General features: G+C 63.1%; 437 protein-coding genes, 7 tRNA genes, 1 other RNA gene, 1 pseudogene and 3 riboswitches (2 of these 449 running past the window's edge). Of the genes and pseudogenes, 203 read left to right on the top strand and 243 right to left on the bottom strand.

Features of this window, described 5'->3' with window-relative positions:
* Positions 1-649, bottom strand: partial view of a LysR family transcriptional regulator BsrA gene (gene bsrA, locus BM186_RS02760; RefSeq protein ID WP_074913468.1) — the 5' portion only. Its footprint begins 254 nt before the window's first position; only the first 649 of its 903 coding nucleotides appear in the window; the start codon lies at positions 647-649; the stop codon falls past the left edge of the window.
* A 79-nt stretch (positions 650-728) separates the two neighbouring features.
* Here bsrA and BM186_RS02755 point away from each other — a divergent pair, with 79 nt between their 5' ends.
* Positions 729-1,838, top strand: coding sequence for a sterol desaturase/SRPBCC family protein (locus BM186_RS02755; protein WP_074913467.1), 1,110 nt, complete (start codon positions 729-731; stop codon positions 1,836-1,838).
* On the opposite strand, the gene cysZ is transcribed toward BM186_RS02755, so the two are convergent.
* Complete coding sequence (gene cysZ, locus BM186_RS02750) at positions 1,812-2,576, bottom strand: sulfate transporter CysZ (RefSeq protein ID WP_074913466.1); 765 nt, start codon at positions 2,574-2,576, stop codon at positions 1,812-1,814. The genes BM186_RS02755 and cysZ overlap by 27 nt on opposite strands.
* 271 nt (positions 2,577-2,847) lie before the next feature.
* On the opposite strand from cysZ, the gene trxB reads away from it, so the two are divergent.
* The gene (gene trxB, locus BM186_RS02745; protein WP_072422995.1) at positions 2,848-3,795 is read left to right on the top strand and encodes a thioredoxin-disulfide reductase; all 948 of its coding nucleotides are present in this window, start codon (positions 2,848-2,850) and stop codon (positions 3,793-3,795) included.
* Positions 3,796-3,876: 81 nt separating this feature from the next.
* On the opposite strand, the gene BM186_RS02740 is transcribed toward trxB, so the two are convergent.
* The 18 genes from BM186_RS02740 to BM186_RS26210 form a co-directional block, all read right to left on the bottom strand.
* Positions 3,877-5,037 carry an AAA family ATPase gene (locus BM186_RS02740; protein WP_074913465.1) on the bottom strand — a complete coding sequence of 387 codons (1,161 nt, stop codon included), beginning with the start codon at positions 5,035-5,037 and terminating at the stop codon, positions 3,877-3,879.
* Between the two features lie 23 nt (positions 5,038-5,060).
* On the bottom strand, positions 5,061-5,429 hold the full coding sequence (locus tag BM186_RS02735) for a hypothetical protein (protein ID WP_074913464.1): 369 nt from the start codon (positions 5,427-5,429) through the stop codon (positions 5,061-5,063).
* Positions 5,426-6,256: an SDR family oxidoreductase gene (locus tag BM186_RS02730; RefSeq protein ID WP_074913463.1), complete on the bottom strand. Its 831-nt coding sequence runs from the start codon at positions 6,254-6,256 to the stop codon at positions 5,426-5,428. The genes BM186_RS02735 and BM186_RS02730 overlap by 4 nt, the downstream gene beginning before the upstream one ends.
* 175 nt (positions 6,257-6,431) lie before the next feature.
* Positions 6,432-6,896: a hypothetical protein gene (locus BM186_RS02725; protein ID WP_059390552.1), complete on the bottom strand. Its 465-nt coding sequence runs from the start codon at positions 6,894-6,896 to the stop codon at positions 6,432-6,434.
* Positions 6,897-7,174: 278 nt separating this feature from the next.
* Positions 7,175-8,611 (bottom strand): mannose-1-phosphate guanylyltransferase/mannose-6-phosphate isomerase, encoded by a 1,437-nt coding sequence (locus BM186_RS02720; RefSeq protein WP_074913462.1) that lies wholly within the window; start codon positions 8,609-8,611, stop codon positions 7,175-7,177.
* Between the two features lie 97 nt (positions 8,612-8,708).
* Positions 8,709-9,359 carry an alginate O-acetyltransferase AlgF gene (locus BM186_RS02715; protein ID WP_072422990.1) on the bottom strand — a complete coding sequence of 217 codons (651 nt, stop codon included), beginning with the start codon at positions 9,357-9,359 and terminating at the stop codon, positions 8,709-8,711.
* Between the two features lie 25 nt (positions 9,360-9,384).
* Entirely contained in the window at positions 9,385-10,518 is a 1,134-nt protein-coding gene (locus BM186_RS02710; protein WP_074913461.1) for an alginate O-acetyltransferase, read from the bottom strand.
* 13 nt (positions 10,519-10,531) lie between these two features.
* On the bottom strand, positions 10,532-11,983 hold the full coding sequence (locus BM186_RS02705; RefSeq protein WP_072422988.1) for an MBOAT family O-acyltransferase: 1,452 nt from the start codon (positions 11,981-11,983) through the stop codon (positions 10,532-10,534).
* A 119-nt stretch (positions 11,984-12,102) separates the two neighbouring features.
* The gene (locus tag BM186_RS02700) at positions 12,103-13,176 is read right to left on the bottom strand and encodes a mannuronate-specific alginate lyase (RefSeq protein ID WP_074913460.1); all 1,074 of its coding nucleotides are present in this window, start codon (positions 13,174-13,176) and stop codon (positions 12,103-12,105) included.
* A gap of 10 nt (positions 13,177-13,186) precedes the next feature.
* On the bottom strand, positions 13,187-14,617 hold the full coding sequence (locus tag BM186_RS02695; RefSeq protein ID WP_074913459.1) for an alginate O-acetyltransferase: 1,431 nt from the start codon (positions 14,615-14,617) through the stop codon (positions 13,187-13,189).
* Between the two features lie 11 nt (positions 14,618-14,628).
* Entirely contained in the window at positions 14,629-16,164 is a 1,536-nt protein-coding gene (gene algG, locus BM186_RS02690) for a mannuronan 5-epimerase AlgG (protein ID WP_072422985.1), read from the bottom strand.
* 11 nt (positions 16,165-16,175) lie between these two features.
* Positions 16,176-17,615, bottom strand: coding sequence for an alginate export family protein (locus tag BM186_RS02685; protein ID WP_074913529.1), 1,440 nt, complete (start codon positions 17,613-17,615; stop codon positions 16,176-16,178).
* Positions 17,616-17,629: 14 nt separating this feature from the next.
* Positions 17,630-19,006, bottom strand: coding sequence for an alginate biosynthesis TPR repeat lipoprotein AlgK (gene algK, locus BM186_RS02680; RefSeq protein WP_083431554.1), 1,377 nt, complete (start codon positions 19,004-19,006; stop codon positions 17,630-17,632).
* Positions 19,007-19,018: 12 nt separating this feature from the next.
* On the bottom strand, positions 19,019-20,182 hold the full coding sequence (locus tag BM186_RS02675) for an alginate biosynthesis protein Alg44 (RefSeq protein WP_074913458.1): 1,164 nt from the start codon (positions 20,180-20,182) through the stop codon (positions 19,019-19,021).
* A gap of 26 nt (positions 20,183-20,208) precedes the next feature.
* Positions 20,209-21,690: a glycosyltransferase family 2 protein gene (locus tag BM186_RS02670; protein WP_074913457.1), complete on the bottom strand. Its 1,482-nt coding sequence runs from the start codon at positions 21,688-21,690 to the stop codon at positions 20,209-20,211.
* A gap of 51 nt (positions 21,691-21,741) precedes the next feature.
* Entirely contained in the window at positions 21,742-23,052 is a 1,311-nt protein-coding gene (gene algD / locus BM186_RS02665; RefSeq protein WP_072422982.1) for a GDP-mannose 6-dehydrogenase, read from the bottom strand.
* 706 nt (positions 23,053-23,758) lie between these two features.
* A complete protein-coding gene (gene yaaA, locus BM186_RS02660) occupies positions 23,759-24,538 on the bottom strand; it encodes a peroxide stress protein YaaA (protein ID WP_072422981.1) in 780 nt (259 codons plus the stop codon).
* A gap of 100 nt (positions 24,539-24,638) precedes the next feature.
* A complete protein-coding gene (locus BM186_RS26210; protein WP_139227998.1) occupies positions 24,639-25,061 on the bottom strand; it encodes a hypothetical protein in 423 nt (140 codons plus the stop codon).
* 119 nt (positions 25,062-25,180) lie between these two features.
* Here BM186_RS26210 and BM186_RS02655 point away from each other — a divergent pair, with 119 nt between their 5' ends.
* From BM186_RS02655 to moaE, 4 genes are all read left to right on the top strand, one after another.
* Positions 25,181-26,572, top strand: coding sequence for a PhoH family protein (locus BM186_RS02655; RefSeq protein ID WP_072422980.1), 1,392 nt, complete (start codon positions 25,181-25,183; stop codon positions 26,570-26,572).
* A 249-nt stretch (positions 26,573-26,821) separates the two neighbouring features.
* A complete protein-coding gene (moaC, locus tag BM186_RS02650) occupies positions 26,822-27,298 on the top strand; it encodes a cyclic pyranopterin monophosphate synthase MoaC (RefSeq protein ID WP_074913456.1) in 477 nt (158 codons plus the stop codon).
* Positions 27,295-27,537, top strand: a complete 243-nt coding sequence (locus BM186_RS02645) for a MoaD/ThiS family protein (protein ID WP_003459467.1) — start codon at positions 27,295-27,297, stop codon at positions 27,535-27,537. The genes moaC and BM186_RS02645 overlap by 4 nt, the downstream gene beginning before the upstream one ends.
* A gap of 136 nt (positions 27,538-27,673) precedes the next feature.
* Entirely contained in the window at positions 27,674-28,129 is a 456-nt protein-coding gene (moaE, locus tag BM186_RS02640) for a molybdopterin synthase catalytic subunit MoaE (protein ID WP_074913455.1), read from the top strand.
* Positions 28,130-28,304: 175 nt separating this feature from the next.
* Here moaE and BM186_RS26555 read toward each other — a convergent pair whose 3' ends face one another.
* Positions 28,305-28,469 (bottom strand): hypothetical protein, encoded by a 165-nt coding sequence (locus BM186_RS26555; RefSeq protein WP_017678165.1) that lies wholly within the window; start codon positions 28,467-28,469, stop codon positions 28,305-28,307.
* Between the two features lie 172 nt (positions 28,470-28,641).
* Here BM186_RS26555 and BM186_RS02635 point away from each other — a divergent pair, with 172 nt between their 5' ends.
* The gene (locus tag BM186_RS02635) at positions 28,642-30,564 is read left to right on the top strand and encodes a bifunctional metallophosphatase/5'-nucleotidase (protein WP_074913454.1); all 1,923 of its coding nucleotides are present in this window, start codon (positions 28,642-28,644) and stop codon (positions 30,562-30,564) included.
* A 347-nt stretch (positions 30,565-30,911) separates the two neighbouring features.
* On the top strand, positions 30,912-31,826 hold the full coding sequence (locus BM186_RS02630) for a DMT family transporter (RefSeq protein ID WP_074913453.1): 915 nt from the start codon (positions 30,912-30,914) through the stop codon (positions 31,824-31,826).
* 160 nt (positions 31,827-31,986) lie between these two features.
* On the opposite strand, the gene BM186_RS02625 is transcribed toward BM186_RS02630, so the two are convergent.
* The 3 genes from BM186_RS02625 to BM186_RS26205 all read right to left on the bottom strand — a co-directional run bounded on the left by BM186_RS02625 (position 31,987) and on the right by BM186_RS26205 (position 32,938).
* A complete protein-coding gene (locus BM186_RS02625) occupies positions 31,987-32,433 on the bottom strand; it encodes a hypothetical protein (RefSeq protein WP_074913452.1) in 447 nt (148 codons plus the stop codon).
* A 25-nt stretch (positions 32,434-32,458) separates the two neighbouring features.
* The gene (locus BM186_RS26550) at positions 32,459-32,623 is read right to left on the bottom strand and encodes a hypothetical protein (protein ID WP_017678161.1); all 165 of its coding nucleotides are present in this window, start codon (positions 32,621-32,623) and stop codon (positions 32,459-32,461) included.
* Between the two features lie 105 nt (positions 32,624-32,728).
* Positions 32,729-32,938 (bottom strand): hypothetical protein, encoded by a 210-nt coding sequence (locus BM186_RS26205; RefSeq protein ID WP_139183725.1) that lies wholly within the window; start codon positions 32,936-32,938, stop codon positions 32,729-32,731.
* Between the two features lie 241 nt (positions 32,939-33,179).
* Here BM186_RS26205 and BM186_RS02620 point away from each other — a divergent pair.
* Positions 33,180-33,256: transfer RNA gene (locus BM186_RS02620), tRNA-Met, on the top strand.
* A gap of 244 nt (positions 33,257-33,500) precedes the next feature.
* Positions 33,501-33,827, top strand: a complete 327-nt coding sequence (locus BM186_RS02615) for a hypothetical protein (RefSeq protein ID WP_074913451.1) — start codon at positions 33,501-33,503, stop codon at positions 33,825-33,827.
* An 82-nt stretch (positions 33,828-33,909) separates the two neighbouring features.
* On the opposite strand, the gene BM186_RS02610 is transcribed toward BM186_RS02615, so the two are convergent.
* From BM186_RS02610 to BM186_RS02585, 5 genes are all read right to left on the bottom strand, one after another.
* A complete protein-coding gene (locus BM186_RS02610; RefSeq protein ID WP_074913450.1) occupies positions 33,910-34,893 on the bottom strand; it encodes a phage integrase in 984 nt (327 codons plus the stop codon).
* A complete protein-coding gene (locus BM186_RS02605; RefSeq protein WP_074913449.1) occupies positions 34,890-36,173 on the bottom strand; it encodes a hypothetical protein in 1,284 nt (427 codons plus the stop codon). Before BM186_RS02605 ends, BM186_RS02610 begins: the two co-directional genes overlap by 4 nt.
* Before the next feature lie 460 nt (positions 36,174-36,633).
* Positions 36,634-37,032, bottom strand: coding sequence for a hypothetical protein (locus BM186_RS26740; protein ID WP_074913448.1), 399 nt, complete (start codon positions 37,030-37,032; stop codon positions 36,634-36,636).
* The gene (locus tag BM186_RS02590) at positions 37,025-37,273 is read right to left on the bottom strand and encodes a hypothetical protein (protein WP_074913447.1); all 249 of its coding nucleotides are present in this window, start codon (positions 37,271-37,273) and stop codon (positions 37,025-37,027) included. Before BM186_RS02590 ends, BM186_RS26740 begins: the two co-directional genes overlap by 8 nt.
* Complete coding sequence (locus tag BM186_RS02585) at positions 37,266-37,547, bottom strand: DNA-binding protein (protein ID WP_074913446.1); 282 nt, start codon at positions 37,545-37,547, stop codon at positions 37,266-37,268. Before BM186_RS02585 ends, BM186_RS02590 begins: the two co-directional genes overlap by 8 nt.
* A 479-nt stretch (positions 37,548-38,026) precedes the next feature.
* Here BM186_RS02585 and BM186_RS02575 point away from each other — a divergent pair, with 479 nt between their 5' ends.
* Together BM186_RS02575 and BM186_RS02570 are read left to right on the top strand one after the other, a co-directional pair.
* Complete coding sequence (locus tag BM186_RS02575) at positions 38,027-38,596, top strand: hypothetical protein (protein ID WP_074913445.1); 570 nt, start codon at positions 38,027-38,029, stop codon at positions 38,594-38,596.
* Positions 38,597-38,598: 2 nt separating this feature from the next.
* Positions 38,599-39,345 (top strand): hypothetical protein, encoded by a 747-nt coding sequence (locus BM186_RS02570; RefSeq protein ID WP_074913444.1) that lies wholly within the window; start codon positions 38,599-38,601, stop codon positions 39,343-39,345.
* 7 nt (positions 39,346-39,352) lie between these two features.
* Here BM186_RS02570 and BM186_RS26200 read toward each other — a convergent pair whose 3' ends face one another.
* The 11 genes from BM186_RS26200 to BM186_RS02515 all read right to left on the bottom strand — a co-directional run bounded on the left by BM186_RS26200 (position 39,353) and on the right by BM186_RS02515 (position 48,488).
* Positions 39,353-39,907: a hypothetical protein gene (locus BM186_RS26200; RefSeq protein WP_139227997.1), complete on the bottom strand. Its 555-nt coding sequence runs from the start codon at positions 39,905-39,907 to the stop codon at positions 39,353-39,355.
* A 171-nt stretch (positions 39,908-40,078) separates the two neighbouring features.
* Positions 40,079-40,834 (bottom strand): TIGR04255 family protein, encoded by a 756-nt coding sequence (locus BM186_RS02565; protein ID WP_074913443.1) that lies wholly within the window; start codon positions 40,832-40,834, stop codon positions 40,079-40,081.
* A 532-nt stretch (positions 40,835-41,366) separates the two neighbouring features.
* The gene (gene ychF, locus BM186_RS02555) at positions 41,367-42,467 is read right to left on the bottom strand and encodes a redox-regulated ATPase YchF (protein ID WP_074913441.1); all 1,101 of its coding nucleotides are present in this window, start codon (positions 42,465-42,467) and stop codon (positions 41,367-41,369) included.
* Positions 42,468-42,491: 24 nt separating this feature from the next.
* Positions 42,492-43,082, bottom strand: coding sequence for an aminoacyl-tRNA hydrolase (gene pth / locus BM186_RS02550; protein ID WP_074913440.1), 591 nt, complete (start codon positions 43,080-43,082; stop codon positions 42,492-42,494).
* A 63-nt stretch (positions 43,083-43,145) separates the two neighbouring features.
* On the bottom strand, positions 43,146-43,757 hold the full coding sequence (locus BM186_RS02545; RefSeq protein ID WP_072422957.1) for a 50S ribosomal protein L25/general stress protein Ctc: 612 nt from the start codon (positions 43,755-43,757) through the stop codon (positions 43,146-43,148).
* A 107-nt stretch (positions 43,758-43,864) separates the two neighbouring features.
* Entirely contained in the window at positions 43,865-44,806 is a 942-nt protein-coding gene (locus tag BM186_RS02540) for a ribose-phosphate pyrophosphokinase (RefSeq protein WP_003244667.1), read from the bottom strand.
* 46 nt (positions 44,807-44,852) lie between these two features.
* Positions 44,853-44,927, bottom strand: a tRNA-Gln gene (locus BM186_RS02535).
* Between the two features lie 56 nt (positions 44,928-44,983).
* A tRNA-Gln gene (locus BM186_RS02530) sits at positions 44,984-45,058 on the bottom strand.
* A 26-nt stretch (positions 45,059-45,084) separates the two neighbouring features.
* Entirely contained in the window at positions 45,085-45,960 is an 876-nt protein-coding gene (ispE, locus tag BM186_RS02525) for a 4-(cytidine 5'-diphospho)-2-C-methyl-D-erythritol kinase (protein WP_072422956.1), read from the bottom strand.
* A gap of 186 nt (positions 45,961-46,146) precedes the next feature.
* Positions 46,147-46,764: a lipoprotein insertase outer membrane protein LolB gene (gene lolB / locus BM186_RS02520; protein ID WP_072422955.1), complete on the bottom strand. Its 618-nt coding sequence runs from the start codon at positions 46,762-46,764 to the stop codon at positions 46,147-46,149.
* Positions 46,761-48,488, bottom strand: coding sequence for a tetratricopeptide repeat protein (locus BM186_RS02515; RefSeq protein ID WP_072422954.1), 1,728 nt, complete (start codon positions 48,486-48,488; stop codon positions 46,761-46,763). Before BM186_RS02515 ends, lolB begins: the two co-directional genes overlap by 4 nt.
* 209 nt (positions 48,489-48,697) lie before the next feature.
* Here BM186_RS02515 and hemA point away from each other — a divergent pair, with 209 nt between their 5' ends.
* The 6 genes from hemA (at position 48,698) to BM186_RS02485 (ending at position 54,290) form a co-directional block, all read left to right on the top strand.
* Complete coding sequence (gene hemA / locus BM186_RS02510; protein ID WP_072422953.1) at positions 48,698-49,978, top strand: glutamyl-tRNA reductase; 1,281 nt, start codon at positions 48,698-48,700, stop codon at positions 49,976-49,978.
* Positions 49,975-51,057, top strand: a complete 1,083-nt coding sequence (gene prfA / locus BM186_RS02505; protein ID WP_072422952.1) for a peptide chain release factor 1 — start codon at positions 49,975-49,977, stop codon at positions 51,055-51,057. The genes hemA and prfA overlap by 4 nt, the downstream gene beginning before the upstream one ends.
* Before the next feature lie 140 nt (positions 51,058-51,197).
* Positions 51,198-52,031 (top strand): peptide chain release factor N(5)-glutamine methyltransferase, encoded by an 834-nt coding sequence (prmC, locus tag BM186_RS02500; protein WP_074913439.1) that lies wholly within the window; start codon positions 51,198-51,200, stop codon positions 52,029-52,031.
* A 4-nt stretch (positions 52,032-52,035) separates the two neighbouring features.
* Positions 52,036-52,785, top strand: coding sequence for a molybdopterin-synthase adenylyltransferase MoeB (locus BM186_RS02495; RefSeq protein WP_074913438.1), 750 nt, complete (start codon positions 52,036-52,038; stop codon positions 52,783-52,785).
* 101 nt (positions 52,786-52,886) lie between these two features.
* Entirely contained in the window at positions 52,887-53,678 is a 792-nt protein-coding gene (gene murI / locus BM186_RS02490) for a glutamate racemase (protein WP_074913437.1), read from the top strand.
* Between the two features lie 96 nt (positions 53,679-53,774).
* Positions 53,775-54,290 carry an acyloxyacyl hydrolase gene (locus BM186_RS02485; RefSeq protein WP_017678138.1) on the top strand — a complete coding sequence of 172 codons (516 nt, stop codon included), beginning with the start codon at positions 53,775-53,777 and terminating at the stop codon, positions 54,288-54,290.
* A 61-nt stretch (positions 54,291-54,351) separates the two neighbouring features.
* Here BM186_RS02485 and BM186_RS02480 read toward each other — a convergent pair whose 3' ends face one another.
* The 12 genes from BM186_RS02480 to BM186_RS02425 all read right to left on the bottom strand — a co-directional run bounded on the left by BM186_RS02480 (position 54,352) and on the right by BM186_RS02425 (position 64,570).
* Complete coding sequence (locus tag BM186_RS02480) at positions 54,352-54,663, bottom strand: YkgJ family cysteine cluster protein (RefSeq protein ID WP_059390579.1); 312 nt, start codon at positions 54,661-54,663, stop codon at positions 54,352-54,354.
* 183 nt (positions 54,664-54,846) lie between these two features.
* Positions 54,847-55,374 carry a DUF2878 domain-containing protein gene (locus BM186_RS02475; protein WP_072422946.1) on the bottom strand — a complete coding sequence of 176 codons (528 nt, stop codon included), beginning with the start codon at positions 55,372-55,374 and terminating at the stop codon, positions 54,847-54,849.
* Positions 55,367-56,641 (bottom strand): SAM-dependent methyltransferase, encoded by a 1,275-nt coding sequence (locus BM186_RS02470; protein WP_074913436.1) that lies wholly within the window; start codon positions 56,639-56,641, stop codon positions 55,367-55,369. Before BM186_RS02470 ends, BM186_RS02475 begins: the two co-directional genes overlap by 8 nt.
* Positions 56,628-57,428, bottom strand: a complete 801-nt coding sequence (locus tag BM186_RS02465) for a DUF1365 domain-containing protein (RefSeq protein WP_074913435.1) — start codon at positions 57,426-57,428, stop codon at positions 56,628-56,630. Before BM186_RS02465 ends, BM186_RS02470 begins: the two co-directional genes overlap by 14 nt.
* Positions 57,428-58,675, bottom strand: coding sequence for an NAD(P)/FAD-dependent oxidoreductase (locus BM186_RS02460; protein WP_074913434.1), 1,248 nt, complete (start codon positions 58,673-58,675; stop codon positions 57,428-57,430). The genes BM186_RS02465 and BM186_RS02460 overlap by 1 nt, the downstream gene beginning before the upstream one ends.
* Positions 58,672-59,427 carry an SDR family NAD(P)-dependent oxidoreductase gene (locus BM186_RS02455; RefSeq protein WP_074913433.1) on the bottom strand — a complete coding sequence of 252 codons (756 nt, stop codon included), beginning with the start codon at positions 59,425-59,427 and terminating at the stop codon, positions 58,672-58,674. Before BM186_RS02455 ends, BM186_RS02460 begins: the two co-directional genes overlap by 4 nt.
* Positions 59,424-59,846 (bottom strand): nuclear transport factor 2 family protein, encoded by a 423-nt coding sequence (locus BM186_RS02450; protein ID WP_021488182.1) that lies wholly within the window; start codon positions 59,844-59,846, stop codon positions 59,424-59,426. The genes BM186_RS02455 and BM186_RS02450 overlap by 4 nt, the downstream gene beginning before the upstream one ends.
* Positions 59,843-61,279, bottom strand: a complete 1,437-nt coding sequence (phrB, locus tag BM186_RS02445; RefSeq protein WP_074913432.1) for a deoxyribodipyrimidine photo-lyase — start codon at positions 61,277-61,279, stop codon at positions 59,843-59,845. Before phrB ends, BM186_RS02450 begins: the two co-directional genes overlap by 4 nt.
* Complete coding sequence (locus BM186_RS02440) at positions 61,267-62,223, bottom strand: MerR family transcriptional regulator (protein ID WP_074913431.1); 957 nt, start codon at positions 62,221-62,223, stop codon at positions 61,267-61,269. The genes phrB and BM186_RS02440 overlap by 13 nt, the downstream gene beginning before the upstream one ends.
* Positions 62,224-62,227: 4 nt before the next feature.
* Positions 62,228-63,178 carry a YbgA family protein gene (locus BM186_RS02435; RefSeq protein ID WP_074913430.1) on the bottom strand — a complete coding sequence of 317 codons (951 nt, stop codon included), beginning with the start codon at positions 63,176-63,178 and terminating at the stop codon, positions 62,228-62,230.
* A 166-nt stretch (positions 63,179-63,344) separates the two neighbouring features.
* Positions 63,345-63,587, bottom strand: coding sequence for a TIGR02450 family Trp-rich protein (locus BM186_RS02430; protein ID WP_072422938.1), 243 nt, complete (start codon positions 63,585-63,587; stop codon positions 63,345-63,347).
* Positions 63,584-64,570 (bottom strand): NAD(P)/FAD-dependent oxidoreductase, encoded by a 987-nt coding sequence (locus BM186_RS02425; protein ID WP_074913429.1) that lies wholly within the window; start codon positions 64,568-64,570, stop codon positions 63,584-63,586. Before BM186_RS02425 ends, BM186_RS02430 begins: the two co-directional genes overlap by 4 nt.
* 204 nt (positions 64,571-64,774) lie before the next feature.
* Between BM186_RS02425 and BM186_RS02420 the strand changes: the two genes are divergently transcribed.
* The 4 genes from BM186_RS02420 (at position 64,775) to BM186_RS02405 (ending at position 69,124) form a co-directional block, all read left to right on the top strand.
* Entirely contained in the window at positions 64,775-65,677 is a 903-nt protein-coding gene (locus tag BM186_RS02420; RefSeq protein WP_074913428.1) for a TIGR01777 family oxidoreductase, read from the top strand.
* A gap of 12 nt (positions 65,678-65,689) precedes the next feature.
* A complete protein-coding gene (gene hemH, locus BM186_RS02415) occupies positions 65,690-66,712 on the top strand; it encodes a ferrochelatase (protein ID WP_074913427.1) in 1,023 nt (340 codons plus the stop codon).
* Positions 66,713-66,875: 163 nt separating this feature from the next.
* On the top strand, positions 66,876-68,207 hold the full coding sequence (locus BM186_RS02410; protein WP_074913426.1) for a spinster family MFS transporter: 1,332 nt from the start codon (positions 66,876-66,878) through the stop codon (positions 68,205-68,207).
* A 143-nt stretch (positions 68,208-68,350) separates the two neighbouring features.
* Complete coding sequence (locus tag BM186_RS02405) at positions 68,351-69,124, top strand: hypothetical protein (RefSeq protein ID WP_230875190.1); 774 nt, start codon at positions 68,351-68,353, stop codon at positions 69,122-69,124.
* 4 nt (positions 69,125-69,128) lie between these two features.
* On the opposite strand, the gene BM186_RS02400 is transcribed toward BM186_RS02405, so the two are convergent.
* Positions 69,129-69,851 carry a substrate-binding periplasmic protein gene (locus BM186_RS02400; protein ID WP_074913424.1) on the bottom strand — a complete coding sequence of 241 codons (723 nt, stop codon included), beginning with the start codon at positions 69,849-69,851 and terminating at the stop codon, positions 69,129-69,131.
* Positions 69,852-69,926: 75 nt separating this feature from the next.
* On the bottom strand, positions 69,927-70,268 hold the full coding sequence (locus tag BM186_RS02395; RefSeq protein WP_072422932.1) for a zinc ribbon domain-containing protein YjdM: 342 nt from the start codon (positions 70,266-70,268) through the stop codon (positions 69,927-69,929).
* A gap of 466 nt (positions 70,269-70,734) precedes the next feature.
* On the opposite strand from BM186_RS02395, the gene BM186_RS02390 reads away from it, so the two are divergent.
* Complete coding sequence (locus tag BM186_RS02390) at positions 70,735-71,544, top strand: gamma-glutamyl-gamma-aminobutyrate hydrolase family protein (protein ID WP_072422931.1); 810 nt, start codon at positions 70,735-70,737, stop codon at positions 71,542-71,544.
* 26 nt (positions 71,545-71,570) lie between these two features.
* Here BM186_RS02390 and BM186_RS02385 read toward each other — a convergent pair whose 3' ends face one another.
* The 3 genes from BM186_RS02385 to BM186_RS02375 form a co-directional block, all read right to left on the bottom strand.
* Positions 71,571-72,044 (bottom strand): LEA/WHy family protein, encoded by a 474-nt coding sequence (locus tag BM186_RS02385; protein ID WP_074913422.1) that lies wholly within the window; start codon positions 72,042-72,044, stop codon positions 71,571-71,573.
* A gap of 54 nt (positions 72,045-72,098) precedes the next feature.
* The gene (locus BM186_RS02380; RefSeq protein ID WP_074913420.1) at positions 72,099-72,944 is read right to left on the bottom strand and encodes an EamA family transporter; all 846 of its coding nucleotides are present in this window, start codon (positions 72,942-72,944) and stop codon (positions 72,099-72,101) included.
* Between the two features lie 120 nt (positions 72,945-73,064).
* Positions 73,065-73,871: an outer membrane protein OmpK gene (locus BM186_RS02375; protein ID WP_074913418.1), complete on the bottom strand. Its 807-nt coding sequence runs from the start codon at positions 73,869-73,871 to the stop codon at positions 73,065-73,067.
* A gap of 509 nt (positions 73,872-74,380) precedes the next feature.
* Between BM186_RS02375 and BM186_RS02365 the strand changes: the two genes are divergently transcribed.
* The gene (locus tag BM186_RS02365; protein WP_074913417.1) at positions 74,381-75,175 is read left to right on the top strand and encodes an SDR family NAD(P)-dependent oxidoreductase; all 795 of its coding nucleotides are present in this window, start codon (positions 74,381-74,383) and stop codon (positions 75,173-75,175) included.
* A gap of 136 nt (positions 75,176-75,311) precedes the next feature.
* Here BM186_RS02365 and BM186_RS02360 read toward each other — a convergent pair whose 3' ends face one another.
* On the bottom strand, positions 75,312-75,878 hold the full coding sequence (locus BM186_RS02360; RefSeq protein WP_072422926.1) for a TetR/AcrR family transcriptional regulator: 567 nt from the start codon (positions 75,876-75,878) through the stop codon (positions 75,312-75,314).
* Between the two features lie 29 nt (positions 75,879-75,907).
* Positions 75,908-76,477 carry a PaaI family thioesterase gene (locus BM186_RS02355; RefSeq protein ID WP_074913415.1) on the bottom strand — a complete coding sequence of 190 codons (570 nt, stop codon included), beginning with the start codon at positions 76,475-76,477 and terminating at the stop codon, positions 75,908-75,910.
* A gap of 95 nt (positions 76,478-76,572) precedes the next feature.
* Between BM186_RS02355 and BM186_RS02350 the strand changes: the two genes are divergently transcribed.
* Both BM186_RS02350 and lpdA read left to right on the top strand, forming a co-directional pair.
* Positions 76,573-77,772, top strand: coding sequence for an MFS transporter (locus BM186_RS02350; protein ID WP_074913413.1), 1,200 nt, complete (start codon positions 76,573-76,575; stop codon positions 77,770-77,772).
* A 15-nt stretch (positions 77,773-77,787) separates the two neighbouring features.
* Entirely contained in the window at positions 77,788-79,188 is a 1,401-nt protein-coding gene (lpdA, locus tag BM186_RS02345) for a dihydrolipoyl dehydrogenase (protein ID WP_074913412.1), read from the top strand.
* A 10-nt stretch (positions 79,189-79,198) separates the two neighbouring features.
* Here the strand turns inward: lpdA and BM186_RS26810 are convergent, their stop codons facing one another.
* The 10 genes from BM186_RS26810 to BM186_RS02305 all read right to left on the bottom strand — a co-directional run bounded on the left by BM186_RS26810 (position 79,199) and on the right by BM186_RS02305 (position 91,360).
* Entirely contained in the window at positions 79,199-79,651 is a 453-nt protein-coding gene (locus BM186_RS26810) for a hypothetical protein (protein WP_241519842.1), read from the bottom strand.
* A gap of 153 nt (positions 79,652-79,804) precedes the next feature.
* Positions 79,805-80,155, bottom strand: coding sequence for a hypothetical protein (locus tag BM186_RS26805; protein ID WP_241519841.1), 351 nt, complete (start codon positions 80,153-80,155; stop codon positions 79,805-79,807).
* A 237-nt stretch (positions 80,156-80,392) separates the two neighbouring features.
* Positions 80,393-80,758 (bottom strand): DUF5064 family protein, encoded by a 366-nt coding sequence (locus tag BM186_RS02335; RefSeq protein ID WP_074913410.1) that lies wholly within the window; start codon positions 80,756-80,758, stop codon positions 80,393-80,395.
* A 12-nt stretch (positions 80,759-80,770) separates the two neighbouring features.
* Positions 80,771-81,697: a carbamate kinase gene (arcC, locus tag BM186_RS02330; RefSeq protein WP_074913407.1), complete on the bottom strand. Its 927-nt coding sequence runs from the start codon at positions 81,695-81,697 to the stop codon at positions 80,771-80,773.
* Positions 81,698-81,784: 87 nt separating this feature from the next.
* Positions 81,785-82,795 (bottom strand): ornithine carbamoyltransferase, encoded by a 1,011-nt coding sequence (locus tag BM186_RS02325; RefSeq protein WP_037046943.1) that lies wholly within the window; start codon positions 82,793-82,795, stop codon positions 81,785-81,787.
* A 63-nt stretch (positions 82,796-82,858) separates the two neighbouring features.
* Positions 82,859-84,109 carry an arginine deiminase gene (gene arcA / locus BM186_RS02320; RefSeq protein ID WP_037046944.1) on the bottom strand — a complete coding sequence of 417 codons (1,251 nt, stop codon included), beginning with the start codon at positions 84,107-84,109 and terminating at the stop codon, positions 82,859-82,861.
* A 16-nt stretch (positions 84,110-84,125) separates the two neighbouring features.
* Positions 84,126-85,553: an arginine-ornithine antiporter gene (arcD, locus tag BM186_RS02315; RefSeq protein ID WP_074913405.1), complete on the bottom strand. Its 1,428-nt coding sequence runs from the start codon at positions 85,551-85,553 to the stop codon at positions 84,126-84,128.
* A 424-nt stretch (positions 85,554-85,977) separates the two neighbouring features.
* The gene (gene putA / locus BM186_RS02310) at positions 85,978-89,913 is read right to left on the bottom strand and encodes a trifunctional transcriptional regulator/proline dehydrogenase/L-glutamate gamma-semialdehyde dehydrogenase (protein WP_074913403.1); all 3,936 of its coding nucleotides are present in this window, start codon (positions 89,911-89,913) and stop codon (positions 85,978-85,980) included.
* A 149-nt stretch (positions 89,914-90,062) separates the two neighbouring features.
* Entirely contained in the window at positions 90,063-90,236 is a 174-nt protein-coding gene (locus tag BM186_RS26545) for a hypothetical protein (protein ID WP_158234264.1), read from the bottom strand.
* A 233-nt stretch (positions 90,237-90,469) separates the two neighbouring features.
* Positions 90,470-91,360, bottom strand: a complete 891-nt coding sequence (locus tag BM186_RS02305; protein ID WP_074913401.1) for a LysR family transcriptional regulator — start codon at positions 91,358-91,360, stop codon at positions 90,470-90,472.
* Between the two features lie 96 nt (positions 91,361-91,456).
* On the opposite strand from BM186_RS02305, the gene BM186_RS02300 reads away from it, so the two are divergent.
* Positions 91,457-92,026 carry a lipocalin-like domain-containing protein gene (locus tag BM186_RS02300; protein ID WP_083431552.1) on the top strand — a complete coding sequence of 190 codons (570 nt, stop codon included), beginning with the start codon at positions 91,457-91,459 and terminating at the stop codon, positions 92,024-92,026.
* Positions 92,027-92,053: 27 nt separating this feature from the next.
* Here the strand turns inward: BM186_RS02300 and BM186_RS02295 are convergent, their stop codons facing one another.
* The 5 genes from BM186_RS02295 to BM186_RS02275 form a co-directional block, all read right to left on the bottom strand.
* Positions 92,054-92,281, bottom strand: a complete 228-nt coding sequence (locus tag BM186_RS02295; protein ID WP_074913399.1) for a DUF2790 domain-containing protein — start codon at positions 92,279-92,281, stop codon at positions 92,054-92,056.
* 86 nt (positions 92,282-92,367) lie between these two features.
* Positions 92,368-92,550: a hypothetical protein gene (locus BM186_RS02290; RefSeq protein ID WP_074913397.1), complete on the bottom strand. Its 183-nt coding sequence runs from the start codon at positions 92,548-92,550 to the stop codon at positions 92,368-92,370.
* A gap of 91 nt (positions 92,551-92,641) precedes the next feature.
* Positions 92,642-93,598 carry a LysR family transcriptional regulator gene (locus BM186_RS02285; RefSeq protein ID WP_074913395.1) on the bottom strand — a complete coding sequence of 319 codons (957 nt, stop codon included), beginning with the start codon at positions 93,596-93,598 and terminating at the stop codon, positions 92,642-92,644.
* A 49-nt stretch (positions 93,599-93,647) separates the two neighbouring features.
* Positions 93,648-94,250 carry a LysE/ArgO family amino acid transporter gene (locus tag BM186_RS02280; RefSeq protein ID WP_074913393.1) on the bottom strand — a complete coding sequence of 201 codons (603 nt, stop codon included), beginning with the start codon at positions 94,248-94,250 and terminating at the stop codon, positions 93,648-93,650.
* A complete protein-coding gene (locus BM186_RS02275) occupies positions 94,250-94,663 on the bottom strand; it encodes an ACT domain-containing protein (protein ID WP_074913391.1) in 414 nt (137 codons plus the stop codon). The genes BM186_RS02280 and BM186_RS02275 overlap by 1 nt, the downstream gene beginning before the upstream one ends.
* A gap of 94 nt (positions 94,664-94,757) precedes the next feature.
* Here BM186_RS02275 and BM186_RS02270 point away from each other — a divergent pair, with 94 nt between their 5' ends.
* Positions 94,758-95,660 carry a LysR family transcriptional regulator ArgP gene (locus tag BM186_RS02270; protein ID WP_074913389.1) on the top strand — a complete coding sequence of 301 codons (903 nt, stop codon included), beginning with the start codon at positions 94,758-94,760 and terminating at the stop codon, positions 95,658-95,660.
* A gap of 122 nt (positions 95,661-95,782) precedes the next feature.
* Entirely contained in the window at positions 95,783-96,781 is a 999-nt protein-coding gene (locus BM186_RS02265) for an NAD-dependent epimerase/dehydratase family protein (RefSeq protein ID WP_074913526.1), read from the top strand.
* Here BM186_RS02265 and BM186_RS02260 read toward each other — a convergent pair.
* A complete protein-coding gene (locus BM186_RS02260) occupies positions 96,772-97,059 on the bottom strand; it encodes a hypothetical protein (RefSeq protein WP_074913387.1) in 288 nt (95 codons plus the stop codon). The genes BM186_RS02265 and BM186_RS02260 overlap by 10 nt on opposite strands.
* A gap of 358 nt (positions 97,060-97,417) precedes the next feature.
* Between BM186_RS02260 and BM186_RS02255 the strand changes: the two genes are divergently transcribed.
* Complete coding sequence (locus BM186_RS02255) at positions 97,418-98,266, top strand: ATPase (RefSeq protein WP_074913386.1); 849 nt, start codon at positions 97,418-97,420, stop codon at positions 98,264-98,266.
* 112 nt (positions 98,267-98,378) lie between these two features.
* Here the strand turns inward: BM186_RS02255 and BM186_RS02250 are convergent, their stop codons facing one another.
* Together BM186_RS02250 and BM186_RS02245 are read right to left on the bottom strand one after the other, a co-directional pair.
* Positions 98,379-99,428 (bottom strand): alkene reductase, encoded by a 1,050-nt coding sequence (locus BM186_RS02250; protein WP_072422907.1) that lies wholly within the window; start codon positions 99,426-99,428, stop codon positions 98,379-98,381.
* A 27-nt stretch (positions 99,429-99,455) separates the two neighbouring features.
* Positions 99,456-99,752: an ArsR/SmtB family transcription factor gene (locus tag BM186_RS02245; protein ID WP_169886839.1), complete on the bottom strand. Its 297-nt coding sequence runs from the start codon at positions 99,750-99,752 to the stop codon at positions 99,456-99,458.
* A 126-nt stretch (positions 99,753-99,878) separates the two neighbouring features.
* On the opposite strand from BM186_RS02245, the gene BM186_RS02240 reads away from it, so the two are divergent.
* Positions 99,879-100,463, top strand: coding sequence for an acyl carrier protein phosphodiesterase (locus BM186_RS02240; protein WP_074913384.1), 585 nt, complete (start codon positions 99,879-99,881; stop codon positions 100,461-100,463).
* Between the two features lie 131 nt (positions 100,464-100,594).
* Here the strand turns inward: BM186_RS02240 and BM186_RS02235 are convergent, their stop codons facing one another.
* Positions 100,595-103,309, bottom strand: a complete 2,715-nt coding sequence (locus BM186_RS02235; protein ID WP_074913382.1) for a cation-transporting P-type ATPase — start codon at positions 103,307-103,309, stop codon at positions 100,595-100,597.
* Positions 103,310-103,484: 175 nt separating this feature from the next.
* Between BM186_RS02235 and BM186_RS02230 the strand changes: the two genes are divergently transcribed.
* Entirely contained in the window at positions 103,485-104,333 is an 849-nt protein-coding gene (locus tag BM186_RS02230) for a universal stress protein (protein WP_045734270.1), read from the top strand.
* A gap of 6 nt (positions 104,334-104,339) precedes the next feature.
* Here the strand turns inward: BM186_RS02230 and BM186_RS02225 are convergent, their stop codons facing one another.
* On the bottom strand, positions 104,340-105,116 hold the full coding sequence (locus BM186_RS02225) for a lysophospholipid acyltransferase family protein (protein WP_074913380.1): 777 nt from the start codon (positions 105,114-105,116) through the stop codon (positions 104,340-104,342).
* 68 nt (positions 105,117-105,184) lie between these two features.
* Positions 105,185-105,916, bottom strand: coding sequence for an L-ornithine N(alpha)-acyltransferase (olsB, locus tag BM186_RS02220; protein WP_074913378.1), 732 nt, complete (start codon positions 105,914-105,916; stop codon positions 105,185-105,187).
* 147 nt (positions 105,917-106,063) lie between these two features.
* Here olsB and BM186_RS02215 point away from each other — a divergent pair, with 147 nt between their 5' ends.
* From BM186_RS02215 to BM186_RS02170, 10 genes are all read left to right on the top strand, one after another.
* On the top strand, positions 106,064-106,954 hold the full coding sequence (locus tag BM186_RS02215; protein ID WP_074913376.1) for an acyl-CoA dehydrogenase family protein: 891 nt from the start codon (positions 106,064-106,066) through the stop codon (positions 106,952-106,954).
* A 66-nt stretch (positions 106,955-107,020) separates the two neighbouring features.
* Complete coding sequence (locus tag BM186_RS02210; RefSeq protein WP_074913374.1) at positions 107,021-107,806, top strand: oxygen-binding di-iron domain-containing protein; 786 nt, start codon at positions 107,021-107,023, stop codon at positions 107,804-107,806.
* 83 nt (positions 107,807-107,889) lie between these two features.
* Positions 107,890-109,008: a serine hydrolase domain-containing protein gene (locus tag BM186_RS02205; RefSeq protein ID WP_074913372.1), complete on the top strand. Its 1,119-nt coding sequence runs from the start codon at positions 107,890-107,892 to the stop codon at positions 109,006-109,008.
* Positions 109,005-109,325 (top strand): amidase, encoded by a 321-nt coding sequence (locus BM186_RS02200; RefSeq protein ID WP_074913370.1) that lies wholly within the window; start codon positions 109,005-109,007, stop codon positions 109,323-109,325. The genes BM186_RS02205 and BM186_RS02200 overlap by 4 nt, the downstream gene beginning before the upstream one ends.
* Before the next feature lie 129 nt (positions 109,326-109,454).
* Positions 109,455-110,027, top strand: a complete 573-nt coding sequence (locus tag BM186_RS02195) for a YceI family protein (protein ID WP_074913367.1) — start codon at positions 109,455-109,457, stop codon at positions 110,025-110,027.
* Between the two features lie 2 nt (positions 110,028-110,029).
* Complete coding sequence (locus BM186_RS02190; RefSeq protein WP_074913365.1) at positions 110,030-111,184, top strand: phospholipase D-like domain-containing protein; 1,155 nt, start codon at positions 110,030-110,032, stop codon at positions 111,182-111,184.
* A 186-nt stretch (positions 111,185-111,370) separates the two neighbouring features.
* A complete protein-coding gene (locus BM186_RS02185; protein ID WP_074913363.1) occupies positions 111,371-112,387 on the top strand; it encodes an alpha/beta fold hydrolase in 1,017 nt (338 codons plus the stop codon).
* A 364-nt stretch (positions 112,388-112,751) separates the two neighbouring features.
* The gene (locus BM186_RS02180) at positions 112,752-114,545 is read left to right on the top strand and encodes a DUF1302 domain-containing protein (RefSeq protein WP_074913361.1); all 1,794 of its coding nucleotides are present in this window, start codon (positions 112,752-112,754) and stop codon (positions 114,543-114,545) included.
* 27 nt (positions 114,546-114,572) lie between these two features.
* Positions 114,573-115,940, top strand: a complete 1,368-nt coding sequence (locus BM186_RS02175) for a DUF1329 domain-containing protein (RefSeq protein WP_072423740.1) — start codon at positions 114,573-114,575, stop codon at positions 115,938-115,940.
* Positions 115,941-116,110: 170 nt separating this feature from the next.
* Positions 116,111-118,717: a LuxR C-terminal-related transcriptional regulator gene (locus tag BM186_RS02170; RefSeq protein ID WP_074913359.1), complete on the top strand. Its 2,607-nt coding sequence runs from the start codon at positions 116,111-116,113 to the stop codon at positions 118,715-118,717.
* Positions 118,718-119,006: 289 nt separating this feature from the next.
* Here BM186_RS02170 and BM186_RS02165 read toward each other — a convergent pair whose 3' ends face one another.
* The 4 genes from BM186_RS02165 to BM186_RS02150 all read right to left on the bottom strand — a co-directional run bounded on the left by BM186_RS02165 (position 119,007) and on the right by BM186_RS02150 (position 123,247).
* Positions 119,007-120,350, bottom strand: coding sequence for a short-chain fatty acid transporter (locus tag BM186_RS02165; RefSeq protein WP_074913357.1), 1,344 nt, complete (start codon positions 120,348-120,350; stop codon positions 119,007-119,009).
* Positions 120,351-120,571: 221 nt separating this feature from the next.
* Positions 120,572-121,750, bottom strand: coding sequence for an acetyl-CoA C-acetyltransferase (locus BM186_RS02160; protein WP_074913355.1), 1,179 nt, complete (start codon positions 121,748-121,750; stop codon positions 120,572-120,574).
* A 130-nt stretch (positions 121,751-121,880) separates the two neighbouring features.
* Entirely contained in the window at positions 121,881-122,537 is a 657-nt protein-coding gene (locus BM186_RS02155; protein WP_074913343.1) for a CoA transferase subunit B, read from the bottom strand.
* An 11-nt stretch (positions 122,538-122,548) separates the two neighbouring features.
* Positions 122,549-123,247 (bottom strand): CoA transferase subunit A, encoded by a 699-nt coding sequence (locus BM186_RS02150; protein WP_072422889.1) that lies wholly within the window; start codon positions 123,245-123,247, stop codon positions 122,549-122,551.
* A 123-nt stretch (positions 123,248-123,370) separates the two neighbouring features.
* On the opposite strand from BM186_RS02150, the gene BM186_RS02145 reads away from it, so the two are divergent.
* Positions 123,371-124,255: a LysR family transcriptional regulator gene (locus tag BM186_RS02145; protein WP_074913341.1), complete on the top strand. Its 885-nt coding sequence runs from the start codon at positions 123,371-123,373 to the stop codon at positions 124,253-124,255.
* Positions 124,256-124,308: 53 nt separating this feature from the next.
* Here the strand turns inward: BM186_RS02145 and BM186_RS02140 are convergent, their stop codons facing one another.
* From BM186_RS02140 to BM186_RS02130, 3 genes are all read right to left on the bottom strand, one after another.
* A complete protein-coding gene (locus tag BM186_RS02140; protein WP_074913339.1) occupies positions 124,309-124,902 on the bottom strand; it encodes a nucleotidyltransferase family protein in 594 nt (197 codons plus the stop codon).
* A gap of 2 nt (positions 124,903-124,904) precedes the next feature.
* Entirely contained in the window at positions 124,905-127,103 is a 2,199-nt protein-coding gene (locus BM186_RS02135) for an OsmC domain/YcaO domain-containing protein (RefSeq protein WP_074913337.1), read from the bottom strand.
* A 129-nt stretch (positions 127,104-127,232) separates the two neighbouring features.
* Positions 127,233-128,165, bottom strand: coding sequence for a LysR family transcriptional regulator (locus BM186_RS02130; RefSeq protein ID WP_021488248.1), 933 nt, complete (start codon positions 128,163-128,165; stop codon positions 127,233-127,235).
* 212 nt (positions 128,166-128,377) lie between these two features.
* Between BM186_RS02130 and BM186_RS02125 the strand changes: the two genes are divergently transcribed.
* Genes BM186_RS02125 through BM186_RS02100 form a run of 6 tightly spaced genes read left to right on the top strand, consistent with a single transcriptional unit; the run spans position 128,378 to position 134,763 of the window.
* Positions 128,378-129,454 carry a 4-oxalomesaconate tautomerase gene (locus BM186_RS02125; RefSeq protein WP_074913335.1) on the top strand — a complete coding sequence of 359 codons (1,077 nt, stop codon included), beginning with the start codon at positions 128,378-128,380 and terminating at the stop codon, positions 129,452-129,454.
* A 38-nt stretch (positions 129,455-129,492) separates the two neighbouring features.
* Positions 129,493-130,743, top strand: coding sequence for an OprD family porin (locus BM186_RS02120; RefSeq protein ID WP_074913333.1), 1,251 nt, complete (start codon positions 129,493-129,495; stop codon positions 130,741-130,743).
* A gap of 41 nt (positions 130,744-130,784) precedes the next feature.
* Positions 130,785-131,765 carry a Bug family tripartite tricarboxylate transporter substrate binding protein gene (locus BM186_RS02115; protein WP_074913331.1) on the top strand — a complete coding sequence of 327 codons (981 nt, stop codon included), beginning with the start codon at positions 130,785-130,787 and terminating at the stop codon, positions 131,763-131,765.
* Positions 131,766-131,817: 52 nt separating this feature from the next.
* A complete protein-coding gene (locus BM186_RS02110; protein ID WP_074913329.1) occupies positions 131,818-132,270 on the top strand; it encodes a tripartite tricarboxylate transporter TctB family protein in 453 nt (150 codons plus the stop codon).
* A gap of 4 nt (positions 132,271-132,274) precedes the next feature.
* Positions 132,275-133,789, top strand: a complete 1,515-nt coding sequence (locus BM186_RS02105) for a tripartite tricarboxylate transporter permease (RefSeq protein WP_074913327.1) — start codon at positions 132,275-132,277, stop codon at positions 133,787-133,789.
* Between the two features lie 14 nt (positions 133,790-133,803).
* A complete protein-coding gene (locus BM186_RS02100) occupies positions 133,804-134,763 on the top strand; it encodes a D-2-hydroxyacid dehydrogenase family protein (RefSeq protein ID WP_074913326.1) in 960 nt (319 codons plus the stop codon).
* Between the two features lie 276 nt (positions 134,764-135,039).
* Here BM186_RS02100 and ssrA read toward each other — a convergent pair.
* Positions 135,040-135,431: a transfer-messenger RNA gene (ssrA, locus tag BM186_RS02095) on the bottom strand.
* 128 nt (positions 135,432-135,559) lie between these two features.
* Between ssrA and BM186_RS02090 the strand changes: the two genes are divergently transcribed.
* Positions 135,560-138,475 (top strand): hybrid sensor histidine kinase/response regulator, encoded by a 2,916-nt coding sequence (locus tag BM186_RS02090; RefSeq protein WP_074913324.1) that lies wholly within the window; start codon positions 135,560-135,562, stop codon positions 138,473-138,475.
* Between the two features lie 16 nt (positions 138,476-138,491).
* Here the strand turns inward: BM186_RS02090 and BM186_RS02085 are convergent, their stop codons facing one another.
* Positions 138,492-138,737: a hypothetical protein gene (locus tag BM186_RS02085; protein ID WP_074913322.1), complete on the bottom strand. Its 246-nt coding sequence runs from the start codon at positions 138,735-138,737 to the stop codon at positions 138,492-138,494.
* Between the two features lie 67 nt (positions 138,738-138,804).
* Positions 138,805-140,658 (bottom strand): Lnb N-terminal periplasmic domain-containing protein, encoded by a 1,854-nt coding sequence (locus tag BM186_RS02080; RefSeq protein ID WP_093049891.1) that lies wholly within the window; start codon positions 140,656-140,658, stop codon positions 138,805-138,807.
* A gap of 142 nt (positions 140,659-140,800) precedes the next feature.
* On the opposite strand from BM186_RS02080, the gene BM186_RS02075 reads away from it, so the two are divergent.
* Positions 140,801-141,112 carry a TraR/DksA family transcriptional regulator gene (locus tag BM186_RS02075; protein ID WP_074913319.1) on the top strand — a complete coding sequence of 104 codons (312 nt, stop codon included), beginning with the start codon at positions 140,801-140,803 and terminating at the stop codon, positions 141,110-141,112.
* On the opposite strand, the gene BM186_RS02070 is transcribed toward BM186_RS02075, so the two are convergent.
* Positions 141,105-142,745 carry a cation:proton antiporter gene (locus tag BM186_RS02070; RefSeq protein ID WP_074913317.1) on the bottom strand — a complete coding sequence of 547 codons (1,641 nt, stop codon included), beginning with the start codon at positions 142,743-142,745 and terminating at the stop codon, positions 141,105-141,107. The genes BM186_RS02075 and BM186_RS02070 overlap by 8 nt on opposite strands.
* 183 nt (positions 142,746-142,928) lie before the next feature.
* On the opposite strand from BM186_RS02070, the gene BM186_RS02065 reads away from it, so the two are divergent.
* The 8 genes from BM186_RS02065 to BM186_RS02030 all read left to right on the top strand — a co-directional run bounded on the left by BM186_RS02065 (position 142,929) and on the right by BM186_RS02030 (position 150,777).
* Positions 142,929-145,412, top strand: coding sequence for a Lon protease family protein (locus BM186_RS02065; RefSeq protein ID WP_074913316.1), 2,484 nt, complete (start codon positions 142,929-142,931; stop codon positions 145,410-145,412).
* A gap of 166 nt (positions 145,413-145,578) precedes the next feature.
* Positions 145,579-145,932, top strand: coding sequence for a PA4575 family protein (locus tag BM186_RS02060; protein ID WP_072422856.1), 354 nt, complete (start codon positions 145,579-145,581; stop codon positions 145,930-145,932).
* Between the two features lie 139 nt (positions 145,933-146,071).
* Positions 146,072-146,563, top strand: a complete 492-nt coding sequence (locus BM186_RS02055; RefSeq protein ID WP_004423362.1) for a TIGR00645 family protein — start codon at positions 146,072-146,074, stop codon at positions 146,561-146,563.
* 132 nt (positions 146,564-146,695) lie between these two features.
* Positions 146,696-146,998, top strand: coding sequence for a DUF6482 family protein (locus tag BM186_RS02050; protein WP_004423363.1), 303 nt, complete (start codon positions 146,696-146,698; stop codon positions 146,996-146,998).
* Positions 146,999-147,054: 56 nt separating this feature from the next.
* Positions 147,055-148,395: a 3'-5' exonuclease family protein gene (locus tag BM186_RS02045; RefSeq protein ID WP_239690017.1), complete on the top strand. Its 1,341-nt coding sequence runs from the start codon at positions 147,055-147,057 to the stop codon at positions 148,393-148,395.
* Positions 148,392-149,927, top strand: a complete 1,536-nt coding sequence (locus tag BM186_RS02040) for a cryptochrome/photolyase family protein (protein ID WP_074913311.1) — start codon at positions 148,392-148,394, stop codon at positions 149,925-149,927. Before BM186_RS02045 ends, BM186_RS02040 begins: the two co-directional genes overlap by 4 nt.
* The gene (locus BM186_RS02035; RefSeq protein WP_072422852.1) at positions 149,924-150,067 is read left to right on the top strand and encodes a DUF2256 domain-containing protein; all 144 of its coding nucleotides are present in this window, start codon (positions 149,924-149,926) and stop codon (positions 150,065-150,067) included. Before BM186_RS02040 ends, BM186_RS02035 begins: the two co-directional genes overlap by 4 nt.
* An 80-nt stretch (positions 150,068-150,147) precedes the next feature.
* Complete coding sequence (locus tag BM186_RS02030) at positions 150,148-150,777, top strand: BamJ family beta-barrel-assembly machinery protein (RefSeq protein ID WP_072422851.1); 630 nt, start codon at positions 150,148-150,150, stop codon at positions 150,775-150,777.
* Positions 150,778-150,882: 105 nt separating this feature from the next.
* Here BM186_RS02030 and BM186_RS02025 read toward each other — a convergent pair whose 3' ends face one another.
* Both BM186_RS02025 and BM186_RS02020 read right to left on the bottom strand, forming a co-directional pair.
* Positions 150,883-151,113, bottom strand: a complete 231-nt coding sequence (locus tag BM186_RS02025; protein ID WP_004423370.1) for a PA4570 family protein — start codon at positions 151,111-151,113, stop codon at positions 150,883-150,885.
* 254 nt (positions 151,114-151,367) lie between these two features.
* Positions 151,368-152,993 (bottom strand): methyl-accepting chemotaxis protein, encoded by a 1,626-nt coding sequence (locus BM186_RS02020; protein WP_074913309.1) that lies wholly within the window; start codon positions 152,991-152,993, stop codon positions 151,368-151,370.
* A 227-nt stretch (positions 152,994-153,220) separates the two neighbouring features.
* On the opposite strand from BM186_RS02020, the gene BM186_RS02015 reads away from it, so the two are divergent.
* Positions 153,221-154,375 carry an L-talarate/galactarate dehydratase gene (locus tag BM186_RS02015; RefSeq protein ID WP_074913307.1) on the top strand — a complete coding sequence of 385 codons (1,155 nt, stop codon included), beginning with the start codon at positions 153,221-153,223 and terminating at the stop codon, positions 154,373-154,375.
* A 4-nt stretch (positions 154,376-154,379) separates the two neighbouring features.
* Here the strand turns inward: BM186_RS02015 and BM186_RS02010 are convergent, their stop codons facing one another.
* The 6 genes from BM186_RS02010 to BM186_RS26540 form a co-directional block, all read right to left on the bottom strand.
* Positions 154,380-155,285 (bottom strand): LysR family transcriptional regulator, encoded by a 906-nt coding sequence (locus BM186_RS02010; protein ID WP_074913306.1) that lies wholly within the window; start codon positions 155,283-155,285, stop codon positions 154,380-154,382.
* 361 nt (positions 155,286-155,646) lie between these two features.
* Positions 155,647-157,167 (bottom strand): tripartite tricarboxylate transporter permease, encoded by a 1,521-nt coding sequence (locus BM186_RS02005; RefSeq protein WP_072422847.1) that lies wholly within the window; start codon positions 157,165-157,167, stop codon positions 155,647-155,649.
* 9 nt (positions 157,168-157,176) lie between these two features.
* Positions 157,177-157,683 carry a tripartite tricarboxylate transporter TctB family protein gene (locus tag BM186_RS02000; RefSeq protein ID WP_074913304.1) on the bottom strand — a complete coding sequence of 169 codons (507 nt, stop codon included), beginning with the start codon at positions 157,681-157,683 and terminating at the stop codon, positions 157,177-157,179.
* A 66-nt stretch (positions 157,684-157,749) separates the two neighbouring features.
* The gene (locus tag BM186_RS01995; RefSeq protein WP_072422844.1) at positions 157,750-158,727 is read right to left on the bottom strand and encodes a tripartite tricarboxylate transporter substrate binding protein; all 978 of its coding nucleotides are present in this window, start codon (positions 158,725-158,727) and stop codon (positions 157,750-157,752) included.
* 35 nt (positions 158,728-158,762) lie between these two features.
* A complete protein-coding gene (locus tag BM186_RS01990) occupies positions 158,763-160,157 on the bottom strand; it encodes an enolase C-terminal domain-like protein (protein WP_074913302.1) in 1,395 nt (464 codons plus the stop codon).
* A 56-nt stretch (positions 160,158-160,213) separates the two neighbouring features.
* On the bottom strand, positions 160,214-160,378 hold the full coding sequence (locus BM186_RS26540) for a hypothetical protein (protein ID WP_162843926.1): 165 nt from the start codon (positions 160,376-160,378) through the stop codon (positions 160,214-160,216).
* Between the two features lie 327 nt (positions 160,379-160,705).
* Between BM186_RS26540 and kdgD the strand changes: the two genes are divergently transcribed.
* The 8 genes from kdgD (at position 160,706) to BM186_RS01950 (ending at position 170,670) form a co-directional block, all read left to right on the top strand.
* Entirely contained in the window at positions 160,706-161,617 is a 912-nt protein-coding gene (kdgD, locus tag BM186_RS01985; RefSeq protein ID WP_072422841.1) for a 5-dehydro-4-deoxyglucarate dehydratase, read from the top strand.
* A 111-nt stretch (positions 161,618-161,728) separates the two neighbouring features.
* Entirely contained in the window at positions 161,729-163,078 is a 1,350-nt protein-coding gene (gene gudD, locus BM186_RS01980; protein WP_074913300.1) for a glucarate dehydratase, read from the top strand.
* Positions 163,079-163,254: 176 nt separating this feature from the next.
* Entirely contained in the window at positions 163,255-164,580 is a 1,326-nt protein-coding gene (locus BM186_RS01975) for an MFS transporter (RefSeq protein ID WP_074913299.1), read from the top strand.
* A 22-nt stretch (positions 164,581-164,602) separates the two neighbouring features.
* A complete protein-coding gene (gene garD / locus BM186_RS01970; protein ID WP_074913297.1) occupies positions 164,603-166,159 on the top strand; it encodes a galactarate dehydratase in 1,557 nt (518 codons plus the stop codon).
* 1 nt (position 166,160) lies between these two features.
* Positions 166,161-167,579, top strand: coding sequence for an FAD-binding oxidoreductase (locus BM186_RS01965; RefSeq protein ID WP_083431551.1), 1,419 nt, complete (start codon positions 166,161-166,163; stop codon positions 167,577-167,579).
* Positions 167,580-167,749: 170 nt separating this feature from the next.
* Positions 167,750-168,691: a 2-hydroxyacid dehydrogenase gene (locus BM186_RS01960; protein ID WP_074913295.1), complete on the top strand. Its 942-nt coding sequence runs from the start codon at positions 167,750-167,752 to the stop codon at positions 168,689-168,691.
* A gap of 291 nt (positions 168,692-168,982) precedes the next feature.
* A complete protein-coding gene (locus tag BM186_RS01955) occupies positions 168,983-169,912 on the top strand; it encodes an ABC transporter ATP-binding protein (protein WP_074913293.1) in 930 nt (309 codons plus the stop codon).
* Positions 169,909-170,670 (top strand): ABC transporter permease, encoded by a 762-nt coding sequence (locus BM186_RS01950; RefSeq protein WP_074913291.1) that lies wholly within the window; start codon positions 169,909-169,911, stop codon positions 170,668-170,670. The genes BM186_RS01955 and BM186_RS01950 overlap by 4 nt, the downstream gene beginning before the upstream one ends.
* Before the next feature lie 244 nt (positions 170,671-170,914).
* Here BM186_RS01950 and BM186_RS01945 read toward each other — a convergent pair whose 3' ends face one another.
* The 3 genes from BM186_RS01945 to BM186_RS01935 form a co-directional block, all read right to left on the bottom strand.
* Positions 170,915-171,307, bottom strand: coding sequence for a protease inhibitor I42 family protein (locus BM186_RS01945; RefSeq protein WP_072422835.1), 393 nt, complete (start codon positions 171,305-171,307; stop codon positions 170,915-170,917).
* Between the two features lie 88 nt (positions 171,308-171,395).
* On the bottom strand, positions 171,396-173,792 hold the full coding sequence (gene lon, locus BM186_RS01940; protein ID WP_074913289.1) for an endopeptidase La: 2,397 nt from the start codon (positions 173,790-173,792) through the stop codon (positions 171,396-171,398).
* 61 nt (positions 173,793-173,853) lie between these two features.
* The gene (locus BM186_RS01935) at positions 173,854-174,558 is read right to left on the bottom strand and encodes a hypothetical protein (RefSeq protein ID WP_074913287.1); all 705 of its coding nucleotides are present in this window, start codon (positions 174,556-174,558) and stop codon (positions 173,854-173,856) included.
* 245 nt (positions 174,559-174,803) lie between these two features.
* Here BM186_RS01935 and BM186_RS01930 point away from each other — a divergent pair, with 245 nt between their 5' ends.
* The 5 genes from BM186_RS01930 (at position 174,804) to BM186_RS01910 (ending at position 179,981) form a co-directional block, all read left to right on the top strand.
* On the top strand, positions 174,804-175,553 hold the full coding sequence (locus BM186_RS01930) for a helix-turn-helix transcriptional regulator (protein ID WP_004423396.1): 750 nt from the start codon (positions 174,804-174,806) through the stop codon (positions 175,551-175,553).
* Positions 175,554-175,691: 138 nt separating this feature from the next.
* On the top strand, positions 175,692-176,378 hold the full coding sequence (locus tag BM186_RS01925) for a methylamine utilization protein (protein ID WP_162843925.1): 687 nt from the start codon (positions 175,692-175,694) through the stop codon (positions 176,376-176,378).
* The gene (locus BM186_RS01920) at positions 176,365-178,704 is read left to right on the top strand and encodes a putative bifunctional diguanylate cyclase/phosphodiesterase (protein WP_074913286.1); all 2,340 of its coding nucleotides are present in this window, start codon (positions 176,365-176,367) and stop codon (positions 178,702-178,704) included. The genes BM186_RS01925 and BM186_RS01920 overlap by 14 nt, the downstream gene beginning before the upstream one ends.
* A 3-nt stretch (positions 178,705-178,707) precedes the next feature.
* Positions 178,708-179,559 carry a DUF3034 family protein gene (locus tag BM186_RS01915; RefSeq protein WP_074913284.1) on the top strand — a complete coding sequence of 284 codons (852 nt, stop codon included), beginning with the start codon at positions 178,708-178,710 and terminating at the stop codon, positions 179,557-179,559.
* A 2-nt stretch (positions 179,560-179,561) separates the two neighbouring features.
* Positions 179,562-179,981: a group I truncated hemoglobin gene (locus BM186_RS01910; protein WP_074913283.1), complete on the top strand. Its 420-nt coding sequence runs from the start codon at positions 179,562-179,564 to the stop codon at positions 179,979-179,981.
* Between the two features lie 9 nt (positions 179,982-179,990).
* Here BM186_RS01910 and lpcA read toward each other — a convergent pair whose 3' ends face one another.
* The 12 genes from lpcA to minC all read right to left on the bottom strand — a co-directional run bounded on the left by lpcA (position 179,991) and on the right by minC (position 192,371).
* Entirely contained in the window at positions 179,991-180,578 is a 588-nt protein-coding gene (lpcA, locus tag BM186_RS01905; RefSeq protein ID WP_074913281.1) for a D-sedoheptulose 7-phosphate isomerase, read from the bottom strand.
* A 14-nt stretch (positions 180,579-180,592) separates the two neighbouring features.
* Entirely contained in the window at positions 180,593-181,882 is a 1,290-nt protein-coding gene (locus tag BM186_RS01900; protein WP_017678002.1) for a M18 family aminopeptidase, read from the bottom strand.
* Positions 181,883-182,068: 186 nt separating this feature from the next.
* Positions 182,069-183,544: an outer membrane protein transport protein gene (locus BM186_RS01895; RefSeq protein ID WP_074913279.1), complete on the bottom strand. Its 1,476-nt coding sequence runs from the start codon at positions 183,542-183,544 to the stop codon at positions 182,069-182,071.
* A 99-nt stretch (positions 183,545-183,643) separates the two neighbouring features.
* Positions 183,644-184,162: an alkane oxidation protein activator PraB gene (praB, locus tag BM186_RS01890; protein ID WP_074913277.1), complete on the bottom strand. Its 519-nt coding sequence runs from the start codon at positions 184,160-184,162 to the stop codon at positions 183,644-183,646.
* Between the two features lie 578 nt (positions 184,163-184,740).
* Positions 184,741-186,006 carry an HlyD family secretion protein gene (locus BM186_RS01885; protein WP_074913275.1) on the bottom strand — a complete coding sequence of 422 codons (1,266 nt, stop codon included), beginning with the start codon at positions 186,004-186,006 and terminating at the stop codon, positions 184,741-184,743.
* The gene (locus BM186_RS01880; RefSeq protein ID WP_074913274.1) at positions 185,996-187,480 is read right to left on the bottom strand and encodes a TolC family protein; all 1,485 of its coding nucleotides are present in this window, start codon (positions 187,478-187,480) and stop codon (positions 185,996-185,998) included. The genes BM186_RS01885 and BM186_RS01880 overlap by 11 nt, the downstream gene beginning before the upstream one ends.
* A complete protein-coding gene (locus BM186_RS01875) occupies positions 187,473-188,687 on the bottom strand; it encodes an ABC transporter permease (protein ID WP_239690018.1) in 1,215 nt (404 codons plus the stop codon). The genes BM186_RS01880 and BM186_RS01875 overlap by 8 nt, the downstream gene beginning before the upstream one ends.
* Positions 188,684-189,388 carry an ABC transporter ATP-binding protein gene (locus tag BM186_RS01870; RefSeq protein WP_072423737.1) on the bottom strand — a complete coding sequence of 235 codons (705 nt, stop codon included), beginning with the start codon at positions 189,386-189,388 and terminating at the stop codon, positions 188,684-188,686. The genes BM186_RS01875 and BM186_RS01870 overlap by 4 nt, the downstream gene beginning before the upstream one ends.
* A gap of 303 nt (positions 189,389-189,691) precedes the next feature.
* A complete protein-coding gene (locus BM186_RS01865) occupies positions 189,692-190,327 on the bottom strand; it encodes an RluA family pseudouridine synthase (RefSeq protein ID WP_074913271.1) in 636 nt (211 codons plus the stop codon).
* Positions 190,328-190,475: 148 nt separating this feature from the next.
* Positions 190,476-190,730 carry a cell division topological specificity factor MinE gene (gene minE / locus BM186_RS01860; RefSeq protein WP_003241592.1) on the bottom strand — a complete coding sequence of 85 codons (255 nt, stop codon included), beginning with the start codon at positions 190,728-190,730 and terminating at the stop codon, positions 190,476-190,478.
* Positions 190,727-191,542, bottom strand: coding sequence for a septum site-determining protein MinD (gene minD, locus BM186_RS01855; RefSeq protein ID WP_021488304.1), 816 nt, complete (start codon positions 191,540-191,542; stop codon positions 190,727-190,729). Before minD ends, minE begins: the two co-directional genes overlap by 4 nt.
* Before the next feature lie 100 nt (positions 191,543-191,642).
* Positions 191,643-192,371 carry a septum site-determining protein MinC gene (gene minC / locus BM186_RS01850; RefSeq protein WP_074913269.1) on the bottom strand — a complete coding sequence of 243 codons (729 nt, stop codon included), beginning with the start codon at positions 192,369-192,371 and terminating at the stop codon, positions 191,643-191,645.
* Positions 192,372-192,587: 216 nt separating this feature from the next.
* On the opposite strand from minC, the gene BM186_RS01845 reads away from it, so the two are divergent.
* Both BM186_RS01845 and BM186_RS01840 read left to right on the top strand, forming a co-directional pair.
* Positions 192,588-193,520 carry a lipid A biosynthesis lauroyl acyltransferase gene (locus tag BM186_RS01845; RefSeq protein ID WP_074913267.1) on the top strand — a complete coding sequence of 311 codons (933 nt, stop codon included), beginning with the start codon at positions 192,588-192,590 and terminating at the stop codon, positions 193,518-193,520.
* Positions 193,521-193,555: 35 nt separating this feature from the next.
* The gene (locus tag BM186_RS01840; RefSeq protein WP_072422821.1) at positions 193,556-194,737 is read left to right on the top strand and encodes a patatin-like phospholipase family protein; all 1,182 of its coding nucleotides are present in this window, start codon (positions 193,556-193,558) and stop codon (positions 194,735-194,737) included.
* Between the two features lie 6 nt (positions 194,738-194,743).
* Here BM186_RS01840 and BM186_RS01835 read toward each other — a convergent pair whose 3' ends face one another.
* The 4 genes from BM186_RS01835 to BM186_RS01820 all read right to left on the bottom strand — a co-directional run bounded on the left by BM186_RS01835 (position 194,744) and on the right by BM186_RS01820 (position 198,154).
* On the bottom strand, positions 194,744-195,598 hold the full coding sequence (locus tag BM186_RS01835; protein WP_074913265.1) for a pirin family protein: 855 nt from the start codon (positions 195,596-195,598) through the stop codon (positions 194,744-194,746).
* Between the two features lie 110 nt (positions 195,599-195,708).
* Positions 195,709-196,479: an MlaA family lipoprotein gene (locus BM186_RS01830; RefSeq protein ID WP_074913263.1), complete on the bottom strand. Its 771-nt coding sequence runs from the start codon at positions 196,477-196,479 to the stop codon at positions 195,709-195,711.
* Positions 196,472-197,770, bottom strand: a complete 1,299-nt coding sequence (locus BM186_RS01825) for a serine/threonine protein kinase (protein WP_074913261.1) — start codon at positions 197,768-197,770, stop codon at positions 196,472-196,474. The genes BM186_RS01830 and BM186_RS01825 overlap by 8 nt, the downstream gene beginning before the upstream one ends.
* A 159-nt stretch (positions 197,771-197,929) precedes the next feature.
* Positions 197,930-198,154 (bottom strand): DUF2061 domain-containing protein, encoded by a 225-nt coding sequence (locus BM186_RS01820; RefSeq protein WP_021488318.1) that lies wholly within the window; start codon positions 198,152-198,154, stop codon positions 197,930-197,932.
* Positions 198,155-198,346: 192 nt separating this feature from the next.
* Here BM186_RS01820 and BM186_RS01815 point away from each other — a divergent pair, with 192 nt between their 5' ends.
* From BM186_RS01815 to BM186_RS01785, 7 genes and pseudogenes are all read left to right on the top strand, one after another.
* Entirely contained in the window at positions 198,347-198,676 is a 330-nt protein-coding gene (locus tag BM186_RS01815) for a DHCW motif cupin fold protein (protein WP_074913259.1), read from the top strand.
* Positions 198,677-198,682: 6 nt separating this feature from the next.
* Positions 198,683-199,051, top strand: coding sequence for a DUF2784 domain-containing protein (locus BM186_RS01810; RefSeq protein ID WP_074913258.1), 369 nt, complete (start codon positions 198,683-198,685; stop codon positions 199,049-199,051).
* Positions 199,052-199,156: 105 nt separating this feature from the next.
* Positions 199,157-199,969, top strand: coding sequence for an SDR family oxidoreductase (locus BM186_RS01805; RefSeq protein ID WP_072422806.1), 813 nt, complete (start codon positions 199,157-199,159; stop codon positions 199,967-199,969).
* Positions 199,970-200,069: 100 nt separating this feature from the next.
* A complete protein-coding gene (locus BM186_RS01800) occupies positions 200,070-201,233 on the top strand; it encodes an MFS transporter (RefSeq protein ID WP_074913256.1) in 1,164 nt (387 codons plus the stop codon).
* Between the two features lie 74 nt (positions 201,234-201,307).
* On the top strand, positions 201,308-201,736 hold the full coding sequence (locus BM186_RS01795) for a hypothetical protein (RefSeq protein ID WP_072422801.1): 429 nt from the start codon (positions 201,308-201,310) through the stop codon (positions 201,734-201,736).
* Positions 201,737-201,745: 9 nt separating this feature from the next.
* Positions 201,746-202,078 (top strand): annotated as a pseudogene (locus BM186_RS01790) (YnfA family protein).
* A 158-nt stretch (positions 202,079-202,236) separates the two neighbouring features.
* On the top strand, positions 202,237-203,535 hold the full coding sequence (locus BM186_RS01785; RefSeq protein WP_072422796.1) for an OprO/OprP family phosphate-selective porin: 1,299 nt from the start codon (positions 202,237-202,239) through the stop codon (positions 203,533-203,535).
* 157 nt (positions 203,536-203,692) lie between these two features.
* On the opposite strand, the gene BM186_RS01780 is transcribed toward BM186_RS01785, so the two are convergent.
* Complete coding sequence (locus BM186_RS01780) at positions 203,693-204,298, bottom strand: inorganic diphosphatase (RefSeq protein ID WP_074913253.1); 606 nt, start codon at positions 204,296-204,298, stop codon at positions 203,693-203,695.
* A 97-nt stretch (positions 204,299-204,395) separates the two neighbouring features.
* Here BM186_RS01780 and BM186_RS01775 point away from each other — a divergent pair, with 97 nt between their 5' ends.
* From BM186_RS01775 to BM186_RS01760, 4 genes are all read left to right on the top strand, one after another.
* Positions 204,396-205,529 (top strand): GNAT family N-acetyltransferase, encoded by a 1,134-nt coding sequence (locus tag BM186_RS01775; protein ID WP_074913251.1) that lies wholly within the window; start codon positions 204,396-204,398, stop codon positions 205,527-205,529.
* A 469-nt stretch (positions 205,530-205,998) separates the two neighbouring features.
* Positions 205,999-207,483: a sodium/proline symporter PutP gene (putP, locus tag BM186_RS01770; protein WP_072422793.1), complete on the top strand. Its 1,485-nt coding sequence runs from the start codon at positions 205,999-206,001 to the stop codon at positions 207,481-207,483.
* Between the two features lie 187 nt (positions 207,484-207,670).
* Complete coding sequence (locus tag BM186_RS01765) at positions 207,671-208,804, top strand: redoxin domain-containing protein (protein ID WP_072422792.1); 1,134 nt, start codon at positions 207,671-207,673, stop codon at positions 208,802-208,804.
* A gap of 72 nt (positions 208,805-208,876) precedes the next feature.
* Positions 208,877-209,089 carry a VF530 family protein gene (locus tag BM186_RS01760; protein ID WP_072422791.1) on the top strand — a complete coding sequence of 71 codons (213 nt, stop codon included), beginning with the start codon at positions 208,877-208,879 and terminating at the stop codon, positions 209,087-209,089.
* 15 nt (positions 209,090-209,104) lie between these two features.
* Here the strand turns inward: BM186_RS01760 and BM186_RS01755 are convergent, their stop codons facing one another.
* Together BM186_RS01755 and BM186_RS01750 are read right to left on the bottom strand one after the other, a co-directional pair.
* Entirely contained in the window at positions 209,105-209,989 is an 885-nt protein-coding gene (locus BM186_RS01755) for an alpha/beta hydrolase (protein ID WP_074913249.1), read from the bottom strand.
* A 95-nt stretch (positions 209,990-210,084) separates the two neighbouring features.
* Positions 210,085-213,183, bottom strand: coding sequence for a transglycosylase domain-containing protein (locus BM186_RS01750; RefSeq protein ID WP_074913247.1), 3,099 nt, complete (start codon positions 213,181-213,183; stop codon positions 210,085-210,087).
* 178 nt (positions 213,184-213,361) lie between these two features.
* Here BM186_RS01750 and BM186_RS01745 point away from each other — a divergent pair, with 178 nt between their 5' ends.
* Genes BM186_RS01745 through BM186_RS01735 form a run of 3 tightly spaced genes read left to right on the top strand, consistent with a single transcriptional unit; the run spans position 213,362 to position 215,287 of the window.
* Positions 213,362-214,042 (top strand): class I SAM-dependent methyltransferase, encoded by a 681-nt coding sequence (locus BM186_RS01745; RefSeq protein ID WP_004423451.1) that lies wholly within the window; start codon positions 213,362-213,364, stop codon positions 214,040-214,042.
* Positions 214,043-214,044: 2 nt separating this feature from the next.
* Complete coding sequence (locus BM186_RS01740; protein WP_074913245.1) at positions 214,045-214,479, top strand: VOC family protein; 435 nt, start codon at positions 214,045-214,047, stop codon at positions 214,477-214,479.
* Positions 214,466-215,287 (top strand): aldo/keto reductase, encoded by an 822-nt coding sequence (locus BM186_RS01735; protein ID WP_074913244.1) that lies wholly within the window; start codon positions 214,466-214,468, stop codon positions 215,285-215,287. Before BM186_RS01740 ends, BM186_RS01735 begins: the two co-directional genes overlap by 14 nt.
* A gap of 102 nt (positions 215,288-215,389) precedes the next feature.
* Here BM186_RS01735 and BM186_RS01730 read toward each other — a convergent pair whose 3' ends face one another.
* Both BM186_RS01730 and BM186_RS01725 read right to left on the bottom strand, forming a co-directional pair.
* The gene (locus BM186_RS01730; RefSeq protein WP_074913243.1) at positions 215,390-216,346 is read right to left on the bottom strand and encodes a hypothetical protein; all 957 of its coding nucleotides are present in this window, start codon (positions 216,344-216,346) and stop codon (positions 215,390-215,392) included.
* Between the two features lie 20 nt (positions 216,347-216,366).
* Complete coding sequence (locus BM186_RS01725; RefSeq protein WP_074913241.1) at positions 216,367-218,082, bottom strand: proline--tRNA ligase; 1,716 nt, start codon at positions 218,080-218,082, stop codon at positions 216,367-216,369.
* Positions 218,083-218,211: 129 nt separating this feature from the next.
* On the opposite strand from BM186_RS01725, the gene BM186_RS01720 reads away from it, so the two are divergent.
* Positions 218,212-218,619, top strand: coding sequence for a PaaI family thioesterase (locus BM186_RS01720; RefSeq protein WP_093049077.1), 408 nt, complete (start codon positions 218,212-218,214; stop codon positions 218,617-218,619).
* 69 nt (positions 218,620-218,688) lie between these two features.
* On the opposite strand, the gene BM186_RS01715 is transcribed toward BM186_RS01720, so the two are convergent.
* Positions 218,689-219,957, bottom strand: a complete 1,269-nt coding sequence (locus BM186_RS01715; protein WP_021488335.1) for an OprD family porin — start codon at positions 219,955-219,957, stop codon at positions 218,689-218,691.
* Between the two features lie 661 nt (positions 219,958-220,618).
* Between BM186_RS01715 and BM186_RS01710 the strand changes: the two genes are divergently transcribed.
* Positions 220,619-221,050: an HIT family protein gene (locus BM186_RS01710; protein ID WP_072422779.1), complete on the top strand. Its 432-nt coding sequence runs from the start codon at positions 220,619-220,621 to the stop codon at positions 221,048-221,050.
* Entirely contained in the window at positions 221,047-221,253 is a 207-nt protein-coding gene (locus BM186_RS01705) for a SlyX family protein (protein WP_004423461.1), read from the top strand. Before BM186_RS01710 ends, BM186_RS01705 begins: the two co-directional genes overlap by 4 nt.
* A gap of 42 nt (positions 221,254-221,295) precedes the next feature.
* Here BM186_RS01705 and BM186_RS27070 read toward each other — a convergent pair whose 3' ends face one another.
* The 4 genes from BM186_RS27070 to BM186_RS01685 form a co-directional block, all read right to left on the bottom strand.
* Positions 221,296-221,919: a cold-shock protein gene (locus BM186_RS27070; protein ID WP_074913239.1), complete on the bottom strand. Its 624-nt coding sequence runs from the start codon at positions 221,917-221,919 to the stop codon at positions 221,296-221,298.
* A gap of 171 nt (positions 221,920-222,090) precedes the next feature.
* Complete coding sequence (locus BM186_RS01695) at positions 222,091-223,158, bottom strand: GGDEF domain-containing protein (RefSeq protein WP_174892470.1); 1,068 nt, start codon at positions 223,156-223,158, stop codon at positions 222,091-222,093.
* 96 nt (positions 223,159-223,254) lie between these two features.
* A complete protein-coding gene (locus BM186_RS01690; protein WP_072422775.1) occupies positions 223,255-223,725 on the bottom strand; it encodes a Dps family protein in 471 nt (156 codons plus the stop codon).
* A 198-nt stretch (positions 223,726-223,923) separates the two neighbouring features.
* Positions 223,924-225,042: an HD domain-containing phosphohydrolase gene (locus BM186_RS01685; protein WP_074913235.1), complete on the bottom strand. Its 1,119-nt coding sequence runs from the start codon at positions 225,040-225,042 to the stop codon at positions 223,924-223,926.
* Between the two features lie 198 nt (positions 225,043-225,240).
* Here BM186_RS01685 and aspS point away from each other — a divergent pair, with 198 nt between their 5' ends.
* The 16 genes from aspS (at position 225,241) to nadA (ending at position 238,401) form a co-directional block, all read left to right on the top strand.
* A complete protein-coding gene (gene aspS / locus BM186_RS01680; protein ID WP_072422773.1) occupies positions 225,241-227,016 on the top strand; it encodes an aspartate--tRNA ligase in 1,776 nt (591 codons plus the stop codon).
* Between the two features lie 104 nt (positions 227,017-227,120).
* Positions 227,121-227,870 (top strand): YebC/PmpR family DNA-binding transcriptional regulator, encoded by a 750-nt coding sequence (locus tag BM186_RS01675; RefSeq protein WP_072422772.1) that lies wholly within the window; start codon positions 227,121-227,123, stop codon positions 227,868-227,870.
* 163 nt (positions 227,871-228,033) lie between these two features.
* Complete coding sequence (gene ruvC / locus BM186_RS01670) at positions 228,034-228,558, top strand: crossover junction endodeoxyribonuclease RuvC (protein WP_074675566.1); 525 nt, start codon at positions 228,034-228,036, stop codon at positions 228,556-228,558.
* A gap of 23 nt (positions 228,559-228,581) precedes the next feature.
* Positions 228,582-229,187: a Holliday junction branch migration protein RuvA gene (gene ruvA, locus BM186_RS01665; RefSeq protein WP_072422770.1), complete on the top strand. Its 606-nt coding sequence runs from the start codon at positions 228,582-228,584 to the stop codon at positions 229,185-229,187.
* Positions 229,188-229,200: 13 nt separating this feature from the next.
* On the top strand, positions 229,201-230,253 hold the full coding sequence (ruvB, locus tag BM186_RS01660; RefSeq protein WP_072422769.1) for a Holliday junction branch migration DNA helicase RuvB: 1,053 nt from the start codon (positions 229,201-229,203) through the stop codon (positions 230,251-230,253).
* Between the two features lie 53 nt (positions 230,254-230,306).
* Positions 230,307-230,759 carry a tol-pal system-associated acyl-CoA thioesterase gene (gene ybgC / locus BM186_RS01655; protein ID WP_074913233.1) on the top strand — a complete coding sequence of 151 codons (453 nt, stop codon included), beginning with the start codon at positions 230,307-230,309 and terminating at the stop codon, positions 230,757-230,759.
* Between the two features lie 2 nt (positions 230,760-230,761).
* The gene (gene tolQ, locus BM186_RS01650) at positions 230,762-231,457 is read left to right on the top strand and encodes a protein TolQ (protein WP_072422767.1); all 696 of its coding nucleotides are present in this window, start codon (positions 230,762-230,764) and stop codon (positions 231,455-231,457) included.
* A gap of 27 nt (positions 231,458-231,484) precedes the next feature.
* Positions 231,485-231,937, top strand: a complete 453-nt coding sequence (tolR, locus tag BM186_RS01645; RefSeq protein ID WP_021488348.1) for a protein TolR — start codon at positions 231,485-231,487, stop codon at positions 231,935-231,937.
* Positions 231,934-232,857: a cell envelope integrity protein TolA gene (gene tolA, locus BM186_RS01640; protein WP_174892471.1), complete on the top strand. Its 924-nt coding sequence runs from the start codon at positions 231,934-231,936 to the stop codon at positions 232,855-232,857. Before tolR ends, tolA begins: the two co-directional genes overlap by 4 nt.
* 5 nt (positions 232,858-232,862) lie before the next feature.
* Positions 232,863-234,161, top strand: coding sequence for a Tol-Pal system beta propeller repeat protein TolB (tolB, locus tag BM186_RS01635; protein WP_072422765.1), 1,299 nt, complete (start codon positions 232,863-232,865; stop codon positions 234,159-234,161).
* A gap of 54 nt (positions 234,162-234,215) precedes the next feature.
* A complete protein-coding gene (gene pal, locus BM186_RS01630; RefSeq protein WP_003241687.1) occupies positions 234,216-234,713 on the top strand; it encodes a peptidoglycan-associated lipoprotein Pal in 498 nt (165 codons plus the stop codon).
* A 6-nt stretch (positions 234,714-234,719) separates the two neighbouring features.
* Positions 234,720-235,532, top strand: coding sequence for a tol-pal system protein YbgF (gene ybgF / locus BM186_RS01625; protein ID WP_074913228.1), 813 nt, complete (start codon positions 234,720-234,722; stop codon positions 235,530-235,532).
* Positions 235,533-235,746: 214 nt separating this feature from the next.
* The gene (queE, locus tag BM186_RS01620) at positions 235,747-236,394 is read left to right on the top strand and encodes a 7-carboxy-7-deazaguanine synthase QueE (protein ID WP_074913521.1); all 648 of its coding nucleotides are present in this window, start codon (positions 235,747-235,749) and stop codon (positions 236,392-236,394) included.
* Between the two features lie 2 nt (positions 236,395-236,396).
* Positions 236,397-237,071, top strand: coding sequence for a 7-cyano-7-deazaguanine synthase QueC (gene queC, locus BM186_RS01615; protein WP_074913227.1), 675 nt, complete (start codon positions 236,397-236,399; stop codon positions 237,069-237,071).
* 58 nt (positions 237,072-237,129) lie between these two features.
* A tRNA-Lys gene (locus tag BM186_RS01610) sits at positions 237,130-237,205 on the top strand.
* A gap of 137 nt (positions 237,206-237,342) precedes the next feature.
* Positions 237,343-238,401, top strand: coding sequence for a quinolinate synthase NadA (gene nadA, locus BM186_RS01605; RefSeq protein WP_003241694.1), 1,059 nt, complete (start codon positions 237,343-237,345; stop codon positions 238,399-238,401).
* 89 nt (positions 238,402-238,490) lie between these two features.
* Here the strand turns inward: nadA and BM186_RS01600 are convergent, their stop codons facing one another.
* Entirely contained in the window at positions 238,491-239,564 is a 1,074-nt protein-coding gene (locus BM186_RS01600; protein WP_072422762.1) for an LOG family protein, read from the bottom strand.
* Between the two features lie 131 nt (positions 239,565-239,695).
* The gene (locus BM186_RS01595; RefSeq protein WP_074913223.1) at positions 239,696-241,099 is read right to left on the bottom strand and encodes an MBL fold metallo-hydrolase RNA specificity domain-containing protein; all 1,404 of its coding nucleotides are present in this window, start codon (positions 241,097-241,099) and stop codon (positions 239,696-239,698) included.
* A 124-nt stretch (positions 241,100-241,223) separates the two neighbouring features.
* Here BM186_RS01595 and BM186_RS01590 point away from each other — a divergent pair, with 124 nt between their 5' ends.
* Positions 241,224-243,626: a phosphoketolase family protein gene (locus BM186_RS01590; protein WP_074913221.1), complete on the top strand. Its 2,403-nt coding sequence runs from the start codon at positions 241,224-241,226 to the stop codon at positions 243,624-243,626.
* Positions 243,627-243,663: 37 nt separating this feature from the next.
* On the top strand, positions 243,664-243,858 hold the full coding sequence (locus BM186_RS01585; RefSeq protein ID WP_074913219.1) for a hypothetical protein: 195 nt from the start codon (positions 243,664-243,666) through the stop codon (positions 243,856-243,858).
* A 13-nt stretch (positions 243,859-243,871) separates the two neighbouring features.
* Here BM186_RS01585 and BM186_RS01580 read toward each other — a convergent pair whose 3' ends face one another.
* Entirely contained in the window at positions 243,872-244,273 is a 402-nt protein-coding gene (locus BM186_RS01580) for a quorum-sensing-regulated virulence factor family protein (RefSeq protein WP_021488358.1), read from the bottom strand.
* A 290-nt stretch (positions 244,274-244,563) separates the two neighbouring features.
* Here BM186_RS01580 and BM186_RS01575 point away from each other — a divergent pair, with 290 nt between their 5' ends.
* Together BM186_RS01575 and BM186_RS01570 are read left to right on the top strand one after the other, a co-directional pair.
* The gene (locus tag BM186_RS01575; protein ID WP_083431548.1) at positions 244,564-246,252 is read left to right on the top strand and encodes an OmpP1/FadL family transporter; all 1,689 of its coding nucleotides are present in this window, start codon (positions 244,564-244,566) and stop codon (positions 246,250-246,252) included.
* A 60-nt stretch (positions 246,253-246,312) separates the two neighbouring features.
* Positions 246,313-247,035: a tRNA-uridine aminocarboxypropyltransferase gene (locus tag BM186_RS01570; protein WP_074913217.1), complete on the top strand. Its 723-nt coding sequence runs from the start codon at positions 246,313-246,315 to the stop codon at positions 247,033-247,035.
* On the opposite strand, the gene BM186_RS01565 is transcribed toward BM186_RS01570, so the two are convergent.
* Positions 246,995-247,921 (bottom strand): DMT family transporter, encoded by a 927-nt coding sequence (locus BM186_RS01565; protein ID WP_074913519.1) that lies wholly within the window; start codon positions 247,919-247,921, stop codon positions 246,995-246,997. The genes BM186_RS01570 and BM186_RS01565 overlap by 41 nt on opposite strands.
* Positions 247,922-248,124: 203 nt before the next feature.
* On the opposite strand from BM186_RS01565, the gene erdR reads away from it, so the two are divergent.
* Complete coding sequence (gene erdR / locus BM186_RS01560; RefSeq protein ID WP_072422757.1) at positions 248,125-248,775, top strand: response regulator transcription factor ErdR; 651 nt, start codon at positions 248,125-248,127, stop codon at positions 248,773-248,775.
* A 60-nt stretch (positions 248,776-248,835) separates the two neighbouring features.
* Here erdR and BM186_RS01555 read toward each other — a convergent pair whose 3' ends face one another.
* Positions 248,836-249,762 (bottom strand): LysR family transcriptional regulator, encoded by a 927-nt coding sequence (locus BM186_RS01555; protein ID WP_074913215.1) that lies wholly within the window; start codon positions 249,760-249,762, stop codon positions 248,836-248,838.
* Positions 249,763-249,875: 113 nt separating this feature from the next.
* Between BM186_RS01555 and fpr the strand changes: the two genes are divergently transcribed.
* Positions 249,876-250,655, top strand: coding sequence for a ferredoxin-NADP reductase (gene fpr / locus BM186_RS01550; protein WP_026041990.1), 780 nt, complete (start codon positions 249,876-249,878; stop codon positions 250,653-250,655).
* Positions 250,656-250,790: 135 nt separating this feature from the next.
* Here fpr and BM186_RS01545 read toward each other — a convergent pair whose 3' ends face one another.
* Genes BM186_RS01545 through BM186_RS01535 form a run of 3 tightly spaced genes read right to left on the bottom strand, consistent with a single transcriptional unit; the run spans position 250,791 to position 253,085 of the window.
* Positions 250,791-251,345: a peptidylprolyl isomerase gene (locus tag BM186_RS01545; RefSeq protein WP_074913214.1), complete on the bottom strand. Its 555-nt coding sequence runs from the start codon at positions 251,343-251,345 to the stop codon at positions 250,791-250,793.
* Between the two features lie 5 nt (positions 251,346-251,350).
* On the bottom strand, positions 251,351-252,148 hold the full coding sequence (locus tag BM186_RS01540) for an alpha/beta fold hydrolase (protein ID WP_072422754.1): 798 nt from the start codon (positions 252,146-252,148) through the stop codon (positions 251,351-251,353).
* Positions 252,149-252,158: 10 nt separating this feature from the next.
* Positions 252,159-253,085, bottom strand: a complete 927-nt coding sequence (locus BM186_RS01535; protein ID WP_017677935.1) for a LysR family transcriptional regulator — start codon at positions 253,083-253,085, stop codon at positions 252,159-252,161.
* A 77-nt stretch (positions 253,086-253,162) separates the two neighbouring features.
* On the opposite strand from BM186_RS01535, the gene BM186_RS01530 reads away from it, so the two are divergent.
* The 4 genes from BM186_RS01530 (at position 253,163) to rarD (ending at position 256,153) form a co-directional block, all read left to right on the top strand.
* The gene (locus BM186_RS01530) at positions 253,163-253,477 is read left to right on the top strand and encodes a 3-phosphoglycerate kinase (RefSeq protein WP_072422753.1); all 315 of its coding nucleotides are present in this window, start codon (positions 253,163-253,165) and stop codon (positions 253,475-253,477) included.
* A gap of 135 nt (positions 253,478-253,612) precedes the next feature.
* Positions 253,613-254,212: an FMN-dependent NADH-azoreductase gene (locus BM186_RS01525; RefSeq protein ID WP_074913212.1), complete on the top strand. Its 600-nt coding sequence runs from the start codon at positions 253,613-253,615 to the stop codon at positions 254,210-254,212.
* 163 nt (positions 254,213-254,375) lie between these two features.
* A complete protein-coding gene (locus tag BM186_RS01520) occupies positions 254,376-255,248 on the top strand; it encodes a carboxylate/amino acid/amine transporter (protein WP_074913210.1) in 873 nt (290 codons plus the stop codon).
* Positions 255,248-256,153, top strand: a complete 906-nt coding sequence (gene rarD, locus BM186_RS01515) for an EamA family transporter RarD (RefSeq protein ID WP_074913208.1) — start codon at positions 255,248-255,250, stop codon at positions 256,151-256,153. The genes BM186_RS01520 and rarD overlap by 1 nt, the downstream gene beginning before the upstream one ends.
* Here rarD and BM186_RS01510 read toward each other — a convergent pair.
* Together BM186_RS01510 and BM186_RS01505 are read right to left on the bottom strand one after the other, a co-directional pair.
* A complete protein-coding gene (locus BM186_RS01510; RefSeq protein ID WP_074913518.1) occupies positions 256,140-256,718 on the bottom strand; it encodes a dihydrofolate reductase family protein in 579 nt (192 codons plus the stop codon). The genes rarD and BM186_RS01510 overlap by 14 nt on opposite strands.
* A 97-nt stretch (positions 256,719-256,815) precedes the next feature.
* A complete protein-coding gene (locus BM186_RS01505; RefSeq protein ID WP_074913206.1) occupies positions 256,816-257,220 on the bottom strand; it encodes an anti-virulence regulator CigR family protein in 405 nt (134 codons plus the stop codon).
* 198 nt (positions 257,221-257,418) lie between these two features.
* Here BM186_RS01505 and BM186_RS01500 point away from each other — a divergent pair, with 198 nt between their 5' ends.
* Positions 257,419-258,744: a DEAD/DEAH box helicase gene (locus BM186_RS01500; RefSeq protein ID WP_074913204.1), complete on the top strand. Its 1,326-nt coding sequence runs from the start codon at positions 257,419-257,421 to the stop codon at positions 258,742-258,744.
* Positions 258,745-258,895: 151 nt separating this feature from the next.
* Here the strand turns inward: BM186_RS01500 and BM186_RS01495 are convergent, their stop codons facing one another.
* Together BM186_RS01495 and BM186_RS01490 are read right to left on the bottom strand one after the other, a co-directional pair.
* Positions 258,896-260,731, bottom strand: coding sequence for an ABC transporter ATP-binding protein (locus BM186_RS01495; protein ID WP_074913202.1), 1,836 nt, complete (start codon positions 260,729-260,731; stop codon positions 258,896-258,898).
* 46 nt (positions 260,732-260,777) lie between these two features.
* On the bottom strand, positions 260,778-261,842 hold the full coding sequence (locus BM186_RS01490; protein ID WP_074913200.1) for a metal-dependent hydrolase: 1,065 nt from the start codon (positions 261,840-261,842) through the stop codon (positions 260,778-260,780).
* A 131-nt stretch (positions 261,843-261,973) separates the two neighbouring features.
* Here BM186_RS01490 and arfB point away from each other — a divergent pair, with 131 nt between their 5' ends.
* Positions 261,974-262,387, top strand: coding sequence for an alternative ribosome rescue aminoacyl-tRNA hydrolase ArfB (gene arfB, locus BM186_RS01485; protein ID WP_074913198.1), 414 nt, complete (start codon positions 261,974-261,976; stop codon positions 262,385-262,387).
* A gap of 42 nt (positions 262,388-262,429) precedes the next feature.
* On the opposite strand, the gene BM186_RS01480 is transcribed toward arfB, so the two are convergent.
* Both BM186_RS01480 and gap read right to left on the bottom strand, forming a co-directional pair.
* Positions 262,430-262,894 carry a methylglyoxal synthase gene (locus tag BM186_RS01480; RefSeq protein WP_017677924.1) on the bottom strand — a complete coding sequence of 155 codons (465 nt, stop codon included), beginning with the start codon at positions 262,892-262,894 and terminating at the stop codon, positions 262,430-262,432.
* A gap of 13 nt (positions 262,895-262,907) precedes the next feature.
* On the bottom strand, positions 262,908-263,909 hold the full coding sequence (gap, locus tag BM186_RS01475) for a type I glyceraldehyde-3-phosphate dehydrogenase (RefSeq protein WP_074913196.1): 1,002 nt from the start codon (positions 263,907-263,909) through the stop codon (positions 262,908-262,910).
* Positions 263,910-264,039: 130 nt separating this feature from the next.
* On the opposite strand from gap, the gene edd reads away from it, so the two are divergent.
* Positions 264,040-265,863 carry a phosphogluconate dehydratase gene (gene edd, locus BM186_RS01470; protein WP_074913195.1) on the top strand — a complete coding sequence of 608 codons (1,824 nt, stop codon included), beginning with the start codon at positions 264,040-264,042 and terminating at the stop codon, positions 265,861-265,863.
* 128 nt (positions 265,864-265,991) lie between these two features.
* Here the strand turns inward: edd and rdgC are convergent, their stop codons facing one another.
* Positions 265,992-266,912, bottom strand: coding sequence for a recombination-associated protein RdgC (gene rdgC, locus BM186_RS01465; protein WP_013714480.1), 921 nt, complete (start codon positions 266,910-266,912; stop codon positions 265,992-265,994).
* A 304-nt stretch (positions 266,913-267,216) separates the two neighbouring features.
* Between rdgC and BM186_RS01460 the strand changes: the two genes are divergently transcribed.
* From BM186_RS01460 to BM186_RS01445, 4 genes are all read left to right on the top strand, one after another.
* A tRNA-Val gene (locus BM186_RS01460) sits at positions 267,217-267,292 on the top strand.
* A gap of 15 nt (positions 267,293-267,307) precedes the next feature.
* Positions 267,308-267,384, top strand: a tRNA-Asp gene (locus BM186_RS01455).
* Positions 267,385-267,571: 187 nt separating this feature from the next.
* Positions 267,572-268,288: a BamJ family beta-barrel-assembly machinery protein gene (locus BM186_RS01450; RefSeq protein WP_017677920.1), complete on the top strand. Its 717-nt coding sequence runs from the start codon at positions 267,572-267,574 to the stop codon at positions 268,286-268,288.
* A 335-nt stretch (positions 268,289-268,623) separates the two neighbouring features.
* Complete coding sequence (locus BM186_RS01445; RefSeq protein ID WP_072422742.1) at positions 268,624-269,067, top strand: YkvA family protein; 444 nt, start codon at positions 268,624-268,626, stop codon at positions 269,065-269,067.
* On the opposite strand, the gene BM186_RS01440 is transcribed toward BM186_RS01445, so the two are convergent.
* A complete protein-coding gene (locus tag BM186_RS01440; RefSeq protein WP_238597162.1) occupies positions 269,018-269,755 on the bottom strand; it encodes a substrate-binding periplasmic protein in 738 nt (245 codons plus the stop codon). The two genes, BM186_RS01445 and BM186_RS01440, sit on opposite strands and share 50 nt — an antisense overlap.
* A gap of 212 nt (positions 269,756-269,967) precedes the next feature.
* Here BM186_RS01440 and BM186_RS01435 point away from each other — a divergent pair, with 212 nt between their 5' ends.
* Genes BM186_RS01435 through BM186_RS01425 form a run of 3 tightly spaced genes read left to right on the top strand, consistent with a single transcriptional unit; the run spans position 269,968 to position 271,131 of the window.
* Complete coding sequence (locus BM186_RS01435; protein ID WP_072422741.1) at positions 269,968-270,291, top strand: helix-turn-helix domain-containing protein; 324 nt, start codon at positions 269,968-269,970, stop codon at positions 270,289-270,291.
* Positions 270,288-270,653 carry a hypothetical protein gene (locus BM186_RS01430; RefSeq protein ID WP_017677917.1) on the top strand — a complete coding sequence of 122 codons (366 nt, stop codon included), beginning with the start codon at positions 270,288-270,290 and terminating at the stop codon, positions 270,651-270,653. Before BM186_RS01435 ends, BM186_RS01430 begins: the two co-directional genes overlap by 4 nt.
* Complete coding sequence (locus tag BM186_RS01425; RefSeq protein ID WP_072422740.1) at positions 270,646-271,131, top strand: SEL1-like repeat protein; 486 nt, start codon at positions 270,646-270,648, stop codon at positions 271,129-271,131. Before BM186_RS01430 ends, BM186_RS01425 begins: the two co-directional genes overlap by 8 nt.
* On the opposite strand, the gene BM186_RS01420 is transcribed toward BM186_RS01425, so the two are convergent.
* On the bottom strand, positions 271,120-272,874 hold the full coding sequence (locus BM186_RS01420) for a bifunctional diguanylate cyclase/phosphodiesterase (RefSeq protein WP_074913193.1): 1,755 nt from the start codon (positions 272,872-272,874) through the stop codon (positions 271,120-271,122). The two genes, BM186_RS01425 and BM186_RS01420, sit on opposite strands and share 12 nt — an antisense overlap.
* 98 nt (positions 272,875-272,972) lie before the next feature.
* Positions 272,973-275,054 carry a carboxy terminal-processing peptidase gene (locus tag BM186_RS01415; protein ID WP_162843924.1) on the bottom strand — a complete coding sequence of 694 codons (2,082 nt, stop codon included), beginning with the start codon at positions 275,052-275,054 and terminating at the stop codon, positions 272,973-272,975.
* A 128-nt stretch (positions 275,055-275,182) separates the two neighbouring features.
* Here BM186_RS01415 and BM186_RS01410 point away from each other — a divergent pair, with 128 nt between their 5' ends.
* From BM186_RS01410 to ahpF, 3 genes are all read left to right on the top strand, one after another.
* A complete protein-coding gene (locus BM186_RS01410; protein WP_074913189.1) occupies positions 275,183-276,145 on the top strand; it encodes a zinc-binding dehydrogenase in 963 nt (320 codons plus the stop codon).
* Positions 276,146-276,300: 155 nt separating this feature from the next.
* The gene (gene ahpC / locus BM186_RS01405; protein WP_074913187.1) at positions 276,301-276,864 is read left to right on the top strand and encodes an alkyl hydroperoxide reductase subunit C; all 564 of its coding nucleotides are present in this window, start codon (positions 276,301-276,303) and stop codon (positions 276,862-276,864) included.
* A 206-nt stretch (positions 276,865-277,070) separates the two neighbouring features.
* A complete protein-coding gene (ahpF, locus tag BM186_RS01400) occupies positions 277,071-278,627 on the top strand; it encodes an alkyl hydroperoxide reductase subunit F (protein WP_074913185.1) in 1,557 nt (518 codons plus the stop codon).
* A 149-nt stretch (positions 278,628-278,776) separates the two neighbouring features.
* On the opposite strand, the gene BM186_RS01395 is transcribed toward ahpF, so the two are convergent.
* A complete protein-coding gene (locus BM186_RS01395) occupies positions 278,777-279,619 on the bottom strand; it encodes a bifunctional allantoicase/(S)-ureidoglycine aminohydrolase (protein ID WP_074913184.1) in 843 nt (280 codons plus the stop codon).
* Positions 279,620-279,762: 143 nt separating this feature from the next.
* Here BM186_RS01395 and BM186_RS01390 point away from each other — a divergent pair, with 143 nt between their 5' ends.
* Positions 279,763-280,617 carry a LysR substrate-binding domain-containing protein gene (locus tag BM186_RS01390; protein WP_074913516.1) on the top strand — a complete coding sequence of 285 codons (855 nt, stop codon included), beginning with the start codon at positions 279,763-279,765 and terminating at the stop codon, positions 280,615-280,617.
* A 126-nt stretch (positions 280,618-280,743) separates the two neighbouring features.
* Here BM186_RS01390 and BM186_RS01385 read toward each other — a convergent pair whose 3' ends face one another.
* From BM186_RS01385 to BM186_RS01360, 6 genes are all read right to left on the bottom strand, one after another.
* Positions 280,744-281,397, bottom strand: a complete 654-nt coding sequence (locus tag BM186_RS01385) for an HAD family hydrolase (RefSeq protein ID WP_074913182.1) — start codon at positions 281,395-281,397, stop codon at positions 280,744-280,746.
* Positions 281,397-282,383 carry an ABC transporter ATP-binding protein gene (locus BM186_RS01380; protein WP_074913181.1) on the bottom strand — a complete coding sequence of 329 codons (987 nt, stop codon included), beginning with the start codon at positions 282,381-282,383 and terminating at the stop codon, positions 281,397-281,399. The genes BM186_RS01385 and BM186_RS01380 overlap by 1 nt, the downstream gene beginning before the upstream one ends.
* Positions 282,380-283,174, bottom strand: coding sequence for an ABC transporter permease (locus tag BM186_RS01375; protein ID WP_017677906.1), 795 nt, complete (start codon positions 283,172-283,174; stop codon positions 282,380-282,382). The genes BM186_RS01380 and BM186_RS01375 overlap by 4 nt, the downstream gene beginning before the upstream one ends.
* Positions 283,161-284,003, bottom strand: coding sequence for an ABC transporter permease (locus BM186_RS01370; protein ID WP_074913179.1), 843 nt, complete (start codon positions 284,001-284,003; stop codon positions 283,161-283,163). The genes BM186_RS01375 and BM186_RS01370 overlap by 14 nt, the downstream gene beginning before the upstream one ends.
* Positions 284,000-284,806 carry an alkaline phosphatase family protein gene (locus BM186_RS01365; protein WP_072422730.1) on the bottom strand — a complete coding sequence of 269 codons (807 nt, stop codon included), beginning with the start codon at positions 284,804-284,806 and terminating at the stop codon, positions 284,000-284,002. The genes BM186_RS01370 and BM186_RS01365 overlap by 4 nt, the downstream gene beginning before the upstream one ends.
* A gap of 134 nt (positions 284,807-284,940) precedes the next feature.
* Positions 284,941-285,999, bottom strand: a complete 1,059-nt coding sequence (locus tag BM186_RS01360; RefSeq protein WP_072422729.1) for an ABC transporter substrate-binding protein — start codon at positions 285,997-285,999, stop codon at positions 284,941-284,943.
* 316 nt (positions 286,000-286,315) lie between these two features.
* Here BM186_RS01360 and BM186_RS01355 point away from each other — a divergent pair, with 316 nt between their 5' ends.
* From BM186_RS01355 to BM186_RS01340, 4 genes are all read left to right on the top strand, one after another.
* Complete coding sequence (locus BM186_RS01355) at positions 286,316-287,032, top strand: UTRA domain-containing protein (RefSeq protein WP_017677902.1); 717 nt, start codon at positions 286,316-286,318, stop codon at positions 287,030-287,032.
* 284 nt (positions 287,033-287,316) lie between these two features.
* Positions 287,317-287,691 (top strand): YciI family protein, encoded by a 375-nt coding sequence (locus BM186_RS01350; protein ID WP_003245742.1) that lies wholly within the window; start codon positions 287,317-287,319, stop codon positions 287,689-287,691.
* 33 nt (positions 287,692-287,724) lie between these two features.
* Positions 287,725-288,507, top strand: coding sequence for a DUF899 domain-containing protein (locus tag BM186_RS01345; RefSeq protein WP_074913177.1), 783 nt, complete (start codon positions 287,725-287,727; stop codon positions 288,505-288,507).
* A 21-nt stretch (positions 288,508-288,528) separates the two neighbouring features.
* Positions 288,529-288,951 (top strand): YybH family protein, encoded by a 423-nt coding sequence (locus tag BM186_RS01340; RefSeq protein WP_072422726.1) that lies wholly within the window; start codon positions 288,529-288,531, stop codon positions 288,949-288,951.
* A gap of 43 nt (positions 288,952-288,994) precedes the next feature.
* Here BM186_RS01340 and BM186_RS01335 read toward each other — a convergent pair whose 3' ends face one another.
* Positions 288,995-289,945, bottom strand: coding sequence for a helix-turn-helix transcriptional regulator (locus BM186_RS01335; RefSeq protein ID WP_074913175.1), 951 nt, complete (start codon positions 289,943-289,945; stop codon positions 288,995-288,997).
* Positions 289,946-290,125: 180 nt separating this feature from the next.
* Here BM186_RS01335 and BM186_RS01330 point away from each other — a divergent pair, with 180 nt between their 5' ends.
* Together BM186_RS01330 and BM186_RS01325 are read left to right on the top strand one after the other, a co-directional pair.
* Positions 290,126-290,836 (top strand): glutathione S-transferase family protein, encoded by a 711-nt coding sequence (locus BM186_RS01330; protein WP_074913173.1) that lies wholly within the window; start codon positions 290,126-290,128, stop codon positions 290,834-290,836.
* Positions 290,837-290,856: 20 nt separating this feature from the next.
* Positions 290,857-291,141: a VOC family protein gene (locus BM186_RS01325; protein WP_206602762.1), complete on the top strand. Its 285-nt coding sequence runs from the start codon at positions 290,857-290,859 to the stop codon at positions 291,139-291,141.
* A gap of 106 nt (positions 291,142-291,247) precedes the next feature.
* Here the strand turns inward: BM186_RS01325 and BM186_RS01320 are convergent, their stop codons facing one another.
* A complete protein-coding gene (locus BM186_RS01320) occupies positions 291,248-291,784 on the bottom strand; it encodes a tetratricopeptide repeat protein (protein WP_074913172.1) in 537 nt (178 codons plus the stop codon).
* Positions 291,785-291,938: 154 nt separating this feature from the next.
* On the opposite strand from BM186_RS01320, the gene BM186_RS01315 reads away from it, so the two are divergent.
* Positions 291,939-293,066, top strand: a complete 1,128-nt coding sequence (locus BM186_RS01315; protein ID WP_074913170.1) for a M14 family metallopeptidase — start codon at positions 291,939-291,941, stop codon at positions 293,064-293,066.
* 171 nt (positions 293,067-293,237) lie between these two features.
* On the opposite strand, the gene BM186_RS01310 is transcribed toward BM186_RS01315, so the two are convergent.
* The gene (locus tag BM186_RS01310; protein ID WP_072422722.1) at positions 293,238-294,497 is read right to left on the bottom strand and encodes an OprD family porin; all 1,260 of its coding nucleotides are present in this window, start codon (positions 294,495-294,497) and stop codon (positions 293,238-293,240) included.
* A 483-nt stretch (positions 294,498-294,980) separates the two neighbouring features.
* Between BM186_RS01310 and BM186_RS01305 the strand changes: the two genes are divergently transcribed.
* A complete protein-coding gene (locus BM186_RS01305) occupies positions 294,981-295,334 on the top strand; it encodes a 5-carboxymethyl-2-hydroxymuconate Delta-isomerase (RefSeq protein ID WP_072423726.1) in 354 nt (117 codons plus the stop codon).
* Here the strand turns inward: BM186_RS01305 and soxR are convergent.
* A complete protein-coding gene (gene soxR / locus BM186_RS01300; protein WP_074913168.1) occupies positions 295,331-295,777 on the bottom strand; it encodes a redox-sensitive transcriptional activator SoxR in 447 nt (148 codons plus the stop codon). The genes BM186_RS01305 and soxR overlap by 4 nt on opposite strands.
* A 78-nt stretch (positions 295,778-295,855) precedes the next feature.
* Here soxR and BM186_RS01295 point away from each other — a divergent pair, with 78 nt between their 5' ends.
* A complete protein-coding gene (locus tag BM186_RS01295) occupies positions 295,856-296,434 on the top strand; it encodes an NADPH-dependent FMN reductase (RefSeq protein ID WP_072422720.1) in 579 nt (192 codons plus the stop codon).
* Positions 296,435-296,611: 177 nt separating this feature from the next.
* Here the strand turns inward: BM186_RS01295 and gcvT are convergent, their stop codons facing one another.
* The 4 genes from gcvT to gcvH all read right to left on the bottom strand — a co-directional run bounded on the left by gcvT (position 296,612) and on the right by gcvH (position 302,435).
* Positions 296,612-297,736: a glycine cleavage system aminomethyltransferase GcvT gene (gene gcvT, locus BM186_RS01290; protein WP_074913166.1), complete on the bottom strand. Its 1,125-nt coding sequence runs from the start codon at positions 297,734-297,736 to the stop codon at positions 296,612-296,614.
* A gap of 69 nt (positions 297,737-297,805) precedes the next feature.
* Complete coding sequence (glyA, locus tag BM186_RS01285) at positions 297,806-299,059, bottom strand: serine hydroxymethyltransferase (protein ID WP_074913165.1); 1,254 nt, start codon at positions 299,057-299,059, stop codon at positions 297,806-297,808.
* Positions 299,060-299,189: 130 nt separating this feature from the next.
* Complete coding sequence (gcvP, locus tag BM186_RS01280; RefSeq protein WP_074913163.1) at positions 299,190-302,042, bottom strand: aminomethyl-transferring glycine dehydrogenase; 2,853 nt, start codon at positions 302,040-302,042, stop codon at positions 299,190-299,192.
* A gap of 9 nt (positions 302,043-302,051) precedes the next feature.
* Entirely contained in the window at positions 302,052-302,435 is a 384-nt protein-coding gene (gcvH, locus tag BM186_RS01275) for a glycine cleavage system protein GcvH (RefSeq protein ID WP_017361715.1), read from the bottom strand.
* 334 nt (positions 302,436-302,769) lie between these two features.
* Here gcvH and sodC point away from each other — a divergent pair, with 334 nt between their 5' ends.
* Entirely contained in the window at positions 302,770-303,321 is a 552-nt protein-coding gene (sodC, locus tag BM186_RS01270) for a superoxide dismutase family protein (protein WP_074913162.1), read from the top strand.
* A 393-nt stretch (positions 303,322-303,714) separates the two neighbouring features.
* On the opposite strand, the gene BM186_RS01265 is transcribed toward sodC, so the two are convergent.
* The gene (locus tag BM186_RS01265; RefSeq protein ID WP_074913160.1) at positions 303,715-305,235 is read right to left on the bottom strand and encodes a sigma-54-dependent transcriptional regulator; all 1,521 of its coding nucleotides are present in this window, start codon (positions 305,233-305,235) and stop codon (positions 303,715-303,717) included.
* Positions 305,236-305,308: 73 nt separating this feature from the next.
* On the opposite strand from BM186_RS01265, the gene BM186_RS01260 reads away from it, so the two are divergent.
* A complete protein-coding gene (locus tag BM186_RS01260; protein WP_074913158.1) occupies positions 305,309-305,506 on the top strand; it encodes a hypothetical protein in 198 nt (65 codons plus the stop codon).
* Between the two features lie 205 nt (positions 305,507-305,711).
* Here BM186_RS01260 and BM186_RS01255 read toward each other — a convergent pair whose 3' ends face one another.
* The 12 genes from BM186_RS01255 to BM186_RS01200 all read right to left on the bottom strand — a co-directional run bounded on the left by BM186_RS01255 (position 305,712) and on the right by BM186_RS01200 (position 320,614).
* Positions 305,712-306,410, bottom strand: coding sequence for an endonuclease (locus BM186_RS01255; protein ID WP_074913156.1), 699 nt, complete (start codon positions 306,408-306,410; stop codon positions 305,712-305,714).
* A 166-nt stretch (positions 306,411-306,576) separates the two neighbouring features.
* Complete coding sequence (locus BM186_RS01250; RefSeq protein WP_074913154.1) at positions 306,577-307,710, bottom strand: mechanosensitive ion channel family protein; 1,134 nt, start codon at positions 307,708-307,710, stop codon at positions 306,577-306,579.
* A 207-nt stretch (positions 307,711-307,917) separates the two neighbouring features.
* Positions 307,918-309,561: a methyl-accepting chemotaxis protein gene (locus BM186_RS01245; protein WP_074913152.1), complete on the bottom strand. Its 1,644-nt coding sequence runs from the start codon at positions 309,559-309,561 to the stop codon at positions 307,918-307,920.
* Positions 309,562-309,967: 406 nt separating this feature from the next.
* Positions 309,968-310,041: transfer RNA gene (locus tag BM186_RS01240), tRNA-Gly, on the bottom strand.
* A gap of 85 nt (positions 310,042-310,126) precedes the next feature.
* Positions 310,127-311,014, bottom strand: a complete 888-nt coding sequence (locus BM186_RS01235) for an alpha/beta fold hydrolase (RefSeq protein WP_074913150.1) — start codon at positions 311,012-311,014, stop codon at positions 310,127-310,129.
* Positions 311,015-311,408: 394 nt separating this feature from the next.
* The gene (locus tag BM186_RS01230; RefSeq protein WP_074913149.1) at positions 311,409-312,101 is read right to left on the bottom strand and encodes a pseudouridine synthase; all 693 of its coding nucleotides are present in this window, start codon (positions 312,099-312,101) and stop codon (positions 311,409-311,411) included.
* A 3-nt stretch (positions 312,102-312,104) separates the two neighbouring features.
* A complete protein-coding gene (locus BM186_RS01225; RefSeq protein ID WP_074913147.1) occupies positions 312,105-312,308 on the bottom strand; it encodes a cysteine-rich CWC family protein in 204 nt (67 codons plus the stop codon).
* Positions 312,308-313,777, bottom strand: a complete 1,470-nt coding sequence (locus tag BM186_RS01220) for a sensor domain-containing diguanylate cyclase (protein WP_074913145.1) — start codon at positions 313,775-313,777, stop codon at positions 312,308-312,310. The genes BM186_RS01225 and BM186_RS01220 overlap by 1 nt, the downstream gene beginning before the upstream one ends.
* 434 nt (positions 313,778-314,211) lie before the next feature.
* Positions 314,212-317,943: a 5-oxoprolinase/urea amidolyase family protein gene (locus tag BM186_RS01215; RefSeq protein ID WP_074913143.1), complete on the bottom strand. Its 3,732-nt coding sequence runs from the start codon at positions 317,941-317,943 to the stop codon at positions 314,212-314,214.
* Between the two features lie 146 nt (positions 317,944-318,089).
* Positions 318,090-318,725 carry an urea amidolyase associated protein UAAP2 gene (locus BM186_RS01210; RefSeq protein ID WP_072422706.1) on the bottom strand — a complete coding sequence of 212 codons (636 nt, stop codon included), beginning with the start codon at positions 318,723-318,725 and terminating at the stop codon, positions 318,090-318,092.
* Between the two features lie 10 nt (positions 318,726-318,735).
* Complete coding sequence (locus BM186_RS01205; RefSeq protein ID WP_072422705.1) at positions 318,736-319,464, bottom strand: urea amidolyase associated protein UAAP1; 729 nt, start codon at positions 319,462-319,464, stop codon at positions 318,736-318,738.
* Between the two features lie 82 nt (positions 319,465-319,546).
* Positions 319,547-320,614: a putative urea ABC transporter substrate-binding protein gene (locus BM186_RS01200; protein ID WP_074913140.1), complete on the bottom strand. Its 1,068-nt coding sequence runs from the start codon at positions 320,612-320,614 to the stop codon at positions 319,547-319,549.
* Positions 320,615-320,682: 68 nt separating this feature from the next.
* Positions 320,683-320,780, bottom strand: a riboswitch (guanidine-I (ykkC/yxkD leader).
* Positions 320,781-321,113: 333 nt separating this feature from the next.
* On the opposite strand from BM186_RS01200, the gene BM186_RS01195 reads away from it, so the two are divergent.
* Entirely contained in the window at positions 321,114-322,139 is a 1,026-nt protein-coding gene (locus BM186_RS01195; RefSeq protein WP_074913138.1) for an isopenicillin N synthase family dioxygenase, read from the top strand.
* Positions 322,136-323,068, top strand: a complete 933-nt coding sequence (locus tag BM186_RS01190; protein ID WP_074913136.1) for a hypothetical protein — start codon at positions 322,136-322,138, stop codon at positions 323,066-323,068. The genes BM186_RS01195 and BM186_RS01190 overlap by 4 nt, the downstream gene beginning before the upstream one ends.
* Before the next feature lie 115 nt (positions 323,069-323,183).
* Here BM186_RS01190 and BM186_RS01185 read toward each other — a convergent pair whose 3' ends face one another.
* The 3 genes from BM186_RS01185 to BM186_RS01175 form a co-directional block, all read right to left on the bottom strand.
* Positions 323,184-323,999: an ABC transporter ATP-binding protein gene (locus BM186_RS01185; RefSeq protein ID WP_074913515.1), complete on the bottom strand. Its 816-nt coding sequence runs from the start codon at positions 323,997-323,999 to the stop codon at positions 323,184-323,186.
* Positions 324,000-324,040: 41 nt separating this feature from the next.
* The gene (locus BM186_RS01180; protein WP_074913134.1) at positions 324,041-324,856 is read right to left on the bottom strand and encodes an ABC transporter permease; all 816 of its coding nucleotides are present in this window, start codon (positions 324,854-324,856) and stop codon (positions 324,041-324,043) included.
* A 185-nt stretch (positions 324,857-325,041) separates the two neighbouring features.
* A riboswitch (guanidine-I (ykkC/yxkD leader) is annotated at positions 325,042-325,142 on the bottom strand.
* Between the two features lie 171 nt (positions 325,143-325,313).
* Entirely contained in the window at positions 325,314-326,375 is a 1,062-nt protein-coding gene (locus BM186_RS01175) for a putative urea ABC transporter substrate-binding protein (protein WP_074913132.1), read from the bottom strand.
* A 52-nt stretch (positions 326,376-326,427) separates the two neighbouring features.
* A riboswitch (guanidine-I (ykkC/yxkD leader) is annotated at positions 326,428-326,545 on the bottom strand.
* A 233-nt stretch (positions 326,546-326,778) separates the two neighbouring features.
* Between BM186_RS01175 and BM186_RS01170 the strand changes: the two genes are divergently transcribed.
* Positions 326,779-327,201, top strand: coding sequence for a hypothetical protein (locus BM186_RS01170; RefSeq protein ID WP_074913130.1), 423 nt, complete (start codon positions 326,779-326,781; stop codon positions 327,199-327,201).
* A 7-nt stretch (positions 327,202-327,208) separates the two neighbouring features.
* Here the strand turns inward: BM186_RS01170 and BM186_RS01165 are convergent, their stop codons facing one another.
* Positions 327,209-328,129, bottom strand: a complete 921-nt coding sequence (locus BM186_RS01165; RefSeq protein WP_074913127.1) for a LysR family transcriptional regulator — start codon at positions 328,127-328,129, stop codon at positions 327,209-327,211.
* A gap of 97 nt (positions 328,130-328,226) precedes the next feature.
* Here BM186_RS01165 and BM186_RS01160 point away from each other — a divergent pair, with 97 nt between their 5' ends.
* Entirely contained in the window at positions 328,227-330,014 is a 1,788-nt protein-coding gene (locus tag BM186_RS01160) for an alkyl/aryl-sulfatase (protein ID WP_074913125.1), read from the top strand.
* Positions 330,015-330,158: 144 nt separating this feature from the next.
* Positions 330,159-330,404, top strand: a complete 246-nt coding sequence (locus BM186_RS01155) for a DUF1145 domain-containing protein (protein ID WP_072422697.1) — start codon at positions 330,159-330,161, stop codon at positions 330,402-330,404.
* Positions 330,405-330,533: 129 nt separating this feature from the next.
* Here BM186_RS01155 and mmsB read toward each other — a convergent pair whose 3' ends face one another.
* The 6 genes from mmsB to BM186_RS01120 all read right to left on the bottom strand — a co-directional run bounded on the left by mmsB (position 330,534) and on the right by BM186_RS01120 (position 337,863).
* Positions 330,534-331,418 (bottom strand): 3-hydroxyisobutyrate dehydrogenase, encoded by an 885-nt coding sequence (gene mmsB / locus BM186_RS01150; protein WP_074913123.1) that lies wholly within the window; start codon positions 331,416-331,418, stop codon positions 330,534-330,536.
* A 129-nt stretch (positions 331,419-331,547) separates the two neighbouring features.
* Positions 331,548-332,651, bottom strand: coding sequence for an enoyl-CoA hydratase/isomerase family protein (locus tag BM186_RS01145; RefSeq protein ID WP_074913121.1), 1,104 nt, complete (start codon positions 332,649-332,651; stop codon positions 331,548-331,550).
* Positions 332,652-332,954: 303 nt separating this feature from the next.
* Entirely contained in the window at positions 332,955-333,773 is an 819-nt protein-coding gene (locus BM186_RS01135) for an enoyl-CoA hydratase (protein WP_072422694.1), read from the bottom strand.
* Positions 333,774-333,851: 78 nt separating this feature from the next.
* Positions 333,852-335,015, bottom strand: a complete 1,164-nt coding sequence (locus BM186_RS01130; RefSeq protein WP_074913118.1) for an acyl-CoA dehydrogenase family protein — start codon at positions 335,013-335,015, stop codon at positions 333,852-333,854.
* Positions 335,016-335,021: 6 nt separating this feature from the next.
* Positions 335,022-336,269, bottom strand: coding sequence for an ABC transporter substrate-binding protein (locus BM186_RS01125; protein WP_072422692.1), 1,248 nt, complete (start codon positions 336,267-336,269; stop codon positions 335,022-335,024).
* Positions 336,270-336,366: 97 nt separating this feature from the next.
* Complete coding sequence (locus tag BM186_RS01120) at positions 336,367-337,863, bottom strand: CoA-acylating methylmalonate-semialdehyde dehydrogenase (protein WP_074913116.1); 1,497 nt, start codon at positions 337,861-337,863, stop codon at positions 336,367-336,369.
* Positions 337,864-337,992: 129 nt separating this feature from the next.
* Here BM186_RS01120 and BM186_RS01115 point away from each other — a divergent pair, with 129 nt between their 5' ends.
* Positions 337,993-338,868, top strand: coding sequence for an AraC family transcriptional regulator (locus BM186_RS01115; protein WP_074913114.1), 876 nt, complete (start codon positions 337,993-337,995; stop codon positions 338,866-338,868).
* Between the two features lie 11 nt (positions 338,869-338,879).
* Here the strand turns inward: BM186_RS01115 and BM186_RS01110 are convergent, their stop codons facing one another.
* Positions 338,880-339,293 (bottom strand): PaaI family thioesterase, encoded by a 414-nt coding sequence (locus BM186_RS01110; RefSeq protein WP_017677852.1) that lies wholly within the window; start codon positions 339,291-339,293, stop codon positions 338,880-338,882.
* 98 nt (positions 339,294-339,391) lie between these two features.
* On the bottom strand, positions 339,392-340,204 hold the full coding sequence (locus tag BM186_RS01105) for an HDOD domain-containing protein (protein ID WP_074913111.1): 813 nt from the start codon (positions 340,202-340,204) through the stop codon (positions 339,392-339,394).
* A gap of 138 nt (positions 340,205-340,342) precedes the next feature.
* Here BM186_RS01105 and ung point away from each other — a divergent pair, with 138 nt between their 5' ends.
* Positions 340,343-341,032: a uracil-DNA glycosylase gene (ung, locus tag BM186_RS01100; RefSeq protein WP_045734432.1), complete on the top strand. Its 690-nt coding sequence runs from the start codon at positions 340,343-340,345 to the stop codon at positions 341,030-341,032.
* A 37-nt stretch (positions 341,033-341,069) separates the two neighbouring features.
* On the opposite strand, the gene BM186_RS01095 is transcribed toward ung, so the two are convergent.
* The 6 genes from BM186_RS01095 to BM186_RS01070 form a co-directional block, all read right to left on the bottom strand.
* A complete protein-coding gene (locus tag BM186_RS01095) occupies positions 341,070-341,930 on the bottom strand; it encodes a DUF6279 family lipoprotein (RefSeq protein ID WP_074913109.1) in 861 nt (286 codons plus the stop codon).
* A gap of 243 nt (positions 341,931-342,173) precedes the next feature.
* Entirely contained in the window at positions 342,174-342,875 is a 702-nt protein-coding gene (locus BM186_RS01090; protein WP_024307362.1) for an ABC transporter ATP-binding protein, read from the bottom strand.
* 3 nt (positions 342,876-342,878) lie between these two features.
* Positions 342,879-343,646: a high-affinity branched-chain amino acid ABC transporter ATP-binding protein LivG gene (gene livG, locus BM186_RS01085; RefSeq protein ID WP_017677847.1), complete on the bottom strand. Its 768-nt coding sequence runs from the start codon at positions 343,644-343,646 to the stop codon at positions 342,879-342,881.
* The gene (locus tag BM186_RS01080) at positions 343,643-344,902 is read right to left on the bottom strand and encodes a high-affinity branched-chain amino acid ABC transporter permease LivM (protein ID WP_072422686.1); all 1,260 of its coding nucleotides are present in this window, start codon (positions 344,900-344,902) and stop codon (positions 343,643-343,645) included. Before BM186_RS01080 ends, livG begins: the two co-directional genes overlap by 4 nt.
* Positions 344,899-345,822 (bottom strand): high-affinity branched-chain amino acid ABC transporter permease LivH, encoded by a 924-nt coding sequence (livH, locus tag BM186_RS01075; protein WP_072422685.1) that lies wholly within the window; start codon positions 345,820-345,822, stop codon positions 344,899-344,901. The genes BM186_RS01080 and livH overlap by 4 nt, the downstream gene beginning before the upstream one ends.
* A 116-nt stretch (positions 345,823-345,938) precedes the next feature.
* Complete coding sequence (locus BM186_RS01070; protein ID WP_072422684.1) at positions 345,939-347,060, bottom strand: branched-chain amino acid ABC transporter substrate-binding protein; 1,122 nt, start codon at positions 347,058-347,060, stop codon at positions 345,939-345,941.
* 295 nt (positions 347,061-347,355) lie between these two features.
* Between BM186_RS01070 and BM186_RS01065 the strand changes: the two genes are divergently transcribed.
* Together BM186_RS01065 and BM186_RS01060 are read left to right on the top strand one after the other, a co-directional pair.
* Entirely contained in the window at positions 347,356-347,673 is a 318-nt protein-coding gene (locus BM186_RS01065) for a DUF2288 domain-containing protein (protein WP_045734437.1), read from the top strand.
* A gap of 95 nt (positions 347,674-347,768) precedes the next feature.
* Positions 347,769-348,140 carry a DUF5064 family protein gene (locus BM186_RS01060; RefSeq protein ID WP_074913107.1) on the top strand — a complete coding sequence of 124 codons (372 nt, stop codon included), beginning with the start codon at positions 347,769-347,771 and terminating at the stop codon, positions 348,138-348,140.
* 68 nt (positions 348,141-348,208) lie between these two features.
* Here BM186_RS01060 and BM186_RS01055 read toward each other — a convergent pair whose 3' ends face one another.
* The 3 genes from BM186_RS01055 to pyrC all read right to left on the bottom strand — a co-directional run bounded on the left by BM186_RS01055 (position 348,209) and on the right by pyrC (position 350,326).
* Positions 348,209-348,427, bottom strand: a complete 219-nt coding sequence (locus BM186_RS01055; protein WP_004423711.1) for a bacterioferritin-associated ferredoxin — start codon at positions 348,425-348,427, stop codon at positions 348,209-348,211.
* A 181-nt stretch (positions 348,428-348,608) separates the two neighbouring features.
* Positions 348,609-349,283, bottom strand: coding sequence for a ribonuclease T (rnt, locus tag BM186_RS01050; RefSeq protein ID WP_004423716.1), 675 nt, complete (start codon positions 349,281-349,283; stop codon positions 348,609-348,611).
* Positions 349,280-350,326, bottom strand: a complete 1,047-nt coding sequence (pyrC, locus tag BM186_RS01045) for a dihydroorotase (protein ID WP_074913105.1) — start codon at positions 350,324-350,326, stop codon at positions 349,280-349,282. Before pyrC ends, rnt begins: the two co-directional genes overlap by 4 nt.
* 152 nt (positions 350,327-350,478) lie before the next feature.
* Here pyrC and BM186_RS01040 point away from each other — a divergent pair, with 152 nt between their 5' ends.
* From BM186_RS01040 to BM186_RS01025, 4 genes are all read left to right on the top strand, one after another.
* Positions 350,479-351,426, top strand: a complete 948-nt coding sequence (locus BM186_RS01040) for a flagellar protein MotY (protein ID WP_074913103.1) — start codon at positions 350,479-350,481, stop codon at positions 351,424-351,426.
* 117 nt (positions 351,427-351,543) lie between these two features.
* Positions 351,544-352,761: an argininosuccinate synthase gene (locus tag BM186_RS01035; protein WP_074913101.1), complete on the top strand. Its 1,218-nt coding sequence runs from the start codon at positions 351,544-351,546 to the stop codon at positions 352,759-352,761.
* Between the two features lie 70 nt (positions 352,762-352,831).
* Positions 352,832-353,224, top strand: a complete 393-nt coding sequence (gloA, locus tag BM186_RS01030; RefSeq protein ID WP_072422679.1) for a lactoylglutathione lyase — start codon at positions 352,832-352,834, stop codon at positions 353,222-353,224.
* A gap of 71 nt (positions 353,225-353,295) precedes the next feature.
* Positions 353,296-354,363 carry a GGDEF domain-containing protein gene (locus tag BM186_RS01025; protein WP_239690021.1) on the top strand — a complete coding sequence of 356 codons (1,068 nt, stop codon included), beginning with the start codon at positions 353,296-353,298 and terminating at the stop codon, positions 354,361-354,363.
* A gap of 44 nt (positions 354,364-354,407) precedes the next feature.
* Here BM186_RS01025 and BM186_RS01020 read toward each other — a convergent pair whose 3' ends face one another.
* The 9 genes from BM186_RS01020 to metG all read right to left on the bottom strand — a co-directional run bounded on the left by BM186_RS01020 (position 354,408) and on the right by metG (position 363,806).
* Positions 354,408-354,587, bottom strand: coding sequence for a PA3496 family putative envelope integrity protein (locus tag BM186_RS01020; RefSeq protein ID WP_017677837.1), 180 nt, complete (start codon positions 354,585-354,587; stop codon positions 354,408-354,410).
* A gap of 111 nt (positions 354,588-354,698) precedes the next feature.
* Positions 354,699-355,337: an endonuclease III gene (gene nth, locus BM186_RS01015; protein ID WP_003245598.1), complete on the bottom strand. Its 639-nt coding sequence runs from the start codon at positions 355,335-355,337 to the stop codon at positions 354,699-354,701.
* Complete coding sequence (locus BM186_RS01010) at positions 355,334-356,041, bottom strand: electron transport complex subunit E (RefSeq protein WP_072422677.1); 708 nt, start codon at positions 356,039-356,041, stop codon at positions 355,334-355,336. Before BM186_RS01010 ends, nth begins: the two co-directional genes overlap by 4 nt.
* The gene (rsxG, locus tag BM186_RS01005) at positions 356,038-356,673 is read right to left on the bottom strand and encodes an electron transport complex subunit RsxG (protein ID WP_074913097.1); all 636 of its coding nucleotides are present in this window, start codon (positions 356,671-356,673) and stop codon (positions 356,038-356,040) included. The genes BM186_RS01010 and rsxG overlap by 4 nt, the downstream gene beginning before the upstream one ends.
* A 2-nt stretch (positions 356,674-356,675) precedes the next feature.
* Positions 356,676-357,707 carry an RnfABCDGE type electron transport complex subunit D gene (locus BM186_RS01000; protein ID WP_074913095.1) on the bottom strand — a complete coding sequence of 344 codons (1,032 nt, stop codon included), beginning with the start codon at positions 357,705-357,707 and terminating at the stop codon, positions 356,676-356,678.
* Between the two features lie 150 nt (positions 357,708-357,857).
* A complete protein-coding gene (gene rsxC, locus BM186_RS00995; protein WP_074913093.1) occupies positions 357,858-360,497 on the bottom strand; it encodes an electron transport complex subunit RsxC in 2,640 nt (879 codons plus the stop codon).
* Positions 360,494-361,069, bottom strand: coding sequence for an electron transport complex subunit RsxB (gene rsxB / locus BM186_RS00990; RefSeq protein WP_074913091.1), 576 nt, complete (start codon positions 361,067-361,069; stop codon positions 360,494-360,496). The genes rsxC and rsxB overlap by 4 nt, the downstream gene beginning before the upstream one ends.
* Positions 361,066-361,650: an electron transport complex subunit RsxA gene (gene rsxA, locus BM186_RS00985; RefSeq protein ID WP_074913089.1), complete on the bottom strand. Its 585-nt coding sequence runs from the start codon at positions 361,648-361,650 to the stop codon at positions 361,066-361,068. Before rsxA ends, rsxB begins: the two co-directional genes overlap by 4 nt.
* A 119-nt stretch (positions 361,651-361,769) precedes the next feature.
* Positions 361,770-363,806 (bottom strand): methionine--tRNA ligase, encoded by a 2,037-nt coding sequence (gene metG, locus BM186_RS00980; RefSeq protein ID WP_074913087.1) that lies wholly within the window; start codon positions 363,804-363,806, stop codon positions 361,770-361,772.
* A gap of 162 nt (positions 363,807-363,968) precedes the next feature.
* Between metG and apbC the strand changes: the two genes are divergently transcribed.
* Positions 363,969-365,057: an iron-sulfur cluster carrier protein ApbC gene (gene apbC, locus BM186_RS00975; RefSeq protein ID WP_045734447.1), complete on the top strand. Its 1,089-nt coding sequence runs from the start codon at positions 363,969-363,971 to the stop codon at positions 365,055-365,057.
* Between the two features lie 457 nt (positions 365,058-365,514).
* Here apbC and BM186_RS00965 read toward each other — a convergent pair whose 3' ends face one another.
* Complete coding sequence (locus tag BM186_RS00965) at positions 365,515-365,724, bottom strand: cold-shock protein (protein WP_003245585.1); 210 nt, start codon at positions 365,722-365,724, stop codon at positions 365,515-365,517.
* Between the two features lie 300 nt (positions 365,725-366,024).
* On the opposite strand from BM186_RS00965, the gene dcd reads away from it, so the two are divergent.
* Both dcd and BM186_RS00955 read left to right on the top strand, forming a co-directional pair.
* Entirely contained in the window at positions 366,025-366,591 is a 567-nt protein-coding gene (gene dcd, locus BM186_RS00960) for a dCTP deaminase (RefSeq protein WP_004423764.1), read from the top strand.
* A gap of 131 nt (positions 366,592-366,722) precedes the next feature.
* Positions 366,723-366,935: a hypothetical protein gene (locus tag BM186_RS00955; RefSeq protein WP_074913083.1), complete on the top strand. Its 213-nt coding sequence runs from the start codon at positions 366,723-366,725 to the stop codon at positions 366,933-366,935.
* 60 nt (positions 366,936-366,995) lie between these two features.
* On the opposite strand, the gene nadE is transcribed toward BM186_RS00955, so the two are convergent.
* From nadE to BM186_RS00940, 3 genes are read right to left on the bottom strand one after another with little or no spacing between them, the layout of a single operon-like run.
* Positions 366,996-367,823 carry an ammonia-dependent NAD(+) synthetase gene (gene nadE / locus BM186_RS00950; RefSeq protein WP_074913081.1) on the bottom strand — a complete coding sequence of 276 codons (828 nt, stop codon included), beginning with the start codon at positions 367,821-367,823 and terminating at the stop codon, positions 366,996-366,998.
* A gap of 10 nt (positions 367,824-367,833) precedes the next feature.
* Positions 367,834-369,033, bottom strand: a complete 1,200-nt coding sequence (gene pncB, locus BM186_RS00945; protein WP_074913079.1) for a nicotinate phosphoribosyltransferase — start codon at positions 369,031-369,033, stop codon at positions 367,834-367,836.
* The gene (locus tag BM186_RS00940) at positions 369,030-369,674 is read right to left on the bottom strand and encodes a nicotinamidase (RefSeq protein ID WP_074913077.1); all 645 of its coding nucleotides are present in this window, start codon (positions 369,672-369,674) and stop codon (positions 369,030-369,032) included. The genes pncB and BM186_RS00940 overlap by 4 nt, the downstream gene beginning before the upstream one ends.
* Before the next feature lie 141 nt (positions 369,675-369,815).
* Between BM186_RS00940 and BM186_RS00935 the strand changes: the two genes are divergently transcribed.
* On the top strand, positions 369,816-370,508 hold the full coding sequence (locus BM186_RS00935) for an NUDIX domain-containing protein (RefSeq protein WP_074913075.1): 693 nt from the start codon (positions 369,816-369,818) through the stop codon (positions 370,506-370,508).
* Between the two features lie 515 nt (positions 370,509-371,023).
* Here BM186_RS00935 and BM186_RS00930 read toward each other — a convergent pair.
* The 4 genes from BM186_RS00930 to BM186_RS00915 form a co-directional block, all read right to left on the bottom strand.
* A complete protein-coding gene (locus BM186_RS00930; RefSeq protein ID WP_074913073.1) occupies positions 371,024-373,537 on the bottom strand; it encodes a penicillin acylase family protein in 2,514 nt (837 codons plus the stop codon).
* 100 nt (positions 373,538-373,637) lie between these two features.
* Positions 373,638-374,102, bottom strand: a complete 465-nt coding sequence (locus tag BM186_RS00925) for a DUF2489 domain-containing protein (RefSeq protein WP_074913071.1) — start codon at positions 374,100-374,102, stop codon at positions 373,638-373,640.
* A 7-nt stretch (positions 374,103-374,109) separates the two neighbouring features.
* On the bottom strand, positions 374,110-374,304 hold the full coding sequence (locus BM186_RS00920; RefSeq protein WP_017677822.1) for an SEC-C metal-binding domain-containing protein: 195 nt from the start codon (positions 374,302-374,304) through the stop codon (positions 374,110-374,112).
* Between the two features lie 17 nt (positions 374,305-374,321).
* On the bottom strand, positions 374,322-374,819 hold the full coding sequence (locus tag BM186_RS00915) for an LEA/WHy family protein (protein WP_026088655.1): 498 nt from the start codon (positions 374,817-374,819) through the stop codon (positions 374,322-374,324).
* A gap of 192 nt (positions 374,820-375,011) precedes the next feature.
* Between BM186_RS00915 and BM186_RS00910 the strand changes: the two genes are divergently transcribed.
* Positions 375,012-375,566, top strand: coding sequence for a hypothetical protein (locus BM186_RS00910; protein ID WP_074913069.1), 555 nt, complete (start codon positions 375,012-375,014; stop codon positions 375,564-375,566).
* Positions 375,567-375,632: 66 nt separating this feature from the next.
* On the opposite strand, the gene BM186_RS00905 is transcribed toward BM186_RS00910, so the two are convergent.
* From BM186_RS00905 to BM186_RS00895, 3 genes are all read right to left on the bottom strand, one after another.
* The gene (locus BM186_RS00905) at positions 375,633-376,748 is read right to left on the bottom strand and encodes a hypothetical protein (protein ID WP_074913067.1); all 1,116 of its coding nucleotides are present in this window, start codon (positions 376,746-376,748) and stop codon (positions 375,633-375,635) included.
* A gap of 67 nt (positions 376,749-376,815) precedes the next feature.
* Complete coding sequence (locus BM186_RS00900) at positions 376,816-377,298, bottom strand: YchJ family protein (protein WP_074913065.1); 483 nt, start codon at positions 377,296-377,298, stop codon at positions 376,816-376,818.
* Positions 377,299-377,302: 4 nt separating this feature from the next.
* Positions 377,303-377,800 (bottom strand): DUF6231 family protein, encoded by a 498-nt coding sequence (locus BM186_RS00895; protein WP_072422660.1) that lies wholly within the window; start codon positions 377,798-377,800, stop codon positions 377,303-377,305.
* A gap of 163 nt (positions 377,801-377,963) precedes the next feature.
* On the opposite strand from BM186_RS00895, the gene BM186_RS27065 reads away from it, so the two are divergent.
* The 4 genes from BM186_RS27065 to BM186_RS00875 all read left to right on the top strand — a co-directional run bounded on the left by BM186_RS27065 (position 377,964) and on the right by BM186_RS00875 (position 380,693).
* On the top strand, positions 377,964-378,596 hold the full coding sequence (locus BM186_RS27065; protein WP_074913063.1) for an OmpA family protein: 633 nt from the start codon (positions 377,964-377,966) through the stop codon (positions 378,594-378,596).
* A 143-nt stretch (positions 378,597-378,739) separates the two neighbouring features.
* Positions 378,740-379,474 carry a PA1041 family peptidoglycan-binding anchor lipoprotein gene (locus BM186_RS00885; RefSeq protein ID WP_074913061.1) on the top strand — a complete coding sequence of 245 codons (735 nt, stop codon included), beginning with the start codon at positions 378,740-378,742 and terminating at the stop codon, positions 379,472-379,474.
* A 159-nt stretch (positions 379,475-379,633) separates the two neighbouring features.
* Positions 379,634-379,939, top strand: coding sequence for a DUF1145 domain-containing protein (locus tag BM186_RS00880; RefSeq protein WP_074913059.1), 306 nt, complete (start codon positions 379,634-379,636; stop codon positions 379,937-379,939).
* Positions 379,932-380,693 carry a hypothetical protein gene (locus BM186_RS00875; protein ID WP_074913057.1) on the top strand — a complete coding sequence of 254 codons (762 nt, stop codon included), beginning with the start codon at positions 379,932-379,934 and terminating at the stop codon, positions 380,691-380,693. The genes BM186_RS00880 and BM186_RS00875 overlap by 8 nt, the downstream gene beginning before the upstream one ends.
* Positions 380,694-380,742: 49 nt before the next feature.
* Here the strand turns inward: BM186_RS00875 and BM186_RS00870 are convergent, their stop codons facing one another.
* Positions 380,743-381,207 (bottom strand): CopD family protein, encoded by a 465-nt coding sequence (locus BM186_RS00870; RefSeq protein WP_072422655.1) that lies wholly within the window; start codon positions 381,205-381,207, stop codon positions 380,743-380,745.
* 140 nt (positions 381,208-381,347) lie between these two features.
* Here BM186_RS00870 and dinG point away from each other — a divergent pair, with 140 nt between their 5' ends.
* A complete protein-coding gene (gene dinG, locus BM186_RS00865) occupies positions 381,348-383,492 on the top strand; it encodes an ATP-dependent DNA helicase DinG (protein WP_074913055.1) in 2,145 nt (714 codons plus the stop codon).
* 5 nt (positions 383,493-383,497) lie between these two features.
* On the opposite strand, the gene mnhG is transcribed toward dinG, so the two are convergent.
* From mnhG to mbhE, 6 genes are read right to left on the bottom strand one after another with little or no spacing between them, the layout of a single operon-like run.
* The gene (gene mnhG, locus BM186_RS00860) at positions 383,498-383,839 is read right to left on the bottom strand and encodes a monovalent cation/H(+) antiporter subunit G (RefSeq protein WP_074913053.1); all 342 of its coding nucleotides are present in this window, start codon (positions 383,837-383,839) and stop codon (positions 383,498-383,500) included.
* Positions 383,836-384,147, bottom strand: coding sequence for a monovalent cation/H+ antiporter complex subunit F (locus BM186_RS00855; RefSeq protein ID WP_045734460.1), 312 nt, complete (start codon positions 384,145-384,147; stop codon positions 383,836-383,838). Before BM186_RS00855 ends, mnhG begins: the two co-directional genes overlap by 4 nt.
* On the bottom strand, positions 384,144-384,641 hold the full coding sequence (locus BM186_RS00850; protein ID WP_072422652.1) for a Na+/H+ antiporter subunit E: 498 nt from the start codon (positions 384,639-384,641) through the stop codon (positions 384,144-384,146). Before BM186_RS00850 ends, BM186_RS00855 begins: the two co-directional genes overlap by 4 nt.
* Positions 384,641-386,137, bottom strand: a complete 1,497-nt coding sequence (locus BM186_RS00845; protein ID WP_074913051.1) for a proton-conducting transporter transmembrane domain-containing protein — start codon at positions 386,135-386,137, stop codon at positions 384,641-384,643. The genes BM186_RS00850 and BM186_RS00845 overlap by 1 nt, the downstream gene beginning before the upstream one ends.
* On the bottom strand, positions 386,134-386,538 hold the full coding sequence (locus BM186_RS00840) for a sodium:proton antiporter (RefSeq protein WP_021488444.1): 405 nt from the start codon (positions 386,536-386,538) through the stop codon (positions 386,134-386,136). The genes BM186_RS00845 and BM186_RS00840 overlap by 4 nt, the downstream gene beginning before the upstream one ends.
* Positions 386,538-389,258, bottom strand: coding sequence for a hydrogen gas-evolving membrane-bound hydrogenase subunit E (gene mbhE / locus BM186_RS00835; RefSeq protein WP_074913049.1), 2,721 nt, complete (start codon positions 389,256-389,258; stop codon positions 386,538-386,540). Before mbhE ends, BM186_RS00840 begins: the two co-directional genes overlap by 1 nt.
* Positions 389,259-389,478: 220 nt before the next feature.
* Between mbhE and BM186_RS00830 the strand changes: the two genes are divergently transcribed.
* The 3 genes from BM186_RS00830 to pdxH all read left to right on the top strand — a co-directional run bounded on the left by BM186_RS00830 (position 389,479) and on the right by pdxH (position 392,089).
* Positions 389,479-390,624 (top strand): serine hydrolase domain-containing protein, encoded by a 1,146-nt coding sequence (locus BM186_RS00830; protein ID WP_074913047.1) that lies wholly within the window; start codon positions 389,479-389,481, stop codon positions 390,622-390,624.
* An 82-nt stretch (positions 390,625-390,706) separates the two neighbouring features.
* Positions 390,707-391,360, top strand: coding sequence for an OmpA family protein (locus tag BM186_RS00825; RefSeq protein ID WP_064494362.1), 654 nt, complete (start codon positions 390,707-390,709; stop codon positions 391,358-391,360).
* Between the two features lie 81 nt (positions 391,361-391,441).
* Positions 391,442-392,089 carry a pyridoxamine 5'-phosphate oxidase gene (gene pdxH, locus BM186_RS00820; RefSeq protein ID WP_072422648.1) on the top strand — a complete coding sequence of 216 codons (648 nt, stop codon included), beginning with the start codon at positions 391,442-391,444 and terminating at the stop codon, positions 392,087-392,089.
* A gap of 84 nt (positions 392,090-392,173) precedes the next feature.
* Here pdxH and BM186_RS00815 read toward each other — a convergent pair whose 3' ends face one another.
* Both BM186_RS00815 and BM186_RS00810 read right to left on the bottom strand, forming a co-directional pair.
* Positions 392,174-392,956, bottom strand: coding sequence for an SDR family oxidoreductase (locus BM186_RS00815; RefSeq protein WP_074913045.1), 783 nt, complete (start codon positions 392,954-392,956; stop codon positions 392,174-392,176).
* Positions 392,953-393,279, bottom strand: a complete 327-nt coding sequence (locus BM186_RS00810) for a nuclear transport factor 2 family protein (RefSeq protein WP_017677802.1) — start codon at positions 393,277-393,279, stop codon at positions 392,953-392,955. Before BM186_RS00810 ends, BM186_RS00815 begins: the two co-directional genes overlap by 4 nt.
* Before the next feature lie 102 nt (positions 393,280-393,381).
* Between BM186_RS00810 and BM186_RS00805 the strand changes: the two genes are divergently transcribed.
* The 14 genes from BM186_RS00805 to BM186_RS00740 all read left to right on the top strand — a co-directional run bounded on the left by BM186_RS00805 (position 393,382) and on the right by BM186_RS00740 (position 406,929).
* The gene (locus BM186_RS00805) at positions 393,382-394,314 is read left to right on the top strand and encodes a LysR family transcriptional regulator (protein ID WP_074913043.1); all 933 of its coding nucleotides are present in this window, start codon (positions 393,382-393,384) and stop codon (positions 394,312-394,314) included.
* A gap of 285 nt (positions 394,315-394,599) precedes the next feature.
* The gene (locus BM186_RS00800; RefSeq protein ID WP_074913041.1) at positions 394,600-395,118 is read left to right on the top strand and encodes a ProQ/FinO family protein; all 519 of its coding nucleotides are present in this window, start codon (positions 394,600-394,602) and stop codon (positions 395,116-395,118) included.
* 100 nt (positions 395,119-395,218) lie between these two features.
* A complete protein-coding gene (locus tag BM186_RS00795; RefSeq protein WP_074913039.1) occupies positions 395,219-396,349 on the top strand; it encodes a sugar diacid recognition domain-containing protein in 1,131 nt (376 codons plus the stop codon).
* Between the two features lie 185 nt (positions 396,350-396,534).
* Positions 396,535-397,902, top strand: a complete 1,368-nt coding sequence (locus tag BM186_RS00790) for a GntP family permease (protein WP_074913037.1) — start codon at positions 396,535-396,537, stop codon at positions 397,900-397,902.
* Positions 397,903-398,100: 198 nt separating this feature from the next.
* Complete coding sequence (locus BM186_RS00785) at positions 398,101-399,234, top strand: glycerate kinase (RefSeq protein WP_072422641.1); 1,134 nt, start codon at positions 398,101-398,103, stop codon at positions 399,232-399,234.
* A 114-nt stretch (positions 399,235-399,348) separates the two neighbouring features.
* Positions 399,349-399,810 (top strand): outer membrane lipoprotein, encoded by a 462-nt coding sequence (locus BM186_RS00780; RefSeq protein ID WP_017677796.1) that lies wholly within the window; start codon positions 399,349-399,351, stop codon positions 399,808-399,810.
* 360 nt (positions 399,811-400,170) lie between these two features.
* Entirely contained in the window at positions 400,171-402,963 is a 2,793-nt protein-coding gene (locus BM186_RS00775) for a monovalent cation/H+ antiporter subunit A (RefSeq protein ID WP_072422640.1), read from the top strand.
* A 1-nt stretch (position 402,964) separates the two neighbouring features.
* Positions 402,965-403,294, top strand: coding sequence for a Na+/H+ antiporter subunit C (locus tag BM186_RS00770; RefSeq protein WP_072422639.1), 330 nt, complete (start codon positions 402,965-402,967; stop codon positions 403,292-403,294).
* Positions 403,291-404,802 carry a monovalent cation/H+ antiporter subunit D gene (locus BM186_RS00765; protein WP_074913034.1) on the top strand — a complete coding sequence of 504 codons (1,512 nt, stop codon included), beginning with the start codon at positions 403,291-403,293 and terminating at the stop codon, positions 404,800-404,802. The genes BM186_RS00770 and BM186_RS00765 overlap by 4 nt, the downstream gene beginning before the upstream one ends.
* The gene (locus BM186_RS00760) at positions 404,799-405,296 is read left to right on the top strand and encodes a Na+/H+ antiporter subunit E (RefSeq protein WP_072422637.1); all 498 of its coding nucleotides are present in this window, start codon (positions 404,799-404,801) and stop codon (positions 405,294-405,296) included. Before BM186_RS00765 ends, BM186_RS00760 begins: the two co-directional genes overlap by 4 nt.
* Positions 405,281-405,550: a K+/H+ antiporter subunit F gene (locus BM186_RS00755; protein WP_004423843.1), complete on the top strand. Its 270-nt coding sequence runs from the start codon at positions 405,281-405,283 to the stop codon at positions 405,548-405,550. The genes BM186_RS00760 and BM186_RS00755 overlap by 16 nt, the downstream gene beginning before the upstream one ends.
* 12 nt (positions 405,551-405,562) lie before the next feature.
* Positions 405,563-405,901: a Na+/H+ antiporter subunit G gene (locus tag BM186_RS00750; protein ID WP_072423722.1), complete on the top strand. Its 339-nt coding sequence runs from the start codon at positions 405,563-405,565 to the stop codon at positions 405,899-405,901.
* Between the two features lie 108 nt (positions 405,902-406,009).
* Complete coding sequence (locus tag BM186_RS00745; protein ID WP_074913031.1) at positions 406,010-406,522, top strand: GNAT family N-acetyltransferase; 513 nt, start codon at positions 406,010-406,012, stop codon at positions 406,520-406,522.
* Positions 406,523-406,539: 17 nt separating this feature from the next.
* Positions 406,540-406,929 (top strand): hypothetical protein, encoded by a 390-nt coding sequence (locus BM186_RS00740; protein WP_239690022.1) that lies wholly within the window; start codon positions 406,540-406,542, stop codon positions 406,927-406,929.
* Here the strand turns inward: BM186_RS00740 and BM186_RS00735 are convergent.
* The 4 genes from BM186_RS00735 to BM186_RS00720 all read right to left on the bottom strand — a co-directional run bounded on the left by BM186_RS00735 (position 406,926) and on the right by BM186_RS00720 (position 411,378).
* Positions 406,926-408,539: an NAD(P)/FAD-dependent oxidoreductase gene (locus tag BM186_RS00735; RefSeq protein ID WP_074913027.1), complete on the bottom strand. Its 1,614-nt coding sequence runs from the start codon at positions 408,537-408,539 to the stop codon at positions 406,926-406,928. The genes BM186_RS00740 and BM186_RS00735 overlap by 4 nt on opposite strands.
* Positions 408,540-408,703: 164 nt before the next feature.
* Entirely contained in the window at positions 408,704-409,900 is a 1,197-nt protein-coding gene (locus BM186_RS00730) for an MFS transporter (protein ID WP_239690023.1), read from the bottom strand.
* A 32-nt stretch (positions 409,901-409,932) separates the two neighbouring features.
* A complete protein-coding gene (locus BM186_RS00725; RefSeq protein WP_072423720.1) occupies positions 409,933-410,535 on the bottom strand; it encodes an NADPH-dependent F420 reductase in 603 nt (200 codons plus the stop codon).
* A gap of 78 nt (positions 410,536-410,613) precedes the next feature.
* Complete coding sequence (locus BM186_RS00720; RefSeq protein ID WP_072422634.1) at positions 410,614-411,378, bottom strand: 3-oxoacyl-ACP reductase family protein; 765 nt, start codon at positions 411,376-411,378, stop codon at positions 410,614-410,616.
* Between the two features lie 116 nt (positions 411,379-411,494).
* Between BM186_RS00720 and BM186_RS00715 the strand changes: the two genes are divergently transcribed.
* Positions 411,495-412,424 carry a LysR family transcriptional regulator gene (locus BM186_RS00715; RefSeq protein WP_074913026.1) on the top strand — a complete coding sequence of 310 codons (930 nt, stop codon included), beginning with the start codon at positions 411,495-411,497 and terminating at the stop codon, positions 412,422-412,424.
* Between the two features lie 52 nt (positions 412,425-412,476).
* Here the strand turns inward: BM186_RS00715 and BM186_RS00710 are convergent, their stop codons facing one another.
* Positions 412,477-413,148, bottom strand: coding sequence for a COG3650 family protein (locus BM186_RS00710; RefSeq protein WP_074913024.1), 672 nt, complete (start codon positions 413,146-413,148; stop codon positions 412,477-412,479).
* A gap of 126 nt (positions 413,149-413,274) precedes the next feature.
* Between BM186_RS00710 and BM186_RS00705 the strand changes: the two genes are divergently transcribed.
* Positions 413,275-414,156, top strand: coding sequence for an RluA family pseudouridine synthase (locus BM186_RS00705; protein WP_074913022.1), 882 nt, complete (start codon positions 413,275-413,277; stop codon positions 414,154-414,156).
* Positions 414,157-414,261: 105 nt separating this feature from the next.
* Here the strand turns inward: BM186_RS00705 and BM186_RS00700 are convergent, their stop codons facing one another.
* From BM186_RS00700 to BM186_RS00680, 5 genes are all read right to left on the bottom strand, one after another.
* The gene (locus BM186_RS00700; protein ID WP_074913020.1) at positions 414,262-415,284 is read right to left on the bottom strand and encodes an AbrB family transcriptional regulator; all 1,023 of its coding nucleotides are present in this window, start codon (positions 415,282-415,284) and stop codon (positions 414,262-414,264) included.
* Positions 415,268-416,788 carry a tripartite tricarboxylate transporter permease gene (locus BM186_RS00695; protein WP_074675383.1) on the bottom strand — a complete coding sequence of 507 codons (1,521 nt, stop codon included), beginning with the start codon at positions 416,786-416,788 and terminating at the stop codon, positions 415,268-415,270. Before BM186_RS00695 ends, BM186_RS00700 begins: the two co-directional genes overlap by 17 nt.
* 1 nt (position 416,789) lies before the next feature.
* Positions 416,790-417,233: a tripartite tricarboxylate transporter TctB family protein gene (locus BM186_RS00690; RefSeq protein ID WP_074675382.1), complete on the bottom strand. Its 444-nt coding sequence runs from the start codon at positions 417,231-417,233 to the stop codon at positions 416,790-416,792.
* Between the two features lie 62 nt (positions 417,234-417,295).
* On the bottom strand, positions 417,296-418,273 hold the full coding sequence (locus BM186_RS00685) for a Bug family tripartite tricarboxylate transporter substrate binding protein (RefSeq protein WP_074675381.1): 978 nt from the start codon (positions 418,271-418,273) through the stop codon (positions 417,296-417,298).
* A gap of 32 nt (positions 418,274-418,305) precedes the next feature.
* Positions 418,306-419,571: an OprD family porin gene (locus BM186_RS00680; protein ID WP_074913513.1), complete on the bottom strand. Its 1,266-nt coding sequence runs from the start codon at positions 419,569-419,571 to the stop codon at positions 418,306-418,308.
* A gap of 269 nt (positions 419,572-419,840) precedes the next feature.
* Between BM186_RS00680 and BM186_RS00675 the strand changes: the two genes are divergently transcribed.
* Together BM186_RS00675 and BM186_RS00670 are read left to right on the top strand one after the other, a co-directional pair.
* A complete protein-coding gene (locus tag BM186_RS00675; protein ID WP_072423718.1) occupies positions 419,841-420,512 on the top strand; it encodes a response regulator in 672 nt (223 codons plus the stop codon).
* Entirely contained in the window at positions 420,509-421,906 is a 1,398-nt protein-coding gene (locus tag BM186_RS00670; RefSeq protein WP_004423867.1) for a sensor histidine kinase, read from the top strand. Before BM186_RS00675 ends, BM186_RS00670 begins: the two co-directional genes overlap by 4 nt.
* Here BM186_RS00670 and BM186_RS00665 read toward each other — a convergent pair.
* The 3 genes from BM186_RS00665 to ygfZ form a co-directional block, all read right to left on the bottom strand.
* Positions 421,889-422,644 (bottom strand): substrate-binding periplasmic protein, encoded by a 756-nt coding sequence (locus tag BM186_RS00665; RefSeq protein WP_072422625.1) that lies wholly within the window; start codon positions 422,642-422,644, stop codon positions 421,889-421,891. The two genes, BM186_RS00670 and BM186_RS00665, sit on opposite strands and share 18 nt — an antisense overlap.
* Before the next feature lie 139 nt (positions 422,645-422,783).
* Positions 422,784-423,620 (bottom strand): HDOD domain-containing protein, encoded by an 837-nt coding sequence (locus BM186_RS00660; RefSeq protein WP_017677773.1) that lies wholly within the window; start codon positions 423,618-423,620, stop codon positions 422,784-422,786.
* Between the two features lie 46 nt (positions 423,621-423,666).
* Positions 423,667-424,608 carry a CAF17-like 4Fe-4S cluster assembly/insertion protein YgfZ gene (gene ygfZ / locus BM186_RS00655; RefSeq protein ID WP_072422624.1) on the bottom strand — a complete coding sequence of 314 codons (942 nt, stop codon included), beginning with the start codon at positions 424,606-424,608 and terminating at the stop codon, positions 423,667-423,669.
* 145 nt (positions 424,609-424,753) lie between these two features.
* On the opposite strand from ygfZ, the gene BM186_RS00650 reads away from it, so the two are divergent.
* Positions 424,754-425,008, top strand: coding sequence for an FAD assembly factor SdhE (locus BM186_RS00650; protein WP_017677771.1), 255 nt, complete (start codon positions 424,754-424,756; stop codon positions 425,006-425,008).
* On the top strand, positions 424,992-425,459 hold the full coding sequence (locus BM186_RS00645; RefSeq protein ID WP_074913018.1) for a protein YgfX: 468 nt from the start codon (positions 424,992-424,994) through the stop codon (positions 425,457-425,459). The genes BM186_RS00650 and BM186_RS00645 overlap by 17 nt, the downstream gene beginning before the upstream one ends.
* Here BM186_RS00645 and nadB read toward each other — a convergent pair.
* Positions 425,413-427,044 (bottom strand): L-aspartate oxidase, encoded by a 1,632-nt coding sequence (gene nadB, locus BM186_RS00640; protein ID WP_074913016.1) that lies wholly within the window; start codon positions 427,042-427,044, stop codon positions 425,413-425,415. The two genes, BM186_RS00645 and nadB, sit on opposite strands and share 47 nt — an antisense overlap.
* A gap of 366 nt (positions 427,045-427,410) precedes the next feature.
* Here nadB and rpoE point away from each other — a divergent pair, with 366 nt between their 5' ends.
* The 12 genes from rpoE (at position 427,411) to pdxJ (ending at position 437,810) form a co-directional block, all read left to right on the top strand.
* Positions 427,411-427,992, top strand: a complete 582-nt coding sequence (gene rpoE / locus BM186_RS00635; protein ID WP_017677768.1) for an RNA polymerase sigma factor RpoE/AlgU — start codon at positions 427,411-427,413, stop codon at positions 427,990-427,992.
* 30 nt (positions 427,993-428,022) lie between these two features.
* Entirely contained in the window at positions 428,023-428,595 is a 573-nt protein-coding gene (locus BM186_RS00630) for a sigma-E factor negative regulatory protein (RefSeq protein WP_072422621.1), read from the top strand.
* A 15-nt stretch (positions 428,596-428,610) separates the two neighbouring features.
* Entirely contained in the window at positions 428,611-429,558 is a 948-nt protein-coding gene (locus BM186_RS00625) for a MucB/RseB C-terminal domain-containing protein (protein WP_074913014.1), read from the top strand.
* Positions 429,555-430,010, top strand: a complete 456-nt coding sequence (locus BM186_RS00620) for a SoxR reducing system RseC family protein (RefSeq protein WP_074913012.1) — start codon at positions 429,555-429,557, stop codon at positions 430,008-430,010. The genes BM186_RS00625 and BM186_RS00620 overlap by 4 nt, the downstream gene beginning before the upstream one ends.
* 35 nt (positions 430,011-430,045) lie before the next feature.
* Entirely contained in the window at positions 430,046-431,470 is a 1,425-nt protein-coding gene (locus BM186_RS00615) for a DegQ family serine endoprotease (protein ID WP_072422618.1), read from the top strand.
* Between the two features lie 149 nt (positions 431,471-431,619).
* Positions 431,620-433,419 carry a translation elongation factor 4 gene (gene lepA, locus BM186_RS00610; RefSeq protein WP_072422617.1) on the top strand — a complete coding sequence of 600 codons (1,800 nt, stop codon included), beginning with the start codon at positions 431,620-431,622 and terminating at the stop codon, positions 433,417-433,419.
* Positions 433,420-433,425: 6 nt separating this feature from the next.
* Positions 433,426-434,280, top strand: a complete 855-nt coding sequence (gene lepB, locus BM186_RS00605; protein ID WP_072422616.1) for a signal peptidase I — start codon at positions 433,426-433,428, stop codon at positions 434,278-434,280.
* Positions 434,281-434,368: 88 nt separating this feature from the next.
* A complete protein-coding gene (locus tag BM186_RS00600) occupies positions 434,369-434,746 on the top strand; it encodes a DUF4845 domain-containing protein (RefSeq protein ID WP_017677761.1) in 378 nt (125 codons plus the stop codon).
* Positions 434,743-435,432: a ribonuclease III gene (gene rnc, locus BM186_RS00595; RefSeq protein ID WP_017677760.1), complete on the top strand. Its 690-nt coding sequence runs from the start codon at positions 434,743-434,745 to the stop codon at positions 435,430-435,432. The genes BM186_RS00600 and rnc overlap by 4 nt, the downstream gene beginning before the upstream one ends.
* Positions 435,425-436,324 (top strand): GTPase Era, encoded by a 900-nt coding sequence (gene era, locus BM186_RS00590; RefSeq protein WP_074913010.1) that lies wholly within the window; start codon positions 435,425-435,427, stop codon positions 436,322-436,324. The genes rnc and era overlap by 8 nt, the downstream gene beginning before the upstream one ends.
* Positions 436,325-436,381: 57 nt before the next feature.
* Positions 436,382-437,071, top strand: a complete 690-nt coding sequence (gene recO, locus BM186_RS00585; RefSeq protein ID WP_074913008.1) for a DNA repair protein RecO — start codon at positions 436,382-436,384, stop codon at positions 437,069-437,071.
* Entirely contained in the window at positions 437,064-437,810 is a 747-nt protein-coding gene (pdxJ, locus tag BM186_RS00580; RefSeq protein WP_072422613.1) for a pyridoxine 5'-phosphate synthase, read from the top strand. The genes recO and pdxJ overlap by 8 nt, the downstream gene beginning before the upstream one ends.
* 119 nt (positions 437,811-437,929) lie before the next feature.
* Here pdxJ and BM186_RS00575 read toward each other — a convergent pair whose 3' ends face one another.
* The gene (locus BM186_RS00575; RefSeq protein WP_072422612.1) at positions 437,930-438,814 is read right to left on the bottom strand and encodes a LysR substrate-binding domain-containing protein; all 885 of its coding nucleotides are present in this window, start codon (positions 438,812-438,814) and stop codon (positions 437,930-437,932) included.
* A gap of 117 nt (positions 438,815-438,931) precedes the next feature.
* On the opposite strand from BM186_RS00575, the gene BM186_RS00570 reads away from it, so the two are divergent.
* On the top strand, positions 438,932-439,192 hold the full coding sequence (locus BM186_RS00570) for a hypothetical protein (RefSeq protein ID WP_074913006.1): 261 nt from the start codon (positions 438,932-438,934) through the stop codon (positions 439,190-439,192).
* Positions 439,193-439,400: 208 nt separating this feature from the next.
* On the opposite strand, the gene cmoB is transcribed toward BM186_RS00570, so the two are convergent.
* From cmoB to BM186_RS00555, 3 genes are read right to left on the bottom strand one after another with little or no spacing between them, the layout of a single operon-like run.
* Positions 439,401-440,369, bottom strand: a complete 969-nt coding sequence (cmoB, locus tag BM186_RS00565) for a tRNA 5-methoxyuridine(34)/uridine 5-oxyacetic acid(34) synthase CmoB (RefSeq protein ID WP_074913004.1) — start codon at positions 440,367-440,369, stop codon at positions 439,401-439,403.
* Complete coding sequence (gene cmoA, locus BM186_RS00560) at positions 440,366-441,109, bottom strand: carboxy-S-adenosyl-L-methionine synthase CmoA (RefSeq protein WP_074913002.1); 744 nt, start codon at positions 441,107-441,109, stop codon at positions 440,366-440,368. The genes cmoB and cmoA overlap by 4 nt, the downstream gene beginning before the upstream one ends.
* 57 nt (positions 441,110-441,166) lie before the next feature.
* The gene (locus BM186_RS00555) at positions 441,167-441,808 is read right to left on the bottom strand and encodes a lysoplasmalogenase (protein ID WP_074912999.1); all 642 of its coding nucleotides are present in this window, start codon (positions 441,806-441,808) and stop codon (positions 441,167-441,169) included.
* A 153-nt stretch (positions 441,809-441,961) separates the two neighbouring features.
* On the opposite strand from BM186_RS00555, the gene BM186_RS00550 reads away from it, so the two are divergent.
* The gene (locus tag BM186_RS00550) at positions 441,962-443,215 is read left to right on the top strand and encodes an RNA polymerase sigma factor (RefSeq protein WP_074912997.1); all 1,254 of its coding nucleotides are present in this window, start codon (positions 441,962-441,964) and stop codon (positions 443,213-443,215) included.
* A gap of 156 nt (positions 443,216-443,371) precedes the next feature.
* Here BM186_RS00550 and rapA read toward each other — a convergent pair whose 3' ends face one another.
* A protein-coding gene (gene rapA / locus BM186_RS00545; RefSeq protein ID WP_074912995.1) for an RNA polymerase-associated protein RapA crosses the window boundary here: on the bottom strand, positions 443,372-445,118 show its 3' portion. The gene runs 1,097 nt beyond the window's last position; only the last 1,747 of its 2,844 coding nucleotides appear in the window; its start codon lies beyond the right edge, outside the window; the stop codon is at positions 443,372-443,374.

The raw sequence follows: 445,118 nt of genomic DNA, 5'->3' as shown, positions 1-445,118 counted from the left end.
CCGAGCCCAGGACGATTTCCAGCGGCGAACCGCGACCGGCGCGCGGCGTCACGATCACGTGGCGAGCCTCTTGGTAATCCTTGAGGCTGAGGCCGCCGACGAAGGCCGGATGATCCTGGCGGCCGATCACCACCAGGGCTTCTTCGCGCAGGGGCGCGTAATGCAGGTCGGGCGAGTCGACGTGCAGGTAGTCGATGGCCAGGTCCAGGGCACCGCTTTCCAGGCGCGGCAGCAGGTTGTCGGCGTCGTCGCTGTGCGCTACCAGCTCTACCAGCGGCGCGACGCGGGCCAGATGCGCCTGCAGCATCGGCAACAGCGCGGCCTGGGCGTAGTCGTTGAGCGACAAGCTGAACACGTGCGGCGCCCAGGCATCGAAGGGCTCCGCGGGGCCGAGGCCGGCCTGCAGCAATTGCAGCGCCTGACGTACGGGCGGGTAGAGGGCCAGGGCGCGCGCGGTCGGGGTCATGCCGCGGGCGGTGCGCTGGAACAGCTCCTCGCCCAGTTGCTGGCGCAGGCGGGTGAGGGCGTTGCTCACGGTTGACTGACTCAGGTGCAGGCGTTGGGCGGCGCGGGTCAGATTGCCTTCCTGCATCAGGGCGTCGAAGACCAGCAGCAGGTTGAGGTCGAGCTGACGTAAATTCGTTATCACGGATAATGCTCTTTTAAAATATCCATTATTCGAATGATTTAGCCGGGCCTAGACTGCTGTCAATCCACAGGAGAGCGCCATGGCCTACAACAACGACAATGCCCAGGCTTTTCGCAGCGATTACCGGGCTGCCATCCACCCGCGGTACAACCCCTGGTTGCATGCCGCATTCGTACTGGCTTACGGGCTGCTCTGCATCGGCTTGCTTGGGAGCACGCTGGAGGCTGTGGCGCCCTGGCAATGGCTGCTGGTGCCGGCGACGCTGCTGTTCTTCAGCTGGGGCGAATACCAGGTGCACAAGCGCCTCGGCCACAACAAGACGCGCTTCGGCAAACTCTTCTACAAACGCCACACCGGCGATCACCACAGCTTCTTCGTCGAGACGCTGATGCCATACGAGACGGCGCGCGACTGGCGTGTGATCTTCTTTCCGGCCTGGCTGATCGTGCTCTACAGCCTGCCGTTGTTCGCCGCCTGGTGGCTGTTGTCCCATCTCGACGGCAACCTCGCCGCGCTGTTCGCCGGCAGCATGCTGCTGGGCTACATGAGCTATGAGGTGGTACATGCCTGCGAGCACCTGCCGGCCGAACACCCGGTGTCGCGCTTGCCGTGGATTCGCCAGATGCGCCGTCTGCATGCGCTGCACCATCGCCGTGAGCTGATGCATTCGTGCAACTTCGGCATCGTCCATCCGCTGATGGACTGGCTGTACGGGACTCTGCACTGGGAGCCGGAGGCGATCCATGAGCAGAACCGCCAGCAGCACCGCATTCGCATCGCCCGGCCTGCTGCGTGCGTGCTGGAATATGCCGCGGCGCCGAGTCACTGGCCGCAGTGGCACCCGTCGTCACTGCACATCTATGGGCGTGAAGGGGCCTTGCTCGCGGGTGAGCGCTTCGAGGAAGACATTCATGCCGGCGGCCGCGCCGGGCATCTGCGCTGGGACGTGCTCGACTATCAGCCGGCCCAGCGTTGGCAGGCCAGTGCTCTGGGCGACCATGGCCTGCACTTGCTGCTCACCTACGAGTGCGTGGCGGTCGAGGGCGGCTGCGAGTTCGTGCGCACCCTCGAATACGGTTTCCCCGGCTGGCCGATGCGCCTGGCCAATGGCCTGTTCATGCACCGGCGCATCGAGCGCGAGTCGCAGGCGTCGATGCAGGCGTTACACGATGTTCTTGCGCGAACCTAGCGCCTGCTCGCCGCGCTCACGCACCCAGAACAGCGTGGCACCGGCCACGGCGGCCGGCATCATGAGGATGTTCAGCCCTGGGACCAGCAGGGCGGCGTAGGTGATGCCGCCGAAGCTCAGGCTCTGCCAGCGCTTCTCGCGCAGCCAGGCGAGCATGTCCTGCCAGCTCATCTTGTTGTTGTCCGCCGGGTAGTCGATGTACTGCACGGCCATCATCCACACGCCGAACAGCAGCCACAGCGGCGCGGCGACCAGGTTGACCACCGGGATGAAGCTGAGGATCAGCAGGCCGATGGCGCGTGGCAGGAAATACGCCAGCTTGCGCATTTCGCGACCCATGGTACGCGGCACCATGGCTGCCAGTTCGGCCCAGCTGAACGGCGGGAAATGATCTTCACCGCGCGCCACCACTTCGACCTTCTCCGCGAGAAAACCGTTGAACGGTGCGGCGATGATGTTGGCCAGCAGGGTGAAGGTGAAGAACACCATCAGCAGCACCAGCACCACGAACAGTGGCCAGAGGATGTACTGCAGGAAGCTCAGCCAGTTCGGCAGGGAAGGCATGAAGGTATCGACCCAGCCGCTGAACTGCTGCACGGCAAAGCTGATCATGCTGACGAACAGGATCAGATTGATCGCTAGCGGCAGCAATACGAACAGGCGCAGGCCGGGGCTGAGTACCAGCCTCAGGCCTTCTCGCAGGTATTGCGGGCCGGACAGGACGGGAGCGGCGGGCATGGCGGTCTCCTGAGTGGTTGATGCGCGCGACCATACCGACTTTGCCTGCGCGGTGAAAGTTCAGCCATGGGGCAAGGTTCAACCCGACAGCCATAGGCGGACTCTATTCGCGGAATTGGCAATGGATATTTCCGCTTCGCCAGCCGCCTCGATAGCCTTGTGCCCAGTTTCTCTTTTGCGGGGCTCTCATCCTTCCAAGCCTTCCCCTAGTGCTTCGAGAGTCCCTTTTTATTCTGGCCTGCCGGCCCTGTGGGCCTGCAAGGAGTTAGCGATGTCTGCCGTTCGTCATGCCCGCGTCATCATTCTGGGTTCCGGTCCTGCCGGTTATAGCGCTGCCGTCTATGCCGCACGCGCCAACCTGAAACCGCTGCTGATCACCGGTATCCAGGCCGGCGGCCAACTGACCACCACCACCGAGGTGGACAACTGGCCGGGTGACCCTCATGGCCTGACCGGCCCGGCGCTGATGCAGCGCATGCAGGAGCATGCCGAGCGCTTCGAGACCGAGATCGTCTTCGACCATATCAACGCCGTGGATCTGGCCGGCAAGCCATTCACCCTGGTTGGCGACAGCGCCACTTATAGCTGCGACGCGCTGATCATCGCCACCGGCGCCAGCGCTCGCTACCTGGGGCTGCCCAGTGAAGAGGCGTTCATGGGCCGCGGTGTTTCTGCGTGCGCGACCTGCGATGGTTTCTTCTATCGTGGCCGCGAGGTCGCGGTGGTCGGTGGCGGCAATACCGCTGTGGAAGAGGCACTATACCTGGCCAACATCGCCAGCAAGGTAACCCTGATTCACCGCCGCGAGACGTTCCGTGCCGAGAAGATCCTGCAGGACAAGCTGCGCGCGCGCATTGCCGAAGGCAAGATCGAGCTGCAGCTCAATGCCGAGGTGGACGAGGTGCTGGGCGATGCCAGCGGCGTCACCGGTGTGCGCCTGAAACAGTATGGCGGCGCCTATCGCGAGCTGAAGGTGGATGGTCTGTTCGTTGCCATCGGCCATACCCCCAATACCAGCTTGTTCGAAGGCCAACTGGCGCTGAAGGATGGCTATCTGGTGGTCAATGGTGGACGCGAGGGCAATGCCACCGCGACCACTGTGGCTGGCGTGTTCGCCGCCGGTGACGTGGCCGATTCGGTCTATCGCCAGGCGATCACCTCGGCCGGTGCCGGTTGCATGGCGGCGCTGGATGTCGAGCGCTATCTCGACGGGCTGTGAGAACGAGTAGGGTGCGCTGTGCGCACCGGCTTTTCATGGCCACTGCAAAACGCGGTGCGCGCGGCGCACCCTACGGACGTCTCAATCCGGCCAGTGCCAGGGCGGCTCGTCGAGCATGCCCTGGCCGCGAATGCAGGTCTGGCCGAGCTGTTTGTCCAGCTCCAGAGTGTTGCACCCCGGGCTTTCCTTGAGCGTGGCGATCAGCCGGCTGGCGTGCGACACCACCCACACCTGGGTCTGCTTCGACGCGGCGATGATCAGGCGCCCGAGTGCCGGCAGCAGATCCGGGTGCAGGCTGGTTTCCGGTTCGTTGAGCACCATCAGTGACGGTGGTCGCGGCGTGAGCAGGGCTGCCACCAGCAACAGGTAGCGCAGCGTGCCGTCGGACAGCTCGGCAGCGCTCAAGGGGCGCAGCAGACCTTCCTGGCGCAGTTCCACAGCGAAGCGTCCGCCGGCCTGAAAGTCTATATGCAGACGGCTGCCGGGAAAGGCGTCGTCGATGGCGGCATCCAGGGCTTCACGGTCGCCGATCTCGCGGATGGTCTGCAGGGCGGCGGCCAGGTCGCGGCCATCGTGGTGCAGCACCGGTGTGCGCGTGCCCAGTTGCGGCTGGCGCGCCGGCGCCTCGGCATCGCTGCGAAAGTGATCGTAGAAGCGCCAGCGGCGAATGGTTTCGCGTAGCTGGAAAACTTCCGGGCAATTCGGGTCGTTGCCGATCTGGTCGAACAGGCTGTCGTAGTTCGGCACGTGCTGGGCCAGTACCTGCCAGCTGCGACCTTCACGCATGCGCACCATGGGCCCGGCGCGATCCACCAGCAGCGAGGCAGGGCGGTAGCTGGCGCCAGCCCAGATGCATTCGCGCTTGATCTCCGGGTCGAGAGCGAAGGCCGAGCTGCTTGGCTCGGGCAGGCCAAGGGCGATGGAGTAGCCGAAATCCTCGCCGGCAAAGCCCAGGCGCAGGCGCATCACGTTCTGTCGTGGCCCACCCTGCACCGGCACCTCACCGCTGCGCATACGCCGGGAAATCTTCTCCGGCCCGGCCCAGAAACTCGACTCCAGCCCGCCTTCGCGCGCCAGCGCGTTGACCACGCCACCTTGCGCGGTTTCCGCCAGCAGGCGCAGCGCGCGGTAGAGGTTGGACTTGCCGCTGCCGTTGGCGCCTGTGATCAGGTTGAGCCGGCCCAGCGGCAGGATCAGGCTGTTGATCGAGCGGTAGTTGGCGACGGCGAGGGTATGCAGCATGGCGAAGTCATCCTGACGAAAAATCAGCGGCCATGGCGTGGCGAAAACGCCAGCCAGGCCAGCACTGGGTAGCACAGATAATGCAGGCTGAAGAGAAACAGGCCCATGGGGCTGGGCGTGTCCTGCAGGTACATCATGCCCAGCAGGCCGAGATAGAGCAGCCCGAGCACACCGCCATAGAGCAGGGTGAAACGCCAGCGCTCAGCGCTGCTGGGCGCGCGACCCTGGCGCCAGTGAAACACCAGCGCCAAACCGGCCGCAATGACGGCGGCGATCAGCAATGTAGTGAACACGCCGCCCAGGCGCACGAAGGTACGCAGCAGCAGGTTCAGCACGATCGCCGCGACTATCCCCGAAGCCGCGTAGTAGCGCAGTTGCAGGCCTTGGCTCACAGGTTTTGCACCAGGCCGAAGCGTTTGCGCAGCACGCTCTCGAGCAGCGCCTTGGGCAGCAGTGTGGCGAGCAGTGGCAGGGCGCGGCTGCCATTGCCCAGGCGTAGCAGGCGCGGGCGTTTGTCGCGCTGTACGGCGGCCAGCAGTTGCGCGGCGAAGTCGCTGGCCGGAGTCGGGTTGTCCTGCGAGGCATTGGCGCGGGCGCGGATGCCCTCGCGCAGCGGCCACCAGGGCGAATCTTCACGGATCAGCGCCTCGGCTTGCTGGCTGGCGTTGGCGCCGAAGCTGGAAGCGATGGCGCCGGGCTGCACTTCCATCACCTCGATGGAGAAGGGCGCCAGCTCCATGCGCAGCGCGTCGCTCAAGGCATGCACGGCAGCCTTGGAGGCGCAGTAGGCACCGGCGAAGGGTGTCACCAGTACTGAGGAAACGCTGCCGATATTCACCACCAGGCCACGGCTGCGACGCAGCAGCGGGAAGAACGCGCGGGTCACGCCAACGATGGAGAAGACATTGGTTTCGAACTGCCGCTGCATGGCTTCCACGCCACCGTCGAGCAGCGGGCCCATGGCGCCGTAGCCTGCATTGTTGATTAGCACATCGAGGCCGCCGATCTCCTCGCTCAGGCGAGCGCTCAGCTGTTGCAGCGCTTGGCCATCGTTGACGTCGAGCTGCACCGCGTTGAACCCGGCTTGCTCGAGCGCTGTGAGGTCGTTCTCCTTACGCGCCGTGGCCCAGACGGCGTAGCCACCCGCCTTGAAGGCGTCGGCCAGGGCGCGGCCAATGCCGCTGGAGCAGCCGGTGATAAGGACGCTGGGTTGGGGCATGCGCGGGACTCCCTGAGACGCGAATGGGGTTGCAGCTTAGCAGGCTTGGCTTGAGGTGATGGCGGACTGTTCGCCTAGGGTCCTGAGTCCGCCCTAGGAGGCTGGCAACGGATGTCGGGCATGCAGGCGCGGGCTCTGCTCGCGAACGCGTATGACGCCGCAACGCTCCTACGGGTTATCGGATGAACTTGCCTTGCAGGCGCTCGGCGCGAAACTCCAGCGTAGCCGGGCGATAGCCGCTGCGCAGGTCGGGCAGGGGCATGCAGTCGCTCCAGCTGGCACCCGGCAGCAGTTCACCGGGGCCGCTGTAGCGTGGCGATTCGTAAAGGCGCTGGGCCAGGTTGGTGGCATTGCCGGGACGGTAGGCAGCGACTTCCCAGCGCAGTTCCAGCAGGGCGGCGTCGCTGCCGTTCTTCAGGTCGATGGCCAGCGGGCGATCAGCGGGGCAGCGCTGCGGGTCGTAGCTCAGGCGCAGTTCGAGATGGGCGAGGTAGCGCTCGTCGCGGCTTTCCTGCCAGATCACCCAGGTGGCCACCAGGCCGAGACCGACCAGCGCGGCCATGGACACCGGTAGCGCCTTGGTCGGATAGCGGATCAGCAGGATCAGCCAGGTGATGACGAGTACGATGCCGAACAGCATGAGCGCAGTCCTTTGGGGAGTCTGCACTCATCCTACACAAGCTCTCAGGTCAGGGTAACCGCGTGGGCTGTCGCAGGGTGTGACAGCTTCCTTCACCTGGCGGGAAGGGGGGCGGGGAAGGCAGAACCTTCAATGGCGTGGGCGTATTCTGCCCCCAACCACTCTCCCATGAATGAGATAGGGGAGCTCACTGCGCGTATGCCTCGGATGAACAAGGACGTAGTCCGGATGCAATCCGGGGCCGATATCGACCCGGACTGCATCCGGCTACGAACAGCTCAGTGTGCGGCGCCGACAGCTACTGCATCGCTACGGCCGTACACGTCTTCCAGACGCTCGATATCGTCTTCGCCGAGGTAGGTGCCGGACTGCACTTCGATGATCTCCAGTGGGATCTTGCCCGGGTTGGAGAGGCGGTGCACCGAGGTCATCGGGATGTAGGTGGACTGGTTCTCGGTGAGCAGGAACTCACGGTCGTCGCAGGTCACCTTGGCCGTGCCGGACACCACGATCCAGTGCTCGGCACGGTGGTGGTGCATCTGCAAGGAGAGCTGCGCGCCCGGTTTGACGGTGATGTGCTTGACCTGGAAGCGGCCACCCATGTCCACCGAGTCGTACGAGCCCCACGGGCGGTACACCTCGCAGTGGTTCTGGGTCTCGCAGCGGCCTTGCGCGTCCAGCTTGCTCACCAGCTTCTTGACGTCCTGTACGCGGTCCTTGTGCGCCACCATCATGGCGTCCTTGGTTTCCACCACGACGATGTCGTCCAGGCCGAGCACCGAGACCAGCTTGCCATTGCCGTGGATCAGGCAGTTGCGGCTGTCCTCGACTACCACGTCGCCCTTGGTGACGTTGCCGGCTTCGTCCTTGTCGTGCACTTCCCAGATCGACGACCAGCTGCCGACATCGTTCCAGCCGGCGGCCAGCGGTACCACGCAGGCGCGGCTGGTCTTCTCCATCACGGCGTAGTCGATGGAGTTGTCCGGGCAGCAGGCGAAGGTGGCCGGGTCGATGGCGATCTGCGTGCCTTCGCGCTTGCTGCGTTCCAGTGCTAGCAGGCAGGTGTCGTAGATATCCACGTCGTGGTGCTTGAGCTCCTCGAGGAAGCGGCTGGCGCGGAACAGGAACATGCCGCTGTTCCAGTAGTAGTCGCCGCTTCTCACGTACTCGGTGGCGCGCTGGGCGTCGGGTTTTTCGACGAAGTTGGCGACGCGCGCCACGCCATCGGGCAGGGTGCCGTCGGCCTGGCCACGGATATAGCCGTAGCCGGTCTCCGGGCGGTCGGCCGGCACACCGAACAGGACCATTTCGCCTTTTTCAGCGGCCACGGTGGCCAGCGCCAGGGCCTGGCGGAAGGCTTGCTGATCGTCCAGTACGTGATCGGCCGGCAGTACCAGCATCAGTTCGTCACGACCTTCGGCGACCAATTGCAGGGCGGCCATGGCCACGGCCGGTGCGGTGTTGCGGCCGAAGGGCTCGAGCAGCAGCATTTGTGCCTGCAGGTCGATCTGCTCCAGTTGCTCGAGGACGATGAAGCGGTGCTCCTGGTTGGCCACCAGCACTGGCGGCTGCATACCCTCGATGGAGAGGCGCTGCAGGGTCTGCTGGAACAGTGTCTGCTCACCAGTCAGGGCGAGGAATTGCTTGGGATACAGCTTGCGCGAAAGAGGCCAGAGTCGCGAGCCGCTGCCACCGGATAGGATGATGGGGGTCATGGTTGTGTCTCTCCTGAGCGATTGATCAAGTGGTTTGCCCGTGTCGTGTCGGTGCGACGTGTACCCGCCGTTTTCCTTGTTCTAGAAACTCACTGCCTTAACCGTCGATGGGGCGCTTGACCCACACCGGCGACAACTTGCCCTGACCGCCGGTGACGAACAGGCTGACCACTTCGCCGCGCTCCAGGGTCACCGGCTTGAGGTCGGCGACCTTGCGTTCGCCCTCGAACAGCGCCAGGCCGACCTTCACCGGGTTGATCTCGCGGTCGCCACGGCCGTCGGGTTTGACGTCGGCGACCACGGCAGTCTTGCCGTCGGCAGTCTTCAGGCTGAGGGTGCTGTCAGTCAGGTTCTGTACGCGCAACAGGGCTTTCTGCCGGCTGGTGAAGGGCGGCTCTTCCACCAGGCGCGGCTCGGCGCCGGTCTGACTGACCAGGGTGTAGTAACGCGCGGCCTCCAGATCCACCGCCATCTGTGCGTTGCCGACCTGGGCCTGATAGCTGCCGGCCGGGAGGAACTTGAAGTCACTCGAGCCCAGCGGCGAGATCTGCTTGAGCTGGGTCTGGCCGACGCTGACGTCGAGCTCGGCGCTGCTGGCGTTGTAGGCGCGGACGAAGGCCGAGCCCTTGGGCGCCTTGGGTCCGTAGAGGGCGCCGTCATCGGCCTGTGCCTGGAGCATGCCGAGGCCCAGGGCCAGGGCGCAGGCGCCCAGCGTGAAGCGGCGTAGGGTGGTTTGCGTGTTGTTCATCGGATAGTCCTCCTTGGGGGATGAATCAGTGACTGGCAGCGGCCAGCCCCTGGTGCTCGCCGTCGTCTTTGAGTGCGGCGAGCCATTGCGGGTCGAAATCGGTGAAATCGCTGGTCATCGGCAGGTAGCGCTCGGGGAACTCCCAGATCACCAGTTGCGGTGGGTTGTTCTCGAAGTCCTCGCTCTGCAGGTACTTGAGCATCGGCACCAGCGGTCCGCCGCCTTCCTCGGCGTGGTTGGCCAGGTCACGCTGCAGGTGTTCACGCAGGGCCCCGGCGAAGTTCCAGGCGGGGTTGGCGCTGTAGCTGGTGCCGACCAGCGTCACCGGCAGGTCGCTGTCGCCGAACAGGTCGTCGCCGCCACCTTCGGCGGCGTGGGTTTCACGCTGCTGCAGGCGGTCGGCCTGGGGCATCAGGCTTTCGAACAGGGGAGCCAGCGGCAGGAAGCGCGTCAGGTCACCCTGATGCGTGCGGGTTTCCACGGTTTCGGTGATGAACTGCTGCGGCTCGCCCCGCAACTGCATGGCGCTACGCACCACTTCACTCAGCGCCTTGGCAGTGACGTCGGCGCCGTCCGGGGTCCAGTGGGTGTCGGTGCGCAGGAACATCGGTGCTTCGTCCTTGGCTGCCTGCAGCGGTGCGAGCAGGTCCGGTGCGGCGATCCCGGCGTTGCGCACGGCGCGGTGAAAGCGCGGATAGAGGCTGCGCTGCAGAGCGCTGGGGCGATGGCTGCCGGTGTGCTCCGGGTACAGGCGGGTCTTGGCCGGGACGATGGCCAGCAGCAGCTGGATGTCGCGTTCTTCCAGTTGGCGCTGCACGCCACGGATCAGCGCCAGGTTGTCGCGCAGCTGGCTCTGACCGTCGACCACCGGGTCGAACTCCTCGTCCGAGTACAGCCAGCCGTCTTCGCCGATCACCAGGCCGCTACGGCCTTCGCCGAACGCCAGGTATTCCACGGCGGCCCACAGGTTGATACCGGCCTGCTTGAGCGGGAAGTTCTCGTCGTAGTGATGCTCGATGCTCTTGGCCAGGCCGCCGTCGAGCACGCTCGGCTGCGCCGGCATGCTGTAGCCGCCGAGCTTGCTCAGGGCAAGCACGCTGACCGGCAACAGCAGCAGGGCGAACAGTGCGACATACAGGGTCTTGATGGGGCGATTCATGCTTGGCCTCCGCTCAGAACTGGAAGTAGAGGAAGGGGGAGTAGCTCTGCGCCGAGAGCTTGAGCAGCGAGGCGCAGAACAACAGCAGCAGGGCGCCGCGCAGGGCCACCATGCGCAGGTCGACGGCCTGCAGGGCGACACCGGCGCTGGCCAGGGTCAGCCCCGGCTCGTGATGGCGGCTGGCAAGGAACTGGCGGGCGCCGTTGACGGCGATCACCACCCAGGCCAGCGCCAGGGTCGCCATCTGCAAACCAGTGATGTGCGCCAGGGTCAGCTCGCTCAGGTGCCAGTCAGCAAAGCTGAACAGGGCGGCGTACATGCGTCCGGCCACCTCAAGGTTCTCGGCGCGGAAGATCACCCAGCCGAGCATCACCAGCAGCAGGGTGAAGGCCCATTTCAGCGGGTTGAACACAATCGGTGCGGCTTTCACGCCGAGCGCCCGTTCAATGGCCAGCCAGGTGCCGTGCCAGGCGCCCCAGATCAGGAAGGTCCAGTTGGCGCCATGCCAGAAGCCGCCCAGCAGCATGGTCAGGAACAGGTTGCGGTAGGTGTTGAAGGTGCCATGGCGATTGCCGCCTAGCGGCACGTACAGGTAGTCACGCAGCCAGGTGGACAGGCTGATGTGCCAGCGCCGCCAGAACTCGGTGATCGATTGACTGATATAGGGCTGGTTGAAGTTCTCCATGAAGCGAAAACCCATCATCAGGCCCAGGCCGATGGCCATGTCGCTGTAGCCGGAGAAGTCGAAATAGAGCTGCGCGGTGTAGGCGATCATGCCCAGCCAGGCATCGCCGGTACTGGGGTTTTCCAGGGCGAAGCAGTGGTCCACCAGCGGCGCCAGGCTGTCGGCGATGAACACCTTCTTGACGAAGCCCTGCATGAAGCGCGTGGCGCCTTCGCTGAACTTGTCGAGGCTGTGGGTGCGGTCGGTGAACTGGTCGGCCAGGTCCTTGTAGCGCAGCACGGGGCCGGCGATCAGCTGCGGGAACAGGGCGATGAAGGCGGCGAAGTTGATCAGGTTGTGCGTCGGTTCGGTGTCGCGGCGGTACACGTCGATCAGGTAGCTGATCGACTGGAAGATGTAGAAGGAGATACCGATCGGCAGGATCACCGCCGTGAGGACGAAGGGCTCCATCCCCATCGATTCGAGCACGGCGTTGATATTGGCCACACCGAAGTTGGCGTACTTGAAGTAGCCCAGCGTGGCCAGGTTGCCGACCACCCCGGCCACCACCCAGCGGCGCGCCGCCTGGGTGCCGGCGTGGGCATGGATGCGCAGGCCGAAGACGTAGTTCCACAGCGTCACGGCGGCGAACAGCAGAAGGAAATCCACCCGCCACCAGGCGTAGAAGGTGTAGCTGCCGATCAGGATCAGCAGATTGCGCCCGCGATTCGGGCACAGATAGTACAGGCCGAGAAAAATCGGCAGGAACAGGAACAAAAAGACGTTGGATGAAAAGACCATCCGTGCTTCTCCGTGAACAGCCGGGGCAGCGCCCCCCTTTCCCCCCGCGAACGGAGGGTTTGTTTTGTTACGTCCCGTAGGAGCCGATTCATCCGCGAAAATCGCGGCTAAAGCCGCTCCTACGGTTTTTCGAATACCTGGGTTACCTCGCCACCGAGGCGGAAGCTGTTGAACGGCCCCATCTCCTGGTTCAGTTCGCGGGTCTCTTCACTGCAGGCGTAGAGGCTGCAGTAGGGCGCCAGCCAGGCGTACTTGAAGTCCTTGCGCAGCTCGCTCATGTCTTGCTTGGCGCCGGTGCGCTGGGCGAACGCAGCCGGGTCGCGCGCGCCTTGCAGCACACGTTCGGCCAGGCGCTGCAGGGCGCCGTGGTTTTCACCGCGCAGGTCGACTGCGTTGGCCTCGGCGAACGCGGCGATCATCGCCAGCGGCGGCAGGGCATAGTTGTGGTAGGCCAGGGCGCGTTGGCTGCGGCGCATTTCGTTGGCCAGGTAGCCTTCGTCATCGACCTGGTTGGCAGCGATGCGGAACTGGCCCACGGACCAGTCGAACAGGTCGCGGCGATCACTGATCACCGCGACCGCCATCACCGACCAGGCCGCCCAGTAGCTGTGGTTGTTGATCTTGCGCAGCGGCAGGTCGCTCCACTCGCGCACCGTGTGTTCGGCCAGGCGGGTGAACCAGGCTTCGATGCGTGCGCTCTGCTGCGGGTAGGCCGCCAGCGGCTGCGATTCGGAGAACTTCAGGCGTAGCCAGGCGCCGGCCAGGCTGCCCAGCGCCCATTTGCGCATCGACTTGCCGGTGTGGTTGAACTGCTCGGACTCCAGGGCATCGGCGCTGGCCCAGCGATCCAGCCATTCGATGGCGCATTCCAGGCGCTCCGGCTGACCGGTACGCATGTAACCGGTGATCATTCGCCCGGCTTCCTTTTCCAGGCGGGTGATGTGCGAGGTCTGCTCGCGGAAGTTCTTCTCGGCCTTGCGGTTGAGCGTGGCGCGGGCACTGTCGGAGCCTTCGTACTTGCTGGTGAACTGCAGCTCACCGGTGTACGGCTGCGGCACCGCCGGGCAGATGGGCGCCTTGCCCTCGCGCTGGCCCACAGCGGCGTAGTAACCCGCTGGCGGCTGCAGCGCGGCGAAGGCTGGGCCGCTGAGCAGCAGCGCCATGAGCGTGAGTGGAGCGAGTCGTTTGGGCATGATGGCCTCCTCAGTCGTTCGCGCTGTGCTGCGCGACCTGCTGGTTGGGCCCGCTAGGGCGCTGGCACAGGCTGGCCTGGACTTTCAGGTCGTCGGCGCTGTCCTCGGGCTTCTGGATTTCCAGGGCGAAGAAGTTCTGATCACCCCAGCCCGGCTCATCGCGCAGTTCCACGGCGAAGCGCCCGTCGGTATCGACGGTGTTGGGCTTCTCCAGCTTGAGCTGTTCGCGACGACCGTTGAGGTACCAGATGGTGGCGTCGACGCGCTTGACCGACGGATCGCTGAAACGCAGGTCGAGCTGGTGGCGGTTGCCGCGCAGGGTCAGCAGCTTGTTCTCGCCATTGACCAGTATCTCGTTGCTGCCCGGATGCAGGCGTTTCTCGCTGGCGAGCAGCTCGGTCTGGCCGCTGCAGCCGTTGTTCAGGCTGGCCATCAACTGGCGGTGGATCTTGTCCGAGGCCAGGTCGTAGAGCGGTGAGAATTCCCAGATCAGCACCTTCGGTGGGTCGTTCTGGAAGGCATCGCTGGCCAGGTACTCGATCATCGCCCCTTCCAGGCCACCGCCGGGGAAGGCCGCGTTGAGCACGTCGGTGCCCAGGTATTCTTCGAGGAAGCCGCCGAAGTTGTAGTTCTTGCCGCTGTGGCTGGTGCCGACCAGGGTGATCTTGGGGCTGCTGTCGTCGCCGAACAGCGCGTCGCCATCGCTGGCGTTCTTGGGCTCGGTGACGAACTGGTCGACGTATTGCACCGCATAGCCGGTGCCGCACAGCTGGCTGGCGACGTTCTGCATGGTGCCGGTCTTGCCCATCAGACCGACGCGCTCGGTGACGAACTCCTTGCGTGGAATATCTTCGAAGCCGGGGATACGCTTGACCGTCTCGGCCACCAGGCGTGCGGTGCGCTCGGCACCGTAGGGCGTCCAGTGCTGGTCGCGGCGGAAGTAGAACTCCTTGTCGCTGTCCTCGTCGGTCAGCGGCGTCAGATCCGGCACCCAGATACCCAGCTGTTCGAAGCGGGTCAGCGCCTGGCGGTAGTTGCGCAACGCCTTGTCGTAGTCGAAGCGCTGGTAGTCGGCCGGGCGCAGCTTGCTGCGATTGACCAGGCCGCGGGTCGGTTGATAGACCACCACCAGTTCCACGCCGCGCTGCTTGAGGCCGTCGCGCAGTTCCTTGAGGCGCTGGTAGCCGACTTCGCTGGTGCCGAATTCGGTGCGCAGGTCTTCGACACTGCGGAACAGCCAGCCCTCGTCAGCATCCATCAGGGTGACGAAGTTCTTCATGTAGTTGGTGGTGTAACGGCTGGCGTCGTGCGCAGCCGGGCACAGCGAGCAGCAATCTTCCACCTGGTATTGCGGCGCCTGGCGTTCTTCGGCCTGCAACGCGCTGCCGAATGCGGCGCAAGTCACTGCCAGGGCCAGGGTCTTGAGTGTGTGTGCAGTCATGGGAGGCCTCGTCAGTTGGTCATCGGCTCGGGCTCGATCGGATCGATCAGCACGGGCAGGCGCTGGCGCACCATGAGGTCAAGGATTTCGTCCTGTTTCTCGCCGAGGATGCCGGCGAGCTGGATGCCGCTGCTCTTGCGCGGCGCGAGCATCTTCACGCGGTACAGCTCGACCGACAGCGGCGAGTCGATGTTGATCGGGCTGGAGCCGTTACCGGCCAGGGTGCCGCCGACGATGATCATCGAGATCTTGGTGTCGAACGGGTCCAGCTGCAGGTCGCGGTCGGTGTCCGACAGGTCCTTGATGTGGCCGTACACACCGGTCAGCTGGTTCATCGCCGATAGGTTGTCGTAGAGGCGGATGTTCTCGCTGTTGCGGATGCGGATGCCGTGGCGCTGATTGCGCAGCACCTGGTTGCCCCACAGCAGGTTGTCGCCGCTCTCGTACAGGGTGATGCCGTCGGAGTGGTTGCCGTGCACGCGGTTGTAGGCGATCAGGTTGCGCTCGCTGTTACGGTCGATGACCACCCCGGAGAGCTTGTTGTCGTAGCTCTCGTTGTTGATGATCCAGCTGTCGTTGACCTCGCGCGAGATGATGATGCCGTGCTTCTTCTTGGTGCCGAAGACCTTGTTCTCGGCGATGATCAGGCCGTGCGAACGGTCGTGCGGGTCGATGCCGTAGACGATGTTGTCGCGGTAGGTGTTGCCCTTGATCACCACGTTCTGCGCTTCGTAGCAGTAGAAGCCGTACCAGTGGTCGACGAACTCGGAATCGATCAGCCAGCCGGTCGGCTCCTCGCGTTGCAGACGCTCGTGCATGTTCGGCGTGTACTGGGTGATCGATACGCCGTAGGACTTGGAGTTGTCGTAGCCCAGGCTGGTCAGCACGCTGCTGGCGATATACAGCTCGCTGCCGCCCCAGGAAACCAGGAACGGGCGGAACTCCTTGCCGTTGTCGCGCATGCTCGCCGGGCCGTTATCGGCCTCACGCCAGGCGGTGACGCGGGTGTCGGTGAGGAACATCAGGCCATCGTTGACCAGAAACGAGCCGCGCTCCTGCGACAGGCGCAGTTCGCGGGTTTCCTTGCCGACGTGCAGCGCCGCGCCTTCTGCCACGACGATGGGCAGGCGGGCGAGGTACACGCCCGGCTCCTGTTCGGCGAACTGGCTGTCGGGCAGCGCCTTGGCGATGTCCTGGGCGGTGACCAGGCCACCTTCGATGAAGATCGCCTGGGGCATGCCTTGCTGGCGCTTGATCCATTCGCGTAGGCGTTCGTTGCCGCCGGTGAAGTCCTTCAGCGCGTCCTGGCGCAGCATGCGCCGCACCACCACCTGGCCGCGTTTTTCACGCGGAATCTTGGCCAGCACGGCCTCCTTGGTGTAGCCGGACAGGTCCGGCAGCGTGGGTGCTTCCATATGCAGTTCGTCCGCCGGTGCGCTACGCACGCGGTAGTCGAACTGGTGCTGCGTCGGGTTGGCCTGGGCCAGGGGCACTGTGAGACACAGCGCGCCGAGCAGCAGGGGTAGGGCTAAGCCGTTGGGTTGCATGATCCGATCCCTCAGAAGCGCCAGATGAAGTCGACGAAGGCGCGGTGCATCACCGAGTCGGTGCCGCTGCCGTAGGCGTCGCCCGGCAGGAACACGCCAGCGCGCAGGCGTACCAGGGCCGAACGGTCTTCCAGTTGTTCGGCGACGGTGGCCGGCAGCAGGCCCTGCTTGAAGTAGCGGGTCAGCACCAGGTCGACTTCCTGGCCGATATCTTTCTCGCCGGCCACCAGCGGTGCAGTGATGCCGCTGTCGCCAACGTCCTGGTCGCCATCGACGCGCCAGAAGCGGTGATAGACGACGCTGGCGTCGTAGTCCTGGCCCAGCTGCCAGGAGCTGAAGGCACTGGCCACCTGCAGGTTGGAGAGCTCGCCGCGGAAGGCTTCGCCGTAGCGGTGCAGGCGTGATTCGACGCCGGTGAAGTTGGCGCGGTTGCTGTGCAGGCCGGTCTGCATGAACTGGCGCGACTTGCCTTCGTCGCCACCGCCGCTGCCACGGGCATAGGCGGCGCCGATCTTCCAGTTGTCATCGAGGCTGTAGCGCAGGCCCAGGTCCATGGCCCAGGCGTCGACGTCCTGGCTGCGCGAACCGGTGGCGATGCGGTCGCTGCCGACCACTTGCTGCTGCAACTGATCGGTATCACCCTGCAGCCAGGTCAGCTGCGCCCAGTAATTGAGACGGTTGCGCGAATTGCGCTCGAAGAAGCCGCCGTCGGCGTGCAGGCCGAACCAGGTCAGGTCACCGGTGTAGCGCTTGCTCAGCTCGTCGACACGCTCGCCGGGATTGGCCAGGCGGCCGTCGTCGCGGCTATGGTGCAGCTTGGCGCCGATGCGGTGGCCGGGCGTCCACTGGTAGTCGAGGCCGGCGAAGAAGTGGCGACGGTCTTCGTCTTCGGGCGCCAGGTCATCGAGGTCGGTGCGGTAGTCGGAGAAGCGCTCGGCGACGCCGACGTTGGCTTGCAGTAGGGTGGTATCGAAGCGCCAGTTGACCGCCTCGATGTTGGTGTCCCACCAGGTACCTTCGTTGCTACGCAGGCGCTGACGGCCGACGCGCAGGTGCTCGCCGGGGTAGGCGGTGAGGCCGGCGTAGTCGACCCAGAATTCGCGCATGGCCAGGTAGCTTTTGTCCGGCTGACGGGCGTCGCTGCGCTGCGTGCTGTCTTCACCGTCGTCCTGCAGCGGGTCGGTTTCGATGGTGTCGGTGGCGGTCACTGCCTGGCCCATGGCGAAGGCGCTCCAGTTGCCGCGTTCGCCGTAGGCCCAGGGGCGCAGGTCGAGACCGATACCGCTGACGTCGCCACCCTCGCGGGTGCCGAGGTCGCGGTCGTCTTCCGATTGCGCGGTGATCTTCACATCCAGGCCGAAATTCTTCGGTGCATCCGCCGCCCAGGCAGCACTGGCTGCCAGCAGGCTGGCGCTCAGCCCCAATTGGCTGACGATACGGTTTAGCTGCATGCGTGCATCCTTGTTCATGGCTGGCTCGCCTGCAGGGCAGCCTGCTGCTGCAGGACGATGCCGCGGGCATCGCGCTCCTCGCGCAGCAGGCGTTGGCCTTCGGCCAGTTGTGCCGGGGTCAGGCTCTCGGCCACCTCGTGCGCCAGCTCGAAGGTCGGCGGCGTGTTGCGCGGCAGGGCCAGTTGGCTGAATACATAGGCGTTGACCGGGTTGGGCTTGACCCCGCGACCCTGGCTGAACATCTGCGCCAGGGCGAAGTCGGCGCTGAGCTGGCCGGCGCGCGCAGCGCTGAGCAGGTGGTCGAGCGCCTGCTGGGCATAGACCTCGCCGAGGTAGCCACGCAGGTAAATCTGCCCCAGGTAGTAATTGGCGCTGGGTTCGCTGGGCGCGGCCTTGCGCAGGTGTTCTTCGGCCTTCTTCGGCTGCTGCGGCAGCAGCTTGCCTTCGTAGTACAGGCGGCCGAGCAGCAGCTCGGCACGTGGCAGGGCAGCTTCGCGGCCCTTCTCCAGATAGCCGAGCAGGGTCTCGATATCGCCTTGCCCCGGATAGTCGTAAAGCAGGCGCGCCAGGCTGACCCAGGCGGCCGGATAATTCGGTGCGATCGCCTCGAGCAGGTCCTGTGCCTGCTGCGGCTGTGGCTGGCCGACCTCAGGGTCGCTGAGGACTTGAGCCACGGACTCGACCTGGTTGGGTGAAACATTGCCGGCGCGGTAGCCCGCCAGCAGTTGGTCGATCAGCGCCTGACGGTCGTCTTCGCGGTTCTGCTTCTGGTACACGGTGGCCAGTTCGGCGTAGCAGGCGTCGTTGCTGGCCAGGCGCGCCTGGCAGATGCGCTCGATCTCGCCGAGGTGCTGGTCGTAGGTGCCATCGGTGCGATACAGAAGGATCTGCGCCAGTTCCGCCTGCGGCAGACCCTGCTGGCGCCAGTCCTGGATACGTTGTGCGATGTTCATGGCGGGAAAGTCCTGTGGATAGAACAGGTAGAGTTCGGTCAGCGGCAGCAGCGCGCTTGGCTCGCGAGCCTGAGCTGCGCTTTCCAGCAGTTCGGCGGCCTCGCGGCGTTCGGCCAGGGTGCTGCCGGGCTTGCGCGCCAGCAGCTTGCCCAGGCGCGCCTTGGCGCGTGGCGATCCATCCATGGCCTGGCGATAGATGCGCTCGGCCTCATCCAGATCCTGGTTCTGGCCATTGGCGGCGTAGATGTCAGCCAGGCCGATCTGCGCATCGCTGTAGCCCATCTCGGCGAGCTGGCGGAAATGCCACTCGGCGGTCTGCTGGTCGCCGCTCTGCAGGGCTTCGCGGGCCAGGCGCTGGTCCGGCAGGCCGGCGCAGCCGGCCAGCGTGGCGCTGACGGCGAGGCTGAGCAGGGCAGGGCGAAGAAGGGGCATGCTCACGGCGTGACCTCCTCAGCGACCTGCCGCGACGGCGCGATCAACCAGCCAGCCCAGCGACGGACCACGGTCGATGACCACGTCCACCGGTTGCCCGGCGAGGCTGGCCGGCAGGGTGTCCTGCGGCTTGATCACCACGCGGATGTCCGAGCTCAGGCCGCCGTCATGCAGGGCGCTGCTGACGATCTCGCCTTGACGCGCCTGGTCTTCGCCCGCGACCTTGAAGGTCACCGGGGTGCCGGGACGAGCCTGCTCCAGGTGGCGGTAGGGGAAGCTGGCGCTGACGGTGGCCACGCCATCCTGCGGCACCAGTTCGAAGATCACGTCGCCCTTGCTGGCGAACTGACCGTCGGCCACCAGTTGGCGGGCGATCTTGCAGTTGCACGGGCTGGTCAGGGTGCCCTGCATCTCGCGGGCGAACAGTGCTTCGATCTGGCTCGGTTCGAGCTGATCGTCGCCCAGGTGGCCCTTGAGCATTTCCAGCATGCTGGTGGTGAAGGTGGCGATCGGTGCGCCCTTTTCCACGATACCGTCGGGTTGAACCAGGGCCTGCACGCTGCCTTCACGCGGCATGGTCACCTGCAGCGCCGGCAGGCTGATCTGCGCCGACTGTGCGTGGGTGACGAAGTACAGGCCGTATATCGACTTGCCGATGTAGCCGAAGGCGGCCAGACCGATGAGGAAGATCGCGCCGCTGAAGGTCACGGCGCGCAGGCGGCCGAACATACCCATGCCACCGCCTGCGCCGTTCTTGCGCGCCTTGGTGAAGTTGTCGCGCTGGAGGATGTGCAGCACCTCGCCGACATTGACCAGTTCACCAGCCAGGTGCGCGCTGATCAGGTGGCGCAGGGCGGCAGCTTCCCGAGCGCCGAGGCCGTGGAACTGGCAGCCGACGCGGTTGTGCTCCGGCTGTACCGAGTTGACCTGAAACTCCACGTCCAGGCCCAGCACCAGGCTGTCGAGCTGGAACTGCAACTGGCCGCGATGGAAATCGCCGACCTTGTGCGTGGTCTTTTCGTTGGTGAAGCTGAAACCGCCGGCAGAGACATCCTGCAGGCGTGCGTCGATGCGTTCGCCCTTGGCATTGGTGAAGCGCAAGCGCCCTGGCAGCTTGACGCGGGCATGCTGGCGCTGGGCCTCGGACTCATGGACGACGTTGTGATTGGCGACGGAGTTCATGGTGGCTAATTCCTATTCGAGTACGGTCACACCAGCGCCAGCAGCGCGGCGATGAAGACACAGGAGGCAGAGAAGGTCATGGCACGCGACGACCAGCTGTTGAACCAGTTGGCGAAGCTGGACAGGCCGCGGTTGAGCTTGGTGTTCTGGCGCGTCCAGGATTGCTGGTCGAGACGGAAGAACACGTAGATCTTCACCATCGCGCCAACGATCTGGTTGTAATAGAGCAGTGCCGGGTAGGCCGGGCCGATGCGGTGGCCGGAGAGCATCAGCAGCAGCGTCAGGATCAGCCGCGTGCTACCGATCCACAGCAGGTAGATCAGCAGGTACATCAGGCTGTACTTGATGCTGGCGATGATCGCCACGCACAGGCCCAGCAGGCAGGTCCACATCGACACGCGCTGGTCGAACAGCACCAGGCTGGTGAAGGCGCCGAGGCGACCCAAGCCCAGACGCAGGGCGCGCGAGTTTTGCCGCAGGTTGTTGCCGTACCAGCGGAACATCAGCTTGCGGCTGGCCTTGATGAAGCTCTTCTCCGGCGGGTGCTCGACCGTGTTGATCGCCGCATCCGGCACGTAGAAGGTGTCGTAGCCCAGGCGCATCAGGCTGTACCAGCTGGACTTGTCGTCACCGGTGAGGAACTGGAAGCGGCCCAGGCGCCAGTGTTCCAGGTGATCGCTTTCCACGTCGCGGATGAACTCGGGGTCGGTCACCACGCTGGCGCGGAACACCGACATGCGCCCGGTCATGGTCAGCACCCGTTTGGAGAGGGCCATCGAGCACATGTTGAGGTGGCGCTGAGCGAAGCGCAGCTTGTGCCACTCGCTCATCAGGTAGCTGCCGCGTACCTCGCAGAACTCGTTGGTGGTCAGCCCGCCGACGTTGGGGAAGAGCTTGAACCAGGGCACGCATTTACGGACCACTTCAGGCTCGAGCACGGTGTCGCCGTCGATCACCGCCACCACCGCATCACGGTCCGGCATCTGCCGGGAAATGGCGCGAAAACCATAGGCCAGGCCATCACGCTTGCCGGTGCCGGGGATGCGCACGATGTCCAGGGTGACATGCGTCGGCGGCTCGGCCTGAGCCCAGAGGTTCTTGATCAGCAGCTCGTCGGAGAGCTCGACGATCGAGCACACCACGGTGCATGGATAGCCGCAGTCGATGGCTTCGCGAATTACCGAGCGGTAGACCATGGCGGTGGTCAGCGCCTCGATGCGGAAGCTGGTGACCAGCAGGAACACATGAGAGGGGTCGGCGTCCTTGCCGAGTTTTGTAACCTTGCGGCGATACCAGGGGTAGACCAGGTAAAGGAACAGGCAGCCGCGCACGAAGTGCATGGCGCCCATGGAATAGCGCCAGATGCCGACGATGCCGATGAGCAGGATGAAATCCCGCGCTTCGGGGTCGAACACCGTGCGTGGCAGGGCCAGTGCCAGCAGCATCAGCAGGCTGAGATAGAGCATCCAGCCGCTGGCTTGGTTGAGGCCGTTCTTGAGCTTGTCCATATGCGTCTCCGAGTACCTGCACGCGCGGGGCGCGCAGGTACGTTCGGGTCCTTACCAGCAGATGCCTTCGGCCACGCCATTGCTGGCGTGGGGCATGAAACCGACCAGATCGATCACCCGCTTGCCGCTTGGCGCCTGCTCGGCCAGCTTGGCGAAACGCTCGTCACTGTTGCCCAGGACGATGATGTCGGCCTTGGCCACCACGTCGTCCAGGTCACTGTTGAGCAGCGAGGAGACGTGCGGGATCTTCGACTCGATGTACTCCTTGTTGGCGCCGTGCACGCGCGCGTACTCGACGTTGCGGTCGTAGATGCTCAGGTCGAAACCCTTGCCGATGAGCATTTCCGCCAGCTCCACCTGCGGGCTTTCGCGCAGGTCATCGGTACCGGCCTTGAAGCTCAGGCCGAGCAGGGCGACCTTGCGCGAGTCGTGGCTGGCGATGATGTCGAAGGCCTTCTGCACCTGGGCGGCGTTGCTGCGCATCAGCGAACCGATCAGCGGCGCTTCCACGTCCAGGCTGCCGGCGCGGTAGTTCAGCGCGCGCACGTCCTTGGGCAGGCAGGAGCCGCCGAAGGCGAAGCCGGGCTTCATGTAGTACTTGGAGAGGTTGAGCTTGTGATCCTGACAGACCACATCCATCACTTCGCGGCCATCGACGCCGACTGCCTTGGCGATGTTGCCGATCTCGTTGGCGAAGGTGACCTTGGCCGCGTGCCAGACGTTGCAGGTGTACTTGATCATCTCGGCGACTTCGATGTCCTTGCGGATGATCGGGGCGTCGAGTTCTTCGTAGATGCTGGCCAGCAGGTCGCCGGAGGCGGTGTCCAGCTCACCGATGACGGTCATCGGCGGGAAGTCGTAGTCCTTGATCGCGGTGCTTTCACGCAGAAACTCGGGGTTCACCGCCAGGCCGAAATCGACGCCAGCCTTCTTGCCCGAGCAATCTTCGAGAATCGGCAGTACGACGTTCTTGGCAGTGCCCGGCAGCACGGTGCTGCGTACCACCACGGTGTGGCGCTCGTTCTTGTCGCGCATGGCCATGCCGATCTCGCGGCACACGCCTTCGATGTAGTTCAGCTCCAGGTCGCCGTTCTTCTTGCTCGGCGTGCCGACGCAGATGAACGACACATCACTTTCCAGAACGGCAGCGGCGACGTCGGTGGTGCCGCGCAGGCGACCCTGACGCAGACCCTGTTGCAGCAGTTCTTCCAGACCCGGTTCAACGATGGGCGATTTGCCGTTGTTGATCAGGTCGATCTTGTTCGCGGAGATATCCACGCCAATCACGTCGTGACCGCGTGCCGACAAACAGCCGGCACAAACGGCACCTACATAACCCAAACCGAAGATACTGATTCGCATGGTATTCACCTCGTCCGTTCGATGCAGTTTCAAATACTGGCCTTATGGCCAAAACTAGTCCGTGAACTTGCTGCTTTAATACGAGCAAGTTCATTCAGGCATAAATAGAGTGGGGCGCCGGAAGTGGCACCAAATGTGGGCCTTTATATTGAAGGGTGGCCCTTTGATGTTGTCGCTGCCGCCTCGCTTGAGGCCTCTATCTCGGTACTGTGACGGGTTGCTATATCTCCCTTTGAAATACACGAACTTTTCTTCGGGTGAAGCTGTCCGGCGAAAGTTAATTCGCTATCTGGCAGTCTCAAGTGATCAGAAAGTTATGTATTGAAATGTGTTACGGGCTGTATGAGTAGCGGCCCTTTCGGATAGTTCCTACCGTTCGTCCTGAAGCTGAACCGAAGCTGAACGGCTAATTTGATTGCAATATAATGGCAAGTTGCAAAATGCATGATGGCAATATGTCCATTAATGCGCTCGAAACTATCCGATAACTTAACGGGGCAATAAGTTCTGTGGAAAGTGCGCTCGCGCTGAAACTGTGATGCCAAACAGGTTTTGAGAATCAAACGCAACGGCGAGGGAATTTTTGTCAGGCGCAGCGCTCAGGGCGCAACGAAGCGGCAGGGCGGGGAAGGCGGGGATCGACAAGCGCAGCGGCCGAACCCATGCAGCAGCCGATGAGCGGTGCATGGGGTTGGCCGGTGTAGGGTCAGTCTTGCGGCTGGTCGCGCAGGAAAACCAGGCTGTCGGCCTTGGAATGCTCGGCCGAATAACGATAGCCCTGATAGTTGAAGTCCTTCAGGCCCTCGGGGTTGGTCAGGCGCTCCTTGATCACGTAGCGCGCCATCAGGCCACGGGCCTTCTTGGCGTAGAAGCTGATGATCTTGTACTGGCCGTTCTTCAGGTCCTTGAACTCGGTATCGATGAGGCGTGCATTCAGCGCCTTGCGCTTGACCGCGCCGAAGTACTCATTGGAGGCCAGGTTGAGCAGCACATCGTCGCCCTGGGCGGCCAGCGCTTCGTTCAGCCAGCCGCTGATGCGCTCGCCCCAGAAGGCATACAGATCCTTGCCGCGCACGTTGGCCAGTTTGGTGCCCATTTCCAGGCGATAGGCCTGCATCAGGTCCAGCGGGCGCAGCACACCGTAAAGGCCGGAAAGCATGCGCAGGTGAGTCTGGGCGAAGTCGAAATCCTCTTCGGAGAAATCCTCGGCGTTCAGCCCGGTGTACACGTCGCCCTTGAACGCCAGCAGCGCCTGCTTGGCGTTGGACGGATTGAACGGTCGCTCCCAGCTGCCGAAACGTGCGGCATTGAGGCCGGCGAGCTTGTCCGACAGGCCCATCAGCTCGGCGATCTGCGCCGGGCTGAAGTCGCGCAGCTGGGCGATCAGCTCCTGGGCGTGGTCGAGGTGTTCGGGTTGGGTGAAGCGCGGGGTGGCAGGCGGCGTCTCGTAGTCGAGGGTCTTGGCCGGTGAAATCACCATCAGCATGTGCGGAGTCTCCAGAAAGCGTGACGGCGATTCTAGCAGGCCGTTGAAAAACGTAGTCGAGGCAGCCAGTGCAAGGCAAAAACAGGCGAAAAAGCGGAGTTTACGAGTTGTAAATGAGCATTTTGAGCCTGTTTTTAACGCAGCAATGGCAACGCAGGTAGTTTTTCAACAGCTTGCTAGAGGGCAGGGGAGCGGCAAGACCACTTATCGGGGTGATTGAGCAGAACCGCTGCGCGGCTGTTGTAGGCGCGAGCTTTGCTCGCGAAGCGGTTGCCAGCAATGAGCAGGGGCGAAGCGTTACCTGCACCTGATTGGCGCGGCATGCTGCAAGTGGGAGCGGGTAAGGGAGGCGAGTTACAGCAGGTAGGACTTCGGACTTTAACGGGGTGCTGGCGGCTCGCCAAGCACTATCTGTCGCCTCTGCAAATAAACCTGTGTGGCGATAAAAAAACGTTTTTCTGTCATGTGAATTGGAGTAATAAAAAAGCAAGACCGCCGAAACCTGCAGACAGGTGGCGGCCATTGGCCCTCACCTTGCTTGCCACCTTTCGGCCCCGACCTGAAAAAGTCGGCGGTCTCTGTTCGGCGCAGCACCGCACCTGGTATTGCGTCGCCTGGCTACTACAAGAAGGTGACCGACGTATGGATGACCACGGACGCTCCAAGCCCACCGCTCCAACCCTCTACGCTCTCGACACCAACGTCCTGATTCACGATCCCAACGCCTTGCTCAACTTCGAAGAACACCACGTCGCCATCCCGATGACGGTGTTGGAGGAACTCGACAAACTGAAATCCGGCAAGCACGGCGTCGCCGCCGAATGTCGCCAGGCCATCCGCCTGATCGATCAGATTCTCGCCGGGGCGGAGCCCGAGGACGTCGAGTACGGGGTACCCATCCAGCGCGGCAAGAGCGGCCCCTGCGGTCGTCTTTCCATCCTTATGAGTAAAAGTGCGGCGCCGGTGACCTGGCTGCCGGAAAACCTCAACGACAACAAGATCATCAACCAGTTGGTGGAGCTGAAGACCCGCAACCCCGGCCTGTCCGTGGTGCTGGTGACCAAGGACATCAACATGCGCCTGAAGGCGCGCGCCTGCGGGATCGACGCCGAGGACTACCACACCGACCAACTGGTCGATGACGTCTCGCTGCTGTCGAAGGGTTATCACGACATGCCCGGCTCGTTCTGGGATAGGGTGAGCAAGGTCGACACCCGTCAGGACCACGGGCGCACCTGGCATCGCGTGCAACTCATCGACAACCTGCCGGCGGTTCACGTCAATGAGTTCATCCTCGATGAACAGGGTTTCGTCGGCTGGATCAAGGCGATCAAGGGCGACGAGCTGGTGATCCTCGACATGCATCAGGAGCCGCTGCTGCACCAGGAAGCCTGGGGCCTGAAACCGCGCGACATCCATCAGGCGCTGGCGCTGTTCGCCTTGCTCGACCCGGACATCCACCTGGTCAACCTGTCCGGCGCCGCCGGCTCTGGCAAGACCATCCTGGCGCTGGCCGCGGCTATCGAGCAGACCATGGTCAGCAAGCGCTACCGGCGCATCATCGCCACCCGCAGCGTGCAGGGGCTGGATCAGGAAATCGGCTTTCTGCCCGGCACCGAGGCGGAGAAGATGGAGCCCTGGCTCGGCGCGATTACCGACAACCTCGAGGCGCTGCATATGGAGGACGAGAGCACTCACGGCAGCGTCGACTACATCCTGCAGAAGGTGCCGCTGCAGTTCAAATCCCTCAACTACATCCGCGGGCGCAGCTTCCAGCAGAGCCTTATCCTCATCGACGAATGCCAGAACCTCACCCCGCACCAGATGAAGACCATCATCACCCGTGCCGGCAACGGCTCGAAGGTGGTGTGTCTGGGCAACCTGGCGCAGATCGACACCCCCTACCTGTCAGCGCCCAGCTCGGGCCTGACCTACCTCACCGAACGCTTCAAGGACTTCCCGCACGGCGTGCACATCACCCTGCAAGGCGTACCGCGCTCGATCCTTGCGGAGTACGCGGAAACCCATATGTAACCCTCGGGCTGTGAAACACCCGCGCCCCTGTTCGCAAGAGCAGGGGCGTTTTAGTCTGCATTAACGAATCGCCACAAGTCCCGTGGGAGCGGCTTCAGCCGCGATGATCGCGGATAAATCCGCTCCTACAGAAGCGTAGCCTGGATGAAATCCGGGGATTTTTGCTGCCTCTGGCCCCGGATTTCATCCGGGCTACGAAATCCTGACCTGCAGGTTTACAATCGGTCGATTACCGTCTGGAGCTTTCCCGTGCTGACCCACCTCGATTCCCAAGGCCGCGCGCACATGGTCGACGTCACCGACAAGGCGACCACCTTCCGCGAAGCCACCGCCGAAGCGCGCGTGCGCATGCTGCCCGCCACCCTGCAGATGATCGTCGCCGGCGAGCATCCCAAGGGCGACGTATTCGCCGTGGCGCGCATTGCCGGCATCCAGGCCGCGAAGAAAACCAGCGATCTGATCCCCCTGTGCCACCCGCTGATGCTCACCGGCGTCAAGGTCGAACTCAGCGCCGAAGGCGCTGATACCGTGCATATCACCGCGCGTTGCAAACTGTCCGGGCAAACCGGTGTCGAGATGGAAGCACTGACTGCCGCCAGCGTCGCCGCGCTGACCATCTATGACATGTGCAAGGCCGTGGATCGCGGCATGGTCATCGAGCAGGTGCGCCTGCTGGAAAAACTCGGCGGCAAGAGCGGTCACTACAAGCTGGAGGAACAAGCATGATCCGCGTGCAATATTTCGCCCGCTACCGTGAAGCCCTGGGCCGTGACGACGAACAACTCAGCGGCGACTTCGCCACCCTCGACGACTTGCGCCTGCACCTGGTCGCCCGTGGCGGCGAATGGGAAGTGCTGGGCGAGCAGAACCTGATGTGTGCGCGCAACCAGGAACTGTGCAGTCTTGACGAACCGCTGGCCGAGGGCGACGAGGTCGCCTTCTTCCCCACCGTTACCGGCGGTTGATGCAGGTACCCTAGGGTTGGGCCGGGCGGCGTTCCGTTTCAGCCGCGATGATGTACCACGCGTAGGGTGGGCTTAAGCCCACCAATCTCTCCAAGCCGCCTGCCCTTGACCAGCGTCCTTTGCAAACGAGATCCCCATGACCATCAGCGTCCAAGCCCAACCCTTCGACCCCGGCACCGAGCTCAACGCCCTGCATGCCGCCAACCTCGGCATCGGCGCGGTGGTCACCTTCGTCGGCTACGTGCGCGACTTCAATGAAGGTCGCGAAGTCGGCGGCATGTTCCTCGAACACTTCCCCGGCATGACCGAAAAGGCGCTGGCCAAGATCGCCGATGAGGCGCGTGAGCGCTGGCCGCTGCTGGGCATCGAGATCATCCACCGCATCGGCCGTCTGGAGCCGGGCGAGCCCATCGTCTTCGTCGGCACCAGCAGCGCCCATCGCCAGGCCGCGTTCGATGCCTGCAACTTCATCATGGATTACCTGAAGACCCGCGCGCCGTTCTGGAAGAAGGAAGACACCAGCGAAGGCCCGCGCTGGGTCGAAGGCCGCTGCAGCGACCAGAGCGCCGCCGAGCGCTGGCAGAAACCGTAGGGCCCCATATCCCCCGGTGCGCATGGCGCACTCTAGGGAACGTCGCGTAGCCTCTGTCGAACTATCTGGCGATGATCCCCGTAGGGTGCGCCGCGCGCACCGGCTGTTCGCAACACCCTGCCCGAATGAATCCCGGCATCATCGATGTTGCCCGGTGCGCATGGGCACCCTAGGGTTACGCCAACGCCAGATGCACCCGCAACGCAATCGGCACCAGCATCAGCAATACGCCCAAACCCAGCACGCGTACGCCCCATTCGTGTTCGCGAAAGTTGAAGCCGACTCCCAGCAGCAGAAAGCCACCGATCAGCAGTATCAACATCAGGTGATAGTGGTCCATGGCGCTTCTCCACTTCGCAGTCCTGATTACAGCTTAGTCCCGCCGTCTGGGTTGAGGCTGATCTGGGGCAATGAATGTCTGACTCGATTGGCGACAAAGTGCGTCTCGATCGGTCGCTGCCTGGCGTCATGGCCTGCTCCATACTGTGCGCAGTCATCGTCAAGGATCGTCCATGCGCCTGTTCCTCACCCTCCTGCTCGCCGGCCTGCTGAGTGCGACGCCGCTGGTCGCCGCCGAGCGCCATTTCACCATCCTGCACAGCAACGACTGGCAGTCGCGCCTGCTCGGCTTCGGCCCCAACAATGAATACAGCCCGGCGACGGTGAACGATGATGACACTGTTGGCGGTGTCGCCCGGCTTGCCACGTTATTGAATGAGCGCCGCGCAGCAGCCGGTGAAGAACCTCTGCTGTTGCTGGACGGCGGCGACTTCACCATGGGCACGCTGTTTCACACCATTGCCCGCGAGATGGGCAGCGAACTGCGCCTGATGAGTGAGCTGGGCTATGACGCCGCGGTGATCGGCAACCACGAATTCGACTTCCGCCCGGCCGGCCTCGCCGCGATGATCAGCGCGGCGCACAAGGAAAAGGGCGATGCGCTGCTGCCGCTGCTGTCGAGCAACATGCGTTTCGATGCCGCGAGCAAGGCCGACGACAGCCTGCAGGCGCACGCTGAGGCCGGGCGCATCCTGCCGTACAAGCTGATCGAGCGCGGCGGCATTCGTTTCGGCCTGTTCGGCCTGCTCGGCAACAACGCCGTGGCCGTCAGCCCGATGATCAAGCCGGTGACCTTCGCCGACCCGGTCGCTACCACCAGGGAAACCGTGACCAAGCTGCGCGAGGAGGGCGCCGAGGTGGTCATCCTGCTCTCGCACATGGGCGTTACCCAGCAGGCCGATGGCAGCTGGCGCGGCGAAGAGGTTGAGTTGGTCGAGCAGGTGCCAGGCATCGATATCGTCGTCGGCGGCCACTCGCATGTGGCGCTGCCGCAACCCGTGCTGGTGGGCGGGCGTACCCCGGTGGTGCAGGCCGGTTCGGAGATCCAGTACCTCGGCGAACTGCGCATGAGCCTTGGCGACGACGGCGTACCGCGCTTGCGTGAATACCGCTTGCATGCCGTCAATGACAGCATCGTCGGCGACGCGACCATCACCGCCAAGGTCGAAGACTTCAAGCAGGTGGTCAGCGAGCGCATGCTGGCACCCAAGGGCTATCGCTTCGACCAGCCGCTGGCCAAGGTCGACCAGAGCCTGGGCCGTGATTTTACCGATCAGACCCTGGCCAACCTGGTCACCGACGCCCTGCGTCATGCGGTCAATGCCGACCTGGCTTTCACCGGCAACGGCACCATCCGCGATGACCTGCTCAAGGGGCGTAATGGCGTGCAGGATGTCTCCGACCTGTTTCGCATCGCGCCGCTGGGCATCGGCCAGTTCGACGACGAACCGGGCTACCCGATGATCAAGGCCTACATCAGCGCGCGCGAAATCAAGTCACTGCTGGAAGTGCTGCTGCTCGCCTACCAGCTGCGTGACAGCCAGAGCTATTACCCGCGGGTTTCCGGCGTGCGCTTCACCTACAACCCCTGGCGCGTGCCGTTCGACCGCGTTAGCCGCATCGAAATCGGCGATCCGCACGGCGGCTACCGTGACCTGGACCTGAACGACACGCGCCTCTACAGCATCGGCGCCACCAGCTACGTCGGCAGTTTCACCTGGCTGGTGCCGGACCTTACCAAGGGCTTGCTCAACGTCATCCCCAAGGATGCCGAGGGCCGCCCGCTGCCGCGTATCGAAGACGCCATCATCGACCAGGACCCGGATAAGGAAGGCGTGCAGGAACTCAAGGAATGGCAGGTGCTGCTCGACCATATCCGCAGCCTGCCGGATCTCGATGGCGACGGCCTGGCCGATATTCCCACCAGCGGCTCGGCTGCCGAAGCGCGCATGATTCGCGCGCCCAGCCTGCACCCGACCGAGCTGTTCCGCCTCGCCGGGCCGCTGCAGTGGGGCGTCAGCGCGGTGATCCTGGCCGGCATGCTGCTGATTCTCTGGCTGCTGAGCCGCCCGCTGCGCCGCCGCAGTCGGCGTTGACGGCCGTAGGGTGCGCCGCGCGCACCGAATACGCCGAGATACTGCAACTCTCGCCGCTGAAGCGCCTCTCGCGGTTTGGCTCTGGCCGATTCGTGAGAGGGGCTTTCGGCTCGGGCATCCTGCTTCGCTCTACCTCCTGCATCCATGCAGTCGTAGCCACGATGGTGTCGCTGAAGCGCTGGTGCGCACGGCGCACCCTACGGTCCGCCACCTTGCCAAGCCTGTAATGCCTCCGTATGGTGCAAAGCCGACTGATTCGGAAGCTACGCAATGATCGCTCAGCACTGCCCGCTCGGTGACCGCGCACAGCCGGCCAACCCCCACTCAGATAAATGTCGCGTCGCCTTATGAACGCACTCAATCATTCGCGCCCGCTGGCGCTGTTCGGCCTGTTGCTGGCCAACCTCTGCTGGTCCGGCAATGCCCTGGTGGCGCGCGCCTTCGCGGGCGAGATCACCCCGTTCACCCTGTCGTTCTGGCGCTGGTGCCTGGCCCTGGCGCTGCTGCTGCCCTTCGTCGCCATGCCGCTATGGCGTCATCGCGTGGCGGTGCGCACTGCCGGTTGGCGTCTGCTGGTGCTCGGCGGCCTGGGCATCGCCGGCTACAACTCGCTGCTCTACAGCGCGGCGCAGACCACGGCAGCCATCAACATCTCGCTGGTCAACACCTGCCTGCCGCTGGTGACTTTCATCGGCGCCGGGCTGCTGCTCAACGAGTGGCCGGCACGCCGCGCCTGGTGGGGCATGCTGGTGGCGGTGATGGGCCTGGCGGTGTTGATCAGCCAGGGGCAATGGAGCCGCCTGGCCAGCCTGTCGTTCAACCAGGGCGACCTGATCATGCTGCTGGCGGTGGTCGACTGGGCGCTCTACTCGCTGCTGCTACGGCGCTGGTCAGCGTACCTGCAGCCGATCCCGCCGCTGGCATTGCTGGGCGTGTTCATCCTGCTTGGCGTACCGCTGATTCTGCCGTTCTATCTATATGAACTGAGCCAGGGCGCGCATCTGGCAATCAACGCCGCCAACCTCTCGGCCGTCGCCTACACCGCCGTGTTCGCCTCGCTGCTGGCCTACCTGGCCTGGAACCACGGCATCCGCGTAATCGGCGCGGCCAAGGCGGCGCTGACCAACTACCTGATGCCGGTATTCACCGCATTGCTGGGGTGGGTGCTATTGAACGAGAGCCTGCAGCTCTATCACTGGCTGGGCGCAGCGATGATCTTCGGCGGCCTGCTGCTGGCCACGCGGCCTGGCAAAAGCGCCTGAAAATACCCCCGATCAGCGTAACGCTGTTTACATAAGGTCCTGCGCGCTTTGCTCCCCTCTCCCATTTATGGGCGAGGGGTTGGGGGAGAGGGCTGAAAACGCCGTAAGTCTGCCGGCCACCCTCGTCGAACGTGGCTCGGGGGAGAGGATGCTAGTTCTTTCACTCCGGCTTCAACATCACGAAGGCTTCACCGCCTACGCGATCATGCATGAGGATGAACGGCTGCCCGGCGATCATCATCTTCACCGGCACCTTGCGCGGCACCGTGGTGCCGGCATTGATCGCCGCGGCGGTGAGCAACTGGCGAGTCAGGCTGTCATCCTCCTGCGCCTCGCTGGTTACCACGCATTCGTGGCTGACCTTGACCTGAATGCTCAGGCTCTTGTCCGCATTGAAGCCGACGGTGGCGAAGCCCATATCGGTCATCTCGGTGACACCATGCTGGCGCGCCACGCGATGCGCCTCGGCAAAGCTCGGCGCCGTCTGCAGGCAGATGTCGCGAAAGGCCTGCACCACCGGCGAAGTGACCGGCACCGGCGGCTGCGAGCCCAGGTTGGCGCAGGCGCCGAGAAGACCAAAGCTGACAAGCAAGGCGAACTTTTTCATCACATCATTCCTTAATGAAGGGTGTTCAGGGTTGCTGGCAAAGATCATGCCCCAGCAACTGCGAGGCCAGCCCCTTGGCCAGATAGGTCTCCACCACACGGCCATCACCGCATTCGGTCTTGTGACCGATGGCGAAACCAATGGAAAGCAACACGAATAGCGCCAGGCCGATATTCTGGATGGGCGTCATGATAGGGCTCGTTGGGTAAACAATGGGGCAGGATGAAGAGGCGGGCAGGGGATGGCAAGTGCCAACCCCATCGTCAGTACGTCCGCTGGTGCAGAGATGTGACTGTTACGGCAGCGTGATGGACAGATCGCCCAGCATCACGCGCGCAATGATCATCCAGGCAACCGCACTGATGACGCCCAGCACGCTGTAGCCGACGACGATGCCAATCGCGATCTGCTTCCACAGCCCGGCATGGCGGTTGGGTTCGTTGCGGTAGTGCGTCGGCATATCACGCTCCGCCCGCAGATCGTCGAAATCGTCTCTCGCTCTCAAGGTGTTCTCCTGGTTCGTTGGCCAGCATACGGCGGCGCTGCAGCCTGCTGGAGGCGGATTTTCCGGCATCGCCCGACAGCCCCGCAAGCACCGTCCGAGTGGTTGAGAGGTCAGCCGCAGGCTCAGAAACGAGCGATTGAGCGCATCGCCACCACTGAAGCCTAACCGCTTGATAAAACGTAAATTTATCGATGATCTGGGGTTGACAGCGGTAGGCGAGACGCGGACAATGCGCGCCGTTGGCTACATAGCTCAGTTGGTTAGAGCGCAGCATTCATAATGCTGATGTCCCAGGTTCAAGTCCCGGTGTAGCCACCATAAATTTCAAGGGGTTAGCGCAAGCTAGCCCCTTTTTATTTGGGCCGGTGTCCCCGAGCTGTCCCTTTCTTGTCCCTGTCTGCAAAGCATCCAAGCAAATCAACCGCAAGGATGACCGCTATCCCGCCTCTACACTTCTATGGTTGCTTCAGGCCGCCATTGAAATGCCATCATTGAGCCCCAAGATATGCATAGGCCCGAGCAAAGGAGCTCGGCTAAATCCGGCTTATGAAAGGAGCTCAATGTGATCAGAGCAATGGTTTCTTTAGACCTCATAGATAGCGAAGACGAAAGAGATAGGCTCTACGAAATGCTTGCGGCCAAAGACTGGAAGAAAGCTATCGATGTAGATACCGTTTGGTTTTTGTCATATTCGCAGTACTCGGAACAGACCAAGGATTCAACAGAAAATATCAAGGCTGATATCAGCTCGACGCTTGTTGGGGCTGCGAAAGAGCTAAAGCTCAAGAAAATCTTCTATGTTGCTCAAATTGGAAATGCAGAGCCTATTGGGCGAACCATCGAAAAGAAGCACAGTGATTACGCCAGCTACGTGAGAACACCGTTCTAACCCGACGTTCCTTTGAGTGAGAGCTATCTAGGATCTGGATTGATGGCAAAGTGATGGTGCGCGAATGACTAATCCTGACGGTCTAGTTTTCCGCGCTATCCAGCAATGCCATCGGCGAATGGGTCAGGGCAGTGGCGAAGTGATCGGGCGCGAGGTGTGAATAGCGCATCGTCATCTTTATATCGCCGTGGCCCAGGATGCGCTGCAGGGTGACGATATTCCCGCCCTGCATCATGTAGTGGCTGGCGAAGGTATGGCGCAGGATGTGGGTCATCTGTCCAGGCGTATGCAGGCCGGTGCGTTCATAGGCTTTGCGGAAGGCTGACCTGCAGGAGCTGAACAGCTTGCCGTTTCCAGGGTAGCCACGCGACAGAATGAGCTTCTCCAGCTCGGCCGGAATCGGCACCGAACGACTCTTGCCATTCTTGGTACGCACGAAACGCACCTGGCCATTGGCAACCTGGGGCCGGGTCAGGTTTTCGGCTTCATCCCATCGAGCACCGGTAGCCAGGCAGATTTGGGCGACAGGCAGCGTATGGCTGTTGGTCGAGGCGGCACACTCCTGCAGGACAAGCCGGCATTCATCCAGGGTGAGAAACGCACGCTCGGTTTCATCCACCTTGAGCTGACGAAGCATGGCCAGCGGGTTGGCCTCATGCCATACGCCTAGGCGGATAAGCTCGTTGAACACGGCTTTCAGGTAGCGGTGTTCGTGGTTCACGGTGGCCGGGGTGCAGTCTTTGAGGCGCTGGGTACGGTAGCGGCCAAAGTCCAGGGCGGTGAAGGTGGCGGCAATAGGGTTGCCCAGGGCATGCGCTATGGCCATCGTCCGGCTGTAGCGGTAAGGGTCTTTGAGCGTGGAGCCGTGCAGCTCTTGCCACGTATCGACCAGATCGGACAGGCGTTCGCCAGGATCACGGCCGCGTTGGCTGTATTGGCGGCGGGTGTCGGATACCCAGCGTTCGGCCTCGCTCTTGGTGCGAAAGCCACGTTTGCGCTTACGGATACCGGCAGATTTATCGAGCCAGAAATCGACGTCCCAGCCCTTTGGTCCCTTGGTGATCAAACGGCACGCCCCCAACGAACGCTGCGTTCCTCAAGCAAGGCTTTGAGGTGTTTGTAGAGGCGGTCTTCATCGAGGCCCTTGGAGGCGTAGTGATCGCGAATCACTGGCCAGCAGTCCCAGTCCTTGAGGGTATGAAAAGCTTTTCTAGCGCCCACTCGCTCCCGTGCCAGCAGGCTTACGAAGTTTCCCAGGAAGAGTTCCACATTCTTGCCGGAGAAGCCCCGCGAGGTCTTGTAGTAGCGCCTGTAGTCGGTGTCATCGAGCAGGGAATCGACCGGCAGATCGACGCGCACGTCATCGCGGATAAGCGTCCAGATCGGAGCGTAGTAGCCGCGACGGGCAAGGTATTTGAACTGGTTCAGGCCGTAGCGCCACAGGCCGTCCAGATGGCCCGCGAAGGCGGCAAAGGTGCGGGTGTCGATCACTTGCCCGCTCTGCAGGTCTACCGAGCCACTTGCAAACTGCTGGACGATGGAATGGTGATAACGCAGCTCAACGCGCCATACATCCTGGGTGGAGTCGTAGTTGTCCGGGTCGGTTTCGTCGAAGCTATCGCGGCGACGCCAGACGCTTTCCCAGTAGTCGAGCTTGTCGGTAGCCCTGGCCTGTTCGGTCTTGTTGTAGATGCAGAGCTGCAGGCCGTTGGCCGAGCCAAACATCGAGGTTTCACCGCGGCCATACACGCTGGATTTCGTGGCCCAGTGCAGTTCGTTGATGCCGGATACATCCCGGTGCGAGCGGGCACGGCAATGCATGTTGCTGACCAGATCGGCGGGAGGTGTCCAGCCTTGCAGGTCCAGGGCAAGATGCACCGCGCATTGATTGACCTCGATGTTCGTCAGCACCTGGGAGGCGTAGTGATCCAGGCGGGCCTGCAGGCGCTCGGGCGACAGGTTGTCGATGGCATGAGGTGACACCTCGATTTTCAGGTGGGGGCCGATGTTCTCGACTTTGGCGTTGAAGTTCTTCACCAGCAGTACGAAACCCAAGTCAGCGTTTTGCAGCTTGTACTGGTAGCCCGAGTCACGGCTAACACGGCCCGAGTGCCAGCGCTCACCGGCGAAATCGACAATGGCGCCCGGCTTGTCGAACAGGCCCAGGATGTCAGGGCGCAGCAGGCCCTTGTAGAGCTGGCGGACGGTATCGACGCCACAGCGGAGCAGGCGAACGGCAGACAGATCGACAAAGCCGGTCTTGCCGATGTCCAGGAACAAGCGGCCATGAGGGGACTCAAGGCCGGTTTGGTTATCAACGCGGAAGAAGTCTTTAACGGCGTCCATCTGATTTCCTGTTATTGAAGGTTTGTCACTCGTTCAACTGCTTGTTATCTGACGTGTTACAGGGACGTCAGCGGGCCGGCGGGGCGCACCCGTGCTCGTCCCTCGCACGCAACCGCGCCGCCGGCCCGCATCCTTCATCTGTCACTGTCCAGGCATACGGCGTTGGCCCTTGTGGGCTCTTACCGGCCACCCAGGAATTGCCAATGGCCGAGAGGATCAGGAACAGGATCAGCGCCAGGAAAGCCGGCAGGGTGTCGGGTGTAGGCGGGAGGAAGTGCAGGCGGGCGCGCCCAGCGTCTGGCTTTGCGGTAGTGCGGCGTTGGGGCTGCTGGCGGGGCGGGAAGACCAACACCAAGGGCTTTGCCCTTGTCATCCCACTCTTGCCGCCGAGGGCTCGGGAGCGCGGGGTGGTGAAGCTACCCCACACTCCCGTTGTCAGGCTGATATTCATGGTGCTGGGTCAAGGGTGCGCTGCGCCCGTGCTTCCGTTCGCCGGGACGGTGAAGCTGTCCCGACGAGCCGGGAGCGCGGCCCCTGACCCGGAACCATCGGCATAATGGGTCAGGGTCATGCGGCCCAGTACGTTGCCGGAACCCTGCCGGTCGCGGTGCCGCATCGCCCTGATAGTGCGGATGTCCGAGAAGAACACCTCGTTTGGAAACTGCCCTGGATCGTTCATTTCCAGGGTCATGAAGTAGGCTTGGTCATACACCCCTTCGAAGGGCAGCACGACGCCGACAATATGCAGGAGCAGCCAGAGCGGTTCGGGTTCATCGTCCCAGGCCAGTTCGACCAGGGCGGTTTGGCCGACATACTGGGCAGCGTTGGATGCATTCACGGGGGAGCTGTTGCTAGTCATCGCTGTAGTCCCCCGCCTTGAAGGACTCCTTGCCGCTCAGCAGATCGGCGCGGAGTTTGCCCACGTTGACCATGCGGAAGTCGGCAAACGTCAGGCTGGGTAGAGTGCCGTTGTCCACCAGCTCGGCCACTTCATCAGCGGGAATCCCGCTGCCTGTAGCGAAGGTCACGATGCTGCAGACGTCGCCCATGGCGGAGCCGAGCGGGACGACATTGCCGTGGTTCGGGTTGGCCTTATTCATCGACGTAATCCCCCTGCGCAAAGATGGTTTTGCCCTTGGCCAGATCAGTGCGGATTTGGGCGAGGTGGACAAAGCGGGGGCGCCCCATCTTCACGCTGGGGATGGTGCCGCTCTGCATCCAGGCGATCACGGTGTCGGTGGAAACACCGTTCATGGCAGCGAAGGTTTCCTTGCTGCAGGTGAGGGCGTTACGGCAGTCGAGGTAGATGACACGTTTGCCGTCTACGTCGAAGCTGACATCGAAAGGTGGTTCGTTCAGGTGCTGAGTAGTCATTGCCTATCCCTGCCTATGAAATGCTCATAAACTGTGGTTAATGGGTGATTAGTGATTGGTAAATAATCCCAATCACATGATGCGAATATATCGGTGCTGGCAGATAGTTAGTAGCACTATTTACCAATTTAATAGACGATTTTTGAATGATCAGAGAGCGGCTTATAGCCATTTGGGACTCGAAGGGATTGACTGCTAAGCGGCTCGAGGAGCTGACAGGCATCGACCGCGAGAAGTGGTATGCCCTCAGAGGTGGCAAGCGCCGGGTCAATGGGGACGACATAGAAGCCATCCTGGGTATTACCCCTGAGTACGCACTGTGGCTCGTTTCGGGGAACATTGCGCCAGAGGCAGGGCAGACCAGCCCGGATTACGTCGAAGCAGACCTAAAATTGGCAGGACAAGAAGCGGGCAGCAGGTAACAGCGGAAGTGGCCCGGCGATGGTTCAGCCGAACAACGTGACTCCAGGGAGAAGGACATGGGAAACATCATCGACATGGCGAGCTTCGAGCACCTGCGCCGATCAAACTCCGATGACCGCTACACGTGCCCGAAGACCAACGTAACGTTCCCCCACATCTACAAAGTGCTAGTGCCAGACGGCGATCTGGTTGACGACGTGCCCGTATTCATCGGCACCTACAGCACAGAGTACCGGCTCAAAGAGCCATCGAGCCTGGAGCAACTTCCAGGCTTCCCTCCTTCGACGGCGACAAAGATCAGCACGCTCGATGCTGCCGATGAAATCTATCTCGACGTAATCCACTTCACCAATAAAGACAAAGCTTTAGGCTTCAGGCAGGCCTGCGGACATCTAGGTATAGAGCCGGAGCATGTGCGCTCGTTTAAAGATCAACAGGGCGTGTTCCTGTTATTGCGTAGAGCTGATGCACCCAAGAAGGCGAGACATATTATTTATCGCAGTACCGACGTTCAATACATTCAGCCCCTAGGGTGCGAAATGGAGTGCGAGTACGTAGCTGCATTTAATGAGTTAGGGCAAATAATTCCTTATGGAATATTAGACGATTCACTGTGCGAGGAATAAAAATGGTCAGTGGGTTATGTGATAAATGGCTTGGGCGCCTGAGCCATGCTTCGCAAATATTGCTTTGCGTCTTCAGTGCGTGGGCTTTGTATTATACCGTTATTCCTTTGTATAAGATCGCGACTCTTGAAGAGAGAATTGCACAGCGAGAAAGTGAGTTAGAGATTAAGAATCTTGAGTTGAATAACGCTAGGGTTGCGATTGAAGAGGCTAAAGCTGAGCTGTATGTGATTAGAAGGGATGACTATCTAAGAAAGATGGTTGTGGGTGATTTGCTCGAATGTACGGAGCCTCAGTTGTTTAGAATGGTTTCAGAAGGCGAAGAGTTTGATCCGTATAAGATAGTTGTTGAGAGGATCTACTCTCGCTGCATAAATGAATCATTTGATCGGGATAAGGCGCAAAGTAATTTGCGAGAAGAGGATTATAGGTACTTGAGTGGTGTAGTTGATGATCTAAAGTCAACGCTTATTGATATGCGTGAAACCATGATTAGCGATATGGATACACTTGAGACCAGAGCAAGGAAAGATAAGGCAGTCTTGGAGCCTAAGGGGCCATCGCTGCAGGGGCTGGATGACCTTTACAGTTCCTTCGGGTTGAAGCTTATGAGTGAAGAGCAGGAATTTGAAGATGCTGTTCGTAGAACAATTTTTGCGATGGTCATGGACTATAGCGGTAGAGTTCATTCCGAAATACTTAAGCTCAGATCGATAAATTGGCCGGAACCGTTGGAACCGTTACAGTAGGGCTGAGTCAGGGGAGGCCGATTCGAGATAAAAAGCTTGAGAAGCGCTGTGACACATCCTCTCTAAATAAGTCAGAAAGCTGGCAGACAAAGTTTTCTTTCTTATGTTTTTTTAAATACTCAACATTGACCGAGAAATAGTGTTTGAAGTCAACTGCTGATGGTGTTAGCGGGGTTTCAGTAGGGAAGTCTAGGTAATGATAGCGGGGGGTCTCATTGTTCCTTAAATATGTTCCAGGCGATTTTGATTTGTTGATGGGCGCCATTTTTAAGCCCAGGTCCTGCAAGTGTTCGCCAGTATAAACATGCTCGATGTTGTAAAGTGGCGCAACCAGCACTGAGAGTAGTAGTTTGTCTTGATTGGGTGTGAGGGCTTTAGACCATCTAAATTTGTAATCTTGGGCTAAATCACAGTCTTGCGTTAGCACCACTACTAGTGGGAAAGTTATTTTTGAAATTTCAACGATGCCACCTTTTGTTGTGACGTACTCGACGTGTTCGACGTCACGGATTATGTCCCCTTGAGAAACTCTCGGATGTCGTTGTTTTTTTACTTTAACCATTCTTAATAGAAGCCCTTATAATGGTCCTTTGAGGTTTGGAATAGCCGTATTTTTTTAAGTCGCTTTCGTCGATTGGTGTCTTTAGAAAGTTTTTAATATCTGAGCTTTTTTTGAGGTTGGAGGTTGTCAGTGGTGGTTGGACATAAGAAGCGTCGAAAAAATCAGAATTGCTCATTTTGCTGGCTTCATTAGTTTTCTGGTTTTGTCTGTGATGCTGTTTTCAAAGAAGTCTTGTATTTTTTCATGTCCGCTTTTTATAACTTTCTCTATCTCGTCTAAATCAAAAGCGCCTACTGCAGATGCGTCAAGGTCAAGGACGAATTGTCTTCGTTTAACTGTTGCAGGGTAGTCGGGGTTTGCAATCCCAAATTGACACTTAAGATTCATTGAGTCAAAGTTCAGCTCCAGGATATGGAAAGCTCTGGAGATGTTTTCTTTGTATCCTAGGTCAATTATTCCAAGCATTCTTTCGTTAATGTATTCGCTCCATTCCAAAGGGTTGCCTTCCTTTAAATCGATTACGTTCACATATCGAATGCCAATTCGGTTCACTACTTGGTCTGGTTGAGCTTCCTTTAGCGCGGATACGAAGCTAAGAAAGTCATTGGAAAAAGATTCATATGATTTGTAGGACTTGTTTGTATGGGCTACATGGTCTGGGTTTATTATTAGAGCTTTTTCTCTATCCTTGCCGTGAAAGACCCATTGAGTCATTTCGCGGCTGTTACTTGAGAATTCTTGGCCTGTAAATTTTAGTTCCTGGGTTTGGAATTTGTGAGGTTCAGAAATCGGAAATTTGGAAAGAGCAGTTTTTGTAAGCTTATTGCTAAGTCTTTCTGTTAGTGCAGGGCAGGGCTCGGGGAAGTCAATTCTTACGATGGCTTCCTTTAGGAAAGGGTCGAGATAACAAACTTTTTCAAATTGCACGATAGCTCTCTTGGGTTTTTGAATATCAGGCGAAGGTTGAGTCTAGTAGATGCTTACGAGGCATATTCGGCGACGCGATAGATTGATAGCTGAGACTTTTGCAGAAACTGGTTTTGACCAAGAGTCGCATGGCTTCGTCCCTGGGCTTGCCGTGGAAGTGGACGCGTCCAATCTCAGCCGTCACCTTGCAGATTTCTGTAGAGCAGATCAACGGCAGATTGGCGATTAAGGTAAGGATCAATCGGATCATGCAGGTAGCTTCCATGCAGGGGAGGGCTTGCTGGCTATCCTAGGAGTGCCACGGCTTGGGTAAGAGGGTGTCCCCTTAAGGCCTCAAAACACCATGCAATGGATACTAGCCAATAGACCGCGCGGGTGAAAGCCCCGTTTTTACAGGCTTCCAGCTTCTACCGAGGGAGGTGGCGCTTTTTCATAATTCCCGGCCCACACCATCCCCAAATCAGCATTCCCTAACCCAAAAACAACAAAACCCCGCTTCGGCGGGGTTTTGTTTATGCGCTGCTTACAACGATCAAACGTTAAAGCGGAAGTGCATCACGTCGCCGTCCTTGACGATGTAGTCCTTGCCTTCCAGGCGCCATTTGCCGGCTTCCTTGGCGCCGGCTTCGCCCTTGTACTGGATGAAGTCGTTGTAGGCGATGACTTCGGCGCGGATGAAGCCTTTTTCGAAGTCGGTGTGGATCGCAGCAGCCGATTGCGGGGCGGTGGCGCCGACCTTGACGGTCCAGGCACGCACTTCCTTCACGCCTGCGGTGAAGTAGGTCTGCAGGTTGAGCAGCGAGTAACCGGCACGGATCACGCGGTTCAGGCCCGGCTCTTCCATGCCCATGGTTTCGAGGAACATCTGCATTTCTTCGAGATCGTCCAGTTCGGCGATCTCGGCTTCGATCTTGTTGCACACCGGTACGACGATGGCGCCTTCCGCTTCGGCGATGGCGTTGACCACGTCGAGGTGCGGGTTGTTCTCGAAGCCGTCTTCGGCGACGTTGGCGATGTACATCACCGGCTTGGTGGTGAGCAGGTGGAAGGTCTTGGCCAGGCGCTTCTCGTCGTCACCCAGGTCCTTGAGCAGGCTGCGCGCCGGCTTGCCTTCGGTGAGGTGGGGGATGAGCTTTTCCAGCAGGGCCTTCTGCGCCAGGGATTCCTTGTCGCCACCCTTGGCGGTGCGGGCCACGCGCTGCAGTTGCTTCTCGCAGCTGTCGAGATCGGCCATGATCAGCTCGAGGTCGATGATCTCGATGTCACGCTTGGGGTCGACGCTGTTGGCGACGTGGATGACGTTGTCGTCTTCGAAGCAGCGCACCACGTGGGCGATGGCGTCGGTCTCGCGGATGTTGGCGAGGAACTTGTTGCCCAGGCCTTCACCTTTCGACGCGCCCGCTACCAGGCCGGCGATGTCGACGAATTCCATGGTGGTGGGGATGACCTTCTCGGGCTTGACGATCTCGGCCAGGGCATCCAGGCGCGGGTCGGGCATGGGCACGATGCCGCTGTTCGGCTCGATGGTGCAGAAGGGGAAGTTCTCCGCCGCGATGCCGGATTTGGTGAGGGCGTTGAACAGGGTGGACTTGCCGACGTTGGGCAGGCCGACGATGCCGCAGTTGAATCCCATGATGTGTCCCTCGGTAAAAGATGGTTACTTGGTGGCCTTCTGGCTATGCAGTTTGCGCATGGCCACGGTCCAGTCGCCGGCGAGTATTTCCGGCAGGACGTCCAAGGCGAAGTCGATGCTCTTGTCGAGCAGGTCCTGTTCGCCGCGTGGGGCGCGTCCGAGCACGTAGCCGGATACCAGGCTGGCGTGCCCCGGGTGGCCGATGCCGAGCCGCAGGCGATGGAAGTTATTCTGGTTGCCGAGCTGGGCGATGATGTCGCGCAGGCCGTTGTGCCCACCGTGGCCGCCGCCCTGTTTGAGCTTGGCGACGCCGGGTGGCATGTCGAGTTCGTCGTGGGCCACCAGGATCTCTTCGGGTTTGATCTTGAAGAAATTGGCCAAGGCCGCCACGGACTGGCCGCTGCGGTTCATGTAGGTGGTGGGGATGAGCAGACGAACTTCGCGTCCCTGGTGATTGAACTTGCCCACCAGGCCGAAATATTTGCGATCTACAGACAGGTTGACGCGCTGGCTCTCGGCCACGCGCTCAACGAAAAGGGCCCCTGCATTGTGCCGGGTCTGGTCGTATTCGGGGCCGGGGTTACCCAGGCCAACGATCAGTTGTACGGCAGTCATACAGGAGCCCTTTTGAGGAAATCGCCCGGCGTGATCGCCTGCCGGGCGGGTTCCGCGCTGCGATTACTCGGCGGCGCCTTCTTCGTCTTCAGCCTTCACGCGGGAAGCGTGAATGTTGGAGACAGCCAGGTCGTTACCGTGAGCCAGAGCAACCAGCTCAACGCCTTTCGGCAGCTTCAGGTCGGACATGTGGACAGTCTGGCCAACTTCTACGGCAGCCATGTCGACTTCGATGAATTCCGGCAGGTCTTTCGGCAGGCAGGAAACTTCGACTTCGTTGATGGTGTGGGAGATCTCACCACCTTGCTGCTTCACGCCAACGGCGGTTGCTTCGTTGATGAAGTGCAGCGGTACGTGGGCGGTCAGCTTCTGGCCGGCAACGACGCGCTGGAAGTCAGCGTGCAGGACGAAGCCTTTGGCCGGGTGGCGCTGCAGGGCTTTGATCACGACGCTTTCTTTGGTACCGGCAACGTCCAGGCTCAGAACGTGGCTGAAAGCCGCTTCGTTTTCCAGCAGCTTGGCCAGGTCTTTGGCCAGCAGGCTGATCGATTGCGGGGCTTTGTCGCCACCGTAGATCACGGCAGGAACCATGGACACGTTACGACGCAGGCGGCGGCTCGCACCTTTCCCCAGGTCGGAACGCACTTCGGCATTCAGGGCAAATTCAACAGTCATTTCACTTCTCCAAAATAACCAAACCGCCTTGTGGCTTGCGACCAGCCTCGGGCGGTAGGGCAAAAAGCCCCGCACGTGGCGGGGCAGTGTGATCTGGCCAGTTCCGCTTAGCGGAACATGGCGCTGATCGATTCTTCGTTGCTGATGCGGCGGACCGCTTCGGCGACGACCGGGGCGATGTCGAGCTGGCGAATACGCGAGCAGGACTGCGCCGCAGCGGACAGCGGGATGGTGTTGGTGACCACCAGCTCGTCCAGGACGGAATTCTCGATGTTCTCGATGGCGCGGCCGGACAGCACCGGGTGGGTGCAGTAGGCGTAGACCTTGGCGGCGCCGCGCTCTTTCAGCGCTTTGGCGGCGTGGCACAGGGTACCGGCAGTGTCGACCATGTCGTCGACCAGGATGCAGGTACGGCCTTCGACGTCACCGATGATGTGCATCACTTCGGACTGGTTGGCCTTCTCGCGACGCTTGTCGATGATCGCCAGGTCGACGCCCAGGCTCTTGGCCACGGCGCGGGCACGAACGACGCCGCCGATATCGGGGGAGACGATCATCAGGTTGTCGAAGCGCTGGTCTTCGATGTCGTCGACCAGGACCGGGGAACCGTAGATGTTGTCCACCGGAATGTCGAAGAAGCCCTGGATCTGGTCAGCATGCAGGTCGACGGTCAGCACGCGGTCGATACCGACCACGGTGAGCATGTCGGCAACCACTTTGGCGCTGATTGCCACGCGCGCGGAACGCGGACGGCGATCCTGGCGGGCATAACCGAAGTAGGGGATGACTGCAGTGATGCGAGTCGCCGAGGAACGGCGGAAGGCGTCGGCCATCACTACCAGTTCCATCAGGTTGTCGTTGGTGGGTGCACAGGTCGGCTGAATCAGGAAGACGTCCTTACCGCGGACGTTCTCGTTGATTTCGATCATGACTTCGCCGTCGGAGAACTTACCGACCGAAGCATCGCCGAGGGGAATGTGCAGCTGACGAACGATCCGTCGCGCCAGATCGGGGTTTGCGTTCCCCGTGAAGACCATCATCTTGGACACGCGCAGTACCTGCCGGCTGGGGGTATACCTGGATGGGTATGGAAAATGGCAGGGGCGGCTGGATTCGAACCAACGCATGCCAGGATCAAAACCTGGTGCCTTACCGCTTGGCGACGCCCCTATATTCTGTGTTGAACGCTTGTTGACTCGGTTCTCGATGCCTCCCGGGGGAGGTTATGGCAGGGGCGGCTGGATTCGAACCAACGCATGCCAGGATCAAAACCTGGTGCCTTACCGCTTGGCGACGCCCCTGTATCGTATAACCGAATGCTGAGCATTCACTTCTTGGCCAATGCTTGGAGCCTGCGGTGCAGCATCGAAATGTTGCGACCTTGAGCGACAAAGCTCGGCAGAGTGCCTGGAAGTTGGCGGGCGACTTTATCAGCATCGTCCCGATTTGGGAAGCTCCCAAATATGCAAGCTCCAGTGCCGGTCAATCTAGCTGAAACAAATTTGTTCAACAAGATCAAAGCGTTACGAACTTCAGGGTAACGCTTCTCTACAACCGGCTGGCAGTCGTTTCGACCACCCCCCGCAAGAAGGCTGCGAACTTTAATGGGCGGCGTATCGCGTGTCAACTCGGGCGAGCCGAAAACTTCTGCTGTGCTGACAAAGACTTGCGGTACTGCGACGAGGAACCAGGGCTCCTCGAGTTCGACTGGGGTCAGGCGCTCGCCAACGCCCTCGGCGAAGGCCGCGCGACCGCGCACGAATACCGGTACGTCGGCGCCCAGGGCCAGGCCCAGTTCGGCCAGGCGATCTTCGCCCAGTTGGGTGTGCCACAGGTGATCGAGGCCGAGCAGGGTGGTGGCGGCGTCCGAGCTGCCACCGCCGATGCCGCCGCCCATGGGCAGGCGCTTGTCCAGCCAGATATCGGCACCGAGCTGAGTGCCGCTGGCTTCCTGCAGCCTTTTGGCCGCGCGCACGATCAGGTTGCTGTCATGCGGTACGCCGTCGATGGGCGTGTGCAGGTGGATTTCGCCATCCTGGCGCAGGCTGAAACCGAGTTCGTCACCATGGTCGAGAAACTGAAACAGTGTCTGCAGCTCGTGGTAGCCATCGGCGCGGCGGCCGAGGATGTGCAGCATCAGGTTGAGCTTGGCCGGGGCGGGCAGGATCAGGTCGGCGTGGGTGGGGATGGCGGTGTTGGTCATGGGGTGCGCTGAAGAGTTGTGTTAGGGGCTTGTCTCCCCTCTCCGCTGCGGGAGAGGGGGGGAGAGGGGCTTTGCGGCAACGCCGAGCAGACGTCATCGCCCTCGGCCCTCTCCACTAGGCGTGCCCCCAATAAATGGGAGGGGGAGTTGTCCATGGAAGCCTTAGACTTATGGCTGTAATTCGGCTTACTGCCCCAACTGACGCGGCTGCCAGTCCTTGATCACCAGGGTCACTTCCAGGTTCTGGCCGTAGAGCTTCATGCGCTCCGGCAGGGCGTAGCCGTTTTGCTCGGTATAGCGCAGGTATTCGACCTTCCAGCCGTCCTGTTCCAGCTGCGCCAGGTGGCTTTGGCCATCGAGGGTGATGCGGCTGCGGCTTTCCGGGGCGGGCAGGCCGCGAATCCACCAGAGCAGGTTGGACACCGGCAGATCCAGGCGCAGTTGCTCGCGCAGCAGTGCCTCGGGGGATTCGGCGCGGAAGCGGCCGCGGTTGGACACTTCCAGCAGGATGTCACCCGGGCGCCCGGTCAGGCGCGCGGCGCCGCCGCCCAGTGGGCCGGACAGGCGAATGTCGTAGTAATCCTGGCGCTGCAGCCAGAATAGCGTGGCGCTGCCGGAATCCTGCGGGGCGCGGATGCCGATCTTGCCATTGATCTGCCAGCCATCGAGCTGCGTGATCTGCTCTTTGTGAGCTTTCCACTGGGCCGGGTCGCCCTGGCCTTCCAGCGCTTCGCGCGAGGTGAGGCCGGCGCAGCCAGCGAGCAGGGCGATGAGGCTGAATACGAGTAGGTGACGAAGCATCAAAGAGTCTCGGAACCGGTCAGGCGCAACAGCGTGTCACGCAGAATGGGGCTATCGGGCGTTGCGCTGAGGGCGTCGCGCCAGACGCGTCGGGCGTCGCGCTGCTTGCCTTGGGCCCAGAGCACTTCGCCGAGGTGGGCAGCGACTTCGTGGTCGGGAAACTTCTCCAGAGCCTGGCGCAGCAGACGCTCGGCCTCGTCGAGGTTGCCCAGGCGATAGTTGACCCAGCCGAGGCTGTCGAGAATCGCAGGGTCGTCCGGGTTGAGCTGGTGCGCTTTCTCGATCAGCTCGCGTGCTTCTTCATAGCGCGTGGTGCGGTCGGCCAGGGTGTAGCCGAGGGCGTTGAGCGCCATGGCGTGTTCCGGCTCGCGCTGGATGATATAGCGCAGGTCGGTTTCCAGCTGGGCCAGGTCATCGCGCTTTTCCGCGAGCATGGCGCGGGTATAAAGCAGGTTCAGGTCGTTGGGGTACTGCTCCAGGCCTTCGTTGATCACCTTCCAGGCCGGCTCGACCTGGCGACGATTGCTCAGGCCTTCGGCTTCGATCAGGTACAGCTGGATGGCGTAATCCGGTTGCGCGCTGCGTGCCTGGGCCAGGCGTGCGCTGGCTTCTTCACTGCGCTGTTGGGCGAACAGCAGTTCGGCCTGGCGTTGCTGGGCCGGCAGGTAGTCGTTACTCGGGCCGACCAGGGCGTATTCCTGCAGGGCGCTGTCGTTGTCGTTCAGCGCTTCGTAGGCGCGGCCGAGGTTGTAGTGCGCGGCATCGACATGGCTGCGGCGTTCGACCAGCTCTTCGAGGTAGACGATGGCCTCTTCCCAGGCTTCGGCTTCCAGGCACACCAGGGCCAGGGAGAAACGCAGGTCGTCGTCGTTGGGGTTTTCCTGCACCAGCTTGGCGAACTCGCCCTTGGCGTCGTCGAGGCGATCCTGCTCGACCAGCAGGCGCGCGTAGGTCAGGCGCAGGCGTTTGTCGTCGGGGTTGTTGCGGATACCTTTCTGCAGGATCGGCATGGCCTCTTTGCCACGGCCGAGGCTCTGCAGCAGACGGGCGCGCAGCAGGATCGGCGATACCTCGTTGCTGCTCGCCGCACTGTTTTCGAGCAGCTCCAGGGCCTCTTCGGCGCGGCCGTCCTGTTGCAGGAGGATGGCCTTGCCGAACAGCAACTGGCTGTTGTCCGGGTTCTTGCTCAGCAGGCGGTCGAAGCCCTGCAGCAGGCCGGCGCGGGTATCCGGGTCGGTTTCTGCGGCAGACAGGGCGAGGAAGTCGAAGTGGGTGTCGCCCTGGCGCTGCAGCACCTGCTCCATATAGGTCATGGATTCGTCGTAACGACCGGCGCGGGCCAGTTGCACGGCGGCGGCACGCTGGGCGTCGATGTTGCTCGGCGCGTTCCTGGCCCAGATCAGTGCGCTGTCGAGCGCAGCCTGTTCGGCGCCGAGGTATTCGGCAATACGGAAGGCGCGTTCGGCGACGCCGGCATCGCCGGTGGCGTTGGCCTGCTGCACGTAGTTGCCGAGGGCGATGTCGAAGCGATTGCGCTGTCCGGCCAGCTCGGCGGTGAGCAGGGCGAACAGGGTTTCCTGGCTGAACGAGCCGTATTCGCTCGGTTCCAGCTGGGTGATCTGGTCGGCTTCCTGTACCGGCGGCGTACCGTCCGGCTCACTGGGGGCGAAGGTTTGGCAGCCGCTGAGAAGGGCAATGGCGGTGACTAACGCGAGGGGTCTGTTCATAGTGCCTTGTCGTGCGTTATTCCGGGGCGACGGCCGTGCTGGCTCGTGCCCTGCGACGTTCGCGGCATCATGACACAAGCCTTGGAGCAAGCCCACTGGCCAGGACGATGCGGCGAACTGTCTATTGGGACAATAGGTCGCGGGAGTTGTTCTCTCGGGGGCGAAGTAGGACAATTGCCGGCTCCCGTATTGCCCCTCAGCGACCCTGCATGGCCTTTATCGCCCTCGGTATCAACCACAAGACCGCCTCGGTAGAGGTGCGCGAGCGCGTTGCTTTCACCCCGGAGCAACTGGTCGAGGCGCTGCAGCAGCTGTGCCGGCTGACGCCCAGCCGCGAGGCAGCGATCCTCTCTACCTGCAACCGCAGCGAGCTGTACCTGGAGCAGGATCAGCTGAGCAGCGATGAAGTGCTGCAGTGGCTGGCCGACTATCACCGCCTGAGTGTCGACGAACTGCGTGCCTGCGCCTACGTGCACAGCGAGGACGACGCGGTGCGGCACATGATGCGCGTCGCCTGCGGGCTCGATTCGATGGTGCTCGGCGAACCGCAGATTCTCGGCCAGCTCAAGTCCGCCTACGCCGTGGCGCGTGAGGCCGGCACCGTCGGGCCGTTGCTCGGCCGTCTGTTCCAGGCCACCTTCAGCACCGCCAAGACCGTGCGCACCGATACCGCCATCGGCGAGAACCCGGTGTCGGTGGCCTTCGCCGCGGTCAGTCTGGCCAAGCAGATCTTCGCGGACCTGCATCGTAGCCAGGCGTTGCTGATCGGCGCCGGCGAGACCATCAGCCTGGTGGCGCGTCACCTGCACGACCAGGGCATCAAGCGCATCGTCGTCGCCAACCGTACCCTGGAACGCGCCAGTCAGCTGGCCGAGCAGTTCGGCGCTCATGCCGTGCTGCTCTCGGACATTCCCGACGAGCTGGCGCACAGCGACATCGTTATCAGCTCCACTGCCAGCCAGTTGCCGATTCTCGGCAAGGGCGCGGTGGAAAGTGCGCTGAAAAAACGCAAGCACAAGCCGATCTTCATGGTCGACATCGCCGTGCCGCGCGACATCGAGTCGCAGGTGGGCGAGCTGGATGACGTCTACCTCTATACCGTCGATGACCTGCACGAGGTCATCGAGGAAAACCTCAAGAGCCGCCAGGGCGCGGCGCAGGCTGCCGAGGAACTGGTGGCCGCCGGCACCGACGATTTCATGCAACGCCTGCGTGAGCTGGCCGCGGTCGATGTACTCAAGGCCTACCGTCAGCAGGCCGAGCGCCTGCGCGACGATGAGCTGGCCAAGGCCCAGCGCATGCTGGCCAACGGCAGCAACCCCGAAGACGTGCTGGCACAGCTGGCCCGTGGCCTGACCAACAAGCTGCTGCACGCACCCAGCGTGCGCATGAAGAAACTTACCGCCGAGGGGCGCGTCGACGCGCTCAGCCTGGCCCAGGAATTGTTCGCTCTCGACGAGAGCGCGCCGCAGGACAAAGGTCTGCAATGAAAGCTTCACTGTTGAACAAGCTGGACAACCTCAGCGACCGCTTCGAGGAACTGACGGCGCTACTCGGCGATGCCGAGGTGATTTCCAAGCAGACGCAGTTTCGCGCCTATTCCAAGGAATACGCCGAAATCGAGCCGGTGATCGCCACCTTCCGCGAGCTGCGCAAGGTACAGAGCGACCTCGAAGGTGCTCAGGCGCTGCTCAAGGAAAGCGACCCGGACCTGCGCGAGATGGCCGAAGAGGAAGTCGCCCAGGCCAAGGAAGCGCTGGTCACCTTGGAGGACAAGCTGCAGCGCATGCTGCTGCCGAAAGACCCCAACGACGGGCGCAACGTCTACCTGGAAGTGCGCGCCGGCACCGGCGGCGACGAGGCGGCGATCTTCTCCGGCGACCTGTTCCGCATGTATTCGCGCTATGCCGAGAGGCAGGGTTGGCGCGTCGAGGTGCTGTCGGCCAATGAGGGCGAGCACGGCGGCTTCAAGGAAGTGATCGCCCGTGTCGAGGGCGACAACGTCTACGCCAAGCTCAAGTTCGAATCCGGCGCTCATCGCGTGCAACGTGTGCCGGAAACCGAATCCCAGGGCCGCATCCACACCTCCGCCTGCACCGTGGCGGTATTGCCGGAGCCGGACGAACAGGCGGCCATCGAGATCAACCCGGCCGACCTGCGCGTCGATACCTATCGCAGCTCCGGCGCCGGCGGCCAGCACGTCAACACCACCGACTCGGCGATCCGTATTACCCACATTCCCACCGGCACCGTGGTGGAATGTCAGGAAGAGCGCTCGCAGCACAAGAACCGCGCCAAGGCCATGGCCTGGCTGGCGGCCAAGCTGCAGGACCAACAGGAAGCGGCGGCGCACAAGGAAATCTCCGAAACGCGCAAGCTGCTGGTGGGCTCGGGCGACCGCTCCGAGCGCATCCGCACCTACAACTTCCCGCAGGGCCGGGTGACTGACCACCGCATCAACCTGACCCTGTACTCGCTGAGCGAAGTCATGGCCGGTGGTGTCGAGGCGGTGATCGAGCCCTTGCTGGCCGAGTACCAGGCCGACCAGTTGGCGGCGTTGGGCGATTGAGTTTCGCTTGAGGTCATTGCGGTGCGCATGGCGCACCCTACGCCGCGTATACCGTAGGGTGCGCCATGCGCACCACAACCGTAGCCCGGATGCAATCCGGGGACATACTTCCCGGATTGCATCCGGGCTACGAGAGAAATATGGCCACCATCGAATCCCTGCTCACTATCGCTGACCTGCCCGACTCGCCGACGCCGCGGCTGGACGCCGAGTTGCTGCTGGCGGCCGCGCTGAACAAGCCGCGCAGCTACCTGCGTACCTGGCCGGAGCGTGAGCTGGACGCGGCCCAGCAGGCGCAGTTCAGCGCGTTCATGCAGCGCCGCCGGAATGGCGAGCCGGTCGCTTATATCCTCGGTCATCAGGGCTTCTGGAGCCTCGATCTGGAAGTGGCGCCGCATACCCTGATTCCTCGCCCTGACACCGAGCAGCTGGTGGAAGCCGCCCTCGAACTGCTGCCGGCCACGCCGTTGGCGGTGCTGGATCTGGGCACCGGCACCGGTGCCATCGCCCTGGCCCTGGCCAGCGAACGCCCGGCCTGGCAGGTGACCGGCGTGGATCGCGTCGAGGACGCCGTGGCCCTGGCCGAGCGCAATCGTCAGCGCCTGCAGCTAGGTAACGTAGCGTTCGTGCACAGCCATTGGTTCTCTGCCCTGAGCGGACAACGTTACGGCCTGATCCTGAGTAACCCACCCTATATCCGCGCCGATGACCAGCATCTGGCGCAGGGCGACGTGCGCTTCGAGCCGAGCAGCGCTCTGATCGCTGGCAGCGACGGGCTGGACGATATTCGTGCGATCATCCAGGCCGCGCCGCCGCACCTGCTATCCGGTGGCTGGCTGATGCTGGAGCATGGCTTCGATCAGGCCGAGGCCGTGCGTAGCTTGCTCAGCGAGGGCGGCTTCGTCGAGGTCAATAGCCGGCGTGACCTGGGTGGTCATGAGCGCATCAGTTTGGGACGTTTCGACCGTGAGTGATCAGATGCTGAGCGATGATGAGCTGCTGCGTTACAGCCGGCAGATCCTGCTGAAACAGATCGATGTGGAAGGCCAACTGCGGCTCAAGCAGGGCCGTGTATTGATCGTCGGTATGGGCGGGCTGGGCTCACCGGTGGCGCTGTATCTGGCGGCCGCAGGCGTCGGTGAGTTGCACCTGGCGGACTTCGATACGGTGGACCTGACCAACCTGCAGCGGCAGATCGCCCACGACACCGCCAGCATCGGTCAGGCCAAGGTGGATTCGGCCATGACGCGCCTGGCGGCGATCAACCCGAATATCGCGCTGGTGCCGCATCGCCAGGCGCTGGACGCCGACTCGCTGGCTGCCGCGGTAAGCGCCGTCGACCTGGTGCTGGATTGCTCGGACAATTTCTCCACCCGCGAGGCGGTCAACGCTGCGTGTGTCAGAGCCGGCAAGCCGCTGGTCTCCGGTGCGGCGATTCGCCTGGAAGGGCAGTTGTCGGTGTTCGATCCGCGCAACGCCGCCAGCCCTTGCTACCACTGCCTGTACGGCCACGGCAGCGAAGCCGAGCTGACCTGCAGCGAAGCCGGCGTGGTCGGGCCGCTGGTGGGGCTGGTCGGTAGCCTGCAAGCGCTGGAGGCGCTCAAGCTGCTGGCCGGTTTCGGTGAGCCGCTGGTAGGCCGTCTGCTGTTGATCGATGCGCTGGGTACGCGTTTTCGTGAGTTACGGGTCAAGCGCGACCCGGCTTGTGAGGTGTGCGGTGGGCGCTAAGGACAGGCTGCAGAACTGTAGGAGCGAGCTCTGCTCGCGAAGCTTCTTGCGGCGACAGCAGCATTCGCGAGCAGAGCTCGCTCCTACGAGGGTGGCTTGACATGAATCATTCGCAGGCGCCGATTGGCGTTTTCGACTCCGGCGTCGGCGGCCTGTCGGTGCTGCGCGAGATTCGCCAGCTGCTACCGAGCGAGACACTGCTCTACGTCGCTGACAGCGGCCACGTGCCCTACGGCGAGAAAACCCCGGAATACATTCGTGAACGCTGTGTGCTGATCACCGAGCACCTGCTGGCGCAGGGCGCCAAGGCCCTGGTGCTGGCCTGCAATACCGCCACGGCCGCAGCTGCCGCCGAGCTGCGCGAGCGCTATCCGGATTTGCCCATCGTCGGCATGGAGCCTGCGGTCAAGCCTGCGGCGGCGGCGACGCGCAGTGGCGTGGTCGGTGTGCTGGCAACCACCGGTACGCTCAAGAGCGCCAGGTTCGCTGCACTGCTCGATCGCTTCGCCAATGATGTGCGGGTGATCACCCAGCCCTGTCCGGGGTTGGTGGAATGCATCGAGGCCGGCGAGCTGCAGGCACCGGCCACGCGCGAACTGCTGCAGGGATATGTGGCGCCGCTGCTGGCCGAAGGCTGTGACACGCTGATTCTCGGCTGCACCCATTACCCCTTTCTGCGTCCGCTGTTGGGCGAGCTTGTGCCACCTTCGGTGACTCTGATCGATACCGGCGCGGCAGTGGCGCGGCAGCTGCAGCGTTTGCTCGCTCAGCACGACATGCTGGCAACCGCGCCCGCTCAGGCCACTTGCTATTGGAGCAGCGGAAACACTGCGCAGCTTTGCCGCGTATTGCCGATTTTGTTGAATGAAACGGCCGAAGTGCTATCGATATAGTGAATTTTTTTCGGTTTGGGCTTTCTCTGATATCGAATACTTCTATATTTTTGTAACGAGCCTGATAAAAACCTCCCGCTATACAAGGAATGACTCATGAAGAAGTTATATGCCTTTGCTGCAGCTACGGCCCTGACGTTCGGAACTATGGGTGCTGCGCAGGCTGCGGACGTAACCGCAGCTATTGGTCAGAGTGGCGATTCCACCATGGTTTATCGCTTGGGCGCGCAGTGGGACTGGAACCACAGCTGGCTGGAAAGCAGCTATGGACGTCTGACTGGTTACTGGGACCTGGGTTACACCTACTGGGATGGCGACGACACGGCGAGCAACCACAGTGTTTCTTTCGCGCCGGTATTCGTTTACGAGTTCGCCGGGCAGAACGTGCGTCCGTACATCGAAGCCGGCATCGGTGTTGCGGCCTTCTCCAGCACCGAGCTTGAGAGCAACGATCTGGGCTCGTCGTTTCAGTTCGAAGACCGCATCGGCGTCGGCCTGCGTTTCGCGGGACAGGAGATTGGTCTGCGTGCCATTCACTATTCCAACGCGGGCCTGAAGAACCCCAATGACGGCGCGGAAGCCTACACCGTGCATTACCGCATGAGCTTCTGAATAAAAAGACCGGGCAAGCCCGGTCTTTTTCATTGTGCCTCTGGCCTGCGTGGCCGCTCCGCTAGCGATAGGCCTGGGCGATGCCCTGGCGCTCTTCCAGGCATTCGGCCGCACCCAGCTCGAACTCCCGGCAGATCAGTGGGCGCACTTCGTAGATGGTGCAGCGCATGCTGTTGCGGTCCAGCGCGGCGCACCAGTTGTCGTCCAGGCGACGCATCACTTCGCTGCCCCACTGGTCGGTATCGATCAAATGCTGCGGCACGTCGTTATCGCCGAACAGCATCACTTCCAGCTGGCAGCAGCAAGCTGCGCAGGTGCTGCAACTGACCTCGGGCTCGGTTGGCAGTTGGGTATGGGGGATGGTCTGGCTCATGGCGCGGCAGTGTACGCCATGCAGTGGATACGCGGGGCTTGGGCTGACAGGGGGCAGTGGTCAGTGCCGCCAGTTCAACAGGCCGCAAGCCGCTTTTCGTAGGAGCCCCGCCCCAGGGCGAAGCTTCTCGAACCCGAGCCGAAGCGGTTCGTGGCGAGGCGCCGCTCCTACAGTGGTTATCGGCTAGGCCGAGCGGCGGCTGCGCAGGCTCTGCTCGTATTGCGCACGATAGAGCTTGGCGAAGCCATGCAGTACTGGCATCACCACGGCCCAGACCAGCGCGAAGATCGCCAGGGTCTGCCAGGTACCCAGTGGCAGCGCGACGCCGGCAATCTTGGCGCCGCCGTAGTAGGACAGCGGTGCGGCAACTGCGCCGAGCAGGCTGGCTCGCCACCAGGGCTGGGCAGTCCAGGCCAGGCAGTGATTGAGCGTGCTGGCCAGCAACAGCCAGAGCAAGGCCAGCCACAGGGGGATCAGTTGGCGCTCCTCGCCGAAATCGAACACGCCGAGGTTGAGCAGAAAACTGTCCAGCGCACTGCCGGCGAGAAACACGCTGAGCAGCAGCTTGCCTTCGGCCGCCCAACTGCTGACCCACAGCAGGTGCACGCCAATGATCACTGCCACCACCAGCAGCCAGGGGCTGTCGCCAGCAAAGACGCAGACCAGCCAGCCGAGCTGGAACAGGAGGGCATTGGCGATCAGCTTAGGCATCGAAGTTTCCTAACAGAGGCGCAGGGCGTGCGGCCGGTTTGGCCAGCAGCAATTGCGCGGTGCCAATGGTGCGTTCGAGGAAGCCGCCTTCGCAATAGCAGAGGTAGAACTCCCACAGGCGATAGAAGTAATCGTCGTAGCCCAACTGCTCCAGGCGCTGCCGCGCGTGACGCAGGTTGTCGTGCCACAGGCGCAGGGTACGTGCGTAGTGCAGGCCGAAATCTTCCATGTGATGCAGGTTGAAGTCGGTATGCCGGGTGACCACGTCGAGCATCTTCTGCACCGAGGGCAGGGCGCCGCCGGGGAAAATGTAGCGCTGGATGAAGTCCACCGACTTGCAGGCCTGTTCGTAGCGTTGATCACGGATGGTGATGGCCTGCAGCAGCATCAGCCCGTCGGGCTTGAGCAGGCGCGCGCACTGCTCGAAATAGGTGGGCAGGAAGCGATGGCCGACGGCTTCGATCATCTCGATGGAGACCAGCTTGTCGTACTGGCCATCGAGGTCGCGGTAGTCCTCCAGCAGCAGGGTGACGCGATCCCCCAGGCCCAGCTCCCGAATGCGTCGCTCGGTGTGGGCGTGCTGCTCGCGCGACAAGGTGGTGGTGGTCACCCGGCAGCCGTAATGAGTAGCGGCGTAGATGGCCATGCTGCCCCAGCCGGTACCGATCTCCAGCAAGTGGTCCGTAGGCTGCAGTGCAAGTTTCTGGCAGATGCGTTCGAGCTTGTTGAGCTGCGCCTGCTCCAGGCTGTCGTGCTCGTGCGTGAACATGGCTGCCGAGTACATCATGGTCGGGTCGAGGAATTGTTCGAACAGGTCATTGCCCAGGTCGTAGTGCGCGGCGATATTGCGGCGCGAGCCCTTGCGGGTGTTGCGATTGAGCCAGTGCAGGCCCTGGATCAGCGGCCGGCCGAGGCGCGCCAGGCCACCCTCCATGGCATCAAGTACGTCGAGGTTGGCGACGAAGATGCGGATCACCGCCGTCAGGTCCGGCGTGCTCCAGTAGCCATGGATATAGGCCTCACCTGAGCCGATCGAGCCGTTACCCGCCACCAGGCCCCAGACCGCAGGGTCATGCACCGTGATTTCGGCGCGCAGGCTGGCCTGCGGGTTACCGAAGTGCAGGCTGTCGCCCGCCTCGTGGATCACCAGCAGGCCGTGGTGCAGGCTCTGCAACTGGCGTATCACGGCGCGCCGCAACAGACCGGCGCCAATGCCGTTGCCACTGCGTACCAGACTTCTGGTGGGATTCAGGCTAGAGCTCTTCATGGTGCATGTCCTTCACTTGCGGGCGGGCGACACGGAAGCTGCCTTCCGCGGGCTTGTGGTCGAAAATCGGGATGCGCTTGAACAGCAGGCGCATCGCCTGCCAGTAGATGGCGGCCAGGGTCTTGCCGGTCATCCAGGGGAAACTCAGCAGGTAGCGGTGCAGGCTGGCGTGGTCGAGGGCTTCGCGGTGCAGGCTGAGGCTGGCATCGAACATCTTGGTTTCGCCTTGCCAGTCGGCCATGTGCACGCCAAGGCGTTCGCCCACGGCGCTGAAACTCATGCGGTATTGCAGCTCGCGCGGCAGGAAGGGCGAGACGTGAAAGGCCTTTTCGACGCTGACTTGATGGCGGCCTTCGCCCTCTGCCGGCAGCACATAGTGATAACGCTCACGCCACGGCGTATTGCTGACTTCACAGAGAATCGCCATCAGGCGCTGGTCGGCGTCATGGCAGTAGAAGATGCTCACTGGATTGAAGGCCAGGCCCCAGCTGCGCGGCTGCGTCAGCACGCAGATGCGACCTTGCGGGCGTGTGCCCAGTGCCTGCTCCACGCGATCGCGCACCGCCTCATGCAGTGCCACGCCCTGGCGGGTGGACTCGGGTAGGTAGTCGCTCTCGCGAAAGGCGAATGGCGCCCAGCGGCCGGAACCGGCCAGCTTTGACAGGGCGAACAGCTGCGCCTGCTCACTCAGGTCGAGGTACAGCAGACCCATGCGATAGCGAAAGGCATGGGCGCGCGGGGCGAAGCGTCGATGCTGCACCCAGCCGCTGTACAGGGCGCTGTGCATCAGAGCGTCTCTCCGAAGGCACGCGCTACGCGCAGTGCGCTGACCACGCCATCTTCATGAAAACCGTTGGCCCAGTAGGCGCCGCAATAGTAGGTGTGCTGCGCGCCGAGCAGCTCTTCCCAGCGCGCCTGGGCGGCGGTACCGGCCAGGCTGTACTGCGGGTGGGCGTACTGGAAGCGCGCGAGGATCTTGCTCGGGTCGATGGCGGCCGTCTGGTTGAGGCTGACGCAGAAGGTGGTAGCGCTGTCGATGCCCTGCAGGATGTTCATGTCGTAGGTCACGGCCGCCGGCTGATCGCTTGGTCCGCCCAGGCGATAGTTCCAACTGGCCCAGGCCAGCTTGCGCTTGGGCAGCAGGCGCGTATCGGTATGCAGCACCACGTCGTTGTTGGCATAGGGCAGGGCGCCGAGAATTTCACTTTCCTTCTCGCTGGCCTGATCGAGCAGGGCCAGGGCCTGGTCGCTGTGGCAGGCGAAGATCACCTTGTCGAAGCGCTCCGCTCCGGCCGCGCTGTGCAGGGTGACGCCATCCTGATCACGGACGACGCGGCTGACCGGGCAATTGAGGCGAATGCGCTCGGCGAAGCTTTCGGTCAAGGGCGCCACATAGCTGCGCGAGCCGCCTTCGATCACCTGCCAGGTCGGCCGGTCGCTGACCGAGAGCAGGCCATGGTTCTTGCAGAAGCGCACGAAGAACTGCAGCGGGAAACCGAGCATGTCGGCCAGTGACATCGACCAGATGGCCGAGCCCATCGGTACGATGTAATGCTCGATGAAACGCCGGCCATAGCCGTTGCTCTCGAGGTACTGGCCGAGCGTGGTGTCGGCGCTGATGCGGTTGTTGGCCAGGTCGTCCAGCGACTGGCGATTGAAACGCAGGATGTCGCGCAGCATGCCCCAGAACGCCGGCGACAGCAGGTTGCTGCGTTGGGCGAACAGGGTGTTGAGGTCGTGGCCGTTGTACTCCACGCCGGTGGCCGGGTCGCTGACCGAGAAGCTCATCTCGGTGGGCTTGAAGCCGACGCCGATCTGCTCCAGCAAGCGGATGAAGTTGGGGTAGGTCCAGTCGTTGAAGACGATGAAACCGGTATCGATGGCGTAGCTGCGCCCCTCCACCTGCACGTCGACGGTATGGGTGTGGCCGCCAATCCAGTCGCTGGCCTCGAACACCTGAATGTCGTGCTGGCGATTGAGCAGGTAGGCACAGGTCAGGCCGGCGATACCGCTGCCGACGATGGCGATTTTCATGCGTTGTCCTCGTTGCGCGCCAGGCGGCGACCTATGGCCAGTTGCAGGCTGCTGGGCAGGCTGCCGAGCAGTTTCAGCACGGCGATGAAGGGAGTGGGAAAGGCGATCTCGTGCGGGCGCTTGTCCAGACGCTCGGCGATGTATCGCGCGGCGCGTTCGACCGGCCAGCGCATGGGCATCGGGAAGTCGTTCTTCTGCGTCAGCGGGGTGTCGACGAAGCCGGGGCTGACCAGGGTGACGTCGATGCCCTCGCTGGCCAGGTCGATACGCAGTGTCTGCATCAGGTAACGCATGGCGGCCTTTGACGCACCATAAGCTTCGGCGCGCGGCAGCGGCATGAAGGTCACCGAGCTGCCAACGCCGACCAGGTGTGGGCGCTCGCCCTGGCGCAGCAGGGGCAGGGCGGCTTCGATGCAGTGGCTGGCGGAAAACAGGTTGGCGCTGACCACGCGTTCGATCATCGCCGCCTCGAACTGGCGCACGTCGACGTATTCGCAGGTGCCGGCGTTGAGGATCACGCAATCCAGCGCGCCCCATTGTTGAGCGATGCGCTCGCCAATCGCGCGTACCTGCTCGGCGTCGGTCAGGTCACCCGGGGCGACCAGCACCTGATCGCCATAGCGCGCTGCGAAGTCCTGCAGTGGGCCACTGCTGCGTGCGCTCAGTGCCAGCTGATGGCCGGCCTTGAGCAATTCTTTGGCCAGTGCGGCGCCGATGCCGCTGCTGGCGCCAGTGAGCCAGATACGTTTCATGCCAGCCTCCGTTTCAGCCAGGCGATCACGCTACCGAGCAGCGGCAGGTGTTCGTAGAGCAGTGCGCCGGCATCGAAATAATCACGGTGTTGATAGACGCGCTCGCGCCAGAGCAGGTGCGAGCAGCCTTCGACGGCGATCTCGGCGCCGCCGCGCAGGCGCGGATGGCGATAGCGCATGGTCCAGCGCAGGTAGCCTTCGCCTTCGGCGACCTGATCGAAGCCGTGAAATTCGAAATGCAGCGCTTCCACATTGGCGTACAGCTCGGCGAAATAGCGGCGTACCGCCGTCAGGCCGTGCACCTCATGCAGCGGGTCGCGAAACAGCACGTCATCGCTGTACAGCTCGCCGAGCAGATCGAGGTTGTCCTTGTTCAGCGCGGCGAAGCGCTCGGCGAAGTCGTGAAGAAATGCACTCATGCCGGAACCTCCCGCGCAGGCAGGTTCTTGAACGCCGTCAGGGCGCGTTCGCGCGAGCGCGACAGATCGACGATCGGGCGTGGGTAACCGGCGGGCGCGAACAGGCCGCCCAGTGCGGACGGGTCATGAATATCGCGCTTGTTCAGGCCGGCCAGCTCTGGCACCCACTGACGAATGAACTGGCCTTCGGGATCGAACTTCTGCGACTGGCTGATCGGGTTGAAAATGCGGAAGTACGGCGCTGCATCGGTACCGGTGGAGGCGCTCCATTGCCAGCCGCCGTTGTTCGCCGCCAGGTCGCCATCGATCAGGTGACGCATGAAGAAGCGCTCGCCCTCGCGCCAGTCGATCAGCAGGTTCTTGGTCAGGAACATGGCGACGATCATGCGCAGGCGGTTGTGCATCCAGCCGGTTGCCAGCAGTTGGCGCATGGCCGCATCGATGATCGGCAGGCCGGTGCGGCCCTCTTGCCAGGCGGCCAGATCTTCCGGGGCGTGGCGCCATGGCACCGCCTCGGTTTCCAGACGGAAGGCACGGTGGCGCGATACCCGTGGGTAGCCGACCAGTGTGTGCTTGTAGAACTCACGCCAGAGCAGCTCGTTGATCCAGGTGACAACGCCTGGGTTGCCACTGTCGAACTCGCCCTGATTGGCCGCGAGCGCGGCATGCAGGCATTGGCGCGGCGATATGACGCCGGCGGCCAGGTAGGCTGACAACTGGCTGGTGCCAGGCTTGGCGGGGAAGTCGCGTTCGTCCTTGTAGTAGGTGACCTGCTCCTCGCTAAAGCGCCGCAGGCGCTGCAGGGCAGCCTCCTCTCCGGCGGGCCAGAGCAGGCGCAGGCTGGCGCTGGGGGTGGCGAAACCCTCTACGGTTTCGGGTATCGCGTCACTGCCGATGGCCAGCGGCGTTTGCGCCTTCGGAGGGGCAATCAATGCCGGCAGGGCCGTGTGCAGGCGCTCGTAGCAGACCTTGCGGAACTGGCTGTAGACCTGGAAGTAGCCGCCGGAGCGGGTCAGTACGCTGCCAGGTTTGAACAACAGCTGATCGAGGTGGCTGTGCCAGGCGATGGCCTGCTGGCCGAGGTAGGCGCAGACCTGCTGATCGCGCAGGCTCTCGTTGATGCCGTACTCCTCATTGACATGCACGGCGCTGATGTCGTGTTCATGGCAGACCTCGGCGACCTGCACCGGCGCCTCGATCCAATCGTGGCAGTGGCGTACCAGCAGCGGCACATTGAGCGCCGCCAGAGCCTTGCTCAGCTCCGCCAGGTTGCGCAGCCAGAAGTCCACCTTGCTCGCAGCATCGTCATGGCGCTGCCACTGGCCAGGCGTGACGAGATACAGGGCGATGGTCGCGCCGCTGCTCATGGCGCGGCTCAGGGCGGTGTTGTCCTGGGTGCGCAGGTCGCTGCGAAACCACATCAGTTGCTGCATGGGGTGACCTCTTGGGTGCCGAGCAAGCCCTGTTGCAACAGCCAGGTGTGCGCGGCGAGCGGGTCGCTGGCCGACTCCAGGCCAGTCAGCGAGTCGCGGTGAATGTGAGCGGCGGGGCCGGCGAGCAGCAGCGGCACCGGGCATTGTTCGGCCAGACGGGGTAACTGGCGGCGCACCAGGGCGCCGTCGAGCGCTTCTTCGGCGTACAGCAGCACGGCGCGCGGGGCGATGTGCTCCAGCGCCGTCAGCAGTTCATTGGGTGGCAGCGGCCAATCGAAGACCTCCACCGGACAATCGCTGGCGCTGGCCAGCCAGGCGCACAGCCACAGGCCAGGCTCCATTGGCGCTTCACCGAGGTTGATCAGCAGCAATGGCGCGCCGCCGACCTGGCGATTGCAGTGATAGGTGCGGGTGGCCAGCTTGCTGCGCAGCCAGGAGAGGAAGAACACCTGCTCGGCGCGTGCGCCGAACTGGCCTTGCCAGCGCTGGCGCAGATCACCGAGCAGCGGCCACAGCAGTTGTTCGACCAGGGTGCTGGCCGGGTAGAGCGCCAGTGCCGAGTTGAAGCGATCATCCAGGCGTCGCTCGTTGAACTGAACGATGCAGCCGAGCAGCTCGTTGCGCTGACGTGACCAGTTGTCGGTGTGGGTTGCTTGCGGCACCTGCTCGTGGTCGAGCAGCGCCTTGACCTGGCCGACGGCAACGCCACGAGCCAGCCAGGCGAGAATGGCGTTGATGCGTGCGAGATTGGCTGGTGAATAGAGGCGGTGTCCCTTGGGTGTGCGGTAGGGCACGATCAGCCCGTAGCGGCGCTCCCAGGCGCGCAGGGTCACGGCGTTGATGCCGGTGCTGCGGGCCACCTCGCGGATTGGCAGGTAGCCCTCGTCGAGCGCCTGGCGGTAGTCGTGGCCGGTTTCTTCTTCGGCGATGGTTTCGCTGGTCATGGCATCACAACGCGTTGCGCAGGCTGAGTGGCTCGGGGTGCGGCTGCAGGTACGCCTGCCCGGCGATATAGCGATCCGGGTGACGGCGGAAGTGGTGCTTGAGCAGCGTCAGGGGTACCACCAGCGGCACGATGCCGTCGCGGTATTGACCGATCAGTTGCTGCATTTCCTGCTTCTCGTCGGGGCTGAGCGCACGCTTGAGATAGCCGCTCAGGTGCTGCAGCACGTTGCTGTGGGTGCCACGGGTGGCGCATTTCTTCAGCGCGCTCATCAGTTCGCTGAAATAGCGCGGCGCCAGCTCGCCCAGATCATGCTGGTTCAGGTCGCCGAGCATGCGCCCGAGCGTCTTGTAGCGCACCGGGTCGGTGGCCATCAGCAGGTACTTGTAGCGCGAGTGGAAGGCGATCAGCGCGCGACGCGTCAGGCCTTGCTGCAACAGACGCTGCCATTCGGCGTGGGCGTAGACGCGGGTGATGAAGTTCTCGCGCAGCACCGGATCATTGAGGCGGCCGTCTTCTTCCACCGGCAGATCCGGATGCCGCGCGCAGAAGGCAGCAGCGAAGATGCCGCGCCCCGGCTCGCTCGGGCGTCCGCCTTCCTGATACACCTTGACCCGCTCCAGGCCGCAGGACGGTGACTGCTGCATGAAGATGTAGCCGCTGATGCCCTGCAGTTCAGTGGCCATGCGTTCGCCGTAGGCGGCCAGGGCATCGGTGACATCGCGCGTGCGGTCGACGGTGCCGACAGCGCGTGGTGACTGCGGATCACCGACCAGGCGAATCGGCTCCCGAGGGATCGACATGCCGATGCCGACTTCGGGACAGACCGGGATGAAATCGAAGTGTTCGGTCAGGCTGCGGCTGCACAGGCGCGACAGCTTGTGGCCGCCGTTGTAGCGGACCTCGGCACCCAGCAGGCAGGCGCTGATACCCAGTTTGGCTTTGCTCGCTTGCATAACCTGACCTCGTTAGACCTTGTACATGGAGTTATCCATGTACAACTTGTGTCTATCATAGGTGCGTAGTTATACAAGTCAAATACTTTGTACAGGTTTGGTATTGGTTTTTCTGTGCAGGCAGGCGGCGTCAGTCGAGGGGGCGCCGCCAGGTATCGCGGGAGGGTCAGCGCCAGCCTTGCAGCCAGCGTTCGCTGTCCTGCAACTGGCGCCAGTCGAGTTGCTGGCTGCGTTGGGTGAGTACCGCTTGAAGCTCGACGCCGAGGATGTTGTCTTGCTCGTCGCGGATCAGCTCGGTCACCAGGAAATGACGCTCGCGGTTCTGCGGCTGCGCGGCTGTCCATTTCGACAGCAGCAGTTTGCGCGGGTTGAGGCGGCGTTTTGCAGGCCTGTTGTTGGGGTGGCTCATTGCAGGTGCTCGAGCAGACGACGCGCAGCATCCTGGCCGCTGAGCCAGGCGCCTTCGACCCGCCCCGACAGGCACCAGTCGCCACAGGCATACAGGCCCAGATCGGCATCGGCCAGTGCCCCCCACTGATGCGCCTGTGCCGGGCGTGCATACAGCCAGCGATGGGCGAGGGTGAAACTCGGCGGCGGTACGGCGCAGCCGATCAGCTCGGCGAAGGCACCGTGCAACTGTTCGATCACCGCGTCCTTGGGCAGATCGAGATTCTGCCGGCTCCAGACGCTGCTGGCGTGCAGCACCCAGGTGTCGAGATGGGTGTCGCGGCCAGGTTTGCTCGGGTTGCGCGCCAGCCAGTCGAGCGGGCGGTCCTGCACGAAGCAGCCCTCGACGCGAGTGTCCAGGGGGCTCTCGAAACCCAGTGCGACCGCCCAGGTCGGGTCCATGATCACGCTCGCTGCGACGCCAGCCAATTTCGGTGCGGCCGCCAGCAGGGCGCTGGCTTGTGGGGCGGGGGTGGCAACGATGACGTGGCTGTAAGGACCGTGGCTGTTGCCTTCGGCATCGAGCAGGCTCCAGTAGCGGTCGCCACGGAACACTTCGGTAATGCGGCAGCTGAATTTGACCGGCAGCGCGCCGAGCATGGCGCGGGTGATGGCGCTCATGCGTGGGCAGCCGACCCAGCGCAGTTGCTCATCCGGCGAGGCGCTGAGCTGGCCGTCCTGGGCGTTGTACAGGCTCGGCTGCCATTCGGCGACCCAGCCGCGGGCCTGCCATTGTTGCACCACCTCGACGAAGCGGCGGTCACGTGCGGTGAAATATTGCGCGCCAAGATCCAGGCTGCCGGCGTCGCTGCGCTTGCTTGCCATGCGCCCGCCACTGCCACGGCTCTTGTCGAACAGTTCGATGTCCCGGCCAGCGGCATGCAGGGCCTGGGCGGCGGATAGCCCTGCGATGCCGGTGCCAATGATGGCGATGGGTGCGTTCATGGTTACCTCGTCAGCGCTGAATGCTTTACAGGCTAAGGCTTGGACAAAAGCTATACAAGAGTGTTTTCATGTATAGCTGTCGCCGAAAGTGGCGCTCCCTTGCTTTAGGTTTAGGACAAACACGGCATTCAATAAAGGCACGTGTGCGCGTCATGAACCAGACTAAAGGTGAAGTTTCTTCCATTGCCATGCGAGGACGATGCCATGCATATCCTGCTGACCGGCGGTACCGGTCTGATCGGACGAGCGCTTTGCGCACACTGGGCCGAGCAGGGCCACCGCCTGACCGTCTGGAGCCGTGAACCAAGCAAGGTCGCGCGCCTCTGTGGGGCCAATGTTCGAGGCATTGCCCGGCTCGAGGAACTGGCTGAAGAGCCGTTGGACGCGGTGATCAATCTGGCCGGTGCCCCCATCGCCGACCGCCCCTGGAGCAGCAAGCGCAAGGCGCTGCTGTGGTCGAGTCGTATCGGTTTGACCGAGCAGCTGCTGACCTGGCTGCAACGACGCCAGCAGCGCCCCGCAATGCTGCTGTCGGGCTCGGCAGTGGGTTGGTACGGCAACGGCGGTGAACGTGAGCTGAGTGAAGATTCGCCGCAGGTCACCGATGATTTCGCCGCGCAGCTGTGTGGGGCCTGGGAAGAAACTGCACAACGCGCCGAGGACTTGGGGATTCGCGTGGTGCTGGTGCGCACCGGTCTGGTGCTGAGCCCGGATGGCGGCATGCTCAAACGCCTGTTGTTGCCGTTCAAGCTCTGCCTGGGTGGACGCATCGGTGATGGTCGACAGTGGATGCCCTGGATTCATATCGCCGATCAAATCGGCTTGATCGATTTTCTCTTGCAGCAGGGCGACGCTCGCGGTCCTTATAATGCCTGCGCGCCGCTACCGGTGCGTAATGCCGAGTTCACCAAGGCGTTGGGGCAGGCGCTGAGCCGCCCGACGATTTTCCCGGCGCCGGCTTTCGTCCTGCGCGCTGCACTCGGCGAGATGTCCGAGTTGCTGCTCGGCGGCCAGCGTGCCGTGCCGACGCGCCTGTTGGAAGCGGGTTTCAGTTTTCGTTTTACCCATCTGGATGTGGCCCTGGCGGATCTGCTAGGCCATCAATGACTAGGATTTCGCATGACCGATCACGCATTGTTGCTGGTTAACCTGGGTTCGCCCGCGTCCACCGAAGTAGCCGATGTCCGCCGTTACCTCAATCAGTTCCTGATGGATCCCTACGTGATCGACCTGCCTTGGCCGCTGCGTCGTTTGCTGGTGTCGCTGATTCTGATCAAGCGTCCTGCCGCATCGGCGCACGCCTACGCCTCGATATGGTGGGACGAAGGTTCGCCGCTGGTGGTAATCAGTCGCCGTTTGCAGGAAGCGATGAAGGCTCATTGGACCCAGGGCCCGGTGGAATTGGCCATGCGTTATGGCGAGCCTTCCATCGAGTCGACCCTGCAGCGTCTGGCTGCGCAGGGCATCCGTGAAGTGACCCTGGCGCCGCTGTATCCGCAGTTCGCCGACAGCACCACCACTACGGTGATCGAAGAGGTCAAGCGGGTGGTGCGCGAGCGCGGCCTGGACATGCGTCTGTCCACTCTGCCGCCGTTCTATGATCAGCCGGAATACCTCGACGCCCTGGTGGCCAGCGCCAAGCCTTATCTGGAGCAGGATTTCGACCACCTGCTGCTGAGCTTTCACGGCCTGCCGGAGCGCCACCTGCACAAGCTCGACCCCAGCGGTCATTGCCTGAAAGGCGAAGATTGCTGCCGCAGCGCCTCGCCCGAGGTGCTGGCCAACTGTTACCGCGCGCAATGCCTGCGCAGTGCCGAACTGTTCGCCCAGCGCATGGGCTTGCGCCCCGAGCAATGGTCGGTGAGCTTCCAGTCGCGTCTGGGACGTGCCAAGTGGATTGAGCCCTATACCGAGAGCCGTCTCGACGAGCTGGCCGCGCAGGGCGTGAAGAGGTTGCTGGTGATGTGTCCGGCCTTCGTCGCCGACTGCATCGAGACCCTGGAGGAAATTGGCGACCGCGGTCGCGAGCAGTTCGTCGAGGCTGGTGGCGAGAGCCTGCAACTGGTGCCCTGCCTGAATGATCATCCTGACTGGGCGGCGGCGTTGAAGGTGTTGTGCGAGCGAGCGCCGCTGATGATCTGAGCGGCTGATGACCGCCGGGGCGAGCTATTCGCCCTGGCGGGTATGAAGCATTCGCCGGGTTGATAACACCTTCGAGCGATACTCACCACCGTTTATATCGTCCTAAGCTGGCGCTTCTTTCAACCGCCGTGCGTCGCATTCTGCGGTGCCGAGGAGTGCGTCCGTGCATAACAACAATAACGGCTATCCCTCCAGTGCCCGAGCCTGGGCTACTGTTGCCATCCTGATGGTGGCGTACGTCCTGTCCTTCGTCGATCGGCAGATCCTCAATCTGCTGGTCGAGCCCATCCGTCGCGATCTGGCGATCAACGATACGCAGATGAGCCTGCTGATGGGCCTGTCGTTCGCCCTGTTCTACACCGTATGCGGCATTCCGCTGGGGCGAGTGGCCGATACCCGCAGCCGGCGCGGCTTGATCGCCGTCGGCATTCTGTTCTGGAGTGCCGCTACCGCGGCCTGTGGCATGGCCAAGATGTACTGGCAATTTCTGCTGTGCCGCATCGGCGTGGGTGTGGGCGAGGCGGCGTTGTCGCCGGCAGCCTATTCGCTGATCGCCGACAGCTTTCCCGCCGAGCGCCGGGCCACGGCCATCAGCGTCTATTCCATGGGGGTCTACCTCGGCTCGGGCCTGGCCTTTCTGGTCGGTGGTCTGGTCATTCAGTTTGCCTCGGCACAAGGCGACGTGACCCTGCCGGTGCTGGGCGAGGTGCGCCCCTGGCAACTGATCTTCCTCATTCTCGGTGTCGCCGGTGTGCTGTTCACCTTGCTGATGCTGGCGGTCAAGGAGCCTGCCCGACGTGGTGCCGGGGCTGGCGTGGCGGTGCCGCTCAGTGAAGTGGGACGCTACATTCGCGCCAACCGTCGCACTGTGCTGCTGCACAACTTCGGCTTCGCCGGCCTGGCCTTCGCCGGTTACGGCAGTGCTGCCTGGGTGCCGACCTTCTACATTCGCACCTACGGCTGGGACGCCGGCCAGGTTGGCATCGTCTATGGCTGCATCGTTGCAGTCTTCGGCTGCCTTGGCATCGTCTTCGGCGGACGCTTGGCGGACCTGATGGCCAAGCGTGGGCGTAGCGACGCCAACATGCGTGTCGGCCTTTACGCTGCGCTGGGTGCCTTGCCGATGGTGGTGCTGTTCCCGCTGATGGAAACCGCCTTCTGGGCCAGCATGCTGCTGGCGCCTGCAGTGTTCTGTCTGAGCATGCCGTTCGGCGTGGCGCCGGCAGCGATCCAGGAAATCATGCCCAACTCGATGCGCGGCCAGGCGTCGGCCATCTATCTGTTCGTCATCACCCTGATCGGCCTGGGCGTTGGTCCGACCGCCGTGGCGCTGGTGACCGATTTCGTCTTCGCCGACGACAACGCGCTGCGCTACTCGCTGCTGATCGTCACCACCCTGGCGGTGTTGATGTCGATCATCCTGCTGGCCAAGAGTCTCAAACCCTACCGCGAAAGCGTGACGCGGCTGGAGCAATGGGCCGCCAACCCAGCCTGAGCCGGCGCATTTTTCTGCCGTGCCGAGCGTTGATCGGCACGGTTTATGCGCCAGGGCACAGGCAGCGTGGAATTTTTGCGCTTTACTGAGGTTCTGAGTGTTGCGCGCGCCATTGGGGCGCGTGCCAGCCAGGGAACCTCTGCATGGGAGCGAGGCCAGCGTCTGCTGCACACGGCAGGCCAATCAACAGCTCGGTATTTTGGCAACGGCTGCTGCTGCCGGGGTTGGCTGCGCTGTTGTTGTTGGGTGGTTGCACGGGGCGCCTGGACAACGACTCCATCGTGCATACGCGCAACCCGGTCAAGCCCGCCGAGCTGCTGCAGACCGACGTCGACCGTATGGCGACCCTGGCCATGCGCAACAACCTCAACAGCCTGTATCGGCTGATGAACAAGCTGTACCAACGTAACCCGCGCGAGTGGCGCAAGAACTCCCTGCCTGATGCCGCCGCTGCCGAGCGTGCCATCCAGTACGCCATCGAACACAATCAGGACTGGCCGACCTTGGGTGGCCGGCGTGATGTTGCGGCGCTGGATTATTCGCTGAGCCCGGCCTTTCAGGGCGACCGCGTGGCGGCCTTCACCTATGCCATCGGCAGCATGCTGGTGACGGCTCACGGCGGCCGTACCGAGTTCTACCTGACCGACAGCTTCAATGCGCAATTCATCCACAACGCCGCACGCAATCTGGAAAAGGCCGGCTGGATGCTTTCGCAGCGCCGTGATGCCACGGGCCGGCCGCTGCTGCTATCCAACGAGTTCTCCGAACAGGGCAACAACCTCAGCTACGCAGTGGAGTTCGGCAAGATGGTGGCGCGTCTCGATCTGCTCACCCATGTGCTGGAAGAGCGCTACCGGCGCATGGGCGCCAACTATGCGCAGAGCCTGTTCCTGCTGAATTTCCTGCCGGTGCAGTAGCGCGTCACTGGTGCCAGCGTTGCTGAATCTCATCCAGCTTGCCGGCCTTGCGCAGGCGCACCAGCGCCTCGGAAAACTGCCGGGCGCGCTCGGTATCACCCTTGGCGAAGGCGACGAAGCGCGGCATCTGGATCAGCGGGCGAGGTAGCACGCGCACCTGTTCCAGGGCGCGCTGTTCGCGAATGAAATAGAGCAGTTGGGTATGGTCGCCGACGATGATGTCGATGCGTCCGGCCAGCAGCATCGATACCAGTTGCCGTGGGTTCTGCGCGCTGGTGTCGCGGGCCAGGTCGGCGCGGTCGAAACCCTCTTCATAGGCATAGCCGCGAACCTGGCCGATCACGTAGGGCGACAAGTCATCCAGCGTCTGCCAGTCGCTGATCGCGGTCTTGGCGGTGGTCATGAACACCGTCGAGCCACTGCGCAGCGGTCCAACCAGCTCGTATTGCTGCTGACGTTGCGGCGTGCCGGCGAATTGGAAGGCCATCTGTACTTCTCCGCGGTCGAGCATGCGCTTGACGCGTTCCCATGGGTAAAGACGGATTTCGTAGGGCACCTGCGCTTCGCGCAGTACCGCATCGACCAGTTCGACGTCGAGCCCGCGCGGCGTATCGTCCTCGGCGGTGACGAAACTGTAGGGGGCGAACTGTTCGTCGCCCACTACCCGCCAGGGCTGTGCTGCCAGCGAGGTACTCAGAGCCATTAGAGCAAGCAGCAGATAGCGCATGGTGGCGTTCCTCATGACCGGCCTTAATTGAGGCTAGCCAATTTCCATGAGGAACGCGCGAAAGGCGCTATCGGATCACACCTTGCGTACGAACTCGGACTTGAGCTTCATCGCGCCGATGCCATCGATCTTGCAGTCGATGTCGTGATCACCGTCGACCAGGCGAATGTTCTTCACCTTGGTGCCAACCTTGACCACCAGTGACGAGCCCTTGACCTTGAGGTCCTTGATCACGGTGATGGTGTCGCCGTCCTGCAGCAGGTTGCCGACCGAGTCCTTGATTAACCGCGCGTCATCACCGCCGTCGGCATTCTCGCCGGCTTTCCACTCATGGGCGCACTCGGGGCAGACCAGTTGATCGCCGTCTTCGTAGGTGTATTCGGAGTTGCATTTGGGGCAGGGCGGCAGAGCGGTCAAGGGGTGTCCTCGGTACAGGTGAGAAACCGCAGATTATATAGGGTTTTGTTCGCGGGCGCCGCTCTAGGACGTGCAGCCTCGAGATACGGGTGTTTTAAATATTGGACTTCTTGCCAGGTGGTAGTTTGCCTGGCTTGCCCTTGGAGCGCCTTCCAATGGGCGTTCACTTGTTGTGCGATAAATGGATTACCAGAAAATCTTGAGCAGATTTGTTTGACATATTTTACGGCTCGGGCAGACTGGCTGCAGATTCCGTTGCCGAACCGGGTAGCGGGCAGCGTCGCTGCAGCCTCCTCTCTGGATGGAGTTGACCCGGTTCGAGCCGCCGTCGGAAGGCGGCACTCAGGTTCAGGATGAGCCTCGGTGCACGGAGTTAGCCAAACAGGCCACAGGAGCTACAGCAGAGTGTTCTGCTGGCTACCGGTCTGCACAGCAACGATAGGCCCGGCCTGTCCCAAGGTGACGTATGTCCGACAACAAGATCCGCAGCACCCCCAGCAAGAACAATCTCCGCAAGCCCGTCGTGTTGATGTCCATGGGCGCTCAAGAGCGCAAGGGCCACGACTATCAAGTAATGACTCACAAATACATCCAGCCTCTGGTCGAGTTCTCCGGTTGCGTGCCGGTACTGGTGCCCACCTGCTGTGGCATCGAGGATCTCGAGCAGTATCTGGATATGGCCGATGGTGTTTACCTCACCGGTGCCGGCAGCAACATCGACCCGGCGCTCTATGGCCAGGAGAACGAAACGCCGAACAAGGGCCAGGACCGCGACCGCGACCTGTTCGATCTGCCACTGATTCGTGCCGCCATCGCTCGCGGTCTGCCGATCTTCGGCATTTGCCGTGGCATGCAGGAAATCAACGTGGCGCTGGGCGGCGACATCTACCAGAAAGTCTACGCCGAGCCCGGCTTCAACGACCATCGCGAAAACCCCGATGATCCGGTCGAGGTGCAGTATGCAGCCAGCCACAGCGTGCGGCCGATGGCTGGCAGCTGGTTCGCCGAGTTGATGGGCAAGGACGAGATTCAGGTCAACTCCCTGCACGGCCAGGCCATTCGCAACCTGGGCAAGGGACTGGAAGTGCTGGCCACCGCCGAGGATGGCCTGATCGAGGCAATCCACGCGCCGAGCCTGTCACCCTTCCTGTTCGCGGTGCAGTGGCACCCGGAATGGCAGGCGGCGAAGAACCCGGATTCGGTGAAGATCTTCCAGGCCTTCGGTGATGCCTGTCACCGCCGAGTAGCTTCGCGCAACAACCGTCAGGCGGCCTGATCGCCATGTAACCGCCGGCTCCTGCTTCAGTAGGGGCTTGGCGGTTGCGGCCAGTTCAGGATACCGCTGTCACTGAAGCGGCGGGTGCCGAACAGGCCATCGGCGAGTTTGCCACGCAGCATGTAGGGCACCTCCTGGCCAGGTTGATAACCCGCCACGCCCCACGCCTGACGCATCACCGAAAACGCTGAAATGCTCACCGGTACGCTCAAGACCGTCTCGCCGAAACGTGGCACGCTGCCGCTCTGGTCACTGACGCCACTGGCCAGCGGCTGGCCGTTCACATCCAGATCCAGTGCCATGCCGTTGAAACTCACCGCGCTGTCATTGGGGTTCTGCACCCGCAGCTTGACCGCGAAGCGTACCTCCAGGCCCTGACCGGGCAGGGGTTCCAGGCCGACCAGATCGACCCGCAGCGGGTCACGATTGCCCAGGCTGGCGCAGGCGCTCAGGCCTGCTGCAAGCAGGGCAACAAGGCAAAGACGAAGCAGACGGTGCATGGTGATCTTCCCTGGACGTTATGAGTTCAGGATAGAAGACCACTGCACACGCCATTAGCTCCCGGCACGTTGCCGGCTGCCCAGTACCAGCGCGATACCGCCGAGCACGGCGACAGCGCTCAACGTCAGGCGCAGCGACAGCGCTTCGCTCAGCAACAGGCTGCCACCGAGCGCGGCGAGAATCGGCACGCTCAGTTGTACCGTGGCGGCCTGACTGGCGCGCAGGCCGGGCAAGGCGCTGTACCAGATGGCGTAACCCACGCCCGAGGTCAGCGCGCCGGACAACACCGCGTAGAACAGGCCAGGCCCATCCCAGTTCAGTTGCGACAGCAGCACCAGCGCCAGCAGCACGGCCAGCGGTGCCGCCCGCAGGAAGTTACCAGTGGTCACGGCCAGCGGATCACCCTGGCCGCGCCCGAGCAGCGAGTACGCGCCCCAGGCAACGCCGGCCAGCAGCATCAGCAAGGCCGCCAGCAGCGGTGGCGCACTGGCGCCGGGTAGCAGCAGTGCCAGCAGGCCGGCCGTGGCCAGCGCTGTACCGAGGCTGGCACTCAGCCCCAGGCGTTCACCACGCAGCAAGCCCCACAGCAGCATGCTCAACTGCACGGCGCCGAACAGCAGCAGGGCGCCGACGCCGGTATCCAGTTGCAGGTAAGCAAAGGAGAAGGCCGCCGCATAGGTGAACAGCGCCAGCGCGCCGGGCCAATTGCCGGCGATGGGGTGCCCAGTCTGCCTCAGCTTGAGCAGCAGCCACAGCGTCAGGGCGCCGGAGAGCAGGCGGATAGCCGTGAAACTGGCCGCGTCGATTTCCGTTTCACGCAGCGCCAGGCGGCACAGTAGCGAGTTGCCGGCGAAGGCCAGCATGGCGAGGCAGGTAAGCAGCAGGATACGCGGTGGCATCGTCCATCCTTGGGTGAAGGTCTGGTGATGCCGGGCAGCTAAACACGTCAGGCTGCCCGATGGCATTGGCAGAAGGTCGCAAGTTGCTGCGACCTTGGCCAGTAAGCGCGCAGGTGCGTCTTAGAAGTGTGCCTTGAGCAACAGGCTGGCGGTGTTCTGATCGGTCGAGCCGACGAAGTTGTCGCTGACGAAACCGCCGTCCTTGATGCCGTACTTGTTCTTCCAGTAGTCGTACTCGATACCCACGTACAGCTGCTTCTCGCCCCATTTCAGCGCCTTGCCCAGGTCATACTTGATCTGTGGGTTGAAGTGCAGGTTGGCGTGGTAGTCGCCACGGCGATTGCTGTCGTTGTCCACCACCCAGTCCATGAAACCGTCGATGAGAATGTCCGATTCGCCGACCGGGATGGTGTAACTCCACACCGGGGTGATCTGCCAGACGTTGCTGCCGGCGCGGCTGCCGTCGGTGGTACGCAGGTAGGTGTTGAGCTGGAAGTAGTCGAAGCCGGGGATGTCCAGGTCGACCGCCGGGCCGATCAGGTAGGAGTCGACGTCGTCTTCACCGAACTCGTAGGTGGTGGAGATCAGCAAGTCCTTGATCGGGCCGAAGGAGAAGTTGGCACCGGTGATCTTGCCCAGCGAGAAGCGCGGGCTGAACTCGCCATAGAAAGTATGGCCGTCGCCGGCGCCGTTGGTGGCATCGGTGTTGTACTTGATCACGTCGACGAACAGGAACAGATCACCGAAGCTCCAGCCGCTGGCGTGTTCGAAGGTGACTGTCTGCTGAATCTCGGGGTCGATCTTGAAGTCCTGGCCGTAGAGGTAGGTCAGGCTGTTGTTCTGCCACTGCAGCAGGTCACCGGCGATGGCCTGGCCGCCTGCCAGCAGACCGCCGGCGAGCGCCAGCGAAGAGAGAGTGCGATTCATGAAAGCTCCTGGTGGTTAAGACGTGTCGTTATGGTTTTTGTGGCCTGCCATCCCTGGCGGTCACCCTTGCGGGCCGTCGGCGGAGCCGACGTCAAAAATCGCTCCCGGCGATTTTTTGAGGCCTGCCATCTATGGCGGACAACTTTAGGGCTGTCGCAGAGCGATATTCAAAATGCTCCCGGCATTGTTGAAACCTGTCCGCCTGGTCAGGCTGGTGCTGCTAGAGCAAAAACGGCGCCAATTCTCTTGATTGCTCATATCCTTTGCAAATCAATCGGATGCGCGGATTTTTCAGGGTCATTCAGGTGCATGTGCTGCACTGTTTTCTGACCACAAGGACAAAAATGGCCATAACTTGGTGCGCAACCGTCTGGCGGCTGCGGCGATGCTTTCTCACAGGTGTGCTTGATTAGTTTGATTATGGTCGTAATATGATATTTAAATTATGACCGTAATCTTATTGGTGAGAGGATCACTTCTCACTCTTCACCCCACCCAGGAGACTTGCCATGAATGCTCAATCCACCTTCGGAACCGCCCTGGTCACTGGTGCCTCGTCCGGCATCGGTGCCACCTACGCCGAGCGTCTGGCTCGGCGTGGTTATGACTTGCTGCTGGTGGCGCGTGATGCCCAGCGCCTGGATGCGCTAGCCAAGCGCCTGGGCACCGAGTACGGCGTTGCGGTCGAGGTGATGCCGGCGGATCTCACCAGCAAGGCTGATGTGCTCAAGGTGGAAAAGCGCCTGCGCGAGGACTCGAACATCGCTTTGCTGATCAACAACGCCGGTATCGCCATGAATGGCCCATTGGCTGCTGCCGATCTGGAGCAGGCCGAGGCGATGATCCAGCTCAACGTGGTGGCACTGACGCGCCTGGCGGCCGCGGCTGCAGCCAATTTCTCCGCGGTGGGGCGTGGCGGCATCATCAACCTTGGGTCGGTGGTGGCGCTGGCGCCGGAAATGTTCAACGCCGTGTACAGCGCGACCAAGGCCTATGTACTGAGCCTGACCCAGACCCTGGCTGGCGAACTGCGTGGTTCGGGCGTGCAGTTGCAGGCGGTGCTGCCGGGCGTGACCCGCACCGAGATCTGGGAGCGCAGCGGCACCGATGCCTCGGCGCTGCCGCCGTCGATGATCATGGAAGTGGGCGAGATGGTCGATGCAGCGCTGGCCGGTTTCGATCAGGGCGAACTGGTGACCATACCCTCGCTGCCGGATGCAGCCGACTGGGACGCCTTCGTCGCTGCCCGCGCGGTGCTTGGGCCGAACCTGTCGCACAGCCAGGCGGCTGCGCGTTACAAGTGATATCCGGCGGCGTGCGATTGTAGGGTGCGCCGTGCGCACGGGGCATGGTTCGCGTTCTTCACCGGACGGAGCCTCGTTGGAACTGAGCAACCCCGGTGCGCACAGCGCACCCTACGTAAGCGCCAGGTGCCAGCCGTTATTGCTCTTGCGTCTGCTCGATCAGCAGGCGACGGGTCGTTTTCAGCAGGCGGTCGGACAGCTCCGGGTCCTTGACGCTGCGCGATAGCAGCAGGGCGCCGACCATGCTCGAGAGCAGCAGTACGCTCTGCTCGGCGGCATCATCGCCGCCGAGGTTGTCCTCGATCAGGGCCAGGCGGTCGCGCACCAGGGCGTCGGTGGTTTCGCTGGCCTCGCCACGCTGGCCAAGCTCGGCGGACATGGTCGGCAGCGGGCAGCCGGCACCGGGGTTGGCACGATGCGCGCTGGACAGGTAGCTGGCGATAAAGCGTGGCAGCGGTGCCTCGGCATCCTTCGCCAGCGCCTCGGTGCTGCGGGACAGTTCCTCCACCGCATGGCGCAGGGCGTTTTCCACCAGATCGTCCTTGGACTTGAAGTGGGCATAGAAACCGCCATGGGTCAGGCCCAGTGCCTTCATCAGCGGCTGCAGGCCGGTGGCGCCGACGCCATCGCGGCGAAAGCGCAGGGCCGCCTCCTCGATGATGCGTTGGTGGGTCTTGGCCTTGTGGTCTTCCGAATAGCGCATGGGCTTTCTCGTCTATCAGATGCTGGCTGTCATCTTACACTTGCGTCGCTGTTCTGGCGCGGCGCGTTCATGTCGAGAATCAGGCAGGTGGTGGAGGCGACGGCGTAGAGGCGCTCGTCGACATCGTACAGTCGGCCTTCGGCCAGCGCGGTGGAGCGGCCAACATGGATGATGCGGCCTTCGGCGCGTACCGGACCGACTTCACTGCGCAGCGCGCGGATGTAGCTCACCCGCAGGTCCGCGGTGGTGTAGCCCTGGCCCGTCTTGAGCAGGGTATGCACGGCGCAGCCCATGCAGGAGTCGAGGAGCGTGGCGATGTAGCCGCCATGCACGCTGCCCAGCGGGTTGTAGTGGCGCTGATCGGGCGTGCCCTGGAAGACGAACAGGCCGCTGGCCCATTGCACAGGGGGGAAGTCGAGCACCGCGTTGATCGGCGGGGAGGGCAGGTCGCCGCGGCCGATGCCGTCGAAGAAATCCATCGGCGTCATGGCGGCCACCTCCGCCAGGCTGAGGGTGCCGGGAGCGGCGAGTTGATTGCGAATGGCCTGTTCCTCGGCAATCCAGGTGGCGAGGCGGGTGTCTCGGGATAAGGCAGTCATGCAGGCTCCAGATAAATATGATGGACGACATTCAATGTTTCATATTATGGTCGAAATATAAATAGCCGCCAGTCGCTGTCGATCGGAGTTTCGCCATGCAGCCTTCCCGTGTTCTGTTGATCATCCTGATGCTGCTCACTGCGTTGGGGGAGACCTCCACGCAGTTGCTGATTCCCGCTCTTGGTGAGCTGGAGCGCGGGCTGGAGGCCGAGCCTGGTAGCAGTCTGTTGGCGCTGTCGCTGTTCGTCGGCGCCTTTGGCCTTGGCCAGTTGCTGCTCGGGCCGCTGTCGGATCGGCTCGGACGCCGTCCGGTGCTGCTTGCCGGGTTGAGCCTTTATCTGCTGGCGACCCTGGGCATGCTGCTGGCGCCGAACATCGACGTGCTGATCGGCATGCGCGTGCTGCAGGGGCTGGGCGCCTGTGCAGCACTGGTGCTGGCGCGAGCCATCGTCCGTGACGTCTGGCAGGAACAGGCAGGGCCGGCCCTGGCGCTGACGGTGTTGGGGATGTTCGCGGCCATCGTCCTGTCGCCAGTGGTTGGCGGCCTGCTTACCCAGTTCGGCGGCTGGCGTGCGCCGCTGTTGGCGACCCTGGTACTTGGCAGCCTGGCCTTGCTGTCGGTGCTTACCGGCTACCGCGAGAGCCATCTGCAGCGCGATCCTCAGGCAGGACGACTCAAGGGCCTGCTGGCCAGCTACCTGCAGGTGTGGCCCAGTTGCCGCGCGCTGGCGCTGACCATTGCCTGCACCTACGGCTCGATGTTCGTCGTGGTGGCTGGTTCCTCGTCGGTGTATATCGGCCTGCTGGGGATGAGCGCGGCGCAGTACGGGTTGACCTTCGCCTTGATCGTTTCCGGTCTGCTCGGCGGTGCCCTGTTCACCCTGCGCAACGTGCAACGCCTGGGGCCGCAGAAGGTGGTGGGCATCGGCGTCGCGCTGGTGCTGCTCGGGTCGTTGCTGACCTTGGCGATCTATCTGCTGTTCGGCCTATCGCTGCTGGGGCTGTCGCTGCCGCAGGTATTGGTGACGCTGGGCGGTGGCATGCTACTGCCGGCTGCCGTGGCTGGTGCGGTGATTCCCAATCCGCAGCGTGCCGGATTGGCTGCGGGGCTGATGGGTTTCTCGCAGATGGCGGGCGCCACCCTGGCCGGCTTGCTGCTCGGTGCCCTGCAGGATGGCTCGGCCTGGCCTATGGTTGCCTTGAATGCGCTGTTCGCCGTGTTGGCGTTTCTATTCTTCCATCTCTTGCGTGTGCGCCCAGCCGTCGCGGCTGCTGTGGCCGGCAAACTTCCCTGATTCGAGGACAAAGCTATGAGCAGCTATGACGTGGTCATCATCGGCGCGGGCCCCGGCGGTTACAACGCGGCTATTCGGGCCGGGCAATTAGGCCTGAAGGTGGCCTGCGTGGAAGGGCGTGAAACCCTCGGTGGTACCTGCCTGAACGTTGGCTGCATGCCGTCCAAGGCCTTGCTGCATGCATCCGAACTCTACGAGGCTGCTGCCGGTGGTGAATTGAGTGCCCTGGGGGTGGAGGTCACGCCGACGCTCAACCTAGCGCAGATGATGAAGCAGAAGGCCGATAGCGTCGAAGCGCTGACCAAGGGCGTGGAGTTTCTGTTTCGCAAGAACAAGGTGGAGTGGGTCAAGGGCTGGGGGCGGATCGATGGCCCGGGGCGAGTGCAGGTGAAACTGAGCGAAGGCGGCGAACGCCTGTTGGAAACCAGGAACATCGTCATCGCCACCGGCTCGGAACCGACGCCTTTGCCGGGTGTGGAGATCGACAACGCGCGCATCCTCGACTCCACTGGTGCGCTGGCGTTGCCCGAGGTGCCGAAGCACCTGGTGGTGATCGGCGCCGGGGTGATCGGCCTGGAACTGGGCTCGGTGTGGCGCCGCCTGGGTAGCCAGGTCACGGTGGTGGAATACCTCGAGCGCATCTGCCCCGGTCTTGATGGCGAGACGGCCAAGACCCTGCAGCGCACCCTGAGCAAGCAGGGCATGAGTTTCAAACTGGGCACCAAGGTCACCGGTGCGAAGACGAGCAAGTCCGGCGTGACCCTGACGCTGGAGCCGGCAGCAGGCGGCGCGAGCGAGACCCTGGAGGCCGATTACGTACTGGTGGCCATCGGCCGGCGTCCGTATACCAAAGGGCTCGGGTTGGAGAGCGTCGGCCTGAGCACAGACAAACGCGGCATGCTCGGTAACGAAAAGCTCCAGAGCGGCGTGCCGGGCGTGTGGGTAATCGGCGATGTCACCTCCGGGCCGATGCTGGCGCACAAGGCTGAGGACGAAGCGGTGGCCTGCATCGAGCGCATCGCTGGGCACGCCGCCGAGGTCAACTATGGGGTGATCCCCGGAGTGATCTACACCCGCCCGGAAGTGGCCAGCGTCGGCAAGGGCGAGGAGGAGCTGAAGGCCGAAGGCCGTGCCTACAAGGTTGGCAAGTTTCCCTTCACCGCCAATAGCCGGGCGAAGATCAACCACGAGACCGAAGGCTTCGTGAAGATCCTCGCCGACGCCAATACCGACCAGATCCTCGGCGTGCACATGATCGGCCCGAGCGTAGGTGAACTGATCGGCGAGTATTGCGTGGCCATGGAGTTCTCCGCCTCGGCCGAGGACATCGCGCTGACCTGCCATCCGCACCCGACCCGCTCGGAGGCAGGGCGCCAGGCGGCGATGGGTGTGCATGGCTGGACGATGCAGGCCTGAGGGGGCGTCGCTATCGGCCGATACTGTCGATACTGAGGTAGAGCGATAGCCAGGGATGTTCGGGTTGGCTGGTTTTGCTTTGTTCGATCAAGGACTGCAGGAGTCTGAGTGGCATGGTATCCGACGCCAGATCTTCAACTGCGACGTTCTGCCAACTGCCTGAACCATCCTTGCCAACCATGTAGGCCAGGATGGGTTTGTCCTGGTTATTGAGGTTCTGATACTCGGGCAAGGTCGGTTCCCGGCTGGGGTCATTGCGCAGCATCGACGCCGCAAAGGCCTCCAGCTCGGCTGCTGGTGGCCAGTTTCTCCAGGCCTTCTCTCCCTCGCTCATGGTGCCAGTCAACTGTGCGTCGCGCAGAAAGGCGGTTACCTGGAACCAGGGGGCGGAACCGTCTCGCCGTTGCAGCTCGTCGGCCAGGTCATAGGTGGCATTGCGAAATAGTATGTCGCGATTGGTCATTTCCAGAAACGCGACTTGGCGCTCTGCCGCAGTAAACAGCCCTGAGTCATCGAAGGAGATTTTTGAAAGCGTGACCCGGTCCAGTGCGGCGAACGGGTTTTCGGCCGAGCGACGGCTATGGATTTTCTCTTCACCGTAGTGGTGGCTGAGAAGTTAGTTGGCTGCTTGCTGAGCCAGCGCTTGCCGTTCTGGGCTCGGGTCCTGAGGTACTTCCTTGAGGAAGTCGGCATTCTTGCCATGAGCCTTGACCTGCCGATGGTTGCTTTCCAGAAACTCGTCGAACCCAACTGCCGCGCTGGCCTTACCCGCGGACTCGCTCTTGAGTAGCAAAGATATCTTCGTGGCTGCGGGAGAGAGCGTTACCTTCACGCCCAGATCAGTGGCAACGCTCTGTAGGCCAGATGATGATTTGGGTTGATCGACGTTGCGCTGAATAATGGAACTTGCCGTGCCCGCCTTGAAAGAGCGGTATGCCAGCAGGCCTTCCACGCTGAAGTTTGTCATTTCCACATCCCTTGGTTTCTGCTGTCCTGCACGCGCAGTTAGTTATCGAGCCATGTTGGGTGGATCGGCAGTTCGGCGGGAGTCTTGAGGTGCTATCACTTCTTGAGGCCATGCACGTCGGAGTATCCGCTGACCTGAGTAACTGCATCGGTGCGCGCGGCGCACCCTACGGGTAGAGGCATAGCCCGAATGCAATCCGGGAAATGAGCGAGAGCCCCGGATTGCATCCGGGCTACGTCATAGGATGTGGTCGAGATTTACCGGTTCGCCCGGTTGGGCGTTGAGTTTGGCGCGGATGTCGGCGAACACCTTGTCGTACTCGTCATGGCCGCGCATCACCGGGCTAGCGTTGGGGTGCAGGCCATGGCGGGCAGCGATGCGGGTGGCGACGCTGGCGAAGTTGAAGGCGACGTCGCGATGCAGTTCGAATTCCTCCTCGAAATGCTTGCCGTCCACCTCGCCCACCAAGCGCATGTGCAGCATCGGCCCCTGCTCTGGGTCCTTGCGGATTTCGTAGTAGAAGTCCACCGAGAAGGGTGGCAGCAGGCGCATGTGCTCGGGGCGGTCGTTATTGTCGCGGTGCAGGTGACCGGGGGTGAACATGATCGTGCCCTCTCAGCGATAGACGATGCCCTTGCAGTCCAGGCTGATGCGCGTACCCGAACGACCCTGGACGATGGCTTCGATATTTTCCAGCGAGCCGATCACCGCGACACAGCCGGTGTTGCGGGCGAACTCGCAGGCGGCCTGTACTTTCGGCCCCATGGAGCCGGCGGCGAAACCGAGGTCCTCGAGCGCATCGGGATGGGCTTCGGCGATGGCCCTCTGGCTCGGCTTGCCCCAGTCGACGTAGGCGCCGTCCACGTCGGTGGCGATCACCAGCAGGTCGGCATTCAGCTGTTCGGCCAGCAGCGCCGAGCACAGGTCCTTGTCGATCACCGCCTCGACGCCGCGCAGCTGGTCGCCGTCGTACATGGTCGGGATGCCGCCGCCGCCGGCGCAGATCACCACGCTGCCTTTTTCCAGCAGCCACTTGATCGGGCGGATCTCGAAGATGCGCTGCGGCCGTGGGCTGGCCACCACGCGGCGGAACTTGTCGCCATCCGGGGCAATGCTCCAGCCTTTCTCGGCGGCCAGGCGCTCGGCCTCCTCCCGGGCATAGACCGGGCCGATGGGCTTGGTCGGGTGCTTGAACGCCGGGTCGGCGCTGTCCACCTCGACCTGGGTGAGGATGGTGGCGAAGGGCACCTCGAAGGGCAGCAGGTTGCCCAGCTCCTGTTCGATCATGTAGCCGATCATGCCCTCGGTTTCGGCGCCGAGCACGTCCAGCGGGTACGGGTTGGCGGCGTCGAAGGCGTTGCCTTGCAAGGCCAGCAGGCCAACCTGCGGACCGTTGCCGTGGGCGATCACCAGCTCGACGCCGGGAGCGACCTTGGCGATCTGCTGGCAGGCAACGCGCACGTTGTCACGCTGGTTTTGCGCAGTCATGGCTTCGCCGCGACGAAGCAGGGCGTTACCGCCCAGAGCGATGACGAGTCGCATACTGTTCTCCTTGGTCCAGGCGCCTGGGCGCCCGGCTTTGCGCAGGATCGGGCTTGCTGGCAAGCCCGATCCTGCAGGTGCCATTTGTCAGATATCCGCCAGGGTCGCGACCAGGATCGCCTTGATCGTGTGCATGCGGTTTTCCGCCTGCTCGAAGGCGATGTTCCACGGCGACTCGAAGACCTCTTCGGTGACCTCGATGCCGTTCTTCAGGTGCGGGTACTGCTCGGCGATCTGCTTGCCGACCTTGGTCTCGCTGTTGTGGAAAGCCGGCAGGCAATGCATGAACTTGACCCGTGGATTGCCCGCGGCCTTCATGATCTCGGCGTTGACCTGATAGGGCAGCAGTTCCTCGATGCGCTCGCCCCAGGCCTCCACCGGCTCACCCATGGACACCCATACGTCGGTATGCACGAAGTCCACGCCCTTGACCGCTTCCTTCGGGTCTTCGGTGAGCAGCAGGCGCGCGCCGCTCTCTTCCGCGAAGCGCTTGCAGGCGGCGACGTGCTCGTCGCTCGGCCATAGGGCCTTGGGGGCGGCGATGCGCACGTCCATGCCGAGCTTGGCGCCGATCAGCAGCAGCGAGTTGCCCATGTTGTTGCGTGCATCGCCCAGGTAGGCGTAGGCGATGTCATGCAGCGGCTTGTCGCTGTGCTCGCGCATGGTCAGGACGTCGGCGAGCATCTGCGTCGGGTGGTATTCGTCGGTGAGGCCGTTGAACACCGGCACGCCGGCATGCTGCGCCAGCTCCTCGACGATCTCCTGGTGGAAGCCGCGGTACTCGATGGCGTCGTACATGCGCCCGAGCACGCGGGCGGTGTCCTTCATGCTTTCCTTGTGACCGATCTGCGAGGAGTTGGGGTCGATGTAGGTGACGTTGGCGCCCTGGTCGTAGGCGGCCACCTCGAAGGCGCAGCGGGTGCGGGTGGAGGTTTTCTCGAAGATCAGCGCGATGTTCTTGCGCTGCAGGTGTCGCTGCTCGGTGCCGGTGTACTTGGCGCGCTTGAGATCGCGCGAGAGGTCGAGCAGGTAGCGCAGTTCCCGGGTGCTGTGGTGCATCAGGCTGAGCAGGTTGCGGTTGTGCATGTTGAAAGCCATGGTTCTCTCTCCTTGTGGGCGGTCGAACGCCCCGGTGGCGGATGGCCGCCGGGGCCGGCTCGATCAGTAATCGATGGGGTCGCGGATGATCGGGCAGGTCATGCAGTGGCCACCGCCACGGCCGCGCCCGAGTTCGCTGGCGCTGATGGTGATGACCTCGACCCCGGCCTTGCGCAGCAGGGTGTTGGTGTAGGTGTTGCGGTCGTAGCCGATGACCACGCCGGGCTCCAGGCAGACCACGTTGTTGCCGTCGTCCCATTGCTCGCGTTCGGCTTCATAGGCATCGCCACCGGTCTCCACCACGCGCAGTTGCTTGAGGCCGAGCGATTCGGCGACCACGTCGAGGAAGGATTTTTCCTCGCGGCGCACGTCGACTCCGCCAGGGCGGCTCTCGTCCGGACGCAGGGTGAAGGGCACGATCGAGTTGGCCACTTCCGGGAAGATGGTCACCAGGTCGCGGTCGCAGAAGCTGAACACGGTGTCCAGGTGCATGGCGGCGCGGGACTTGCCGAGCCCGGCCACCACCACCTTGTCCGCCGCGCCCTTGGCGAACAGCGCGCGGGCGACCTGACCGATGGCCTGGTGCGAGGTGCGCTCACCCATGCCGATCAGCACGGTGCCGTTGCCGATGGGCATGACGTCGCCGCCTTCCAGGGTGGCCGAGCCGTGATCCTTGTCCGGGTCGCCATACCAGATGTCGAACTGTTCGCCGGCGAAGTCCGGGTGGAACTTGTAGATGGCGCTGGCCAGCAGGGTTTCCTGGCGGCGTGCCGGCCAGTGCATGGGGTTGAGCGTGACGCCGCCGTAGATCCAGCAGGTGGTGTCGCGGGTGAACTGGGTGTTGGGCAGCGGCGGGAAGATGAAGCTGGACTCGCCGAGGTAGGCGTTGAACATCTTCGCCGCCTCGGAGTTCTTGTGCCTGGCCAGGTCGGCGCCGGAGACGCCACCGATGAGGAATTCGGCGATGCGCCGATGCTCCAGGCCTTCGACGAAATCGCGCACTTCGCTGAGCAGGCCGAGGCCGACGCTGTTGGCGGTAATCTTGCGGTCGAGAATCCACTTCAGCGCTTCGGGGTTGCTGATGGTCTCTTCCAGCAGGTTGTGCATTTCCACGACGTCGACGCCCCGTTCGCGCATCTTGGTCATGAAATCGAAGTGGTCGCGCTTGGCCTGCGATACCCAGATCACGTCGTCGAACAGCAGTTCGTCGCAGTTGGCCGGGGTCAGGCGCAGGTGCGCCAGGCCCGGCGAGCAGACCATTACCTTGTGCAGTTTGCCGGCTTCGGAATGAACGCCGAGGGGTTTCTTGCTCATGAAAGAACTCCTTCTCCTAGAGACTCAGGAAACCGTCGTAGAGCCCGTAGGCTGCAATGGCGGCACCGATCAGTACGGCGACGAGGATCAGCTTCTCGACGCCGGTGAAAATGGGCTGTCCCAGCTCGTGCTTGGCCTTGGCGAAGAGAATCGCGCCTGGGGCGTAGAGCAGGGCCGAGAGCAGCAGGTACTGCACGCCGGCGGCGTACACCAGCCACACCGCGTACAGGGTGGAGATGGCCGCGATCAGCAGGTCCTTGTTGCGCTCGCCGCCGGCGTTCTCGTAGGTCTCGCCACGTACCGCCAGCAATACCGCGTAGGCGCTGGACCAGAAGTAGGGCACCAGGATCATCGAGGTGGCCAGGTACAGCAGGCTGAGGTAGGTGGAAGCGTTGAACAGGGTGATGATCAGAAACAGCTGGATCAGCCCGTTGGACAGCCACAACGCATTGGCCGGAACCTGGTTGGCGTTCTCCCTGCGCAGGAACTCGGGCATGGTGTGGTCGCGGGCGCTGGCGAAGAGAATCTCCGCGCACAGCAGCGTCCATGACAGCAAGGCACCGGCCAGCGAGACGATCAGGCCGATGGAGATCAGTTGCGCCCCCCAGGGACCGACCACCTGCTCCAGCACGCCGGCCATGGACGGGTTTTTCAGCCCGGCCAGTTCTGCCTGGGCCATGATGCCCTGGGACAGGACGTTGACCAGCACCAGGAGCAGAAGCACGCCGACGAAACCGATCACCGTGGCCTTGCCGACATCGCTGCGCTTCTCGGCACGGGCGGAGAAGATGCTCGCGCCTTCGATGCCGATGAACACCCAGACGGTGACCAGCATCATGTTGCGCACCTGATCCATCACGCTGCCCAGTTCGCTGTTGCCACGGCCCCAGAAGTCCGCGGTGAACACGTCCATCTTGAAGGCGATGGCGGCGATGACGATGAACAGTGCCAGCGGCAGCATCTTGGCTATGGTGGTCACGGTGTTGATGAAGGCCGCTTCCTTGATCCCGCGTAGCACCAGAAAGTGCAGTAGCCAGAGCAGCACCGAGGCGCCGATCACCGCCGGCATGGTGTTGCCTTCGCCGAACACCGGGAAGAAGTAACCCAAAGTGGAAAACAGCAGCACCATGTAGCTGACGTTGCCGATCCAGGCGCTGATCCAATAGCCCCAGGCTGAGGAGAAACCCATGTAGTCGCCGAAACCGGCTTTGGCGTAGGCGTACACCCCGCCGTCGAGTTCGGGCTTGCGGTTGGCCAGGGTCTGGAACACGAACGCCAGCGTCAGCATGCCGACACCGGTGATCAGCCAGCCGATCAGGGTGGCGCCGGCGCTGGCGCTGGCGGCGATGTTCTGGGGTAGCGAGAAGATACCGCCGCCGACCATGGAGCCGACGACCAGCGCGATCAGCGCGCCAAGGCGGAGTTTTTGCGTCGAATCAGACATCTCAATTACCTCCGTGTCACGAGGGGACATAGGTATTGAGCGCGTTTGGCGAGCACAGCATCCTGACTTGAATCAATAGTCAGGATTCGTCAACGCACATCCTTGTTCCAAGCGTTGTCGAGCACCTGATGAGCGTCAGGAATGCAGCTCTGTCTGGCACGGGGAGGCGCCAGTCCAATCAACATAGTCCGAACTTTCTGTTACGCAATGATGGCCAGTTGCGATGGATTGTTCGCGGGGAGAGGGGATGGGCGGGGCGGTTGGCCCCGCTCGACGCACCGACCGGATAGGCTGGCGCAGACCCTAAGGTCAGGAGGAGAGAACACGGCGCCGGGCGGGTAGCCCCTGCAGGCAGTTGCGCTGTGTGGGTGCAGCATGCCGCGGAAAGCTTTCATCCAGCTTTCCACGGCGTTATCGGCTGCGATCAGCCGATGGTCATCAGGCTGGCGTTGCCGCCGGCCGCCGCGGTGTTGACGCTCAGGGCGTGTTCCACCAGCAGACGTTCCAGGGCGATGTCGGTCTCGCCCTTGTTCAGCCCGTGTACACCGACGATGGCGCCCTTGCGCTGCGCCGCCTGCTCGCTGACCGCGCGCAGCTGGTCGGAGTCGCCGTGGTGCAGGATGGCGTCCAGCTCCACGTCGACGCTGTTCCAGTCGGCCACCAGCTGGATGTGCTTCTGCACTTCCTTCGGCAGTTCGGCATGCAGTGCGCGCTGGCTGTCCAGCCAGATCGCCCGGCTGCCAACGGCGAGAGTGGCGGCCAGCTGGGCCAGCAGGTCGCTGCGCTCGTCGGCCAGGTTCAGCACGTGCTCGCGCGGCAGCAGGGTGTAGCTGTTGCGCTCGCCGGTCGGGCCGGTCAGCACGTGGCTGCTGTAACTCTGCGACAGCGCACGGTAGTGCTCGAACAGTGCGGCGATGGCCGGCTCCTGCTTGCCTGCCCAGTCGGCGAAGGCACTGCGCACCTTGTCCAGCTCGCTTGGCACCGGCAGGGCTTGCACCTCGGCCTGTTGCAGGTACTGGGCGGCGGCTTCCTGCGGACGGGTCGAGAGCAGACGGTAGAGGTACAGCGGGCCACCGGCTTTCGGGCCGGTACCGGACAGACCTTCGCCACCGAACGGCTGCACGCCGACCACGGCGCCGACCATGTTGCGGTTCACATACAGGTTGCCGACCTTGGCGGTGCCGACCACCTGGGCGATGGTTTCGTCGATGCGCGTGTGCACGCCGAGGGTCAGGCCGTAGCCGCTGTCGTTGATCTGCTGCAGCAGCTTGCCCAGGTCCGCACGCTGGTAGCGCACCACGTGCAGCACCGGGCCGAAGATCTCGCGCTTCATCTCGTCGAAGCTGTCCAGCTCGATCAGGGTCGGCACGACGAAGGTGCCGTGCTTGATGTCGTCAGCGTTGACGCGCGCCAGTTGGGTGACCTTGCGGCCTTTCTCGCGTAGCTTGGCGATGTGGGTGTCGATGCCGGCCTTGGCTTCGGCGTCGATCACCGGGCCGATGTCGGTGTTCAGGCGCTCGGGGTTGCCGAGTGTGTACTCGGCCATGGCGCCCTTGAGCATGGTCAGCACGCGGTCGGCCACGTCGTCCTGCACGCACAGCACGCGCAGGGCCGAGCAGCGCTGGCCGGCGCTGTCGAAGGCGGAGGCGACCACGTCCATTACCACCTGCTCGGTCAACGCCGAGGAGTCGACGATCATGGCGTTGAGGCCGCCGGTTTCGGCGATCAGCGGGATGGTGCGGCCCTGGGCATCCAGGCGCCCGGCGATATTGCGCTGGAGGATGCCGGCCACCTCGGTGGAACCGGTGAACATCACCCCGCGCACGCGCTCGTCACCGACCAGGCGCGCACCGACGGTTTCGCCACGGCCCGGCAGCAGTTGTACGGCGCCAGCCGGTACGCCGGCCTCGAGCAGAATGCGCACGGCTTGCGCTGCGATCAGCGGCGTCTGTTCGGCCGGCTTGGCCAGCACGGTGTTGCCGGCGGCGAGCGCGGCGGCCACCTGGCCACTGAAGATCGCCAGGGGAAAGTTCCACGGGCTGATGCACACCACCGGACCCAGCGGGCGGTGGCTGTCGTTGCCGAAGCTGCGTGCCTGGATCGCGTAGTAACGCAGGAAGTCCACCGCCTCGCGCACTTCGGCGATGGCGTTGGCGAAGGTCTTGCCGGACTCACGCACCAGCAGGCCCATCAGCTGCTGCAGTTCGGCTTCCATCAGGTCGGCGGCGCGTTCCAGCACGGCGGCACGCTCGGCCGGCAGGGTCGACTGCCAGATCTGGCCGCTGGCCAGGGCGCAGAGGATGGCGCTGTCGACATCCTTGACGCTGGCTTCGCGCACGTGGCCGACCAGGTCACGGTGATCGGCCGGGTTGCGTACCGGCTCCGGCTCGCCCGGGTTAGGTGCATCGCAGCCGAGCATCGGTTCGGCGACGTAGCTGAGATTGGTGGACGACAGCAGCGCCGAGGACAGCGAGCCGAGGCGGTGTTCGTTGGCCAGGTCCAGGCCGGCGGAGTTGACCCGATCCTTGCCGTACAGGTCACGCGGCAGGGCGATACGCGGATGCGGCAGGCCGATGGCGCCTTCCTGCGCGGCCATCTGCTCGACCTGCAGCACCGGGTCGAGCACCAGGTCTTTCAGCGAGATGCTGTGGTCGGCGATGCGGTTGACGAAACTGGTGTTGGCGCCGTTTTCCAGCAGGCGGCGTACCAGGTAGGCCAGCAGGGTTTCATGGCTGCCCACCGGTGCATAGATGCGGCACGGGCGGTTCAGCTTGCCGTCGGCGATCTTGCCCACCACCTGCTCGTACAACGGCTCGCCCATGCCGTGCAGGCACTGGAACTCGTACTGGCCCGGGTAGTAGTTCTGCCCGGCCAACTGGTAGATGGCCGACAGCGAGTGGGCGTTGTGGGTGGCGAACTGCGGGTAAATGGCTTCTGGCGCGGCCAGCAGCTTGCGGGCGCAGGCCAGGTAGGACACGTCGGTGTACGGCTTGCGGGTGTACACCGGATAGCCTTCCAGACCGTTGACCTGGGCCAGCTTGATCTCGCTGTCCCAATAGGCGCCCTTGACCAGGCGGATCATCAGGCGATGGCGGCTGCGCTTGGCCAGGTCGATGACGTAGTCGATCACATACGGGCAGCGCTTCTGGTAGGCCTGGATGACGAAACCGATGCCGTTCCAGCCGGCCAGGGAGGGCTCGAAGCACAGGCGCTCGAGCAGATCCAGCGACAGCTCCAGGCGGTCGGCTTCCTCGGCGTCGATGTTGAGGCCGATGTCGTACTGCTTGGCCAACTGAGTCAGGCTCAGCAGGATCGGGTACAGCTCGTCCATCACACGCTCGTACTGGGCGCGGCTATAGCGCGGGTGCAGGGCGGAGAGCTTGATCGAGATGCCCGGGCCTTCGTAGATGCCGCGACCGTGCGAGGCCTTGCCGATGGCGTGGATGGCTTGCTCGTAGGAGGCCAGGTAACGCTTGGCGTCTTCCTCGGTCAGCGCGGCTTCACCGAGCATGTCGTAGGAGTAGCGGAAACCCTTGGCCTCCAGGGTGGATGCATTGGCCAGGGCTTCGGCGATGGTTTCGCCGGTGACGAACTGCTCGCCCATCAGGCGCATGGCCATGTCCACGCCTTTGCGGATCACCGGCTCGCCGCTCTTGCCGATGATGCGGTTGAGCGCCGAGGTCATGCCGGCTTCGGTGTGGGTGGACACCAGCTTGCCGGTGATCAGCAGGCCCCAGCTGGCCGCGTTGACGAACATCGACGGGCTCTGGCCGAGGTGCTGGCTCCAGTTGCCGTTGGCGATCTTGTCGCGGATCAGCGCGTCGCGGGTGGCCTTGTCCGGGATGCGCAGCAGGGCTTCGGCCAGGCACATCAGCGCCACGCCTTCCTGCGACGACAGCGAGAACTCCTGCAGCAGGCCCTGCACCAGGCCCTGACGGCCGCTGGCGTTCTTCTGGTTGCGCAGCTTCTCGGCGATGCCCAGCGCCAGCTTCTGCGAGGCCTCGGCCTGCTCTTTGTTCAGGCGCGCCTGCTCAAGCAGCATCGGCACCACTTCGGTTTCCGGGCGGCGGTAGGCACTGGTGATGGCGGCGCGCAGCACCGACTGCGGGAGGATGCTTTCGGCGAAATCGAGGAACACCTGCAGGCCCTGCTCGGTCAGCGACTCCAGCGCTTCTTCGCCGGCGGCAGCGGCCAGGCCGGCATGCTCGGCGGGCGTCAGGCCACTCTCGACTTGCTCCAGATAATTGAAGATCGCCTGCTTGATCATCCAGTGCGGCGTACGGTCGATCTGCGCAGCGGCCTTTTTCAGGCGCTCGCGGGTAGCATCGTCGAGTTTTACGCCAAGCGTGGTGGTGGCCATAGGGGTGTCCTATTTTTGTCGGTTGTACAGGGTGAAACTGCCTGGAGCAGTTTCTGGCGTCGCTTGCGACGGCCCTAGGGGCTGCTGCCAGGGATGGCGGGCAACAAAAAAGCTGCGGGAGATTAAACCTGCTTTGGTATCTGGTGCAACTAGGTGCAACCAATTTGGGTGGCGTCCCGACGGACGTTCATTTCACCCTCAAGATTGACGCTGTAGCCCTTGTGCTCCTTGATCTGCAGGGTATCAACCACACTTTGCAGCTTCGATTCGGGCAAGAGCGAAGGATTCGCCCAATCCAGTTTGCCGAGGTGCTGCGTCATCATGGTGCAACCATGGTGCTACCCCTGTGCCTGGGCTCACAATGGTGCCGAGCTGCGCTTCGAACGCATCGCGACTGGGTAGTACCTGTTCAGCATAGACCGCGTCATCGGAGCAACGTGGCTCCCGGTCGTCGGGAGCCAGCCGCTGTAGCAGTTGAGAAGCGCAGGCAACGACTGCCTGGATGCAGGCGCTAGGGCGCGGGAGGCCAAAGCCAAGGTGATTTTTCAACAGCCTGCTAGGCCCGTTCGCGGAGGATGGCAATAAAGGCCTGCAACGGCGCCGGAACGTGGCGATAGCTGGAATAGTAGAGACACAGGCCCGGGCAAGGCGGCGTCCAGTCCTCCAGCAGCAAGACCAGCTTGCCTTTCTCCAGTGCCTTGCGAGCAAAAGCCTGTGGGACGTAGGCGATACCCAGCCCGCGGCAGGCGGCCTCGACCAGCAAGTCGTTGTCATCCAGGCTCAATGCGCCCGGTACATCGAGCGCCAGGTGCTGCGTGCCCCGTTCGAACTCCCAGCGGTAACGCTTGCCACTGGGCATGCGTTGGCGGATGCAGTGATGAGATCGCAGCTCGTCAGGCGTGCCAGGACGCCCGAAGGTGGCGATATACGCCGGTGAGGCGACGGTGACGAAGCGCACGTCACCGCCGAAGGGTACCGCCACCATGTCCTTGGGGACCGACTCGGCCAGGCGCACACCGGCGTCGAAGCCCTCAGCGACGATATCCATCAGCCTGCCCTCGCTGACCAGGTCGAGCTCCACGTGAGGATGGCGTTGCAGGAAAATCGGTATCACCTGCTCGAGCAGCCAACGCGCGCCGCCCTTGCTGGCATTGATGCGCAGGGTCCCGGCGAGTTCCTCGGGCCCATGGCTGACCGCATCCAGTGTGTCGTCCAGCTCCCGAAGCAGAGGCGTCAGACGTTGCAGCAGCTGTTCCCCGGCCTCCGTCACGGCCACGCTGCGGGTGGTGCGGTGCAGCAGGCGAACCCCCAGGCGCTGTTCGAGCCCCTTGATTGCGTGACTGAGAGAGGAGCGCGATACCCCGAGGGAATCGGCGGCCTTCTGGAAGCTGCGCTGCTGCGCGACCTGAATGAAGGCCTTGAGATCGGGGAGGCTGGCGTTGCTCATTGGTGAGTTTTCTTCACGGGGGCGTTCGTATTGGTGCGTCTTATCATAGTTCGACCCGCCTCATACCATCGGTTTCACCCTTTAAGGAGATTACCGATGAAGATCGAGCAGAGCACCCGAGCCTCCCTGTGGATTGAACTGGCTGATAGGGGCTGGTTCTTTTCGCGGCCAGCACTGGTGGCCGGATTGCTGGCACTGACCCTGAGCGCCACGGCCAGCGAGAGCGAATCCGACGCGGGTGCAATCAACCAGGTGGCAGGCACCTGGCGAATGGTCTCGGCGACTCTGGAAGCAGATGGCAAGATTGAGCGTCCGTACGGTGACAACCCGCAAGGCATGCTGGTATTCACGCCTGACATGCATTTCGTCGAAGTATTGACCGACGGCGATACGCCGCGTTTTGCATCCGACGCGCGCGGCGGCGGCAGCGACGAAGAAAATCGCCGTGCCATGGCGTCGAGCATCGGCTTCTTTGGCACTTACAGCGTCGACGAGCAAGGGCGTTTTGCCGGTAACCGGGTCGAGGGCGCCACCTTTCCCAACTGGGTCGGTGGCGTCAGGACGACGAAGGAGTTGCAGCTGAGGGTCGAGGGGGATCGGATGTACGAGACCTTCACGCGGCCAGACGGTGGACGCTTCAGCGCCGAGTTCGTGCGGGCCAGGTAAAGCCGGGATGTGTGGCGCTTGCGGTGGTCAGTAGCGGCAGTCTTCACCGGTACGTTGGTAGATCAGGGTGTGCTGTTCACCTTTGGAGTCCAGGTAGACCATGCGGGCTTCACCCGCTTCGCAGCCTTGCGGCAGGGTCTGGCTGATGACCTTGGCAATGTCCAGGTGCATGCCGTAGTGGTAGTGCTCGGGCGTTTCGGCATGTGCCAGGGTAGCGGCGCAGCCGAGGGCGAGCAGGCAGGCGATACGTTTCATGATGGCCTCGATGCAGGAAAAAGGGCCGTTTCAGTGGCCCGAGGGACGCCGGTCAGGAGCGCGGCCGGCGCCAGGTAAGCTCTGCTTCAACCGTGCTGATCGCTGTTCTGCGTGCTCGCGGTTTGCGCCTGCTGGGTGGCTATGGCGTGCGGCTGTTGCTGGTGGGCCTGTTGATGAGCGACGAAAGCCGCCGACTCTTCGGCGAAGCAGGCCTGAGTGGCCAGCAGAGTAGAAAGGGACAGGACAGTGGCAGTGAGAAGGTTCTTCATTGGGGGCGATCCTCTTGGGATTCTTCGTGGGTTCGAAGTCATCCTAGTGAGGCATCGAGGTGCGAAAAAGCGCGTTCCGGGTGAATGACCATTACCTATCGCGCAACAATCCTGCAGGCGTCGCCCAGTATTGCGCGTCGTCCAGTACCGCTTCGTCAGCGCGTAGCAGCGGCGGCAGTTCGGCCTTGAGGAACTCCACCCAGGTGCGGGTCTTGGCATCGAGAAAGCGTCGCGACGGATACATCGCATAGATGTTCAGGGCGCGCAGCCGGTGCTGCGGCAGGATGCGCAGCAGGCGTCCTTCACGCAGCGGCTGGCTGGCGACGAACGAAGGCAGCAGGCAGAAACCCATGCCGGCCTGGGCCGCCTTGACCAGGGCTTCAGCGACGTTGACCTGGAAGCATTCGGCCGGCAGCGCCTCCAGTTGCTCGTCGCCGAAATCCCATTGGCCACGGTACAGCGGGTCGGTCAGGCGCAGGTAGCGGTGCTGCTGCAGATCGCTCGGCTGTTGCGGGATGCCATGCTGGGCCAGGTAGCTGGGGGCGGCGCAGAGTACGCTGTAGACCGGGCCCAGGCGTTGCGCCACCAGTTGCGAGTCCGGCAGGTCGCGGGCGAAGGCGACGGTCACGTCGTGGCCGTCTTCGAGCAGATCCGGGGTGCGTTGCGCCAGGGTGAGCTCTACCACCACCTGTGGATAACGCTCGGCGTAGCGGGCGATCAACGGCGTCAGGTGCTGCAGGCCGAGGCCGGTCATGGTGTGCACGCGCAGGCGACCGCTGGGGGTGTGATGCGCGCCGCGCGCTTCGGCGCCGGCTTCGTCGATCTGGCCAAGAATCTGCCGGCAGCGCTCCAGATAGCGCTCGCCGGTTTCGGTCAGCGCCAGGCGCCGCGTGGTGCGCTGCAGCAGGCGTGCCTCGAGATGTTGCTCCAGCTCGGTGATCAGTCGCGATACCTGCGCGGTGGACAGATCCAGCGTCTGGGCCGCAGCGGTGAAGCTGCCGCGCTCGACCACCTGGACGAACACGCGCATCGCATGCAGGGTATCCATTGTTGCTCCTGGCGTAATAGGCCAGACGCATTATGCGCGACTGCGAACCTTACAACGCACCTAGAATCAACTGCGCCGCCACTGTGAACATCATCGCCGCCACGCCCAGATCGATCAGGCGCCAGGTCAATGGCCTGGCCAGCCAGGGCGCCAGCCAGGCGGCGCCGAGCGCCAGGGTACTGAACCAGAGAAAGGACGCGCTGGCCGCGCCTGCGGCATAGGCACCAGGTTCAGGTTGCTGGGCGCCGAGCGAGCCGATCAGCAGCACCGTATCCAGATAGACGTGCGGGTTGAGCAGGGTGACCGCCAGCGCTGCGAGCAGCACCGCGCGCAATGAGCGCGGTTCGCTGCCGGCCGCCTGCAGCGATTGCGGACGCGCGGCGCGTAGCAGCGCCTGGCTGCCATACCAGATCAGGAAGGCGGCGCCACCCCAGCGGGCGATGGCCAGCAAGGTCGGGCTCTGTGCCAGCAGGGTGGCCAGGCCGAACACGCCAGCGGCCACCAGCAGGGCATCGCAGACGATGCACAGGGCTGCCACTGGCAAATGATGTTCGCGGCGCAGGCTCTGCGCCAGGACGAAGGCGTTCTGCGCACCGATGGCCATGATCAGACCGATGGCCACCAGCAGGCCGTTGCTGTAGCTCTGCCACATCATGCCGGCTCCGGAGTGGACGCCGCCGACAGGGCGCGCAGGGTGGACAGCGCTCGTTCGGCTCGTTCGCTGGGCACGAAGATATGGTCGTGATGAAAACCTGCGACCACGTTGCAACTGATGCCGGCCTGCGCCAGGGCGGCGGAGAAGGAAGCAGTAAGACCCACGGCAGCCAGCGACGAATGCACCTCAAGGGTGATCCAGGCGGCGACGTAGTCGTAGTGCAGGCCATGGGCATCAGCGACTTCGCGCGTCAGCACCAGGCTAAGACCCTCAGGTTCGCGCATGCTGGCGAGCGGCTGCAGGGCGCTGCAGTCATGATCGGCTGGGACACAGCAGAACACGTACTGACCGGGATTGAGCTGCGGCGTCATGCTCTGCAGCAGGCGTGCGAGGTTGGTTTCGCCGGACATGGCGGGCTCCTGATTGGGCTGAATGCTGGCCAGTCTGCTGTGTGCGGGTATATAAGAGAAACCAATATTGCTGATCACTCATTAGGAAAATCGATTGTTCGATTACAAACTTCTCGCCGCCCTGGCGGCGGTGGTGGAGCAGGCCGGCTTCGAACGCGCGGCGCAGGTGCTGGGGCTGTCGCAGTCGGCGGTGTCGCAACGCATCAAGTTGCTCGAGGCGCGTGTCGGCCAGCCGGTGCTGGTGCGCGCGACACCGCCAGCGCCCACCGAAATCGGCCGGCGTCTGCTCAACCATGTGCAGCAGGTGCGCCTGCTCGAGCGCGACCTGCAAGGCCAGGTGCCGGGGCTGGATGAGCAGGCCTTGCCCGAGCGTCTGCGCATCGCCATCAACGCCGACAGCCTGGCGACCTGGTGGGCGGCGGCGACGGCGGAGTTCTGTGCCACCCAGCAGGTGCTGATGGAGCTGGTAGTGGAGGATCAGGAAGTCGGCCTCAAGCGCATGCGAGCGGGCGAAGTGGCCGGTTGCGTGTGTGCTGCCGAGCGCCCGGTGGCGGGTGCGCGCAGTCTGGCGCTGGGGGCGATGCGCTATCGCGCACTGGCCAGCCCGGCCTTTATCGCCCGGCATTTTGCCGCTGGCGTCAGCGCTGACGCGCTGGTGCGTGCGCCGGCCATCGTTTATGGCCCGGATGATCAGTTGCAGCATCGTTACCTGGCAGGCCTCGGTGTCACCGGTGCTTTTGCCTATCACCTGTGCCCCTCGTCCGAAGGTTTCGTGCGTCTCGCTGAGGGCGGTTTGGGCTGGGGCCTGGTGCCGGAACTGCAGGTGCGCGAGGAGCTGGCCAGCGGCAGGCTGGTGGATCTGCTGCCCGAGCGCTGCATCGATGTGCCGTTGTACTGGCACCATTGGCGCAATGGCGGCGAGTTGCTCGGCGAGCTGACCGAACGCCTGCGTCGCGCAGCCGGCGGCGCGCTGGTGCAGGTACAACCCGGTCCGTAGGGTGCGCCTGGCCAGGTGAGTGCGGCCTGGTGGGTCGGTATTCTGGCCGTTACCGACAGGGCAGCGGGGATCGAGCGCTGCTAGAGTGCGGCAACTACAAGAATCAATGGTAGGGGATGGCGATGAGGATTCTGGTCACCGGCGCGAGTGGCTTCATCGGGGGGCGCTTCGCTCGTTTCGCGCTCGAACAGGGCCTGGATGTGCGGGTCAACGGCCGTCGTGCCGAGGGCGTGCAGCATCTGATCAAGCGCGGCGCCGAGTTCGTCCAGGGCGATCTGGGGGATGCCGAACTGGCCCAGGCGCTGTGCCGGGATGTCGAGGCCGTGGTGCACTGCGCGGGTGCGGTGGGCGTGTGGGGCGACTATGCGCATTTTCATCAGGCCAACGTCACGGTCACCGAGAATGTCGTCGATGCCTGCCTCAAGCAGAAGGTGCGGCGCCTGGTGCATCTGTCCTCACCGTCGATCTATTTCGATGGCAAGTCCCATGTCGATATTCGCGAGGAGCAGGTGCCCAAGCGCTTCTCCGATCACTACGGCAAGACCAAGTACCTGGCCGAGCAGCAGGTGTTCGCCGCGCAGGAGTTCGGCCTGGAGGTGATCGCCCTGCGTCCGCGCTTCGTCACCGGCGCGGGTGATACCAGCATCTTCCCGCGCTTGATCGGCATGCAGCGCAAGGGGCGTCTGGCGATCATCGGCAATGGTCTGAACAAGGTCGACTTCACCAATGTGCACAATCTTAACGACGCTTTGCTCAGCTCGTTGCAAGTGGGCGGGGCGGCGCTCGGCCAGGTGTACAACATCAGCAACGGCGCGCCGGTGCCGCTATGGGATGTGGTCAATTACGTGCTGCGCCGCCTTGAGTTGCCGCCGGTGACGCGGCATGTGCCGTTCCCGCTGGCTTACGCCGCGGCGACGCTCAACGAAGGCGTGTGTCGGATGCTGCCGGGGCGGCCAGAACCGAGTCTGTTTCGCCTTGGTGTGGCGGTAATGGCCAGGGATTTCTCCCTGAACATCGACCGTGCCCGCGAATACCTTGGCTACGAACCCCGGGCCAGTCTGTGGGATGCACTGGATGAATTCTGCACCTGGTGGCAGGCGCAGATGGGACCTCAGGCGTAGATGCGTTGGCCGCGATAGATGCGTACCGAGCCGGTTGGCGCGCCGACCGGTATCTCGACGGCGGCCAGTGGGGTGACCGATGCGCGCTGCGGTTGATCGGACAGTTCGGCCAGGCGCTGGCCGAGGCGGCGGGTTTCTTCATCGTCGGATTTCAGGCTGCCATCGAGCATGGCGCCGACCGCGTTGGGCTGGCTCAGGCGAATGTCCATGTCTTGCTCTTCGCGTAGACGGCGACGCAGCGCTTTCATGCAGTCCAGTACTTCTTTGTTCAGTTCCATTGCCACTTCCCCCGATTGGTTGAAGGGTCACGGACTTCGGTGTTCCACACCTTCCGCAACCTGAACAGCCTCTTCCCTGCGGCTGTAACACCCGTTCGTGTTGTATTGCTTTGCAGAACTTTCAGGCCGCCTGCTGGCTTGTGAGCGACGCGCTATCGGCTCGTTCACGACGGGAGAAAAAGCAAAGTGCGTACCAGTTCATGTTTTGCGGAACTGCTGGGCTGCAGGCGAGTCGATGGCCCTGTCGCGCCCTTCGTCGGTGCGCCGCGCACCTGCTTGGCGCGACGCTGATGGTGTAATGGCGAATCGGTATACTGCGCGGCATTTCCGTTCATTCGTTCCAACCATAGGTCCGACCATGCGTAACGACGCCAACGACGAACTCGACAATCTGCCCAGCCTGACTCCGGAGCGCCGTGAGGATTTCGCCGAGCCGCGTGAGGAGCCGGCCCCGCGCAGCAGCCGTGTCACCAGCAGCAAGGCTGCAGTGGCCAAGGGCGCCAGTACCGGGCCGCTGTGGGCGCTGGTTGGTGCGCTGAGTTTCGCCCTGGCCGGCCTGGGCTGGTGGAGCCTGCAGCAGATCGGCCTGATGGAGCAGCGCCTGGTGGCGACCCAGGAAAGCTTCGCGCGCATCAGCGAAGAGGCGGCCGGACGAATTCAGGATATTTCCGGCAAGGTGGTGGCCACCGAGTCCAACGTCACCAGCGGCAGCGAGGCACTCAAACTGCAGGTCAAGCAGCTGGAAAATCGCCTGGCCGAGCTGGGCAAGCAGCAACAGCAGAGCGCCACGGCGCAGGCGGCGCTGGACAAGCGCATCGAGCAGTTGGGTGCGGAGCTCAAGAGTGGCATCGGCGCCAGCGCCGACTTCGACAAGCGTCTGCAGGCGCTCTCCACCGAGCAGGCAGCGCTGAAGTCCGCCCAGGCGGATGCCAAGGCGACCCAGGCCGAACTGGCCAAGCTCGATACCCGCATCAAGGCTCTCGGTGGCGATATCGATGCACTGAAGAAGCAGGGCAATCCGGCGCAATCGATCCGTAGCCTGGAGCAGGATCTGCTGGTGCTGCGCAGCGAGCTGGACAACCGCCCGGCCACCAGTGCCGGTCCGAATACCGCCGAGTTCGATGCTTTCCGTGCGCAGATGACGCGCAACATCAATACCCTGCAGAGCCAGGTGGTGAATCTGCAGCAGCAGATCAATCAGCGCTGAGTGCCAAGACCTCGATAAACCAACGCCCCGCACTGCGGGGCGTTGGTTTATTGGTCGCGGCTAAAGCCCCTCCCACAGGATGTCGCTTGCGGGAGGTGCATCAGCTGCGATCTTACAGGCGCGGATAGTCGATATAGCCGACCGGGCCGGAGCCGTAGAAAGTTTCCGGGTGCGGCTCGTTCAGCGCGGCGTCCTGTTCCAGGCGCTCGGGCAGGTCCGGGTTGGCGATGAAGGGGATGCCGAAGGCCACGGCATCAGCCTTGCCTTCGGCCAGCCAGGCGTTGGCCTGATCTTTGGTGAAGCGTTCGTTGGCGATGAATACGCCGCCGAATTCCTTCTTCAGTTGCGGCGTCAGGCTGTCGTCGTCGGCTTTTTCGCGAGCGCAGATGAAGGCGATGCCGCGTTTGCCCAGCTCGCGAGCGACGTAGCCGAAGGTTTCGCCGCGGTTGGCGTCACCCATGTCGTGTGAATCGGCACGCGGTGCCAGGTGTACGCCGACGCGGCCGGCGCCCCATACCGAGATGGCTGCATCGGTCACTTCCAGCAGCAGACGCGCGCGGTTCTCGACGCTGCCGCCGTAGCGGTCGGTGCGCTGGTTGGTGCTGCTCTGCAGGAACTGGTCGAGCAGGTAACCGTTGGCGCCGTGGATCTCCACACCATCGAAACCGGCGGCCATGGCGTTTTCGGCGCCCTGACGATAAGCCTCGACGATATCGGCGATTTCTTCGGTCTCCAGCGCACGCGGGGTAACGAAGTCCTTGATCGGACGCACCAGGCTGACGTGGCCGGCCGGTTGGATCGCGCTGGGAGCGACCGGCAGTTCGCCGTTCAGGTAGATGGGGTCGGAGATACGGCCGACGTGCCACAGCTGCAGGACGATCTTGCCGCCGTTGGCGTGTACCGCCTGGGTGATGTTGCTCCAGCCGCGGATCTGCGCATCCGACCAGATACCGGGGGTGTTCGGGTAGCCCACGCCCATCGGCGTGACGGCAGTGGCTTCGCTGATGATCAGGCCGGCCGAGGCGCGCTGCACGTAGTACTCTGCCATCAGCGCGTTGGGCACACGGCCTTCATCGGCGCGGCAGCGGGTCAGCGGTGCCATGATGATGCGGTTGTTCAGCTGCAGATCACCGATCTGGATGGGGTCGAACAGTGTGGGCATGGTGGTTTCTCCGAGGGAAAGGTCAAATCAGAGTTGCTGGCCGAGACGCTCGACAAAAGCCTGGATCAGCTCGTCGTTGCGCTTGAAGAAATGCCACTGGCCGACCTTGCGACTGGTCACCAGACCGGCGCGTTGCAGGGTGGTCAGATGGGCGGAAACGGTGGATTGCGACAGCCCGGTGCGCAGGAAGATCTTGCCGGCGCACACGCCGATCTCCAGCGGGTGATCCTGTTCGGCGAAGTTGAGCTCGGGCTCCTTCAGCCAGTCGAGGATGTCGCGGCGTACCGGGTGGGCGAGGGCCTTGATGATGGTGTCGATGTCCATGGCGGTGTCGGTGTGTATCGTCATGGGGCGAACCTTATATCGTCTATGGACGATATACAGATCGATTGTTCCAATAGTCTCCATCAACGGCTTCGATTGTCCTGCTCAGGGCGGTAAGCTCGTGTCATGAACTACCTGGCCCATCTCCATCTTGGCGGCGACGCACCGCCGCAACTGCTCGGCAGCCTGTATGGCGACTTCGTCAAGGGCCCCCTGGCCGGACGCTGGCCGACAGAGATCGAAGCGGCCATCCGCCTGCACCGGCGCATCGACGCCTTTACCGACAGCCACCCGCTGCAGGCACGCGCGCGTGCCCGGTTTCCCGCCACGCGGCGACGCACGGCCGGCATGCTGCTGGACCTGTTCTTCGACCATTGCCTGGCCCGCGATTGGGCCGAGTATGCGGCGCAGCCGCTGGAGCATTTCACCCGCGAGGTGTACCGGGTGCTGGCCGCCGAGGCCGAGCTGCCAGGGCGCCTGGCGCTGATGGCGCCGCGCATGGCGGCTCAGGACTGGCTGGGCAGCTACCGCGAGTTCGCGGTGCTGGAGCAGGTGATCGCTGGCATGCAGCGACGGCTGTCGCGGCCGCAGTTGCTCGACGGCAGCCTGGCGGAGTTGGAGCGGCTGTACGAGCCGTTGAGCGAGGATTTTCGCGCCTTCTACCCCGAACTGATGACCTTCGCCCAAAGTGAGCGACGTGAGCTGGTTTGAGCGGGCCCTCGTGGCAGGGGCTTTAGCCGCGATGGCCATGGTAAAAGCTCGCCGCTAAAGCGCCTCCCACGCTGTTGCCTGCGCCCTTGGAATGGACTTCAGCTCCGGAGGGCGCGCGGTGCGCACCAAGTTCACCCTCTGGGCTGCAGGTGCCAACGCCGGATCAGCCACTTCTCCAGTTCGGCGATGACGAACACCGCCAGCCCGGCCAGCACCACGCGCGCCCACTGCGCTGCATCCAGTGCGGTGGAGTGGAACAGCCGCTGCATCGGTGGCGCGTAGGTGTACAGCGCCTGCAGCAGCAGGCAGGCGGCGATGGCCAGCAGCACCGCGCGGCTGCCGAACAGGCCCTTGAAACTGAGCACCGAGGCGAAGATGCGCCGGCTGTTGATCAGGTAGAACACCTCACACATCACCACGGCGTTCAGTGCCATGGTCCGCGCGCTGTCCAGCCCGGTGCCCTGTTGCAATTCCCAGAGGAACAGGCCGATACCGGCGCCGGCCATCAGCAGCGACACCAGCAACACGCGCCAGACGAAGAAGCCCGACAGCAAGGGTTCGTCTGGTGCCCGCGGCGGACGGTCCATCAGCCCGGACTCGGCCGGTTCGAAGGCCAGGGCCAGGCCCAGGGTCACCGAGGTGACCATGTTGATCCACAGCACTTGCGCCGGGGTCAGTGGCAGGGTCAGCTGGAACAGGATGGCGGCGATCACGATCAGCGCCTGGCCACCGTTGGTGGGCAGGGCGAAGAGGATGAACTTCTTCAGGTTGTCGTAGATCGCCCGGCCCTCGCGCACGGCGCCGGCGATGGTGGCGAAGTTGTCGTCGGCCAGCACCACTTCGGCCGCTTCCTTGGCCGCCTCGGTACCCTTGTCGCCCATGGCCACGCCGACGTCGGCACGTTTCAGAGCCGGGGCGTCGTTGACGCCGTCGCCGGTCATCGCCACCACTTCGCCACTGGCCTGCATGGCCTGTACCAGACGCAGCTTGTGCTCCGGGCTGGCACGGGCGAAGACCTCGACGCCGGGCAGCACCTCGCGCAGGCTGCGCTCGTCGAGCAGCTCCAGCTCGGCGCCGGTCATCGCTGGCATGTCGATACCAATGCCCAACTGGGCGCCGATGGCGCGGGCGGTTTCGGCGTGGTCGCCGGTGATCATCTTGACCCGGATACCGGCGCGTTGGCATTCGGCGACGGCGGCGATGGCTTCCTCGCGCGGCGGGTCGATGATGCCTACCAGGGCCAGCAGGGTCATGTCCTGCTCCACATCGGCGAAGCTCAGGCTGCGTTGGGAGGCCGAGGCCGTGCGGCTGGCGATCGCCAGCAGGCGCAGGCCACGGGCGGCCAGGTCGGTGGCCTGGCGCCGCCAGTAGTCGGCGTCCAGCGGCTGCACGCCGCCGTCGGCATCGCGCTGGTCGCTGCACATGTCCAGCAGGCGCTCCGGCGCGCCCTTGAGGAAGATCACGCCATGATCCTGGTGGTCATGGTGCAGGCTGGCCATGAAGCGATGCTCGGACTCGAAGGGAATGCTGTCGCTACGCGGCAGTTGCAGTTTCAGCGTCGGGGTCTCCAGCCCGGCCTTCAAAGCCAGGGTATGCAGCGCGCCCTCGGTGGGGTCGCCCTGCAAGCGCCAGCTACCCGTCGCGTCTTGCTGCAACTGGGCGTCGTTGCACAGGGTAGCGGCGCGGGCGATTTCCAGTAACGCGGCATCCGGCTCCAGCAGTGCACCATCGAGATGGAAGGCGCCCGTCGGGGCATAGCCGACGCCGCTGACGTCGAGCACGCGGCTGGCGGTGACCAGACGCTGCACGGTCATTTCGTTGCGCGTCAGGGTGCCGGTCTTGTCCGAGCAGATCACCGTTACCGAACCGAGGGTTTCCACCGCCGGCAGACGCCGCACGATGGCGTTGCGCCCGGCCATGCGCTGCACGCCGAGGGCGAGAATCACCGTCATCAGTGCCGGCAGGCCTTCGGGGATGGCGGCAGCGGTCAGCGCCACCACCATCATGAACATCTCGGCCGGGTCCTGGCCGTGCCAGAAGGTGCCGAGGGCGAAGGTAGCCATGGCGAAGATCAGGATGGCCAGTGCCAGCCAGCGACTGAATTGCTCGATCTGCCGCAGCAGCGGCGTGGTCATCGCCTGCACCTGTTGCAGCATGGCGCCGATGCGGCCCAGCTCGGTGCTCGCGCCAGTGGCCACCACCACGCCGCTAGCCTGACCGCTGGCCACCAGGGTGCCGGAATAGGCCATGCAGCGGCGGTCGCCCAGCGCCGCATCGGCCTGACAACGGGCCAGGGATTTTTCCACCGGTAGCGATTCGCCGGTCAGCGCCGCTTCTTCCACCAGCAGGTTCTTCACGCTGATCAGGCGCAGGTCAGCCGGCACCTTGTCGCCGGAGGCGAGCAGGACGATGTCGCCGGGTACCAGCTGATCGGCGTCGATCTCCCGGCGTTCGCCGCCACGCATGACCAGGGCGTGCGGCGAAAGCAGGTTGCGGATGGCGTCGAGGGCATTCTCCGCCTTGCCTTCCTGGATGAAGCCGATCACCACGTTGATCAGCACCGCAGCAAGGATCACCCCGGTATCGACCCAGTGGCCGAGCAGGGCAGTGACCAGGGCGGCAGCCATCATCATGTACAGCAGCACGTTGTGGAACTGGTACAGCAGGCGCAGCAACGGGCCGCGCCGTTTCGGCGGTGGCAGACGATTGCGGCCGTGGCGTTGCAGGCGCAGTTCGGCTTCGTCCTGGCTGAGACCGCTGGTGGTGCTGTGCTGCGTGTCGAGCGCTTGTTGTGCAGTCAAACCGTGCCAGGTGTGGTCACTATGTTGTGAGGGGGCATTGCCCATGCGGTGCGTCTCCTTGGTTGGGCCGGGCTGCGCTTGTCGGCCGCCATCCGGCGGGCAGTGAGCAGTCCTGATTACCCTAGTCCGCTTTACCGCGTCGGGCCTGACCTGCATCAAGGAGTACGGAGTCGAGAGGCGCTTGAATGTAACGCGGTGTTAAACCCATGGAGGAAACGAGATGATCAAGATTCTGGTAGCGACCGACCTGTCTGAGCGTTCGGCGCATGCGGTGCAGCGCGCCGTGCAACTGATCCGCCGTCAGGGTGGCGGTGAGTGGAGTCTTCTGCATGTGATCGATGACGATGCGCCGGCCGCGCACGTGCAGCGTCAGGTGCAACAAGCCGAGACGCTCTTGCAGGCGCAGGCCGAACGCCTGGGCGAGCAGGCCGGCAGCGTTCCGCGGGTGATCGTGGGCACTGGCGAGGCCGCGGCGGTGATCGTCGAGAGCGCGCAGGGCATGGGCGCCGATCTACTGGTGGTGGGAGCGCATCGCAAGTCGGCGCTGCGCGACTTCTTCGTCGGCACCACGCTCGAACGCGTGGTGCGCAGCAGCCATCTGCCGGTGCTGCGGGTCAATGGCCCGGTAACCCACGAGTATCGTCATGCGCTGCTGGCGATGGACCTGTCGCGTACGTCGCAACAGGCTCTGAACCGGGCGCGTGAGCTGGGCCTGGCGAGCCTGGACAACCTGCATGTGGCCAGTGCGGTCGAGCCGGTGGCGGCGGGTGCGATGATGGAAGCCGGCATCAGCGCCGAGGTGCTGGAGAACCAGCGCGAGCTGCTGCGTCAGCAACTGGTGGAGCGCCTCGATGCAGTCGGTGCGAAGCTGGGTCACGAGCGTTTGCTGGTACAGATTGGCTCACCGGAAGGGGTGATTGGCGAGGCCTTGCGCCACTCCGGAGCGGACCTCCTGGTCCTGGGCACCCACGCCCGTGAAGGCGTTTCGCGCTTCTTCCTCGGCAGCGTGGCCAGCCAGCTGCTGGCGTCGGTCGACAGCGACGCCTTGATCGTGCCGCCGGCTGACTGAATGCGCTCAAGCCGCCTCGGCCTGCTCCTGCTCGGCTGCATTCAGCAGCAGGGCGCTGGCGATGATGGCCTGGCTGTGCCGGGCCAGTTCGTTGCGGCTGCGTGATTCGCTGGGAATCGGCGCGAGCAGGCGGATCTCCACGTCACAGGCCGAGCTCGAGAGCAGGCGCAGCAGGTGCGAGAGCATGTCGTCGTCGCCGATAAAGGGCGCCACGGGGCAGGGCTGACCGTCGCGCAGATAACGGATGGCGACGGGTTGTACGGCCACGCCGCTGTCGATGGCGCTGCTCAGCAGGCGGCCGTGGAAAGTGCGCAGCGCGAGGCCGTCGGTGGTAGTGCCTTCGGGAAATATCAGCAGGTGATGACCCTGCTGCAGATGTCGAGTGAGCTGCTGGCCGACCTGGCTGCTGTCGCCCGCACCGCGGCGGATGAACTGCGTGCCGGCCTTGTGTGCCAGCCAGCCGGCGACCGGCCAGTCGCGCACCTCCGCCTTGGACAGGAAGGACAGCGGCTGCAGGGCGCCCAACAGCGGAATGTCGGTCCATGACACATGGTTGCTGACCCACAGCATCGGCTGCGTCGGCAGCTCGCCCTCGACCCGTACGCGAAATGGCAGGGCGCCGCCCAGGCGCGCCAGGAACCAGCGCGTCAGACGCTGGCGCAGCGGCATCAGGTCGCGCCGAACCACCCGCTCGAACAGGCTGACGATGCCGGCCAGCAAGGTGCCGAGGGCGATTACCAGGGCCAGATGAAAGAGGCGCAGGGCCAGGCGCAGTCGGGGCATGCAGGACTCCAGATGAAAAAAGCCGGCCTCTGTCTACAGGGCCGGCGCAGGGGATGCAAGTGTAGCTGTCAGACTGCCGCCTTGAAGTGCCGAGCGTAGCGTGGGCATAGCTCGTCGCGCTTGAGCAGGATGAACACGTCGGCCACCTGGAAGTCACGGTCCCAGCAGGGCTCGCCGCAGATTTTCGCGCCCAGGCGCATGTAGGCCTTGAGCAGTGGTGGCATCTCGGCGATGACGTTGCCCGGCAGATCCAGTTGCGGCAGGGGATGTTTGGGCTCGGCACGCAGGTGTTCGGTGCACAGGTAACGTTCGCGCAGACGCTGCATCACGGCATGCGCCTGGATGCCGCCGTCCTGCATGGAGATGCTGGCGCAGCCCATCAGGTAGCGGTAGCCGCCTTCGTTGAGTACCTCGGCCAGTTCACCCCAGAGCACGGCGATGGTGGCGCCGTTGCGGTAGGCGACATCGACGCAGGTGCGGCCGATTTCCAGCACCGGGCCTTCCAGTTTGGCCAGGCCGTGCAGGGCGAATTCCTCTTCGCTGTAGTAGCGACCGAGGCCCGCGGCGGCCTGGTGATCGAGCAGGCGAGTGGTGGCGACCAGTTCGCCGCTATTGAGGTCACGCACGCCGATATGGCGGCAGTGGATGTCGTAGTCGTCCATGTCCAGACCCAGTTCGGCGCCGTTGAGCTTGGCATCGAATTCCGCGCTGAATACGCGGTAGCGCAAGGCCTGAGCTTCACGCAGGGCGGCGGGGCCTTGCAGACGTTCGGCCTGCAGACGGCGAGGGGTTTGAGTCATGCCAGATCCTCCGTGTGCCGGCTGAATGCTTGCAGCCGGTCGATCTTGTTGGGCAAGCTCAGGCTAGGTAGCTGCGGTGTCACCACCGTGAAGCTTTTTTGATGCTTATGTGACGGCGCACCTGGCGCTGCCAAGTGGAGACCCACGATGCCCTGGTCGAGTCTGTTTCAGCCCATCGAACGCCTGGCTGCCGAAGCCGGCCTGGAAGACTGGTACGCTCGCCTGCTGGCGCGCCTGGGGGATACGCCGCAGCCTTTCGAGTTGGCGTTGGTGGGGGGCTTGCAGGCGGCTACACCGGGCTTGGCCTTTCTCGCCGGCTATCAGGCGGCGTTGCGCATGCTGTGGCCGGCGGCGCCCTGGACAGCAGGCGCCCTGTGCGTGACGGAGAACCGCAGCACCCGCCCGGCGGACATGAACACGCGTATCGACGGCCTGCAGATCACCGGCCGCAAGGATTTCGTCACCGCCGCCGAATGCGCCGACTGGCTGCTGGTGGCGGCGCGCGAGGAGGACGAGGGGCAGGCGCCGCGTCTGGCTCTGGGCGTGGTGCGCCAGGGCGCGCCGGGTGTACGTATCGAACCACTGCCGGCGCTGCCGCTGATGCCGGATATCGGCCATGCGCGATTGCACCTGGAACAGGCCCACGGCGAGCGCCTGGCCGGCGACGGCTGGGACGACTACGTCAAGCCCTTCCGCACTCTGGAAGACGTGCACGTACTTACCGCTGTTGTCGCCTGGCAGTTTGGCGTGGGGCGCGATTGTGCCTGGCCTGAAACGCTGCTATTGCGCCTGCAGGCGCTGTTGGCCGGTTGTGCCGAGGTCGCGCGGCAGGCGCCCGATGCGCCCACCACCCATCTGCTGCTGGCCGGGTTGTTCGCCGAGCAGCAGGCGTTGGCGGGCGAACTGGAGGTGGGCTTTGCCGGCTGTCCTGTGCACTGGGCCGAGCTGTGGCAGCGCGACAAGGGCTTGCTGCGCATCGCCGAGGCGGCGCGCAGCAAGCGTCTGGAGAAAGCGCGGCGGATTGTCGCCGGCCGTTGATCCATATCAGTACCGGCTGGCGGTCGTGCACTTAAGGTTGCCTCGCGAATCATCCAAGAGGTTTCCATGCGCCGCGAGCCCATCGTGCTGTTCGATAACGGCAGCCACCAATGCCTGATGTTCGATGACCTGGTCAGCGGCGAAGGCGTGCAATCCAACCAGTTTCTGATCACCGACAACGAGCAGTATCTGCTGCTCGATCCGGGTGGTGATCTGACCTACACGCCGCTGTCGCTGGAACTGTCCAAGCACATTCCGGTGCAGGACCTGACCTACATCTTTGCCTCGCACCAGGACCCGGACATCATCGCCTCGCTGGACAAGTGGCTGTTGCACACCCGCGCGCGGGTGATCTGCTCCAAGCTGTGGGCGCGTTTTCTGCCGCACCTGACCGCCAACTACCTGGTGCTGAGCCGTGGCATCAACACCTTCGATCGCATCATCGCGCTGCCCGATCGTGGCCAGAGCATCCCGCTGGGCAAATGCACGCTCAAGGCCGTGCCGGCGCACTTTCTTCACTCGGTGGGCAACTTCCAGGTCTATGACCCGGTGAGCAAGATCCTTTTCTCCGGTGACATGGGGGCCTCGATGGTCGACGACGCTTCGCCGGTGCGCGACTTCGTCAACCACGTACCGAACATGGAAGGCTTCCATCGCCGCTATATGGCCGGTAACAAGGCCTGTCGCCTATGGGCGGCGATGGTGCGGCAGATGGATGTGGAAATGATTGTGCCGCAGCACGGCCGGCCCTTCGTCGGCGCGGAAATGATCAGCGCATTTCTCTACTGGATCGAGAACCTGGAATGCGGTCTCGACCTGATGGGGCCTGAGGATTACCAACTGCCCAAATGAGGGGCGCAGATGGCGGTTCCGTCGCTTCAAGCCGTCATCATGGCCATGCTAGGGTGCGCCACGATTTCTGATCGAGGCCGCCCATGCCTATTTCCTTGCTTCGTCGACTGAGCCTGGCGCTCGGTTTCAGCCTGGCTGCCAGCACCGCCCAGGCGCAGAACTGGCCGCAACCCGACTGGCAGAGCCAACCCCGCGTCGAGAGCGCCGCGTTGGCCGAGCTCGAACAGTATGCCTTTCCGGAACGCGATGACGTCGAACGCACGGGCGTGCGTACCGATGCGCTGCTGGTGATACGCGACGGGCAGATCGTTTACGAGCGCTACGCCGAACCAACCACGGCGCGGACCGCGCACCTGACCTGGTCGATGGCCAAGAGCCTGCTCGCCACCACCCTCGGCGTCGCTTACGGCGAGGGGCGCTTCAAGCTCGATGCACCGGCCGCGCAGTACTACCCGGCGATGGCCGAGCATCCGCAGATCAAGATCGGTCACTTGCTCAACTGGGCCTCGGGCCTGGCCTGGGAAGAGGATTACGAGTATGCGCCGCTGAAATCCTCGGTGGTGGCCATGCTCTACACCCGCGGCCGCACCGACATGGCGGCCTTCACCGCCGAGCATGCGGCGGACGCCGCGCCGGGCACGCGCTTTCGTTATTCCAGTGGCGACAGCAACGTGCTGGCTGCCGCGTTGCGCGGCATGGTCGGCGAGCAGTCTTACGCTGACTATCCCTGGACAGCGCTGTTCGAGCCGCTGGGTATCACCAGCGCGACCTGGGAGCGCGATGCCAGCGGCACCTTCGTCGCGTCGTCCTATGCCTACCTGAGCGCGCGCGACCTGGCCCGTGTCGGCCTGCTGATGCAGCGCGGCGGTCGCTGGGGCGAGCGCCAGTTGCTGCCGACTGCCTGGGTCGACTTCGTATCCGCGCCTTTCGCTGGCTACCAGCCGCAGTTGGCCAAGCCGGGTGATGCCGTGCCAGGCGGGCATTGGTGGCTCAACGCCGAACTGCCAGGCAGCACGCGGCCCTGGCCGGATGCACCGGCCGATACCATCGCTGCGCTCGGGCATTGGGGGCAGGGGCTGTACGTGATGCCACAAGAAAACCTGCTGGTGGTGCGTTACGCCGATGACCGCGACGGCAGCTTCCAGCACAACGAGATGCTTAAACGCGTGCGTGCGGCCTTCGCCGAAGAGGTGCAGCCATGATTCGTCGTCATCCGATCCGCAGCGCGCTGGTGCTACTGTTGGTCCTGCTGCTGGCCTGGGCCTGGCCTAATCGCGCCCATCTGGCCGCCTTCCCCGACATCATCGGCGCCTATACGGCCAAGGAGTACTGCTCCTGCCGCTACGTCAGCGGCAACCCGGCGGCCTACTGTGAAGGCTATGTGAAGCAGTATGTGCCGATCAGCAGCGTGCTCGATGACGAAGGCGCCAAACGCGTCACCGCCACCGGGCTGGGCCGTACTCACAGCGCGGCCTGGCTGGGCGAGCGGCAGGGTTGTCAGTTGTTGCCGAGCAAGTAGGGCGGGTGAAACCCGCCACCTCGGAAGCGGTGGGTTGCACCCACCCTACGGTGCTGTGGGCGCCGGGCTTTGCAAGGCTCGCGCTGGCGACTATCGTTGCCGCCTGGTCATGCCGTTTTTCGAGTTCTCATGCGCCGTTCGCTTCTCGCCCTGTTGCTTGCCGCTGCCTTGCCCGTTCACGCCGACTGGTATTTGGACAACGAGTCCTCGCGGCTGTCGTTCATCTCCACCCATTCCGGCAGTCAGTCGGAGGTGCATCGCTTTCTCACCCTGCACGGGCAGATCGCGGCCGATGGTCGCGCGCGCCTGCGCGTGGATCTTGACTCGCTGAGCACCGGTATCCCGCTGCGTGACGAGCGCCTGCGCACCATGCTGTTCGATACTTCACGTCTGCCCGAGGCGCGCATCAGCGCACAGGTCAACCTGCCGCAACTCACCGACCTGGCACCCGGGGCGCAGCTGGAGTTGCGCTTGCCCCTGCAACTGACCCTCAACGAGCGCACGCGCGAGCTGCACAGCGAACTGCTGGTGACGCGGCTGGATGATCGCCGCTTCCAGGTGGTGACCCTGGCGCCGCTGGTGCTGCACGCCGAAGATTTCGCCCTGGCCAGCGGCGTCGAGGCGCTGCGTAAAATCGCCGAACTGCCAGCCATCAGCCTGTCGGTGCCGGTGGGCGCCGTGCTGATCTTCACGGCGCGTTGAGCGTGCATGCGCGCGGCAGCATCTTTCCCTGGCGAGGCGGCAATCGCTTCGAATTGCTGCTGGACGGGCCGGTGTTTTTCCCGCGTATGCTGGCAGCCATCGAGGGCGCCCAGCAGCAGGTGGAAATCGAGCTTTACCTGATCGAGGACGGCAGCTGCAGCGAGCGTCTGGTCGACGCGCTGTGCCGAGCGGCTGAGCGTGGGGTGAGGGTACGTGGTTTGTTCGATGCCTACGGTGCGGCAGGCCTGGGCATCGCGTTACGTGAGCGCATGCAGACCGCCGGTGTGCAACTGCGCTGGTACAACCCGGTGCGCTGGCGGCGGGGTATCCGCAACTTTCATCGCGATCACCGCAAGCTGCTGCTGGTGGACCAGCGCCTGGCCTATGTTGGCGGCACCGGCTCCACTGATGAGTTCTGGCTGCCAGACGAGCTTCGGAGTCCCTGGCACGAAGCCATGGTGGAAATCGAAGGGCCGCTGGTGGGCGACTGGCAGCAGCTGTTCGAGCAACTGTGGCTGGCGCGCTTTTCCTGGCGCCCGAGTTATCAGCCGATACCGCTGAGCCTGCCTGAATGCCCGCCAGCCGGCGTTGGTCTGGGGCGCGTGGCCTATGCCGATGCGGCGCAGCATCGCGACATTCTGCTGTCGCTGTTGCGCGCGCTGAAGGGCGCCAAGCAGCGCGTCTGGCTGGCCACTCCTTATTTCCTGCCGACCTGGAAAATCCGCCGCGCCCTGCGCCGCGCTGCGGCGCGCGGTGTCGAGGTGCGCCTGCTGCTGGCCGGGCGCAACACTGATCATCCGCCGGTGCGTTTTGCCGGGCAGCGCTACTACCCCAAGTTGCTCAGGGCCGGGGTGCGCATCTTCGAATACCAGCCACGTTTTCTGCACCTGAAGATGGTGCTGGTGGACGATTGGGTCAGCGTCGGCTCGTGCAACTTCGACCACTGGAACCTGCGTTTCAACCTCGACGCCAATGTCGAGGCGCTGGACCCGGATTTTACCCGGGCAGTGACGGCCAGCTTCATCGAGGACTTTGGCGTCAGCCGCGAGATCACCCTCGATGATTGGCACCAGCGCCCCTGGTGGCGCCGAGCGCAACAGCGCCTGTGGGGCTGGCTGGACCGGCTGGCGGTGAATCTACTCGATCGCTGGCGCTGAACGCCTGAGCGATCCGCTCGGAGCCATGAGCAACGCTGAAAGGCTCTATCTCAAGGTTTTCGGTCATATCCTGCAATGCATTGCTGCCTTAGCGGTGGAGGTCGGTTGCTATAGTCGATCGCTTCTTTACGCCTGCGTCTGGTCGTAGCGGGCGTTCAGCATTGAACCCGATACAGGAATGCGCCCGTGACGAAAACCCTGCTCATCGCGACACTTTCCGCCAGCCTTCTTCCCCTCTCCGCGCTCCAGGCTTCGCCGCAAGCCGGGTATGGCCCTCAGTTGGAAGGTTTCGAGTACCCCCACCCGATCCAGCGCTTCGAATTCAGTTCGCAGCAGCAGGATCTGTCGATGGGCTTCATGGACGTGAAGCCAGCCGGCCAGGCCAATGGCCGCACGGCGGTGTTGCTGCATGGCAAGAATTTCTGCGGCGCCACCTGGGAGGCGACCATCAAGGCGCTGAGCGATGCCGGCTACCGCGTGATCGCGCCGGATCAGATCGGTTTCTGCAGCTCGAGCAAGCCGCGTGGCTATCAGTTCAGCTTCGGCCAACTGGCCAGCAATACTGACGCGCTGCTGGAGTCGCTGGGTGTGGAGAAGGCTACGGTGATCGGTCATTCAATGGGCGGCATGCTGGCCGCGCGTTATGCCCTGAGCCATGCCTCGCGCGTCGAGAAACTGGTGTTGGTCAACCCTATCGGTCTGGAGGACTGGCAGGCGGAGGGCGTGCCCTACATGACGGTCGACCAGCTCTACGAAGGTGAGTTGAAGACCTCCTACGACGGCATCAAGAACTACCAGCTGAAGTTCTACTACAACGGTGTGTGGAAGCCCGAGTACGACCGCTGGGTGGACATGCTCAACGGCATGTACAGCGGGCCGGGCAAGGAGATCGTCGCCTGGAACCAGGCGCAGACGGCAGAGATGCTGTTCACTCAGCCGGTGGTGCATGAGTTCACCAATATCAAGGCTCCGACCCTGTTGCTGATCGGTGGTAAGGATCGCACCGCGCCGGGCGCCAGCCGCGCGCCTGCCGATGTCGCCGAGCGCCTTGGCAACTACCCGGAACTGGGGCGCAAGACCGCCGAGGCGATCCCCGACGCGAAGCTGGTGGAGTGGCCGGAGCTGGGCCATTCGCCGCAGGTCGAAGCGCCGGTGCTGTTCCATAAGGTCCTGTTGCGCGAACTGGCGGTCAGCAGCAACTGATCGACCAGGCAGAGCCCGATTCCGGGCTCTGTCGATGGCGATCGGATTAGGCGCTCCCGGCGGCTTTCGTTACGGCCCTGCTTGGTCGCGGAGCTGTCCGGGCTTCGCGGCCCTTGTTCGCGGTGGTGCGCCGCTCCTACAGTTCAGAGCCGTGGCGCATTGGGCAGCACGGTCTGCCGATAAATAGTTCCCCACCTTCCTGATACCCCGTCATTCAGCAGGCTGAGTGGCGCGGCCTGCGCCCCGCGCCAGGGCGCCATTCATCCTTTCGGGCGACAGATGAAATCCCTCCTTGGTGCGCTTATCCGAGGTGTGGTCGCTGCGTAGGGTTCCCTGCAGTTGCACCCCACTTCAGGAGACCCGCATGACAAGAACAACAGGGCCCGGACTATTCCAGCCGCACACCTTGGCTTTGGCCGTCGCCGTCGGTTTTGTCGCACCGGCACAGGCCGTCAACTTCAACATCGGTGAGATCGAAGGGCAGTTCGACAGCTCGCTGTCGGTCGGCGCCAGCTGGTCGATGCGCAGTCCGGATCGCGATCTGATCGGCCCCAACAACGGCGGCCAGGGCCAGGCGCAGACTGGTGACGATGGGCGCTTGAATTTCAAGAAGGGCGAGACCTTCTCGAAGATCTTCAAGGGCATCCACGATCTCGAGCTGAAGTACCGTGATACCGGCGTGTTCGTGCGCGGCAAGTACTGGTATGACTTCGAACTCAAGGATGAAAGTCGCCTGTTCAAGGATATCGACGACAGCAATCGCAAGGAGGGCGCCAAGTCTTCGGGGGCGGAAATTCTCGATGCCTTCCTCTACCACAACTACGCCATTGGTGATCTGCCTGGCACGGTGCGGGTCGGCAAGCAGGTGGTGAGCTGGGGCGAGAGCACCTTCATCGGCAACAGCATCAACGCCATCAACCCGATCGACGTGGCCGCCTTCCGCCGCCCAGGTGCGGAGATCAAGGAGGGTCTGATTCCGGTGAACATGCTCTACCTGTCGCAGAGCCTGACCGATCAGTTGAGCATGGAGGCCTTCTACCAGTTGGAGTGGGACCAGACCATCATCGACAACTGCGGCACCTTCTTCTCCACCGCCGATGTGGCCGCCGATGGCTGCGACAACGGCTACCACATCGGCTCGCCGGCCATCGCGCCGTTGCAGCCGGTTGCCGCCGCGTTCGGGCAGGGCTTTCGCGTCGACAGCGAAGGGGTGATCCTGCCGCGTGCCGGCGATCGTGATGCGCGTGATAGCGGCCAATGGGGCCTGGCCCTGCGCTGGCTCGGTGATGAAACCGAGTACGGCGCCTACTTCATGAACTACCACAGCCGCACGCCCATCGTCAGCACGCAGAACGCCGGCCTGGCGACCCTGGCCGCACTGCCGGGGATCATTGGCACCGCCGAAGGCATTGTGCCGGGCAGTGGGGCTGGCCTGGCGCAGAGCGTGATGCTCGGCAACGGTCGTTACTACCTCGAGTACCCGGAAGACATCCGTCTCTACGGCATGAGCTTCTCTACTACCTTGCCTACTGGCACGGCCTGGGCGGGTGAGGTGAGCTACCGGCCGAACCTGCCGCTGCAGATCAACACCACCGACATGACCCTGAGCCTGCTCAATCCCATCGCTCCCGGCACCGCGCCGGTCGCGGCCGGCCCAGGGCAGGACAACGTCGGCTACCGGCGCAAGGAAGTCACCCAGGTACAGACCACCTTCACCCATTTCTTCGATCAGGTGATGGGCGCCGGGCGCTTCACCCTGGTGGGCGAAATCGGCATGGCCCATGTCGGTGGGCTGGAGAGCCGTGAAGACCTGCGCTACGGCCGCGATTCGCTGTTTGGTGCCTACGGATTCCGTGGCGACACTCACGGCTTCGTCACCAGCACCTCCTGGGGCTACCGGGTGCGCGGTATCTGGGAGTACAGCAACGTGTTCGCCGGGGTGAACCTCAAGCCGAACGTCTCCTGGTCGCATGACGTCGACGGCTATGGCCCCAACGGCCTGTTCAACGAGGGTGCCAAGGCGGTGAGTTTCGGGGTCGATGCCGACTACCGCAACACCTATACAGCCAGCCTCTCGTACACCGACTTCTTCGGTGGCGAGTACAACACCGCGGTCGACCGCGACTTCCTGGCGCTCAGCTTCGGCGTGAGCTTCTAGGCCAACAGGATCAGTTGAGGAATGCAGATGAATACAACCCTGAAGATGCTCGGCGCGCTGTCCCTGAGCCTGCTGGCCAGCGGTGTGCTGGCCGCGGTCAGCGAGCAGGAAGCAGCCAAGCTCGGTACCAGTTTGACCCCGCTGGGCGGCGAGATGGCCGGCAACGCAGCCGGCACCATCCCCGCCTGGACGGGCGGTCTGGCCAGCAATGCCGGGCAGGTCGATGCACGCGGTTTTCTCAGTGACCCTTTCGCTGGCGAGCAGCCGCTGTTCACCATCACCGCGCAGAACCTGGAGCAGTACCGCGACCAGTTGTCCGCCGGGCAACTGGCGATGTTCGCGCGCTATCCGGAAAGCTATCGCATGCCGGTGTACCCGACGCACCGCAGCACGGTGGTGCCGGATGCGATCAACGCTGCGGCCAAAACCAGCGCGCTGAAGACCGGCCTGCGTGATGGCGGCAACGGTCTGACCGGCTTCACCGACAGCCGCTATTACGCCTTCCCGATTCCGCAGAACGGCCTTGAGGTGGTGTGGAACCACATCACCCGTTACCGCGGTGGCAACCTCAAGCGCAGCATCGTGCAGGCCTCGCCGCAGACCAACGGCTCCTACACCCTGGTGAACTTCGAGGATGAAGTAGCCTTCCCGGACAACATCCCAGATATCGATCCGGCCAAGGCGGAAAACGCACTGCTGTTCTTCAAGCAGCGAGTCACCGCGCCGGCGCGTCTGGCCGGCAACGTGCTGCTGGTGCACGACTCGCTCGACCAGGTGGCCGAGCCGCGCATGGCCTGGCTGTACAACGCCGGTCAGCGTCGCGTACGGCGTGCACCGCAGGTGGCCTATGATGGCCCGGGCACCGCGTCGGACGGTCTGCGTACTTCGGACAACTTCGACATGTTCAACGGCGCCCCGGATCGCTACGACTGGAAGCTGGTGGGCAAGCGCGAGCTGTTCATCCCCTACAACAACTACCGCCTGGCGCTGCCGAGCGTGAAGTACGCCGACATCCTCAAGGCCGGGCACATCAACCAGGACCTGACCCGCTACGAGCTGCACCGTGTGTGGGAAGTGGAGGCGACGCTGAAGTCCGGTGAGCGCAACATCTACGCCAAGCGCCGCTTCTATGTCGACGAGGACTCCTGGCAGATCGCCCTGTCCGAGCACTATGACGGTCGCGGCCAGCTCTGGCGTGTCGGCGAGGCCATGCTGCTGCAGCACTACGCGCAGAAGATCCCGGTCTACGCCCTGGAAGCGCTGTACGACGTCATCGCCGGTCGCTATGTCGCCGTCGGCATGGCCAACGAGGAGAAGATGTCGATCCAGTACGGCACCCAGGCCTCGGCCAAGGACTTCACTCCGGCAGCCCTGCGTAACGCTGGCGTGCGCTGAGCACTAAGCAACTTGAAGCAAGCCGGTGTCGCCTTGTGCGTCGCCGGCTTTTTTCTGTGCGCCTCTTTCACGTGAATCTCGCGCCATAAGCGCCAAGGGGTGGTCGCACGCGGTGAGCGGGGTACCATCGTCTGGTGGTTCAACAATGACAAGCAGAGAGAACCGCTGCCATGCCTACCCTTGCCATCGCCCGTCCGAGTGCGTTGCAGGTGCAACCTGCCGATCTACCGCGATTGCCACCCTGTGTGGTTTCCCGTCCAGCCTTGCTGCAGCGCCTGCTCGCCAGCGAGTCGCGACTGCGCTTGCTGTGCGCGCCTGCCGGTACCGGCAAGAGTGTGCTGCTCGGCCAATGCGCACGCCACACACCAGCCGCCGTCGAGCGTGTATGGCTCGATCTCGGTGGCCGCAGCCTGACGCCGACGCAGCTGTGCAAGCGACTGGCCGCAGCCATGCAGTTGCCGTTCGACGATGGCGGTGAAGCGGGGCTGATCGATCGGCTGCATGAGCGCGCGGGGCGCTTGTGGATCTTTATCGACGACTACCCGCGACAGACTGACGATGAGCTCGATGCCTGCCTCGACCGGTTGTTCGCTGCGGCGCCGCAGCAGGTTACCTGGTGGGTCGCCAGTCGCCGCACACCGGCCTGGAACCTGCCGCGTCTGTTGCTGCAGGGCGATTTGCTGGAGCTCAAGGGCGAAGAGCTGGCGCTGGATGACGCGGCACTGAATGAACTGTTGGCGGCGCTGCAGGTGACGCTGGCGCAAGACGTGCGGCAGGCTCTGCTGGACAGCAGCGAAGGCTGGCTGGCGGCGATTCGTCTGCTGCTGCTCGACGTCGACGAGGATGCGCTACGTCAGCGTTTGCAGGCTGGTTGCCCGCTGCTGCGCGATTACGTACAGCGTGAGGTGCTGGCCGATCTGGACGAAGAGCTGCGCAGCGATCTGCATGCACTGGCCTTGTTGCCGCGTTTTTCCCGGTCGCTCTGCGAGCATCTGCTGGAGGGCCCAGGCAGTGAGCTGCTCGGCGAACTGCAACGACGACAGCTGTTCGTGCGCAGTCTCGACAGCAGCGGCACCTGGTTCCGCCTGTGGCGACCGCTGGCCGAGGTATTGCGTCTTCTGCCGGATGCGCCGGCGCCGGCCCCGATCCATGTGCGCGCCTGCCAGTGGTTCGCTCAGCACGGCGATATTCGCGAGGCCGTCGAACACGCCCTGCTGGCAGGGCAGGTCGAGGTCGCGGTCAACTACCTGCAACGGTTCAGCCAGGAGCAATTGCTGCAGGGGCACTCTGTCGCGCAGTTCCTGCAATGGCGCGAAGAACTGCCGGCCTGGCTGTTTGCCAGCTCGCCGCGGTTGATCGTGCTGCAGGCCTGGGCCCTGATTATCTGTGCCCGTTTCGATGAAGCGGCCGACTGCATCCAGGGCTTGGCGCATTTCATGCCGCAACCGGATGAGCGCCGCCAGCGCAAACTGATCGCCCATTGGCAGGCATTGACGGGCGTGTTGGCGCGCCAGTGCGGGCGCCGCGATGCCCGGATGCACTGCGAACAGGCCCTGCAGATGCTGGACGAGGGCAGCTGGTCGCAGCGCGTGCTCTGTTACCAGGCGCTGGCCCAGCAGCATATGGCCGAACATGCGCTGGACCAGGCCAAGCAGGCGCTGGATCAGGGCCTGCGCCTGGCAAGGCTCAATGGCAGTCTGATTTTCGAGGCTTTGCTCAATACCGATCACTGCCTGCTGCTGCAGATGCGTGGCGAGGCCGGGCGCGCCGCGGAACTCACCGAACAGTCCCTGGCGCTGCTAAGCGAACGCTTCAACCATAGCCCGGTGGTCGCTCGCCTGCTGTTGGTGCGGGCCAGCCTGCTGGCCCGCCAGGGCCTCGACGATGCTGCGCAGCAGGCATATCGGCTGGGGCTGCAGGAGGCCGAGCACTGCGAGGATGCCTACATCATTTCCGGCTACCTCGGCATGCTGGAACTGGCGGAAAGCCGTGGCGATCTGGACGAGGCGCATCAGTGGTTGCAGCGGGCCGAGCGGACGATGCAGTGGTCGCATGTGCCGGAGGTGCGTTACCGCTGTGTGCTGCAGTTACAGGCCGGCCGCCTGCTGCTGCGTCAGGGGCAGACCGGGCGTGCGCGTGAGCTGTTCGCCCAGACCCTGCAGCAGTTGCAGCAACGCCAGCAACTGGCGCCTTCCGAGTTCTACGATCTGTTGCCGCGCTTGCGTCGTTACCTGGCGCTGAGCGACCTGCTGCTAGGCCACCACGCCGCCGCTGAGCATGCTCTGCGCCTGCTGCTGGAGGAATGCCAGCTCGCCGGGCATCGCAGCCTGGCCTGCGAATGTCGAGTCAGTCTGGCCGAAGTGCTGCTCATGCAGGACGAGGTGGAGCAGGCAGATAACCTGTTGCAGCAGGCGCTTGGTGAGGCGCGACAGCTGCGCCTGCTGCGGCCATTGCAGGAGCTGCAACAGCGTCAGGCGCAGTGGCTCGAGCGCCTGTTGCCGAGTGAGGCTGGGCAGAGCCTGCATCAGCGCCTGTTCGATCCGGCGCCGCGCTTGGATGAGCCGGCCAGTGCCGGTACTGCGCTACTCAGCTCGAGGGAGCTGGCGGTGCTGCAGTTGATCGCGCAGGGTTGTTCCAATCAGGAAATCGCCGATCGTCTGTTCATCTCGCTGCACACGGTCAAGACCCATGCGCGGCGGATCAACGTCAAACTCGGCGTGCAAAGACGCACCCAGGCGGTGGCCATGGCCAAGGCGCAGGGACTGATGGGGGATTGAGTTAGGCACAGCTTGCTGCGCGTCGGCGCTGCTGCGTTAGAAGCAAGCTCGCAATGCTCATGTACAAAAGTACAGTCGCCCGCGACTCCGACCGTTGCTCACCTCCTTCTGCCTTGCATCGCTCTAGCTCGCGAGGCTTCACAGGAAGTTGATCGCGAGAGGGTAAAAAAGGTGAACGTTCGGCCAGTAGGGTGGGCCGGGCGGCGATCCGCTTTAGCCCACCTGGGTTAGTCAGCGTGGGTTGAAGCGGATCCCCGCCCAGCCCACCCTGCAAGGCCTCGCTGCCCGGTCAGCCGAGGAAGTAGAACGCGCCGCAGATCACTACGCCCGAGTACAGCAGCATGATCAGGCAGTAGCCCATGATGTCGCGTGCACCGAGGCCGACGATACCGAGCAGCGGCAGTGCCCAGAACGGCTGGATCATGTTGGTCCAGGCGTCGCCCCAGGCAATCGCCATGGCGGTGACGGTCGGCGAGACGCCCAGTGCCTGAGCAGCCGGCAGCATGATCGGGCCTTGCACGGCCCACTGGCCACCACCGGACGGCACGAAGACGTTGACCACACCAGCGCTGAGGAAGGCCAGGAGCGGGAAGGTGTCAGCCGAGGACCAGGAGATGAACGCTTCGGTGATCTGCCTGCCAAGGGAGATGCCGTCGGCGTTGGCGCCCATCATCATGCCCATGATCCCGGCGTAGAAGGGGAACAGCAGGACGATGCCGCCGATGCCGCGCACGCTCTCGTCCACCGCGCGCATGTAGCGCTCCGGGGTGCCGTGCATCAGCAGACCGCTGAACAGGAAGATGGCGATGACCACGTCGAGGCCAAGCACGAAGCCCTTGGTGGCGAAGTGGTTGAACAGGTAGATACCGGCCATGGCCACCAGTGCCAGACCGAGGATACGGCTGTCGTCCAGGCGCTGCGCCGGGGTTTCACGAGCCGGCAGCTCTGCACGCGATTCCACCAGTTTGGCCGGGTCGGCGACCTTGGCGCCCTGACGCGGGTGCATGGCGCGGTTGAGCAGCGGCAGGCCGATGAACAGCAGGGCCACAATGGTCAGGTTCAACGGGCTGAACAGGGTCTCGGTGATGCTCACCGGATCGGTTAGCACGCCTGCGGTGATGCGCGCCAGATCCGGGCCGCCGGTGGCCATGGACAGCGGAATCGAGCCGGCCAGACCGCCGTGCCAGACCAGGAATCCCGAGTAGGCCGAGGCCACCAGCAGCGGGTAGTCGACGCCATCGACCTTGCGTGCCAAGGCGCGGGCGAACACCGCGCCGATCACCAGGCCGAAGCCCCAGTTGACCCAGCAACCGACCAGCGCCACCAGGGTGACCATGATGATCGCCTGACCGGGTGTGCGTGCCAGTCCGGCCAGACGGTCGAGTTGGCGATTGATGATCGGTGCGCTGGCCAGGGCGTGGCCGGTGACGAAGATCAGCGACATCTGCATGGCGAAGCCGAGCAGCGTCCAGAAACCGCCGCTCCAGTGCTGCACCATGGCCGGTAGCGATTGGCCGGTAGAGAAGATACCAGCCAGTAGAACTCCCAGGGTCAGGAGCGCAGAGAACACGAACGGTGAGGGCAGGTACTTCTGTACCAGGCTCACGCTCATGCGGGTGAGGGTGTTGAACATGGGGTGATGCCTCTTTCTTATGGTTGTGTAAGGGCTTTAACCAGGCATTCGAGGTTGGTTACGCCTCTGATTTGCACTGGATACTACAAAGCCCGGCCGAGGCCGAGCTGGTTGGTGTAGCCCGGAGGTAATCCGGGCTACGGTGATTCAGCTTGTAGGGTGGATGTCGCTTCTTACATCCAGCACAGCGGTGAAGCGCAATCCACCTGACGTGATCCTCATTAGCGCTCGATGGCCAGTGCCACGCCCTGGCCACCGCCAATGCACAGAGTCGCCAGGCCTTTCTTCGCGTCGCGACGGATCATCTCGTGCAGCAGGGTCACCAGCACGCGGCAGCCCGAGGCACCGATGGGATGGCCAAGGGCGATGGCGCCGCCGTTGACATTGACCTTGTCTGCATCCCAGCCCAACTCCTGGCCGACCGACAGCGCCTGGGCCGCGAAGGCCTCGTTGGCCTCGATCAGGTCCAGATCGGCCAGGCTCCAGCCAGCCTTGTCCAGGCAACGGCGGGTGGCGGAAACCGGGGCGATGCCCATGATCGCCGGGTCGACACCGGCGTTGGCATAGCCTTTGATCTTCGCCAGCACGGGCAGACCCAGTGCCTGCGCCTTGGCTGCGCTCATCAGCAGCACCGCAGCGGCGCCGTCGTTGAGGCTGGAGGCGTTGCCGGCGGTAACGCTGCCGTCTTTCTTGAATGCGGGTTTGAGCTTGGCCAGGGATTCGGCGGTGGTGCCGGCACGCGGCTGCTCGTCACGGGCGAAGGCGACGGGGTCACCCTTGCGCTGCGGGATCAGCACTGGAGTGATCTCGGCGTCGAAGCGACCGGCTTCGATGGCAGCCACGGCCTTCTGCTGCGACTCGGCGGCGAAGGCGTCCTGGGCTTCACGGCTGATGCCGTATTTCTCCACCAGGTTCTCGGCAGTGATGCCCATGTGGTAGTCGTTGAAGGCGTCCCACAGGCCGTCGACGATCATGCTGTCGAGCATCTGTGCATGACCCATGCGCAGGCCGGTGCGCGCCTTGGGCAGCACGTAGGGGGCCAGGCTCATGTTCTCCATGCCGCCGGCGATGATGACCTCGGCGTCGCCACAGCGAATGGCCTGGGTGGCCAGGTGCAGGGCCTTGAGGCCCGAGCCGCAGACCTTGTTCAGGGTCATGGCCGGTACGGCATGGGGCAGGCCGGCGCGGATGGCGGCCTGGCGTGCGGTGTTCTGGCCGGAGCCTGCGGTAAGTACCTGGCCGAGGATGACTTCATCGACCTGGGCCGCGTCGAGGCCGGTCTGTTCCAGCAGGCGCTTGATGACGATGGCGCCGAGCTCCGGCGCGGGAATATCGGCCAGGCTGCCCTGGAAGCTGCCGATGGCGGTGCGGGTTGCGGCAACGATGACGACGTCTTGCATGGGGAATCCTCTTGGCGCGGTAGGGCGGAAAAAGCTTCGCGGATGAATCCGCTCCTACAGTGTGTAGGACATAGCTAAAAAACGTTCCGTAGGCGCCGTGCGTGGTGGCGCCTACAGAACGGTAGACAACTTAGAAGCTCATTTCCGGTACGTGTTCGGGAACGATCAGCTTGCCGGCGGTCTTGGCGACGATTTCCTCGACGCTGACGCCCGGTGCGCGCTCGCGCAGGATGAAGGCGTTGTCTTCGATCTCCAGGTAGGCCAGGTCGGTCAGCACCTTGCGAATGCAGCCACAGCCGGTCAGCGGCAGGCTGCAATGCTCCAACAGCTTGGATTCGCCGTCCTTGGAGGCATGGGTCATGGTGACGATGATGTTATCGGCGCCGGCCACCAGGTCCATGGCGCCGCCCATGCCCTTGACCAGCTTGCCGGGGATCATCCAGGAGGCGATGTTGCCGCGCACGTCCACCTCGAAGGCGCCGAGCACTGTCAGGTCGACATGGCCGCCACGGATCATGGCGAAGGACTGCGACGAGTCGAAGATCGCCGCGCCCTTGATCGCGGTGACGGTCTGCTTGCCGGCGTTGATCATGTCGGCGTCCACTTCGTCTTCGGTGGGGAAGGCGCCCATGCCGAGCAGGCCGTTCTCCGACTGCAGCATCACCTGCATGCCCTCGGGCACGTAGTTGGCCACCAGGGTAGGGATGCCGATGCCGAGGTTGACGTAGAAGCCGTCCCGCAGCTCGCGGGCGACGCGCTGGGCCATCTGTTCACGGGTAAGAGCCATGGTCTTTCTCCTCAGGCGCGCAGCGTGCGTTTTTCGATGCGTTTCTCGAAGCTGCCGCAGATCAGCCGGTCGACGTAGATGCCGGGCGTGTGAATCTGCGTCGGGTCGAGTTCACCGGGCTCGACGATCTCCTCGACCTCGACCACGGTGATGCGCCCGGCGGTGGCGACCACCGGGTTGAAGTTCTGCGCGGTGTGGCGGTAGACCACGTTGCCGAAGTGGTCGGCCTTCCAGCCTTTTACGATGGCGAAGTCGCCGGTGATGGCCGGCTCGAGGATGTAGTGGCGGCCGTTGATCTCGCGCGCCTCCTTGCCTTCGGCAACCGGGGTGCCGTAGCCGGTGGCAGTGAAGAAAGCGGGGATACCGGCGCCGCCGGCGCGAAGCTTCTCGGCCAGGGTGCCTTGCGGGGTCAGTTCGACTTCCAGCTCGCCGGAGAGCAGTTGCTGCTCGAACAGGGCGTTCTCGCCGACATAAGAGGCGACCATCTTGCGGATCTGCCGGTCCTCCAGCAGCACGCCGAGGCCGAAACCATCGACGCCGCAATTGTTGGACACCACGGTCAGATCGCGCACGCCACGACGGCGGATCTCTGCAATCAGATTCTCGGGGATGCCGCACAGGCCGAAACCGCCGGCCAGTACGGTCATGCCGTCCTGCAGGCCGTGCAGGGCTTCTTCATAGCTGCCGACGCGTTTGTCGAGTCCGCTCATTCGAGGCTGCCTCTCTTTTGTCGTTATGGGGCAGGAGCACTGCCAGGCTGCGGTCAAGCTTCAGTGCTGCGAGCTTATTTGTTAAGTTTGTTTTTCCTCTTGATTGATCAGGTAAATAAATCAATGACCGTCAAGCAGCTACGCGCCTTTCTCGCCGTGGCGCAAAGCCTGAGCTTCGCCCAGGCCTGCGAGCGCCTGCATCTGTCGCAGCCGGCGCTGAGCCTGGCGATCAAGAACCTGGAGCAATCGCTCGGTGGCCAGTTGCTGGTGCGCACCACCCGCAGCGTGGCGCTGACGCCCGAGGGCGAGACGCTGCTGCCGATTGCCGTGCGCTTGCTGGCCGACTGGGACAACGCCGAGGACCTGCTGCGCCAGCACTTCACTTTGCAGATGGGCAAGGTGGCGGTAGCGGCCATGCCGTCGTTCGCCGGCAACCGCCTGCCGGCGGCGCTACGCGCCTTTCGTGACGCCTACCCACGGGTCAACGTGGCGGTGCACGACGTGATCAACGAACAGGTGATGGAGATGGTGCGCGACGGTCGCGTCGAGCTGGGCATCGCCTTCGAGCCGGCGACCCTCGATGGCCTGCAGTTCACCCCGCTGTACGAGGACCGTTTCGTTGCCGTGGTGCCGGCAGCCAGCAATCTTGCCGACCACGAAGCGCTGACCTGGGCACAGTTGCTGGAGCAGCCCTTCATCACCCTGCAACGCCCCTCGGCGGTACGCCTGCTGCTGGAAGACAGCGTCACCGCGCGTCACGGCAAGCTGCCGGTGGCGTTCGAGAGCCACCAGTTGGTCACGGTCGGCCGTATGGTTGCCGAAGGCCTTGGCGTCAGCGCCGTACCGCAACTGTGCCGGCAGCAGATGGAAGAGCTCGGCGCGTGCTGCCTGCCGCTCAGCGAGCCACAGGTGTCGCGCCGCGTCGGCCTGCTGCACCAGGCTGGGCGCCAGTTGTCCAGTGCGGCGCAGGCCTTGAGTGAGGTGTTGTTGCGCCAGACTGGGCAGTAGGGCGGGTGAAACCCGCCACCTGAGTTGTGGCAAGTTGCACCCGCCCTACGAATCTAGAGCTGAATCAGGTCTGCCGGGGTGTCGATGTCCTGCAGCACGCCCGGGTCGTCCAGCTCGACGATATGCAGCGCCTCGGCGTTGTGCTGAAGCACGGCCTTGGCACCGGCGTCGCCGCCGAGCGTTGCCAGCTGCGGCCAGAAATCGCGGCCGAACACTACCGGATGGCCGCGTTTGTCTTGATGGCTGGGCAACACGATGCGGTTTGAGGCGGCGCAGGCCATCAGCGCCTCGAGGCTGTGGCGGTGAATCGACGGCATATCGGCGAGAAAGATCGCCACGGAATCAGCGTCGGATTCGACCAGCAGTCGCTCGGCGCCTGCGGCCAGGCTGTGGCCCATGCCCTGGGCCGTTAGCGGATGCTGGACGAGCTTGATGCTGGCGGGTAATCCCAGCTCCGTGATGGACTCGTCCGGGCGCAGCACCAGCCAGACTTCTTCGAGCATCGAACAGGGCAGTGCCAGGCTGGCTGCCAGCAGCGAACGGCCGTCGCCGAGCACAAGCCGGCGCTTGTCGGCACCGAAACGGCGGCTGTACCCGGCCGCCAGCATCAGCGCGGCGACGGCCTGGGCAGGGCGCTCGCTGGCCATGCTCAGCCGGCCAGGCCCGCTGCTTTGGCCCGCGCCGCGTGCAGTTTCTTGTAGCTGTCGATCAGGCGCAGGTGCTTGTCCAGGCCTTCGAGTTTCATGCTGGTCGGCGTCAGGCCATGGAAGCGCACGCTGCCGTTTACTGAGCCGATCACCGCGTCCATGCGCTCGTTGCCGAACATGCGCCGCAGGTTGTGTTCGTAGTCGGTCAGCTCCAGCTCATCGTCCAGCTGGATTTCCAGCACGGCGTTGACCGCCTGGTAGAACAGGCCGCGTTCGACGGTGTTGTCGTTGTACTGCAGGAAGGCCTCGACCAGCTCCTTGGCGTCGTCGTATTTCTTCAGCGCCAGGTTGATCAACAGCTTCAGCTCGAGGATGGTCAGTTGGCCCCACACCGTGTTGTCGTCGAACTCGATGCCGATCAGCGTGGTGATGTCGGTGTAGTCGTCGACCTCGGTGTTGTTGAGGTTGCGCAGCAGCGACTTCAGTTCGCGGTCGCTCAGGGCGTGCAGGTTGAGGATGTCCTTGCGGAACAGCAGCGCCTTGTTGGTGTTGTCCCAGATCAGATCCTCGACCGGGTAGATCTCCGAATAACCCGGCACCAGGATGCGGCAGGCGTTGGCGCCGAGGTCGTCATAGGTGGCCACGTAGACTTCCTTGCCCATGTCCTCGAGGATGCCGAACAGGGTTGCGGCTTCCTGCTCGTTGGAGTCGCTGCCCTCGCCGGAGAAATCCCACTCGACGAATTCGAAATCCGGCGTGGCGCCGAAGAAGCGCCAGGACACCACGCCGCTGGAGTCGATGAAGTGCTCGACGAAGTTGTTCGGCTCGGTCAGCGCCAGGCTGTCGAAGGTCGGCTGCGGCAGGTCGTTGAGCCCTTCGAAGCTGCGGCCCTGGAGCAGTTCGGTGAGGCTGCGCTCCAGCGCCACTTCCAGGCTCGGGTGCGCGCCGAAGGAGGCGAATACGCCGCCGGTGCGCGGGTTCATCAGGGTCACGCACATCACTGGGAATTCACCACCGAGCGAGGCATCTTTGACCAGTACCGGAAAGCCTTGCTCCTCCAGGCCCTGGATGCCGGCGACGATGGTCGGGTACCTGGCCAGCACGTCCTGCGGCACATCCGGCAGGCACAGCTCGTTCTCCAGAATCTCGCGCTTGACCGCGCGCTCGAAGATTTCCGACAGGCACTGCACCTGGGCCTCACTAAGGGTGTTGCCGGCGCTCATGCCGTTGGACAGGTACAGGTTCTCGATCAGGTTGGAGGGGAAGTACACCGTCTCGCCATCGCTGCGGCGCACGAAGGGTAGCGAGCAGATACCGCGCGCGGTGTTGCCCGAGTTGGTGTCGAACAGGTGCGAGGCGCGCAGCTCGCCGTCCGGATCGAAGATGGCCCGGCAGTGCTTGTCGAGGATTTCTTCGGGCAGCGCATCCTTCGGGCCCGGCTTGAACCAGCGCTCGTTGGGGTAGTGGACGAACTCGGCATTGGCGATGTCCTCGCCCCAGAACTGGTCGTTGTAGAAGAAGTTGCAGTTCAGCCGCTCGATGAACTCGCCCAGGGCCGAGGCCAGAGCGCTTTCCTTGCTCGCACCCTTGCCGTTGGTGAAGCACAGGTTCGACTGCGCATCGCGAATGTGCAACGACCAGACGTTGGGCACGATGTTGCGCCAGGAGGCGATCTCGATCTTCATCCCCAGCTCGGCGAGGATGCCCGACATATTGGCGATGGTCTGCTCCAGCGGCAGGTCCTTGCCAGGGATGTAGGTGGTGGTGTCACTCACCGGCATCAGCAGCGCCTGGGCATCGGCATCGAGGTTGTCGACTTCCTCGATGATGAACTCGGGGCCTTGCTGCACCACCTTCTTCACCGTGCAGCGGTCGATCGAGCGCAGGATGCCCTGGCGATCCTTCTCGGAAATGTCTGCCGGCAGCTCGACCTGGATCTTGAAAATCTGCGCGTAGCGATTCTCCGGATCGACGATGTTGTTCTGCGACAGGCGGATGTTCTCGGTGGGAATGTCGCGCGTCTGGCAGTACAGCTTGACGAAGTACGCCGCGCAAAGCGCCGAGGAGGCCAGGAAGTAGTCGAACGGCCCCGGTGCCGAACCGTCGCCCTTGTAGCGGATCGGCTGATCGGCGATCACCGTGAAGTCATCGAACTTGGCTTCGAGGCGAAGGTTGTCGAGAAAGTTGACCTTGATTTCCATGAGGCAATACCAGCGAGCGAAACAAAATGGCCGCCATTATCCGGGTTTTCGGCGGCCTGTCTTGCTTGGCGGCTGGGTACGAAGGCGCACCGGACCGGCGGCGGGTGCGACGCCGGCCCTGGCGATAGCTCAGCTTTCGAGTTCGGCGGGATTGCTGGTGCCGATGGAGGTGTAGCTCGGCCATTGCCGCAACAGGGTTTCGACGAACTGTTCGGCCGCCGGCGACAGTGAAGAGCCGCGACGGCGCACCAGACCCAGGGTACGGCTGATTACCGGGTCGACCAGCGGGCGACTGACCAGGATCGGATGATCCTCGGCCGGCATCGCCAGGCTGGGGAGGGCGGCGATGCCCAGGCCGGCCTCGACCATGCCCAGCGATGTCGAAAGATGCTGCACCTCGTAGAACCAGCTCGGGCGCCAGTCGAGATGGGCCAGTCCGTGATCGAGCAGCACGCGGTTGCCACTGAGGCGGCCGACGCCGATCAGGCGGTAGTCGCTGAGCTCGCGCCAGGCCACTTCCGGCTGCTTGGCCAGGGGATGATCACGCCGGCAGGCGAGCACGAAAGGCTCGTTGACCAGCGGCGTGAAGTCGATTTCTGCGCTCTGCCCGCTCTGCATGTTGATGCCGAAATCCGCCTCGCCACGGATCACCGCCTCCAGCCCCTCGTGGGCGCTGAGGTCGAGAATACGGATGCGGATCTTCGGGTACTGCAGGTTGAAGGCGCGGATCACCGTCGGCAGGAAGTAGAAGGCAGCCGTCGGGATGCAGGCGAGGGTGACCTGGCCGGACTGGCGCTCGGCCAGTTCGCGGATGCCGAGGATCGAGCGCTCGAAGTCGTCCAGCAGGCGCTGCGCCTTGGGCAGAAAATCCCGGCCCACGGCTGTCAGGCTGACGCGGCGCGTGGTGCGGTCCAGCAACTGGATACCGAGGCTCTCTTCCAGCTTCTGCATGCGCCGGGTCAGTGCCGGCTGCGACAGATGAATGGCGTTGGCGGCCTCGTGAAAGTTGCCGAACTCGGCGATTTTCACGAAAGCGCGGATGTCTTGCAGTTCGTAATTCATGCGCTTTGGTTATCAGTCGTGTGTATTTTTGTTTAAAAGTTACCAATGAACCCTAGTCTTTCGGCCCGGAACTGGCAAGTGAGGAAACTCTCGCATGCATTAATGCGCTAAATGGAATAAATATAGAAATATATGCATTTTACAGAATAAATATTGGCTCCGCATAATCGACGCAAAGCAACAATCATCAGTTTTATTGCGTTGGAGGCATCATGCGGACGGTACCTTGTGTACTCATGCGAGGCGGCACTTCGAAAGGGCCGGTTTTCCTGGCCAATCACCTGCCCACTGACCCGCAACAGCGCGACGAGGTACTGCTCAGCCTGATGGGCTCCGGCCACGAGCTGGAAATCGACGGTATCGGTGGTGGCAGCCCGCAGACCAGCAAGGTGGCGATCGTCAGCCGTTCGCCGCACCCGGATGCCGATGTCGATTACCTGTTCGTACAGGTCATGGTCACCCAGCGCCGCGTCGACACCGCGCCCAACTGCGGCAACATGCTCTGCGCCATCGGTCCGTTCGCCATCGAGCACGGTCTGGTCAATGCCAGCTCGCCGATGACCCGCGTGCGTATCCGCAACCTCAACACCAACACCTTCGTCGACTCCGACGTGATGACCCCTAACGGCCGCGTACGCTATGACGGCGACACGGCCATCGACGGCGTACCTGGCACTGCCGCGCCGATCAAGCTGACCTTCCTCAACGCCGCTGGTGCCAAGACCGGTCGCCTGCTGCCCACCGGCCGCATGCGTGACGAGTTCGATGGCGTCGTCGCCACCTGTATCGACATGGCCATGCCGATGGTGCTGATGCATGCCGAGGCACTGGGCAAGACCGGCTACGAGTCGCCCGCCGAGCTGGACGCCGACAGCACGTTTCTCCAGCGCCTGGAACGCATCCGTCTGCAGGCCGGCTTGGCCATGGGCCTCGGCGACGTGTCGCAGATGGTCATCCCCAAGCCGGTACTGCTGGCGCCTGCACGCCACGGCGGCACGCTGAGCGTGCGCTATTTCATGCCGCATACCTGCCACCGCTCGGTCGCCGCCACTGGTGCCATCGGCCTGGCCACGGCCTGCGCGCTGCCCGGCAGCGTCGCCCACGACGTCGCGCCTATCGAAGGCGAGGCGCTGGTACGCCTGGAGCATCCGGGCGGGCAGATCGAGGTTTCCCTGCAGCCTGCCGCAGATGGCAACCCCGAGCACCTGCGCGCCTCGTTGGTGCGCACGGCCCGTCGCCTGTTCTCGGGTGAGGTGTACATCCCCAGCCTGAGGCGCACCGGCAGCTGATTTCGCTTCACCACAACCACACCCCCAGGGCCACCACAATGACAAGAAAAAAATCCCTCAGCTGCTCCGTCATCGGTATGACGGTCATGGCGCTGCCTGCCGTCGGTGCCAGCGCTGCCGGTTTCATCGAAGACAGCAAGGCCAGCCTGGAGCTGCGCAACTTCTACCTCAACCGCGACTTTCGCGAGAATGCCGGGCAGAACAAACGCGAAGAATGGGCGCAGGGCTTCATTCTCAACCTGGAATCCGGCTACACCCAGGGCACCGTGGGTTTCGGCCTCGATGCCATCGGCATGCTGGGCATCAAGCTCGACTCCTCGCCCGATCGCAGCGGCACCGACCTGTTGCCGCGCGACAGCAAGAATCGCCCCGAGGACGACTACAGCAAGCTCGGCGTAACGGGCAAGGTGCGTTTCGCCGAGAGCCAGCTGCGCGTGGGCACCTTGCTACCGAAGATGCCCTACCTGCAGTACAGCAACTCGCGCCTGCTGCCACAGGTATTCGAAGGCTGGCAGCTGCAGAGCAAGGATCTCGAACGCGCCACCTTCACCCTGGGTGAGATCGACCGCGTGGTGCAGCGCAATGTCTCCGGCTCCGACAAGCTGATGCTGAACAACAAGAACGGCCGTTTCGGCGGCAGCCCGGAAAGTGATGAATTGCGCTTCGGCGGTGTCGACTATGCGATCAACCCGCAGTTGCTTGCCAGCTATCACTACGCCGAACTGAGCGACGTCTATCGCCAGCACTTCCTCGGCGTGCAGCACAATCTGGCGCTGGGCGCCGGCAAGCTGAAAAGCGACCTGCGCTACTTCAACAACACCGAGGCCGGACGGAAACTGGTCGGTGACATCGACAACCAGGTCATCAACGCCATGTTCACCTACAGCGTCGCAGGCCACTCCCTGGGCCTGGCTTACCAGAAGATGCTGGGTGACGATGGCTTCACCTACGTCAACGGCGCCACGCCTTACCTGACCAACTTCCTGCAGATCAACGATTTCGCCGGTCCCGACCAGCGTTCCTGGCAACTGCGCTACGACTTCGACTTTGCCAAGGTCGGCGTCCCTGGCCTGACCTTCATGACCCGTTACGTGCGCGGTGACCAGGTCGATCTGGCGAGCGGCGAGGGGCGTGAGTGGGAGCGCAACACCGATATCGCCTACGCCTTCGCCGATGGCCCGCTGAAGAATCTCAAGGTGACCTGGAGGAACGCCACCTACCGCTCGAGCTTCGTCCGTGATCTGGACGAGAATCGCCTGATCCTGAGTTATATCGTGCCGCTCTGGTAATGCATCGGCTGTACATACAAGACCAATAAGAGGAACCCATCATGATCACCTGCTCTCTCCGTCGTATTCTGCCGCTGTCCCTCGCCGTATTGCTTGCCAGTGGCTCGGTACTGGCTGGCGAACCTTCACGTCCGGAGTGCATCGCCCCGAGCAAACCAGGCGGCGGTTTCGACCTGACCTGCAAGCTGGCCCAGGCCGGTTTCAAGGACGAAGGCCTGCTCAAATCACCCATGCGCGTAACCTACATGCCGGGCGGCATCGGCGCCGTGGCCTACAACTCGATTGCCGCCAACCGCCGTGCCGAACCCGGCACCTTGGTGGCCTTTTCCGGCGCCTCGCTGCTTAACCTGGCCCTGGGCAAATACGGTCGTTTCGACGAGACCGCGGTGAAGTGGCTGGCCACCGTCGGCAACGATTACGGCACCCTGGCGGTACGTGACGATTCGCCCTACAAGAACCTCGATGACGTGGTGCAGGCGCTGAAGAAAGACCCGAAAAGCATCGTCGTCGGTGGCGGCGGCAGTGTCGGCGGCCAGGGCTGGGTGAAAATCGCCCTGTTGGCCCGCGCCGCGGGTGTCGATCCGCGCGAGCTGCGTTATGCGGCGTTCGAAGGTGGTGCCGAGCACTACATGGCGCTGATGGGCGGTCATGTGGACCTGGTCACCGGCAGCGCCAGCGAGATTCGCGCGCAGCAGGGCAACAAGATTCGCACCCTGGCGATCTTCAGCGAGGAGCGTCTGGGCGGTGATCTGGCTTCGATCCCCACCGCACGTGAGCAGGGCTACGAGATTCAGTGGCCGCTGATCCGTGGTTACTTCCTCGGCCCTGACGTGAAAGAGGAGGACGTGGCCTGGTGGCAGGAGCGTTTCGCCAAGCTCGCCGCTTCCAACGACTTCCAGGCCTACCTGGCCGACCGCGATGTACTGCCTTACTACGTGACCGGACCGGAGCTGGATGCGCTGGTCAAGAGCCAGGTGGCGGAGTACCGCAAGCTGGGCCGCGAGTTCGGCTTGGTCGAGTAACAGAGTTTCCATGCGCCGTCACTGACGGCGCAGCGTTCTGGAGCGCATCCACATGCATGACCGTATCTTTGCGGGGGTGACCCTGCTGCTTTGCTGCATCCTGGGATTTTTCGCCTGGGGTTACAGCGCCCCGTTTTCCTACGAGCCAGTCGGGCCCAAGGCCTTCCCGTTGCTGCTGTTATTGCTGATCGCCTTCGGCTGCCTGCAACTGCTGCTCCAGCCGGCCGGTGACGTGCAGGGCGAAGAGCCGCCCCTGAACCGCGAAGTGATGGTCAAGGCGCTGGTCTTTCTCGGCCTGATGATTGGCTATGCCGTGCTCTTCGAAACCATTGGCTTCATCCCCGCCAGCGTGCTGTTCGGCATCGGCATGGCGCGTCTGTATGGCGGTAGCTGGCTGCACAGCCTGATCAGCGGTGTGGTGTTGGCCATCGGCCTCTACCTGCTGTTCGACAAAGCACTCGCCGTACCGCTGCCGCTTGGCATCCTTTCGACCCTGGAGAGCTGAACCCATGGATACTCTCGGTTATCTCAGCCATGGCTTCGGCGTGGCGCTGAGCCCCTACAACCTGCTTACTGCCCTGTGTGGCACCTTGATCGGCACCGTCGTTGGCCTGCTGCCAGGCCTTGGCCCTATCAACGGCGTGGCCCTGCTGATTCCCGTTGCCTTCGCGTTGGGGCTGCCGCCGGAAACCGCCTTGATCCTGCTGGCGGCGGTGTACCTGGGCTGCGAATACGGCGGCCGTATTTCCTCGATCCTGCTGAACATTCCGGGTGAGGCATCCGCCGTGATGACCACCCTCGATGGCTACCCGCTGGCCCGTCAAGGCCAGGCTGGTGTCGCGCTTTCCCTGTCGGCCTGGAGTTCGTTCATCGGCGGTCTGATCGCTACCGCTGGCGTCGTACTGTTCGCACCGTTGCTGGCCAAGTGGGCGGTGGCGTTCGGCCCCGCCGAATATTTCGTGCTGATGGTCTTCGCCATCACCTGCCTGGCCGGGATGGCCGGCAACAAACCCCTGAAGACTGCTGTCGCGGCGCTGATCGGCCTGCTGCTGTCGTGCGTGGGCATCGACGCCAACAGCGGCGTCTATCGCTTCACCTTCGGCAGCCTGGGCCTGGCCGATGGCATCCAGTTCGTGGTGCTGGTGCTGGGGCTGTTCTCGGTCAGTGAGCTGCTGGTGCTGCTCGAGCGTACCCATCATGGGCAGAAGGCGATCAAGGCCAGCGGGCGCATGCTGTTCAGCCTCAAGGAGGGCGGTTTCGTCCTGGCCACCAACCTGCGCAGTGGCGTGGTCGGTTTCGTCCTCGGCGTGCTGCCAGGTGCCGGCGCGACCCTGGCCAGCGCGGTGTCGTACATGAGTGAGAAGCGCATGGCGGTGAAGGACAACAAGTTCGGCAATGGCGACCTGCGCGGCCTGGCCGCACCGGAAACCGCCAACAGCGCGGCTGCCTGCGGCTCCATGGTGCCAATGCTGACCCTCGGCGTACCGGGTTCGGGCACCACTGCAGTGATGCTCGGCGCCCTGACGCTGTACAACATCACGCCGGGGCCGCTGCTGTTCCAGAACCAGCCGGACATCGTCTGGGGCCTGATCGCCTCGCTGTTCGTCGCCAACATCATGCTGATCGTCATGAACGTGCCGATGATCAAGGTCTTCACCAAGGTGCTGGCCGTGCCTTACTGGGCGCTGGTGCCGGCAGTGGCGATCATTACTGCCATCGGCGTGTATGCGGTGCATGCGACCACCTTCGACCTGTACCTGATGATCGCCATCGGCATCTTCGGCTACGTCATGCGCAAGCTGGACTTTCCGCTGTCGGCGATCCTGCTCGGCTTCATCCTTGGCGGGATGATGGAGCAGAACCTGCGTCGCGCACTGTCCCTGTCCAGCGGTGATCTCGGTATCCTCTACGCCAGCCCGATCACCTGGGTGGTCTGGGCGCTGGTGGCGGTGATGATCGTGCTGCCATTCTGGCGCGCCTGGCGTGCGCGCCGTCAGCAGAGCCCCGTAGCCAGCGAGGCCTGATTCGGAGACTTGGCATGCGTATCGTGATACCGGATGACTATCAGCGCGTCGTGCAGCAGCTCGATTGCTTCAGGCTGTTGGAGGGCTTCGATGTCCGCCTGTATCACGATGCCGTCAGCGATCCGGACGTACTGGCCGAGCGCTTCGCCGATGCCGAGGCGCTGGTGCTGACCCGTGAGCGCACGCGTATCGATGCCGCGCTGCTGGCACGCTTGCCCAACCTGAAGCTGATCAGCCAGACCGGGCGAGCCGGCCCGCATCTGGATCTGCAGGCTTGCCGCGAGCGCGGTGTGACCGTCGCCGAGGGCACCGGCTCACCCATCGCTGCAGCCGAGCTGACCTGGGCGCTGATCCTCAATGCCCGGCGTCAGCTGCGCGAGGCCATGAACGGCCTGTACGCCGGACACTGGCAGGTCAACCTGGGCCAGCGCCTGTATGGCCAGACGCTGGGCATCTGGGGTTACGGCAAGATCGGCCAGCGCCTGGCGCGTTATGCGCGTGCCTTCGACATGCAGGTGCTGGTGTGGGGCAGCGAGGCCTCGCGCCAGGCCGCCATCGCCGATGGCTACGAGGCCGCATCGACGCGCGAAGCTTTCTTCGAACAGGCCGACATTCTCACTCTGCACCTGCGCCTGGTGCCGGCTACGCGACATTGCGTAAGCGCCGCCGACCTGGCGCGGATGAAGCCTGACGCCCTGCTGGTCAACACCAGCCGTGCCGAGCTGATCGCCCCTGGGGCGCTGCTCGACGCGCTGGACCGTGGCCGTCCTGGCCAGGCGGCGCTGGACGTGTTCGAGCAGGAGCCGATCCTACAGGCCGATCATCCACTGCTGGTCCGTCCGCGCATTCTCTGTACGCCGCATCTGGGCTACGTCGAAAAGCACAGCTACGAAGCCTACTTCGGCGAGGCCTTCGCCAATGTCAGGGCGTTTGCGGATGCGAGGGCAGCAGGGCGCAAGACGGCGAATTGCTGAGTTGCCCTTCTCGCGAGTACTTCCCTGTTCGTGCTGCGCAGTTATTGCTGATCGGCGCCCAGATACTGCTGGCGCTGGACGCGGGCGTGCTGCGTAGCATCTGCCACACCTTCAGGGGATGAGTGCGAGCCGGGCATCGCGGCTTGTTTGTGGGCTCGACGGGCTTTGCTCTGAACACCGGCACAGCCGCCGTGCCCTAGAGGAAAGTCGATGCCCTGACAACACAAAACCCTTGACTCTCATGAAGGGCGTCAAGGGTTTCATGTTTGTTTCAATTGGTGGAGCCGGGGGGATTTGAACCCCCGTCCGCCAGTTCTCCACTGTCGGTACTACATGCTTAGCCGTGTCTATTGAGTTAACCCTCAGCCGCCCGACGGGCAGGGTGCATTGGGCGAGTTGTGTAAGTTTTAGCCACTTCGTCCACAACGTACTACGCGGCGATCCTGTTCTGCATGACAATCACTTCAGGTTTACAGGCATCCCCTAGTGATCGCTGGAGCCGAAGCTACCAGAAGGACTAGTCGCGCCGCTTACGCAGCGAGAGCGTAGCCCTCGTAGTTTTCGTCATTGGCAACTATAGAAAGTTGCAACAGTTGATTTACGACTTCTGTTACCAAGTCGGCATGCACCTCGAGCTTCGCTACCGGCGTCGAATCCTAATCGGCCCCAAAACTTTTCGGTTACAGATAGGACGTCGAGTGTACGGCAAAGGTTCCTCAGCGTCGACTGCGGATTCCATCGCGGGAAGCTATGATGGCGCCTCGCATCTGCCTGCGTCCTCTGCAAAGGAGCTGTAATGCCGAGTTCTAGCCGCTACCCTCTACGTCAGTGGATCTGGCGAGCGTTCGTGCAAAGCGCGCTGATCCCGCTGATTCTGGTGGAATCGGTGCTGATCGCGGTGTATCTGCTGAGCAATCAGGCGATTCGTGACGCGCAGATCGAGCATCTGCAGGAAACGGCCGTGAAGGATCTGGCCAGCGCCGCGTTGCGCGAAGCGCAGATCATCGACGGACGTCTGCGCTCTATCGAGTCACTGGTACAGGTGTACCGCGACGGCGCTCACAAAGCACTGCTCGATACCCGTTTCCAGGCCGATGAGCTTGAGCGCCAACGCCATGCAGTCACTGACAGTGGTGTGTTCTATACCCGTAGCGATGACGGGCGCGCAGCATCCTTCTATGCCAACAGCACGCCACTTGCTCAGCAGGATCACGCCAAGGTCATGCGTCTTTCGCAACTCGATCCGCTGATGCGTTCGATCCAGCAGGCCAGCCCGCTGGTCGCTGCGCTGTATTTCAATAGCTGGGACAGCTACAACCGTATCTATCCCTGGTTCGATACGCCCGCGCAGTATCCCCACGACATGGTGATACCCGATTACAACTTCTATTACCTCGCTGACGCCAAGCACAACCCCGAGCGCAAGGTTATGTGGACCGAGGTCTACCTCGACCCGGCAGGCCTGGGATGGATGATGTCGGCCATCGCCCCGGTGTATCGCGAGGACTTTCTTGAGGGGGTGGTCGGTCTGGACGTGACCGTCAGCCAGGTGTTGGGCGAGATCGCTGAGCTCAACGTGCCCTGGCAGGGCTACGCGATGCTGGTGAGCCATGACCACAACATCATGGCGTTGCCGAAGGCAGGGGAGCTGGATTTCGGTCTGCGTGAGCTGACCCAGTACTCCTACGAAGAGGCCGTGCGTCGTGAGGTACTCAAGCCCGAGGACTTCAACCTGGCCAAGCGCGAGGGTATGGAGCCATTGCTGCAGGCGATGAACGAGGGCAATGGCAACGTGCAGGAAGTGCTACTCGGCGGCCGTAAGCAACTGGTGGCCTGGAGCGAAATTCCGCAAACCGGCTGGCGCTTGCTATTGGTGGTGGACGAGGGGCAGATCTTCCATGACACCAACCAGTTGGCCGAGCGTTACATGCAGATCGGCTATCTGCTGATTGCCGGTTTGGCAGCGTTCTATCTGCTGTTCTTCGCCCTGATGTGGCTGCGCTCGCGCAACCTCAGCAAGCAACTGGCCGAGCCCATCGATGGCATCGTCGACATGGCGACCAGCCTGGGACAGGGCAAATATTTACCAGCCGTGCCGGACAGTCATATCGCGGAGGTCAGTCGCCTGGCTGACGCCGTGCAGCAGGCCGGCAAGCAGCTGAAGGCCAGCGAGCATGAACGGCAGGAGGCGCAAAGCATTCTGCAACTGGTGCTGGAGAGTACAACTGAAAGTCTCTGGCAGATCGACACCACTGACCTGACCATCGATCTCAGCGAGCGCTTCGTACGGCGTTTTGGCCTGGGTGCGAAGCACCTGACGCTGAGCGAGTTCAACCAGCGCGTGCACCCCGATGATCTGGAACGTTTGCGTCACCTGCGCAAGCTATTCGCTGATAAGGGCGAAGAGTATTTCGACGCCGAATACCGCTATCTCGATTGCCGCGGCGATTACCTCTGGCTGCTCAGCCGTGGCAAGGTGCTGGCGCGTGACGAGAGTGGATGGCCTCTGCGCATCGCCGGTACGCACGTCGACATCACTCGGCTCAAACAAGTGCAGGAAGAACTGCGCCACGCCAGCCTTGAAGCGCTCGCGGCCAGCCAGGCCAAGAGTCGCTTTCTCTCCAGCATGAGCCACGAACTACGCACGCCACTCAACGCCATCCATGGCTTCGCCCAGTTGATCGAGATGGAGGCGCAGGATAAGCAGGACGCCAGGTTGGAGACCGATTACGCGCGTGAGATCGTCAGCGCCAGCCGTCATCTCACGTCGCTGGTTGATGACATTCTCGACTTGTCGAGCATCGAGAGCCGGCGCCAGCAGCTGCAGTTCCAGCCGATCGAAATCGGTGCGTTACTCAGCGGTTGTGCGGAGCTGGTGCAGCCCGAAGTGCAGCAGAAACAGCTGCAACTGCAGGTGATGGAGGCAGCCAATCCGCCCTTGTTCGTACAGGGCGACCCGCGGCGGGTAAGGCAGATTCTGCTCAACCTGCTGTCCAATGCGATCAAGTACAACAGCCCGCGCGGCATGATCCGCATGGGCTACGAGGTGCGTGCCGATTGTGTTCGGTTGTGGGTTGACGACACTGGGCCGGGTCTTTCCAGCGAGCAACAGGCGCAGCTGTTCCAGCCGTTCCAGCGTCTCGGCCGGGAGAGCTCGAATATTCCCGGTACCGGCATCGGGCTGGTGCTCTGCCGTGAGCTGGCCACGCTGATGGAAGGCGAAATCGGCGTGCGTAGCGAGCCTGGTGTCGGTAGTCGTTTCTGGCTCGACATCCCCAGTGCGGCCAGCCCTGATGTGCTCGGTGACGAGACTGCCGAGGTGCCGGCGCAGGCCGTGCAAAGTCTGGTGCAGGTGCTGTGCGTGGAGGATCACCCCGCCTGCATGAAGATTCTGCAGGCATCGTTGCGTGAGTTTGCCGAGGTCAGGGGCGTGAGTTCATGCCAGCGGGCACTGGCTGAATTGCAGGAAAGCGAGCCGGCACTGGTGTTGCTGGATATCGACCTGCCTGACGGCAATGGGCTGGATGTTCTAGACGCGATGCGCGCTGATCCACGTTTGCGTGATGTGCCGGTAATGGTGATCAGCGCGGTGGCCGATGCACGGTTGTTCGAGGATGCCAAAGCGCGCGGCGCTTCGGCCTGCCTGAGCAAACCGGTGGATTTGCAGGAGGTGCGTCAGGTCGCGCTGGGCTTGCTGTACAGCGGTTATTGAGCGAGCCCAGCGTGATTCATTCGCTGGCGGCCAGCAGGTCGAGGGCTTCGCCCAGCACCTTGACCGACTCGGCATGATCGCCGGCCTTATGCAGGGCTTCGCCTTCGGCGCGCAGCTCCTGCACCTTGGCCAGTACCTCTGGGTCGGCAGGTGGATCGCTTTGCAGCAATGCATCGATCTTGGCCATGTCCTGCGGGCAATGCATGGCCCATAGTGGCAGGCTGACCAGGGCAGCGGCGAGAAACATGAGCGTGCGACGCATGATGACTCTCCTGAAACGTGTGGCGGGAATTTCAGTATAGAAGCCTGTCGTCACTGCGTTGGTTCGATCAATAGTGATACCAGCGCAGCTCCAGCTTCACTTCGTTGACCGGGCTGGCCAGTTGGCTGAACTCGCGCTGGGCGATCAGGCGCAGGCCGAGGTTGCGTGAGACTTCCCACTGCTGGTTGAGCGACAGACGTCGGCGCACTTCGCCGTTGTGGAAGTAGTCGCCGGCTGCCTCCAATGCCAGGTTACCCAACGGGTTGCGCCACAGCAGCCCGCTGTTGAAGCCCAGCGCCGGGGCGATCACGGCAGCGAAATCCTCGTTGTATTCCAGGCGCGCGGTGCCGAGGGTGAAGCCGAGCAGGTCATCGTGCAACTGCCAGGTGGCACCGGCGCCGCCGCTGATATGGCCGACCAACTGGGTGTCGCCATCTTTGCCGAGCACCCGCTCCAGGCCGCCGCCAACCTGCCAGGACAGCGGCTGCAGCAGGGCATTGCGCGGAGTCAGCGAGCGGATGTTGGCCAGGTCCAGGCGTTGCAGTTGCCAGTGGTTGTTCTCGTACTGGCGCAGCTTGAGCTGGAGGATCTCGATCTGTGCGCCGAGGGGGAAGCCATCGAGGTTGTCGTTGAGGTCGTGGTAGGCCATGCGCAGGCCGTACTCGGCGAAGGCACGATCGTCGCGGCTGCCGCCGGCCAGTTGCCAGGTGCGCGACTCGTGACCTTCCTCGGACAGTGGCGGGCGCTCGACTTCCAGGGGAGGCGGCGGGTTGCGATTGATCGCGCCGAGCAACTGGAAGCTGCGCTGGGCGTTGCTGCTGCGTTCTTCATCGTTGGCGTGGTAGCGCACCAGGCGGAAGGCAGCGTCCTGGATCAGCGCGCGGCGTTCTGCTGGCTGGGTGAGAAAGTCACTGTCATCAAGCAGCGTCGGGTCTTGGCTGAGGCGCAGGACCCACGCCTGTTCGTCGCTATCGAGTGGTTCGGCGCGCGCCAGCAGTTCGCGCTCGCGCGAGGGGCGATAGTCGATTCGTTCGATCAGCCCGGCATCCTTGACCGCGCGCACGGTGTCGGTGGGGATGGCAGTCAGCGGGAAGTATTCGGTCAGCTCGATGCCGGGGCGGGCGATTTCCAGCAGCTCCAGCAGGCGGTAGGAGCAGTTCTCGTCGAAGAAGAAGTAGTCGAAGCGGATCTGCTTGAGCTCCCAGACATGCTCGACCATGCGCGCGGTTTCTTCCGGCGTGAGGTTCAGCCGATATTCCCACAGGTCGCGGTTTTCCAGGCGGTTGTACTCGCTGAGCTTCTCGCGGTAAGGCACCAGGGCGAACAGGCCGGGGTAGCCGCCCATCAGGCCACGCCAGGCATAGAGAATGCTGTTGTCGTCACCTTCGATGAAGGCGCCGAAATTCAGCGCGTAGCTCAGCAGCGCGGTGTTGTGGCTGTCTATATCGGGCTGGTCGATGCGCAGCAGGGTATGGCCGAACATCGACGAGGGGCTGTTCAGGTAGGCCGCCGGGAACACCAGCACCGTACTGTGCGGATTGACGTCGGCGAACCAGTTTCGGTATTCGGCGCAGTCGGGGCTGGGCAGGTCATCGAGCTGCAGCTGCGCCTTGAGCCAACGGGTACGCGCTGGGTAAACGCATTGCGGGTGGCGGTCGCCCTGTTCAACGGGGTGGTACAAGGCCTTCAGGGTCGCCTGCAGTTCGGCCACAGGGTTGCTGTCGCCATCTTCTGCGAGAAAGAAATCGTCGTCATCGACATAGCTGCGCCAGCCGCCGAACTTGCCGGTCTCGTAGTGGCCGAGGGCGATCCAGTAGGGGTCGTTGGCCAGTTGTGCGAGCGTGGCGGCATGCAGGGGAAGACTGAGGCTCAGGGCAAGGACGGCGAATATCCGTTTCAAGATCGCTGTTCTTCTGGTCATGGCGATGGCCGAGCTTTGGCCAGGCTGTCGATTGGTGTCAAGGCAGTCGAACAAGACATTTCGCGCAAGTGCTGACCGGCGTCAGTCACGGTTTTCGCGCGGGGTATCACACTGAGCGTTCTTCAACGCTAGGAGATTGCTCATGGCTCACCGTGATGTGCTGGACGCTCTGCTGCATGACTACACCACCCGAGCCGAGGCGATTCGCCGCGATCTGGGGCGCAGCCATTCGGCGGATTTCGCCGAGCAGGCGCAGCAGCGGCAGAACGACGAAGTGCTCGAAGCCCTGCTGGCCGAGGCCGAACATGGCTTGCTGCTGGTGCGCCAGGCGCAGCAGCGCCTGGCCGAAGGGCGTTATGGCGAGTGTCTGTGTTGTGGCGAGCCGATCGAAGCGGCGCGCCTGGCAGCCCTGCCGGTTGCCGAATACTGCCTGGGCTGTGCGCAGTTCAACTGAGCGGTTGCTCCACTTCTTGCAGCAGGCGCCGGGCGGCTGAGTCGGCGGCATCGATATAGGGCTGCAGGACGCTGGCGGCGCCGGCGCGTGTAAAGGCTTCCAGATCGCCTTCGCGGAAGGCGCTGAGGGTCACGCTGCCGCGGAAGCCGGCGCTTCGTGCAGCGCGCAATAGCAGCGCATTGACCTCGCGCTGCGGGATGGTGCTGACCAGCGCCCGCGCCTGTTGCAAGGGTAGATGGGCGATGAAGTCGGCGTCTTCGGCATCGCCATAGCACACCGCCAGGCCTGCTCGGCGGGCGCTGGCCAGCGCCTGCGGGTCGAAGTCCACGCCCAGCACGCGTAAGCCACCGTCCTGCAGACGATGCGCCAGTTGGCGGCCGTAGCGACCCAGTCCGTAGACGATGACCTCGACCTGGGTCTGGTCCGGGGCATTGTCTTGGGCGTTTTCGCGGTGGGCGACGCGCCGCTCGAATATCCCGAGCCAGGGCGACAGGCGCTCGAACAGCGGCTGCGAGTAAAGAATCATGTAGGTGGACAGCGTGATGGTGATGATCCCCACCAGGGTGGTCAACCCCAGTGCCGCGCTGCCTACATGGCCGAGGCTGATGCCCATGGCGACGAAGATGATGGAGAACTCGCTGATCTGCGCCACGGTCAGCCCGGCCATGAAGCCGGTGCGCTTGCGATAGCCCATCGCGCCCATGATGGCCATGACGATCAACGGGTTGCCGATCAGCACGAATAGCGACAGCAGCATAGCGCTGCCGATCTGCTGGTGCAGGTAGGAGAAGTCCAGCTGAATGCCCAGGTGCAGGAAGAAGAACAGCAGAAGGAAATCACGCAGACTGGTCAGGCGGCTGGCGATGGCTTCACGCAGTGGCGTCGACGCCAGGCAGAAGCCGGCGATGAATGCGCCCAGTTCCTTGGACAGCCCCAGTGCCTCGGCGCCGCCGGCCAGCAGCGTACCCCAGGCGATCGCCACCAGCATCAGCAATTCCGGCGAGCGGGCCATGGGCGCCAGCAGGCGCGGCAGGGCGAAGCGCACCAACAGGTAGAGCAGCACAAGGCTGGCCAGCAGCGTGCCGAGCAAGGCCGGTGGCGGCAAGCCAATCTTTTCGCTGCCGGCCGGTTGATACAGGCTGATGACCAGCATGGCCAGCACCACGGCGATGTCCTGCACGATGAGAAAACCCATGGCGATACGCCCGTGCAGCGAGTCGATCTCGCCTTTGTCCGACAGCAGCTTGACGATGATGATGGTGCTGGAGAATGTCAGCGCCACGGCCACGTAACCGGCGCTGACCCAGTCCAGGCCGAGCAGGCGGCACAGGACCAGGCCGGCGATGATGGTGAAGCTCAGTTGCCCCAGGCCGGTGGCCAGGGCGACGGCGCCCAGGGTGCGCACCAGGTGCATGTCCAGCTTGAGGCCGACGACGAACAACAGCACCGTGATGCCGATTTCCGACAGCAGGCTGATCGAGCTGTGATCACCGGCCAGATTCATCGCGGCTGGGCCGGCGATGATACCGACCAGGATGTAGGCGATGATCAGTGGCTGGCGCAGCCGTACGGCGAGCATGCCCAGCAGGGCAGACAGGCTGAGCAGGGCGGCGATTTCCTGAAAGGCACTCATAGGCAAGGCTCCCGATTGTGGTGCTACCCGTCGCGGCCGCAGGCCTTGTAGAGGAATGCATGAAAGCTTATCGCAGACCCGATTTAGCGTATTGCCATGAATCAAGCCTTGATCCCTTTCGCGCCACAGGCCCAGAATCACCCCATGTTTTGCGGAAACTTCCGCCCGCTATAAGGATCGCCAATGTCCAAGCGTAGCCTCGATGCTTTGCGCCTTGCCCCCGACTCACTGACCCGCCCCTTCGCCCCCGAGCAGTTCAACTTCAGCAGTACCGATGATCTCGAACCCTTCCGCGGCGTACTGGGCCAGGCCCGCGCGGTCGAGGCCCTGCAGTTCGGCGTGGCCATGCCGCGCCCCGGCTACAACGTGTTCGTCATGGGCGAGCCCGGTACCGGACGTTTTTCCTTCGTGCAGCGCTACCTCAAGGCCGAAGCCAAGCGCATGGAGACGCCGGCCGACCGGGTCTACGTCAATCATTTCGACGAGCCGCGCGAGCCGCGCGCGCTGGAGCTGCCAGCCGGCACCGCGAGTGCTTTCATCGCCGATATCAACCAGTTGATCGACAATCTGCTGGCCACCTTCCCGGCGGTGTTCGAAACGCCGACCTACCAGCAGAAGAAAAGCGCCATCGATCGCAGCTTCAACAAGCGCTACGACCAGGCGCTGGACGTGATCGAGAAGCTGTCGTTGGAGAAGGGCGTGGCCCTGTACCGCGACAGCACCAATATCGCCTTTACCCCGATGGCTGACGGCAAGGCGCTGGACGAAGCCGAGTTCGCTCAGCTGCCGGAGGCCGAGCGCGAGCGTTTCCATGCCGATATCGCCGCGCTGGAAGAGCGCTTGAACGAGGAGCTGGCCAGCCTGCCGCAGTGGAAGCGCGAGTCGAGCAACCTGCTGCGTCAACTCAATGAAGAGACCATCACCGTCGCGTTGCAGCCATTGCTGGCGCCATTGTCGGAGAAATACGCGGAAAACGCCGGCGTCTGCGCCTATCTGCAGGCCATGCAGATCAACCTGCTGAAAACCGCCGTCGAGCAACTGGTGGATGTCGACAAGGCCGACCCGCAACTGCGCAAGTTGCTGGAGGAAATGTACTGTCCGAGCCTGGTGGTCGGTCACCACGCCAATGGCGGTGCACCGGTGGTGTTCGAGTCGCACCCGACTTACGACAACCTGTTCGGCCGCATCGAGTACAGCTCCGATCAGGGCGCGCTGTACACCAGCTATCGTCAGCTGCGCCCCGGGGCGTTGCACCGCGCCAACGGTGGCTACCTGGTGGTCGAGGCGGAAAAACTGCTCAGCGAGCCCTTCGTCTGGGAAGCGCTCAAGCGTGCCCTGCATTCGCGCCAGTTGAAGATGGAGTCGCCGCTGGGCGACCTCGGCCGCATCGCGACAGTCACGCTCAACCCGCAGGTCATTCCGCTGCAGCTGAAAGTCATCATCATCGGCTCGCGTCAGCTCTACTACGCGCTGCAGGACGCCGATCCGGACTTCCAGGAAATGTTCCGCGTACTGGTCGACTTCGACGAGGACATCCCGCTTGCCGAAGAAAGTCTTGAGCAATTCGCGCAACTGATGAAAACGCGTACCTCGGAAGAGGGCATGGCGCCCTTGACCGGCGCCGCGGTGGCGCGCCTGGCCACTCACAGCGCGCGTCTGGCCGAGCACCAGGGACGCCTGTCAGCGCGCATTGGTGACCTGTTCCAGCTGGTCAGCGAGGCCGACTTCATTCGCCAGCTTGCCGGGGAAAGCATCACCGACGTCGGCCATATCGAGCGCGCGCTCAAGGCCAAGGCCACGCGTACCGGACGCGTGTCGGCGCGGATCATCGACGACATGCTGGCCGGCATCATCCTTATCGACACCTGCGGTGCCGCTGTCGGCAAGTGCAACGGTCTGACCGTGCTGGAGGTCGGTGACTCGGCCTTCGGTGTACCGGCGCGGATTTCCGCCACCGTCTATCCGGGCGGCAGCGGCATCGTCGACATCGAGCGTGAAGTCAGCCTTGGCCAGCCGATCCACTCCAAGGGGGTGATGATCCTCACCGGCTTTCTCGGCAGCCGCTACGCCCAGGAATTCCCGCTGGAGATTTCCGCCAGTATCGCCCTGGAACAGTCCTACGGTTACGTTGATGGCGATAGCGCCTCGCTCGGCGAGGTGTGCACGCTGATCTCGGCGTTGTCGCGCACGCCGCTCAAGCAGTGCTTCGCCATCACCGGGTCGATCAACCAGTTCGGCGAGGTGCAGGCGGTCGGCGGCGTCAACGAGAAGATCGAAGGCTTCTTCCGCCTGTGCGAGGCGCGCGGCCTGACTGGTGAGCAGGGGGTGATCATCCCGCACTCCAACGTCGCCAACCTGATGCTCGATGACCGCGTATTGCATGCGGTGCGTGCCGGCCAGTTCAACGTCTATGCCGTGCGCCATGTCGACGAAGCGTTGAGCTTGCTGGTCGGCGAGGCGGCCGGGCACCCGGACGAAAAGGGTCGCTTCCCCAAAGGCAGCGTCAACGCCCGTGTGGTCGAGCGTTTGCGCGATATCGCCGAGATCGGGCTGGAAGAAGAGCCCAAACCGGCCGACGCCGACAAGGCGAAAGCCGAAGCGGCAGCGGCGAAACCGGCCAAGGCACCACGGCGCAAGAAAGGCGAGGGTGAGGGCGCGGCGAGCTGATCATATCTTGCACGATTGTCCCGGATTGCCCGGGACAAAGCGCGCAGGCATTCTTGCTCACGCCTCATGCACAGAGTTATCCACAGATTGCGTGGATAACTTTGGCCTTCACAGTGCGACCACTCGGGGTGTAGGCTGGAGCCTGGATTCCGCGAGGGTCGCCGCCATGTCGCGCAGCCTCTGCCTCACCCGTCAATGCCTGGGCCTGGTCACCCGCATCGAGTGCGTGATCAAGCCGCTGGCAGGAGACAACGGACGTTGGACACTGCTTTGCGCTGCCGGTATGTCGGGAGCACAGCCTTCGGCTATCAAGGCTCAGGGCCCGTTCTATGGGCCTTCTGTCGCTGAAGGGGCACTTACGGCGATTGCCGAGAGCCTGGCCCTGCAAGGCTACGTAGAATGCTGCGAACCGCCGATCTGGTGTCTGCATCTGCAGGCCGAGTTGCGTCGTGTCAACGGCGAACGCCACAGCCATGGCGGTGCATTTCAGCGGCGGCCCGAGACTGACGGGCAGAGCTGAAACGCCTGAAGCAAGGCGCGCCAGGGCCAACTGAGCGAGACTGCAGGGCTGTGGTTATCCACAGTGGGGCGGGCATCTTCTGCTGATGCTGGGCGATGGGTATACTCGCCGCGATTTTCCCTCCCTCAGTGAGTTCTCCATGGAACGCTTCATCGAAAACACCATGTACGCATCGCGCTGGTTGCTGGCGCCGATCTACTTCGGTCTTTCTCTCGCCGTGCTGGCATTGTCGGTCAAGTTCTTCCAGGAGCTTTACCACATCCTGCCGCAGATCTTTTCCCTGGCCGAAGCCGACGTGATCCTGAAGCTCCTGTCGCTGATCGACATGGCCCTGGTCGGCGGGCTGCTGGTGATGGTGATGCTGTCCGGCTACGAGAACTTCGTTTCGCGTCTGGATATTCACGAAGGCACCGAGAAGCTCAGCTGGCTTGGCAAGATGGATTCCAGTTCGCTGAAGATGAAAGTGGCGGCGTCCATCGTGGCGATTTCGTCCATCCACCTGCTCAAGGTGTTCATGGATGCGAAGAACTACGATCTGGAGTACCTGAAATGGTACGTGATCATTCACCTGACGTTCGTTGGCTCGGCCTTCGCCATGGGCTATCTGGACAAGGTCACCAAGCACGACTGACCCGAGACCGCTTCACAACCGCCCGTCCGAACGTGACGGGCGTTTTGCTTTTTGGGCTTGAGCTTTTTCTTTATTGTACAAAAATGAATTTTGTATAAGTTCTTGTATAGTTAAGGGCAGGAGGTAAGCCCGATGAATCTGCATGATCTGTCCGCTCACGCTCAAGCCGGGCGCGTTGATGAACTCAATCTGATCTCCCTGGAGGGTGGCATTTATCTGCTCGAGGCGCGGATGGAAGGACGCGCCCACCCGATTCTTACCGACCAGGGCAGTACGCTTAACCTGCGTTCGATAGAACATGCGCGTGACGTGCTGCAGGAAATGCCGGCGCTGCCATTCTTCCTGGTGCACAGCTCGGTCCATGACGAGATGTGCGGCATGCCATCGGCTGACAACAGCCTGCGCGTGCCCATCGCCTTCCGTTCTGGCTGGTGACGGCTGCCTTCGCACCGGCCGCCACGTTGCAGGGCAGGGCCCTGGCAGTCGTGGAGGTGAAGACCACCGGAGCCCACCCGGCACGTGATGCCATCTGGGAGCTGGCGATCATCCAGGTCGATGCTGAGGGTTGTGTCGCAGAGCGCTTGCACTGGCTGTTCGAGCCTGGTGTCGCGCTGCCCTCGCAGTTGCTCAGCCTGAGTGGTCTGCATCCACTGGAATTACGCGGCCAGCCGCGTATCGAGAGCGAGGCGCAAGCGATAGCCGCTGCCATTCGCGGCCGCATACTGGTGGGCCACAATCTTCGATTCAGTCTGGCGTTCTTGCGTCGCGTGCTGCCTGACTGGAACGCGCAGCGTCCGCAACAGCTCTGCACCCAGCGCCTGGCCAGAGCGGCGCTGCCGGAACTGGCCAGCGCCGGCTTCGATGCGCTATGTGCGCATTTTGGCATCACGCGTTTCTTCCGTGATCGCGCCGTGCCGGATGCGGAGGCCGTTCTGGCACTGGCTCGGCATTTACTGCAGCAGGTCGCTCCGGCGGCGCTGGGGCATCAGTTGCGAAGCGCAGCGCGGCCTCCGTTGCTGGCCGCGGAGCGTTTCGCCCAGTTGCCGGAACGTCCGGGTGTTTATTACTTCCTGGGCGACGGTGGTGCGCAACTGTATGTGGGCAAGAGCCGCAATCTGCGCCGCCGGGTGATGTCGCACTTTCAGAACGATCACCGCGACCGCCGCAGCCTGCAGATGGTGCAGCAGATCCGTGATGTGCAGGTGGCTATCACGGCCGGTGAGCTGGGGGCTCTGCTGTTCGAGTCTGCCGAGATCAAGCGTCTGCAACCCCTGTACAACCGTCGTCTGCGCAAGCAGCGCGAGCTGTTGACCTGGGCGCTGGCGGGCGAGCCTGGCGATCTGCGCATCGAACTGCTCCAGCACCAGGCTTTGACGCCAGGGCTCAGGCAGGCCGGGTTGTTCCGCTCGCGCCATCACGCGCGCCAGTGGCTGCTTGAGCAGGCGCGGCAACGACACCTGTGCCTGCGTGTCCTCGGTCTGGAGGAGGGCGATGGTGCCTGCTTCGCCTATCAGCTTGGGCGCTGTGCTGGCGCCTGCTGTGGCGAGGAGTCGCGCCAGATGCACGATACGCGGTTGCTCGCCAGCGTCGAGCACCTGCGAACCCAAGCCTGGCCATGGAGCGGGCCGGTCGCGCTGGTCGAGCGCGACGAGCAGCACGGCCTGACCCAGTGGCACGTGCTCGATCAATGGCGCCACCTTGGCACGGTAGATCGTTTCGAGCGGGTCGAGCCATTACTGGCCAAGCGCCGTGGCGGCTTCAACCTCGACACCTATCACATTCTGCTCAGCCACCTGCGCCGCCACCCGAACATGGAGATCGTGCTGCTGTGAGTGTTCGTCGTCTGATTCTCATTCTGGGTGACCAGCTCACCCACGGTCTTGGTGCGTTGGAGGACGTCGACCCGGACCATGATCACGTGCTGCTGGCCGAGGTGATGGAGGAGGCCAGCCATGTGCCGCACCACCCGAAGAAGATCGCGTTGATCTTCAGCGCCATGCGCCATTTTGCCGAGGCGTTGCGCGAGCGGGGCATCAAGGTGCACTACGTGGCACTGGATGATCCGGACAACAGTGGTTCGCTGCCTGGCGAGTTGCTGCGCTGGACGCAGCGGCTCGATCCGACCGAGGTGCATCTTACCGAGTGCGGCGACTGGCGCCTGGAGCAGGCGCTACGTCATTGCGGCGTGCCGATTCACTGGCATCAGGACAGCCGCTTTCTCTGCAGCCGCGATGCGTTCGCTGCCTGGGCCAAGGGGCGCAAGCAGCTGCGCATGGAGTTCTTCTACCGCGAGATGCGCCGCGACAGCAGGCTGTTGCTCAACCCCGACGGCACACCGGAGGGCGGTGCCTGGAACTTCGACGCCGACAACCGCAAAGCCTTGCCAAAAGGCATGCGCCCACCCGCGCCACTGCGCGTCGAGCCTGACGCCATCACGCGTGACGTACTGGCGTTGGTCGGGCAGCGTTTCACGAGTCATTACGGCAGCCTGGAAGGTTTCGATTACCCGGTAACGGCTGAGCAGGCCGAGCGCCTCTGGCAGCATTTCCTCGACAATGGTCTGGCCGACTTCGGCGACTATCAGGACGCCATGGCCGATGGCGAACCCTTTCTCTTTCACTCGCGCATCAGCGCCGCACTGAATATCGGCCTGCTCGATCTGCGGCGGCTCTGCGCCGGGGTCGAAGCGGCCTATCGCGCTGGCGACGTGCCGCTGAACGCCGCCGAAGGTTTCATCCGCCAACTGATCGGCTGGCGCGAGTACGTGCGCGGCATCTACTGGCTGCGCATGCCGGAGTACGCCGAGGGCAACCGTTTCGGTAATTCACGTGCGCTGCCGGAGTTCTACTGGACCGGCAAGACACGGATGAACTGCATGCGTCAGGCCATCGGCCAGACCCTGGAACATGCCTACGCCCACCATATCCAGCGCTTGATGGTCACCGGCAACTTCGCCTTGCTCGCAGGGATCGCGCCCAAGGCCATCTGCGACTGGTACCTGGCCGTGTACATGGACGCCTTCGACTGGGTGGAACTGCCCAACACCCTGGGCATGGTGATGCATGCCGACGGTGGCTACCTCGGCTCCAAGCCCTATTGCGCCAGCGGCCAGTACATCAAGCGCATGTCCAACCATTGCCAAGGCTGCAGCTACAAGGTGAGCGAGAGCACTGGCGAGTCGGCCTGCCCGTTCAACGCCCTGTACTGGCATTTCCTCATGCGCCATCGCGAGCCGCTGGAGCGTAACCCGCGTATCGGCATGGTCTACCGCAACCTGGCGCGCATGACCGAGGCCAAGCAGCAGGCGCTGTGGGACTGGGGCGAGCACCTGTTGGCGAAACTCGACGCCGGAGAAATGCTGTGAAGAAGAGCGAGCTGCCGGTGAAGACCTGTGCGGTCTGCGGGCTACCGTTCAGCTGGCGCAAGAAGTGGGCGCGCTGCTGGGAGGAGGTGCGTTACTGCTCCGAGCGCTGCCGACGTGGGCGTAAGCCGGGAACATCCTAGGTACCCGCGGCGAGCAACGCCGAGCTCTGTATCTGTGCTAGTCTGGCCGGCCTTTTTCATAGCCCCAAGCGGAGCCTTTCATGTCCGAACTCAACTTCAGCCCCGATCTGTCCTCCGATGAAGGTCGCGTCAGCTATGGCATCGGTCGTCAACTCGGTGGTCAGTTGCGCGACAACCCGCCGCCCGGCGTTGACCTGACTGCCATCCTCGCCGGTCTGACCGACGCGTTCAGCGGCCAGGCCAGTCGTGTTTCCGAGGCCGAGCTCGGCGCCAGCTTCAAGGTCATCCGCGAAATCATGCAGGCTGAAGCGGCCGCCAAGGCCGAAGCCGCTGCTGGCGAAGGTCGTGCCTACCTGGCCGAAAACGCCAAGCGCGAAGGCGTGACCGTATTGGCCTCCGGCCTGCAGTACGAAGTGCTGGTCGCTGGCGAGGGCGCCAAGCCGTCCGCCGAGGATCAGGTGCGTACCCACTACCACGGCACGCTGATCGACGGCACCGTGTTCGACAGCTCCTACGAGCGTGGCCAGCCGGCTGAATTCCCGGTTGGTGGTGTGATTCCGGGTTGGGTCGAGGCGCTGCAACTGATGGGCACCGGTAGCAAATGGCGCCTGCACGTGCCGAGCGAGCTGGCCTACGGCGCCCAGGGTGTCGGCAGCATCCCGCCGCACAGTGTGCTGGTATTCGATGTAGAGCTGCTGGATATTCTGTAAGTCTTGGGACGCAAGCTGTCGCTTCGGTGCGCACAGCGCACCCTACATGGCAGCCTGATCCAACGAAACGGGGCACCCTGCTGACAGGGTGCCCCGTTTTGTCTTTCAGGATGGGCGCAGGGCCCGTGCGTAGCAGTACAGAAACAGGCTGCGCACCAGCTCTTTGAGCACGATGGGCTCGCTGGAGCTGAGCTCGTGCAGGTCCAGGTCGCCCTGGTCGCGCAGCTCGTCCAGCGCTTCTTCTTCCAGCATGGCGCAGACTTCCCCGGTTTCGCGGTTGAGGATGCGCAGGTAGGGATGCGGGCGGTCCAGCCAGGCATCGATCAGGTAGGTCATGGCAGGTCTCCTTGGCCGTCATTACGTAACTGAGAATAATTCCTATTACATAAATAGCAAGGGTTAATTGCGACCTTTTGTCGTTTGCCTGTTCTCAGTGGGGGCGGACATGTCGAATGCTTGTCCGCCCTGTGTACTTTCCCCGCCAGCGAGCGGGAGGGCCGCAGCCTGCATTACGGCGTCCATTCTGCTGCGCAGGCTGTCGGCGCCGGGGCGAACCGCGCGCTGCGTGCCACGCCGGTTCGCAGATTGGCTCAGGAGCCCAGACGGCGAGTCACTTCGCCCAGTTGCCCGGACATGTCATGCAGGTTGCGGCTGGCCTTCTGCGTGCGCTCGACGTTGTCCTGGTTGGCACTGGCGATGGCGGTCAGCTCGGTGAGGTTGCGCGAGATGTCCTCGGCCACCGAGGTCTGCTCTTCGGCGGCGGTGGCGATCTGCTGGTTCATGTCGCGGATGGCCTCCACCGCCTCGGTGATGCGCTGCAGCATGGCGCCGGCCTCGGTGACCTGGGTCACGCCCTGTTCGCTGCGCTGCTGGCCGCTCTCGATGGCGCGCACGGCATTCAGTGCGCCGTTCTGCACGGTGTCGATGATCTGGTTGATCTCGGCAGTGGACTCGGCGGTACGCTGGGCCAGGGTGCGCACCTCGTCGGCGACCACGGCGAAACCACGGCCCTGTTCGCCGGCGCGCGCGGCTTCGATGGCGGCGTTGAGGGCCAGCAGGTTGGTCTGCTCGGCGATGCCGCGGATCACCTCCAGCACCTTGCCGATACGCCCGCTGTCGCTTTCCAGACGACGGATCACCTCGGCGGTGTTGGCGATCTCGCCGCGAATGTCGGTGATGGTGGCGATGGTCGATTGCATCACCGTGCTGCCCTGGCGCGCCGAGTCGTCGGCATCGTTGGCCGCGTGCGCGGCGTCAGCGGCATGGCGCGCTACTTCCTGGGCGGTGGCGGACATCTCGTGCATGGCAGTGGCGACCTGATCGGTACGCTCGAACTGCTCGCTGACGCCCTCGGTCATGCGTGAGGCGATGGCGTTCAGCTCGCTGCTGGCGTTGTCGAGGTTCTGCGTGCTCTGGTGCAGGCGATCGCTGGTGCTGGCGAGAAAGTCGCGCAGGGTGTTCGCGGCACGCGCCAGCAGGCCCAGCTCATCCTGCCGCGTGCTTTCCACGCGCTGGCCGAAGCGCCCCTGGCTGAGCTGGTCGACATGGCCGATCAGGTGGCGGATGGGGATGATCAGATTGCGATTGACCAGCCACAGGCTGAATACGGCGATGACCAGGGCGGCGGCCAGCATCACGATGGTGCCGCTGAGAATGGTGCGCGCGGCATTAGCGTTGATCTGCTCGGCCTGGCTCAGGCTGTTCTGGCGCAACTGCTCGACCAGTGCAGTCATCTGCTCACTGGCGGCGCGGTCGATGCCTTTGACGGCTTCATCGCCGGCCCTGGCATCGGCACCGGCGGCCACGAAGGCGTCGCGGCCCTTGCGGTAATTGCCGCCGAGCGCCTGATGTTCGCTACGCAGGCGTTCGACCTGCGTTTTCAACGCCGGGTCGGCAGCGGCGACCTGGGTCAACTGGCCGAGAATGTCCTGCACCTTGCGCTCCTGCGCTTCGAACTGGCTCCAGTAGCGTTGCAGGTTGGCGTTGTCCTGGCCGCGCAGCAGGACGTTCTTCCATTCCTGCACCTGGATCTTGAATTCGACGTTGGCCGCGTCGATCAGTCGCGAAGACTCCAGCGGCCCATCGAGCAGGCCACGGTAGGACTGAATGCCGCTGGAGAGGACGCTGAAGCATGCCAAGGCGGTGATCAGGATCAGCGCCAGACTGCCGCCGAGCAGGGCGAGAATCTGCGCGCGCAGGGATTTTTGCAGGAACATGATGGGATGCCTCGGAGGTCAGGCGGAGCGGGACATATTCAGCGTAGACGGTGAATGTTGCAGATTTGTGAAATGTCTAGACGAGTCGGGCAAATGGCCCTGAACAGGCCTGGCGTCGGTGGGCAATCCTGATGCTTGAATGATTGCGCAATCATCTTAATCTGACTCGGGTTGTCCATTTTCGGCGGCCCAACTGGGGCGCCGAGTTTCATCACGAGGAAGATGTCATGACCGATAACGCCACCCCATGCGCCGACGATGACCGTATCACCTGGCTCAGCCTGCGCTCGGTAGCGCTGCCGCTGGCCAACCCGATCAGCGATGCCAAGGTGCTCACAGGCCGGCAGAAGCCGATGACCGAGATCGCCATCCTGATCGCCGAGATCGAAACCCGCGACGGTCACCGTGGCCTGGGCTTCAGCTATTCCAAGCGCGCCGGTGGCCCCGGTCAGTTCGCCCATGCCCTGGAAGTGGCGCCTAACCTGATCGGCGAGAACCCCAGCGATATCGCCAAGCTCTGGGACAAGCTGTGCTGGGCTGGCGCCTCGGTGGGCCGTAGCGGCCTGGCGACCCAGGCCATCGGCGCCTTCGACGTTGCCCTGTGGGATCTCAAGGCGCGTCGCAGTGGCCTGTCGCTGGCACGTCTGCTCGGTAGCCATCGTGATTCGGTGCGCTGCTACAACACCTCCGGCGGCTTTCTGCACACGCCGCTCGACCAGTTGTTGAAGAACACCGACATTTCTCGCGAGAAGGGCATTGGCGGTATCAAACTCAAGGTCGGCCAGCCTGACTGGGCGCTGGATATACACCGTGTCAGCACGGTGCGTGAGCACCTGGGTGAAAGCTTCCCGCTGATGGTCGACGCCAACCAGCAATGGGATCGCCCGACCGCGCGGCGCATGTGCCGTCGCTTGGAGCCCTTCGATCTGATCTGGATCGAGGAACCGCTGGACTGCTACGACGCCGAAGGCCACGCCGAGCTGGTGCGCCAGTTCGATACACCGATCGCCACCGGTGAGATGCTCACCAGCCCCGCCGAGCACTGGGAGTTCATTCGCCAGCGCGGCGCCGACTTCCTCATGCCCGATGCGCCGCGCGTGGGCGGCATCACCCCGTACCTGCGCGTGCAGACCCTGGCCGAGCAGGCCGGCATGACCCTGGCGCCGCACTTCGCCATGGAGCTGCACGTGCACCTGGCCGCTAGCCATACGCGCGAGCCCTGGGTCGAGCACTTCGAATGGCTGGAGCCGCTGTTCAACGAGCGCCTGGAGATTCGCGACGGGCGCATGTTGGTGCCGACTCGTCCGGGCCTGGGTATTAGCCTGAGCGAGCAGGTGGCCGGTTGGACGGTGCAGCAGGCGGAGGTTGTCAAACGCGCTTGAAGCGTCAGTTCTGCGGATAGATGTCGCGAGCGGCCTGACGCACGGCAGCGATCAATGATGGCAAGGCCGGGTTGTCGTTGTCGTCGCGCCAGACCAGATGCAGCTCCCCGCATACGCCCTTGGGTAGCGGTAGCTCGCGGAAACGTACCTGCTCGAAGCGAATGGCGCTGGCGCTACGTGGTACCAGTGCCAGCCCCATGCCGGCATTGACCAGCGACAGGATGGTCAGGGTCGAGCCCAGCGCCTGAACGAATTCAGGCTGGATGCCGCTGGCGCGAAACAGGCCGGTGTGCAGCTCGTTGAAGGGCTGCCAGGCGGTATGCGCGTAAAGAATGAAAGGCTGACCATGGAGCATCTCCAGGGTCGGCCTTTCGTGCTGCGCCAGTGGATGCGCGGCGGGCGCGGCCAGCACGAAGGGTTCGCGCAGCAGGCATTCGCTGACCAGCCCGGGTTGCTGCAAGGGCGCCCGTACGATAGCCAGGTCCACGCGCCGTGCGCGCAATGCCTGCACTTGTTCGAAGGTGCTCATTTCCAGCAAGGCGATATCGACGCCAGGGCGCTCACGTTTGGCCGCAGTTATCGCGCGTGGCAGCACGTCATACACCGCGCTGGCGACGAAGCTAATGGTGAGTGCGCCACTTTCGCCGATGGCGGCCAGTCGGGCGCTTTGCGCGGCACGGTGGGCCTGATCGAGCAGCGCCTGGGCTTCGACGAAGAAGGCGCGGCCAGCCGCCGTCAAGGCAACCGAGCGAGTGCTGCGGGTGAACAGCGTCACGCCCAATTGATGTTCGAGCAGCTGGATCTGCCGACTCAGCGGTGGCTGGGTCATGTTCAGGCGCTCGGCAGCGCGACGGAAATTCAGCTCGGCGGCCAGGGTGGTGAAGCAGCGCAGTTGGGCCAGGTCGAACATTGATTCATTCCGGGTATCAATCTAGTGGTTGATTAGATTAGACCTGGATCAATGAGCGCGTCCATTATCCTGCTCAAGCCGCTTCAGTTGGCGTTGTAGAGGGCTAGCAGGCCGTTGAAAAACGTAGGCGAGGCAGCCAGTGCAATACCGATGGCGGCCCGCAAAAACAGGCGAAAAAAGCACTGGGCCCGCATTCGGGTTTACGAGCTGTAAATGAGCATTTTGATCGGACTCGCGCACGAGCCTGTTTTTAACGCAGCAATGGCAACGCAGGTAGTTTTTCAACAGCCTGCTAGAGGCACAGAGGTGGGAGTCAGAAAAGAACCGCCCCCGGGCAGAGGGGGCGGCATGGTGGAGGGGATCAGGTACGCAGGATCTCGTTGATCGCGCTGGGTTTGGGACGTAGCGCGCTGAACACTTGCCAAAGCACGAACGCCAGGGCCAAGCCGAGGAAGGTGCCGGCAATCGGATTGGTGAAAAACTCGGCGAAGCTGCCGTCCGACAGCATCAGGCCACGACGCAGGTTGGTTTCTGCCATCGGGCCGAGGATGAAGCCGATGATGAATGGCGCCGCTGGCATGCCGGCCTTGACGAAGGCGTATCCGAGCAGACCGAACAGCAGGATCGACCAGACGTCGAACAGGCGGCTGGACAGGCCGAACGCACCGACCACGCACAGCACCAGAATGATCGGCAGCAGGATGTGCTTGGGTACGTCGAGCAGCTTGATGAACAGGCGCAGGCCGTAGAACTCCATGAACAGCATCATGCAGGTAGCAACGATCAGCGCGGCGAAGATGGTGTACACCAGCGGGCCCTGGCTGATGAACAGCAGCGGGCCTGGTTGGATGCCGTGGATCAGGAAACCGCCGAGCATGATCGCGGTGACGGTGTCCCCGGGGATGCCAAGGGTCATCAGCGGCATCATGGCGCCGCCGATACCGGCGTTGTTGGCCGTTTCGCTGGCGACCACGCCGCCGATATTGCCCTTGCCATAGGTGTGACCGTCTTTCGCGCGTTTCTTGGCGATAATGTAGGACACCAGGTTGGAGGTACCGGCGCCGATACCCGGCAGGATGCCAATGCCCAGACCGATGATGCCGGAGCGACCGGCGTTCGGCAGTTGCTCGCGGAATTCTTTCAGCGAGAAGCCGAAGCCCTTGATGTTCTTCATGCTCACCGACCTGGCCTTGCCCTGCACGGCATGACGCCCGGTTTCGGCGAGCTTGATGATCTCGGCCACGGCGAACATGCCGATCATCACCGTGAGCATGGAGAAACCGCCGTTGAGCTCACTGACACCGAAGGTGAAGCGGCGCACTGCCTCGACCGGGGCAATGCCGACGGTGGATACGGCAATACCCAGCGCACCGGCGAACAGGCCCTTGACCATGGAACCGGCCGACAGGGTGGCGATCAGGGTCAGGGAGAACACCGCGATGGCGAAGTATTCATGCGGGCCGAAGCTCAACGCCACCTTGGCCAGCTGCGGGGCGATGAACATCAGCGCGACGATACTGAAGATGGTACCGAGAAAGGAGAACACGATGCCCACGCCCAGCGCCTTGACGCCATGACCCTGTTCCATCAGCGGGCCGCCGTCGAATACCGTGGCGATCGATGAAGGCGTTCCCGGAATCTTCAGCAGGATCGCCGAGATCAGGCCTCCAGACGTGGCGCCGATGAACAGCGCGACCAGCAGTGACAGGCCGGCCTGCGGGCCCATGGTGAAGGTCAGCGGCAGGCACAGCGCCACGGCCATGGTGGCCGACAGGCCGGGCACGGCACCGAAGACGATGCCCATGGCCACGCCGACGGCCATCAGCATCATGATGTTGAGTGAAAAGACGGCACCGAAGCCTTGCTGCAGTAATTCGAGCATGGTCGATCCTCAGATGAAGTTGTTCAGCAGGCCAGCGGGCAGCATCAGGTCGAAGGCCTCGCGGAACAGCAGGAAAATGAGCGCAGAGCAGATGACGGCGATCAGCAGATAGGTCAGGTGTCTGGCTTTCTGGTTTACCGGCGTCAGCACGAGGAACTGCAGATAGAGGTAAACCACGGTCATGATCGGGAAGCCCACAGGGCCGAGCAGAGCCATGTAGCCGAGGATCAGGCCGAGGGTCTTGAGGACGGTCTTGGGTTCTATGACGTCGGCAGGTTGCTCTTCAGCTTCTGTCGGCACCGGGCTTGCGGATTCGGCGGCAGCCTTGGGTTTGGCAAAGGCGCTGATCAGTTGCATCACGCCCAGCAGCGACAGTAGCCCGGCCAGCAGCTTGGGCACGGTGGCCGCATCGACGCCATCATGCCCGGGCAGCTGTTGTGCCAGTACCAGATAGGCAAGGCTGGCGCCGAGCATGGCAAGGCCGATGATCAGTTCTTTCTTGTTCAGGGTGTTCATCGTGTACCTCGATGTTCTGAGGTGCTGCGCCGGTCCGAATCGATCGGGCCGGCGCTGCGTTGTGGCTTACTTGGCCTTGCGCAGTTCATCCTTGAACTGCATGAAGTCTTCGCGGGTCTTGGCCAGAATCTGCTTGGCCTCTTCGGTGCCGTAGAAAGCGACCGGTTGCTTGAATTTCTTCAGGTCTTCGGCGTAAGCAGGTTGCTCGGTGATCTGCTTCATGATGTCAGACATCTTCTTCACGATCGCCGGGTCGGTGCCTTTCGGGAAGGCCACTACGTAGGGCTTATCCATGGTGATGTCCAGGCCTTGCTCCTTGAGGGTCGGGACCTCGCCGAGCATGGCGTTGCGTTCGTCGTTGGGCTGGCCCAGCGCGACCATCTGCCCGCCCTGCACATAGTCCTGTACGGAACCATAGGTGATGGCGCCCATGTCCAGACGACCGCCGAGCATGCCGACCACGCGGTCGGATACGGTGCCCCCGTCAACCATCTTCAGTTTGGCGCCGGTGAGTTTCTCCAGCATCAGGCCCTGGATGTGCGAGAAACTGCCCATCTCGGTGCCATAGGTGATGCTGCCGGGGTTGGCTTTCGACTTGTCCACCAGGTCCTGCATGCTGGTCACGCCGGACTGTTTGGAGGCGACGAATACGGTGCTCTTGTCGACGCCCGCGATGCAGGCGACATCGAAGGTCTCGTAGCTGTCTTCGGTCAGGCCGGCCACTTCGTTGACGATCAACTGACCCGGATGGGTGAAGAGGATGGTGTTGCCATCCGCGGCTGCGCCCTTGACCTGTTCGGCCGCCAGGGTGCCACCGCCGCCAGCGACGTTGGTCACCACCATGGTCTTGCCGGTGATCTCGTTGAAGTACTTGGCCATCATGCGGGCGTTGAAGTCGGTGTCGCCGCCGGGGTTGGCGATCACCACCACCTGCACCGGACGAGTCGGCCATTTGACCTCATCGGCGAAGGTGGCGGAATGAGTGGCCAGGGCACCCATACCGACCAGGGCAGAAAGGAGGGAGGCGCGGAATGTTTTTTTCATTGGAATACTCCGGGTTGGGATGAAAGCCGCGCGAGTCAGTCGCGGCCGAGGCTGGGACGTTTCGGGTCGTACTGCCAACCCGGAACCAGGTACTGCATGGCCATGGCGTCGTCACGCGCGCCGTTGGCCACCTTCTTGTAAAGCTCGTGAGCGGCCATGATCCGCTCCATGTCCGGCTCGATACCGAGGCCGGGCTTGTTGGGAACCTCCACCTGGCCGCCGATGATATGCAGCGGCTCGCGGGTCAGGCGCTCTTCGCGTTCCTGCCAGATCCAGTGCGTGTCGATGGCGGTGACGCGGCCAGGCACGGCCGCGGCGGCATGAGTGAACATGGCCAGGGAAATGTCGAAGTGGTTGTTCGAATGCGAGCCCCAGGTCAGGCCGAATTCCTCGCACACCTGGCCCAGGCGGACGGCGCCCTGCATGGTCCAGAAGTGCGGGTCGGCCAGCGGAATGTCCACCGCCTCCAGGCGCAGCGAGTGGCCCATTTGCCGCCAGTCGGTGGCGACCATGTTGGTGGCGGTAGGAATGCCGGTGGCACGCTTGAACTCGGCCATGATCTCGCGGCCGGAATAGCCGTTCTCCGGGCCGCAAGGGTCTTCGGCGTAGGCCAGCACATGGTTCTGGCCTTGGCACAGGGCGATGGCTTCATCCAGTGACCAGGCGCCGTTGGGGTCCAGGGTGACGCGTGCATCGGGGAAGCGCGCCTTGATCGCGCGGATCGCGTCCATCTCCTCGGCGCCACGCATCACCCCGCCCTTGAGCTTGAAGTCGTTGAAGCCGTAGCGTGCATGGGCGGCCTCGGCCAGGCGGGCGACGGCCTGCGGTGTCAGCGCGGCCTGATGGCGCAGGTGATACCAGTCATCCGCCGAGCCTTTGCCGGCGAGGTAGGGCAGGTCGGTACGCTGGCGCTCACCGATATAGAAGAGGTAGGCGAGCATCGGCACATGATCACGTTGCTGGCCGCTGCCGAGCAGTTCGCAGACCGGCACATTCAGATGTTGGCCGAGCAGATCGAGCAGGGCAGCCTCGACCGCGGTGATCACGTTGTCCAGGCGCAGATTGATTTCGTGGGGCTGCTTGAGCACGCGTGCTTCGGATTCGGATGTGACCTGATGCTGGGTGGTCTGAGGCCCTTTGGCCGGCCCGGCGATGGCCTGGCGCAGACTATTGAGTATGCGGTTGTAGCGGCCGACCGATTGCCCGATCACCAGCTCGCGGCAGCGTTCCAGTGCCTGACGGATGCCTTCGCCACCGGGGACCTCGCCACAGCCGATGTGCCCGGTATTGTCCTTGAGCAGCACCAGATTGCGCGTGAAGTAGGGGGCGTGTGCGCCACACAGGTTGAGCAACATGCTGTCATGGCCGGCGACCGGGATGACCTGCATCTCGACTATCTGAGGTGTGCTGTTGCGGGAGGCTTCGTACATCTTGGCAGGGGCTCCAGACTTGGTGCGGCCCTCGGCCGCAATGGCGAAGGTACGGTTCAGTCTTGCACCGGGATCATCAGGCGATCCGCGCTGCAATGGATGAGAGCATGGGCAAAGATGGCGACGAAGCCAGTGCAGGCAGTGCTGTGCTGGCGAGCGCTGGCATCGATGTGGCGATGCGCAGGTTGGCAGCATGTAGCGGCAGTGAAGGTCTGTGACATGACCTGGCCTCGTTTGTTTTTATTGGAATGTCATAGGTTGTCGTATGACTTGGTGAAATTAGTACCAGCCTGTTCCTGACCTGTCAACGCCGCTCATGGCTAATGATGATTGCGCTGCCATTTCTTCTGGCGTGATCATGGAGCCTGCTCTAGTCTGAGCTTTGCGCTTGTGTAGCGGTTTTCCGGCGAGGTGGGCGAGGGCGGGTAAATCTTCGACGAACGGACGATATAAAAACTGGTGTTTTTTTTGTTGTTGTACGATAACGTATCTCTACAGCTGCGGCTGACGCTATTCCTCACAACTCGCTTTACTAGGGTGTTCGCATAATGAATCCACAAGAACTTAAGTCCATCCTCTCCTCTGGTCTGCTGTCTTTCCCGGTGACCGACTTCGATGCCGCCGGTGATTTCAACCAGGCTGGCTACGTACGCCGCCTCGAGTGGCTGGCGCCTTACGGTGCTTCCGCTTTGTTCGCTGCCGGCGGTACTGGCGAGTTCTTCTCCCTGGCGCCGGATGAATACAGCGCCGTGATCAAGACTGCCGTGGATACCTGCGAGAAGTCCGTACCTATCCTGGCTGGCGTTGGCGGCCCGACCCGCGTGGCCATCCAGATGGCGCAGGAAGCCGAGCGCCTGGGCGCCAAGGGCCTGCTGCTGCTGCCGCACTACCTGACCGAAGCCTCGCAGGACGGTGTTGCCGCTCATGTCGAGCAGGTGTGCAAGTCGGTGAACATCGGCGTGGTGATCTACAACCGTAACGTCTGCCGCCTCAATGCCACTCTGCTGGAGCAACTGGCCGAGCGCTGCCCGAACCTGATCGGCTACAAGGATGGCCTGGGTGACATCGAGCTGATGGTGTCGATCCGTCGCCGCCTGGGCGAGCGCCTGACCTACCTCGGCGGCCTGCCGACCGCTGAAGTCTACGCTGCGGCTTACAAGGCCCTGGGTGTACCGGTCTACTCCTCGGCCGTGTTCAACTTCATCCCGAAAACCGCCATGGCCTTCTATCGCGCCATCGCCGCGGAAGATCACGCCACCGTTGGCAAACTGATCGACGATTTCTTCCTGCCGTACCTGGACATCCGCAACCGCAAGGCCGGCTATGCCGTGAGCATCGTCAAGGCCGGTGCCAAGATCGTCGGTTACGACGCCGGTCCGGTACGTGCTCCGCTGACCGATCTGCTGCCGGACGAGTACGAAGCCCTGGCCAAGCTGATCGAAGCGCAAGGCGCGCAGTAACACCGTAGGTGGCCGCTCGCCTTGGCGAGCGGCCCAGTTGCGCTCCGGCAGGCCGGGCGCGAGTGCGTTGAACCATTGTCGAACCCGCATAAGAACAACAGGGTAACGCTCATGACTTCACAGATTTCTGCCGCTGTCGGCACTCCGCTGATCACCGAGCTGCAAGTCGTACCGGTCGCCGGTCAAGACAGCATGCTGCTCAACCTGAGCGGAGCCCACGGCCCGTATTTCACCCGCAACATCCTCATTCTCAAGGACAGCGCCGGCCATGTCGGTGTCGGCGAAGTCCCCGGCGGCGAGGGCATTCGCAAGACCCTCGAAGACGCTCGCTCGATCCTCGTCGGCCAACCGGTCGGCAACTACAACGCATTGCTCAATCAGGTACGCCGCGCCTTCGCCGATCGTGATTCCGGCGGTCGTGGTCTGCAGACTTTCGACCTGCGCATCACCATCCATGCCGTCACTGCGCTGGAGTCGGCGCTGCTCGACCTGCTAGGCCAGCACCTCGGTGTGCCGGTGGCTGCATTGCTCGGCGAAGGCCAGCAGCGCGACGCAGTGGAAATGCTCGGTTATCTGTTCTTCGTCGGTGACAAGGACAAGACCGATCTCGGCTACCGCGATGAGCGCGATGCCGATGACACCTGGGAGCGCGTGCGCAACCAGACCGCGCTGACCCCGGAAACCATCGTCCAACAGGCCGAGGCCGCGCATGCGCGCTATGGCTTCAACGACTTCAAGCTCAAGGGCGGCGTGCTGCATGGCGAAGCCGAAGTCGAGGCGATTCGTGCCCTGGCTGCGCGTTTTCCCAATGCTCGCGTGACGCTCGACCCCAATGGCGGCTGGTCGCTGGATCAGGCCATCGCCCTGTGCCGTGACCTGCATGGCGTGCTGGCCTATGCCGAAGACCCGTGCGGCGCCGAGAACGGTTACTCCGGTCGTGAGGTGATGGCCGAGTTCCGCCGTGCCACCGGCCTGCCCACTGCGACCAACATGATCGCTACCGACTGGCGGCAGATGGGCCACACCATCTCCCTGCAATCGGTGGATATCCCGCTGGCCGACCCGCACTTCTGGACCATGGCCGGTTCCGTACGCGTGGCGCAGATGTGCAACGACTGGGGCCTGACCTGGGGCTCGCACTCCAACAACCACTTCGACATCTCCCTGGCCATGTTCACCCATGTCGCCGCGGCGGCGCCGGGCCGAGTTACCGCCATCGATACCCACTGGATCTGGCAGGACGGCCAGTATCTGACGCGCAACCCGTTGCGCATCGAAGGTGGCCTGGTCCAGGTGCCGAAAACGCCGGGTCTGGGCGTCGAGCTGGATTGGGATGCGCTGGCCAAGGCGCACGAGCTGTACCAGGTCAAGGGCCTGGGCGCGCGTGACGACGCAGTGGCCATGCAGTATCTGATTCCGGGCTGGACCTTCAATAACAAGAAGCCCTGCCTGGTGCGTTGAGCTAAGTCCGACGTCGTTCCGTGATCCTACTGTCCCGTAGGGTGGGCTTCAGCCCACCATGACTACAATCGGTGGGCTAAAGCCCACCCTACGGATTGATGACCTTGCCTGACGCGGAACGCCGGCCGGCCCACCCTAGAGGCTGAACCTTTCCTTCCGTCTCACGAGCCTTGCCGATGCCAGATGCCAAACCGGGTCGTGTGCGCTACAGCATTCTGCTGATGCTGTTTCTGGTCACCACCATCACCTTCGCTGATCGCTCCAGCCTCTCCGTCGCCGGTTCGGCGATGCAGGCCGGCCTGGGCATCGACGCGGTGACGCTCGGCTATATCTTTTCGGCATTCGGTTGGGCCTATGTGATCGGGCAGATTCCCGGTGGCTGGCTGTTCGATCGCTTCGGCACCAAGCCGGTGTACACCCTGGCGTTGTTCGTCTGGTCGGCGCTGACTCTGCTGCAGGGCTTCGTCGGCTGGCTGCCGGGCACCTGGGCGGTGACCTCGATGTTCCTGCTGCGGCTGCTGGTGGGCTTTGCCAGCGCGCCGTGCTTTCCCGGCAACGCGCGGATCATCGCCTCCTGGTTTCCCACCGCCGAGCGCGCTACTGCCACGGCCATCTCCAGTTCGGCGCAGTACGCCGCCACGGCGTTGTTCGCACCGTTGATGGGCTGGGTGGTGCAAACCATGGGCTGGCAAGCGGTGTTCATTGTGCTCGGCTGCCTGGGCCTGGCGCTGTCGTTCGTTTGGCTCAAACAGTTGCACGGCCCGCGTCAGCACCCGCGTATCGACGCGGCCGAGCTGGCTCACCTGGAACAGGGCGGGGCGCTGATCGATCTGGAAGGGCAGCGTGGTGGCAGTGGCGGTTCGCAGTGGGGCTACCTGGGGCTACTGCTGCGCCAGCGCACCATGATAGGCATCTACCTTGGCCAGTATTGCAACAACGCCATTACCTACTTCTTTCTGACCTGGTTTCCGGTCTACCTGGTGCAGGCGCGCGGCATGAGTATTCTCGGTGCCGGGTTTGCCGCCGCCTTGCCGGCCATCAGCGGGTGTGTCGGTGGCGTGCTCGGCGGGCTGCTGTCCGATGGCATGCTGCGCCGTGGTCATTCACTGACCCTGGCGCGCAAGCTGCCGATGGTGCTCGGCTTGCTGCTGTCGAGCGCCCTGGTGCTGTGCATTTTCGTCGAGAGCGACACCGCCGTGGTGGCGCTGATGGCCCTGGCTTTCTTCGGCAAGGGTCTTGGCTCGCTGGGCTGGACGCTGGTGGCCGACACCTCGCCACGGCAGATCCTCGGCTTGTCCGGCGGGCTGTTCAACACCTTCGGCAACCTGGCAGCGATCACTACACCTATCGTTATCGGCTACCTGGTCAGCCGTACCGGATCATTCGATTGGGCATTGGCCTATGTCGGTCTCAATGCCCTGCTGGCGGTCGTGAGCTTCGGCCTGATCGTCGGTCGTATTCACAGGGTCGAGCTGGACACCACGTCCGGCTCGGCTTCCTGAGCGCACAACAGGAGCACGCAGCATGCAGTTGATTCCCCATCAGGATTCGCCCCGCTATATCCGCCTGCACCCGACCGACAACGTTGGTGTGGTGGTCAATGACCAGGGTGTTGCCGCAGGCGGCCAGTTCGACGATGGCCTGACCGCTATCGAAGGTATCCCGCAGAGCCACAAGGTGGCGCTGGTGGATATCGCCGAAGGGCAAGAAGTTGTGCGTTATGGCGAGGTCATTGGCTATGCGCTGAAACCCATTGCCGCCGGCAGTTGGGTCACCGAGCAGGTGCTGCGCATGCCCGAGCCGCCGGTGCTGGACAACCTGCCCAAGGCGACCATCAAGACCTCGCCCGGCGAGCCGCTGGAAGGCTATACCTTCGAGGGCTTCCGCAACCCGGACGGCAGCGTTGGCACCCGCAATATCCTCGGCGTGACCACCACCGTGCAGTGCGTGGTCGGTGTGCTCGATCACGTGGTCGAGCGCGTGCGCAAGGAGGTGCTGCCCAAGTACCCCAACGTCGACGACGTGGTGGCGCTGTCGCACAGCTACGGCTGCGGCGTGGCGATCAACGCCCCGGACGCGGTGGTGCCGATCCGCACCCTGTACAACATCAGTCGCAACCCCAACCTCGGCGGCCAGGCGCTGGTGATCAGCCTGGGTTGCGAGAAGCTGCAGGCCAACCAGCTGATGGATGGCGACCAGCTCACCAACGGCATGGATGAGGAAGACTGGTTGTTCCGCCTGCAGGATTCCGGCACCGGCTTCACCGGCATGGTCGAGCAGATCATGGGCATGATCGAGGAGCGCCTGAAGGTGCTCGACCAGCGTCGCCGCGAGACCGTGCCGGCTGCTGAACTGGTGGTCGGCATGCAATGCGGCGGCAGCGATGCCTTCTCCGGTATCACCGCCAACCCGGCCCTCGGCGTGGCCGCCGACCTGCTGGTGCGCGCCGGTGCTACCGTAATGTTCTCCGAGAACACCGAAGTGCGTGACGGCATCCACCTGCTCACCCCGCGCGCCGCCAGTGTCGAGGTGGCCGATGCGCTGATCCGCGAGATGGACTGGTACGACCGCTACCTGCAGCGTGGTATGGCCGACCGCAGCGCCAACACCACGCCGGGTAACAAGAAGGGCGGGTTGAACAACATCGTCGAGAAGGCCATGGGTTCGATCGCCAAGTCCGGCAACAGTCCGATTGCCGGCGTGGTCGCGCCGGGCGAGCGCATTCGTGGCAAGGGCCTTTGGTTCTGCGCCACGCCGGCCAGCGACTTCATCTGCGGCACGCTGCAGCTGGCGGCGGGTATGAACCTGCATATCTTCACCACCGGTCGTGGCACGCCTTATGGCCTGTCCATGGTGCCGGTGATCAAGGTGGCCACGCGTACCCAGCTGGCCGAGCGCTGGCCAGATCTGATCGACGTCGACGCCGGGCAGATCGTTTCCGGGCGCATGACGCTGGAGGAAATGGGTTGGCACATCTTCCAGCTCTATCTGGACGTGGCCAGCGGGCGCAAGCAGACCTGCGCCGAGCACCTGCGCCTGCACAACGACCTGGTGCTGTTCAACCCGGCGCCGGTGACCTGAGATGAGCAGCATGTCCGATAGTCTGCTCCAGGCATTGCGCGAGGTGGTCGGCGAGGCTGGCCTGATCACTGACGTCGAGCGCATGCAGAGCTACCTCAGCGACTGGCGCGGCGCCTACCGTGGCCAGGCGGCTGCGGTTTTGCGTCCGGCCTCGACCGAGGAGGTTGCTGCGGTGGTACGCCTGTGCGCGCAGGCCGGCGTTGCCCTGGTGCCACAAGGTGGCAATACCGGCCTGTGCGGCGGCTCGATTCCGGACGATACCGGTTCGCAGATCGTGCTATCGCTGACGCGCATGAAGCGCATCCGCGAAGTGGACGTGGCCAACGCCACCATCACCGTCGAAGCGGGGGTGATCCTGCAGCAGCTGCAGGAGGCCGCCGCCGAAGTCGGCCGGCTGTTCCCGCTGTCACTGGGCGCCGAGGGCAGCTGCACGGTAGGCGGCAACCTGGCAACCAATGCCGGCGGCACTGCGGTGCTGCGCTACGGCAACATGCGCGATCTGACGCTGGGCCTGGAAGTGGTGTTGCCCGACGGGCGCATCTGGGACGGCCTGCGCGGATTGCGCAAGGACAATACCGGCTACGACCTCAAGTACCTGTTCATCGGTAGCGAGGGCACGCTGGGCATCATCACCGCCGCCGTGCTCAAGCTGTACCCAGCCGTGCGCAGCCTGACCACCGCCTGGGTGGCATTGCCCAGCGCGCAGGCCGCGGTCGAGCTGATCGGGCAGATGCGCGGTTTGTGTGGCGACCGCCTGACCGGATTCGAGCTGATGTCGCGGCAAAGCGTCGAGTTCGTCCTGCGTCACGTCGCCGGTGTCAGCGATCCGTTCGCCGACGCGCATCCCTGGTACGTGCTGATTGAGCTGAGTGACACCCAGCCCAACGCGCCCTTGAACGAGTTGCTGGAAGAGGGCCTCGGCGCTGCCTTCGAGCATGGCCTGGCGCTGGATGCCGTGGTCGCCGCCAGCGATGCGCAGGTACGCGCCTTGTGGGCGTTGCGCGAGGGCATCTCGGAAGCGCAGAACCACGAGGGGCCGAGCCTCAAGCATGATATCAGTGTGCCGGTCAGCCGTATTCCCGACTTTATCGCGCGTACCGATCAGGCGTTGCAGCAGGCGTTTCCCGGTGTGCGCATCGTGGCCTACGGGCACGTTGGCGATGGCAACCTGCACTACAACATCAGCAAGCCAGTCGGCGCCGAGGATGCTGCGTTCAAGGCGCAGGCCGAAGCGATCATGCGCCTGATCTACGACCAGACCCTGCACTATGCCGGTAGCATCAGCGCCGAACATGGCCTGGGCCAGTCCAAGCGCCTGGCCGCGCAGCACTACAAGGCGCCGCTGGAGCTGGAGTTGATGGCCAGTATCAAGCAAGTGCTGGATCCGGCCGGGCTGATGAATCCGGGCAAATTGCTGTAACAGGCCGTTGAAAAACGTAGGCGAGGCAGCCAGTGCAAGGCAAATGCAGGCGAAAAAGCGGAGTTTACGAACTGTAAATGAGCATTTTGAGCCTGTATTTAACGCAGCAATGGCAACGCAGGTAGGTTTTCAACAGCCTGGTAAGTCGTACATTCGAGACAGGAGGATCCATGAGCAAACCCAAGGTGCTGCAGATCGGCCAGCTGAGCGAGCGTTTCAACCGCGAGCTGGCCGAGGAATACGAGGTCAGCGCGCTGTGGCAACAGGCTGAGCCGCTGGCGTTCCTGCGTGAGCAGGGTGAGCAGTTCATCTACATGGTGTCCTCGGCACGTTTCGGCTGTACGGCTGACCAGCTCGCGCTGCTGCCGAATCTGCGTGCCATCTGCAGTTTCGGCGTGGGCTACGACCCCTATCCGCTGGAGCTGCTGCGGGACCGTGGCATCGTGCTCAGCACCACGCCGGACGTGCTCAACGACTGCGTGGCCGATCTGGCCATGGGCCTGATGATCGATAGCGCGCGGCGCCTGTCCGAGGCTGATCGCTTCGTGCGCAGCGGCGCCTGGAGTAGCACCACGGGCTTCCCGCTGGCGCGTCGAGTAAGCGGCAAGCGCCTGGGCATCGTCGGCCTCGGCCGCATCGGCGAGGCGGTAGCCATGCGTGCGTCGGGGTTCTCCATGCCGGTGCGTTACCACAATCGCCGTGCGGTCGAAGGCAGCCCTTACCAGCATGAGCCGGATTTGCTGGCGCTGGCGCGCTGGGCGGATTTCCTGGTACTGACCTGCCCGGGCGGCAAGGCCACCCATCATCTGATCAACGACGAGGTGCTCGAAGCGCTGGGGCCAGATGGCTTTCTGATCAATGTGGCGCGCGGTTCGGTGGTCGATGAGGCCGCGCTGATCGCTGCACTACAGCAGAAGGTAATCGGGGGGGCCGGGCTGGACGTTTTCGAGCGCGAACCACTGGTTCCGACGGCGCTGCGCGAGCTGGACAACGTGGTGCTGCTGCCGCATGTCGGCAGCGCCAGTGTCGAGACGCGTCAGCAGATGGCTGATCTGGTACTGGACAACCTGCGTGCCTATATCGCCACCGGTAAGCTGCTTACGCCGCTGTAACCCATTCGTGTGGCGCGTCCGTCGCCACGCTTATCGCCGTAACGCCACAAGCGCTACGGCCGTTTCTCCCTAAACCTCACCTGCAGCACCGGCGCGCCACAAGCGCGCCGGGTTATCCCACTCTGCCTTGGGTAGGGAGCTTTGTGCGCACCAAGACAGGTACGTTACTCAGCGCGTACGGCGCACCCTACCGGCCCGAGGCTTTTCTACTGCGCACCAATAATGCACTTGCCTTGTCTGGCTGGTCAGGCTCTACACTATGTGGTTTTTCCGCAGGCAAGGACTCTCACCGTGCAGTCGGTCATCTCTATTCAGCAACTGAACAAGATCTATGCGTCCGGGCATCCTGCCCTGCAAGGCATCGACCTGGACATTCGCCAGGGCGAAATCTTCGCCTTGCTCGGCCCCAACGGCGCCGGCAAGACCACCCTGATCAGCATCATCTGCGGCATCGTCAATCCGGGTGAGGGCCGGGTGCTGGTCGGCGGCAAGGACATCGTCCGTGACTACCGCGCAGCCCGCTCGCAGATCGGCCTGGTGCCGCAGGAGCTGGTCAGCGACGTGTTCGAAACCGTCTGGGCGACGGTCAAGTTCAGCCGTGGCCTGTTCGGCAAGAAGCCCGATGCGGGCTATCTCGAGCAATTGCTCAAGGACCTGTCGCTGTGGGACAAACGTAACGCCAAGATCATGGAGCTGTCCGGCGGCATGAAGCGCCGGGTGATGATCGCCAAGGCGCTTTCGCACGAGCCGCAGATTCTCTTCCTCGACGAGCCTACCGCCGGTGTCGATGTGGAGCTGCGCCGCGACATGTGGAACATGGTGCGGCGCCTGCGCGAACGCGGCGTGACCATCATTCTGACCACCCACTACATCGAGGAGGCCGAGGAGATGGCCGACCGCATCGGGGTGATCAGCAAGGGCCGGATCATCCTGGTGGAAGACAAGCAGGTACTGATGCACAAGCTGGGCAAGAAGCAGCTGACCCTGCACCTGCAGCAGCCGTTGTCCTGCGTACCGGCCGAGCTGGCGCGCTACGGCCTGGAGCTGGCCGATCAGGGCCATGCCCTGGTGTTCACCTTCGATGCCCAGCACGAGAACACCGGCATCGCCGAACTGCTGCGTGACCTGGCGCAGCACGGTATCGACTTCAAGGATCTGCAGTCGAGCCAGAGTTCGCTGGAAGAAATTTTCGTGTCACTGCTGGAGGAGTCGCGCGCATGAACCTGTACGCCATCAAGGCTATCTACCTGTTCGAGCTGGCGCGCACTTGGCGCACCCTGCTGCAGAGCATCGCCACGCCGGTGATCAGCACCTCGCTGTATTTCGTGGTGTTCGGTTCGGCCATCGGTTCGAGCATGACCCAGGTGCAGGGTGTGAGTTACGGCGCCTTCATCATTCCGGGGCTGATCATGCTGGCGCTGCTGACCGAGAGCATTTCCAACGCTTCGTTCGGCATCTACATGCCCAAGTATTCCGGGAGCATCTATGAGCTGCTGTCGGCGCCGGTGTCCTATCTGGAGATTCTGATCGGTTATGTCGGCGCGGCGGCGACCAAGTCGGTGATCCTCGGCCTGATCATTCTGCTCACGGCGCGTCTGTTCGTTGATTTCGAGATTCAGCATCCCATCTGGATGGCGGCGTTTCTGGTGCTGACGGCACTGACCTTCAGCCTGTTCGGCTTCATCATCGGCGTCTGGGCCGATGGCTGGGAGAAGCTGCAGATCGTCCCGGCGCTGATCGTCACACCGCTGACCTTCCTCGGGGGCGCCTTCTATTCGATCAGCATGCTACCGCCGGCCTGGCAGACGGTGACCCTGTTCAACCCGGTGGTGTACCTGATCAGCGCGTTCCGCTGGAGCTTCTACGGCGTGTCCGACGTCAACGTCGGCATCAGCTTGGCCATGGTGCTGGGCTTTCTGGCGCTGTGCATCCTGCTGGTGGGCTGGATTTTCAAGACCGGTTACCGGCTCAAGAGCTGAGTCTGGCCGGATAGCGGTATTCGCGGCTGAAGCCGCTCCTACAATCAGAGGCGTACGCGACCTATGTAGGAGCGGCTTCAGCCGCGAAACGTTGGAAGCGAGGGGCGCATCTGCGCCTCTTGTTAATTTCAGTCTGCAGGGTGGAGTAAAACGCGCCGTGAATGGGTAGCGTACGAGAGGCGCTTTAGCGGCGATTCGCTTCGAGCCGTCGCGGCCAAAGCCCTTCCCACAGAAGCAGTTCCGCTCACTTCACCCGCAGTTCACACTCGAAGGTTTCCGCTGGCGGTACGTTCGGCTCCCACGGCTGCTGGTAGGTCAGCAGCAGCCTGCCTTCACCTGCCTCGCGCGCGGTAAAGCGCCAGGTCGAGATGCCGCCAGCGCCCACCAGTCCGGCATCTTCCGGGTTGCTGTACACCTCCGGGCCAAGGCTTTGCAGCACGTTCGCCGCGGCGTCGCGCACCTCCCAGCGAAAGCCGGTGGTGGGGTTGCTCGGTAGGCTGAGAATCAGTTGCTGACCCTTGTTCAGCGTCAGCGGACACTGCCGGTCCTTCTTCAATTCCAGCGTGCCGGATTGATGGGCGCAGGCCGTAAGCAGGGCCAGGGCGGGCAGGGCAAGCAGGCGCAAGGTGGCGTGCATGAGGAACTCCAGTCGAACAAAAACTGGCCCAGCATAGCCGCACCGGGGGGCGGCACGCGAGCCGTAGGGTGCGCCGTGCACACCACGGTCAGTCGAACAATACCTTGGCCACGTCGCCATAACGCTTGGCGAAGTGCACCGTCAGGCCTTCCTTGAGGTAGTCCGGCAGTTCCTCGTAACTGCCGCGGTTGGCCTCCGGCAGTATCAGCTCAAAGATCTTCTGCCGGCGCGCCGCGATCACCTTCTCGCGTACGCCGCCGATGGGCAGCACCTGCCCGGTCAGGGTCAGCTCGCCGGTCATGGCCACGCCCTTTTTCGGCGCCTGGTTGCGCGCCAGGGAGAGCAGGGCGCTGGCCATGGTGATGCCGGCGCTGGGGCCGTCCTTGGGCGTGGCGCCTTCCGGCACGTGCAGGTGGACGAAGGCCTGGTCGAAGAAGGTCGGGTCGCCGCCGAACTGCTTCAGATGCGAGCTGACGTAGCTGTAGGCGATCTCCGCCGATTCCTTCATCACTTCGCCGAGCTGGCCGGTAAGCTTGAAGCCGCGATTGAGCGTGTGGATGCGCGTCGCCTCGATCGGCAGGGTGGCGCCGCCCATGCTGGTCCAGGCCAGGCCGGTGATCACCCCGGTGCCGGCCAGCACCCGCTCGTTACGGAACACCGGCATGCCGAGGGCTTCCTCGAGATCCTTGGCGCCGATGCGGATTTTCGCCTCGGGATCCTCCAGCAGTTTCACCACCGACTTGCGCACCAGCTTGCCCAGCTGTTTCTCCAGCTGGCGTACGCCGGCCTCGCGGGCATAGCCGTCGATCACCGCACGCAACGCTGCATCGCTTATGCTCAGCCGCGTCTTCGGCACGCCGGCCTTTTCCAGCTGCTTGGGCCACAAGTGGCGCTTGGCGATGGCGAGTTTTTCCTCGGTGATGTAACCGGACAGGCGGATCACTTCCATGCGGTCGAGCAGCGGCCCGGGGATGGAGTCGAGGGTGTTGGCGGTGCAGACGAACAACACCTTGGACAGATCCAGGCGCAGATCCAGGTAATGGTCGAGGAATTCGACGTTCTGCTCCGGGTCCAGCGTTTCCAGCAGCGCCGAGGCGGGGTCGCCCTGGTAGCTGGTACCCATCTTGTCGATCTCGTCGAGCATGATCACTGGGTTCATCACTTCGGCTTCCTTCAGCGCCTGCACCAGCTTGCCGGGCATGGCGCCGATGTAGGTGCGGCGATGGCCCTTGATCTCCGCCTCGTCACGCATCCCGCCCACCGAGAAACGGTAGAACGGCCGGCCGAGCGATTCGGCGATGGACTTGCCGATGCTGGTCTTGCCCACACCGGGCGGGCCGACCAGCAGCACGATGGAGCCGGCGATCTCACCCTTGAAGGCGCCGACGGCGAGGAACTCGGTGATGCGCTGCTTGATGTCGTCCATGCCGGCGTGGTGCTTGTCCAGCACCTTGCGTGCGCGGCCCAGGTCGAGCTTGTCCTCGCCGTGAACGCCCCAGGGCAGGGCGGTGGCCCAGTCCAGGTAGTTGCGCGTGACGGCGTATTCCGGCGAACCGGTCTCCAAGATCGACAGCTTGTTCAGCTCCTCGTCGATGCGCTTCTGGGCCGGTGCGGGCAGGGTCTTGCCTTCGAGGCGGGCGAGGAACTCCTCACGGTCGGCACTCTTGTCGTCCTTGCTGATGCCCAGCTCCTGCTGGATCAGCTTGAGCTGCTCCTTGAGGAAGAATTCGCGTTGGCGCTCGCCGATCTGCTTGTTCACCTCGGCCGACAGCTCTTTCTGCAGGCGGCCGACCTCCACTTCCTTGCGCAGCAGCGGCAGCACCTTTTCCATGCGCTTGAGCATGGGCACGGTATCCAGCACTTCCTGCAGCTCGTGGCCGGAGGCGGTGGTCAGGGCGGCGGCGAAATCGGTGAGTGGCGACGGGTCGTTGGGGCTGAAGCGATTGAGGTAATTCTTCAGCTCCTCGCTGTACAGCGGGTTGAGCGGCAGCAGCTCCTTGATCGCATTGATCAGCGCCATGCCGTAGGCCTTGACCTCGTCACGCGGATCGTTCGGCGCCTGTGGATATTCCACTTCGGCCAAGTACGGACCGCGGCGGCTGAGCCAGCCGCGAATGCGCACGCGGGTCAGGCCTTGGGCGACGAACTGCAGTTTGCCGCCTTCCTCGCTGACGTGATGTACACGCACCAGCGTGCCGTGCTCTGGCAGGGTATCGAGGTCGAACTCGCCATGTTCGTCCGGCGGGGTGTCGACGAAGAACACTGCCAGGCATTTATGCTCGGTATTGCCGACGCGCGTCAGCGTGCGGCCCCAGGGCTGCTGGTTGACCATGACCGGCAGCACCTGCGCCGGAAAGAACGGGCGGTTGTGGATGGGGATGATGTAGAGCTTGTCCGGCAACTGCTGTGCGGGCAGTACCAGGCCGGTGCTATCGGCCTTGACGTGAACTTCGACAGCTTCGGGGGTGTTGTCCTGATCGTTCATGGAGCACCTTTGCGTGTACGTTGGTAGCTACATGGGGCGAGTACAGGATTTTTTCAACGTTTCAGTCGAGGCTCAGGCGAATGCCTTGCAGGCGCTGCTCGATCAGTGGGGTGAGCAGGGCGAAGCACTCACCGGGCGCCAGGCGAATCTGTGCCGACTCGATCAGGTCACTCTGCAGGCGCTCGATCAGCGCGAGCAGATGCGAGTCCTGCTCCTGATCGAGCATGCGGTTGCAGAGAAAGCGCAGTTGCATCTGCAGCCCAGGCGGGCACCGCTCGTAATTGGCCGCGCGTACCGCCAGGCCGCGCAGCCTGGCAAGGTCTTCGAGCGAGCGGCAGGCCTCGCCGAGCCCGCGAATTCTGGGGTGATGTTGACGATAGAGGCGATCTTCGAGTTGTTCGATCACCGTCAGCAGTGTTTCGATCAGTCGGCAGTGGGCATCGAAGTCAGCGGGTTTGCGGCGTAACTGCGGCCAGTGTTGCTGCAGGGGAGGGAGCTGCATGCTGGCGCCGGGCCAATTCAGCCAGAGCTGATCCAGCTGCTGCGCCTGCGTATTGCGCTGCGCGACGCTCGCGGCGTCCTGCTGTGCGCCCAGCCCACGATGTTTCTGCAGAGCCTGAAGCAGGTCGAGGCAGCGCTGCACGATCTCGGTGTCCGCCTGTTTGCTGGCTTTCAACTGGCGATTCTCCGCGCGGTGGGTGAGCCAGTAGCTCAATGTGAGCAGCGCGACCAGCAGGGCCAGAAAAATGAGGGCGGCATCGCTCATCGGGGTTCGCTTGTCAGGGGCGGTCGAGAGTAGCGAAGCAACTCTCCTGCCATTCGTCGGAGGTTGTGTAATGCGGTTCAGCGGGATTGATCGGGTGCACGGTAATAGGGCCTGAAGCTGTCCAGAGCTGCGAATTGGTGCGTTGGTTGCTATAGGTGCAACCATTTCGCTGATAGGTGGTTGCGGCGTTTTTCTTTGGAAAGGAGTAAAGTGCAACCCTTGTTTCGTGCTGCCAGTCTTTTGCGATGCTGCAAGCCCGTGTGATCCGCCTGGATGAACAGGCCCATGAACATGCCCATGATCATCACCAGTTGGTGATGTCCCTGGTCGGCCGCGCCGAATTCGAGGTCGGCGGCCGCGGTGGGGAAGTCTGCCGTATGCGCGCCTGCCTGGTGCCGGGCGATGCCGCCCACCAGTTCGCCGGCATGGGCGACAACCGCATGCTGATTCTCGATCTGGACGAACAGGACACCCCCAGCGAAGACCTGGAGCTGCTCCACCGTCTGTTCGAAACACCGCGTTATCCCGCCCTTGATGTCGATTTTCAGCACCTGCTGAGCTATGCCGGCGCAGAGCTGGAGCGCTACGGCAGCGACTCCATCCTCGCGCGTTCTCTCGGCGGCGTATTGCTCCGTGCTCTGCACCTGCGTCTGTTTGGCGAGCAGCGCCGGCAGCCGCAAGGGGCGCTGGATCTGCAGCGCCTGGATGATTACATCGGCGAGCACCTGGCGCGGCGTATCAGCGTCGCCGAGCTGGCGCACGAGATGTGCCTGAGCCCCAGCCACTTCCACGCCCAGTTCAAGGACAGCGTCGGCCTCACGCCACACCAGTACCTGCTCCAGACCCGCCTCGACCGCGCCGCGCGCATGCTGCGCGAGAGCAATCTGCCGCTGGTGCGTATCGCCGAGGAATGTGGTTTCTCCAGCCAGAGTGCGTTGACCACAGCCATGCGCCGCTATATGGGCCTGACCCCGAAACGTCTGCGCGCTGCATAGCGCCGCTGCTGGCCAATTGCTGCTGGCCGGTTCGCCGCCGGCCAGCTAGGCTGTTAATTCCGTACGCCAAACTCGGTTGCCAAGATGGCATGTAATCCTGTGGACGCCCCGGCCGCCGGCTCGGGCCAAGGCTCGCGCATGAGTGGTCGCAATTCCCGCCTGCTCCCCCTCGTTCTGTTCTCCGCCCTGGTCCTGCCCGGCCCGGCGCATGCCGCTGCGCTGCATGCCGATCTGCTAGACACCGCCGGCCAACCGCTGGCCGATGCGGTGATCAGCCTGAACGGCCCGCTGGACGGATCCCAGGCTCCAACGTCGGCGCTCATGGATCAGCGCGACAAGCAGTTCCAGCCCCATGTGCTGGCGGTTCGTACCGGCACCCTGGTGTCCTTCCCCAACAGCGACGATATCCGCCATCAGGTCTACTCCTTTTCGCCGGCCAAGCGTTTCGAGCTGCGCCTGTACCAGGGTACGCCGAGCGAGCCGGTGCTGTTCGACAAGCCTGGGCTGGTGGTGCTGGGCTGCAATATCCACGACTGGATGCTTGGCTATATCTATGTCACCGACGATCCCTGGTTCGCCGTCAGCGACGAGAACGGTCGCGCGACCATCGCCGGGCTGCCGGCCGGTCGCTACGCCGTGACCCTCTGGCACCCGGGTAATCCGCAATTGTTGCCGCAGTCCGCCGGCGAGCTGCAGGTGCAGGCGCAGACGCTGAGCCAGCGGTTCACCCTGGCCAGCAGCGGCCCTGCCGAGCCGCCCGCGCCGCCGGCGCCGAGCACGTTCGGCGAGGCTTTCAGGAAGGCCGCCGAAGATGCTGCGCAGTAGCTTCCAGGCGCGCATCAGCGGCGTCCTCATCCTGCTGTTGCTGGTGGTGATCGGCGCCCTCTATGTCGCGGTGAAGGCCGCCACCGATGCCGCAGTGCGCGCCCAGGCGCAGGAGCAGCTGAACGTCGGCAGTCTCGTCTTCGAGCAACTGCTGGCGCTGCGCAGCGACCAGCTGCAGCAGGCCGCCCAGGTACTGGCGGCCGATTTCGGCTTCAAGGAGGCGGTGGCCAGCGGCGATGCGCCGACCATCCGCTCGGCACTGGCCAACCAGGGCGCGCGCATCAACGCCGACGCGGTGTTCCTGCTGGGGCTGGACGGCAGCCTGCAGGTGAGCACCGACCCGGACATCGACGCCGAGGCGCTGGTCCGTCTCGACGGCCAGCTGCAGCTGCCACAACGCGACGGGGCGCGGCTGTTCCTGCTGCCCATCAGCAGGCAGATATATCTGCTGGTGGATGCCACAGTGAGCGCACCGCTGCCGATCGCCCGAGTGCTGATGGGCTTTGCCGTGGACCGCGAATTCGCCCTGCAACTGCGTGAGCTGACCCACCTGGAGCTGAGCCTGGTGGCCAGTCGCGACGGTGCGGCGCCGACCTGGATCAGTACTCTGCCGGCCAGCGCCCAGGCCCTGTTGGAAGCGCAGATGAAGGCCGCCGGCGCGATGCCGCAGCGTCTCGACGGCGGCAGCGAGCATTACTTCGGCCAGCATCTGCAACTGGCCTGCGGCCCCGGCTATCGCGTCGAGGCGCTGCTGCACAAGTCCCTCGGCGAAACCGAGGCGGCGTTCGCACAGCTGGATCGGCGCATCCTGCTGATCAGCCTGGGGGCCATGCTCGCCTCGCTGGTCGGCGCGCTGTTGCTGGCACGCAGCGTGTCGCGGCCGGTGCGCGATCTGGCCGCTGCCGCCCAGCGCATCGGCCGTGGCGACTATCAACAGCCGGTGGCCCTGGCCCGCAGCGACGAGCTTGGCCTGCTTGCGCTGGCGGTCAATGACATGCAGCGCGGCATCGCCGAGCGCGAGCGGCAGCTGGCGCACAACGCCCTGCACGATGTGCTGACCGGTCTGCCCAACCGCACCCTGGCCCTGGAGCGGCTGGGCAGCGCGATCACCGCCGGGCGACCCACCGCGCTGCTGTACCTGGGTATGGGCAACTTCGCCGCGATCAACGAGAGCTGCGGCCAGGGCGGCGGCGACCTGGCCCTGCAGCAGCTGGCCCGGCGCCTGCAAGCGACCCTGCGCCCCGGCGACAGCCTGGCGCCCCTGCTGGGCGACGAGTTCCTCCTGCTGCTGGAACAGTGCGATGGCGACAGCGCGGTGGCCAGCGCCGACCGCCTGCACCAGCTGTTGCTCAAGCCGCTGCGCATCGGCACCATGGACGTCGCCCTGGACTGCCGTATCGGCATCGCCGCCTACCCGGCCGACGGTGACACGCCGGACGATCTGCTGCGCCGTGCGCGCATCGCCATGCAGGACGCCGCCCAGCAACCCGGTCGCCTGCAGCTCTACCAGCAGGGCCGCGACGCCGCCCAGCAGCGGCAGATCCGCCTGATCCGCGATCTGCGCCACGCCGCCGCGCAGGGCCAGTTGCTGCTGCACTACCAGCCCAAGTTGGATATCCGCGAGGGCCTCGTGCGCCAGGCCGAGGCGCTGCTGCGCTGGCAGCATCCTCAGCTGGGCATGGTATCGCCCGGTGAATTCATTCCGCTGGCCGAGCACACCGGCAGCATCCAGCTACTCTCTGCCTGGGTCATCGAGGAGGCCATGCGCCAGTTGCAGGAGTGGGACGGGCGCGGCGTCTGGGTACAGCTGTCACTGAACATCTCTACCACAGACCTGCTTGACGCCGAGCTGCCGGGGCGCGTTGGCGCACTGCTGGCACGCTACCGGGTGGCGCCGGAGCAATTGATCTTCGAAATCACCGAGAGCGGAGTGATGCTCGACCCCGAGCGCGCGTTGCAGGTACTGCACGGCTTGCGCGGCTACGGCATCGGCCTGTCGGTGGACGATTTCGGCACCGGCTATTCCTCGCTCGCGCAGCTCAAGCGCATGCCGGTGCAGGAGTTGAAGATCGACCAGAGTTTCATCCGTGAGCTGGACGATCACAGTGAGGACTCGGTGATCGTTCGTTCCACCATCGAAATGAGCCACAGCCTGGGCCTGAAGGTGGTGGCCGAGGGCGTCGAACTGGCGTCCGGCCTGGATCTTTTGCAACGTTGGCACTGCGATACCGCACAGGGCTATCTGATCAGTCGACCGCTGGCCGCCGAGGCTTTCGAGGCCTGGCTGGCGCAACCGTATCGCTCTCCTCTGGCCAAGGTGCACTGAAGCATGCGACTCACTTATCTGTTGGGCCTGTGCCTGTGCGGCGAGTTGGCAGTTGCCGGCGAAGGCCGCCTGCTGGTCACCGGCGGTGCCACCAGCCTGGAGGGCGCCGCCGGCGGCGGGATCATGCCCTGGGCGGTATTGGCTGGTTACGGAGAGCGCGGCGAATGGGGCGCGGACGTGTTCGTCACCCGCGTCGAGACCGGCGACTACCGCCTCGACGTGGCCGGCGTGGCGGCGGCTTACGGTAACCGCATCGAGCTGTCCTACGCGCGCCAGCGCTTCGACCTCGGCACCCTGGCGCGTGATCTGCGCCTGCCGGACAACAGCCTCAGCCAGGACGTGCTCGGCCTCAAGCTGCGCCTGGCCGGCGACCTGATCTACGACCGTCTGCCGCAGATTTCTCTCGGCCTGCAGCACAAGCGTCAGCGCGACTTCCTGGTGCCCAGCCTGGTCGGCGCGCAGCGCCGCGAGGACAGCGACGGCTACCTGGCGGCCAGCCGGCTGATTCTCGGCGGCGCATTCGGCTATAACCTGCTGCTCAACGCCAACCTGCGCTACAGCCGGGCCAACGAACTGGGCCTGCTGGGCTTCGGCGGCGACCGTCGCGACCGCCATTCCTGGCTCAAGGAAGGCTCGGTGGCGGTGCTGCTGGATCGGCACTGGGCAGTGGGTATCGAGTATCGGGAAAAACCCGACAACCTGAGCTTTGCCGGCGAGAGCGACTGGGCCGATCTGTTCGTCGGCTACTTCCCGAGCAAGAACCTGGCTGTGGTGCTGGCCTACGCGCGGCTCGGCGAGATCGCCACGCTGGACAACCAGGACGGTGTATACCTGTCCGTGCAGGGGAGTTTCTGAACATGCGCCTGGCCATGCTCTGCCTGCCGCTGCTGCTGGCGGCCTGCGCCCAGCAGGCGCCGCGTGACGATGGCCTGTACCGCGCCCTGGGCGAGGAGCCCGGTATCGTGCGGATCGTCGAAGGCATGCTGCTGGGCTCCGCGCGCGATCCGCGCATCGCCCGGCACTTTCTCGACATCGACATTGAGCGCCTGCGAGAGAAACTGATCGAACAGCTGTGCTTCGAGAGCGGCGGCCCCTGCGTCTATACCGGCGACAGCATGGAGGAGAGCCACAAGGGCCTGCGCCTGACCCCCAGCGATTTCAACGCCCTGGTCGAGCACCTGCAGGACGCGATGGACGCCGAGGGTGTGTCGACGCCGGCGCAGAACCGCCTGCTGGCGCGCCTGGCACCGATGCGCGGGCAGGTGATCGACCGCTAGTGCCTGGGCTCAAGCGTAGTTCTGCGGGCTGAGCTTGCGCTCGATCAGCTCGATGAGGATGTGCAGGGTCTTGATGTGCAGTTCCTGAACGCGGTCGGCGAAGTCGCCGCCCGGGGCGCAGATACACACGTCTGCCAGGCTTTCCAGCAGTGAGCCGGGTTTGCCGGTCAGGGCGATTACCTTCACGCCCAGCGTCTTGGCGGCCTCGGCGGCCTTGACCACGTTGGGGCTCTTGCCGCTGGTACTGATGGCGATCAGCACGTCACCTTCGCGGCCATGCGACTCGATATAGCGCGAGAAGATGAAATCGTAGCCGAAGTCGTTGGCCACGCAGCTGATATGGCTGGGATCGCTGATCGACACGGCAGCGATGCCCGGACGGTTCTTGCGGTAGCGCCCGGTCAGCTCCTCGGCGAAGTGCATGGCGTCGCACATCGAGCCGCCATTGCCGCAGGAAAAGGCCTTGCCCTTGTGTTCGAAACTCTCGACCAGCAGCTCGGAGGCTTTCTGGATATTGCTCAAGGTCTGTTCGTTGGCGAGGAAGGCCTCCAGCGCGCGCTGGGCTTCCTGCAGGCTGTTGCGGATATGTTCGATCATCGCGTCTCAGAACCTCAAGGGAGTTCAGGGCTGGAATAGAAGGCCGTCAGCACTTTCACCAGGTGCTCCAGGTCGTGGCTGCCGGCCAGCTCGCGAATCGAGTGCATGGCGAAGGTGGGCAGGCCGATGTCGACCGTGCGCACGCCAAGTTGGCTGGCAGTGATCGGACCGATGGTGGAGCCGCAGGCCATGTCGCTGCGCACCACGAAGCTCTGCACCGGCACTTCGTTCTCCAGGCAGAGGTGGCGGAAGAAGCCGGCAGTCTCGCTGTTGGTGGCGTAGCGCTGGTTGCTGTTGATCTTGATCACCGGGCCGGCGTTGAGCTTGGGACCGTGGTTGCCATCGTGCTTGTCGGCGTAGTTCGGGTGCACGCCGTGGGCATTGTCGGCCGATACCAGCAGCGAACGCTGGATGGTGCGCACGAAGGCGTCACCGTCTGGCAGCACGCGGCGCAGTACCTGCTCGAGGAAGGGGCCGTCGGCGCCGCAGGCCGAGCAGGAGCCGACTTCTTCGTGGTCGGTGCAGACCAGCACGCAGGTTTCCTCGTCGTCTGCGTCGATCAGCGCCTGTAGGCCGGCGTAGCACGACAGCAGGTTATCCAGGCGTGCACTGGCGATGAAGTCCTGGTTGAGGCCGACGATGGCGGCGCTCTGGGTGTCGTAGAAGCTCAGCTCGTAATCCAGCACCGCGTCCGGGTTGAAGTCGTGCTCCATGGCCAGCTGTTCGGCGAGCAGGGCGCGGAAATCAGCGGTTTCGCTGCTGGCGAGCTGGGCCAGGATCGGCGGCAGCTCGTTCTGCGGGTTGATCGCCCAGCCCTGGTTGGCCTCACGGTTGAGGTGAATGGCCAGGCTGGGAATCACGGCGATGGGCTGATAGAAGTCGATTAGCTGGCTTTCGACCTTGCCGTCGCGGCGGTAGGTTACGCGGCCGGCCAGCGACAGGTCGCGGTCGAACCAGGGGGCGAGCAGGGCGCCGCCGTAGACTTCCACGCCGAGCTGGAAGAAGCCCTGGCGCTGCAGCTCCGGGTTTGGCTTGACGCGCAGGCATGGGCTGTCGGTATGCGCGCCGACCAGGCGAATACCGCCGTCCACGGCCGGGCGCTTGCCAAGCTTGAAGGCGATGATCGAGGAGTCGTTGCGGGTCACGTAATAGCGGCCGCCAGCTTCGGTGTGCCAGGTTGCGCGCTCGTCGAGGTGACGATAACCGGCGGCTTCCAGGCGCATGGCCAGGCTGGTGGTGGCATGGAAAGGGGTCGGCGAGGCGTTGAGGAAATCGAGCAGGCCTTGAATCAGTTCTTCGCGCATGTATCACTCCGGGCAGCGATGGCGCAGTGTAACCGTTTTGCCTGTTCTTGGCAGAGCGGCGCGTGCATGGCCCGGATAGAGAACGGCAATAGTGCGTGCGGCACGGCAGCATTGGGTGATGGGCGCCCGGAACAAAAAAGCGGATACCGACAGAGCCTCGACCTGCCGGTATCCGTGCGCTGCAAATCAGAATTTGTAGGTGGCCGAGAGGCTGAACACGTCACCCTTAGCTTTCACCTCACCATCCATGCGGGCGCCGCCCAGGCGGTCCTGGTTGACGGTGCGCAGGCGCGCCTTGTCGACGAACTGGTGGGAGTAGGCGGCGTCGATGCTCAGGTTCGGCTCGGATGCGAAGCGGTAGCTGCCGCCGAAAGAGACGAAGGTGCGGTCGCCATCGGGGATGCGAGCATCACGGGTGGAGTTGCGCGTTGGCGTCTGATCCAGGGCGACACCTGCACGCAGAATTAGCTGATCGGTAGCGCGGTAATCGCCGCCAATCGAGTACATCCAGCTATCCCTGTAGTTGTAGGGGATTGCCACCAGGGTGTTGCCGTTGGATTTCAGGGTGAGATTCTTGAATGATGACCACTGGGTCCAGGTGACGCTGGCACCCAGTGAGAGACGGTCATTGAACTCATGCACCCAGTCGAGTGTAGCGCTGGCAGGTACATCCAGGCGGGACTTTGCATTGGCGCCATTTGAATTCAGGCTCAGGCCGGGAAAGGCCTGCTCGACGGCTGTCTGGTCGCTTCCAAAGAACGGGTCGTCCATCAGGAACCGGGAGAACTCATCCGCATAGAAGTTGTACTTGCCCTCGAGCTTGTTACGAATCCGGGCATGGTAATTGAGGCCCAGGGTGTCGCGGTCGGTGGGTTTCCAGGCGATACCGGTAAACCAGCCAAAGGAAGTATTGTCCACCTTGACACGGATCAGGGCATCGCTGAGACCCGAGGGTAGGCCTATATTTAGTTCTGACGTGGGTGTGCCAGCAGCGGCCAGAAGATCGATGTTCTGACTGATGAAGCCTTTGGTGTTCTGAACGATGACGCCACCACCAATCGCGAAGGTATCGTTGACCTTGAACGACAGCGAGCCGGTCAGACCAACCGTTTCGATCTTGGTATCGACAGCAAAGTCCTGACCTTTCCAGTCGCGATCCCAGGTCGTTCTTGCCCCCATGGGCACTACCTGGCTCAGGCCGAAGCTCAGCCGATCGTTGATCGGCATGACCAGGAAGCTGGTGGGCAGCACCGCAGCGAAGCCGCCTTGGCCGCCGTCATTGGTTATGGGGCCATTGTCGATAATGCCGCCTGTTGGGTTGCCATCCGCATCACGCTCAAAATCCCGATTCGCGCGCAAGTCGCCTTGATAGTCGTAAACATTACCTTTGAACTTCAAACTGACACGTGCGTGGTGCACGGATACCTGGGCAATATTCTGATCAATAAAGGCCATGGCCGCTGGGTTATTGAACGCGGCGCTGGGGTCGTTCTTCCACATCGAACCGCCAGCAAATGCACGACCCCAGCCAGGGGTGCCGTAAGTTGGTACGCCGAATGCGCCGGCATGGGCTTGTGAAGTGATAAGAATCGAACCGGTCAGTGTGGCAATGCAGAGTGTTCGATAGCTTCTGGCAGATACTGCTTTGTTATTGTTTTGCATGGCTGATCTCTTGTAGGGAGAACTTTTATTCGATAACTCGCACGCTTGTGGAATTTCTCAAAAAGCGTACGAGTTATTACTTCTTGTCGGTCGATTGGATCAGTTGACCGAAATGCCCGGCGCCGTGACGCTCAGCGAGCGTACGGTGCAGCCACCCGCCAGGGACTGTGCGGACGTGATGCTCAGGTTGTTGCTGGAGTTGATCCATTGCGCGTTGATGGTGGTCGGGCCTGCGCAGTTGGAAGCCGGGATAAGAGGAGGAGCTCCGGCAATGGTGAAGCCCACGCCGGAAACGGTGCCGGCCCAGGTATTGCCACCGTCGGAACTGGTGGTGGGGGTCAGCGTCCAGGGCAGGCCGGTGATTTTCGCCTGTGTGCACAGCGAACTGCCGCTGACGGTTACGCCGGTGATGCTGGCGCTGGCACCGCCAGCATCCACGCTGCCATTGAAGACGACGTTGCAGTTCACCGTGGCGCCGAAGGACGACGGCCCGGAAACGCCAATGGTGCCGGTCGCGGTAAAGGTGGAGCCGGTAATGGTGGCAGCTGAGGCCATGCTCGATACACCCAGGCCGATCACCAGGGCTCCCATGGCGGCAAACAGTTTATGGTTTTTCATTGTTTCCTCACTAACAGATTGTTGTTGTATGTATGGCTGTTACGAGATGCACAACAAAACACTGACCTATCTCTTCCAGCCCGAACTTCCCGAACAGTCCCGAGTGTTTTTTCAGGCAGGCACTCGGGATACAGCTAACTTCATGCAGGTGTCGCCATGTGCATGCAGTTGACTGTTTTGCAGGCGAAGCAAAAGTTCGCCGAATCGTGGTGAAACGTCCTTATTTCTTGCCGGGTGTAATGGCTGAAGAAATAGAGTGGGAGGCCGCAACATGCCTAGGCGTGATGTGATTGCGCCCAGATAGAAAACAGGAGCGAATAAAGAGTTGCCTAGCGAGCAGTTCCATCTGGTTCAAGCTCCCCGTTATGTGTTGGCAGGACCGTTCGAGTTGAGCGATATGCAGACCGTGCGGTGCAATCGGCGGGCTCGTTGTCTGCCTCTAAGGTAATCTTCCGTGGCGAAAGAAAACCCCAGCCAAGGATGGGTAGGACTGCTGACCGATCGATCAACTGCGAGTAACCGGGAAGAAGCTACACACCGCCTGTCGCCGATCCATACCAATGGATGGGGCGGTGGGATCAGTTGGGGACTCGTACGTAACCGGGCTCGAGTCCGAAGACTTCCAGCCCCTCAGGCATCGAACGACCGGCCTCGATTTCGACCACGCTGACGGGATGCTGGGGTGTGCTGCGGTAGTCGAGTAGCCACTTGCCCCCAGCGCGACGCATGGCGGCGCTGGGCACCACGAGCGCTGCGGGATTGTGATAGGTGAGGATGCTCAGCTTGGCGCTCATGCCGAGCCTGACCCTATGCATCTGGGCCTCATCCAGCGCGGGGATGACCACCACCACCTCGAACTGCGCACTGCCGCTGGAGGTGCTGGTGAGCGCCTGCCCGCCAACCACCTTCAGGCTGCCGTGCAACTGCTGCCCCTCGAAGCCGTCGCCGGTAACCTCCACCGGCTGGCCTTCCTGAAGCTGATTGACGTCCAGTTCGGCGACGCGAGCGATGACTTTCAGCCCCTCGATGCTGGCGAGGCCGAGCAAGGGTTGCCCCTGGCTGACCCGGCTGCCGGCCTGTATGGGGCCTCTGGCCACCTCCTCGGCGCTGATGCCGGGCGCTTGCACGACGATGCCGGAAAACGGCGCCAGTACCTCGCGCGACGCCAGTTGCTGCTTGAGTGCCTGATATTTGACCTCGGCATTGGTCAGCTCCATTTCGGCGATTTGTCGGTATTCGCCTTGACCTCGCTGGAGCGCGCTTTCCAGTTCGGCTTGCGCCGCACGCAGGTCGAGGCGCTGGAGCTGGGTCTGCCTTTGCAGGTCTTCCAGCTCGTTGCGTGGCACGATGCCCTTTTCGTGCAGAGCCTGGGTTTCCTTGAGTTTCTGCTCGTTGCCGTCCAGGCTCATCTGCACGCTGCGCAACGCGCGCCGGGCGCGGCTGACTTCCTGGCCGTTTTCCCAGTCCTGCAGTTCACGCACGTTGCGCCGTGCCTTGAGCAGGGTCGAGAGGGCTTCGCGTACCTGTGTCTCCAGTTCGCTGGCGTTCATTTCGAGCAAGCGTTCGCCTTTGACGACGCGTTGCCCCGGCTCGACTAAGAGGCTGGCGACATTGCCGTTGAAGGGCGCGCTGATGGTGAGTGTGCGCTCCGGCTCGATGCGCCCGACCAGGCCGATGCGATGTTCCAGGACACTGGGTTGCACGGCCTGCCAGTGTCCGGAGGCTGGCTCGACGCTGGCGTCCGGGCGGGTCTGCAGGAGCAGTGGCGCGGTTACGCCGAGCAGCAGGGCGAGTGCGGCGATTGCCAGGCGTAGCCTGCGCCGGCGCGTCGATTCAATGGTCATTGATGATGATCTCCCAGCTTTCCAGCGTCATGCCCAGGGTCAGATCCAACTGCGTCTGTGCGTTGAGGTAGGCGATCAGCGCGTTGAGACGGGCGTTCTCGGCGTTCTGCAGATCGCTCTCGAAGCTGAGCACCTGAAAGTTGCTGGAGCGCCCGGCGGCCAGCTTGTCCCGTTCGATCGACAGTTTGCGCTGGGACAGCTCCACGCCGCGTTGGGCGATCTCGTATTGCCGCCAGCGGGTGCCGAGGTCACGCACCACATCCTTGACGTTGCGTATCAGCGTCTGCCGGCTTTCTTCCAGTTGCAGTTGCTGATGCTCGACGTTGATCCGGGCATGCACTTCGCCCTGGCGGCGGCTCAGGTCGCCGATGGGAATGTCCAGGCGCAGCCCGGCATAGCTGTCCCAGCGTCTCTCCCCGCCGCTGTCATTGGATGAACCATAGCGATCGCGGGCCTGGTTGGCACCGAGCTCGACGGAGAGGTCCCACTGGCTCTGGTTCTTGGCCAGCAGCAGGTTGATGTCCGCCTGTTGGCGCTGGATCAACTGGCGCAGATAATCGGGTTGCTGTTGTTCGGCCAGACGTATGGCCAGGCTCGGGTCGATCGCTATCGCTTCGGCCTGCAGGGAATCGGTCGCCCGCACCGGCGAGGAGAGATCCAGGGCGAGCAGGCGCAACAGATCGAGGCGGCTGGTATCCACCTGATTGGCAGCTTCTTCCACGCTCAGCTCCTGGGTAGCCAGGCTGGCTTCGGTCTGTACGGCATCGAATTCGGCCATGCGCCCGGCCTGGATCATGGCCCGGTTGACCTCCAGCAACTCCCGGGAACGTTGCAGTGCCGTCTTGGCGATGCGCAGTTGCTCCTGAGCCCGCAGCAGGTCGCGGTAGGCATAGATGATTGTTGAGACTGTCTGCGAAATGTTGGCTTTGAGGCCGAGGCGATTGGCCTGCTCGGTGAGGCGGGCGAGTTGCCGGGGCGCGGTGGTGACCTCTCGCCCGGCGCCGCGCAACAGCGGCTGGATGATGCTGAAGTCGACTCCGTCGTTGCGGCGCCAGCCAGCCTCGTTGGCTTCGCTGTGATTGTTGCTCCAGCCGAGGCTGAACAGGGTGCCGTACTCGCTCAGCAGCGTGCTGGTCGCGCCGAATTCGCCACGGCGCTCACGGTCCTCACTGCTGCGAGAAGCCCGGTAGTAGCTGGACAGATACAGCTTAGGGCTGAAAACGTCCTCTGCTACCCGCAGGTCGAACTTGTCGGCGACCCGCCACAGATAGGCGCTCTTGATCGAGCGGTTGTTGCGCAGCCCGAGAAAGACCGCATCGAGCAGGGACAGATCTGTCATTTGCTCGCTGAGCAGAATCGGGTTTGGCGCGGCAGGCATGCTGGGCGCTGAAGGGGTCAGCGGCTCCTCACGCCAGGCCTGCGCAGGAGCGCAGGCCATGGCCAGGAGTACGGCGAGGAGCAGCCGTTCATTCATCGCGCAAGGCTTCCACAGGTTGCAGGCGTGAAGCGGTCATGGCCGGATGCAGGCCGAAGAACAGACCAACCAGCACGGTGCTGCCGAGCCCCAGAGGCAGAGCCCCAGGCTCCAGCGCGAATGCCCAGCCCGAGAGCTGCGCGTAGCCCCAGCCGCCGGCCACCCCCAGGGCCGCACCGAACAGCGCGCCGACGCTGGTCAAGGCCACCGCTTCGACCAGGAACAGGTTGCGGATGTCGCGCCTGCGTGCACCCAATGCCAGGCGTATGCCGATCTCCCGCCGACGTTCGTTGACGTTCATGAGCATCACGTTCATCACGCCCACGCCGCCGCCCAACAGGGAAACCAGCCCAAGGGCGGCGAGCAGGTAGGTGAAGGTCTGGCTTTGCTGCTGCATGCCTGCCAGTACCTGCTGCGCATAGACCAGGTTCGGCTGGACATCGCCGGCGATACGTCGCGTCACGGCTCCGACCAGTTGTTCACCGGCCAGTGGCACCTGCTCGGCGCTGTTGGCGCGGGCCACTACATGGCTGAGCCGCGCATTGGGATCGAGGCGTGGCATGCCTTCGAGCGGAATGAACAGGGTTTCGTTGGCATTGAACGGCAGCAGCAGGCCGGGCGCCTCCTGCTTGAGTATGCCGACGATCTGGAACTGATAGGCATGCAGGCGCACTCGGTCGCCCAGCTTGAGCGGTGCGTTGGGTTGGCTCAGCGCCTGTGCCAGCGAGGCACCGATCACGGCATAGGTTTCCCGGCGATCGAAGCCCGACAGCGCCCGGCCAGCCTCCACGGACAGAGCAGCGGCGGTGAACAGTTCGGGGATGGTGCCGATGATATTGGCATTGCTCTGCTGGCCATTGAAGATCGCCGGCGCGCCGTAGCTCATCACCGGCGCAAGGTTGGCGATGGCGGGCATGTCCTGGCGCAGCGAATCTGCATCCAGCCGCAGCGGCAGGCCGTCATGCCCCGTCGTCAGGGGCGGTAGCTGCAGGATCAGGATATCGCTGCCCAGGTTGCGAAAGATCGCCAGCGATTGCGTTGCGGCATTGCCGCCGATATTGAGCAGGGCGACCACCGAACAACTGCCCATGACGATGCCCAGCAGGGCCAGCAAGGCGCGCCTGCCCAGGGTGCGCAGGCTGCCGATGGCTTCGCCCAGGATCTGGCTGACGGTCGGGCCGCCAGTTTCCGGCATGACGGCGATCATTGGCCGCTCGACTCGTGCAGGCGCCCTTGACGCACTTCTATCTGACGCCCCAGACGGCTGGCGATGCCGGGGTCATGGGTGACCACGACCAGGGTGACGCCCTGGCGCAGGTTGAGCTCGATCAGCAGCTTCATGATGTCCTGGGCCGTGGCAGCATCCAGATTGCCGGTCGGCTCATCAGCAAGGATCAGCGCGGGATCGCCGATCAGGGCCCGGGCTATGGCGACGCGCTGGCGCTGACCGCCGGAGAGGCTGGCCGGGCGGTGCTTGCTGCGTTCTGCCAGGCCGACCTGCTCGAGCATGGCATGTGCCTGCTCGCGGGCCAGCTTCGGGGCAATACCGCGATAGGTGAGGGGCAGGGCGACGTTATCCAGCGCACTGAGCCGAGGCAGCAAGTTGAAGCTCTGGAAGACGAAGCCGATCAGGCGGTTGCGTAGCGCGGCCAGGTCGTCCGCGCTGGCCTGGGCGACGTCGATGCCATTGAGGTGGTAGCTGCCCGTGTCGGGGCGGTCGAGCAGGCCCAGGACGTTGAGCAGGGTGCTCTTGCCCGAGCCGGAACGGCCGATGAGGGCGCAGCTGTCCCCACGTTCGATCAGCAAATTCACGTCCTGCAGGACGGGCAGTGCCGTGTCGGCCAGCCGGTAGTGCTTGCCAATGCGCTGCAACTGGATGAGCTGTTCTTCGTTATTGTTTTCGAGCATCCCGATGCCACTGCCTGCGTCCATGTCGATGAACCACTGAGCATCGCCTTGTCAGGCACTTCCCGGAGCCGATGCCATAAGGCTCTGTTCCGGGAAATCAAAGGGCGGTCGCCCTTCTGCAAACGATCGCAACAGGAGCATGTCCGATAGCAGGATTGGCAGCGCTGACTTGTCTGTAAAGCCAACTTTTTTCTGGTTCGCTCAGGCAGTGTTACCGATGCTCACACCTTCCATGTCGAGCGCTGAGCGTGCCGGAACAGGAGATGGATGAGGGCATCGGGCTGCCTCGGCGCAGGCGCAGGATCAGAACGGCGCGGGGCACTCGAAACGCATGCGCTCGCCGGTTTGCGGGTGGGTGAGGGCGAGCATGCTGGCGTGCAGGCACAGGCGCTCATGGGCGGCCAGGGCTTGTTCGTGGGCGTAGAGGCGGTCGCCCAGCAGCGGATGACCGATGGACAGCATATGCACGCGCAACTGGTGCGAGCGTCCGGTGATGGGCGTGAGCTCGACCCGGCACCAGTCGCCGCAGCGCTCGATGACGCGCCAGTGGGTCAGAGCATGTTTGCCCAGTTCGTGATCGACCACATGACGTGGTTTGGTCGGCGGGTCGTAGCGCAGCGGCAGGCCGATGCTGCCGCTGTCGGCCTGTGGCTGGCCCCAGCACAGGGCGGTGTAGGCCTTCTCGGTTTCACGGTCGTGGAACTGCCGGGACAGCTCGCGGTGGCTGTCGGCGTCGCGAGCCAGGACGATGATGCCAGAGGTTTCCCAGTCCAGCCGATGCACGATGCGCGCTTCCGGGTAGCCGTTTTCCTGCAGGCGGGTGACCAGGCAATCCTTGTTGTCATCGGCGCGGCCGGGCACCGACAGCAGCAGGGTGGGCTTGTTGATCACCAGCAGGGCGGCGTCCTGGTGGAGAATTTCGATCTGGCTTAGCGGCATGAGCGTTCGCAACGGTCTGGTAGGAGCGAGCTCTGCTCGCGAAAAATGCAGGTTACCGATATTCGCGAGCAGAGCTCGCTCCTGCAGGCTATCGATGACTACAAACGAACACGGCGGCCGAAGCCGCCGTGAGCGCAACCGGCCTCGATCAACGGTCCGGTAGAGTGATGTTCAACTCCAGAATCGAGCAACTGCCCTGGTTTTCCAGGGCGACCTGGACCTGATCCGATTCGATGTTGACGTACTTGCGGATCACTTCCACCAGCTCCTGCTGCAGGGCAGGCAGGTAGTCCGGCTGGCTACGCTGACCACGTTCGTGGGCAACGATGATCTGCAAGCGCTCTTTGGCGATGGATGCGGTGGTTTCCTTCTTGCGCGAACGCAAGAAGTCAAAAATATTCATTCTCGACCTCCAAACAGGCGCTGCAGGAAGCCCTGCTTCTTCACATCCAGGAAGCGGTGCGCCACGTCCTTGCCGAGCAGGCGATCGACTGCGTCGCTGTAAGCCTGGCCGGCATCGCTCTGGTCATCGAGGATGACCGGGATACCCTGGTTGGATGCCTTGAGCACGGCCTGGGATTCGGGGATCACGCCGAGCAGGCGAATGGCGAGGATTTCCTCGACGTCTTCGACGCCAAGCATCTCGCCCTTGGTGACGCGCTCGGGATTGTAACGGGTGAGCAGCAGGTGTTCCTTGATCGGTTCTTCGCCTTTCTCGGCGCGGCGCGATTTGCTCGCCAGCAGGCCGAGCATGCGGTCGGAGTCGCGTACCGAGGACACTTCCGGGTTGGTCACGACAATGGCTTCGTCGGCGAAATACATCGCCAGGTGAGCACCTTTCTCGATACCGGCTGGCGAGTCGCAGACCACGTATTCGAAATTCTGCGACAGCTCGGTGATGACCTTCTCGACGCCTTCCTGGGTCAGCGCGTCCTTGTCACGGGTCTGGCTGGCGGCCAGCACGTAGAGGTTCTCGAGGCGCTTGTCCTTGATCAGGGCCTGGGTCAGGGTTGCTTCGCCGTTGACGACGTTGACGAAGTCGTACACCACGCGGCGTTCGCAGCCCATGATCAGGTCGAGGTTACGCAGGCCGACGTCGAAGTCGACGATGACGGTCTTGTGCCCGCGCAGGGCGAGGCCGGTACCGATGGCAGCGCTGGTGGTGGTTTTACCGACGCCACCTTTGCCGGAAGTGACTACGAGGATCTTGGCCAAGGTGATTCACCCCAAAAAATGAAGATAACGCGGGAATCTGGGGCCGTTAAAGGCTTCCAGATGCCCTTTTTGTGTCCGTAAAAAGTGGCCGCAGTATCCGTTAAAGGCGGGTGATGTTCAACACGTCACCCGACAGGCTGACGTGCACTGCATCGCCCCACAGCGGGTCGCGGCGCAGGTCTTCGGCAACCTTGTAATGGCCGGCGATCGACAACATTTCGGCGCCCATTTGCTGACAGAAAATCCGTGCCTTGGTGTTGCCCTTGATGCCCGCCAGGGCGCGGCCACGCATGGGCGCGTAAACATGGATGTTGCCATCGGCGAGAAGTTCCGCCCCGGCGCTGACCGGTGCCAGCACGATCAGATCGCCACCCTGGGCATAGATCTGCTGGCCGCCGCGCACCGGGCTGGTGATGATGCGACTGGGTTTGTGTTCGGGTTCGGCCGGTTTTTCTTCGATTTTCTTTGGCGCTGGATCGAGGAGGCGTTCGCGTGCACCGGAGGGCGGCAGTACCGGCAGATCCATGGCTTCGGCAGCGGCGACATCGCTTTCCCGCGAGGCGCGGATGGCCAGGGTGCGCAGGCCATGGCGGCGGCAGACGGCCATCAGTTCGGCCAGGGCCAGTTCACCTTCGCCTTCCGGCAGTTTGTCCAGGGCCAGCACCAGCGGCGTGTTGCTGAAGAAGGCCGGGGCCTGGGCGACTTTTTCCGTCAGTTGCGCGTCGAGGCGTTCGAGATCGTTGTGCGCCAGTTCCATCACGGTGATGGCGAGCATGCTGCCCTTGAGCTGGAATACGGGGTCTTGGGCGAGGAGGTCGGCTTGGCTCATGGTGGGGCGATGGGCCTTCTGGCGAGTCGAAAGATGCCGGACTTATAACGAGATAGCCCGCATGCCGCAAGCCGCGCGCGTCAGCGAGCCGGGGGCGAGGCGAAGGCTTGGCTGTCGATTCGCTGTCGTGACCTGCTCCTGCGGCAGTGATGCCAGCGAGCCGGTCGGGAAAACTGCGTTAGAATGCGCGGCTTTGTAAGTGATCGGAAACGTCTCATGGATCGCCCCCGCTTTCGCGCCTATTTTCTTCATCCGCGCTTCTGGCCGCTGTGGCTGGGCTTCGGATTGCTGTGGCTGGTGGTGCAACTGCCTTATGGTCTGCAGCTGAAACTGGGGCGAGCACTGGGCTGGCTGATGTACCGCACGGCAAGCTCGCGCCGGCAGATCGCTGCGCGCAATCTGGAACTTTGCTTCCCTGGCAAGAGCGCTGCCGAGCGCGAGCGCCTGCTCAAGGAGAACTTCGCCTCCACCGGTATCGCCTTCTTCGAGATGGCCATGAGCTGGTGGTGGCCCAAGGCGCGTCTGGCGCGACTGGCGCAGGTCGAAGGCCTCGAGCATCTGCAGCAGGCGCAAGCCGAGGGGCAGGGCGTGATCCTCATGGCGGTGCACTTCACCACCCTGGAGATCGGCGCCGCGCTGCTCGGTCAATTGCACACCATCGACGGCATGTACCGCGAGCATGACAACCCGCTGTTCGACTACATCCAGCGCCGTGGCCGTGAACGCCACAACCTCGATGCCAGCGCCATCGAGCGCGAGGACATTCGCGCCATGCTCAAGGTGCTGCGTGCCGGCCGTGCGATCTGGTACGCGCCGGATCAGGATTACGGCCGCAAGCAGAGCATCTTCGTGCCGCTGTTCGGTATTCAGGCGGCCACGGTTACCGCCACCACCAAGTTCACCCGCCTGGGCAAGGCGCGCGTGGTGCCTTTCACCCAACAGCGCCTGGCCGATGGCAGCGGTTATCGTCTGGTGATCCATCCGCCGCTCGAAGGCTTCCCCGGCGAGAGCGAGGAGGCCGATTGCCTGCGTATCAACCAGTGGATCGAGCAGGTGGTCAGTGCCTGCCCGGAGCAGTACCTGTGGGCGCATCGGCGTTTCAAGACGCGCCCCGAGGGCGAGCCGAAGCTGTACGGTAAGCGCAAGTAGCGCATCTATACTGCAACGAAAAACAGGATCGTTCGATGACCGTGATTGCCCGCCACGATGCGCCCGTTACCGGGCTGATCCTCTCTGGTGGCGGGGCGCGGGCGGCCTATCAGGTCGGGGTGTTGGCAGCCATTGCCGACCTGTTGCCGGACGCCTCGCACAATCCCTTTCCGGTTATTGTCGGGACCTCGGCCGGGGCGATCAATGCCGTTGGCCTGGCCTGTGGCGCGCTGCAGTTCGGCGAAGCCGTGCGGCGCCTGACCTCGGTCTGGCAAGGCTTTCACACCCACATGGTGTACCGCAGCGACTGGCCCGGCGTGCTGCGTCAGGCGGCGCGTTTCATTGGTCATAGCCTGCTTGGCCTGGGGCGCGATGTTCCGGTGGCCTTGCTCGACAGTTCGCCGTTGCGTGAGTTGCTGGAGCGCGAGCTGGACTTCTCCGGCATCGCTGCGGCCGTGCGCCATCGCCAGCTGCGGGCGGTAGCAGTGACTGCCTTCGGCTACGAAAGTGGTCAGGCGGTGACCTTCTATCAGGGCCGCGCCACTATCGATCCCTGGTTCCGCCATCGTCGCGTCGGTGTACCAACGCGTCTGCAGCTTGACCATTTGCTGGCCAGTGCGTCGATCCCGCTGATCTTTCCGCCGGTGAAGATCAACCGCGAGTATTTTGGCGACGGCGCAGTGCGCCAGGCGGCGCCGATCAGCCCGGCACTGCATCTCGGAGCCAGCCGCGTGCTGGTAATCGGTGTCAGCGGCAACGCCCAGCTCGAACCCGATGCCGCGCTACCGCGCGTGATCAGCACTCGACCGCCGAGCCTGGCGCAGATCGGCGGGCATATGCTCAACAGTACCTTTATCGACAATCTGGAGACGGACATCGAGCTGCTCGAACGGCTCAACCAGATGAGCGCACTGGTGCCGCCGGAGCGGCGTCCGCGTGGGTTGGGTTTGAACCCGGTGGACGTGCTGGTGATTGCTCCGAGCCAGCCGCTGGATCAGATCGCCGCGCGCCATCAGCGTGAGCTGCCCAAGGCGCTGCGACTGTTTCTGCGCGGCCCGGGGGCGACCAAGGCCGGTGGTGCGGGCGTACTCAGTTACCTGCTGTTCGAGCCCGGCTACTGCAGTGAACTGATCGAGTTGGGTTATCAGGATGCGATGACGCGCAAGGCCGACCTCTGCCGTTTTCTCGGGTTGGCCGAGGTCGCCCATTCCGCATGAGGCACGTCAGGCCAGCACACCATCACGAAAATCGCGCATGGCCTGCTCGATTTCCTCGCGGCTGTTCATCACGAACGGTCCGTACTGGACGATGGGTTCGTTCAGTGGTGTGCCGGCGATCAGGAATACCCGCGCGCCATGGGCGCTGGCCAGGTGCAGCTCACCCTCGTCGGATAGTCGCACCAGACGCCCGGCGCTGACCGGTTGTGTACTGGCCTCGGGCAGCTCGAGCAGGCCTTGATAAACGTACAGCATGACCCGCTGACCATCGGCCAGGCGCGGTGAAACCTGGCTGCCGGCCGGCAGGTTCAGGTCGAACAGCTGAGGCTGGGTGTGTGGACGCTGCACGGCGCCGGCCTGGCGGATCTCGCCGTCATCGAATTCACCGGCGATCACCACCACCTCGGCGCCGGACGCCGTGTTGATGCGCGGGATGTCGGTGGCTGGAATGTCGCGGTAGCCCGCTTCACCCAACTTGTCCTTGGCCGGCAGGTTGAGCCACAGCTGGAAGCCGCGCATGGCGCCGGACTCCTGCTCGGGCATCTCGCTGTGGATGATGCCGCGCGCAGCTGTCATCCATTGCACGCCGCCGCTGCCGAGCAGGCCGACGTTGCCCAGATGGTCCTCATGGCGCATGCGCCCTTCGAGCATGTAGGTGATGGTCTCGAAACCACGATGCGGGTGCGGCGGGAAGCCGGCGATGTAGTCGTCGGGATTGTCGGTGGAGAACTCGTCGAGCATCAGGAAGGGGTCGAAGCGTTCCAGACCCGGTCCGCCGATCACGCGGTTGAGGCGCACTCCGGCGCCGTCCGAGGCGGGTTGGCCTGGCTGGATGCTGATGACGCGGCGTTGCGAGGTCATGGCGGGCTCCTTGAAAGGTAGGAATGACGCCATGCTAGTCGCATTCAATCGATGTTTGGGTGGAAATTTTGCGGGCCATGCATCGATAAATTCGATGCATGGCCGAGGGCTCAGTCGGCAATCTTCAGCTTGCGCGACTCGTGGTAGAAGTAGCGAATCTTCTCGTACTCGAACGGCGAGTTGAGTTGGCCATAGCGGAAGCCGGTATTGGCGCGGGTGTCGATGATGCGTAGTGCGGTGATGCCGGGATTGCTGCGACTGGCGTCGGCCACATCGAGGTAATTGACCGCATTCTCCAGGCTGTAGTCCGCCACCAGCCCGCCGGTGTCGCGCAGGTTCGATGGCCCGAGCAGCGGCAGCATCAGGTAAGGCCCTGCGGGTACGCCGTAGTAGCCCAGGGTTTGGCCGAAGTCTTCGCTCAACCGGGGTAGGCCCATCTTTGTCGCCGGGTCCCAGATACCGCCGACACCAAGGATGGTATTGAACAGCAACCGCGCGGTGCTGTTCATCGCCCGCTTGCCCTTGAGCTGCAGCACGCTGTTGGCCAGCGTGGGAATCTCGCCGAGGTTATTGAAGAAATTGTGCACGCCGGTCTGCACCAGGTTCGGTGTGACGTAGCGGTAGCCGTCGACCACGGGCAGGAACACCCATTGATCGAAGCGGTAGTTGAAGTGATAGACGCGGCGGTTCCACGACTCCAGCGGGTCATAGACCTGCAGGGCGTCACTGGAGGCGCGTTCGAACTCCTGCTGATCCAGTCCTGGGTTGAACTGCAGGTTCTGCAGCGGGTTGGTGAAACCGTCGGCATCGACCTTGCTTTCGGCCAGTGCCTGTCCGCTGCCCAGCAGCAGGGCGATGATGAGCGTGCTGTGTTTAACCACGGAAGAACTCCAGCATGGCGTCGCTGTTGACGCGATAGTTGAGGTTGCCGCAGTGCCCGCCGCGCGGGTAAAGGGTCAGGCGGTCGCCAAAGGTGCGGCGCAGAAAGCCGATGTCGCCCTGGCCGAGGATCAGGTCGTCGGCGTTGTGCATCACCGAGACCTTGTCGCTGCCTCTGAGATAGTCCTCCAGCGCATACAGGCTGCTCTTGTCGACCAACTGGTTGAGGCTGCCGCCATTGTGGCGAGCACGCCACATGGGCATCAGTTGCTCGGCGATATAGCAATCGAAGTCGCAGCGCAGGGCCATCTGGAAGAATGGCGTGAGGCTTGTGCTCTCAGTGATGCGGTAGTCGCGCGGGGTAATCAGGCCGCGGCGGTTGAGCAGGTCCGAGGTGAACACGATGTCGGCCGACGAGAAGCGGAACGAGGTGCCGATGAGCATGGCCATCTGTTCGTCGGAGAGCCGCTCTTTTGACTGCTGGAAGTCATAGAGCATGGCGTCGTTGATATCCAGATAGCCCTTGTCATTGAAGTAGCGGGTCAACTTGCCCAGCACCAGATCATAGAAATTGGTGCTGTTGTCGATGCCTTGGACCTTGGTCTGCACCAGCTTGTCGAGGTTGGTGATGGAGGTGTAGAGGTTGACCGGCGGGTTGAGCAGCAGCACGCGTTTGAAATCGAAGGCGCGGCGGGTTTCGTCGATCTGGCTGACGAAGGCGGCATGCAGCGCGCCGAGGCTGTAACCGGTCAGCAGGAACTCGCTGACTTCCAGCTTCGGATGCTGGGCGCGTACGGCCTGCATGGCGCGGTACAGGTCGTCGGCATCGTCTGGGCTGTAGCCCGGCGTGGCAGAGCGCGAGGCGGCTGCCATGAAGTCATAGCTGGTCGGCGACGACAGCTGCACGACATGGAAGCCGGCGCCGTAGAAAAGCTTCTTCAGGTACTCGGTGGTGCCGCTGGCATAGTGCGCGCCAGTGCCGGCGATGATGAAGATCAGTGGTGCACGGCCTTTCTGCTGGGCCAGGCGATAGTGCAGCTTGGTCACCGGCCAGAAGTTGTCCAGCAGCTCGAATTCGCGGTCCGGGCGCAGGCGTACCGAGTAGTCGCGCTGCCTGATGTCGCCGTCGGCCGGCAGCGTCGGGCGCAGTTCGGGCGGTGTGGTGGCGATGGTCGCTTCGAACGGGTTGGCCAGTGGATAGCCATAGCTTTCCGCATCCACATCGGCGGCCATCGCCGAGACACAGAAGGCTAGGCCACCGAGCAAGGCGGCGAGTCGGGCAAGGCTGGGCATGTGGTAAGTCCCTTTGAATAAGAGAACGTCTGGATTGAACAGCTGGCTTATGACAGCAGCAAGCTGGGCAAAGTGCCAGACTATCCTGCCTTATCGCAGGAAAACTTGAGTAACTGGGGTAGGCGTCCCCCGCGCCTGGCCGATTGCAGGCTTGTTCAGTCAGGCGTGATGATGCAGCCAGGCATGCTTGGGGCGCTCCGCCGACGGCTGGCGACGGCGCTCGAAACGTTGCCAGACCTTCTCGTGGAAGTAGAAGCCCACGGAGTTGCACAGCGGTTCGATAGCCGCCACCAGGCTACTGGCCGCAACGCTGCCGGTCAGTGCGTAGGTAACGGCGAAGGCGATGCAGAAGTGCATGATGGTGAAGGTCAGGGTCTTGAGCATGATGCACCTCGTTGAGAATCATTTCGTCGTGTGAGAGAGGCTAGTCCTGTTCGTCAGTGTCGGGAAATGTGGCCTTTGCATGGTCCTGATAGTGGTGGTCAATTGATATTGTCTTATGGAAAGTCTCTTTCTATTTATTTCGCCCAGGGGTGGCTGCGTTAAGGTGGCGCTCTATTTCGATGGAGTCGGGCGATGCAGATCAGTGATATTCCCTTTGGCGTGACGGACTGGGCGGCGATACCAGTGACCGAACATCCGGGCGAGCGTGGCGTGGCACGTTGGCGTACTTGCCAGTTCGGTGCGCTGCGTGTGCGTATGGTCGAATATTCACCGGGTTATCTGGCCGACCACTGGTGTCAGAAAGGGCATGTGCTGTTGTGCCTGGAAGGGGAGCTGACCACCGAGCTTGAGGATGGCCGGGTATTCGTGCTCAAGCCCGGCATGAGCTACCAGGTGGCTGATGGTGCAGAGCCCCATCGTTCCTCGACAGCGTCCGGTGCGCGCCTGTTCGTGGTGGACTGAGCCGCGATGCTTTGGCGCATGGCTGCCGACGCTCTGGTACTGGTGCACCTGAGCTTCATTCTGTTCGTGCTGCTGGGTGGCTTGCTGCTGCTGCGTTGGCCGCGGTTGATCTGGCTACACCCGCCTGCAGTGGCCTGGGGCATCGTGGTGGAGTGTCTGCATCTGGGGTGCCCGCTGACGCCCTGGGAAAACCAGCTGCGCCGAATGGCCGGACAGGCGGGTTATGACGGCGGCTTCATCGAGCACTACCTGATACCGCTGATCTATCCGGCCGGGCTCACGCCACAGATCCAGATCGGGTTGGGTGCCATCGTCGTGCTGGTCAACCTGGCCGTTTACACCTGGCTGATCTGGCGCTGGCGCAATAAGGCTTGACCGCGATTTGCCCTGCCTATTCATAAGTCTGATGAAGGCGCGGGAGCTTTATTGCCTTCGCTACACTGGCAGCCATTGCAACCAAACATTGAAGGCAGGGCTGCTATGCAAAACCGCATGATGATCACTGGCGCGGGCTCCGGCCTGGGACGCGAAATTGCCCTGCGTTGGGCGCAAGAGGGCTGGCGCCTGGCGCTGGCTGACGTCAACGAGGCTGGTCTGGCAGAAACCCTCAAGCTGGTGCGCGAGGCCGGCGGCGACGGCTTCATCCGTCGCTGCGACGTGCGTGACTACAGCCAGCTGACCGCCTTGGCCCAGGCCTGCGAGGAGCAGTTCGGCGGCATCGATATCATCGTCAACAACGCCGGTGTTGCCTCCGGTGGCTTCTTCAGCGAGTTGTCACTGGAGGACTGGGACTGGCAGATCTCGATCAACCTGATGGGCGTGGTCAAAGGCTGCAAGGCATTCCTGCCGCTGCTGGAAAAGAGCAAGGGCAAGATCGTCAACATCGCCTCCATGGCCGCGCTGATGCAGGGGCCGGGAATGAGTAATTACAACGTCGCCAAGGCGGGCGTGGTGGCACTCTCGGAAAGTCTGCTGGTAGAGCTGCGCCAACTGGAGATCGGCGTGCATGTGGTCTGTCCGTCGTTCTTCCAGACCAATCTGCTGGATTCCTTCCGTGGCCCGACTCCGGCGATGAAGGCTCAGGTGGGCAAGCTGCTGGAGAGCTCACCGATCAGCGCGGCAGATATCGCCAATTACATCCATGATGAGATGGCCAAGGGCAGCTTCATGATCCTGCCCCACGAAATGGGCCGTATGGCCTGGGCGCTGAAGCAGAAGAACCCTCAGGCGCTGTACGACGAGATGGCCAGCATGGCCGAGAAAATGCGTGGCAAGGTCAAATCCGTCAGCTGACCACAAGGTCAGTTATTTGCACCTGCAGGCTTGCCTGGCATGGCCTGCAGGGGTAGGGTGGCCACCCCGGCCTGCCTGCCGTCATGACCTCGGATAACTCGTGAAACCTGTCCCTCGGGCCCTGTTGCTAGTGGCCCTGGTGCTGGCGGCGATCAACTTGCGCCCCGGTATCACTTCCCTTGCACCGCTGATCGAGCGCATCGCTGCGGAGCTCTCGCTGAGTCGCAGCTTCATCAGTTTGACCACCGCCTTGCCGGTGCTGTGCATGGGCCTGCTCGCGCCATTGGCGCCGCGCCTGGCGATGCGCTGGGGCCTCGAACGCACCATCGTGCTATGCCTTGGACTGATCGGCCTGGCGTTGCTGGCGCGTCTGGCCGCGCACCAGAGTGCGGTGCTGATCGGCAGCGCCATCGCTTTGGGCGCTGCCATCGCGGTTGCCGGGCCTTTGCTGTCCGGGTTCATCAAACGCCATTTCGCCAGCCAGATGGGCCGTGTGGTGGGCTGGTATTCGCTGGGTATGGCCATCGGTGGTGCTGGCGGTGCGGTGCTCACGGCTCCGGCTACGGCGCTGTTCGGCGATGCCTGGCATCTGGGGCTGGCGGTATGGGCGGCACCGGCGCTGTTCGGGGTGATGCTCTGGCTGTGGTTGCCCAATCAGGCCAGCGCCGCTGACGAGCACGAGGGCGGTGGTCTGCCCTGGCGCCAGCCGCGCGCCTGGTTGATCAGCTGCTTCTTCGCCATTCAGGCGGGCTTGTTCTATGCCATCGCGACCTGGGTGGTGGCGCGCTATCACGAAGCGGGGCTGAGCCTGCTGCGTAGCAACTCGCTGCTGAGCATTTCGATGCTGATGGGTTTGCCCAGTTCCTTCCTGCTGCCCTGGCTGGCGCAGCGCTACAACGCCCGTTATCCATTGCTGCTGGCCTGCGGGGCGATCACCTGTGGTTGCCTGGCGATGGTTACGTTCATGCCGCGCCTGGTGCCGGAATTGTGGGCTGTGATCATGGGCTTCTCGCTGGGCGGCTCTTTCGCCTTGTCGCTGGTGCTGCCGCTTTACGAAGCCGGCTCGCCACTGGCGGTCAGCCGCTGGACGGCGATGATGCTTTTCACCGGCTACAGCCTGGGTTGCCTGACACCCATTCTCACCGGGCTGGCACGTGATCTGTCTGGCAGCTACCGCCTGCCGTTCGCGGTGCTCACCGCGCTGGCACTGGTGATGACACTGGTGGCCTGGTTGTTGGGGCGTAGCCGACGCCAGTCTCGCTGAAGAATTCGCGCCAGTTCCTTTCTTGCCCAGGCATGCTGTGTTAGAAGGCGTTCTGCTTTTTCAGGAGTGCCGGTGTGGAGTCCGAATCCATCGTCTATGGCTGCATCCGCGACTGGCCCTCGGATGACCCCGAGTTACGTCGCCTGCGCCGTGAAACCAACCATGGTGTGCTCGCCGAGTTGCCGGCCGGCGAACTCTGGCCGTTTCTTGGTCGTGAGATGTTTTCCTTCTGCGACTTGCCCGGTGCCGGCCTGTACCAGACCCAGGTGATCCACTTCGGCGCCAGCTATGGCGCGGTCGAGTACGAGTGGAACCTTTGGATCGAAGCTTTCGAGGCGCTGCTCAAGCGCCTGTACTGGGCCAGCGCGGTGGTGCACCTGGAAACCGAACTCAATGGCATGCACACCTTTCGTTGGGAGTCCGATAGCGGCTTTCACAGCCCGCAGGAGGGTGGACTGCGCGTGCGCTGCGCCTGGGAGCGCGAAGGTGCCTTGCGCGGTTAAGGAGTGAGGATGATCAACTATCTATGGTTCCTGCTGGCTGCCCTGTTCGAGATCGCCGGTTGTTACGCCTTCTGGATGTGGCTGCGGCTCGATCGCAGCGCCTGGTGGATTGCTCCGGGGCTGCTCAGCCTGGCGGTTTTCGCCCTGATTCTGACCCGCGTCGAAGCCTCGTTCGCCGGTCGCGCCTATGCCGCCTAAGGCGGTGTATATATCGTCGCATCGCTGCTGTGGCTGGCGCTGATCGAAAAGACCCGACCGATGCTCAGCGACTGGTTGGGCGCTGCGCTGTGCCTGGCAGGCGCCACCATCATCCTGCTGGGACCGCGCTTTCATCCCTCTTGAATTGCTTATAAGCAGTAGAAGTAAAAAGTTCCGCTGTCATCAAATCTTTATATATCGGCAACTGAGCTGAAATAACCCCTCGCCAAGATTCCCCCAGCACGAACGAGCCAGTGGCTCGGGTGTTTTCAACACTAAAAGTCCAACAGGGGAATTTCTCGATGATCCGTAAGCACTTCGCCGGTTTCGTAGCCAGCGCCCTGGCCCTGGCCGTTTCCGCCCAGGCTTTCGCCGGTACCGTCACCACTGACGGCGCCGATATCGTGATCAAGACCAAAGGCGGTCTGGAAGTCGGTACCACCGACAAGCAGTTCGGTTTCAAGATTGGCGGCCGTCTGCAAGCTGACTACAGCACCTTCGACGGCATCTATACCGTGAACGGTGACAATGCCGATGCTGCCTACTTCCGCCGCGCCTTCCTCGAGCTGTCGGGCTATGTCTACAAGGACTGGGCTTACACCTTCAGCTACGATTTCTCTCACAATGCCGGCAGCTCTGAAGATGGCTACTTCGATGAAGCTTCCATCGCCTACAACGGTTTCGCTCCGGTCTCCATCAAGGTAGGTCGTTTCGACCCTGAATTCGGTCTTGAAAAAGCCACGAGTTCCAAGTGGGTTACCGCTCAGGAACGTACCGCTGCTTACGATCTGGTTGACTGGGCCAACGCCCATCAGAACGGTCTCGGTATCCAGGTTTCTGGCAGCGCAGGTGATTCGCTGTACGGTTCCTTCGGTCTGAGTGCCAAAGACCAGAACGATGTCGATGGTGAAAGCACCAAGCAATTCAACGTACGCGGTGTTTTCGCTCCGATGCACGAAGCCGGCAACGTTCTGCACTTCGGTGTCAACTACGCCCAGCGTGACCTTTCCGACACCGCGTTCGACGCTCGTATTCGCAGCCGTATGGGCATGCGTGGTGTGAGCACCAGCGGTGGTAACGATGCTGGTACCAACGGCAACCGTCTGGTTCTGGGTGGTACCAACGTTTCGCCGGCAGGCTCCTACGACAACGACAGCGCCCTCGGTCTTGAAGCAGCATTCGCCATGGGCCCGTTCTCGATTCAAGGCGAATACATCAAGCGTGAAATGGAAGCTGACAGCGCTGCCTTCGACGATATCGAAGGTGATGGCTACTACGCTCAGGTTGCATACACCCTGACCGGTGAAGCCCGTGGCTACAAGCTCGGCAAGTTCGACAGCATCAAGCCCAGCAACAAGCAGATTGGCGCCTGGGAGCTTTTCTATCGTTATGACCACCTGTCGGTAGATGACGATAACGGTGCTCGTGCGGCTATCAGTGACATCGAAGCCAAGGTCCACAACCTGGGTGTCAACTGGTACGTCAACGACTCCGTCAAGATCAGCGGTGTCTACGTCAAGGCCAAGGTCGACAACTCCACCAACGCAAATGGCGACGACGACGGTGACGGCATGGTCTTCCGTGCTCAGTATGCGTTCTAAGTAATACCTGATTGCTCCTTTGAACCCCGCCATGTGCGGGGTTTTTTATTGTTTCCAGCTTGGCGCCATGTAACCGAAAACATCGCCAGTTCATTCGCCATACATTTCAACTGAACAAAAAAGCCCCAGACTTGCTGGGGCTCTCTGCTCGCTACGATCAGTTTTGCTTCTGGAAACGCTCCAGTGCTTCTTCGATAAGCTGTCGCGCCTCGGCTGCATTGCCGTAGCCATTGAGTTCGACTTTCTTGCGACCTTCCGGCAACTTCTTGTAGACGCTAAAGAAAGCTTCGATGCGCTGACGTTCGATCAGTGGCAGGTCATCGACATTGAGGATCTTGTCGTAAGTAGGATCGACATCACTGCTAGGGACACCGATGATCTTCTCGTCCGCCTCCCCACCATCGATCATTCTCAGCACCGCGACCGGGCGGAACTTGATCAGCACGCCTGGATGCAGCGCTTCGCGGGTGAGTACCAGCGCATCGAGCGGATCACCGTCGCCACCCAGGGTGCGTGGCAGCGAGCCATAATTGGCCGGATAGGCAACTGGCATCGACTGGAAACGGTCGACGAAGACCAAGCCCTCCTCGTTGATCTCATATTTGGTGATGCTGCCGGCGGGAATCTCGACAGCCATGTGCACTTCATTCGGCGCATCTTTTGCCTGCGCGGCATGGAAGGGATGAACGATACCAGGCGCTGCGAGGGTACTAGGAGCAGCGAAGCTGATGGCAACACCGAGGGCAAGCAATGATCTACGCATGATGACTCCCGATAAGCTTGAGGGTTAATAAGCCGGCAGTCATCTTGCTGGCGCCTTGTTAGAGATATATTGCAGTCTGGCTTCTGGGACTCAGGTCATGCCCCTCACCATCATCGACTCGCTTCATGCTGTGCCCGCGGACGTATGGGACGGACTGCTGGCGCAGCCACAACCCTTTCTTCGTCATGCCTTTCTCAGTGCGCTGGAGGACAGCGGCAGCGTTGGCGGCCGCAGCGGTTGGCAGCCCTCACACCGGCTTTGGTGCGATGAGCACGACAAGGTGCAGGCGGCGCTGCCGGCGTATCTGAAGCAGCATTCCTACGGCGAATACGTGTTCGATCACGGCTGGGCCGATGCCTGTCGCCGTGCCGGAATCGGTTATTACCCCAAGCTGTTGGGCGCCGTGCCGTTCTCGCCGGTGAGCGGGGCGCGCTTGCTGGGTGATGCCCATGCGGCCGGGGATTTGCTTGACGCGCTGACGGCTGGTTTGAGCCAGGAAGAGTTGTCGAGCCTGCATATCAATTTCACCAGTCCGGCCTGTGATGCCGTGATGGTGCGGCGACCGGGGTGGCTGGAGCGCTTGGGTTGCCAGTTCCATTGGCACAATCGGGGTTACCGGGATTTCCAGGACTTTCTCGATGCGCTCAGCTCGCGCAAACGCAAGCAGATGCGCAAGGAGCGTGAACAGGTGGCGGGGCAGAGCATCGAGTTCGACAGGCGTCTGGGCCACGAATTGAGTGAGGCGGACTGGGATTTCGTCTATCACTGCTACGCCAACACCTACCACGTACGTGGCCAGGCGCCCTATCTGACGCGGGATTTCTTCAGTCTGCTGGCTGAACGCATGCCCGAGATGATTCGGGTGGTGTTCGCGGCGCAGCGTGGCCGTGCGCTGGCCATGGCCTTCAGCCTGGTCGATGGTGATACCTTCTATGGCCGCTACTGGGGGTGTCTGGCTGAATTCGACCGGCTGCATTTCGAGACCTGCTTCTATCAGGGCATGGAGCTGGCCATCGCCGAAGGTTTGCAGCGCTTCGATGCAGGGGCGCAGGGCGAGCACAAACTGATCCGAGGCTTCGAGCCGGTTCTTACTCGCTCTTGGCACTATCTGCGTCACCCGGGACTGCATGCTGCCGTTGCCGACTTTCTCGAGCAGGAGCGCTCTGGCGTGCGGGTTTACGCGCAAGAGGCGCGAAGCTATCTGCCTTTTCGCCAGCCTGACAACGGCTGATCGAGCGATCAGGTTATCGGCGAAGGGTCGAAACAGCTGTTTGCCGGAAGTTCCCTGAGTCGGAGATTTCTGTAAAAACTCCAGAGCTTTCAGCAAGAAGCCCGTTCGCTTCTGCCACTAAATTCCGCCCTTCACTTTCGTTACGACCGTTTTTGTCTGCGTCTATTGGTCAGACCAGCATTGCTGGGCTAGACCGATAAGAGAAGTTCTTGCAGTCGAACTGCGGTGGTGACGCGATTCGGTGGCCGCAGGCGCAAGCCAGGGAGGTCAGGGAAAGTGCCCAGGCACTTGCCGATGCATTGACGAGATCGTGGAGATTTCACTGCACCGGTATATGCCTCGATCGTGCTCACTCGATATCGATGTGACGAGGAAGAGAGACCGGAGCCCCGCATCCGCAAAAGCGGGTGCACTTTGCCAATCAGGGCACGGTGCCCGAGAACAACAAACGAGAGGGGAGCCCCCCAAAATGACAGCTAGTACTCCAATGCTCGTCACCTTCGTGGTGTACATCGCAGCCATGGTGCTGATCGGCCTGATCGCCTATCTGCGCACCAAGAACCTTTCCGACTACATCCTCGGTGGCCGTAGCCTCGGTAGCTTCGTTACCGCGTTGTCCGCCGGTGCCTCCGACATGAGTGGCTGGCTGCTCATGGGCTTGCCGGGTGCGATCTTCATCGCCGGCATCTCGGAAAGCTGGATCGCCATCGGTCTGGTGATCGGTGCCTACCTCAACTGGTTGTTCGTCGCCGGCCGCCTGCGCGTGCAGACCGAGCACAACGGCAACGCCCTGACCCTGCCTGACTACTTCACCAATCGCTTCGAAGACAACAGCCGCATCCTGCGCATCTTCTCGGCACTGGTGATCCTGGTGTTCTTCACCATCTACTGCGCTTCCGGCGTGGTGGCCGGTGCTCGCCTGTTCGAAAGCACCTTTGGCATGTCCTACGAGACCGCGCTGTGGGCCGGCGCCGCGGCGACCATCGCCTACACCTTCATCGGTGGCTTCCTGGCAGTGAGCTGGACCGACACGGTGCAGGCCACGCTGATGATCTTCGCGCTGATCCTGACCCCGGTCGTGGTGATGATCGCCACTGGCGGCTTCGATCCGGCCATGGTCGCCATCGAGGCGGTCGATGCCACCAACTTCGATATGCTCAAGGGCGCTACCTTCGTTGGTGTGATCTCGCTGATGGCCTGGGGCCTGGGCTACTTCGGCCAGCCGCACATTCTGGCGCGCTTCATGGCCGCCGATTCGGTCAAGTCGATCCCGGCTGCCCGCCGTATCTCCATGACCTGGATGATCTTGACCCTGGCGGGTGCCGTTGCCGTAGGTTTCTTCGGTATCGCCTATTTCGCGGCACACCCTGAGGTGGCGGGCCCGGTCGGCGAGAACCCGGAGCGCGTGTTCATCGAGCTGGCCAAGCTGCTGTTCAACCCCTGGATCGCCGGTATCCTGCTGTCCGCCATCCTGGCTGCGGTGATGAGCACCCTGAGCTGCCAACTGCTGGTGTGCTCCAGTGCGCTGACCGAAGACTTCTACAAGGCTTTCCTGCGTAAAGACGCCTCGCAGACCGAGCTGGTCTGGGTCGGCCGTGCCATGGTACTGCTGGTCGCCTTGATCGCCATCGCCCTGGCGGCCAACCCGGAGAACCGCGTACTGGGTCTGGTGTCCTACGCCTGGGCCGGCTTCGGCGCTGCGTTCGGTCCGGTGGTCATTCTGTCTCTGCTGTGGAAGGGCATGACCCGCAATGGCGCCCTGGCTGGCATGCTGGTTGGTGCTGCCACCGTGATCGTGTGGAAAAACTGGATTGGTCTGGGGCTGTACGAGATCATTCCGGGCTTCATCCTCGCTACCCTGGCCATCGTCATCTTCAGCCGTATCGGCAACGGCCCGAGCAAGACGATGCTGCAGCGCTTCGACGAAGCGGAGAAGGAATACCAGTCGGTCTGATCCCCAGGCAGTGACGACACAGGCGGTGGTTGCCTAGGCAACCACCGCCTTTTTCATGCCTGCGCTGCGGGTCGGTCAGCGCCACGGAGCCCGGCAGATGAGGTCCTGCCATTGTTCTGGCCTATGCTTAGGCCTGAGCTCCCTGTGACAGGGGCCGCTTTCCCTCAGTCGCGCGGAGGGCCCGGGCATGGCCAACAACTTACTCGGCGTCGGCGAGGCCGCGCCTTGGTTCGTCTGTTCCACGCAGAGCCGGCAGCGCTTCGTGTTCGACACGGTCGGCGGGCGCTACATCCTGCTGTGCTTCTTCGCCTCGGCCGCCGACCCCGTCAGTCAGGCGCTGCTCGCCGGGCTGAGCAAGCAGCGTCAGCGCTTCGACGACCTCAACCTGGCCTTCTTCGGCGTCTCCGTAGATGCCGACGATGCGCGCCTGCAGCGCGTCGTCGAGTCGCTGCCGGGGGTGCGCTACTTCTGGGACGTCGACCGCCAGGTCAGCCGCCTGTACGGCGCCTGCCGCGAGGACGGCCGCTACCAGCGCGTCAGCTACGTGCTCGACCCCATGCTGCGGGTGTTGGCGGTGCTGCCCTTCGTCGGCGACGCGGCGGCGCACCTGCAGGTGCTGACACAGGTGCTGGACAACCTGCCGCAGATCGGCGCGCCCTGCCGCGCGGCGTTCCAGGCGCCGGTGCTGGTGCTGCCGCGGATCTTCGAGCCGAGCCTGTGCCGCGAACTCATGGACTACTACCGGGCGCACGGCGGCGAGCGCTCCGGCTATATGCAGGACATCGACGGCAAGACCGTGCAAGTGATCGGCCAGACGCACAAGAGCCGGCGCGACTGTCTGGTGGAGGACGAAACCCTACGCGAAGCCTGCGCCTTGCGTATCCACCAACGCCTGGTGCCGCAGATCGAGCGTGCCTTCCAGTTCAAGGTCTCGCGCATGGAGCGCTACCTGATCGGCTGCTACGACGCCGAGGAAGAGGGGCACTTCCGCCCGCACCGCGACAACACCACCAAGGGTACTGCGCATCGCCGCTTCGCCGTCTCGCTGTATCTCAACAGCGGCGAGTACGAGGGCGGCTGGTTGCGTTTTCCCGAGTTCGGCGCGGCGCTGTATAGCGCGCCACGGGGCGGCGCCGTGGTGTTCGCCTGTTCGCTGCTGCACGAGGCGCTGCCGGTGACTCGCGGGCGGCGCTTCATGTTCCTGCCGTTTCTCTACGACGAGGCGGCCAAGCAGATCCGCGAGGCCAACCTGGGTTATCTCGAGGAGGGCGTGCGCGGCGCTGCCGATGTCGCCGGCGACTCGCCGACGGCGAGCGGCTGATCGGGCTTTCGCCGATGGTCGCCTTTGGCTAAGGTGGCGGCCCCGATTTCCCGAACTCGCACAGGCTACCCCATGACCGCGAAAGACCCGCTCCACGGCCTCACCCTGCAGGCCATCCTCAGCGCCCTGGTGGAGCGCCTGGGCTGGGACGGCCTGGCCCGGCGCATCGATATCCGCTGCTTCAAGCACGAGCCGAGCCTCAAATCGAGCCTGGCCTTCCTGCGCAGGACGCCCTGGGCGCGGGCCAAGGTCGAGGAACTCTATCTGCAGCAGTTCAAGTCCTGAGGTCGTTCACCCCCATCAGTTGAGTTCGAGCCCCAGCGCCTGCAACGCCTGCCGATAGCTGTTGCCCGCCATGCGCAGGCCGTTGTTGTGGTTGGCGCCATCGATCAGCAGCAATTGCTTGGGTTCGTTGGCGGCGGCGAACAGCGCCTCGCTGAAGCGCGACGGCACGTAGCGGTCGTCGCGCCCGTGGGCGATCAATACCGGAATACCCACCTCGCCGATCTTGCCCAGCGAATCGAACTCCTGCGACAGCAGCCAGCGCACCGGTAACGAGGTATTGGTCACCGCGGCCGCCACATCACCCAGGTTGGTGAAGCTGGACTCGACGATCAGACCGGCGGCCTGCGCTGCTTCATCTTCGCCCGCCAGCTCGTGCGCCAGGTTGACCGCCACGGCGCCGCCCAGGGAATGACCGTAGATGAAGCGCTTGTCCGCCTCTGGCTGCAGGCGTACCAGATGCTGCCAGGCGATCAGGGCGTCCTGATAGACGCTGCGCTCGGAGGGCAGGGCGCCACGGCTTTCGCCGAAGCCGCGGTAGTCCACCGCCAGTACCGAGAAGCCCATGGCATGCAACTGTTCGATGCGAAACAGCTGACCGGTCAGGTTCCAGCGTGAGCCGTGCAGGTAGAGCAGTGCCGGGGCATCCTTGCGCGCGGCAGGCCACCACCAGGCATGCAGGCTTTCATCGGCCGTTAGGTTCGGTGACTGCAGTTGTACGTCCTCGATGCCTGCGGGCAGGCCGCTGAACCAGCGGGCAGTGCCGGGTTCGATGCGAAACACCAGCTCACGCTCGGTCTGCTCCAGTTTGGCGCAGCCAATCGGTAGCAGCACCAACAGGCAGGCCATCAGAATCAGGCTCAGGCGACGGCGGCGGAACAGGGTGAACCAGGAGGAGGGCATCGGCGATACTCATGAACGGCAGCGGATGATGCTGCCATGGACTGCATATCCGGTGCCGGGTTTCGCCAGTCACTGGTCGCCGTGGTTACCAGGTATTACCGCCGGCTGATCTGCGCTGCACTCAACGGAGTGTTGCAGAGCGTGGCGCTGCCTGGTTCGAGGTAAGGGGCGAGGATCGGCGCCATGCCCTTGAGCACCTGTACCGGCAGGGCCGAGGTGAAGGTGAAGCGTTCTGCCTCGCGTCCCGGTACGAATGCGGTCAGGGTGCCGTAGTGACGCGGGCCGAGGAAGAACACGAAGGTGGCCGTGCGGTTCATCGCCCGTGAACTGATCACTCGTCCGCCTGCACCGACGCTTTCGATGCGGTTATCGCCGGTACCGGTCTTGCCACCCAGTGTCAGGTCACGCCCGTCCTGCAGCTGGAAAGTGCCCTGCAGGCGCCTTGCGGTACCGCCTTCGACCACCTGGGAAAGTGCATTGCGCAGCGCGGCCGCAACTTCCGAGGGCATTACCCGCTTGGCGCCGTGGGTGTTGCGCTCGACCCGCGTCTCGTAGGGCGTGTCGGCGGCGAAGTGCAGCTCGTCGATGCGCAGTACCGGCTGGCGAATGCCGTCGTTCTGGATGATGCCCATCAGCTCGGCCAGCGCTGCCGGCCGGTCACCGGAACTGCCCAGGGCGGTGGCCAGGGAGGGCACCAGGTGCTGGAAGGGATAGCCGAGGTTCTTCCAGCGTCGGTGAATGTCGGAGAAGGCCTCCACCTCCAGCATGATGCGGATGCGGCTGTCGCGGGCACTCTTGTGCCTGGTTCGCAGCAGCCAGCCATAGACTTCCTGGCGCTCGTCGACGCTGGCTGCCACGGCGTCGCTGAAGGTGGCCTGCGGGTTGTCGATCAGATACTTCAGTAGCCATAACTCCAGCGGATGCACGCGAGCGATATAGCCCTGATCCGGCAGGCTGTAGGCGCCAGGGCCGTAGTCCTTGTATAGACGCGCGATGCGTTGATCGGTGAGTTTTTCCTGTGGCAGTTGCGCCCGCAGAAAAGCGGCGAAGGTTTCTTCATCGGCCTGTGGCAGCAGGTAACGGTGAACGGCGCCGAGGCGCACAGAGGTCTGGCGCAAGCCGCTGATGAAGGTCTCCAGACGCTGCTGCTGCGGCTGGCCCTGGTACTTGCGCCAGAAACGCAGCAGGAAGGTACGCCCCTCTTGATCAGCGAAGCGTTGCAGATATTCCTGGCGGCGTGGGTCCTTGTCGTCCTTGAGCAGCTCGGCACTGTTCTGATAGGTGCTGTAGCGCACCAGATCGCGCATCAAGCGGACGAACGGCAGGTTGATCGACTCGCGCAGGGATTCACGCAGGGTCGGGTTGCGGCCGTTGTCCTCGCGGCGGAAGTTACCGAAGGTGTGCAGGCCGCCGCCGGTGAAGAAGCGCTCGTGTGGGTTGGCCGAGTAGCGCCGCTCCAGCGCAGCTTCCAGCATGCTGGCCAGATCGGTGCCGGGGTTGGTCAGCAGATGGTTGATCGCCCAGCGGCTCAGGTAGTCCTGCTCGGCGATCTCGACGTTGCGCAGCGCGGCTGGGCTCTTGTCGGCGTGGCGCTGATGCAGCTCGGCGATGATCTCCAGATAAGTCGCCAGTACCCTTAGCTTGGCGGTGGAACCCAGCTCCAGCTTGCTGCCTTCATTGATGTCGAAGGGCTGATCGGTGCTGTCGGTCTGCACGCGCACCCGACTGCCGGTGGCCGTGCGTTCGAACAGGGTGAAGCTATAACGCACCTCGGCGGTCTTTTCCGGGGACAGCAGGCGCTCGCCGAACAGGCCGATCTTGCCGGCGAATTCGGGGTCGGCCAGGCGTTGCAGGTAGAGGCTGGTCTCCTGCTGCAGATTGCGTTGCAGGGTGCTGCGTGCGGCCAGATCGAGGCGGTCCAGATCATACAGGGGCATGCCCAGCAGGTTGGACAAGCGTGAACGGGCCACGCTGATGCCCTTGTCGCTTTCCACCGGTCGTAGATTGGGTTCCTGCTGCCAGTCGCGATACTGCAGTTTCTGCGCGAGAGCCGCGTCGCGCAGTTCGGCATCGATCAGCCCTCCTGCAGCCAGCAGGCGAATATGACTCTCCGTCAGTGCTTCCATCTCCTTGCGCCCTTGTGCCAGATAGTAGGAGGGACGGCGTTGGGCGATCATCAGTGACAGCATCTGGCGCAGAGCCAGGCCACGCTCAGCCATGCTGGCGTCGGGTGTACGGGCTGGGTCGAGCAGCGCATTGCTGCGCTCGAAATCCGCGCCGTACCAGATGCGCAGGCCGTCAGCCAGGCCATGGACCTCGCCATGCCCCGGGGCGGCTGACAGCGGTACGCTGTTGAGGTAGTCACGCACGATGGTCTGGCGTGCTTCAAGGGTCTGCGGTCCCTGCTGGTAGGCACGCACGCTGGCGGAGATCATCTGCCGCAGCTTTTCTTTCGCCGACAGCGTCAGGCCATCGGGAGAGTGCCGGTATTTCTCCAGTTGGGTGGCCAGGGTGCTGCCTCCGGCTGATTGATCCTGCACATCGAGCACCTTGCCGATCTGCGACAGTGCGGCCATGGCGAATCGTGGCCAGTCTACCGCTGGGTTGGCCAGTGGCTGATCGCGATCCAGCAGATGACGGTTCTCGATGAACAGCAGGCTGCTGACTACCAACGGCGGAATGCTGGCGAAATCGGCATAACCCTGTTGTGGATAGCGGAACTCATAGAAGGGCGTGCCGCGGCAATCGCTGATGCTGAGGCCGATTTGGCTTTTCTCGATGAAGGGTGGGAACAGGCCGCGACGGCTGTAGGCCATCAGTGCCGGAGAGAAGCGGGCCTGCTCGCTGATCAGGAAGTCGCGTTGCTGCAGGCGCTCCAGCATCAGTGGCAGGTAGGCGTAACCCTGACGTTTGTCGAAGGGGCCGTCAGCAGGGTAGAGAATATCCGGGCTGGGCCCCGGCTCGACGCGGTAAGTGAGGGTAGCGGCATAGCGGCTCAATTCGCGGGCCTGGAAGTGCGCGCTGTGCAGTTCGAAAAACAGCAGCGCGGCTGCAGCTGCCACCGCTGATGCCAGTAGCAGGTAAAGCACCAGGCGCCAGCGGCGTGGCCGCGGGGCTGGCTTGTCGCCGACCGCCGGCAAGACGTTCGACGCAAGTTCGCGGTGCTGAGGATCCGATTGCCATAACGCGCCCATAGTCCACCGGCTTGGCCTATCTGCTCCACGGAAAACACGAGACGGCCGCTGGCGCCTCGTCTGCTTATTATCAGCTTAGCTGCTGTGAACGGGGCTGGCTGGCGGTTTTGACGCAAAGCGTGTCGGGCTGGCTCATTGGCGCTAGACTCGCTGCAATGCACAAATGCAGGGAATCAGCATGCAGCGCGACCACCGAGAACAGCTTCAGCAAAGCTGGCAGGCCAATGCCGACGCCTGGGCTGCTGCGGTGCGTGAGCAGCGCATCGAAAGCCGGCGCCTGGTCACCGATGCTGCGATCATCCAGGCTGTCTTGGCGCTGCAACCCAAGCGGGTCCTGGACATCGGCTGCGGCGAGGGCTGGCTGTGTCGGGGCCTGGCCGAGCACGGTATCGAACCGGTCGGGGTGGATGCCTCCGCGCCGCTGATCGAGGCGGCTCGCGCCGCGTGCGACGGGCGCAGTCAGTATCGGGTCTGTGGCTATGCCGAGCTGGAGGAGCATGCCGAGCAACTCGGGCGTTTCGAGGTGCTGGTCTGCAACTTCGCCCTGCTCGAAGAGCCGCTGCAGCCTATCCTGCGCAGCTTGCACGGCTTGCTGGCACCGGGGGGCAGTCTGCTGATTCAGACCCTGCACCCGTGGCGGGCCAGCCATGGCGAGCCTTATCAGGACGGTTGGCGGGTCGAGGATTTCGTCGGTTTCGGCGAGGGTTTCCAGGCGCCGATGCCTTGGTTCTTCCGCACGCTGCAATCCTGGCTGACGCTCATCGGTGAAACCGGCTGGCGCCTGGAGTGGCTGCAGGAGCCGCTGCATCCCGAGAGTGTGCAGCCGGTGTCCCTGCTGCTGTTGCTCAAGCCGCTCTGATCATGCGGCTGCTGCTCAACCTCGATGTTCCCGATCTGTCGGCGGCGGTTGCGTTCTACCAGCAAGCGCTCGGCTTCAGTGTCGGGCGTGTGCTGTTCGACGGTACGGTCGTCGAGATGCTCGGCGCGGCTGTACCGTTCTATCTGCTGCACAAGGCCGCGGCCACTCGACCCTGCCCCGAGGCTGGCGTACAGCGTGATTACCGCCGCCACTGGATGCCACTGCATCTGGATATGGTCGTCGATGATCTGGATGCTGCACTGGCACGGGCGGTCGCTGCCGGCGCTCGGCAGGAGGGCAACATCCACGAATATGACTGGGGACGCCTGGTAACGCTGAGTGATCCCTTTGGCCATGGGCTGTGCCTCGTGCAGTGGCTCGAAGAGGGGTACGACCTGGTCACCACCCACATGGGAGAAATCGATGCGCAGAATTGAGTTGGCCGGTGTGCAGGTACCGGTGATAGGCCAGGGAACCTGGCGCATGGGGGAAGATGATCGCCAAAGCTCGCGTGAGGTTGCGGGGCTGCGTGAGGGGCTGGATCTGGGCCTGAGTCTGATCGATACCGCCGAGATGTACAGCGAGGGTGGTGCGGAGCTGGTGGTGGGCAAGGCTATCGCCGGGCGCCGGGACGAGGTGTTTCTGGTCAGCAAGGTGTATCCGCACAACGCCAGTCGGGATGGCGTTCAGGCGGCCTGTGAGCGCAGTCTGAAAAGACTGGGCTGCGAACGTATCGACCTCTACTTGCTGCATTGGCGCGGGCGCTACCCGCTGGAGGAGACCGTCGAGGGTTTCGAGCGGCTGCGCGAGCAGGGCAAGATTGGCGCCTGGGGCGTCTCCAACTTCGATCTGGACGATCTGCTGGAGTTGGATCAGCCTGCGTGCCGGACCAATCAGGTGTTGTACAACCTGGAGGCGCGCGGTATCGAGTATGACCTGCTGCCCTGGCAGCAGCGCACCGCTATGCCGCTGATGGCTTACTGTCCGCTAGGCCAGGCCGGTACGCTTCTGCACGAGCCGGCATTGCTCGAGGTGGCCCAACGGCATGGGATGACGCCGGCTCAGGTCGCACTTGCTTGGGTGCTCAGGCAGGAGGGTGTGATCGCCATTCCCAAGGCCGTGGGCAGCGCACATCTACGCGATAATGCGGCGGCGGCTTCGATTAACCTGAGTGCGGATGACCTGGCCTTGCTCGACGCCGCTTTCCCGCCGCCGCGGCGCAAGCAAGGATTGCAGATGGTATAGCGAGCAACGCCACTCGGTAGGTGCGCCGCGCGCCACGACAGGCGATGGAATCCGTGCATCGCCTGGACTGCTCCACGACACCCTAAGGACCTGGGGTGGGGCTCAGTTGGCCGGATCGGCAGCCAGGCGTCCGGCATCCTTGAGCAGTGCCTTGAGAAAGGCATCCTGCAGTTCGGGATCGTTGCGGGTCAGCTCGATCAGGCTCTGCTCCAGCTCGCTGGCCTCTTCTTCCAGACCAAGATCGGAAAGGCGTTTGACCCGGTGTACCCACTGGTCAACATCGCCGCCTTCGAGGTCGTCGAAGATCAAGTCATGCGCTTCACGCAGCTTGCCGCGCAGGGTATGGCTGACCATAAGGGTCGTTTCCGCACGCGCGACATCGTCGCCCAGGCGATCTTCGACGCTCAGTTGCAGCATGTTCAGGCGCGCGATGTCCTGTTCGCTGAACGGGCTGTCGAGCAGGTTGAGGCGCAGCACACCGCTGCTGTCGGTGAGTAGTTCGAATTGCTGGTCGCCAGCCTTGACCTGCACCGGGCGTTCGGACCAGGGCAGGTTGGTGTACTCCATGCGCCGGTCGCGCTGCAGCTCATCGATACTGGCCAGGTTCTGCTCGGCGCGGCCGTTCGACTCGACGTTCATGAAGGGGTTCAGACCGGCCATACCGTAACTGATCCAGCCACGGGTAGCGGTTTCCGGCAGGCTGCCGAGCAGCACGACGTTGAGTACGTTGGCGCCCACGCCGGCTACCACCGCGACCGCGCCCATCGGTACTTCATAGATCTCGCGCCAGGGCTGGTAGGGTGTGTAGCGGTCGTAGCGGCGGGTCACCTCGAACGCGGTAACCTCGTAGCTCTTCTGGTCATGCACGCGCACGCGGCGTTGCGGTAGCTCCAGCACCTTGGGTTCGCCAGCATCGATCTGCAGCTGGTGATCCAGCAGTTTGCGTTCGATGCGTTCCTCATGCTCGCTGCGTTGCGGCAGCTGATTGGCGCAGCCGCTGATCAAGAGGGCGCCGCACAGGGCGGCGCCGGCCAGGCGAAGGTTGTTGCTCGTGTGCATGATGTCTCGGTAGGGCGCGATCAGCGGCTGATACGGGCTTGCAGGAAGGACAGGATATCGGCCAGCGGCACGGCTTGCGCATCGGTTTCGGCGCGGCTCTTGTACTCGAGGTTACCTTCGGCCAGGCCACGGTCGCTGACGACGAGGCGATGCGGAATGCCGATCAGCTCCATGTCGGCGAACTTGATGCCGGGGCTGGTTTTCTTGTCACGGTCATCCAGCAGTACTTCGTAACCAGCGGCGGTCAGCTCGGCATACAGCTTGTCGGTGGCCTCGCGCACCTGTTCGGTTTCGTAGCGCAGCGGTACCAGGGCGATCTGGAACGGTGCCAGGGCGTCATTCCAGCGGATGCCGCGCTCGTCGAAGTTCTGCTCGATGGCAGCAGCCACGACGCGCGATACACCGATGCCGTAGCAGCCCATGGTCAGGGTGACCGGCTTGCCGTTCTCACCGAGCACCTGGCAGTTCATCGCCTCGCTGTACTTGGTGCCGAGCTGGAAGATGTGACCCACTTCGATGCCGCGTTTGATTTCCAGGGTGCCCTGGCCATCCGGGCTGGGGTCGCCGGCGACGACATTGCGCAGGTCGGCAACCTCTGGCAGCGGCAGGTCGCGTTCCCAGTTGACGCCGAAGTAGTGCTTGTCTTCGATGTTGGCTCCGGCCGCGAAATCGCTCATCAGCGCCACGCTGCGGTCGATGATGCAGGGGATCGGCAGGTTGACCGGGCCCAGTGAGCCGGGGCCGGCGCCGATGGCAGCGCGAATCTCGGCTTCATTGGCCATCTGCAGCGGGCTGGCAACCCGCTCCAGGTTGGCCGCCTTGATCTCGTTCAGCTCGTGGTCGCCGCGGACGATCAGGGCGATCAGCTTGCCTTCCTCGGCAGCGTGCACCACCAGGGTCTTGATGGTCTTCTCGATGGCCAGGCCAAAACCCTGCACCAGCGCGTCGATGGTCTTGGTATCAGGGGTATCGACCAGACGCATTGCTTCGGTCGCAGCGCCGCGCTCTTTCTCGCGCGGGATGGCTTCTGCTTTCTCGATATTGGCGGCGTAGTCGGAGACATTGCTGAAGGCGATATCGTCTTCGCCGGAGTCGGCCAGCACGTGGAATTCGTGCGAGCCGGTGCCGCCGATGGAGCCGGTGTCGGCCTGTACCGGGCGGAAGTTGAGGCCCAGGCGGCTGAACACGTTGCAGTAGGCCTGATGCATGCGGTCATAGGTTTCCTGCAGGGAAGCCTGGTCGGCATGGAAGGAATAGGCGTCCTTCATGATGAACTCGCGGCCACGCATCAGACCGAAGCGCGGACGGATCTCGTCACGGAACTTGGTCTGGATCTGATACATGTTGATCGGCAGCTGCTTGTAGCTGTTCAGCTCGTTGCGGGCCAGGTCGGTGATCACTTCTTCATGAGTCGGGCCGACGCAGAATTCGCGATCATGACGGTCCTTGACGCGCAGCAGCTCGGGGCCGTATTGCACCCAGCGACCGGACTCCTGCCACAGCTCGGCCGGCTGAATGGCTGGCATAAGGACTTCAAGTGCACCAGCGGCGTTCATCTCCTCGCGCACCACGGTCTCGACCTTGCGCAGCACGCGCAGGCCCATCGGCAGCCAGGTGTACAGGCCGGAGGCCAGCTTGCGGATCATGCCGGCACGCAGCATCAGCTGGTGGCTGATCACCACGGCATCGGAAGGGGTTTCTTTCAGGGTCGAGAGCAGGAACTGACTGGTACGCATGTTTGGCCGTTCTGTCGGTTGCTAGGGCTTGGAATAGGCCGGCATTGTACGGTGCCTATACAGTGGCGTACAGGACGGGTGCAGGCGCGAAAGTGCTGCTGCACGTGCCGGGAGGATTAAAGAGTGGGATTGACTGCGCTTGAGGTTCAGAGCCTGATTCGAGCTGGGCTACCGATGGCCGAGGATATCGATCTGCGGATCGACCGCCTCGATGAAGACGGTGTGTTGGCGCGTGTGCCTTTTCACGCCAAATTGGTGCGTCCGGGCGGCACCCTCTCTGGCCCGACCATCATGGCGCTGGGGGATGCGGCGATGTATGCCGTGGTGCTAGGGCGTCTCGGCCGAGTGGAAATGGCGGTGACGTCCAATCTCAACATCAACTTTCTGGTCAAACCCCAGCCGGTGGACTTGTTGGCCGAGGCGCGCATATTACGCTTGAGTCGGCGTCAGGCAGTTTGTGAAGTGTCGTTGTATTCGGCTGGGAATGAGAATGAATTGGTGGCGCATGTGACGGGTACTTATGCTCTCCCATTGTAAATCTTGAATAAAAAGAAAAGGCCCGGTTTCCCGGGCCTTTCTTATTCGAGTGCTAACAGAGTCCTGAAATTACAGGATGCTCAGCGGGTACTCGAGGATTACGCGAACTTCGTCGATCGACGGAGAACCGTAGTAGACACCGTCGCCGCTGCGATAGGTGGCTTGACGAACGCGCATGTTGAGGTCTTTGGCCGGACCGTTCTGAACGGTATAGCCAACCTGAATATCACGCTCCCACTCTTTGCCATTGTCGGTGGTTTCGGTCTTGGCGCCAGAGCCGCTGATGTAGCGTGCCATGAACTTCAGGCCTGGAACGCCAAAGTCGGCGAAGTCCAGGTCATAACGCAGCTGCCAGGATTTCTCGTCTTCGGAGTTGAAGTCGGAACGTTGAACCGAGTTGGCCAGCCAAACGGTACCACCGCCATCAACGCCATAGTCGTAGCCGATGCCGTCGTAGCCGCCGTGGGATTTTTGGTAGGCTGCAGTCACAGTGTGAGCGCCGAAGTTATAGGCTGCCGCCAAACTCCAGATGGTGTTGTCTTCGCTCTTACCGGTGCTGGTGTACTCTTTGTCGTAATCGGTTTTGTAAATGTTGAAGTCGAAGTTCAACGACTGACCTTCACTAATGCCGAAGGTGTAGTTGGCATTGCCGTAGTACTTCTTGAAGGAGTCTTCTACATCAGAATAGTACAGGGAGGCTGACAGATCGTCGGTGAAGCTGTAGCTACCACCCAATACGTCAGCACCTTTCAGGCCGAGGCTGTCGTGGTAGGTCTGGGCCTGTGCATTGATGGCGGTGAAACGGCCGGCATGCAGCTCAAGACCTTCGATTTCGTTGCTGGTGATCAGGAAGCCTTCAGCTACTTCAGGCAGCAGGCGGCTGTCGTCAGTGCTCAGAACCGGAAGAGCGGTGAATTGATCACCGTATTTCAGCACGGTATTGGACAGGCGCAGTTTTACTGCACCACCCGCTTCGGAGTAATCATCCTGCGAGCGACCGTCGCTGCCGGTGGGGAACAAGCCGGAGCCAGCGCGGCCCTTGCCACTATCGAGCTTGATGCCCAGCAGGCCGATGGCGTCAACGCCGAAGCCAATGGTGCCCTGGGTAAAGCCGGACTCGTAGGTAGCGATGAAACCTTGACCCCACTCTTGAGGATCATCGTTACGGTCTGGGCCTGCGTTACGGAAGTCGCGGTAGAAGTACAGGTTGCGGCTCAGAACGTTCAGGCTGCTGTCTTCGACAAAGCCGTTGGACTCGGACTGCGCACTGGCGAAAGCCAGTTGGCTGGTGCCCGCGGCTACTGCCAGGGCGATTACGCTCCACTTCATCACTTGCATCGTGATTGCTCCTTTGGTTTAGAAGAGTTGCGCTGCCCACTATTTTGTTATATGGGCGGCTCTTTCTTTTTGTGTCGGCGGTAACTTATAGCACGCAGCCAATATTGGCGATAGTTGCAGTCTATTCATTACGACTTCGTTCATGCTGGTGTCGCATCGCATTAGGAGGAATGTCGCAAATCTGTAGCTCTGTCCTTGCGTTTCGTTATGCCAACGCTTTCGCGGCTCTGAGGTGCCTGGGGCCACTGTTATTGATCGACTGCACGGCTCGCCGAGCATTGCTTTCACAGATAGCAAAAGTCGTGCTCAAAACCTGGATGCACCGCTAAAACCTTGATTTTCTGGCATGCGATGCGTCGAGTAGCGACGCTGATCCCACGTCCGGCGCGGGTTTGCCTGAGCGATGTCAGTTCTTCGCGTCTGGCCAGCGGCAGGCGATATCGCCTGCGTTCATATCGCTGCTCCGGTAACGTCTGGCACTGTCTATTACAGGAAGAAACAAAATGGTGCACGTCTGCGGTGCGTGTGCGTCCGGACTGCCTTGCGTTGGTGCGTAGCCGCCGGATGAAGTCTCGACTGAGCCAGCGTATGCTGCGCGCCATCGTTTGGCCCTTGCTGGGGGCTACGCTTGATTGATCCCTTTATAAGGAGGAGAGCCGTCATGTTCGCTCTGGATTCGCGTCTGCAGCAGGACTGCCTGCTGGTCGGGGATTTTCCCCTGTGTCGTTTGCTGCTGATGAATGACTCCAACTACCCCTGGTTCATCCTCGTGCCTCGGCGTGAGGAGGTCAGCGAGTTGTTCCAGCTCGACGCTGACGATCAGCGTCAACTGTGGCAGGAAACCACGTTGCTGGCAGAGATCCTCAAGGACACTTTTGCCGCCGACAAGATGAACGTGGCCACGCTCGGCAATGTGGTCAGTCAGCTGCATATGCATGTGATCGTGCGTCGGCGTGACGATGTCGCTTGGCCCGCACCGGTCTGGGGGCGACATCCGGCGCAGCCTTACGCAGGGCAGCAGGTGGGGCAGGTCATCGACAAGCTGCGCCTGGTGCTGACCGAGGATTTTCAGTTTGCCGGAGAGCCAGCATGAGCCTCGAGTCGCGGATCATGGAGTTGGAAAGCCGCCTGGCTTTTCAGGATGACACCATTCAGGCGCTCAGCGATGAGTTGGTCGAGCAGAACAGACGCATCGAGCGGATGCAACTGCAACTGACGGTTCTGGCGCGGCGCCAGGAGGAGTTGAGCGGTCAGGCGGGTATTGCCGAAGACGAAGCTCCGCCACCTCATTACTGATATGAAAAAGCCCGGTTTCCCGGGCTTTTCTTTACGTACTGCTCAGCGCCGCGAAGGGGCTGCTGCAATCACGTCTTCCGCCTGCAGGCCTTTGTCACGCTGCATGACCGAGAACTCCACGCGTTGGCCTTCGATCAGTACGCGGTGGCCCTCGCCGCGAATGGCGCGAAAGTGCACGAATATATCGTCACCCGAGTCGCGGGAAATGAAGCCGAACCCCTTGGACGTATTGAACCACTTGACCGTACCAGTCTCGCGATCATCTGGAGTCACGCTGGTGCTGGCGCTGGCTTGTTGCACGGGCGGGCGTCGGTCTGCGCTGCGCGGCTGCGTGCCCAGCTGTGCTGCGAGGCTCAGCGCCACGGCAACGACCAAGGCCAGAAGCGGTAACCAGATGGCGGGTTGGCTACCGATGCTGGGCAGCGGGGCAAGCAGGATCAGGCTCTGTACCACGGCAGCCAGTATCAATAGTGCCGATGACAGCCCCTGCAGTTGTTGCCGCGCGGCGTGGACGTTCTGTTGTTGCGCTGCGGCAAGCAGGTTGAGCAGGCCGATCAGGGCCAGATAAATGGCATCCGGGGTGGTCAGGAACGAAGTGGAAAAACCGGGGACGGCAGACAGCAGCAGGGCGGCAAACCCTGTCACGAGATGGGCAATCTTCAACATCTTCGATGAACTCACTGATTGAATGATGACTCAAGGTATTGCGGAGAGAGCGTGCTTCAAGGTTGCCAGTCGAACGGCAACGACGCGCGCCGGTATACAGGGTTGGCGACGCCGCAGAGCGGTAATGCGGCGTGCAAGGCTATTTAACAGCAAAGGCGGGGGCTTCTCAAATCAAGCGCTTAGCATCGTTTCGCTGGTGATCGGGTGGACCTGATTGCGCCCGGCGCGTTTGGCTTGATAAAGCGCGTCATCGGCCCGCGTGAGCAGAGATTCGAATGTGTCGCCTTCTTCAGCCATGGCGCAGCCGAAGGATGCGGTAATGCTGTCCAGAATCTGGTCCGTGCGCCTTACCTTGACCCTCAATGACTGGATCTTGTGGCGCAGTTGTTCGGCGAAATCGAGGACTCCGTTGAGGTTGGTGCAGTTACGCAGTACCACACAGAACTCTTCGCCGCCGTAGCGCGCAGCAAAGGCCTCCGGTGGCAGCAGGTCACGCAATAGTTGCCCGACGTGTTGCAGTACGCGGTCACCCAGTGGATGGCCGTATTGATCGTTGAACTGCTTGAAGTGGTCGATATCCAGAATCACCAGCGCCAGGCCCTGCTGTGATTCGTTCAGGGCTCGCTCCAGCAGGCGGGTAAAGGCATGGCGATTGAATACGCGGGTCAGGCTGTCGAGCGTTGCTGCCAGATGCGCGCGTTCCAGCTGGCTGCGCAGGTGCGTGATCTCTTGCTGCGCGGCGCGCAGACGATAGAGGAATTTTTCCTGCTGATCCTGCATCAACTGGGTGCTTTCCTGCAGGTCGCTGAGCACGCTGGGTAGATCGTCGATGATGGGCTCCTGCAGTGCGCTGAGGCCCTGGCTCAGGCTCTGCTGGTAGTGCTGACCGCCAATCACGCTGCGTGAGACGTCGCTTTCGATATCATCGACCAGCTCGATTACCTGCTGTTGGCCGGCGCGAGCTTCCTCCAGCTCGCCGCGGATGATGTAATCGCGAAACAGCCGGCTGGCGGTTTCCGGCGGGAACACGTCGAAGTCCTCGACCACCTTGTCCAGGCGGCGGTTGAGCTCTGGTTCACTGCCTCTGCTGTAGGTGTACCAGAGCGCATAGTGCACCGGGTTCGGCGGGATATCGTGACGCATCATCAGTGGCACGGCTTGCTTCAGGAGCTCGGCCGCTTCGCGGGTTTCTTCCGGATACAGGTCGATGATACTGGGCGGTTTGGCTGGCTGACTCATGGATGTCGGAAACTCAATGGCGAATGGCCAGAGCATAGATCAGGGCGAGGCTGCATGCCTAATGAAAAGGCCCGGATCACCGGGCCTCTGAGTATCTCAAGCAGCGAGCAGGCTGCGCAGCATCCAGGCGGTTTTCTCGTGCACCTGCATGCGCTGGGTCAACAGGTCGGCAGTCGGCTCGTCGCTGACCTTGTCCAGCAGCGGGAAAATACCGCGCGCAGTGCGCACGACAGCCTCTTGGCCTTGCACCAGTAGCTTGATCATTTCGTCGGCGCTGGGTACGCCTTCCTCTTCCTTGATCGAGGACAGGCGGGCGTAGGCGGCGTAGGTGCCTGGCGCCGGGAAGCCCAGTGCACGGATTCGTTCGGCGATTGCGTCAACCGCCAGCGCCAGCTCGGTGTACTGGCCTTCGAACATCAGGTGCAGGGTGTTGAACATCGGACCGGTGACGTTCCAGTGGAAGTTATGGGTCTTCAGGTACAGGGTGTAGGTGTCGGCCAGCAGGCGCGAGAGGCCTTCGGCGATGGCGGCGCGATCCTGTTCGGCGATTCCGATATTGATTTCCATGGTTTTTCTCCTTTCAGGTGAGCCCAGGGTGTCTATCCCGCAGTGTTGGTGAGAGCCTAACACGCAGGGCTTCGTGATGATCTTGGCTTATATCAATGAAAGCGATGTTTAGAGGCTATTGATAGCGGACGGTTCATTTGCGGCCAATAAATCTCGGCCCTGGCGCGGCGTCAGCCCTGTGCGTGGTGCAATGCCCGATCAGCCGTGCGCCAGCCCCGGCTTCTGCTGCAGGGTGCGATTGAATACCTCCACCCAATGGGCGCTGAATTGCTGCCCGGCAAGGTTGTTGATTTCGAGAATGGCGCGTAGCAATGGGCGTTTGCTCAACGTCTGATGCGCGCGTTCATGGGTCCTTGCGTCAAATGTATCGACGATATGCAGGATCAGTGCGCCTGGGGCTATCTCCCGTTCACGCAGGCCTTTGGGGTAGCCAGAACCATCGGCATGTTCCTGGTGCTGCATGATGATCTCCATGGCCGCCGACCAGTCTGGCATGCGTTTGAGCAGGTCGCTGGCCAGGCGCGGATGGCCTTGCATCATGCGACGTTCTTCGCGGCTGAAATGGCTTTGCTTGTGCAAAAGTTCCAGCGGCAGGAAGGCCATACCGATGTCATGCAGGCAGACTGCGGCCGCCAGTTGCTCCGGCTGTTCGGCGTATCCGCCCGCTGCATTGATACTCAGTGCCAGTTCCAGCAGGCGCAGGTTGCGGCCTCGCCAGTAGGGGGAGCGCTGTTCGGCAGCCTCGGCCAGCGCGCAAAAGAACTGCAGGTCGGGTTGGATCACGATCGCGTGGCGTGCCAGCAGCGCTTCGATGCGGCTAGGTTGCGCTTCTTCTGTGAGCTGCAGGCGAGTGTTGGGGTCTATCTGCTGCAGCAGCTCGAGACGTACCTCAGTCTGTCGCTCATTCGGCGTCATGGCCAGCGCCTGCAGCGCGCTGCACAGCTGGCTGACCTGTGGGCTATCCGGGGCTGTGTCGGCGCCGTCCAGCGCCTGAGCTACCTGGGCACGCAGATGGTCGAGGCTGAGCAGCAGTATGTCTCCGAGCAGGCTGTCGAAGGTCAGGTGTCCCGAGCGCAGGGAATCGAGTACGTCCTCCATGGCTTGTGGCAGCGGCATCAGCTCGTTGAGCTCGACGTAACCCAGGTTGCCCTTGAGCGTATGGATCAGGCGAAACAGCTCGCGCAGCCGTTCCGAGCTCTTTGGTGCTCGTTCCAGTTCGATCAGCAGTTGCTCGCAGCGGGGAAACTGCTCGGCGGCGTCGAGGCGGAAGTCTTCCAGCAGATCGCTGGACAGGTCGCTGCGATGGGCTTGGGCCATGGTCATTCTCCAGGCAGGAGGCGCTGTTCATTATAGAAGGCATCTGCCGAGCGGCTGCGTCATGACGATTTACGCTATATAATCCCGCTCTTTATCGAAGCGCGGCGTAGGGTTGGACGTTCGCCGCGGTGTAGCTCCTGCCCAGGGCGTTGGGGGCTGCCTGACCTATCCAAGACCTTAGAGAAGCGAAACACGATCATGATGCGCAGCCACTATTGCGGCCAGTTGAACGAGAGCCTGGATGGCCAGGAAATCACCCTTTGCGGCTGGGTACACCGTCGCCGTGACCATGGCGGGGTGATCTTCCTCGATATCCGTGATCGTGAAGGTCTGGCTCAGGTGGTATTCGATCCTGATCGTGCCGAGACCTTCGCCAAGGCCGACCGCGTGCGCAGCGAATACGTGGTGAAGATCACCGGCAAGGTTCGCCTGCGTCCGGCCGGTGCGGTCAACCCGAACATGGCGTCCGGTGCCATCGAAGTGCTGGGCTATGAACTGGAAGTGCTCAACGAAGCGGAAACCCCCCCGTTCCCGCTCAATGAATACACCGACGTTGGCGAGGAAACCCGCCTGCGCTATCGCTTCATCGATCTGCGCCGCCCGGAAATGGCCGAGAAGCTCAAGCTGCGTTCGCGCATTACCTCGAGCATCCGTCGCTACCTTGATGACAACGGTTTCCTCGACGTCGAAACGCCGATCCTGACTCGCGCCACTCCGGAAGGCGCGCGCGACTATCTGGTGCCGAGCCGCACCCACGCCGGCAGCTTCTTCGCCCTGCCGCAGTCGCCGCAGCTGTTCAAACAGTTGTTGATGGTGGCCGGCTTCGACCGCTACTACCAGATCGCCAAGTGCTTCCGCGACGAGGACCTGCGCGCCGACCGCCAGCCGGAATTCACCCAGATCGACATCGAGACCAGCTTCCTCGACGAAAAAGACATCATGGACATCACCGAGACCATGGTGCGCAACCTGTTCAAGGAAGTGCTCGATGTCGAGTTCGGCGAGCTGCCGCACATGACCCTGGCCGAAGCCATGCGCCGCTTCGGCTCGGACAAGCCGGACCTGCGTATCCCGCTGGAACTGGTCGATGTGGAAGATCAGCTCAAGGACGTCGAATTCAAGGTCTTCGCCGGCCCGGCCAATGACCCGAAATGCCGCGTTACCGCGCTGCGCGTACCGGGCGGTGCGAGCATGCCGCGCAAGCAGATCGACGACTACACCAAGTTCGTCGGCATCTACGGCGCCAAGGGCCTGGCCTATATCAAGGTCAACGAGCGTGCTGCCGGCGTTGACGGTTTGCAGTCGCCGATCGTCAAGAACATCCCGCTGGACAATATCAATGTCATCCTCGACCGCGTTGGCGCCGTCGATGGCGATATCGTGTTCTTCGGTGCCGACAAGGCCAAGATCGTCAGCGAGGCCCTGGGCGCGCTGCGCATCAAGCTGGGTCATGACCTCAACCTGCTGACTTGCGAGTGGGCGCCGCTGTGGGTCGTCGACTTCCCGATGTTCGAGGAGAACGATGACGGCAGCCTGACCGCCATGCACCACCCGTTCACTTCGCCGAGCTGCAGCCCCGAAGAGCTGGAGGCCAACCCGGCTGCCGCTCTGTCGCGCGCCTATGACATGGTGCTCAACGGCACCGAGCTGGGTGGCGGTTCGATCCGTATCCACGACAAGGCCATGCAGCAGACCGTGTTCCGTGTGCTCGGCATCAGCGAAGAGGAGCAGCAGGAGAAGTTCGGCTTCCTGCTCGATGCACTCAAGTACGGTGCGCCGCCCCATGGTGGCCTGGCTTTCGGCCTGGATCGTCTGGTGATGCTGATGACTGGCGCGCAGTCGATCCGCGAAGTGATCGCCTTCCCGAAAACCCAGAGCGCGGCCTGCGTCATGACCCAGGCGCCGGGTGTAGTGGATGCCAAGTCGCTGCGCGAGCTACACATCCGCCTGCGCGAGCAAGCCAAGGCCGAATAAGCCTGCAAAAGAAGCCTGGAGATCCCAGGCTTCTTCGTTATGGGGTGGAGAGACTCAAGTGCTTACGCCCCTGCAATTGTGAAACCTTATAGATGGAGTGAGTTATGGCTGGTCATTCCAAATGGGCCAACATCAAGCACCGCAAGGGGCGTCAGGACGCCAAGCGCGGCAAGATCTTCACCAAGCTGATTCGTGAGCTGACGGTCGCCGCCAAGCACGGCGGCCCGATTCCGGCGGACAACCCGCGTCTGCGCCTGGCCGTGGACAAGGCGCTGACCAACAACATGTCGCGTGACGTGATTGATCGTGCCATCGCTCGTGGTGCCGGCAACAACGAAGCCGACAACGTCGTCGAGTTCAGCTACGAAGGTTATGCGCCGAGTGGCGTGGCGATCATCGTCGAGGTAATGACCGACAACCGCAATCGCACCGCCGCCGAAGTGCGCCATGCCTTTACCAAGTGCGGTGGCAACCTGGGTACTGATGGTTCGGTCGCTTACATGTTCGACCGCAAGGGCCAGATCAGCTTCGCGCCGGGTGTCGATGAAGATGCCCTGATGGAAGCTGCCTTGGAGGCTGGTGCAGATGACGTGGAAATGGGCGAAGACGGTTCGGCCCTGGTGTCGACCAGCTTCACCGAGTTTCATGCCGTCAACGAAGCGCTGAGCGCGGCTGGCTTCAAGGCCGAGGAAGCAGAAATCGCCATGATCCCCTCGATCAGTGCGCCGATTGCCGATCTGGAAACTGCGCAGAAGGTCTTCAAGCTGATCGACATGCTCGAAGACCTGGATGACGTGCAGAACGTCTACCACAACGCCGAAGTCGCCGACGAGATCATGGAACAGCTTGGCTGAAGCAGCTTGTCGCCCGGATGCGTAGGGTGGGCCGGGCGGCGATCCGCTTTAGCCCACCCTACGCCCCTTCTACGGTTTTCTCTGCTTCCTCAGGTGCGTCACGAGTGACGGCGCATGAGGACCCCCGTATACTCGCCAACTGGATAAATAGACAGTTGCTGATATGACCCTGATTCTAGGCATCGACCCGGGTTCGCGTATTACCGGCTATGGCGTGGTGCGCGATACCGGGCGTGGTTGCGAGTACGTGGCGTCAGGCTGCATTCGCACGGGTAACGGGCCGTTGGCCGAACGTCTGCAAATCGTCTTTCGCGGCGTCAGCGAGGTGATTCGCACCCATGGTCCGGTGACCATGGGTATCGAGCAGGTGTTCATGGCGCGCAATGCCGACTCGGCGCTCAAGCTGGGGCAGGCGCGTGGCGCCGCTATCGTCGCGGCGGTGGAGGCGGGACTGGAAATCAGCGAATACACCGCCACCCAGGTCAAGCAGGCTGTGGTCGGTACGGGGGCGGCGGACAAGCAGCAGGTGCAGATGATGGTCATGCATCTGCTCAAGCTGGTGCAGAAACCGCAGATCGACGCCTCCGATGCACTGGGCATCGCCCTGTGTCATGCCCATCACCGGCAGAGTCTCATTCCCCACGGGCTAGCTGGCGCCAAGCGGCGTGGCGGCCGTCTTCGTATGTAATCGGATTAATAAGGAAAGCAGCGGTGATCGGACGTTTGCGCGGCACTCTGGCGGAGAAGCAGCCGCCGCATTTGCTTCTGGATGTGAATGGCGTCGGTTATGAGCTGGAAGTACCGATGACGACCCTTTATCGTCTGCCTGCGGTGGGCGAACCGGTAACCCTGCACGCTCACCTGGTGGTGCGTGAAGATGCGCATTTGTTGTATGGCTTCTTCGAAAAGCGCGAGCGTGAGCTGTTTCGCGAGCTGATTCGTCTCAATGGCGTCGGTCCCAAGCTGGCGTTGGCGCTGATGTCTGGGCTCGAGGTCGATGAGCTGGTGCGCTGCGTGCAGACCCAGGACACGGCGGCGCTGGTCAAGGTGCCGGGAGTGGGCAAGAAAACCGCCGAGCGTCTGCTGGTCGAGCTCAAGGATCGTTTCAAGGCCTGGGAGTCGATACCGTCCATTGCGCCGTTGGTGGTGGAACCTCAACTGGCTCAGGCAGTCTCAAGCGCGGAGAATGATGCCGTCAGTGCCCTGATATCCCTTGGCTACAAGCCGCAGGAGGCCAGCCGAGCAGTTGCCGCCGTCAAGGAAGATGGTATGAGCAGTGAAGATTTGATCCGACGCGCGCTGCGCGGCATGGTTTAGTGGAACCTTATTGATGATCGAAGCCGATCGCCTGATTACCGCCAGCCCCCGTGAGCGCGAAGAGCAGCAGGACAGAGCCATTCGTCCGCTGCGTCTGGCTGACTACATCGGTCAGCCCGTCGTGCGCGAACAGATGGCACTGTTCATCCAGGCTGCGCGGGGTAGGGTGGAAGCACTCGACCATACGCTGATCTTCGGCCCGCCGGGCCTGGGCAAGACCACCCTGGCCAATATCATCGCCGAGGAAATGGGCAGCTCGATCAAGAGCACTTCCGGCCCGGTGCTTGAGCGACCGGGTGATCTGGCTGCGCTGCTGACCAACCTGGAAAGCGGCGATGTACTGTTCATCGACGAAATTCACCGTCTTTCGCCGGTAGTCGAGGAAGTCCTGTATCCGGCCATGGAAGACTTTCAGCTCGACATCATGATCGGCGAGGGCCCGGCGGCCCGCTCGATCAAGCTGGATCTGCCACCCTTCACCCTGGTTGGCGCCACCACCCGTGCCGGCATGCTGACCAATCCGCTGCGCGACCGCTTCGGTATCGTCCAGCGCCTTGAGTTCTACGGTATCGACGACCTGGCCACCATCGTCTCGCGCTCAGCCGGGATTCTCGGCTTGCCCATCGAGGCCAAGGGAGCCTACGAGATTGCCCGTCGTGCGCGTGGTACGCCGCGTATTGCCAACCGCCTTTTGCGTCGTGTGCGCGATTTTGCCGAAGTGCGCGGTAACGGCCATATCACGCAGCTGACCGCCGATCAGGCGTTGAATCTGCTGGATGTCGACGAGCGCGGTTTCGATCATTCCGACCGCCGCTTGCTGCTGGCCATGATCGAGAAGTTCGACGGCGGTCCGGTAGGGCTCGACAGTCTGGCGGCAGCGATAGGGGAAGAGCGCCATACCATCGAGGATGTGCTCGAGCCGTATCTGATTCAGCAGGGGTACATGATGCGCACGCCGCGCGGGCGTGTGGTCACTCGCCATGCCTACCTGCACTTCGGGCTGAACATTCCCAAGCGCGCTGGCGAGCAGGTCGCTGGCGATCTTTTCGCGGCAGGTGACGAATGACGAAAAAATTGTTACCAGCCCGGATTGGCAAGCAGCAGGCCGGGGACTAGAGTATGCGCGCGCAAAACGGAGTCCAGCCGTTCAGCCACCACTGCCGGGTCTATTACGAAGATACCGATGCGGGCGGCATCGTCTACTACGTCAACTACCTCAAATTCATGGAGCGGGCTCGCACCGAGCGCCTGCGTGAGCTGGGTTATGCCCAGTCGACGCTTGCCGGTGAGGGCCTGTTGTTCGTCGTGCATTCGGCCGAGGCGCGTTATCACGCGCCGGCGCGCCTGGATGACGAACTGGTGATCAGCGCCGAAGTGATCGAATTGAACCGTGCCAGCCTGCGCTTTCGTCAACAGGTCAGGCGGGCTGCGGATGATGCGCTGCTCTGCGAAGGGCAGTTCCTGGTGGCCTGTGTGCGCGCCGACAACTTGAAACCCCGGGCTATCCCCGAAACCCTGCGACACGCGTTCGCCGGGACGCAGGCGCCGGGTCCAATTGCAGCAGGAGAGTAAGCGTGGAAGCTAACGCCGTTGACCATATGTCGATGTGGAGTCTGATCAGTAACGCCAGTCTGTTGGTTCAGCTGGTGATGCTGACCCTGGTGGCCGCCTCGGTCATTTCCTGGGTGATGATCTTCCAGCGCAGCAATGCCATCCGCGCCGCCAAGCGTGCTCTGGACAACTTCGAGGATCGTTTCTGGTCCGGCATCGACCTGTCCAAGCTGTATCGCCAGGCCGGCAGCAACCCCGATCCGGATTCCGGTCTGGAGCAGATCTTCCGTGCCGGCTTCAAGGAATTCTCCCGTCTGCGTCAGCAGCAGGGCGTAGATCCGGATGCGGTGATGGACGGCGTGGCGCGTGCCATGCGTGTGGCCATTTCCCGCGAGGAAGAGAAGCTGGAAACCGCGCTGCCGTTTCTCGCCACTGTCGGCTCCACCAGCCCGTACATCGGCCTGTTCGGTACCGTATGGGGCATCATGAACTCCTTCCGCGGCCTGGCCCAGGTGCAGCAAGCCACGCTGGCTACCGTCGCGCCGGGTATTGCCGAAGCGCTGATCGCCACTGCCATCGGCCTGTTCGCGGCGATTCCGGCGGTCATTGCCTACAACCGTTTCTCTGCCCGCAGCGAGATGCTGATCGGTCGTTACTACACCTTCGCCGACGAGTTCCAGGCCATCCTGCACCGCAAAGTGCACACCTCGGAAGACTAAGGCGAGCGAAGAGGACAGGTTTTAACCATGGCGAGAATTCGCAACAGACGCAAACCGGTCGCCGAGATGAACGTGGTGCCCTACATCGACGTGATGTTGGTACTGCTGGTCATCTTCATGGTCACCGCGCCGATGCTCAATCAGGGCGTCAAGGTCGATCTGCCCAAGGTCAGCAGTGAAGCGCTGCCGCAGGACAACGACGCGCAGGTACTGACCATCTCCATCAAGGCCGACAAGACCTACTACTGGAACATGGGCAGCGAGGTCGACGTCGACACCGAGCAGGAGCGTGCCTCGACCCTCGAGCAGATGACTCAGGCCGTGTCGGCGATCATTGCCGAGAACCGTCGTCAGGGTAAGCAGGTGCAGGTATTCGTGCGCGGTGATCGCACGGTTGATTACGGCACTGTGATGTCGGCCATGGGCGGTCTGCAGCAGGCCGACGTGGGCAACGTCGGACTGATTACCGAGGCTCCCTGATGCAGCAAGCCGAGCGTTCGCAATCGGAAAGCTACTTCTGGCCCGTGGTTTGGGCGGTGGGTCTGCATGTCCTGATGTTCGCCATGCTGTTCGTCAGCTTCGCCTTCACCCCGGAGCTGCCACCGGCGCGCCCAGTGGTGCAGGCTACGCTGTATCAGTTGCAGTCACAGAGCCAGGCCACTACGCAGACCACGCAAAAGGTTGCAGGCGAGGCGCAGAAGACCTCGGCGCCGCAGTTCGAGACCGAGCGGCTGGAACAGAAGAAAGCCGAGGAGCAGAAGCAGGCCCAGGCCGAAGCGCAGAAGGTAGCAGCGGCCAAGAAAGCCGAGGAACAAAAGCAGGCCGAAGAAGCTCGAAAGGCCGAGGCGGCGAAGAAAGCCGAGGCCGATAAGGCCGCTGAGCAGAAGCGTCAGGCGGATATCGCCAAGAAGCGCGCCGAGGAAGAGGCCAAGAAGAAGGCCGCTGCCGAAGAGGCCAAGAAAAAAGCGGCAGCCGCCGAAGCTGCGAAGAAGAAAGCCGCCGAGGATGCACGGCGCAAGGCCGCCGAGGATCAGAAGGCGGCAGCGTTGGCCGAGCTGCTGTCGGACAATGTGCAGAACCAGCAGGCGCTGGCCGAGACTCATGGTGACCAGGTGGCCGGCAACCTCGATGATCTGATCATCAAGCTGATCACCGAGAACTGGCAGCGGCCGATGTCGGCGCGTCGAGGCATGAGCGTCGAGTTGCTGATCCAGATGCTGCCCGATGGCACCGTGACCAACGCCAGTGTATCGCGCTCCAGTGGCGATGCACCGTTCGACAGCTCGGCCGTTGCAGCTGTGCGTAACGTCGGGCGTATTCCCGAGATGCAACAATTGGATCGCGCTACCTTCGACCGTATGTACAGGCAGCGACGCGTTATTTTCAAACCGGAGGATTGAGCTCTGTGAACAACCTGATTCGTATCGCCCTGCTGGGGCTGGTCATGCTGGTCGGTAGCGTCCAGGCGGCCGACCCGCTGGTGATCTCCCAGGGCGCTGACCGCGCCACACCCATTGCTGTCGTGCCGTTCGGTTGGCAGGGTGGTTCGGTACTGCCTGAAGACATGTCGCAGATCATCGGCAACGACCTGCGCAACTCCGGCTACTTCGAACCGATCCCGCGGCAGAACATGATCAGCCTGCCGACCCAGGCCAGCGAAGTCATCTACCGCGACTGGAAAGCGCTCGGCGCCCAATACGTTCTGGTCGGTAATATCGTGCCCAATGGTGGCCGCTTGCAGATTCAGTACGCGCTGTTCAACGTCAGTACCGAGCAGCAGGTCATGACCGGTAATGTCGGTGGTGGCACCGATCAGTTGCGCGACATGGCTCACCATATCGCCGACCAGTCGTTCGAGAAGCTCACCGGCGTCAAGGGAGCATTCTCCACGCGCCTGCTGTATGTCACTGCCGAGCGCATGGGCACCAACAACACCCGTTACACCCTGCAGCGCTCCGACTACGACGGTGCCCGTGCGGTGACCTTGCTGCAATCGCGCGAGCCGATCCTCTCGCCGTCGTTCGCGCCGGATGGCCGCCGTATCGCTTACGTGTCGTTCGAGCAGCGTCGCCCGCGCATCTTCGTCCAGCACATCGACACCGGGCGTCGTGAGCAGATCACCAACTTCGAAGGCCTCAATGGCGCGCCGGCCTGGTCGCCGGATGGCAACCGTCTGGCCTTCGTGCTGTCGCGCGATGGCAATCCGGAAATCTACGTGATGGATATGGGCAGCCGGCAGATGCGCCGCATTACCAACCATTACGCCATCGATACCGAACCCTTCTGGGGTAAGGACGGTCAGACCCTTTACTTCACCTCGGATCGTGCGGGTAAGCCGCAGATCTACAAGACCAACATCAATAGCGGGGCTGTGGAGCGAGTGACCTTCGTCGGTAACTACAACGCCAACCCGAAATTGTCGGCTGATGAGAAGACCCTGGTGATGATTCATCGTCAGGATGGCTTCACCGTGTTCAAGGTGGCTGCACAGGACCTGGAAACCAACCGTTTGCGTATTCTTTCAGACACAAGTTTGGATGAGTCGCCCACTGTTGCGCCCAATGGCACCATGCTAATCTACGCCACCCGCCAGCAGGGCCGGGGAGTCTTGATGTTGGCGTCCACCAATGGACGCGTGAGGCTCCCTCTTCCTACCGCTCAAGGCGAAGTTCGAGAGCCTTCTTGGTCCCCTTACCTGAACTGATGCGGCGCTACACCTTTTTGCTTAACACAACTGGGGTTCATTAGGAGTTACATGATGGAAATGCTGAAATTCGGTAAGTTCGCTGCACTGTCCCTGGCTCTCGCCGTTGCTGTAGGTTGCTCCTCCAAAGGCGGCGACGCTGCTGGCGAAGGCGCTGTTGACCCGAACGCTGGCTACGGTGCCAACACTGGCGCTGTTGATGGCAGCCTGAGCGAAGAAGCTGCTCTGCGCGCTATCACCACCTTCTACTTCGAGTACGACAGCTCCGACCTGAAGGCCGAAGCCATGCGCGCTCTGGACGTACACGCCAAGGACCTGAAAGGCAACGGCGCTCGCGTCGTTCTGGAAGGCCACGCTGACGAGCGCGGTACTCGTGAGTACAACATGGCTCTGGGCGAGCGTCGTGCCAAGGCCGTTCAACGCTACCTGGTTCTGCAGGGCGTTTCCCCGGCTCAGCTGGAACTGGTTTCCTACGGCGAAGAGCGTCCGGTTGCCACTGGCAACGACGAGCAGTCCTGGGCTCAGAACCGTCGCGTAGAGCTGCGTAAGTAAGCTGCCATGCGAGATTGCCGCCGTATCCTGACCCTTCTGACACTCGCCTTGCCGCTTGCGGCGATGGCGGAGGTTCCCGTACTGGAAAGCAGCTCCATGCAACAGGGCAGCAGCTATCCACCGGCGGGTTATGGTACGGCCGGCGCCTACGCCGGAGCGGGTGCGCAAGCACCCGCTTCTGCGCAGGGCATGCTGTTCAACCAGCTTGAGCAGATGCAGCAGGAAATTGCGCAATTGCGTGGCATGGTCGAAGAGCAACAGAATGAAATCCAGCGCCTCAAGCAGGAAGGTCTGGAGCGTTACCAGGATCTGGACCAACGCATTTCCTCCGGCGCCGCTGCCGGTGGAGCTCCCGCACAGAATTCAGCCGATGGCGCGGCAAACGCCAATGGCACCCCGACGCCACCTGCCGCACAGCAGCAGGCCAGCGCCGAGCCGGGTGATCCGGCCAAGGAAAAACTCTATTACGACGCTGCCTTTGACCTGATCAAGGCCAAGGACTTCGACAAGGCGTCGCAGGCGTTCAGCGCCTTTCTCAATCGTTATCCCAACAGCCAGTACGCGGGTAACGCGCAGTATTGGCTGGGCGAAGTGAACCTGGCCAAGGGTGATCTGCAAGCAGCCGGTCAAGCCTTTGCCAAGGTCAGCCAGGCCTATCCGAGTCACGCCAAGGTGCCGGATTCGCTGTTCAAGCTGGCCGACGTCGAGCGTCGCCTGGGCAACAACGACAAGGCGCGCGGCATTCTGCAGCAGGTCATCGCCCAGTATCCTGGCAGTTCGGCCGCGCAATTGGCCCAGCGCGACTTGCAGCGGCTGTAAGCCAGCAATTGACGAAAAACCCGCGCTCGTCGCGGGTTTTTCTTATCTGCTCTCGCGTGATCCATTAGAATGCGCGCTCGCATGCGAGGTGGGGTTTCAGCTCGGCTGATGTCCTTGTCGCCATGCCTTGTCGAACGTCGGCCGCTGCCGGCGTTCCTGTCTTTCCACGCAACGGAAGCGGATGGCCTGTTTCGTCATCACGCTCGTGGCTACCATGCAAGAAACCCTGCGCATCACCGAGATTTTCTACTCGTTGCAGGGGGAAACGCGTACCGCTGGCTTGCCGACGGTATTCGTGCGCCTTACCGGCTGCCCCCTGCGCTGTCAGTACTGTGACACCGCCTATGCCTTCAGTGGCGGCGAGATCGTCACGCTGGACAGTATCCTCGACCAGGTGGCCGCCTATCGGCCGCGCTACATCTGCGTCACCGGCGGCGAGCCGCTGGCTCAACCCAACTGTATCCCTCTGCTTGCGCGCCTGTGCGATGCCGGTTACGAGGTGTCGCTGGAAACCAGTGGTGCGCTTGACGTCTCAGCGGTCGATGCACGGGTCAGCAAGGTGCTCGATCTGAAGACGCCCGGTTCGGCTGAGGTGCAGCGTAACCGTTACGAGAACATCGAGTGGCTCACCGACAATGACCAGGTCAAGTTCGTCATCTGCTCGCGTGAAGACTACGACTGGGCAGTATCCAAATTGATCGAATATGACCTGGCTGCTCGTGCCGGTGAGGTGCTGTTCTCGCCCAGCCACAAACAGGTCGATGCACGTGCGCTGGCAGACTGGATCGTTGCCGACAACCTGCCCGTACGCCTGCAATTGCAGCTGCACAAGATTCTCTGGAACGACGAGCCGGGACACTGAACATGAACGACAAGAAAGCGGTCATCCTCCTTTCCGGTGGCCTGGACTCGGCCACCGTGGTCGCCATGGCCAAGGCCGAGGGCTACAGCTGCTACAGCATGAGCTTCGACTATGGGCAGCGCCATCGCGCCGAGTTGCAGGCAGCCGAGCGTGTGGCACGGCAGCTGGGCGTGGTCGAGCACAAGGTGATCGGCCTGAACCTCAATGGTATCGGTGGTTCGGCGTTGACCGATAGCAGCATCGCCGTGCCCGAATCGCCCACCGAAGGCATTCCCGCCACCTACGTGCCAGCACGCAACACGGTGTTCCTGGCGCTGGCCTTGGGCTGGGCTGAGGTGCTTGAAGCGCGTGATATCTTCATCGGCGTCAACGCGGTGGACTACTCGGGCTATCCCGATTGCCGTCCGGAGTTCGTCGAGGCTTTCGAGCGCATGGCCAACCTGGCGACCAGGGCCGGTGTCGAGGGGCAGGGCTTTGCCATCCGTGCGCCGCTGCAGCAGATGGGCAAGGGCGAGATCATCCAGACCGGCATGCGCCTGGGCGTGGACTATGCGCTGACCGTGTCCTGCTACCAGGCCGACGATGACGGCCGCGCCTGTGGCAAGTGCGACAGCTGCCGCCTGCGTGCAGCCGGTTTCGCTGCTGCCGGTGTGCCTGATGCGACGCGCTACTTCTGAAAAAGTTTTCGCGAAGTGTTGATTTCCTGAATTAAATCAGTATCATGCGCCTCGCGTTGGGTCGTTAGCTCAGTTGGTAGAGCAGTTGGCTTTTAACCAATTGGTCGTAGGTTCGAATCCTACACGACCCACCAGATCGCAAAAGCCAGTCGTGAGACTGGCTTTTTTTTGCTCTCGGAAAAGCCCTCTGGCCGATACTGCCCCGCCTGTGGTGATGGGCAACCAGGGGGTATACTCGCAGCTCGCTCAAGAGCGCCGCAGGTTCGATGATATGACGCAGATTTCCGAACGCCTTCTGGTTCAAGCCCACCTCGATGCCAAACAGCCCAAGCCGCTGACCGCCGAGGAGGAGGCCTTCTATCGCCGCGAAATCGCCGCTGAGCTGAAGAAGCAGAACGCGGTGCTGGTGGCGCACTACTACTGTGATCCGGTGATCCAGGCGCTGGCCGAGGAAACCGGTGGCTGCGTTTCCGACTCCCTGGAAATGGCCCGCTTCGGCAATCAGCACCCGGCTCAGACCGTGGTGGTGGCCGGGGTCAAGTTCATGGGCGAGACGGCGAAGATCCTCAACCCGGAAAAGCGCGTGTTGATGCCGACCCTGGAGGCGACCTGCTCGCTGGATCTGGGTTGCCCGGTGGACGAGTTCTCGGCTTTTTGCGACCAGCACCCGGAGCGCACCGTGGTGGTTTACGCCAACACCTCGGCAGCGGTGAAGGCGCGTGCCGACTGGGTGGTGACCTCCAGCTGCGCGCTGGAGATTGTCGAGAGCCTGATGGACAACGGCGAGACCATCATCTGGGCGCCGGACAAGCATCTGGGCAACTACATCCAGCGCGAGACCGGCGCCGACATGCTGCTGTGGGATGGCGCCTGCATCGTGCATGAGGAATTCAAGTCCAAGCAGCTGCTGGACATGAAGGCACTCTACCCGGACGCCGCCATCCTGGTGCACCCGGAATCGCCGCAGAACGTGGTCGAACTGGCCGATGCGGTTGGCTCCACCAGCCAGTTGATCAAGGCGGCGCAGACCCTGCCGAATTCCACCTTCATCGTCGCCACCGACCGCGGCATCTTCTACAAGATGCAGCAGCTATGCCCGGACAAGACCTTTATCGAGGCGCCAACCGCCGGCAATGGCGCCGCCTGCCGTAGCTGCGCGCACTGCCCGTGGATGGCGATGAATACGCTGGAGCGCGTGCTGACCGGCTTGCGTCAGGGCTCCGGCGAGATTCATGTCGACCCGGCGCTGATTCCCAAGGCGATCAAGCCGCTCAAGCGCATGCTCGATTTCACCCAGGCGGCGCGGATGAAGGTCGCCGGTAACGCCTGATAGGCATGCAGTAAGAAGAAGCCCAGCCAATGCTGGGCTTCTTGCTTTACGTGGCCCGGATGCCATCCGGGCTACGGCAGCACGTCAGCTCAGGTTGCCCAATTCTCCGGCTCGTTGACTACATTGAGCAGCGCGCGCAGGCGGCCATAGTCGCGACCGTTGAAGGCAAAAGCCAGACGGGTCAGGTGGCACAGTTCCGGTTCGTCGCGCTCCTGCTCGCAGTAGGGTTGTTGGGTAAAGCCACCTTCCTTGCACAGGCTGGCGAAGTCACTGTCCAGCTTGGCCAGAGTTGCCTCATTGAGCGGATGATTGAGGCGAATCACGAAGCGATCCTTGAGCCAGCGGCTGGAGTGGAAGTTGCGGTAGAAGCGCGCGATTTCATCCACCGCCTCTTCGGCGCTGTAGACCAGGTGCATCAGGTTGAGATCGGTAGGCAGGATATAGCCGTTATCGCCAAGCTGACGACGGATGAAGCCCAGTGCATCTTCCCAGTAGCTACCGCCCGGTTGGTCGAGCAGTACCACGGGCACCAGCGGGCTCTTGCCGGTCTGGATCAGGGTCAGCACTTCCAGCGCTTCGTCGAGGGTGCCGAAACCGCCGGGGCACAGCACCAGGCCATCGGCCTCCTTGACGAAGAACAGCTTGCGCAGAAAGAAGAAGTGGAACGACAGCAGGTGATGGCTACCGCGCATGGTCGCGTTGGCGGTTTGTTCGAAGGGCAGGGTGATATTGAAGCCCAGGCTGCTTTCCGCACCGGCGCCTTCATGGGCTGCTGCCATGATGCCGCCACCGGCACCCGTGACCACCATCAGATCGCGATGTGCCAGTAATGCGCCGAGCTCGCGAGCCTGCCTGTACAGGGGGTGATCGGGTGGCGTTCGTGCTGAGCCGAATACCGTGACCTTGCGTCGCCGTTTCAGTTGTTCCAGCACGCCGAAGGCATGCTCCATCTCACGCAGGGTCTGCATCATGATCTTGGCGTCCCAGCGGTTACGATCCGCCTGGGCCATATGGATCACCGTGGTGAGCATTTCGCGGTACAACGCCAGGTTGGGGCTGTTGCTCGGGGTTGCCAGAGCTACCAGTTCCTCCACCTTGCTGCTCAGGTCGACCTCGCTGGTTTGCACGTGGCGCGACAGATAGTCGTCCGGTTCAAAGGGCATGGAAACTCTCCTCTTCTTGGCCTGTGAGAGGCGAGTAGCCTCTCGCGGTGGCCGGTTCCTTGATTATGGAGTGTTGAGCAGCTTGCCACAGGCAGTCTGCCGTTTCGTTTCCAGCTTTTCGTAAGCGCCGATTACAGGGCGATCTGCTCGCCGGGTTCGGGAATGTTGGCGATCCAGTTCAGGCGTTCGCGCAGAGCGGCTTGCAGGGCCTGCATCTTCTCCAGCTCACCGTGCACCAGGTACAGCTCGGGGTGATGCTCGAACCGGCTGGCCCAGTCGAGCAGTTGCGTTTGCCCGGCGTGCGCGGAGAAACCGCCCAGGGTATGCACCTTGGCCTTCACCGCGATGCGCTGGTGCAGCACCTTGACCGTTTCCGCACCGTCGACGATCAAACGACCCAGCGTGCCCTTGGCCTGGAAGCCAGGGAAAACCAGATGGCAGTTCTCGCGCCAGAGGTTGTGCTTGAAGTGATGAACGATACGCCCGCCATTGCACATGCCGGCACCGGCGATGATGATCGCGCCGCTCTTGATCCGGTTGATAGACATCGATTCTTCGGCTGTTGGCGTGCAGCGCAACACTGGCAGCCAGTCCTCGACTCGCTTGACACCCTTGGCTGCCAGCGCCGCGCGATCGGTAGCCGCGAACTGGTCATGAAAGCGGCTGTAGATGGCGTTGGCGCGGATCGCCATGGGACTGTCGAGGAACACGGCCTGCTGTGGCAGACGGCCTTCCTGATAGAAGCGGCCAAGGTAATAGATCAGATCCTGGGTGCGGCCGACGGCGAACGACGGAATCAGCACGTTGCCGCCTTCCTTGTGCGCCTGTTGCAGGATGTCGGCCAGCTCCTCCAGGGTTTCGTCGCTGGGGCGATGATCACGGTCGCCGTAGGTCGACTCCATCAGCAGCACATCAGCCTGGTTCAGTTGCGTCGGCGCTTGCATCAGCGGCGAGCAGGTGTTGCCCAGGTCGCCGGAGAACACCAGATGACGGTGCAAATGGTGATCCTCTACCTGCATCTCGACGATGGCCGAGCCGAGGATATGGCCGGCATTGTGGAAGGTGACCTGCACGCCCTTGGCAACCTCGACCGCTGTGCCGTAGGCATGCGCGCGGCGCTGGCTGAGCGCCTGCTCGGCATTGGCGATGGTGTATAGCGGCTTGACCGCCGGCTTGCCCTGGCGTGCGCGCCAGCGGTTTTCCCATTCGGCGTCCTTCTCCTGCAGGAAGGCCGAATCCAGCAGCATCAGCTCGAGCAGTTCGCAGCTGGCCTCGGTGGCGTGGATCGGGCCGCGATAGCCTTCGGCGACCAGGCGCGGCAGCAGCCCGCTATGATCGAGGTGGGCGTGGGAGATCACCACCGCATCCAGGCTGCTCGGGTCGAAAGGAAATGCACTGCGGTTCAGATCCTCTTCCTGGCGGCGTCCCTGATGCATGCCGCATTCGAGCAGAACCTTGGCGCCATCGCGGCTTTCCACCAGGTAACAGGAGCCGGTGACCTGTTGAATCGCACCGAGAAAAGTGAGCAGAGCCATGGTTTTTTCCTTGTCGTGATCTTGAGACGAGTCTGCCGCTTCGAACCGGAGCGAGTCTTGATGCAGGTCAGCGGGTGCCTCGTAGCGATACCTAAACTGCAGGCAAACATTCAGGAGAGCACTCATGACCCAGCTATTGCCCGACGCCGCCACCTTGGTTCAGCACGCCCAGCAATACCCCGACTTTGCCCGCTGGCAAGCTGGCCACGGACCTGTCCAGCATAGTCCGCAGACCTGCGCTGCGGTCTTTCGTCTTGCCCATCAGCTGGTGCAGGGCGGTTTGCAGCCTGACTTGCCGAGCGTTTACCGCCTGATGCACGCGCTGGATTCGCTGACCGCAGCCGGTCTGTGGCTGGTGGTGCACATGACCTATGCGCGACGCGTGAGGTTCGATGGCCAGCCGCTGCAGGCCGATGATTTCAAGGAGGTGCCGGAAGGGCATACCGGTGGCGCGCTGAACATGGTGCCGGCCTATGCCGGCTACCTGGCACTCAATGCACTGACCGGTGAGACGCGCGGCTGGTTGATGGGGCAGGGCCATTGCGTGGCAGCAATCGAGGCGCTGAACCTGCTGACCGGCAACCAGCATCCAGAGCAGGCCGCGCGCTACGCTTGTGATGAGGCGGGCATGAGCCGCCTGGCGGCGGATTTCTACAGCTACGCCCAGGCGGCGGACGGCAGCCCTGGCGTGCCGTTGGGCAGTCACGTCAATCCGCATACCGCTGGCGGTATCGCCGAAGGCGGATACCTTGGCTTCGCTGAGCTGCAGTACGCGCATCTGCCATTGCCGGGGGAGAAGCTGGTGGCGTTCCTGTCCGACGGCGCCGCCGAGGAGCAGCGCGGCAGCGACTGGATGCCGCGCTGGTGGCGTGCCGAGGATTGTGGCGTGGCGCTACCGGTGATGATCGCTAACGGCCGGCGTATCGAGCAGCGTACTGAGCTGGGTACGTTGGAGGGCCTGGAAGGGTTTCGTCGGCACCTGCGCGGTTGCGGCTTCGATCCCCTGAGTTTCGATGGGCGTGATCCGGCAGCTTTCGTCTGTGCGCTGTGGGAGATGGAGCAGCGCCTGACGCATCGAGTGGATGAACTCAACCGCGAGCTGATCGGTTATCCCTTGCCGATGCCCTACGGCATTGCCGAAACCACCAAGGGCTATGGTTTCTTCGGCGCTGGCAGCAACGCCGCTCATAACCTGCCGCTACCGGCCAGCCCGGCTCTCGACGCGCAGGCGCGCGAGCTGTTCAACCAGCATGCTGCGGCCTTGTGGGTAGAGCCGCAGACGTTGTCCTACGCATGCAATCTGTTCGCCAGCCGCAAGGGTCGTGTGCTGGAACGGGACAACCCGCTGGCACGGCGTCAACCGTCGCAACCGGTACAGCCGGCGCTGCATTTTCATGATCGGCCCTGTTCGCCCATGAGTGCGCTGGATCGTTATTTCGTCGATCTGGTGCGCGCCAACCCGCAGTTGCGGCCGCGTGTCGGCAACCCGGACGAATTGGCCAGCAACCGTCTGAGCGGTGTGCTGGCGGCGCTCAAGCATCGCGTCAGCCAACCCGAGAGCGAGTTGGAGTCGCTACATGGCGCGGTGATCACCGCACTCAATGAGGAGGCCGTGGTATCAGCCTGTCTCGCCAATCAGGGCGGCCTGAATCTGGTGGCCAGCTACGAGGCGTTTTGCGTGAAGATGCTCGGCGCCGTGCGCCAGAGTCTGATCTTCGCACGCCAGCAGAAGGAGGCGGGGCGTCCAGCCGGCTGGCTGGGCTGGCCGCTGGTGGCCACTTCGCACACCTGGGAGAACGGCAAGAACCAGCAATCGCATCAGGACACCACCTTCTGCGAGGCACTGCTGGGCGAAATGCACGATGTCATGCGCGTGCTGTTGCCGGCCGATCACAACTCGCTGCTGGCCCTGCTGCCTGGCATCTATCAGGAGCGCGGCCGGCTTGCGTGCCTGGTGGTAGCCAAGCGTGAACAACCCTGCGCCTTTACAGTCGAACAGTCTAAGCAACTGGCCCGTGATGGAGCATTGCTGGTCGATGCGCAGGGCGATGGCGAGCCAGTGCTGCTGATTGCCAGTGGCAGCTATCAGCTGCGCGAGATGCGCCGCGCCGCCGTTCGTCTGAGTGAGCAGGGTGTGGCCTGGCGTCTGATTTACTTGCAGGAACCGGGACGCTTTCGTGTACCGCGCGATGCCTGGGAGGCCGCCAGCGTGGCCAGCGCAGCTCAGCGTGAGGCGCTGTTTCCGTTAGCCTGTCGGCGGCGCGTGCTGCTTAGCCACATGCGCCCGGAAGTGGCCTTGGGGCATCTGGCGACGGTGCTGGGCGATGCCGCTACGTGCCGCGCGCTTGGTTACCGCAACCGTGGTGGCACGTTCGACGAAGCCAGCATGTTGTTCGCCAATGGCTGTACCTGGGCACACGTGCTGCAGAGTGTGGCCGAGGTGCTCGGCGTATCGGTCGACGCCTGGCTGACGGCTGTGGAACAGGCGGCTCTGGCAGGGAGGGGGGATGCTCGCTCCTTGCGTTGAGTCGGCTGAATGGGTCAATAGGAAGGGAGAGGCAGGTATGCCCAAGCTGATTCTGGAGATCGAAATGGACCTCTATCGCATGCTTCAGCAGGCGGCGCGAACCAATCAACTGAGCCTGGAGGATGAATGTCGACGTCGCCTCGAGGGCGGCGTACGACGTTCGCGCTATATGGAGGCCTTGCTCGCCGAGCTGCGCGCCGATGAGGCGCAGCGGCGAGCGGAACGGGGCTGAGTTTTCGCCTGCTTCAGAGACCGCAGTCGCTCTTGTCGAACACTTCCACGGTGACCGGACGGTTGCTGCGATACTCGCTGAACTGATAACGCAGCTGCGCGCCCTGCGCCAGCAGGCTGCGATAACCCGGATTGCGGCAGACGCTGGCCGCGAGCTGGCTGCGCACCGTATCGGGGTTGCCGCGCATCTGCGCCGCATGCGCTTCGCGCACGCTGAGGTGGTTGATCAGCGTGTGACCTTCCACGGTATAGCCCTGATCGAGAATGTCCTCGTTGATCGCCCGCGGCGTGCCTTCACTGCTCTGTCGGGCGACCTGCTCCAGGGTGCGAGTCAGCTCCATCTCCTTCAGCGAGGCTGCCTGGGCAGTGGGAAGCATCAGGCTGAGCGCGAGAGCGGGGAGGATGTAACGCAGCATGTCATGTGACTCCTGAAAGCGGGGACGAGGGGTTGGACAGGGCGTCGCAGCGAATGTTCGCGCCGCTGGCCATTTGCCCGCGTGAAACAAAGTGTTACCGATGGAGACATGCTGGCCTTTGGCCGCCGCCCGTCACCACGACCAAAGGCCGGGGATCATCGGCCAAACCTGCACGTCACAGACATTGAGCCGCCGTCGCAGTCGGACGTCGCCAGTACAGACCTGCCTGAAGTCTGCCGCTGGTGCAGGAAGGACTGCGTGGTGTTCAAGCAGCGTGCAGGAGAATAACAATGACAATGCTCTTTCGGCGCTGGCCATCGCGGGTGATGGTCGGCAGTTTACTGGTTTTGCCCGTTGCGCAGGCGCAGGCATCCGGTTATCACTTCGGTTCGCAATCGGTGGCGGCGCAGGGTTCGGCACATGCCAACGGTGCCGAGGCGGCCGACCCTTCGACCATTTTCTACAACCCCGCTGGCCTAGCCCGGCTCAAGGGCACCCAGGTGACTTCCGGTCTGAGCATTCTGCTGCCGGACGGCGATTACGAGGACAAGGGTAGCCGCGATGTATTCGGCAATCCGGTGTCGGGCGATGCCGGCGAGTTCCTGCCCGATGCCGCCGCTGCGCCCAACTTCTATTTTTCCCACGAGATCAACGACCGGGTGACGATCGGTCTGGGCATCTTCACCCCGTTCGGCGCCAAGCTCGACTACAAGGAGGACTGGGCCGGGCGCTACGGTATCCAGTCGGCCAGCCTGGAGACGGTGACCTTCAACCCGAGCATTGCCTTTCGTTTCAACGAACACCACAGCATCGGCTTCGGCGTGTCGGCGCAGTACATCAAATCGGTGCAGCGCGGTGCGGCAGACGTGAAAGGCGCGTCGCGGCAGTTGGCTGGGCAGTTCGTCACCGCCAATCAGGATCTGACCGAGCTGGCCGCATCACCGCTTGGTCAGTTCGCCATTCCCTTGCTCTACGGCATCAATGTGCCCAGTGAGATCAGTAGTTGCGACGGTCAGGCCGATGACGCTTTTGTCGACTGTGTGGCGAAGAACTTCGCCGACAACGTCCAGGGCGACGGTTACTTCCGGGTCAAGGGCGATGACTGGGGGTTTGGCTGGAATATCGGCTACATGTGGGAGCCGACCGAGTCGACGCGCTTTGGCGTGTCGTATCGTTCCAACATTCGCCACACCCTTGAGGGTGAGACCAAGTGGAGCTTCGCCGGCGTGTCCGGCAGCGTGCCTTCACCCGATACCGATCTGAGCGGTGGCATCGATCTCGGCATCATTACCCTGCCGCCAGCCGATGCATTGGGGCAGGTGCTGGACCCGAGCAACTGGGTCAATCCCGGCGATTTCGCTGGCTCCAGGCTGCACCCCAACTCCAAGGCCAAGACCGCTATCGATACACCGGAGATGCTCTCATTCAACGCCTTCCATCAGCTCAACGACAAGGTGGCGTTGATGGCGGATCTGACCTTCACCCGTCACTCGCGGCTCGACGAAGTGCGCATCGGTATCGATCAGGTAGCCGGCTATCCCTACTTCAATGGCGTTACCGAGGGCGACCTGAGCGTCAAGCAGGACTGGAAGGACAGCTACAAGATCTCCCTGGGCATGAACTACCAGTACAGCGACGACCTCTTGTTGCGCACCGGGGTGGCATACGACAAGTCACCTGTCAATTCGACGCAGTTGCGTCATCCGGCGTTTCCTGATGCCGATCGCTACTGGCTGTCCTTCGGCGCCAACTACAAGGTGACCCGCGATACCTCGCTGGACTTCGCCTACAGCTATGTGCAGTTCTCCAGCGGCAAGATGGACTATCAGGACGGCTGCTCCCCGGCTGGCTGGGTGCCAGGCGCCGGCGGGCTGTACCAGGACAGCGGCGTGCGCTGCACCGGCAACGGTGGCAATTACACCGGTGAATACAACACCCACATCCACTTCATCGGCCTGGCGTTGAACCATACCTTCTGATCCATCTGAGCGGCGAACGGGGGTGGTAGAATCCCACCCCCGTTCGCTGTTGCTCCCGCCATGACCCATCCAGCCCCACATGCCGTCGCCCGCCTGCGCACAGAGCGCCTGGCGCGCAGCCTCAAACCTTTTATTGCCCGTGGTTCGCGCGCCGAGCGCTGCCCGCACTGCCGGGTGCAGCCGACCCATTGCCTGTGCGCCTGGCGCCCGCAGGTCGAGGCCAATGCCGCCATGTGCCTGGTGATGCATGACATCGAGGCGTTGAAACCGAGCAATACCGGCTGGCTGATCGCTGATGTGGTGCCTGAAACCCACGCCTTCGGCTGGACGCGCACTGCCGTCGACCCGGCGCTGCTGGAGTTGCTGGCCGATCCGCAGTGGCAGCCTTATCTGGTGTTTCCCGGTGAGTACGTGGCGCCGCAGCGCGTGGTGGAGGAGGTGCGGCTTGCGCCCGGCAAGCGGCCGCTGTTCGTGCTGCTCGATGCCACCTGGACCGAGGCGCGCAAGATGTTTCGCAAGAGCCCCTATCTGGATGCGCTACCGGTGCTGAGCCTGACGCCGGCGCAGCTATCGCGCTATCGCCTGCGTCGCTCCACTCGTGGCGAGCACCTGTGCACCGCCGAGGTGGCCGCCATGTGCCTGGAGCTGGCTGGCGACCTGCGTGCCGGCGAGGCGCTGGACGATTATCTCGATGTGTTCAGCCAGCACTACCTGGCTGCCAAACGGCGTCTGCCGCTGGATCTCAACGACGCTCTGCACCAGCGTTTGCAGACGTACCGCTGAGTTCGCTGGGCAGCGGCTTGGGCCACAGCTGCGCCAGCAGCATGCCGCCGAACATCAGCGCACAACCCAGATAGCCGCGCGGTGCCAGCACTTCGCTCAGCAACAGGGCGCCGGCGATGGCAGCGAATACGGCTTCCAGCGAGAGGATGATCGCCGCATGCGAGGCGATGGCATGCTGCTGCGCCACCACCTGCAGGGTGAAACCGATCGCCACGCCGAACACACCGCCGTAGAGGATGGCCGGCCCAGCGGCAATGATGCCGTCCAGTGTCGCGGTCTCGAACACCAGCGCCAGGATCAGGCTGATCACCGCGCAGGTGGTGAACTGGATGAAAGCCAGGCGCAGCGGGTCGTGACGGCTGGCGAAGAATCCCACCAGCAACACATGCACGCCCCAGACGAAGGCGCCAGCCAACTGCAACCAGTCGCCGGAGGCCACGGTGAAGCCTTCGCCGACGCTGAGCAGGAACATGCCGACCACTGCCAGGCTGGCGCCCAACCAGATGCCGGCGCTGCTGCGTTGGCCGATCAGCAGGCCGAGAATCGGTACCACGATCACGTACAACCCGGTGATGAAGCCTGAGTTGGTCACCGTGGTGAACAGCAGGCCAACCTGCTGCAGATTGATCCCCAGCGACAGCGCCAGACCCATGATCACGCCACCCACCAGCAGGTTGCGGTTCAGCGGTGCAGCGGGGCGCTGCGAGCGACGTTGCAGCAAAGCCAGCACCGGCAATAGGACCAGGCAGGCGAGGGCGAAGCGCAGGCCGGTATAAAGGAAGGGGCCGATGTTATCCATGCCCAGACGCTGGGCGACGAAGGCACTGCCCCAGATCATCGCGGTAATCAGCATCAACAGGTCAGCGCGCAGGGCTTGGCTTCGCATCAGGGCGTCTCGGCAGGAAAGCTGCGCATCGTGCCGCAAAGCATTGAGCTTGACCACCCCGCCACAGCTCGGCATGCTGAGCGCCGCCGTCGGTCCGAGTGGGGAGTCTGTGATGCTCAATGAGCAGGCTTGAGCGGGTCTTCAGGCGAAAAGCACTGCCATACTCACCTCAGTGCCACTTATAACAAGAACAGGATCTGCCAATGGCCGCCTACGAAATCCTGATTGCCGACGACCACCCGCTGTTTCGCAGCGCGCTACAACAAGCATTGACCCTGGGCCTGGGACCTGAAGTGCGTCTGGTCGAAGCTGCCAGCATCGCCGAGCTTGAAGGCCACCTGGCCGCCAAGAGTGATTGGGACCTGGTCCTGCTCGACCTCAACATGCCCGGTGCCTATGGTTTCTCCGGCCTGGTACTGTTGCGCGGGCAGTACCCGCAGATTCCTGTGGTGATGATCTCCGCTCAGGAAGAGGCGTCCGTGGTCAACCGCTCCCGTGAGTTCGGTGCCAGCGGCTTCATCCCCAAATCCAGCCCGTTGGAAACCCTGCAGCAAGCGGTGCGTCAGGTGCTCGATGGCGATACCTGGTGGCCACCGTTGGCCGAAGACAGTGCCCCGGTTTCCGCCGAGGCCAAGGCGGCCAGTGCTGGCCTCGCCAGTCTCACGCCGCAGCAGTTCCGTGTGTTGACCATGGTCTGCGAAGGCCTGCTGAACAAGCAGATCGCCTATGAATTGAGCGTCTCCGAAGCGACGGTCAAGGCGCATGTGACGGCGATTTTCCGCAAGCTGGGCGTGCGCACCCGTACTCAGGCAGCATTGCTGTTGCAGCAGATGGAATCGATCCCTGCGCAGTGAGAACCTGTCTACGATCCGCTGCACAACGGTGTGGGCGATCGTGCTGCTCGGCCAAGTCACTCAGATGATCGGCGGCAGCACGATCTGATCGCTGCGGCTGACTCCGGCGGTCAGTGCGCGACATTGTTCGAGAAACTCGCGCATCGCCGCGGTCTGGTACTTCTGCTTGTGCCAGATGAAGTAGAACTGCCGGCGCAGGTCCAACTCGGGAGTTTCCACTGGCATCAGGCTGCCGCGACGAAAGGCGTCGCGCAGCGCCAGGCGTGAGATGCAGCCGATGCCCAGGCCGGATTCCACGGCGCGCTTGATCGCCTCGGTGTGTTCCAGCTCCAGGCGGATATTCAGGTTGCGCGGGTGATGCCGCATGGCCTGGTCGAAGGTCAGCCGCGTGCCCGAGCCCTGTTCACGCAGAATCCAGGCTTCGTGCGTCAGCTCTTCCAGGCTGGCACTGCCGCGCTGGGCCAGCGGATGTTGCGGCGCGCAGAACACCACCAGTTCGTCCTCGACCCAGGGCTGCACCTCGATATCCGGATGCTGGCAGTCGCCCTCAATCAAGCCCAGGTCCAGTTCGTAGTGGGCGATCTGCTGCACCACATGGGCGGTATTGTGTACCTGCAGTTTCACCCGGCATTCGGGGTGGCGCTGCATGAAACTGCCGATCAGCAGGGTGGCCAGGTAGTTGCCCACGGTCAGGGTAGCCCCGACGTTCAGTGAGCCATAACCGCTCTTGCCCCCCAGTAGGCGTTCGATCTCGCGAGCCTGGTCGATCAAGGCTACGGCCTCGGGCAGTAGCTGTCGGCCCAGGGCATTGAGCGCCAGGCGCTTGCCGGCGCGATCGAACAGCTGGCAGTCGGATTGGCGTTCCAGTTCGGTCAGCGAAGTGCTGGTCGCAGACTGCGACAATGCGAGCGATTGCGCGGCGCGCGAGACGCTTTCATGCTGCGCCACGGCGACGAATACCTGAAGTTGTCTGAGAGTAAATCGCATATCGATATAACCGATAACCTATATCTTGATAATCCACTTAACAGATATTGTTGCCGCGAATAGAATGCCGCGCAATCGCGCCTTTGGCGCTGAAGTTCTTCGAGGAAATCATCATGAGCAATATGAACGTCGAGCGCGTGCTCAGCGTCCACCACTGGAACGATACGCTGTTCAGCTTCAAGTGCACCCGTGATCCGGGCCTGCGCTTCGAGAATGGTCAGTTCGTGATGATCGGTCTGCAGCAGGACAATGGCCGCCCGCTGATGCGCGCCTACTCCATCGCCAGCCCGAACTGGGAAGAGCATCTGGAATTCTTCAGCATCAAGGTGCCGGACGGTCCGCTGACCTCGCAGCTGCAGCACCTGAAGGAAGGCGACGAGATCATCATCAGCAAGAAGCCCACCGGCACGCTGGTGCTCGATGATCTCAACCCCGGCAAGCACCTCTATCTGCTCAGCACCGGCACCGGTCTGGCACCGTTCATGAGCGTGATCCAGGACCCGGAAACCTACGAGCGCTTCGAGAAGGTGATCCTGGTTCATGGCGTGCGCTACGTGAACGAAGTCGCCTATCGCGAGTTCATCACCGAGCATCTGCCGCAGAACGAATTCTTCGGTGATGCGCTGAAGGACAAGCTGATCTACTACCCGACCGTGACCCGCGAGCCGTTCGAGAACCAGGGCCGTCTGACCGACCTGATGCGCAGCGGCAAGCTGTTCGCCGATATCGGCCTGCCGCCGATCAATCCGCAGGACGACCGCGCCATGATCTGCGGCAGCCCGAGCATGCTCGACGAAACCAGCGAAGTGCTCGACAGCTTCGGTCTGAAGATTTCCCCGCGCATGCGTGAGCCGGGTGATTATCTGATCGAGCGCGCCTTCGTCGAGAAGTAAGCGCCTCCGTTAAACGATAAAGCCGCCCCATGGGGCGGCTTTATCGTTTCAGTTGTAGGGTGCGCCGTGCGCACCGTGATTGCTCGTTGGAGCGCGGTGCGCACGGCCTGGGCGGCCCCACGACACCCTGCGGTCTTACAGACGCTTGGCATCGATGATCAGCACCGGCTCGCGCGGTACGTTCTGGTGCATGCCGCGGTTGCCGGTGGGCACCTGGGCGATCTTGTCCACCACGTCCATGCCACGGGTCACCTTGCCGAATACGGCGTAGCCGAAGTCGCGCGAGCTGTGGTCGAGGAAGGCGTTGTCCTTGTGGTTGATGAAGAACTGGCTGGTGGCCGAATCGCGTACCTGCGTGCGAGCCATGGCCAGGGTGCCACGAACGTTATGCAGGCCATTGTCGGCCTCGTTCTTGATCGGTGCGCCGGTGTCCTTTTGGCGCATGTCGGCATCGAAACCGCCGCCCTGAACCATGAAGCCCGGAATCACCCGGTGGAACTGGGTGCCGTTGTAGAAGCCACTGTCGACGTACTTGAGGAAGTTCTGCGTGCTGATCGGCGCCTTGTCGGCGGCCAGTTCGATTTCCACTTCGCCGAGGCTGGTGGTCAGCAACACCTTGGGGTTTTCCGCGGCGAGCAGACTGGTCGACAGCAGCAGGGCGCCGGTGGCGAGAACGAGTTGCTTGAGCATGATGGTCAGTTTTCCTTGTTGGCAGTTTCGCCGAGAAAGGCGAGCAGGGCGTTATTAAAGCGTTCCGGTTGATCCAGTGGTGTGGCGTGGCGCGAATTTTCGATCACCAGCAGGCGCGCGTTGGGCATTTCTGCCACGTACTCGCGCTTGCGTTCAACAGGCGTGTAGTCGTGGTCGGCGGTAATCACCAGGGTAGGACAGGTGATGCGATCGAGGCGTTCCCGCACGCCCCAGCCGATGATCGCGTCGAGGCTGGCGAGGTAGGCGCGCTTGTCGTTCTGCGGCCAGCGTTCTTCGATCTTGCGCCGCAATTCGGCCTGCTCGGGCTTGGGGAACAGCAACTTGCCCAGCGCCTTGGCGATGGTTTCCAGGCTGAGCAGACGCGATAGCGTCCAGCGCTTGCCGATCTCCAGCCAGTCCCGCGCACTCTTGGCCTTTACCTCCGGGCCGCTGTTGACGATGGTCAGGCTGCGCAACAGTTCGGGGCGGTCGACGCCAAGCTGGAAGCCGATCATGCCGCCCATGGAGATGCCCACCAGATGCACCGGCGGCAGATGCAGGTGTTCGATCAGGGCGACGACATCCTCGGCGAAGTCGGCGATGCGATAAGCCTCGCGTGGTTTGTCCGAGCGGCCATGGCCGCGAATGTCGAGGACGATCACCCGGTAGTGTTGACTCAGTACGGGGATCTGGTACTCCCAGTCGCGCGTGCTCGAGCCCAGGCCATGCACCAGTAGCAGTGGCGAACCGTGGCCGTATTCTTCGTAATGCAGCTGACAGCCATCGTTGTCGAAGTAGGGCATGGCGGGGCTCTCAGTTAGTCGACTGCGGTGCGGCGAAGGGCGCGTCCAGAGGGGCGGCATCGAAGTTCTTGATCAGCTCGATGAGAATCTGCGTGGCCGGGCCGAGTACGCGTTCCTTGTTGCTGTAGAGAAAGAAGCGCGGTTTGCGGATAGCGCCCTGAGTCAGGGGCAGAGGTTTCAGCAGACCATCCTGCAGTTCGCGGACGATCAGATGGCGCGGCAGCCAGGCGAAGCCCAGGCCGCTGCTGACGAAGGTGCGTGCGGTCGGCAGGCTGCCCACCGTCCAGCGCTGCTCGGCGCCGAGCCAGCCGGCGTCGCGCGGCTGCAGTCTGCCGCTGTCACGGGTGACTACCTGCATCTGGCCTTCCAGATCCTGGAAGCTCAGCTCGCGTTGCAGACGGTGTAGTGGGTGTTCCGGGTTGGCGACGGCGACGAATTCCACTTCACCCAGTTCGATGCCGAGGTGGCCAGTGATGTTCAGCGCGCTGATGGCCAGGTCGGCAGTGCCTTCGAGCAGTACTTCCTCGACTCCAGACAGCACCTCCTCACGCAGGCGCACACGACAGCCGCGGCTCTGCGGCATGAAGGCGGTCAGGGCACGGACGAGGTTGGCGGTGGGGTAGGCGGCGTCCACCACCAGGCGTACCTCGGCTTCCCAGCCCTGTTCCATGTGATGAGCCAGATCTTCCAGCTGGCTGGCCTGTTTGACCAGTTGCCGCGAACGGCGCAGCAGCACGTCGCCGGCCTCGGTGAGCACGGCCTTGCGCCCGTCGATGCGCAGCAGCGGTACGCCGAGCTGTTCCTGCATGCGCGCCACGGTATAGCTGACCGAGGATTGCGAGCGGTGCAGTACGTCGGCAGCCTGGGCGAAGCCGCCCTGATCCACCACGGCCTGCAGCGTGCGCCATTGATCCAGGGTTACACGAGGAGCTTTCATAACATCATCCTGCTTGAATCGGCTGTTATCGCCGACGATCTCCACCTACACTGGCGATCCCATGTTGGAGAGCACCGATGAAAAAAATAATCTGCTTGCTGTTCGCCTTTCTACCGCTGGCCGCCCATGCCTATCCCATCGAGGTGGAAAAGCAGTTCAACGGCGCCGAGGTGTCCGCGACCACCCAGGAAATCGACCACAACATGGCCGCGCTGATGCTCTACAACTATGGCCAGAGCGAGGCTGAGTGCAGCGCGGTGTTCCGCAATGGCCCGGAAGCGCCACGTACCCGGCGTAGTGTGTTGGCGCCTGGCGCCAGCAACAACATGACGGTCAAGTTCACCCGTAGCGTGATTCGCCTGCGGATCAACCTGACCTGCAATCTGAAGTGATGAAAGCCTAGATGCGATGGCTCGATAAATCAATTTAGTCGATATATGTAAGCGGATATTTGCGCTTTTTAATCGAAAGTCGTATCTCTACTCTGTGTTCCATCGACTCGTAACCACCTCGATGGAGCCTCAGACATGTCCCGTATTCTCGTAATCGAAAGCAGCGCCCGCCAGCAAGGTTCGGTCTCCCGCGAACTGACCCAGCAGTTCATCGCCAACTGGCAGGCTGCGCACCCGGCTGACCAGGTCCAGGTGCGTGATCTGGCGGTCGAGCCGGTACCGCATCTCGACGCCACGCTGCTGGGTGGCTGGATGACTCCGAGCGAGCAGCAGAATGATGCCGAGAAGGCTGCCCTGGCCCGCTCCAATCAACTCACCGATGAGTTGCTGGCTGCCGATGTACTGGTGCTGGCCGCGCCGATGTACAACTTCGCCATCCCCAGTACCCTCAAGGCCTGGCTGGATCATGTGCTGCGCGCCGGCGTCACCTTCAAGTACACCGAAACCGGCCCCCAGGGCCTGCTGACCGGCAAGCGTGCCTTCGTGCTCACCGCCCGTGGTGGTATCTACGCCGGTAGCGCGCTGGATCATCAGGAGCCCTACCTGCGCCAGGCACTGGCCTTTATCGGTATCCATGACGTGCAGTTCATCCATGCCGAAGGCCTGAACCTGGGCGCCGAGTTCAGCGAAAAAGGCCTGGCCCAGGCCAAGGCCAAGCTGGCTGAAGTGGCCTGATGCCGATCCGACTCTCCTGAGCGCCCGCTAGTGGGCGTGCTATGCCGGTCGCTTCGTGACGAAGTGGCCGGCTTTTTTATCTGGCTGGACAGCGCAGTCCGGCGCATGGATTGTCCGGCGCAGGGGAACGCGCTAAGGTCGCCGCCTTCCTTGGGAGGTGGCTGTGCGATATCTGCTGATAGTGACCCTGCTGTGGGCGTTTTCCTTCAGCCTGATCGGTGAGTACCTGGCCGGTCGGGTCGACAGCTATTTTGCGGTGCTGACGCGCATCGTCATTGCCGGCTTGCTGTTCGTGCCGCTGACCCGTTGGCGCGGTCATGCTCCGGCGTTCGTGCGCGGCATGCTGCTGATCGGTGCCCTGCAGTTCGGCATCACCTATGTCTGCCTGTACCTGAGTTTCTCGGTGCTCACGGTGCCGGAGGTGCTGCTGTTCACCATCCTCACGCCGCTGCATGTGACGCTGATCGAGGATGCCCTCAATCGCCGATTCAACCCCTGGGCACTACTGGCTGCGCTGGTCGCGGTGCTGGGCGCCGGGATCATCCGCTACGACGGTATCAGCAGCGGCTTTTTGCTCGGTTTCCTGTTGCTGCAGGTGGCCAACTTCACCTTCGCCGCCGGGCAGGTGCTGTACAAGCATCTGCTGCTCAAACACCCTTCCACCGAGCCGCAATACAAGCGCTTTGGTTTCTTCTACCTGGGCGCGCTGCTGATTGCGCTGCCCGCCTTCCTGCTGCTGGGCAACGGCGAGCGACTGCCGAACACCGCACTGCAGTGGAGCGTGCTGGTCTGGCTCGGTGTGGTGGCGTCCGGATTGGGACTGTACTGGTGGAACCAAGGCGCCAGCCTGGTCGATGGCGGCACCCTGGCGGTGATGAACAACGCACTGGTGCCTGCCGGCTTGCTGGTCAATCTGCTGATCTGGAATCACGACGCTGACCTGTTGCGCCTGGCCTTGGGCGGTGTGGTGATTGCCGCTTCGCTACCGCTGGTCAGTCTGGGGCGCACGCGTCGTACGCCTGCCGAGGTGCACTGATGCAACTGTCCGGGCGGGGTGTGGCGTTATCGGTTGGCGCGTCGATGCTGTTTGCCGTGTTGCCTGGCTACGTGCAGTGGCTGACGCCGCTCGATGGCGTGCAGATATTCGCTCAGCGTGTGCTCTGGTCGATTCCCCTGGTCTTGCTGCTGGTACTGCTGGCGCGGCAGACCAGCTTGCTGCGCGAGACCTTCGTGCGTCTGCGTCGCGAGCCGCTGTTGTTGGCCGCCTGCCCGCTGGCAGCGGCGCTGATCGGCGTGCAGTGGGGGCTGTTTCTCTGGGCGCCATTGGCCGGGCACATGCTGGAAGTGTCCATGGGCTACTTCCTGCTGCCGTTGGCGATGGTGCTGACCGGTAGGCTGTTCTACGGCGAGCGCCTGCGCCCGCTGCAGCAGTTGGCGGTGACCTGCGCCATGCTCGGCGTGCTGCACGAGTTGTGGCGTACCCAGGCGTTTTCCTGGCTGACGCTGATCACCGCACTGGGTTACCCGCCTTATTTCATGCTGCGCCGCTGGATGCGCCTGGATGCCTTGTCCGGTTTCGTGCTGGAGATGCTGGTGCTGGCACCGTTGGCGATCTGGCTGATCATCGCATACGGCCCGGTTGGGGCGTTCAGCGATCGTCCCTTGCTATGGCTGCTGGTACCGGTGATGGCGTTGATCGGCACCCTGGCGTTCGCCGCTTACATGGCATCGAGCCGGTTGTTGCCCTTGGGGCTGTTCGGCATTCTCAGTTATGTCGAGCCGGTGCTGTTGTTCGCCGTGGCGCTGCTGGTGCTGGGCGAGCGCTTCGACAGCGGGCAATGGCTGACCTATCTGCCGATCTGGGGAGCTGTGCTGCTGGTTGGCTGGGACAGCGCTCGGCTGCTGCGCAAGCAGCAGCGCGAGAGCATCAGGCCACGTTGATACGCGGCGCGGGGATCTGCGTCGGCACATTGGCCTGCTTCTGCACCCGATAATGCACCTGCAGGGTGCCACTGTTGAAGCGGCGCTGGTCGCTCAGGGTCAGGCTGCGTTCCATGCCCGTGGCCAGCAACGGGATACCGGCGCCGAGCAGGTGCGGCACCAGATTGATCACCACCTCGTCGATCAGCCCGGCGGTGTAGCAGTTACCTGCCAGCAGGCTGCCACCGACCAGCCAGATACGCTGGAAGCCGGCTTCGTTCAATGCCGCCACCGCTTGAGCGGGTGTGCAGTGGGTCAGCTGGATTTCGTCTGCGGCGCGCGGCAGGGCGAGGCGAGTCAGCACCACGCAGGGCTTGCCGAGGTAGGGCCATGGGCCACCGCGCTTGAGGAGGGCCTCGTAAGTACCTCGGCCCATCAGCAGTGCGTTGATGCCGGAGTAGAAGTACTGAAAGGCATATTCTTCATCGGCCTGGCGTAGCGAGTCGAACCAGTCGATGCGCCCATCGGGGCGAGCGATGTAGCCATCGAGGCTCGAAGTGACGTGATAGATCAGTGACGGGTTCATCATTGCACCTCGGCGGGCCATCTGAAAATTGGAGTGGCGCCGCCGAGACAAGTTCGTCGTGCGCCGTACCGCTTGTCGGATGGCCGCGCATAGTCTCTCAGTCGAGAACGTTGCGCAGGATTTCGTAGACGATCCCGGTCGCGATGGCGACCAGCACCACGTCACGGCCGATCTGCTTCCATTCGTAGCCCTCGTAATAGGGCAGGCGCGAGATCAGGCGGCTGTCGAAGTTCTTGGCGATACCCGGTGGCAGCGGTTTGCCGCGAGCCAGGTTCTTGGAGATGCCCGGTGGCAGGGAGGAGGTCGGGCCGATCAACTGACGATTGTCGCCGAGGATGATGCGCACCCTTCCAACATCCACGGTCGGGCCGCGCAGATCGATCTGGACGCCATCATGCTGGCCCGGTTTGCCTTTGCCGGGAGGCGGGTTGGCAAGCACTGGCGACGCGGCCAACAGGACGCACAGGCCGATACTGAGAGTGGTCTGGGATTTCATGGGCATGGGGCAGCGCTCTTCGGGTGGATACAGATTGGATATCCGGCGCGCGCTCCCGGTTCCGGCCCGCTCCTGCCGGATAGCGACTCCAGACAGCCGTCCGTCGTCGCCTGAACGCGAGTTTCATGCAAAGAAATTCGGCCCCGACGGCGGAAACCGTTAGGCTATGCATCGTTTTGTCGATTTCTTTGAGGTAGTGCCCCCGTGTTTGCCCAATTCGCCCTGCATGAACGCCTGCTGAAAGCCGTGGCCGAGCTTAACTTCGTCGAGCCGACTCCGGTGCAGGCGGCAGCGATTCCGCCTGCGCTGGAGGGCAAGGACCTGCGGGTGATCGCCCAGACCGGCAGTGGCAAGACCGCCGCTTTCGTCCTGCCGTTGCTCAATCGCCTGCTCGGTGATGGCAGCTCGCAGCAGCGCGTGAGCATTCGTGCACTGATCCTGCTACCGACCCGCGAGTTGGCGCAGCAGACGCTGAAGGAAGTCGAACGCTTCGCTCAGTTCACCTTCCTCAAGGCCGGCCTGGTGACCGGTGGCGAGGACTTCAAGGTGCAAGCCGCGATGATGCGCAAGATCGATATTCTGATCGGCACGCCGGGCCGTCTGATCGAGCACGCCAACGCCGGCAACCTGCCGCTGAACGAGGTCGAGGTACTGGTGTTCGACGAGGCCGACCGTATGCTCGACATGGGCTTCGCCGAGGACGCCCAGCGCCTGGCCGAGGCCTGCGGCCCGCACCAGACCCTGCTGTTCTCCGCTACCACCGGCGGCAATGGCCTGCGCGAGATGGTCGCCAAGGTGCTCAAGGACCCGCAGCACCTGATGCTCAACAGCGTCAGCCAGCTCAATGAGGGTACTCGCCAGCAGATCATCACGGCCGACCATAACTACCACAAGGAGCAACTGGTCGACTGGTTGCTGACCAACGAGGCCTATGACAAGGCTATCGTCTTCACCAACACCCGTGTGCAGGCCGATCGTCTCTACGGCAAGCTGGTGACCGCCGGGGTCAAGGCGTTCGTGCTGCATGGCGAGAAGGACCAGAAGGATCGCAAGCTGGCCATCGACCGCCTGCGCCAGGGAGCCGTCAAGGTTCTGGTGGCCACCGACGTGGCCGCGCGCGGTCTGGACGTCGAAGGCCTGGATCTGGTGATCAACTTCGACATGCCGCGTTCCGGCGATGAGTACGTGCACCGCATCGGCCGTACCGGCCGCGCCGGGGGCGAAGGCCTGGCGGTATCGCTGATCTGCCACACCGATTGGAACCTGATGTCGAGCATCGAGCGCTACCTCAAACAGCGTTTCGAGCGTCGCACCATCAAGGAGCTGAAAGGCATCTACCAGGGGCCGAAGAACCTCAAGGCGTCCGGTAAGGCAGCTGGCAGCAAGAAGAAAAAGACCGAGAAGAAAGACCCGAAGAAAACCACCGCCTCCAAGCGCAAGACCGGCCCGCGTCCGGCTGGCAAACCTTCTGTGCTGGTCAGCGCCGATGGCAGTGCGCCGCTCAAGCGCAAGAAGCCCGCTGCTGAATAGTTCTGCTGGGCTAAATAGCTTCGTTTAGGCACGGTCTGCCCCCTCTCCCATTTATGGGAGAGGGCTGGGGAGAGGGTTGTTCAGTCAACTCGGAGCTGTCTGGCATACCCTCTCCCCCGGCCCCTCTCCCGCGCGGGAGAGGGGAGTTCCCTTATTCCACCCCAACGAAACCACCGGTCTGATGCTGCCATAGGCGCGCATACAGGCCTCCGTGTGCGATCAGCTCGGCGTGGGTACCGGTTTCGATGACTTGCCCCTGATCGATCACCACCAGCCGATCCATCCGTGCGATGGTCGACAGGCGATGAGCGATGGCGATCACCGTCTTGCCTTCCATCAGGCTGTCCAGGCTTTCCTGAATCGCCGCTTCCACTTCCGAGTCGAGTGCTGAGGTAGCTTCGTCCAGCACCAGGATCGGCGCGTCCTTGAGCAGCACGCGGGCGATGGCAATGCGCTGACGCTGGCCACCGGACAGCTTCACGCCGCGTTCACCGACCTGAGCATCCATGCCGCGTCCGCCCTGGCTGTCATCGAGGGTGGGGATGAAGGCATCGGCGCGGGCCTTGCGTACTGCCTCCCAGAGCTCGTCGTCGCTGGCGCCGGGTTTGCCGTAGCGCAGGTTGTCACGGATCGAACGGTGCAGCAGGGCAGTGTCCTGGGTCACCACGCCGATGTTGGCGCGCAGGCTTTCCTGGGTCACCGTGGCGATGTCCTGATCGTCGATCAGGATGCGTCCGCTTTCCAGGTCGTACAGGCGCAGCAGCAGGTTGACCAGGGTCGACTTGCCGGCGCCGGAAGGGCCGACCAGACCGATTTTCTCGCCGGGTTCTATGGCGATTTCCAGGCCGCTGATCACGCCGCCTTTCTTGCCGTAGTGGAAGTGGATGTCCTCGAAACGCACGCCGCCCTGCGTCACCTGCAGCGGTTTGGCATCTGCGCGGTCGAGCACCTGGCGTGGTTGAACGATGCTCTGCATGCCGTCCTGCACGGTGCCGACGTTCTCGAAGATGCCGTTGACCACCCACATGATCCATTCGGCCATGTTGTTGATGCGGATCACCAGGCCCAGCGCCAGGGCGATGGCACCGGTGGTGATCAGTGATTGGCTCCACAGCCACAGGGCCAGCGCACCGGTGCCGACGATCAGCACGCCGTTGAGGCAGGTGATGAGAAAATCCAGGGCAGTGATGGTGCGTGACTGCAGGCGGAACTTGTCGAGCAGATCCTGCATGGCTTCGCGGGCGTAGCTTTCCTCTTCCTGCGAGTGGGCGAACAGCTTGAGCGTGGCGATGTTGCTGTAACCATCGACCACGCGCCCCATGACCTTCGAGCGCGCCGAGGAAGCGGCCGCCGATCGCGCCTTGATGCGCGGCACGAAGTACCAGAGCGCCGCGCTGTAGCCGACTATCCACAGCGACAGCGGCACCACCAGGCGCAGATCGGCGGCGGCGAACAGGTACAGCGCGCTGCCGGCATAGACCACCACATGCCACAGTGCGTCGATCACCTGCATGGCCGAGTCACGCAGCGAAGGGCCGGTCTGCATCACGCGCTGGGCAATGCGCCCGGCGAAGTCGTTCTGGAAGAAGCTCAGGCTCTGCTTGAGCACGTAGCGGTGGTTCTGCCAGCGAATCAGGTTGGTCAGGCCCGGATTGACTGCCTGGTGCGTGAGCAGGTTGTGCAGGCCGAACACCACGGGGCGGATGATCAGCGCCACCAGCAGCATCCACCACAGCTCGCTCTGGTGCTCGCTGAAGAAACTGCTGGCATCCGTGCTGGCCTGGGCCATGTCGATCAACTGGCCGAGGAAGCTGAACAGCGCGACCTCGATCAGGGCGGCGAAGAAGCCGATGATCAGCACTGCCAGCATCAGCGGCCACACCTGTTTCAGGTAGTGGCCGTAGAAGCGCAGCATGCCGGTTGGCGGGGCGACGTCGGGGCTTGGTCTGAAGACGTCGATCAGGGATTCGAAGCGGCGAAACAGCATTGCAGGCGTCCTGCCTCAATAAGAGTGGACGCCGATAGTAACGCTGTCAGTGCGAGCGAGTCTCAGTTAAAAGCGGTTTCTGCAACTCGCCGGCCCAGGCCAGCAGTGGAATCTCCAGCTGCGGTTGCCAGATGCGCTTGAACAGCAGGGCCAGATGTTCGGCTTCGCCGCGTTCGAAGGGCAGGCGGTCGATGCGCTCGTACACCTGCCATTGGCCGTCCTGCAGGCGGGCGAAGTCGAAGCGGAAGGGATGAAAGCCGGTCATGCCCAGACGCAGGTCGGTGACGATCAAACGCTCACCCACCTGGTCGTAGCGCAGCACGCCGCCGGTGAACCACTCCAGCCGCTGGTGCATGGTCGAGTCTGTCAGTTGCTCGCGCAGGTGCGTGCCGCGCGGCAGGCGTTGCAGTTGCGGCGGCTTATCATCGAACCAGCCGACCAGGGCTTCGTGGTAGTCCTCGCCATCGAGCACGATGACCCGCCACAGCAGGGTGTTGAGCGGCGTCGGTGTGGTGAACAGCTGTTCGGCCTGGATGCCCTGGCGCGCCAGCTCGCGCTCTACACGTTGCTCGGCCATGAATTTGCCGGCCAGGCTGAAACCGATGTACAGCGTCGATACGGCCAGCGCCACGGCCGGTACGCGCCAACTCTGCTCGCGCAGGCCGGTGAACAGGCTGATCACCACCGCTGCTATCAGCGGCACGGTATACATCGGGTCGATGATGAACAGGCTCGACCAGGCCGTGGGTGTCGGCATCAGCGGCCAGAACAGCTGGGTACCGTAGCTGGTGAAGGCGTCCAGCAAGGGATGGGTGATCAGCACCAGCCACAGCGTCAGCAGCAGGCGATTGGCCGAGTAACCGGGGTGAGGGCGAAAGCGTCTGGCCAGCCAGGTCAGCAGCAGGGCAAAGCCGCTGAGGACGAATAGCGAGTGGCTGAAACCGCGATGGTAGGTCATGTTGGCCACGGCATCGCCGTATTCCATGACCACGTCCAGATCGGGAACGGTGGCGAGCAGCGCGCCGTAAAGCAGTGCCTTGCGCCCCTGCCAGCGACCGAGCAATGCGCCCTGGATACTGGCGCCAAGTACCGCCTGGGTTATGGAGTCCATCGAGTGCTTCCGAAAAAAGACAGGCCGCTACGTTAGCCGAGGTGCCGAGCGAATGCCGTGGGGAAATTTCAAGCAAAGATTACAGCTGTGGCGGGTATCCTGATGCCCATGCCTTTCAAGAAATCATGGCCATGCTGATCGTCTCCAACAGTGTTCACCTTCCCGATGATGAAATCGAACTGACCGCCATCCGTGCCCAGGGCGCAGGTGGGCAGAACGTCAACAAGGTGTCCAGTGCCGTGCATCTGCGCTTCGACAGTCAGGCCTCGTCGTTGCCGCCCTTTTACAAGGAGCGTCTGCTGACGCTTGCTGACAGCCGTATCACCGCCGACGGCGTGGTGATCATCAAGGCGCAGCAGTACCGCACCCAGGAGCAGAATCGCGCCGACGCCCTCGAGCGCCTTGCCGAGTTGATCCGCAGCGCCGGCAAGGTGGAAAAGAAACGCCGCCCGACCAAACCGACCCTCGGCTCGAAAAAACGCCGTCTGGACGGCAAGAGCAAGCGCGGGGCGATCAAGGCGGGGCGGGGTAAGGTGGATTTCTAGTCGCGTGCCCGGCAGCCAGGCGCCGCGAAGGATAGCGACACCCTAGCCGCGTGCTGCCAGATAAGCCTGATAGTCAGGAATACGGTATTCGTGCTGCTGTTCCAGCAGGCTGCTGCTGAGCATGTAGTCGGCGCTGCTCTCGTTGCAGGCTACCGGGATGTTCCACACCGCCGCCACACGCAGCAGTGCCTTGATATCCGGGTCGTGTGGCTGTGGCTCGAAGGGGTCCCAGAAGAACACCAGCATGTCCACGCGCTGTTCGGCGATGCGCGCGCCGATCTGCTGGTCGCCGCCCAGCGGGCCGCTGATCATGCTTTCCACCGGCAAATCCAGACGCTTGCTCAAAAGCAGGCCGGTGGTGCCAGTTGCCACCAGTTCATGGCGAGCCAGTTTGTCGCGCTGACGCTCGCACCAGTCCAGCAGGAAGCCTTTGCAGTGGTCGTGCGCCACCAGGGCGATGCGCTTGCGTGCCGGCAATTGGGCATGGGTGAAGCTGATACGGCTCATCGAGCCTCCTCGTTCAGTGCAGACGGGCCAGAACCAGGCAGTTGTCCAGCATGCGGTTGGAGAAGCCCCATTCGTTGTCATACCAGGCCATGACCTTGAGCAGCCTGCCGCTGACCTTGGTGTGGTTGGCATCGAAGATCGATGACAGCGGGTTGTGGTTGAAATCGCAGGACACCAGCGGCAGCGCGTTGTAGCCCAGCACCGGGGACTTCTCGCTGGCGGCCTTGAGCAGGGCGTTGATTTCCTCGGCAGTGGTCTCGCGCTTGACCTGCACAGTTAGGTCGACCAGCGACACGTTGATCACCGGCACCCGCACGGCCATGCCGGTGAGCTTGCCTGCCAGCTCCGGCATTACCAGGCCGACCGCTTCGGCGGCACCGGTCTTGGTCGGGATCATCGACTGGGTCGCTGAACGCGCACGGTACAAATCGCTGTGGTAAACGTCGGACAGGTTCTGGTCGTTGGTATAGGCGTGAATGGTGGTCATCAGCCCCTGTTCGATGCCCAGTTCGCGATGCAGCACCTGCGCCATCGGCGCCAGGCAGTTGGTGGTGCAGGAGGCGTTGGAGATGATCTGCATGTCAGGTGTCAGCACCTGCTCGTTGACGCCATATACCACGGTAGCGTCGGCACCCTTGGCAGGCGCGGAGATCAGCACCTTGTGTGCGCCGGCCGCGAGGTGCGCGGCGGCCTTGTCACGTTCGGTGAACAGCCCGGTGCATTCGAGCACCACATCGACCTGATGAGTTTTCCAGGGCAGCTCGGCCGGATTGCGAATGGCGCTGACAGCGATGCGGTCACCCTTGATCCACAGGCTTTCGCCGTCCACTTTAACTTCTTCAGGGAAATGGCCGTGGACGCTGTCATATTGCAACAGGTGGGCATTGATCGCGCTGTCGCCCAGGTCGTTGATCGCCACGACCTGCAGGTGCTGGCGATAATTCTGGGTATAGAGTGCGCGTAGCACGTTGCGACCGATACGGCCGAAGCCATTGATGGCGATGCGTAGTGTCATGGTGACGGTCTCGTCAATTTGTTGTTGTAATTACAAGATTATTCCCATTGCTCTAGAAATCAAGCCCGTTGAGTGGCAGTATTTTGTTGTAAATACGAACAGACGCTAGAAGCTAGCCTGGAGATTTCCCATGCATCCCCGCGTTGTTGAAGTTACCGAACGTCTTGTCGAGCGCAGCCGCGCCACGCGCCAGCGCTACCTTGAGATGATCCGTGCGGCCTCCAGTGAGGGGCCGCAACGTGGCAAGCTGCAGTGTGCCAACTTCGCTCACGGCGTCGCCGGTTGCAGCGGTCACGACAAGCAGACCCTGCGCCTGATGGATGCGGCCAACGTAGCCATTGTGTCCGCCTACAACGACATGTTGTCGGCCCATCAGCCTTACGAAACCTTTCCCGAACAGATCAAGCAGGCCCTTCGCGAGTTGGGCTCGGTGGGGCAGTTCGCCGGTGGCGTGCCGGCCATGTGCGATGGCGTCACGCAGGGTGAGCCGGGCATGGAGCTGGGCATTGCCAGTCGTGAGGTGATCGCGATGTCCACCGCCGTGGCGCTGTCGCACAACATGTTCGACGCCGCTCTTTATCTGGGGGTGTGCGACAAGATCGTGCCGGGGCTGGTGATGGGCGCGCTGCGCTTCGGTCATCTGCCATCCATGTTCGTGCCGGCCGGCCCCATGACCTCGGGGCTGTCCAACAAGGAGAAAGCCGATGTGCGCCAGCGCTACGCGGAGGGCAAGGCGACTCGCGACGAGCTGCTGGCTGCGGAAATGGCCGCCTATCACGGGCCGGGCACCTGTACCTTTTATGGCACGGCCAATACCAATCAGTTGCTGATGGAGGTGATGGGCCTGCACCTGCCGGGCGCATCCTTCATCAATCCGGGTACGCCGCTGCGTGATGCGCTGACCCGTGAGGCCGCGCAGCAGGTCACGCGCCTGACCAAGCAGAGCGGGAGTTTCATGCCCATCGGCGAGATCGTCGACGAGCGTTGCCTGGTCAACTCCATCGTTGCCCTGCATGCCACTGGTGGCTCCACCAACCATACCCTGCACATGCCGGCAATCGCCCGCGCCGCCGGCATTCTGCTGACCTGGCAGGACATGGCCGACCTGTCCGAAGTGGTGCCGACTCTGGCCCACGTCTACCCCAATGGCAAGGCCGACATCAATCACTTCCAGGCCGCAGGCGGCATGGCCTTCCTGATCCGTCAGTTGCTCGACGCCGGCTTGCTACATGAAGAGGTCAACACCGTGGCCGGACGTGGCCTGTCGCGCTACACCCGCGAGCCCTTCCTCGAAGACGGCAAGCTGGTCTGGCGCGACGGTCCGACCGAAAGTCTGGAGGAAAGCGTGCTGCGCCCCGTGGCGCGGCCGTTCTCGGCAGAAGGCGGCCTGCGCTTGATGCAGGGCAACCTTGGTCGTGGGGTGATGAAGGTGTCTGCGGTGGCACCCGAGCATCAGGTAGTGCAAGCGCCGGCGCTGGTGTTCGAGGATCAGCTGGATCTGGTCGAAGCCTTCAAGGCCGGCAAGCTGGAGCGCGATTTTGTCGCCGTGGTGCGTTTTCAGGGGCCGCGCAGCAATGGCATGCCGGAACTGCACAAGATGACGCCTTACCTGGGTGTGCTGCAGGATCGCGGCTTCAAGGTGGCACTGGTCACCGACGGGCGCATGTCCGGTGCCTCGGGCAAGATCCCGGCAGCCATTCATGTCTGCCCGGAGGCTTTCGATGGCGGGCCGCTGGCGCGGGTGCGTGACGGCGATCTGATACGCCTCGATGGTACGACGGGAGAATTGCTGCTGCAGATCGACGAGGCCGAATTCGCAGCGCGCGAGCCGGCCGCGCGGCCTGCGCAGGCGATTGGTTGTGGGCGCGAGCTGTTCGCCTTTATGCGCCACAACTTCAGTTCGGCCGAGCAGGGCGCCAGTGCCTTTACCGAAAGTCTCGAGTCACTGGTCTGAGGTCGATCGGATAAGGCTTCCAAAGCTGCCTTTGGTAGCAGCCCCGCCTCCGGGAGGCTTCTCACAGTGCGCCCCGCCCTGATTCGCGGCGGGGCGCCGCTCCTACCTGTTCAGGCCTGCGTCTTGCCTTAGATGCCCTGCGGAATTTCTTCGCCGCCAAGTGCGGTGAACAGCTCCGGCAGGAATTCCACCAGGGTCATCATCATCAGGATAAAGCTGGCGTCCTGTTGAGCCAGGGCGTCGTCACCGCCGTCCTGTTCGGCCTGCTCCTGCAGCACGTCCTCGAAACGCAGGCGCTTGATGGTCAGCTTGTCGTCGAGCACGAACGACAGCTTGTCCTGCCAGGCCAGCGACAGTTGGGTGACCTGCTTGCCGGTGGACAGGTGCAGCTGGATTTCCTCGCTGGTCAGATCCTGGCGCTTGCAGCGCACCACGCCGCCGTCCTCGTGGGTGTCACGCAGCTCGCACTCGTCGAGGACGAAGAAGCCTTCGGCAGCACTCTGGTTCTTCAGCCAGTCGGTGAGGGTGGCGGTGGGCGCGATCTTCACCGACAGCGGGCGCACCGGCAGCGAGCCGATGGCTTCACGCAGGGTGGAGAGCAGGTCCTCGGCCTTCTTGGCGCTGGCGCTGTCGACCAGAATCAGGCCCTGTTTCGGCGCGATGGCGGCGAAGGTGCCGGATTTGCGGATGAAGGCGCGCGGCAGGAAGGCCTGGACGATCTCATCTTTGATCTGGTCGCGCTCTTTCTTGTACACCTTGCGCATCTGGGTGTTTTCGATTTCGTCGACCTTCTCTTTCAGCGCGTCGCGCACGACCGAACCCGGCAGGATGCGCTCTTCCTTGCGTGCGCCGATCAGCAGGAAATCACCGCTGACATGCACCAGCGGAGCATCGGCGCCTTTGCCGAAGGGGGCGGTGAAACCGTAGGTGGTCAGCTCCTGGCTGGCGCAGGGACGTGCCGGCTTGCTGGCCAGTGCGGTCTCCAGTGCTTCGGCGTCGAAAGGAATGTCCTGGGTGAGGCGGTAGACCAGCAGGTTACGAAACCACATGAGCGGTTGATTCTCCATTGATGATGAGGTCGCAGGTTGGCGCCGTCCTTGCGCTCTCCCGTTGGGGAAAGCCGGCGCGCAGCGACGGATGAAGGTGGCGGGCCATCAACAGGATCATGATCGCTCCGCCGGCACAGAGCGCGCATTATTCTCCGCTGGCGTGCTCAGGCCAACCCTGACAACGAGCCACTGAGGAAATTCGCTGGCCTCGCCTAAGTTCTTGCTGCGGCGATAAATTTTTTTGCGAAGAGGGCTTGCCAAGGTCCGGATCGCTCTCTAGAATGCGCCCCACTTCGAGAGTGAAGGGTGATTAGCTCAGCCGGGAGAGCATCTGCCTTACAAGCAGAGGGTCGGCGGTTCGATCCCGTCATCACCCACCAATCTCGCAGTTACGCGCAGCGGTAGTTCAGTCGGTTAGAATACCGGCCTGTCACGCCGGGGGTCGCGGGTTCGAGTCCCGTCCGCTGCGCCATTCTTCTCCTCGCTTCATCCCCTCCTGTGACAACGCTTCGGCATACGCTGAAATCTTCGAAAAAATCCTTTGTTTGCTTGAACTTATGCGCATTGCTCGGCTCCTATGCCGTAGCCAGTGATTGCGGCGTACTGCTAAGCTCGCGCTTTCACTCGACGGCCTTCGGGCGCATCTACAAGGAACAAGCATGAAACAGCATCGTTTGGCGGCAGCGGTTGCCCTGGTGGGCCTGGTGCTTGCCGGTTGCGATTCGCAAACCAGCGAAGTCGAACTCAAGAGCCCGGCGCAGAAAGCCTCCTACGGCATTGGCCTGAACATGGGGCGTAGTCTGTCCGAGGAAGGCATGGATGACCTGGATTCCAAGGCCGTCGCTCAGGGTATCGAGGACGCGCTGGCGAAGAAGGAGCCGCGCATCAAGGACGAAGACATGATCGAGGCTTTCTCCTTCCTGCAGAACCGTGCTGAAGAGCGCATGACTGCGCTGAACAAGGAAGCCGCTGAAGCTGGCAAGAAATTCCTTGAAGAGAACGGCAAGCGCGAAGGTGTGGTCACCACCGCTTCTGGCCTGCAATACGAAGTGATCAAGAAAACCGACGGCGAACAGCCGAAGGAAAGCGACGTAGTGACCGTTCACTATGAAGGCAAACTGACCGATGGCAGTGTATTCGACAGTTCCGTCGCTCGCGGTAGCCCCATCGATCTGCCGGTTGGCGGCGTGATCCCGGGTTGGGTCGAAGGCCTGCAGCTGATGCACGTCGGTGAGAAGTACAAGCTGTACATCCCCAGCGAGCTGGCTTATGGCGAGCAGAGCCCATCCCCGGCCATTCCGGCCAACTCGGTACTGGTGTTCGACCTGGAACTGATCGGTATCAAGGATCAGGCAGCCGAGCCGACCGAGCAGTAACACTCGGTACTCGTTTACAACGCCCCGTCTTGACGGGGCGTTGTCGTTTCTGGGGGGTGTAAGCAAGGATGTGGAGGTCAGGGTGTTACGCTTATGCACATTATGGGAAACATTCCTAACAAGTCTGAGCTACAACTGAGTCGCGCTCATGTCAATCAGCAACTTGTTGATTTTCATGGATTTTATATGCTGTATAAAAAATATCCGATCTAAGCCCGGGCCCCATGCCACGGGGCTTTGATAAGCTTGTCGAAAGACTTTGCACAGATTTATCCACAGCTTCGGTGGATAAGCGAGGCAAGCCCTGATACTGCCTGGCTTGCCGAGGAGGCCGAATGAAAACACCGTGGAAACTGACGCGTTACCTGCCTCTGGCTGCCCGCTTCCTGCGTGAAGGCCGGTTGCCGGAGTTGCTCCGCGCACTGGCTGACAAGCGCACACCACAAGGTCAACGCTTCGCCGCTCTGAAAGAGGACCTGCAACTGCTGCGTGCGCTCAGTCTGGCCTGGTTCAAGGGAGAGTACCGGCAGATCAGCAGTCAGGCGCTGTTGATGGTGGTGGCTGCGCTGCTGTACTTCATTACCCCCTTCGATGCCATTCCCGACTGGCTGGTCGGGGTCGGTTTCGTCGATGACCTGGCCGTGCTGGCCTGGGTAATGCGCACCTGGCATGGCGAGCTCGAAGCCTTCAGGGCTTGGCGCGACAAACAAAGCCCGGAACGTTTGGCGCTCATCGAGCACCTGCCGACAGCGGAGCGGGTCGATCCATTGCACTCCTGAGCGCTTCATCCAGCCACTGGCCGATCATGCGTCGATCGCGCAGTTCCAGCAGTAGGGCGTCCAGTCGATCTGCAGGGATGGGCAGGTGGCTGCTGTACGCGCAGTAGACCTGATAGCGCTGCACTACCCAGGGGCTGAAGCGCAGCTGCATCTGCGGATGCTGAGCGAGCTTGTAGGCCAGATTGCGCTGCATGTCGATCACCGCGTCCAGGCGCTGCTTGTCGAGCATGTGCAGGCTGGTATCCAGATCGCGTACGTCCTGCCTGGCGACCTGGCCAGTGCTGAATGCGCTCATCAGGGGCTGGCTGTAGATGTAGCCGAGGCTGGTGCCAAGCACCTTGCCGTAAAGACTGGCAAGGCCGGTCAGCTCTGGTTGGTCCATGCGCTGCAGCAGGACGTCCTGCTCGTCATAAAGTGCCGGTGACCAATGATACTGCTGCGGTTGGCTGACCCACTCGGGGTTGGTGTTGCAGATCAGATGCAGGCGGCCCTGTTGCAGATAGGGTTCCAGTCGATTGTTGGGCGTCTCGACAAACTCGACGGGCAGCTCGAAGCGTTTGCTTATTTCCTGACTGACCTGGTAGGCCAACCCGTGTCGCACTTGCTGTTGTGCGAGGCCCACATAAGGCATGGAGTCGGCCGGACCGTAGCCCCACATCAGGCTTTCGGCGCTACAGAAGTTGCTCAACAACCCGAGCGACCATGCGCATGACCTTCTCAAGGCGACTCCCCACCCCAGGTTTACGGGGTCGTTTCTGCGCAGATACGGCTGACGCCGCAGTGTGGGAACCTGATACCTCGGCAGTATAGATCACGCCCCAGGCGCTACACGCCTGTTAAGATGGCCGCGTGCAAGGAAGGGGTCGTGATCGTCGGCCCTGCTTTCCAACGGAGAGACTCATGAGTGTGCAAATCATTGCTCGCGATGGCCAACCCGAATACGCGGTGCTGCCATGGGCCGAGTATCAGACCTTGCTGCAGGCCGCAGGGCGCCAGCCAGCGGCAGAGCCCAAGGCCGTTGAACTGCCGGTCGAGGCCAAGCGGCCAGCGCTCGATCAACTGCGTGCACTGCGCGAGGCCAAGGGGCTGGCGGCAGAGAGCCTGGCGCGCAGTGTCGGGATCAGCCCGCACTACCTGGCGATGATCGAGAGTGGCGAGCGTCAACCCGATGCCGCGATCATGCGCTCGCTGGCCTGGGAACTGGGCTTGGAGGGCTGGTCTTGAGCGTACGTATAAGTCGCCAACACTGGCAGGCGCTACTGGCGGAGCTGGACGAGGCTCGCCGTCAGCGTCATCTGTTGACCTACCGCGCGCTGATCGAACGTCTCGATCTGCCCACGCCGGCCATGCAGACGCTGACCGCTGCACTGGAGCATCTGGCGGCGCTGGATGCTCGCGCCGAGCGTCCGTTGCGCAGCGCTCTGGTGATCAGCCAGGGCGCCAGTCGCCTGCCACGTACCGGATTCTTCGACTGCGTGACGAGCCTGGGACGCTTCAGTGGCGCTTCCGATGGTGTGGCAGCTGCATCCTGGCACGCTGCCGAGGTGGTCAGGGTGTTCGAGTTCGACTACCCCGCCGATGTCTAGGTTGCTCTGGCAGGTGCGCGCACGCCTTGGCTACTGGCTGGCCCGGCGCCTGTTTCACTGGCCCGCGGCGCTGCGTCAGCCACGTGTGTGGCAATGGATGCAGGGCCAGTACGGGCGCATGGCCAATCTCGGCGACCGCGCGGCACAGAGCTTTTACGGCCATATTCTGCTGTTCAGGGGGCAGGGCCTGGGTGCGCGTGAGGAAGGGCTGAGGTTGTTGCGCCTGGCCGCCAATGGCGGTGACGGCAAGGCCGCCTATCAGTTAGGCGTGCAGGCCCTGCGGGGCGATACCCGGCAGGCGCCGGATGCCTCGCAAGCCGTAGGTTGGTGGGAAATGGCGTTGGCTGCCGGCCATCCTCTGGCGGCCAGTCGTCTGAGTCAGCTCTATCGCGACGGTGCTCCCGGGCTGGAAGCAGACCTGCAAGTCGCCGAGCGCTATGCCGCCATGGCGAACGAGGCTACGCGCTCAGGCCGTTGAGCCTTGCAGAATATGCAGGCTGTAGCCAGGCACGGCCTTGGCCTGGCGCTTGGCCTCGGAGGCCAGTTCGGCCAGGCGCGAGGCATCGAGCTGGGCGCAATCTTCCTCTTTTACGTGCACTACGCCGATAGACAGTGACAGCAGCGCATATTCCTGGCGCTGGCCGTGGCGGTTGTGGGCAATGAAGCAGCCGGCCTGAAGGTGCTCATCGCGGTAAAAGCGTCGGCACTGATTCTGGAAATCCTCGATCAGCTTGCCAAGTTTTTCGCGCCAGTCTGTCGAGCCAAGTACCAGCATGAAGTCGTCGCCGCCGATATGCCCGACAAAGTCGCGGGCCGGATCGACCCGGTCGTTCAGGCATTGCGCCAGGCACAGCAGCACCTCGTCGCCCTTGGCATAGCCGTAGAGGTCGTTGAAGGGTTTGAAGCTGTCGAGATCCACGTAGCACACCGCAGCTTCGCGTTGCTGCTGCAGCAGGCGGCCAAGGCATTGCTGGATAGGTACGTTACCCGGCAGCAGCGTAAGCGGATTGGCATGTCGGGCCTGCTGCAGCTTCTGTTCGGTGATCAGCTTGAGCACGTCGATGACCCGGCCCAGGCCCAGGTAACGTCCGTTCTGGATGATGATGAAGTCTTCCTCGATGCGCTGGCGCGCGCGGCTGGTGAGCAGGCGACTGACCTTCTGCAGGGACTGCGTCAGTTCCACAGCGAGAAAGTCCTGGCTCATCAGGCGACTGATGGGTTTGCGCGCGAACAGATCGGTGGCGAAGGGCTTGAGCAGCGCTTCGGACAGCGAGTGACGGTGGACGATACCGACCGGTTGGCGTTGCGTGTCCAGTACGGCCAGGGAGTTGAGGTTGGCCTGGGCGCGAAATACGTCCAGCACTTCAGCGATGGCCGTGTGCTGATCGACCGCGGGCTGGTCGTTGAGCAGGGCGCTGAGGTCATGGCTGTCCTCACTTAGGCTGACCTGATTGCTCAGGACCTGGGGCAGCAGTTGCCGGGCATCGCGTGGCGGCTTTTCCTGCGGCCTGCTGAGCAGATAGCCCTGCACCAGGTCGACCCCCATCTCTGCCAGTACGGCCAGCTCTTCAGGCAGTTCGATACCTTCGGCGATCACTTGAGCACGCGAGGCCTCGGCCATCTTCAGGATCGAGCCGACGAACTCACGCTTCACTGCATCTTGATGAATGCCATCGATGAAGTGGCGGTCGATCTTCACGTAGTCCGGGCGCAGCTCCGACCACAGACGCAAGCTGGAGTAGCCTGCGCCGAGGTCATCCAGAGCGATGGAAAAGCCCATGGCACGGTAGTGGTGCAGGGCATTGTCGAGCAGGGCGAAGTCTTCGGTGGGGGACTGCTCGGTGAGTTCGATCACCACCTGGCTTGGTGGAATACCGAAAGCCTGCAGCAATTTCAGCGTACGCCCTGGTTGATGGCTGGGGTCGAGCAGCGATTCCGGCGAGACGTTGAGAAACAGCTTGCCGTCCAGGCCCTGTGCGCTGAAGCCTCTGCAGGCGCTCTTGCGGCAAGCCATTTCCAGCTCGCTCAGGCGCCCTGCATGACGGGCGACGGCGAACAACGTCAGTGGCGAATGCAGTGGGCTGTTGGAGGGGCCACGGGTCAGGGCCTCATAGCCGAGAATGCGCTGTTCGGACAGCGAGACGATAGGTTGGAACAGGCTACTGAGGTCGCCGTGAGCGAGGATGTTGCCCAGCGCGCTCAACTGCTCGGTGACGGTCATGGTGTTCTCGATCTGCCGGAAACGAAAGGGCCGGCTTATGGCCGGCCCTTTATTTCACGACAGTTCGATGACGATTTGATGACGCTCGATAGGTCGTCTCAATGCAGCGCCAGCGAGGGGTTCAGGCCCAGGTAGTCGAGCAGGATGCGTCCGCTCTCTGCCAGGTAGGCGTCGTCCTCCGGCGTACTCTTCTCATCGGCGACTGGCAGCGCGTCCTCGTCTTCCTTCTCCAGTTCCTTGAGCGGCTCTTCGCCCTTGGCCTGGCGGCGGTTGTTCTCCAGGGCCAGTTGCTTGGCTTCGACTTCGGCCTGGCGCGCCCGACGGGTTTGCTCGTTGAGGCTGACGGTGGTTTCCGCCATCAGCTTCTTGGCCAGGGTCAGACGGTCGCGAGTGAAGACGAAGTCCGGGTCCTTGGCCGTGCGCAGGTCATGACGGGTCTTGAGCTCGGTCAGGAAAGGCTTGATCGGGTCCAGTTCTGGAGTGATCGCCGGGCGAATGCTGTCCCAGGGCAGAGCCGCGGGCAGCGCGCTTTCGCCGATGTCCTTGGTGTCCATCACGTCCGGGTAGGTGATGTCGGGAATCACGCCCTGATGCTGAGTGCTCTGGCCGGAAACACGATAGAACTTGGCCAGGGTCAGTTTCAGTTCGCCATGGTTGAGCGGCTGGATGGTTTGCACCGTGCCCTTGCCGAAGGTCTGGCCGCCGAGAATCAGCGCGCGGTGATAATCCTGCATGGCGCCGGCGAAAATTTCCGAGGCCGATGCGGACAGGCGGTTGACCAATACGGCCAGCGGGCCGGTGTAGTAGACGCCCTTGTTCTCGTCGGCGAGCACGTCGACACGGCCGTCGGCGTTGCGTACCAGTACGGTGGGCCCCTGCTCGATGAACAGGCTGGTCAGTTCGGTGGCTTCCTGCAGCGAGCCACCGCCGTTGTTGCGCAGGTCGATGACCACGCCGTCGACCTTCTCGGCCTGCAGCTCGTCGAGCAGGCGTTTGACGTCACGGGTGGTGCTCTTGTAGTTCGGGTCGCCAGCGCGGAAGGCCTTGAAATCGAGATAGAAGGCCGGCAGCTCGATGACGCCGAGCTTGTAGTCACGACCATCATGCTTGAGGTCCAGAACCTTCTTCTTGGCAGCTTGCTCTTCCAGCTTGACCGCTTCGCGGGTGATGGTGACCACCTTGCTGGTCTGGTCGCTGGGCGGGTTGCTGGCCGGGATCACTTCCAGGCGTACGGTGGAACCTTTGGGGCCGCGAATCAGCTTGACCACTTCGTCCAGACGCCAGCCGATCACGTCGACCATTTCATCATTGCCCTGGGCGACGCCGACGATCTTGTCTGCCGGAGCGATCTGCTTGCTCTTTTCGGCCGGGCCGGCAGGCACCAGGCGCACCACCTTGACGTGCTCGTTGTCGCTTTGCAGGACGGCGCCGATGCCTTCGAGCGACAGGCTCATGTTGATGTCGAAGTTTTCCGCATTATCCGGCGACAGATAGGTGGTGTGCGGGTCGTAGGTGGTGGCGAAGGCGTTGATGTAGGCCTGGAACACGTCCTCGCCACGGGTCTGCTTGAGGCGCGCCAACTGGTTCTTGTAGCGCTTGGTCAGCAGTTCCTGGATGTCCTTGGTTTCCTTGCCGGCGATCTTCAGGCGCAGCACTTCGTCTTTGACACGCTTGCGCCACAGTTCGTCGAGTTCAGCGCGGTCTTTGGCCCAGGGCGCTTTCTCGCGATCGACCTGCAACTGCTCGTCGACGGTGAAGTCGATCTTGTCGACGCCCTTGCCCAGTTCCGCCAGCGCGTAGTTGAGGCGCTCTTCCATGCGGGTCAGGTGGCGGCGATAGATGGTGAACCCCGGCTCGAGGTCGCCACTTTTCAGCAGATCATCGAATTTGCTGCGCCACTGATTGAATTCGGCGATGTCAGCGGCAGTGAAATAGCTGCGAGATGGATCGAGCAACTTCAGGTAGTTGTCATAGATCTGAATCGAGCGTTCGTCGTTCAGTGGCGGCTTGTTGTAGTGATGGCGGCGCAGCAGCTCCACTACGTTGAGGCTGGCGATCACCTGCTCGCGATCCGGCTGCAGATAGTCCCAACTGGTCGCTATGGTGGTCTTGGCCGCCAGCGGCAAGGCACTGAAGCCGAGGACGAGGGCGAGGGCGGTGCTTGCAAGAGATCGCTTCATGCTGATTCGACGTAGTGGCAGTTGATAACGCATATTAGGCCGTATTTGAGGGCGCCAGGTTCCGTTGGCGCTAGGCGAAAGCCCGGCGGTCTGCGCTGGGCTCGGTTCACTTGCACTATGGAGGCAGCATGAAGGCATTGCAAGGCGTCGAAGGGCGTGCAGAGTGGCTGGAACAACCGGCGCAGACCTGTGACGCAGGGCAGATTCGGGTCAAGGTGGCTGCCGCTGGGCTCAACCGGGCTGACCTGCTGCAGCGCGCCGGGCTTTATCCGCCGCCACCTGGTGCGAGCCACGCGTTGGGCCTGGAGTGCGCCGGGGTAGTTGTCGAAGTCGGTGCTGGCAGCGCCTGGCAGGTGGGGGATCGCGTCTGCTGTCTGCTCGCGGGCGGTGGCATGGCCGAAGAGGTGGTGCTCGATGCTCGCCACGCCATGCCGGTGCCAGAAGGCTTGAGCCTGGTCGAGGCCGCTGTGGTGCCCGAGGTATATGCCACCGCTTGGCTCAATCTGTTCCAGCTCGGGGCCCTGCGTCCCGGTGAGAAGGTTCTGCTGCATGCCGGGGCCAGCGGTGTCGGCTCGGCCGCCATCCAGCTGTGCAAGGCATTCGGCAGCCCTTGCTGGGTCAGCGTCGGCTCTGCCGAGCGCTTGGCCTATTGCGAGGCGCTCGGTGCCCAGGGCGGCGCCCTGCGCGGCGAAGACCTGCAAGCGCTGCGTGATTTCGGGCCGTTCGATGTGATCCTCGATCCGGTTGGCGGGCAGTACGCGGCGCTCAACCTGGAATTGCTGGCCCGTGATGGTCGTTGGATCAATATTGGTTTGATGGGCGGACGCGAGGCCACCCTGGACCTGGCGCAAGTGCTGGGCAAGCGCGTTCAACTGATCGGCTCGACCCTGCGCAATCGCGACGATTCGTTCAAGGCCGACCTGTTGCACGATCTGCAGCAGCAGGTCTGGCCGCTGTTCGCAGAAGGGCGGTTGAAGCCGCAACTCGAGCGCAGTTTTGCCCTCAAAGACAGTGAAGCGGCATTCGAGACACTCGCCGGTAATCAGGTTGCAGGTAAAATTGCGCTGCTTATCGATCCCGATCTTGTCTGAGCAAGAGCTCTAGCCCGCGCCTGGCGCGGGCTTGGCCAACGATTGGCTCATTCAATCAATATCATGGCCGTAATCAATAAGCTTTTTTTCGTTAGGTCGCTAAGATACTTCCTGTAAATTTCAAACCCTCACAGAAACCTCAGAAGGAGTCAGAGATGTCCCTCATCAACACTCAGGTACAACCGTTCAAGGTCAACGCTTTCCACGCTGGCGAGTTCATCGAAGTCACCGAGCAGTCCCTGCAGGGCAAGTGGTCCGTGCTGATCTTCATGCCGGCTGCCTTCACCTTCAACTGCCCGACCGAAATCGAAGACGCTGCCAACAACTACGCCGAGTTCCAGAAGGCCGGTGCCGAGGTCTACATCGTGACCACCGACACCCACTTCTCGCACAAGGTATGGCACGAAACTTCGCCGGCTGTTGGCAAGGCTCAGTTCCCGCTGATCGGTGACCCGACCCACCAGCTGACCAACGCTTTCGGCGTACACATCGCTGAAGAAGGTCTGGCTCTGCGTGGCACCTTCGTGATCAACCCGGAAGGCGTGATCAAGACCGTTGAGATCCACTCCAACGAAATCGCTCGCGACGTTTCCGAGACTCTGCGCAAGCTGAAGGCTGCTCAGTACACCGCCGCTAACCCGGGTCAGGTTTGCCCGGCCAAGTGGAAAGAAGGCGAAGCCACTCTGGCTCCTTCGCTGGACCTGGTTGGCAAGATCTAAAAACGGTTTCAGAGCTACCGTGTTTGGCTAGGCAACGCCTGCTAACCAGGTTTGCCTAGCCGTCGCTCGCGACGCTCTGAAATCCGTTTTGCAATTGCTACCTGCGCTGTTTGGGCCATTAACCGGCCCTTGTGGTGCCCGATGCCCGGGCGCGATCCGTCCGGGCATTTTATTGCCCGAATTTTCGTATTTGAGGAATTTCCGCCATGTTGGACGCCAATCTTAAAGCCCAGTTGAAGGCCTACCTGGAGAAGGTCACCCTGCCGTTCGAGATCGTCGCGTCCCTCGATGACGGCGCGAAATCTCAGGAGCTGCTGGGCCTGCTCCAGGACATCGTCGGCCTGACCGACAAGATCACTCTGAAGACTGACGGCAGCGATGCCCGCCGTCCGTCCTTCGCCCTGAATCGTCCGGGCGAAGACACCGGCGTTGCCTTCGCCGGTATCCCCATGGGCCACGAGTTCACCTCGCTGGTGCTGGCGCTGCTGCAAGTGGGCGGTCATCCATCGAAGCTGGATGCCGATACCATCGCGCAGATCAAGAGCATCGAAGGCAAGTTCGAGTTCGAGACCTATTTCTCGCTGTCCTGCCAGAACTGCCCGGACGTGGTCCAGGCGCTGAACCTGATGGCTGTGCTCAACCCCAATATCCGCAACGTCTCCATCGACGGTGCGCTGTTCCAGGAAGAAGTCGAGCGTCGCCAGATCATGGCTGTGCCGAGCATCTACCTGAACGGCGAGGTGTTCGCTTCCGGTCGCATGGAAGTGAAGGAAATCCTTGCCAAGATCGATACCGGCGCCGCCAACCGCGACGCTGAGAAGATGAGCGCCAAGGACGCCTTCGACGTACTGGTAGTCGGCGGTGGCCCGGCCGGTGCTTCGGCTGCCATCTACGCCGCGCGTAAAGGCATCCGTACCGCGATTGCCGCCGAGCGCTTCGGTGGTCAGGTGCTCGATACCATGGCCATCGAGAACTTCATCTCCGTCAAGGAAACCGAAGGCCCGAAACTGGTGCGCGCGCTGGAAGAACATGTCAAGGAATACGAAGTCGACGTCATGAACCTGCAGCGTGCTTCGGCTCTGGTACCGGCCAGCAGCGAAGGCGGCCTGCACGAAGTGAAGTTCGAGAACGGCGCGTCGCTCAAGGCCAAGACCGTGATCCTCTCCACCGGCGCACGCTGGCGCGAGATGGGTGTGCCCGGCGAGCAGGAATACAAGGCCAAGGGCGTGTGCTTCTGCCCGCACTGCGACGGCCCGCTGTTCAAGGGCAAGCGTGTGGCGGTGATCGGCGGCGGTAACTCCGGCGTCGAGGCGGCCATTGACCTGGCTGGCATCGTCGCTCACGTGACCCTGCTGGAGTTCGCCGACACCCTGCGTGCCGACGCCGTACTGCAGAAGAAGCTGGGCAGCCTGCCCAACGTGACCGTGATCAAGAGCGCGCAGACCACCGAGGTCAAGGGTGACGGCCAGAAAGTCACCGGCCTGGTGTACAAGGACCGCACCACCGAGGAGCTGCATACCGTCGAGCTGGAAGGCATCTTCGTGCAGATCGGTCTGCTGCCCAACAGCGACTGGCTCAAGGGCACCGTGGAGCTCAACCGCTTCGGCGAGATCATCGTCGATGCCAAGGGCGCGACCAATATCCCCGGCGTGTTCGCCGCCGGTGACGTGACCACCGTACCTTACAAGCAGATCGTCATCGCCATGGGCGAGGGGTCGAAGGCATCGCTGTCCGCCTTCGACCACCTGATCCGTCACAGCTGATCAGTGCGCTAGAGCGACAAAGGCCACCTTCGGGTGGCCTTTTCGTTGGTGTATCTGTGGGAGGCGCTTTCGGCTCGGGCATCCTGCTTCCATGCAGTCGTAGCGGCGACGGCTTCGCGGCTGAAGCCGCTCCTACAGTGCGATAGGACTCAGCGCTTCAGGCCGCCCAGGGTCAGCGGCATCTGACGGTTCACGTCCTTGTACAACAGGTAGCGGAAGCGGCCCGGGCCGCCGGCGTAGCAGGCCTGCGGGCAGAAGGCGCGCAGCCACATGAAGTCGCCGGCTTCCACCTCGACCCAGTCCTGGTTCAGGCGATACACCGCCTTGCCTTCCAGCACGTACAGGCCGTGTTCCATGACGTGGGTTTCGGCGAAGGGGATCACGCCACCCGGCTCGAAATTGACGATGTTGACGTGCATGTCATGACGCATGTCGCTGATCTCGACGAAGCGCGTGGTGCTCCAGCGGCCTTCGGTGCCGGGCATGACGATCGGCTCGATGTCCTGCTCGTTGGTGACGAAGGCTTCCGGGTAAGGCACGCCTTCGACCGCTTGATAGGCCTTGCGCAGCCAGTGGAAGCGCACGGCCTGGCTGCTGTTGTTGCGCAGCGACCAATCGCTCTGCGGTGGGATGAAGGCGTAGCTGCCCGGACGCATGGCGTGCTGGGTGCCATTGAGGGTCAGGCTGAATTCGCCTTCGACGACGAAGATCACGCCTTCGGCAGTGGCATCCAGCTCTGGCTTGTTGCTGCCGCCGTTCGGGCCGACTTCGACGATGTACTGCGAGAAGGTTTCGGCGAAGCCGGTCAGCGGGCGGGCGATGACCCACATGCGCATGTTGTCCCAGAACGGCAGGTGGCTGGTGACGATGTCACGCATCACGCCTTTGGGGATCACGGCGTAGGCTTCGGTGAACATGGCGCGGTCGGTCAGCAGTTGATCCTGACCTGGGTGACCGCCATGCGGTGCATAGTAGTAGGGCGATTTGCTCATCGAGAGATTGCCTCGGCGGGTGAATGGCGCGGGGTTCGATCCCCGAGCGGAAACTTGGCTCCCATGCACTATAGGAATTCGCGGCTGGATTCGGAAATTAAATAGTAGAATGCCTGTCAGTGGCTTTCATGATGGGTGGCGACATGCTCGATCCGGTGCTGTTACGCAGTTTTCTCGCCGTGGTGCAGACCGGCGGTTTCACCCGCGCGGCTGCCAGCCTGCACCTGACCCAGTCCACCGTCAGCCAGCAGGTGCGGCGCCTGGAGGAGCAGCTCGGCGCCGAGCTGCTCGACCGTAGCGGCCGTTATGTGGTGACCACCACCGAGGGCGAGCGCCTGCTGGGTTACGCCAACCGCATCGTTGCGCTGATGGACGAAGCCATGCTGGCGCTGGGGCAAAGTGCGGTGGAAGGCGAGGTGCGGCTCGGCGTGCCGGACGATTTCGCCGCCAACAGCCTGACGCCTTATCTGGCCGATTTCGCCGATGCCCATCCGGGTATTCGCCTGGAGATCACCAGCGGCCTCAGTCATGACGTGTGGCGCGCGTTCAATGCGGGTGAGCTGGACCTGGCGCTGATCAAGCAGCGTGCCGGTAGCGCCAAGGGCCTGGCCAGTTGGGCCGAACCGCTGGCCTGGCTCGACAGCCGAGCGCGCCCTGTGCTGGCGCGCAACCCGGTGCCGCTGGCGGTGTTCCCGCCCAACGGCCTGTACCGTCTGGAGATGACTCACGCGCTGGATGCCATGGGCAAGCCCTGGCGCATCGCCTATGTCAGCAGCAGTCTGCCCGGCGTCAGCGCCGCTGCCGAAGGCGGGCTGGGTCTGACCCTGTTGCCGCGCCGGTTGATCACTGCCGCACACCGCGAACTGGGCGAGGCCGAAGGTTTTGCCCCGGTGGCGCCGGTGGAAGTGGCCCTGCACGCACGCAACCAGTTGCCCGGTTACGCTCGGGAGCTGGCGGCGGCGCTGATCGAGGCCTGCGAAGGGATCATGAGCCAGTAGGGTGTCGCGGGGCTGGGCAGGTTGCGCGATGCGCACCTTGAAACAGCTGCCCCGATGGTTGACCACACGCGTCAGAGGACGCCGGTGCGCACGGCCTGGGCGGCCCCGCGACATGCTACGACAGGATCAGCGCCAGCTGAGAATCGGCCAGCCGGCCTGTTCGGCGTGGGCGCGTAGGGTCGGGTCGGGGTTGACGGTGAACGGCTTGTCCACCAGTTGCAGCAGCGGCAGGTCGTTGCGCGAGTCGGAATAGAAGCTGGCGCCAACCAGGCTTTCGTCCTGTTCGATCAACCAGCTCTCCAGGCGAATCACCTTGCCCTCACGGTAGGTCAGCACGCCCTGGGTACGTCCGCTGTAGAAGCCGTGCTGCAGCTCCAGGTCGATGGCCAATACCTCGTCGATACCGAAGCGCTCGGCGATGGCGCTGACCAGAAAATGCGCCGACGCCGAGATCACCAGCAGGCGATCGCCCGCAGCGCGGTGTGCCGCCAGCGTACGACTGGCGTCGCTGTAGAAGATCGGCTCGATCACGTCCTCGACGAAGGGTTCGACCACATGGGCGACCTCCTCGGGCGTACGGCCGACCAGCGGCGACAGGGTGAAGGCCATGTAGTCCTCCATGGCCAGGGTGCCGGCGGCGTACTGGCGCATCAGCTCCTGTTCGTGGGCGATGAAGGAGTCGCCATCGGCCCAGCCGATCTTCACCATTTCCTGTGTCCACAGGCTGGCGCAGTCGCCATGGATCAGGGTTTCGTCGAGATCGAAAATCGCCAGGGCCATCACGCCACCTCCCGGATCGCATCGGCGCCAATGGCCAGGCTGACGCTTTGGCCATCGTGGTGCAGGTCGGCAGCGGAGCGGTTGAGCACGTCCACCAGCAGCTCCACGCCGCGCGCTTCGACGCGGTAACGGATCACGTTACCGAGCAGGCTGTGGCTGCGAATCTGCGCCTCGATGCCGCCGTCGGCGAAGTGGATGGCTTCCGGGCGAATCGCCACGCGGCTACCGATCTGTTGGCCGAGCAGGCGGCTGGCAGCCTCGGCATCGAGCAGGTTGTAGTTGCCGATAAAGCCAGCGGCGAAGGCATCGGCCGGTGCGGTGTAGAGGGTTTCGGCGTCGCCGCTCTGGACGATCTGGCCGCCGTTCATCAGCACGATTCGATCAGACAAGACCAGCGCTTCCTCCTGGTCATGGGTGACGAAAATGGTGGTTAGGCCCAGTTCACGCTGGATGGCGCGGATCTGTTCGCGCAGGTGCTTGCGGATGCGTGCATCCAGCGCCGACAGTGGTTCGTCGAGCAGCAGCAGGCGTGGGCGGGTGACCAGCGAACGGGCCAAGGCCACGCGCTGGCACTGGCCGCCGGACAGTTGTTGCGGGTAGCGATCGGCGTAGTCGTTCAGCTCCACCAGTTCCAGCACCTCGGCGACGCGCTTGCTGGCCTCGGCGGCTGGGACTTTCTGCATGCGCAGGCCGAAGGCGACGTTCTGTTGCACAGTCATGTTGGGGAACAGCGCATAGCTCTGGAACACCATGCCGATGCCGCGTTTTTGCGGCGCCACGGGTACCAGGTCCTCGCCGCCCAGCAGGATCTGTCCGCCATCGACTGCGGTCAGGCCGGCGATGCAGCGCAGCAGGGTGGACTTGCCGCAGCCGGACGGGCCGAGCAGGGTGATGAACTGGCCCTGGCCGATCTCGATGTTGATGTCGGTGAAGATGGGCGTTGCGCCGTAGCTTTTGTGCAGGCCGCGGATATTCAGGTAACTCATGATTTGTCCTTGTTCAGACGGTTGGCTGCCCAGGTCATCAGCAGCACGAACATGAAATAGGAGATCACCAGGGCGCTGGTGAAGTGGCCGCTGTCGTTACGCATGTTGTACAGGTACACCTGCAGCGTCTCGTAGCGGCTGCCCACCAGCAGGTTGGCGAAGACGAATTCGCCGAACAGGAAGCTGAAGGACAGGAACACCGACACCATCAAACCCTTGCGCAGATTCGGCAGCACCACCATGAAGGCCGCGCGCCAGGTGCTGGCGCCGAGCAGGTGGGCGGCGTCCATCAGGTCGCGCAGGTTGATCGCCTGCAGGTTGTTGGTGATGGCCCGGTACATGAAGGGCAGGGCGATGGTGAAGTAGCAGCCGATCAGGATCCATGGCGTACCGAGGATCGGCAGCGGGCCGGATGCGAACAGTTGCATCAGGCCCACCGAGGACACCACCGGCGGAATGGCGAACGGCAGCAGGATCAGCACGTTCATCACCCCGTCGAGCTTGGGGAAGTGGTAGTTGACCACGAACAGCAGCGGCAGGATCAGCAGCAGTGCCAGCGCCAGGGCGCCGAAGCACACCAGCAGCGAGCGACCGAAGGCGGCGAGAAAGCGTGCATCGCTCCATAGCGCCACGTACCACTTGAAGGTGAACCCGCTGGGCAGGATGGTCGCCGACCAACTGGTGGACAGCGAGTAGACCAGGGTGCCGAGCAGCGGCAGCAGCAGGATCAGAAACAGCAGGTAGACCACCAGTTGGTGGAACAGCGGCGAGCGTTTTTCAGCGGGTGACATGGTAGCTCCGGCGCAGCAGCCATTGGTGGACGAGGGTGATCAGGGTCATCAGGCCGACCAGCACCATGGCCAATGCGCTGGCCATGTTCGGGTCGAGGAAGATGTCGCCGGAGACCATCGCCGCGATACGGATCGGCAGGATGTTGAAGTTGCCGGTGGTCAGTGCATACACCGTGGCATAGGCGCCCAGGGCGTTGGCCAGGAGGATGACGAAGGTGCCGAGCAACGCCGGGGTCAGCACCGGCAGGCCAATGTGCCGCCAGAACTGCCAGGTGCTGGCGCCGAGCAGTTCGGCCGACTCGCGCCAGTCTTCGCGCAGGGCGTCGAATGCCGGATAGAGCAGCAATACGCCGAGGGGAATCTGGAAGTAGGTGTAAAGGACGATCAGGCCGGTCTTGGAGTAGAGGTTGAAGTCCTCGATCACCCCCATCTGCTTGAGCAGGATGGTCAGCGCGCCGTTGAAGCCAAGCAGGATGATGAAGGCGAAGGCCAGCGGCACCCCGGAGAAGTTGCTGGTCATGTTGGAGAAGGCCATGACGAAATCGCGCAGGCGGCTGCTGACCTGACGCAGCGAGTAGCTGCCGATGATGGCGATGAGGATGCCGAACAGGCTCGACCAGAACGCCACTTCCAGGCTGTGGCGCATGGCCTGGCGGTAGAAGGCCGAGGAAAACGCCTGCTGGAAATTGCCCAGGCCCCAGCCTTCGGCGGTGTTCAGGCTGTTGCTCGCCACCCAGGCCAACGGTGCGATCTGGAAGGCGAAGAAGAACAGGGCGAAGGGCAGCAGGCACAGCAGCGCCCAACCCTTGCTGGAGATGGATGACTTCATGCAAGCAGCTCCCTGCACCAGGCTTTGTCGTGGGCCGCGCCGAGCAGCTGGCAGATGGTGCCGCATAGCTCGGTCTGTTGCGGACGGGCTGCAGGATCGAGGCTGAAGGCGCTGCCGAGAACGATCAGCGGCACTTCACGCTCTTCCGGCAGTACGCCGTTATGGCTGCGGTCGTTGTTCATGCCGTGGTCGGCGGTCACCAGAATCTGGTAACCGGCGTCGAGCCAGGTCTGGATATATTCGGCCAGCAGCACATCGGCCATGCGCGCGGCGTTGCGGTACTGCGAGCTGTCGAGGCCGTGCTTGTGGCCGGCGTCGTCGATGTTCATCGGATGCACCAGCAGCAGGTTCGGCTGATGGTGCTGGCGCAGACTGTCGGCATCGGCGAACAGGTGCGAATCCGGGTAATGGTCGGCGTAGTAGAAGTGGCCGTACTGAATCGGCAGCGACTCATCGCTGGTATGGCGGTCGCGAGCGGCCTGGAAGGGCGCGCGGTTATACAGCTCGCTGACCCAGTGATAGGCTGCGGCGGCAGTGGTCAGGCCCGCATCGCGGGCGTAGTGAAAGACGCTGCGCTGATGCGACAGGCGCACCACATCGTTATTGACGATGCCGCTGTCGATGGGCGCCACGCCGGTGAGGATGCATTCGTAGAGCGGGCGGGACAGCGCCGGCAGTGCGCAGTCCAGCTTGTACAGCGCGGCGCGCCCGGCCTGGCAGTAAGCCAACAGGTGGCCCAGCGCATGCTGGGCCACCTGATAGCTCAGGCCATCCAGTACCACCAGGATGACGTTGTGTTTCATCGGTTTCTCTCGTTCGCTCGTAGCCCGGATGCAATCCGGGGCACTTTCTGCAATTGACCCTGACGCTACTCACTTAGCCTGTGCGCGATCAGCTCCCCTCTCCCTTGAGGGGCGAGGGGACTGATCGTGTTCAGTCAATTCATATTGATGATCACGTGCTCCTGCCACAGGCGCGGCAGGGCCTTGGAGGTGGCCTCCCAGGCGGCGGCATCCTTGATCGGCTGGACCTTGGCGTACTGCTCTTGCGGCAGCAGCTTGGCCTGCACCTCGGCCGGCAGTTCGATGTGCTCGGCGCGGATCGGACGGGCGTTGCCCTTGGCCAGGTTGATCTGCCCGGCATCGCTCAAGATGTATTCGCGGGTCAGTTTGGCGGCGTTGGGGTTCTTCGCCCATTTGTTGATGATGGTGCTGTAGCCGGAGATCACCGAACCGTCGGACGGGATCAGTACCTCGAAGCGCTCGGGGTCGATCTGGTCGCGGTAGCTCAGGCCGTTGAAGTCCCAGACGATACCGACTTCAACTTCACCCTTTTCCAGGGTCTGGATGGTCGGGTTGGCCAGCGACAGGCGACGCTGCTTGGCCAGTTCGCCGTAGAAGTCCAGCGCCGGTTGCACGTTGCTCTCGTTGCCACCCATGGCGATGGCAGCGGCCAGTACGCCGTTCACGGCTTGCGCAGCGGTGCTCACGTCACCGGCAGAGACCTTGTAGGTACCGGTCTTGAGGTCGGCCCAGGAGCGCGGAATGTCCTTGACCAGTTGCTTGTTGACGATGAAGGCGATGGAGCCGGTGTACGCCAGCATCCAGTGACCGTCCTGGTCCTTGGCCCAATCCGGAATCTGCGCCCAGGTGCTCGGTTTGTAAGGCTGAGTCACGCCTTGTTGTACGGCGATGGGGCCGAAGGCCGCGCCGACGTCACCGATATCGGCGGTGGCGTTTTCCTTCTCGGCGGCGAACTTGGCGATTTCCTGCGCCGAGCTCATGTCGGTGTCCTGGTGCTTGAGACCGTAGAGCTTGGCCAGGTCCGCCCAGGTGTCTTTCCAGTTCGCCCAGCTGTCGGGCATACCCACGCTATTCACCGCGCCTTCGGCGCGTGCAGCCTTTTCCAGTGCCTGCAAGTCGGTGCCTTCGGCCATGGCGGAAGTCGCCAGAGCGATGGCCGAGCCCATCAGTGAAGCCAGCAGCAGTTGTTTCATTGGAAACTCCTTTGCAGTGAGAGTGTTGGTCTAGATCAGCAATACCCGAGCCAATCTAAGCGCCTTCGATGACAGTTTTATGTCCGGCCACGAGTGGCAGATGTCTAGGTCTGGCGGGCCGGTGCGCTTCACAAGCGTAGACCATGGATAAGTGGCTGATTTGCTGGGCTGTGAGTGAGCGCGGCGGTGGCATGCAGCGTGCTTGCAGCAGAGTTGTCATCTATCAGTCATCTAGACTGCCTAGTCTTGTAACCCGTCTGAGCGAGTGACTTTTGCCCTGTCATGGGGCTGGACTAGTCCAAAAGGGGAAATTTTGATGCGCGAAGAAGCGCCACGGGCCGTTACCATCATCTGCCGCGCGTTGCAGGAGCAGATCGACCGGGGCCTGTTGCCCTCCGGCAGCAAGTTGCCGGCCGAGCGCAAGCTCAGTGAGTTGTTCGACACCACGCGCATCACCCTGCGTGAGGCGCTCGGCCAGTTGGAGGCGCAGGGGCTGGTCTATCGCGAGGAGCGTCGTGGCTGGTTCGTCTCGCCGCAACGGGTGGCCTACAACCCTCTGGTACGTACCCACTTCCACGCCATGGTGGCCGAGCAGGGGCGGGTACCGGCCACCGAGGTCTTGAGTGCGCGCTTGATGCCGGCCTCCGCGCAGATCTGTCAGGTGCTGGAGCTGCCGGCACTGTCGAGCGTCTATCAGGTGTGCCGCGCGCGGCGCATCGACGGGCGTCTGGTGCTGTATGTCGAGCACTACCTGAATCCGGCCTACTTCCCCGGCATTCTCGAGTTCGACCTGACTCGCTCGCTGACTGATCTGTATGCCAGCGAGTACGGCATCCACTACGGCCGCGTGCGTTTCGACATGGTACCCACCGCGCTGCACGCCGAAGCCGCGGCCAGCCTCAAGGTGGCGCCCGGCAGCCCGGCGCTGCGCATCACTCGGGTCAATCGCGATCAGCACGGGCGCATCATCGACTGCGACCTGGAGTTCTGGCGCCACGATGCCATTCACGTCAGCGTCGAAGTCCCCGAGTAGGGTGCGCCGCGCGCACCGGATTTTAGGGCGCTGTCTGTACCAGTTGCTGCGAGGCACTAAGCCTTACAAGGGGTTCGCTCACTATCATTGGTTGGCTAAAGCGGAACGCCGCCCGGCCCACCCTATAGGCCTGCGCAGCAACTCCTGACCCTTAACGCAGGTATTGAGGTGCGCACGGCGCCCTACCGTTCGTCGGCTTCTGTGATGTTTTTGCGGCCAATGTCGAAATGCGCTCGCTGCGTTCGACTATCCAGTACCCACCCGCCAAGGAACTGGAGTGCGTCATGAAATACCTCTGCCTCGTCTACGCCAACGAACAGGAGCTGCACAGCTCCCCCGACAGCCCGCATGACAGCGAGTGCTTCGCCTACGCCAACTCGGTTCAGGAGAGCGGGCGCATGCTCGCCGCCGAGGCGCTGCAATCGGTGCAGACCGCCACCACCGTGCGCATGCGCGGCGGCAAGCTGGCGATCACCGACGGCCCCTTCGCCGAAACCAAGGAGCAACTGGCCGGCTTCTATCTGGTAGAGGCGCGCGACCTCAACGAGGCGATCCAGCTCGCCGGGCACATTCCCGCCGCCCGTGTCGGCTGCGTGGAAGTGCGCCCGGTGCGCGAGCTGGATATCCAGCCGGCGCAGCTGCAGGCCGGTCAGCACTGAGCCGGCAAGGCTCGATCAACAGGGAGAACCGCTATGGATCGCTACTATATCCCCGAGGTCGCCACGCGTGAGCAATGGCTGGCCGCACGCAAGGCGCTACTCGAGCAGGAAAAGGCGCTGACCCGCCAACGTGACGCGCTCAACCGCGCCCGCCGTGCCCTGCCCATGGTGCTGGTGGAAGAGGATTACCGCTTCGACGGCCCGCAGGGCGAGGTCGGTCTGGAGGTGCTGTTTCATGGGCGCAGCCAACTGATCGTCTACCACTTCATGTACCACATGGATCGCGGCGAGGGCTGTGACGGCTGTTCCTGCCTGGTGGACAACATCGGCCACCAGTCCCACCTGCATGCTCGCGACACCAACCTGGTGCTGGTTTCGCGGGCGCCCTTGGCCGATCTCGAGGCGTTCAAACGGCGCATGGGCTGGACCCTGCCCTGGTACAGCGCCTACGGCAGCCGCTTCAACTACGACTACCACGCCACCACCGACGAGCAGGTCGCGCCAGTGGAATACAACTACCGCGACAAGGACGAGCTCGAGCGCCTGGGCCTGACCTATCACATCCATGGCGAGCAGCCCGGTGTCAGCGTGTTTCTGCGCGACGGTGGGCGGATCTACCACACCTATTCCTGTTATGGCCGAGGGCTGGAGATGCTGATGAGCAGCTTCCATTTCCTCGACTTCACGCCTTTTGGCCGCGGCGAGGGTTGGGATGGCATGCCCGATCTGGACGGCAAGGGGCTCAACTGGACGCGCCTGCACGACGAGTACGAACAGGCTGCGCCCACCCACGACTGCTGTGCCCACAAGGCCTGAACCTCAGCGAAGGAGAACGATATGAGTCAGCACGAACTGCAAGATGCCCTTAACGACTGGACCGAAGCCTGCCGCAGCAAGGACGTGGCGCGCATCATGAGTCACTACGTCGAGGACGTGGTGTCCTACGATGCCATCGGCCCGTTGCGTTTTCAGGGGCGCCCGGCGTACCAGGCGCATTGGCAGGCCTGTATGGAGATGTGCAGTGGCCCGGGGATGTTCGAACCGCACGAGCCGACCTTCACCGCCAGCGGTGATCTGGGCGTGACCCACTACCTGCTGCATTGTGGCGGCGCCAATGAAAAGGGCGAGCTGCAGACCTGCTGGATGCGCGTGACCCAGTGCCTGCGCCGCCAGGGCGGCCGCTGGCTGATCTTCCACGAGCATTTCTCTGCCCCGAGCGACATGGAAAGCGGCAAGGCGCTGTTCGATCTGCAGCCCTAGCGAGCAGGGGCTGCGCGATGGTCTGGCGCGTACCGGACCATCCTCAGCGCGCGACCAGTTCCAGCATGCGTCGCGCCTGCTGGCGTACGGCCTCACGCAACTCGACTGGCTGTTCGATGGTGAAGTCGAAAGACAGGCGTAGCAGCAGATGAGCGAACCAGGTTGGGCTGTCGGTGCTGGTGGTCAGGCGCACGCTGTTGCCTTCGGGCATCAGTAGACCGGCGTCGCTCCCCAGTTCGGCGATGGCGCTGGCGAGGTCGGTGTGCAGCTCGATACTCACTGGGTAGGCCCGTGGCAGGGTGGCGATGCTGGTATTGAGGTGGGCGGCGGCGTCGAAGGCTTCCGGCCGCTCGAAGTGGCTCTCCAGGGCGCGCACTTCGCGCAGGCGATCCAGGCGAAAAGAACGCACCGCCTGGCGTAGGTGGCAGTAGCCGCTCATGTACCAGAAGCCCTGGCGGAACACCAAACCGTAGGGATCGACCTCGCGTTCGCTGCATTGGCCCTGATCGCTGCAATAGCTCACCCGCACCTGACGGCGCGCCTCGGCGGCGGCGGCGAGTTCGGCCAGCAGTTGCTGGTCGCCATTGGCGCGGCTGCGTGGCAGATCCAGGATGGCGCTCTGGCTCAGGGCGCGCACCCGCTGCTGCAGCCCCTTGGGCATGACCCGCTCCAGCTTGGCGCGGGCACTGGCCACCGCCATGGCGGTTTCTGCCAGGCCCAGATTGGCCGTCGCCAGCAGGCCCAGCGCTACCGCCTGGGCCTCCTCAGCCGTGAACATCAAGGGCGGCAGCTTGAAACCGGCCACCAGGCGGTAACCACCATGCCGGCCGCGCTCGCTGGTCACCGGAATCCCCAGGTCTTCCAGATGGCGGATATAACGGCGCAGGGTGCGGCCGTCCACCTCGAGGCGTTCGGCCAGTTCGCGACCGCTGAGCTGGCCATGACTCTGCAACAGCTCCAACAGGGCGAGCACGCGAGTGGTTGGGCTGTTCATGGGTGATTGCAGGCTCCGTAGGGTGCGCTGTGCGCACCGGTCAAACCCCAGCGCGCGCACTCAACAAAAAACATCGCTAGGCGATTTTATTAGGGCGGAATATAGCCTAATTGGCTCTTAGTCTGGAGGCAGGTCGACGCTTTAGGCGTGTAGGCCATCAGCAGACAAGGAGCAACCCTTATGCAACCGATACTGTTCTACGGCGTTCCGCAAGGCTGTTCGTTCGGCTCGATCGTAGCCCTCGAGTGGCTTGGTCAACCTTATCGCCTATGCCGGGTGGAGATGCTCGAGCAACCCTGGAACCCGCTTTTCGAGCGGATCAACCCGCTCTATCAGACGCCTGCGCTGCTGCTGGAGAACGGCGAGTTCCTGAGCGAGAGCCTGGCCATTCTCCTGAACCTGGCGGCGCGGTCGGTGGATACGCCGCTGGGCCCACGCCAGGGCAGCGACGAATTCGATGCACTCAACCAGATGTTGTCCTACCTGGTGACCGACTTTTTCTCCGCCTTCAACCCGCTGTGGTTGGCTTATGAAAAGGCTGAGCTGGACGAGCCGCAGCGCGAGCTGTTGCGCAGCCTCGGCGCAGAACAGGTGGTGGCGGGCTGTCGTTATCTCGATCGGCTGCTCAGCGAGCGCGACTGGCTGCTGGGGCAGCGACGCAGTCTGGCGGATGCCTACCTGAGCGGTGTTGGCCGCTGGGTCGACTACCACCAGTTATTCGATCTGCGACACGACTACCCGCATCTGGCCCGCCACCTGGCTCGGCTCGCCAACGATCCAGCGGCGCGTTTCGCTCATGCGATCGAGCAGGGCATGACGGTTGAGGGCGCTGGCGGCTTCCTCGGCCATGTCGGCTTCCAACAACTGCGCGAAGGGCTGTGCGCAGCCTGAAAACCTATGGTGAGGTTTCGATGATCGACCATCTTTGTATCACCGTGGCCAACTTTCGCCGCAGTCGCGCCTGGTATCAGGCGGCCCTGGCGCCTTTGGGCTACGAGCTGAAATACGACGGCGAGCATGGCGCGGGGTTGGCCGCCGGCTTCGGTCCGCAGGCCGAGGAGCAGGCCGTGCTTTATCTGCTCAGTGCCGTCCCCGGACGTGGCCAGTGTGAGCCGCTGACGCATTTTTGCCTGCGTGTCGACAGCCAGGCGAAAGTGCAGGCCTTTCATGCCGCGGCGCTGCAGGCCGGTGGCTAAGACAATGGCCGGCCCGGCCTGCGCGAAGAATATGGCTACTACGCCGCCTTCGTGCTTGACCCCGATGGCTACAACGTCGAGGTGGCCTGTTACGTCTGAACCTTCGTCACTGCTGGCCCAGCGCCGCGCAGGAAGGCTCGTAGCGCTGCTGGCAGGCGCTCTGGTACAGGCGCTGGGCCTGGTCAGGGTCACGTGGTACGCCGCCTTCACCGCGACGGTAGAGGTTGCCCAATACATGCTGGGCCATGGGGTTGCCCGCAGCGGCTGACTGGTTGAGGTACTTGAGCATGTCACGCTGGTTGGCGAACTCAGGGGCGTCGCGGCCGGTGTAGAGGTAGGCCAGGCTCACTGCAGCCATGGCATGGCCCTTGTCGGCGGCCTGCTTCCACCAGTACTCGGCCTGCTTGAGGTTGTTCTCCGGCTGGCCGACAAAGTAGCTGCTGCCGAGCTGGAACTGGCTTTCCAGATCACCACGCTGGGCCTGCTGGCGCAGTTGGTCCTGTTCGGTCTGGGTGATGGGCTGTTCCACCTGCGGCTGTTTTTCCGGCGCGCTGGAGTCAGGTTCACGCCCGGCGCAGCCCGCCAGCAACGCGAGGGCGAGCAGGGCAGTGGTAGCGTGACGCAGGTTGATCGGGCTGGGCATGGCAGAAACTCCGTAGGCGGGAAACAGGGCAAGTCGCTATTAGGCTGACCCTGGACACCATAGTTCGCTGTCGTTGATCAGTCTGTCGCGGTGCGACTTCACACTCGCGTCATGAACTGCAATCCTGAGCGCTGATTTCGCTTACGAGGCAGTCATGAAGATCAGTGCGGATTTCGACAGTGGCAACATTCAGGTCGTCGACGCCAGCGACCCGCAGCGCGTACTGTTGGCCATGCGGCCGGACCTCAACAGCCACCATTTCCAGTGGTTTCACTTTCAGGTCGATGGTCTGCAACCTGGCCAGGGTTATGGCTTCTGCCTGACCAATGCCGGGCAGTCGGCCTACAACCGCGCCTGGGACGGTTACCAGGCCGTGGCCAGCTACGATCAACAGAACTGGTTTCGCGTGCCCACCCGTTATGAGGACGGGCAACTGCACTTCGAGTTGCAGGCCGAACGCGAGCAGGTCTGGTTCGCTTATTTCGAGCCCTACCCACGGGCGCGGCATGAACGCCTGATCGCCAACGCGCTGGAGTGCGGCGCTGAACTGGTGGCCAGCGGTAGAAGCCTGGAAGGCCGTGATATCCAGCTACTGCGCATCGGTGGCCAGGCGGGCGCTGCGCGCAAACTGTGGATCATCGCCCAGCAGCATCCGGGCGAGCACATGGCCGAGTGGTTCATGGAGGGGCTGATCGAGCGTTTGCAGAATCCGCAGGATGCCGAGATCGCCGCGCTGTTGGCCGAGGCAGAGTTCTATCTGGTGCCGAACATGAACCCGGACGGTGCCTATCGCGGTCATCTGCGCACCAACCATGCCGGGCAGGACCTCAATCGCGCCTGGCAATCAGCCAGCTCCGAGCGCAGCCCCGAGGTGTTGTTCGTTCTGCAGCACATGCAGCGTATTGGCGTTGACCTGTTCCTCGATATCCACGGCGACGAAGAGATACCTCACGTGTTCACCGCCGGCTGCGAGGGCAATCCGGGCTACACCCCACGGTTGGCTGCGCTGGAAGAAGACTTCCGCAATCGTCTGGTAGGTATCGGCGCCGAGTTTCAGACCCGTTTCGGCTACCCGCGCGACGAGCCTGGCCAGGCCAACCTGACCCTGGCCTGCAACGCGGTGGGCGAGGCCTTCGATTGCCTGTCGTTCACCATCGAGATGCCGTTCAAGGACCACGACGACAACCCGCAGCCGCGCACCGGCTGGAATGGCGCACGCTCGCAGAAGCTGGGGCATGATGTGTTGACCGTGCTGGCGCAGATGGTCGGGCGCTTGCGCTGAAACTGGGTGTGCCGGCTGATGGCGTGGAAGCCGGTGCGTACGGCGCACCCTACGGGTTAACGTTGCGCAGGGAGCGTCAAAGTTGGCAGGCAAAAAAAAGCCCGTCACGAGGACGGGCATAAAGTGCCGTTAACACACAGGAGTCAATAGGACGCAGTGATGCGTCCGGTATTACAGAATCGACAGCGGGTAGTTGATGATCAGACGGTTCTCGTGCAGATCCTGGCCAACGTCACGGCGGACGTCGGAGTTACGCCAGCGAACGTTCAGGTTCTTCAGGGTGCCTTCCTGAATGGTGTAGGCCAGTTCGGTTTCACGACTCCATTCTTCGGCATCGGTACGGCCGCCGGCATGGATATTGGAGCCGCTGGTGTAGCGGTTCATCAGGGTCAGGCCCGGGATGCCGAGGCCGGCGAAGTTGTAGTCATGACGCAGCTGCCAGGAACGCTCCTCGGGGCTGTCGAAAGCAGACAGGAAACCGTCGTTGACCAGGGTGCCGCCACTGGCGCCGTCGATACGCAGGAATTTGGTATCACCACTCAGTCGCTGGTAGGTGACCTGGAAGGTGTTGTTGCCCCGCTTGGCCGACAGCGCACCCTGATAGACCTTGTTGTCCAGGTCGCCGGCCTTGGCCGCGCCTTCGTCCTTGCCGTTGAGGTAGCCTAGGTTGGCGCCCAGTACCCAGTCACCGACCGGTTGGCTGTGAGTCAGCTGTACGTAGCTTTGCTTGTAGACGTCTTCCAGGCGGGCGTGCCAGACGCCGACCATGGTGTTGTTACCGTTGAAACGGTACTCACCACCGCCGAAGTTGAAGTCATCGCCTTCCACGCCATTGAACGACATGTCTTCGCGGCTGGCGTCGTTGCGCTGGCTGTTCTTCCAGAACTGGCCGCCGTACAGGGTCAGGCCATCGATCTCGCTGGAAGTCAGTTGGGCACCCTGGAAGGTTTGCGGCAGCGAACGACCGTCGTCAGCACGCAGAATCGGCAGCACGGCGAACCATTCGCCGACCTTCAGCTCGGTCTTGGAAATCTTGGCCTTGGCAGCTACGGCGGTGCGGCCGAACTGGTCGGCGGCCTGGCCGTCGTCGTGGATCGGCATCAACTGGGTGTTGGCCGCACCACGGTTGCCGTCCAGCTTGATGCTGTAGAGGCCGAGTACATCAAGACCGAAACCGACGGTGCCCTGCGTGTAGCCGGAGCGGGCATCGAGGATGAAGTTCTGTGTCCAGCCTTCGGCCTGGCCCTGGCGCTCACCGCGGATCACGGGGTCGGTGCCGTTCAGGTAGTTACGATTGAAGTAGTAGTTGCGCAGGCCGAGGGTGACCTTGGCGTCTTCGACGAAGCCGGCAGCGTGCGTGGTGGTCGGCATAACCAGGGCCAGAGCCGTGCTGCCGAGCAGGGCCAATGGAATGATGTTGCGTGCGGTCATTGTTGTTGTGCTCCCAGTTTTTGAACGAACCATCCCCTGCTGGTCTGCATCAGGACCTGCATGATGGGAATGTTGTATTTGCCCCGTAGAGGGCGATAGCCCGGCCGAACGCGGCCGGTCATTGCTGGTGGCTGACGTCAGCCTCCGGCGAATCCGGTTCTATGGCGTGTGGCGGCGATGGATGCCGAGCAGGCGAGGGGCTGCTGCGCTGAGGGAGAGGCAAGGATAGTCATGTCATGGCCCTGATTCTTGTTGTTATCGTTGTCATATGTCGTCATACAACTTGTTGGATTATCGACAGCCTTTTTATCGCTTGTCAACGCATTGCTAGACGAAAGTCTGAGTAGGTTTTCCCCATGTAGCGGCGCTATTGGCGATGTCGCGGGCTTGCGGCGTGGTTCTGCGCAGAGCTGGTAAACCATCTGGTATCGAATTTGTTGTGTGATAACGTATGACAAATTCAATTACATCAAGGGTTTACCTATGCCGCATTGCCTGATCGAAGCCGCCCGCGAGGTGAGTGAGCTGATCGCGCCGCAGGAGCTGGTGCAGCTGGTGCATGACCAGGCGGCTGACACGGGACTGTTCCAGCCCGGCGAGGTCAAGGTGCGCCTGGGCCTGTACGAGCACCACTGCGTGGGTGGCGAGCCGGGGTTGTTCGTGCACCTGATCTTCTACGTGCTGGCCGGGCGCAGCGATGACGAGAAGCGGGTGCTGTCGCGGCGTGTCGTGCGTGCACTGGTCGAGCGTCTGCCGCAGGTGCCGGCGATCTCTCTGGACGTGCGCGACATCCGCCGCGAGGTGTTCAGCAACAGGCGCAACTGCCTGGACGATTAATCCGTTTCGAGCAATCGCGCGCCAGCGCCCTGTGCGCCGAGTTCGTCGCTGGGGTTGCGCAGTGGGCAGTCCTGCATCGACAGGCAACCGCAACCGATACAGCCGGTGAGCTGGTCGCGTAGCCGCGTCAGTTGCTCGATGCGCGCATCCAGATCGCGCTGCCATTGTGCCGAGAGCTGTTGCCAGTCGGCAGCCGTGGGCATGTGGTCGCAGGGCAGGGTGGCGAGTGCCGCGCCGATATCTGCCAGCGGAATGCCCAGGCGCTGCGCCACCTTGATGATCGCCACGCGGCGCAGTACATCGCGCCGGTAGCGTCGCTGGTTGCCGGCATTGCGCTGGCTGTGGATCAGCCCCTTGGCTTCGTAGAAATGCAGGGTGGAAACTGCCACGCCGCTACGTTCAGCCATCTGGCCGACGCTCAGTGGGCGTTCGTGAATGGACATGGAAAATCCCTCTTGACCTTAAGTTAAGTTGAGGTTTTACCCTCGCTGGCCTTGATAGACAACACCGAGGGCAATTCCATGCAGGACCGCATCCGATTGGTACTGATTTACGGCAGCGTGCGAGAAGAGCGCTTCTGCGACCAGGTGGTGGCCTGGGCGCGTGAGCAGATCGAGCAGCGCAGCGAATTCGAGCTGAGCCTGGTCGATCCGGCCGTGATGTTTCGCCAGCCCGGCGAGGCACTGGAGTTAGCCGAGCGTCGGCATCAATCGCTGCAGCAGTTGCTGCGCGCCGATGCCTTTCTGATCGTTACACCGGAGTACAACCACGGCTATCCGGCGGCGCTCAAGCAGTTCATCGACGAGGTACCGGCATCCTGGGAAGCGCGGCCGGTGGGGTTCGTCAGTTATGGCGGGGTGTCCGGCGGGCTGCGCGCGGTGGAGCAACTGCGCCAGGTGCTGGCGGAGCTGCATGCGATGACGGTGCGCGGCTCGGTGAGCTTCACCAATGCCTGGGAACAGTTCGATGAGCAGGGCCGCCTGAGCGAGCCGCGGCGCGCCAACTCGGCGCTGGCGCATACGCTGGTGCAGTTGAACTGGTGGGCACAGACGCTGCGCGCCGGGCGCGAGCGGGTGCCCTATGAGCGGATCAGGGGGTAGAAACGACGTAGCCCGGATGCAATCCGGGAGCTTTTGAGGGCATCCGCGGATTGCATCCGGGCTACGGAGCAGAGCGCGCGCAATGAATGTAGGAGCCTCGCCCCGAGGCGAAGCTTTTGCGTCTTTCGACGCATTCACCGCGAGGGCGGCTCCTACAGCGCAGGGCTGCCTTGCGGATCAGCCGCGGTAGTAGCGCTGCGGCACGAACGGGGTCTTGGCCACTTTCATCGCCACGCGCTTGCCACGCACCACCGCCCAGACGTCGCTGTCGATGGCGACGTGGCTGGCATTGACGTAACCCATGGCCACCGGCGCGCCGAGGGTCGGGCCGAAGCCGCCGCTGCATACCTGGCCGATCACCTGGCCGTCGGCATCGACGATTTCTGCGCCTTCACGCACCGGTACACGCTCCTGCGGCAACAGACCAACGCGTTTGCGCGCCACGCCTTTCTGTTGTTGCTCGAACACACGCTCGGCGCCCGGGAAGTTGCCGGCGCGCTCGCCATCGGCGCGACGCACCTTGGAGATGGCCCACAGCAAGCTGGCCTCGATCGGCGTGGTGGCGCTGCTCATGTCGTGGCCGTACAGGCACAGGCCGGCTTCCAGGCGCAGCGAGTCGCGTGCACCCAGGCCGATGGCCTCGACTTCCACTTCGGCCAGCAGGCTGCGCGCCAGGGCTTCGGCCTGGTCGACGGCGACGGAAATCTCGAAACCGTCTTCGCCGGTGTAGCCGCTGCGGCTGACGATGCACTCGCTGCCCAGCAGGCGCACACGGGCAACCTGCATGAAGGTCATCTTGCTCACTTCAGGGGCCAGGCGGGCCAGCACGTCGACCGCTTTCGGGCCTTGCAGGGCGAGCAGGGCGCGCTCCTCGAACAGGCACTCGATCTGGCACTGCTCGCCGATGTGCTTCTTCAGGTGGGCCAGGTCCTGATCCTTGCAGGCGGCGTTGACCACCAGGTACAGGGTGTCGTCGCCCAGGTTGGCGACCATCAGGTCGTCGAGGATGCCGCCCTGGGCATCGGTGAACATGGCGTAGCGCTGCAGGTCCACCGGCAGGTCGATGATGTCCACTGGCACCAGGGTTTCCAGGGCGCGCGCGGCGTTCTCGCCACGCAGCAGGATCTGGCCCATGTGTGAAACGTCGAACAGGCCGGCGGCCTCGCGGGTGTGCAGGTGCTCCTTCATCACGCCCAGCGGGTACTGCACGGGCATGTCATAGCCGGCGAAGGGCACCATGCGTGCGCCGAGTTCGAGGTGCAGGGCGTGCAGCGGAGTCTTGGCGAGAGTTTCAGTGGTCATGTCGATTTCCTGTTGGGTGCGCCGCGCGCACCGGTTGGGGCCGCTTTGCGGCCCGTTGTACGTTGGGTGTCAGTCAGCGTAGACCGGGAAGGTGGCGCAGAGGTCGGCGACCTGGCTGCGCACGCGCTCGATCACGGCCGGGTTGTCCAGGTCGTCGAGGATGTCGCAGATCCAGCCAGCCAGGGTGCGGCATTCGCCTTCCTTGAAGCCGCGAGTGGTCACCGCCGGAGTGCCGATGCGGATGCCGGAGGTGACGAACGGCGACTGCGGGTCGTTCGGCACGGCGTTCTTGTTCACCGTGATGTGGGCATCGCCCAGCGCCGCGTCGGCCGCCTTGCCGGTCAGGCCCTGCTTGACCAGGCTGATCAGCATCAGGTGGTTGTCGGTGCCGCCGGAAACCACGTCATAGCCGCGCTCGACGAACACTTCGGCCATGGCGCGGGCGTTGTCGATCACCTGCTGCTGGTAGGCCTTGAAGCCCGGCTCCAGCGCCTCCTTGAAGCACACCGCCTTGGCCGCGATAACGTGCATCAGCGGGCCGCCCTGGGCGCCTGGGAATACGGCGGAGTTGAGCTTCTTCTCGATCTCTTCGTTCTTGCGCGCCAGGATCAGGCCGCCACGCGGACCGCGCAGGGTCTTGTGCGTGGTAGTGGTGACCACATCGGCGAACGGCACTGGGTTGGGATATAGGCCGGCGGCCACGAGTCCCGCCACATGGGCCATATCGACGAACAGCAGAGCGCCCACCTTGTCGGCGATGGCGCGGAAACGCGGGAAGTCCAGCACGCGCGAGTAGGCCGAGAAGCCGGCGACGATCATCTTCGGCTTGTGCTCGATGGCCAGGCGCTCGACCTCGTCGTAGTCGATCAGGCCGTTCTCGTCGATGCCGTACTGCACAGCGTTGTACAGCTTGCCCGAGGACGACACCTTGGCGCCGTGAGTCAGGTGGCCGCCATGGGCCAGGCTCATGCCGAGGATGGTATCGCCGGCATTGAGCAGGGCCAGGTAAACGGCGCTGTTAGCCGAAGAGCCCGAGTGCGGCTGCACGTTGGCGTAGTCGGCGCCGAACAGCTGCTTGGCGCGTTCGATGGCCAGTGCCTCGACCTTGTCCACATGCTCGCAGCCACCGTAGTAGCGCTTGCCCGGATAACCTTCGGCGTACTTGTTGGTCAGGCCGCTGCCTTGCGCCTGCATGACGCGCTGGCTGCAGTAGTTCTCCGAGGCGATCAGCTCGATGTGGTCTTCCTGGCGCTGTTCTTCGGCCTGGATCGCCGCGAGCAGGGCGTCGTCATAGCCCTGCAGTTGGTCGTGCTTGCTGAACATGGTGAGGCCCTCTTTATCGTTTTTCTCGGGATGAAACAGGCCCGCCCCGGTGAGGGGAGCCGAAAATAGGGGAGGTTAGTCATTGAACCGTCCCCTCTCCCGCAAGTGGGAGAGGGGAGGTTCACCGTGCTTACGCGTCCTGATACGCCTCGATGGACGGGCAGGCGCAGACCAGGTTGCGGTCGCCGTAGACGTTGTCCACGCGGCCTACCGGCGGCCAGTACTTGGCCTCGACCAGGCTCGCCAGCGGGTACACGGCCTGCTCGCGGCTGTAGGCGTGGTGCCACTCGCCGACCAGTTCCAGGGCAGTGTGCGGGGCGTTCTTCAGCGGGTTGTCGTCCTTGTCCAGGCGGCCTTGCTCGACTGCGCGAATTTCCTCGCGGATGGCGATCATGGCGTCGCAGAAGCGATCCAGCTCTTCCTTGGACTCGCTCTCGGTCGGCTCGATCATCAGGGTGCCGGCCACCGGGAAGGACATGGTCGGGGCGTGGAAGCCGAAGTCGATCAGGCGCTTGGCCACGTCGTCGACGCTGATGCCGCTGCTGTCCTTGAGCGGACGGATGTCGAGGATGCACTCGTGCGCCACCAGGCCGCCTTCGCCGGAGTACAGCACCGGGTAGTGCTCTTCCAGACGACGGGCGATGTAGTTGGCGTTGAGAATGGCCATCTGCGACGCGCGCTTGAGGCCGTTGCCGCCCATCATGGTGATGTACATCCAGGTGATCGGCAGGATGCTGGCGCTGCCGAACGGCGCGGCGCTGACTGCACCTTCCTTGCGTGCCATGTGCGCATGGCCCGGCAGGAACGGCGCCAGGTGCGACTTGACGCCGATCGGGCCGACGCCCGGGCCGCCACCGCCGTGCGGGATGCAGAAGGTCTTGTGCAGGTTCAGGTGCGAGACGTCGCCGCCGAACTGGCCTGGGGCGCAGAGGCCGACCATGGCGTTCATGTTGGCGCCGTCGATGTAAACCTGGCCGCCGTTGTCGTGGATGATCTGGCAGATCTCGCGGATGCCTTCCTCGAACACACCGTGGGTGGACGGGTAGGTGATCATGATCGCGGCCAGGCGATCCTTGTGCTCTTCGGCCTTGGCCTTCAGATCGGCGATGTCGACGTTGCCGCGAGCATCACAGGCGGTCACCACCACGCGCATACCGGCCATGGAGGCGGTTGCCGGGTTGGTGCCGTGGGCCGATTGCGGGATCAGGCAGATGTCGCGCTGATCGTCGCCGCGGCTCAGGTGATAGGCACGGATGGCCAGCAGGCCGGCGTACTCGCCCTGGGAACCGGCGTTGGGCTGCAGCGACACGGCGTCGTAGCCGGTGGCGGCGCAGAGCATGGCTTCCAGCTCAGTGGTCAGCTGGGTGTAACCCGCAGCCTGCTCGACCGGAGCGAAGGGGTGCAGGTTGCCGAACTCCGGCCAGGTGACCGGGATCATCTCGCTGGCGGCGTTGAGCTTCATGGTGCAGGAGCCCAGCGGGATCATGCTGCGATCCAGAGCCAGGTCCTTGTCGGCCAGCTTGCGCAGGTAGCGCATCAGCTCGGTTTCGCTGTGGTAGCGGTTGAACACTTCGTGCTGCAGGATCGCCGATTGGCGCAGCAGGCCTTGCGGCAGGCGGCTGGCGATCTGTGCGGCCAGGTCGCTGACGGCAGGCGCGGCCTGGTCAGCGGCGAACAGGTTCAGCAGCGCCTCGACGGCGGCCTGGTCGGTGGTTTCGTCCAGCGACAGACCCAGACGCTCGGCGTCGATCTCGCGCAGGTTGATGCCGGCAGCACGGGCCTTGGCATGCAGCTCGGCGGTCTTGGCGCCGGTCTTGATGCTCAGGGTATCGAAGAAGTGCTGCTGCTCGACGCTGTGGCCCAGCTTGGTCAGGCCCAGGGCGAGGATGGCGGTGAAGCTGTGTACGCGCTGCGCGATCTCGGTCAGGCCTTTCGGGCCGTGGTACACGGCGTACATGCTGGCGATGTTGGCCAGCAGCACCTGGGCGGTACAGATGTTACTGGTGGCCTTCTCGCGGCGGATGTGCTGCTCGCGGGTCTGCATGGCCAGGCGCAGGGCCGGCTTGCCGAAACGGTCGACCGACATGCCGACCAGGCGGCCCGGCATGTCGCGCTTGAACGCGTCGCGGGTGGCGAAGTAGGCCGCGTGCGGGCCACCGAAACCCAGCGGCACACCGAAGCGCTGGGCGCTGCCCAGGGCGACGTCGGCGCCGAACTCGCCCGGCGGGGTGAGCAGGGTCAGGGCCAGCAGGTCGGCGGCCACGGCCACCAGGGCATTGGCGGCGTGGAAACGCTCGACCAGGGCGCGGTAATCGAAGATGTCACCGTTGCTCGCCGGGTACTGCAGCAGCGCGCCGAAGTAGGCGCTGGCGTCAGTGATGGTGGCTTCGTCGCCGACTTCGATATCGATACCCAGCGGCTCGGCACGAGTGCGCAGCACATCGAGGGTCTGCGGGTGGCAATGCTGGGAAACGAAGAAGGTGTTGGCAGCCTTGTTCTTCGACAGGCGCTTGCAGAAGGTCATGGCCTCGGCGGCAGCGGTGGCTTCGTCGAGCAAGGATGCGTTGGCGATCTGCATGCCGGTGAGGTCGCTGATCAGGGTCTGGAAGTTCAGCAGCGCTTCCAGGCGGCCCTGGGAAATCTCCGGCTGGTACGGGGTGTAGGCGGTGTACCAGGCCGGGTTTTCCAGCAGGTTGCGCAGGATCGGGCTCGGCGTATGGGTGCCGTAGTAACCCTGGCCGATGAAATTCTTGAACTGCAGGTTCTTCGCGGCGATGGCCTTGATCTTGGCCAGGGCGTCGGCTTCCGACAGGCCCGGCTGCTCGCCGAGGATGCTGGTGCCCTTGATGCTCTCGGGGATCACGGCACCGGTCAGCGCATCGACCGAATCGTAGCCGAGCAGTTCGAGCATGGCGGCGGTGTCGGCATCGCGCGGGCCGATGTGGCGGGCGATGAATTCGTTCTGGGTATCGAGCTTGGTCATGGCGGTCACTCAGGCGTCGGCGTTGGCGTTCAACAGACGATCATAGCCGGCCTTGTCCAGCAGGTCGGCCAGCACGGCGTTGTCGGCCAGACGCATGCGGAAGAACCAGGCCTTGTCCAGCGGCGACTCGTTGACCAGTTCCGGGCTGCCTTCCAGGTCGGCGTTGATTTCGACGATCTCGCCATCAAGTGGCATGACGATGTTGCTGGCGGCCTTCACCGACTCCAGCACGGCCACTTCCTCGCCCTGGGCGTAGGACTTGGCTTCCGGCAGTTGCACATACACCACGTCGCCGAGCGCGTCCTGAGCGTAATGGGTGATGCCGACGGTAACCAGACCATCGTTGTCCAGACGCAGCCATTCGTGATCGGCGGTGAAACGCAACTCGCTCATGTCAATTCCTCAGGGGGTAATGGTGCCCGCTTCTAGGTGGCGGGCAGGTTGTGGGAGCGTTTGCAATGCCGGTGCCAAAGTATAAATTTTCAATAAAATCAAATACTTAATTATATTATCAGGGGTTGTATACAGTCATCTGGAACGATATCGCTACGAATCCCGGCGTCGCAAATGGAAAAGTCGAAGTCGCACCAGACAGGGCGTGGCTTTCACTCATTTGTTGCTTAATCGTTACGGTGTAATGATATCGATACGTCATCTAACTGGAACCGCTCAAGGGCATTGAGGGTCGGTAACTGGGAGGCTTCATAAACAAGGAGATAGATCGACCATGAGATCCCTGATTCCCCTGGCATTCGCATTGCTCGGCGCCACCAGCCTGCAGGCCAGCGAGACAGTCACCGTGACCCTCGAACAGGCCACCGAAAACGGCACAGGCGCGCCTGTTGGCAGCGTGACAATCAGCCAGTCGCCCTATGGGCTGGTCTTTACGCCGAATCTGCAGGGCCTGGAGCCGGGCGTGCATGGCTTCCACGTGCATACTGAGCCCAATTGCAACGCTGCCGAAGTGGATGGCAAGCTGACCCCGGCTGGCGCGGCAGGCGGCCACTGGGACCCGCAGAACGCTGGGCGCCACGGTTTCCCCTGGGAAGACGATGCCCATCTCGGCGACCTGCCGGCGTTGCTCGTCACCGAGGATGGCAGCGCCAGCCAGCCGGTGCTGGCACCGCGGCTCAAGAGCCTGCAAGACCTGCATAACCGTTCGCTGATGATCCACGCCGGCGGCGACAATCACGCCGATCACCCGCAACCCCTGGGCGGCGGCGGTGCGCGTGTAGCCTGTGGGGTGATCAAGGTGCCGACCAGCACCACGCCAATCTGACTCAACGCCGAGAACTGTGGGGTGGGTTAGCGGCGCTGATCGATGAACGATCTGACAGCGCGGTGGTGGTGCGCTGCGTAACCCACCGGGCGATCTTCCGCATTGCGCCGATGGTGGGTTACGGCGCATCGGAATCAGCGGTGTTATCAAGGCTCAAAACAGGCGCTTAACCACCCTACAGATTTGGCGAAGGCGCTCAGGTACGCGATCAGAACCGTAGGGTGGGTTAGCGGCGCTGATCGATGAGCGAGCTGACGGCGCGGTGGTTGTGCGCTGCGTAACCCACCGGGCGATCTTTCGCGGTGCGCCGATGGTGGGTTACGGCGCGTCGGAATCTGCTTTGTTATCAAGGCTCAAAACAGGCGCCTAACCCACCCTACGGAAGCGAGAGCGTCAGTGCTTGCCCGGTATCCCGTACTTGCGCAGGCGCTTGGCGATGGCGGTGTGCGAGGTGCCCAGGCGTGCGGCCAGCTGGCGGCTGGAAGGGTGGCTGTCGTAGAGCTTTTCCAGTAGCGCCTTCTCGTACTCGTCCATGGCCTGTTCCAGGCTGGCGACTTCCCCTTCCACCTTCGGCGCCACTTCGGTGCCGGCGATATCCAGGTCGTCCATCTCTACCCAGTTGCTGTCGCAGATCGCGGCCGCGCGGAAGATCACGTTCTGCAACTGACGCACGTTGCCCGGCCAGCGCCCGGCCAGCAGCGCCGGGAAGGTGGCCGGCGCCAGGCGGCAGGGCAGGCGCTGGATCTGCGCGCAGGCCTGGGCCATGAAGTGCTGGGCAAGCAGCAGGATGTCCTGGCCACGCTCGCGCAGCGGCGGCACTTCCAGGTTGAGCACGTTGAGGCGGTAGAACAGGTCTTCGCGGAAGCTGCCTTCGGCGACCATCTTTTCCAGGTCGCGGTGGGTGGCGCTGAGGATGCGCACATCCACCTTCACTTCGCGGTCGCCACCGACGCGGCGGAAGCTGCCGTCGCTGAGAAAGCGCAGCAGCTTGGCCTGCAGATAGGGCGACATCTCACCGATCTCGTCGAGAAACACCGTGCCCTGGTTGGCCAGCTCCAGTAGCCCTGGCTTGCCGCCACGTTGGGCGCCGGTGAAGGCGCCGGGGGCGTAGCCGAACAGCTCGCTCTCGGCCAGGTTCTCTGGCAGGGCGGCGCAGTTCAATGCGAGGAAAGGCGCAGTGCGACGCACGCTGACGGTGTGACAGGCGCGTGCCACCAGCTCCTTGCCGGTGCCGGTTTCGCCGTGGATCAGCAGCGGCGCATCGAGCGACGCCACCCGCAGCGCGCGGGCCTTGAGCGCACGGATTGGTGCCGACTCGCCAAGCAGAGAATCGAAGCCCTCGGCATGGTCGTGATGCAGCGCAGCCAAACGCTGACCCATGCGGCTCGGGGCATACAGGGTCAGCAGGCCGCCAGTCAGGCGACCGTCCTCAGTGATTGGTTGGGCATCGAGCAGCAGCGGCTGACCGGCGAAATGCACCTCGCGCAGCGGCTGATGAAAACCGGCGGCGAGCAGCGATTGCTGCAACGCGTCATCGGCGAACAGCGCGGCGATGCTCAGGCCTTCGGGCGGGCGGTTGCACATGTCCACCAGCGCCGGGTTGGCCAGCAGCACGGTGGCGCGGTCGTCCACCGCCAGTACCGGATCGGGCATGGCCGCGAGCAGCGCATCGAGCTGCAGGCGGCGACGCTGGCCGGGCAGAATGTCCACCACCTCGACGCTCTGCACACCGTGCACCTGCAGCAACGCGCCGCGCAGCTCCTCGAGCACGGCGGCGCTCAAGGTCGGTGCGTCGATATAGACGTTTGGCGGTACCATCTCCACCGCATCGAGGTTCAGATTACGCCCGCCAAGCAGCGCCAGGACTTCCTGGGTAATGCCGACGCGGTCGATGAAGCTGACGTGGATGCGCATTGATGACGGTCGAAATGGGCGAGCAGGCGGCGATTATGCCTGCTCTGCTCGATATGAGGAAAAGGGCAACACCGTGAGCACAGAAAAACCGAGCCGCGCCGCCTACCACCGCGAGCACCAGGCTCGCGCCGAAGCCGAGGCCCAGCGCCTGCTGGCGCGCAAGGCCGAGCTGCAAGGGCGCTGGCTACCCTGGGTGGCGCAGGAGCTGTACCAGCTCAGCCCGCCGGAATTCGCCAACATGGTGCGGCGCGAGTTACAGCGCCTTTCGTAGCCCGCCACGTTGCAACGCACACCCGTAGGAGCGGCTTCAGCCGCGATGCTGTGAGCGTCCCGGATTGCATCTGAATGATGTACCGGACAAAAGCATCAAGGCGGTTTGGGCAGCGGTAGAAGTTCTAATCGCGGCTGAAGCCGCTCGCACAAGTCTCCCGCATCTGTGGGAGGGGCTTCAGCCGCGACCCTTCGTATCCTGCGCCCTACGCACGCTTGCGCGCACAGCGGCTCATATCCACTTTGCCCACATAAGGATTGCCCCAGCCCATCACGCAGGCTACCTGCTGGTTGCGTTGCTGCTCCCAGACCTTGGGCGGGTAGGCCTTGCTCCAGGCCTCGTAGAGCTGCCGATCCTGTTTCGACAGGCGCAGTTTGTAACGGTCGGACATGTAGAAATAGGTGCGCGCGATCATCCCGCGAATGGCCGGGCGCGGCATCACCTTGCGCGCCTTGAAGTCCACCACCGTCTCGCAACGGCCGTATTGATGCGACTTCTGCGGCAGCCAGGCAAAGCTGTAGTTGCTGCGGTCGCCATTAACCTCGCCAATGCTCGGGACCAGGTTGTGCAGATCGGCTTCGGCCTTGCGGAACTGCGCATCGTTGGCCGCGCAGTTCTTGCGGCCGCCTTTCTGCCAGCACTGACGTTGATGACCGATCACCCAGGCCGGGACGATATGTTCCCACTCGATGCGCTGGGCGCGATTGGCGTTCTTGCGCGGCGTGTAACCACAGGAGCGCAGATCGACCCGATTGCCGCTGTACTTGCAGCCGCAATAGAACTCGGTGGACTGCTGCTCATACAGCGGCCAGGCCAGGCGCTTGGCCTCGGCGAAAGTGGCGGGTGCGGCGTGCAGGGAAAGGGCTGTGAAACAGCAGAGCAGGGGTAGTAGGCGTCGAATCATGGGGCGGCAGAGTAGCCGTCACCGCTGTCGATGGGAAGATAGAAATTTAAGGTTTTTCAAACACTTGCGTGATGGCTAGAAGCCTTTATTGCGGGCTGGTTGGTGCATGGGCTGCTGCTCAGGTCGTCAGCCTGCAAGCAGCACCGACGACCTCTCGCCCTTGCAGTCAGCTGAACCTCGGCAGGCGCTGATCCGAGTCGTTGCCCTCGCTCTGGGCCGGCTGCGGTAGGCCGTCGACCTTGATCACCGGCATCTTCTCGCCCACCAGGCGCAGATCGCGGCGGGGTAGGGCGAAGCGCACATCCAGCTGGCGCAGGGCATCGAGCAACTGCAGGTTGATCTCCTGCTGGATGTCCATGTACTGGTTGTAGTCCGAGGTCAGCACGATATAGACCACCTCGAAGGTCAGCTGGCTTTCATCGAAACCGAGAAAATGCGCGCGGTCGAACCTGGCTTTGGGCGTGGCACGGATGATATCACCGACCTTCTCCGCCACCTGGCGTACCTTGGCGCTCGGGGTGTCGTAGTTGATGCCGAACTTGAAGACGATGCGGCGGGTATTCATGCGTTTGTAGTTGTGCACGACCTGGCGCAGCAGGTCGGCATTGGCACACACCACCTGCTCACCGCTGAGACTGCGGATACGCGTGGTCTTCAGGCCGATATGCTCGATGGTCCCGGCCACCTCGCCGAACACCACAAAATCTCCAATCTCGAAGGGTTTGTCGACGCCAATCGACAGCGAGGCGAACACATCGCTGAGCACCGTCTGCACCGCCAGCGCCACAGCGATACCGCCGACACCCAGGCTGGCCACCAGCGCGGTGATATCCACCCCCAGGTTGGCCAGGATCGACAGCAGCATCACCGACCAGACCACGATCAGGATCATGATGCTGATGATGGTGGTCATGACCGGGTTGTAACTGCCGCCGTTCTTGCCCATCACCAGGCTGCGCGACCACAGGCGCACGCCGGTGTCGACCCACAACGCCACCTGCAAGGCCAGGGCGACGAACCAGGTATGGCTAAGGGCGCTGTGCCAGCTGCCGGGCAGCTCCGGCAGACGCAGCGCCAGCAACAGGGAAAAGGCCAGCAGCAGCACGCGGCTGGTACGGCCGATGACCATGGCGACGAAGTGCGGCCAACTGCCGTCCTGGTCCTTCGACCAGGCCTTGAGCCGCTTGTGCAGGGTGTTCACCAGGGTACGCAGCACGCTGTAGATCAGCGCCGTGGCGACCACCACGATCGCCACGTTGAGCCAGAGATCACGCTCGAGCCAGATATTCCACTGTTCCATCGCCGGGGCCTCCAGAAAAAGACGTATAGGGTTCTGGTGGCGTTGAGGGGCAGAAGTTCCGGTTGGATCAGTGCTTCGGCGAGGAGGCAGCGCGGGTTTGAGGCAGCTACTGCCTGATAAATACAGCGATAAACCAGAAACCTCGAGCGTCGTGCAAAGGCATCGATGCAGTCGCCCGAACGGCTGGCCGTCACCCGCGCTACGTCTTCAGGCTACCCGCACCTTGAAGAAGCTCACCTTGTCGGTCAGGCGGTTCGCCAGGGTTGCCAGCTCCTGGCTGGAGGCTGCCACCTGCTCCGAGCCGGCGGAGGTTTCCAGGGTCGCGTTGTGAATGCGGCTTATGTTCTGGTTGACCTCCTCGGCGACCGCGCTCTGCTGTTCCGAGGCGCTGGCGATCTGCGTGTTCATGTCATTGATCGCGGTCACTTCATCACTGATCTTGCTCAGCGCCTGCTCGGCCAGCACGGTCTGCTCGACGGTCTTCTGCGCCAACTCGCGGCTCTCGAGCATCACCTCTGCAGCCTTCCCGGCACCCTCCTGGAGCTTGGCGATCATGCCGCGAATTTCACGGGTCGAGTCCTGCGTGCGGGTCGCCAGGGACCGCACCTCGTCTGCCACCACGGCAAAGCCACGGCCGTGCTCGCCGGCGCGGGCAGCCTCGATGGCCGCATTGAGCGCCAGCAGATTGGTCTGTTCGGCGATGGAGGTGATCACCTCGATGATCTTTTCGATGCTCTCGCTGTCGGTGGAAACCTGCTGCACGCTTTGCGTCGCGCTCTCAAGGGTGCGCGCCAGGGTCTGGATGGCGGTTGCCGTCTCGTTCACCACGCGGTTGCCAATGGTCACCTCACAGCCGGCATTACGTGTGGCGGCCGCTGCGCTGGCAGCATAGTTGGCCACCTCGCTGACCGTGGCGGCCATCTGGTTGATCGCCGTGGCCATTTGCTCGGCCTCGCTCGATTGCAGACGAATCTGCTGGTTGTTGCTGTCGGATGTGGCCATCAACTGATCCGACGAATGAGTCAGCTCCGTTGCCGCACTGCGTACCTGCGCGATGGTGTCGCTCAGGTGGCGCACCATGTTCTGCAGATCCGCCATCACGCTATTCGGATACTGCGTCTCGATCTGCTGATCGAGCTCACCCTTGGCCAATTGCTGGATCACCTGCGCGACCCGGTGCGGCTCAGCGCCCAGTGTCGATTTCAACTTGTTGATGATTACCAGGCTGATGCCCACGCTCAGCAGCAAGGCGGCGCCCGTCACCAGCAAAATCAGCAAACGGAAGCCACCGGCCACCTCGCGCACCTCGCCCAGATCCTGGCTGATCACCTCTTCCTGATGATCAATAAAGGCATTGATGTGCTTGAGCCACTCGCTGTAAGCCGGAGAGGCCTGCTCCATCAAAAGCGGCAGCGCCGCCTCATTGCCGGTGCGGCGAAGGCTGATCAACTGCTCGGTCAGCGCTAGCGTGCTGCGCTCGATGGTCTTGATGTTCTCCAGCAGGCGCTGCTCCGCTGCCGTGGACGCCTGCTTCGCCAGCAGCGCTTCCATGGCCTGCGCCGATTCCTGATAGAAGCGATCAAGACGCTGGATCTCGCTCAGGTGCCCGGTCAACGCCGCGCCATCGCCATCCAGTACCGCATCGCGAATGGCGATGGCGCGATCATGCACGCTACCGCGAAAGTTGATCGCGTAGCGCTGCTTCAGGGCGGCGCCATCGCTGACGGCGGTCAGCGTCTCATCGATGAAACCGACGCGCTGCACACCGATGAGCGTGATCAGAATCATCAGCGACAGCACCAGGCCAAAGCCCAGGCTCAGACGCTGAGCAATACTCATGGGGGAATTCATGCGGTTACTCCTCAAGATGCAGACGACGCCGCGCGGCTTGCGCGATTCACACACTTGGCCTGCTGCAGCCTTGTACGTGGTTTTCTGTTTGTATAGCTATTAGGGCTTTTCAATGGGCAAGCTTGATGAAGCTAATTGATGGCACTTTGCTGCTCTGGATCGGGTGTCTTGGCTGGATGTGGCTTAATCTCTGGGCCTGGCGAGGGGCATGCTGGGCGATGAATGGTGTGCCTGCGGGGGCTGGGCGTCGCAAAGGAATGTGGGAGTCTTGTACAAGATGGTCGCTGCGCACTCGGTTATCGTCCGAGGGGAGCAATCACAGCCCTGCGGCTGGGTGATCAGAGTCTTATAGGCATCAGAAACGAAAAAGCCCCGTCAGTGATGACGGGGCTCTTGCTTGGCGGTCTGGAGCGGGTGATGGGAATCGAACCCACGGCTCTAGCTTGGGAAGCTAGGGTATTACCATTATACGACACCCGCAGCGGGTGCCTTTATACCGGAATCAACGGCGGAAATGAAGGGCGAACCGGGGCTTGTCGTGCAGCCGGTTCGCCTCTGGACCGGTTCATATGGCCATGGCCTGCAGTTCCTGCAGCTCGCCGCGCGTCGGCAGTTGCAGGCGTTTGCTGGGGGCGTTGAAGAAGTCCAGCAGCACGCGTTGGGTCTGCAGCCAGGCGGCCTTGTGTTCCATATCGAGGAAGTGGCCGGCGTCGTTGATCACGGCGAACTGGGCGTGGTCGATGTGCTGGGCGAACAGGCAGGCGTCTTCCACCGAGGTGTATTCGTCGCGGTCGCCGTTGACGAATATCAGCGGGATGTCGATGGCTTGCAGGCATTCCTTGCCGTAGTGCGCTTCCATGTTCAGTACCTGCTTGATGTGCGCGTACATTTGCCGGTACTCGTGCTCGTCGAGGGTGCTGACATGTTTGTGGTTAAAGCGCTTGAACAGCGACGGCAGGTGTTTGCCGATGGTGCTGTTGACCAGCAGGGCGACGTTGTCGCGGTCTACCGAGCCAAGGAAGCGCAGGCCCTTGTGCAGGTAGTCGAGCATCGGCACGTTGAGGATCGGCGAGAAGGAGCAGATCGCGGCCTTTTCCAGCGTCGCCGGGCGTTGGGCCAGGGCGAGCAGGGAGGCGACGCCGCCCCAGGAGAAGGACATCAGGTAGTTGGCACCGTAGTGGTCGATCAGCTTGAGCAGGATCGCCGCTTCGTCTTCCTTGGTGATGGGCGTGAAGTCGCTGTTGTGTGGTTTCGACTGGCCGGCATAGGGCAGGTCGAAGGCCACCACATTGAACTGCGGCTGCAGGTACTTGACCGTTTGCGTGAACGAGGCGGTGGTCGCCAGAGAGCCATTGACCAGGATGATGGTCTTGCTTGCTGCCGGGTTGCCGTAGAACTCCGTGTGAACCTTGTGCTTCCTGTTGATCTCGACGACTGCGGTTTCTGGCCTCATGTCGTTTCCTCCTGGCGCAAGTGTGTCAAGGCGAGCGGGCGGCCGTTCGCATTTGATTGAGCAGTCAGAAAAGCGCCTGAGCGTGACAGCATGATGTCAGGCTGGAGATTTTTATAAGTATCGGAATTTCAAGCAGTTAGGATCGAAACAGGCGAGCGCTCCGGACCTTTTCAAGGCCTTGGAGAGGGCGGTGTTACCAGGCAGGAATCCAGTCGGCGCAAAGCGCCAGCAACTGAAAGAACGTATAGCTGTCTTGTAGTGACCGGTTGGTCATCTCAAGACTTATGGTTCGATTCAAGCAGTTACCTTGCAGCCACGCAAGGGTGAGTCACATCTTTGTAGCCGATTGGCGCTGCCGTTGGTCGGGTAGTCAGATTTCGGCGCAGGATGGCGATCAAACGCTGGCGATTTCGGCATCCGTCAGTGCGCGGTATTGGCCGGGGGCGAGCTGTGGGTCGAGGATGATTTCGCCCATGCTTTCGCGGTGCAGGGTGATGACGCGATTGCGGAAATGGCCGAACATGCGCTTGACCTGGTGGTAACGACCTTCGAACAGGGTCAGCCGGGCTTCGTGGCTGCTCAGTACCTCGAGCTGGGCGGGCAGGGTGGTGAGGTCTTCGAAGGCGAAGTACAGGCCTTGAGCGAAGACCTCGGCGTACTCGGCGGTGATCGGCTGTTCGGTGGTGACGTGGTAGACCTTGGGCTTGCGCTGCTGCGGCTGGGTGATGCGCCGCGACCAGCGCCCGTCGTTGGTGATCAGCAGCAGGCCGCTGGTGTTCAGGTCGAGGCGGCCGGCCAAGTGCAGGTCGTGCTTGTCCGGCTGGTCGAGCAGATCGAGGACGGTGCGGTGTTCGTCGTGCTCGGTGGCGCTGACCACGCCGACCGGTTTGTGCAGCATCCAGTAGCGCGCGCTGCGTCCGGCTTGCAGCAGTTCGTCGTCCAGCTCGATGCGCTGGAAGTCGCGCACCTCATGGCGCGGGTCGTGGACGATCGCGCCGTCTACACGCAGGCGGCCGGCGCTGATCAGCAGGCGGCTGTCCTGGCGGCTGAAGCGGGGGAAGTTGCTGAGAAAACGATCCAGGCGCATGGCTCAATCGCCCTCGCGGGGCTCAGTGGCTTTCAGCGCACCCGCGCAGGCCGAGCACAGGCAGGCCTGGTTGCGTTGCTCGGGCGTCAGGCGCTGCAGCGCAGCCGGGTCGATCTGCGCGTCGAAGCACCAGCAGGGTTCGTCACGCCCGGCGGCGGCGCTGCACTGGTTGCTCTTGCCGCATAGCGGGCAGTGTTGGGTGTCCATCAGAGATCGAGGCAGACGCGGTCGCGCCCAGCTTGCTTGGCACGGTACAGAGCGCGGTCGGTGCGGCCAAGCAGGTCGTGCAGTGCTTCGCCCGGCCGCCACTGGCTGAGGCCGAGGCTGACGGTGACCTGCAGTGCTTCACCGCCAACCGGGTAACGTTGTTCGGCGCAGTGCTGACGCAGTTTTTCTGCCAGCTCGTGGGCCGCGTGGCGGTCGGTATTCTTCAGCAGCAGGATGAATTCCTCACCGCCCCAGCGACAGAGAATGTCGGACTGGCGCAGCGCCGCGCGCAGTCGTTCGGCGAATCGGCGCAGCACCTCGTCGCCGGCCAGGTGGCCATGCTGGTCGTTGATCAGCTTGAAGTTGTCCAGGTCCAGCATCACTGCAGACAACGGGCTGCTGTCGCGCTGCGCTTCCTGCAGGGCCTGCTCCACATGGAGTTCGAAGCCGCGGCGATTGGGCAGGTTGGTGAGGCTGTCGGTGATGGCCAGGGCGGCGATTCGCTGCTGGTAGCGACGTATCACAAGGCTGACCAGGGTCAGCACGATGATGGTGACCAGCAGGCAGATCAGCAGGTTGAGATAGAGACTGTGGCGAACGGCGGCCAGTGCGCCTTCTTCGTGCTTGTCGACGAACAGGAACCACTCCAGCTCGGGAATGTAACGCACATTGAGGAAGTGGCCGCGCTGGTGCTCGTCATAGCGGTAGTCGCCGCTCCTGGGCTGCGGCAGCACCGCCAGAAGGTTTTCCAGGCCAGGCACTTCGCTCAAAGGCTGACCGCGATGAGCGCCCATGGGGCCCCCTCCGGCTCCGGTCAGCACCAGATGGCCGTTGCGATCGGTGAAGAAAATGTTGCGGTCGTAGCGCCGCTGGTAGTCGTCCACCAGCTTGACCACGGCATCCACGGTCAGGCCGACTCCAGCCACGCCGATAAAGCGTTCCTGATAGTCGAATACCTTGAAGTTGATGAAGAAGGTCAACCGGTCGTCATTGGCCATGTCCGGGTCGACGCTGATCTCGTAGGGTTCCTTCATGTTGCGCACGCGGAAGTACCAGGCGTCGCGTGGCTCATTTTCGTTCACCTGCTTGAGCACGCCCTTGGCCTGATAGTAGGTACGGGTTTGCTCGGAGATGAAGAAGGCGGTGAAGGTGCCGTAGTGATCCTGAATTTCCCGCAGGTAGCGGGTGACGGGTTCCGGGTTCTGCTCGCCGGCCAGCGCCCAGTCGCGCAGGAAGGTGTCACGCGACATCATCGAGGCGATCTGCGTCGGGCGGATCAGATCCTTCTGGATCTCGGAATAGATGGTGTCCGAGGTCAGCGGTAGTTCGGTATCGACGATGTTCTGGCGAATGCTGTCGCGCGAAGCGTAGTAACTCAGCAGCGAGGTGGTGAGAAAGCCGCTGCCAAGCAGGAACAGGAGCAGTAACACCAACGAGGTTTGCGTGTGCCGTTTGGGGCGCAGGGACATGGGTGAATCCGGCGGCGGGCTTTCGGCGCCATGCTAGCGTGCCGAATGGGGATCGCGCTAGTTGTGATCACAGTTGCTGCGGTATCGGTTGCGAATGTCTGAGAGGGTACCCGGATTGCATCCGGGCTACGGGTTGTAGGAGCGGCTTCAGCCGCGATCGGAGTTGCCGCTATTGCGATGGGGCACGCTGTCGCGGCTGAAGCCCCTCCCACAGGGAGGTCGATGGACCCGGGGAGTGTTGTGAAAATGCGACCAGCACTTCTTTGGCACGGAATCGGCTTTTGTGTGGATCGCGGCTGAAGCCGCTCCTACGATGGAGTTGCAGGGGGCGGCTGAAGCGCAATGCCGCCCAGCCGCTCCTACGTGATCACGCCTGAAGCGCCTCCCACAAGGGCTGGTCAGGTACTGTGGGAGGCGCTTCAGCGGCGAGCGCTTCAGGCCTCTTCCAGCACCACCACGCGCTGCCCGGCGCGTACCGGCGAGCCCGGTTGCACACGCACCTCGCGCACCGTGCCGGCCATTGGGGCGGTGAGCGGGATTTCCATCTTCATCGACTCGAGGATCACCAGCACGTCACCAGCCTGCACCTGCGCGCCGGCTTCCACCTGCACCTGCCAGAGGTTGCCGGCGATATGGCTGTCGATGCCGTGTTGGCCGGCTGCCAGCGGGGCGTCATCGCCGAGTTCGGCGGCCACTTCCTCGACTTCGAAATGCGCCTGGCCGCTGTCGATCCAGCGCTGGCGTTCGGCATCGAAGGCCGCTCGCTGCTGCTGGCGGAAGGCGTCGATGCCCTCTGCCTCGGCATCGAGAAACTGCTGGTAGTCGGCCAGGGCCAGTTCGCTATGCTCGATGCGCAGCGGGTAGCGGCCCAGCGGGAAGTCGCGGCGGATGCGCAGTAGCTCGTCGGCACTCACCGGGTAGAAGCGGATCTGGTCGAAGAAGCGCAGCAGCCAGGGCTTGCCGTCGAAGGCTTCGACCGCGCGGTAGCGGTTCCACATCTGCAGGGTGCGGCCGACGAACTGGTAGCCGCCGGGGCCTTCCATACCGTACACGCACATGTAGGCGCCGCCGATGCCGACGGAGTTCTCTGCCGTCCACGTGCGCGCCGGGTTGTACTTGGTGGTGACCAGGCGATGGCGCGGGTCGAGCGGGGTGGCCACCGGTGCGCCGAGGTAGACGTCACCCAGGCCCATGACCAGGTAGCTGGCGTCGAACACGGTGCGGTAGACCTCGTCGAGGTTCGGCAGGTCGTTGATGCGGCGGATGAACTCCAGGTTGCTCGGGCACCAGGGCGCGTCTTTGCGCACGGTGGTCATGTACTTGTCGATGGCCAGCTGGCAGGCGGGGTCGTCCCAAGACAGCGGCAGATGGACGATACGCGACGGCACTTTCAAGTCGCGTGCGGCGCAGACGGCGTCCCACTCGCCGGCGACGATATCGAGCAGCGTCTGCAGTGCCAGGGTTTCCGGCTGGTAGTGCACTTGCAGCGAGCGGATGCCGGGCGTGAGGTCGATCACGCCGTCCAGTTGTTTGGCCTCCAGCGCCTGCATCAGCGCATGGCCACGGAAGCGCAGCACCAGGTCGAGTTCCGGCGCACCGATTTCCAGCAGCAGGTGGGTGTCACCGGAAAGGCGCGCGACCAGGCGGGTGTCGCCTTCGCCGATGTCGAGGACGACGGGGGAAGCCAACACCGAACGGCTCCCTCTCCCATTCATGGGAGAGGGCTGGGGAGAGGGGCTTTGGGTGTTTTCAAGAACCCTCTCCCCCGGCCCCTCGGCTTGAGCGTCCTGCGTCGCCCTACCTCCTGCATCCATGCAGTCGTCTCCCGCCTGCGGGAGAGGGGAGACAAGCGCTAGTTCAGCGTATTCACGTGCATTGCTTTGCGCCAACTCCCGCGCGGTGGCGATATCCACCGGCACGAAGCGCACCTTGTCACCGGCCTTGAGCTGGCCGAGCTGCCACAGGTCGGCTTCGATGATGGTCACCAGGCAGACGAAGCCGCCGAGGCTCGGGCCGTCCGGGCCGAGGATCACCGGCATGTCGCCGGTAAAGTCCACCGCGCCGATGGCGTAGGGGTTGTCGTGGATGTTGGACGGGTGCAGGCCGGCTTCGCCGCCGCTGTCGCGCGCCCATTCCGGTTTCGGGCCTATCAGGCGTACGCCGGTACGGCTGGAGTTGAAGTGCACTTCCCAGTCGGTGGCGAGGAAGCTGTCGACATAGCCGGGCGTGAAGTATTCCGGCGAGCCGTGCGGGCCGTAGATCACCCGCAGTTCGCGCACGGCCGGCAGGGCGGGGCAGAGTTCGGCGGGTAATTGCGCGCCGGCCTCGCGGTTGGCGAGCGGCAGCAGGTGCAGTACATCGCCGGCACGCAGGGCACGGCCGCCATGGCCGCCGAACTGGCCGAGAGTGAAGGTGCTCTTGCTGCCCAGGTAGTCCGGCACCTGAATGCCGCCGCGAATGCTCAGGTAGCTACGTGCGCCGGACCCGGCAATGGTGCCGAGGGCCAGGGTGCTGCCGGCCTGGATCAACAGGGTGGTGTTCATCGGCTGTTCTACGCCATCGATGCTCAGCGGTATCTCGGCGCCGGTGACGGCGACCACTGCGTCGGTGTTGAAGTGCAGTGTGGGGCCGCTCATGGTGATTTCCAGGCCGGCGGCACCTTCGTCGTTACCGAGTAGGCGGTTGCCCAGGCGCAGGGCTCGGTTGTCCATCGGCCCGGACGGCGGCACGCCGACGGCCCAGTAACCGAGGCGACCGGGGAAGTCCTGCACGCTGGTCTGTGTGCCGGCGCTGAGCACCTCGAAGGTGCTGGCCTGGTAGACCAGATTCTCCAGGCAGCGCGTCCAGGGATGGCCGCTGGCGAAAGGTGCATCGCTGAGGATCTGGCGCAGGTAGTCGCGGTTGCATTCCACGCCGTACAGCACCGAGTCGGCCAGGGCCTTGTCCAGCGCTTTGGAGGCTTCATCTCGGCTTGGCGCCCAGGTGATCAGCTTGGCGATCATCGGGTCGAAGTAAGGCGGGATCTCGCAGCCGGCTTCGACCCAGGTATCGATGCGCAGCGTCTTGCCGCCGGCTTCGGGAAATCGCACGGCGGTGAGCAGGCCGGGGCTGGGCTGGAAGTCGCGGCCCGGGTCTTCGGCATACAGGCGCGCTTGGATGGCGTGGCCGGATGGCTTGAGGGCTTTGGCCAGTTCGCCGAGCGGCGGCAGATCGCCGGCGGCGAGCTCGATCATCCAGCGCACCAGGTCGACGCCCCACACCTGTTCGGTGACGCCGTGTTCGACCTGCAGGCGGGTGTTCACTTCCAGAAAATAGAAGCGCTCGGCCTCGCTGTCGTAAACGAATTCGACGGTGCCGGCACTGCGGTAGCTGACCGCCTTGGCCAGCTTGATGGCCGCCGCGCACAGCTCGTCGGCCATGCCGGCCGGCAGGTTCGGCGCCGGGGTTTCTTCCAGCACCTTCTGGTTGCGCCGCTGCACCGAGCAGTCGCGCACGCCGAGGGCGAGCACTTCGCCCTGGCCGTCGCCGAACACCTGCACCTCCAGGTGGCGGGCGCGCTGGATGTATTTCTCGATAAATACGCCGCTGTCGCTGAAGTTGTTCTGGCCCAGGCGCTTGACCGCCTCGAAGGCGTCGCTTAGCTCGGCGGCCGAACGGCAGGCGCGCATGCCGATGCCACCACCGCCGGCAGTGCTTTTCAGCATCACCGGGTAGCCGACGGCTTCGCCTGCGACCAGCGCGGCGTCGAGGTTTTCCAGCAGTTCGGTGCCTTCGAGCATCGGCACGCCATGTTGTTTGGCCAGGGCGCGGGCGGTGTGCTTGAGACCGAATACGCGCAGTTGCTCCGGCGTCGGGCCGACGAAGGCGATGCCGGCGGCTTCGCAGGCTTCGGCGAAGGCGGCATTTTCGGAGAGAAAGCCGTAGCCAGGGTGGATGGCCTGGGCGCCGCTGGCCTTGGCAGCGGCAAGAACCTTCTCGATCACCAGATAGGTCTGCGCGGCCGGGCCGTCGCCGAGGGAGAAGGCTTCAGTGGCCTGCTGGATATGCAGGCTGGCGGCGTCGGCTTCGGAGTACACGGCGACGCCACCGACCTTCAGTTCACGCAGGGTGCGCAGGATGCGGCAGGCGATGGCGCCACGGTTGGCGATCAGCAGTTTCTCAAACATCAGGGTGACCCTCGAAGGTCATGGCGGGCCGTCCCGCCGTCATTCGTCATGTGCCACGGTCGTCCGTGGTCGAAATTCCGTAGCCCGAATGCAATCCGGGATTCTGCTTTTCAGCTCCCTCGCCCCTCTGGGGAGAGGGGAGGCAATCAATCCCACACCAGCACTTCGGCCGGGGTCGGGTTCCAGCCGTTGCAGGGGTTGTTCAGTTGCGGGCAGTTGGAGATCAGCACGATCACATCGGTCTCGGCGCGCAGCTCGACGTACTTGCCCGGCGCGGAGATACCGTCCTCGAAGGTCAGGCCGCCCTCTGGCGTTACGGGGACGTTCATGAAGAAGTTGATGTTGGCGCCGATATCGCGCTTGCTCAGGCGGCCGTCGTGCAGGCTGGCGCGCAGGAAGTTGTCGCGGCAGCTGTGCATGTAGCGCTTGTCCAGCGCATAGCGCACGGTGTTGCTCTCCTGCGCGCAGGCGCCGCCGAGGGTGTCGTGGCGGCCGCAGGTGTCGGCGACGATGGTCAGCAGCGGTTTGCCGAGGTTGGAGTAGAGCACCGTTCCGGTGGTCAGGTAGACGTTGTTCTGCTTGCGCAGGGTGCGCTGCGGATCGAAGCGTTCGCGCGGGTTTTTCGCGGCGAAGAACAGGGTGTCGATCGCCTGGTTGCCTTCCAGGTCGTGCAGGCGCAGGGTCTGCCCGGCCTTAACCTCGAACAGGTAGGGTTCGCCCGCCGGGATGGTGTGGCGGAAGACAGCGGTTTCGGGATGCAGGTTGCTTGCGGTCAGGCTCATGTCGGCATCCTCAGATGTACTGGCGTTCGGTGTTGTGGAAGCCCCGGCCGTTCTCCGGGCGCGAGGTGCGGCAGAGCACGGTGATGCCGTCGCTGTCGACCTTGCTCCAGGTCAGTTGCACTGGCTTGGGTGCGTACTGCGGGTTGGGGTCCATCGGGTGCTGCAGGGCGGTGAGCACCACCAGGCAGTCCATTGGTGCGTACAGCTCGATGTAGTCGCCGGCTTTGCTGTTATTGGGTTGGAAGTGGAAGGCGCCTTCGGCGTCGACGTCCACGCGGCTGAACAGGTTGAGGTTCATCAGCAGATCCAGCAGGTTCAGGTCCCACTTGCCCATTTCCACCAGCAGGTTGTCCATGCCGTTGCGGAAGAAGCCATTGCGCAGTTCCTGGTAGCGGCCCTGGCCGTATTTCTCCAGCACTTCGTCGGCGTTCAGCACGCCGCCAAAGCTGTCGTGCCAGCCACAGGTATCGGCCGTGATCGCCGCCAGCACCTTGCCCATGTCCGAGTACAGGCAGTGGCCGGCGGTGAGCTTGGCGGTGTGTTGGCATTTCAAAGTATCGGGAAGGTTCAGGCGCTCGCTTTTTTCGGCGGCGTTGAACAGCAGCAGGCTGACGTTGGCGCCGCCTTCTATATCGGTGATGCGTAGCAGCTGGCCACGTTTGAGGATGAAGGAGGTATGGCCGCCACCGGGGACAGTTTCCTCATAGAGAGTGGGACGGAGAGTGAGGGCAGTGTTCATGAGTACCTCGGGATCAAAGCCTGGTCGTCAGGCGCCGGCAGGGGCGCCTGATCATCGTTGCGAGGGAGTGGGGGAGTACGCTTCAGAGCTTGCCGTCGACAGCCATCTGTATGTAGCTCGGGTCGAAACGCAGCTTGATGTTGGCGCTGTCGCCGGTAGTCACGTCGCCCGCGAAGGTCATGCCGATGGCGTCGGCGCTGCGCGCGCCTTCACCGAGGATGCCGTGCTCGAAGCTGAAGTTGGCGACCTTGGTCATGGTCTCCGGCAGGGCCGGGCTGGTGACGAAGTCCAGGGTTTCCTTCGGCGTGTAGAACAGCTTGGTGGTCGCCAGTTGCGCCTGGTAGCCGGCCAGGTCGGTGCCGGAGGCCTTGGCCATTTCGGTCAGGGCTTCGGTGGCTTCGGGCGTGCCGGATTGCATCAGTTCGAGAATCTCGAACCAGGCGCCGACCAGGGCTTTGCCGAAGTCCGGGTTGTCCTTCAGGGTCTGGGTGTTGACCACCATCATGTCGAGGATTTCACCAGGGATCTTCGAGGAGTCGAATACCTGGGTGCTGCCGGGCTGGGCGATGATCTCGGCGAGCATCGGGTTCCAGGTGGCGGCAGCCTGCACGCTGGGGGTGGTATAGGCGGCGATGATGTCGGCGTCGGAGGTGTTCACCACCGTCACGTCACGCTCGCTCATGCCTGCCGACTCCAGCGCTCGGGCGAGGAAGTAGTGGGAGACCGACAGCTCCACCAGGTTGACCTGCATGCCTTTGATGTCGGCCAGGGTCTTGCCCTCGCCCTTGATCAGCAGGCCGTCGTTGCCATTGGAGTAATCACCAACGATCAGCGCGGTGCTGTCCACACCACCGGCGGCAGGGATGGTCAGGGCGTCCATGTTGGTCATGGTGCAGCCGTCGAACTGACCAACGCTGTACTGGTTGATCGATTCGACATAGTCGTTGAGCTGCACGACATCGATGTCGATGCCGTATTTCTTCGCCCATTTGTCGATGATGCCGGAGGTGCTGGCATGGCCCCAGGGCATCCAGCCGGCGTAGAGCGTCCAGCAGACGCTGAAGCTGTCTTTCTTCTCGGCATGAGCGCTAAAGCTGAGCACCGCGGCCAGACCGGCAGCGGCGAAGGAGAGCAGACGGTACTTGCGCATTTGGAACCTCCAGTCTTGTTGAGTACGGGCAGGAGTCGCGGCACGTTTCGAATCGTTCGAAAGGCGCGTTCTCCCGGGCTTTTATCCCGCCGTGTAACCTCACTGGAGGTCGATGACTCTCGGACCAGCACTTGCCAGGCAAGTCGGAACCCTAGTCATCCATTTCGCAAATTGTGGTGCCGCGATTCCGGGAAAAACCCGGTTAGAACCTGCACGTCCAAGCTTTAGCGAATAGCGTGCCAGCTCGCCGAGGCCCGTGGCTGGGCGCTTGGGTGATGCTGCTTGCAGTTTGCGTGCTGCCTGATGGGGCCTGAGCGGCGTTCATTGCACCGTTCGGGGGCAATTTGGCTCGTGGCATCGCGCCTTGGCGGCATCGGGCGGTGGCATGGAAATCGCTATCGACCCTGTTGCAGGGGCGGCCTTGCTGCCGCCCTCGGGACGACCCGACCCGCTGCTCGTCTGGACGACCAGGTAACTCACTTGTTCAAGGGAGATTGCCATGGCGCATACCCATTTCACGTCCATTCCTCTGATCGACGTTTCCGGTCTGTATGCCGACGACCCTACCCAGCGTCAGCGCGTCGCCGATGAGCTCGGCCGAGCTGCCCGCGAGGTGGGCTTTCTGCAGATCACCGGGCATGGCATTTCGCGTGATCTGCGCGACGGCTTGATCGACCAGGCGCGCCGCTTCTTCGCCCGCCCGCTGGAGGAGAAAATGCGTTTCTATATCGGCCAGTCGAGTAACCACAGCGGCTACGTGCCGGAGGGCGAGGAGCAGTTCGTTGGTGGCAGCAAGGACCTGAAAGAGGCCTACGACGTCAATTACGACTACACCGAAGCGGCCCAGGTCTATCCGCTGCTGGGGCCAACGCAGTGGCCAGACTCGGCGGACTTCAAGCGCGAGGTGAGTGCCTACTATCGGGCAGCGCTGGCACTGGGCGACACGCTGTTTCGTGGCTTCGCCCTGGCGCTGGGGCTGGCCGAAGACACCTTCGCCGGCATCACCCGGCAGCCCACCAGCCAGCTGCGCATGATTCATTACCCGCTCGATCCCGATCCGGTGGCCGACCGGCCAGGCATTGGCGCGCACACCGACTACGAGTGTTTCACCATCCTCTTGCCTACCGCCGAAGGCTTGCAAGTGCTCAACGGCGACGGGCAGTGGATCGACGTGCCGCTGGTGGAGGACGCCTTCGTGATCAATATCGGCGACATGCTCGAGGTGCTCAGCAACGGCCATTTCATCGCCACCTCGCACCGTGTGCGCAAGGTCAGCGAGGAGCGTTTCGCCTTCCCGTTGTTCTGCGCCTGCGACTACCCGACGCGCATCGCCCCAATTGCCGGCCTGCCGGCGCGCGGTGAGCGTGTGTACGAGCCGGTGAACTGTGGCGATCATCTGTTCGCCCAGACCGCGCAGACCTTCCGCTATCTGCGCGAGCGGCTGGAGGATGGTTCGCTGCAATTGCCCGATGGTGCAGCGGGTTTGTCCAGCTTTGGTCAAGGCCGCCGGGAGGTGACGGCATGAACTTGCTGGAATTGGCTGAACGTTACCCGCAGCGCGCCGAGGGCGGCGTGCCGGACTGGATGCTCGGGCACTTTCGTCGCCGCACCATCAGCTTCGCCGATGGCCGCAGCGACGAGCGTACCCAGGTGCATTGGCTGCAAAGCCGCACCTTCACCATCGACCTGCGCCTGCCGGATGCGCCCGCGTTGCCGGTAAGGGCATGGCAGGACTACGACGCCGCCGAGTTGCGCCAGCTTGCCAACCATGAAGGCTGGGTGGCCGATAGTGTTTGGGAGAACGGCTACTTGAGCTGGCACGGTGGCGTGTCCCTGCAACTGCATAACCGCTGGCCGGAGCCGGCGCAGTTGCAGCGCATCGGCAATTGCATGATCGAGTTCGGCACCACTGGCGCCTATGTCGAGGACTGGCGTTTGCAGGCCAGCGGCGGGCCATTGATCGGCCTGCGTCTGCTGGAGGAGTGCGATGCCGAAACCGGCCAGGTGCTGCAGCGCAGCGGTGGCCTGATTCTCTGCGGCGACCGGCTTGGCTGGGTGCATGGCCGGGGAGCAGAGCCTGGCGAGTCAGCGTTGCAACTGCGTGAGCGCGCCGAACTGGCGCAGGGTGATGGTGAGACTTTGGCCGCGCTGTTCGACTGCGAGACCTCGCTGGCTTGCGCCGATCAGCAGGGGTGTTACCAGGTGGCGTTGTCCACCATGCCGGCACGGGTGGGGCAGATGGTTTCGCTGGAGGGCTTCGAACTACCGGGAGCAGGGCGCGTCTGTCAGCACCTGCAACGCCCGGACGGCCGTGCGGTGGTGCGGACGTTCATCATCGATACGTTGGAGCCGGATTGGCGCCCGGAACTCGCCACGCCGACTACCGGCGAGGCGCAGCGCTGGTTTGCCGCGGAGAGCGAAACGCTGTCGCGCTATCTCGAGGTGTTGAGCTAGTGGAGGCTGCGCCTCCCTGGCCGGAGGCGCAGTTGGTGCGCGCGGCGCACCCTACGGGTTACCACGCGACTTGCGCTGCGTAGGGTGCGCCGTGCGCACCGAAATTGCCGCTCAATCAGCGGCTGGCAATACGCTCGGCCAGCTCGCTGGGCAATTGCACCTGCGCCCGGCGTGCCGCGTTGAGCGGGATGTCATAGGTGATCCGCGCGCCGTAGGCGTTGGGCGCCTGCGGGTCGTGGCGCACCTTGTCGAACACCAGCAGGCGGGTGCCGAGGCTGAAGCCTTCGGACAGGTCGTGGGTGACCATGAACACGGTCAGGCGGGTCTCCTGCCACAGCTCCAGCAGCAGCGCGTGCATGTCCTTGCGGATGCCGGGGTCGAGGGCGCCGAACGGCTCGTCGAGCAGCAGCATGCGCGGTTGCATCACCAGCGCCTGGGCGATGGCCAGGCGTTGCTGCATGCCACCCGAAAGCGCGCTGGGGTACTTGTTCAGGGCATGGCCGAGGCCGACCTTGGTGAGGATTTCCGCAGCGCGTTCGCGGGCTTCGCGCTTGGCCGCGCCGAACAGTCGACCCAGCAGCTTCGACTTCGGCAGTTCCAGGCCCAGGGCGACGTTGTCCAGCACGCTCAGATGGGGGAATACCGAGTAGCGCTGGAACACCACGCCACGGCTCGGATCGGGCTCGTTGGGCAGCGCCTGGCCGCCCAGCAGCAGCTCGCCACGGCTCGGACGTTCCTGGCCGAGCAGCATGCGCAGAAAGGTCGATTTGCCACAGCCGGAGGCGCCGACCAGGGTGCAGAACTCACCCTCGTCGACCTTGAGGTTGAGGCGTTCGAGCACCACCAGGTCGCCGTATTCCTGCCACAGGTTGCGCGCTTCGATAAAGGCAGTTTTCCCTGTGCTTGCGGGGGCCGTACTGGAGTCGCTCATGGCAGGTTCACTTAGCGGGACGATATGTTGGCTGAACAGGGTCATGCCTTGCCTCCTTCATGCCATGGGAAGCACAGGCGCAGCACCTGGCGCAGGCCCAGATCCATCAGCCAGGCCAGCAGGGTGATCCATACGACGTAGGGCAGGATCACGTCCATGGCCATGTAGCGACGTACCAGGAAGATGCGGTAACCGAGGCCGTCGGTCGACGCGATGGCCTCGGCGGCGATCAGAAACAGCCAGGCCGAACCGAGCATCAGGCGCAGCGAGATCAGCAGGCGTGGCATCAGTTGCGGCAGCACCAGGCGCAGGATCAGCGTCCAGGAGTTGGCGCCCAGGGTCTGCGCCTTGATCAGCAGCTCGCCGGGAATCTCGCGGGCACGCTGTTCGATGTCACGAGCGATGCAGGGGGTGATGCCGATGACGATCAGCATCACCTTGGACAGCTCACCCAGGCCGAAGACGATGAACAGGATCGGCAGGATGGCCAGCGGCGGAATCATCGACAGCACCGTGAGCAGCGGCGACAGCGGTGCGCCGAACAGCGGCACGCTACCGGCGGCGATGCCCAGCACCAGCCCCAGCAGCGCGGCGATGCCAAGTCCCAGCCCCAGGCGTTGCAGGCTGGAGGCGGTGTCCTGCCAGAACAGGTACTGGCCGCTGCGTTTGTCCTCGGTCAATGCCAGGCGGTCGATGGCATCGACCATCTGGCTGGCGCTGGGCAGCAGCTTGTCGTTGGGGTTCTCGGCCAGGCGACTGGTCGAGGCGCTGAAATAGACGAACAGCAGCAGGGCGAAGGGCAGCAGGATCAGCAGTAGGCGGCTGCTGCGATCCGGGTGGCGGTTGATCAGGCGCATGGATAGTCCTCGTCGGGCCTGGAACGAAATGCGTGCGCAGCTAGCAAGCGCAAGAGCGCGCTGGTTTCGGGCCTTTGGGGGTGACGGCTGGTTGCCGCTGATGCAAGTGGGGCGTACCCATGATGAACCTCCAGTTTGACAGGGGCGGGCAGGAGTTCGCGGCGGTTCCCCACGGATGGGGCGCGTTCTCCCGGGCTTTTGTCCCGCCGTGTAACCTCGCTGGAGGTCGCTAGCTCTCGGACCAGTCGCTCGCCTGTGGCGAGCCGGAACCCTAGCCGGCTATTGGCAAATTGTGGTGCCGCGATCCCGGCGAGCCGGGTTGTTCCTGCACGCAGGGTCCGTAGCGAACATCGTGCCAGCTAGTCGAGGCGCCTAGCTGGCGGGTTTCGTCGTCGCTCATCGCGGTGAGTGCGCGTTATTGGTGCGGATCGTGGTGCGCCTGCTGTGCGATGGGGCGTTACAGCGCCTCATCGGCGGCCAGTTCCATATAGCGATGGTTGAAGCGCAGCAGAATGCGCTGCGGGTTGCCCAGCGTCTTCTCGCCACTGAATTCGATACCCAGATTGGTCAGACCCATGCCGCTCTTGCCCAGCAGGCCGTGAGCATCGGCAAAGTGCGCGACCCGTTGCATGAGGTCCGGCAGCTTGCCGGTGCGCGCGAAGTTCAGCGCGCTGCGCGGCGAATAGAACGAGCGCAGGGTGCCCAACTGGGCGTCGAAGTCTTCCGCGGTGGTGTCGGCGGCGGCTGCCATTCTGGCTCGGGCTTCACGACCGGCCGGGGTGGGCAGGCCGAGCAGACGCTGGGTCTCGAACCAGGCGCCGGTCAGCGCGCGGCCGAATTCCGGGTGCTGGGCAAGGGTCTGGCTGCTGACCACGGTGAGGTCGAGGATTTCACCGGGAATCAGATTGGAGCTGAACACCTGGCTGACCTCGGCCTTGCGCCGAATCTCGGAGAGGATCGGGTTCCAGGTGATCACCGCGTCGCCCTTGCCGGCGAGGAAGGCATCAGCGATTTCGGTATCGGAGACGTTGATGATGGTCACGTCGCTTTCATCGAGCAGGGCCCACTCCAGTGCGCGGCTGAGCAGGTAGTGCGAGACCGAGTTCTCCACCAGCAGCACGCTCTTGCCTTTCAGGTCCTGGATTCTCTGGCCGCTGCCACGCAGCAGCAGGGCGTCGGCGCCATTGGAAAAGTCGCCGATGATCAGCGCGGTGCTGTCCTTGCCGGCAGCGGCGGGAATGGTCAGGGCGTCCATGTTGGTCATGCTGCAGGCGTCGAACTGGCCGGCACTGTAGCGCTCGATGGAAGCGACATAATCCGGCACTTCCTGCACCTGAATGTCAATGCCGTACTTGTCCGCCCACTTCTTCACGATGCCCTGTTCGGCGGCGTAGCCCCAGGGCATCCAGCCGGCGAATATCGACCAGCACAGCTTGAAGGTTTTGGGCGCGGCCTGGGCTGTCGGAGCGCCAAGCAGGCAGGCACAGAGCAGGACGGTGAGCAGGGAGCGAATGGACATGGAAACCTCGGGTCATGGACGAAAGCGGGAAAGCCGGCAGCCTGGCTGCGCGTTCTCCCGGGCTTTTGTCCCGCCGTGTAACCCCGCGGCTTCCCGCCGCTGCATGAGGTCGCCCACTCTCGGACCAGCCACTCGCCGTTTGACGAGCCGGAACCCTAGTCGGCCATTACGATTCGCTACCACTGACGATCCTGTGCATGGACCGGCTTTCCGCGACGCTGGGCAAGCGAATGCCATGCCAGCGACAGGGCAATTGTCCTGTGCTCTTGTGGTTTTGCGCCGTCGGTCACAGCCGACGAAGTGAATCGCACCTGTTGCGGGCGGCGCTGTCTGATGCCTCAGGGATCACCATCCCGGAGGCCGACATCGGTCGGCGTCGTCCCAGCGGTCACAGGAGGCCGCCATGCCCTACAAGATGCTGTTTTCCGCCTTGCTCTTGATGCTTTCCGGTTGCGCCGTTTATGGCGATGGCTACGACCGTGGTTATCACCACGGCCATGGCTATCGTTACTACGACAGCCACCGACGCGACTACTACCCGCCGCCACGCTACTACTACGAGGAGCGTCGGCATAACTACTATCCGGCTCCTCCGCGCTACGTACCGGCGCCGCCGCCGCGTCATCACTACGGTCACGATCGCCGGTATCGCGACGGCTACAAGCACCAGCCGCCGCGACATGACTATCGCCGTGACCAGCGTCGTCAGGAGCATCGCAGTGGACAGATTCAGCGCGGCTGGGAGGCAGGCCGCAACACGCAGCATCGTTTCTCCAACGGGCGCAGCAATAACGAACAACGCCGTAGCGGCGAGCGCCGCTGGTAAGCCTCCCTCAATCCGCCGCGTGCCCGGCGCGCGGCGTCTGTTCATCCACCAGGCGAATCGCTGTGACCATGGCCTGCGCCGCTGGCGACAGGCTGTGGCCGGCGCGACTGACCAGTCCATAGGCCGAATGCTGATGCAGGCCCTGAGGCAACAGCGGCAGCAGGGCTAGCTGACCGCTATCGACTTCGTCGGCGATCACGTCCCAGGGCGCCATGCTCAGCACATCGCTGTCGGCCACCAGGCGCTTGAGCACCAGGAAATTGTCGCATTGCACGCTCAACGGCTGCGCTCGCCCGCTGGCCTGCCCCAGGCTGCGTTCTACCACCTGTGGCAGCTGTGTGCCGGCAAGAGGGAAATCGAGCAGGTCGCGCAGTTGCAGGTTGCGCCGCTGCAGCAGCGGATGAGCCGGGCGGCAGAACAGTACGCCCTGATGCACGCGCAGCGGTTCGATGCGCAATTGAGCGTCGTCCTGCAATTCGCGGATATCGGCAACGAACAGCTCGATGGTCGAGTCCAGCAGGCTGTCGCGCAGCTCCAGCCAGTTGGCGATGTCCAGTTTCACCTGCACCCGTGGATAACGTTGCAGCAACTGCCCCAGCGCCTGCGGTATCAGGCGCGCGGCCGGGTAGGGACCGGCGCCGAGGCGTAGTTCGCCGGCCTCCAGGTTACCCAACTGATTGACCGCGTTGCTCAGCGCCAGGCTGCTAGCCAGCAGGCGGCGCGCATGTTCCAGCACCAGGTGGCCATGGGCGGTGAGGCTGACGCCGCGGCTGTGGCGATCCACCAGGGTGCAGCCAAGCTGGCTTTCCAGCGCCTGGATGCTGCGGCTCAGCGCCGGCTGGCTGAGGTGCACGGCCGCTGCCGCGCGGGCGAAATGTTGGTGTTCGGCGAGGGCGACGAAGTGGCGGAGTTGGCGTAGATCGTTCATGCGCTTCCTGCATTGGATAATCTATTCGAATGCATTGGAATTATCGGACGGCCTTTGCCAACCTGCCAGCACTTCAACAACAAGACCTTCCAATGCCATGAGCCCATTTTCTCGCTTAAGCGGCCTGCTGCTGGCTGCTGCCCTGCCATTGAGCGCCTATGCCGAGCTGCCGGCCGAGCGTATCGAGCCCAACATCAACGCTGAACTCGCTGCCCACACCAAGGTATTCGCCCAGCAGGTCTATTGTGTCGCCGACAACGTCTATTCCGCGGTCGGCTGGCAACTGGGCAACGTGGTGATGATCGAGGCGCCGCAGGGGCTGATCATCGTCGACACCGGCGAGTCGGTCAGCGAGTCGCGCAAGATCATGGCCGAGTTCCGCAAGCTCAGCGACAAGCCGGTCAAGGCGGTGGTCTATACCCACTTCCACCCGGATCACATCAACGGCGTGCAGGCGTTCGTCAGCCGCGAGCAGGTGGAGCGCGGCGAGGTACAGATCTACGCCCACGAGACCCTGCTGCAGAACGTGGTGGCGCAGGGCGCGCTGGTCGGGCCGATTCTTGGTGTGCGCTCGGCTTACAGCTTCGGTTCCTTCCTGCCGGCCAGTGACCAGGAGGGCATGAATGGTGGCATCGGTCCGTTGGCCAAGCCCGAGCCGTCGTCCTTCATTGCTCCGACCGTGACCTTCGGCGAGCGCCTGGATACCACTATCGCCGGCCTCGATGTGCAGTTTTTGCATGTGCCGAGCGAGGCACCGGACGAGATCATCCTGTATTTGCCGGACAATCGCGTGCTGATCAGTGCCGAGGTCGATCAGGGGCCGACCCTGCCGAACATCCACACGCTGCGTGGCACCAAATTCCGCGACCCGGTGCAGTGGGTCGAGAGCCTGGACAAGCTGCGCGCCTATCAGGCCGAGTACATGGTGCCACTGCATGGTCGGCCCGTCAGCGGCCAGGACAAGGTCGAGGAAGTGCTGCGCATGACCCGCGACGGCATCGCCTACATTCACGACCAGACGGTGCGCTGGATGAACAAGGGCCTGACGCCGGACGAGTTGGTGGAGAAGGTCAAACTGCCGCCGCACCTGGCCGGCTATACGCCTTATCTGCGCGAGTACTACGGCACGGTGAAGCATAGCGTACGGCAGATCTACAATGGCTATCTGGGCTGGTTCCAGGGTGACCCGGTGGCTCTCGACCCGACCCCGCCCAAGCAGCAGGCAGAGCGCCTGATCGCCCTGGCCGGTGGCCGCGAGAAACTGCTACTGGAAGCTGGCAATGCCTACCTCAAGGGCGACTACCAATGGGCCGCCGAGCTGGCCGGCCACGCCATTCGCGTCGACCACGAAGACACGCTGGCGCGTGAGATCAAGGCGCGCAGCTTTCGTAAGCTGGGCTACGCCAGCATGAACATCAACTGGCGCAACTGGTACCTGATGAGTGCCATGGAGTTGGAGGGCAAGCTCGACGGCGACGCCATTCGCCAGCGCTCGGTGGAGATGCGCAAGGTGTTCCTCTCGCCGGACATGGTGCGCAGCTTCACTCCGCAGAGTTTCCTGCAGAACTGGGTGACGCGTATCGACCCGGAGAAGGCCGGCGATGTCGAGCTGACCCTGGGCTTCAGCTTCCCCGATGTGGACGAACAGTGGGCGCTGGAGGTCCGGCGCGGTGTCGCGCAACTGCACAAGGGCATTCCCGAGGGCACTGCTCTGCGCCTGAGCATGGACAAGCGCTTCATGGAAACTCTGTTGACCGGCGAAGGTGGCCTGGTCAAGGGCGCACTGCTCGGCGATGTGAAGGTCGACGGCAACCTGCTGGAGATTCGTCGCTTCCTCAATTGCTTCGACTTCGCCGACGAGGCGTTCGGATTGACGCTGCGTTAGCCCTCGGTTCGAAGCAGCAAGAGCGGCGTTGTGTTAGCCATTCGCCGCGGGGCGCGGCTCCTACGGGGCGTTCCCATCGAAAGAAGGGCGGTCTCCTGCCAACCGCCCGGTCACACTTCAGGTTCATCCATTCGGAGGCTGACAATGAACCTGCTGTCTTTCGCCAAGGGCGCCCTGGCCATGTTCTGGCTGGTGGCGCTGCTCAATCTCTTCTACCCCTTCGCCGCGCCGCTGGGCGGCTGGGTCTCCTGGGGCGCCCTGGCGGTGCTGCTGGCGCATGTGGGCGAGCTGGTGCTGTTCGGCTCGCGTCTGCGGGGCCTACCGCTGTTGTGGTGGCAGCGCCTGCAGGTGCTGCTGTTCGGTCTGCTGCATCTGCAGACGCTACGCTGAATGCCGATGGCCCTGGTGCGCACGGCGCACCCCACGATGGGGGACGGCACCCGTAGGGTGCGCCATGCGCACCAGCTCTATCGGGAAACGCCTTGATGCGCACAGCGCACCCTACGGGCGATTAAGGCGCTATTGCACGAACAACTGCTGCACCACCGAGAAGTCCTGCTTGCCTTTGCCCTGCTTGAGCAGCAGGCGGTAGAGCTGTAGTGCCAGGGCGCCCATCGGTGTGCTGTTGCCGCTGTGGCTGGCGGTTTCCTGGGCCAAGCCGAGGTCCTTGGCCATCAGCTCGGCCATGAAACCACCGCTGTAGCCTTTCGAGGCAGGGGCGTTCTCCATTACTCCGGGCCAGGGGTTGTACTTCTCCAGCGTCCAGTTACCGCCGGAGCTCTGCCGCATGATCTCCGCCAGCACGGCCGGCTCCAGGCCGTTGGCCACGCCCATGGCCATGGCTTCGGCGGTGGCGATCATCTGCACCGCGAGCACCTGGTTGTTGCATACCTTGGCTACCTGGCCGGCGCCCTCCGGGCCGGCGTGGAATATGTTCGTGCCCATGGCGGCGAGCATTGGTCTGGCCTTCTCCAGCGTTTGGGCTTCACCACCCACCATGAAGGTCAGGGTGCCGGCTGCCGCGCCGCCGGTACCGCCGGATACCGGTGCATCGAGCAGAGCGATACCGCGCTCGCGGGCGGCGGCGTGCACCTTGCGCGCGGACTCCGGGGCGATGGTCGAGCACTCGATCACCAGTGTGCCGGCGGGCAACCGCGCAAGCAGGCCGTCGTCGCCCAGGTACAAGCCTTCCACATGACGGCTGGCTGGCAGCATGCTGATCACCACCTTTGCCTGATCAATGGCGTCGGCGGCGCTATCGGCCGCCACGGCACCTTCGCCGGCCAGCGTGTCGACGGCGCTGCGCACCAGGTCGAAGACTTTCAGCGGATAGCCCGCCCGGAGCAGGTTGCGGGCCATGGGCAGGCCCATGTGGCCGAGGCCGATAAAGGCGGTTTGGGTCATGGCAGCTTTCCTTTCTATTGGGCGCTTCGCGCGTCGCTTGTCATTGTTCGAGGATTGCTTGTGAGCTCTCCCGGAGCGCATCCGGGCTACATGTAGGGTGCGCCGTGCGCACCGAGTCGGCGCAGCTTCCTACAGATTCGCCAATGGGTGTTCGCCTTCCCAGGCCGGTGCGAAGTGAGCTTCGACCACGGCGGCGGGGATTGCGGCCACGTCCGGCCAGTGCCAATGCGGCGTTTGATCCTTGTCGATCAGGCGGGCACGCACGCCTTCGGGGAACTCCGGGTGGCGGCAGCAGTTCAGGCTCATGGCGTATTCCATGCGGAATACCTCGGCCAGCGACAGATGGCGGGCGCGGCGGATCTGCTCCCAGACCAGGTGCGCCGTCAGCGGGCAGCCATGGGCCAGGGTCTTGGCGGCGCGGGCGAGCAGGGCGTCGTCATCCGCCTGCAGGGCGCTGATGGCATGAACGGCGGCGGGCAGGTCGGCGACGTCGAGCAACTCGTCGATACGCTCGCGGCGCGGCAACCATTGGGCCGCCGGCAGCTCGCTGCGCGCTTCGTTTTCCAGCGCACGAAGCAGGCTGTGCAGTTGCAGGTCGGCTTGCTCGCGCCAGTTCAGTTGCACCAGGCCTTCGAGCAGGGCGTCCTGCTGATCGTCGCGCAGGCAGCGGTCGGCCAGGTTCAGGTCCAGCGCATCGCGGGCATTGATGCTGGCGGCGGTGAGGCCAAGGAACAGGCCCAGGCGCCCTGGCAGGCGAGCGAGGAACCAGCTGCCGCCGACATCCGGGTACAGGCCGATATTGATTTCCGGCATGCCCAGGCGGCTGCTCGGGGTGACAATACGGATACCGGCGCCCTGCATCAGGCCCATGCCGCCGCCCAGCACATGGCCGTGCGCCCAGCAGATGAAGGGCTTGGGGTAGGTGTGGATGCGATGGTCGAGGCGATATTCGTCGGCGAAGAAACGTCGTGCCAGGGCCGGTATTTCGCCCGGCTGTTCGCGACACTGATTGACCAGTTGCACCACGTCGCCGCCAGCGCAGAAGGCCTTGGGGCCGTTGCCGCGCAGCATCACGCAGGCGATGGTCGAGTCTTCTGCCCAGGCCTCCAGGCGTTCGTCGAGTGCTTCGATCATCGGCAGGGAGAGGGCGTTGAGGCTCTTCTCCGCGTCCAGGCTGGCGATGCCGATGCGGTAGCCGTGCAGGCTGGGGCGTTCTTCGAATTGCAGGTTCATAGGGGCTTCCTGCGTAGGGTGGATGACGGTTTATCCATCCACCTTGCGGGTTTGTGGTGGACGTAAAAGGCGACGTCCACCCTATCAGGCTGTTGAAAAACTACCTGCGTTGCCATTGCTGCGTTAAAAACAGCCTCAAAATGCTCATTTACAACACGTAAACTGCGCTTTTTCGGCTGTTTTTGCCTTGCACTGGCTGCCTCGCCTACGTTTTTCATCGGCCTGCTACGGGGCTGTAGGAGCGAGCTTTGCTCGCGAAAAGATGGCGTCGCCTGATTCGCGAGCGGAGCTAGCTCCCAGGATTTATTTGTTGCGCCACTGCGGGTCGCGTTTTTCCAGAAAAGCGTTGACGCCCTCGCGGGTGTCGTCGGCATCGAACAGGTCGACGAAGCGCTCGCGTTCCTCCGGCAGCCAGGTGTTGGCGCCACGCTCACGGGCGCCCTGGATCAGCGGCTTGATGGTGCGTACCGCCACCGGGCTTTGCCGCGCCACCTTGGACGCCAGCAGCAGGGCAGTGCCACGGGCTTCGCCGGTATCCACTATCTGTTCTATAAGGCCGATGCGCAGGGCGGTGTCGGCATCGATGCGTTCGCCACAGAGGATCATGCGCTTGGCCCAGCCTTCGCCGACCAGCCAGGGCAGGGCCTGGGTGCCACCGGCGCAGGGCAACAGACCCACGGAGGCTTCCGGCAGGGCCATCTGTGCCTGGCGTTCGGCGATGCGGATATCGCAAGCCAGCGCGCACTCCAGGCCGCCGCCCATGGCGTAGCCGTTGATCGCGGCAATGGACACGCCGCGGAAGTCGCGCAGGGTCTCGAAGGCCTCGCCAAAGCGTCGGGCCATCTCGCGGGCACGGGCCTTGTCGCCATCGGCGAACATGTTCAGGTCGGCACCGGCGGAAAAGAACTTCGGCCCCTGGCCGGTCACCACCAGGGCGTACACCTCGTCGTCACGGTTGAGGTGCTCGACCACCTGCTTGAGACCGATCAGCGAGTCGCGGTCCCAGGTGTTGGCCGGTGGATGGTTGATGGTGATCAGCGCGGTATGGCCATGCTTCTCCACGGTGAGCTTGTGGGTCAGGTCGAAGATGCCGGACTTGTAGGTTTCGATGGCTGTACTCATGGTCGTCCTCGATACGGATCATTGCTGTAGGAGCGAGCTCTGCTCGCGAACATCGCGCGTTCCTACATATCGTGGTTACTACAACAGGCGATCGAGCATGCCGCCCTGCAGAAGCAGGCGGCGGGCGACGATCACCCGCATGATCTCGTTGGTGCCTTCCAGTATTTGGTGCACGCGGGCGTCGCGTACCCAGCGTTCCAGTGGATAGTCATTCAGATAGCCGTAGCCACCATGCAGTTGCAGCGCTTCGTTGCACACGTCGAAGCACTGGTCGGTGGCGAAGCGCTTGGCCATCGCGCAGTAGAGGCTGGCCTCGCCGTGGCCGTGGTCGAGCTTGTGTGCGGCCAGGCGCACCATCTGCCGGCTGGCAGTCAGGCTGGTGAGCATATCGGCCAGCTTGAATTGCAGGGCCTGGAACTCGCTGAGCGCCTTGCCGAACTGTTTGCGTTCTTCTACGTAGCGCAGGCTTTGCTGCAGCGCTGCCTGGGCCGCGCCGAGCGAGCAACTGGCGATATTCAGACGCCCACCATCGAGGCCCTTCATGGCGTAGACGAAGCCTTCGCCTTCCGGGCCAAGGCGGTGGCTGGCAGGGATGCGCACACCTTCGAATGTGATGGTGCGGGTCGGCTGCGCCTTCCAGCCCATCTTGTCCTCGTTGCGTCCGTAACGTACGCCGGGCGCATCGGCAGGTACCAGGAAGCAGGAAATACCCTTGGCACCATCCTCGCCGGTACGCGCCATGACGATCAGTACCTGTGTGCTTCCCGCACCGGAGATAAAGCACTTGCTGCCATCGATCACGTAGTCGCCGCCGTCGCGCCGCGCTCGGGTGCGCAGGTGGGCGGCGTCCGAGCCAGCGTCCGGTTCGGTCAGGCAGTAGGAGGCCAGCGACTGGCCGTTGATCAGCCCCGGCAACCAGGCATCTTTCAGTGCCTGGTCGGCGAAGCTGGCGAGCATCCAGGTGGCCATGTTGTGGATGGTCAGGTAGGCGGTGGTGGCCACGCAGCCAGCCGCCAGTTGTTCGAAAATCAGTGAGCTGGACAGCCTGGACAGGCCCAGGCCGCCATCCTCTTCGCGCAGATACAGGGCCAAGTAGCCCTGTTCGGCAGCACGGCGAATCACCTCGACGGGAAACTGTTGCTCGCGATCCCACTCGGCGGCGTGGGGCGTCAGCTCCCGCGCGGCGAAGGCACGGGCGCTGTCGGTCAGAAGACGTTGTTCATCACTGAATTCGAAGTCCATGGTATCTCATTGCAAGGTCAGGGGTTGGCCGCCAGCGCGGCGCTCGGCCTGCCACTCGGCGAGGCTGGGCAGCGCGCTGCTGGCATCGAGGCGGTCGACGATTTCGAAGTAGTCCTGCTTGAGCGGGTCCTTGAGTACCTCGTCGCGCGGCTTGACCTTTACCGCGTAGACCGTCTGCAGGTTCTGGTGGTCGAAGGCACGCCATTGTTGTTCATCTTTGAGCAAGGTATAGCGGTGGCCTTCCAGCGCCTTGATCAGCGCTTCGCTGTCGAGGCTCCTGGCTCGCGTAGCGGCGTCGGCCCACTGTTGAACGATGCTGTAGGCCGAGGCGGCGGAGCTGGATGGGTACATCTCGTAGCGGGCCTTGAAGGCTTCGACGAAGGCTTGGCCGCGCGCGGATTTTTCCAGCGCCGGCACGCGCCAGGTCCAGGGCTCGGTGCCGATCACGCCTGCCATCAGGTTGGGGCCGGCCTGTTCGACCATGCTCTGGGTCAGGTTCGGCGCGACGATCTGCATACGCTCGGTCAGGCCAAGATCCTTGGCGACGCGCATGGCGCGCACCAGGTCCTCGCCGAACAGCACCAGGGCGAGGATCTCGGCGTTGCTGGCGGCGGCCTGGGTCAGCGCGTCCTGATAGTCGGCCAGGCGCGCACCCGGGAAGGGGATGCGTACGCTGGCGTGCTGGGCGGCATTGTCGGTAGCGGTGGCCTGGCGCAGCGACGCCTCGCTGGTGTGGCCCCAGGTATAGTCGGCGGTGACATAGAAGTAGCGCTTGTTCGGCAGGGTCTTGCTCAGGTATTGGCCGAGTACCTTGGCGCTCATCCAGGCGTTGTTGCACTCGCGAAACATGTAGCGATGGCCATCCTTGCCGGTGGTGTCGTTGGAGTAGGTGAGGGTGCCGAAGTACAGCAGACCGTGCTGCCTGGCACGCTTACCGGCAGCGATGGCGACCGCGCTGGAGGAGCCGCCGAAGAGCATCGCCGCGCCCTCGGCGGCCAGCTTGTCGACGTTCTTCTCGGCCTTGGCCGGACGCGAGGCGGTGTCCTTGCTGGACAGGCGCAAGGGCCGGCCCAGCACACCGCCAGCGGCGTTGATTTCATCGATGGCCAGCAGGGCTCCACGCATCTGCGCCAATCCCTCCTCCTTGTATGGTCCGGTGCGCGGATAGTTGAGGCCGAGGGTGATCGGCTCGGCAGCCTGCGCACAGGCGGTAAGTGCGGCCCACAGGGCCAGCGTGGCGGACAGTTGGCGCATTGCAGTTCTCCTTGTTTTTGTTCTGCAGAGAACTGTTTTACGCCGCTCGTCCAGTTCGAGTGATCGTCTATTAGTCTAAGAAAGCATCACCCAGTTCTCATTTCAGTTGAATAGTCATGTTCGGGCCCTCGCCGAGCGGCGTGTCGTCGAACCAGCGGCTGGTCACCGTCTTGGTCTCGGTATAGAAACGCACCGCCTGCTTACCGTAGGCGTGCAGGTCGCCGTAGAACGAGCCCTTCCAGCCTGTGAAGGAGAAGAACGGCAACGGCACCGGGATCGGTACGTTGATGCCCACCTGGCCAACTTCCACGGCATGCTGGAAATGCCGCGCAGCGCCGCCGGAGCGGGTGAACAGGCTGGTGCCGTTGCCGTAAGGGCTGGCGTTGACCAGTGCGATGGCCTCTTCCAGGGTGTCTACCTGCATGCACACCAGCACCGGGCCGAAGATTTCTTCGCGGTACAGGCCCATCTTCGTCGTCACGCCACGGAACAGTGTCGGCCCGACCCAGTTGCCATTCGGATACCCCTCCACCGTGCACTGCGAACCGTCGAGCAGGCATTCGGCGCCTTCGGCCTTGCCCTGTTCGATCAGGCGCAGCACGCGCTGGCGTGCCTGCGGGCTGATCAGTGGGCCGTAGGCGGCGCCGCTGTCCTGCCAGTGGCCAGGACGCAGTGCGGCCATCTGCTTGGCCAGCTCATCGATCCACTGTTTCGATTCGCCGACGAACACTGCCACGCTGATTGCCATGCAGCGCTGCCCGGCCGCACCACAACTGGCGCCGAGCAGGTTGCTGAGCACCTGATCCTTCGGTGCGTCAGGCATGATCACCATATGGTTCTTGGCCCCGGCGAAGGCCTGCACCCGTTTCAAATGCTGGGTGCCGGTGCGATAGACGTGCTGGCCCACCGTCACCGAACCGACGAAGGACACCGCGCGTACCTGCGGATGCACCAGCAGCGCATCGACTTGCTCGCGGCCGCCATGCAGCACCTGCAGCACGCCAGCCGGCGCGCCGGCTTCGAGGAACAGTTCGGCCAGACGATTGGGCGTCATCGGATCCTGTTCCGAGGGTTTGAGAATGAAGGTATTGCCGCAGGCGATGGCCAGCGGAAACATCCACAACGGAATCATCGCCGGGAAGTTGAACGGGGTGATGCCGACGCACACGCCCAGCGGCTGGATCCAACTGGCGGTGTCGATCTCGCGGGCGACGTTCTCCACCGTCTCGCCCATCATCAGGCTGGCGATATTGGCGGCATGCTCGGCCACCTCGATGCCGCGCCAGACGTCGCCCTTGGCGTCGGCGAAGGTCTTGCCGGTTTCCGCTGCGAGAATCTCCGCCAGCTCGTCGTGATGCTCCTTGAGCAGGTGCTGATAACGCAGCATCAGGCGGGCGCGCTCCGATACCGGTACTTCGCGCCAGGCGAGGAAGGCTTTCTGCGCACTGGCCACTGCGGCCTCGATTTCCTCGGCGGTGGCCTTGGGGGCGAGGGCGATCACCTCCTGAGTGGCCGGGTCGGTGACTTCGATCAGCTCACGAGCCTGGCTGGTTTGCCATTGGCCGTCGATCAATTGCGGTAGCGTGCGGGGCATGGTCGCCTCCTGTTGTTCTTGTATGGATTCTTTATAGCCATTCGATGTTCGCTTGTGGATTGACGATCTTGGTCTTGGGATGGACGATCTTGTCATTCGATCGGGATGCAAAGGAGTGATGCAGTGAGGATGCGGGTGGAAACCTCCAATTGGCCGTTGCCCGTCGGTGGACAGCGCTTCATTACTCCGCCGCGCCTGCGCCGCCTGCTGGCGCGCCATGTGCTCAGCTCTGGTTGCTATCCGCTGGCCATCGGCTTCTATCCGGAAGCGGCCGGGCACCAGATGCGACGCCTGCAACCTGACGATCATCTGCTGATCTATTGCCGCTCAGGAAGTGGTTGGCTGGACGTGGCGGATGGACGATTCAAGGTTGCTGCTGGCGATCTGCTGCTGCTGCCCAAGGACGCGCCGCATGCCTATGGCTCCAATGGACAAAAGCCCTGGACGATTTACTGGGTGCACTTCGACGGTAGTCTCAGCGAGGACTTTCTGCGTATGCTGGGCGCGCAGACGCTGCGGCGTATCGGCGTGCAACCCAGATTGATCGGCGATTTCGAGGCGTTGCTGGGTTTGCAGCGTCAAGGCCTCAACGCCTTGCCCTTCATCCATGCCGCGCACCGTTTGCAGGCGATGCTCAGCTCCCTGGCGGTGCTGCCTGCACGGGCCAACCTCAAGTCCGGCCGCGTGCTGGATATCGAGGCGGTGCAGGCGGTGATGCGCGCGCACCTGCACGGCAGCCTCAACCTCGATGAGCTGGCTGCACAGTTCAGGCTGTCACGCTTTCACTTCGCCAAGACCTACCGCGCGCTGACCGGCCATGCGCCGATCCAGGATTTCATCCAGTTGAAGATGGCCCTGGCCTGCCGCCTGCTCGACCGCGGTGATGCCGAAGTGCGTCAGGTCGCCGAGCAGCTTGGCTACGACGATCCCTATTACTTCTCACGGCTGTTTCGCAAGGTGGTGGGCATGGCGCCCAGTCATTACCGGGCGCTGCATCAGGGCTAGTCGCACGCCTGCTACACCCGCGCGATGGTCGCCAGCCCGGTGGCCACCAGCTTTTCCTGGCCATCCTTCAGGGCGAACACATCGGCTCGACAGACTGCCTGGCGCTGCCCGGCCTTGAGCACCTCGGCGCGGCACAGCAGGCGTTCGCCGAGCGCCGGGGCGAGCAGGTTGAGCTTGTATTCGCTGGTGACCACGTCGCCGACCATCGACGCCGCTGCCCAGGCGCAGCCGCTGTCGACCATGAAACCGACCACCGCGCCATGCATGTAGCCATGGTGCTGGCACAGGTCGGGACGGCTGCGCACCTGCAGACTGACCCGGCCCGGCGCAAAATCGAGCAGTTCAGCGCCGAGCAGTTGGGCAAAGGTGGAGTGGGCGAGCGCCTGCTCCAGGCGTTCACGGCTGATACCGTTCGAGTCGCTCATATGACCTCCTGCATCGGGCGGTGCAGAAGAGTCTCAACCTGCTCCAGGGGGCGGACAAGCTGCATCCATGTGCCTGATGAGGCTGCATAGCAGGCACTTCAGGCAAGCAGACGCTTCCACAATTGCAGTTCGCCCGCCAGCTCCTGCCTCAGTTCGTCAAGCGGCTGCTCCAGGCCCAGTTTTGCCTGCGCCGGTAGCGGCCCCTGCAGCGTCTTGCTCGTCTGCAGGGAACTGGCGAGCAGGACCAGATCCGCCAGGTCGGCAGCGCCGTCATGCTCGCGCTGCCACTGGCCGTAAAGACGGGTGGACTCGATGATCGCCGAGGGCAGTTGCCAGCGGGTCAGGACCAGAGCGCCGAGATCCCCGGATAGTTGATCGCATAGCTCGTGCAGCGTATCGCTCTCGCGCGGCACGTTCGGCCAGTGCTCCAGCTCGGAAAGTAGCGGCAGGCTGCCGATGTCCTGTAGCAAGCCGCCGAGCATGGCGTCGTCCAGTGACATGCCCGTGCGCTGGGCCAGCACTGCGCAGTGGGCGGCGCGCTCCCTGGCATTGCGCCAACGAGTGCGAAATGCCTGCTGCAGCGCAGGTTCGGAGCTGGTGAACAGGTTTTGCAGGCTGAAGCCCAACACCAGGTCCGCCAGTTGGCGGGTACCAAGGCGGCTCAGCAGTTCACGCAGCGAGCTACAGGAGCGCTCCCCGCGCAGCAGAGGGGTATTGGAGAACTGCATCAGGTACGCGGCCAGCGGCGGGTCGCCAGTGATCACGCGGGTCAGTTGTTCCAGCGAGGTGCGTGGGTCGTCCAACAGCTTTCTGATGCGCACGGCGGCTTCAGGCATCTGCGGAATCCTGGCTTCGCCCTTGAGGAAGCGGTTGAGCAACGCCATGCGCAGGGTATCGGTGGAGGGAGACATCGGCTTGGCATCATCGATTGATACGGTTCCCGAAAGGCTAGCAAAGCATCCTTCGCCCTGCCGGCAAGCTCTTCCTTGACTTGCCTTGCGGCCTTCTCTAGCGTGCCTCCACTCGTTTTGTACCCGCAGGAAAACCGCATGACCGATGATCGCATCAAGCTCGAAGCCAGCTGGAAACACGCGCTGCGTGAGGAGTTCGACAAGCCTTACATGAGCGAGCTGCGTGCGTTCCTGCAGGCGGAGAAGGCGGCCGGCAAGGAAATCTATCCGCCGGGCCCATTGATCTTCAATGCGCTCAACTCCACGCCGCTGGATCAGGTCAAGGTAGTGATCATCGGCCAGGACCCTTACCACGGCCCCGGTCAGGCACACGGCCTGTGCTTCTCGGTGCAGCCGGGCGTGCAGACGCCGCCGTCGCTGGTGAATATCTACAAGGAGCTCAAGCGCGACCTCAATATCGACATCCCCGCGCACGGTTACCTGCAGAGCTGGGCCGATCAGGGCGTGCTGCTGCTCAACACCTCGCTGACGGTAGAGCGCGCCAACGCCGGCTCGCACGCGGGCAAGGGCTGGCAGTTCTTTACCGACCGGGTGATCGAGGTGGTCAGCGAGCATCAGCCCAAACTGGTGTTCCTGCTCTGGGGCAGCCATGCGCAGAGCAAACAGCGCCTGATCGACCCGACCAAGCACCTGGTGCTGCGTTCACCGCATCCGTCGCCGTTGTCGGCGCATCGCGGTTTCATCGGTAATGGCCATTTCAGCCGCTGCAACCAGTTCCTCAGCCAGAATGGCATGACGCCCATCGACTGGCGCTTACCGGCGCTCTAAGCGGGAGTGCTGCGTATGTCCATCGGCTGTTGAGGTCTCAGCGACTGACGACCGACTCGCCCGCTTGGCACTGTTGCGCCGCCAGGTCACTGTGCAGGCTTTGCAGGCGTTTGTCGGCGCGCGCCATCTGACGCGAGTCGGCCAGGGCGACCAGATCGACGATCATCGCTGCCATGGCCTGACGGTTTTTCTCGTAACTGGCCTGATAGGCGCTGGTGTAGAAACGTTCGCGCTGCTGCAGCAGGGCGGTCATGCGGTCGGCGAAGTCATCGCCGCGACGAACTTCCAGTGCCTCACGCAATGCCTGCTGCCAGGCCAGGCGGTTATCCATCCACACCTGATTCTGTTCACCCAGGCCCTCTGCCCAACGCTGCACCCGTTCGCGCTGCTCGGTATTGAGATTGCCGAACCAGGGTTGCAAGCGTTCCTCCATGCGCTCGGCGCGTCGGCTGATCTGCTCCGGCAGCGGTGGCTCGAGAAACTCCTCGCGCAGCTTGGCATTCTGCTCGTCCAGTGATGCCAATAGCTGCTCGACCTGGCGCGGGCTCAGGCCGCGCAGCAGCTCGATGGTGCTGGGGGTGATTTCCACGGCGATGCGCTGCATGGCCTGTTCGAATTCGCTCAGCTGATCGGCCATCAGTTCGCTGTCGCGGCTGCTCAGTGCTTGCTGACTGCGCTGCAGCCAGTCGAGGTAACGTGGCAGCTCGACGCTGCAATGCCAGGCGAGGTGCTCCTGCAGTTGGGGTTTGAGCCAGGCGCTCTGCTCGCTGGTCAGTACCACGTAGTCGCCCAGCTTCCACGGGATCAGCCAGTCGAGGTTGCGATAGGCCAGGCCGACACGACTGCAGGCACCCAGCAGCAGGGTGATGGCCAGTAGCAGGAGCAAAGGCTTGCGCATGATCGGGGCTCAAGAGGGCAGAGTTATTGAGACTAATACTCGTCTCATCTGATGCAAGAGGGTGGAAATATCCGCTTAAGAGTTCGCCGGCACGCTATGATCGCCGGCAAGCCGGCTGCTACAGGAGGCGGTGGTCTTATTGTTTGTAGGAGCCCGCTTGCGGGCGATCCAATGTGGACCGTTTCACTCCCGCGGATAAAAAGAAACCGCCCCGAAGGGCGGTTCCGATATAGCAGGTATCGCTTAGCCGCCGAGGTAGGCGTCGCGTACCTTGGGGTCGTTGAGCAGCTCTTCGCCGCTACCCTGCATGACGATGTGGCCGTTCTCCAGCACGTAGCCGCGATCGGCCAGCTTCAGCGCCTGGTTGGCGTTTTGCTCGACCAGGAACACGGTCACGCCATCTTTGCGCAGTTGCTCGATGATGTCGAAGATCTGCTGGATGATGATCGGCGCCAGACCCAGCGACGGCTCGTCGAGCAGCAGCAGGTTGGGCTTGCTCATCAACGCGCGACCGATGGCGAGCATCTGCTGCTCGCCGCCGCTCATGGTGCCGGCACGTTGGGCGAAGCGTTCCTTCAGGCGCGGGAACAGGTGCAGTACCTTGTCCAGTTGCTCCTGATTGTCCGCCTTGTCACCGAAGAAGCCGCCCATGGCCAGGTTTTCCTCGACGGTCAGGCGGGCGAACACGCGACGGCCTTCTGGCACGATGGCGATGCTCTTGCGCATGATCTCCGGGGTATCCATGCCCACCAGCTCTTCACCCAGGTAACGGATGCTGCCGCTGGTGGCGCGCGGGTTGCCGCACAGGGTCATCAGCAGGGTCGACTTGCCGGCACCGTTGGCGCCGATCAGGGTGACGATCTCGCCTTTCTGCACTTCGATGCTGACGTCGTGCAGGGCCTGGATCTTGCCGTAGAAGGTTGAGACGTTGTTGAAGCTGAGCATGGATTACGCCTCCCCCAGATAGGCTTTGATCACGTCCGGGTTGTTGCGGATGTCGTCCGGCGTGCCGTCGGCCAGGGGAGTGCCCTGGTTGATCACGTAGATGTGGTCGGAAATGCTCATCACCAGCTTCATGTCGTGCTCGATCAGCAGCACGGTGACATTGTGCTCGTCACGCAGCACGCTGATCAGCGCTTTCAGGTCTTCGGTTTCACGCGGGTTGAGACCGGCGGCCGGCTCGTCGAGCATGAGGATGCTCGGGCGCGTCATCATGCAGCGGGCGATTTCCAGGCGACGCTGCTGACCGTAGGCCAGGGTGCCGGCGCTACGGTTGGCGAAGTCCACGAGGTCGACCTGTTCCAGCCAGTGGGCGGCGTAGTCCATGGCCTCGCGCTCGCTGCGGCGGAATGCCGAGGTTTTGAACAGACCCGCCAGGTAGCTGGTGTTGAGATGGCGATGCTGGGCGATCAGCAGGTTTTCCACCGCCGTCATGTCCTTGAACAGACGCACGTTCTGGAAGGTGCGTACCACGCCCTTGCGGGCGATCTTGTGGCCGGGCAGGCCTTCGATCGCTTCGCCATTGAGGCGGATGCTGCCGGAGCTCGGCTGATAGAAGCCGGTCAGGCAGTTGAAGACGGTGGTCTTGCCGGCGCCGTTCGGGCCGATCATCGAGACCACCTGCTTTTCCTTGACATTCAGGCCCACCCCGTTGACGGCCAACAGACCGCCGAAACGCATGGACAGGCCGCTTACTTCGAGAATCGTGCGGCTCATCGCTTCAGCTCCAGGTGGGGACGTTGCATAGGCAGCAACCCTTGCGGGCGCCAGATCATCATGAAGATCATGACCAGGCCGAAGATCAGCATGCGGTACTCGCTCAGTTCACGCATCTCCTGCAGCATCACCATGACGATGGCGGCGAGGATAACGCCCAGCTGAGAGCCCATGCCGCCGAGTACGACGATGGCGAGGATCATCGCTGACTCGATGAAGGTGAACGACTCTGGCGTTACCAGGCCCTGACGGGCAGCGAAGAAGCTGCCGGCGAAACCGGCCAGGCTGGCACCGATGGTGAAGGCCGAAAGCTTGATCACGGTCGGGTTCAGGCCCAGCGCACGGCAGGCAATCTCGTCTTCGCGCAGTGCTTCCCAGGCACGCCCGATCGGCATGCGCAGCAGGCGGTTGACCAGGAACAGGGTCAGCAGCACCAGCAGCAGGGCGATCAGGTAGAGGAAGATCACCTTGTACTGCGAGTTGTAGGCGATTTCGAAGTAGCCGTGGAAGGTCGGCATGTCGGCCGGCACGCGGCGCTCGAAGGACAGACCGAACAGGGTCGGCTTGTTCTCGTTGGCGATACTCAGGCCGTTCGGGCCACCGGTCAGCTCGGTCAGGTTACGCAGCAGAATGCGGATGATCTCGCCGAAGCCCAGGGTCACGATGGCCAGGTAGTCGCCGCGCAGGCGCAGCACCGGGAAACCGAGCAGGAAGCCGAACAGCGCAGCCATCATCCCGGCGATCGGCAGGCACATCCAGAAACTCAGGCCGAAGTAATGCGAGAGGATCGCATAGCTGTAGGCGCCGACTGCGTAGAAGCCGACGTAACCCAGGTCGAGCAGACCGGCCAGACCCACCACGATGTTCAGGCCAAGGCCGAGCATCACGTAGATCAGGATCAGCGTGGCGATATCCACCGAACCGCGGCTGGCGAAGAACGGCCACACCAGCGCCACCATGACCATCGCCAGAATGATCCAGCGCTGGGTGGAGGGCAGGGTGAGGAAGTTGCCGATCTGACCGGAGCCGCTGGGCAGCTTGGGCAGTTTGGCCCAGGCCGGAGTCAGCCGGTCACGCAGCAATTGCCAGAGGAAGATCAGCGTAGCGGCGCCGCCGATGCACCAGAGTTCGAACGCAGTTGCGCCTTCCACGCGCAGGCTGATGCCGACGGTGGAGAGTTTCAGGCCCAGTACCGGGTAGGAGATGATCAGCACCAGCAGGGCGCTGAAAATCGCGGATTTGATGTTCCGGCTCATACCTTTTCCACCTCCGGGCGGCCAAGGATGCCGGTTGGACGGAACAGCAGCACCAGCACCAGCAGGCTGAAGGCCACCACGTCCTTGTATTGATCACCGAAGATATCGGCGCCGAAGGCTTCGGCCACGCCCAGCAGCAGGCCGCCGAGTACCGCGCCAGGGATGCTGCCGATGCCGCCCAGTACCGCAGCGGTGAAGGCCTTGATGCCGGCGAGGAAGCCAAGGTGCGGGTTGATCACACCGTAGTTCATGCCCAGCAGTACCGAGGCGATGGCGGCCAGCGCCGCGCCGATGACGAAGGTCAGGGCGATGATGTTGTTGGTGTTGATGCCGAGCAGGTTGGCCATCTTCAGATCTTCGGCGCAGGCGCGGCAGGCGCGGCCCAGGCGCGAACGGGAGATGAACAGGGTCAGGCCGATCATGGTGACGAAGGTGACGATGAAGATCAGCACCTGCATGTAGGACACCACCACGCCGTTGGCGGCGCTTTCACCGAGGATGAAATTGCCCGGCAGCAGGCTGGGAATGGCCTTGTCCTTGGAGTCCTGTGAGAGCAACACCGCGTTTTGCAAGAAGATCGACATACCGATTGCGGAGATCAGCGGGATCAGACGGTTGCCGCCACGCAGGGGGCGGTAGGCCACCCGTTCGATGCTGTAGCCGTAGGCGCTGGTGACGATCATGGTGGCGGCGAACGCCGCGATCATCACGAAGGGCACGGCTTCCAGGCCGAACATGGCGAGGCCGGCGATAACGGTGAAGGCTACGTACGAGCCAATCATGTAAACCTCGCCATGGGCGAAGTTGATCATGCCGATGATGCCGTAGACCATGGTGTAGCCGATGGCGATCAGGGCATAGGTGCTGCCAATGGTCAGGCCATTTAGCAACTGTTGCAGGTAGTGATAAAGATCAGGCATTGCCTAACTCCTGGGCGCTTGCGTAAAGCGGCGCTTGTGGCGCAGCGCGAGGCCGGAATTCTTCTAATAAACAAAGCCCACTGCTCGCGCAGTGGGCTTTGGCTCAGACAGGAAGCTTACTTGGCTTCGGACTTGGTGCCGTCCTGGTGCCACTCGTACACCACGAAGCTGAAGTCCTTCAGGTCACCCTTCTCGTCGAAGGCCAGGGCGCCGGTGGGGGTGTCGAAGCTGTTGGCGCGCAGAGCAGCCGCTACCTTGGCGGTATCGGTATCGCCGGCTTTCTCGATGCCTTCGGCGATGACCTGAACGGCAGCGTAGGCCGGGAATACGAACGGACCGCTCGGGTCTTCGTTCTTGGCCTTGAAGGCCTCGACCAGCGCCTGGTTCTTCGGATCCTGGTCGAAGGACTTCGGCAGGGTGACCAGCAGGCCTTCGGAAGCCGGGCCGGCGATGGCCGAGATTTCCTTGTTACCCACACCTTCCGGACCCATGAACTTGACGTTCAGGCCGCGCTCTTTGGTCTGGCGCAGCAGCAGGCCCAGCTCCGGGTGGTAGCCGCCGTAGTAGACGAAGTCGACGCCAGCCTGGTTGAGCTTGGCGATCAGTGCCGAGAAGTCCTTGTCGCCGGCGTTGATGCCTTCGAACAGGGAAACCTTGACGCCTTTGCCTTCCAGGGTCTGCTTGACCGCGGTGGCGATACCTTCACCGTACTGCTGCTTGTCGTGAATGACGGCGACGTTCTTCGGCTTGACGTGGTCAGCGATGAAGTTACCGGCGGTCGGGCCTTGCAGGCTGTCCAGACCGATGGTGCGGAAGACCAGCTCGTAGCCACGAGCGGTGATGTCCGGGCTGGTGGAAGCCGCGGTGATCATCAGGATGCCTTCGTCTTCGTAGATGTCGGAAGCCGGCTGAGTAGAGCTGGAGCACAGGTGGCCAACCACGAACTTGACGCCGTCGTTGACGATCTTGTTGGCAACGGCAACGGCCTGCTTCGGATCGCACGCGTCGTCGTAGACCACGCCTTCGAGTTGGGCGCCGTTGACGCCGCCGGCCTTGTTGATCTGCTCGATGGCCATCTTGGCGCCGATGAATTGCATCTCACCGTACTGAGCAACGGCACCGGTCACCGGACCGGCCAGACCGATCTTGATGTTGTCGGCCGCCATCGAATAGCTGGCCGCCCCCGCCAGTGCCATTGCCGCGAACAGCTTGGAAATCTGCTTAGTAGCCTTGTTCATGAGTGCTCCACTCTTGTGTTTTTCGTTGTTGTAGTTCTTGCGGCCGAAGCTGCAGAACCGGGTTCGTTACCCCGGTAATGCCTCCGGCAACTGTACCGGAACAGTGTAGAGCGCGGATTTGCGCCTTGAAAAGCCGGCAGCTGGAGGCGAAACGTGGGGTTGTCGCTAAATTGCAAGGAATGTATAGAAAAACGGCGTGGCCTGGGTCGGCTGGCGAGCGTCGCGCGGTTGCCAGGGCAGTTGCCGACGCTATCATTGCGCGCCTGCATTCAACGCCATCGAGACGGGACACACCATGACGGATCAATCTAGCACCCTCTATGCCAAGCTGCTCGGTGAGACAGCACCGATTCGTTGGCAGGAACTGCAGCCGTTCTTCGCTCGCGGTGCGCTACTCTGGGTCGAGGGTAGTCAGGATCTGGTGGCGGTCGCGCAGGCTGTGGCCGAGAACGATCAGGCTCGAGTCGCGCAATGGATGAACCAAGGCCTGTTGTGCAAGCTCGAAGATTCACGTGCCGAAGATCTGCTCTCGCGTGACCCGCAGTTGTGGGCAGTCGTGGTCGCCCCCTGGGTGCTGGTACAGGAAAGGGCAGGGGATTCGACCCTGCACTGAAATGGCGCGCTGCAGGGCTGTGAGCGGCGAGCTAGACTCTTCGCACGCTCCCGCCAGGGAGTTTTTCGCAGCGTCATGGCAAAGGAGTGAGCCCCATGTTCGAACCTGGTCATCTGCATCGCAGTAATCCGCCCGGCCTGGGCGGGCAACCCGGTTACAGCATCGATTTCTACTACGAGGTGCGCAAGGATTCGCAAGAAGGGCCCATGCTGCATGGGCGTCTGGTGGGCGAGATCGACGGCAGGGCCTTCGAGGAAGTTTTCGAAATGCACCGCGATACTGCGTTCAATTTCGCCAGCGTGATCTCCCGCCTGGTGGCCAAGCATGGCCTGCCGCCCAACCATAGTCCGATCATGCGTGCGCACGCCGAGTACGATGCGATCTTCGAGGACATTCGCGCCAAGCTGCACGCCAAGCCGGGTGAAGCGGTGGACCTCGATCACCTGGAGCGCGACGGCCTGACGTGACCCCTGGCTGTTCGAGGACGAAAAAAAACCGGATTCCAGGATCCGGTTTTTTCATTCTCGGTCGTGCGTCAGGCCGCGACGAAACCAGCGGGGTAGGCCAGCGAGGCTTGGCTGCTCTGGACTTCGGCGATGGTTTCGCGGACGACCTGCTTGGCCAGGCAAGCGCACTTGCCGCACTGGCTGGCGATGCCGAGCGTGCCGCGGACTTCACGATAGCTGCAGCAGCCCTCGTAGACCGCGTCGCGGATTTGAGTATCGGTGACACCTTCACAGAGGCAGACGTACATAAGCAAGGCTCGTCTTGGTGGTTCTGTTCGATGGATCGGATACTAATGTTAATGAGAATGCTTGTCAAAGATCGATTGCGAATGCTCGCATCTCCTGACGAACGGTGTATGAGCGCCGTTGCGCAGATATGAAAAAACCGGCCTGGCCGGTTTTTTCATTGAAGGGTGAATGCGCGGAGGCTCACTGATCGAACTCGTCCCAGCCGCCCATTTCCTTCCAGCGATTGACGATGCCGCAGAACAGTTCGGCGGTCTTCTCGGTGTCGTAGCGTGCCGAGTGCGCTTCCTTGCCATCGAACTCGATACCGGCAGTCTGGCAGGCCTTGGCCAGCACGGTCTGGCCGTAGGCGAGACCAGCCAATGTCGCTGTATCGAAGCTGGAGAAGGGGTGGAAGGGGTTGCGCTTGATACCGCAGCGCGCCACCGCGGCATTGAGGAAGCCCAGGTCGAAGCTGCTGTTATGGCCGACCAGAATCGCACGCTTGCAGCCAGCCGATTTGATCGACTTGCGCAGTCCCTTGAAGATTTCGCCCAGCGCGTGCTCTTCGCTCACTGCCATGCGCAGCGGGTGGTCGAGCTTGATGCCGGTGAATTCCAGCGCGGCCTGTTCGATGTTGGCGCCTGCGAAGGGTTCGATGCGGAAGAAGTGGGTGTGATCCGGATAGAGGAAGCCGCTCTCGTCCATGGCGATGGTGGTCGCGGCGATTTCCAGCAGGGCATCGGTGGCGCAGTTGAAGCCGCCGGTTTCCACATCCACTACCACGGGCAAATAACCGCGAAAGCGCGCCGCCATGGGCGTGCGCGGGCCGGACGGCAGGCTGGGTTCGAGTTCGTCGTCGTAGTTGTCTTCGCTCACGCCTGAGCCTCCAGCAATTTCCAGCGCAGGGTTTCGCCGGCGCGCAGTGGCACCACGCTGTTGTCGCCCAGCGGCAGGGTGGCCGGCACGGTCCACTCCTCACGCACCAGGGTGATGCTGTCGCTGTTACGTGGCATGCCGTAGAAATCCGGGCCGTGGAAGCTGGCGAAGGCTTCCAGCTTGTCCAGCGCACCGCGCTGCTCGAAGGCCTCGGCGTACAGTTCGATGGCCGCATAGGCGGTGTAACAGCCGGCGCAGCCGCAGGCGGCTTCCTTGGCGTGCTTGACGTGCGGTGCCGAGTCGGTGCCGAGGAAGAACTTGACGTTGCCGCTGGTGGCGGCGTCGAGCAGGGCTTCCTGGTGCACGTTGCGCTTGAGGATCGGCAGGCAATAGAAGTGCGGGCGAATGCCGCCAACCAGCATGTGGTTGCGGTTGTAGAGCAGGTGGTGCGCGGTGATGGTGGCGCCGACGTTGGCCGAGGCGGCCTCGACGAACTGCACCGCGTCGCGGGTGGTGATGTGCTCGAACACCACTTTCAGTGTGGGGAAGCGTTCGACCACGCGGGTCAGGTGCTCGTCGATGAAGGCTTTCTCACGGTCGAACACGTCTATCTCGGCGCGGGTCACTTCGCCATGCACCAGCAGCAGCATGCCGACCTCGGCCATGGCTTCCAGCGCCGGGAAGATCTTGTCGATGCTGGTCACGCCCGAGTCGGAGTTGGTGGTGGCGCCGGCCGGGTAGAGCTTGGCGGCATGCACGAAGCCACTGGCCTTGGCCGCGCGCACATCCTCGGGGCTGGTGTTGTCGGTGAGGTACAGCACCATCAGCGGCTCGAAGCGGCTGCCTGCTGGGCGGGCCGCGAGAATGCGCTGGCGATAGGCGTCGGCTTCGGCGACGTTGCGTACCGGCGGAACCAGGTTGGGCATGATGATGGCGCGGCCAAAAGTGCGCGCGGCATCGCCGACGGTGTGTGGCAGCACCGCGCCGTCGCGCAGGTGAATGTGCCAGTCATCGGGACGCAGGAGAGTCAGGCGGTCGGACATGGAGGCTTCCAGGCGGGTAAAACGTGGCCGCATGTTAACTGAAAAGCGCCTGTTCGCGCTCGCGCCGACGCGACAATCGCACGCAGGGGTCAAGTTTCCGCGCGCCTGACCGATACCCCGTGAGAATGCCGTGAACCGCCGTGGAGTTGACCGTGCGTGCGCCCAATTTCCTTCTGATCAGCCTGCTGGCTGGCATGCCCTTGTGCCTGCCGGCGCATGCCATCAGCTTCCAGACGCGGCTGGAAAAGGTAGAGTGGACGGTCGAGGGTGACCAGTTCGAGTGTCGCCTGAGCCAACCGATCAGCAATTTCGGCAGCGGCGAGTTCGTACGCCGCGCGGGTGAACAGGTCACCTTTCGTCTCAAGGCCCGTGAGCGCTGGATGGGTGTGGGGTCGGCGACTTTGCTGGCGGCGGCGGCGCCCTGGCAGCCGGGGCGCGGCGATATCAATCTCGGTGTGGTCAGCGTCGGTATTGGCGAGGTGCCGTTCAACAGTTCGCAGGAGCAGGGGGCGCGGCTGCTCACCGGTCTGCTCGAAGGGCGCAGCCCGCTGGTGCGTCATCGCACCCTCAATGGTGGCGACAATCTGGAAGTACGTTTGCTGCCTGTGAAGTTTCACAAGGCCTATGACGATTACCAGGCCTGTATCGCCAAGTTGCTACCGGTCAATTTCGATCAGATTCGCCAGGCGCAGATCGGTTTTCCCGGTGGCGGCATCGATCTCGATCCGATGGCCAAGGCCAAGCTCGACATCATCCTCGACTTCGTCAAGGCCGACCCGAGCATCAACAGCTTCCAGATCGATGGTCACGCCGACAACAGCGGCAATCGTCTGACCAATCGCGACCTCTCACGCCGCCGTGCGCTGGCCGTGCAGGAATATCTGGTGGCCGGTGGCGTACCGGTCGAGCAGATCACCATGCGCTTTCATGGCGAGCGTTACCCGCTGGTGCCAAATAACAACGAAGCCAATCGCGCCAAGAACCGCCGCGCGACCCTGCGCCTGGATCGCGTACCCGCGCCGGAAGTCCCGGTACAGAGCGAACCGCAGACCGCTCCACCGACCACCCCGGTCGATCCGGTCGGAAGCACCCCCTCCTGAGCAAAAAACGCTGATTCTCGCCGTCGCTTCGTCGTCACAAGCTGTCGCGCCCCTGTAAATTGGCCCGCAGGGCCAGTAGAATCACCGGTTTTACCGTACAACCCGTGGAGTGATGGCATGGCGGACGTCAAAAAGGTAGTTCTGGCCTATTCCGGTGGCCTGGACACCTCGGTGATCCTCAAGTGGCTGCAAGATACCTACAACTGTGAAGTGGTGACTTTCACCGCCGACCTCGGTCAGGGCGAGGAGGTCGAGCCGGCCCGCGCCAAGGCTCAGGCGATGGGCGTCAAGGAAATCTACATCGACGATCTGCGCGAAGAGTTCGTCCGCGATTTCGTCTACCCGATGTTCCGCGCCAACACCGTCTACGAAGGCGAGTACCTGCTGGGTACGTCCATCGCCCGCCCGCTGATCGCCAAGCGCCTGATCGAAATCGCCAACGAGACCGGCGCCGACGCCATCTCCCACGGTGCTACCGGCAAGGGCAATGACCAGGTGCGTTTCGAGCTGGGCGCCTATGCGCTGAAGCCGGGGGTGAAAGTCATCGCCCCGTGGCGCGAGTGGGACCTGCTGTCGCGCGAGAAGCTGATGGACTACGCCGAGAAGCACGCCATCCCGATCGAGCGCCACGGCAAGAAGAAGTCGCCGTACTCCATGGACGCCAACCTGCTGCACATCTCCTATGAAGGTGGCGTGCTGGAAGACACCTGGACCGAGCACGAAGAAGACATGTGGAAGTGGACTGTCTCCCCTGAGGCAGCACCGGACGCACCGACTTATATCGAGCTGACCTACCGCGCCGGCGACATCGTCGCCATCGACGGCAAGGCCATGAGCCCGGCGCAGGTACTGGCCGAGCTGAACCGCATCGGTGGCGAGAACGGCATTGGCCGTCTGGACATCGTCGAGAACCGTTTCGTCGGCATGAAGTCCCGTGGCTGCTACGAGACCCCCGGCGGCACCATCATGCTCAAGGCTCACCGCGCCATCGAGTCGATCACCCTCGACCGCGAAGTGGCGCACCTGAAAGACGAGCTGATGCCGAAGTACGCCAGCCTGATCTACAACGGTTTCTGGTGGAGCCCGGAGCGTCTGATGCTGCAACAGATGATCGACGCCTCCCAGGCCAACGTGAACGGCGTGGTACGCCTGAAGCTGTACAAAGGCAACGTCATCGTCACTGGCCGCAAGTCCGACGACTCGCTGTTCGATGCCAACATCGCGACCTTCGAGGAAGATGGTGGCGCCTACAACCAGCAGGACGCGGCGGGCTTCATCAAGCTCAACGCCCTGCGCATGCGCATCGCCGCCGGCAAGGGCCGCAAGCTGGTCTAAGCTGATTCACCTGCGCTACAAGGACCCCGGCCAAGTGCCGGGGTTCTGCTTTCCAGAAGAGGAAAACCTGATGAGACTGCTGCATACCATGCTGCGTGTCGGCGACCTGGACCAATCCATCGCCTTCTACACCGAAGTGCTGGGCATGACCTTGCTGCGGCGCAAGGATTACCCGGACGGACAGTTCACCCTGGCCTTCGTTGGCTATGGCGACGAGGCACACAACAGCGTGATCGAGCTGACCCACAACTGGGGTGTGGACAGCTACGAACTGGGCACCGGCTACGGTCATATCGCCCTGGAAGTCGAGGATGTCTACAAGGCCTGCGAGGACATTCGCAGTCGGGGCGGCAAGATCACCCGCGAGCCGGGGCCGATGAAGCATGGCAGCAGCATCCTGGCCTTCGTCGAGGATCCGGACGGTTACAAGGTCGAGCTGCTGTCGCCCAAGCGAAGCGATTGACAGCTGGAAATCTTTGTAAGTAAATGCTTACAAAGATAGTGGCTATTCGCTGATCGGCGAGGTGCCCCATGATGGCTGATCCCAAGGCCTTGCGCCTTATTCGCGTGGTTCAGGAGCTGTCGATGGCGAAGGACGTGGACCGTGTGGCGGAGATTGTCCGCAGCGTGGCCCGCGAGCTGACCGGGGCCGACGGCGCTACCTTCGTTCTGCGCGATGGGCAGCAATGTTTCTATCGCGATGAGGACGCCATCTCACCCTTGTGGAAGGGCCAGCGTTTCCCCCTCAGTGCGTGTATCAGCGGTTGGGCCATGCTCAACCGCCGCGCCGCCGTGATCCCCGATATCTATGTCGACTCGCGCATTCCCCATGAGGTGTATCGGCCTACCTTCGTCAAGAGTCTGGTCATGGTGCCCATCCGGACCCTGGAGCCGATCGGCGCCATTGGCACCTATTGGGCGGAGTCTTATCAGGCCTCCGACGAGCAGATTCAGCTGCTGCAGGCCTTGGCCGACTCCACCTCGGTGGCCCTGGAGAATGTCCAGGTCTATGCCGAGCTGGAGCAGCGTGTAGAAGAGCGCACGGCGCAACTGGCCGAGGCCAATCGGCGCTTGCAGGACGAGGTGCGTGAACGCCAGCTGGCCGAGCAGGCGGTGCGCCAGCTGTCGCTGACCGATGAGTTGACCGGGCTGTACAACCGTCGCGGTTTTCGCCTGCTGGCCGAACGCGAACTGCGTGCGGCGCAGCGGCGCAAGGGCCGTTGCCTGTTGCTGTACGCCGATCTCGATGATCTCAAACCGGTCAATGATCGCTTCGGCCATGGTGCCGGGGATCGTTTGCTCAGGGCGGCGGCCGAAGTGCTCAAGACCCAGTTCCGTACCACCGACGTGATCGCTCGCCTGGGCGGCGATGAGTTCGTCGTGCTGGCCAGCGACTACAGCGATAGCGAAGAGGTGCTGCGGCGTCTTGAGCAGGCATTGCGTGGCAGAGAGGGCGGAGCCGGTCAGAGACTATCAATGAGCATGGGGATCAGCGAATCGTCGCTGAATCCCGACGAGGGACTCGATAGTCTGTTGGTGCAAGCCGATGCGGCGATGTACGCCAACAAGTGCGCGCGGCGCGCCTTGCGCGCGGTGAGCTGAAACGAAAAAGCCCCGCGGTTGGCGGGGCTTCTTGCGCGGCGCGTTCAGATATCGAAGTCGTATTCGGCCAGCTGTTTGTGCAGGCGACGTTCTTCGAGGAAGTTGTCGATGATGCGGCGCTTGGTCAGGTTGGTCTTGGCGACTTCTACCGCAGGCTCGGCATCGTCCGATTCTTCCGCGACAAAGTCTTCGTCCAGCTCGAGATCTTCTTTGTCAGTGCTCATCTATTCCACTCCAGGCCAGTTACTGGGGCCGTTTGCGCACCTTATAGCGGCAAAAATAGAGCGGGTAAAAAAGATTTTTTCAATCAGGAGATCGCCAGATTCTATGGTCGATCAATCGTCGGATGTCTTGGCCTTGTACTCGCACAGATCTTCGATGCGGCAGGCGCCACAACGCGGTTTGCGCGCGGTGCAAACATAGCGCCCGTGCAGGATCAGCCAGTGATGGGCGTCGAGCAGATAATCCTTGGGCACGAACTTGAGCAGCTTCTTCTCCACCTCCACCACGTTCTTGCCCGGCGCGATGCCGGTGCGGTTGCTGACGCGAAAAATATGCGTGTCCACGGCCATGGCCAGCTGGCGGAAGGCGGTGTTGAGCACCACGTTGGCAGTCTTGCGGCCGACGCCTGGCAGGGCTTCGAGGTCCTCGCGGTTGTCCGGCACCTGGCTGCCGTGTTTCTCGATGAGAATGCGGCAGGCCTCGATGACGTTCTTCGCCTTGCTGTTGTAAAGGCCGATGGTCTTGATGTACTCGGAAAGTCCCTCGACGCCCAGGGCGTAGATGGCCTCCGGCGTATTGGCCACCGGAAACAGCTTGGCCGTGGCCTTGTTGACGCTGACGTCTGTGGCCTGGGCCGATAGCGTCACCGCCACCAGCAGCTCGAAGGGCGTGCTGTAGGCCAGTTCGGTCTTCGGCTCGGGGTTGTCCTCGTGCAGGCGCCGGAAGATTTCCAGACGTTTGGCTGCGTTCATTCGATGACTCCGGTAACGCGAACGCGGCGGCTTTGTGCAGGCAGCTCGGGCGCGGCGGCCTTGGCCCGTTCCGCGGCGATCTGATCGATGCGGTTCTTGCCGGCGATCAGCAGGCCCAGGACGATAAAGGCGCCCGGCGGCAGGATGGCCAGCAGAAAGCCCTTGTAGTCCTGCACCAGGGTGAGCTTCCACTCGGCGGCAATCGGGCCGAACAGCAGGTGCATGTTGGCGAACAGTGCACCGGTACCGAGCAGCTCGCGGATGGCGCCGATAAGCACCAGCACCACGCCGAAGCCCAGGCCCATCATCAGGCCGTCATAGGCGGCGCGGGCCGGGTCATGCTTGGCGGCGAAGCCGTCGGCGCGGCCGAGAATCACGCAGTTGGTGGTGATCAGCGGGATGAAGATGCCGAGAATCTGGTACAGCTCATAGGTGTAGGCCTGCATCAGCAGTTCGATGCAGGTCGTCAGCGCGGCAATGATCATGACGAAGGCAGGTAGACGCACGGCTGTATTGACGACGCCGCGGACCAGCGACACGGCGGTATTGGAGCACACCAGCACCACCGCACTGGCCAGGGCCAGGCCGAGGGCGTTGACCGTGGAGTTGCTCACCCCCAGCAGCGGGCACAGGCCGAGCAGCTGCACCAGCGCCGGGTTGTTCTTCCACAGGCCGTTGAAGCTGATTTCGCGGTAACTGGTCATTGTTCGTCCTCCGCCAGGCCCAGCAGTTGGGCGCGGTGCTTGTCGAAGTAGCGCAGGGCGCCGTGCACGGCCTTGACCACGGCGCGCGGGGTGATGGTGGCGCCGGCGAACTGGTCGAACTCGCCGCGATCCTTCTTCACTGCCCAGCCGTCTTCGCCGGGGGTGCTCAGGGACTTGCCCTCGAAGCTGCGCACCCAGTCGCTCTTGGCCAGCTCGATCTTGTCACCCAGCCCCGGGGTTTCTCGGTGGCTGAGCACACGTACGCCAGCCAGGCGACCATCGGCGAAGATGCCCACCAGCAGGTGGATGGCGCCGCTGTAGCCATCCGGTGCGGTCACCGGCAGGATCAGCGCGCTGGGTTGCTCGCCCTTCAAGGCCAGGTAGGCCGACTGCGGGCTGCGGTGGCCCAGCTCGGGGGCGTTGAGCTCGATGCGGTTGTCCAGCAGGTGGTTGTCATAGCTGCCGGCCGGCAGGATCTCGGCCAGGGCGCGCACCTGCGCTTCGCGCTCGGCGGCGGCGATACGCGTGGCGGTGCCCTGTTGCAGCAGGGCGACGCTGCCGACGGTGCCAATGGCGAACAGCCCGAGCACCAGGGCGTTCTTCAGCATCGAGCGGCTGATTTCCGGCAGCATGCTCATTCTCCCAGCTTGAAGCCGCTATTGGGCTTGCGATGGCCGTAGCTGCGCGGCCGGGTGTAGTAATCGATGGTCGGCGCCGCCAGGTTCATCAGCAAAACGGCGAAGGCCACCGCGTCCGGGTAGCCGCCCCAGGCGCGGATCACGTAGACCAGTACACCGACGCCGATGCCGAACACCAGGCGCCCGCGATTGCTGGTAGCGCCGGACACCGGGTCGGTGACGATGAAGAAGGCGCCGAGCATGGTGGCGCCGGTCAGCAGGTGAAACAGCGGCGAGCCGTTGGAATCCGAGCCGCTGCCGTTCCAGAACAGCAGGCTCATGACGAACAGCGCGGCGAGCATCCCCACTGGCGCGTGCCAGGTGATCAGGCGTTTGTGCAGCAGGTACAGGCCGCCGGCGAGAAAGGCCAGGTTGACCGCCTCGCTGCCGGCGCCGCCGAAGTGGCCGAAGGCCACATTGCTAGCGCGTAGCTCGTCGATGGTCAGGCTCTTGTTGACCTTCAATGCGTCCAGCGCGGTGGCCTGGGCCCAGCCGTCGGGCAGGTTGGCAATGCCGAGGATGTGCTTGAGACCGTCCAGCGCGGCGACGCCGTGTGGCGCAGGCCAACTGGTCATTTCCACCGGGAAGGAGATCAGCACCACCACGTAGCCGACCATGGCCGGGTTGAAGGGGTTCTGCCCGAGGCCGCCATATAGCTGCTTGCCGAAGCCGATGGCGAAGCCGCAGGCGATCAGGGTCAGCCACCAGGGCGAGTAGGGCGGCAGGGCCAGGGCCAGTAGCACGGCGGTGACCAGGGCGCTGTAGTCCTTGAGGAAGAAGGCCAGCGGGCGTTGGCGCGCTGCCAGCAAGGCGGCCTCGAAGCCCAGCGCGCAGAGGCTGGCCCAGACCAGGTTGAACAGGGTGCCGGCGCCGAACAGCCAGGTCAGCGCGAGGATGCCCGGCACAGTGGCCAGCAGCACCTGCAGCATGACCTGCTGGGTGCGGTTGCTGCCCTTGGCGTGGGGCGATGTGATGCGGGGCAGGGCCATCGGCGCTCCGGTGGTTCTGTTACTGCGTTCGTACTGATCGCAGTGGTGTTCATTCCCCGGATTGCATCCGGGCTACGGTTGTCTGTGCCGCCCGGATGCTCCGATGCGACGGATTATTGCGTGTAGCCCGGATGCAATCCGGGATGATCGTTACGGCTGATAGTCGGCCAGCTTGCGTTCGGCTTCGCTCAGACGAGTGCTTGCCTGCTCCAGTGCATCGGCGGCGGCGTTGTCGTCCCGTTCCAGCTTGCGCAGGTCGGCGCGAGCAAAGGCCACTTCGGTTTTCAAGGCTTTCAGCTCGGCATCCACACCAGGCCGTTCGGTGCGTACCAGTTCCGGGGCAGGCTTGCCCGAGGCCGCCTCGGCGGCGTGCAGGGCCTGTTCGGCAGCGGCCAGGGCATCACGCAGCGGCTGCAGAGTGGCTTCGTCAGCGCCGGCCTTCTCGGCCTTCTTCAGTTCGGCGCGTTTCATCGCCAGCTCGACCTTGGCCTTTTTCAAGGCATCGTCACCGGCGGATTTGGCGGCTGGGGCGGGTATCTGGCTCTCCACATCGGCCAGGCCTCTCTCGGCTTCTTCCAGTTGCTGGCGCAGACGGGCGAGTTCGGCCTGTTGCTCGTCGTCCGGGGTTTCGATCTTCTCCAGCTTGCGCAGCTGCGCCTTGAGCATGGCCGCTTCGATCTTGGCCTTTTTCAAGGCATCGTCACCGGCGGGTTTGGCGGCTGGGTCGGGTGTCTGGCTCTCCAGATCGGCCAGGGCTCTCTCGGCTTCTTCCAGTTGCTGGCGCAGACGGGCGAGTTCGGCCTGTTGCTCGTCGTCCGGGGGTTCGATCTTCTCCAGCTTGCGCAGCTGCGCCTTGAGCATGGCCGCTTCGATCTTGGCCTTTTTCAAGGCATCGTCACCGGCGGGTTTGGCGGCTGGGGCGGGTGTCTGGCTCTCCAGATCGGCCAGGACCTTCTCGGCGGCTTCCAGTTGCTGACGCAGACGAGCGAGTTCGGCCTGCTGGTCGTCGTCCGGGTTTTCGATCTTTTCCAGCTTGCGCAGCTGGGCCTTGAGCATGGCGGCTTCGATCTTGGCCTTCTTCAGCGCTTCGTCGCCGGCGGGCTTGGGCTTCGGGGCTGGTGCAGCTGCCTGTGCGTCGGCCAAGGCCTTTTGCGCGGCTTCGGCAGCGGCGCGCAGCTCGCTGACCTGCGCCTGCAGTTCGGGCGTGTCGTGGGCAGCCAGCTGTTTTTCCGCCTTCTTCAGCGCGACCTGGGCCATGCTGGCTTCGATCTTGAGTTTCTTCAGCGCTTCGTCTGCGGGGGAGGTCGCTGCCACAGCCGGTGCCTCGGCCTGCGCCGCCTTGGTGCGGGCGGCTTTTTCGGCACGGGCCTTGCGCTCGGCTTCCTTCTGCTCCTCGGCGCGGCGCAGGCGTTCCTGGCGCTGCTCGAAGCGCTGCTTGGAGTGTTCGGCCTTGAGCTGCTTCTGTTCCAGTTCGCGGATTTCCGCCTTGGCTGCGCGGTAGTACTGCACCAGCGGAATGCTCGATGGGCAGACGTAGGCGCAGGCGCCGCATTCGATGCAATCGAATAGGTTGTGCGCCTTGAGCTGCTCGTGCTCCTGACCCAGGGCGAAGAAGTGCAGTTGTTGCGGCAGCAGGCTGGCCGGGCAGGCCTCGGCGCACTCGCCGCAGCGGATGCAGGGCATGGCCGGCGGTGGTGGCGGCAGTTCGACGGCGGTGCTGGCCAGCAGGCAGTTGCTGGTCTTGATCAGCGGCACCTCGAGGCTGGGCAGGGTAAAGCCCATCATCGGTCCGCCCATGATCAGGCGATTGAGTTTGCTGGTGTCCAGCCCGGCGAACTGCAGCAGCTCGCCCACCGGCGTGCCGAGCAGCGCCTCGACGTTGCCGGGGCGCGCCAGTGCCTCGCCGGTCAGGGTGGTGATGCGCGAGATCAGTGGTTTGCCCAGCAAAACGGCGTCATGGATGGCCACGCAGGTACCGACGTTCTGGCAGAGGATGCCGATATCGGCCGGCAGCCCGCCTGAGGGCACTTCGACACCGGTGAGAATCTGGATCAGCTGCTTCTCGCCGCCGGAGGGGTACTTGGTGGGAAACACCCGCACCTGGTAGCTGCGCTCGCTGCAGGCGCCGCGCACCGCGGCGATGGCCTCGGGCTTGTTGTCCTCGATGCCGATCAGCACCTGATCGGGCTGGATCAGCTGCACCAGGATATCGATGCCGGAAACCAGCTCGCCGGCGCGCTCGCGCATCAGCAGGTCGTCGGCGGTGATATAGGGTTCGCATTCGGTGCCGTTGATGATCAGCGTATGGATCTTCTGCGTTGGCCGTGCCGTGAGCTTGACCGCCGTGGGGAAGCCGGCACCGCCCAGGCCGCTGATACCGGCCTCGCGAATCAGCGCCAGCAGCTCGGCCGATTCCATATGCCGGTAGTCGGCATGGGGCGTCAGTTCGTCCCACTCGTCCAGGCCGTCGCTGTCGATGACGATGGCCGGTGCCAGCATGCCGGAGACGTGCGGGTAGGGCTGCGGGCCGATAAAGCTGACGGTGCCGGAGGTGGGGGCATGCAGCGGCGTGCTGACGAAGCCGTTGGCCTCGGCGATCTTCTCGCCCTTGCGCACGCGCTGGCCGACGACCACGCAGGGTTCGGCGACTGCACCGATATGCTGGCCAAGCGGCAAGACCAGGCGCTTGGGCAGCGGCGCCTGCTGGATCGGCGTGCGGTTGGACAGCTCCTTGCGCTCGGCAGGGTGGATGCCACCCGGGATATCCCAGATCTTTTCCTGCGCGCTCATGCCGCCTGCTCCCGGTCGCTGGCGATCAACTGGCCGGGCGCCAGCGGTTTGTCCCATTTCCAGCTCTGCACGGTGCTACTGACTTCGATCATGTCGATGCAGTCCACCGGGCACGGCTCGACGCAGAGGTCGCAGCCGGTGCACTCGCTGACGATGACCGTGTGCATCTGCCGCGCCGCGCCGACGATGGCGTCCACCGGGCAGGCCTGGATGCACTTGGTGCAGCCAATGCATTCTGCTTCGCGGATAAACGCGACCATCTGCGGCTTCTCGCCTTCCACAGCATCCAGCGGCTCGGGTTCGACGTCCAGCAGGTCGGCCAGCGCCTGGATGGTCGCCTCGCCACCAGGTGGGCACTTGTTGATCTTGTCGCCGCCAGCGATCGCCTCGGCGTAGGGCTTGCAGCCCGGGTAGCCGCACTGGCCGCACTGGGTCTGCGGCAGCAAGGCGTTGATCTGCTCGGCGATGGGGTCGCCCTCGACCTTGAAGCGCACCGCAGCAAAACCGAGGATGGCGCCGGCGATCAGGCACAGGCCGAGCAGGGCGAGGACGGCGACCAGAACCAGGCTCATAGCTTGATCAACCCGGCAAAGCCCATGAAGGCCAGCGACATCAGACCGGCGGTGATCATGCCGATGGCCGCGCCCTGAAAGGACTTCGGCACGTCGGCGATGGCAATGCGTTCGCGCATGGCGGCGAACAGCACCAGCACCAGGGAGAAGCCCAGGCCTGCGGCGAAGCCGTTGGCAGTGGCGGTGATGAAGGTGAACTCGGCCTTGTTGGCGTTGAGCAGGGCGACGCCGAGGACGATGCAGTTGGTGGTGATCAGCGGCAGGAAGATGCCCAGCACGCGATACAGCAGTGGGCTGGTCTTGTTCACCACCATCTCGGTGAACTGCACGGTCACGGCGATCACCAGGATGAAGCTGATGGTGCGCAGGTATTCCAGGTCCAGCGGTTTGAGCACGTACTGCTGCACCAGGTAGCTGCACATGGCGGCCAGGGTCAGCACGAAGGTGGTGGCCAGGGACAGGCCGATGGCTGTTTCGATCTTCTTCGACACGCCCATGAACGGGCACAGGCCGAGGAACTGCACCAACACGAAGTTGTTGACCAGGATGGCGCTGACCATGATCAGGACGAGTTCGGTCATCGGATTGCCGTCGAGTGCGCAAAGGCCATAGGAAAAGGGCGCCTATTATCGGGAAGCGCGTAGATGCAAACAAGCCGGCATTGGCCGGCTTGTTCGACGCCTATAAGCCTAGCTGGGGCTTACTTGACGCGCTGGCCCGGCTTGGCGCCGCTGTCCGGGCTGAGCAGGTAAATTTCCTCGCCACCGGGGCCGGCGGCCAGGACCATGCCTTCGCTGATGCCGAACTTCATCTTGCGCGGCGCCAGGTTGGCGACGTACAGGGTCAGGCGGCCTTCCAGCTTGCTCGGGTCCGGGTAGGCGGACTTGATGCCGGAGAACACGTTGCGCTTCTCGTCGCCGATATCCAGCGACAGGCGCAGCAGCTTGTCGGCGCCTTCGACGAACTCGCACTTCTCGATCAGGGCGATACGCAGGTCGACGGCGGCGAAGGCGTCGAAGTTGATCTCGGCGGCCAGCGGGTCCTTGGCCAGTTCACCATTGCCCTGTGGCTTGGACGCTTCGGCGGCCAGGTCTTCCTTGGAGGCTTCGACCATGGCTTCGATCTTCGCCGGCTCGATGCGGGTGAGCAGCGGGTTGAACGGGTTGAACTGATGGTTGGCCAGCGGCAGCGACAGGTCGGCCCAGGTTTGCGGCTTCACATTGAGGAAGGCTTCGGCATCGGCGGCCAGCTTCGGCAGCACGGGTTTCAACATGATTACCAACTGGCGGAACAGGTTGATGCCCAGCGCGCAGATTTCCTGCACCTCGGCCTGTTTGCCTTCGACCTTGTTCAGGGCCCAGGGCGCCTTGTCGGCGATCCAGGCATTGGCGCGGTCGGCCAGCGCCATGATCTCGCGCATGGCGCGGGAGAAATCACGTGCTTCGTAGGCCTCGGCAATGCTCGGCGCTGCGGCCTGGAAGGCGTCCCACAGCTCCGGCTCCGGGTTGGCGGCGACCAGCAGGCCATCGTTACCCTTGTGGATGAAACCGGCGCAGCGGCTGGCGATATTCACTACTTTGCCGACCAGGTCCGAGTTGACCTTCTGCACGAAGTCATCGAGGTTCAGGTCCAGATCGTCGACGCCACGGCCCAGTTTGGAGGCGTAGTAGTAGCGCAGGTATTCCGGGTTCAGGTGGTCCAGGTAGGTGCGTGCCTTGATGAAGGTGCCGCGCGACTTGGACATCTTCTGCCCGTTGACCGTCAGGTAGCCGTGCACATTGACCGCGGTGGGCTTGCGGTAGCCCGCGCCTTCGAGCATGGCCGGCCAGAACAGGGCGTGGAAGTTGACGATGTCCTTGCCGATGAAGTGATACAGCTCGGCGGTGGAATCCTTGCCCCAGAATGCGTCGAAGTCCAGCTCCGGACGGCGCGCGCAGAGGTTCTTGAAGCTGGCCATGTAGCCGATCGGCGCGTCCAGCCAGACGTAGAAGTACTTGCCCGGCTCGCCGGGAATCTCGAAGCCGAAGTAGGGCGCATCACGGCTGATGTCCCACTCCTGCAGGCCGCCGTCGAGCCACTCGGCGATCTTGTTGGCCACCGCTTCCTGCAGGGCGCCGGAGCGCGTCCACTGCTTGAGCATGGCTTCGAAGTCCGGCAGCTTGAAGAAGAAGTGCTGCGACTCCTTGAGCACCGGCACCGCGCCGGAGATGGCCGAGCGCGGGTTCTTCAGCTCGGTCGGTGCATAGGTGGCACCGCATTTCTCGCAGTTGTCGCCGTACTGATCCTCGGTGTCACATTTCGGGCAGGTGCCCTTGATGAAACGGTCGGCGAGGAACATGCCCTTCTCGGGGTCGAAGTACTGGGTCACCGCGCGGGTGGCGATATGGCCCTTGTCGCGCAGCGCCAGGTAGATCGACGCCGACAACTCGCGGTTTTCCTCCGAGTGGGTGGAGTGGTAGTTGTCGAAGTCCACGCCGAAGTCGGCGAAGTCGGCGGTGTGCTCGGCCTGTACGTTGGCAATGAGCTGCTCGGGGGTGATGCCTTCTTTCTCGGCGCGCAGCATGATCGCCGAACCGTGCGCATCGTCTGCACAGACGTAGATGGCCTGATTGCCACGCAGCTTCTGGTAGCGCACCCACATGTCGGTCTGCACGTACTCGAGCATATGGCCAAGGTGGATGGAACCGTTGGCGTAGGGGAGGGCGCTGGTAACGAGAATCTTGCGGGCTTCGGTCATGGTGATCGGCTGCACTGGTAAAACGAGGGAAGTCGGCAACTATAAAGCAGCGGCAGGCTGCAAGCCACCTGCACCGGGTAAGCGTGGTCGATGTACCGCGCATGGCTCGGTGCTGCTGCTATTATGCCGGCCTGTTTTTCTGCTGCCTTCTGGAGTCCATGCATGAGTGCCGTCACCCGCGAAGCGGTCGAAGCCTGTCTGCGTCAGTTCACCGACCCACATCTCGATCAGGACCCGGTCAGTGCCGGTTGCCTGCGCGAGGTCGACATCCAGGGCGCACGCGTATCTGTGCGCCTGGAGCTGGGCTACGCCGCCGGTTTGTTCAAGAACGGTTGGGCGCAGATGCTGCAGATGGCGCTGGAGAACCTCGATGGTGTCGACGGTGCGCGGGTGCAGGTCGATTGCGTGATCGACTCGCACCAGGGGCAGGCGCAGGTGCCGGCCCTGGCTGGGGTGAAAAACGTTATCGCCGTGGCCTCGGGCAAGGGCGGGGTGGGCAAGTCCACCACCGCAGCCAACCTGGCACTGGCGCTGGCGCGTGAAGGCGCGCGCGTTGGTATTCTTGATGCCGATATCTACGGCCCCAGCCAGGGCATCATGTTCGGCATCGCCGAGGGCACGCGGCCGCAGGTGAAGGATCAGAAATGGTTCGTGCCTCTCGAAGCCCATGGCGTGCAGGTGATGTCCATGGCCTTTCTCACCGACGACAACACGCCGATGGTCTGGCGCGGGCCGATGGTCAGCGGTGCGCTGCTGCAACTGATCACCCAGACCGCCTGGAACGACCTCGATTACCTGGTGGTGGACATGCCGCCGGGCACCGGCGACATCCAGCTGACCCTGGCACAGAAGGTGCCGGTGGCCGGTAGCGTGATCGTCACCACGCCGCAGGACCTGGCCCTGCTCGATGCCAAGAAAGGCGTGGAGATGTTCCGCAAGGTGCATATCCCGGTGCTCGGTGTGGTGGAGAACATGGCCGTGCACATCTGCTCCAACTGCGGTCATGCCGAGCACCTGTTCGGCGAGGGTGGCGGTGAGAAGCTGGCTGCACAGTATGGCGTCGAGCTGCTGGCCTCGTTGCCGCTGTCGATGGCCATCCGCATGCAGGCCGATGATGGCAAGCCGACCACCATTGCCGATCCGGAAAGCCAGATCGCCATGATCTACCAGGACCTGGCGCGCAAGGTCGGCGCGCGCATCGCCCTGGCTGGCAAGCCGGCGATGCCCAGCATCGAGATCAGTGAGGACTAATAGCGGCTGCGCAGCGGCCCTCTGATGACCCTCTCCCATTTATGGGGCGAAGAGGCGCGTTTTGGAAGCATCGCTTCCTGCGCCTATGAGCGCCTGATCGCGAAGCGATCAGGCCGGGGCGCGGAGCGGGGCGCCCGAAGGGCGGGAGAGGGCCATGCAGGCGACTCGGTCCTGACTTGGCTTTCCAATTGCCCTGCGGCGTGGGCATCCTGCGCAGCTCTACCACCCGACTCAGTTCAAGCGCCGGCGGATCGAATCTGTAGGAGCGGCGCCCCGCCGCGAATCAGGGCGGCGCAAATTTGAAAAGCTTCGCCCCGGGGCGGGGCTCCTACGGAAAGCTGCTTTGGAGCGGCTTCAGCCGCGATTTCGCGGATAAATCCGCTCCTACAAGGCGTGTAAACACCCACAAAAAAGCCCCGCACTAGGCGGGGCTCTTTCTCAAGCAGGGTAGTGCAGGTTAGATAACCTGAACTTCCTCAGCCTGCATGCCTTTCTGACCACGGGTGGCCACGAAGGATACTTGCTGGCCTTCTTTCAGGCTCTTGAAACCATCGCTCTGGATGGCTTTGAAGTGTACGAAGAGGTCGTCACCGGATTGCGGGGTGATGAAGCCGTAGCCTTTCTCATCGTTGAACCACTTGACGGTGCCAGTCTGACGATTGGACATGTGATGTCTCCTAACAAAAGTAATAACAGCCCTGGAAAAGCCCAGGCCGGGACTGAGTGCAACGAGTACTAGGAGTCGGACGATGTTTGGATCGAGATCTAGGCATCTAGTAGCGATTCGCGGTGACACATGCAGCACAGTGGGCACACCATACGTGTTTTTATCGCCAAGTGCGAATGCTCGATGCAGCTTTTTTGCAAATAATGACTGATGGGCGCGCCGGCACTCTTTGAAGCGTGGCGCCTGCATCGGTAAGATGCGCTCACTTTTTTCGTAACCGCCCACTCAGGACACCTCGCCATGAGCATCAAATCGGACAAGTGGATTCGCCGCATGGCCCAGGAACACGGCATGATCGAGCCCTACGTCGAGCGCCAGGTGCGCGGTGCCGACGACAGTCGCGTCATCTCCTACGGTGTTTCCAGCTACGGCTACGATGTACGTTGCGCCGATGAATTCAAGGTGTTCACCAATATCCACTCGGCCATCGTCGACCCGAAGAATTTCGATGAGAAGAGCTTCGTCGACATCAAGAGCGACGTTTGCATCATTCCGCCTAACTCCTTCGCCCTGGCGCGTACCGTCGAGTACTTCCGTATTCCGCGTGACGTGCTGACCATCTGCCTGGGCAAGAGCACCTATGCGCGTTGCGGCATCATCGTCAACGTCACGCCGCTGGAGCCGGAGTGGGAAGGCCACGTGACCCTGGAATTCTCCAATACCACCAACCTGCCGGCGAAGATCTACGCCAACGAGGGTGTGGCGCAGATGCTGTTCCTGCAGTCCGACGAGGCCTGTGAGGTTTCCTACCGTGATCGTGGTGGCAAGTACCAGGGTCAGACCGGGGTAACCCTACCCAAGGCCTGATCGCCGAAGCGTTGCCAGAATGCCGGGCTTAGCCCGGCTTTTTTGTGCGCGCTAGCGTTTGGTCGGATAGCCTGAATTTCCTGCTCCTGTGGGGCTCCATCTACAACAGCCCACGTTCAGGAGAACGACTCATGTCTTTGCTCGATCTCAATGCGGGAGGAATTCCCGGCCAGCCCGAACCCGATATCCCTGATCAGCCAGGAAGACCCGTGCCGCCGCAGGAGCCGGGTGAGCCGACATTGCCCGATCAACCGCCGCCGGCGCCGGTGGCCCAGTGTCGGCCACGTGAGGTTTTCGAGCGCCTCGCCGCGCCAGCAGAGCGCATTGCCGGGGAGTGGCATTGATTTGCAGTGCAGACGAAAAAGCCGGGCGATGCCCGGCTCTTTCTTTCCGCCCTGCGGCGCTCAGGGCACCAGCGGCAGTTCGCGTTTGTGGCGTGTGTTGTCGTAGGTGCGAACGATGGTGGCATAGGCCTCGTCACTGACTTTCTCGCCATGCAGGAAGGCGTCGATTTCGGCGTAGGTGACGCCATGCGCCTCCTCGTCTGGTTTGCCTGGGCGCAGCTCTTCCAGGTCAGCGGTCGGCGTTTTCATCACCAGGTGCTGCGGAGCACCCAGGTGCTTGGCAATGGCACGTACCTGATTCTTCACCAGGCCGGACAGCGGAGCGAGGTCGCAGGCGCCGTCACCGAACTTGGTGAAAAAACCCATCACCGCCTCGGCAGCGTGATCGGTGCCGATCACCAGGCCATTGTTGGCGTTGGCGATGGCGAACTGGGCAACCATGCGGATGCGTGCCTTGATGTTGCCGACGACGAAATCGCGGCGGGCGTCGCTGAGTTTCTGTAAATGAGTGACCTGCTCGCCGAGGCCGGAGACGCTGTCGGCGATGTTTACCGTGTCTTGTTCATCGGCGCAGATGAATTTCAGCGAATCCTGGGCGTCATGCTCGTCGTGCTGAGCGTTGTGCGGCAGGCGCACGGCGATGAAGCGGTACGCAGTCTCGCCTGTTTCGGCACGCAGCTCCTCGACCGAAAGCTGGGCCAGGCGCCCGGCGGTCAGCGAGTCGACGCCGCCGCTGATGCCCAGGACCAGCACCTTGAGGCCGGAATTCTTCAGGGTGTTCTTGATGAAGGTCTTGCGCCGCTCGATTTCTGCACTCAGCGCAGCGTCGTCGGCGAATGGCGGCACCACGTCGAGGGCGGCGGCGATTTCGGCTTGGCGGTTGCTCATGTCTGGCTCCTCACTGGGTCACGCGAAAGACGTGTTTCAGGTAATGGACGAAGTTCTCGTCGCGGCATTGGGTCTTGCCGGGCGTATCGGAAATCTTCGCTACCGGTTGACCGTTGCAGGCGATCATCTTGATCACGATGTTCATCGGCTCGACGCCGGGGATGTCGCAGGTCAGGTTGGTTCCGACCCCGAAGCTTACGTGGATTCGCCCGGAAAGTGCACGGTAGAGCCGCAGCGACTTGGGCAGGTCGAGCCCGTCGGAGAACACCAGGGTCTTGCTCATCGGATCGATGCCGAGTTTCTCGTAGTGGGCGATGGCTTTTTCCGCCCACACCAGTGGGTCGCCGGAGTCATGGCGCAGGCCGTCGAAGAGCTTGGCGAAGTACAGGTCGAAATCGGCCAGGAAGGCATCCATGGTGATGCAGTCGGTCAGGGCGATGCCCAGCAAACCGCGGTATTCGCGCACCCAGCAGTCGAGCGCGGCGATCTGGCTGTCGATCAGCCGTGGACCGAGCTGCTGGTGCGCCATCAGCCATTCGTGGGCCATGGTGCCAATGGGCTTGAGGTCGAACTCGCGGGCCAGGTGCACATTGCTGGTGCCGACGAAGCGACCGGGGAAATCGCGCTTGAGTATGTGTACCGCCTGCTCCTGTACGCGGTAGGAGAAGCGCCTGCGGGTGCCGAAATCAGCCAGCTGGAAGCCGGCCAGTTCGCTCGGCGAGGCTTCGGCCTTGAGCCAGTCGAGCTTCTCGTACAGGCGCTCGGCAGCCTGCTCCAGCAGCACTTCACGGTAGCGATAGCGGTTGCGCACTTCGCTGACGATGGCCAGTAGCGGCACCTCGAAGAGGATCACGTGCAACCAGGGGCCGCGCAGACGGATGCTCAACTGGCCGTCTTCGATGCTGGTGTGCACGTAGCGCAGGTTGAAGCGGAACAGGCTTAGAAAACGAATGAAGTCCGCCTTGATGAACGGGATGCGTTCGAGGAAGGCCAGCTGGTCGACGCTCAGGCTCAGCTCACTGAGGCGTTCGATCTGGTAGCGGATCTCGGCCAGATAGGGCGTCAGATCCTCGCTGCTGCGGCAGCGGAATTCCCATTCCACCTCGGCATTGGGGTAGTTGTGCAGCACCGCCTGCATCATGGTCAGCTTGTAGAAATCGGTGTCCAACAGATTCTGTACGGTGCGGTTGGCGAAGATGCTCTCGCTCATCGCAGGTTCTCCTTGGCGAGGGTGCCATCCAGCTGTTCCAGGCTGGCAGCCAGTGTGATGCCCTGTTCGCGCATGGCGAGGCAGGCGGTTTCAGCCGTTTCGCTGGCGATGGCTCGGCAGGCCGGCAGATACACGATCACTTCGAAGCCGGCGCGACGCAGTTGCAGGGCGGTGGTCTTGACGCAGTAGTCCAGGGCCAGGCCGCCGACCAGTACAAGGTCGACGCCATTTTGCCGAAGAAATTCGATCACGCCCGTGCTGCGCTTCTCGGCCAGGTCGTGATAGCAGGCGCCGTAAGGGTGCAGGTCCGGCTCAACACCTTTCCACACGAAGTAGTCGTAATCCAGCGGCGCTGGCAGGCCATCGAGCAATTCGAAGCCGGGTGTACCAGGTACGCAGTGGCTGACCCAGGTCAGGTCGGCATTGGCCAGCGGCAGGGGGCGCAGCATCTCATCGTGTGTGTCGACGACCCAGGCCGCCTGCGGGCTATGGGCATCCTTGCTGCCGATGCGCAGCTGGGCGCGTGCGGCCAGTTGGTTCAGCGCCGGGACGATGGCATCGCCCTCGGGTACGGGGAGCTCGCTGGGGCATAGCGGGGTGAAGCCTTTCTGGGCGTCGACGTCGAAGCTGGCGATCTTCATGGTGCGCCTCCTTCTCGTGGGTGAGTGACTACATATTTCATCTGATGAAATATGTAGTCAAGCGTTTTCACCAAATCCTGCGTGAAAAAATATGAGTTATTGGTCAAGATGAAATAAGTAGATGAAGGAGCAAGGGACGGGATGAGTGCAGTGGAAGTGCTGGCCGGGGTGGATATCGTTGCCCTGCGCCTGAGCGAGGAGGGGGCGTTGCAGGTGCTGCTGCTGCGTCGCCAGCGCGAACCCTACGCCGGGCAATGGGCGCTACCGGGCGTGCTGGTCAACGGTCGTTGCGCCGATGCCAGCCTGGACGCCGCCGCAGCCCGTGCGCTGGCGGACAAGGCACGCCTGCAACCGCAGTATCTGGAGCAGGTGGCGACGGTGGGTAATGGTCTGCGAGATCCACGTGGCTGGTCGCTGAGCACCTGCTATCTGGCGCTGCTGGCACCCGACGCCGAGCCGCAGGATGAAAGTTTGCGCTTCGTCGATCTGTCGCGCGTCACTGCAGGGCAGCAGGCGTTGCCATTCGACCATACGCAATTGGTGCGCCTGGCAGCCGAGCGGCTGCGCGGCAAGTCGGTGTACAGCTCGCTGCCGCTGTACCTGCTGGCGCCGCGATTTACCGTGACCGAAGCGCTGACGGCATTCCAGGCTTGTCTGGGCGAGCCGGTGCAGCACACCACCTTGCGCGGGAGGCTGGAACGGATGAAGGCGCAGGGTTGGATCAGTGATACCGGCGAGAAGAATTATCCGAAGATGGGGCGGCCACAGAACCTGCTGGAGCATCGTCCGCAAGAGGCTGAGGCCTTTATCTTCGACCGCAGCCTGCTGGCTTAGGGGCTGTTGCCGTTTCGCGCACGGTCGCGACGGAGCCAGTTGTTGCGTGGGGCTAGGCGCGAGACGCGAAGTTTGGTTGCCCAAATGAGCCGTCGAGTAACGACGTACCACGCAAAAACTGGCCCGTCCCTTCGGGTTGCGCGGCAAATTGCGCCATGCGTCGTTGTGGGATTTGGCAAGGGAACGACCATTACCTGCATCCCGCGCCTCGCGTGGCGCAATTTGGCGCAGCAACGCGGCTAGCGTCGAAACCGCAACAGACCCTAGCAGGCGCTCTCTGAATTGCAGGCAAAAAAATAGGCGCCAGAGGCGCCAGGGGAGCATTTCAATCGATGCATAGTCTCTGAGCCTGCGTCGTCCGGGAAGTTCCATTCGGTGATGGAAAAAAGCCATCTTTTTTCTTCAGGCAAAAGAAAAGGCGCCAGGGGCGCCTTAAAACGATGATCTATGGAGTAAGTCGATTACTCAGAGTGGGACGCTGAGGGAAAGGTTCAGCGCCGCCCGACGAACGGTCATTACTTGGCCGGCATGAGCAACAGGCGCTGGTTGCCGTAGACCTTGTCCAGGTTCTGTGCCTTGAACGGGAAGCTCATATAGCCGCCTTTGAGCCATGACTCGATGCCGTCAGCATAGTGTGGGCTGGCGGGGTTGCCGGACTGGCCCGAGCTGTTGACGCCGACCAAGGGTTCGTCCGCGGCGAAATCCACCACGATGCGCATGGCCGGAATCAGGAAAGTGTTGAAATCCTGGCCCCAGGCGTAGGCGGAGACGTTCAGCGTGCTGTGGTCGCCCCCGGCCGGATAGGGGCCGCGATCCAGATAACCTTTCAGGGCGTTGATGCTGGTGCGCTGGCTGGCGCTCATGTAAGGCGCCATGCGCGTGGTGTCGGTTACCCACTCATAGGTGTGCAGTTTGCCCCATTGCCAGTTGCGCCGCTCGGCGCCCAATCGACTTTCCAGCAGCTCGATGCTGGCGGCCAGGCTACGCGCCAGAATGGTCGGCTTGTCTTCCTGCACTGGCGTGCGGATGTCGTTCCAGAACGGGCTGTCGGCACGCCCAAGCAGGTGATCGGCCTGCGCCGAGTAGGAGGTGTTGGCGGTTTGCACCAGCGCCTTCCATGCCGGGCTGTCGTCCGGGCCCAGCTCGTCGAGGAAGATCTGCCGTGCGCTTTCATGCAGGAAGGCGCCGTAAATGGCGGCATCGGCCGAACTGGCGGCAAGCTTGCCGTCGAACGCCAGCAGGCGCTTCAGGGCTTCATCAGCACGTGCGCGCTGGCCAGCCGGCAGGGCCGCGATGGCCTGGCGCAGCGAGTCGTGCATGGCCGGCTCATTGAACATGGCCTGCAGTTTGGCGACGAAGGGTGAGGTCTGGTCGTACTGCATGGCGATCATTCTGCGGCCATCGTGACGGCCATTGCCGGCCAGCTCGGCGATACGTTCGGCGCGTTCCGGGTAGTACCAGGAGCTGGACAGCTGCATGCCGTAACCGGGCGGCACGCTACGTTCGTTGGCGGTGCCCAGCCAGCCTTGCGGCGGGTCCTGATCGTAAGGGTGCAGCATCGGGTCGGCGAAGCCGTCCCAGGCGTAGCGCTCGTCCCAGCCAGGGGAGGGCAGCAGGCCACGACCTTCGCGGCGATTCGGGTAGCGCCCGGTGACCTGCCAGCCAATATGCTGGGCGTCGGCGAAGACGATGTTCAGCGGCATGGCGCGGATCTCCCGCGTCGCCTCGAAGGCCTGGTCCACCGACTGTGCTCGCGACAGGTCGAAGAAGGCGTCGAGGCTCTGGTCACGCTCGAACTGGGTGGTTTTCAGCGCCAGGCCGTAGCCGCTCTGCAGCGCCAGGGGTTGCAGCATATGCTTGCGTTCGCCCAGTACCGAGTTGAGCAGCGGCCCGTTGCGGGTCTCGTAAAGCGTTTCGCGGATCGGGCGCTGGCCCTTGATGAAGAAGGTCTCCTGGCGTTCGCTGACCGGCAGCCACTTGCCGTCGGCCTGGTACATCAGGCGACTGCCTTCGCGCTTGATGCGCTCCAGGTAGATGTCCTGATTGTCGCCCATGACCATGGTCATGCCCCACGCCAGCTTGCCGTTGTAGCCGGCGACCACAGCCGGCACGCCCGCCAGGGACACGCCCGCAGCCTGGTATTTGGGCGAGCGGATCTGCACGAAATTCCACAGCGAGGGCATGCTCAGTGGCAGGTGCGTGTCATTGGCCAGCAGGCTCTTGCCGCCACGGCTACGCTGCGGGGCGATGGCCCAGTTGTTCGAGGCGGCGACGCCGAGCATGTGTTGTTCGGCGATCTGCGCGGTTGTGCGGGAAATCGCCTGCAGGCCTGGCAATTGGCCTTTGAGGTCGAGTCCGGCGAGTTTTTCCGCCTCGGCGAAGGGCAGCGGTTCGTCCGGGTAGATCGGCAGCAGCCAGGGCAGCTTGTCGGTGCCCACCTGCTGGGCCATGGTCAGCGCGGCGATCTCTTCCTGCAGGTTCACCGCCAAGCCGAAGTTGAGCAGGCAGAACAGCAGCACCGAGTCCTCGGGCTTCCAGTACTCGGGACGGTAGCCGGACTCGGCCAGATCCATCGGCATACGATCACGGTAGCGGAACATATAGGCGTTGACGCCACGCGAATAGACCTCGAAGAAACGTTTCAGGCGCGGCGAGGCGTCGGCGTAGAGAATTTCTGCGTTCTTTTTCAGGTTGACCGCGCGCATGAAACGGTCCATTTCCAGCACGCCGGGCCCCGCCATCTCGGCCAGGCGGCCTTGAGCCAGCAGGCGCATGCCGATCATCTGGCTGAGGCGGTCACCGGCATGCACGTAGCCCAGGGTAAACAGCGCGTCGTGAAAATTGCTCGATTCGATCAGCGGCATGCCGAGTGCGTTACGCCGCACCGACGCACTCTCGGCCACGCCCTGGATGCGCTCAACGCCACGGGTAGGTGGCACGCTGTCGGCATAACGGCTGTTGAGCAGGGACTGGCAGCCGGCGAGGCTGATCAGTGAGGCGGCAAGAGTCAGGCGGGCCAGCGCGCGCATGGCGAAGTTCCTTGGTGTGCGGACGGTCGAGGCCGGTCGCGCAATGACCGGCCACAAAGGCGCCAAGGTAATGAGGCTGCCGTAGCCTGGCAAGAGGGGCTCAGGCGTTTGCTCGAGACCCTTTCAGTCCTTCGTCCAGTAACCAGCGTGCAGCGATGCGAGCAGCGGCCTTGTGCTGCAGTTCCAGCTCGTTGAAGCGTTTTTCGAAGCGCCGCCGTTCGGCCTTGTCCAAGGCTTTCCAGCCCGCATGCGTGGGCACCTCGGCGGTGGCTTCGAAGAGCAGATGGAACACCTGGCAGCGGCTGTCATTGCTCAGGGCGCTGTCATAGTTGTCAAGCAGCACCTTGATGCGGATGGAGCCTTCGATCAGTGGCAACTGCTCATCGAGCAGGCTGCTGGCGAGGATGCTCAGGTCACCGCCGATGCGTTGCTGGCGCTCTTGCTGCGCTTCGTCACGGGCGCGTTGGTTCGCCCAGACGCGGCGCCACAGATGCCAGGCATAAGCGGCCAGCGCTGCGATCAGCAGCAGGCCGATCAGCAGCAGGGTGAGGTTCAGGGCACTCATGCGCGGTTCAGGCGCCGTGGCACTTCTTGTACTTCTTCTCACTGCCGCATGGGCAAGGATCGTTACGGCCGACATCCTTCAGCGCGTTGCGCACCGGCTCCTGATGGCCATGGTTGCAGTGCGGGCCGTGCACATGGCCGTGATCGTGATGATCGTGGTCATGGTTGCAGTCAGGGCCGTGGACGTGGGGTTGGTTGCTCATGGTGTTACTCGTGCAGGTTATTCGGGGATGAAATCGCCAGGAATTATCTCGCCATTCCGCGACATGTGCACGCTTCGGCCGAACAACATGCCGGTTTTCACCTCACCCTTGAGGCTATAGCGAATCGGCACGTCCGGTTTTTCCAGTGCCTTGACGATCTGCCGCACATGGCGCCAGAGGTTGGTGCGCACCGGTACTTCGAAGGTGTGGTGGCCGTGGGCGGGCACGGTGAACCACTCGTTGGAGTAGCCCTCGGCCAGCTGGATACCATTGAGATGGACGTTGTAGTCCAGCCCGCGCACCGGCAGGCTGACGCCGTTGGGATTGTCGATTCGAAAGCGCAGGCGGAACTCCTGTTCGAGCAGCCTGGCCTTGACTACATCAACTTTGATGAGTTGGACGTCCGGGTCCTTGAAGCCACCTGTCATCCAGGTGGAGCATCCTGGCAGGCCTGAAAGCAGGCCAAAAAACATCAATAGGCTGATAATTCTTATCATTTGCGCCTGAGAAAACATTTCATACCCCCATTGCGTCCCAGTGTAACAAGCAAGCGCTTGGCTGCAACGGGGAAGCACTCATTATTTTCAACGAGATACTGTGGAGGTTTCGGGTTGTTGGTAATCGGGAGAGCATGAATGAGACGCCTGCAGTGTCAGGGCAAAGGAACCTGCGCCATACTGAGCGGCGAATAGGACAGGAGTGTGACCATGAGTCGCTACGAGATCGCCTTCTCCGGGCAACTGGTGCCGGGCGCCCAGCCGGAGCTGGTCAAGGCCAACATGGCCAAGCTGTTCCAGGCCGATGCTCAGCGCATTGCCCAGTTGTTCTCCGGGCGCCGCATCGTGATCAAGAACAATCTCGACGCCGCCGGGGCGGAGAAGTACCGCGCGACGCTGGAGCGTGCCGGTGCGCGGGTCGAGGTCGTCGACATGGATGCGTTGATCGAGGAAGTCGGGCTGGCCCCGCCGCCGCCCATAGAGCCGGCACCTGCACCGACAGCCGCACCGCCCGCGGCCAGGCCGGGGCGTCTGCAGGTCGCCCCCCGAGATGAGTACATGGCCGCATTCAGTGATGTGGATGCCCCGGATTTCGATATCGCACCGGTAGGCAGCGATCTGCAGGACGCCAGGCCCGACGCTGCCGCGCCACAGGTCGACCTGTCGCAGTTCAGTCTGGCGCCCGTTGGTAGCGATATGGGGCAAGCCAAGCCTGCGACTCCAGCGGCTGCACCGGATACCTCGCATCTGAAGCTGCAGGATTGAGCATTCCTAGCCTGACTGAAACGCCGTGAACTGCGCACGCAGCCACGGCGTTTTGCGTTCAGGCCATTAACCCGCCTTGCATTTGGCAGCGGCCTCGTCAGGTTTGAGGTTGCGCACGCTGGTGAAAAACAGTTCGCAGGTTTGCAGTTTCTCCGTCACTTGCCATTTTTCGGTGCAGGTGTTCAGCGTCTGCTGCGGATCAGCTGTTGGTTGCTGGCCCATACCGGCCTGCCAGCAGGCGGCGCTCAGGTCCTGCCCCATGACCTTGATCCCTGCTGCGTTGGCGGCGGCCTCGCTGCCCTTGTTGTTGGCTGGATCGGCCGCATACCAGATGTAGCTGGGGTGGTTGGCGCCGAGCACTGAGACCTGCTGCCCAGGTGCTGCATCGATCTGGCCGAGGCCCAGCACCGGCAGATTCACCCCGTATTGCTGCGTGATCCAACTGCGCACCGGTGCACCAAAGGCGACCATCGGCAGGCTGGTATCGCCCGAGCCGACGCTGAGCTCGCTGACCATGCGCCGCTGATAGCTGGTGAAATAGCCATAAACGCCTTCCAGGGCACTGCCGGCACTGGCCGGGGCAGCGATGGGCGCGATGTCGATGATGGTCTGGTAAGCGGGGGTTTGTTCCGCCTGTACACCATTGAAACTGAGCAGCGACGCCCAGCGATCCGTGGTGCTCGAACGCAGATAATCCTGGGCCTGAGTCAGGGAGTAGTCGGGTGGGAAGTGCAGCAGCTCAACGCTCTTGCGGTTCTCCAGGGCCATGCCCAAGGGCAGGAAGAAATACCAGTTGTACTGCCACTTGCCGTCACTATTGAGCTGGCTGGCGCCCTGATAGGCCAGATCACCGGCATCGAGCAATTGCAGCAGGGACTTGCCGTAATCCGTTGGCGTGCCGTCGAAAATGGCGTGAATGCGTTCCCCCTTGCGTGTTACGCGCACGTTGGCCTGGGGGTAACCGTCGCGCGTCAGGCTCTGTTGCAGGTAGTGTTCGACCGTCTGTTCCAGCGTCCAGTCGCGGTAGCAGATCACACTGCAGTTGTTCGGGTAGGCGAACAGGCGGCTGACGCGCTGGCTGTCACCCAGATCCAGCGTTTCCCCTTGCAGCCCGCCGGGCTGGTTGGCGCAGCCTGCTAGCAGGCCGGCCAGGATAAGAGCGATACCACTTTTCTTGTGCATGGCTTTCTCCTTGTTGAGTGTCCTCGCAGGACGTGTCAACTCAAGCAGAAAGCAGGATTAACGCCAATCAGGCATTCAGGTAGGGCGCACAGCATTTCTTGAACTTCTGCCCGCCCTGGCAGGGGCAAGGATCATTGCGTCCGGCCTTCAGTGGCACCGTCGGGTCGAGGAAGAACCAGCGTCCGTCCACCTGAACGAAAGCGGAGCATTCGCGGTGGCGGTGTTCGCCGTTGTCATCGTGCCAGCGTGCGACGAAGCTGACCTGGGCGTGTTCTGGCTTGCCGCCGAATACCTCGCTGCCTTCGACTTCCAGGCCGAGCCAGGTGCTTTGGGCGCTCCAGGCAGCCATCGCGTCGCGGTCGAGCGCCGGCTGCTGGACGGGCAGGGTAGTGGCCACCAGATAGTCCACCAGGCCCAGTACATAGGCGCTGTAGCGCGAGCGCATCAGCAGCTCCGCGCTGGGCGCGTGGGTGCCCGCGTGATAGTGACCACAACACTGGCTCAGCGGATTACCGCTGCCACAAGGGCAATTGGGATCGAGTGGGTTCATCGCTCTACCACCAGTATTTGCCGAAGTTTTGTGGATTAGCCCAGAACTTCGCGTTCAACCAGTCGGGAACTTGCTTGTAATCGAGTAGATCATAGGTGAACAGATGCAGGGTCTGTCCCTCGCGCTGGAACTGTTCACTGGCTTGCATGGCCAGGGCGAAAAAGTCGGTTTCCTGCCAATCACCTGCCTTGAGGTCGAGCAACACGGCGACCCTGCTGGCGTTGAGGTTGCGAATGCCACCCAGTAGTTGCAGTCCTTCGCGTTTGGGTAAGTGCTCCAGACAGTCGACCAGAATTGCCAGGTCGAAGCGCTGTGCGGCCAGTTCCGGCGCCAGGGGAGCAGCAGGTGCGGTGGTGACCTGACACTGCGGGTGGGCGCCGTGAAAGGCGCTGACTGCGGGCAGTTCGCTTGCGCCGAGTAACAGCAGTTTCTCGGGGGTATAGCGGGCAAGCAGTGCCGCAATGGCTTGCTGTGGAGTACGGGTACTAAGGCTGGCGGTCATCGAACTTCCTCGAAAAGTCTGCAAAGACTAACGTGGTGTCGGTATCAGGCCTAGAGTGAGAGAAAATTATCCGCAGAAGCTGCTATAGCTGGCGGATTGTACAACTCCTGTCTTTACTACTATTGAGTCGGTTATGGGCCGATGAACATTGGAGACCTAAAGTATGAGTATCACAAGGAACGCAGTACCCCTGATTCTGGCGAGTACCTTGCTGACCGGTTGCGCCGGCCTGCAGAAAACCGACTGGCCCACCTGCGCAGCTGTAGGCGGTGTTGGTGGCGCGGCGTTAGGGGCCATCGAAAGTTCTTCCTGGGCTGGTGCTGGTGCTGCGCTCGGTGCTGGTCTTGGCGCAGCTTATTGCTGGGTACATGGTGCCGAAGCTCAACAAGTCGCAGTAGTTGAAGAAGAAGTCATGGTCGAGGAGGTTGCCGTTGTCGAGCCAGCCGAAGCCGTTCGTGTCGAACTGGACGTCAAGTTCGACTTCGACAAGGCCCAGGTCAAGCAGGAAAGCTATGGCGACATCAAAGCCCTGGCCGACTTCATGAAACAGTATCCGCAGACCAGCACCGTGGTTGAAGGTCACACCGACTCGGTGGGCAGCGATGCTTACAACCAGGGCCTGTCCGAGCGCCGTGCCAGTGCCGTGCGTGACGTTCTGGTCAACCAGTACGGTGTCGAGTCCGGCCGTGTGCAGGCTGTGGGTTATGGCGAGAGCCGCCCGGTTGCCGACAACGCCACTGCTGATGGTCGCGCCATCAACCGTCGCGTGGAAGCCGAGGTCGAAGCTCAGCCTTAAGGCGCTTCGTGTAAGCCAAGTCAGGTGTAACCCGCGAAGGCCCGACCGATTTCCATCGGTCGGGCCTTTTCTTGTCTGAAATCCTGTCGCCGTCTTTACTCCTGTGATACCGGCAACATGCCGGTATCACAGGAGACACCGCCATGAGAATCAAGTTTTCGAGGGTTTTACCCTTTCTCCTGGTCAGCAGTGTTCTCTCGGGTTGTGCCACGACTTCCAGTACGGGAGACGCGCCGCTCAACCAGGGGAACTGGCCCCTGTGCAGTGCGATTGGAGCCCTGGCCGGTGGCGGCCTCGGCGCAATCGAAAGTTCCACCTGGGCAGCAGGCGGCGCGGTAGCCGGCGCTCTGCTGGGTACCATCATCTGCTATGCGCAGGACGGCGACGAAGATGGCGACGGTGTGTTCGACCGCCGTGATCGCTGCCCCGGCACGCCAGCCGGTACTGCGGTAGGCCATAACGGTTGCCCTTTGCCGCAATACCCCGCCAGTGTTGCGGACGAGCCGGTGATGGAGCAGCAGGCGCAGGATGAGGTCATCGTTCTCAGTGACGTGGGAAATGTGCTGTTCGCGTTCGATTCAGCCGAACTGACGGGTGAGGCGCGGCGTCTGCTTGCCGACGTCAGTACCCGCCTGACCGGTGCCAGTCTGGTCGCAGTCAAGGTCGTCGGGCATACCGATAGCGTTGGTTCTGATGCCTACAACCAGGGCTTGTCCGAGCGCCGCGCACGCAGTGTTGCCGACTTTCTCATCGCCCAGGGTGTGCCTGCCGGCAAGCTCAGTACCGAAGGCCGTGGTGAGAGCCAACCGGTGGCGGATAACGGCAGCGATGCCGGCCGCGCACAGAACCGCCGCGTGGAGTTGTACGTTTCCCGTTGAAGCGCAGGGGCGCCCCACAGGTCATCATTGGCCTGGGGGGTGTCGCTTTTACGGCTGGCGATAGCTGAGATCACGGAAAATATTCCCTCGCTCTGGTGGTCCGGGCCGCGACCGGTTAACGTGCTGCGCTATTAGAAAAACCAGAGCAAGAGGGCGGGGATGAAAGCATTGTTGATGATGGGCAAGGCGCTGGCCTTGGCTTTCTGGCTGGTATTTGCGGCGGCGCTGGCCAAGCGTTTTGGTGCGCCGTTCGAACAGCTCGTCTATCTGCTCGCGGGCTTTCTTGCGCTGCTGCATGGGGTACAACTGTGGCTGTTCTCGGGGCTCCTGTCCGGTCGCACTAACCCCTGGCTGGATCGTGTACAGGTCCTGCTGTTCGGCATTTTTCACCTCTATCCGCTGAAGGCCGAGCAAGGGCCTGAAAGCGCTGTTGCAGCAGCGCTCGAGGAGGCGGCTCATGCGTAGTCTCGCTCTGTTGCTTTGCCTGTTCGCAGGTCCGTCGTTGGCCGCTGCGCAGGTCACGGTGCCGTCCAATACCCTGATGCGTTTGCCGGTCGCCAGTAGCAGCCTGCAGCTCGAACGGCTGGAAGTGGCGGATCAGGCGACCCTGATGATTCCGGCAACGGTGACCGAGTTGCATATCGGTGAGCTGCTCATGGGCCGCGACGCGCGTATTGGCATTGCACCCAGCGATCAGCCACTGCGACTGGTGGTAGAGGACGCCGATATCGGCCCGGGTGCCTGGATCAGCGCCAAAGGTGCCGCTGGCACTTACACCCGGCCAGCCACGCCTGGGCGAGAGATCAAGCTCAAGCTGCACAAGCTGACATTCGAATCCTTGACCCTCGATGTGCGCGGTGGTCAGGGCAGACCGGGTTATGCCGGACTGGATGGCGCGCATGGGCAGCCGGGTGGTTGCACCTGGGGGCAGGCCAGTGCTGGCCACGATGGTCAGGACGGCACCGATGGGCATGAAGGTGCTGCAGGCGGCAGCGTGGTGCTGGAGGTGCCTCACCATGTCGAGGTCGAGCGCATGCAGGTGTTGCTCGACGGCGGCGCGGGTGGTGCAGCCGGTTCGGCGGGGCGCCCCGGCCGTGGGGGCGCTGCCAAGGGCTGCCTGCTCTACGGCGTAGAGGGTGCTGCCGATGGCAAACCCGGCCAGGCTGGACGCGAGGGAGCAGCTGGACGCAGTGGTGCCATGCAGGTGTTTCGTTTCTAAGTAACCGTCGCTGCCTTCGTTGCCATGCAGAGGAAGGCAGCCGCGTCGATCAGAATGGCGGGCGCATGGCCGCTAGCGTCATCAGTGCCAGGCCGATCAGCAGGTTGCTGCCGACCACTTTGCGAATCCGCCCCAGCACCTCGCCGCCTGCAGGCCAGTTCTCGCTCTCCACAGCGCGCCGCAGCTGCGGCAGCTGCAGCGCCTGAATGCGCAGGAACAGGGCGAGCATCACCAGATACAGACCCATCATGACGTGCACGTAGCGCGGCGCGGCGTCGAAACCGCTGTAGCTCATGTGCAGCATGCCGACTCCAGTCAGGGGCAGGACTGCTACCGCTATCCAGACCCAGACGAAGAAGCGTTTGAACACACTCAGCCACAGGCGTAGGCGTGCTGGTGGCTCCAGTATGTCCACCGCCGCCGGGCGCAGGATCATCCAGGCGAAGAACATCCCGCCGACCCAGACGACGGCGGCCAACAGGTGTAGCGCATAGAGTGGTGCGTAGGGTGTCATGCGGTATCTCCAGAGGGGCCGTTTGGCAGGTCGGTTCATTCGATTGGCACGCGAGTCAGCGCCAGATCGATTGCCGCGCTATGATAGCGACCGCTCCGCGAATACTGAAAATTTATCCAGCCTTTTTCGTTTCAGAATCCATGCTCAGTACCGAACTCAAGTCCCAGATCCAGGGCGCCTATTCGCGCTTTCTCGAGGCCAAGTCGCTCAAGCCGCGCTATGGCCAGCGCTTGATGATCGCCGAGATCGCCAAGGTGCTCGGCACCATCAAGACCGATGACGAGGGCAAGCGTCTGGGCGACCCGGCCGTGGTGGCGGTCGAGGCGGGCACCGGTACCGGCAAGACGGTGGCCTACAGCCTGGCCACCATTCCCACGGCCAAGGCCGCTGGCAAGCGCCTGGTGATCGCCACCGCCACCGTGGCCCTGCAGGAACAGATCGTGCACAAGGATCTGCCTGATCTGTTGCGCAACAGCGGCCTTAATTTCAGCTTCGCCCTGGCCAAGGGCCGTGGCCGCTACCTGTGCCTGTCCAAGCTCGACCACCTGCTGCAGGACGGTGCCGCGCAGAGCGCCACTGCGCAACTGTTCGAGGAAGAAGGCTTTCGCATCGACGTCGACGAGCAGGGCCAGAAGCTGTTCACCGCGATGATCGAGAAGCTCGCCGGCAATAAATGGGATGGTGACCGCGACAGCTGGCCCGAAGAGCTGGAGGACGTGCGCTGGGCGCAACTGACCACTGACCACAGCCAGTGCACCAACCGCCACTGCCCGAACTTCCAGCAGTGCGCTTTCTATAAAGCGCGCGAGGGCATGGGCAAGGTCGACGTGATCGTCACCAACCACGACATGGTGCTGGCCGACCTGGCGCTCGGCGGCGGCGCGGTACTGCCCGACCCGCGCGAAACCATCTATGTGTTCGACGAGGGCCATCACCTGCCGGACAAGGCCATCGGCCACTTCGCCCACTTCACCCGCCTGCGCTCGACCGCCGACTGGCTGACCCAGATCGACAAGAATCTGACCAAGCTGCTGGCGCAGAACCCGTTGCCGGGCGATCTCGGCCGTCTGATCGAACAGGTGCCGGAGCTGGCCCGCGAGCTGAAGACTCAGCAGCAGTTCATGTTCGCTGCCTGCGAGCAGATCGCCGACTTCAAGGCCGGCGAGGACATGGAAGGACGCGAGCGCCCGCGTCACCGCTTCGTCGGCGGCGTGGTGCCGGAGCATCTGACCGAGCTGGGGCTGGAGCTGAAGAAGGGCTTCTCCAAGCTCAATGACCTGTTCACCGGTGTTACCGAGCTGCTCAAGGAGGCCATGGACGGCGAGGGCTCTGTGGGCATCGCCAGCCACCAGGCCGAGGAGTGGTATCCGCTGTTCGGCAGCCTGATGGCGCGCGCCAAGGGCAACTGGGAGCTGTGGCTGGCCTTCACCGCTGAAGACCCCGAGGAAAGCCCACCCATGGCACGCTGGCTGATCCTGGTCGAGAGCGGTGCGCTGTTCGATATCGAGGTCAACGCCAGCCCAATCCTGGCCGCCGAGACCTTACGCCGCAACCTGTGGAATGTCGCCCACGGCGCCTTGGTGACCTCCGCCACGCTCACCGCGCTGGGCACCTTCGACCGCTATCGTATGCGCGCCGGCCTGCCCAAGGTGGCGGTCAGCGCCATTGTGCCGAGCCCCTTCCATCATGCCGATGCCGGTTTGCTGCGCGTGCCCGACCTGAAGGCCGACCCGCGTGAGGCGGCGGTGCATACGGCAGCCATCATCCGCGAGCTGCCGGGCCTGGTCGCAGGCAGTCGCGGGACGCTGGTGCTGTTCTCCTCGCGCAAGCAGATGCAGGACGTGTTCGACGGCCTGGATCGCGACTGGCGCAAACGCGTGTTCATTCAGGGCAACCTGTCCAAGCAGGAAACCCTGAACAAGCACAAGGCGCGTGTCGATTCTGGTGAGGAAAGCGTGCTGTTCGGCCTGGCCAGTTTCGCCGAGGGTGTCGACTTGCCCGGTGCCTACTGCGAGCATGTGGTGATCGCCAAGATTCCCTTCGCCGTACCGGATGACCCGGTTGAGGCGGCGCTGGCCGAGTGGATCGAGGCGCGCGGCGGTAATCCCTTCATGGAAATCGCTGTACCGGACGCCTCGCTGCGCCTGGTGCAGGCCTGCGGTCGCCTGCTGCGTACCGAGGCCGATCGCGGCACCATCACCTTGCTGGATAGGCGTGTGGTCACCCAACGCTACGGCAAGTCCATTCTCAATGCGTTGCCGCCGTTTCGCCGGCAGATCGACTGAACGATCTATTCACCACCCCTGTTGCGCTGTTCCAGCTCATCACCCAAGCGCCCCAGCGTCGGCCGAATGCCGGCGCGGTGCGCGGCGCGGGCGATGGCGTGCGCTGCCAGCGGGGCGCTGGCCAGCAGAATCAGCAGGCCGAGAAAGGCCTCCAGTGCCAGCTCGCCACTGCTGGCCAAGGCGACTGCGCCAAGTAACAGGACGGCGCCGAGAAGCCCGGCCTTGCTCGCCGCATGCATGCGGCTGTAGCTATCGGGCAGGCGCAGCACGCCAATCGCGCCAAGCAGAGAGATCACTGCGCCGCTCAGTACCAGCAGCGAGGCCAGCCAGGCTTGTACTTCGTTCATGGGCGTTCCTCGCTCTTCTCCGGCATCTGGCTGTGGGCGTCATCGAACAGGAAGGCAAAGGCTGCCGTGCCGAGAAACGACACCAGTGCCAGCAGCACGGCGACGTCGATGAACAGCGCCTCGCCGCGCATCAGGCACAGCAGCGCCATGGCGGCGACCGCCAGCAGGGTGAGGGCGTCGATGGCCACCGCACGATCCGGGCGGCTCGGCCCGCGCAACAGGCGATAGAGGCTGATCAAACCGCTCAATGCGAGCAAGGCTGCAGCCAGGGGCAATACCCAGGCGGCACCGGCCAGGTGCAGGGTCATGGCGTTACTCCTTCGGCTTTGCCGGCATCGAGCCAGGCCAACAGGCGGCGTTCCAACTCGATGAGGATTTCGGTCACGTCCTCGCGGCGCCGCGCATCGAGGGCGTGGATATAGAGCAGGCCTTGCTCCTCGTCATAGTCCAGGGCCAGGGTGCCGGGGGTCAGGGTCAGCAGGGTACCGAGCAGGGTGACCTTGTCCACCTCGCGGCGAGTCACCGGGTAGGCCAGCACAGCCGGTTCCACATCTACTCGGCGCGCCAGCACCAAAGTGGCGACGTGGTAGGTAGCGAGAAACACCTGGGCGATGAACCACAGGCAGAAGCTCACACCATGCTCCAGGCTGCGTGCGTAACGACGCAGGCGCCCGATTGCCAGGCCCAGCAGGCGAGCGATCAGGTAGAGCAGGGCGAAGGCCAGCAGGCCACCACCGAGATGAGCGGCGCCGAGGCTCCAGGCCAGGCCGGCGCTTGCCAGCAAATGGATGACAAACAGCATCAGGTACCTCCTGCGCCAGTGAAGGGTTGCAGATAGGCTTGCGGATCGGCGAGTTGCGCGGCGGCCGCCACGGCATAGTCGATCAGCGGGCCGGCGCCCAGGCCGATCAACACGGTCAGCAGTGCCAGGGCGCTCATGCCCAACCAGGCCGCGCGTATACCGGTAACCGTTTGCAGCGCTTCTTCACCTCCCGGATGGGGCTTGAGAAATGCTTCGTTCCAGATCTTGTTCATCGATAGCAGGGTGAACACACCGGTCAGCAGGGCGATGCCCGCCGCCCACCACGCAGCGGCATCCAGGCTGGCCTTGACCAGCAGGAACTTGGCCCAGAAACCGGACAGCGGCGGAATGCCTGCCAGCGACAGCGCCGGAATGGCGAACAGCAGCGCCAGCCAGGGCATGCGCTTGTACAGCCCACCCATGTCAGCCAGGCGCTCGGAGCCGCAGATGCGCGCCGCCAGGCCGCCGATGAAGAACAGGTTGGCCTTCACCACGATATGGTGGATCAGGTAGAACACCGCGCCGGCCAGCGCCAGCGGGGTGGCCAGGGCGAGGCCGAGGATCATGTAACCGACCTGACTGACGATGTGGAACGACAGGATACGGCGCACCTCGGTCTGCGCCGCCGCACCCAGAACGCCCACCAGCATGGTGGCGCAGGCGACCCACAGCAGCAGTTGATGCGGCAGACCGTATTCCGGCCAGAGCAGGGTCACCAGGCGAATCAGCGCATATACGCCGACCTTGGTCAGCAGCCCTGCGAACATCGCCGAAACCGCCGTCAGGGCGACGTGATAGGTGGCCGGCAGCCAGCCGAACACCGGGAACAGCGCGGCCTTGATGGCAAACGACAGCAGCATCAGCAACAGCGCCGGCGTTACGCCTGGTGGCGCCTCACCGCTGCGCATGATCACTGCCAGCTCGCCCATGTTCAGCGTGCCGCTGGCGCCATAGACCAGGCCGGCGGAGAGCAGGAAGATCAGCGTGGCGAACAGGTTAAGGGCCACGTAGGTCATGCTGCCAGCCAGCCGGCGGCTGCCGCCGCCAAGCGCCATCAGGGCGAAGGAGGCGATCAGCAGCACCTCGAACCAGACATAGAGGTTGAAGATGTCGGCGGTGATGAAGGCGCCGCAGATGCCGGTCAGCAGACCCTGGATGAACAGGTGAAAGTCGCGACCGATCTTGCTGTCGTTGTCCTTGGCCACGCCATAGAGCAGGGTGACCAGCGCGACCAGGGCACTGATGGCGATCATTACCGCCGACAGGCGATCGATCACCAGGCTGATGCCGAACGGCGCCTGCCAGTCGCCCACCTGCCCACTGAGCACCACGCCTTGTGCGGCCTGCCAGACCAGCACCAGGCCTACGGCCAGCAGCAGTGCGGTGCCGGTCAGGCTGAGCACGCGCACGGCCAGCAGGTGGCGGCGCAGGATGATCGCCAGCAGCAGACTGCACAGGGGCACGAGGATCGGCGCAACGAGTAACGCGTGATTCATCGGCGAGCCTCCGCACCATTGGCGTCGTGTTCATGCTCGCTGTCGTGCCAGTCCGGTGCCGGTTGCTCGGTGATCGAGCTGACCGAGTCGGTGGTCTTGTCGCCATGCAGTTCGCGGGTGCGCTTGAGCAGCGCCAGGGCGAAGATGAACAGGCTGAAACCGATGACGATGGCCGTCAGTACCAATGCCTGTGGCAATGGGTTGGCCGTGCTGGCAGCGTTGCCAGCCTCGACGAAGGCCGGGCGTTCGCCGAAGAAGCGTCCGGCGGTGAGAACCCCCAGGTTGATTGCGTTACCCAGGACCACGACGCCCAGCACGACGCGCTTGAGATTGCGATCCAGGAGCATCCACAGACCCAGACCCGCCAGGCCTCCGGTAGTGATTGCGGCTAGCCATTCCATTACTGGCGAACTCCCGTCAGCTTGTCGATCATGTGCAGGGCGGAGCCGAACACGGTGAGGAAAACGCCGATATCGAAGAGCAAGGGCGTACCCAGCGGCAGCCCGCCAGGGAAGGTCCAGAGACCGGTAAGAAAGGCGCTGCCCGCGATCAGGCCAAGCATGCCGGCACCCGCAGCACAACCCAGGCCGATACCGATCAGCTGCGCAGGCGCAACGGGCAGCACCCGGCGAATCTGCCCGTGGCCGTAGGTCAGCACCAGCAGGATCAGGCCGCAGGCCGCCACCAAGCCGCCTATGAAACCTCCGCCGGGCAGGTTGTGACCGCGCCACAGCACCAGCAGCGAGGCGGCCATCATCAACCAGGCCAGCGGGCGCAAGCCTTGACGCAGCAGCGGCGAGGTGAAGGCATCTTCCCCGCTATGCTCGTTGCCGAAGCGCCGGCCGGTGCTCAGCAGGCTGGCCGCCGCCAGGGCAGAGAGGGCGACCACGAGGATCTCGCCCAGGGTATCGAACGCGCGGAAGTCCACCAGGATCACGTTGACCACGTTATGCCCGTGGCCACCCGGCAAGCTGTTGGCCTGATACCACTGGGCGATTTCGCCCGGCAGTGGCAGGCTCACCGCCAGCAGCAGGGCACCGGTCACGCTGAGGCCGAAGAGGATCGCTACGCTGGCGTGCAGGCGTCGCTTCCACGGCGCGCGTGCACCGCTGGTGGGAACTGTGGGCATCTTGCGAAACACCAGGGCGAGGAAGATCAGACTGAGGGTTTCCACCATCAGCTGGGTCATCGCCACGTCCGGTGCATTGACCGAGACGAATACCAGCGCCAGGCCCAGGCCGCAGGCGCCCAGTGCGGCCAGCAAGGTCAGGCGGCCAGGCAGGAACGCCGCTGCCACACCGCCGGCCAGTGCCAACAGGCAGCCGGCCAGGCCCAGCGGCGAGATCGGGCTGTAGTTGCCCTGTAGCAGTTGCGGCAGCGCCGGCAACAAACCGACCGCCAACAGGCCACCGACCGCCAGGGCCAGCAGCACCAGATGCTGACGCAAGGAGCCGTGCTGGAAACGGGCGGCAAGCAGACCGGCGAGGTGGAAAACGCGTTTGAGCAAACGATCCCAGAGCAGGTCGCCACTGACGTTCCAGGCCGCGTTGGCACGATCGAGCGCCTGCCGTACCCGGTCGCGCATCACGTAGAACAGCACGCCCAGCGATACTGTCAGCAAGCTGGCTACAAGCGCTGGGGTGAGGCCGCCCCACAGATACAGATGCACATCCACCGGGCCGCGTGCCACGGCCTGCACCGCGTTGTTCACCAGCCAGGTCTCCGGCCAGGCATTCCAGGCGCCGAGCAGGAAACCGCCGATGGCCAACAGCATCGGCCCCAGCCACATCGGCAAGCCGACTTCGCGCGGCGTGCGCGGATAGTCGCCACGCTTGCCGAGGAAGGTCTGCAGGAAGACCAGGCCGGCAGCGGCGAACAGCAGGGCGTTGGTAAGGATCATCACCAGCGTTACCGCCCAGCCGATATGACCCATCTCGATCAGGCCGGTGTACTTGAACTCCTTGGCGATGAAGCCGAAGAAAGGCGGCAGGCCGGCATTGGAGAATGCTGCCAGGGCTACTGCCGCACCAGTCAAGGGCATGAACCGGATCAAACCACCCAGGCGTGCCAGCTCGCGGGTGCCGGTGGCGTGGTCGATGGCGCCGACTGCCATGAACAGCGCACCTTTATAGAGAGAATGCGCCACCAGATAGAGCACGAACGCCTGCAGGCCATAGCTGGTGTTGGTGCCGATCAGCATGGTCAGCTGGCCCAGCACGGTCACCGTGGTGTACGCCAGCAGGCGCTTGAGGTCGGTCTGGCGGAAGGCGAGGAAGGCGCCGAGCACTGCAGTGGCTGCGCCGAAGGTAATCAGCAGGGTGCCCCAGCCGACGGAGCCGCCGAGTACCGGGTTGAGACGGGCCAGCAGGTAGATGCCGGCTTTTACCATGGTCGCCGAATGCAGATAGGCCGACACCGGAGTGGGTGCGTTCATCGCATTGGGCAGCCACAGATGGAAGGGCACCTGCGCCGATTTGGTGAAGCAGCCCAGCAGCACCAGGGCAATGATCGCCGGCAGCAGCACATGGCCTTCGATCTGCTCGGCGCTGAGATTGGAGAACTGCCAGTTGCCCGTCGCGCCACCGAGCAGGATCAGTCCCGCCAGCAGCGCCAGGCCGCCGCCGCCGGTGATCAGCAGCGCCTGCAACGCCGCACGGCGCGATACCGCTTTGTCGTGTTGAAAACTGATCAGCAGGAAGGAGGCGATACTGGTCAGCTCCCAGAACACGAACATCGCCACCAGGTCGTCGGCCAGCACCAGGCCGAGCATCGCCAACATGAACACCAGCAAGTACGCGTGAAAGCGGCCGAGGTGGACGTGGCTGGACAGATAACTGCCGGCGTACAGCACGATCAGGCTGCCGATGCCGCTGATCAGCAGGGCAAAAACCAGCGAGAGGCCATCCAGGCGCAGGCTCAGGTTGATATCCAGTGCCGGAATCCAGCTCAGGCTTTGCATCACGGCGCCGCCACCGGCGATCAGCGGGATCTGTTGAACGAACCAGACGAAGGCCGCCAGCGGCGCCAGCATCAGCAGCCAACCTGTGCGAGCACCCAACAGGCGCGTCAGGCCGGGTGCCATGATGGCGGCCAGGGCGATCAGGGACAGTAGGTAGAGCACTCGTTTCTCCTGTGCCGAGCGTCGAATCCAAGGCGGCCTGACGACTACGTATCCACCGTAGCTGCGCTATTCAGGGCGTATTGGTCATATCAGGCCGCATTTGTTTCATCATAGGAAAAACCAATCGAAGATCGCTATTTTATGAAGTTTCAGAACATTGCATGATAGGCGGCTGCCATCATTGGCAGTATTGAGATAAGCAGCGAAACAGGAGAACAGCGTGCAGATTCAGGGCTATTTCGACTTGCGCTTCGAAGCGGTGAGGGACGCATTCGCCGCACTGTTCGACGACGCGCAGGAACGGGGCGCGGCCCTGTGCGTGAAGGTCGGCGGGGAAACCGTGGTCGACCTGTGGGCCGGAGTCATGGACAAGGACGGCCAGCAGGCCTGGCACAGCGACACCATCGCCAATCTGTTCTCCTGCACCAAACCCTTCGCCGCCGTGGTGGCCCTGCAACTGGTGGGCGAGGGCAAGCTCGACCTGGATACGCCGGTGGCGCGCTACTGGCCGGAGTTCGCTGCAGCCGGCAAACAGCGCATCAGTGTGCGTCACCTGCTCTGCCATCAGGCCGGCTTGCCGGCGTTGCGCCAGGCGCTGCCCGCTGAGGCGCTGTACGACTGGCAGACCATGACCGGCGCGCTGGCAGCTGAAGAGCCTTGGTGGCCGCTGGGTGAGGGTCATGGTTATGCGCCCATTACCTATGGTTGGCTGATCGGTGAGCTGATTCGCCGTGTGGAAGGCCGTGGCCCGGGCGAGAGCATCGCTGCGCGCATCGCCAAGCCACTGGAGCTGGATTTCCATGTCGGCCTGGCTGACAGCGAGTTCGAGCGCGTCGCCCATATCGCTCGCGGCAAGGGCAACCTCGGCGATGCCGCCGCGCAGCGCCTGCTCAAGGTGATGATGAGTGACGCCAATGCCATGAGCACGCGCTCGTTCACCAACCCGCCGTCGATCATGACCAGCACCAACAAGCCGGAGTGGCGGCGCATGCAGCAACCGGCAGCCAATGGACACGGCAACGCGCGCAGCCTGGCGGGCTTCTATGCGGGTCTGCTCGACGGCAGCCTGCTCGATGCTGACCTGCTGGGCGAAATGACCCGCGAGCACAGCGTCGGTGACGACAAGACCCTGCTGACTCGCACGCGTTTCGGCCTCGGCTGCATGCTCGATCAGGCCGATGTGGCTAACGCCACCTATGGGATGGGGGCGAAAGCCTTCGGCCATCCCGGTGCTGGTGGTTCCAGTGGTTTTGCCGACCCGGAGCGAGACCTGGCATTTGGTTTCGTCACCAACAATCTAGGACCGTTCGTCTTGATGGACCCCCGCGCGCAGAAACTTGCGCGGCAGATTGCGGACTGTATCTGATTGAAACGGCTAAACTTGCGCCAACCGTTCAGTACCAACCATAACGATCCGACCATTAGATTTGTGTGACCCCGGGGGCTACATGCGTGCCAACAAGATTTTTGCCTTTACCTGCTGCCTGCTGATCGCGGGCTGCGCCGGCTCGGAAAAGAAGGAAGTCGCCAAGCCGGCGGTGATGCCACCGCCTCAAGTTACCCGCGCCTGGCTCGACGAGTACGAGCCGAAACTGCGTGAAGCGGTCAAGGGCAGCCACTTCGAGTTCGAGCGCCGCGAAAACCTGCTGGTGGTCACCGCCCCGGTGCAGGGCTCGTTCAATCCGGATCGTCCGCACATGCTGCTACCGGTGAGCCTCGGCCCCATCACCCGTGTAGCCAAGTTGCTGGAAAGCGACGAAGACGTTGCCGTGGTCGTGCTCGGCCATGCCGACAGCAGCGGTGACGACGCCCAGAACCGCGACCTGAGCCAACAGCGTGCGCGGGCCGTGACCTCCATCTTCCGCCTCAGCGGCCTCAAGCAGAACCGCTTGCAGGTCATGGGCCTGGGCTCCGACGCACCCCGTGCGGCCAACGACAGCGCGGCCGGCCGTGCACTCAATCGCCGCGTGGAGATTCTCCTGACTTCGCGTGACACCATGCAGGGCCTGATCGCCAAGTACAGCCAGCCGGCCAAGGTGGAGCTCAAGGATGCACCCAAGGTAGCTGCCGCAGATCAAGGAAAAGTGAGCAAGTCGGAGTAAGCTTGCGGGCATTTCCACCCTGCGCGGGCAAGCACTAGAAAGCAGCCGGATTGGCTTCTGGCCTTGCCCTGAGGAATTGCCATGACCCAAACCTTGGCCGATATGCGCCGCGACTACACCCGCGACGGCCTGAGCGAAGCCCAGGCCCCGCTGGAACCCTTTGCCCTGTTTCGTCAGTGGTTCGATGACGCGGTCAAGACCGAGCAACTGCCGGTTGAACCCAACGCCATGACCCTGGCCACCGTCGACGAAGAGGGCCGCCCGCACTGCCGGGTGCTCCTGCTCAAGGGCCTCGACGAGCGCGGCTTCACCTTCTTCAGCAACTACGACAGCGCCAAGGGCCGCCAGCTTGCAGCGCGCCCGTTCGCCGCCATGACCTTCTTCTGGCCCAGCCTGGAACGCCAGGTGCGCATCGAAGGCCGCGTGGAGCGCGTGAGCGCTGCCGAATCCGATGGCTATTACCAGGTGCGTCCCTTAGGCAGCCGTATCGGCGCCTGGGCCTCGCCACAGAGCAAGGTGATTCGCGACCGCGCCGAGCTGGAGAGCCTGCTGGCGGAAACCGAAAAACGCTTCCAGGGCCAGACCCCGCACTGCCCCCCGCACTGGGGCGGTTACCGCCTGCTGCCCGAGCGCATCGAATTCTGGCAGGGCAGGCCAAGCCGCCTGCACGACCGCCTCAACTACCGCTTCAAGGGCGAGGCCTGGATTCGTGAACGGCTGGCTCCCTAGGGGCTAGTGGTCGCAACATCCCGAGAGAAAGAGGGAAGCAGCGAGCCTTGAGGGCTCGCTGTGGTTGCGTTGTGCGGCCGGCGGTTACAGCGTCGAGATGGTGCCGCCGTCGATACGGTGCTCGGAGCCGGAGACCGACGCGGCCCGCGGCGACGCGAGGAAGACGATCAGGTCAGCCACCTCCTGAGGCGTGGCAGGCCTACCCAGCGGGAGTCCACCTATCGCCTCCATGACGATTCGTCTGCCGCCTTCGTAGTCGGTGCCCGCCTCTTCAGCCAAGCGCTCGGCAAACCTTATGGACGCCTCGGTCTCTATCCATCCGGGCGCGACGCTCAGCACACGCACACCCTTGGGCGTCACTTCCCGTGCCAGGGACTTGCTATAGGTGGTGAGCGCTGCCTTGGCGGCGGCGTAGGCGGTGGTGGACTCTGGCAGCGGCATCATGCGCTGGATCGAGCTCACATGAAGGATGACGCCCGAGCCCTGGGACAGCATGGCCGGTAACAGGGCGCGGTCCAGGCGCACGGCCGGCATCAGGTTCAAGTTCAGCTCGGCCTGCCAATGCTCATCACTGAGGGCGGCAAAGCCACCGGCAGGTGCGCTCGAACCGCCAACCGAGTTGATCACGATATCCACACCGCCCCAGCTATCCAGAACGGTCTGTGCGAGGTGCGCCACGCCTTGCGCCGTCGTCAGATCGGCGCCGATGTACGTGACGTCATCTACGGGTTGTACCGACACGTCGCGCGCCGATGTCGCCACTCGGGCGCCAGCCGCCACCAGGGCCTGCACCACGGCAGCGCCAAGGCCTTGGGTGCCTCCGGTGACCACCGCACGCAGGCCATCGAGTCGAAGGTCGAAGTTCATGCTGTGATCTCCAACGATGCGATCAGGCCGCGTTCAAGATGGAAACGGTACGAAAGAATGATCGGGCTGCCAGGGAAGTTGCCGGTGACCTTGGTGCTCACGAGCTGGAATTCGTCCTCTTGCTCAATGGCAAAGGGCACGCTGGTGGCGCTGTACTTGGCCGATGCCTCGGCCAGGAAGGCCTGGATGGCCTCGACGCCCGTGTAGGTATGACCGAAGTCGGTCATAACGGCTTGCGCCGTGAAGCAATGCGCCAACGCTTCGGGGTTGTGTTCAGCGGCAAAGTAAGCAGCGATTGGCTCGGGAAGGGTCAAGGTGGACATGCTGTCGGCTCCATAGGATCAGTGATAACCCTAGGGTGAGTGCCGGACAGAATTAAATGAATCACCTAGAATCAGCATTGGCTATGTAGAGAGCGATGCATAATGCGCGGGTCAGAATTTGCCGAGCTAAAGGCCTTCGTGGCCGTTGTAGAGCGTCAGAGCTTCGCCCGTGCGGCGGAGCATCTGGGCCTTTCTCCCTCGGCACTCAGCCAGACCATCCGGCAGCTCGAAGCGCGCCTTGGCGTACGCCTGCTCAATCGCACCACTCGCAGCGTCGCACCATCGGCCAATGGCGAGCTGCTCTACAAGCGTATCGCCCCCTTGTTTCAGGAAATGGCTGTTGCAGTCGCCGAGGCCAGTGAGGCGACAGGCCAGATAAGCGGCACGCTGCGCATCAACACGCCGGGGATCGCCGCCAGAACGCTCATCGCACCTCGGCTGGCACGATTCCACCAGGCCCACCCTGAGGTGCTGCTCGACATCGTGGTCGACGACGCCTTGGCCGATATCGTGCTCGGCCGTTTTGACGCGGGCATCCGTGTAGGTGGCCGGCTTGAGAAAGACATGGTGGCCGTTCGCCTGACCCCAGATCTGAACATGGTCGCCGTAGCGTCTCCGGATTATCTCGCACGTCGAGGTACGCCCCAGTCACCTGCCGAGTTGCAGGATCACGCCTGCATCAACTGGCGCTTGCAGATGGATGGCAGGCCCTATCGCTGGGAGTTCCAGGATTGCGGGCAACTGCTGGAGATGACGGTAGATGGCCCCGTTGTTACCAATCATCCTGACATCGGCATCGCTGCCGCCCTGCAGGGGCTCGGCATTGCCTACCATTTCGAAAGAGAAAGCGTGGGCGAGCTCCTCGCTCAAGGGCGGCTGGTTCAGGTCCTCGCTGACTGGTCGATCTCGCGCCCAGGCTTGTTTCTTTATTACCCGAACCGGCAATACCGACCAGCCGCATTAGGTGCATTCATAGACTGTCTATTGGATAGAAACCTGTTTGATCGACCCAGCCACGAAAAATATCGACGATAAGGACGAAGCAAAGGCCAGTGGGGCATAGGACCTCGAGCACATGGAGCCAACGGTTGGCGCGACAGTAGCTTTGAGGGCCTGTTTTACTGGCGAGATCATTCATGCGGCTGGGCCTGACTTCTGGTCATAGGCTGCTTTTTTGGCCAAAAGCCGCCCTCCACAAGTCCCCCTTATCGTCTGTCCACCACCTACCGCTGAGCACGCCAATCGCCAAGAAGGCTGTACGAAACGAACACATAAGATACCCTTGCGCCACGAACCAACCAGGACGCTGCGAACCGAACGATGGGTTTTGAACAATTAGCCGAGCTACGTGACCGCCTGCGCGCCGAGAAGCAGCAGGTACAGCAGGTAAAGACCGAAAGCGCGAAGCCGCAAAAGCGCAAGCAACCGCATAAAGCCAAGCCGCGCGAGCAGGATCCTACCGTCGAGGCGATCTGGCGCTTGCAGAAGCACTTCCCCTTGGCCTTTCCGGTCAATCCGGCGCCCAAGGTGCCGTTGAAAGAGGGCATTCTCAAGGACGCCGAGCAGCATCTGCAGTTGCTCGGCATCACCGCTGAGCAGCTCAAGGCGGGTATTGCCGCCTGGTGCCGCGGCGGTCGCTACTGGGCTGCCATGACCGAAAATGCACCGCGTCTGGATCTGCAAGGCCAGCCCGTTGGCGCGGTGACGGCGGCGCAAGCGCTGCATGCCAAGCAGCAGGCCAGGCGGCACCGTGCCGAGGCTCGGCGCAATCAGGCCAAGGCGAAAGCACCAGCGGACGACAAGGCCGCCGAGAGCGCCGGAGCGTCTGCTGCGGAGTAAATGCTGGCTACCTGAAGGTTTCGCCGGCGCTGCGAGGGATACTTCGTGAGGCGCCGCTGACACGCCTACAATGGCGGCCTCATTCGCGAGGCCGTTTCTCATGCTCGAACTCGACTCTACTCTGGCGCAGCATATAGTCGACCGCGCCATGGCCATCCTGCCGCACAACATCAATGTGATGGATGCCCAAGGCATGATCATCGGCAGCGGCGACCCCAGCCGCCTGCATACCCGCCACGAAGGCGCACAACTGGTGCTGGCCAACCGTCGCGTGGTGGAGATCGACGCGCAGGCAGCGGCCTGCCTGCGCGGGGTCAAGCCCGGTGTCAACCTGCCGTTGCTGCATGCCGAGCGCCTGATTGGCGTGCTGGGTATCACCGGTGATCCCGAAATAGTGCGGCCCTATGCCGAGCTGGTGCGTATGGCTGCGGAGATGCTGGTCGAGCATCGCGTGTTGCAGGCCGAGCGGCACTGGCAGCGGCATCAGCAGGAGGCCTGGTTGCGACAGTTGCTCGACCCCATGCTGCGCCTGTCCAGTCTCGAGGTCGATGCCGAACGCCTGGGCCTGCAACTGACCTGGCCGCGCCAGATGTGCCTGCTGCAACTCGATGGAGAGGGCGATCCTCTGCCGCGTCAGGCGCGTCTGCTCGCCGCACTGGGGGGCAAGAGTGAACATCTGGTAGCGCCGCTCGGGCGTCATGAGCTGCTCTGGTGTCGGCCCTACAGCGCCACGCGCGATGATCGCGCCTGGCTGCAGCAGGCTGACGAGCGCGAGTGGGGCGTGAGCTCGCTGGCGCTCAGCGATCCGCTGCATGACCTGACCGAGCTGCGCCAGGCCAGCCTGGTCCTGCGCGATCTTCAGGCCTACGGTCAGGCGCGTTTTCCTGGTCAACGTTTGCTGCGTCTGGACGAATTGCGTCTGCCGACGCTGCTCTATGCCCAGCGCCACAGCTGGTTGCTGCAGGGCTGGCTGGCACCGTTGCGTCAGGTGCTGACGCAGGACCCACAGGGCACGCTGAGGGCGACGCTGGAAGCCTGGTGCGCGCATGACGGTCAGGTGCAAACCTGTGCGCAGGAGTTGGGCATTCATCGCAATACGTTGCGCTACCGCCTGGAGCGCATCGCCGAACTCAGTGGCCTGGACCTCAATCGGCTGGATCAGCGCCTGCAGCTATCCTTGGGGCTGGGCTTGCTGGAATCCGCCGCGAAGGATCAGTCGAACGTTCGGTAATCCGCTACCGCTGGTAAAGGCGGGCAGATGGCTTTGTGCGATTGCACAGCCTCTTGCGCGTGGCTGCGGCTGTTTTAGTGCCAGCGCACAGGGCGAGGCTGGGGGTGGCTGAGCCACAATGTGACGCCTCTCGGCATTCCCATCCGGGCCCTGCGCCCGCCATAACAACAATGAGGAGACTGGTCATGGGCCTGGTCCTGATTCTGGTGGCACTGATCGCGTTCATCGTGCTGTCCACTACCCGTTTGAAATTGCACCCTTTCCTGGCGTTGCTGGCCGCTGCACTGATCGCCGGTTTCGCCTACCAGCTGCCCGGCGGCGAAATCATCAAGACCATGACGGCCGGCTTTGGCGGCATTCTCGGTTATATCGGTATCGTCATCGTTCTCGGCACCATCATCGGCGTGATCCTCGAACGTAGCGGTGCCGCCATCACCATGGCCGAGACGGTGATTCGTCTGCTGGGCCAGCGTTTCCCCACCCTGACCATGTCGATCATCGGCTATCTGGTATCGATTCCGGTGTTCTGCGACTCCGGCTACGTCATTCTCAACTCGCTGAAGAATGCCCTGGCCGCGCGCATGAAGGTGTCCGTGGTGGCCATGAGCGTGGCTCTGGCGACCGGCCTGTACGCCACTCACACCTTCGTGCCGCCAACCCCCGGTCCGATCGCTGCGGCCGGCAATCTGGGTCTGGAAACCTCCCTGGGCCTGGTGATTCTGGTCGGTCTGCTGGTCGCAGCGGTCACCGCCGTCGCCGGTATGCTGTGGGCCAACCGTTTCCTCAAGCAGAACGACCACGAATTGCTGGAAGAAGCGCCGAGCGAACTGCTCGCCGATAACGTCGATTTCGATGCACTGCGTGCCCGCTATGGCAAGTTGCCCAGCGCCTGGCAGGCGTTCGCGCCAATCTTCGTGCCCATCATCCTGATCTGCCTGGGCTCGGTCGCTGCTTTCCCGAGCAAGCCCTTCGGTACTGGTGCTTTCTTCGACGTGCTCAGCTTCCTCGGTCAGCCGGTTGCCGCGCTGCTGGTAGGCCTGGTGCTGGCTTGCTCTCTGCTCAAGGGCGAAGGCAAGCGTCAGCAGTTCCATGATCATGTGTCTCATGGCCTGAAAGAGGCGGCGCCGATTCTGTTGATCACCGGTGCCGGTGGCGCCTTCGGTGCGATTCTCAAGGCCACCGCGCTGACCGGTTATCTGGGCGACACCCTGTCGGTGCTGGGCATCGGCCTGTTCATGCCTTTCCTGGTGGCCGCTGCGCTGAAGAGTGCTCAGGGTTCTTCTACTGTTGCCCTGGTTACCACCTCGGCGATGGTTGCGCCGCTGCTGGGCAATCTGGGGCTCGACAGCGAGATGGGCCGCGTGTTGACCGTGATGGCCATCGGTGCGGGTGCGATGACCGTCTCTCATGCCAACGACAGCTTCTTCTGGGTCGTGACCCAGTTCAGCCGCATGAAAGTGGCGACCGCTTACCGTGCCCAGACCATGGCGACCCTGATCCAGGGTATTGCCGGTATGGCCGCTGTCTGGCTGCTTAGCCTGGTTCTGCTGTAATCCCGCTTAACAGACCGTTCAAAAACTACCTGCGTTGCCATTGCTGCGTTAAAAACAGGCTCAAAATGCTCATTTACCGCTCGTAAACTCCGCTTTTTCGCCTGTTTTTGCCTTGCACTGACTGCCTCGCCTACGTTTTTCAACAGTCTGTAACCAGCAGGCGGCTACGGTCGCCTGCCTCCTTTCGAGGTACCTATCATGAAAATCGTCATTGCTCCTGACTCCTTCAAGGAGAGCCTCAGCGCGCCCGATGTGGCCGCTGCCATCGCCCGCGGTTGGCAGCAGGTGTTTCCCGAGGCCGAGTGTTTGCTGCGGCCAATGGCCGATGGCGGCGAGGGTACGGTCGATGCATTGCTGGCTGCCGTGGGTGGCGAGCGCCGTGAGCGTGAGGTACGTGGCCCCATGGGCGCGCCGGTCAGGGCGCATTGGGGCTGGCTGGGGCAGGGCACGGCGGTGATCGAGATGGCGGCGGCCAGCGGCCTGCACTGGGTGCCGCGTGAACAGCGCGATGCCCGTCTGGCCAGCAGCTTCGGCACTGGCGAACTGATCCGTGAGGCGCTGGATGCCGGTGCTACGCGAATCATTCTGGGGCTGGGCGGTAGTGCCACCAATGACGCCGGGGTTGGCCTGTTACAGGCATTGGGGATGCGTTTTCTCGATGCCCAGGGGCGGGAACTGGCGCCGGGCGGTGCGGCTTTGGCCGGTCTCGACCAGCTCGATCTGAGCGGGCTCGATGCACGTTTGCTCAAGGTGCAGATCGAGGTCGCCGCCGATGTCGACAATCCCTTGTGCGGGCCACGCGGCGCATCCGCGGTGTTCGGCCCGCAGAAGGGCGCAACGCCTGAGCATGTCGCGGAGCTGGATACGGCACTCGGCCGCTTCGCCCGTATCGCAGCGGCGACGCTGGGCGAGGATCACGCCGAGTTTCCCGGTGTGGGTGCGGCGGGTGGTCTCGGTTTCGCTGCTCGTGCTTTCCTCAAGGCCAGTTTCCGTCCCGGTATCGCCCTGGTGGCCGAACTGTCCGGCCTTGCCGCCGCAGTGGAGAACGCGGATCTGGTGATTACCGGGGAAGGGCGCATGGATGCCCAGACCCTGCACGGCAAGACACCGGTCGGCGTAGCGCGTGTGGCGCGTGCGGCCGGGGTACCGGTCATCGCTTTATCCGGTAGTTTGGGCGACAACTATCAAGCGCTGTACGAGGCGGGTATCGAAGCTGCATTCAGCCTGGCGCCGGGCCCGTTGTCCCTGGAGCAGGCCATGGCCGGTGCGGCGGCCGAGTTGCAGGCGCGTACCACGGATATCGCCCGGCTCTGGCGTCTCGCCCGGGCCTGATGAGGCGAACCTGGCTGAACTTGGTCTGTCTGAAACAACTATTGTTCAGGATCCGTCGTGACAGTTACGCTCGCCCGGCGTCTAATGGATTGAGATACCTCTGGAGGAATTGCTATGCGTAAACCCACTCTGCTCATTACCTCGCTGGCCGCGATGCTGGCCCTCGGGGGCTGTCAGTCCAGCCTGACCGGCGATACCTACAGCCGCGATGAGGCCCGAGCGGTGCAAACAGTACGCATGGGCACCATCGAATCGCTGCGCCCGGTGAAGATCGAAGGGACCAAGACACCGATCGGTGCAGGTGCCGGTGCTGTGGTTGGTGGCATCGGTGGTAGTGGCCTCGGTGGCGGACGCGGCAGCGCAGTCCTGGCTGTGGTCGGTGCCGTTGCCGGTGGTCTGTTGGGCGCCGCAGCTGAAGAAGGCCTGACCCGGACTCAGGGTGTTGAGATCACCGTGCGTGAGGACGACGGCACCATGCGCGCCTACGTCCAGGAAGTTGAGCCGAACCAGGTGTTCCGTGTCGGCGAGCGCGTGCGCATCATGACGGTAAACGGTACCAGTCGCGTCACCCACTGATCGTTACAAACCAGCCGGAGCAGCTTTGGTTGCTCCGGCTTTTTCTTGCCTGCCATCTCTGGTGACAACTCGTCGGGCTTGCGCAAAAGAAGCGCTCCCGGCAATTTTTTGTGGCCTCGCTATAGTGGTGATCGGCTGTCAGCAGCACTTCCAGCCGCCTGCATGTTACCAAGTGTGTTTAACGATAATTCAATGCATGACGTTGTCTTGATAGTTATGGATAATCGGCCGTTATGCTTGTACCGACAACGACTTAGCTGAACCGTTGTGGTGCATGAACTATTACCGTCAGGGAGTTGCGACTCCAATTCTCGTCGTTGTGTCAGCTGATCCGACGTGCCTGCTTAAGGGGTTTTTCCGATGGCGCTTGCGCTGATTGTCGCCTTGCCATTTCTTGGGTTGTTTCTGCCGGTGCTTGCAGATCGGCTTGGACGCTCGGCCTGTGCCGCGGCTGCTGCTATAGCCCCCATCGTGGCGCTGGTGCTGCTGTTCAGCTACCAGCCTGCAGTGTTCGCAGGTGAAGTGCTGCGGGTCAAACTGGAGTGGTTGCCGCACCTGGGGCTGAATCTCAGTCTGCGCCTCGATGGTCTGGGCTTTCTGTTTGCCCTGCTGATTCTCGGCATCGGCCTGCTGGTCATCCTCTACGCGCGCTATTATCTGGCCAAGACCGAGCCGATGGGGCGTTTCTTCGCCTTCCTGCTGCTGTTCATGGGCGCCATGCTCGGTGTGGTGCTGTCGGAAAACCTGCTGCTGATGCTGATGTTCTGGGAGCTGACCAGTCTGTCATCGTTCCTGCTGATCGGCTTCTGGGGTTCGCGTTCCGATGCCCGAAAGGGCGCGCGCATGGCGCTGGCAATCACCGGGGGCGGTGGTCTGGCGCTGCTCGCCGGTATCCTGCTGATCGGCCACATCGCCGGTAGCTTCGAACTGTCTCAAGTGCTGGCCGCCGGCTACGCGATTCGCGCGCACGAGTTGTATCCGCTGGCGCTGGTGCTGGTGCTGCTCGGCGTGTTCACCAAGTCGGCGCAATTCCCTTTCCATTTCTGGCTGCCGCACGCGATGGCGGCGCCGACACCGGTATCCGCCTATCTGCACTCGGCGACCATGGTCAAGGCCGGGGTCTTCCTGCTGGCGCGTCTGTATCCGGCGCTGGCCGGTTCCGAGTGGTGGTTCTACATGGTCAGCCTGACCGGCCTGGCCACCCTGCTGGTAGGCGCAGGCATGGCGCTGTTTCAGCATGACCTGAAGGGCCTGCTGGCGTATTCGACCATCAGCCATCTGGGGCTGATCACCCTGCTGTTCGGCCTGGATACCCAGCTAGCGGCTGTGGCGGCGGTGTTCCACATCATCAACCACGCGACCTTCAAGGCTTCGCTGTTCATGGCTGCCGGCATCATCGACCACGAAACCGGTAGCCGCGACATGCGGCGAATAAACGGCTTGTGGAAGTACATGCCGCATACGGCGGTGCTGGCGATGGTGGCGGCTTCGGCCATGGCTGGCGTGCCGCTGCTCAATGGCTTTTTGAGCAAGGAGATGTTCTTCACCGAAACCTTGCACCAGCATCTGCTGGGCGGTTTCAACTGGGTGATTCCGGCTGCCGCGACCCTGGCCGGGGTGTTCTCGGTGGCCTATTCGCTGCGTTTCATTCACGACGTGTTCTTCAATGGCGAGCCGATCGACTTGCCCAAATATCCGCCGCACGAGCCGCCGCGCTACATGAAGGTACCGGTCGAGGTACTGGTGTTCCTCTGCCTGCTGGTCGGCATCGTGCCAGCCTATACGGTAGCGCCGTTGTTGGCCGCCGCTGCCGCTTCGACGCTGGGTGGGGAGTTGCCCGAGTACAGCCTGGCGGTCTGGCACGGCTTCAACCTGCCGCTACTGATGAGTTTCGTTGCGCTGTTCGGCGGGATCATCGTCTATGCCTGTCGCAAGCCGTTGTTCCGCTGGTATGAAGGTTTGCCCAACCTCGATGCCAAGGACGCCTTCGACCAGGTGGTGCGCTACATGACGCGTATGTCCGTGCGTTTCACTGCGTTTCTGGAGTGTGGTTCGTTGCAACGCTACCTGGCCTGGATGATCGGCAGTGCCCTGACCCTGGTGGTGATCGCGCTTTCGCCTCTGGAGCAGTTGACCGGCAGCGTGCCGATGACGCCAATCGATCCGCTGACCGTCACGGGCATGTTGATCCTGATGGTGACTGCGGTGCTCACCGTGGTTTTCCACCGCCGCCGCCTGGTGGCGCTGATGATCCTCAGCGCCGCTGGTCTGATGGTGGCGCTGGCTTTCGCCCGTTTCTCCGCGCCGGATCTGGCGCTGACCCAGTTGTCGGTCGAGGTGGTGACCATCATCCTGCTGATGCTCACCCTGTACTTCATGACCGATCGCACCCCGGCGGAGTCGAGCAGCCTGCGCGGCCTGCGTGATCTGGTTCTGGCGCTGGGCAGCGGCACCATGGTGGCAATGCTGACCTACGCCGTGCTGACCCGTCCTTACCAGAGCATTTCCTCGTTCTTTCTCGAGAACAGTGTCTCCGGTGGCGGCGGTACCAACGTGGTCAACGTGATTCTGGTGGACTTCCGCGGTTTCGATACCCTGGGCGAGATCACCGTGCTGGCGATTGCCGCCATGGGCATCTATGCGCTGCTGCATGGCCTGCACCTGCCGCATCCGACCCACGACAAGAACGGTCGTCCATGGTCGACCGATGCGCATCCGATGATCCTCGACAACCTGGCGCGGGCCATGCTGCCGATGGCGCTGCTGATTTCGGCGTTCATCTTCCTGCGCGGGCACAACCTGCCGGGCGGCGGCTTCATCGCCGGTCTGATCACCTCGGTGGCGTTGATTCTGCAGTACATCTCCCATGGTGTGACCTGGACCCAGGAACGCCTGAAATTCAGCTATCACGCCACGGCCGGTTGGGGCGTGCTGATCGCCGGACTGACTGGTCTGGGCAGCTGGCTCTTCGGTTCGCCGTTCCTGACTTCGGCGTTCGGCCATTTCCATATTCCGCTGATCGGCGAAATCGAACTGGCCACCGCGATCCTCTTCGATCTCGGGGTGTATCTGGCCGTTGTCGGCGCCACCCTGCTGATTCTTTCCAATATCGGCCATGTCAGTCAGGACGAGTCGTGCAAGGAGGTCATCTGATATGGAGGCAGTATTCGCAATCACCCTCGGGGTGCTGACTGCCAGCGGCGTCTACCTGCTGCTGCGGGCGCGCATCTTCCCGGTCGTGATGGGGCTGACCCTGATCTCCTATGCGGTCAATCTGTTCATCTTCGCCACCGGCCGGCTCGGCACGGGTGTGCCGGCGGTGATCGGCAAGAGTACCGAGTACGGTGACCCACTGCCGCAGGCGCTGGTGCTCACCGCTATCGTCATTGGCTTCGCCATGACCGCGTTCGTCGTGGTGTTGGCCCTGCGTGGCATGGGCGAACTGAAAACCGATCACGTCGATGGCGAGGAGCCGCGCGCATGAGTCACGCCATCATCCTCCCCGTTCTGCTGCCGCTATTCTTCGGCGCATTGTTGCTGGTCGGCCACGGCTGGTCGCGGGACCTGAAGCGGGGTATTTCCCTGGTCGGCTGCCTGGCGCTGCTGCCGGTGTGTCTGTATCTGGTGTTGTTGGCTGGTGCGGGGCAGTTGCAGGTCTATGCGCTGGGTAACTGGGCGGCGCCGTTCGGCATCATGCTGCTGCTCGACCGCTTCAACGCTGCGCTGCTGTTGCTCACCGCGCTGCTCGCCTGCTTCGCCCTTATCTACGCCTGCCGCGGCGACGATGAGCGTGGGCCGAACTTCCATGCGCTGTTCCAGTTCCAGCTGCTGGGCATCAACGGTGCGTTCCTCACCGCCGACCTGTTCAACCTGTTCGTGTTCTTCGAGATCCTGCTGATCTCTTCCTATGCACTGCTGCTGCATGGCAACCGCGCCAATCAGGTCAAGGCGGGCGTGCATTACGTGGTGCTCAACCTGCTGGGCTCTTCGTTCTTTCTGATCGGCGTCAGCCTGCTGTATGGCCTGACCGGCACCCTGAACATGCCGGACCTGGCTGCGCGGGTGGCCAGCGCCGATGTTGCCGACGCGCCGCTGATCAAGGCGGCTGCCTACCTGCTGCTGATCGTTTTCGGTCTCAAGGCCGCCGTGCTGCCGCTGTGCTTCTGGCTGCCGCGCGCCTATGCCGCAGCGCCCGCTTCGGTGGCAGCGTTGTTCGCCATCATGACCAAGGTGGGCTTCTACGCCGTCGTTCGCGTGTTCACTCTGGTGTTCGGCGAAGAGGCCGGGCCGCTGGCCAATCTCGGCCATGAACTGCTCTGGTGGCTGGCCCTGCCGACCATTGCCTTCGGTGTAATTGGCGCCCTGGGAGCGCGCCAGTTGCAGGCGCTGCTGGCCTATCTGGTGGTGATTTCGGTGGGTACGTTGATGGCAGGTTTCGCCATCGGCAATGTGGCGGCGTTGAGTGCTGCGCTGTATTACATGGTGCACAGCACGCTGATCAGTGCGGCGTTGTTCCTGCTGGCCGGCCTGGTGGTCGCCCAGCGTGACAGCGCCGGCGGTGATCTGCAGCAGGAGCGCGTGCTGCGCCAGCCGCTGGTGCTGGGCTGCATGTTCTTCTTCGCCTCCATTTCCGTGGCCGGGTTGCCGCCGTTCTCCGGTTTCCTCGGCAAGATGCTGCTGTTGCGCGCGGCGGAGCCTGGCTGGCAAGCCTGGAGCCTGTGGCCGGTGGTGCTGATCGGTGGGCTGCTGACGCTGGTGGCCCTGAGCCGCGCTGGTACCAGTCTGTTCTGGCTGGGCCATGGTGCGGATGCGTCGCCTTCGAAAGCCGAACCGGCTGATCGCGTCAGTCTGCTGGCTGCGCTTGGCCTGTTGCTGGCCAGCCCGCTGCTGCTGATCGCTGCCAAGCCCATCCTGGCGTATCTGGAGGCTGCTGCGGCGCAGTTGCTCGATCTGCAACCCTATCTGTCGATCATCGCCGGAGGTGCGGCATGAGGCGTTTCTTCCCTCACCCGCGGATGATGCTGGTGCTGACGGTGCTCTGGCTGCTGCTGGTGAACACCTTCAACCTGGGGCATCTCCTGCTCGGGCTGTTTCTCGCCTGGGCCATCGTACATTTGTGTGGCGACTTCCTGCTGCATGTGCCGAGGGTGCGCAAGCCGCTGGGGCTGGTGTTGTTCACTGGCAAAGTGTTCTACGACATCGTGGTGGCCAATCTACAGGTGGTGAAACTGGTGTTGGGGCCGAAGTCGCGCCTGCAGCCGGCATTCGTTGAGGTGCCGGTGGGAATCGAGGATGAGTTCGTCCTGTCCACCCTGGCCTGCATCATTTCGCTGACCCCCGGCACGGTCTCTGCCTGCCTCAGCTCCGATCACAAGACCCTGTTGGTGCACGGACTCGATGTGCCCGATCGCGACGAACTGATCGCGGCGGTCAAAAGCCGTTACGAAACGCCGCTGCTGGAGATATTCGAATGCTCGAGAACGTAGTCTTTCTGTGCATGGGCATCCTCACGCTGGCCATGCTGCTCAATGTCGCGCGCTTGGTCGAGGGGCCGAACGTGGTTGATCGGGTTCTGGCACTGGATACTCTTTATATCAACGCGCTGGCGCTGATCGTACTGTTCGGCATCTGGCTGGCATCGGATCTGTTCTTCGAAGCTGCACTGCTGATCGCGGTGATGGGCTTCGTTGGTACGGTCGCAGTGGGTAAGCACCTGTTGCATGGCGACATCATCGATTAAGAGGGAATGACCATGCCGTTCTGGCTGGAATTGTTGATTTGTGCCTGCCTGATTCTCGGCAGTCTGTTTGCCCTGGTGGGGGCCATCGGACTGTATCGGCTGCCGGATTTCTTCACGCGCCTGCACGGGCCGACCAAGGCTACGACGCTGGGCGTCGGTGGTACGCTGATCGCGTCGATGCTGTTCTTTGCCCATCACACCGGCAGCCTGAGCCTGCATGAACTGCTTATCACCCTGTTCCTGTTCCTGACTGCGCCGGTCAGTGCACATATCCTGGCCAAGGCGGCGATGCAGCAGAAGGTCGAGCTGACCGAGCGTACCCAAGGTCAGCCCTGGGACGATGATCACTGAGCCACTGTCAGGCGTTTCTCGCGCCTGGCTGTCACTGTCGCCAGGCAATTGCCCGCTCTAGACTGCGCTCTTGAATCAGGCGGCGTATTGCGTCAGAGGAGTCAGGAGATGAGCGAGCTGGTCATTCGTCAGGCCTGTGTCGAGGATATCGAGGCACTCTGCGCGCTGATTCTCGAGCATGGGCCCAACCCCTGGAATCATTTGCCCGAAGCCGAGGTTCGCCAGCACCTGCAGGGTATTGCGTCAAGTACGACCTTGGCCGTGCTGGCCGAGGAGCAGGGGCAACTGCTGGGGTTCGTCAGTTATCGCCTGACCCAGGATTTCGCCGCTCATCAACCTGCCGCGCGTGCCGGACAGGTGCATGGCTACATCTGCGAAGCGGTGGTGCATCGCGATTGCGCCGGCCGAGGATTGGGGGCGCGTCTTCTGCGTGAGGCCGTCACAGAGCTGTGGCGGCTGGGCGTCAGTGATATCTATGTTGATCGTCACGAAGAGAATGCGGCATCCGCGGGGATGATGCGCAAGGCCGGTTTCAGTGAGCTGCTGACCTATGCCGATCCCACGCGGCGGCCCAACGGTTCGGGGCGTTCGACGCTGTGCTGCCTGCGGGCCAGGCAATGATCCAGCGACTGCTTGCCATGGCTGTGCTGGCCGCCGCACAGATGCTGCTGGCGTTGATGCTCTACCGCAGCGCCATCGAGGCCTATCGGCAGATGTTCGGTGGGATTCGCCGCGATATCAGTTATGGCCTGCAACTACAGCACTCGTTGTATCTCTTCGGCGCTCTGGCTGTGTGCAATGCTGTCTGGCTGCTCAGTTGCCGTAGCCGGCGCAGCGGACTGATCGGTTTTGGCGTCTGCCTGCTGCTCTGGGCGACATTCTGGGCCAATGCCTTCGCCAGCATGCCGTACCGCAGCCTGCTGGTGGTTGGGATTGGTACGCTGGTGCTGGCGATACCATTGCTGGTACTGCTTCGCTTCAGAAGGCCCGGCCAAGTCGCTGACGTTCGGCCGGGCAACGCTGCTTAGCGATTCAACCCAAGCATGTCTTTGGCCACGGCTTCGGCCACGCGAATGCCGTCGACCCCAGCGGAAAGAATGCCACCGGCGTAGCCCGCACCTTCACCGGCCGGATACAGCCCCTTGAGATTCAGGCTCTGCAGGTCATCGCCACGGGTGATGCGCACCGGCGAGGAGGTGCGCGTCTCGATGCCGGTGAGCACCGCATCGGCCAGGTCGAAGCCCTTGATCTGCTTGCCGAAGGCCGGCAAGGCTTCGCGGATGGCTTCGATGGCGAAGTCCGGCAGCGAGGGCGCCAGATCGCCCAGTTTCACGCCCGGCTTGTAGGAGGGTTGTACTTCGCCCAGCGCAGTGGATGGGGTGCCCTTGATGAAGTCGCCCACTAGTTGCCCTGGCGCCTCGTAGTTGCGCCCGCCGAGCACATAGGCGTGCGATTCCAGACGCTCCTGCAGCTCGACGCCGGCCAGTGGTCCGCCCGGATAGTCCTGCTCGGGAGTGATGCCAACGACGATGCCGGCGTTGGCGTTGCGCTCGTTGCGCGAATACTGGCTCATGCCGTTGGTGACCACACGCTCAGGCTCGGAGGTGGCGGCGACCACGGTGCCGCCTGGACACATGCAGAAGCTGTACACCGAGCGGCCGTTGCTGGCGTGGTGTACCAGTTTGTAGTCGGCGGCGCCGAGCTTGGGGTGGCCGGCGTACTTGCCCAAGCGCGCACGGTCGATCAGCGACTGTGGATGCTCGATACGAAAGCCCACCGAGAACGGCTTGGCCTCGAGAAACACGCCACGGGCGTGCAGCATACGGAAGGTATCGCGCGAACTGTGGCCGAGAGCCAGCACCACATGGCGGCTGAGCAGCTGCTCGCCGTTCTCCAGCACCACGCCGGTGAGTTGGCCGTCTTCGATCAGCAGGTCGCTGACTCGCTGCTGGAAGCGCACTTCGCCGCCCAGGGCCTTGATCTCTTCGCGCATGGTGGCGACCACGCCGGTCAGGCGGAAGGTGCCGATATGCGGCTTGCTGACATAGAGGATCTCGTCCGGCGCGCCAGCCTTGACGAACTCCTGCAGCACCTTGCGCCCGTGATGGTAAGGGTCCTTGATCTGGCTATACAGCTTGCCGTCGGAGAAGGTGCCAGCGCCGCCTTCGCCGAACTGCACGTTGGAGGTGGGGTCGAGCACGTTCTTGCGCCACAGGCCCCAGGTGTCCTTGGTGCGTTGGCGTACTTCCTTGCCGCGTTCCAGCACAATGGGGCGTAAGCCGGCCTGGGCCAGGATCAGCGCCGCGAAGATGCCGCAGGGGCCGAAGCCGACCACGATGGGGCGTTCGTCCAAAGGCGTTTCGGCCTTGCCGACCGGCTTGTAGGTGATATCCGGTGCCGGGCCTACATGCTTGTCATCGCTCAAGCAAGCGAGCAGGGCGGCTTCGTCTTTCACCTCGCAGTCGAGGGTGTAGATGAACGGCATGTCGCCAAACTTCTTGCGCGCATCGTAGCTGCGCTTGAACACGCTGAAGGCCAGCAGCTCGCTATCGGCGATGCCCAAGCGCTGGACGATGGCCGGGCGCAGCGCGTCCTCGGGATGGTCGAGGGGCAGTTTCAGTTCGGTCAGGCGAAGCATGGGCAGTGTCCTGGTTGGCCGGTGGCGATCCGGCAAGGTGAAGAAGGTCGGCGATTGTACGGGATTCGCGGTCCGGGTGGAGAGGACGGCATTCTCGAACTACTGACGGCTTTGCTCCGTTGAGCGTAGGTGAACGATGTCTCGAACGCTGCGCGAGTGCGTACTCAGCCGCGCTGACGTTCGATTGCGCGACCCTGAATGAACATCAGGGCAGCGCCCGCGAAGGCTGCTGTCGCGGCATAGACGATCACGGCTTGCGAGTCGAGGCTGTCGATGATCAGCCCTCCTAGAACCGCACCTGCGGCAATGGCGACTTGGAAGGTCGATGACAGCAGGGCGCCAGCGCTTTCCGCGTGATCGGCGGCGGCGCGCGCGTTCCAGATCGAGATCGATACCGGGAAGGCGCCGAACGCGAAGCCCCACAGCGCAATCGCGACGAAGGCAACGTCAGCCTGTGTGCCGAACAGGATCAGCGTGAGTGCAACGGCAGCGATCAGGAACGAGCAACTGCTGACTGCCCAGGCCGGACTGCGCGCGGCGACGGCGCCGCCGGCAAGGTTGCCGAAAAAGCCGCTGACACCGAAGGCCAGCAAGGCAAGCGAAACGGTCGCGACATCCAGGCGGGGAACCTCCTCGAGGAAGGGACGAATGAAGGTCAGAGCGGCGAAGTGCCCGGAAATGACCAGCAGCCCAGTGCAGATGCCGACGACGACCGCACGCCGCGTCAGCGCTGCCTTGAAGGAGGCCAGGCCTGGCGCTGCTGTAGCCGGCAGTTTGGGTAGGGTCAGCATCTGAATCACCAGCGCCACCACGCCAATACCGGACGCGGACAGGAAGGTTGCCTGCCAGCCCCACAGTTCTCCCAGGTAGGCACCCAGCGGGGCAGCGAAGATGGTGGCGAGCGAGATGCCCATCATGATTATCGAAATGGCACGCGGCACCTTGTTCGGGGGCACCAGGCGCAGGGCGAGCGCAGCCATCATGGCCCAGAAGCTGCCGAGGGCGAAGCCCAGCAGCCCACGCGCGATCAGCAGCACCGTGATGTTTGAGGCATAGGCCGAGAGGATGCAGGAGAACACCAGCATGCCCATCAACCCCCAGACGATCTTTTGTCGATCCAGGCGGCCCGAGAACAGCACCACCAGCGGTCCGGCGAATGCGGCGACCACGGCGGTGGCGGTGATGGCCTGGCCCACCGCGCCATTGGATACGCCCAGGTCGGCGGCCATCGGCGTCAGCAGGCTGATCGGCAGGAATTCCGCCGTGACCAGGCCGAAGGCGCCCAGGGCAAGAGAGATGACGGCCCACCACGCAGCAGACATGGATCGGGTGTCAGCAGCAGATGAATCGGTATGGGGCATGATGGAATCCTTCATTTTCGTCTCCCGATAGCTCAGCCGAACTGCACCAGTTCGAGCGAGGGCAACGGCCCACCGGGGAATTGCGTCAGGCGCCCACCTTCGGCGAGCTCGCCAAGGTCGATAGCGGCGAAGCCCAGTTCATCTATCAGTGCGCTGACCTGGTTTTTCGCGTGATTGTCGTCACCGGCCAGGAACAGCACACGCCGGCCGCCGCGCTCGGCGGGATCGGCGATGAGCAGTCTGGGGTTCAGATGATTGAACGCCTTCACTACATGGGCGCCCGGCACCAGGTCGGCAAACACCTCGCTTGAGGTGCGGCCATGCAGATCGATAGGGTTGAACAGCGGCGCTTCGATCGGGTTATTGCTGTCGATGACGACTCGTCCGCCGAAGTCCGGCAGTCCCGAAAGGGCCGCTGGTAGCTTCGACCAGTTCACCGCGACCAGCACGATGGCTTGCGCTGCCGCCTGTTCACGGCTGCCGGCACGGATGCTCGGGCCGATGGATTGTACAAGGACTTGCAGACTCTCTGGCCCTCGGCTGTTGGAGAGAATTGCCGGAATGTTCCGACGCGCCAGGGCGCGTGCGAAGGTCGCGCCGATATGACCGGCACCAATGATGCCGATGGAGGGCAATTTGCTCATGCTGGGACTCCTTGAGGGCTGAAGTGTCGGAAAACTGTGGGGCAGGCTGACTGGCCTGCCCCGGCATACTCAGGAGGTCAAACCGCCGTCAGCGAGGATGTCCGCACCTGTGATGAACGAGGCTTGCGGGCTGGCGATGAATGCCACGAGGCTGGCAATTTCGTGTGGCTCTCCATAGCGACCCACCGCCATACGGGGGGTCAGGAGTTGGGCAACCTCGCTATCGGCGGGGTTCATGTCGGTGTTCACGGGGCCTGGGTGGACGCTGTTGACCGTGATACCGCGCGGCCCCAGATCATGTGCCAGGCTGCGGTTGAAACCGGCGACGGCGCCTTTGGTCAGGCTGTATGCGGCAAGTCCGGGCACACCTGCGTACTTGGTGACCGAACTGGCTATGTGGATGACGCGACCGCCTGCCTGCATGTGCCTTACCGCTTCCTGGGTGGCGACGAATACCCCGGTTACGTTGACCGCGAGCATCTTCTGGTAATCCTCGAAGCTGGTTTCTTCGAACTGGCTGAACACGCCGATACCGGCGTTATTCACCAGAATGTCGAGGCCTCCGAATGCTTCTACCGTCTTCGCGACGGCGGCGCGCACGGCCTCGGGGTCGGCTGCGTTGGCCTGGATCGCCAGCGCTCGACCGCCTGCCGATTCGATCTCGATGGCGACTTCTTCAGCCAATTTGGGCGAGCCGTTGTAGGTGAAGGCAACCTGGGCGCCGTCGGCGGCCAGGCGTTTGGCGATCGCTGCGCCGATAGAGCGAGAGCCGCCAGTTACGAGAGCCGTTTTGCCGGCCAGAGGAAGGGGGTGGGAAGAAATTACGTTGCTCATGGTTCACTCCGTTTGATTGCCGAGACATTCGGTGGAGTGACTATCGCGTTTTCATTCTTCTTTGATTAGCAGCTAATCATTTGGATTATCTTCAAGTATCTGTTTAAGATCGGTCTATGGAGACATTGGCCAACCTGGAATCATTCGTACGCAGTGCCGAGAGTGGCAGCTTCTCGGCGGCAGCGCGCCGGCTTGCGCTCACGCCGGCAGCGGTCAGCCGCAACGTCGCCATGCTGGAGCGCAACCTGGGTGTACGGTTGTTCCAGCGCTCGACCCGCAAGCTGACGCTGACCGAGGCGGGCGAGGCTTTCTTGGCCGCGGTTGGCGGCAATCTGGAGTCCTTGCAGAACGCCATTGCAGCGGTATCAGCCGATGATGGCCAGCCGGCTGGTGTGCTCAAGATCAGCGTGGCGCCATCCTTCGGAATCGGTTATCTGCTGCCTTTGTTGCCCGAGTTCCTGCAGCGCTATCCCCGCGTTCGCCCTGAATGGCATTTCGAGAATCGTACGGTCGACCTGATCGCCGAAGGCTACGATGCCGCCATCGGTGGCGGTTTCGAGTTGGCAAGCGGTGTGGTCGCCCGCACACTGGCGCCGCTGCACGTCATTGCCTTTGCCTCTCCCGCTTACCTGGCTCGGCACACGTTGCCAGCCGACCCATCAGGTCTGAGCGAGTTGGACTGCATTGTCATGCGTTCGCTGTCGTCGGGTCGTATCCGTACCTGGAACATGCGCAATGCGCAGGGCGATGAAGTGATCGCGACGATGCGCGAGACCGTGGTGGTCAACGATCCGACTGCTGTGCGAGAGGCCGCGCGGTTGGGTCTGGGGGTGGCGATGCTTGCCGTACCCGATGTACTGCCCGGGCTGGAGTCGGGTGAGCTGGTGCGGGTGCTGCCGCGCTGGTGGGCGGATGCCGGCGCGTTGTCGCTGTATTACCCCAGTCGTCAATTGATGCCCGGCAAGACGCGCAGCTTCATCGACTTCGTGGTCGAGGCCTTCCAGCGTGAAGACTATGCACGGCGTTTTGCCGGGAGTTTGGGCTAGCTGAACGGTTCGTGCCGGTGCAGCCACTCAGCGTCACCGGCATGACTGATGGTCAATTACGCATGGCGCCGAAATGGGCGCAGCCACGCAGCACCTGTCCGTCGAGTCGCAGTTCGGCGCTGAGGTGGTTGAGTGTGCCGCTCATGCTATCAACGCAGCGCTGCGGTGCGACCCACAGATCCAGACGCTGGCCGTTGGCTTCGCTGCTGAAGTTGAGGCGCCCATCCGGCAACTGCTCTTCCAGGTAGGGCAGGGCCAGCGGCTCCTGGCCGGGGCGGTTGAGTACCAGGCCCTTGCTGCCGACTTCCAGTTGCCAGAACGGCTCATTGCCGCTGGCGCGCAGGGCCAGGCGCTTGAAGTTGAGGTCGTCGCAGCCATGACCTTCGCCCTGCAGGCGATAGATCTGGCTGACTTCGAAGCGACCATCATTGCCCTTGCCCTGGCTGCCGCCCAGGCGACCGGCCAGATCGGCGAACAGGCTGGCCTGGCCATCGCTGCCGAGCTGCATGACTTCGCGCTGGATGCCGGTACTGTCGCCATCGATCAGCACGAAGCGGCGTTGCTCCTGGCAAGGGGTGAACACCAGCTGACCATCCTCGACCTGTACCTGCCCCTGCAGGCGGGTAGCCGGTGGCGGGCCTTCCGGCTTGCCGGTGTAAACCTGGCAGGCGGCCAGAAGTGGGAGGAGGGCGACGCTGGTAAGCAGGGAGCGGGTGATGGACATGAGTCTCTCCAGATACGAGCGGCCACCATAGCTACAGGCGGACGTCCGCTCAAGCCGTTTGCTTTGACTGAGTAGCGCGAGTGCGGCCTAATTCGCCCGTCCGGATCCGCTCGAGCACCTTCTGCAATGCCCAATCCCGCCATGCGCCCCAGCACCCTTCACCTGCCACAGGGCGACTGGGCGACGGTGCTCGACTGCCTGTGCGATCACTTTCCCGCCATCGACCGCGCTACCTGGCTGGAGCGTATGGCGCGTGGCCGTGTGCTGGACGCGGCTGGCGCGTCCATCGATGCCACGCATCCCTATCGGGTCGGACTGAAGGTGCGTTACTTCCGCGAAGTACCGAACGAGACGCCAGTTCCTTTCGAGGAGCAGGTGTTGTGGCAGGACGAGCATCTGCTGGTCGCCGACAAACCGCATTTTCTGCCGGTAATGCCGGCCGGTGAGTACGTCGAGCAGACCCTGCTGGCGCGTCTGATCAGGCGCACCGGCAATCCCGACCTGGTGCCGATCCACCGCATCGACCGACTGACCGCTGGCCTGGTGCTGTTCTCGGTCGATCCGGCCAGTCGCGGTCAGTACCAGGCGTTGTTTCGCCAGCGTGCAGTGGAAAAACGCTACGAGGCCATCGCTCCGGCGCTGCCGCAGTTGCAGTTCCCCTACCTGCATCGTTCGCGCATGGTCGATGGCGAGCCGTTCTTCCGCATGCAGGAAGTCGCGGGCGAGGCCAACAGCGAAACGCGCATCGAGGTGCTGGAGCGGCGCGGTGACCTATGGCGTTACGGCCTGTCGCCGGTGACGGGGCGCAAGCATCAGCTGCGTGTGCATCTTGCCGGTCTCGGCGCGCCCATCGTCGGCGACGACTTCTATCCGCAGTTGCTGGAGTCGCGCAACCTGCCGGATGACTACAGCAAGCCACTCAAGCTGCTGGCGCGCGGCCTGCGCTTCGTCGATCCGCTTGGCGGGCAGAGGCGCGAGTTCGAAAGCGAACTGCAGTTGCAGTGGTAGCCCTGGTTCGCATGGCGCACCCTACGGCTGTGGGAGGGGCTTCAGCCGCGAGCTTTTTCCTTGCCACACAGCCAGGCGTGCAAAAAAAAGCCCGCACGAGGCGGGCTAAACGTGGTTCTTGCACCAGAGCTTGAATAAGGGCTCGGCAAGGAACATCACCAGAAACAGCCGCAGCACCTGCAAGGCGGTGACCAGCGCCACCGACAATTGCAAGGCTTCGGCAGTCAGGCACAGCTCGGTGATGCCACCGGGCATCATGCCCAGCATCAGCGACAGGTGGTCTTCGCCCGCCAGCCAACCCAGGGCTTCGCCGAGCGCGGCAGCAGCGAGCATCGCCAGCAAGGTGAAGGCCAGCACCCGGGCGAGAAACCCCGGTGCGCTGCGGAAGAAGGCGCGGTCGAAGTGGCAGCCCAGGGCGCAGCCAATCAGCCACTGGCCGAACTGGCCGAGGCCTTGCGGCAGGCCCAGATGCAGGTCGAAGCTGGCGCTGGCCACGGCGCAGGCGGTCAGCGGGCCGAGCATCCAGGGGTTGGGTTGTTTCAGGCGGCCCCAGAACATCGCCAGCACAGCGCCCGCGGCGAGCAGGCCGATCAGCCAGGTCCAGTCCACCGGCGCGCGCGTTGGCGCGCTGACGGCGGGCAGGCCCCAGGTGAACAGCGCCGGAATCAGCAGCACCACCAGCAGCAGGCGCAGGCTATGCGCCGCCGCTACTCGCGCCGCTTGAGCATCATGACGCAGGGCCAGGTTGACCATTTCGCTGGCGCCACCTGGCATGCTGGCGAAGAAGGCGGTGGCGCGGTCGACGCCAGCACGGCGCAGGATGGCGATGCCGATCAGGCTGAGAAGCAGCGTGCCGAAGGCGCCCATCACGATCACGGGCAGATGGCTGAGCACCTGCTCCAGCACTTCGCTGGTGAAGTGCAAACCGATACCGCTGGCGACCAGCCACTGGCCGGCCTTGCGTCCGCCCGGCAGTTCGCTGAAGGCGCGATTGGCCAGGCAGCGTACGGCGATCACTGCCAGCAGAGAGCCGACCATCCACGGCAAAGGCCAGCCGGCGAGGCTGGCCAGGTAGCCGCCGACCACCCCGGCCAGCGGCGTTACCCAGAGATCACGCGGCAGAGGCATCAGCCTGCGCCTTGATCTGCTTGCGCCGACGCATCCAGCGGATGCCCGGCAGGGCCAGCATCAGGACTACCAGCGCCCACAGCGTCAGGGTGATCGGGCTGCCCCAGAGAATGCTCAGCTCACCGGCGGAGATCGACAGGGCGCGGCGCAGGTTGTCTTCCATCAACTCGCCGAGGACGAAACCGAGGATCAGCGCCGACAGCGGGAAGTCCAGCTTGCGCAGGATATAGCCGAACACGCCGAGGCCGATCATCAGCACCAGGTCGAAGGTGGTGCTGTGTACCGCGTACACACCGACCATGCTGATCACGGTGATCGCCGGCACCAGCACCCAGTTGGGCACGGCGAGCATGCGTGAGAACAGACCGACCAGCGGGATGTTCATCACCAGCAGGATGACGTTGCCGATGAACAGCGAGGCGATCAGGCCCCAGACCACGTCCGGTTGCTGTTCGAACAGCAGTGGGCCGGGCGTGATGTTGTACAGGGTCAGCGCGCCGATCATCACCGCGGTGGTGCCCGAACCGGGTACGCCAAGGGTCAGCATGGGAATCAAGGAGCCGCACGCCGAGGCGTTGTTGGCCGCTTCCGGAGCGGCCAGGCCACGCAGGTCACCGTTACCGAAACGGCCGTTGGGCCCGGCCAGGCGCTTCTCGGTCATGTAGGTCATGGCGCTGGCGATGGTCGCGCCGGCTCCGGGCAGCGTGCCGATGACGAAGCCGGCCAGGGCGCTGCGGATCATGGTCCAGAAGCTCAGGCAGAACTCCTTGAAGTTGAACAGCAGGCGCCCGCTGGCCTTCACGGCCTGCTGCCCGCCGTGGGTCTTCTCCAACATCAGCAGGATCTCGCTGACGCTGAAGAAGCCGATCACCACGATGACGAACTGGATGCCGTCGGACAGGCTGACGCTGTCGAAGGTGAAGCGATATACGCCGGTGGTCGAGTCCACCCCGACCGTGGCCAGGGCCAGACCGATCAGCGCCGCCATCAGGGTTTTGACCGGCTTGTCGCCGACCATGCCGCCGAGGCAGGCGATGGCGAAGATCATCAGCACGAAATATTCGGCAGGACCAAAGGCCACCGCCCATTTCGCCAGCAGCGGGGCGAACAGCACCACGCCGCAGGTGGCGATGATGCTGCCGATGAACGAGCTCACCGCCGACAGCGACAGGGCGATGCCAGCCTTGCCCTGACGGGCCAGCGGATAACCGTCGAGGGTGGTCATGACCGCGGCGGCGTCACCGGGCACGTTGAGCAGGATGGCGGAGATGCGTCCGCCGTACTCGCAGCCCAGGTACACGGCGGCGAGCAGGATCAGTGCGGTTTCCGGCGGCAGGCCGAGGGCAAAGGCCAGCGGCAGCAGCAGGGCCACGCCGTTGATCGGGCCGAGGCCCGGCAGCAGGCCGACCACGGTGCCGACGAAGGCGCCGAACAGCGCCACCAGCAGGTTGGTCGGCCTGGTGGCGACGTCGAAGCCCTGCATGAGGAAGTTAAGAGTTTCCATTTCAGCTCTCCACGAAAGCGTCTAGCAGGCCGAGCGGCAGGGGCACGTCGAGCAGCAGGTCGAACAGGCTGTACAGCAGTACGCCCATCAGCACTGCGCTGATCGCGCAAGGAACCGGGCGGCCGGTGAATAGCAGGCCTAGGGCGAAGGTGGCCAGAGCGGTGCTGATGACGAAGCCGAGCAGCTCGAAGGTCAGCGCATAGGCCAGCAGCACCACCACGCACAGGGCGCTGCGCATAGCCACGGGAATGTCCAGGCGTTGTTCGAGCATGCCGGGCTTGATGATCAGCCACAGGCTACCCGCGCCCATCAACGCCAACAGCAGCAATGGGTAGGCGCGTGGGCCCACCGGGTCATAGGCGAAGGGCGCCTGGAAGCCCCAGGCAAGGACAGCGAGCCAGGCGCACAGCAGCAGCCAGATCGCGGAGAACAGGCGAACGTACATGGTGTTTTACCTCGGGAGCGCCGGCCGCCAGGTGGCGGCCGAACGCGGATTACGCAGGAGTGTTACTGGATCAGGCCGAACTCGCCGGCCAGCGCCTTGTATTCCTGCACCTGCTTGAGCACGAAAGCGTTGAGCTCGTCGCCGGTGAGCGACAGGGGGAACAGGTCACGCTGCTCGCGCAGGGTGGCGAAGTCGTCACGGGCGAGCATTTGCTCGAACTGACCCTGCCACCAGGCGAACTGCTCGTCGCTGACTTGCGGGCCCATGTAGAAGCCGCGGATCACCGGCCAGCTGATGTCGAAACCCTGTTCCTTGGCAGTGGGGATATCGGCCAGCTTGCCCGGCAGACGATCATCGGCCAGCACGGCGAGGATGCGCACCTTGCCGGCGGCCAGTTGCGGGGTCACTTCGCCGAGGCCGCTGGAGGTGACCTGGACGTGACCGCCGAGCATGGCGGTGAGGGTTTCGCCGCCGCCTTCGAAGGCGACGTAGCGCAGGTTCTGCGGGTCGATGCCGGCGGCGCGGGCGATCAGCGCGGTCTGCATCCAGTCCTGGCCGCCAATGGTGGCACCGGCGCCGAACACCACGCTGGCTGGGTCCTTCTTCAGCGTTTCGACCAGCTCGCCGAGCGTCTGCCACGGTGCGTCAGCACGCACGGTGATGGCGCCGTAATCGGTGCCGATGGCGGCCAGCCAGCGCACGGCAGTCTCGTCGTAACGACCGAACTTGCCCTGTGCCAGGTTCAGCAGCGAACCCGAGGAGAAGGCGGTGATGGTGCCTGGGTCCTTGGCGCGCTGGGCGACCACGGCGTTGTAGGCCACGGCGCCGACGCCGCCGGGCATATAGGTGACGCGCATCGGCGCTTTGAGCAGGCCGGTATCTTTCAGGCCGCTCTGGGCCAGTTTGCAGGTCAGGTCGAAACCACCGCCGGGCTTGGCCGGGGCGATGCATTCCGGACGCTTGGGTTCGGCAGCCAGCAGTTGGCTGGCAAAGGCCAGGCAGGCAGTCGCCAGGGCGGCGCGGGTCAGGACAGATTTCATGATGGGTGATTCCTCGCGAGTCTTGTTGTTGTTTACCAGATCGGCAGCGTGTAGCCGACGATGACACGGTTCTCGTCCGCGTCGCGGGCGAAGTCGGAGCGGAAACTGGCGTTGCGTACGCGTACGTAGAGGTCCTTGAGTGGGCCGTTCTGCACCACGTACTTGAACTCGATATCGCGTTCCCATTCGCCGCCACGGTCGTCGGAGCCGGCAACACGAGCATCATCGCCACGGATGTAGCGGGTCATGAAGGTCAGGCCGGGAACCCCGACGCTGGCGAAGTTGTAATCGTAGCGGGCCTGCCAGGAGCGCTCGTCGGCGTTGGCGAAGTCGTTGATCTGCACGAAGTTGACCAGGAAGGGGTCGCTGCCATCGATGTAGGCAAAGCCGGTGTCGCCGCTCATGTCCTGAAAGCCCAGGCCGAACTTGTGGCTGCCCAGGCCGTAGCTGACCATGGCGTTGAAGGCCTGGTTATCGATTTTGCCTGCGTTGGATGCGCCGCTGTCACGACTGACGATATAACGCACGTCGCTGCTCAGGGTGCCGGCACCGACCTTGTGGCTGCTCAGCAGGCCGAAGAAGTGCTGGCGATAGATGTCGTCCAGATCGGCAAAGTAGTAGCGGCCGGTGAAGTCGGGGGCGAACTTGTAGTCGACGCCGGCGAGGTCGAGGTGGTCGGCTTCGACGCCGGAGGCGAAGCGGCGGTTCTTGGCGTTGAGCACCATCTCTTCGGAGTTGGTCGAGGCGCGGTCGATGACCTTGTCCAGGCGGCCGCCGGTGAAGGTCAGGCCTTCCAGTTCGGAGGAGGTCAGCAGGCCGCCTTCGAACACCTGCGGCAACAGGCGGCTGTCGCTGGCTTTGACCACCGGCAGCTCGGGCACGTGCGAGCCGTAGCGCAGTTCGGTGGCGGAGACCTTGACCTTGGCAGTCAGCCCCAGGCGGCTGAATTCGTCGGCGGAGCGACCGTTGTCGTGTACGGGTAGCAGATCGGTACCGGTGCGGCCCTTGCCCGAGTCGAGCTTGATACCGAGCAGCCCCATGGCGTCGACACCGAAACCGACGGTGCCTTCGGTGAAGCCGGACTGCAGGTCGAGGCGAAAGCCCTGGCCCCATTCTTCACGCTTGTTCTGGCCTTCGAACTGGCGGAAGTCGCGGTTCAGGTAGATGTTGGTAGCGGTGAGGCTGGCGCTGCTGTCTTCGATGAAGGCGGCGTTGGCGAGGGGGGCAGCGCCGGTAGCGGCGATGGCCAGGCAGAGCAGGCGGACAGGCGGCAGGGCCTGGCGTGAGGCTGCGAGCATCATGTGGTCTCCGTTTTTGTTCTTGTCGCCACCTGGCACCACTGCCAGGTCGCTTGAGCAGGTGGATCGAGCCACCTTGAAACGATGCTATGAGGGCAAGCTTTCACTAGGCTTTCATGGACGAAAGATTTTCATGATGGTGTGTTGTTGCGTCATGGCGGGTGACGCAAGGCTGCAAATCAGATGCTGCTTTGGCATTTGAGCAATTCACAGCAGCCGTGGCGGCGCTAAACTGCGCGCCTTTAACGATGCTGCAGCTGGAGGTGGCGGTGCGGATTCTGCTGGTCGAAGACCATCCGCAATTGGCGGAAAGCGTGGCCCAGGCGCTCAAAGGTGCAGGCTGGACGGTGGACGTGCTGCACGATGGCGTGGCCGCTGACCTTGCGCTGTGCAGCGAGGAGTACGCCTTGGCGATTCTCGATATCGGTTTGCCTCGTCTGGACGGCTTTGCCGTGTTGGCGCGCCTGCGTGACCGCGGTCAGACCCTGCCGGTGCTGATGCTGACTGCGCGTGGCGAGGTCAAGGACCGCGTGCATGGCCTCAATCTGGGTGCCGATGACTACCTGGCCAAACCCTTCGAGTTGACCGAACTGGAAGCTCGAGTCAAGGCGCTGCTGCGGCGCAGCGTACTCGGCGGCGAACAGTTGCAGCGCTGCGGCGACCTGGTCTACGACCTTGGCGCGCGTCGTTTCAGCCTCGATGGCGAAGCGCTCAGCCTGACTGCCCGTGAGCAGGCGGTGCTGGAGGCGATGATTGCCAGGCCGGGCAGGGTGATGAGCAAGGAGCAGCTGGCGGCGCAGGTGTTCGGTCTGGACGAGGACGCCAGCCCGGATGCCATCGAAATCTACATTCACCGCCTGCGCAAGAAACTCGAGGGCAGCGCCGTACGTATCGTCACCTTCCGTGGTCTTGGCTACCTGCTGGAAACGGTCGAGGCATGAGTCGTGGCGTCAGTCTGCGCGGGCGTCTGCTACGGCGCCTGGCGCTACTGTTGTCGCTGATCCTGCTGCTGAGCAGTTTCAGTGCCTACTGGAGTGCACGCCGTGCCGCCGATACCGCCTATGACCGCACGCTGCTGGCATCGGCGCGCGCAGTGGCCGATGGTCTGTATGCCGAGGACGGCCGGTTGCGCGCCAATATTCCTTATGTCGCGCTGGATACCTTCGCCTACGACAGCGCCGGACGCATCTACTACCAGGTGCTCGACCTGCAGGGTAATCAGGTTTCCGGCTATGAGGACCTGCCGCCAGCGCCGCCGGGCACGCCGCGTACTGACGATTATCCGGCGCTGGCACACTTCTACGACGCCGAGTACCGCAACCAGGGCGTGCGTGTGGTCAGCCTGCTGCAGCCGGTCAGCGAACCGCAGCTCAATGGCATCGCTGAAATCCGGGTGGCGGAGACGCAGGGTGCGCGTGAGCGCATGGCTCGTGAGCTGCTGATCGGCACTCTGTGGCGCATGGGGTTGCTCTCGTTCAGCGCGCTGCTGCTGGTGTGGTTGGCCGTGAATCTGGCCTTGCGGCCGCTGGAGGCGCTGCGCAGGGAGGTGGCAGAGAGGGCCAGCGACGACCTGCAGCCGCTGCCGGATAGCGGTCTGCCGCGCGAGGTGCTGCCACTGGTGGAGGCATTGAACCAGTTCAACGAGCGCTTGCGAGGTCTGTTCGAGCGGCAGTCGCAGTTCATCGCCGATGCCGCGCATGAGTTGCGCACGCCGCTGGCGGCACTGAAAGCGCGTATCACCCTGGGCTTGCGTGCCGAACAGCCCGAGGAGTGGCGCAGTACCCTTGAACAGGTGGCGCAGCAAGGTGATCGTCTGACTTCGCTGGCCAATCAACTGCTGTCCCTGGCGCGTATCGAGAGTGGTGCGCGAGCCATTACCGAAGGCGGCGCGCAGCGTATCGACCTCGGCCAGCTGGCGCGTGAACTGGCTCTGGCTATGGCGCCACTGGCTCACGCCCGTGGCGTCGCGCTGGCGCTGGAGGCCGAACAGCCGGTGTGGATCGATGGCGAACCGACGTTGCTCAACGAGTTGCTGAATAACCTGTTGGATAACGCATTGGCGCATACACCAGCCGGTGGCAACCTGATCATCCGCGCACTGGCGCCGTCGGTGCTTGAGGTCGAAGATGACGGCCCGGGCATTCCCGAGGCCGAGCATGAGAAGGTTTTCGAGCGTTTCTACCGACGCAGCAGCCTGGGTAGTGGTGCAGGCCTTGGTTTGGCCATCGTCGGCGAGATCTGTCGCGCCCATCAGGCTCGAATCAGCCTGCATCAGGTGCAGCCGCATGGCCTGCGGGTGCGTGTCGAGTTTCCGCTGTCAGTGGCTGAGGCTTAGCGGCTGCTGAATCTCCAGCAGGTACTGGGAAACCTTGCCACTGTCGCGCAATTGATTCAGGCCACGGTTGAAGCGCTGCATCAGCTCGGCATTACCCGGTACCTCTCGCGACAGCAGCAGATGCAGGCTGTCGCTGCGCAGGGGCTTGCGATGAAAGCTCAGGCGCTGGCGCTCGGCAGCGCTGAATTTCTGATAGAGCAGGTCGAAGCCCACCACCTTGTCCACGGGAAACAGATCGATGCGTCCGGCCAGCAGCTGGCGCAGGCCCTGTTCATCACCGGTCAGGCGCACCACTTTGAGTTCACCGGCGGCTTCGGCACGTTCGAAGGCTTCGCCGTAGTCATAGCCACGAGTACCTGCAATGCGCAGGCCGCGTAGATCCTCGACATCGCTCCAGTCAAACGCGTGGATCTTGCGGTGAAACAGGTAGTAGCCGCTTTCGACCACCGGCTCGCTGATGTGAAAGCGCTGCTCGCGTTCGGGATTGGCAAGCCAGACGGCGCTTCCGTCGCGCAGGCCCTGTTCGGCCATTTTCAGCGAGCGGGCCCAGGGGTGAAATTCCCACTGTACTTCGACGCCCTGCAACGCGAACGCCTCGGCGACGATGCGTGAGGCCACACCATGGTGGGGCAGGGTTTCACCGAGATAGGGCGGCCATTCGCCGTTGGTCAGACGTACCTGTTCGGCAGCCTGGGCGCTGCCGAACAACAGGACGAGCAGGACGAATGCGTAACGCATGGCTCTACTTCCTCAAGCGAGTCGTTCGAGTGTAGAGGCATTTTGTGATCTACGTCCCTGTAGTTCACCCTTCGGGCCGTCGCGCAGCGACGTCAAAAATTGCTCCCGACAATTTTTTGCCATCCATGGCGAGATGCTTTTACTGCAGCATGCTCATGGCTGCTTCCATGGCAGCGGAGAGGTCTTCGTCGGCCTGCATGTCGACCTGCGGATCAAGGCCGAGCTTGGCGAACGCTGGCACCTTGCTCCAGTCCAGCTGGGTGTAGGGGTGCTCGCTGCCCAGGTAGCTCTGCAGTGTGGCGACCTGAACGATATCGACATAATCGACCTTGGCCGAGTCGCGCGTGAAGTCCAGATACTGGCTCGGCACGATGGCGATGGGCTCGGGAAATTCCCAGGTGCGCAGGATCTTGTCGCCGATGATCGGGTGAATCTGCTCGATGACATGGTTGAGGCTGATGGAGTCGGCCAGCAGCTCGTTATGCTCTTCGGCGTAGGTGAGGATCGGCAGCACGCCGATCTGGTGCACCAGGCCGGCGAGCGTAGCCTGGTCCGGCATCAGGCGGGTGTAATGACGGCACAGCACGTGGCAGATACCGGCGATCTCGGTGCTCTTGTTCCACACCTCGCGCATCTTGCGGTCGACCACGTCGCTGGTGGCCTGGAACATCTGCTCCATGGCCAGGCCGGTGGCCAGGTTGCAGGTGTAGTTGATGCCCAGACGGCTGACGGCCATCTGCAGGTCGGTGATTTCCTTGTTGCTGCGCAGCAGCGGGCTGTTGACCACCTTGATGATGCGCGCGGTGAGGGCTGCGTCGTTACCGATTACCTTGCTGATCTGCGGGATGCCCACGTCCGGGTCTTCGGCTGCTTCACGCACCCGTAATGCCACCTCGGGTAGGGTGGGCAGTACCAGCTCATCGTTTTCGATGGCGTGGATCAGTTCCTGTTGGACTTTTTCGGCAAGCTTGCTCATGAAATAGCTCTCTTAGGCGATCCGATGCGGCGCCGGGGAAGTTTAGTCAGCGCTGGATTTCCTGGTCGGCATCCAGCTGATAAGGCAGGTCGAGCAGGGTCAGGGGTGGGCCTTCACTGCTGCCGAGATGAATGCGGCCGTCGTTCACGGCGTCTTCCTGTAATACGGCGAGCAGCTCGATGGCGTCGCCGGCCTGTGCCGCCAGCACTACTTCGCCAACGCTGGAGCCATGCACCGGTGAGAACAATTCGACGCCGACGGCCGGTAGCTCTGCAGCGACCAGACGCAGGCGTTGCAGGCGGCGCTTGAGTTTGCCCAGGTACTGCATGCGCGCGACGATTTCCTGGCCGGTGTAGCAGCCTTTCTTGAAACTCACGCCGCCGAGGGCTTGCAGGTTGATCATCTGCGGGATGAACAGCTCACGTGTGGCGCCGAACACCTGGCCCACGCCCGCACGGACCTGAGCCAGCAACCAGTCGTTCAGTGGCGCCTGCGGCAGTTGAGCGGCCAATTGGGCTTGCAGCTTTGGCGCTTCCTCTGCTGGCGACCAGAGCTCGGCACGGCCATCACTCAGGCGTACGGCGAGCAGTTGGCCGGCGCTGGCCAGGGAATCACTGGCGGTGCCCAGCTGCAGATCGAGCTCGCTCAGCACGGCATCGGCGCCCGCCAGGCCAAAACGGACCCAGGCGGCGCTTTCGTCGCTGAGCTTGGATTTGGAGAACACCGCATATTTCTGCAGATCGGCCTGCTGCGACTCGATCAGTTCGCGTGCCATGGCCAGCAGGTAGCCGTCTTCTACCGGGACGATGCGAAAGCTCGACAGCATGCGGCCCTTGGGCGTGCAGCGGGCGCCAAGGCTGGACTGGCTGGCACTGAGGTAATTGAGGTTGCAGGTCACTTGGCCCTGCAGGAACTTGGCTGCGTCCGCGCCGCGTACGGCGAGCAGGCCTTCGTGATCGAGGAGTGTGAAGTAAGCGCTATCGGCCATGATGCAAATCGAATCACTGAGTAAAGGTCAGGGGCGTCATCATAGTGGGCAGGGTGGGGCCTTGTCAGCGCAATTGCGCAGCGTCTCGGTGAACAGTGAGGCAATTCGCCGTTATACTGCCGGCCTTGTTCGAGGAGTCCGTTGCATGGTTGAGCAAAGTGAACTGAATCGCCTGTTCTGGCATAGCCGCCGTGGCATGCTGGAGCTGGACGTGCTGCTGGTGCCTTTCGTCAAGGAGGTGTACCCGAGCCTGGATGCCGAGAACCAGGCGCGCTATCGCAAGCTGCTTGAGTGCGAGGACCAGGACATGTTCGGCTGGTTCATGCAGCGCGGCGAGCCCGAGGACGCTGACCTGCGCCATATCGTGCGCATGATCCTGGACCGTGTCCAACCCAAGTGATGCCTTCGAGTGCCGTTGGCAGCCCTCACGCTGGCTGCTGAGGCTCTACCTGTCGGTCCAGGCGCTGGCCCTGCTGGCGCCGTGGCTGGCCGACATTCCCCTCTGGTCAAAGCTGCTGTCACTCGTGGCATGCCTGGCGCATGCCGCCTGGGTGCTACCGCGACACGTCTTGCTGACTGCGCCACAGGCCGTCACGGGTTTGCGTCGTGATGGATTCGGCTGGCATCTGTACAGCGTTGCAGCAGGCTGGCAGGCGGTGCAACTGCGCCCGGACAGTCTGGCGTTGCCGCTGGCGGTGGTGCTGCGCTATCGCCTGCCAGGCCAGCGTTTCAGTCGTGGGCTGTGCATTGCCCGCGATGCGTTGGCGCCCGAGCAGCATCGGCGCCTGCGCTTGCGCCTGAAGTTCAGCCGGCGGCGCTGGGCTGAGCCAGGGACGTCGGCGTCAGAATAGTGTCGCGGGCTTCGGCCAACTGCTCGGGATAGTCGAGGGTGTAGTGCAGCCCGCGACTTTCATGGCGTTGCATGGCCGAGCGGATCATCAGCTCGGCGACCAGCGCGAGGTTGCGCAGCTCGATCAGGTCGCGACTGACCTTGTAGTTGGAATAGAACTCGTCGATCTCGTCCAGCAGCAGGCGCACGCGGTGTTGCGCGCGCTGCAAGCGCTTGTTGGTGCGCACGATACCGACGTAGTCCCACATGAAACGCCTCAGCTCATCCCAGTTGTGAGCGATGATCACGTCCTCGTCGGAGTCGGTCACCTGGCTGGCGTCCCAGTCCGGGAGGTTGCTGGGCATGCCGATAGAGTCCAGCTGCTCGATGATATCGGCGCAGGCTGAACGCGCATAAACGAAGCATTCGAGCAGCGAATTGCTGGCCATGCGGTTGGCGCCATGCAGGCCGGTGAAGCTGGTTTCGCCGATGGCGTAGAGGCCGGGTACGTCGGTGCGGCCATGCTGATCGACCACCACGCCGCCGCAGGTGTAATGCGCCGCGGGCACCACCGGGATGGGCTGCTTGGTGATGTCGATGCCAAAGCCCAGGCAACGTTCGTAGACAGTGGGGAAATGCCCCTTGATGAACTCGGCCGGCTTGTGACTGATGTCCAGGTACACGCAGTCGACGCCCAGGCGCTTCATTTCATGGTCGATGGCGCGGGCAACGATATCGCGCGGTGCCAGTTCGGCGCGCTCATCGAAGCGCTGCATGAAGCGTTCGCCGCTGGGCAGCTTGAGCAGGCCACCTTCGCCGCGCACGGCTTCGGTGATCAGGAAGCTCTTGGCCTGCGGGTGATACAGGCAGGTAGGGTGGAACTGGTTGAACTCCAGATTGCCGACGCGACAGCCGGCACGCCAGGCCATGGCGATGCCATCGCCACAGGCACCGTCGGGGTTGCTGGTATAAAGGTAGACCTTGGCCGCGCCGCCAGTGGCGAGAATCACGAAGCGCGCGCTGAAGGTGTCCACTTCACCGCGCTCACGATCCAGTACATAAGCGCCCAGACAGCGCTCGCCATCCAGGCCGAGCTTGCGCTCGGTGATCAGGTCGACGGCAACGCGCTGCTCCAGCAGCTTGATGTTCGGGCGTTGTCGGGCCTGCTCCAGCAGGGTGTTGAAAATTGCTGCGCCAGTCGCGTCGGCAGCGTGGATGATGCGCCGATGGCTGTGGCCGCCCTCGCGGGTCAGATGGAACTCGAAGCCGCCGTCCTCGCGCGCGGTTTCATCGTCTCGGGTGAAGGGGACGCCCTGATCGATCAGCCACTGGATGGCCTCGCGGCTGTGTTCTACGGTGAAACGCACGGCGTCTTCGCTGCACAGCCCGGCACCGGCGTTGAGGGTGTCGGCGACGTGTGATTCGACCGTGTCGGTATCGTCCAGAACGGCTGCCACGCCACCTTGCGCCCAGTAGGTCGAGCCATTGGCCAGCTTGCCTTTGCTCAATACCGCGATGCGCAGATGGGAGGGTAGGGTGAGGGCGAGCGTCAGGCCAGCGGCGCCGCTGCCGATGACCAGAACATCATGCTGGAAGTGTTGGCTCATGTCCGAGTTCCGCGTGAAAGCGAGCCCTAGTATATAGAGAGGGGCAGCGGCACAATAGGTGGCTTATGACCGACCGCGGTGCTCGGGAACTTTCTTAGTCGTTAAGGTTCCATAGAGGGTCGCCCATATAAGGGAGAGCGCCTGCGCGTGCCTGCATCTGAAGTCAGCGGAGGGTGTGGAAATGAGCGGCGATAAGATTATTTGCGCGAGCGGAAAGGTTCCGCTGGCGCCATTCCAGGCAGAGGGAAGAAAACTCTGCGGGAAGCTTGCTTGGAGGGGAGAACTTTTGCGTAAGACCCGAGTCTATCTTGGCAAGCTGATTCGCTTACGGGCGCAGACCTCCTCCGAGCGTTATGAGGAGAGTGCATGCTAACCCAGGAAGATGATCAGCAGCTGGTCGAGCGAGTGCAGCGCGGTGACAAGCGTGCCTTCGATCTGTTGGTGCTGAAGTATCAGCACAAGATCCTCGGTTTGATCGTGCGATTCGTGCACGACACCCACGAGGCTCAGGATGTCGCTCAGGAGGCTTTCGTAAAAGCCTACCGAGCGCTTGGAAACTTTCGCGGTGACAGCGCGTTCTATACATGGCTGTACCGCATCGCCATCAACACGGCGAAGAATTATCTGGTGTCACGCGGTCGGCGGCCGCCAGATAGTGATGTCAGTAGCGATGACGCGGAGTTCTATGACGGCGACCACGGCCTGAAGGACATCGAGTCACCGGAGCGGGCATTGCTGCGCGACGAGATCGAAGCCACCGTGCATCGAACCATCGCCCAGTTGCCGGATGATTTGCGCACGGCCCTGACCTTGCGTGAGTTCGAAGGCTTGAGTTACGAGGACATTGCCGGCGTCATGCAGTGTCCGGTAGGTACGGTGCGTTCGCGGATCTTCCGTGCGCGTGAGGCAATTGATAAGTCCCTGCAGCCTCTGTTGCAGGAAACCTAAGGCAGCGGCGACAGCCAAGAGAGGAACACCATGAGTCGTGAAACCCTGCAGGAATCGCTGTCCGCGGTGATGGATAACGAAGCGGACGAACTGGAACTGCGGCGTGTGCTCGCAGCCAGCGATGATGGCGAGCTGCGCGGCACCTGGTCGCGTTACCAGATCGCCCGTGCAGCCATGCATCGTGAGCTGTTGGTGCCGCAACTGGACATCGCATCTGCGGTTTCCGCGGCGCTGGCCGACGAAGCCGTCCCGGCACGCAAGGCGCCGATCTGGCGTAGTGTCGGGCGCGTAGCCGTCGCAGCATCGGTGACCGTTGCAGTGCTGGCGGGTGTGCGCTTCTACAATCAGGATGACCTGAGCGGCGCCCAATTGGCACAGCAGGAGGCTTCTCCGGTACTCTCTGTACCGCAGGTGCAAGGTCCTGCGCTGCTCGCTGGTTACAACAGCAGCGAGGAAGCCGGCGAAGCCGCCGAAGCAGGCACTGCCAGCTGGCATGAGCAGCGTTTGCCGAACTACCTGCGTCAACATGCGCAGGAAGCCGTGATGGGTACCGGTGAAACCGCTCTGCCTTATGCTCGGGCTGCAAGTCTGGAAAACCGCTAAGCGCTAAGGAGTCACATGCGCGCGATTCCCCTCTACCTTCTCGGTGGTCTGCTGGCGTTGCCGGTTCAGGCCACTGAGGTGCAAGACTTGCTCGGGCGCCTCGCTGCGGCAGAGCGCCAGCAAAGCTTCCAGGGCACGTTCATCTATGAGCGCAATGGAAGTTTTTCCACCCATGCCGTGTGGCATCGGGTAGAGGAGGGGGGCGAAGTTCGCGAGCGCCTTCTGCAGCTCGATGGGCCTGCCCAGGAGGTGCTGAAAGTCGATGGCCAGGCTCAGTGCGTCACTGGCGCGTTGGCTGACCAGGTCAGTGAAGGGCAGGCTTGGCCTGCTCGTCAGTTGGCTGTCGAGCAATTGAGCAACTGGTATGACATTCGTGTCGTGGGTCAGTCGCGCATAGCCAATCGTCCGGCAGTCGTTCTGGTGCTGGCGCCCAAGGACCAGCATCGCTACGGCTTCGAATTGCATCTGGACCGGGAGACCGGTCTGCCGTTGAAATCCCTCCTGTTGAACGAGCGTGGCCAGCTACTGGAGCGCTTCCAGTTCGCTCAGCTGGATACCTCTGTACCCGTTGAGGATGCCATGCAGCCGAGTTCGAGCTGCAGGCCGGTGCGTTTTCGTGCTGCCGACAGCATGGCCGAAGGTACCTGGCGATCCGACTGGCTGCCGCCGGGCTTTACTCTGACTACTGCGCAGGTACGCCGCGTGCCTTCCGCTGATGATCCCGTCACCTATCTCATGTATGGCGATGGCCTGGCGCGATTCTCGGTTTTTCTCGAACCCCTGAAAGGTCGCGTCGTCGAGGATGCACGCAGCCAGCTGGGCCCAACCGTCGCGGTTTCGCGGCGGATGAGTACCGACTCTGGTGACGTCATGGTGACCGTGGTGGGTGAGATCCCCTTGGGGACTGCCGAACGCATCGCCCTGTCCATGCGCGCCGGAGTGCCTGAACAGGCTAGCCAATGATCGAGGAGCAGGGGCGTGTAGTGGCGCTCGAGCCCGGCGCTGTCTGGGTCGAGACGCTGCGCAAGAGCACCTGCTCCAGTTGTTCGGCCAATGCCGCCTGTGGTCAGGGCCTGATGGATCGTCTCGGGGTAGGCCGACAGCGCGGCTATGTGCGCGCGCTCAGTCAAATGCAGCTGGCGATTGGCGATAGCGTGATCATCGGTGTGCGCGAAGATCTGCTGGTGCGCAGTTCTCTGCTGGTTTATCTGCTTCCGCTTCTGGGTCTGTTTGCCGCAGCGCTGCTGGCGGACGGTCTAGGTCTTTCCGAACCTCTGGTGATCCTGGCAGGCCTGAGTGGTCTGTTCGCCAGTTGGCTGATGGTTCGCTGGCGCGCCGCTCGCGTTGCCGAGAACCCCTTATTGCAGCCCGTTGTCCTACGTACGCTGCTGGTCACTGCGCCAGCGGCCGGTTGAGAGTGTCCGAGTTTTACATGGGGAGTCGTAGTTCGATGAGAAAACTCAAGTCCATTGCGCCGTTGTTGGCGGTTGCCTTGCTCTGGGGGCAAAGTCTGCTGGCTCAGGCCAGCCTGCCTGATTTCACTGATCTGGTAGAAGAGGCCTCGCCTGCGGTGGTCAATATCAGTACCCGCCAGAAGATGCCCGAGCGCGCCGTTGCCGGGCAGCCGGGTTTGCCTGATCTGGAAGGGCTGCCGCCGATGTTCCGCGAGTTCTTCGAGCGCAGCATTCCCCAGATTCCGCGTAATCCGGGTGGTCGCCAGCGCGAAGCGCAGTCGCTGGGTTCCGGTTTCATCATCTCGCCGGACGGCTACATCATGACCAACAATCATGTGGTCGCTGATGCCGATGAAATCATCGTGCGTCTGTCTGATCGCAGCGAGCTGGAAGCCAAATTGATTGGTGCCGATCCGCGTAGCGACGTCGCGTTGCTCAAGGTCGAGGGCAAGGACCTGCCTGTGGTTCGCCTGGGTAAGGCCGATGACCTGAAGGTCGGCGAGTGGGTGCTGGCCATCGGTTCGCCGTTCGGCTTTGATCACTCGGTGACGGCAGGGATCGTCAGCGCCAAGGGGCGTAACCTGCCGAGCGACAGCTACGTACCGTTCATCCAGACCGATGTGGCGATCAACCCGGGCAACTCTGGCGGCCCGCTGTTCAACCTGCAAGGTGAAGTGGTGGGTATCAACTCGCAGATCTTCACCCGTTCCGGCGGTTTCATGGGGCTGTCCTTTGCCATCCCGATGGAAGTGGCCATGCAGGTGGCCGACCAGCTCAAGGCTGATGGCAAGGTGACCCGCGGTTGGCTCGGTGTGGTGATTCAGGAGGTGAACAAGGATCTGGCCGAGTCCTTCGGTCTGGACAAACCGGCTGGCGCGCTGGTCGCCCAGGTGCTTGAGGATGGTCCGGCGGACAAGGGCGGCCTGCAGGTAGGTGACGTGATTCTCAGTCTCAATGGCAAACCGATCATCATGTCGGCTGACCTGCCGCACCTCGTGGGTGGCCTGAAGCCGGGTGAGAAAGCCGAGCTGGATGTCGTACGTGATGGCTCGCGCAAGAAACTCAACGTCACCGTCGGCACGTTGCCGGAGGAAGGTCAGGAACTGGCGTCGTCCGGTTCGGCGCAGGGTGGCGAGCGCAGCAACAACCGCCTGGGCGTTACTGTGGTGGAGCTGACTGCCGAGCAGAAGAAAGGCCTCGACCTCAAGGGCGGGGTTGTAGTCAAGGAAGTGCTCAATGGACCTGCGGCCATGATTGGCCTGCGTCCTGGTGACGTGATCACCCATCTGAACAATCAGGCCATTGACTCCACCAGCACCTTTACCCAGGTGGCGCAGGATCTGCCGAAGAATCGTTCGGTGTCCATGCGGGTGCTGCGTCAGGGGCGTGCCAGCTTCATCACCTTCAAGCTGGCCGAGTAACCCAGGTACGTTGAAGAGGGCGCTTTCGGGCGCCCTTCTTCGTATCTGCACCAGCGCTGTGCAGGCGTGACGCCGTTGCGAGGGATCGGGTACAATCCGCGGCTATTTTCGGCAAGCGTCTTGCCCGTGCCTTCTTTGAGTGTTGATCTGTGAGTGACCTGAGTCATATCCGCAATTTTTCCATCATTGCCCACATTGACCACGGCAAGTCCACCTTGGCTGACCGTTTCATCCAGATGTGCGGCGGTCTCACCGCGCGTGAAATGGAGGCTCAGGTCCTGGACTCCATGGATCTGGAGCGTGAGCGCGGCATCACCATCAAGGCCCACAGCGTCACGCTGCACTACAAAGCGCAGGACGGCAAAACCTATCAGTTGAACTTCATCGATACGCCCGGCCACGTCGACTTCACCTACGAAGTCTCGCGTTCGCTGGCTGCCTGCGAAGGTGCGCTGCTGGTGGTCGATGCTGGTCAGGGCGTCGAGGCGCAATCGGTTGCCAACTGCTACACCGCCATCGAGCAGGGCCTTGAGGTCATGCCGGTGCTGAACAAGATGGACCTGCCGCAGGCCGATCCGGACCGCGTCAAGGACGAGATCGAGAAGATCATCGGCATCGACGCCACCGACGCCGTGGCCTGCAGCGCCAAGAGCGGCATGGGTGTGGACGAGGTGCTCGAGCGCCTGGTGCACACGATTCCTGCCCCGACTGGCGATATCGAAGCACCGCTGCAGGCGCTGATCATCGACTCCTGGTTCGACAACTACCTGGGCGTGGTCTCGCTGGTGCGTGTGCGTCACGGCCGAGTGAAGAAGGGCGACAAGATCCTGGTCAAGTCCACCGGCAAGGTGCACCTGGTCGATAGCGTTGGTGTCTTCACGCCGAAACACACCGCTACTGCTGATCTGAAAGCCGGTGAAGTGGGCTTCATCATCGCCAGCATCAAGGACATCCACGGTGCGCCGGTGGGTGACACCCTGACCCTGTCTTCGACCCCGGAGGTCGAAGTGCTGCCAGGCTTCAAGAAAATCCAGCCGCAGGTCTACGCTGGGCTGTTCCCGGTCAGCTCCGACGACTTCGAGGATTTTCGCGATGCCCTGCAGAAGCTGACGCTCAACGATTCGTCGCTGCAGTACATGCCGGAAAGCTCCGATGCCCTGGGCTTTGGCTTCCGTTGCGGCTTCCTCGGCATGCTGCACATGGAGATCATCCAGGAACGCCTGGAGCGCGAGTACGACCTGGATCTGATCACCACCGCGCCGAGTGTGATCTACGAGCTAGAACTCAAGACCGGCGAAACCATCGTAGTCGACAACCCCTCCAAGCTACCGGACGTTTCGTCCGTCGCCGATTTCCGCGAGCCGATCGTCAACGCGACTATCCTGGTACCGCAAGAGCATCTGGGTAACGTCATCACCCTGTGCATCGAGAAGCGCGGCGTGCAACGCGACATGCAGTTCCTCGGTAGCCAGGTGCAAGTGCGTTACGACATGCCGATGAACGAAGTGGTGCTGGACTTCTTCGACAAGCTCAAGTCCACCAGCCGCGGCTATGCGTCGCTGGACTATCATTTCGATCGCTACCAGTCCGCCAACCTGGTCAAGCTGGATGTACTGATCAACGGCGACAAGGTCGATGCCCTGGCATTGATCGTGCACCGCGATAACGCCGCCTACAAAGGCCGTGCGTTGACCGAGAAGATGAAGGAACTGATTCCTCGGCAGATGTTCGACGTGGCGATCCAGGCAGCCATTGGCGGCCAGATCATCGCGCGGACCACTGTCAAGGCGCTCAGAAAGAACGTACTGGCCAAGTGCTACGGTGGCGACGTGAGCCGTAAGAAGAAGCTGCTGGAGAAGCAGAAGGCCGGTAAGAAACGCATGAAGCAGGTCGGCAACGTGGAAATTCCACAAGAAGCCTTCCTTGCCGTGCTCAGGTTGGATAGCTAAGGCTCTATGTCGATCAATTTCCCGCTCCTGTTGGTTATCGCGGTTGCCGTTTGCGGCTTCCTGGCCCTGATCGATCTGATCCTGCTGGCTCCGCGCCGCCGTGCGGCGATTGCGGCGTACCAGGGGCGGGTCGACGATCCCGACGACAGGGTGCTGGAGCGCCTGAACAAGGAGCCGTTGCTCGTCGAGTACGGTAAATCCTTCTTCCCGGTGCTGGCTATTGTGCTGGTATTGCGCTCGTTTCTGGTCGAGCCGTTCCAGATTCCTTCCGGGTCGATGAAGCCGACCCTGGAAGTGGGTGATTTCATCCTGGTCAACAAGTTCGCTTACGGCATTCGTCTGCCAGTGATCGACGAGAAGATCATCGAGGTGGACAACCCGCAGCGCGGCGATGTGATGGTGTTTCGCTACCCCAGCGATCCAAGCATCAACTACATCAAGCGCGTGGTGGGTCTACCGGGCGATCGTATCGAATACACCCAGGGCAAGCGCCTGCTGATCAATGGTGAGCCGGTGGCCGAGAAGCTGATCGGCGAAGAAGCTGGCAGCCTGGGCAGTGCGATGCTCTACCAGGAGCGCCTTGGTCAGGTCGAACACACCATCCGCAAGGAAATGACTCGCATGCGCCGCGAGCCTGGCGGCCAATGGGTGGTGCCGGAAGGGCACTACTTCATGATGGGTGATAACCGTGACAACTCCAACGACAGCCGTTACTGGCGTGATCGTCATATCCCTCAGGAGCTGTGGGGCATGGTCCCGGACGACCATATCGTCGGCAAGGCCTTCGCCATCTGGATGAGCTGGCCGGAGCCCAAGACCAGCAATCTGCCCAATTTCTCTCGGGTCGGCCTGATTCATTGAGCACTGGCGCGCTGTTCAATACAGCGCCGCAGGCTATAAATAGTCTAGCCGTCAGGCTTTCCAACAAGACCGTTCATTGGGGATACACATGACTTTCGCGCGCTCGCAGCAGGGGCTTTCCATTCTGGGTTGGCTGATGGTTCTGGCCGTGGTGGCATTCTTCGCCAGCACTGCATTCAAGGTGATGCCGCACTATCTCGACTACATGTCGCTGGAAAAGATCATCACTTCGGTGGAAACCGACAAGGCGTCGGATGTACGCACCGTCGGTGAGTTTTACAACCATGTGAGCAAGGGCATGCAGGTCAACAACATTCGCGACCTGAACATGCGCGACGCCCTGCAGGTGAAGGTGGAGAACAACGAGTTTCTGGTCCACCTCAAATATGAAAAACGCGAGCCGCTGATCGAGAACCTCGATCTGGTGGTGAATTTTGACAAAGAATTTCGTGTACGGATGCCGTGAGTCCCAATCTGTCCCGCCTCGAGCGCAAGCTCGGCTATAGCTTCAAGGACCAGGACCTGATGGTCCTGGCCCTGACCCATCGCAGTTTCGCCGGCCGCAATAATGAGCGTCTGGAATTTCTCGGTGATGCCATCCTCAATTTCGTAGCCGGTGAGGCGCTGTTCGAGCGCTTCCCGCAGGCCCGCGAAGGCCAGCTGTCGCGCCTGCGTGCTCGCCTGGTCAAGGGCGAGACCCTGGCCGTGCTGGCGCGCGGTTTCGAGCTGGGCGAATACCTGCGCCTGGGCTCCGGTGAGCTGAAAAGCGGCGGGTTCCGTCGCGAGTCGATTCTGGCCGACGCCCTGGAGGCGCTGATTGGTGCCATCTATCTGGATGCCGGTATGGATGCAGCTCGTGAGCGCGTGCTGGACTGGCTGACCGGCGAGCTGGACGGCCTGACCCTGGTCGACACCAACAAGGATCCGAAAACGCGACTGCAGGAATTCCTGCAATCGCGTGCCTGTGAGCTGCCTCGTTACGAGGTGGTGGACGTACAGGGTGAACCGCACTGCCGTACCTTCATGGTCGAGTGCCAGGTTTCTCTGCTCAATGAAAAGACCCTGGGCCAGGGCGGCAGCCGGCGTATCGCCGAGCAGGTCGCTGCGGCTGCGGCGCTGATCGCCCTCGGGGTGGAGAATGGCAATGACTGATATACCTGTGACCCGTTGCGGCTACGTCGCCATCGTCGGCCGGCCCAACGTGGGCAAGTCGACGCTGCTCAACCACATCCTCGGGCAGAAGCTGGCGATCACCTCGCGCAAACCGCAGACCACCCGCCACAACATGCTCGGGATCAAGACCGAGGGCGAGATTCAGGCTGTCTACGTCGATACGCCCGGCCTGCACAAGCAAAACGACAAGGCGCTCAACCGCTACATGAACCGCAGCGCCTCCACCGCGTTGAAGGACGTCGATGTGGTGGTATTCGTGGTCGACCGCATGCGCTGGACCGACGAAGACCAACTGGTGCTGGAGAAGGTGCAGCACGTCAAATGCCCGATCCTGCTGGCGGTGAACAAATCCGACCGCCTGGAAGACAAAAGCGAGTTGCTGCCGCATCTGAACTGGCTGGCCGAGCAATTACCGCAGGCCGAGATCGTGCCGATCTCCGCGCTGCAGGGGCAGAACCTCGACACCCTGGAGAAGCTGGTGGGCGAGCGCCTGCCGGAGTCCGAGCATTTCTATCCGGAAGACCAGATCACCGACCGCTCCAGCCGTTTCCTGGCTGCCGAGCTGATCCGCGAGAAGATCATGCGCCAGCTCGGTGCCGAGCTGCCGTACCAGATCACCGTGGAGATCGAAGAGTTCAAACAGGAAGGCCGTATTCTGCACATCCACGGTCTGATCCTGGTGGAACGCGACGGACAGAAGAAGATCATCATTGGCGACAAGGGCGAGCGCATCAAACGCATCGGTCAGGAAGCGCGCAAGGACATGGAAACCATGTTCGACTCCAAGGTGATGCTCAACCTCTGGGTCAAGGTCAAAGGTGGCTGGTCCGACGACGAGCGCGCCCTGCGCTCGCTGGGTTACCTGGATTGATCGGGGCGCCGTGCGCATCCTTGTCGTTGCTCATGGCGCATTCTGGCGGTTACCCACATGATTCCTGCCGCCTACGTTCTGCATAGCCGTCCGTACAAGGAAAGCAGCGCCCTGGTGGATTTCTTCACCGCTCAGGGGCGCGTGCGTGCCGTACTGCGCGCCGCTCGCGGCAAGATCGGCAGCATTGCCCGGCCTTTTGCGCCGCTGGAGCTGGAACTGCGTGGGCGCGGCGAGCTGAAGACTGTCGGCCGCCTGGAAAGCGCCGGTATTCCGCTGCTGTTGACGGGCGAGGCGCTGTTCTCTGGGCTCTATCTCAACGAACTGCTGATCCGCCTGCTACCGGCCGAAGATCCGCACCCCGTGATGCTCGAACACTACGGTCTGACGCTGCAGGCTCTGGCTGCCGGTCGTGCGCTGGAACCGCTGCTGCGCGCGTTCGAATGGCGCCTGCTGGACGAGCTGGGCTATGGTTTCGCCCTGGATCGTGACCAGCACGACCAACCCATCGATCCAGCGGCACTTTACCGTTGGCAGCAGGACATCGGCCTGGTGCCGGTGGTACAACTGCAACCCGGTGTGTTTCAGGGCAGCGAGCTGCTGGCCATGGCCGAAGCTGACTGGCAAACGCCTGGCGCGCTGGCTGCCGCCAAGCGTCTGATGCGCCAGGCGCTGGCACCTCATCTCGGCGGCAGACCCCTGGTCAGCCGCGAACTTTTCATGACGCTCAAGGAGTCCAAGCGTGACTGAGGCCAATCGTATTCTGCTCGGCGTGAACATCGACCACGTCGCCACCCTGCGCCAGGCTCGCGGTACGCGTTACCCGGACCCGGTCAAGGCCGCGCTGGACGCTGAAGAAGCCGGTGCCGACGGTATCACCGTGCACCTGCGCGAAGATCGCCGACATATCCAGGATCGTGATGTACGCGTGCTGGCCGATGTGCTGCAGACGCGGATGAACTTCGAAATGGGCGTCACCGATTTCATGCTCGGTTTCGCCGAGCAGATCCGCCCGGCGCACGTGTGCCTGGTGCCGGAAACCCGTCAGGAGCTGACCACCGAAGGCGGTCTGGACGTGGCCGGGCAGGAGGCGCGGATTGCCGCCGCCGTCGAGCGGCTGTCATTGGCTGGTTGTGAGGTATCACTGTTTATCGATGCCGAAGAGCGACAGATCGAGGCGGCCATGCGCGTCGGTGCGCCGGCCATCGAACTGCACACCGGACGGTACGCCGATGCCCATACGGCGGAGGAAGCGGCTCATGAGCTGTCGCGTATTCGTGATGGGGTGATCTGTGGGCTGAACCACGGCCTGATCGTCAACGCCGGTCATGGCCTGCATTACCACAACGTCGAGGCAGTGGCCGCGATCATGGGCATCAACGAGCTGAACATCGGCCATGCGCTCGTCTCACATGCGCTGTTCGTGGGCTTCAAGCAGGCTGTCGCCGAGATGAAGGCGTTGATCGTGGCCGCCGCCAACCGAGGCTAATGGTAGGCGCGCACTGGGTCGCGTAACGTTACGCCGCCGATCAACTATCGGTCGGACGCTGACTTCTCCGCGCACCAAGCAAGCACCGTGGTATTCCGGGTGCGCACGGCGCACCCTACTTAGCCTTGCGCAAACGCTTGAATCATCTGTGTGGCGAGCGCCTCGATGGCATCATTACGCTGATGGCCGCGTATCAATTTGATGTGGTACTCGCCTAGCGGCGGCAGCCCCTGTTCTGCGCCTAACCGGCGCAGTGGTGGCCTGACCAGGCTGCGTGGGAAGGGCGCGATGGCCAGGTCGGCGGTCATTGCCGCTTCCTGGCCAGCGCACTGCTCGCAGGAATAGGCGATGCGATAGGCCACACCCTGACGATCCAGTGCGTCGAGCGCGGTGCGGCGCCAGGCGCAGCCCGGGTTGGCCAGGGCCAGCGGTAAGGGCGAGCGCTGCATGGCCAGGCCACCGTCACGCCCGGCCCAGACCAGCTCCTCGGAATAGATCACTTCGCCGCGCGCGTCATCCAGGCCGTCGTTGCCGGCGTTGATCAGGGTCAGGTCCAGCTCGCCGGCATCCAGCTTTGCCACCAGATCCACACTGCGCCCGACATTGACCTCGACCTCCACGGCCGGATGGCTGCGGGCGAACAGAGTCAAGACACTCGGTAGTACGCGGTCGCCGATATCGTTCGGCGTGCCGAAGCGCACGCGGCCGGTCAGCGTCGGGGTAAGAAAGCGTGCCACCGCTTCCTCGTTGAGCTTGAGCAATCGCCTGGCATAGCCGAGTAGCACCTCGCCTTCGGCGGTCAGGCGAACTTGCCGTGCTTCGCGGATGAACAGGCGCTGGCCGAGGGTTTCCTCCAGACGCTTTATCTGCAGGCTGACGGCCGCAGTGCTGCGAAATACCTGCGCGGCGGTGCGGGTGAAGCTGCCGCTGTCGGCGATGGCGACGAAGGTGCGCAGCACATCGTTTTCCAGAAGCGGCAGGGAGATGGGGGCTGTCGCGTTCATGATTGTTAAATATTTATTAATTCACTGTTTGATATTTGTCGTTTGTTTGAACGATAGGCGCGTTTCATCCTGATCGCAAGCCCGGTAAGAAGCCGGCCGCGATACGGAGGAAAGGTCATGAACAGTTCGAGCAATCGCGACAAGTCGCGCCCAGCCATGCCCGAGTTCTATATGCCGGCCATGTGGCCGCTGGATCTGCAGAACGCCATCGTCGACTGGATCGGCGCCTGGTTCTGGCGGCGGCGCATGCGCCGCCTGTTGGCGCAGGACATCGAGGGACGGATTCGCCTGGGCGGTGCCCGTGGCGTGGTGGAGCAGGGCGCCGGTGAACCGCTGCGGCTGATCGCACAGCGACGTGCACGTTGGCTGCGGCGGTAGCAGCAATTGTTGCAAGAGGGGTGCAGCCCGTAGGGCGTACTCGGCTTTGGCTTCCTGCGTCGCTCTACCTCCTGCATCCATGCAGTCGTCGCGAAGCAGTACGCCGTTGCGAAGTGAGGTTCATGCTGAGATCCGAGGATGCACCGATGGCGGACTGTTCGCTTCGCTCCTGAGTCCGCCCTACGAGCGGCTGGCGTCCCGGGCCGCCCTACGGTTTGCGTGCGATCAGCACGGCGCGTGTCGGTGCCGGCAGGCCTTCGACGGTGCGACTGTGGTCGGCTGGGTCGAGGAACTCGGGCAGCGACTGGAAGCGCATCCACTCGGTGGCGCGTTGTTCCTCCACCGAGGTGGTGCTGACGTCGACGCAGCGCACGTCCTCGAAACCGGCGCGGCGCAGCCAGCGCTCCAGCGCCGGCACCGACGGCAGGAACCAGACGTTGCGCATCTGCGCGTAGCGATCTTCGGGCACCAGCACCTGCTCGGCATCGCCTTCGACCACCAGGGTTTCCAGCACCAGTTCGCCGCCCTTGACCAGCGCATCCTTGAGATCCAGCAGATGGTCGATGGGCGAGCGACGGTGATACAGCACGCCCATGGAGAACACCGTATCGAAGCCCTGCAGCTTGGCCGGTAGTTCCTCGAAGGCCAGTGGCAGGTGCCACACCGGTTGATCTGGCAGGTAGCGCTTCATTGCCAGGAACTGGCAGAGAAACAGCCAGTTGGGGTCGATGCCGACCACGCTGTCGGCACCCGCGCCGAGCATGCGCCACATGTAGTAGCCGTTGCCGCAGCCGACATCGAGGATGCGCTTGCCGACCAGATCCAGATGAGGGGCGACGCGCTGCCATTTCCAGTCCGAGCGCCATTCGGTGTCGATGTGTACGCCGAACAGCTCGAACGGCCCCTTGCGCCAGGGAATCAGGCCCTGCAGGGCGGTTTTTAATTGCGCGCGGGTGGCGTCATCGCAGGCGCCGCCGAAGGCGAAGCGCTGCAGCAGCTCCACGTCACTCACCGGTAATTCAGGCAGTGCCTGCACGGCGCCGTACCAGCGCGTCAGGTCGCCGTGACCGATGGCCAGCTTGGCATCAAGCTGGCCGGGCAGCTCACAAGCCCATTCCTGCAGCGGGGTGCCGGCCAGTTGCGCTTGCAGGGCATCGAGATCCAGGTCGCGCATCATGGCAGGGCCACCAGCGAGGCGAAGTTCAGGCACTGGAACCAGGGCAGCACCTTGCTGAAGCCAGCGGCCAGCAGTCGTTCGCGGTGCTGCTCAAGGCTGTCGGGCAGCATCACCTTTTCGATGGCGCTGCGTTTCTGCGCGATCTCCAGTTCGCTGTAGCCGTTGGCGCGTTTGAAGGCGACATGCAGCTCGGTGAGTAGCTCATGTTCGGCGGCGTCCTCGAAGCGCAGCTTCTCCGAGAGGATCAGCGCGCCACTGGGCAGCAGCGCCTGGCGAATGCGCGTGAGCAGCTCCAGGCGCCGCTCCGGCGGGATGAACTGCAGGGTGAAGTTGAGCGTGACCAATGAGGTGGGCTGCAGATCGAGGGCAAGAATATCGGCCTCGATCACCTCCACCGGCAGCAGCTCCTGGAACATGGCGTCCTGGGCATGCAGGTATTCGCTACAACGCGCGACCATAGCGGAGGAGTTGTCTACGGCGATCACCTTGCAACCGTCGACGCGCACATGACGGCGCAGCGCCTGGGTCACCGCGCCGAGCGAGGCGCCGAGGTCGTACAAGGTGGTGTGCGGCTGGGCGAACTGGCCGGCGAGCACGCCGATGTTCTCGACGATGGTCGGGTAACCTGGCACCGAGCGCTTGATCATGTCGGGGAAGACCCGCACCACATCCTCGTTGAAGACGAAGTCGGGCACCTCGGGTAGAGGCTGGGCGAATAGACGATCAGGTTCTTGGCTCACGGCAGTCGCAACGGGTAGCGGAAAAGGCCGGCATTTTAGCCAAGTGTGGCGCAACAGTCAGGCGCTGTTGCTGCGCTGAAAGGCCGAAGCGGTGATGCCCCACTGTCCGAGCCAGTAGGTGAGGATGATGGCGTAAGGTGCGGCGTCGAAGCTGGCGACGAAGCGGTCGATGCCGATCAGGCTGTCGGAGAGCACGAACAGTGCCGCGCCGCCTGCTGCGAGCCAGGTGGAGCGCGGCTGCAACTGCGGATGACCGATGCGGGCCAGGGCGCGCCACAGCATCAGGCAGATTGCCGTGGCATAGCAGGCCACCGGGATCAGCAGCTCGCCCAGGCCGCTGCTGGCCAGTATGGCGAACATCGCGCCACCGGCGATCAGTGCCAGCAGCAGGGCGGGCAGGGCCGGTTGCCGGCTGTCGGAGACGTAGGCGCGCAGGTAGGCCAGATGGCCGAGCAGAAAGGCGCCAAGACCGAATACGAACAGATCGCCGGGCCAGTCCAGCAGGATGTCGCCGGCCAGCGAGAGCACCAGGCCAATAGCGATCCAGCGGCGGTAGGTGCCGGCCGGCGCCTGACGCAGCCAGAGCAGCAGGGCGATCACCGGGATGCCCTTGGTCAGCAGGCTGAGTTGTGCATCGCCGGTGATCCGGCCGTAGAGAAATACCGCAGCACCCGCCAGACCGAGCAGCAACCAACGCATAGCAAGACTCCCTTCGTTATTGGAATGGCGCGACTATGCCCAGCGACCGAACGGCTGCCAACGCGAGGGATGCCAAATCGAGGGGCGGATCGTGCCGCTACTCGACGCCGCCGGCAGTATTGGGCACCGTATGCGTTCGTTCAGGAGAAGCGCATGTCGATATCGCCACCTGTCACCGAGCTGATCGAGCGCCTTTACCGCGAGGAGTCGCGCCGCGTGCTCGCCACCCTGATCCGTCTGCTGGGGGATTTCGACCTGGCCGAGGAGGCGCTGCACGAGGCGTTTCGCAGTGCGGTCGAGCAATGGCCGCAGAGCGGTGTGCCCGACAATCCGCGCGCCTGGCTGGTCTCCACCGGGCGCTTCAAGGCCATCGACAACCTACGTCGGCAACGTCGCTTCCAGCCGTTGGACGAGCAGGTCGAATTGCCAGATGAGAGCGACGCCGAAGGGGGCGAACTGCTCGAGGACGACCGCCTGCGCCTGATCTTCACCTGTTGCCACCCGGCGTTGGCCAGTGATGCCCAGGTGGCGCTGACCCTGCGTGAGGTGTGCGATCTGACCACCGAGGAGATCGCCCGCGCCTTCCTCTCCAGCCCGGCGACCCTGGCCCAGCGCATCGTGCGGGCCAAGGCGAAGATTCGTGACGCGCGTATTCCCTATGAGGTGCCGGGGCGCAGCGAGCTGCCCGAGCGGCTTGAGGCGGTGCTGCGCGTGGTCTATCTGGTGTTCAACGAAGGCTATTTCGCCAGCTCCGGCGATTCGCTGACCCGTAGCCAGCTGTCCGACGAAGCGATTCGCCTGGGACGGCTACTGCTGGAGTTGCTGCCCGAGCCGGAAGTGCAGGGACTGCTGGCGTTGATGCTGTTGCACGAATCGCGACGCGCTGCGCGCAGCGGCGTCGATGGCGAGGTGATTTTGCTGGAGGCCCAGGATCGCAGCCTATGGAGTCGCGAATTGATCGCCGAGGGCGAGGCGCTGGTGCTGCAGGCGCTGCACTCGCGGCGTTTCGGCCCCTACAGCCTGCAGGCGGCCATTGCTGCCGTGCATGCCGAGGCGGCCAGTCTGGAAGAGACCGATTGGGTGCAGATCGTCGGCCTGTATGACGAGCTGCTGCGCCTGAACCCTTCGCCAGTGATTGAGCTCAACCGCGCCGTGGCACTGGCCATGCGTGACGGTGAGCAGGCGGGACTGGCGGAGATCGACCGATTGCTGGCTGCAGGCGAACTGGAGGGTTACCACCTGGCCCATGCGGCGCGGGCCGATCTGCTGCGTAGGCTTGGCCGGCGCGAGCAGGCAGTCGCTGCCTACCGCCAGGCCCTGGCGCTGGCGCAACAGGGGCCGGATCGGCAGTTTCTGCAGAGCAGGTTGGATGAGTTGGAAGCACACCAGGCGGGTGATAGGCCGTAGGGTGCGCTGTGCGCACCGCATACGAGTGAGTGCTGGATGGAACGCTGCGGCCGCTGAACCCTATAAGGGCGAAGGCCGGCTAGGCCGCTGGCACCTCATTCTTCGGCGCCAGCGGTAGGTGCGCATGGCGCACCCTACGATTGCCGATGCCGTGCTTTAACCCGCTACCAGCACGCGAATCGCTTCCAGGCGCAGGGCGGCCTTGTCGAACATCGCCAGGCTCTGTTCGCGCTGCTCGCGCAGGGCCTCGATCTCGCTGTCGCGTACGCTCGGGTTGACCGCACGCAGGGCTACCAGGCGCGCCAGTTCCTCGTCCAGTTCGGCGATCAGGCGACGCTTGGCCTCGCTCACGCGCTCGACGTGGCGCGGCATGACCTTGGCTTCGGCATCGTTGATCTGCTTGGCCAGCACGTCGCGCTGGGCCTGGACGAACTTGTTGGCGCTGGCCCGCGGCACGCTTTCCAGCTGATCGTTGAGGGTCTCGAAACCGACCTTGGCGGCCAGGTCGTTGCCGTTGGCGTCGAGCAGGCAACGCAGCGCAGCCGGTGGCAGGAAACGACCCAGCTGCAGCTTGCGCGGGCCAACCACTTCGCTGACGTAGAGCAGCTCCAGCAGCACGGTGCCGGGCTTGAGCGCCTTGTTCTTGATCAGCGCCACCGCGGTGTTGCCCATCGAGCCGGACAGCACCAGGTCCATGCCGCCCTGCACCATGGGGTGTTCCCAGGTGAGGAACTGCATGTCCTCGCGGGCCAAGGCCTGCTCGCGGTCGTAGGTAATGGTCACCGCCTCGTCGTCACCCAGGGGGAAGCTGGCATCCAGCATCTTCTCGCTGGGGCGCAGGATCAGGGCGTTGTCGGAGTGGTCTTCGCTGTCGATGCCGAAGGCGTTGAACAGCTCTTCCATGTAGATCGGCAGGGTGAACTGGTCGTCTTGTTCGAGGATCGCCTCGACCAGCGCCTCGCCTTCACCGGCACCACCGGAGTTCAGTTCCAGCAGACGGTCACGGCCGCTGTGCAGCTCGCCTTCCAGGCGAATGCGCTCGGCGGTGGCTTCGTCCACCAGTTGCTGCCACTGGCCGTCGTCACCGTTTTCCAGCAGCGGCAGCAGGCGTGGGCCGAACTGGTGCTGCAGGGCGTTGCCGGTGGGGCAGGTGGCGAGGAAGGCGTTCAGCGCCTGGTGGTACCACTGGAACAGACGTTCCTGCGGGCTGTTCTCCAGGTAAGGTACGTGCAGCTGGATGCGATGTTTCTGGCCGATACGGTCGAGACGGCCGATGCGTTGTTCGAGCAGGTCCGGGTGAGCCGGCAGGTCGAACAGCACCAGATGATGGGCGAACTGGAAGTTGCGGCCTTCGGAGCCGATTTCCGAGCAGATCAGCACCTGTGCGCCGAATTCTTCGTCGGCGAAGTAGGCGGCGGCACGGTCGCGCTCGAGGATGCTCATGCCTTCATGGAACACCGTGGCCGGGATGCCGGAGCGCACGCGCAGGGCGTCTTCCAGATCCAGGGCGGTCTCGGCGTGGGCACAGATCACCAGCACCTTGAATTTCTTCAGCATCTTCAGGGTGTCGATCAGCCATTCGACGCGCGGGTCGATGCGCCACCAGCGCTGCTCTTCGTCGATATCGTCCTGCGCCTGGTAGCTGACTTCCGGGTACAGCTCGGCATGCTCGCCCAGCGGCAGTTCCAGATACTCATCGGGGCTCGGTAGCGGGTAGGGGTGCAGCTCGCGCTCAGGGAAGCCCTGTACGGCAGCACGGGTGTTACGGAACAGCAGGCGACCGGTGCCGTGGCGATCCAGCAGCTCGCGTACCAGACGGGCGCGTGCTTCTTCGTCGCCGCCGTCAATGGCGTCCAGCAGTTCGCGACCTTCATCACCGAGGAAGCCGCCAATGGCGTCGCGC

The sequence above is a fragment of the Ectopseudomonas toyotomiensis genome (assembly GCF_900115695.1).
Classification (GTDB): Bacteria; Pseudomonadota; Gammaproteobacteria; order Pseudomonadales; family Pseudomonadaceae; genus Aquipseudomonas; species Aquipseudomonas toyotomiensis.
Note: the sequence above shows the minus strand (reverse complement) of the source record. Positions and strands in the feature narration are given on the sequence as shown.

Excerpts from the sequence above, each read along its gene's own strand:
- BM186_RS01895 (WP_074913279.1), bottom strand. The coding sequence starts at position 183,544 with ATGCAAAACAATAACAAAGCAGTATCTGCCAGAAGCTATCGAACACTC.
- BM186_RS02435 (WP_074913430.1), bottom strand. The coding sequence starts at position 63,178 with ATGCAAGCGAGCAAAGCCAAACTGGGTATCAGCGCCTGCCTGCTGGGT.
- BM186_RS01115 (WP_074913114.1), top strand. The coding sequence starts at position 337,993 with ATGCGGGTGGAAACCTCCAATTGGCCGTTGCCCGTCGGTGGACAGCGC.
- prfA (WP_072422952.1), top strand. The coding sequence starts at position 49,975 with ATGAAAGCTTCACTGTTGAACAAGCTGGACAACCTCAGCGACCGCTTC.
- BM186_RS01155 (WP_072422697.1), top strand. The coding sequence starts at position 330,159 with ATGAACCTGCTGTCTTTCGCCAAGGGCGCCCTGGCCATGTTCTGGCTG.
- ruvB (WP_072422769.1), top strand. The coding sequence starts at position 229,201 with ATGATCGAAGCCGATCGCCTGATTACCGCCAGCCCCCGTGAGCGCGAA.
- BM186_RS01745 (WP_004423451.1), top strand. The coding sequence starts at position 213,362 with ATGCAGCGCGACCACCGAGAACAGCTTCAGCAAAGCTGGCAGGCCAAT.
- BM186_RS01305 (WP_072423726.1), top strand. The coding sequence starts at position 294,981 with ATGCCGCATTGCCTGATCGAAGCCGCCCGCGAGGTGAGTGAGCTGATC.
- aspS (WP_072422773.1), top strand. The coding sequence starts at position 225,241 with ATGATGCGCAGCCACTATTGCGGCCAGTTGAACGAGAGCCTGGATGGC.
- BM186_RS02305 (WP_074913401.1), bottom strand. The coding sequence starts at position 91,360 with ATGAGCAACGCCAGCCTCCCCGATCTCAAGGCCTTCATTCAGGTCGCG.
- BM186_RS00705 (WP_074913022.1), top strand. The coding sequence starts at position 413,275 with ATGCCCAATCCCGCCATGCGCCCCAGCACCCTTCACCTGCCACAGGGC.
- BM186_RS02145 (WP_074913341.1), top strand. The coding sequence starts at position 123,371 with ATGACCGTCAAGCAGCTACGCGCCTTTCTCGCCGTGGCGCAAAGCCTG.
- livH (WP_072422685.1), bottom strand. The coding sequence starts at position 345,822 with ATGCCTGATCTTTATCACTACCTGCAACAGTTGCTAAATGGCCTGACC.
- queC (WP_074913227.1), top strand. The coding sequence starts at position 236,397 with ATGAACGACAAGAAAGCGGTCATCCTCCTTTCCGGTGGCCTGGACTCG.
- BM186_RS02740 (WP_074913465.1), bottom strand. The coding sequence starts at position 5,037 with ATGCTGCATACCCTCGCCGTCGCCAACTACCGCTCGATCAACAGCCTG.
- BM186_RS02300 (WP_083431552.1), top strand. The coding sequence starts at position 91,457 with ATGAAGATCGAGCAGAGCACCCGAGCCTCCCTGTGGATTGAACTGGCT.
- gcvP (WP_074913163.1), bottom strand. The coding sequence starts at position 302,042 with ATGACCAAGCTCGATACCCAGAACGAATTCATCGCCCGCCACATCGGC.
- BM186_RS26555 (WP_017678165.1), bottom strand. The coding sequence starts at position 28,469 with ATGGACCACTATCACCTGATGTTGATACTGCTGATCGGTGGCTTTCTG.
- BM186_RS01125 (WP_072422692.1), bottom strand. The coding sequence starts at position 336,269 with ATGCGCCAACTGTCCGCCACGCTGGCCCTGTGGGCCGCACTTACCGCC.
- BM186_RS00785 (WP_072422641.1), top strand. The coding sequence starts at position 398,101 with ATGAAAATCGTCATTGCTCCTGACTCCTTCAAGGAGAGCCTCAGCGCG.
- BM186_RS00650 (WP_017677771.1), top strand. The coding sequence starts at position 424,754 with ATGGTTGAGCAAAGTGAACTGAATCGCCTGTTCTGGCATAGCCGCCGT.
- BM186_RS01570 (WP_074913217.1), top strand. The coding sequence starts at position 246,313 with ATGACCCATCCAGCCCCACATGCCGTCGCCCGCCTGCGCACAGAGCGC.
- BM186_RS02375 (WP_074913418.1), bottom strand. The coding sequence starts at position 73,871 with ATGAATCGCACTCTCTCTTCGCTGGCGCTCGCCGGCGGTCTGCTGGCA.
- BM186_RS26200 (WP_139227997.1), bottom strand. The coding sequence starts at position 39,907 with ATGGTTAAAGTAAAAAAACAACGACATCCGAGAGTTTCTCAAGGGGAC.
- ispE (WP_072422956.1), bottom strand. The coding sequence starts at position 45,960 with ATGACCAACACCGCCATCCCCACCCACGCCGACCTGATCCTGCCCGCC.
- BM186_RS01190 (WP_074913136.1), top strand. The coding sequence starts at position 322,136 with ATGAACTTGCTGGAATTGGCTGAACGTTACCCGCAGCGCGCCGAGGGC.
- cmoB (WP_074913004.1), bottom strand. The coding sequence starts at position 440,369 with ATGATGCGCGACCTGGATCTCGATGCCCTGCAAGCGCAACTGGCCGGC.
- BM186_RS00790 (WP_074913037.1), top strand. The coding sequence starts at position 396,535 with ATGGGCCTGGTCCTGATTCTGGTGGCACTGATCGCGTTCATCGTGCTG.
- BM186_RS02515 (WP_072422954.1), bottom strand. The coding sequence starts at position 48,488 with ATGAACAGACCCCTCGCGTTAGTCACCGCCATTGCCCTTCTCAGCGGC.
- BM186_RS00900 (WP_074913065.1), bottom strand. The coding sequence starts at position 377,298 with ATGAACCCACTCGATCCCAATTGCCCTTGTGGCAGCGGTAATCCGCTG.
- BM186_RS02335 (WP_074913410.1), bottom strand. The coding sequence starts at position 80,758 with ATGTTCACCCCCGGTCACCTGCACCGCGACAATAACGACCGCCCCGAG.
- BM186_RS00620 (WP_074913012.1), top strand. The coding sequence starts at position 429,555 with ATGATCGAGGAGCAGGGGCGTGTAGTGGCGCTCGAGCCCGGCGCTGTC.
- BM186_RS01450 (WP_017677920.1), top strand. The coding sequence starts at position 267,572 with ATGAAACAGCATCGTTTGGCGGCAGCGGTTGCCCTGGTGGGCCTGGTG.
- BM186_RS01950 (WP_074913291.1), top strand. The coding sequence starts at position 169,909 with ATGAACCTGTACGCCATCAAGGCTATCTACCTGTTCGAGCTGGCGCGC.
- pal (WP_003241687.1), top strand. The coding sequence starts at position 234,216 with ATGGAAATGCTGAAATTCGGTAAGTTCGCTGCACTGTCCCTGGCTCTC.
- BM186_RS01760 (WP_072422791.1), top strand. The coding sequence starts at position 208,877 with ATGACCGCGAAAGACCCGCTCCACGGCCTCACCCTGCAGGCCATCCTC.
- BM186_RS01885 (WP_074913275.1), bottom strand. The coding sequence starts at position 186,006 with ATGACCATTGAATCGACGCGCCGGCGCAGGCTACGCCTGGCAATCGCC.
- BM186_RS02275 (WP_074913391.1), bottom strand. The coding sequence starts at position 94,663 with ATGTCCGGCGAAACCAACCTCGCACGCCTGCTGCAGAGCATGACGCCG.
- BM186_RS01710 (WP_072422779.1), top strand. The coding sequence starts at position 220,619 with ATGTTCGCTCTGGATTCGCGTCTGCAGCAGGACTGCCTGCTGGTCGGG.
- BM186_RS02360 (WP_072422926.1), bottom strand. The coding sequence starts at position 75,878 with ATGCGCTATTCGGAAGACCACAAGGCCAAGACCCACCAACGCATCATC.
- BM186_RS02755 (WP_074913467.1), top strand. The coding sequence starts at position 729 with ATGGCCTACAACAACGACAATGCCCAGGCTTTTCGCAGCGATTACCGG.
- BM186_RS00670 (WP_004423867.1), top strand. The coding sequence starts at position 420,509 with ATGAGTCGTGGCGTCAGTCTGCGCGGGCGTCTGCTACGGCGCCTGGCG.
- BM186_RS02440 (WP_074913431.1), bottom strand. The coding sequence starts at position 62,223 with ATGACCAGCGAAACCATCGCCGAAGAAGAAACCGGCCACGACTACCGC.
- moaE (WP_074913455.1), top strand. The coding sequence starts at position 27,674 with ATGACCATCAGCGTCCAAGCCCAACCCTTCGACCCCGGCACCGAGCTC.
- BM186_RS02115 (WP_074913331.1), top strand. The coding sequence starts at position 130,785 with ATGATCACCTGCTCTCTCCGTCGTATTCTGCCGCTGTCCCTCGCCGTA.
- BM186_RS02465 (WP_074913435.1), bottom strand. The coding sequence starts at position 57,428 with ATGCACAGCGCCCTGTACAGCGGCTGGGTGCAGCATCGACGCTTCGCC.
- BM186_RS00750 (WP_072423722.1), top strand. The coding sequence starts at position 405,563 with ATGCCGTTCTGGCTGGAATTGTTGATTTGTGCCTGCCTGATTCTCGGC.
- BM186_RS01870 (WP_072423737.1), bottom strand. The coding sequence starts at position 189,388 with ATGCTCGAAAACAATAACGAAGAACAGCTCATCCAGTTGCAGCGCATT.
- BM186_RS01265 (WP_074913160.1), bottom strand. The coding sequence starts at position 305,235 with ATGCGCATCCACGTCAGCTTCATCGACCGCGTCGGCATTACCCAGGAA.
- edd (WP_074913195.1), top strand. The coding sequence starts at position 264,040 with ATGCATCCCCGCGTTGTTGAAGTTACCGAACGTCTTGTCGAGCGCAGC.
- BM186_RS00840 (WP_021488444.1), bottom strand. The coding sequence starts at position 386,538 with ATGGAATGGCTAGCCGCAATCACTACCGGAGGCCTGGCGGGTCTGGGT.
- BM186_RS01315 (WP_074913170.1), top strand. The coding sequence starts at position 291,939 with ATGAAGATCAGTGCGGATTTCGACAGTGGCAACATTCAGGTCGTCGAC.
- BM186_RS01365 (WP_072422730.1), bottom strand. The coding sequence starts at position 284,806 with ATGAAACACAACGTCATCCTGGTGGTACTGGATGGCCTGAGCTATCAG.
- BM186_RS01435 (WP_072422741.1), top strand. The coding sequence starts at position 269,968 with ATGAGTGTGCAAATCATTGCTCGCGATGGCCAACCCGAATACGCGGTG.
- BM186_RS00735 (WP_074913027.1), bottom strand. The coding sequence starts at position 408,539 with ATGCTTCGCCTGACCGAACTGAAACTGCCCCTCGACCATCCCGAGGAC.
- BM186_RS01765 (WP_072422792.1), top strand. The coding sequence starts at position 207,671 with ATGGCCAACAACTTACTCGGCGTCGGCGAGGCCGCGCCTTGGTTCGTC.
- lepB (WP_072422616.1), top strand. The coding sequence starts at position 433,426 with ATGTCGATCAATTTCCCGCTCCTGTTGGTTATCGCGGTTGCCGTTTGC.
- BM186_RS02285 (WP_074913395.1), bottom strand. The coding sequence starts at position 93,598 with ATGGATACCCTGCATGCGATGCGCGTGTTCGTCCAGGTGGTCGAGCGC.
- BM186_RS01245 (WP_074913152.1), bottom strand. The coding sequence starts at position 309,561 with ATGAATTCCCCCATGAGTATTGCTCAGCGTCTGAGCCTGGGCTTTGGC.
- BM186_RS00955 (WP_074913083.1), top strand. The coding sequence starts at position 366,723 with ATGTCTTTGCTCGATCTCAATGCGGGAGGAATTCCCGGCCAGCCCGAA.
- BM186_RS02240 (WP_074913384.1), top strand. The coding sequence starts at position 99,879 with ATGAACTACCTGGCCCATCTCCATCTTGGCGGCGACGCACCGCCGCAA.
- BM186_RS01735 (WP_074913244.1), top strand. The coding sequence starts at position 214,466 with ATGCGCAGAATTGAGTTGGCCGGTGTGCAGGTACCGGTGATAGGCCAG.
- BM186_RS02380 (WP_074913420.1), bottom strand. The coding sequence starts at position 72,944 with ATGCCACCGCGTATCCTGCTGCTTACCTGCCTCGCCATGCTGGCCTTC.
- BM186_RS01145 (WP_074913121.1), bottom strand. The coding sequence starts at position 332,651 with ATGAACCTGCAATTCGAAGAACGCCCCAGCCTGCACGGCTACCGCATC.
- BM186_RS01310 (WP_072422722.1), bottom strand. The coding sequence starts at position 294,497 with ATGACCGCACGCAACATCATTCCATTGGCCCTGCTCGGCAGCACGGCT.
- BM186_RS01330 (WP_074913173.1), top strand. The coding sequence starts at position 290,126 with ATGCAACCGATACTGTTCTACGGCGTTCCGCAAGGCTGTTCGTTCGGC.
- BM186_RS02230 (WP_045734270.1), top strand. The coding sequence starts at position 103,485 with ATGATCAAGATTCTGGTAGCGACCGACCTGTCTGAGCGTTCGGCGCAT.
- BM186_RS02645 (WP_003459467.1), top strand. The coding sequence starts at position 27,295 with ATGATCCGCGTGCAATATTTCGCCCGCTACCGTGAAGCCCTGGGCCGT.
- mmsB (WP_074913123.1), bottom strand. The coding sequence starts at position 331,418 with ATGACCCAAACCGCCTTTATCGGCCTCGGCCACATGGGCCTGCCCATG.
- BM186_RS02545 (WP_072422957.1), bottom strand. The coding sequence starts at position 43,757 with ATGACTGTTGAATTTGCCCTGAATGCCGAAGTGCGTTCCGACCTGGGG.
- BM186_RS02010 (WP_074913306.1), bottom strand. The coding sequence starts at position 155,285 with ATGTTCGACCTGGCCCAACTGCGCTGCTTCACCACCCTGGCCGCCGAG.
- rarD (WP_074913208.1), top strand. The coding sequence starts at position 255,248 with ATGCAACTGTCCGGGCGGGGTGTGGCGTTATCGGTTGGCGCGTCGATG.
- BM186_RS01495 (WP_074913202.1), bottom strand. The coding sequence starts at position 260,731 with ATGCTGTTTCGCCGCTTCGAATCCCTGATCGACGTCTTCAGACCAAGC.
- BM186_RS02000 (WP_074913304.1), bottom strand. The coding sequence starts at position 157,683 with ATGAACACCCTGAACAAGAAAGAACTGATCATCGGCCTTGCCATGCTC.
- BM186_RS01055 (WP_004423711.1), bottom strand. The coding sequence starts at position 348,427 with ATGTACGTCTGCCTCTGTGAAGGTGTCACCGATACTCAAATCCGCGAC.
- BM186_RS00825 (WP_064494362.1), top strand. The coding sequence starts at position 390,707 with ATGCGTGCCAACAAGATTTTTGCCTTTACCTGCTGCCTGCTGATCGCG.
- BM186_RS01375 (WP_017677906.1), bottom strand. The coding sequence starts at position 283,174 with ATGTCACCCGCTGAAAAACGCTCGCCGCTGTTCCACCAACTGGTGGTC.
- BM186_RS00700 (WP_074913020.1), bottom strand. The coding sequence starts at position 415,284 with ATGCCTCTGCCGCGTGATCTCTGGGTAACGCCGCTGGCCGGGGTGGTC.
- trxB (WP_072422995.1), top strand. The coding sequence starts at position 2,848 with ATGTCTGCCGTTCGTCATGCCCGCGTCATCATTCTGGGTTCCGGTCCT.
- BM186_RS00810 (WP_017677802.1), bottom strand. The coding sequence starts at position 393,279 with ATGTCCACCTTGACCCTTCCCGAGCCAATCGCTGCTTACTTTGCCGCT.
- BM186_RS26545 (WP_158234264.1), bottom strand. The coding sequence starts at position 90,236 with ATGATGACGCAGCACCTCGGCAAACTGGATTGGGCGAATCCTTCGCTC.
- BM186_RS01000 (WP_074913095.1), bottom strand. The coding sequence starts at position 357,707 with ATGGCCCTGCCCCGCATCACATCGCCCCACGCCAAGGGCAGCAACCGC.
- BM186_RS01690 (WP_072422775.1), bottom strand. The coding sequence starts at position 223,725 with ATGGAAATCAATATCGGAATCGCCGAACAGGATCGCGCCGCCATCGCC.
- nadE (WP_074913081.1), bottom strand. The coding sequence starts at position 367,823 with ATGAGCAACCGCCAAGCCGAAATCGCCGCCGCCCTCGACGTGGTGCCG.
- BM186_RS01130 (WP_074913118.1), bottom strand. The coding sequence starts at position 335,015 with ATGGACTTCGAATTCAGTGATGAACAACGTCTTCTGACCGACAGCGCC.
- BM186_RS02265 (WP_074913526.1), top strand. The coding sequence starts at position 95,783 with ATGAGGATTCTGGTCACCGGCGCGAGTGGCTTCATCGGGGGGCGCTTC.
- ygfZ (WP_072422624.1), bottom strand. The coding sequence starts at position 424,608 with ATGGCCGATAGCGCTTACTTCACACTCCTCGATCACGAAGGCCTGCTC.
- BM186_RS01755 (WP_074913249.1), bottom strand. The coding sequence starts at position 209,989 with ATGCCCTCCTCCTGGTTCACCCTGTTCCGCCGCCGTCGCCTGAGCCTG.
- BM186_RS01960 (WP_074913295.1), top strand. The coding sequence starts at position 167,750 with ATGAGCAAACCCAAGGTGCTGCAGATCGGCCAGCTGAGCGAGCGTTTC.
- BM186_RS02280 (WP_074913393.1), bottom strand. The coding sequence starts at position 94,250 with ATGTGGCAGAGCTACAGCAACGGCCTGCTGGTGGCCATCGGTCTGATC.
- BM186_RS01695 (WP_174892470.1), bottom strand. The coding sequence starts at position 223,158 with ATGAGTCAGCCAGCCAAACCGCCCAGTATCATCGACCTGTATCCGGAA.
- nth (WP_003245598.1), bottom strand. The coding sequence starts at position 355,337 with ATGAACGCAGCCAAACGTCTGGAAATCTTCCGGCGCCTGCACGAGGAC.
- BM186_RS01945 (WP_072422835.1), bottom strand. The coding sequence starts at position 171,307 with ATGCACGCCACCTTGCGCCTGCTTGCCCTGCCCGCCCTGGCCCTGCTT.
- BM186_RS02060 (WP_072422856.1), top strand. The coding sequence starts at position 145,579 with ATGTCGCGCAGCCTCTGCCTCACCCGTCAATGCCTGGGCCTGGTCACC.
- gudD (WP_074913300.1), top strand. The coding sequence starts at position 161,729 with ATGACTTCACAGATTTCTGCCGCTGTCGGCACTCCGCTGATCACCGAG.
- BM186_RS01295 (WP_072422720.1), top strand. The coding sequence starts at position 295,856 with ATGCAGGACCGCATCCGATTGGTACTGATTTACGGCAGCGTGCGAGAA.
- BM186_RS01685 (WP_074913235.1), bottom strand. The coding sequence starts at position 225,042 with ATGGCCCAAGCCCATCGCAGCGACCTGTCCAGCGATCTGCTGGAAGAC.
- BM186_RS00925 (WP_074913071.1), bottom strand. The coding sequence starts at position 374,102 with ATGAGTGCCCTGAACCTCACCCTGCTGCTGATCGGCCTGCTGCTGATC.
- dinG (WP_074913055.1), top strand. The coding sequence starts at position 381,348 with ATGCTCAGTACCGAACTCAAGTCCCAGATCCAGGGCGCCTATTCGCGC.
- BM186_RS00730 (WP_239690023.1), bottom strand. The coding sequence starts at position 409,900 with ATGCCCCATACCGATTCATCTGCTGCTGACACCCGATCCATGTCTGCT.
- BM186_RS02460 (WP_074913434.1), bottom strand. The coding sequence starts at position 58,675 with ATGAAAATCGCCATCGTCGGCAGCGGTATCGCCGGCCTGACCTGTGCC.
- BM186_RS02295 (WP_074913399.1), bottom strand. The coding sequence starts at position 92,281 with ATGAAACGTATCGCCTGCCTGCTCGCCCTCGGCTGCGCCGCTACCCTG.
- BM186_RS02165 (WP_074913357.1), bottom strand. The coding sequence starts at position 120,350 with ATGTTCAACACCCTCACCCGCATGAGCGTGAGCCTGGTACAGAAGTAC.
- BM186_RS26740 (WP_074913448.1), bottom strand. The coding sequence starts at position 37,032 with ATGACTAGCAACAGCTCCCCCGTGAATGCATCCAACGCTGCCCAGTAT.
- BM186_RS00710 (WP_074913024.1), bottom strand. The coding sequence starts at position 413,148 with ATGTCCATCACCCGCTCCCTGCTTACCAGCGTCGCCCTCCTCCCACTT.
- fpr (WP_026041990.1), top strand. The coding sequence starts at position 249,876 with ATGAGCAATATGAACGTCGAGCGCGTGCTCAGCGTCCACCACTGGAAC.
- arcA (WP_037046944.1), bottom strand. The coding sequence starts at position 84,109 with ATGAGCAAGAAACCCCTCGGCGTTCATTCCGAAGCCGGCAAACTGCAC.
- BM186_RS00665 (WP_072422625.1), bottom strand. The coding sequence starts at position 422,644 with ATGCGTTACGCATTCGTCCTGCTCGTCCTGTTGTTCGGCAGCGCCCAG.
- BM186_RS01915 (WP_074913284.1), top strand. The coding sequence starts at position 178,708 with ATGCGACTCACTTATCTGTTGGGCCTGTGCCTGTGCGGCGAGTTGGCA.
- BM186_RS02355 (WP_074913415.1), bottom strand. The coding sequence starts at position 76,477 with ATGACTGCCTTATCCCGAGACACCCGCCTCGCCACCTGGATTGCCGAG.
- BM186_RS02260 (WP_074913387.1), bottom strand. The coding sequence starts at position 97,059 with ATGGAACTGAACAAAGAAGTACTGGACTGCATGAAAGCGCTGCGTCGC.
- BM186_RS02405 (WP_230875190.1), top strand. The coding sequence starts at position 68,351 with ATGGGAGCGAGGCCAGCGTCTGCTGCACACGGCAGGCCAATCAACAGC.
- BM186_RS02135 (WP_074913337.1), bottom strand. The coding sequence starts at position 127,103 with ATGGAAATCAAGGTCAACTTTCTCGACAACCTTCGCCTCGAAGCCAAG.
- BM186_RS01065 (WP_045734437.1), top strand. The coding sequence starts at position 347,356 with ATGACGGATCAATCTAGCACCCTCTATGCCAAGCTGCTCGGTGAGACA.
- pyrC (WP_074913105.1), bottom strand. The coding sequence starts at position 350,326 with ATGTCCGACCGCCTGACTCTCCTGCGTCCCGATGACTGGCACATTCAC.
- BM186_RS01540 (WP_072422754.1), bottom strand. The coding sequence starts at position 252,148 with ATGCCCTACTTCGACAACGATGGCTGTCAGCTGCATTACGAAGAATAC.
- BM186_RS01730 (WP_074913243.1), bottom strand. The coding sequence starts at position 216,346 with ATGCACACGAGCAACAACCTTCGCCTGGCCGGCGCCGCCCTGTGCGGC.
- ybgC (WP_074913233.1), top strand. The coding sequence starts at position 230,307 with ATGCGCGCGCAAAACGGAGTCCAGCCGTTCAGCCACCACTGCCGGGTC.
- BM186_RS01010 (WP_072422677.1), bottom strand. The coding sequence starts at position 356,041 with ATGACCAGTTACCGCGAAATCAGCTTCAACGGCCTGTGGAAGAACAAC.
- BM186_RS02685 (WP_074913529.1), bottom strand. The coding sequence starts at position 17,615 with ATGCAGCTAAACCGTATCGTCAGCCAATTGGGGCTGAGCGCCAGCCTG.
- erdR (WP_072422757.1), top strand. The coding sequence starts at position 248,125 with ATGGCCGCCTACGAAATCCTGATTGCCGACGACCACCCGCTGTTTCGC.
- pdxH (WP_072422648.1), top strand. The coding sequence starts at position 391,442 with ATGACCCAAACCTTGGCCGATATGCGCCGCGACTACACCCGCGACGGC.
- BM186_RS02730 (WP_074913463.1), bottom strand. The coding sequence starts at position 6,256 with ATGCCCCAACCCAGCGTCCTTATCACCGGCTGCTCCAGCGGCATTGGC.
- BM186_RS01600 (WP_072422762.1), bottom strand. The coding sequence starts at position 239,564 with ATGCCCTTTGAACCGGACGACTATCTGTCGCGCCACGTGCAAACCAGC.
- praB (WP_074913277.1), bottom strand. The coding sequence starts at position 184,162 with ATGAAAAACCATAAACTGTTTGCCGCCATGGGAGCCCTGGTGATCGGC.
- BM186_RS02670 (WP_074913457.1), bottom strand. The coding sequence starts at position 21,690 with ATGGACAAGCTCAAGAACGGCCTCAACCAAGCCAGCGGCTGGATGCTC.
- BM186_RS01935 (WP_074913287.1), bottom strand. The coding sequence starts at position 174,558 with ATGAGCGATGCCGCCCTCATTTTTCTGGCCCTGCTGGTCGCGCTGCTC.
- BM186_RS01340 (WP_072422726.1), top strand. The coding sequence starts at position 288,529 with ATGAGTCAGCACGAACTGCAAGATGCCCTTAACGACTGGACCGAAGCC.
- BM186_RS01415 (WP_162843924.1), bottom strand. The coding sequence starts at position 275,054 with ATGAAGCGATCTCTTGCAAGCACCGCCCTCGCCCTCGTCCTCGGCTTC.
- soxR (WP_074913168.1), bottom strand. The coding sequence starts at position 295,777 with ATGTCCATTCACGAACGCCCACTGAGCGTCGGCCAGATGGCTGAACGT.
- BM186_RS00775 (WP_072422640.1), top strand. The coding sequence starts at position 400,171 with ATGGCGCTTGCGCTGATTGTCGCCTTGCCATTTCTTGGGTTGTTTCTG.
- BM186_RS01160 (WP_074913125.1), top strand. The coding sequence starts at position 328,227 with ATGAGCCCATTTTCTCGCTTAAGCGGCCTGCTGCTGGCTGCTGCCCTG.
- BM186_RS02585 (WP_074913446.1), bottom strand. The coding sequence starts at position 37,547 with ATGACTACTCAGCACCTGAACGAACCACCTTTCGATGTCAGCTTCGAC.
- BM186_RS02390 (WP_072422931.1), top strand. The coding sequence starts at position 70,735 with ATGTCCGACAACAAGATCCGCAGCACCCCCAGCAAGAACAATCTCCGC.
- BM186_RS02575 (WP_074913445.1), top strand. The coding sequence starts at position 38,027 with ATGGGAAACATCATCGACATGGCGAGCTTCGAGCACCTGCGCCGATCA.
- BM186_RS01865 (WP_074913271.1), bottom strand. The coding sequence starts at position 190,327 with ATGCCGCTAAGCCAGATCGAAATTCTCCACCAGGACGCCGCCCTGCTG.
- ychF (WP_074913441.1), bottom strand. The coding sequence starts at position 42,467 with ATGGGATTCAACTGCGGCATCGTCGGCCTGCCCAACGTCGGCAAGTCC.
- BM186_RS01750 (WP_074913247.1), bottom strand. The coding sequence starts at position 213,183 with ATGGGCGCGTTATGGCAATCGGATCCTCAGCACCGCGAACTTGCGTCG.
- BM186_RS01235 (WP_074913150.1), bottom strand. The coding sequence starts at position 311,014 with ATGAGGCCAGAAACCGCAGTCGTCGAGATCAACAGGAAGCACAAGGTT.
- BM186_RS00965 (WP_003245585.1), bottom strand. The coding sequence starts at position 365,724 with ATGTCCAATCGTCAGACTGGCACCGTCAAGTGGTTCAACGATGAGAAA.
- BM186_RS01930 (WP_004423396.1), top strand. The coding sequence starts at position 174,804 with ATGCTGCAAGCCCGTGTGATCCGCCTGGATGAACAGGCCCATGAACAT.
- BM186_RS00845 (WP_074913051.1), bottom strand. The coding sequence starts at position 386,137 with ATGAATCACGCGTTACTCGTTGCGCCGATCCTCGTGCCCCTGTGCAGT.
- BM186_RS01740 (WP_074913245.1), top strand. The coding sequence starts at position 214,045 with ATGCGGCTGCTGCTCAACCTCGATGTTCCCGATCTGTCGGCGGCGGTT.
- yaaA (WP_072422981.1), bottom strand. The coding sequence starts at position 24,538 with ATGCTGATGGTGATTTCACCGGCCAAGACCCTCGACTACGAGACGCCG.
- BM186_RS02225 (WP_074913380.1), bottom strand. The coding sequence starts at position 105,116 with ATGCCCCGACTGCGCCTGGCCCTGCGCCTCTTTCATCTGGCCCTGGTA.
- BM186_RS01990 (WP_074913302.1), bottom strand. The coding sequence starts at position 160,157 with ATGTACGAAGCCTCCCGCAACAGCACACCTCAGATAGTCGAGATGCAG.
- BM186_RS01395 (WP_074913184.1), bottom strand. The coding sequence starts at position 279,619 with ATGAGCAAATCGCCCTACTACTATGCACCGCATGGCGGTCACCCAGGT.
- BM186_RS02200 (WP_074913370.1), top strand. The coding sequence starts at position 109,005 with ATGATTCGTCGTCATCCGATCCGCAGCGCGCTGGTGCTACTGTTGGTC.
- BM186_RS00600 (WP_017677761.1), top strand. The coding sequence starts at position 434,369 with ATGACTTTCGCGCGCTCGCAGCAGGGGCTTTCCATTCTGGGTTGGCTG.
- BM186_RS02155 (WP_074913343.1), bottom strand. The coding sequence starts at position 122,537 with ATGGCTCTTACCCGTGAACAGATGGCCCAGCGCGTCGCCCGCGAGCTG.
- BM186_RS02705 (WP_072422988.1), bottom strand. The coding sequence starts at position 11,983 with ATGGTCTTTTCATCCAACGTCTTTTTGTTCCTGTTCCTGCCGATTTTT.
- queE (WP_074913521.1), top strand. The coding sequence starts at position 235,747 with ATGCAAGAAACCCTGCGCATCACCGAGATTTTCTACTCGTTGCAGGGG.
- BM186_RS01020 (WP_017677837.1), bottom strand. The coding sequence starts at position 354,587 with ATGAGCACTGACAAAGAAGATCTCGAGCTGGACGAAGACTTTGTCGCG.
- BM186_RS01480 (WP_017677924.1), bottom strand. The coding sequence starts at position 262,894 with ATGAGCCGTATCAGCTTCACCCATGCCCAATTGCCGGCACGCAAGCGC.
- BM186_RS00765 (WP_074913034.1), top strand. The coding sequence starts at position 403,291 with ATGAGTCACGCCATCATCCTCCCCGTTCTGCTGCCGCTATTCTTCGGC.
- BM186_RS01035 (WP_074913101.1), top strand. The coding sequence starts at position 351,544 with ATGGCGGACGTCAAAAAGGTAGTTCTGGCCTATTCCGGTGGCCTGGAC.
- BM186_RS00935 (WP_074913075.1), top strand. The coding sequence starts at position 369,816 with ATGAGTGCAGTGGAAGTGCTGGCCGGGGTGGATATCGTTGCCCTGCGC.
- BM186_RS02430 (WP_072422938.1), bottom strand. The coding sequence starts at position 63,587 with ATGAGCCACCCCAACAACAGGCCTGCAAAACGCCGCCTCAACCCGCGC.
- BM186_RS00815 (WP_074913045.1), bottom strand. The coding sequence starts at position 392,956 with ATGAACTTCGACCTTCGACTCGATGGCCTGCGTGCGGTGGTCACCGGA.
- BM186_RS01725 (WP_074913241.1), bottom strand. The coding sequence starts at position 218,082 with ATGCGTACCAGTCAGTTCCTGCTCTCGACCCTGAAAGAAACCCCTTCC.
- BM186_RS00805 (WP_074913043.1), top strand. The coding sequence starts at position 393,382 with ATGCGCGGGTCAGAATTTGCCGAGCTAAAGGCCTTCGTGGCCGTTGTA.
- pth (WP_074913440.1), bottom strand. The coding sequence starts at position 43,082 with ATGACTGCCGTACAACTGATCGTTGGCCTGGGTAACCCCGGCCCCGAA.
- putA (WP_074913403.1), bottom strand. The coding sequence starts at position 89,913 with ATGGCCACCACCACGCTTGGCGTAAAACTCGACGATGCTACCCGCGAG.
- BM186_RS02630 (WP_074913453.1), top strand. The coding sequence starts at position 30,912 with ATGAACGCACTCAATCATTCGCGCCCGCTGGCGCTGTTCGGCCTGTTG.
- BM186_RS01255 (WP_074913156.1), bottom strand. The coding sequence starts at position 306,410 with ATGATTCGACGCCTACTACCCCTGCTCTGCTGTTTCACAGCCCTTTCC.
- BM186_RS02290 (WP_074913397.1), bottom strand. The coding sequence starts at position 92,550 with ATGAAGAACCTTCTCACTGCCACTGTCCTGTCCCTTTCTACTCTGCTG.
- BM186_RS02105 (WP_074913327.1), top strand. The coding sequence starts at position 132,275 with ATGGATACTCTCGGTTATCTCAGCCATGGCTTCGGCGTGGCGCTGAGC.
- BM186_RS00770 (WP_072422639.1), top strand. The coding sequence starts at position 402,965 with ATGGAGGCAGTATTCGCAATCACCCTCGGGGTGCTGACTGCCAGCGGC.
- BM186_RS01835 (WP_074913265.1), bottom strand. The coding sequence starts at position 195,598 with ATGACCTCGCAACGCCGCGTCATCAGCATCCAGCCAGGCCAACCCGCC.
- BM186_RS02210 (WP_074913374.1), top strand. The coding sequence starts at position 107,021 with ATGCGCCGCGAGCCCATCGTGCTGTTCGATAACGGCAGCCACCAATGC.
- BM186_RS01805 (WP_072422806.1), top strand. The coding sequence starts at position 199,157 with ATGCAAAACCGCATGATGATCACTGGCGCGGGCTCCGGCCTGGGACGC.
- BM186_RS01110 (WP_017677852.1), bottom strand. The coding sequence starts at position 339,293 with ATGAGCGACTCGAACGGTATCAGCCGTGAACGCCTGGAGCAGGCGCTC.
- BM186_RS01445 (WP_072422742.1), top strand. The coding sequence starts at position 268,624 with ATGAAAACACCGTGGAAACTGACGCGTTACCTGCCTCTGGCTGCCCGC.
- rsxC (WP_074913093.1), bottom strand. The coding sequence starts at position 360,497 with ATGAGCGCGCAGGAAAAGATCTGGGATATCCCGGGTGGCATCCACCCT.
- BM186_RS02100 (WP_074913326.1), top strand. The coding sequence starts at position 133,804 with ATGCGTATCGTGATACCGGATGACTATCAGCGCGTCGTGCAGCAGCTC.
- BM186_RS02470 (WP_074913436.1), bottom strand. The coding sequence starts at position 56,641 with ATGAAGAGCTCTAGCCTGAATCCCACCAGAAGTCTGGTACGCAGTGGC.
- BM186_RS00910 (WP_074913069.1), top strand. The coding sequence starts at position 375,012 with ATGAGTCGCTACGAGATCGCCTTCTCCGGGCAACTGGTGCCGGGCGCC.
- BM186_RS01975 (WP_074913299.1), top strand. The coding sequence starts at position 163,255 with ATGCCAGATGCCAAACCGGGTCGTGTGCGCTACAGCATTCTGCTGATG.
- apbC (WP_045734447.1), top strand. The coding sequence starts at position 363,969 with ATGAGTGCCGTCACCCGCGAAGCGGTCGAAGCCTGTCTGCGTCAGTTC.
- BM186_RS00855 (WP_045734460.1), bottom strand. The coding sequence starts at position 384,147 with ATGACCCTGCACCTGGCCGGTGCCGCCTGGGTATTGCCCCTGGCTGCA.
- BM186_RS01490 (WP_074913200.1), bottom strand. The coding sequence starts at position 261,842 with ATGGACTCCATAACCCAGGCGGTACTTGGCGCCAGTATCCAGGGCGCA.
- BM186_RS00905 (WP_074913067.1), bottom strand. The coding sequence starts at position 376,748 with ATGCACAAGAAAAGTGGTATCGCTCTTATCCTGGCCGGCCTGCTAGCA.
- BM186_RS02250 (WP_072422907.1), bottom strand. The coding sequence starts at position 99,428 with ATGCCCACACTGTTCGACCCCATCCAGATCGGTGATCTGCAGCTGAAC.
- BM186_RS01995 (WP_072422844.1), bottom strand. The coding sequence starts at position 158,727 with ATGAAAAAAACATTCCGCGCCTCCCTCCTTTCTGCCCTGGTCGGTATG.
- BM186_RS02710 (WP_074913461.1), bottom strand. The coding sequence starts at position 10,518 with ATGAATCGCCCCATCAAGACCCTGTATGTCGCACTGTTCGCCCTGCTG.
- BM186_RS02675 (WP_074913458.1), bottom strand. The coding sequence starts at position 20,182 with ATGAACTCCGTCGCCAATCACAACGTCGTCCATGAGTCCGAGGCCCAG.
- BM186_RS00915 (WP_026088655.1), bottom strand. The coding sequence starts at position 374,819 with ATGTTTTCTCAGGCGCAAATGATAAGAATTATCAGCCTATTGATGTTT.
- BM186_RS02005 (WP_072422847.1), bottom strand. The coding sequence starts at position 157,167 with ATGCTCGAATTACTGCAGCAAGGCTTCGGTGCCGTCTTTTCACTCAAC.
- pncB (WP_074913079.1), bottom strand. The coding sequence starts at position 369,033 with ATGAGCGAGAGCATCTTCGCCAACCGCACCGTACAGAATCTGTTGGAC.
- BM186_RS01070 (WP_072422684.1), bottom strand. The coding sequence starts at position 347,060 with ATGAACAAGGCTACTAAGCAGATTTCCAAGCTGTTCGCGGCAATGGCA.
- glyA (WP_074913165.1), bottom strand. The coding sequence starts at position 299,059 with ATGTTCAGCAAGCACGACCAACTGCAGGGCTATGACGACGCCCTGCTC.
- BM186_RS02495 (WP_074913438.1), top strand. The coding sequence starts at position 52,036 with ATGCTGAGCGATGATGAGCTGCTGCGTTACAGCCGGCAGATCCTGCTG.
- BM186_RS02025 (WP_004423370.1), bottom strand. The coding sequence starts at position 151,113 with ATGACCTACCTGATCGATGCCTGGCTGGACCGCCCGCATCCCTACCTG.
- BM186_RS00760 (WP_072422637.1), top strand. The coding sequence starts at position 404,799 with ATGAGGCGTTTCTTCCCTCACCCGCGGATGATGCTGGTGCTGACGGTG.
- BM186_RS00625 (WP_074913014.1), top strand. The coding sequence starts at position 428,611 with ATGCGCGCGATTCCCCTCTACCTTCTCGGTGGTCTGCTGGCGTTGCCG.
- BM186_RS02180 (WP_074913361.1), top strand. The coding sequence starts at position 112,752 with ATGACAAGAACAACAGGGCCCGGACTATTCCAGCCGCACACCTTGGCT.
- hemA (WP_072422953.1), top strand. The coding sequence starts at position 48,698 with ATGGCCTTTATCGCCCTCGGTATCAACCACAAGACCGCCTCGGTAGAG.
- BM186_RS02120 (WP_074913333.1), top strand. The coding sequence starts at position 129,493 with ATGACAAGAAAAAAATCCCTCAGCTGCTCCGTCATCGGTATGACGGTC.
- phrB (WP_074913432.1), bottom strand. The coding sequence starts at position 61,279 with ATGCAGCAACTGATGTGGTTTCGCAGCGACCTGCGCACCCAGGACAAC.
- BM186_RS01200 (WP_074913140.1), bottom strand. The coding sequence starts at position 320,614 with ATGCGCAAGTACCGTCTGCTCTCCTTCGCCGCTGCCGGTCTGGCCGCG.
- BM186_RS01210 (WP_072422706.1), bottom strand. The coding sequence starts at position 318,725 with ATGAGCCTGACCGCAAGCAACCTGCATCCCGAAACCGCTGTCTTCCGC.
- BM186_RS02455 (WP_074913433.1), bottom strand. The coding sequence starts at position 59,427 with ATGAAACGTATCTGGCTCACTGGCGCCAGCAGCGGCATCGGCGCCGCA.
- BM186_RS01525 (WP_074913212.1), top strand. The coding sequence starts at position 253,613 with ATGTCCCGTATTCTCGTAATCGAAAGCAGCGCCCGCCAGCAAGGTTCG.
- BM186_RS02590 (WP_074913447.1), bottom strand. The coding sequence starts at position 37,273 with ATGAATAAGGCCAACCCGAACCACGGCAATGTCGTCCCGCTCGGCTCC.
- BM186_RS02090 (WP_074913324.1), top strand. The coding sequence starts at position 135,560 with ATGCCGAGTTCTAGCCGCTACCCTCTACGTCAGTGGATCTGGCGAGCG.
- BM186_RS01165 (WP_074913127.1), bottom strand. The coding sequence starts at position 328,129 with ATGAACGATCTACGCCAACTCCGCCACTTCGTCGCCCTCGCCGAACAC.
- murI (WP_074913437.1), top strand. The coding sequence starts at position 52,887 with ATGAATCATTCGCAGGCGCCGATTGGCGTTTTCGACTCCGGCGTCGGC.
- BM186_RS02475 (WP_072422946.1), bottom strand. The coding sequence starts at position 55,374 with ATGCCTAAGCTGATCGCCAATGCCCTCCTGTTCCAGCTCGGCTGGCTG.
- BM186_RS00740 (WP_239690022.1), top strand. The coding sequence starts at position 406,540 with ATGGCTGTGCTGGCCGCCGCACAGATGCTGCTGGCGTTGATGCTCTAC.
- BM186_RS01900 (WP_017678002.1), bottom strand. The coding sequence starts at position 181,882 with ATGCGCGAAGAACTGATTCAAGGCCTGCTCGATTTCCTCAACGCCTCG.
- BM186_RS01170 (WP_074913130.1), top strand. The coding sequence starts at position 326,779 with ATGCCCTACAAGATGCTGTTTTCCGCCTTGCTCTTGATGCTTTCCGGT.
- BM186_RS02715 (WP_072422990.1), bottom strand. The coding sequence starts at position 9,359 with ATGAACAACACGCAAACCACCCTACGCCGCTTCACGCTGGGCGCCTGC.
- BM186_RS01555 (WP_074913215.1), bottom strand. The coding sequence starts at position 249,762 with ATGCGATTTACTCTCAGACAACTTCAGGTATTCGTCGCCGTGGCGCAG.
- BM186_RS00940 (WP_074913077.1), bottom strand. The coding sequence starts at position 369,674 with ATGAAGATCGCCAGCTTCGACGTCGACGCCCAGAAAGGCTTCACCCCG.
- lpdA (WP_074913412.1), top strand. The coding sequence starts at position 77,788 with ATGAGCAGCTATGACGTGGTCATCATCGGCGCGGGCCCCGGCGGTTAC.
- BM186_RS00875 (WP_074913057.1), top strand. The coding sequence starts at position 379,932 with ATGCGTAGTCTCGCTCTGTTGCTTTGCCTGTTCGCAGGTCCGTCGTTG.
- BM186_RS27070 (WP_074913239.1), bottom strand. The coding sequence starts at position 221,919 with ATGTTGAAGATTGCCCATCTCGTGACAGGGTTTGCCGCCCTGCTGCTG.
- BM186_RS00680 (WP_074913513.1), bottom strand. The coding sequence starts at position 419,571 with ATGCTCGCAGCCTCACGCCAGGCCCTGCCGCCTGTCCGCCTGCTCTGC.
- BM186_RS01025 (WP_239690021.1), top strand. The coding sequence starts at position 353,296 with ATGGCTGATCCCAAGGCCTTGCGCCTTATTCGCGTGGTTCAGGAGCTG.
- BM186_RS01185 (WP_074913515.1), bottom strand. The coding sequence starts at position 323,999 with ATGAGCGACTCCAGTACGGCCCCCGCAAGCACAGGGAAAACTGCCTTT.
- BM186_RS02175 (WP_072423740.1), top strand. The coding sequence starts at position 114,573 with ATGAATACAACCCTGAAGATGCTCGGCGCGCTGTCCCTGAGCCTGCTG.
- BM186_RS01350 (WP_003245742.1), top strand. The coding sequence starts at position 287,317 with ATGAAATACCTCTGCCTCGTCTACGCCAACGAACAGGAGCTGCACAGC.
- BM186_RS00555 (WP_074912999.1), bottom strand. The coding sequence starts at position 441,808 with ATGCGTTGGTTGCTGCTCGGTCTGGCGGGTGCTGCGGTATTTCTCTAC.
- BM186_RS00630 (WP_072422621.1), top strand. The coding sequence starts at position 428,023 with ATGAGTCGTGAAACCCTGCAGGAATCGCTGTCCGCGGTGATGGATAAC.
- BM186_RS01780 (WP_074913253.1), bottom strand. The coding sequence starts at position 204,298 with ATGCGTAGATCATTGCTTGCCCTCGGTGTTGCCATCAGCTTCGCTGCT.
- BM186_RS02480 (WP_059390579.1), bottom strand. The coding sequence starts at position 54,663 with ATGAGCCAGACCATCCCCCATACCCAACTGCCAACCGAGCCCGAGGTC.
- BM186_RS01370 (WP_074913179.1), bottom strand. The coding sequence starts at position 284,003 with ATGAAGTCATCCATCTCCAGCAAGGGTTGGGCGCTGCTGTGCCTGCTG.
- ruvC (WP_074675566.1), top strand. The coding sequence starts at position 228,034 with ATGACCCTGATTCTAGGCATCGACCCGGGTTCGCGTATTACCGGCTAT.
- prmC (WP_074913439.1), top strand. The coding sequence starts at position 51,198 with ATGGCCACCATCGAATCCCTGCTCACTATCGCTGACCTGCCCGACTCG.
- era (WP_074913010.1), top strand. The coding sequence starts at position 435,425 with ATGACTGATATACCTGTGACCCGTTGCGGCTACGTCGCCATCGTCGGC.
- BM186_RS00895 (WP_072422660.1), bottom strand. The coding sequence starts at position 377,800 with ATGACCGCCAGCCTTAGTACCCGTACTCCACAGCAAGCCATTGCGGCA.
- BM186_RS02365 (WP_074913417.1), top strand. The coding sequence starts at position 74,381 with ATGAATGCTCAATCCACCTTCGGAACCGCCCTGGTCACTGGTGCCTCG.
- BM186_RS02635 (WP_074913454.1), top strand. The coding sequence starts at position 28,642 with ATGCGCCTGTTCCTCACCCTCCTGCTCGCCGGCCTGCTGAGTGCGACG.
- BM186_RS01385 (WP_074913182.1), bottom strand. The coding sequence starts at position 281,397 with ATGGCCCTGGCGATTTTCGATCTCGACGAAACCCTGATCCATGGCGAC.
- minE (WP_003241592.1), bottom strand. The coding sequence starts at position 190,730 with ATGAATATTTTTGACTTCTTGCGTTCGCGCAAGAAGGAAACCACCGCA.
- BM186_RS01595 (WP_074913223.1), bottom strand. The coding sequence starts at position 241,099 with ATGGCTCTGCTCACTTTTCTCGGTGCGATTCAACAGGTCACCGGCTCC.
- BM186_RS02140 (WP_074913339.1), bottom strand. The coding sequence starts at position 124,902 with ATGGCCAGCGAGCGCCCTGCCCAGGCCGTCGCCGCGCTGATGCTGGCG.
- BM186_RS01715 (WP_021488335.1), bottom strand. The coding sequence starts at position 219,957 with ATGCAAGTGATGAAGTGGAGCGTAATCGCCCTGGCAGTAGCCGCGGGC.
- BM186_RS02485 (WP_017678138.1), top strand. The coding sequence starts at position 53,775 with ATGAAGAAGTTATATGCCTTTGCTGCAGCTACGGCCCTGACGTTCGGA.
- nadA (WP_003241694.1), top strand. The coding sequence starts at position 237,343 with ATGACGCAGATTTCCGAACGCCTTCTGGTTCAAGCCCACCTCGATGCC.
- putP (WP_072422793.1), top strand. The coding sequence starts at position 205,999 with ATGACAGCTAGTACTCCAATGCTCGTCACCTTCGTGGTGTACATCGCA.
- BM186_RS00690 (WP_074675382.1), bottom strand. The coding sequence starts at position 417,233 with ATGTACGTTCGCCTGTTCTCCGCGATCTGGCTGCTGCTGTGCGCCTGG.
- BM186_RS01195 (WP_074913138.1), top strand. The coding sequence starts at position 321,114 with ATGGCGCATACCCATTTCACGTCCATTCCTCTGATCGACGTTTCCGGT.
- garD (WP_074913297.1), top strand. The coding sequence starts at position 164,603 with ATGCAGTTGATTCCCCATCAGGATTCGCCCCGCTATATCCGCCTGCAC.
- BM186_RS01060 (WP_074913107.1), top strand. The coding sequence starts at position 347,769 with ATGTTCGAACCTGGTCATCTGCATCGCAGTAATCCGCCCGGCCTGGGC.
- BM186_RS02170 (WP_074913359.1), top strand. The coding sequence starts at position 116,111 with ATGCCTACCCTTGCCATCGCCCGTCCGAGTGCGTTGCAGGTGCAACCT.
- BM186_RS27065 (WP_074913063.1), top strand. The coding sequence starts at position 377,964 with ATGAGTATCACAAGGAACGCAGTACCCCTGATTCTGGCGAGTACCTTG.
- arfB (WP_074913198.1), top strand. The coding sequence starts at position 261,974 with ATGCTGATCGTCTCCAACAGTGTTCACCTTCCCGATGATGAAATCGAA.
- BM186_RS02215 (WP_074913376.1), top strand. The coding sequence starts at position 106,064 with ATGCCCTGGTCGAGTCTGTTTCAGCCCATCGAACGCCTGGCTGCCGAA.
- BM186_RS02160 (WP_074913355.1), bottom strand. The coding sequence starts at position 121,750 with ATGCAAGACGTCGTCATCGTTGCCGCAACCCGCACCGCCATCGGCAGC.
- BM186_RS01080 (WP_072422686.1), bottom strand. The coding sequence starts at position 344,902 with ATGAGCCGGAACATCAAATCCGCGATTTTCAGCGCCCTGCTGGTGCTG.
- BM186_RS01380 (WP_074913181.1), bottom strand. The coding sequence starts at position 282,383 with ATGAGTTACCTGAATATCCGCGGCCTGCACAAAAGCTACGGCGCAACG.
- lpcA (WP_074913281.1), bottom strand. The coding sequence starts at position 180,578 with ATGATCGAACATATCCGCAACAGCCTGCAGGAAGCCCAGCGCGCGCTG.
- BM186_RS01390 (WP_074913516.1), top strand. The coding sequence starts at position 279,763 with ATGCTCGATCCGGTGCTGTTACGCAGTTTTCTCGCCGTGGTGCAGACC.
- BM186_RS01845 (WP_074913267.1), top strand. The coding sequence starts at position 192,588 with ATGGATCGCCCCCGCTTTCGCGCCTATTTTCTTCATCCGCGCTTCTGG.
- BM186_RS02065 (WP_074913316.1), top strand. The coding sequence starts at position 142,929 with ATGTCCAAGCGTAGCCTCGATGCTTTGCGCCTTGCCCCCGACTCACTG.
- BM186_RS02700 (WP_074913460.1), bottom strand. The coding sequence starts at position 13,176 with ATGCCCAAACGACTCGCTCCACTCACGCTCATGGCGCTGCTGCTCAGC.
- BM186_RS01910 (WP_074913283.1), top strand. The coding sequence starts at position 179,562 with ATGCGCCTGGCCATGCTCTGCCTGCCGCTGCTGCTGGCGGCCTGCGCC.
- BM186_RS01820 (WP_021488318.1), bottom strand. The coding sequence starts at position 198,154 with ATGCTCAAGACCCTGACCTTCACCATCATGCACTTCTGCATCGCCTTC.
- rpoE (WP_017677768.1), top strand. The coding sequence starts at position 427,411 with ATGCTAACCCAGGAAGATGATCAGCAGCTGGTCGAGCGAGTGCAGCGC.
- BM186_RS26540 (WP_162843926.1), bottom strand. The coding sequence starts at position 160,378 with ATGTCACAGACCTTCACTGCCGCTACATGCTGCCAACCTGCGCATCGC.
- metG (WP_074913087.1), bottom strand. The coding sequence starts at position 363,806 with ATGACCGAAGCCCGCAAGATTCTCGTTACCAGCGCCCTCCCCTACGCC.
- BM186_RS02235 (WP_074913382.1), bottom strand. The coding sequence starts at position 103,309 with ATGGGCAATGCCCCCTCACAACATAGTGACCACACCTGGCACGGTTTG.
- BM186_RS01575 (WP_083431548.1), top strand. The coding sequence starts at position 244,564 with ATGACAATGCTCTTTCGGCGCTGGCCATCGCGGGTGATGGTCGGCAGT.
- BM186_RS01840 (WP_072422821.1), top strand. The coding sequence starts at position 193,556 with ATGACCGTGATTGCCCGCCACGATGCGCCCGTTACCGGGCTGATCCTC.
- BM186_RS26805 (WP_241519841.1), bottom strand. The coding sequence starts at position 80,155 with ATGACAAACTTCAGCGTGGAAGGCCTGCTGGCATACCGCTCTTTCAAG.
- BM186_RS00720 (WP_072422634.1), bottom strand. The coding sequence starts at position 411,378 with ATGAGCAACGTAATTTCTTCCCACCCCCTTCCTCTGGCCGGCAAAACG.
- BM186_RS01360 (WP_072422729.1), bottom strand. The coding sequence starts at position 285,999 with ATGAAACAACTGCTGCTGGCTTCACTGATGGGCTCGGCCATCGCTCTG.
- gcvT (WP_074913166.1), bottom strand. The coding sequence starts at position 297,736 with ATGACCACTGAAACTCTCGCCAAGACTCCGCTGCACGCCCTGCACCTC.
- BM186_RS02570 (WP_074913444.1), top strand. The coding sequence starts at position 38,599 with ATGGTCAGTGGGTTATGTGATAAATGGCTTGGGCGCCTGAGCCATGCT.
- BM186_RS01250 (WP_074913154.1), bottom strand. The coding sequence starts at position 307,710 with ATGGAACAGTGGAATATCTGGCTCGAGCGTGATCTCTGGCTCAACGTG.
- BM186_RS02080 (WP_093049891.1), bottom strand. The coding sequence starts at position 140,658 with ATGACCAGAAGAACAGCGATCTTGAAACGGATATTCGCCGTCCTTGCC.
- BM186_RS01355 (WP_017677902.1), top strand. The coding sequence starts at position 286,316 with ATGCGCGAAGAAGCGCCACGGGCCGTTACCATCATCTGCCGCGCGTTG.
- BM186_RS01135 (WP_072422694.1), bottom strand. The coding sequence starts at position 333,773 with ATGAGTACAGCCATCGAAACCTACAAGTCCGGCATCTTCGACCTGACC.
- BM186_RS01425 (WP_072422740.1), top strand. The coding sequence starts at position 270,646 with ATGTCTAGGTTGCTCTGGCAGGTGCGCGCACGCCTTGGCTACTGGCTG.
- BM186_RS01875 (WP_239690018.1), bottom strand. The coding sequence starts at position 188,687 with ATGATCGCCGTCATGCCGGAAACTGGCGGCCCGACCGTCAGCCAGATC.
- BM186_RS02195 (WP_074913367.1), top strand. The coding sequence starts at position 109,455 with ATGCGCCGTTCGCTTCTCGCCCTGTTGCTTGCCGCTGCCTTGCCCGTT.
- BM186_RS02385 (WP_074913422.1), bottom strand. The coding sequence starts at position 72,044 with ATGCACCGTCTGCTTCGTCTTTGCCTTGTTGCCCTGCTTGCAGCAGGC.
- BM186_RS01225 (WP_074913147.1), bottom strand. The coding sequence starts at position 312,308 with ATGGACACCCAACACTGCCCGCTATGCGGCAAGAGCAACCAGTGCAGC.
- BM186_RS02400 (WP_074913424.1), bottom strand. The coding sequence starts at position 69,851 with ATGCGCTATCTGCTGCTTGCTCTAATGGCTCTGAGTACCTCGCTGGCA.
- rsxA (WP_074913089.1), bottom strand. The coding sequence starts at position 361,650 with ATGACCGAACTCGTCCTGATCATGGTCAGCGCCATCCTGGTCAACAAC.
- hemH (WP_074913427.1), top strand. The coding sequence starts at position 65,690 with ATGACCGATCACGCATTGTTGCTGGTTAACCTGGGTTCGCCCGCGTCC.
- BM186_RS01320 (WP_074913172.1), bottom strand. The coding sequence starts at position 291,784 with ATGCCCAGCCCGATCAACCTGCGTCACGCTACCACTGCCCTGCTCGCC.
- recO (WP_074913008.1), top strand. The coding sequence starts at position 436,382 with ATGATTCCTGCCGCCTACGTTCTGCATAGCCGTCCGTACAAGGAAAGC.
- ybgF (WP_074913228.1), top strand. The coding sequence starts at position 234,720 with ATGCGAGATTGCCGCCGTATCCTGACCCTTCTGACACTCGCCTTGCCG.
- BM186_RS01090 (WP_024307362.1), bottom strand. The coding sequence starts at position 342,875 with ATGCTCAGCTTCAACAACGTCTCAACCTTCTACGGCAAGATCCAGGCC.
- BM186_RS00715 (WP_074913026.1), top strand. The coding sequence starts at position 411,495 with ATGGAGACATTGGCCAACCTGGAATCATTCGTACGCAGTGCCGAGAGT.
- ung (WP_045734432.1), top strand. The coding sequence starts at position 340,343 with ATGACCGATGATCGCATCAAGCTCGAAGCCAGCTGGAAACACGCGCTG.
- BM186_RS00850 (WP_072422652.1), bottom strand. The coding sequence starts at position 384,641 with ATGCTGTTTGTCATCCATTTGCTGGCAAGCGCCGGCCTGGCCTGGAGC.
- BM186_RS01175 (WP_074913132.1), bottom strand. The coding sequence starts at position 326,375 with ATGTCCATTCGCTCCCTGCTCACCGTCCTGCTCTGTGCCTGCCTGCTT.
- tolR (WP_021488348.1), top strand. The coding sequence starts at position 231,485 with ATGGCGAGAATTCGCAACAGACGCAAACCGGTCGCCGAGATGAACGTG.
- BM186_RS00660 (WP_017677773.1), bottom strand. The coding sequence starts at position 423,620 with ATGAGCAAGCTTGCCGAAAAAGTCCAACAGGAACTGATCCACGCCATC.
- BM186_RS01675 (WP_072422772.1), top strand. The coding sequence starts at position 227,121 with ATGGCTGGTCATTCCAAATGGGCCAACATCAAGCACCGCAAGGGGCGT.
- BM186_RS01095 (WP_074913109.1), bottom strand. The coding sequence starts at position 341,930 with ATGCGCAAGCCTTTGCTCCTGCTACTGGCCATCACCCTGCTGCTGGGT.
- BM186_RS02325 (WP_037046943.1), bottom strand. The coding sequence starts at position 82,795 with ATGGCTTTCAACATGCACAACCGCAACCTGCTCAGCCTGATGCACCAC.
- BM186_RS02720 (WP_074913462.1), bottom strand. The coding sequence starts at position 8,611 with ATGACCCCCATCATCCTATCCGGTGGCAGCGGCTCGCGACTCTGGCCT.
- arcD (WP_074913405.1), bottom strand. The coding sequence starts at position 85,553 with ATGTCTGATTCGACGCAAAAACTCCGCCTTGGCGCGCTGATCGCGCTG.
- BM186_RS01530 (WP_072422753.1), top strand. The coding sequence starts at position 253,163 with ATGAAAAAAATAATCTGCTTGCTGTTCGCCTTTCTACCGCTGGCCGCC.
- BM186_RS01785 (WP_072422796.1), top strand. The coding sequence starts at position 202,237 with ATGATCCGTAAGCACTTCGCCGGTTTCGTAGCCAGCGCCCTGGCCCTG.
- BM186_RS00615 (WP_072422618.1), top strand. The coding sequence starts at position 430,046 with ATGAGAAAACTCAAGTCCATTGCGCCGTTGTTGGCGGTTGCCTTGCTC.
- BM186_RS02130 (WP_021488248.1), bottom strand. The coding sequence starts at position 128,165 with ATGAATTACGAACTGCAAGACATCCGCGCTTTCGTGAAAATCGCCGAG.
- sodC (WP_074913162.1), top strand. The coding sequence starts at position 302,770 with ATGAGATCCCTGATTCCCCTGGCATTCGCATTGCTCGGCGCCACCAGC.
- BM186_RS01965 (WP_083431551.1), top strand. The coding sequence starts at position 166,161 with ATGAGCAGCATGTCCGATAGTCTGCTCCAGGCATTGCGCGAGGTGGTC.
- BM186_RS02075 (WP_074913319.1), top strand. The coding sequence starts at position 140,801 with ATGGCTCACCGTGATGTGCTGGACGCTCTGCTGCATGACTACACCACC.
- mnhG (WP_074913053.1), bottom strand. The coding sequence starts at position 383,839 with ATGAACGAAGTACAAGCCTGGCTGGCCTCGCTGCTGGTACTGAGCGGC.
- BM186_RS01335 (WP_074913175.1), bottom strand. The coding sequence starts at position 289,945 with ATGAACAGCCCAACCACTCGCGTGCTCGCCCTGTTGGAGCTGTTGCAG.
- algD (WP_072422982.1), bottom strand. The coding sequence starts at position 23,052 with ATGCGAATCAGTATCTTCGGTTTGGGTTATGTAGGTGCCGTTTGTGCC.
- BM186_RS00795 (WP_074913039.1), top strand. The coding sequence starts at position 395,219 with ATGCTCGAACTCGACTCTACTCTGGCGCAGCATATAGTCGACCGCGCC.
- rdgC (WP_013714480.1), bottom strand. The coding sequence starts at position 266,912 with ATGTGGTTTCGTAACCTGCTGGTCTACCGCCTCACCCAGGACATTCCT.
- BM186_RS02125 (WP_074913335.1), top strand. The coding sequence starts at position 128,378 with ATGCGGACGGTACCTTGTGTACTCATGCGAGGCGGCACTTCGAAAGGG.
- BM186_RS01410 (WP_074913189.1), top strand. The coding sequence starts at position 275,183 with ATGAAGGCATTGCAAGGCGTCGAAGGGCGTGCAGAGTGGCTGGAACAA.
- cysZ (WP_074913466.1), bottom strand. The coding sequence starts at position 2,576 with ATGCCCGCCGCTCCCGTCCTGTCCGGCCCGCAATACCTGCGAGAAGGC.
- BM186_RS02450 (WP_021488182.1), bottom strand. The coding sequence starts at position 59,846 with ATGAGTGCATTTCTTCACGACTTCGCCGAGCGCTTCGCCGCGCTGAAC.
- BM186_RS02205 (WP_074913372.1), top strand. The coding sequence starts at position 107,890 with ATGCCTATTTCCTTGCTTCGTCGACTGAGCCTGGCGCTCGGTTTCAGC.
- BM186_RS02150 (WP_072422889.1), bottom strand. The coding sequence starts at position 123,247 with ATGAGCGGACTCGACAAACGCGTCGGCAGCTATGAAGAAGCCCTGCAC.
- BM186_RS00575 (WP_072422612.1), bottom strand. The coding sequence starts at position 438,814 with ATGAACGCGACAGCCCCCATCTCCCTGCCGCTTCTGGAAAACGATGTG.
- BM186_RS00570 (WP_074913006.1), top strand. The coding sequence starts at position 438,932 with ATGAACAGTTCGAGCAATCGCGACAAGTCGCGCCCAGCCATGCCCGAG.
- BM186_RS02110 (WP_074913329.1), top strand. The coding sequence starts at position 131,818 with ATGCATGACCGTATCTTTGCGGGGGTGACCCTGCTGCTTTGCTGCATC.
- BM186_RS02255 (WP_074913386.1), top strand. The coding sequence starts at position 97,418 with ATGCGTAACGACGCCAACGACGAACTCGACAATCTGCCCAGCCTGACT.
- BM186_RS01535 (WP_017677935.1), bottom strand. The coding sequence starts at position 253,085 with ATGAAAGCTCCTCGTGTAACCCTGGATCAATGGCGCACGCTGCAGGCC.
- BM186_RS02350 (WP_074913413.1), top strand. The coding sequence starts at position 76,573 with ATGCAGCCTTCCCGTGTTCTGTTGATCATCCTGATGCTGCTCACTGCG.
- BM186_RS00800 (WP_074913041.1), top strand. The coding sequence starts at position 394,600 with ATGGGTTTTGAACAATTAGCCGAGCTACGTGACCGCCTGCGCGCCGAG.
- lon (WP_074913289.1), bottom strand. The coding sequence starts at position 173,792 with ATGAACGATCAGGACAACACCCCCGAAGCTGTCGAAGTTCACGTCAAG.
- BM186_RS01205 (WP_072422705.1), bottom strand. The coding sequence starts at position 319,464 with ATGAACACTGCCCTCACTCTCCGTCCCACTCTCTATGAGGAAACTGTC.
- BM186_RS26210 (WP_139227998.1), bottom strand. The coding sequence starts at position 25,061 with ATGGCCGCCACCTGTCTGCAGGTTTCGGCGGTCTTGCTTTTTTATTAC.
- gloA (WP_072422679.1), top strand. The coding sequence starts at position 352,832 with ATGAGACTGCTGCATACCATGCTGCGTGTCGGCGACCTGGACCAATCC.
- BM186_RS01345 (WP_074913177.1), top strand. The coding sequence starts at position 287,725 with ATGGATCGCTACTATATCCCCGAGGTCGCCACGCGTGAGCAATGGCTG.
- BM186_RS00745 (WP_074913031.1), top strand. The coding sequence starts at position 406,010 with ATGAGCGAGCTGGTCATTCGTCAGGCCTGTGTCGAGGATATCGAGGCA.
- BM186_RS01580 (WP_021488358.1), bottom strand. The coding sequence starts at position 244,273 with ATGCTGCGTTACATCCTCCCCGCTCTCGCGCTCAGCCTGATGCTTCCC.
- rsxB (WP_074913091.1), bottom strand. The coding sequence starts at position 361,069 with ATGAGCCTGGTTCTGGTCGCCGTCCTCGCCCTGCTCGGCCTGTGCCTG.
- BM186_RS02020 (WP_074913309.1), bottom strand. The coding sequence starts at position 152,993 with ATGTTCCTGCAAAAATCCCTGCGCGCGCAGATTCTCGCCCTGCTCGGC.
- BM186_RS01420 (WP_074913193.1), bottom strand. The coding sequence starts at position 272,874 with ATGACCGTCACCGAGCAGTTGAGCGCGCTGGGCAACATCCTCGCTCAC.
- nadB (WP_074913016.1), bottom strand. The coding sequence starts at position 427,044 with ATGAGCCAACACTTCCAGCATGATGTTCTGGTCATCGGCAGCGGCGCC.
- olsB (WP_074913378.1), bottom strand. The coding sequence starts at position 105,916 with ATGACTCAAACCCCTCGCCGTCTGCAGGCCGAACGTCTGCAAGGCCCC.
- ahpF (WP_074913185.1), top strand. The coding sequence starts at position 277,071 with ATGTTGGACGCCAATCTTAAAGCCCAGTTGAAGGCCTACCTGGAGAAG.
- gcvH (WP_017361715.1), bottom strand. The coding sequence starts at position 302,435 with ATGAGCGAGTTGCGTTTCACCGCCGATCACGAATGGCTGCGTCTGGAC.
- BM186_RS00780 (WP_017677796.1), top strand. The coding sequence starts at position 399,349 with ATGCGTAAACCCACTCTGCTCATTACCTCGCTGGCCGCGATGCTGGCC.
- BM186_RS00695 (WP_074675383.1), bottom strand. The coding sequence starts at position 416,788 with ATGGAAACTCTTAACTTCCTCATGCAGGGCTTCGACGTCGCCACCAGG.
- BM186_RS02695 (WP_074913459.1), bottom strand. The coding sequence starts at position 14,617 with ATGACTGCACACACACTCAAGACCCTGGCCCTGGCAGTGACTTGCGCC.
- BM186_RS00885 (WP_074913061.1), top strand. The coding sequence starts at position 378,740 with ATGAGAATCAAGTTTTCGAGGGTTTTACCCTTTCTCCTGGTCAGCAGT.
- BM186_RS01920 (WP_074913286.1), top strand. The coding sequence starts at position 176,365 with ATGCTGCGCAGTAGCTTCCAGGCGCGCATCAGCGGCGTCCTCATCCTG.
- algG (WP_072422985.1), bottom strand. The coding sequence starts at position 16,164 with ATGCAACCCAACGGCTTAGCCCTACCCCTGCTGCTCGGCGCGCTGTGT.
- dcd (WP_004423764.1), top strand. The coding sequence starts at position 366,025 with ATGAGCATCAAATCGGACAAGTGGATTCGCCGCATGGCCCAGGAACAC.
- minC (WP_074913269.1), bottom strand. The coding sequence starts at position 192,371 with ATGAGCCAAGCCGACCTCCTCGCCCAAGACCCCGTATTCCAGCTCAAG.
- BM186_RS01590 (WP_074913221.1), top strand. The coding sequence starts at position 241,224 with ATGACCCAGCTATTGCCCGACGCCGCCACCTTGGTTCAGCACGCCCAG.
- livG (WP_017677847.1), bottom strand. The coding sequence starts at position 343,646 with ATGAGCCGCACGATTCTCGAAGTAAGCGGCCTGTCCATGCGTTTCGGC.
- BM186_RS02055 (WP_004423362.1), top strand. The coding sequence starts at position 146,072 with ATGGAACGCTTCATCGAAAACACCATGTACGCATCGCGCTGGTTGCTG.
- BM186_RS01230 (WP_074913149.1), bottom strand. The coding sequence starts at position 312,101 with ATGCGCCTGGATCGTTTTCTCAGCAACTTCCCCCGCTTCAGCCGCCAG.
- BM186_RS26550 (WP_017678161.1), bottom strand. The coding sequence starts at position 32,623 with ATGACGCCCATCCAGAATATCGGCCTGGCGCTATTCGTGTTGCTTTCC.
- BM186_RS01215 (WP_074913143.1), bottom strand. The coding sequence starts at position 317,943 with ATGTTTGAGAAACTGCTGATCGCCAACCGTGGCGCCATCGCCTGCCGC.
- BM186_RS26810 (WP_241519842.1), bottom strand. The coding sequence starts at position 79,651 with ATGACCAATCGCGACATACTATTTCGCAATGCCACCTATGACCTGGCC.
- BM186_RS02070 (WP_074913317.1), bottom strand. The coding sequence starts at position 142,745 with ATGAGTGCCTTTCAGGAAATCGCCGCCCTGCTCAGCCTGTCTGCCCTG.
- BM186_RS00755 (WP_004423843.1), top strand. The coding sequence starts at position 405,281 with ATGCTCGAGAACGTAGTCTTTCTGTGCATGGGCATCCTCACGCTGGCC.
- BM186_RS01180 (WP_074913134.1), bottom strand. The coding sequence starts at position 324,856 with ATGCGCCTGATCAACCGCCACCCGGATCGCAGCAGCCGCCTACTGCTG.
- rsxG (WP_074913097.1), bottom strand. The coding sequence starts at position 356,673 with ATGCTGCCGGAAATCAGCCGCTCGATGCTGAAGAACGCCCTGGTGCTC.
- BM186_RS01105 (WP_074913111.1), bottom strand. The coding sequence starts at position 340,204 with ATGTCTCCCTCCACCGATACCCTGCGCATGGCGTTGCTCAACCGCTTC.
- ahpC (WP_074913187.1), top strand. The coding sequence starts at position 276,301 with ATGTCCCTCATCAACACTCAGGTACAACCGTTCAAGGTCAACGCTTTC.
- BM186_RS01810 (WP_074913258.1), top strand. The coding sequence starts at position 198,683 with ATGCTTTGGCGCATGGCTGCCGACGCTCTGGTACTGGTGCACCTGAGC.
- BM186_RS02655 (WP_072422980.1), top strand. The coding sequence starts at position 25,181 with ATGGATGACCACGGACGCTCCAAGCCCACCGCTCCAACCCTCTACGCT.
- BM186_RS01325 (WP_206602762.1), top strand. The coding sequence starts at position 290,857 with ATGATCGACCATCTTTGTATCACCGTGGCCAACTTTCGCCGCAGTCGC.
- BM186_RS02085 (WP_074913322.1), bottom strand. The coding sequence starts at position 138,737 with ATGCGTCGCACGCTCATGTTTCTCGCCGCTGCCCTGGTCAGCCTGCCA.
- BM186_RS00870 (WP_072422655.1), bottom strand. The coding sequence starts at position 381,207 with ATGACACCCTACGCACCACTCTATGCGCTACACCTGTTGGCCGCCGTC.
- BM186_RS01825 (WP_074913261.1), bottom strand. The coding sequence starts at position 197,770 with ATGCCCAGCCTTGCCCGACTCGCCGCCTTGCTCGGTGGCCTAGCCTTC.
- BM186_RS02625 (WP_074913452.1), bottom strand. The coding sequence starts at position 32,433 with ATGAAAAAGTTCGCCTTGCTTGTCAGCTTTGGTCTTCTCGGCGCCTGC.
- BM186_RS02015 (WP_074913307.1), top strand. The coding sequence starts at position 153,221 with ATGACCGATAACGCCACCCCATGCGCCGACGATGACCGTATCACCTGG.
- BM186_RS00685 (WP_074675381.1), bottom strand. The coding sequence starts at position 418,273 with ATGAAATCTGTCCTGACCCGCGCCGCCCTGGCGACTGCCTGCCTGGCC.
- BM186_RS01880 (WP_074913274.1), bottom strand. The coding sequence starts at position 187,480 with ATGAATGAACGGCTGCTCCTCGCCGTACTCCTGGCCATGGCCTGCGCT.
- BM186_RS02245 (WP_169886839.1), bottom strand. The coding sequence starts at position 99,752 with ATGGACATCGACACCATCATCAAGGCCCTCGCCCACCCGGTACGCCGC.
- BM186_RS01120 (WP_074913116.1), bottom strand. The coding sequence starts at position 337,863 with ATGCCCCGCACGCTACCGCAATTGATCGACGGCCAATGGCAAACCAGC.
- BM186_RS01565 (WP_074913519.1), bottom strand. The coding sequence starts at position 247,921 with ATGCGAAGCCAAGCCCTGCGCGCTGACCTGTTGATGCTGATTACCGCG.
- BM186_RS00550 (WP_074912997.1), top strand. The coding sequence starts at position 441,962 with ATGTCGATATCGCCACCTGTCACCGAGCTGATCGAGCGCCTTTACCGC.
- BM186_RS01585 (WP_074913219.1), top strand. The coding sequence starts at position 243,664 with ATGCCCAAGCTGATTCTGGAGATCGAAATGGACCTCTATCGCATGCTT.
- BM186_RS01545 (WP_074913214.1), bottom strand. The coding sequence starts at position 251,345 with ATGCTCAAGCAACTCGTTCTCGCCACCGGCGCCCTGCTGCTGTCGACC.
- BM186_RS01505 (WP_074913206.1), bottom strand. The coding sequence starts at position 257,220 with ATGCCCATGAAATCCCAGACCACTCTCAGTATCGGCCTGTGCGTCCTG.
- BM186_RS00880 (WP_074913059.1), top strand. The coding sequence starts at position 379,634 with ATGAAAGCATTGTTGATGATGGGCAAGGCGCTGGCCTTGGCTTTCTGG.
- arcC (WP_074913407.1), bottom strand. The coding sequence starts at position 81,697 with ATGCGACTCGTCATCGCTCTGGGCGGTAACGCCCTGCTTCGTCGCGGC.
- BM186_RS01510 (WP_074913518.1), bottom strand. The coding sequence starts at position 256,718 with ATGAACCCGTCACTGATCTATCACGTCACTTCGAGCCTCGATGGCTAC.
- BM186_RS02425 (WP_074913429.1), bottom strand. The coding sequence starts at position 64,570 with ATGAACGCACCCATCGCCATCATTGGCACCGGCATCGCAGGGCTATCC.
- BM186_RS02030 (WP_072422851.1), top strand. The coding sequence starts at position 150,148 with ATGTCCGAACTCAACTTCAGCCCCGATCTGTCCTCCGATGAAGGTCGC.
- BM186_RS01775 (WP_074913251.1), top strand. The coding sequence starts at position 204,396 with ATGCCCCTCACCATCATCGACTCGCTTCATGCTGTGCCCGCGGACGTA.
- BM186_RS01220 (WP_074913145.1), bottom strand. The coding sequence starts at position 313,777 with ATGTCCCTGCGCCCCAAACGGCACACGCAAACCTCGTTGGTGTTACTG.
- BM186_RS01815 (WP_074913259.1), top strand. The coding sequence starts at position 198,347 with ATGCAGATCAGTGATATTCCCTTTGGCGTGACGGACTGGGCGGCGATA.
- gap (WP_074913196.1), bottom strand. The coding sequence starts at position 263,909 with ATGACACTACGCATCGCCATCAATGGCTTCGGCCGTATCGGTCGCAAC.
- BM186_RS01705 (WP_004423461.1), top strand. The coding sequence starts at position 221,047 with ATGAGCCTCGAGTCGCGGATCATGGAGTTGGAAAGCCGCCTGGCTTTT.
- BM186_RS02605 (WP_074913449.1), bottom strand. The coding sequence starts at position 36,173 with ATGGACGCCGTTAAAGACTTCTTCCGCGTTGATAACCAAACCGGCCTT.
- BM186_RS00920 (WP_017677822.1), bottom strand. The coding sequence starts at position 374,304 with ATGAGCAACCAACCCCACGTCCACGGCCCTGACTGCAACCATGACCAC.
- BM186_RS02420 (WP_074913428.1), top strand. The coding sequence starts at position 64,775 with ATGCATATCCTGCTGACCGGCGGTACCGGTCTGATCGGACGAGCGCTT.
- BM186_RS02725 (WP_059390552.1), bottom strand. The coding sequence starts at position 6,896 with ATGCTGTTCGGCATCGTACTCGTCATCACCTGGCTGATCCTGCTGATC.
- BM186_RS02050 (WP_004423363.1), top strand. The coding sequence starts at position 146,696 with ATGAATCTGCATGATCTGTCCGCTCACGCTCAAGCCGGGCGCGTTGAT.
- BM186_RS01925 (WP_162843925.1), top strand. The coding sequence starts at position 175,692 with ATGAGTGGTCGCAATTCCCGCCTGCTCCCCCTCGTTCTGTTCTCCGCC.
- BM186_RS00930 (WP_074913073.1), bottom strand. The coding sequence starts at position 373,537 with ATGCGCGCGCTGGCCCGCCTGACTCTTGCCGCCTCACTGATCAGCCTC.
- kdgD (WP_072422841.1), top strand. The coding sequence starts at position 160,706 with ATGAATCCACAAGAACTTAAGTCCATCCTCTCCTCTGGTCTGCTGTCT.